The 443002-nt window shown below is 58.1% G+C and carries 318 protein-coding genes, 1 tRNA gene, 1 pseudogene and 3 riboswitches (1 of these 323 running past the window's edge); of the genes and pseudogenes, 144 read left to right on the plus strand and 176 right to left on the minus strand.

Going from position 1 to position 443002, the window contains the following annotated elements:
• Positions 1-3577 carry the 5' portion of a two-component regulator propeller domain-containing protein gene (locus tag BLR44_RS01795; protein ID WP_143017060.1) on the minus strand. Its footprint begins 740 nt before the window's first position, so only the first 3577 of its 4317 coding nucleotides appear in the window; it begins with the start codon at positions 3575-3577; the stop codon falls past the left edge of the window.
• 269 nt (positions 3578-3846) lie between these two features.
• Between BLR44_RS01795 and BLR44_RS01800 the strand changes: the two genes are divergently transcribed.
• The 6 genes from BLR44_RS01800 to BLR44_RS01825 all read left to right on the plus strand — a co-directional run bounded on the left by BLR44_RS01800 (position 3847) and on the right by BLR44_RS01825 (position 16291).
• Complete coding sequence (locus BLR44_RS01800) at positions 3847-5568, plus strand: carbohydrate-binding protein (protein ID WP_143017061.1); 1722 nt, start codon at positions 3847-3849, stop codon at positions 5566-5568.
• A gap of 133 nt (positions 5569-5701) precedes the next feature.
• Positions 5702-8878, plus strand: a complete 3177-nt coding sequence (locus tag BLR44_RS01805; RefSeq protein WP_176955864.1) for a carbohydrate-binding protein — start codon at positions 5702-5704, stop codon at positions 8876-8878.
• 216 nt (positions 8879-9094) lie between these two features.
• The gene (locus BLR44_RS01810; protein WP_089678327.1) at positions 9095-12124 is read left to right on the plus strand and encodes a SusC/RagA family TonB-linked outer membrane protein; all 3030 of its coding nucleotides are present in this window, start codon (positions 9095-9097) and stop codon (positions 12122-12124) included.
• Between the two features lie 16 nt (positions 12125-12140).
• Positions 12141-13619, plus strand: a complete 1479-nt coding sequence (locus tag BLR44_RS01815; RefSeq protein WP_089678329.1) for a RagB/SusD family nutrient uptake outer membrane protein — start codon at positions 12141-12143, stop codon at positions 13617-13619.
• The gene (locus tag BLR44_RS01820) at positions 13619-14506 is read left to right on the plus strand and encodes a DUF5018 domain-containing protein (protein WP_089678331.1); all 888 of its coding nucleotides are present in this window, start codon (positions 13619-13621) and stop codon (positions 14504-14506) included. The genes BLR44_RS01815 and BLR44_RS01820 overlap by 1 nt, the downstream gene beginning before the upstream one ends.
• Positions 14507-14692: 186 nt before the next feature.
• On the plus strand, positions 14693-16291 hold the full coding sequence (locus BLR44_RS01825) for a M81 family metallopeptidase (protein WP_089678333.1): 1599 nt from the start codon (positions 14693-14695) through the stop codon (positions 16289-16291).
• Positions 16292-16332: 41 nt separating this feature from the next.
• On the opposite strand, the gene BLR44_RS01830 is transcribed toward BLR44_RS01825, so the two are convergent.
• The 6 genes from BLR44_RS01830 to BLR44_RS01855 all read right to left on the minus strand — a co-directional run bounded on the left by BLR44_RS01830 (position 16333) and on the right by BLR44_RS01855 (position 25872).
• Entirely contained in the window at positions 16333-16920 is a 588-nt protein-coding gene (locus BLR44_RS01830; protein ID WP_176955865.1) for a chemotaxis protein CheB, read from the minus strand.
• A 138-nt stretch (positions 16921-17058) separates the two neighbouring features.
• Positions 17059-18495: a c-type cytochrome domain-containing protein gene (locus tag BLR44_RS01835; protein WP_176955866.1), complete on the minus strand. Its 1437-nt coding sequence runs from the start codon at positions 18493-18495 to the stop codon at positions 17059-17061.
• A gap of 31 nt (positions 18496-18526) precedes the next feature.
• A complete protein-coding gene (locus BLR44_RS01840) occupies positions 18527-20035 on the minus strand; it encodes a DUF1501 domain-containing protein (protein WP_089678339.1) in 1509 nt (502 codons plus the stop codon).
• Positions 20036-20093: 58 nt separating this feature from the next.
• Positions 20094-22880, minus strand: a complete 2787-nt coding sequence (locus BLR44_RS01845; protein WP_089678341.1) for a DUF1553 domain-containing protein — start codon at positions 22878-22880, stop codon at positions 20094-20096.
• Positions 22881-22892: 12 nt separating this feature from the next.
• Positions 22893-23975 (minus strand): NHL repeat-containing protein, encoded by a 1083-nt coding sequence (locus BLR44_RS01850; RefSeq protein WP_089678344.1) that lies wholly within the window; start codon positions 23973-23975, stop codon positions 22893-22895.
• 325 nt (positions 23976-24300) lie between these two features.
• Positions 24301-25872: a beta-N-acetylhexosaminidase gene (locus BLR44_RS01855; RefSeq protein WP_089678346.1), complete on the minus strand. Its 1572-nt coding sequence runs from the start codon at positions 25870-25872 to the stop codon at positions 24301-24303.
• Positions 25873-26101: 229 nt separating this feature from the next.
• Here BLR44_RS01855 and BLR44_RS01860 point away from each other — a divergent pair, with 229 nt between their 5' ends.
• Positions 26102-29419 carry an exo-rhamnogalacturonan lyase family protein gene (locus tag BLR44_RS01860; protein ID WP_089678348.1) on the plus strand — a complete coding sequence of 1106 codons (3318 nt, stop codon included), beginning with the start codon at positions 26102-26104 and terminating at the stop codon, positions 29417-29419.
• 6 nt (positions 29420-29425) lie between these two features.
• Here BLR44_RS01860 and BLR44_RS01865 read toward each other — a convergent pair whose 3' ends face one another.
• Positions 29426-30532, minus strand: coding sequence for a PKD domain-containing protein (locus BLR44_RS01865; protein WP_089678350.1), 1107 nt, complete (start codon positions 30530-30532; stop codon positions 29426-29428).
• Between the two features lie 212 nt (positions 30533-30744).
• On the opposite strand from BLR44_RS01865, the gene BLR44_RS01870 reads away from it, so the two are divergent.
• The 5 genes from BLR44_RS01870 to BLR44_RS01890 all read left to right on the plus strand — a co-directional run bounded on the left by BLR44_RS01870 (position 30745) and on the right by BLR44_RS01890 (position 38935).
• The gene (locus tag BLR44_RS01870) at positions 30745-31365 is read left to right on the plus strand and encodes an RNA polymerase sigma factor (protein ID WP_089678352.1); all 621 of its coding nucleotides are present in this window, start codon (positions 30745-30747) and stop codon (positions 31363-31365) included.
• Positions 31366-31458: 93 nt separating this feature from the next.
• Positions 31459-32412: a FecR family protein gene (locus BLR44_RS01875; protein ID WP_089678354.1), complete on the plus strand. Its 954-nt coding sequence runs from the start codon at positions 31459-31461 to the stop codon at positions 32410-32412.
• A 105-nt stretch (positions 32413-32517) separates the two neighbouring features.
• Complete coding sequence (locus tag BLR44_RS01880; protein ID WP_245705945.1) at positions 32518-35874, plus strand: SusC/RagA family TonB-linked outer membrane protein; 3357 nt, start codon at positions 32518-32520, stop codon at positions 35872-35874.
• A 33-nt stretch (positions 35875-35907) separates the two neighbouring features.
• A complete protein-coding gene (locus BLR44_RS01885; RefSeq protein ID WP_089679085.1) occupies positions 35908-37485 on the plus strand; it encodes a RagB/SusD family nutrient uptake outer membrane protein in 1578 nt (525 codons plus the stop codon).
• A gap of 100 nt (positions 37486-37585) precedes the next feature.
• Positions 37586-38935, plus strand: coding sequence for a TolB-like translocation protein (locus tag BLR44_RS01890; protein WP_143017062.1), 1350 nt, complete (start codon positions 37586-37588; stop codon positions 38933-38935).
• A gap of 119 nt (positions 38936-39054) precedes the next feature.
• Here BLR44_RS01890 and BLR44_RS01895 read toward each other — a convergent pair whose 3' ends face one another.
• The gene (locus BLR44_RS01895) at positions 39055-40350 is read right to left on the minus strand and encodes a DUF4861 family protein (RefSeq protein ID WP_089678358.1); all 1296 of its coding nucleotides are present in this window, start codon (positions 40348-40350) and stop codon (positions 39055-39057) included.
• A 196-nt stretch (positions 40351-40546) separates the two neighbouring features.
• Entirely contained in the window at positions 40547-40672 is a 126-nt protein-coding gene (locus tag BLR44_RS29260) for a hypothetical protein (protein WP_262482268.1), read from the minus strand.
• A 933-nt stretch (positions 40673-41605) separates the two neighbouring features.
• Here BLR44_RS29260 and BLR44_RS01900 point away from each other — a divergent pair.
• On the plus strand, positions 41606-42196 hold the full coding sequence (locus BLR44_RS01900; protein WP_089678361.1) for a porin family protein: 591 nt from the start codon (positions 41606-41608) through the stop codon (positions 42194-42196).
• An 84-nt stretch (positions 42197-42280) separates the two neighbouring features.
• Here BLR44_RS01900 and trxA read toward each other — a convergent pair whose 3' ends face one another.
• Both trxA and dnaE read right to left on the minus strand, forming a co-directional pair.
• Positions 42281-42607, minus strand: coding sequence for a thioredoxin (trxA, locus tag BLR44_RS01905; RefSeq protein ID WP_089678364.1), 327 nt, complete (start codon positions 42605-42607; stop codon positions 42281-42283).
• A 136-nt stretch (positions 42608-42743) separates the two neighbouring features.
• Entirely contained in the window at positions 42744-46283 is a 3540-nt protein-coding gene (gene dnaE, locus BLR44_RS01910) for a DNA polymerase III subunit alpha (protein WP_089678366.1), read from the minus strand.
• Positions 46284-46740: 457 nt separating this feature from the next.
• Here dnaE and BLR44_RS01915 point away from each other — a divergent pair, with 457 nt between their 5' ends.
• Entirely contained in the window at positions 46741-48246 is a 1506-nt protein-coding gene (locus BLR44_RS01915; RefSeq protein ID WP_143017063.1) for a hypothetical protein, read from the plus strand.
• A 356-nt stretch (positions 48247-48602) separates the two neighbouring features.
• Here the strand turns inward: BLR44_RS01915 and BLR44_RS01920 are convergent, their stop codons facing one another.
• Entirely contained in the window at positions 48603-49553 is a 951-nt protein-coding gene (locus BLR44_RS01920) for a hypothetical protein (protein ID WP_218126993.1), read from the minus strand.
• Positions 49554-49950: 397 nt separating this feature from the next.
• On the opposite strand from BLR44_RS01920, the gene BLR44_RS01925 reads away from it, so the two are divergent.
• The 7 genes from BLR44_RS01925 (at position 49951) to BLR44_RS01960 (ending at position 70379) form a co-directional block, all read left to right on the plus strand.
• Positions 49951-50823: a hydroxymethylglutaryl-CoA lyase gene (locus BLR44_RS01925; protein ID WP_089678372.1), complete on the plus strand. Its 873-nt coding sequence runs from the start codon at positions 49951-49953 to the stop codon at positions 50821-50823.
• An 89-nt stretch (positions 50824-50912) separates the two neighbouring features.
• Positions 50913-51542: a tetratricopeptide repeat protein gene (locus BLR44_RS01930; protein ID WP_089678374.1), complete on the plus strand. Its 630-nt coding sequence runs from the start codon at positions 50913-50915 to the stop codon at positions 51540-51542.
• Between the two features lie 248 nt (positions 51543-51790).
• Positions 51791-52393 (plus strand): SiaB family protein kinase, encoded by a 603-nt coding sequence (locus BLR44_RS01935; RefSeq protein ID WP_089678376.1) that lies wholly within the window; start codon positions 51791-51793, stop codon positions 52391-52393.
• Between the two features lie 1134 nt (positions 52394-53527).
• Positions 53528-66163 (plus strand): T9SS type A sorting domain-containing protein, encoded by a 12636-nt coding sequence (locus tag BLR44_RS01940; RefSeq protein ID WP_089678378.1) that lies wholly within the window; start codon positions 53528-53530, stop codon positions 66161-66163.
• Between the two features lie 544 nt (positions 66164-66707).
• Positions 66708-67988 carry a PAS domain-containing sensor histidine kinase gene (locus BLR44_RS01945; protein ID WP_089678380.1) on the plus strand — a complete coding sequence of 427 codons (1281 nt, stop codon included), beginning with the start codon at positions 66708-66710 and terminating at the stop codon, positions 67986-67988.
• Between the two features lie 63 nt (positions 67989-68051).
• Positions 68052-68729 (plus strand): oxidoreductase, encoded by a 678-nt coding sequence (locus BLR44_RS01950; protein ID WP_089678382.1) that lies wholly within the window; start codon positions 68052-68054, stop codon positions 68727-68729.
• A gap of 624 nt (positions 68730-69353) precedes the next feature.
• On the plus strand, positions 69354-70379 hold the full coding sequence (locus BLR44_RS01960) for a histidine kinase (RefSeq protein WP_089678386.1): 1026 nt from the start codon (positions 69354-69356) through the stop codon (positions 70377-70379).
• 46 nt (positions 70380-70425) lie between these two features.
• Here the strand turns inward: BLR44_RS01960 and BLR44_RS01965 are convergent, their stop codons facing one another.
• Positions 70426-71295 carry a DUF3078 domain-containing protein gene (locus tag BLR44_RS01965; protein ID WP_089678388.1) on the minus strand — a complete coding sequence of 290 codons (870 nt, stop codon included), beginning with the start codon at positions 71293-71295 and terminating at the stop codon, positions 70426-70428.
• Between the two features lie 94 nt (positions 71296-71389).
• The gene (locus tag BLR44_RS01970; RefSeq protein ID WP_089678390.1) at positions 71390-71911 is read right to left on the minus strand and encodes a DUF7935 family protein; all 522 of its coding nucleotides are present in this window, start codon (positions 71909-71911) and stop codon (positions 71390-71392) included.
• Positions 71912-72021: 110 nt separating this feature from the next.
• Here BLR44_RS01970 and BLR44_RS01975 point away from each other — a divergent pair, with 110 nt between their 5' ends.
• Positions 72022-72345, plus strand: coding sequence for a HesB/IscA family protein (locus BLR44_RS01975; protein WP_089679087.1), 324 nt, complete (start codon positions 72022-72024; stop codon positions 72343-72345).
• On the opposite strand, the gene BLR44_RS01980 is transcribed toward BLR44_RS01975, so the two are convergent.
• The 6 genes from BLR44_RS01980 to BLR44_RS02005 form a co-directional block, all read right to left on the minus strand.
• Positions 72322-72969 carry a TlpA family protein disulfide reductase gene (locus BLR44_RS01980; protein ID WP_089678392.1) on the minus strand — a complete coding sequence of 216 codons (648 nt, stop codon included), beginning with the start codon at positions 72967-72969 and terminating at the stop codon, positions 72322-72324. The genes BLR44_RS01975 and BLR44_RS01980 overlap by 24 nt on opposite strands.
• Before the next feature lie 229 nt (positions 72970-73198).
• Complete coding sequence (locus tag BLR44_RS01985; RefSeq protein ID WP_089678394.1) at positions 73199-74068, minus strand: ChaN family lipoprotein; 870 nt, start codon at positions 74066-74068, stop codon at positions 73199-73201.
• Between the two features lie 10 nt (positions 74069-74078).
• Positions 74079-74468, minus strand: coding sequence for a dihydroneopterin aldolase (folB, locus tag BLR44_RS01990; protein ID WP_089678396.1), 390 nt, complete (start codon positions 74466-74468; stop codon positions 74079-74081).
• 9 nt (positions 74469-74477) lie between these two features.
• Complete coding sequence (locus BLR44_RS01995) at positions 74478-75302, minus strand: DivIVA domain-containing protein (RefSeq protein ID WP_089678398.1); 825 nt, start codon at positions 75300-75302, stop codon at positions 74478-74480.
• A gap of 62 nt (positions 75303-75364) precedes the next feature.
• Positions 75365-76279 (minus strand): WD40 repeat domain-containing protein, encoded by a 915-nt coding sequence (locus BLR44_RS02000; RefSeq protein ID WP_089678401.1) that lies wholly within the window; start codon positions 76277-76279, stop codon positions 75365-75367.
• 84 nt (positions 76280-76363) lie between these two features.
• A complete protein-coding gene (locus tag BLR44_RS02005) occupies positions 76364-78574 on the minus strand; it encodes a SpoIIE family protein phosphatase (RefSeq protein WP_176955867.1) in 2211 nt (736 codons plus the stop codon).
• A gap of 283 nt (positions 78575-78857) precedes the next feature.
• Between BLR44_RS02005 and BLR44_RS02010 the strand changes: the two genes are divergently transcribed.
• Positions 78858-81308 carry a zinc-dependent metalloprotease gene (locus BLR44_RS02010; protein ID WP_089678404.1) on the plus strand — a complete coding sequence of 817 codons (2451 nt, stop codon included), beginning with the start codon at positions 78858-78860 and terminating at the stop codon, positions 81306-81308.
• Positions 81309-81412: 104 nt separating this feature from the next.
• On the opposite strand, the gene BLR44_RS02015 is transcribed toward BLR44_RS02010, so the two are convergent.
• The 3 genes from BLR44_RS02015 to BLR44_RS02025 form a co-directional block, all read right to left on the minus strand.
• Positions 81413-81769 (minus strand): hypothetical protein, encoded by a 357-nt coding sequence (locus BLR44_RS02015; RefSeq protein ID WP_143017064.1) that lies wholly within the window; start codon positions 81767-81769, stop codon positions 81413-81415.
• A gap of 461 nt (positions 81770-82230) precedes the next feature.
• Positions 82231-83997, minus strand: a complete 1767-nt coding sequence (locus BLR44_RS02020; RefSeq protein WP_089678409.1) for a discoidin domain-containing protein — start codon at positions 83995-83997, stop codon at positions 82231-82233.
• Positions 83998-84081: 84 nt separating this feature from the next.
• A complete protein-coding gene (locus BLR44_RS02025) occupies positions 84082-84843 on the minus strand; it encodes a MerR family transcriptional regulator (protein ID WP_089678411.1) in 762 nt (253 codons plus the stop codon).
• Positions 84844-85055: 212 nt separating this feature from the next.
• Between BLR44_RS02025 and BLR44_RS02030 the strand changes: the two genes are divergently transcribed.
• Together BLR44_RS02030 and BLR44_RS02035 are read left to right on the plus strand one after the other, a co-directional pair.
• Positions 85056-86669 (plus strand): FAD-dependent oxidoreductase, encoded by a 1614-nt coding sequence (locus tag BLR44_RS02030; RefSeq protein WP_089678413.1) that lies wholly within the window; start codon positions 85056-85058, stop codon positions 86667-86669.
• A gap of 340 nt (positions 86670-87009) precedes the next feature.
• Positions 87010-87561, plus strand: coding sequence for a hypothetical protein (locus BLR44_RS02035; RefSeq protein ID WP_089678415.1), 552 nt, complete (start codon positions 87010-87012; stop codon positions 87559-87561).
• A 4-nt stretch (positions 87562-87565) separates the two neighbouring features.
• Here BLR44_RS02035 and BLR44_RS02040 read toward each other — a convergent pair whose 3' ends face one another.
• Together BLR44_RS02040 and BLR44_RS02045 are read right to left on the minus strand one after the other, a co-directional pair.
• Entirely contained in the window at positions 87566-88141 is a 576-nt protein-coding gene (locus BLR44_RS02040; RefSeq protein WP_089678417.1) for a DinB family protein, read from the minus strand.
• Positions 88142-88197: 56 nt separating this feature from the next.
• Positions 88198-88758 carry a Crp/Fnr family transcriptional regulator gene (locus tag BLR44_RS02045; protein WP_089678419.1) on the minus strand — a complete coding sequence of 187 codons (561 nt, stop codon included), beginning with the start codon at positions 88756-88758 and terminating at the stop codon, positions 88198-88200.
• A gap of 156 nt (positions 88759-88914) precedes the next feature.
• On the opposite strand from BLR44_RS02045, the gene BLR44_RS02050 reads away from it, so the two are divergent.
• Positions 88915-90171 (plus strand): MFS transporter, encoded by a 1257-nt coding sequence (locus BLR44_RS02050; RefSeq protein WP_089679090.1) that lies wholly within the window; start codon positions 88915-88917, stop codon positions 90169-90171.
• Positions 90172-90174: 3 nt separating this feature from the next.
• On the opposite strand, the gene BLR44_RS02055 is transcribed toward BLR44_RS02050, so the two are convergent.
• The 4 genes from BLR44_RS02055 to BLR44_RS02070 form a co-directional block, all read right to left on the minus strand.
• Positions 90175-91947 (minus strand): sensor histidine kinase, encoded by a 1773-nt coding sequence (locus tag BLR44_RS02055; RefSeq protein ID WP_089678421.1) that lies wholly within the window; start codon positions 91945-91947, stop codon positions 90175-90177.
• Between the two features lie 408 nt (positions 91948-92355).
• The gene (locus tag BLR44_RS02060; RefSeq protein ID WP_089678424.1) at positions 92356-93063 is read right to left on the minus strand and encodes a DsbA family oxidoreductase; all 708 of its coding nucleotides are present in this window, start codon (positions 93061-93063) and stop codon (positions 92356-92358) included.
• Positions 93064-93070: 7 nt separating this feature from the next.
• Positions 93071-93655, minus strand: a complete 585-nt coding sequence (locus tag BLR44_RS02065; RefSeq protein ID WP_089678426.1) for an NADPH-dependent FMN reductase — start codon at positions 93653-93655, stop codon at positions 93071-93073.
• Positions 93656-93706: 51 nt separating this feature from the next.
• Positions 93707-94063 carry a DoxX family protein gene (locus BLR44_RS02070; protein WP_089678428.1) on the minus strand — a complete coding sequence of 119 codons (357 nt, stop codon included), beginning with the start codon at positions 94061-94063 and terminating at the stop codon, positions 93707-93709.
• A 105-nt stretch (positions 94064-94168) separates the two neighbouring features.
• Between BLR44_RS02070 and BLR44_RS02075 the strand changes: the two genes are divergently transcribed.
• The gene (locus BLR44_RS02075) at positions 94169-94552 is read left to right on the plus strand and encodes a winged helix-turn-helix transcriptional regulator (protein WP_089678430.1); all 384 of its coding nucleotides are present in this window, start codon (positions 94169-94171) and stop codon (positions 94550-94552) included.
• Between the two features lie 188 nt (positions 94553-94740).
• On the opposite strand, the gene BLR44_RS02080 is transcribed toward BLR44_RS02075, so the two are convergent.
• Positions 94741-95232 carry a nuclear transport factor 2 family protein gene (locus BLR44_RS02080; RefSeq protein WP_089678432.1) on the minus strand — a complete coding sequence of 164 codons (492 nt, stop codon included), beginning with the start codon at positions 95230-95232 and terminating at the stop codon, positions 94741-94743.
• Positions 95233-95402: 170 nt separating this feature from the next.
• On the opposite strand from BLR44_RS02080, the gene BLR44_RS02085 reads away from it, so the two are divergent.
• Together BLR44_RS02085 and BLR44_RS02090 are read left to right on the plus strand one after the other, a co-directional pair.
• Positions 95403-96755, plus strand: a complete 1353-nt coding sequence (locus BLR44_RS02085; RefSeq protein WP_089678434.1) for a pectate lyase family protein — start codon at positions 95403-95405, stop codon at positions 96753-96755.
• A 181-nt stretch (positions 96756-96936) separates the two neighbouring features.
• Positions 96937-99510 carry a PAS domain-containing protein gene (locus BLR44_RS02090; RefSeq protein WP_089678436.1) on the plus strand — a complete coding sequence of 858 codons (2574 nt, stop codon included), beginning with the start codon at positions 96937-96939 and terminating at the stop codon, positions 99508-99510.
• A gap of 36 nt (positions 99511-99546) precedes the next feature.
• Here the strand turns inward: BLR44_RS02090 and BLR44_RS02095 are convergent, their stop codons facing one another.
• The 3 genes from BLR44_RS02095 to BLR44_RS02105 all read right to left on the minus strand — a co-directional run bounded on the left by BLR44_RS02095 (position 99547) and on the right by BLR44_RS02105 (position 101171).
• Positions 99547-100164, minus strand: a complete 618-nt coding sequence (locus tag BLR44_RS02095) for a DUF6940 family protein (protein ID WP_143017065.1) — start codon at positions 100162-100164, stop codon at positions 99547-99549.
• Positions 100165-100232: 68 nt separating this feature from the next.
• Positions 100233-100604, minus strand: coding sequence for an SPW repeat protein (locus tag BLR44_RS02100; RefSeq protein WP_089678440.1), 372 nt, complete (start codon positions 100602-100604; stop codon positions 100233-100235).
• A 6-nt stretch (positions 100605-100610) separates the two neighbouring features.
• Positions 100611-101171 carry a vitamin K epoxide reductase family protein gene (locus BLR44_RS02105; RefSeq protein ID WP_089678442.1) on the minus strand — a complete coding sequence of 187 codons (561 nt, stop codon included), beginning with the start codon at positions 101169-101171 and terminating at the stop codon, positions 100611-100613.
• A gap of 182 nt (positions 101172-101353) precedes the next feature.
• Between BLR44_RS02105 and BLR44_RS02110 the strand changes: the two genes are divergently transcribed.
• Complete coding sequence (locus BLR44_RS02110; RefSeq protein WP_089678444.1) at positions 101354-102457, plus strand: NAD-dependent epimerase/dehydratase family protein; 1104 nt, start codon at positions 101354-101356, stop codon at positions 102455-102457.
• On the opposite strand, the gene BLR44_RS02115 is transcribed toward BLR44_RS02110, so the two are convergent.
• A complete protein-coding gene (locus tag BLR44_RS02115; protein ID WP_089678445.1) occupies positions 102458-104911 on the minus strand; it encodes a BamA/OMP85 family outer membrane protein in 2454 nt (817 codons plus the stop codon).
• A gap of 191 nt (positions 104912-105102) precedes the next feature.
• A complete protein-coding gene (locus BLR44_RS28480; protein WP_143017066.1) occupies positions 105103-105468 on the minus strand; it encodes an acyl carrier protein in 366 nt (121 codons plus the stop codon).
• A 392-nt stretch (positions 105469-105860) separates the two neighbouring features.
• Between BLR44_RS28480 and BLR44_RS02125 the strand changes: the two genes are divergently transcribed.
• Positions 105861-106466, plus strand: a complete 606-nt coding sequence (locus BLR44_RS02125) for a glutathione peroxidase (protein WP_089678449.1) — start codon at positions 105861-105863, stop codon at positions 106464-106466.
• A gap of 51 nt (positions 106467-106517) precedes the next feature.
• Here BLR44_RS02125 and BLR44_RS02130 read toward each other — a convergent pair whose 3' ends face one another.
• The gene (locus BLR44_RS02130; RefSeq protein ID WP_245705946.1) at positions 106518-106841 is read right to left on the minus strand and encodes a DUF6970 domain-containing protein; all 324 of its coding nucleotides are present in this window, start codon (positions 106839-106841) and stop codon (positions 106518-106520) included.
• Positions 106842-107313: 472 nt separating this feature from the next.
• On the opposite strand from BLR44_RS02130, the gene BLR44_RS02135 reads away from it, so the two are divergent.
• From BLR44_RS02135 to BLR44_RS02160, 6 genes are all read left to right on the plus strand, one after another.
• Positions 107314-108243, plus strand: a complete 930-nt coding sequence (locus BLR44_RS02135; protein ID WP_089678451.1) for a 1,4-dihydroxy-2-naphthoate polyprenyltransferase — start codon at positions 107314-107316, stop codon at positions 108241-108243.
• An 80-nt stretch (positions 108244-108323) separates the two neighbouring features.
• Positions 108324-108923 carry a TetR/AcrR family transcriptional regulator gene (locus BLR44_RS02140; RefSeq protein ID WP_089678453.1) on the plus strand — a complete coding sequence of 200 codons (600 nt, stop codon included), beginning with the start codon at positions 108324-108326 and terminating at the stop codon, positions 108921-108923.
• 62 nt (positions 108924-108985) lie between these two features.
• Entirely contained in the window at positions 108986-109468 is a 483-nt protein-coding gene (locus BLR44_RS02145) for an acyl-CoA thioesterase (protein ID WP_089678455.1), read from the plus strand.
• A gap of 799 nt (positions 109469-110267) precedes the next feature.
• Positions 110268-110675, plus strand: coding sequence for a hypothetical protein (locus BLR44_RS02150; protein ID WP_089678457.1), 408 nt, complete (start codon positions 110268-110270; stop codon positions 110673-110675).
• A 203-nt stretch (positions 110676-110878) separates the two neighbouring features.
• On the plus strand, positions 110879-111922 hold the full coding sequence (locus tag BLR44_RS02155) for a methyltransferase (RefSeq protein WP_089678459.1): 1044 nt from the start codon (positions 110879-110881) through the stop codon (positions 111920-111922).
• Positions 111923-112059: 137 nt separating this feature from the next.
• On the plus strand, positions 112060-113175 hold the full coding sequence (locus BLR44_RS02160) for a monodechloroaminopyrrolnitrin synthase PrnB family protein (RefSeq protein ID WP_089678462.1): 1116 nt from the start codon (positions 112060-112062) through the stop codon (positions 113173-113175).
• 92 nt (positions 113176-113267) lie between these two features.
• Here BLR44_RS02160 and BLR44_RS02165 read toward each other — a convergent pair whose 3' ends face one another.
• Positions 113268-114524 carry a hypothetical protein gene (locus BLR44_RS02165; RefSeq protein WP_089678465.1) on the minus strand — a complete coding sequence of 419 codons (1257 nt, stop codon included), beginning with the start codon at positions 114522-114524 and terminating at the stop codon, positions 113268-113270.
• A 5-nt stretch (positions 114525-114529) separates the two neighbouring features.
• On the minus strand, positions 114530-115741 hold the full coding sequence (locus BLR44_RS02170; protein ID WP_089678467.1) for a bifunctional alpha/beta hydrolase/OsmC family protein: 1212 nt from the start codon (positions 115739-115741) through the stop codon (positions 114530-114532).
• 183 nt (positions 115742-115924) lie between these two features.
• Between BLR44_RS02170 and BLR44_RS02175 the strand changes: the two genes are divergently transcribed.
• Positions 115925-117004: a glycosyltransferase family 4 protein gene (locus BLR44_RS02175; RefSeq protein WP_089678469.1), complete on the plus strand. Its 1080-nt coding sequence runs from the start codon at positions 115925-115927 to the stop codon at positions 117002-117004.
• Positions 117005-117059: 55 nt separating this feature from the next.
• Here the strand turns inward: BLR44_RS02175 and BLR44_RS02180 are convergent, their stop codons facing one another.
• The 5 genes from BLR44_RS02180 to thiM all read right to left on the minus strand — a co-directional run bounded on the left by BLR44_RS02180 (position 117060) and on the right by thiM (position 121230).
• Positions 117060-118115, minus strand: a complete 1056-nt coding sequence (locus BLR44_RS02180) for a hypothetical protein (RefSeq protein WP_089678471.1) — start codon at positions 118113-118115, stop codon at positions 117060-117062.
• A 162-nt stretch (positions 118116-118277) separates the two neighbouring features.
• Complete coding sequence (gene tenA, locus BLR44_RS02185) at positions 118278-118931, minus strand: thiaminase II (protein ID WP_089678472.1); 654 nt, start codon at positions 118929-118931, stop codon at positions 118278-118280.
• A 36-nt stretch (positions 118932-118967) separates the two neighbouring features.
• Positions 118968-119780 (minus strand): bifunctional hydroxymethylpyrimidine kinase/phosphomethylpyrimidine kinase, encoded by an 813-nt coding sequence (gene thiD, locus BLR44_RS02190; RefSeq protein WP_089678474.1) that lies wholly within the window; start codon positions 119778-119780, stop codon positions 118968-118970.
• Positions 119780-120412, minus strand: coding sequence for a thiamine phosphate synthase (gene thiE / locus BLR44_RS02195; protein ID WP_089678477.1), 633 nt, complete (start codon positions 120410-120412; stop codon positions 119780-119782). The genes thiD and thiE overlap by 1 nt, the downstream gene beginning before the upstream one ends.
• A complete protein-coding gene (thiM, locus tag BLR44_RS02200; protein ID WP_089678480.1) occupies positions 120412-121230 on the minus strand; it encodes a hydroxyethylthiazole kinase in 819 nt (272 codons plus the stop codon). The genes thiE and thiM overlap by 1 nt, the downstream gene beginning before the upstream one ends.
• Before the next feature lie 66 nt (positions 121231-121296).
• Positions 121297-121388, minus strand: a riboswitch (TPP riboswitch).
• Positions 121389-121559: 171 nt separating this feature from the next.
• On the opposite strand from thiM, the gene BLR44_RS02205 reads away from it, so the two are divergent.
• On the plus strand, positions 121560-122375 hold the full coding sequence (locus BLR44_RS02205) for an SDR family NAD(P)-dependent oxidoreductase (RefSeq protein WP_089678482.1): 816 nt from the start codon (positions 121560-121562) through the stop codon (positions 122373-122375).
• Positions 122376-122452: 77 nt separating this feature from the next.
• On the opposite strand, the gene BLR44_RS02210 is transcribed toward BLR44_RS02205, so the two are convergent.
• The 4 genes from BLR44_RS02210 to BLR44_RS02225 form a co-directional block, all read right to left on the minus strand.
• Positions 122453-124858 (minus strand): ABC transporter permease, encoded by a 2406-nt coding sequence (locus BLR44_RS02210; RefSeq protein WP_089678484.1) that lies wholly within the window; start codon positions 124856-124858, stop codon positions 122453-122455.
• Between the two features lie 268 nt (positions 124859-125126).
• Positions 125127-125519 carry a hypothetical protein gene (locus BLR44_RS02215; protein WP_089678485.1) on the minus strand — a complete coding sequence of 131 codons (393 nt, stop codon included), beginning with the start codon at positions 125517-125519 and terminating at the stop codon, positions 125127-125129.
• Positions 125520-125577: 58 nt separating this feature from the next.
• Positions 125578-126183, minus strand: a complete 606-nt coding sequence (locus BLR44_RS02220; protein WP_089678487.1) for a hypothetical protein — start codon at positions 126181-126183, stop codon at positions 125578-125580.
• Positions 126184-126249: 66 nt separating this feature from the next.
• A complete protein-coding gene (locus BLR44_RS02225; protein WP_089678492.1) occupies positions 126250-126699 on the minus strand; it encodes a DUF1572 family protein in 450 nt (149 codons plus the stop codon).
• A 256-nt stretch (positions 126700-126955) separates the two neighbouring features.
• Here BLR44_RS02225 and BLR44_RS02230 point away from each other — a divergent pair, with 256 nt between their 5' ends.
• Positions 126956-127507: a hypothetical protein gene (locus BLR44_RS02230; RefSeq protein ID WP_143017067.1), complete on the plus strand. Its 552-nt coding sequence runs from the start codon at positions 126956-126958 to the stop codon at positions 127505-127507.
• 167 nt (positions 127508-127674) lie between these two features.
• On the opposite strand, the gene BLR44_RS02235 is transcribed toward BLR44_RS02230, so the two are convergent.
• Positions 127675-128835: a zinc-dependent alcohol dehydrogenase gene (locus BLR44_RS02235; RefSeq protein ID WP_089678496.1), complete on the minus strand. Its 1161-nt coding sequence runs from the start codon at positions 128833-128835 to the stop codon at positions 127675-127677.
• A 270-nt stretch (positions 128836-129105) separates the two neighbouring features.
• Between BLR44_RS02235 and BLR44_RS02245 the strand changes: the two genes are divergently transcribed.
• From BLR44_RS02245 to BLR44_RS02255, 3 genes are read left to right on the plus strand one after another with little or no spacing between them, the layout of a single operon-like run.
• Positions 129106-130359, plus strand: coding sequence for a GWxTD domain-containing protein (locus BLR44_RS02245; protein ID WP_176955868.1), 1254 nt, complete (start codon positions 129106-129108; stop codon positions 130357-130359).
• The gene (rlmB, locus tag BLR44_RS02250; RefSeq protein WP_089678502.1) at positions 130332-131135 is read left to right on the plus strand and encodes a 23S rRNA (guanosine(2251)-2'-O)-methyltransferase RlmB; all 804 of its coding nucleotides are present in this window, start codon (positions 130332-130334) and stop codon (positions 131133-131135) included. Before BLR44_RS02245 ends, rlmB begins: the two co-directional genes overlap by 28 nt.
• 16 nt (positions 131136-131151) lie before the next feature.
• On the plus strand, positions 131152-131562 hold the full coding sequence (locus tag BLR44_RS02255; protein ID WP_218126995.1) for a GNAT family N-acetyltransferase: 411 nt from the start codon (positions 131152-131154) through the stop codon (positions 131560-131562).
• A gap of 3 nt (positions 131563-131565) precedes the next feature.
• Here the strand turns inward: BLR44_RS02255 and BLR44_RS02260 are convergent, their stop codons facing one another.
• Positions 131566-132702 (minus strand): hypothetical protein, encoded by a 1137-nt coding sequence (locus tag BLR44_RS02260; protein WP_089678504.1) that lies wholly within the window; start codon positions 132700-132702, stop codon positions 131566-131568.
• A 118-nt stretch (positions 132703-132820) separates the two neighbouring features.
• Between BLR44_RS02260 and BLR44_RS02265 the strand changes: the two genes are divergently transcribed.
• Positions 132821-133732 carry an ROK family protein gene (locus BLR44_RS02265; protein ID WP_089678506.1) on the plus strand — a complete coding sequence of 304 codons (912 nt, stop codon included), beginning with the start codon at positions 132821-132823 and terminating at the stop codon, positions 133730-133732.
• Positions 133733-133764: 32 nt separating this feature from the next.
• Here BLR44_RS02265 and BLR44_RS02270 read toward each other — a convergent pair whose 3' ends face one another.
• From BLR44_RS02270 to recQ, 3 genes are all read right to left on the minus strand, one after another.
• The gene (locus BLR44_RS02270) at positions 133765-135063 is read right to left on the minus strand and encodes an erythromycin esterase family protein (RefSeq protein ID WP_089678508.1); all 1299 of its coding nucleotides are present in this window, start codon (positions 135061-135063) and stop codon (positions 133765-133767) included.
• Positions 135064-135094: 31 nt separating this feature from the next.
• The gene (locus BLR44_RS02275) at positions 135095-135706 is read right to left on the minus strand and encodes a hypothetical protein (RefSeq protein WP_143017068.1); all 612 of its coding nucleotides are present in this window, start codon (positions 135704-135706) and stop codon (positions 135095-135097) included.
• 72 nt (positions 135707-135778) lie between these two features.
• Positions 135779-137965 (minus strand): DNA helicase RecQ, encoded by a 2187-nt coding sequence (recQ, locus tag BLR44_RS02280; RefSeq protein WP_089678513.1) that lies wholly within the window; start codon positions 137963-137965, stop codon positions 135779-135781.
• A gap of 68 nt (positions 137966-138033) precedes the next feature.
• Between recQ and BLR44_RS02285 the strand changes: the two genes are divergently transcribed.
• Entirely contained in the window at positions 138034-138993 is a 960-nt protein-coding gene (locus BLR44_RS02285; RefSeq protein WP_089678515.1) for a KpsF/GutQ family sugar-phosphate isomerase, read from the plus strand.
• 171 nt (positions 138994-139164) lie between these two features.
• Positions 139165-140244, plus strand: coding sequence for a mannose-1-phosphate guanylyltransferase (locus BLR44_RS02290; protein WP_089678517.1), 1080 nt, complete (start codon positions 139165-139167; stop codon positions 140242-140244).
• Between the two features lie 76 nt (positions 140245-140320).
• Here the strand turns inward: BLR44_RS02290 and BLR44_RS02295 are convergent, their stop codons facing one another.
• Complete coding sequence (locus BLR44_RS02295) at positions 140321-141868, minus strand: MFS transporter (RefSeq protein ID WP_089678520.1); 1548 nt, start codon at positions 141866-141868, stop codon at positions 140321-140323.
• 147 nt (positions 141869-142015) lie between these two features.
• On the opposite strand from BLR44_RS02295, the gene BLR44_RS02300 reads away from it, so the two are divergent.
• Positions 142016-142210: a hypothetical protein gene (locus tag BLR44_RS02300; RefSeq protein ID WP_089678522.1), complete on the plus strand. Its 195-nt coding sequence runs from the start codon at positions 142016-142018 to the stop codon at positions 142208-142210.
• Between the two features lie 7 nt (positions 142211-142217).
• On the opposite strand, the gene BLR44_RS02305 is transcribed toward BLR44_RS02300, so the two are convergent.
• From BLR44_RS02305 to BLR44_RS02315, 3 genes are read right to left on the minus strand one after another with little or no spacing between them, the layout of a single operon-like run.
• Positions 142218-142478, minus strand: coding sequence for an acyl-CoA-binding protein (locus tag BLR44_RS02305; protein ID WP_089678524.1), 261 nt, complete (start codon positions 142476-142478; stop codon positions 142218-142220).
• 29 nt (positions 142479-142507) lie between these two features.
• Positions 142508-142840 (minus strand): phage holin family protein, encoded by a 333-nt coding sequence (locus BLR44_RS02310; RefSeq protein WP_089678526.1) that lies wholly within the window; start codon positions 142838-142840, stop codon positions 142508-142510.
• Positions 142841-142891: 51 nt separating this feature from the next.
• Positions 142892-143593, minus strand: a complete 702-nt coding sequence (locus tag BLR44_RS02315) for a peptidoglycan DD-metalloendopeptidase family protein (RefSeq protein ID WP_089679098.1) — start codon at positions 143591-143593, stop codon at positions 142892-142894.
• Between the two features lie 146 nt (positions 143594-143739).
• On the opposite strand from BLR44_RS02315, the gene BLR44_RS02320 reads away from it, so the two are divergent.
• Both BLR44_RS02320 and BLR44_RS02325 read left to right on the plus strand, forming a co-directional pair.
• Positions 143740-145353, plus strand: a complete 1614-nt coding sequence (locus BLR44_RS02320) for a peptide MFS transporter (protein ID WP_089678528.1) — start codon at positions 143740-143742, stop codon at positions 145351-145353.
• A 60-nt stretch (positions 145354-145413) separates the two neighbouring features.
• Positions 145414-147075 (plus strand): peptide MFS transporter, encoded by a 1662-nt coding sequence (locus tag BLR44_RS02325; RefSeq protein WP_089678530.1) that lies wholly within the window; start codon positions 145414-145416, stop codon positions 147073-147075.
• Between the two features lie 10 nt (positions 147076-147085).
• Here BLR44_RS02325 and BLR44_RS02330 read toward each other — a convergent pair whose 3' ends face one another.
• From BLR44_RS02330 to groES, 3 genes are all read right to left on the minus strand, one after another.
• Entirely contained in the window at positions 147086-147454 is a 369-nt protein-coding gene (locus BLR44_RS02330) for a tellurite resistance TerB family protein (RefSeq protein WP_089678532.1), read from the minus strand.
• A 119-nt stretch (positions 147455-147573) separates the two neighbouring features.
• Positions 147574-149214: a chaperonin GroEL gene (gene groL / locus BLR44_RS02335; RefSeq protein ID WP_089678534.1), complete on the minus strand. Its 1641-nt coding sequence runs from the start codon at positions 149212-149214 to the stop codon at positions 147574-147576.
• A 61-nt stretch (positions 149215-149275) separates the two neighbouring features.
• Positions 149276-149551 carry a co-chaperone GroES gene (gene groES, locus BLR44_RS02340; protein ID WP_089678536.1) on the minus strand — a complete coding sequence of 92 codons (276 nt, stop codon included), beginning with the start codon at positions 149549-149551 and terminating at the stop codon, positions 149276-149278.
• Between the two features lie 385 nt (positions 149552-149936).
• Between groES and BLR44_RS02345 the strand changes: the two genes are divergently transcribed.
• On the plus strand, positions 149937-150656 hold the full coding sequence (locus BLR44_RS02345; protein ID WP_089678538.1) for a hypothetical protein: 720 nt from the start codon (positions 149937-149939) through the stop codon (positions 150654-150656).
• Positions 150657-150715: 59 nt separating this feature from the next.
• Here the strand turns inward: BLR44_RS02345 and secG are convergent, their stop codons facing one another.
• From secG to BLR44_RS02400, 11 genes are all read right to left on the minus strand, one after another.
• Positions 150716-151126, minus strand: coding sequence for a preprotein translocase subunit SecG (gene secG / locus BLR44_RS02350; protein ID WP_089678540.1), 411 nt, complete (start codon positions 151124-151126; stop codon positions 150716-150718).
• Positions 151127-151169: 43 nt separating this feature from the next.
• Positions 151170-151940, minus strand: a complete 771-nt coding sequence (locus tag BLR44_RS02355; protein ID WP_089678543.1) for a hypothetical protein — start codon at positions 151938-151940, stop codon at positions 151170-151172.
• Between the two features lie 142 nt (positions 151941-152082).
• The gene (gene lptE, locus BLR44_RS02360; RefSeq protein ID WP_089678545.1) at positions 152083-152598 is read right to left on the minus strand and encodes an LPS assembly lipoprotein LptE; all 516 of its coding nucleotides are present in this window, start codon (positions 152596-152598) and stop codon (positions 152083-152085) included.
• Entirely contained in the window at positions 152591-153859 is a 1269-nt protein-coding gene (locus BLR44_RS02365; RefSeq protein ID WP_089679101.1) for a sigma-54 interaction domain-containing protein, read from the minus strand. The genes lptE and BLR44_RS02365 overlap by 8 nt, the downstream gene beginning before the upstream one ends.
• Positions 153860-153934: 75 nt before the next feature.
• Positions 153935-154477, minus strand: coding sequence for a hypothetical protein (locus tag BLR44_RS02370; RefSeq protein WP_089678547.1), 543 nt, complete (start codon positions 154475-154477; stop codon positions 153935-153937).
• Between the two features lie 18 nt (positions 154478-154495).
• The gene (gene miaB, locus BLR44_RS02375) at positions 154496-155929 is read right to left on the minus strand and encodes a tRNA (N6-isopentenyl adenosine(37)-C2)-methylthiotransferase MiaB (RefSeq protein ID WP_089678548.1); all 1434 of its coding nucleotides are present in this window, start codon (positions 155927-155929) and stop codon (positions 154496-154498) included.
• Positions 155930-156115: 186 nt separating this feature from the next.
• Positions 156116-156823: a 4-hydroxy-tetrahydrodipicolinate reductase gene (gene dapB / locus BLR44_RS02380; protein ID WP_089678550.1), complete on the minus strand. Its 708-nt coding sequence runs from the start codon at positions 156821-156823 to the stop codon at positions 156116-156118.
• A 2-nt stretch (positions 156824-156825) separates the two neighbouring features.
• Positions 156826-157464 carry a DUF5683 domain-containing protein gene (locus tag BLR44_RS02385; protein ID WP_089678552.1) on the minus strand — a complete coding sequence of 213 codons (639 nt, stop codon included), beginning with the start codon at positions 157462-157464 and terminating at the stop codon, positions 156826-156828.
• 56 nt (positions 157465-157520) lie between these two features.
• Complete coding sequence (locus tag BLR44_RS02390) at positions 157521-158435, minus strand: ParB/RepB/Spo0J family partition protein (RefSeq protein ID WP_089678554.1); 915 nt, start codon at positions 158433-158435, stop codon at positions 157521-157523.
• Positions 158436-158446: 11 nt separating this feature from the next.
• Positions 158447-159229: a ParA family protein gene (locus BLR44_RS02395; protein WP_089678556.1), complete on the minus strand. Its 783-nt coding sequence runs from the start codon at positions 159227-159229 to the stop codon at positions 158447-158449.
• Between the two features lie 10 nt (positions 159230-159239).
• On the minus strand, positions 159240-159920 hold the full coding sequence (locus BLR44_RS02400; protein ID WP_089678559.1) for a metal-dependent hydrolase: 681 nt from the start codon (positions 159918-159920) through the stop codon (positions 159240-159242).
• A gap of 204 nt (positions 159921-160124) precedes the next feature.
• Here BLR44_RS02400 and BLR44_RS02405 point away from each other — a divergent pair, with 204 nt between their 5' ends.
• The 4 genes from BLR44_RS02405 to BLR44_RS02415 all read left to right on the plus strand — a co-directional run bounded on the left by BLR44_RS02405 (position 160125) and on the right by BLR44_RS02415 (position 165002).
• On the plus strand, positions 160125-161615 hold the full coding sequence (locus BLR44_RS02405; protein WP_176955869.1) for a DUF2779 domain-containing protein: 1491 nt from the start codon (positions 160125-160127) through the stop codon (positions 161613-161615).
• 59 nt (positions 161616-161674) lie between these two features.
• Complete coding sequence (locus tag BLR44_RS02410) at positions 161675-163435, plus strand: SLC13 family permease (RefSeq protein ID WP_089678562.1); 1761 nt, start codon at positions 161675-161677, stop codon at positions 163433-163435.
• Positions 163436-163575: 140 nt separating this feature from the next.
• A complete protein-coding gene (locus BLR44_RS28485) occupies positions 163576-164133 on the plus strand; it encodes a Riean_0653 family protein (protein ID WP_143017069.1) in 558 nt (185 codons plus the stop codon).
• A gap of 200 nt (positions 164134-164333) precedes the next feature.
• Positions 164334-165002 carry a hypothetical protein gene (locus BLR44_RS02415; RefSeq protein WP_089678564.1) on the plus strand — a complete coding sequence of 223 codons (669 nt, stop codon included), beginning with the start codon at positions 164334-164336 and terminating at the stop codon, positions 165000-165002.
• A gap of 35 nt (positions 165003-165037) precedes the next feature.
• Here BLR44_RS02415 and topA read toward each other — a convergent pair whose 3' ends face one another.
• On the minus strand, positions 165038-167482 hold the full coding sequence (topA, locus tag BLR44_RS02420; protein WP_089678566.1) for a type I DNA topoisomerase: 2445 nt from the start codon (positions 167480-167482) through the stop codon (positions 165038-165040).
• 207 nt (positions 167483-167689) lie between these two features.
• On the opposite strand from topA, the gene BLR44_RS02425 reads away from it, so the two are divergent.
• Positions 167690-168193, plus strand: a complete 504-nt coding sequence (locus BLR44_RS02425; protein ID WP_089678568.1) for a SixA phosphatase family protein — start codon at positions 167690-167692, stop codon at positions 168191-168193.
• Between the two features lie 68 nt (positions 168194-168261).
• On the opposite strand, the gene BLR44_RS02430 is transcribed toward BLR44_RS02425, so the two are convergent.
• Complete coding sequence (locus BLR44_RS02430) at positions 168262-169647, minus strand: MATE family efflux transporter (protein ID WP_089678570.1); 1386 nt, start codon at positions 169645-169647, stop codon at positions 168262-168264.
• 108 nt (positions 169648-169755) lie between these two features.
• On the opposite strand from BLR44_RS02430, the gene BLR44_RS02435 reads away from it, so the two are divergent.
• Both BLR44_RS02435 and BLR44_RS02440 read left to right on the plus strand, forming a co-directional pair.
• The gene (locus BLR44_RS02435; RefSeq protein WP_176955870.1) at positions 169756-171027 is read left to right on the plus strand and encodes an N-acetylmuramoyl-L-alanine amidase; all 1272 of its coding nucleotides are present in this window, start codon (positions 169756-169758) and stop codon (positions 171025-171027) included.
• Positions 171028-171190: 163 nt separating this feature from the next.
• Positions 171191-174076, plus strand: coding sequence for a T9SS type B sorting domain-containing protein (locus BLR44_RS02440; RefSeq protein ID WP_089678573.1), 2886 nt, complete (start codon positions 171191-171193; stop codon positions 174074-174076).
• Between the two features lie 149 nt (positions 174077-174225).
• On the opposite strand, the gene BLR44_RS02445 is transcribed toward BLR44_RS02440, so the two are convergent.
• Entirely contained in the window at positions 174226-176715 is a 2490-nt protein-coding gene (locus tag BLR44_RS02445; protein WP_089678575.1) for a GIN domain-containing protein, read from the minus strand.
• Complete coding sequence (locus BLR44_RS02450) at positions 176712-177059, minus strand: PadR family transcriptional regulator (protein WP_089678577.1); 348 nt, start codon at positions 177057-177059, stop codon at positions 176712-176714. The genes BLR44_RS02445 and BLR44_RS02450 overlap by 4 nt, the downstream gene beginning before the upstream one ends.
• Positions 177060-177657: 598 nt before the next feature.
• On the opposite strand from BLR44_RS02450, the gene BLR44_RS02460 reads away from it, so the two are divergent.
• The 3 genes from BLR44_RS02460 to BLR44_RS02470 all read left to right on the plus strand — a co-directional run bounded on the left by BLR44_RS02460 (position 177658) and on the right by BLR44_RS02470 (position 184560).
• On the plus strand, positions 177658-178731 hold the full coding sequence (locus tag BLR44_RS02460; RefSeq protein WP_245705947.1) for a putative type IX sorting system protein PorV2: 1074 nt from the start codon (positions 177658-177660) through the stop codon (positions 178729-178731).
• Positions 178732-178744: 13 nt separating this feature from the next.
• Positions 178745-183835, plus strand: coding sequence for a putative type IX secretion system sortase PorU2 (locus BLR44_RS02465; protein WP_089678579.1), 5091 nt, complete (start codon positions 178745-178747; stop codon positions 183833-183835).
• 125 nt (positions 183836-183960) lie between these two features.
• Entirely contained in the window at positions 183961-184560 is a 600-nt protein-coding gene (locus BLR44_RS02470) for a 2OG-Fe(II) oxygenase (RefSeq protein ID WP_089679110.1), read from the plus strand.
• Between the two features lie 215 nt (positions 184561-184775).
• Here the strand turns inward: BLR44_RS02470 and BLR44_RS02475 are convergent, their stop codons facing one another.
• Positions 184776-185276 carry a dihydrofolate reductase gene (locus tag BLR44_RS02475; RefSeq protein WP_176955871.1) on the minus strand — a complete coding sequence of 167 codons (501 nt, stop codon included), beginning with the start codon at positions 185274-185276 and terminating at the stop codon, positions 184776-184778.
• A gap of 119 nt (positions 185277-185395) precedes the next feature.
• Positions 185396-186322, minus strand: a complete 927-nt coding sequence (gene fmt / locus BLR44_RS02480) for a methionyl-tRNA formyltransferase (RefSeq protein ID WP_245705948.1) — start codon at positions 186320-186322, stop codon at positions 185396-185398.
• 134 nt (positions 186323-186456) lie between these two features.
• On the opposite strand from fmt, the gene BLR44_RS02485 reads away from it, so the two are divergent.
• Positions 186457-186978, plus strand: a complete 522-nt coding sequence (locus BLR44_RS02485; protein WP_143017070.1) for an outer membrane beta-barrel protein — start codon at positions 186457-186459, stop codon at positions 186976-186978.
• 18 nt (positions 186979-186996) lie between these two features.
• Here the strand turns inward: BLR44_RS02485 and BLR44_RS02490 are convergent, their stop codons facing one another.
• A complete protein-coding gene (locus BLR44_RS02490) occupies positions 186997-188220 on the minus strand; it encodes an exo-beta-N-acetylmuramidase NamZ family protein (protein WP_089678583.1) in 1224 nt (407 codons plus the stop codon).
• A gap of 206 nt (positions 188221-188426) precedes the next feature.
• On the opposite strand from BLR44_RS02490, the gene BLR44_RS02495 reads away from it, so the two are divergent.
• From BLR44_RS02495 to coaD, 4 genes are all read left to right on the plus strand, one after another.
• Positions 188427-189644 (plus strand): ABC transporter permease, encoded by a 1218-nt coding sequence (locus tag BLR44_RS02495; RefSeq protein ID WP_089678585.1) that lies wholly within the window; start codon positions 188427-188429, stop codon positions 189642-189644.
• A gap of 71 nt (positions 189645-189715) precedes the next feature.
• On the plus strand, positions 189716-190300 hold the full coding sequence (locus BLR44_RS02500) for a PLC family EF-hand domain-containing protein (RefSeq protein ID WP_089678588.1): 585 nt from the start codon (positions 189716-189718) through the stop codon (positions 190298-190300).
• 4 nt (positions 190301-190304) lie between these two features.
• Positions 190305-191198: a DUF3822 family protein gene (locus tag BLR44_RS02505; protein ID WP_089678589.1), complete on the plus strand. Its 894-nt coding sequence runs from the start codon at positions 190305-190307 to the stop codon at positions 191196-191198.
• Position 191199: 1 nt separating this feature from the next.
• Positions 191200-191661: a pantetheine-phosphate adenylyltransferase gene (gene coaD / locus BLR44_RS02510; RefSeq protein WP_089678591.1), complete on the plus strand. Its 462-nt coding sequence runs from the start codon at positions 191200-191202 to the stop codon at positions 191659-191661.
• On the opposite strand, the gene BLR44_RS02515 is transcribed toward coaD, so the two are convergent.
• Positions 191649-192353, minus strand: coding sequence for an NUDIX hydrolase (locus BLR44_RS02515; protein ID WP_089678593.1), 705 nt, complete (start codon positions 192351-192353; stop codon positions 191649-191651). The two genes, coaD and BLR44_RS02515, sit on opposite strands and share 13 nt — an antisense overlap.
• A 93-nt stretch (positions 192354-192446) precedes the next feature.
• Here BLR44_RS02515 and pyrE point away from each other — a divergent pair, with 93 nt between their 5' ends.
• Complete coding sequence (gene pyrE / locus BLR44_RS02520) at positions 192447-193106, plus strand: orotate phosphoribosyltransferase (RefSeq protein WP_089678595.1); 660 nt, start codon at positions 192447-192449, stop codon at positions 193104-193106.
• A complete protein-coding gene (locus tag BLR44_RS02525) occupies positions 193076-193636 on the plus strand; it encodes a metallophosphoesterase family protein (protein WP_245705949.1) in 561 nt (186 codons plus the stop codon). The genes pyrE and BLR44_RS02525 overlap by 31 nt, the downstream gene beginning before the upstream one ends.
• Before the next feature lie 34 nt (positions 193637-193670).
• On the opposite strand, the gene BLR44_RS28820 is transcribed toward BLR44_RS02525, so the two are convergent.
• Positions 193671-193823, minus strand: a complete 153-nt coding sequence (locus tag BLR44_RS28820; protein ID WP_176955872.1) for a hypothetical protein — start codon at positions 193821-193823, stop codon at positions 193671-193673.
• A gap of 160 nt (positions 193824-193983) precedes the next feature.
• Here BLR44_RS28820 and hisS point away from each other — a divergent pair, with 160 nt between their 5' ends.
• The 10 genes and pseudogenes from hisS to metF all read left to right on the plus strand — a co-directional run bounded on the left by hisS (position 193984) and on the right by metF (position 205823).
• Positions 193984-195387, plus strand: coding sequence for a histidine--tRNA ligase (hisS, locus tag BLR44_RS02530; protein ID WP_089679119.1), 1404 nt, complete (start codon positions 193984-193986; stop codon positions 195385-195387).
• A 99-nt stretch (positions 195388-195486) separates the two neighbouring features.
• On the plus strand, positions 195487-195894 hold the full coding sequence (locus BLR44_RS02535; RefSeq protein WP_089678599.1) for a DUF6526 family protein: 408 nt from the start codon (positions 195487-195489) through the stop codon (positions 195892-195894).
• Positions 195895-195896: 2 nt separating this feature from the next.
• Positions 195897-197039, plus strand: a complete 1143-nt coding sequence (locus BLR44_RS02540) for a tetratricopeptide repeat protein (RefSeq protein ID WP_089678601.1) — start codon at positions 195897-195899, stop codon at positions 197037-197039.
• Between the two features lie 15 nt (positions 197040-197054).
• Positions 197055-197654 (plus strand): IMPACT family protein, encoded by a 600-nt coding sequence (locus BLR44_RS02545; protein WP_089678604.1) that lies wholly within the window; start codon positions 197055-197057, stop codon positions 197652-197654.
• Between the two features lie 187 nt (positions 197655-197841).
• Positions 197842-198591: an acetoacetyl-CoA reductase gene (gene phbB / locus BLR44_RS02550; RefSeq protein ID WP_089678606.1), complete on the plus strand. Its 750-nt coding sequence runs from the start codon at positions 197842-197844 to the stop codon at positions 198589-198591.
• Positions 198592-199095: 504 nt separating this feature from the next.
• Positions 199096-199344, plus strand: a complete 249-nt coding sequence (locus tag BLR44_RS02555) for a DUF4190 domain-containing protein (RefSeq protein WP_143017071.1) — start codon at positions 199096-199098, stop codon at positions 199342-199344.
• 212 nt (positions 199345-199556) lie between these two features.
• On the plus strand, positions 199557-200219 hold the full coding sequence (locus BLR44_RS02560; protein WP_089678609.1) for a hypothetical protein: 663 nt from the start codon (positions 199557-199559) through the stop codon (positions 200217-200219).
• 340 nt (positions 200220-200559) lie between these two features.
• A riboswitch (SAM riboswitch) is annotated at positions 200560-200663 on the plus strand.
• A 57-nt stretch (positions 200664-200720) separates the two neighbouring features.
• Entirely contained in the window at positions 200721-201734 is a 1014-nt protein-coding gene (locus BLR44_RS02565; RefSeq protein ID WP_089678611.1) for a homocysteine S-methyltransferase family protein, read from the plus strand.
• Positions 201735-202045: 311 nt separating this feature from the next.
• A pseudogene (gene metH, locus BLR44_RS02570) lies at positions 202046-204808 on the plus strand (methionine synthase); the annotation flags it as partial.
• A gap of 55 nt (positions 204809-204863) precedes the next feature.
• Positions 204864-205823, plus strand: a complete 960-nt coding sequence (metF, locus tag BLR44_RS02575) for a methylenetetrahydrofolate reductase [NAD(P)H] (protein ID WP_089678614.1) — start codon at positions 204864-204866, stop codon at positions 205821-205823.
• A 41-nt stretch (positions 205824-205864) separates the two neighbouring features.
• On the opposite strand, the gene BLR44_RS02580 is transcribed toward metF, so the two are convergent.
• On the minus strand, positions 205865-206878 hold the full coding sequence (locus BLR44_RS02580; RefSeq protein ID WP_176955873.1) for an ABC transporter ATP-binding protein: 1014 nt from the start codon (positions 206876-206878) through the stop codon (positions 205865-205867).
• On the minus strand, positions 206875-207936 hold the full coding sequence (locus BLR44_RS02585; RefSeq protein ID WP_218126996.1) for an iron ABC transporter permease: 1062 nt from the start codon (positions 207934-207936) through the stop codon (positions 206875-206877). The genes BLR44_RS02580 and BLR44_RS02585 overlap by 4 nt, the downstream gene beginning before the upstream one ends.
• A 195-nt stretch (positions 207937-208131) precedes the next feature.
• A riboswitch (cobalamin riboswitch) is annotated at positions 208132-208343 on the plus strand.
• A 106-nt stretch (positions 208344-208449) separates the two neighbouring features.
• On the opposite strand from BLR44_RS02585, the gene BLR44_RS02590 reads away from it, so the two are divergent.
• The 6 genes from BLR44_RS02590 to BLR44_RS02615 all read left to right on the plus strand — a co-directional run bounded on the left by BLR44_RS02590 (position 208450) and on the right by BLR44_RS02615 (position 216194).
• On the plus strand, positions 208450-210357 hold the full coding sequence (locus BLR44_RS02590) for a TonB-dependent receptor (RefSeq protein WP_089678620.1): 1908 nt from the start codon (positions 208450-208452) through the stop codon (positions 210355-210357).
• Between the two features lie 23 nt (positions 210358-210380).
• Positions 210381-211430, plus strand: coding sequence for a DUF5074 domain-containing protein (locus tag BLR44_RS02595; RefSeq protein WP_218126997.1), 1050 nt, complete (start codon positions 210381-210383; stop codon positions 211428-211430).
• A 105-nt stretch (positions 211431-211535) separates the two neighbouring features.
• On the plus strand, positions 211536-214448 hold the full coding sequence (locus BLR44_RS02600) for a PD-(D/E)XK nuclease family protein (protein ID WP_089678625.1): 2913 nt from the start codon (positions 211536-211538) through the stop codon (positions 214446-214448).
• 50 nt (positions 214449-214498) lie between these two features.
• Entirely contained in the window at positions 214499-215062 is a 564-nt protein-coding gene (locus BLR44_RS02605; RefSeq protein ID WP_089679125.1) for a hypothetical protein, read from the plus strand.
• An 11-nt stretch (positions 215063-215073) separates the two neighbouring features.
• The gene (locus BLR44_RS02610; protein WP_089678627.1) at positions 215074-215400 is read left to right on the plus strand and encodes a Rieske (2Fe-2S) protein; all 327 of its coding nucleotides are present in this window, start codon (positions 215074-215076) and stop codon (positions 215398-215400) included.
• 113 nt (positions 215401-215513) lie between these two features.
• A complete protein-coding gene (locus BLR44_RS02615; protein WP_089678629.1) occupies positions 215514-216194 on the plus strand; it encodes a Crp/Fnr family transcriptional regulator in 681 nt (226 codons plus the stop codon).
• A gap of 13 nt (positions 216195-216207) precedes the next feature.
• On the opposite strand, the gene BLR44_RS02620 is transcribed toward BLR44_RS02615, so the two are convergent.
• The 13 genes from BLR44_RS02620 to BLR44_RS02680 form a co-directional block, all read right to left on the minus strand.
• Positions 216208-217632, minus strand: coding sequence for a dihydrolipoyl dehydrogenase family protein (locus tag BLR44_RS02620; RefSeq protein WP_089678632.1), 1425 nt, complete (start codon positions 217630-217632; stop codon positions 216208-216210).
• A gap of 15 nt (positions 217633-217647) precedes the next feature.
• The gene (locus BLR44_RS02625) at positions 217648-218727 is read right to left on the minus strand and encodes an ATP-grasp domain-containing protein (protein WP_089678634.1); all 1080 of its coding nucleotides are present in this window, start codon (positions 218725-218727) and stop codon (positions 217648-217650) included.
• Positions 218724-219215 (minus strand): hypothetical protein, encoded by a 492-nt coding sequence (locus tag BLR44_RS02630; RefSeq protein ID WP_089678636.1) that lies wholly within the window; start codon positions 219213-219215, stop codon positions 218724-218726. The genes BLR44_RS02625 and BLR44_RS02630 overlap by 4 nt, the downstream gene beginning before the upstream one ends.
• A gap of 120 nt (positions 219216-219335) precedes the next feature.
• On the minus strand, positions 219336-219974 hold the full coding sequence (locus BLR44_RS02635) for an alpha/beta hydrolase (RefSeq protein WP_089678638.1): 639 nt from the start codon (positions 219972-219974) through the stop codon (positions 219336-219338).
• Between the two features lie 142 nt (positions 219975-220116).
• Positions 220117-220548 (minus strand): hypothetical protein, encoded by a 432-nt coding sequence (locus tag BLR44_RS02640; RefSeq protein ID WP_143017073.1) that lies wholly within the window; start codon positions 220546-220548, stop codon positions 220117-220119.
• A gap of 5 nt (positions 220549-220553) precedes the next feature.
• The gene (locus tag BLR44_RS02645; RefSeq protein WP_089678641.1) at positions 220554-221456 is read right to left on the minus strand and encodes a hypothetical protein; all 903 of its coding nucleotides are present in this window, start codon (positions 221454-221456) and stop codon (positions 220554-220556) included.
• A gap of 253 nt (positions 221457-221709) precedes the next feature.
• On the minus strand, positions 221710-224889 hold the full coding sequence (locus tag BLR44_RS02650) for an ATP-binding cassette domain-containing protein (protein ID WP_089678643.1): 3180 nt from the start codon (positions 224887-224889) through the stop codon (positions 221710-221712).
• Between the two features lie 135 nt (positions 224890-225024).
• Positions 225025-225387 (minus strand): DUF1987 domain-containing protein, encoded by a 363-nt coding sequence (locus BLR44_RS02655; RefSeq protein WP_089678645.1) that lies wholly within the window; start codon positions 225385-225387, stop codon positions 225025-225027.
• Positions 225388-225456: 69 nt separating this feature from the next.
• Positions 225457-226029 carry a SiaB family protein kinase gene (locus BLR44_RS02660; RefSeq protein WP_317042762.1) on the minus strand — a complete coding sequence of 191 codons (573 nt, stop codon included), beginning with the start codon at positions 226027-226029 and terminating at the stop codon, positions 225457-225459.
• 78 nt (positions 226030-226107) lie between these two features.
• Positions 226108-229539 (minus strand): PAS domain S-box protein, encoded by a 3432-nt coding sequence (locus BLR44_RS02665; protein ID WP_089678649.1) that lies wholly within the window; start codon positions 229537-229539, stop codon positions 226108-226110.
• A gap of 338 nt (positions 229540-229877) precedes the next feature.
• The gene (locus BLR44_RS02670; protein ID WP_089678651.1) at positions 229878-230726 is read right to left on the minus strand and encodes a GAF domain-containing protein; all 849 of its coding nucleotides are present in this window, start codon (positions 230724-230726) and stop codon (positions 229878-229880) included.
• A gap of 9 nt (positions 230727-230735) precedes the next feature.
• Positions 230736-231329 (minus strand): chemotaxis protein CheB, encoded by a 594-nt coding sequence (locus BLR44_RS02675; RefSeq protein ID WP_089678653.1) that lies wholly within the window; start codon positions 231327-231329, stop codon positions 230736-230738.
• 17 nt (positions 231330-231346) lie between these two features.
• Positions 231347-232189, minus strand: a complete 843-nt coding sequence (locus BLR44_RS02680) for a CheR family methyltransferase (RefSeq protein ID WP_317042763.1) — start codon at positions 232187-232189, stop codon at positions 231347-231349.
• 32 nt (positions 232190-232221) lie between these two features.
• On the opposite strand from BLR44_RS02680, the gene BLR44_RS28825 reads away from it, so the two are divergent.
• Positions 232222-232377 carry a hypothetical protein gene (locus BLR44_RS28825; RefSeq protein WP_176955874.1) on the plus strand — a complete coding sequence of 52 codons (156 nt, stop codon included), beginning with the start codon at positions 232222-232224 and terminating at the stop codon, positions 232375-232377.
• Positions 232378-232593: 216 nt separating this feature from the next.
• On the opposite strand, the gene BLR44_RS02685 is transcribed toward BLR44_RS28825, so the two are convergent.
• On the minus strand, positions 232594-232959 hold the full coding sequence (locus BLR44_RS02685; RefSeq protein WP_143017074.1) for a hypothetical protein: 366 nt from the start codon (positions 232957-232959) through the stop codon (positions 232594-232596).
• Positions 232960-233219: 260 nt separating this feature from the next.
• Here BLR44_RS02685 and BLR44_RS02690 point away from each other — a divergent pair, with 260 nt between their 5' ends.
• Positions 233220-233903, plus strand: coding sequence for a LytR/AlgR family response regulator transcription factor (locus BLR44_RS02690; protein WP_089678656.1), 684 nt, complete (start codon positions 233220-233222; stop codon positions 233901-233903).
• 26 nt (positions 233904-233929) lie between these two features.
• Here BLR44_RS02690 and BLR44_RS02695 read toward each other — a convergent pair whose 3' ends face one another.
• The 18 genes from BLR44_RS02695 to BLR44_RS02780 all read right to left on the minus strand — a co-directional run bounded on the left by BLR44_RS02695 (position 233930) and on the right by BLR44_RS02780 (position 252821).
• Positions 233930-234307, minus strand: a complete 378-nt coding sequence (locus BLR44_RS02695) for a response regulator (RefSeq protein ID WP_089678658.1) — start codon at positions 234305-234307, stop codon at positions 233930-233932.
• Positions 234264-237836 (minus strand): chemotaxis protein CheB, encoded by a 3573-nt coding sequence (locus BLR44_RS02700; protein WP_089678661.1) that lies wholly within the window; start codon positions 237834-237836, stop codon positions 234264-234266. The genes BLR44_RS02695 and BLR44_RS02700 overlap by 44 nt, the downstream gene beginning before the upstream one ends.
• 127 nt (positions 237837-237963) lie before the next feature.
• Positions 237964-240360, minus strand: coding sequence for an endonuclease MutS2 (locus BLR44_RS02705; protein WP_089678663.1), 2397 nt, complete (start codon positions 240358-240360; stop codon positions 237964-237966).
• Between the two features lie 177 nt (positions 240361-240537).
• Complete coding sequence (locus BLR44_RS02710; protein WP_089678665.1) at positions 240538-241146, minus strand: DJ-1/PfpI family protein; 609 nt, start codon at positions 241144-241146, stop codon at positions 240538-240540.
• Between the two features lie 60 nt (positions 241147-241206).
• A complete protein-coding gene (locus tag BLR44_RS02715) occupies positions 241207-241608 on the minus strand; it encodes a RidA family protein (RefSeq protein ID WP_089679132.1) in 402 nt (133 codons plus the stop codon).
• Between the two features lie 197 nt (positions 241609-241805).
• Entirely contained in the window at positions 241806-242216 is a 411-nt protein-coding gene (locus tag BLR44_RS02720) for a hypothetical protein (RefSeq protein ID WP_089678667.1), read from the minus strand.
• Between the two features lie 297 nt (positions 242217-242513).
• Entirely contained in the window at positions 242514-243680 is a 1167-nt protein-coding gene (gene uxuA, locus BLR44_RS02725) for a mannonate dehydratase (protein WP_089678669.1), read from the minus strand.
• A 349-nt stretch (positions 243681-244029) separates the two neighbouring features.
• The gene (locus tag BLR44_RS02730) at positions 244030-244836 is read right to left on the minus strand and encodes a polysaccharide deacetylase family protein (protein WP_089678671.1); all 807 of its coding nucleotides are present in this window, start codon (positions 244834-244836) and stop codon (positions 244030-244032) included.
• Positions 244837-245081: 245 nt separating this feature from the next.
• Positions 245082-245828 (minus strand): hypothetical protein, encoded by a 747-nt coding sequence (locus tag BLR44_RS02735; protein ID WP_143017075.1) that lies wholly within the window; start codon positions 245826-245828, stop codon positions 245082-245084.
• A gap of 98 nt (positions 245829-245926) precedes the next feature.
• Complete coding sequence (locus BLR44_RS02740; RefSeq protein WP_089678675.1) at positions 245927-246751, minus strand: SDR family oxidoreductase; 825 nt, start codon at positions 246749-246751, stop codon at positions 245927-245929.
• Positions 246752-247039: 288 nt separating this feature from the next.
• Positions 247040-247831, minus strand: a complete 792-nt coding sequence (locus BLR44_RS02745) for a TerC family protein (RefSeq protein WP_089678677.1) — start codon at positions 247829-247831, stop codon at positions 247040-247042.
• A gap of 52 nt (positions 247832-247883) precedes the next feature.
• On the minus strand, positions 247884-249179 hold the full coding sequence (locus BLR44_RS02750) for an MFS transporter (protein ID WP_089678679.1): 1296 nt from the start codon (positions 249177-249179) through the stop codon (positions 247884-247886).
• A gap of 6 nt (positions 249180-249185) precedes the next feature.
• A complete protein-coding gene (locus BLR44_RS02755; protein ID WP_245705951.1) occupies positions 249186-250745 on the minus strand; it encodes an amino acid permease in 1560 nt (519 codons plus the stop codon).
• Positions 250746-250796: 51 nt separating this feature from the next.
• A complete protein-coding gene (locus tag BLR44_RS02760; RefSeq protein ID WP_089678683.1) occupies positions 250797-251012 on the minus strand; it encodes a hypothetical protein in 216 nt (71 codons plus the stop codon).
• Between the two features lie 24 nt (positions 251013-251036).
• Entirely contained in the window at positions 251037-251258 is a 222-nt protein-coding gene (locus BLR44_RS02765; protein ID WP_089678685.1) for a hypothetical protein, read from the minus strand.
• A gap of 7 nt (positions 251259-251265) precedes the next feature.
• Positions 251266-251907, minus strand: a complete 642-nt coding sequence (locus BLR44_RS02770; protein WP_089678688.1) for a DedA family protein — start codon at positions 251905-251907, stop codon at positions 251266-251268.
• Positions 251908-252076: 169 nt separating this feature from the next.
• Positions 252077-252274 (minus strand): hypothetical protein, encoded by a 198-nt coding sequence (locus BLR44_RS02775; RefSeq protein WP_089678689.1) that lies wholly within the window; start codon positions 252272-252274, stop codon positions 252077-252079.
• 178 nt (positions 252275-252452) lie between these two features.
• Positions 252453-252821, minus strand: a complete 369-nt coding sequence (locus BLR44_RS02780) for a hypothetical protein (protein WP_143017077.1) — start codon at positions 252819-252821, stop codon at positions 252453-252455.
• A 134-nt stretch (positions 252822-252955) separates the two neighbouring features.
• Here BLR44_RS02780 and BLR44_RS02785 point away from each other — a divergent pair, with 134 nt between their 5' ends.
• The 4 genes from BLR44_RS02785 to BLR44_RS02800 all read left to right on the plus strand — a co-directional run bounded on the left by BLR44_RS02785 (position 252956) and on the right by BLR44_RS02800 (position 257883).
• The gene (locus BLR44_RS02785; protein WP_089678692.1) at positions 252956-253903 is read left to right on the plus strand and encodes a calcium/sodium antiporter; all 948 of its coding nucleotides are present in this window, start codon (positions 252956-252958) and stop codon (positions 253901-253903) included.
• 232 nt (positions 253904-254135) lie between these two features.
• Positions 254136-254672, plus strand: coding sequence for a (2Fe-2S)-binding protein (locus BLR44_RS02790; RefSeq protein ID WP_089678694.1), 537 nt, complete (start codon positions 254136-254138; stop codon positions 254670-254672).
• Complete coding sequence (locus tag BLR44_RS02795; RefSeq protein WP_089678696.1) at positions 254669-255658, plus strand: FAD binding domain-containing protein; 990 nt, start codon at positions 254669-254671, stop codon at positions 255656-255658. The genes BLR44_RS02790 and BLR44_RS02795 overlap by 4 nt, the downstream gene beginning before the upstream one ends.
• A complete protein-coding gene (locus BLR44_RS02800; RefSeq protein ID WP_089678698.1) occupies positions 255655-257883 on the plus strand; it encodes a xanthine dehydrogenase family protein molybdopterin-binding subunit in 2229 nt (742 codons plus the stop codon). Before BLR44_RS02795 ends, BLR44_RS02800 begins: the two co-directional genes overlap by 4 nt.
• A 97-nt stretch (positions 257884-257980) precedes the next feature.
• Here BLR44_RS02800 and fabF read toward each other — a convergent pair whose 3' ends face one another.
• Both fabF and BLR44_RS02810 read right to left on the minus strand, forming a co-directional pair.
• Complete coding sequence (fabF, locus tag BLR44_RS02805; RefSeq protein ID WP_089678700.1) at positions 257981-259228, minus strand: beta-ketoacyl-ACP synthase II; 1248 nt, start codon at positions 259226-259228, stop codon at positions 257981-257983.
• A gap of 22 nt (positions 259229-259250) precedes the next feature.
• Positions 259251-259802, minus strand: coding sequence for a TetR/AcrR family transcriptional regulator (locus BLR44_RS02810; protein ID WP_089678701.1), 552 nt, complete (start codon positions 259800-259802; stop codon positions 259251-259253).
• A gap of 271 nt (positions 259803-260073) precedes the next feature.
• Here BLR44_RS02810 and BLR44_RS02815 point away from each other — a divergent pair, with 271 nt between their 5' ends.
• Entirely contained in the window at positions 260074-260697 is a 624-nt protein-coding gene (locus BLR44_RS02815) for an EF-hand domain-containing protein (protein ID WP_143017078.1), read from the plus strand.
• A 73-nt stretch (positions 260698-260770) separates the two neighbouring features.
• Here BLR44_RS02815 and BLR44_RS02820 read toward each other — a convergent pair whose 3' ends face one another.
• Entirely contained in the window at positions 260771-261856 is a 1086-nt protein-coding gene (locus BLR44_RS02820) for a T9SS type A sorting domain-containing protein (RefSeq protein WP_089678706.1), read from the minus strand.
• A 365-nt stretch (positions 261857-262221) separates the two neighbouring features.
• On the opposite strand from BLR44_RS02820, the gene BLR44_RS02825 reads away from it, so the two are divergent.
• From BLR44_RS02825 to BLR44_RS02840, 3 genes are all read left to right on the plus strand, one after another.
• The gene (locus tag BLR44_RS02825) at positions 262222-263652 is read left to right on the plus strand and encodes a glycoside hydrolase family 125 protein (protein ID WP_089678708.1); all 1431 of its coding nucleotides are present in this window, start codon (positions 262222-262224) and stop codon (positions 263650-263652) included.
• A 48-nt stretch (positions 263653-263700) separates the two neighbouring features.
• Complete coding sequence (locus BLR44_RS02830) at positions 263701-265413, plus strand: arylsulfatase (protein ID WP_089678710.1); 1713 nt, start codon at positions 263701-263703, stop codon at positions 265411-265413.
• 965 nt (positions 265414-266378) lie between these two features.
• Positions 266379-268388, plus strand: coding sequence for a glucuronyl esterase domain-containing protein (locus BLR44_RS02840; protein ID WP_089678715.1), 2010 nt, complete (start codon positions 266379-266381; stop codon positions 268386-268388).
• Positions 268389-268459: 71 nt separating this feature from the next.
• On the opposite strand, the gene BLR44_RS02845 is transcribed toward BLR44_RS02840, so the two are convergent.
• From BLR44_RS02845 to BLR44_RS02860, 4 genes are all read right to left on the minus strand, one after another.
• Positions 268460-269335 (minus strand): AraC family transcriptional regulator, encoded by an 876-nt coding sequence (locus BLR44_RS02845; RefSeq protein WP_089678717.1) that lies wholly within the window; start codon positions 269333-269335, stop codon positions 268460-268462.
• A gap of 39 nt (positions 269336-269374) precedes the next feature.
• Entirely contained in the window at positions 269375-272734 is a 3360-nt protein-coding gene (locus tag BLR44_RS02850; RefSeq protein WP_089679135.1) for a tetratricopeptide repeat protein, read from the minus strand.
• 70 nt (positions 272735-272804) lie between these two features.
• Entirely contained in the window at positions 272805-274148 is a 1344-nt protein-coding gene (locus BLR44_RS02855; RefSeq protein WP_089678719.1) for a sugar porter family MFS transporter, read from the minus strand.
• 42 nt (positions 274149-274190) lie between these two features.
• The gene (locus tag BLR44_RS02860) at positions 274191-276626 is read right to left on the minus strand and encodes a beta-galactosidase (protein ID WP_218126998.1); all 2436 of its coding nucleotides are present in this window, start codon (positions 276624-276626) and stop codon (positions 274191-274193) included.
• A gap of 636 nt (positions 276627-277262) precedes the next feature.
• Here BLR44_RS02860 and BLR44_RS02865 point away from each other — a divergent pair.
• From BLR44_RS02865 to BLR44_RS02880, 4 genes are all read left to right on the plus strand, one after another.
• The gene (locus BLR44_RS02865; protein ID WP_089678723.1) at positions 277263-280286 is read left to right on the plus strand and encodes a SusC/RagA family TonB-linked outer membrane protein; all 3024 of its coding nucleotides are present in this window, start codon (positions 277263-277265) and stop codon (positions 280284-280286) included.
• A gap of 18 nt (positions 280287-280304) precedes the next feature.
• A complete protein-coding gene (locus BLR44_RS02870) occupies positions 280305-281897 on the plus strand; it encodes a RagB/SusD family nutrient uptake outer membrane protein (RefSeq protein ID WP_089678725.1) in 1593 nt (530 codons plus the stop codon).
• 74 nt (positions 281898-281971) lie between these two features.
• On the plus strand, positions 281972-285328 hold the full coding sequence (locus tag BLR44_RS02875; RefSeq protein WP_143017080.1) for a VCBS repeat-containing protein: 3357 nt from the start codon (positions 281972-281974) through the stop codon (positions 285326-285328).
• 26 nt (positions 285329-285354) lie between these two features.
• The gene (locus BLR44_RS02880) at positions 285355-288195 is read left to right on the plus strand and encodes a sugar-binding domain-containing protein (protein ID WP_089678728.1); all 2841 of its coding nucleotides are present in this window, start codon (positions 285355-285357) and stop codon (positions 288193-288195) included.
• Positions 288196-288257: 62 nt separating this feature from the next.
• On the opposite strand, the gene BLR44_RS02885 is transcribed toward BLR44_RS02880, so the two are convergent.
• From BLR44_RS02885 to BLR44_RS02920, 8 genes are all read right to left on the minus strand, one after another.
• Positions 288258-289091, minus strand: a complete 834-nt coding sequence (locus tag BLR44_RS02885; protein WP_089679138.1) for a ThuA domain-containing protein — start codon at positions 289089-289091, stop codon at positions 288258-288260.
• 10 nt (positions 289092-289101) lie between these two features.
• On the minus strand, positions 289102-289560 hold the full coding sequence (locus BLR44_RS02890; protein WP_143017081.1) for a hypothetical protein: 459 nt from the start codon (positions 289558-289560) through the stop codon (positions 289102-289104).
• Positions 289561-289658: 98 nt separating this feature from the next.
• The gene (locus tag BLR44_RS02895; RefSeq protein WP_245705952.1) at positions 289659-290078 is read right to left on the minus strand and encodes a hypothetical protein; all 420 of its coding nucleotides are present in this window, start codon (positions 290076-290078) and stop codon (positions 289659-289661) included.
• Positions 290047-290649: a class I SAM-dependent methyltransferase gene (locus BLR44_RS02900; protein WP_245705953.1), complete on the minus strand. Its 603-nt coding sequence runs from the start codon at positions 290647-290649 to the stop codon at positions 290047-290049. Before BLR44_RS02900 ends, BLR44_RS02895 begins: the two co-directional genes overlap by 32 nt.
• Positions 290650-290798: 149 nt before the next feature.
• On the minus strand, positions 290799-291533 hold the full coding sequence (locus BLR44_RS02905) for a DUF2071 domain-containing protein (RefSeq protein WP_089678737.1): 735 nt from the start codon (positions 291531-291533) through the stop codon (positions 290799-290801).
• A gap of 2 nt (positions 291534-291535) precedes the next feature.
• Positions 291536-291922, minus strand: coding sequence for a DoxX-like family protein (locus BLR44_RS02910; RefSeq protein WP_089678739.1), 387 nt, complete (start codon positions 291920-291922; stop codon positions 291536-291538).
• A gap of 35 nt (positions 291923-291957) precedes the next feature.
• Complete coding sequence (locus BLR44_RS02915; protein ID WP_089678741.1) at positions 291958-292440, minus strand: hypothetical protein; 483 nt, start codon at positions 292438-292440, stop codon at positions 291958-291960.
• A 278-nt stretch (positions 292441-292718) separates the two neighbouring features.
• Entirely contained in the window at positions 292719-294935 is a 2217-nt protein-coding gene (locus BLR44_RS02920) for a transferrin receptor-like dimerization domain-containing protein (RefSeq protein WP_089678743.1), read from the minus strand.
• 206 nt (positions 294936-295141) lie between these two features.
• Between BLR44_RS02920 and BLR44_RS02925 the strand changes: the two genes are divergently transcribed.
• The 3 genes from BLR44_RS02925 to BLR44_RS02935 all read left to right on the plus strand — a co-directional run bounded on the left by BLR44_RS02925 (position 295142) and on the right by BLR44_RS02935 (position 296794).
• Entirely contained in the window at positions 295142-296065 is a 924-nt protein-coding gene (locus BLR44_RS02925; protein ID WP_089678745.1) for a pirin family protein, read from the plus strand.
• Between the two features lie 112 nt (positions 296066-296177).
• The gene (locus tag BLR44_RS02930; protein WP_089678747.1) at positions 296178-296579 is read left to right on the plus strand and encodes a hypothetical protein; all 402 of its coding nucleotides are present in this window, start codon (positions 296178-296180) and stop codon (positions 296577-296579) included.
• An 8-nt stretch (positions 296580-296587) separates the two neighbouring features.
• Positions 296588-296794, plus strand: a complete 207-nt coding sequence (locus BLR44_RS02935) for a helix-turn-helix transcriptional regulator (protein ID WP_089678749.1) — start codon at positions 296588-296590, stop codon at positions 296792-296794.
• 11 nt (positions 296795-296805) lie between these two features.
• On the opposite strand, the gene BLR44_RS02940 is transcribed toward BLR44_RS02935, so the two are convergent.
• The 5 genes from BLR44_RS02940 to BLR44_RS02960 form a co-directional block, all read right to left on the minus strand.
• Positions 296806-297306, minus strand: coding sequence for a L,D-transpeptidase family protein (locus BLR44_RS02940; protein ID WP_176955875.1), 501 nt, complete (start codon positions 297304-297306; stop codon positions 296806-296808).
• Between the two features lie 131 nt (positions 297307-297437).
• Positions 297438-297809: a hypothetical protein gene (locus BLR44_RS02945; protein ID WP_089678753.1), complete on the minus strand. Its 372-nt coding sequence runs from the start codon at positions 297807-297809 to the stop codon at positions 297438-297440.
• 80 nt (positions 297810-297889) lie between these two features.
• On the minus strand, positions 297890-298390 hold the full coding sequence (locus BLR44_RS02950; RefSeq protein WP_089678755.1) for a DUF4199 domain-containing protein: 501 nt from the start codon (positions 298388-298390) through the stop codon (positions 297890-297892).
• A 146-nt stretch (positions 298391-298536) separates the two neighbouring features.
• The gene (locus BLR44_RS02955; protein ID WP_089679141.1) at positions 298537-299517 is read right to left on the minus strand and encodes a glycosylasparaginase; all 981 of its coding nucleotides are present in this window, start codon (positions 299515-299517) and stop codon (positions 298537-298539) included.
• A gap of 104 nt (positions 299518-299621) precedes the next feature.
• Positions 299622-300626 (minus strand): endonuclease/exonuclease/phosphatase family protein, encoded by a 1005-nt coding sequence (locus BLR44_RS02960; RefSeq protein WP_089678757.1) that lies wholly within the window; start codon positions 300624-300626, stop codon positions 299622-299624.
• Between the two features lie 94 nt (positions 300627-300720).
• On the opposite strand from BLR44_RS02960, the gene BLR44_RS02965 reads away from it, so the two are divergent.
• From BLR44_RS02965 to BLR44_RS02975, 3 genes are all read left to right on the plus strand, one after another.
• On the plus strand, positions 300721-301473 hold the full coding sequence (locus BLR44_RS02965) for a copper homeostasis protein CutC (RefSeq protein ID WP_089678759.1): 753 nt from the start codon (positions 300721-300723) through the stop codon (positions 301471-301473).
• Positions 301474-301525: 52 nt separating this feature from the next.
• On the plus strand, positions 301526-301753 hold the full coding sequence (locus BLR44_RS02970; protein ID WP_089678761.1) for a hypothetical protein: 228 nt from the start codon (positions 301526-301528) through the stop codon (positions 301751-301753).
• Between the two features lie 127 nt (positions 301754-301880).
• The gene (locus BLR44_RS02975) at positions 301881-302714 is read left to right on the plus strand and encodes a PAS domain-containing protein (RefSeq protein WP_089678763.1); all 834 of its coding nucleotides are present in this window, start codon (positions 301881-301883) and stop codon (positions 302712-302714) included.
• Between the two features lie 82 nt (positions 302715-302796).
• Here the strand turns inward: BLR44_RS02975 and BLR44_RS02980 are convergent, their stop codons facing one another.
• On the minus strand, positions 302797-303441 hold the full coding sequence (locus BLR44_RS02980; RefSeq protein ID WP_089679144.1) for a carbonic anhydrase: 645 nt from the start codon (positions 303439-303441) through the stop codon (positions 302797-302799).
• A gap of 174 nt (positions 303442-303615) precedes the next feature.
• Complete coding sequence (locus BLR44_RS02985; RefSeq protein WP_089678765.1) at positions 303616-305637, minus strand: alpha-L-arabinofuranosidase C-terminal domain-containing protein; 2022 nt, start codon at positions 305635-305637, stop codon at positions 303616-303618.
• 250 nt (positions 305638-305887) lie between these two features.
• Here BLR44_RS02985 and BLR44_RS02990 point away from each other — a divergent pair, with 250 nt between their 5' ends.
• Positions 305888-307183, plus strand: coding sequence for an aminotransferase class V-fold PLP-dependent enzyme (locus tag BLR44_RS02990; RefSeq protein ID WP_089678768.1), 1296 nt, complete (start codon positions 305888-305890; stop codon positions 307181-307183).
• Positions 307184-307784: 601 nt separating this feature from the next.
• On the opposite strand, the gene BLR44_RS02995 is transcribed toward BLR44_RS02990, so the two are convergent.
• Both BLR44_RS02995 and BLR44_RS03000 read right to left on the minus strand, forming a co-directional pair.
• Positions 307785-307866: transfer RNA gene (locus BLR44_RS02995), tRNA-Leu, on the minus strand.
• Positions 307867-308014: 148 nt separating this feature from the next.
• Positions 308015-308719 (minus strand): head GIN domain-containing protein, encoded by a 705-nt coding sequence (locus tag BLR44_RS03000; RefSeq protein WP_089678771.1) that lies wholly within the window; start codon positions 308717-308719, stop codon positions 308015-308017.
• Between the two features lie 230 nt (positions 308720-308949).
• On the opposite strand from BLR44_RS03000, the gene BLR44_RS03005 reads away from it, so the two are divergent.
• On the plus strand, positions 308950-311193 hold the full coding sequence (locus BLR44_RS03005) for a RelA/SpoT family protein (RefSeq protein WP_089678774.1): 2244 nt from the start codon (positions 308950-308952) through the stop codon (positions 311191-311193).
• Here the strand turns inward: BLR44_RS03005 and BLR44_RS03010 are convergent.
• Entirely contained in the window at positions 311185-313641 is a 2457-nt protein-coding gene (locus BLR44_RS03010) for a prolyl oligopeptidase family serine peptidase (RefSeq protein WP_089678777.1), read from the minus strand. The two genes, BLR44_RS03005 and BLR44_RS03010, sit on opposite strands and share 9 nt — an antisense overlap.
• A 151-nt stretch (positions 313642-313792) precedes the next feature.
• Between BLR44_RS03010 and BLR44_RS03015 the strand changes: the two genes are divergently transcribed.
• A complete protein-coding gene (locus tag BLR44_RS03015; RefSeq protein ID WP_089678779.1) occupies positions 313793-314581 on the plus strand; it encodes a porin family protein in 789 nt (262 codons plus the stop codon).
• Positions 314582-314816: 235 nt separating this feature from the next.
• Here BLR44_RS03015 and BLR44_RS03020 read toward each other — a convergent pair whose 3' ends face one another.
• The 3 genes from BLR44_RS03020 to BLR44_RS03030 form a co-directional block, all read right to left on the minus strand.
• Positions 314817-317078 carry a xanthine dehydrogenase family protein molybdopterin-binding subunit gene (locus tag BLR44_RS03020; RefSeq protein WP_089678782.1) on the minus strand — a complete coding sequence of 754 codons (2262 nt, stop codon included), beginning with the start codon at positions 317076-317078 and terminating at the stop codon, positions 314817-314819.
• Positions 317079-317088: 10 nt separating this feature from the next.
• Entirely contained in the window at positions 317089-317544 is a 456-nt protein-coding gene (locus tag BLR44_RS03025; protein WP_089678786.1) for a (2Fe-2S)-binding protein, read from the minus strand.
• Positions 317545-317798: 254 nt separating this feature from the next.
• Positions 317799-320804: a T9SS type A sorting domain-containing protein gene (locus tag BLR44_RS03030; protein WP_176955876.1), complete on the minus strand. Its 3006-nt coding sequence runs from the start codon at positions 320802-320804 to the stop codon at positions 317799-317801.
• 493 nt (positions 320805-321297) lie between these two features.
• Between BLR44_RS03030 and BLR44_RS03035 the strand changes: the two genes are divergently transcribed.
• The 14 genes from BLR44_RS03035 to BLR44_RS03100 all read left to right on the plus strand — a co-directional run bounded on the left by BLR44_RS03035 (position 321298) and on the right by BLR44_RS03100 (position 343447).
• Entirely contained in the window at positions 321298-322656 is a 1359-nt protein-coding gene (locus BLR44_RS03035) for a sigma-54-dependent transcriptional regulator (RefSeq protein ID WP_317042764.1), read from the plus strand.
• A gap of 658 nt (positions 322657-323314) precedes the next feature.
• On the plus strand, positions 323315-323392 hold the full coding sequence (kdpF, locus tag BLR44_RS29345) for a K(+)-transporting ATPase subunit F (RefSeq protein ID WP_089679158.1): 78 nt from the start codon (positions 323315-323317) through the stop codon (positions 323390-323392).
• A gap of 4 nt (positions 323393-323396) precedes the next feature.
• Positions 323397-325091: a potassium-transporting ATPase subunit KdpA gene (gene kdpA, locus BLR44_RS03045; protein ID WP_089678793.1), complete on the plus strand. Its 1695-nt coding sequence runs from the start codon at positions 323397-323399 to the stop codon at positions 325089-325091.
• 10 nt (positions 325092-325101) lie between these two features.
• A complete protein-coding gene (gene kdpB, locus BLR44_RS03050; RefSeq protein ID WP_089678796.1) occupies positions 325102-327138 on the plus strand; it encodes a potassium-transporting ATPase subunit KdpB in 2037 nt (678 codons plus the stop codon).
• A 20-nt stretch (positions 327139-327158) separates the two neighbouring features.
• Positions 327159-327734 (plus strand): potassium-transporting ATPase subunit KdpC, encoded by a 576-nt coding sequence (gene kdpC / locus BLR44_RS03055; RefSeq protein WP_089678800.1) that lies wholly within the window; start codon positions 327159-327161, stop codon positions 327732-327734.
• 34 nt (positions 327735-327768) lie between these two features.
• Entirely contained in the window at positions 327769-328935 is a 1167-nt protein-coding gene (locus tag BLR44_RS03060) for a porin (protein ID WP_089678803.1), read from the plus strand.
• Between the two features lie 39 nt (positions 328936-328974).
• Positions 328975-330093 (plus strand): histidine kinase, encoded by a 1119-nt coding sequence (locus BLR44_RS03065; RefSeq protein ID WP_089678806.1) that lies wholly within the window; start codon positions 328975-328977, stop codon positions 330091-330093.
• 15 nt (positions 330094-330108) lie between these two features.
• On the plus strand, positions 330109-331929 hold the full coding sequence (locus BLR44_RS03070) for a sensor histidine kinase (RefSeq protein WP_089678809.1): 1821 nt from the start codon (positions 330109-330111) through the stop codon (positions 331927-331929).
• A gap of 332 nt (positions 331930-332261) precedes the next feature.
• On the plus strand, positions 332262-332870 hold the full coding sequence (locus tag BLR44_RS03075; RefSeq protein ID WP_089678812.1) for an RNA polymerase sigma factor: 609 nt from the start codon (positions 332262-332264) through the stop codon (positions 332868-332870).
• Positions 332871-332971: 101 nt separating this feature from the next.
• Positions 332972-333976, plus strand: coding sequence for a FecR family protein (locus BLR44_RS03080; protein ID WP_089678815.1), 1005 nt, complete (start codon positions 332972-332974; stop codon positions 333974-333976).
• Positions 333977-334005: 29 nt separating this feature from the next.
• Entirely contained in the window at positions 334006-337431 is a 3426-nt protein-coding gene (locus tag BLR44_RS03085; protein ID WP_089678818.1) for a SusC/RagA family TonB-linked outer membrane protein, read from the plus strand.
• 41 nt (positions 337432-337472) lie between these two features.
• Positions 337473-339086 carry a RagB/SusD family nutrient uptake outer membrane protein gene (locus BLR44_RS03090; RefSeq protein ID WP_089678821.1) on the plus strand — a complete coding sequence of 538 codons (1614 nt, stop codon included), beginning with the start codon at positions 337473-337475 and terminating at the stop codon, positions 339084-339086.
• A 115-nt stretch (positions 339087-339201) separates the two neighbouring features.
• The gene (locus tag BLR44_RS03095; RefSeq protein ID WP_089678824.1) at positions 339202-340857 is read left to right on the plus strand and encodes an alpha-L-fucosidase; all 1656 of its coding nucleotides are present in this window, start codon (positions 339202-339204) and stop codon (positions 340855-340857) included.
• A gap of 451 nt (positions 340858-341308) precedes the next feature.
• Positions 341309-343447 carry a catalase gene (locus tag BLR44_RS03100; protein ID WP_089678827.1) on the plus strand — a complete coding sequence of 713 codons (2139 nt, stop codon included), beginning with the start codon at positions 341309-341311 and terminating at the stop codon, positions 343445-343447.
• Positions 343448-343614: 167 nt separating this feature from the next.
• On the opposite strand, the gene BLR44_RS03105 is transcribed toward BLR44_RS03100, so the two are convergent.
• Complete coding sequence (locus BLR44_RS03105) at positions 343615-344547, minus strand: LysR substrate-binding domain-containing protein (RefSeq protein WP_089678830.1); 933 nt, start codon at positions 344545-344547, stop codon at positions 343615-343617.
• Between the two features lie 107 nt (positions 344548-344654).
• Between BLR44_RS03105 and BLR44_RS03110 the strand changes: the two genes are divergently transcribed.
• The 5 genes from BLR44_RS03110 (at position 344655) to BLR44_RS03130 (ending at position 349843) form a co-directional block, all read left to right on the plus strand.
• The gene (locus BLR44_RS03110) at positions 344655-346169 is read left to right on the plus strand and encodes a catalase (RefSeq protein ID WP_089678833.1); all 1515 of its coding nucleotides are present in this window, start codon (positions 344655-344657) and stop codon (positions 346167-346169) included.
• A 72-nt stretch (positions 346170-346241) separates the two neighbouring features.
• Entirely contained in the window at positions 346242-347510 is a 1269-nt protein-coding gene (locus tag BLR44_RS03115; protein ID WP_089678836.1) for a glutamyl-tRNA reductase, read from the plus strand.
• Between the two features lie 48 nt (positions 347511-347558).
• Positions 347559-348668, plus strand: coding sequence for a ferrochelatase (gene hemH, locus BLR44_RS03120; protein WP_245705954.1), 1110 nt, complete (start codon positions 347559-347561; stop codon positions 348666-348668).
• Positions 348592-349125 (plus strand): ankyrin repeat domain-containing protein, encoded by a 534-nt coding sequence (locus BLR44_RS03125; RefSeq protein ID WP_245705955.1) that lies wholly within the window; start codon positions 348592-348594, stop codon positions 349123-349125. Before hemH ends, BLR44_RS03125 begins: the two co-directional genes overlap by 77 nt.
• Positions 349126-349225: 100 nt before the next feature.
• Positions 349226-349843: a deoxynucleoside kinase gene (locus tag BLR44_RS03130; protein ID WP_089678844.1), complete on the plus strand. Its 618-nt coding sequence runs from the start codon at positions 349226-349228 to the stop codon at positions 349841-349843.
• Here BLR44_RS03130 and BLR44_RS03135 read toward each other — a convergent pair.
• From BLR44_RS03135 to BLR44_RS03160, 6 genes are all read right to left on the minus strand, one after another.
• Positions 349840-350928, minus strand: a complete 1089-nt coding sequence (locus tag BLR44_RS03135) for a DUF6687 family protein (RefSeq protein WP_089678847.1) — start codon at positions 350926-350928, stop codon at positions 349840-349842. The genes BLR44_RS03130 and BLR44_RS03135 overlap by 4 nt on opposite strands.
• Before the next feature lie 143 nt (positions 350929-351071).
• A complete protein-coding gene (locus BLR44_RS03140; RefSeq protein WP_089678850.1) occupies positions 351072-354608 on the minus strand; it encodes a choice-of-anchor tandem repeat GloVer-containing protein in 3537 nt (1178 codons plus the stop codon).
• A gap of 651 nt (positions 354609-355259) precedes the next feature.
• Positions 355260-355718, minus strand: coding sequence for a hypothetical protein (locus BLR44_RS03145; protein WP_089678853.1), 459 nt, complete (start codon positions 355716-355718; stop codon positions 355260-355262).
• Positions 355719-355847: 129 nt separating this feature from the next.
• The gene (locus tag BLR44_RS03150) at positions 355848-356720 is read right to left on the minus strand and encodes an SDR family oxidoreductase (RefSeq protein WP_143017082.1); all 873 of its coding nucleotides are present in this window, start codon (positions 356718-356720) and stop codon (positions 355848-355850) included.
• 53 nt (positions 356721-356773) lie between these two features.
• Positions 356774-357439 (minus strand): CatB-related O-acetyltransferase, encoded by a 666-nt coding sequence (locus BLR44_RS03155; protein WP_089678858.1) that lies wholly within the window; start codon positions 357437-357439, stop codon positions 356774-356776.
• 110 nt (positions 357440-357549) lie between these two features.
• Positions 357550-357924: a PH domain-containing protein gene (locus BLR44_RS03160; protein WP_176955878.1), complete on the minus strand. Its 375-nt coding sequence runs from the start codon at positions 357922-357924 to the stop codon at positions 357550-357552.
• Positions 357925-358159: 235 nt separating this feature from the next.
• Between BLR44_RS03160 and BLR44_RS03165 the strand changes: the two genes are divergently transcribed.
• The gene (locus tag BLR44_RS03165) at positions 358160-359248 is read left to right on the plus strand and encodes a hypothetical protein (RefSeq protein WP_143017083.1); all 1089 of its coding nucleotides are present in this window, start codon (positions 358160-358162) and stop codon (positions 359246-359248) included.
• 60 nt (positions 359249-359308) lie between these two features.
• Here the strand turns inward: BLR44_RS03165 and BLR44_RS03170 are convergent, their stop codons facing one another.
• The 6 genes from BLR44_RS03170 to BLR44_RS03195 form a co-directional block, all read right to left on the minus strand.
• On the minus strand, positions 359309-360388 hold the full coding sequence (locus BLR44_RS03170; protein WP_089678865.1) for a hypothetical protein: 1080 nt from the start codon (positions 360386-360388) through the stop codon (positions 359309-359311).
• Entirely contained in the window at positions 360360-360920 is a 561-nt protein-coding gene (locus BLR44_RS03175; RefSeq protein ID WP_089678869.1) for a hypothetical protein, read from the minus strand. Before BLR44_RS03175 ends, BLR44_RS03170 begins: the two co-directional genes overlap by 29 nt.
• Positions 360921-361279: 359 nt before the next feature.
• The gene (locus BLR44_RS03180) at positions 361280-363703 is read right to left on the minus strand and encodes an ABC transporter permease (protein ID WP_089678872.1); all 2424 of its coding nucleotides are present in this window, start codon (positions 363701-363703) and stop codon (positions 361280-361282) included.
• 439 nt (positions 363704-364142) lie between these two features.
• On the minus strand, positions 364143-366578 hold the full coding sequence (locus BLR44_RS03185) for an ABC transporter permease (RefSeq protein ID WP_089678875.1): 2436 nt from the start codon (positions 366576-366578) through the stop codon (positions 364143-364145).
• 276 nt (positions 366579-366854) lie between these two features.
• Positions 366855-369305: an ABC transporter permease gene (locus tag BLR44_RS03190; protein WP_089678878.1), complete on the minus strand. Its 2451-nt coding sequence runs from the start codon at positions 369303-369305 to the stop codon at positions 366855-366857.
• Positions 369306-369544: 239 nt separating this feature from the next.
• Positions 369545-371902, minus strand: coding sequence for an ABC transporter permease (locus BLR44_RS03195; RefSeq protein WP_089678881.1), 2358 nt, complete (start codon positions 371900-371902; stop codon positions 369545-369547).
• A 304-nt stretch (positions 371903-372206) separates the two neighbouring features.
• On the opposite strand from BLR44_RS03195, the gene BLR44_RS03200 reads away from it, so the two are divergent.
• From BLR44_RS03200 to BLR44_RS03240, 9 genes are all read left to right on the plus strand, one after another.
• The gene (locus BLR44_RS03200) at positions 372207-372800 is read left to right on the plus strand and encodes an RNA polymerase sigma factor (protein WP_176955879.1); all 594 of its coding nucleotides are present in this window, start codon (positions 372207-372209) and stop codon (positions 372798-372800) included.
• A gap of 151 nt (positions 372801-372951) precedes the next feature.
• Positions 372952-373956, plus strand: a complete 1005-nt coding sequence (locus BLR44_RS03205) for a FecR family protein (protein WP_089678887.1) — start codon at positions 372952-372954, stop codon at positions 373954-373956.
• Positions 373957-373999: 43 nt separating this feature from the next.
• Entirely contained in the window at positions 374000-377404 is a 3405-nt protein-coding gene (locus BLR44_RS03210) for a SusC/RagA family TonB-linked outer membrane protein (protein WP_089678890.1), read from the plus strand.
• Positions 377405-377415: 11 nt separating this feature from the next.
• The gene (locus tag BLR44_RS03215) at positions 377416-379080 is read left to right on the plus strand and encodes a RagB/SusD family nutrient uptake outer membrane protein (RefSeq protein ID WP_176955880.1); all 1665 of its coding nucleotides are present in this window, start codon (positions 377416-377418) and stop codon (positions 379078-379080) included.
• A 92-nt stretch (positions 379081-379172) separates the two neighbouring features.
• A complete protein-coding gene (locus BLR44_RS03220; RefSeq protein ID WP_089678896.1) occupies positions 379173-382610 on the plus strand; it encodes a VCBS repeat-containing protein in 3438 nt (1145 codons plus the stop codon).
• Positions 382611-382621: 11 nt separating this feature from the next.
• A complete protein-coding gene (locus BLR44_RS03225) occupies positions 382622-382837 on the plus strand; it encodes a hypothetical protein (protein ID WP_089678899.1) in 216 nt (71 codons plus the stop codon).
• A gap of 46 nt (positions 382838-382883) precedes the next feature.
• On the plus strand, positions 382884-385184 hold the full coding sequence (locus tag BLR44_RS03230) for a family 20 glycosylhydrolase (protein ID WP_089678901.1): 2301 nt from the start codon (positions 382884-382886) through the stop codon (positions 385182-385184).
• Positions 385185-385226: 42 nt separating this feature from the next.
• Entirely contained in the window at positions 385227-386711 is a 1485-nt protein-coding gene (locus tag BLR44_RS03235) for an alpha-L-fucosidase (protein WP_089678905.1), read from the plus strand.
• A gap of 5 nt (positions 386712-386716) precedes the next feature.
• Positions 386717-388603, plus strand: a complete 1887-nt coding sequence (locus BLR44_RS03240) for a glycoside hydrolase family 35 protein (RefSeq protein WP_089678909.1) — start codon at positions 386717-386719, stop codon at positions 388601-388603.
• A 12-nt stretch (positions 388604-388615) separates the two neighbouring features.
• Here the strand turns inward: BLR44_RS03240 and BLR44_RS03245 are convergent, their stop codons facing one another.
• Positions 388616-391006, minus strand: coding sequence for an ABC transporter permease (locus tag BLR44_RS03245; RefSeq protein ID WP_089678912.1), 2391 nt, complete (start codon positions 391004-391006; stop codon positions 388616-388618).
• A 436-nt stretch (positions 391007-391442) separates the two neighbouring features.
• Entirely contained in the window at positions 391443-392501 is a 1059-nt protein-coding gene (locus BLR44_RS03250; RefSeq protein WP_089678914.1) for a ferredoxin--NADP reductase, read from the minus strand.
• Positions 392502-392745: 244 nt separating this feature from the next.
• Between BLR44_RS03250 and BLR44_RS03255 the strand changes: the two genes are divergently transcribed.
• Entirely contained in the window at positions 392746-393387 is a 642-nt protein-coding gene (locus BLR44_RS03255; protein ID WP_218126999.1) for a TIGR02117 family protein, read from the plus strand.
• Between the two features lie 3 nt (positions 393388-393390).
• Here the strand turns inward: BLR44_RS03255 and BLR44_RS03260 are convergent, their stop codons facing one another.
• From BLR44_RS03260 to BLR44_RS03335, 15 genes are all read right to left on the minus strand, one after another.
• Entirely contained in the window at positions 393391-395916 is a 2526-nt protein-coding gene (locus tag BLR44_RS03260) for a T9SS type B sorting domain-containing protein (RefSeq protein ID WP_089678920.1), read from the minus strand.
• A 152-nt stretch (positions 395917-396068) separates the two neighbouring features.
• Positions 396069-399080, minus strand: a complete 3012-nt coding sequence (locus BLR44_RS03265) for an amidohydrolase family protein (RefSeq protein WP_245705956.1) — start codon at positions 399078-399080, stop codon at positions 396069-396071.
• A gap of 40 nt (positions 399081-399120) precedes the next feature.
• A complete protein-coding gene (locus tag BLR44_RS03270) occupies positions 399121-399678 on the minus strand; it encodes a GNAT family N-acetyltransferase (protein WP_089678924.1) in 558 nt (185 codons plus the stop codon).
• Positions 399679-399737: 59 nt separating this feature from the next.
• Positions 399738-401195: a SusD/RagB family nutrient-binding outer membrane lipoprotein gene (locus tag BLR44_RS03275; protein ID WP_089678928.1), complete on the minus strand. Its 1458-nt coding sequence runs from the start codon at positions 401193-401195 to the stop codon at positions 399738-399740.
• 334 nt (positions 401196-401529) lie between these two features.
• A complete protein-coding gene (locus tag BLR44_RS03280) occupies positions 401530-404766 on the minus strand; it encodes a SusC/RagA family TonB-linked outer membrane protein (protein WP_089678931.1) in 3237 nt (1078 codons plus the stop codon).
• Between the two features lie 534 nt (positions 404767-405300).
• The gene (locus tag BLR44_RS03285; RefSeq protein WP_089678934.1) at positions 405301-406758 is read right to left on the minus strand and encodes a SusD/RagB family nutrient-binding outer membrane lipoprotein; all 1458 of its coding nucleotides are present in this window, start codon (positions 406756-406758) and stop codon (positions 405301-405303) included.
• A gap of 122 nt (positions 406759-406880) precedes the next feature.
• Positions 406881-410000, minus strand: coding sequence for a SusC/RagA family TonB-linked outer membrane protein (locus tag BLR44_RS03290; RefSeq protein ID WP_089678936.1), 3120 nt, complete (start codon positions 409998-410000; stop codon positions 406881-406883).
• A gap of 429 nt (positions 410001-410429) precedes the next feature.
• Positions 410430-412097: a M28 family metallopeptidase gene (locus BLR44_RS03300; RefSeq protein ID WP_089678942.1), complete on the minus strand. Its 1668-nt coding sequence runs from the start codon at positions 412095-412097 to the stop codon at positions 410430-410432.
• A 236-nt stretch (positions 412098-412333) separates the two neighbouring features.
• A complete protein-coding gene (locus tag BLR44_RS03305) occupies positions 412334-413701 on the minus strand; it encodes a DUF6600 domain-containing protein (protein WP_143017084.1) in 1368 nt (455 codons plus the stop codon).
• Between the two features lie 245 nt (positions 413702-413946).
• Positions 413947-415026 (minus strand): NHL repeat-containing protein, encoded by a 1080-nt coding sequence (locus BLR44_RS03310; protein ID WP_089678949.1) that lies wholly within the window; start codon positions 415024-415026, stop codon positions 413947-413949.
• 153 nt (positions 415027-415179) lie between these two features.
• Positions 415180-416337, minus strand: a complete 1158-nt coding sequence (locus BLR44_RS03315) for an ABC transporter permease (protein WP_089678952.1) — start codon at positions 416335-416337, stop codon at positions 415180-415182.
• Positions 416274-417881 (minus strand): permease prefix domain 2-containing transporter, encoded by a 1608-nt coding sequence (locus BLR44_RS03320; RefSeq protein WP_089678954.1) that lies wholly within the window; start codon positions 417879-417881, stop codon positions 416274-416276. The genes BLR44_RS03315 and BLR44_RS03320 overlap by 64 nt, the downstream gene beginning before the upstream one ends.
• Positions 417882-418183: 302 nt before the next feature.
• Positions 418184-420592, minus strand: a complete 2409-nt coding sequence (locus BLR44_RS03325) for an ABC transporter permease (protein ID WP_089678957.1) — start codon at positions 420590-420592, stop codon at positions 418184-418186.
• Positions 420593-420990: 398 nt separating this feature from the next.
• Complete coding sequence (locus BLR44_RS03330) at positions 420991-423645, minus strand: ABC transporter permease (protein ID WP_089678960.1); 2655 nt, start codon at positions 423643-423645, stop codon at positions 420991-420993.
• Between the two features lie 285 nt (positions 423646-423930).
• Positions 423931-424269 (minus strand): PadR family transcriptional regulator, encoded by a 339-nt coding sequence (locus BLR44_RS03335; RefSeq protein WP_089679168.1) that lies wholly within the window; start codon positions 424267-424269, stop codon positions 423931-423933.
• A gap of 558 nt (positions 424270-424827) precedes the next feature.
• Here BLR44_RS03335 and BLR44_RS03340 point away from each other — a divergent pair.
• The 5 genes from BLR44_RS03340 to BLR44_RS03360 all read left to right on the plus strand — a co-directional run bounded on the left by BLR44_RS03340 (position 424828) and on the right by BLR44_RS03360 (position 432026).
• Positions 424828-428976, plus strand: coding sequence for a S8 family serine peptidase (locus BLR44_RS03340; RefSeq protein ID WP_089678964.1), 4149 nt, complete (start codon positions 424828-424830; stop codon positions 428974-428976).
• A gap of 221 nt (positions 428977-429197) precedes the next feature.
• A complete protein-coding gene (locus BLR44_RS03345; RefSeq protein WP_089678967.1) occupies positions 429198-429740 on the plus strand; it encodes a LexA family protein in 543 nt (180 codons plus the stop codon).
• Positions 429741-429933: 193 nt separating this feature from the next.
• Entirely contained in the window at positions 429934-430149 is a 216-nt protein-coding gene (locus tag BLR44_RS03350; protein ID WP_089678970.1) for a hypothetical protein, read from the plus strand.
• Between the two features lie 237 nt (positions 430150-430386).
• A complete protein-coding gene (locus BLR44_RS03355) occupies positions 430387-431499 on the plus strand; it encodes an SMP-30/gluconolactonase/LRE family protein (RefSeq protein ID WP_089678973.1) in 1113 nt (370 codons plus the stop codon).
• A 95-nt stretch (positions 431500-431594) separates the two neighbouring features.
• Positions 431595-432026, plus strand: a complete 432-nt coding sequence (locus tag BLR44_RS03360; RefSeq protein ID WP_089678977.1) for an EamA family transporter — start codon at positions 431595-431597, stop codon at positions 432024-432026.
• Between the two features lie 72 nt (positions 432027-432098).
• Here BLR44_RS03360 and BLR44_RS03365 read toward each other — a convergent pair whose 3' ends face one another.
• The 3 genes from BLR44_RS03365 to BLR44_RS03380 form a co-directional block, all read right to left on the minus strand.
• Positions 432099-433388: a serine hydrolase domain-containing protein gene (locus BLR44_RS03365; protein WP_089678981.1), complete on the minus strand. Its 1290-nt coding sequence runs from the start codon at positions 433386-433388 to the stop codon at positions 432099-432101.
• Positions 433389-433695: 307 nt separating this feature from the next.
• A complete protein-coding gene (locus tag BLR44_RS03370) occupies positions 433696-435690 on the minus strand; it encodes a vanadium-dependent haloperoxidase (protein WP_089678983.1) in 1995 nt (664 codons plus the stop codon).
• A gap of 370 nt (positions 435691-436060) precedes the next feature.
• A complete protein-coding gene (locus BLR44_RS03380; RefSeq protein ID WP_176955881.1) occupies positions 436061-436936 on the minus strand; it encodes a helix-turn-helix transcriptional regulator in 876 nt (291 codons plus the stop codon).
• 133 nt (positions 436937-437069) lie between these two features.
• Between BLR44_RS03380 and BLR44_RS03385 the strand changes: the two genes are divergently transcribed.
• On the plus strand, positions 437070-438032 hold the full coding sequence (locus tag BLR44_RS03385; RefSeq protein ID WP_089678992.1) for an aldo/keto reductase: 963 nt from the start codon (positions 437070-437072) through the stop codon (positions 438030-438032).
• Between the two features lie 127 nt (positions 438033-438159).
• Here the strand turns inward: BLR44_RS03385 and BLR44_RS03390 are convergent, their stop codons facing one another.
• On the minus strand, positions 438160-439287 hold the full coding sequence (locus BLR44_RS03390) for a serine hydrolase domain-containing protein (RefSeq protein ID WP_089678995.1): 1128 nt from the start codon (positions 439285-439287) through the stop codon (positions 438160-438162).
• 179 nt (positions 439288-439466) lie between these two features.
• Here BLR44_RS03390 and BLR44_RS03395 point away from each other — a divergent pair, with 179 nt between their 5' ends.
• Both BLR44_RS03395 and BLR44_RS03400 read left to right on the plus strand, forming a co-directional pair.
• Entirely contained in the window at positions 439467-441128 is a 1662-nt protein-coding gene (locus BLR44_RS03395) for a glycerol-3-phosphate dehydrogenase/oxidase (protein ID WP_089678998.1), read from the plus strand.
• Positions 441129-441215: 87 nt separating this feature from the next.
• Entirely contained in the window at positions 441216-442787 is a 1572-nt protein-coding gene (locus BLR44_RS03400) for a solute:sodium symporter family transporter (RefSeq protein WP_089679000.1), read from the plus strand.
• Positions 442788-443002: the final 215 nt, after the last annotated feature.

Consider the following 443002-nt stretch of genomic DNA (forward strand, 5'->3'; position numbering starts at 1 on the left):
GCGCCCGCAGCGCCGGATCGTCGTCCACGATCAGCACCCGTCGGCCTTTCAGCAACTGCAGCTTCTCCGGCACGGCCCACACCGGGGGCGGCGCACTTTCGCTAGCGGTCGTCACCGACCAGTCGAGAGCCCGCGACGGCAACTGTTTCAGGTCGGCGGCGACATGCGGGCGGGAAACGTCCTGCGCCTGCGGCAGCCGTACGCGGAACGTGGTGCCCTGCCCGGGCGTGCTTTCCACGTCGATGGTGCCTCGGTTGAGGTGAAGAAATTCGCGGGTGATGATCAGCCCCAGGCTCGTCCCGGTTTCCCCTTCGGTGCCGGGCGTATGGCTTTTGTGGTCGATCCGGAACAGGTTGCGCCGCTGCGCCTCCGTCATCCCTACGCCCGTATCCTGCACGGTGAGTACCACTTCTTCGCCTTCGAGGCGGGCCTGAACGTCGATCCGTCCGCCCCGGGGCGTGAATTTGATCGCGTTGCTTAGCAGGTTCCGCACAATGGCGTCGAGCATGTAGGCGTCGGCCCAGACGTAACGCTCGGTCGGTACGTCGATCTGCAACGTCAGCTCTTTCTGGGCACACAGCGGGGCGACCAAGGTTTCGTTCCGCCAGAGCAGCTCCCGTACCGACAAGGCGACCGGCGCAAAGGCCATATTCTTCGACTGCGTGCGCGACCAGTCCAGAAGGTTATCGAGCAGTTGGGAAATGGCGCGGGAAGAATGGTGCAGGTGTTCGACAGAAGCGTGCAGTGCGTGCGGCTGTTCGCGGCGGGCCTGTTGGCGTAGCACCGCGAGGTTGCCCAGCAAGGCGTACACCGGGTTTTTCAGGTCGTGTGCCAGGATGGAGAAGAAGCGGTCTTTCGTGCGGTTCAGGTCGGCCAGGGCGTTCACGGTCTTTTCCAGTTCCTGGTTCTGTTCCACGATCTGTTCCTGCTGGTGAAGGATCTTGTTCGTCTTCCGCGTTATCTCCACGTTGTATTCTTCCAGCCGCTCGTTCTGCTGCCGCACCTCTTCGCTGCTTTCCTGCAGGGCGGCGTTGGCGTCCAGCAGTTCGTGGGTTTGCCGGGCGACCTCTTCCCGCAGTTCGCGGTTGTGGGCCTTGATGGAACGGACACGCAGGTAGAAAAGTAACCCGATCAGGCTGAGAAGGGCCAACGCCACCAGCGCCCGGAACCACCACGTTTTCCACCAGGGCGGCAGCACCACGATGTGCAGCGGCGAAGAAGCTTCCTGCCAGTGTTGCCCGTCGTCCGAGTAACGCACCCGAAACCGGTACGTGCCCGGATCGAGGTTGGTGAACGAGGCGCGGTGCTCGTGGTGCAGGTTGACCCACTGGTCGTGCAGCCCTTCCAGTTTGTAGCGGTACTGCATTTTGTGCGGGGCGTAGAGGTTGATGGCCGCAAACGCCAGCGTGAAAAACGACTGCCGGTGTGTCAGGGTCAGCGTGTCGGTGAAGGCCAGTTCCCGCGCGAGCGGCGAACCGTCCGCACCCGGTGCCTGCCGCTGGTCGAACAGGTACAGGTCGCTCAGGTAGAAAGGCGCGTCGAAGCGGGGCGGCTGCACCTGCTGCGGCGCGAACACGTTGAAGCCGTTGGTGCCGCCGAAGTACAGCTCGCCCGTTCGGCTTTTTAGCACCGATTTCAGGAAGAACGAATTGCCCTGCAACCCGTCGGACACGTCGTAGTGGACGCTGGTTCCGGCCTGCGGATCGAAAGCGATCAGGCCCACGTTCGAACTGAGCCAGAGTTGCCCCTGGTGGTCGGTGGCGAGGGCTTTCAGCGTGTGCGGCAGGTGGTAACGTTCGCTGTAGCGTACGAACCGATCGGCCGCCTCGTCGTACCGGTCCAGCCCGCCCGATTCGCTGACGACCCAGAGCTGGCCCAGGCCATCTTCCGCCACCATGTTTACCCCGTTGCTGCTGATCGTCGTGGTGTCCTGCCGGTGGGCGTAGTGCCGCATCTGTGGTCCCTCGATCACAAACAGGCCGCTGTAGGTACTGATCCAGAGCCGTCCCTTCGTGTCTTTGTAGAGGTGGTTGATCCAGGCCGGGGCACGCAAATCGAACGGAAAGCGGTCGTTATTCCGGTGGTGGATGATCTCGTGCGTACGCAGATCCAGCACCGCTAGCCCCTCGCCGTGTGTCCCGATCCACAGCAGCGAATCGTCGGGCAGTACGGCCTTCAGGTTGTTATAGGGCAGCGAATGGGGATCGGCCGGATCGTGCATGAACACCTGCGCCCGCCGCGTAGCGGGATCGAACTGTACTAGGCCACCGCTCCAGGTCGCTACCCAGAGTTGCCCGTTTCGGTCCTGTTTCAGGTCCATCACGGCGTTGCTGCTCAGGCCCTGTTGCGTCGTCACGTGAGAAAACCGCTGGGTTTGCGGCTCGAAGCGCGACAGGCCGCCCCCGTCCGTCCCGACCCAGATCGTACCCCGGTCGTCTTCCAGGAAGCTGGACACCACGGGATGGTTCAGGCCACCGGGGCCTTTGTGCTGTGCATACGAGCGGAAGACATTCTTGCCCGGATTGGTGTAAAACAGGCCCTGCCCGCGTGTGGCGAACCACAGATTCCCGAAACTGTCTTCGCAGAAGGAGGTCACGGTCCGTGCCTGTACCTCCGGTTTTTTGTAAGCGGGATTGGTAAACGGCTGGAAGTTGCCTTGATCGTCCAGGAAGTAGGCATTGGCGTTGCTGACGCCCACCCAGAGTTGCCCGGTGTGGTCTTCGTAGAGGCTGGAAATCATGTCCTGTCCCGTTCCCGCTTCGTCTGAAAAGCGGGGGTACTGGCGCAGCACGTCTCCGTCCTGGTTCAGCAGCGTAATCCCCCGGTCGAACGTCCCGACCCAGACACGCCCCGGCCCGTCGATGTACACGGAACGGATCTTGTTGCTGGAGAGACGCTGTGGGTCGTCTGCCTCGTGGGTAAGGCGCACGAATGTGCCGGTGCGGGGGGCAAAGCGCGTCACGCCGCCGTTGAACGTGCCCAGCCAGAGGCGGTCCTGCGCATCGATCGCCATCCCGAAAATCACGTCGTGGCTTAGTGAATTCGGGTTGTCGGGCTCGTAGTGAAACCAGCGACTCGCGTTCGTCTCCGGCGTGTACTGACACAGCCCCAGCGACGTGCCCACCCAGAGGCGATGCTGCCCGTCTTCCCGGATCACGTTGACCGGAATGTTCTCTTCCGGGCGGCCGAGGGCACATTTTTGAAATTGATCCCGCGTGCGGTCGTACCGGTTCAGGCCGTTGTTGGTGCCGATCCAGAGCCGCCGCTGGCTATCTTCCCAGATGCAGTTGATGATGTTGTGCGACAGGCTCGTGCTGTCGGCCTCGTCGTGCGCGTAGGTCACGAACGTTTGTCCGTCCCACCGGATCAGCCCGTCGTAGCTGGAGGCCCACAAAAAGCCGTAGCTGTCCTGGAACACGTATTCAATGTTGTCGCTGGGCAGCCCTTCGTCGGTCCCGAGGTGGTAGAGGTTGTAGGTCGCGGGCGCGGGGGACGTCGCCTCCGGGTGAGGGGCGGCACACAGGGTGGTTCCCAGAGCATCCACGAGAAGCAAGGCGAAGCAAAGCAGGCGTTTCACGAGGCAGGTGGTTGGTAAAAATGCAGGTACGCTGGGAGGGAAGATACAAAGATCTCCGAAACCCTCGTGCCGTGCTGGGCGGCTTTTGTGGGGGGTTCCGGCAGGTGCGGGACGGTCGTACGATCTTTTCGGATGCCTGTACTATCGTGCCTGCCCCGGGACACCTGTGGCATCCTTCCGGACGCACGTGCAACGCGCTTCCCGCCGCGCCGCCTACCTTTCGGCACCATCACTTTTTATCGTTCTATCACCCCAACCCCAAAGCAACCATGCAACACCCTTTCCGTCTTACCCACCCGAGGACGCGGTTCGGCATCCTTCTTCTAATTATTCTGGTGCCCTTTGCCGACTGCCTGGCGCAGACCTCACACAAGTCGCTCAACTTTCTGTACAGCATCCGCGGCTCACAAACCATCGGCGGTATGCACAACCGGCAACCCAACGCAAATCCGAACAGTTACAGCCAGCAATTGCACAACGTGGTGGGCCAGTGGCCGGGCCTTTACAGTGCGGACTTTCAATTCGAACCCAACGAAATCGCCAACCGCCAGACCATGACCAACCAGGTCATCACGGAGTGGAACAACGGCGCGATGATCAACCTGATGTGGCACGCCTGCAATCCCGCCAAGGGCGAACCCTGCGGTTGGGACGGAAACGGCGTGCTGAGTCAGATGTCCGACTGGGAATGGAACCAGCTGACTACCAACGGTACCGCCATCAATAACGCCTGGAAAAGTCGGATGGACGACGTGGCCTACTACCTGCAACAACTGGAAGACGCGGGCGTCGAAGTATTTTTTCGGCCGCTGCACGAGATGAACCAGGGGATGTTCTGGTGGGGAGGTCGCCCCGGCCCCAACGGCACGGCGAAGCTGTACCAGATTACCCACGATTATTTCACCTACACAAAGGGGCTGTCGAACCTGATTTGGGTCTGGAACTTGCAGGACTTCAGCTCCCTGTCCAGCGACCTGAACAGCTACGATCCGGGCGGCAGCTACTGGGATGTGCTGACGATGGACATGTACTGGAGCGACGGGCAGGGCTACACAACCGCCAAATACAACGCGCTGGTCAACAAAGCGGGGGGCAAACCCATCGGCATCGGCGAGTGCCAGGACCTGCCCGCCGTCAACGTACTGAATGCCCAACCGCTCTGGACGTTCTTCATGGGCTGGTCGGAACTGACGTTTCAACACAACTCGAATCAGAAAATCCAGGACATCTACTGGTCGGGCCGCGTCCTGACGCTCAACGAGATGCCCGGATGGGATAACGTCACGACGCCTCCGTCGGGCGGAACCCAATACATTCAGGCGGAGAATTACGCAAACATGAGCGGGGTGCAGACCGAATCCACCTCCGACGAAAGCGGCGGGCAAAATGTAGGCTGGATCGACGCCGGTGACTGGATGAGCTACAGCAACATCAACGTGCCGGCCAGCGGTACCTATACCATCGCGTACCGGGTGGCGAGCCAGAACGGTGGCGGCAGTCTGCAACTGGAACAGGGCGGCGGGGGCCAGGTCTATGGCACAATCAACATCCCCTCGACCGGAGGCTGGCAAACCTGGACGACGATCTACCAAACGGTGAACCTGAACGCGGGCACGCAGAATTTCGGCATCAAGGCGCTGAACGGTGGCTGGAACTTCAACTGGTGGGCCATCATTCCATCGAACAACCGTGTCGTGGCCCCCGCACCGGCGCAGGGCACGCTTGCGCCCCATCAGCCGTTTCCCAATCCCTTTGTTCGTGACGTGACCATTCCGGTGCAGGTACCCAAAGGGGTATTTCGCCTGGAGATCTACGATCTATCGGGTCGGCAGGTGCGCACGTTCGGCACGAAAGAACTGCCCTCGGCGGCGACACACGTTTCCTGGAACGGTACCGACCGCCAGGGGCAGGAGGTGCCCGACGGAGTGTACTTCTACCGGATGACGGCGGGGCAGGAAACCACGACCGGAAAACTGTTGAAAGGGCACTGACCGAAGGCGATCCCCGCACCGGCGTGCCCGACGCACGTAGGCCCTGCGCCGTCATCCCGGGGTGACGCGCAGGGCTTCTCCCTTCTCAACCAAGTTCCTGATTTAGACCATGCATCAACCTTTCCTTCGTTTCATGAACCGATCCTTCGCCCGCCTGGCCCTGCTGTGGCTCCTGGGAGTGGCGCTGCCGCCGGCGTTGCTGGCGCAGACCCTTCGCACCGACACACCCGTGCAGTACGAAAAGGTAGAATTCGACCTTCCGCTGACGGTCCCCTTCACCAATCCCTACCTCGCCGACGACATCCGGCTCGACCTCGTCTTCACTGCGCCGAGCGGCAACCGGGTCGTGCTGCCCTGTTATTACGAATCGGGGGCGTCGGGCAATTCGCTTTGGAAAGCGCGTTTTGCGCCCCGGGAGGCAGGCACCTACCGTTACCAACTCGAGGTCCGGCAGCAGGAAACACTGACGTCTACTTCGGCGGAAGGCACGATGGAGGTAGCGCCTTCGGCGGAAGACGGGTTCGTGCTGCCCCACGATACCTGGACGTTTCAGTACAGTTCGGGTCGTCCGTTTCGGGGCATCGGCGAAAACGTGGGCTGGGAGGCCCGTTCATGGGAAGATCCGAAGTACACCTACGATTACTTTCTGCCGAAACTGGCGGACCACGGCGCGAATTTTATCCGACTCTGGATGCACGCCTGGAATCTGCCGCTGGAGTGGAAACACGTCATCAGCACCGACCGCTATACCGACTCCGATGCCTACTTCAATCCCGGTGCCATTCGGCGGATGGACGAACTGATCCACCTGTGCGACTCGCTCGGCATCTACCTGATGGTGGCCCTCGACGCACACGGCGGCTTTATCTCGTCGGGCGAATGGCCGCAGAACAATTACAACACCACTAACGGAGGGCCGGTCGACACCCCCGCCGAATTCTTTACCTCAGACGAAGCCAAAGCGAAGTACAAAAACCGGCTGCGCTACCTGGTGGCGCGTTGGGGCTACAGCACGAGCATCGCCGTGTGGGAATTTTTCAACGAGGTCGACAACGCGATGTACGACGGCGAAACGGTGATCATTCCCCACGCCGACGTGACGCAGTGGCACCGGGAGATGAGCGCCTACCTGAAAGACCTCGATCCGTACGGACACCTCGTCTCCACCAGCATTTCGCACCGCGAGATCGAGGGACTCACCGCCGTACCCGATTTTGACTTCAACATGAAACACATCTACCGCGCCACCGGAAGCATTCCCGCGGCTCTGCGGGAGGGGATCGACCGCACGGGCAAGCCCTACGTCATCGGGGAGTTTTCGTACGACTGGGACTGGAACAACATCGGAGAGGCCATCGGGCCGGAGTTGGACTACGACCTCAAACGCGGCCTTTGGTACGGCTTGTTCAACCCGACGCCCATCCTGCCTATGACCTGGTGGTGGGAATTTTTCGACGAACGCGGCACGTACACGTATTTCAAGGGCGTGCGGCAGATTTCCGACCGGATGCTGGCCACTGGTAACGGCACCATTACTTCGACCAATGCCTTCACCACGCTTCAGAATCTGGATTTATACGCCGTGAACAGTGGCGCAAACTACTTTGTGTACACCCTGAACAAAAGTGAGGATTCCAGCAACACCGGGGCAGTGAACGTGACCGGGGTGGCCAACGGCACCTACTTCCTCCAACGCTTCGATCCTGAAACGGGGACGTATGCGTCGCTCGGGCAGGTGCAGGTCACAAACGGCCTGTTTCAAATCGCTAAGGTGGCGCTGGCCGGGCATGAGTCGCGCATCTACCTTCTTACGACCGAAGAAAGCGAAGCCAAAGCACCGTACACTGGCGACGCCAGCCCAATTCCCGGTACGCTGGAAGCAGAAAATTTCGACCGGGGTGGCGAAGGCGTGGCGTACCACGACCTGGAAACGACCAACACTGGCGGGGCGTACCGTCCTGACGAGGGTGTCGATCTGTCCACCGTTTCGAACGGGGGTTACGCGCTCACCAATACGGTTTACGGCGAATGGCTCGACTACACGGTGGACGTTCAGATGGCGGGGCAATACACCGTCATGCTCTCTGTCGCGTCGGCACAGACCGGCGGCACGTTTCACCTGGAACAGGACGGCGTCCGCCTCACAAAGACCCAATCGGTTCCAGCTACCGGAAGCGCCGACACCTGGCAAGAACTTTCGATCGAAGTACCCCTGCGCACGACCGGCGTACAAACCTTACGCTTCCACGTCGATGCCGGGGGCTTTCACCTCGACGCGATGCAATTTACGTTGACCAACCAGGCACCCACGGTGGCGTTGCTTGCTCCGGCAGACGATGCCACGGTAGAGTTACCCGATCCCCTTATGCTCCGGGCCGAAGCGTCGGATGCCGACGGCTCCATCGCGTCTGTGGCCTTCTACCGCAACGAAACGTTGTTGGGTGAAGTAACCGAAGCGCCGTTTGTGTGGTCGTGGACACCGACGGCGGGGCAGTTCACTCTCTCCGCCCAAGCGACCGATAACCAGGGGTTTACCGTTGCATCAGCGCCAGTGCAGGTCACGGTGCTTCCTTCGCAAATCCAGACGCCCTACGGCGGCACACCGCATCCCTTGCCGGGAAAAATCGAGGCGGAAGACTTCGACGAAGGCATTGCGTCCGTGGCCTATTATGACCTTTCGGCGGGCAACCGCTTCGGCCAATACCGTACGGATACGGATGTAGATTTGGAAGTATGTACGGACGAGGGCGGCGGCTTCGATCTGGCCGACATTCAGGCGGGCGAGTGGGTAGAGTACACCGTCGACGTCGCTACTGCGGGTACCTACGCGTTCTCGTTTCGCGTGGCGACTCAGGAAAGCAACCAAGCGTTCGACCTCCTGGTAAATGACCAGCTGGTGGCCGAAGCGATTGCGGTGCCCAACACGGGCGCGTGGCAAAACTGGCAGACCCTCACGGTGCCGGATGTGCCGCTGCCCGCCGGTGAGGCGGTCTTGCGTTTTCAGTTTCGGTCGCAGTACTTCAACCTGAACTATTTCGAGGCGGCCCTCATCACGGCGTTAGAAGACGCACCCGCTTTCCACACCAAGCTTTATCCTAATCCGTCGTCCGGGCAGTTCACCCTAATGTTGACGCCGGATGTCCAGTCCATCACGCTGTTGAACACCCGCGGAGCCATCCTGCAAACGCATCCCCGTCCATCGGGTGCTTCTCTCCAACTGGGACAGCAGATGCATCCGGGCCTCTACTTCGTGATCGTGCAACACCGCCATCATCCCACGGAAGTGCTCCGCGCCGTCAAAGTGGAGTAACAGACGATGACTATGCTCTCATAATTCCTCTACCTACCGCAAGCTGGACGCCCGTACCATTTGGATGGACGGAAGTATGATGTCCAGGACGCATATGCTTCGGTGGGACGTGCGTCTCATTCTTCCGGATTTCTGTGCAATCCTTCGCGAAACCCGCCGCCTACCTTTGGTTCAGGCTCCGCAAAGCCCTTTTCAAAAACCTACAACTCTATTATTATGTACAGACGGATTACCCATCACGTGCTGCGAGGGCTGCTGCTGGTCCTGTGGCTGGTGCCCGCCGCCTGGGCGCAACGCGTCGCGGTCAGCGGTCAGGTCGTCGGCGAAGACGGCGAGCCCATTCCCGGCGTCAGTGTGCTGGTCAAAGGCACCTCGACCGGTACCATTACCGACATCGAAGGGCAGTACGCCCTGAACGTCGCCGACGAAAATACGACGCTGGTGTTTTCGTTCGTCGGCTACCTCACCCGCGAAATTCCCCTCAACGGACAGACCCGCATCGACGTGTCGCTGGAGTCCGACGTCCGCGCCCTGTCGGAGATTGTGGTGGTCGGCTACGGCACCACGAAGAAAAGCGATCTGACCGGCTCGGTCGAGACCATTGCTCCCGACAACCTCATCAAGAAACCGGCCGCCTCGGTCGATCAACTGTTGCAGGGGCAAGCTCCTGGCTTGCAGGTCATTACGCCGTCGGGTGAACCGGGTGCCGGGGCGACGATCCGCATCCGGGGCGTGAGTTCGCTGAGCGGTTCGAACAGTCCGCTGGTCGTGGTCGACGGCTTTCCGTGGGGCGACGCCGGGAACCTCAAACAGATCAACCCCGACGACATTGCTTCCATCGAAGTGTTGAAAGACGCGTCGGCCGCCGCCATTTACGGCTCGCGGGGCGCGAATGGGGTGATCCTGATTACCACCCGCAGCGGACAGGCCGGAAAAGCCCGCATCTCGTTCAATTCACTGGTCAGCGTGTCGACTCTGCCCAGCAAGCTGGACGTCTGGCGCGATCCGGTGCAGGAGGCCATCATCTCGAACGAGGCCCGGCAGAACTCCGGACTGGAACCGCTCTACACGGGACAGAATTACCTGGGGACGTATTACCCGACCATCGCCGAGCTGCGGGGACTCGACCCGAATCGCCCGGCGTGGCCGTACCGCACCGACTGGGCCGAGCTGGTCTACCGCAATCCCATCTCCCAGAACTACACGCTCGCCGCCGACGGGGGCAACGAGAAGACGAAGTATTCGATCTCGGGCAACTATTATAATGAACAAGGACTGGCGATCAAGAACGGCTACGAAAAGCTGACAGGCCGGGTCAACCTCGACCAGGAAGTGCACAAAAATGTGAAGGTCGGCGTCAACCTGATCCTCACCCACACGATGCGCCACGGCGGCGGCTTGTCGGCCGGGCGTTCCAGCATCTTCCCGGTATACGACACCACGGGCGCCTACTTCCGCATCAGCCCGCTCGATTTCGGCAACCCCATCGCCTACGCAAACGAGGTATTGAACGAAAGCAAGACCATCGACGTGCTGGGCACGACCTACCTGAACTGGCAGATCACGCCGTGGTTGCAATTCCGTACGCAGCTGAGCAACAAGTACGGCCACTCGATCAACGACTGGTACGAGCCGCGCGACGCGACCTACAACGGCTATCAGTTCGAAGGCTTCGGGACGATCGACAATTGGTCGGGTAACGAACTGCTGAACGAGAATTACTTCACGATCGACAAACACTTGAGTGACCAGCACTACCTGAATCTGGTGGCCGGGTTTACTACCCAACTGTCGAGTTCGCGCGGCTCGCGGCTCGAAGGGCACGGCTTTGTGAACGACAACCTGCGCAACGAAAACATGAACGCCGCCCAGGAACAGATCGCCTCCAACTGGCTGTCGCGGTCGGTGCTGGAATCGTGGATCGGCCGGGCGTCGTACACGTACCTCGACCGCTACCTCGTCACCTTCACGGCCCGCGCCGACGGTTCGTCTAAGTTCGGGGCGAACAACAAGTGGGCGTTTTTCCCTTCCGCCGCGGTGGCCTGGAAAATCCACGAAGAAGCGTTCGCGAAAAACCTCCCGGCGCTGTCGGAAGCCAAGTTGCGCGTCAGCTACGGCCTCACCGGCAACCAGGGCATCAGTCCTTACCAGACCCTCGACCGGCTGGGCACGGGACGCTACTACCTCGACGGCGCGTTTCAGGTGGGCTACGGCCCCGGCATTTTCGACTGGGACGGCTACAACAAAGTGTGGAGCGGCGTGCCCAACGAAAGCCTGCGCTGGGAAACGACGAAGCAATTTGACATCGGGCTGAACGTCGGTCTGTTCAACCAGCGCGTTACGCTGACCGCCGACTATTATTACAAGCACACGGAAGACCTGCTGCGGCGCTCCAACATCACCCCGTCGTCGGGTTACGACCGCATCTGGGTGAACGATGGGGTAATCGACAACCAGGGCATCGAACTGGGACTGAACGGACAGATCCTGAACGGACCGCTGGAGTGGACCCTGGGCGGCAACTTCACGCTGAACCGCAACAAAGTAGTCAGCATGGGCGAAAACGAGTTCGTCTGGAACGGCAGCAGCATCGAAATGTTGCGCAGCCCGCTCAACGCCTTCCTCATCGGCCAACCCTACAACGCCTTCTACGGCTACCGGACCGACGGCATTATCCAGACGCAGGAAGAAGGCGAAGCGGCGGGCCTGTCCGGCGACATGGCCCAACCCGGCGAGATCAAGTACGTGGACCTGAATGAAGATGGGAAAGTGGACGACAACGACCGGACGGTGATCGGTAACCCGAACCCTGATTTTATCTACACGATCAACACCTCGCTGCGCTACCGCAACTTCGATTTCTCGGCGCAACTCTACGGCGTGCAGGGCAACGACATCTTCGACTTCCAGAAGTTTTCGCCGAGCCGCCAGGTGCAACGCTGGACGCCCGACAATCCGACCGACGCTTTCCCGAGTGTCAGCTCGAACCGCGCCTACTACGGCTCCGACTGGTTCGTGACCGACGGGTCGTTCCTCCGCATCCAGAACCTGACGCTGGGCTACAACGTGCCGCTGGAAAACGTCAAAGCCCTCAGCAACGTACGCGTCTACCTGTCGGCCAGCAACCTCTACACCTTCACGAAGTTCCACACCGGCTACGATCCGGAAGTGCAGGAGAACGGACAGAACTGGGGCAGCTATCCCCGTCCGCGCGTCTTTAGCCTGGGTCTCAACTTCGGTCTTTAACCCCACCCCTTTTGTCATGAACACGAAATCCCTTTGCATAGGACTCCTGCTGAGCGTTGCGACCCTCGGCGGATGTTCCCTCCAGGAAGAGCCCTACGGCTTTGCCTCGACCGATAATTTCTACCAATCGGAACAGGACGCGCAGGCGGCCATCGTTTACGCCTATTCCATCCTCCCCGAAATCGAGTACTACTCGCGGGTGTTTTTCATCGTCACGGAACTGCCCACTGAGAACCTGACGATCAAACCCGACGCCGGGGCGTCCAACTTCGAACTGGACGAGCTGCGCACGCGGGCCGACAACCCCGAGGTGACCACCGCCTGGCGCTACGCCTACATCGGCATCAACCGGGCCAACGCCGTGATTGCCAACGTCCCTGACATCGACAACATGGACGAAGCGCTCCGCAACCAGATCGTCGGCGAAGCCTACTTTCTGCGGGCGTTGCACTACTTCAACCTCGTGCGGCTGTTCGGGGAAGCGCCGATGCGCACCGAACCCGTCACCTCGATCGAGCAGGTGAACGCCCCGAAAAGCTCGTTACAGGAACTCTACGATTTGATCGTTGCCGACCTGCAACAGGCCAGTCAGTTGATGGACCAGGTCCGCCGCGACGGACGAGCGAATCAGGTGGGTGCCTGGGCGCTGCTCTCCAAAGTCTACCTGCACATGGCCTCGTCGAAAAGCTCCGGCTCCCCGGGCTACGACTTTGTTCCGGACGCCGATGCCGCCTACGCCGAAGCGAAAAATTACGCGGGCAAGGTGCTGAACGACCAGTCGCAGTACGGCCTGGACGACCAGTTGCGCGACATCTTCGACATTGACCAGAAGGGCGGACCCGAGCACATTTTCAGCGTAGCGACCGACCGCACCGGCCAGAGCGAGGGCAACTACTCGAAGCTGCCGCTGATGTTCATTCCCTACATCGACGGGGCGGTGATGACCCTCGACGACGGCGTGCAGATCAAATCGGGCTGGAACCACTTCCTGACCGAACCCGGCCTGTACAACTCGTATGCCGACCACGACAAACGGAAAACGGAGCTGATTGTCTCGACGGTGACCGTCAACGGCGAAGAGCGGACGCTGGGCATTAACGATTACAGCCGCCCCTTCACCCGCAAGTTCATCGATCCGTATCAGGTCGGCGACCAGACCAGTGTCAACACGCCGGTGTTGCGCTACTCCGACCTCGTACTCGTGTACGCCGAGGCGAGCGGCCCTACGACCGAAGGGTACGACGCCATCAATCAGGTGCGGGCCCGTGCCGGTCTCGACCCGCTGGCCCCCGGCATGGACGCGGCGACGTTCCGCGCGGCGGTGGTGCAGGAACGTGCCTGGGAACTGGCGTTTGAAGGCAATCGCCTCTTCGACCTGCGCCGCACGCACCAGATGGAATCGGTGCTGGAAGGCCAGTTCGGCAAGCAGATCCAGAACGCGCCGTACTTCTTCGACATCCCTCAAAACGAATCCGACCTAAATCCTGAACTCTGATGACCACCACTTTTCATAAATACACCTTTGGCCTTTTGCTCGTGTGCCTGACGCTGTGCAGCGCCTGCCAGCAAGATCCGTTCGACGGCTTTGTGAGTCGCGAGCGCGCCATCACGCAATTCGTCGTGGGCGAAGCGCAGATCGGGGCGGCCGAAATCACCCGTACGCTCGATTCCGCCCTCGTCACGGTCTACGTAAAACCCGGCACCGACCTGTCGAACGTCACGCCCTTTGTGATGACTTCGTACCAGTCGACCGTCACCCCGGCGTCGGGCGAGGCGGTGAATTTTGCGGCCAATAACCACCGCGTTACGTACCGGGTCACTGCCGAATCGGGCGAAACACGCGACTGGACTGTGGAAGTGAAAGAGTACCAGTTTGATTTGGAAGGGACATGGCAAGTGATCGGCTTTCAGTTTACCTACTTCATCGGTGAAGGCGAAGACTGGGGCTGGAGCGGCACGAAGGACCTGGCCAATAACCTACCCGGTGCCGCTGCCGAAACGGACGACCGCTTGAGTTTTGCGCTGGAAGGCGTGCGCGAAGACGGGATGCTGTACGGCACCTACACCCACGATCCGGGCGCAGACGGCGTGTACGGTACGTTCCTGTTCGACGACGGCACCGACTACGCTTACAAATTCCGCAAACTGCCGGCGGGGCAGGGGACGTTCGTCCGGAACCTCAGCAACAACACCCTTACCTTCCAGCAGAGTGACGGGAGTAATACACAGTCCATGACCCTGGAATGGGCGAGTGCCGAGAAGACCCAACTGCAGCTTCCGTTCGCGCCGGGTCCGTACGACATCGATTGGAACGGCTCCGGTAACAAGATGGAGCTGGGCGCGGCCAAAGTATTCTGGTACGCTTTGAAAAAAGTGGAATAAGATAGAATTGGTAGGTTGTTTGACGGCCGCTTCCTCACGGGAGCGGCTTTTTGGTGGGAACCCTCCGGGGCTCGTGCAACCAACCGCTTACCTGACCGGCAAGGCTTTGCGCGGGAGAATTTGGGTCGGAGGCTAGGGCCGAAACGTGGTAATCTGGTATCTTCATCGCCTTAAGCTCCCTTTGCCATGAAACTGTACCTCCCGCTGTCGCTTTTGTGCTGTCTCCTGTTGGGAACAGGCGCTGTCGTCGACACTAACCAGCCCGCCGCGTCACGTACCGCTGCCTCAATTCAAAAGAAGTTGCCACGCGTTGCCATTGCGGGCCTTGCCATTGAGTCGAGCACGTTTTCGCCGGCACTGACGGAAGAAGAGGCGTTTCATGCCCGTCAAGGAGAGTCCATTCTGGAGTATTACCCTTTTTTAGCCCCCGATTCGCTCGATCGGCAGCGGGCCGAATGGTTCCCGGCGCTGGTGGGCCGTGCCCTGCCGGGCGGCGTGGTCACCCGCGAAGCCTACGAATCGCTGGTAGGGAAGTTGCTGGCGCGGTTGAAGCAGAACGCCCCGTACGATGGGCTCTTCTTCGACATTCACGGCGCGATGAGCGTGGTGGGGCTGGACGACCCGGAAGGCGATCTGATTGCCCGGATACGCGACGTGATCGGCAAAAAAACGGTGATTTCGACGTCGATGGATCTGCACGGCAACGTGTCCTGGCGGCTGGCTTCCCATTCCGACCTGATTACGTGCTACCGCATGGCACCGCACGAAGATGCGCTTCAGTCGAAGCAGCGGGCTGTGGAAAACCTGCTGAATCGCCTGGAATCGGGCAAAGGCAAACCCGCTTACAAAGCCTGGATTCCGGTGCCGATTTTGTTGCCCGGCGAAAAGACCAGTACCCGCATCGAACCCGGCAAGAGCTTGTACGCACAGGTAGCCCCGGCCGCGGCCCAGGCGGGCGTTATCGACGCAGCCATCTGGATCGGCTATGCCTGGGCGGACGAGCCGCGTAACCATGCTGTGGTGATGGTCACCGGCGACGATAAAACCAACGTACGTCGGACTGCCGAACAACTGGCCGCTCGCTTTTGGGACGTGCGGTCACAGTTTGACTTTGTCGCGCCTACCGCTTCGTTGCACGAGAGCCTGGACCGCGCCATTGCCAGCAACCAGCAACCGTTTATGATCAGCGATTCGGGCGACAATCCTACCGCGGGTGGGGCCGGGGACGTGACCTGGACCCTGCGCGAAATCCTGGGGCGTCCTGAGTTTGCATCGGCCGAGGGCCCCTCGGTCATCTACGCCTCCATCCCCGGACCGGAGCTGGTCCGGCAGGCCCTGCAGGTCGGGGTCGGTGGTCAGGTGGACGCTACGGCGGGCGCGGCGGTCGATAACCGCTATGCGCCGCCCGTGCGGCTGCAAGGAACCGTCGAAGCCATCGAACAGGGCGACGAAGATGCCGAGACAGAAGTGGTGGTGAAGGTGGGCAGTGTACACGTGATCGTGACCCAGAAGCGAAAGCCCTACCATTACGAGCGTGATTTTACCCGCCTGGGGCTCGCGCCCCGCAAGACCGACATCGTAGTAGTGAAGATCGGCTACCTGGTGCCGGAGTTGTACGACATGCGCGCCGACTGGCTGCTGGCCCTGACCCCGGGTGGCGTCGATCAGGATCTGGCGCGGCTGCCTTACAAACGCATCCAGCGTCCCATGTTTCCGCTCGATGCCAACATGAAAACCCCCGACCTGACGACCCAGTGGGTTCCCGCTTCAGATAACGCAAAGTAAGTCTTCTTTGAGGGTGGGTCTTGGGAACAGCCAGCCAGAACTCAGGCCTGGCTGTAGGGCAGATGGTTGATCAGCAGATCGGCCAGTTGTTGCGGCGTGCCGATCATGTCCGGATGATCATGGGCGATGACCGATGCGGGCATACCCTCGAATTTCGCCGTTTTAGGATGTTGAGCCATCACAATGCCGCCTTTGTGCTCGATGGCTTTGACCCCCGCCACGCCGTCGGAGCCGGTACCGGAGAGCACAATGCCGATGGTACGGCGACCAAAGGCCTGCGCCAGAGCCGCAAACCCCCGATCCACCATCCGGTTGATTTTTTCGGTATTCTGGCGCGGAATCAGCCGAAACCGCTCTTCCTGAAAACCCAGCTCGTATTGGGGCGGCAGCACGTACAAGTGTTCCGGCTGGGGGATCGCACCGTTGGCGGCCCAGGCCACCTGCAGCGAAGTAACGCGGCCAATCACTTGATCGAAGTGACTCTCGTGCCCGATGGGCAAATGCGGCACCACGACGAACGTAGCGCCAGCCGGAGACGGCAAATAAGAAAGTAATTCACGGAGAGCATCCAGACCACCGGCCGAGAGCCCAATCCCGATGACGGGGTATGATGCAACTTGTACAGACATAAGTGACGAAGGCTCGAGAGCCGCTTTTCTAGGTGCTATACGCAGTAGCGGGCAAAAGGTGCGGGTGTTCGTCGTTTTATGCGAGTCCATGCAGCCTACAGGGGGCGTGCCTGTGGCGAATCGCGCTGGGGAAAATGGCTAACGTGTGGACGAAAGGGCCGTTTCTGAGGGTACCTGACCCAGGTTGAGTTGCAGGTCGGTGTGTTCGCGCACCTGCGCCGCGCCTTCGGGCGTTACGGCTGTGCGCCAGAGAAAGACCCGTCGCAGGGCGGGCATAGCTTGCAACGTCTTCAGGCAGGCATCGGTCACGTTGGTGCCGTAGAGGTTCAGGTACTGCAGGTGAGCCAGCGGCTGGAGTTGCGCAATCGCTTCGTCGGTCACCGAGGTGCGCTCCAGACGCAGGCGCGTCAGGTGCGGGAGTTGAGCCAATACCGTGCCGACGGCAGGCGGCAGCGTGCTGCCACTCAGATCAAGCCAGGTGATGTGCGCTTGTGCCTGCAGCAGGGCGTCGAGCTGCGGGGCGGTGAGTGCCTGCCCCGGCGCTGCCAGGCCAACGTCGAGCCATCCGTTGGTTTGCGTGATCACCTGAACGCGAAACCCCTGCGCACGAAGTTGGGACACCACCTCTTCGGGAGCAGAGGGTACTTCCTGCGCCAGCGGACTATCGTCGATCGGCTGCAAACCGGTCGCGTTGCGCAATATTTCCCGCAGTTCATCAGACACGGAGACCTCGGCCACTTTTGCGGTAAAGGGCATGCCCTCGTTGATCCACCACGCCAGAATTTTACGTTGCGGATCGTCGAGGGGCGACTTCCCTTCGGGCATAAAGTCGTCGTGGGTAGGAGGGAGTTCCACCCGGCGAAACAGGTCACTCGCCTGGGCATCACCGGCTACCAGGACGGCCCCCCCGTCTCCACCCGCCAGCAACCCTTCGGCGCTGGTCATCAGCAGGCCTCCTTTGCGTTTGGTTTCGTTGTGACAGCTGACGCACCGCGCTTCAAAAATGGGTTGCACCAGGTCGGCAAATACTTCCGCCGAATCCAGGTCGGTCACAGGGGGGCGGGCTACTTTTTTCGGCGGCAGCCCCGCCAAACGACGCACCGGGTTGGGGGCATACTGCACTAGGTAGGCCGAGCCGTGGGTCAGGTTGCCCCCCAGGTGCCCGGCGACCGGCAAAAGCACCAGCATACCGACCAACAAGCCGGGATACACAAACGAAGGCACCGCGCGGAGCGTACGCGTTTTAAGGACGTACGCTCCTACGGAAAACAGGGCCACGCCTAGGCCGGACCACCGATGCCAGAACAACGTAGTGGCGTCGTAGCCACCGCCCCACGCAAGCAGATAGCCAAGCCCCACCGCCGCCACGGCACTGACCGCCCCCAGTCCCAGGGTCAGGCGAATGGCCGGTTGCCACGCGGCCCGGTCACGACGCCTGGCCTGCCACTCCAGCAACCCCGCCAGGAGCAGAAAGCCGATGGGCAGGTGCACCACCAGGGGATGAAAGCGCCCGAGAAACAGGGCGAAATCGGGGGGCGAGGCCGCAGACGCTTGCAGAAGTAACGGAAGGAGCATAGGCATAAGTAAGGCTTGAAACGAACGAGCGCTACGCCAGAATGTCGTGGACGACGTGGCCGCCCACGTCGGTTAGCCGGAAGTTTCGTCCCTGGAAGAAATAGGTCAGTCGTTCGTGGTCGAGGCCCAGTTGGTGCAGCAGCGTGGCCTGCAGGTCGTGGATGTGTACCTTGTCTTTCACGCCGTAGTAACCGATCTCGTCGGTCTCGCCGAAGCTGAATCCTTCTTTGATGCCACCTCCCGCCGCCCACATGGTGAACGCTTCGGTGTGATGGTCGCGCCCGGTAAACGGATTTTCCTTGCCTTCTCGGTTTTCGAGCATGGGCGTCCGCCCGAATTCGCCTCCCCACACGACCAGGGTTTCGTCCAACAGACCCCGTTGGTCCAGGTCTTTTACCAGGGCCGCCATAGGCTGGTCGACGCGTTGACACAGGTCGGCCAGTCCATAATTGAGTGAGCCGTCGCGGCTGGTGCCGTGGGTGTCCCATCCCCAATCGAAAAGCTGGACGAAACGCACACCGCGCTCCACCAGTCGCCGGGCCAGCAGGCAATTGTTGGCAAACGAGAGCTGGTCGGGGGTGGCGTCTTTGCGCCGGGTGCCGTACAGGTCGTGGATGTAGTCCGGTTCTTTGCGTGTATCCATCACGTCGGGGACCGAGAGTTGCATCCGGAAGGCCATTTCGTACTGGGCAATGCGGGAAACAATTTCCGGATCGCCGATTTCTTCGTGCTGCTGTTGGTTGAGTTGGTTGATGGCGTCGAGGGTGCGGCGGCGCAGGTTCCGGTCCATGCCGTCCGGATTGGAGACGTAGAGCACCGGATCGCCTTCGGTACGACACTGCACGCCCTGGTACACGGTGGGCAGAAAGCCGCTGCCGTAGGCACTTTTGCCGGCGTCCGGTTCTTTGCCGCCGGACACCAGCACCACAAACCCCGGGAGGTTGTCGTTTTCGGAGCCGAGGCCGTAGGTCACCCAGGAGCCGATGCTGGGGCGACCCAACCGCGGGCTGCCCGTCAGCATGTACAGTTGCGCGGGCGCGTGGTTGAACTCGTCCGTGTGCATGGCTTTCAGGAAGGTGACTTTGTCGGCCAGGTCGGCGAAATGTGGCAGGTGATCGGAAATCCACGCACCCGACTGTCCCCGTTGCCGGAATGCTGCCTGAGGCCCCAGCATTTTGGGCACCCCCCGGATAAAGGCAAACCTTTTTCCGGCGAGCAGTGACTCCGGGCAGGCCTGCCCGTCGAGTTTTTGCAGCGTAGGTTTATAATCGAACAGTTCGAGCTGTGAGGGCGCGCCTGCCATGTGCAGGTAAATAATCTGCTTGGCTTTCGGCACAAAATGAGGAGGCAAGGGCGCCAGCGGACGGGTCGGGGCGCGCGTCAGCTTAGCCGCCGCCACCGGAGCCGACGTGGGCCGGTCGCAACCGCCTAGCAGACTACCGAGGTAAACGGCCCCGAGGCCCGTGGTGCATTTTCGCAGAAAATGTCGGCGTGTCAGGTAATGTAGGTGCTGTTGCCGGGCTTCTTCAAAAAGGTTCATAGGGCCTTGGGTAGGGTTCGACATGCAATCAATAAAGAAACAAGGAGCGAAACGGACATCATTCTTTGGTGACAAAGGCGTCCAGGTTCAGCAGCGCGTTGGCGACCACCGTCAGCGAGGCCTGGTGGAGTAGCGGAGGAACGGGGGCATTGCCGGATTGCGCCACGGTGGCGAACGACGGGGGCGGTGCTGCCGTGGCAGGGAGCCCCAGCATGCGGCGCGCTTCGTCGGGCGTTTGCTGGTACGTAGCCAGCGTCGCGTCGTACAGTTGGCGCAACACGGCCAGTTGGCGCGTGTCGGGTTCCCGCAGCAGCGCCTGCCGGTAGGCCTGGCGCAGGGCCTCGTCGGGTGCGGCACTGTGCCGGGCGGCATGGTGAGCCAGCGCCCGCGCCGCCGTTACGTAGACTGTATCGTTCAGCAGCACCAGGGCCTGCAAAGGGGTGTTGGTGCGGATGCGGCGCGAGACACAAACCTCGCGAACGGGCGCATCGAACGTCACCATCGAAGGGTAGGGTGTGGAGCGACGCCAGTACGTATACAGCCCCCGCCGGAAAGCATCTTCGCCTTCGCTCTGGCGCCATTCCATACCGCTGTACACCACCTGCCATATCCCGTCGGGTTGGGGTGGCATAACGCTCGGTCCGCCGATTTTCTCGCTCAGCAACCCGCTGACTGCCAGGGCCTGATCGCGTAGCATTTCTGCCGACAGGCGTACGCGCGGTCCGCGGGAAAGCAACCGGTTGGCCGGATCGAGCTCCCGTTTCTCCGGCGTAAAGGTCGACGCTTGCCGGTAGGCAGCCGACGTCACCAGGGTACGCAGCAGAGGCTTGATGCGCCAGCCGTATTCCTGCTGAAACTGCACCGCCAGCCAGTCGAGTAGCTGGGGGTGCGATGGCTTGGCCCCTTGCGTCCCGAAATCTTCGACCGTTTCGACCAGGCCGGTGCCGAACAGTTGTTCCCAGAACCGGTTGACGGTCACGCGGGCGGTCAGGGGATTGTCCGCGCTCACCAGCCACTGGGCCAACCCGAGTCGGTTACGCGGCAGCGTCTCCGGGAAGTCGGCTAGGGCATGGGGCACACCAGGCGTCACCGTATCGCCTTTCACGAGCCAGTTGCCCCGTTCGAACTGTTGGGTCGTGCGGAAAAAGTCGTCGGGATTTTCGTACAGAATGGGCGTCCGGTCGCCCTCGTTCAACAAGGCCAGCAGGGTATCTTTCACCGGACCGAATCCCGGTTGGGTGGCGCCGGGCAGAACGTCGCCGAATACAACCCATTCCAGTTGTGCCACGTTGCCGGTCGGGCGGCGCGGGTCGTGAAACACGAAGTATACGTCGTGAATACCCGGGGTCGGCTGCAAGGAAATGAGCGTCGTCTGAAAACGCTCTCCCTTTTCCGAAAACGCGAGGGTACCCAGCAGTGGCCCGTCGGCGGCGTCGCACCGGAGTTCAATGCGTCCGCCGGGCTGGCCTCGGGTATGACGAATCAGTGCCTGAGACGCACCGCGCAGGGGCAGGTGCGGAATGCGCGCAAAGCCTTGATGATCAACGGCCAAGTACTTGTTGTCCGACAGGGCAGCTTTGGTCAGGCTATCGAACGAATGCGGGTGAACTTTAGGCTCGGTGATGCGCAACGTCCGGTCGAGAGTGGCCAGTTGTGTGGCTACGTGCTGCGGGGCTGTGTGCTGCGCTACCCAACGGCGGAGGCTGGCCAGCTTGCTGCTGTCTTCCGGTGCAAACTGCTTCAGGGTGGGCGACTCGTCAGGGACGTCTTCGTCGCGGGTGTTGTTGAAAAACGCCATCAATTGGTAGTACTCTTCGTGCCGAAACGGATCGTACGGATGGCTGTGGCACTGCACACAGCCCATCGTGGTGCCCTGCCACACTTCCCAGGTGGTGTTGACCCGGTCGAGGATGGCCGCCGTGCGAAACTCTTCATCATCGGTCCCGCCTTCGTCGTTGTTGGTCGTGTTCCGGTGAAAGGCCGTGGCGATCAACTGGGTGTCGGTCGGGTGCGGCAACAGATCTCCTGCCAGCTGCTCTCGGGTGAACTCATCAAACGGCTTGTCGGCGTTGAACGCCCCGATCACGTAGTCGCGAAAGCGCCAGATGTTGCGGTGCTGGTCTTTTTCGTAGCCTTTGGTGTCGGCATAACGCGCCAGATCGAGCCAGAGGGACGCCCAGCGTTCGCCAAAGTGGGGAGAGGCCAGCAGGCGATCAACCACCTTTTCGTACGCGTCCGGCGAGGTATCCTGTTGAAACGCCTGTACGTCTTCCCAGCGCGGCGGGAGGCCGGTCAGGTCCAGACTTACGCGGCGCAGCAAGGTGGCCCGGTCGGCTTCGGGATTGGGGCGGAGCCCGGCCGCCTGCAGACGCGACAACACAAACTGGTCCAGCGCGTTACGGGCCCATCCCGACGTATCGGGCGGGGCCTCTGCCGACCGGGGAGGAAGGTAAGCCCAGTGATCTTCCCAGGCGGCACCTTGTTTGATCCACTGCCGCAGCGTCTGAATTTCGGCTTCGCTCAGCGGTGGGGCGTCTAGCGGCATGCGTTCCTCCGGATCGTGCAACGTCAGGCGGCGGATAAATTCACTGCCGTCCGGATCGCCTGGAACAATGGCCGGCTTGCCCGATTCGGTCGGAGCCAGCGCTTCTTCCCGAAACAGCAGGCTGAACCCGCCGCTGCGCTTTACGCCACCGTGGCAGGCAATGCACTGCTGGTTGAGAATGGGCCGGACGTCGGCGTTGAAGTCCAGCGGTGGCTCGCGGTGCAACAGCGCATAACTGCCGATGCCCGCGGCGAGGGCCAGACCGGTACTCCAGAGCCAGGTGGTGGGTTTTAGCGGCATGGGGGCGACAGGTTAGATCCGTTCCAGCATGATGGGGTACGTATGATCGGCGTTCCACTGGCAGACGTACAGATTCTGGTCCCGGTCGACGCATACGTCGTGGCAATGTTTGAAAACGGGTTGGGCCTGCACCATGAGTTGCAGTTCGTCCCCGTCGTAGCGGGGGGGCGTGCCACCGGGGTTGGACACCACGCGGTTCTGCCGGTCGAGAATGGTCACAAACCCGCTGTCGGGCGTTTGGTTCAGGTACCGCAGGCGCGACCAGCAGACGCCGGCGTAAAGCGTGTCGCCGTCGATGACCGGTCTGCACACAAAAGCACCTGGCAGAAAAATCGTCTCCAGGTACTCACCCGCCAGGGTAAAGCGTTTAAAGGCATTGTGCACGCGCGAAGTACAGAGTAGTGTCGGGGCGCCCTGACGTGTGTCGATCGTGACGCCGTGCACGGTGTCGAACTGTGCATCGTCGTTGCCTTTGCCACCAAAGTGCCGGAGGAAATGACCCTGGGCATCGAACTGCAACACAAACTGCGAACCGTATCCGTCGGCCACGTACACGTCGCCGTTCGGCGCGACGGCCGTTTCGGTCGGCTTGTAGGGCATGTCTTGCGTGTAGAGGCCCAGCTCGTGCGGAGTAGGCAGCGTACGAATCGATTTTCCTGCCAGCGTGGTTTTGAGCACTTTCCCCTCTTGCGGATCGCACAGCCACAGTACTTCCCCATCGCCTTCGTCAGCGAGCGTCAGGCCGTGCCCCCCGGGCAGTTGCAACGTCCAGGTGGCGAGGAGCTTGCCGGAGCGGTCATAAATAATGATGTTGTTTTTGGGCTCGTCGGTGATCATCAGCAAACGGCCCTTGCGGTCCTGAACCATTTCATGGCAGTTGATCACCGGCGTGCGTGCGGCGTCGAGCGCGCCCCAGTTCCGGTGTACCCGGTAGCGAAAGTCGCCGTGGCCGATGACGTCCGGGGCCGGGGGACGAGAAGACTTCGGGAGCACGGGCGAGGCAGCCGCGGCCCAACCGGGGGCCAGGCAGGTGCCGGTCGTCAGGGTAGCTCCAAGTTTGAGGAAAGAGCGGCGGGTGGTGGCGGAGGTTTGCATAAAATGGCAGAGGTTGTGGAACGACGAAGGCCTTGCGCCTGCCTGACTACGATCCGCAACAGGACCGGGAACCACGGTGCGTTTTTAGGAATCGGGTGGCGATTCGGCGCACGTCGCTAGGCTACTGCCAGGAGGCACGAGGGCTTCTTTACAAATGTTGGCATCTGCGGGCAAAAAGAGAATAGGCTATTTTATGGCATTGATGGACTATCTTACGGTAGACGTCGCTGCCGATGCGCTCTAAAAAAGACGTCGCGTGCGTTTCTGAAAAACACACGCGACGTTGAAATCAGAGGTTTCGGAGGGGGAGCGGTGGTTAGTGCGCCTACTGTGGCCACTCGACCAACCGGGAGGGATAGTACTGAATGTCCATGGCTTGCCAGCGTGGTGCGTGTTGGGCCAGCCGTGCCTTGTAGTCGTCCCAGTTGCGCAACTTCGCCGGCGTCCAGCCGATTTCCGCGTAGCCCGGCAGGCGGGGAAACACCATGTATTCTACATCTTGCAGATCCTCAATGGTTTCGGTCCACAAAGGGGCTTCTACTCCCAGAATCGACTCCTGCCCGACGCCGGGCATCAGGGTGGCGGGGTCCCAGGCGTACGCGCTGTCGACTTCGATGTAACCGGCCCAGTGTAGCCCCAGCGTGGTGGTAGAATCGTATTGCATGTCGAGGTAAGCTTTGGAGGCGGGCGAAAGAATGACCCGGCCCCCCTGCCGAACGGCATTGGTGGTGTTTTCGACGTTGGCCCACGACTGCACAATGGCACCGGGTACCAGGCTGGCGTGGGCGATTTCATCCCAGCCGATCACCTGTTTGCCGTGCTTTTGCACAATAGCCTGCACTTTGTTGACGAACGGAATGTAGTCCTCCATCTTCGTAACGTGCGACTCGTCGCCGCCGATGTGCAGGTACGGGCCTGGAGTGAGGGCGGCCAGTTCGCGCACCACATCGTCGATGAACTGGTACGTCACGTCTTTGTCGGTGCAGAAGGTACTGAAGCCCACTTCCGTCCCGGTGTAGAGTTCGGGCGCTTTGCCGTTGCAGTTCAGCTCGGGATAAGAGGCCAGCGCCGCATTGGTGTGGCCCGGCATGTCGATTTCAGGCACCAGGGTAATGTAACGCTGCCGTGCGTAATCGACCAGTTCCTGGTACTGTGCCTGGGTGAAGAAACCGCCTTCGCCGCCGCCCACCTCGGTGCTGCCGCCGTGTGCCGTCAGGTTGGGCCACGATTTGATTTCGATGCGCCAGCCCTGATCGTCGGAAAGGTGGAGGTGCAGTACGTTCATTTTGTAAGACGCCAGCCAGTCCAGGTACTGTTTTACGTCGTCCATACCCAGGAAGTGGCGACTGACGTCCAGCATGGAGCCGCGGTAGGCGTAGGTCGGCACGTCACGAATGGTGCCGGTAGCCAGCGAGAGCGGCGTGGTGCCTTCGCGGGTGGGTGGCAACAATTGCCGCAGGGTCTGAACACCATAAAACAAACCGGCCGGTTGGTTGGCCCGCAGGTGGATGCCCTCTTCGGCAATCGTCAGTTCGTACCCCTCTTCGCCCAGCGGGGTAGCATCGGCGCTCAGCGTGAGGTAAAGGTGTCCGGCGTCGGGGGCATCGGCGGTGGGGCGTACTTCCGGGGCTCGGCCCGTCAGGGATTGCAGTTGTTGTGCGAGGTGGTCGGCAATGGCTTTTACGTCAGGATGGCCTTCCTGGTAATAGACCGCGCTGTTTTCGGTCAGCAGAAACGCCCGGTGGGTCGCCTGGACCGACGCGGGTTTGGGGATCAGCGGTGCCTGCGAAAGGTCGGTCGTCACCTGTTCGGAAGTGGTCTGCGTAGCGCAGGAAACCGAAAAGGCCAGCAGAAAGGCGGACCAAAAGGCCCGGGTAATAAGGTGTGTACGGATCATGGAGTGATGGTTAGGAATAAAGTCCTGCCCCGCGGGGAGGCGGACCTCAGGCAAATATAAGAAGAGACCGCACGTATCGGGAAGGGCCTGCCGAAAGCCGTGCCGGGCAAACTAATTTGGGCAGCGTTTAGGGCGCAGGGGGCAGAATGCCTGTCTTTACTCTAAAGGCGACCCCGGCCAACCGCCACGTCTGCGCTTTTTTTCCTACGCAAACAAACCACCTGCACTCATGCACCACCTCACCGTCCGGCACATGCGAGCGTACCTGACTTTGCTGGTATGCCTGGTCTTCTCCGGTTCCCTGTTCGCGCAATCGGCCGCCCCACCCGTCGCCCTTTCCTGGCTGCACGAAACCGCTCCCACACAACCGGTCGGGGTGAGCTGGGGCGTACCGTGGGCCCGCGGCACAGTGAAGAAAAACCAGACGTTTACCCTGTCGAATGCGCAGGGCGAAACGCTGCCCCTGCAAACCTGGCCGCTGGCCTACTGGCCCGACGGGTCGTTGAAGTGGAGTGGGTTTGCTACGGTTGCGACAGGGGACGGATTTCAACTGGCGTTGGGAGCTGCCCCGGCGCAGCCCTCGCCCCTGCAGGTGGAAGAATCGGCCGAGGCGCTGCGCATCAACACCGGCACGCTGCGGTGTGTACTGCCCAAACAAGGCAGCGTCTTTCTCGATTCGCTGGTGGTGGAAGGTCGGGTGGTCGGTACCCGGGGCCAGCTGACGTGTGTACTGCAACAGGGGCCGGACGGCGAGGTGTGGGAAACCCCGGCACGCGAGCGGTACCGCAGCCGGGTGACGAAGGTAACGTTGGAGCAGCGCGGGCCTGTCCGGGCGGTGGTGCGGGTGGAAGGCGTCATGAAGGCGGAACACGGCGCACGGGAGTGGCTGCCCTTCAGCCTGCGACTCTATTTCTACCAGCAATCTGCCTCCGTGCGGCTGGTGCATACCCTGACCTTCGACGGCGACCAGGAGCGGGATTTCATCAAGGGGCTGGGCGTAACGTTCACGGTCCCAATGCGGGAGCAGCTCCACAACCGGCATGTCCGTTTTGCGGGCGAGGGGCCGGGCATCTGGGCAGAACCCGTACGGCCGTTGGTGGGAAGAATCCCGTTTGGGCGGGATCGGCAACTGGTGTTTCCCGATCAGGAAGCCGGCCGGCGCGTAGCCGATCAGGAGGCGTTCGACGAGCGTCTTCAGCCGCTGATTCGTGACTTGCCGTTCTGGAACGACTACAAACTGGTGCAAAACACCGCCGACGGCTTCTTTGTGCAGAAACGCACCAATCCGCAAAGTACCTGGCTCGATGCCGCCGCCGGCACCCGGGCCACCGGGCTGGCATTTGTGGGCGATGTGTCCGGTGGGTTGGCCGTGGGGGTGAAAGACTTCTGGCAGTCGCATCCGGCGGCGCTCGAAATCCGCGATGCCGCCCGCCCGGAAGCCACCCTGCACGCGTGGTTGTGGTCGCCCTACGCGGCCGACGCCATGGACATGCGCCATTACGATACCACCGCGCACGGACTGCTGGCCACTTACGAGGACGTACAGCCTGGGCTCAGTACGCCTTACGGCATTGCCCGCACCAGTGAGTTGACCTTGTTCGCCAGCGCGGCGGTCCCTTCGCACGACGTGCTCAGCCAGCAGGCCCGGCAAAGCAGTCAGCCGCCGCTGTTGGTCACCACGCCTGCGTACGTCCATGCCATCGACGTGTTCGGGGTGTGGAGTCTGCCCGACCGGTCTACACCCGGCAAGCGCTGGCTCGAAGCGCAGCTCGACCAGGCCATTGCGTTTTACCAGACGCAAATCGAGCAACACCGCTGGTACGGCTTCTGGAACTACGGCGACGTGATGCACGCCTACGATTCGGTGCGGCATACGTGGCGGTACGACATCGGTGGTTTTGCGTGGGACAACACCGAACTGGCTTCGGACATGTGGCTGTGGTACAGTTACCTGCGTTCGGGGCGCGCCGACATTTTCAGGATGGCCGAGGCCATGACCCGGCACACCAGCGAGGTCGATGTGTACCACCTGGGCGAGTTGGCCGGATTAGGCTCGCGCCACAACGTGCGCCACTGGGGCGATGGCTCCAAGGAAGTGCGCGAAAGTCAGGCCGCCTCGCGTCGCTTTTACTATTACCTGACCACCGACGAACGGACGGGCGATATGATGCGGGAAGTGGCCGAACAGGCCGACCTGGCCATGACCCGACTGGACCCGCTGCGGCTGATTCTGCCCAAATCCGACTACCCGACCCACGCGCGCATCGGTCCGGACTGGCTGGCGCTGGTGGGCAACTGGATGACCGAATGGGAGCGCACGGGCGACAAGCGCTGGCGCGACAAAATTATGGCGGGCGTGACCAGTTTCGCCAAAATGCCCGCCGGATTTTATTCTGGGAAAGACGGCGCGTTCGGCTACGATCCGGCGACGCAGCAACTTTACCGGCTGGGCGAAGACCTGGGCTATTCGCACCTCAGTGCGCTGATGGGTGGCCCGGAAGTGGCCTTCGAGCTGACGCACCTGTTGCAAAACAAAAAGTGGGACCGCCTCTGGTTGCAGTTCTGCCGGTTGTGGGGCGCACCCGAAGCAAACATTGCCGAAGCATTGGGCAAACCCGCGGCGTTGGGCCGTCCCGAACTCTGGTACGCGCGGTTCCCCGCTTACGTGGCCGCGGTCGAAAATGACCCGGCCTCGGCGGCCCGCGCCTGGGACTGGTTTCTGGGCGACAAGACCCAGGGGCCGTTCGAGGCCCATCGGGTCGACGGCGCAGACGTGCTGAAACCCGTGCGCGAGGTGCCGACGATCTCCACCAACAACACGGCCCAGTGGTGCCTGAACGCCATCGAGTTGCTGGAGCTGGTAGGCGATCAGTTGCCCGAACAGCACCCGTTGTGGCGTGATGCCGACCGGACAAAAGACTTGGACGGATACGAACGCGGCTCGCTTCTGTTTCAGGATCGGTTTGACCAGGGCATGCGCCACTGGAAAGCCGAAGCGCCGAACACAGCCGCGTCGGCGGTAACGGTCGAAGGCGGTAAGCTCCTGATTGACGTGGACGGAGGCGCTACGGTGTGGCTCGACCAAAAGCTTTCGGGCGATCTGTGGATCGAATACAAACGGAAGGTGGTGGTCGACGGCGGCAAGAACGACCGGCTGTCGGACCTGAACCAGTTCTGGATGGCGTCCGATCCACAAAATCCTGACCTGTTTACCCGCCGGGGCGTTTTCAGCGAATACGACTCCCTGCAACTCTACTACGCTGGCGTGGGCGGCAACACCAACACGACGACGCGCTTCCGCAAGTATCCCGGCAACGGCGAGCGGGTGCTGCACGAAGACCTGACCGATCCGGCCCATTTGCTGCAACCCAACCGCGAGTACACCATTACCATCCTGGTCAAAGAGGGGCTTACGACGTTTTGGGTGGATGGTGAGCGGTACTTTGCTTTTCAGGACTCTGCGCCGCTGCGCGAGGGCTATTTTGGTTTCCGGACCGTGCAGTCCCGGCAGGAAATCGACGATTTTCGGGTCTATCGCCTGCCATGAACCGCTTCACTTCACGGCGACGTCCCATACGTTGGCGTGGCGCGAGGTGCCGGCGGGGCCTTCTACCCAGAGCGTGACGACGTAGAGCCCCGGTTGTGTGTAAACGTGTTGCGGATGCTGTTCTGTCGAGGTGGTGCCATCGCCGAAATCCCATCGCCAGGACGTGATCGTCCCCACCGACTCGTCCCGGAACGCCACAAGACGGCGCGCCATGTCCACGACCTGAAACGACCACTGCGCGTCGATCGCTTTCTGAAAGCGTTTTTCGAGGGGCATCAGCCGGAAGGGCAGGAGGTAGGAGGCATTGCCGTACATGGTGTGCTCACGCGAAAGATTCCAGAAGCTGTGCTTCGAATGGTCGACGTCGTCGTAATCCAGCACGGCCCAACTCAGGCCGATCGTGTTGCCCTCTTCCAGTTGCGACTCTACCGCCCGGCCCGGCCCTTCAGCGCCGGCGTAATCGAATGGCGTAATCCAGAACTCCAGCACCAGTTTGCCCGGTTCGCCCGGCCGGAAATCGTACCGATAGGCGGCATTGGCGTAAGGCAGGTCTTTGATCCACGGCTGACTTCCCCAGGCCAGCGCCCATTCCTTCCCCTCCGCCGGGGTGAAGATGTGGTAATTCTGTGCGTGGACGCCGTGAAACGAAAAATAAGCTTCCATCGGGTCCAGGGTTTTGTTCGGGTGAAAACGGTCGATCAGCGGCCCGCCCGACTGGTCACCGTCGACCACCAGCTCGAAGATGTCGTTGTGCAGGTCAGGGTGCGTAAAGTCCCAGTAATTGTCGTACGCTTCGTACAGCACGAAAAGGCGGTTCATGCCCTTTACCCAGCCTACTTTAACGCGCACCTGCAAATTCGTCGTATCGACTTCCGGAAAGGTACCGGTGTCGTCCCGCAGCTGATCCGTCCCGACCACGTACGACTCCGGCACCAGGGCCCAGTCGTCGGTTTGGCCGTCGATCCGCGGGATCTGATCGGCAGGAAACTGGAAAATCTGATACGACCGGCTTTCCTGCGCCTCGCTGGCAAACGACGCAAAGGCGAGGCACCCGAGCACGGCAATCAAGCGGAGCGTGCTCCGACGGCAGAACGGAGTTGGGCAGAAGTTCATACGGAAGAGGGTTGAAGGCATCGTCTGCTTTTTAAGAGACACGTGGCGCACAACTTTACCAAGCTTTTGAGGAACCCCGTCGGTTGGCCTGTCTTCAGGGTAGGCACCTCTCTGCCGAGGCGGGAGAGGTGCGTCCGCGCGCGACGAGCGTCGGTTGCGCGTGTAAGCTTCAATGACGTTCAACGGAACTACTGGATTGCCCCCACCACCCTATGAAATCCAATGCTACCGCGCCTACTCCTGAGCTGCTTTGGGAGCGGTTTCTGCAGGAAGATGCCGCCGCGTTTACCCAACTCTACGAGCGGTTGTACCGCCCGCTCTATTATTACGCCCTGGGCATGCTGCGCCACGAGGACGATGCCCAGCATCTGTTACACGACCTGTTTGTGCACCTGTGGCAGCATCGCGCCACCCTGCGGCCGGTAAATTCGGTCCATGCCTACCTGGCCGTGGCGGTACGAAGGCGGGTGTTTCGATTCGTGAAAACGAAACAGCGGATGCCCCTGGAATCGCTGGAAGGACAGGAGCACCACGCGGGCTTTGTGTTTTCGTCAGAAGATTTTCTGATTGCCGACGAAATCTCCACCGAAAAAAAGGAACGGGTCGTGCAGGCCATCAACCACCTGACCGAGCGGCAGCGCGAAATCATCTACCTGCGCTACTACAGCAACCTGAGCCTCTCCGAAATCGCCGAAGTGCTGAACCTGAACTACCAGACGGTGGCGAACCATTTGCAGCGGGCGTTTACGGCCCTGCGGGGCGACAAGGCCCTGGTGACGCTGGAACTGTTGCACGTGTGGTTGCCGCCGCTGCTGTGGTGGTTTTTCTGCTAGGGCGGAGGCAACGCACAATTTTTTAAAATTTTTTGCGAAAGCTTGGTAAAACTTCAAAAGACCGGTTTCTCTAGTCTGAACGCCTGTTAAGGAATGAACAACGCCTCCCCAGATCCTCGCCCTCGTCGTCGCCTGTTTTGGGACGTGCGACCGCCCCGCGTCGCGGACCGGGACGAGGCGCTGCCACCCGTGGCGTTTCGCGAACAGCTTTCGTTCGATCCCCACCTGTCGGACCAGAAGGTACGGCGGGCCGTCGAACAGTTGCAGACCTCGATCGAACGGATGGAAGTCACCTCGCCGGTGGTGCGGCGTCGGATGCCGCAGTATTACCGCGTAGCGGCGGCCGTGGGAACCTTGCTGGTGGCGGGGGCTGCGCTTTATCTGCTCTACGGGCGGCCGTCGACCCAACGCTGGGCCACGGCCTACGGCGAAACCCGGGAACTCTGGTTACCGGATAGTTCGCACGTCATTCTGAATGCCAACTCGTCGTTGCGCTACGCCACCGACTGGCAGGCGGGCACCACCCGCGAAGTATACCTGGAAGGCGAAGCCTTTTTCGAAGTACGGAAACAGCCGAACCCGGCGGGTGGGGTGAAGTTTGTGGTGCATACCGACGAGGTCGAGGTGGAAGTGCTGGGCACCCGTTTCGACGTTTGGAAGCGACAGCAGAAAACGCAGGTGATGCTGCAGGAGGGGCGCATACGGCTACGGATCGAAAAGCGCCCGGAAGAGATCGTGATGCAACCCGGCGAACTCGTGGAAGTATCGCGCGATGCGCGGCAGGTGGTGCAGCGGATGGTCAATCCGCAGGAGTACGGCTCCTGGAAAGATCGCCAGTTGATTTTTCATGAGCGCCCGCTGGCCGACATCATGGCCAAGATCGAAGAGCTTTACGGAACGCAGGTGGTGGCCGACGCCGACCTCCACCAGATCCGGCTGACCGGCACGTTTCCGACCGACAACCTGGAAGCCTTGCTGGAACTGCTTTCGGCCTCTACCGGGCTGCAGGTAACCAGAGAAAACCAGGCGATTCGGCTTCACCGGTAAGTCCGGGGGCAGCGGCTCTGCCCGCTAGAATAACAGCAAACGAACGCAACGCGGAAACCTAGGCTCCGCGCGTCGCTGACTCACATACAACCTATCTTATTTACTATGAAATACTCCCTACAGCATTTCACGGGAGCGGTATGCCTTTCCTTCTGGATCGGCTTCCAGCCGGGCTTGAACGCACAGTCCATCGCGCTGGCCGAGGTACCGCTCCACCCGCGTACACAAGAGACCCAGGTGCAAACCCAGTCGCTGATCGGGGCACTCAAAAACCTGGAACAGCGCTACGACGTCACCTTCACCTACATGTCGGACCTGTTGCAAGGCAAGCAGGTGGCGGTCGGTGAGTACACCGGCGAAGACCTGGAACAGGCCCTCGGCGAACTTCTCCGCAACACCGACCTGAGTTTTCACAAGGTCAACAAACATTACTATGCGATCACGCCCAAGCCGCTGCCCCGTAAGGAGCAGAGCGAACTGGTGCCGCCACTACCCCGGCTGCACGCGAGATCTTCCCCGCAACTGGCACAGCTTCGGCCGCAGAGCGTGATGCAGGTCATCACCGGGAAAGTGGTCGATGAGACGGGCGAGGGGATTCCCGGCGTCAACATCCTGGAGAAAGGCACGTCGAACGGAACCATTACCGACATTGAAGGGCAATTTTCGCTGAACGTCGGCGACGGGGCCACGCTGGTAATCAGCGCCGTGGGGTATCTGTCGAAAGAAGTACCGGTCGGGAATCAGACTTCGCTGTCGATTCAGCTGGAAGACGACGTCAAAGCCCTCGACGAAGTAGTCGTGGTCGGGTACGGCACCGAGCGTCGCAAAGACCTGACCGGCTCGGTCGCCTCCATCGGGGCGGAAAGCTTCAACACCGGCGTGGTGGTAGCCCCCGAACAACTGATGCAGGGCAAAGTGGCGGGCGTCAACATCGTGCAGAACAGTGGCCAGCCCGGGGCGGCTTCGACGGTGCGCATCCGGGGCGAGAACTCCATTTCGGCGGGGAACGATCCGCTGTACGTCATCGACGGAGTGCCGCTGCAATTCGGTTCCGACAACATGTTTGTCTCCTCCACGCAGGGCTCATCGCCGTTCGCGTCGCAGGCGACCAATCCGCTCAACACCCTGAACCCGGCCGACATCGAATCGATCGACGTGTTGAAAGATGCGTCGGCTACGGCCATTTATGGCTCACGCGGGGCCAACGGCGTCATCGTGATTACGACCAAGAGTAAAAAAGCCAACGAGACGATCACCTACGATGCGTTCGTCGGCATGTCGGCCGTACGGAAAACTCTGCCCGTGTTGTCGGCCAGCGAATACCGCGCCTACGCAGAGAGCAACGGCCTGCAGTATCCTGACGAGGGCGCGAACACCGACTGGCAGGACGAGATCTTCCGCACGGCCATCAGCCAGAACCACAACATTGCGTTCGGTGGCGGGACCACGACCAGCAACTACCGCGCTTCGGTCGGCTATACGTCGCAGGAGGGCGTTATTCTGTCGTCGGGCCTGGAGAAATATACGGGGCGGCTCAACGCCAGCCACAAAGCCTTCGACGGCAAGCTGCGCATCGGCACGAATCTGACGTACGGCCGCATCAACGAAGACAATACGCCCATTTCGTCCAACATCAACAACGAAGGGGGCAACATTCTGAAAGACGCCATCCGCTGGGCACCTACGCTGCCGGTCTACAACGCCGACGGAAGTTACTACCAGCTCGGCGAGTTGCGCATCAACCCGGTTTCCTGGGTAGACGTGGACGACGAACGGTACACGGGCTTTTTTCTGGGGAGTGGCGATGTGGCCTTCGACATCATCGACGGGCTGACTTTTAAACTCAACGGGGGGTACTCGGACGCATCGACCGACCGCTATACCAACCTGCCGGCGACGCATCCGTCGGGCCAGTCGCAGAACGGGCGCGTCACCATCGCCAAAGGCCGGAACTACAGCACGCTGTTCGAAAGTACGCTGACTTACAATAAGGAACTGGGCAGCAACACCAGCCTGACGCTGTTGGGTGGGTATTCGTTTCAGCGGTTTGTGAGCGAAGGGACTTTTTCGGAAGCGAACAACTTTGTTTCCAGCTTCGTGAAGTGGAACCTGATGCAGTCGGGCGAAACCCGCGCCAACACTTCGTTCAAAGAAGCCAACCGCCTGGAATCGGTGTTCGGTCGGTTGAACCTCCGGTTGCTGGACCGGTACCTGTTTACGGCCACCCTGCGGAACGACGGTTCCAGCCGCTTCGGCGAAAACTACCGCCGGGGGTGGTTCCCGTCCGGAGCGTTTGCCTGGCGCATTTCCGACGAGCCGTTCTTTCAGTCGGCTGTCGTCAGCAACCTGAAGCTGCGCACGGGCTACGGCATCACGGGCAACCAGGAAATTCCCAACAACCTTTACCGGCAGCAACTGTCGATCAGCGGCTCGGCGGTGTACGTGCTGGGCGGGCAGGCCATCCCCAGTGTGTTGCCGACCAACTTTGCCAACCCGAACCTGCGCTGGGAATCGACCAGCCAGCTGAACGTCGGGATCGACCTCGGATTCTTGAACGAGCGGTTCTCGGCCACGATCGATTACTACCGCAAGCACACCTCCGACCTGCTGCTGGCCTTCTCGACCATTGCGCCGTCGGTCGTCGAAACGCAGTGGGCAAACGTAGGAGAGGTGCAGAACCAGGGCATCGAAGTGGCGCTGAACGCAACCCTGGTCCAGAGCAAAGATTTTACGTGGAGTGCCAACGTCAATTTCTCGCGCAACCGCAACGAGGTGCTCTCGCTCTCGAACGACGAGTTTACCCGGACGGAAATTCGGAATGCACCGGTTTCCGGGGTGGTTAGTAACGGGGCGCGTACGCAGATCATCAGACCGGGACTGCCGCTGGGCACGTTCTACGGTCGGCAGTTTACGGGCTTCGACGAAAGCGGCATGGAAACCTACCTCGATGCCGACGGCGACGGGCAAGCCGACGAAGTGGTGATCGGCAGCGCTCAGCCCGATTTTATCTACGGCATTTCCAGTTCGGCCCGGTGGAAGAACTTCGACGCTTCGATCACCTTCCGGGGAGTGGTGGGGAACGACATCCTCAACAACACCGCTGCCGAATTCGGCTACACCAACGGGGCGCCCGGCATCAACATCCTGCGTTCGGCGCTCGACAGCCCGGTCAGCCGGGATCAGATTCCGCAGTTCTCGTCCCGGTGGCTGGAAGACGGCAGCTACCTGCGGCTGGATAACCTCAACATCGGCTACACCCTCAACACCACCAGCATTCCCTTCCTCAAGAACGCGCGCTTTTACGTAACGGGGCAGAACCTGTTCGTCATCACCGGTTACACCGGCTACGATCCGGAAGTGCGGGCCAACACCAACCAGGGCGGAGCTGCGCCGATGGGCATCGACTACCTGGCTTACCCGCGTCCCAGAACGTTCCAGTTGGGCGGAAGCTTCTCGTTTTAGGGAATGGTTTTACACATCAAGATTTCAAACACCATGAATACGATAAAGTCACTCATTCGCCACAAACTGGCCGTAGCGTCCGTGGCACTTTTCCTGATTGCGCCGGGGTGTGGGCTGGAGGAAGACGTCTACTCCATCTACACGCCCGAAACCTTTTATTCAGACCAGGCGGCGGTGCTCTCGTCCCTGTCCGGGGTCTACCGGAACTTCGCCGGCATTATGGGCATGGGCGTCGAGTACCGGGTGCTGGAACTTCCGGCCGACCAGGTTGTGGTTCACGGCAAAATTCAGGGCTGGTGGGCCAACAACGACTTCGAGCAGTTGATGGAACACAAGTGGGGGCCTGACCACAACTACCTCAACGGGGCGTGGAATACCTTCTTTGCCACAGTAGGGCAGGCCAACGCGCTGATCGCTTCGCTGGAAGCCTCGGCCCTGGACCCGGACGAAATCGACGGCCCAATTGCCGAACTGCGCGCCCTGCGGGCATACGCCTATTTCTTTCTGATGGATTTGTTCGGCAGCGTGCCGGTGTTCACCGAGCCGCGCGTCGATCCCAACAATTTGCCGCAGCAGAACAGCCGCCGCGAAGTGTTCGAATTTGTATTGAGCGAACTCAAACTGGCGGCCGAGGTGTTGCCGTCCGAAGCGGTGGTGGGAGAAGAGTACTACGGACGCTTGACCCAGGAGGCGGCCTACGCGCTGATCGCCACCACCTACCTGAACGGCGAGGTATACGCAGGCGAAGCATTTTACGAAGAGACCATCGAGTATGCCGACAAAGTGATCAACTCCGGGGCGTACACGCTGCTGCCCGATTTCTTCGAAAACTTCACGTCCAATAACGAGATGAACGCCGAATTCATTTTCGGTGGGGTGTATACCCCGAACATTCCGGGCGGCATTGGGCACGCATTGGTGCAGAAAGTGCTGCCGGGCATTCAGGGGGGGCTGTTCGGTCTGCCCTATACGCCACAGAACGGCTTCGGGACGCGACCTTCTGTGCTGGCTTTGTACGAGGAAGACGACGTCCGCAGGGACGTGATTCTGGAATACGGTCCGTTGACAGACCCCCGGAACGGCGATACGGTGCTGGTGGAACGCGTGGTGCCGGACAACAACTCCAACCTTTACGATCCGAATCGCTCTACCGAAGGGCCGGTAACGTACGACATCATTCCCGCGACAGGCATTCGGAACCAGCCGATGAATGCGGGTCTGAAGTGGATCAAGTGGGGCATCGACCCGAATACCAACGGGGGCAACGCGGGCAACGACCTGGCCTTTATCCGCTACGCCGATGTACTGTTAATGAAAGCCGAAGCCCTGGCCCGGACTGGCAATACGTCGGCGGCGTTGGAACTGGTGAACCAGGTACGAACCCGGAGCAACGCTTCCGAACTTACTTCCCTGACGCTGGAAGATATTTATGAGGAGCGCGGCCGCGAACTGGCGTTCGAGATGACAAGAAGGCGGGACATGATTCGCTTCGGGACGTTCACCGACGCCTGGGAATTCAAAGAAGCGTCTGAGGCGTACAGAACGCTCTATCCGATTCCGTCGCGTGCCATCGACGCCAACCCCAGCCTGAAGCAAAATCCTGGCTATTAATTTACAGGTGCGCTTTCCCTTCGAGGAACGGATTCGTCCTGCCTGGAGGGGGAAGCGCCTGTTTTTATAACTTGTTTTTTCACCTGACCTAGTTTTTCTCATGTTGCTGCATGCCACCACCCGCCCAAAAACCCGCCGTTTCCAGTCCGCCGTCCGAAAGAGCTTTTGTTGCCTGGCAACCGGTCTTTGTGCCGTTTGGCTTAGCTTTCCGGTGGCGGCACAGGTCGTGGAAGGTGTGGACTATTCTGACCGGGCGGGGGTAGACAATACGTTCGACATGGCCGGGACCGACATTTTTGGCCAGCGGTTTCCGTCCGAGAGTCTGACCATTGCCGATCCGGTCACCGGCGTGAAGATTACGGCCCTAACCACCTCGCGGCACAGCAGTTCCAAAATTTACCAGGACCATCCCAACTGGACGGCCAACGGCCGGCACATTGTGTTCAGCTCGAACCGCAACACGGCTGCCGGCGGGAACGTGACGTTTGCCCGGGACCGGGATCAGCCGCGCCACGTGCGGCAGTTTTACGCCATCTCGATGGACGACCACGAAATCGTACAGGTGACGACCGGCAACACCGGGTACCTTCTGCTCGGGCACAAAAAGAACGTGGCCTTTCACCTGCGCGACCATCAGGTGGTCGAACTGAATCTGGACCGTTTGTTGGCCGACAGCAAGAAACGTCAGGTAAAAGCACCGGCGCAGTACGAACGCGTGGTGGCCTCGCTTCCCGATAGCCTCGATCCGGGGGGGATGTGTCTGGACATCACCGACAAACGCATTTTCTTTTCGACGCGGGCAGGAGACGACCGCTCTGCGATCTACAGCGTCGATTTTGACCACAACCGTACCGAGAAACTGGTGGAAGTGCCGTTCCGAACGGGACACTTTCAGGCCAACCCGTACGTGTCGGGCGAGATGATGTATTGCTGGGAAACGGGTGGCGATGCGCCGCAGCGGACGTGGGTGCTGACGGTGGACAAAAACGGCAAGGTGACCAACCGACCGGCTTACAAAGAGAAGGCCAACGAGTGGGTGACCCACGAGGTTTTTGCCGGGCCCGACCACATTCTGTTTAACGTCATGGGGCACCTCGACCGGTTGCGGAAAAATCCGACCGGCGTGATGCTCACCAACATTCGCACCGGGGAAACCAAGCGGCTGGGCCAGGCCGAAGAGCTGGGGGGCTACTGGCACGCGGCCGGCACCAAAGACCTGAAATGGGGCGTGGCCGACACATTTAACGGCAACATCTACCGACTCAACCTCGAAACCGGCGACGCCACGTTACTGACCACCGGCCACCGGCCCGGCACCCAAAGCCCGTTTTCGAGCCAGGCGCACGCGCATCAGTCCATCAGCCCCGATGGCAAATGGGTGCTCTTCAACTCCAGCATGCTGACCGACAGCGACATCATGATGGTGCCATTGCATCCACAGGGCTTGTAGCGCGAGCTGACTTCTTTTCTTTGTTCCGTTGAATCACTCCCCGGGTAATGCATAGGGCCTGGGGAGCTTTTTTATGGCTTTTCCGCTACAGCACGGCCTTAAGAAAGGCAACGGGGTAGTTACCGTAGCTGTACGTCTACCTCGGTGGCCACTTGCTGAGTAAGGTGCTGCACGTACTGACGGAACGTGGCTGGGTCCCGAAATGCCGGGTCGCTCAGTTCCCACGCACCGACGGCGTAATAGCTGACAGGCCGGCTTTCCTGCGCTTTTAGTTTGGCAAAATAGGCCTGCGCCAGTCTGCCCGCCGGGGGCGCCTCCGTATAGCCGAGGTACGCTTGTTTCGGAACAATCAATGCCAGTCCCAGCAACCACTCGCGGTTGTACGTTTCGCGGTCGTGCGTGAGGAGGGCTACCCATTCGCCGACTTCAAGGACCGTCAGCGAGTCGGTGGGGTCCAGGTTGTTCATGCCGACCAGTAGCGTCTCGTCGCCCTGCAATCCGCTGAGCGTAACGGTGTTGCGGTAGGCATACATGCCGGGCCAAATGGTGGGTTGTTCTTCGACCGTGTAGGTGCGCGAGGTGCCGTCGGGGGTCCAGCGTTGGTAGCCGAGGTGCATCATCGAGCGCACCGGGCCTTCCGTCACGACATTGAACGTCGTCTGAGCCACGTTGTTGAGTGTATCGTCGACGGTCACGCCCAAGCGGTAGAGGCTGTCGCCGATCATCATCGCAACGCCACCAATGCCGACCGAATTGCCCACGGACATCACGTCCCGCCCCCAGGCTTCCATCACGTGGTAGTTGTCTTCCACCGCACCGTTGGCGTCGAGTCCCACCGTGCGGGGCGACATGGTGGCCACACGTTTGCCAAACAGATCTTTGGCGTTGCGCCCGTCGAGGTAATGGCGGAAGCCTACTTTGTCGTTTTCCCACGAAGGACCGTCGGTCTGGTAGGGCTGGTAGCCGAACCCGGCGCTTTTCGGCAGTTGATTTGCGTACGAGGTGTCGCTTTGCCGGGGTTGGACCGGCGTATCGGCCGACGTGCGTTTGCCGAACCTGATCTGCGTACGGCGGGGGTAATCCGGAGACTGCGCCACCCACGAAAGGCGTAGCGTTCGGGAGCTATCGGCAGGCAGGTCAATCACAAAGAACAGTTCGTCGCCCGAGCCGTCGCCATCCAGGTCGTCCAATTGGGCGGCAATCGTATCACCCTGCGGCGTCAGGAGCAGCGGAACTACCTTGCCCTCCGGCAGCGGGGCCAGGGCATCGTGTGGCACGGCAACCGGGTGGTCGGTCAGGGCTATCGAAGCGGGGTTGGCCAATGTAAGCTCCTGGCTGGAGGGCTCTTCAGCAGATTGACAGGAAAGGAACACGAACGAGGCCAATAAAGAAGCGAGTGCGCTTGTTCTGAACATGGTGGGGGATCGATAAAAAAACGTATTGCGGAGCGCGAACAAACCGGTGGCATAAGATAGCCAAAGAAGTTAGGACGCCGGGGGCTTTGCGTCACAAATTTGAAAAACTGCCGGAGGAGCCTAAAAGAAAGCGCCCGTCTGAACCTATCCAGACGGGCACGTGATTATGCCTAATCAATATACGGGGTGAAAGAGCTTAGTTACAGCGATTTTCTAGGAGCGTAGCGTTCTCGTAGCCAATCAGTTCGTTTTCCAAGCCATCCACAATGCCTTCCAATTCTTTCGCATAGCGCTTCCAGTACTGCACTTTGTAGTACTGCATGACAATCGTCTTTTGCTTCTCGTCAATGATTTTTTCAAGTAGACTTTTGCCTGAGTTCCTACCACGGTTATGAAGGCGAAGTGTCTGTCTCATAAGAAGTTGAAAATGTAATGTAAAGTGTAATGCCCAATCTGTTCAGTGGTTCAAAGTAACGGTGCTTTGGGCAACCTTCCAAAGTAATACGTGTCGGTACCTTGAGGTAACCTAAGAGGCTTTCGAGGATTTTAAAACGACGAATTACTTTTATTGGTATATCATACATCGTGCCAGCCTGCCGTGCCCGATGCTTCGTCAGGAGGGCGACTGAGGCACCGTTTGGCGCCTTTGGAAGGGCTTTTCGGCCTTCATGCTTCGTAGTAACGCACAACCCCGGATACGCATTGGCAATCAGCTACTTACAAAATTCTTTTGTCAAGTCTTCCTCACGAAGAAAGCACATGCCGGACCTGACAAAAAAGGTCTCGGAATTTTAAAAGCGGGCAAATCTTTACCTGGTCGGACATTTAGAAAAACGATGGGCTTTGGCGCACGGTGCGGTACGACGGAGCCGTCTTCTCCGCCTACAGTCGGCCCTTCGACGTCTATAAAACGTTGCCTTGCCCCGATCCTTGTATGACAACGGGCGGCTGGAAAGAACCGCAAAAAATGCTGGTGTAAAGAACCGTTGCCAAGTTCACCGTTTTGCGCACAGGTGCGTGGCGTGCATTGTGGCAAAGTCTTTGATTAGCTCTCGTTCAGGCACGAGGAGATGAAGATCGCCGCGTGTGCACAGGGGCTGAAATGTATGTAATCCTAAACCAACTATCGGTAAATCAATGGATTATAGGATGATTATTACATATGAACACACGCCTTTCTGAGACAAGCGACAAACTTATTTCTATACTTGCCCGAACGATTTACCTCTAATTAACCACTAAACCCTTTAGCAACATGCGTAAAACAAGTATTCTGTACGTGGCTGTCCTCATGCTTCTGTCGGCAGGGGTATTTGCCCAAGCCTTTGAGCAGGGAACTTCCGTGATCAGCCTGGGCTACGGCATCGGCAACCTGAACAAAACCCTTTTCAGTACCTACGAAAGCGAAGCCGGCTATGATTACACCGGTGTCGGGCCATTCTTCGGGAAATTCGAGTACGGCGTCTCCGATCGCGTAGGCATCGGCCTCAACGTCGCGCACGTCGGTGTTAATGTACGTTACAACGAGGAATACAACGGTGAGACGTACAACTACCGCGTCAACTGGCGCAACACCAGCATCCTGGGGCGTGTCAACATTCACTTTGCCAACACCGAAAAGCTGGATGCTTTTTGGGGAGCGGGCATCGGCTACCGTTTCGGGGCGTGGTCGTACGAGGACAACAATCCGGATGACTCGTCGGAAAATAAGATTGGCGCCCTCAACCCCCTGGGCTTCGAAACGACGATTGGTGTGCGGTATTTCTTCCTTGAAAACATTGGCGTATACGCCGAGGCGGGCATCGCCAAAGCGCCCCTTCAGTTTGGCGTGAACGTACGCTTCTAAGCGGTCGTACAATCGACACTCAATAGAAACGCCCCGTGGCTGGTTAGCCACGGGGCGTTTTATGTAACGGATTTTGTAACGTTTTTATGACGCAAACTGCGCGTCCAGCTTGTCGGCCAGTACGCGTTTGCCTACGGCACCGACTTGCTTGTCCACCAGTTGACCGTCTTTGAAGACCAGCAGCGTAGGAATGCTACGGATGCCGTACTTCATCGACACTTCCGGGTTGCTGTCTACATCCAGTTTCCCGACCACAGCTTTTCCTTCGTACTCACCGGCGAGTTCTTCTACAACAGGCCCGATCATTTTGCAAGGACCGCACCATTCTGCCCAGAAGTCAATCAGGACGGGTTTCTCTGTGTTGATGATTTCATCAAAGTTGGCGTCGGTTACTTCGATTGCTTTTGCCATTATATCAAATTGATTAAGTAATTGTACAAATCAGTATTGCTAATGAAAAGAAAAAACGACTCTGAAAGTTCCTTCTAGAATGTCGTACGTACGACATTTCCGAGAGTTGTGGCTTCGGTCGTTGAAAATCAGAAGGTTAGGTAATCACCTCGCACGTCAGGCCGCCCAGTGTGGTTAGTTGGTCGATCAGTTCGTTGCTGGGCACTACCTTGAAACGGCGCGAAATTAACTCAATTGGTTTAGGATCTCCCGGGTGTTGCAGGCAAATGTTCAACTGACACTGGCCGGGGTGGGTAGTAAAGGCCTCTTCCAGTTGGGCAAACAACTCCGGATTGAGACGCTGCACCGGCACGCGCACGCGTAATCCTTTGGCGCGTTTCTCGCGCTGGCCGTTCAGTAGCTCAATGCTGAGCGGACGGAGCTGCCACTGGTCAGTGCCCCGGCGTTGTTCTACCCGGCAGCGCACAAACAAAAAGCGGTCGATCTCGACGTAGCCGCCAAGCTGCACATAGTTATCTCCAAAAAGGAAAAGTTCGGTGGCGCCGTCGTAGTCTTCCAGGGTGAAGATGGCGAACGGATCACCGTTTTTGGTCATGCGCACCGCTTTTTTGGTGACAATGCCCGCAATGTTGATTTCCTGGTTTCGGTACCGCGACAGATCTTCCAGCCCCAGAAGCGAACATGTACAGAAGCTTTCGATCTCGAGCCGGAACTGGTCGAGCGGATGGCCGGAAATGAAGAACCCGACCACGTCTTTCTCGTTCTTGAGCTTTTCGAGTTGTCCCCACGGTTCGCACTGCGGAATGCGCGGGAGTGGTACTTCCTGTTCGCCGCCTCCGAAACTGGCGAAAAGCGTTTGTTGCGAATTGTTCTTGTTTTCGTGGTACAGGTTGCCGTAGCGGATGGCCTTTTCCAGCAGCGTCTGCTTGTCTTCTTCGGTCGAATAGAAGTACTGAGAGCGCTGCAACCCGAACGCATCGAACGAGCCGGCGTAGGCCAGGCTTTCGAACGTTTTTTTGTTGACGGCCCGCAGGTTGACCCGTCGTGCAAAGTCGAACAGGTCCGTGTAGGGTCCGTTTTTCTCCCGCTCTTCGATGATGCTGTGGACGGCGGCTTCGCCCGCCCCTTTGATCGCCCCGAGTCCGAAACGAATTTGCCCCTGTTGGTTGACCGAGAACGTCACGCTCGATTCGTTCACGTCCGGCCCCAGCACCGGGATGCCCATCCGCTTACACTCTTCCATAAAGAAGGTGATCTTTTCGATGTTCCCGATCCAGTTGGTCAGCACGGCCGCCATGTATTCGGCGGGGTAGTTGGCCTTGAGGTAGCCCGTCTGGAACGCCACGACGGAGTAGGCAGCCGAGTGCGAACGGTTGAAGCCGTAGGCGGCGAACTTCTCCATGATGTCGAACACTTCTTCCGCCTTTTTCTTGGGGATGTCGTGTTTCTCTTTCGCACCTTTGATGAAGATCTCGCGCTGCTTGGCCATCTCGTCCAGCTTCTTTTTTCCCATCGCGCGGCGCAGCAGGTCGGCAGCTCCGAGCGAATAGCCCGCCAGGATCTGTGCCGTCTGCATGATCTGCTCCTGGTAGACCATAATGCCCTGCGTATCTTTCAGAATCTCTTCCAGCAGCGGGTGGGGGTACTCGACCGGCTCGCGGCCGTGCTTTCGTTCCACGAAGTTCGGAATGAACTGCATCGGCCCCGGACGGTAAAGGGCGTTCATGGCCACCAGATCTTCAATGTTGGTGGGTTTCAGGTCTTTGAGGTACATCCGCATGCCTTCGGACTCGAACTGGAACGTCCCGACCGTATCGCCGCGCTGGTAGAGTTCGTAGGTCTTGGCATCGTCGAGCGGAATCTGGTCCGGATCGATCTTGACACCGTGGTTCTGTTCGATCAGGTCGATGGCTTTTTTGATGATGGTCAGGGTCTTCAGCCCCAGAAAGTCCATCTTCAGCATGCCCGCGTCTTCGATCACTTTGCCGTCGAATTGCGTCACCATCAGGTCGGCATCTTTGGCGGTACAGACCGGAATGTAGTCGGTGATGTCGTCCGGCGCGATGATGACTCCCGCTGCGTGGATACCCGTGCCGCGCACCGAACCCTCCAGTTTTTCGGCCATGCGGAGCGCCTCGCCCGACAAGTTGTTCAGCTTGCGGATTTCGACCAGTTCGGGGACCTGCTCAAACGCTTTCTTGAGCGTCATGCCGGGGTTGGCCGGGACCAGGTTGGCAATGCGGTTGGCTTCGGCCAGCGGCAGATCCAGCACCCGTGCTACGTCTTTGATCGACATTTTGGCGGCCATCGAGCCGTAGGTGATGATCTGCGCCACCTGGTTTTTGCCGTACTTGTCCACCACGTAGTCGATCACCCGCTGCCGCCCTTCGTCGTCGAAGTCGACGTCGACGTCAGGCATCGAAATCCGTTCCGGGTTGAGAAAACGTTCGAACAGGAGGGAGTACTTGATCGGGTCGATGTTGGTAATCCCGATGCAATACGCCACGCACGATCCGGCCGCCGAACCCCGTCCCGGTCCTACGGCTACGCCCATGCGCCGCCCTTCGTTGATGAAGTCCTGGACGATGAGGAAGTACCCGGCGAAGCCCATCGTTTTGATGATGTGCAACTCGTGGTTGATGCGCTCTTCCACTTCCGAGGGGATGGACAGGGTCGCGGTATCTTCGTGCGTCAGCGGCAGGCCGTTGTAACGCTTCTTGGCGCCTTCGAATGAAAGGTGCTGGAGGTACGCGTCGGCATCGGGAAACTCCCTTGGAATCGGGAAGTTGGGCAGCAGAATGTCGCGCTTCAGCTTAGGCGGCGTAATCTTGTCGACAATCTCGTTGGTGTTGTCCAGCGCCTCGGGCAGATCCTTAAATAAGGTTCCCATCTCGGCGGTCGACTTAAAGTAGAATTCATCGTTCGGAAACCCGAAGCGGTACTCTTTACCGCCGAAGCCATCGCCCTTCCAGACCGGCTTGGTTTTCAGTTCGCCGGTGTTCACGCACAGCAGTACGTCGTGCGCGTTGAAATCGTCGCGGTCGAGGTAGTGTGCATCGTTCGAGGCGATCACTTTGACATTATACTTCTTGGCGAAGCGCAGCAGCACGGCGTTGACCTTTTCCTGCTGCTCCATCTTGTGGCGTTGCAGTTCCACGTAGTAATCGTCGCCGAATACATCGAGCCACCACCGGAACAGTTCCTCAGCTTTCTCTTCGCTGTCGTTCAGGATGGCCTGGGGCACCTCCGCCCCGATGCAGCAGGTGGTGGCGATCAGCCCCTCGTGATACTTTAATAAGATCTCTTTGTCGATCCGCGGCCATTTGCTGTACATCCCCTCCAGGTAGCCGATGGAGCAGAGCTTGGCGAGGTTGCGGTAACCCGCCTGGTCTTTGGCCAGCAGCAACTGGTGATTGCGGTTGTCCTTGTCTTCCTTACTGAACTGTTTCTTGTGCCGGTCGGCCACTAAGTAGAACTCACAACCGACAATGGGCTTGACGTTGTACTTACTTGCTTCGGCCACAAACTTGAATGCCCCAAACATGTTCCCGTGGTCGGTCAGCGCAACGGCCGGCATGTTATCGGCCTGCGCTTTTTTCATCATGTTCGAGATGTTGGTGGCACCGTCGAGCAGCGAATATTGGGTGTGAACGTGGAGGTGACTGAATTGGGGCATAGCGTACAAAAATTACCTAGCGAAATTAGCTAAAGTGCTAACCATCTGAATAAGAAGTTTTCCACACCCTTGGTGATGCGTGGAAGGTTCTCTTGGAGACACAGAAGCGGCGACCGGAGTTCATTTTGCTCGCTTTTTGCGCTTTTCTTGCTCCGGCGTGCACGGTGCATTGTGAAAATAATTCAATAAAATAATCGGATGGGTCAATGTGTAATGTTTTTACACTTCTTGGCATGTCTAAAATGAGTCGTAAGAAGGTAGGACGGATTAAGAAAGCGTTGCGAGAGCTAAAAGTGATGTAAGGTTTGCTCCCGGTAGTCTGGAGAAAAAGCATAAAAATGAACTTCAGCGGCGGCGGGATATGATTTTCGGAGGTTGAATAATGTTGATATTAGGTTAATTAATGTTACGTACGTTTCTTTGTAGTGTTGAATTAGTTAATTACCACGTACAGCACATGAAAAAGCTATATCTCTTAGCATTATTAGCTCTGCTCTTGGGAGGGGCTGCAGAGCGCGCCGTAGCCCAGCCGGATTATTGTCAGGACCTCGACTTTCAGTTCGGCACGACCCAAACCGAACGGCTGCAGGATGCGATCCGCACCCGCGACGGAGGACTTCTGCTGGTTGGCTACCGCTCCGTTGTCAACATTGGTCGCTTTGACCTGGATTACTGGATTGTGAAACTGGACAAGCACAACAACCTGGAATGGCAGCGGCTGATCGGCAGTATGAACGACGATTATGTACAGACTGTCACCGAAGATACCCTTAATGATGGGGGCTTCGTGGTGGCGGGTTATACCACTGCCCTAAAAGCAAGCGGGAACATTTCGATGCCTTCTACAGACCCTTACCGCAACGGGATTACGGACATCTGGATGGCCAAAATCTCGTTCGATGGAAAAGAATTGCTGTGGGAACGCCGCCTGGGAGGATACTTTAAAGAGTCGGTATCGTCCATTACCCTGACCAAAAACGGCACCTACCTGATGAGCGGACGTACCAACTCGTTGCCGGAGACAGGCGATCTGGGGCGCGACAAGCAATTTGGAGGCTACGACCTTTGGTTGGTAGAGATTAACAAAAATGGGGTGGTAATGCGCGACAAGCGTATCGGAACACCGCACCACGATAAAGTAGAGAAAATCATTTGCACGACCGATGGCGGTTACCTGCTGGCAGGCCACAGCACCATGATGAGCCTGGAAGAATCGAAGCAGGAAGGGAACCTGATTCAGGACGATACCGACTCGGAAGAAAGCCTGCAGGAACGCAACGCGTTCGTCGTCCAACTGGATGGGCAACTGAACGAGCGCTGGCGCTTCGTGAGTGAAAATCCGGCCAACGAAGCCATCTATTCTGTAACGCCCACGCGTGAGGGCGGCTATCTGGTGGCGGGCTACATTCAGAACAGCGTCTTTATGGTGCAACCCCAAAATGCCGTAAGTCAGTTTAGCAAAGACATCTGGCTGGCCAAACTGAACGCGGGGGGCGAACTGATCTGGGAGAAGCGCTTCGGGGGCAACAGCGACGAGATTGCCTACAACGTAGTAAGTTCCGATGACGGCAACTTCCTGATCGGCGGAATTTCCAACTCTCTGTCAATGCAGGGCGCTAAAGACGGAGCCAACCTGGGAAATTACGACTATTGGCTTTTGTCGGTAGACGAGCGTGGTACCAAAAAGTGGGATGCCACCTATGGTGGTACGGGCGAAGATCGACTGATTCGGATCCTGCCGCAAGACAACGGCATTTTGCTGGCGGGCTGGTCCAATTCCGTGGCCGATGGAACCAAAATGACCAAAGGCAACGGCGGAAACCACTTCTGGCTTACCAGCCTGAGCCGCGATGAAGTAGGCACCGTAGAGTGTACTATTTCGCAAAACATACTATCTCAGGACAACACACTAGAGCCGGTAATGACCGAAGAAAATATTGCCCAATCGGCAAGCGGACTTTAATTAAGCACTAATTCAACACTTGCTTATTTCATGTGCAAGCCGCTCTCGGTCTCGGGAGCGGCTTATTTTTTGTCTAGTATACTGCAAACGCCATAGGGTGCTACGCGTTGGCCTCAACCGATTTTATTGCTACTGGCTTTATGCCACACCAACGCTAAGCCATCGCTTTTACAGCCGTCCTTGATCTGTGTATGTCGATAGGGGGTCGGTTGAGAACTGGAAATCGGCGTGATAGGTGCGGACCGATCACCGTCTTACTCTGTGGTCCTGTCTCTACCGCCTTTTGAAGATGAAAAAAGGCAGTTTTCCGCAACCGGAAAACTGCCTAATGATAATAGGTGAAGCACTAGCAAGGATCAGAGGCGCGCGTAGTAATTGCGGACACGGCTCTGTAACTGGCCGTAAATGGGTTTGCAGAACTCGATGAACATCTGTTGGGGCGGGGGAGGTGTTTGAGGACGCAACCGCGTGAGTTTCAACTGGTCTTTGCTCAAGGCCCGCTCGTCGCCTTTGTAGTTAGCCCATTGGCTCACCCACACAAATTCGCCGGGATATTTTTCATGCACCAGCACCTGGCGTGTCCGTCCGTCGAGGATGCGCATGGTGACCAGCCCATTCGATTTAATCTCTTGGCGGTATTCAATAAAGTTCGCCTTAACCGTTCCGTACACATCGGCGTCTTCGCCGTTGTCTAATTTCACCTGTCCTACTACCACAGAATCGCGCGTAAATTCTTTACTGTCGCTGAAGTTGTTGGTTTGGCCTACCATGAAGTCGTCAATGCGAATCTGGATGATTTGATCGGGCCCTTCTTTGATCTGCTCGCGGGGCGAGACAAACTGGACAAATTCGTTTTCGCGGTAATTCATCAGAAACTGATCTACCTGATCCTGAAAGAACTCGATGCTCAGCTGGTAATTGACCGAAGGCACCGGAACTTGTTCGACCAGCACCTTGACGGTGGCCAGGTAACGTGCTTCATCGATTTTCCGTGTTACATCTTTGTAGCCGGGCGCATACGACTGCGCCATCTGGAAGTGGTCATAGGCTTCGATGTAGCCCTGGCGATGCCCCAGTTTCATGGCCGCTTCGCCGGCTGCATACCGCTCCGCCGCTGCGCGATTGCGGTAATCGTTTACTTCCCGGTGATAATCGTTAGGTTGAGGAATAACGGCCAGGGCACCGGGGCTGAGGCGTATAGCCTCGGCCAACTGATTCAGTGCCTGGTAGTTCTCCAGCGCTACGCCGTTCTGAAAGCGGTTGCCGGAAGCATGGGCATTGTCGATTTGCGTAAGGTGGTAGCGCACCGCGGCGGGGTATGCTTTTCGGAGCGTTTCGCGCGATTTCTTATGATTAGGGCTACTTTTTAAGCGATCTGTTGCCTGGAAAACCGCTTGGTCGTAGTTGCCATGGCGGTAGGAGGCCTTCCCCGAAGTACATGCGTAAAGGGCGAGAAAGGCTAAAATGTAGAGGATCTTTTTCATAATATTGACAATCAAACCAATCAATAAAGTTATCGTGGTTTGTCGGCGTTGCAAGGTCCTTTTTTGAGGCAGGCTATCCTTGTAAGATTCCGACATATTCCCCGGTAGGACAAAAAGCGGGCCGGTTCTGTAGAGTATCGTGCGGAGTGATTCTCAGATAGAGCTATGCAAGCGTGCTTAATTTCCGTCGGACTTGTCCATTCTACCTTCTATCCCCATCATGTTTACTTCTGTCAAAATCATAGAGTGCCCACGCGATGCCATGCAAGGGTTCGTTCAGTTTATTCCCACGGAAGTGAAGATTGCGTACCTGAATCAGCTTTTGCGGGTCGGGTTCGATACACTGGACTGCGGTAGTTTTGTATCGCCGAAAGCAGTGCCCCAAATGCGCGATACCGCCGAAGTGCTGTCCGGGTTGGATTTGGCGGGTACTGCCACGCGACTTTTGGCCATCGTTGCAAACCTACGTGGAGCCGAAGAAGCCTTGCTCCACCCGAACGTTTCGTACCTCGGGTTTCCTTTGTCGATTTCGGAAACTTTTCAGCAACGCAATACCAATCGTTCGATTGAGGAGGCGCTTCAGTTGGTGGAAACACTACAAAATTTGTGTGTCAAGCACGGCCGAACCCTGGTGGTCTACCTTTCGATGGGTTTCGGCAACCCTTACGGAGATGTGTATCATCCTGAGCTGATTGGCAATTTTCTTACGCGTTTGGCTGCACTGGACATTCGTATTGTCTCGTTAGCCGATACGACCGGCATGGCAGATGCCGCATTGATTCGACAAGTAGTTGAAGCCGTGATTCCCGCATTTCCGCAGCTCGAAATCGGCGTGCATTTGCACACCACTCCGGCTGCTGTTGAAGAAAAGATTGCCGCTGCTTACGAGGCTGGCTGTCGACGATTCGACGGTGCATTGGGTGGGTACGGAGGATGCCCTATGGCACGTGAAGAACTCACAGGCAATGTACCCACCGAGCGTCTCTTACGTTGGTTGAAGGCGGCTGCGGTCAAGCTGCCTATTCAGGAAGAGGCCCTTTCTGGCGCGTTGCAGATGATTCCAGAAGTGTTTCGAGGGGGAGAAACGCGCTAGCCTTACGATGTAATTTGTAATAATATTTACAAGGTCTTGGATCAAACCCTTATGGTTAACTTTGTAACAATATTAATACTAATTCAGCTATGTCACAGCGATCATATCTCCTCAGTCTGGTTTGCGCATTAGGTTTGGTAGCTTCGGTGCAGGCACAGGATTTTGCCAATGCAGAACGTTACTTCCGAGAGGGCAATGAAAAGCACCAGTTGCAAGACTATGTAGGAGCCATTCGGGCCTTGACAAGCTCCCTGGAAGCCAATCCGACTTCAGCTAACTCATATTTTCTGCGAGGTGCCAGTAAAGAGAAACTGGACGACCATTTCGGGGCCATTCGAGATTTTACGCGTTCTATCGAGCTCAATCCTCAGCAATACGAAGCCTATTACTGGCGTGGTTTGTCGAAAGTGCAGCTACAAGACTACTACGGCGCTATTGCCGACTTTAGCAAAACAATCGAGTTGCGTCCTGCTTTCGAAGATGCTTACTACCAGCGTGGTCAGGCCAAGCGCGAACTGGATTCCTATCAGGATGCTATCGCTGATTTCACAAAGATTATTTCGATCAACGCCAGTAATAAAGATGCCTTCTACTTGCGGGGCGTTCTGAAAATTGCCCTGGGCGAGAAAGAGGACGGATGCCTGGACCTGAGCCGGGCAGGAGAGTTGGGCGATCTGAATGCTTATAACAAGATCAGAGAACTGTGCAACAGTAAATAAAATCCTGTTGCTCCAAAGGCAAGCGTTATACAAGAATCCCTATCAGCCTGCGCGGATAGGGATTTGCTATTGAAAACGGTAAGATGAATCTGCGCTTACTACGCTAGATGATTGCCAGGAAGTGATAAAATAATTGCGTCGGACAATTGTGATTAACAGAGCAACTATATAAATTTATGAAAATTTGCGTTCTGTAAAGGAGGTCAATTATTACTTTTTACTGAAGGGGCTCTTATTTTTTGATGCATATGTTCAACACTTTGCCGCGTACCCAGGTAAGTGCCGGAGCTGTCGAAGCCCCGTACGTCCCCGATTTGCGTCAATTTCACCAGCGTATGCAGGCCGACAACGTCATACTGGCCTATCGGGGTGATCTCAGCAGCAACATTATTTCATGCATCCTTCAGTTGGCCGAAGTGCGGTTTTCAGAGATGAAAGTGGAAACACTTCTTCGGAAACGCCTGCTCAACGTGCTGATTGAATCTTTACAGAATGTTTTTCATCACGCTGATTGTGAGGGGCCATCCCGGAAATACGGTGATTCGGTATTGATCATCAGCCGTATCCTGAAGCGTTACTTCGTATTCACAGGCAATTACATCGTTAAGGAAAAATCGACCCAGTTGAGCGCTCGTCTCGACAAGATTAACCTTATGTCGAAAGAGGAATTGCGCTTGAACTATCGTTCGATTCTGGCGAATAAGGATTTCAGTCGCACGCGCAACCGCAACGGCGCCGGCATCGGTATTCTTGATATTGCCCGGCGATCGGGTAATAAGATACAGTACGAAATTCAACCGATCGATGCTGAATACGATTTCTTCTCTATGGAAGTGTGCATCGACGCCTGACCCCACTTTGAATTAAGCTGCAGAACGGCTCTCTGCCGTGTATAATCTTTCCTTGTTCTGTCTTTTTCTATAGTGCAGTCTGTCGCACACAATGCGTCAGGCATGTAATTTATCGTATGCTTAGGGGTGTATGGTGTTTCTTTAATTGTATTAATTATACCTTGTGATTGCATTTTCGGCAATAGAATCGAAAAAACTATATCTTTATTAAGAATCAGACTCTATGCTGACTTATATGTGGCTTTAAAGGGATGCAGGAGCTTCAAAATCAAGTAGATAAAGGGATGCTACGTAATAAATAAAGTAGGAAAACACGATATAGAAAATTACCAGCATCAACACGGATTGCCTTTATCCTTTTAAATTTTGTTGATAAATTCATATATAGATTTTTTTTCATATTTACCCATCTCACTTTCCCCCCCTTAAGCCAAATCGCTACTCGTAGAGAATCGGCACATAGCATTACTTTTTGCATCAGCTTTTTGGATGCCGCCTTATACCTTACAGATGCGTGCTCGGAATCGGATCACAATTTTGATGCAGATCTTATTTCAGGGAATTGTGTGGATAATAATGCGCATAGGACAGTAAATCTGCCTGAACGGCTTGAGACAAGGCCCTTTAAGGTGTTTCTACTTATTTAGTCTCAAAAGTTCGGTCGTTTTTCTTACGCCGTTATCAAGGGTTTTTCCCTAACCTTTTGTAAAGAACCTGTCTCCTGTTTGAGGAGGCTCCGTTACGGTTTCGGTGAATGATACCCATCGTTTTAGCTTGCCTAGAAAGCAAAATAGAATTCGACTATTCATTCAGGCTACTACAACGATGGGTATCAAATCGATTTGGAGGCGTAATATTTGGCTGCTTTTACTGAGCTTTTTAGCAAGCCCAGTACTGGCAGTTGACTATTACTCTCAAGGTTCAAATGCATTTAGTGCATTAAGTAACTGGAATACAGCCAGAGACGGCTCGGGCACTTCGCCTCTCGCCGCCGATCTTACCAGTGGCGCTCACCGATTTATTATCGTGGATGGGCACACAATCGTTGCCAATCAGAACCTGAGCATGTTAGGGCTAACCGTTGGGGAAGGCCTAGGGACAGCTACATTCACGATAGGTAACAGTACTACTGCGTTGACCATTGCCCTGGGAGGCAATTTGGTGGTAGGTACGGGCAGTGTGGTGGAGGTGGGCGCTTTCGATGCGACTCATACCCTGACGCTGACAGGAAACTTGCAAAACAGTGGTACCGTCGACCTGTATCGTAGTGTGACGCAGGTGGCAAATATCACCGTGCAGGGCACTTCGTCCATCAGCGGAAATACGCCGCAGTTCAACAACATCACGTTTCAGTCCGGGACAGTGACGGCCAACACCAACCTCGATGTCGAAGGCACCGTGGTGATTGAAGCAGGAGCCACCTTTGCGGATGGCGGCTATACGCACACGGTCAAAAACTGGACGGAAAACGGCTCGGGGCAGCGCACTGGTGTGGGCACCATCGTGATGGATGCATCTGTGAGCATCATCAGCGGTACCTCTACTTTTCACAACCTTACGTTCAACGGCGTCGTTGCCGGGCAGTTTGCAGGCACGACGACCGTTACGGGCAACTTTCTGGCTACGAACAATGCGACGGTCTCCAGCGGTGTCTCAACTTATTTTCAAGGCAACTTTACGGTAGACAGCGGCAGTAAATTTCAGGGAACCACCAACGGTATAGCTTATTTCGACGCAGCGGTCGCTCAAACGCTTACGTTCAACGGCACCGTTACTTTCGACCAGGTGCGCTTTCAGAATGGTGGCACCGCTAATCCGAAGACCGTCGTCGGTAACCTGATTGCCAACGACCTTACCTACGTTTACAGCGGAGCTACCGTGACCGGAAACGGGGCGCACCAACTGGAAGAGATGCGTATCGAAGGTGACTGTAACCTGACCGGTACGCTTACGCTCGTCGGCAACCAGCTCTGGGATGGCATCGACAGCGACTTTACGCTGTTAACCGAACTCATCGTGGCGGGAAACGTGAACATCCGGGCCGGAAACACGTTGCGGGTACGCGAGAATGTGACGATAGAAAGCAATTACCTGGTTATTAACGATGGGGCCTTCCTGATTCAGGAAACAGCCGGGCGTACCCTAACGCTTCGGACCGGTACTAGCCTCTATGCGCGTGGTACAGACAACTTTCCGACGGGATTTACCACGTTTACACCGGAGTACGATTCCTGGGTTCGTTATGACGCCAACATGCCTCAAACCGTACGTGGTGGCTTAACGTACGCCAACCTGTATACGCGTTACGACACAAAAACGGTAGACGGCGCTATCGACGTTAACGGCAGAATGTACCTCTACACCGGGGTCACGCTGAACTTGGGAAGCTACGCGCATACGTTCGAAGGAAATATTGAAAATGCGGGAAGTAATAACTCGATTGTCAGCACGGGTACGGTGACGCTCGATGCTACGGACGCCAATCAGTACATCGGCGATCATGGTAGCGGAACGTACACTTTCCAGAACCTGGCTTTCACGTTGGCTAGCCCCACGGCCATGCGTACAAAGACTTTGTACGGGACCAACTATACTGTCAATGGTAATTTCTCAGCTACCAGCGGAGGAGACGCCAGCAGTTACCTGCGGCTTGACCTCAACAGTGTAACGCTGACCAACGACGGTGGAGACCAGTTTGCCTTGGGCGATAAGGTCGAAGTTCTTACGGATGGCACCAGCACGTTTACAAATTCAGTTGGCTCTTTTTCTACTACATCGCTCCATGTCAACAGCACAGTTTGGTTTAACGGTACGAATCAGACCCTGCCGGGCATTACGTTCGGGAACCTGTACCTGTCGGGGAACGGAAATAAAACCGCTGCCGGCAATCTGGATATCAACGGCGATCTGATCCGGCAAGGAGGAAATGCCATCTTCGAAAATGCTACGTACAACGTAAATGTAGCGGGCGATATGAGCTTGGGTGCAGGCTACATGAATGCCACCGGTAGCTCCAGCACGTTTACCTTCGACGGGACCGATCAGGCCATCAGCTCGGGTACTTTCTACAACATCACCTTTTCTACTGGCGGCAACAAGACAGTTTCCGGCACGACGAATGTGCTGGGCAACATGTCCGTAAACGCAGGTTCTGTCTATTTCAACAATAGCAACATCGTGCTGGAAGGGCACCTGTTGACCCTGAGCGGCAACATGTACCAGACAACTGGAACCACTACGCTGACGGGCGGAAACTATCAGTTTATCGGGATGGGCAGCTCCAGTATTCTGGGAGATTTGACCATTGATAAATCGGCTGGACAGGTAGCGGCCGCCACCAACATCACCATTGAGCGTGATTTCATCATGACGGCCAACCGAGCCGTTTTCAGTTTGAATAGCTTCTTTCTGCGGGTCGGACGGCACTTTGTCTACAACTCAGGGTGTACATTCAACGCGAACTCGGGAACGCTTCACCTGAACGGCTCTGTATTGCAGAACATCAACGTCAACACCTCAGGTCTGGTGCTGAACCACCTGCGGTTCTCAGGTACAGGCGAAAAGCGACTTAACAACAATGATGTCGACATCAACGGCAACGTGATCATCGACGGAGCCCTGTTCAATGCACAAAACCGGAACCTGACCGTAGCCGGAAACTGGACCAATACGGGAACATTCCAATCTACTGCGCGCGTCACCTTCGACAGGGCCGGAAACCAAACCATCAGCGCCTCTACCTTCCACGACCTGTACATCGACGGAAGCGGGACGAAAACCCTGACGGGAAGCATTTCGATGGATGGCCGTATGGAAATCGATAACGGGACTCTTGACGTAAGTGCTTCGAATTACAACATCATTGTCGAAGAGCATTGGTACAATACCGGCGCGGGCTCGTTCACGCCGCGTCAGGGAACGGTAACCTTCGTCGGCAACAGCTCTCGTCTGTATACCGGCGGCACCGGGGCGGGCAAGACGTTCAACCGAGTGGTGGTCAACCTGAGCAGCGGCCAGTACATGGACCTGTACGGAGATCTGCTTACCGCTGGCGACCTGCGCGTTTCGCGCGGTAATTTCCGTACTTACGGATACGACATGTACATCGGGGGAAGCCTGATCAACGACGATACTTTCCAGGCCAACAGCGCTGCCCATGACCTCTTTCTGAATGCTACCAGTGGCGCACGCACCTTCAAACCGGGATCTGGTTCGTATCGCGACATCACCATCAATGCATCGGGGGCTTCTTACAAGCTGACCGGCAACCTGGATCTGTACGGTGGTTATAACCTGGTGCTGGATGCCGGGACGTTTGCCTTGGGGGGCTATACCGTTACGATGCCGGGCACCGGAGGAAACGTAACCGTAAACGCCGGTACTTTTAGCATCGATTCAGCTTCAACCTTGCAAGTGGGCAATGGCGGTACGGTTACCAATGCCGGAGGAACATTCCGAATTGTGGGCGTTGATGGCGACTACGCGACCATGAAAGCCTACAGCGGGACCTATACGTTCGTGCAGACCTCCGGGACATTTCATGCGCGCTATTTCAACATTCAAAACACGCGAGGCAACGGGATTAACCTGCAGGGGGGAAGCCTGGATGCCACCAACTGTTTTGCCGATGGGATCTTTACCGGAGGTACCAACAATGCCTACGCTACCTTAACGGGCATCGACCTGGGAAGCGGGGTTTTTGCTGGAGGAACTTCGTTCGGTGCAGGTCCTACCTACAACATCACCCGGCTTTCGGGTACTGGAGTCATCACTTTCCAGAACGCCGACGGGATCAAAGCCGGAGCGGCTTACGAGCAAGATGGCGGTAACCTGATTGCCTGGGAATTTCCGGATGGCTATTTCTGGGATAACGACAATGGCGACAATAACTGGAACAACGCCCTGAACTGGAGCGGCAACACGTTGCCCGATCTTACCTCCAACGTCTATCTGGAACACACGTATGTAACCGGTGCTTATACCGTAAACGTCAACGCCAATGCCGAGGCCAACCGCCTGGTGCTGGATGCCCAGAGTGGAAGTGCCATCGCGCTCACGTTGAATGGCGCAAACATGACGGTCGATCGCAGTGTGCTCATCAATACGAACACGACGGTTACGCAGACACAAGCTACCGATACCATTCGCGTGGGGGGGAGCTGGACCAACGCAGGTACCTTCAACGAAGGCAATGCGGTGGTTGTGTTTGAAGGGCATTCCGGTTCTGGAACCATCGCCACCAAGGGCACGTCCGATCCGTTCTATCACCTCATCATCAACGCTCCGAGTGCTACTTACACCCTGGAAAGCATTCTGGATATTGACGGGAACATGACGCTGACCGCCGGAACGCTCGACGTCGGCGGCGCCAACTACGCCATTTATGCAGCGGGCAACTGGACGGCACAAGGGGGAACGCTGAACGGCCGCGCCGGAACAGTAACGCTCAACAAAGCGGGCACCAGCTCACAAACCGTTACCGGCGGCAGCTTTAACCATCTTTCGTTCACCAACCCGGCCGGAACAGGTACTGCTACCAAAGTGATTGCAAGCGGGCTTTCTGTACTGGGCAACCTGACCATCGATACCAACACAGGCGTGCAGGGAGGAAGTAACCTGATTCGTGTGGGAGGCCACTGGCGTAACAACGTGGGAGCCAGCGGATTTTCTGCCGGTTCCAGTGCTGTGGTATTCGACGGAAGCAACCAAACCATCGGCAACGGAGGGCAGCCTACCACCTTCAACAATGTGTATTTCCAGGGAAGTGGTAATAAGTCGCTTGCGCTGAACATGAACGTAGGGAGTAACTTCCAGATCACGTCGGTTACTGTAACCGTGGAAGACGGAGTAACCGTCAACGGTACCGGCGCCAACAACAACTTGCAAATGGCGAGTGGATTGTTGCGAATCATGGGGCTGAACGGGTTTCCTCAAAACTTCGAGAATCCATTCCTGAGCGGAGGTCGTGTGGAATACCGCGGGAACATCAACCAGAATGTTTACCCTACAGCGTACTACGATCTCTACCTGTTACGCAACAATGCTGGAAACGTACAAACCAAAACGCTATCAGGTCCGATCACGGTCGCTAACAACCTGGTGGTAAACGATGCAGAAACTACCCTGAATGCCAACGGGCAGACCATTACGCTGGGTAGCGGCTTGTACCTGGCTACGGGTGGGCCGCAGGTGACCTGGAGTGGGGGAACGCTCGTTCACAACGGTGGGAGCTGGAACCTCGATTCCGACATCACGTCGTTCCATCACCTGGTGTTGAGTGGCAGCGGTACAAAGCGCCTTTACAATAACCTGACGATCTCGGGCAACGTTTCGGTGCAGAACGACATTACGCTGCGCATGGACGACTACACCATGACGGCCAGCGGCAGCGGGCAGACGTTCTCGATGTTGAGCAGCAGCTATCTGACCGTCAGCATCCCGACGTCTACAGGGGTTGCTTTCCCTACCAACTTTGCCACGTACGCTTTAGACCCGACCAGCCGTGTAACGCTAAATGGTGCTACGAATCAGACCATTTATACCGTACCTAATTACGGAGAGCTGTACCTGAGCAACTCCGGCAACGCAACGCTGGGCGGTAACTTAGACGTGGAAGGAGACATGGTCATGACGACCGACAACACCACGTTGGTGGATGCAGGGTACAACATGAACCTGGCAGGTAGCCTGAACGATTTCCGGAACTATCCGGCTCCGGGAGGCACGGTTACGTTCGATGGTGCCGATCAGGCGATCCGCAGTACCATTAGTCTTTCGGTCGATCCGTTGAACTTTAACCAGTTGATTTTTGCCGGGACCGGCACCAAAACATTTGGAAATGGCGAAGATGTGATCGACATCAGCGGGAACATGACCGTACAGTCTGGGATTACCGTGACTTCATCGTTGCCCATCTTCTTCTCAGGAGCGCAGTGGCAGAACCTGGGGACTTTTACCCACTCCGGCAGCACGGTTACGTTCGACGCCGCCACCGCGCAGGTAATCAATCCTGGGGTGAACCACACGTTCAATGCCATGACGTTCCAGAACGGGAGCAAAACCATCGTGTTGAACGGCTTGGATGTGAATGGCGATTTCACCATTGCATCCGGGGCACACGTCAACATGAGCGCGCTAACCCACCGCGTTGCCTCTGGACTGGTAACCGTAGCCGGAAGCTGGACTACGTCAACCACCAACTTCTTCTTCGACGGTGGTAACCAAACGTTGCCTGCCTTTACGGCTCTGGACGTGACCATCCAGAACGGAGGTACCAAGACCATGAGCGGTGCTTGGTCGGCCGACGACCTGACCATCGCGTCGGGGGCGCGTCTGGACGTGAGCACTAGCAACTACGGCGTTACGCTGACCGGTTACTTCGATAACCAGGGAACCTTCACCAGCCGTAACGGGACTGTGGCATTTGAGAGCGCGAACACGTCGGCGAAAGTCATCAACATTGGGGGCTCGAACTTCTACAACGTGACGTTCAACCAAAGCCAGACCAACAGCCGCACGTATACGCTGCAAACCAATACCAACATTTACGAGAACCTGATTATTGGGAACGGCGCTACGCTGAAGCTGAACGGAAAACAATTGAACCTAGGCGACAACACCGCCGGCGAAACCTATACGATACAAAGCGGCGGAACACTGGACGTAGACGCCGGGGCAAAGCTTCGGTTCGACACGCGTGGCGGCAATGACCTGATGACCGTAGCGGGTACCCTGCGTGTGGTAGGGACCAGTGGCAACTCAGCCGAAGTAGAACGCATTTACGGAAGCAACTACTACGGTATTGTGGTGAACTCAGGTGCCACCATTCATGCCCGTTACTACCATTTCCATCACCTGGACGACAACGGCCTTCGGGTACAAAACGGCGCCACGATCGATCCTACCAATAACTTCTCGGACGGGGCCTGGTCCGACATGCGTACGGGCGGCAGCGGTGCACGTTACTACCTGCAGGTAGAAGCCTCGTCGGCCGGTTTGCCCGACATCTCGAACGTAACCTTCAACTACGGCGCGACGCCGTCCATCGGACGTGACTACAACGTACGCCGGACCAATGCTGCAACGGGGAATATCACCTTTGCCGGAACCATTTCGGGGATTTTGGCCGGGGCTACGTACGAAGATGACGGCAGCACTAAAATTATCTGGCCAAGTGTTTCGACAGTTACCTGGACGGGTAGTCAGAGCACAGACTGGCATAACCCCAACAACTGGTCACCGGCCACGGTGCCTACCTCAACGATCGATGCCTTCATTCCGCTGGGAAGCCCCAACAACCCGCTGATCAGCACGGGCGATGCGGTATGCCGTAACATGACCATCACCAATGGGGTTGTGGAGCTTACTGCCGGGCGTCAGTTAAATGTAGTGGGAGATATGGTGATCGGTACAGGAGCGAGCAGTGCCATTCTGGCTGTGCTCGCCCCTAGCAGCGGAATTACGGTAGGCGGTAACTGGACACGCGCGGCCAATGCCTCGTTTATACACGGCAACGGTACCGTAACGTTCACTGGAGCCATCAACAACTTTACCCTTACGCCTCGCACGTCGGCCTTCTACAACCTGGTCTTCAACGGCAGTGGTACCTTTACTCTGAGCGGCAGCCAGATCAATGTAGAGGGCAACATGACGCTGTTCGGTGGCACGATCGATCAGGCAACCAACAACTACGTAATCAGCCTGTCGGGTAATTATACGAACAGCGGGGGAACCTTTCTTACGGCCACTACTGGTACGATGACCTTTGTCGGAACCAACCAGGTCGTAACCAACGGGACGTTCAACCGGGTAAGCCTGGCGGGCAACGGCGTGAAGACTACTTCTGGTACGCTGACGGTAAGTAACACCTTCGACATTGCGGCTGGCGATACGCTCCAGGCGGGTGGCCCGGTGAATTTGAGCGGCAACGCTACGATTGCCGCCAACGGTGCTATTCTGGATGGCGGTCAGACGATCTCTTTCAACGGGGCAGCCTGGACTAACGCAGGCTACTACGAAGGAACCGGAACGGTCAACTTCGATCGAGCGGGCAACCAGACCATCGCTGGCGGGATGTTCAACAACCTGACGTTGAGCGGAACTGGTCAGGTCAGCCTCCTGTCGAACATGGCAGTAACCGGCAATGTCACGGTCTACAATTCCATCAATACCCTACGTCTGGAAACGTATCTGATTCAGAACACAGACGGATCGGGTACATTCTACCTGGATGCCAACGAAAGCATGTATGTGCTGGGGAACGATAACTTCCCGGCTGGTTTCTCGACGTACGACCTGCACGACAACAGCTGGGTGCGTTACGAGGGAACCATCGCGCAGCAGATTGCGCCCGTGCGCTACGGTGAGCTGGTGCTGAACAATGCCACGACCAAAACGCTGAAAGGAGACATCATCATCGACAGCCGTCTGTATGTCAACGATGCGACGCTTGATGCCAGCACGAACAGCTACAAGATCACGATCTACAACCACTGGGTAAACAACGGCACAGGTACGTTTGTCGCGCGCGCTGGTGAAGTGGTTTTTGCTGGAGGTCTGTCCAGCCAGTATTTCTACACCAATACGTCGGGTAGCAACGATTTCTACCGCCTCACGGTCAATAAGACCGCTGGCACGCAAGTGTATCCGGCCGACAACGATACCATCGTCGTGAAGCAGGATTTGCAGGTGCAGAGTGGTATCATGAACGCCAACAACCGCGTGATCAACGTGCAGGGAGACCTGAACGTCACGTCGGGCGATGTAGCCACGAACGGAACGTACTACTTCAACAAGGCCTCGGGTAGCGCAACGCTGCGGACCAACAACGCGGTCTTCAACACCATGGAGTTTGCCGGGGGGGCTACGTACACCGTACAGGATGCATTGACCCTGAATGGCAGCTACACATTGGGTGCGGGCGTGACTTTTGACGGAAATGGCAAAGCGGTGACCTTGGGCGATAACATCTATGATCAGATCGTGATCAACGGTGATTTCCGGGTTGGTGCCGGGGGAACGCTGTATCTGGGGAACGACGTCACCTTGACGGTAAACAGTGGTGGTACTTTCCGTGCCGTAGGTACAGGGAGCCAACCCGTTACGGTAACGTCCCGTAATACTACGAACTACAACTTCACGGTATTCGGTACGATTCATGCCCAGTACTATACGTTCGAAAAGATGGCCTCGAACGGCATTTACGTAGCCGCTGGTGCTACCATCGATCCGACGAACAACTTCAGCAACGGAACCTTTACAAACGGCCAGAATGGCGGAACCCTACTGCGGGTTCACAACAATCAGATCCTGACAGGCAGCAACCGCATCGAAAACGTGGTGTTCCCGTCCAATCCGGGTGGTGGCGCCTACAACGTCTCGAAAGGTGTAAACAGCGGGCAGATCGAGTTTTACAGTGCGGCAGGGGCTTTTGCGGGTGCCGGCTACGAAAACGACCCGTATGATCTGATCGAATGGACGGGTATTACAACCATTACCTGGACAGGAGCCACGAACAGTGAGTGGGCCTTGGCCAGCAACTGGTCGACCAACACCATTCCTACGTCGGGCGACGACGTCATCATCACCTCGGGGCCGGTCAATCAGCCTGTCATCTCGGGAACACCGGCACTGGCCCGGACCATCGATCTGCAAAGTGGTGCGTTCCTACGGGTCAACAGTGCTTCGAGCGACGCCGACCTGACGGTCGCCAGCGACCTGACATTTGCCGGTAACCTGCAGCTGATGTCGGCTGACGACAGCATCGTGGTGCGAGGAAACTTCACGGAAAGCGGTGGCTCGTTCAACAACGGGGGAGGAATAGTAACGGTTGCGCCTGTAAGCGGATCGGCTACGATCACGACCGGCTCGCCGTTCTACAAACTGACCATCGCCGGAAGCGGCACCGTGTTGGCAGGCAACGCCCTGACCATCTCCAACGACCTGACGATCAAATCGGGTGCGATCTTCGACGTCTCGGCGCAGAATTACCAGCTTTCGATTGCGGGCAACTACACCAACCAAGGTTCGTTTGTATCGCGCAGCGGAACGCTTCTGATGAATGCGACCGGGGGGACTCGTACAATCCGGAGCGGTGGCTCTTCTTTATATCGACTGACAGTTATGTCGTCGGCCACCTACCAGCTGCTCGATGCGGTTACCGTGAGCAATCGCCTGGAGCACAACACCGGAACCTTCCGCCTCAACGGCAATACGCTGTCGGTTTCCGGCCAGTTGAATGTGCATAGCGGAACCTTCGCCGTTGGTGCACTCGGAACGCTTCGGATGGGAAATAATGCCGCGATCAACGTCAATTCTGGCGCAACGTTCAGCATGGTGGGGAACAGCGCTAGCCAACTGGCAACGGTCACCAGCACAGGCACCACTCGGTACGCGTTCAACATCAACTCGGGTGCTACACTGGCGGCGCGCTACTACAGCGTGAACTACATCAACAGCACCGGGTTGCGTGTGTACAGTGGTGCCACCATCGACGGCACAAACAACCTTTCGTACGGTACGTTCTCGAACGGCGCTACGAGTGGGCGTTATCTGTGGCTGGAAAACAACTTTGCTGACTTTGTCGCAACCGAGGTTACCTTTAACGCAGGGGCTTCTTACAACGTGCGCCGGGTATCAGGCACGGGGGTGATTACCTTCTTCGATGCTGCCGGTGTGTTGTCAGGCTATCTTTACGAGCAGGACGATAACTATCCGAACTCCGGACGCATTCGCTGGACTTCTACTGTCGCGACGGTAGTCTGGAATGGCCTGGGTGGCGACAATAACTGGCACAACCCCGCCAACTGGGACATCGGTACGGTACCGACCATTACGCACAACGTGGTGATTCCTTCATCGCACCTGGTGAATGTGTATCAGCAGAATGCGTTTGCGAACAACGTACAGATTGCCAGTGCAACGACACTGACGTTCCAGAGCGGATGGGGCTTGTCGGTAGAAGAGTCGATCGAAAACGCCGGTACCATCACCATCAACGCGGGGTCCAACTCGATCCTGTCGATGGGTGAAACCTGGACAAATACGGGTACTTTCAACTACACCAACGCGGGTACGATCCAACTGACGGCTGCCACAGGCGACTTCCTGATTACCAACGGGGCGAATCCGCTGTACAATATGACCATCAACAGCGCAGCCCCAGGAACGGCTACCTATACGTTGGTGGACTCGTTGGTACTGGCTGGTAACCTGACGGTGACGGATGGAACGCTGGCGACGGACGGTAACAAGATGCATGTGCGGGGCAACTGGACCATTGCCACCAACGGTGAGTTTGCTCACGGCGACGGCGTGGTAGAGTTCGATGGCCCCGGTGCTCAGGCAATTACGTTCAGTGGTTTGGGAAGCTTCTACGACGTAGAATTCGATAGCACAGGTGCCAAAACGCTGGGCTCGAATCTGACGGTATTGCGCGACCTGACCATTCATCCGACAAGTTCCCTCAATGCTTCTTCGTACACCCTGTCGGTGGCCGGAAACTGGGACAACACCGGAGCCTTTACACCTGGCACGAGCACGGTTGTGTTGAATGGCGCTACGCCACAAGCGGTAAGTCGCTTCGGTGGGGAGTCGTTCAACAACCTGCAGATTAACAATACCGCCGGCACAGGACCGCAAATCCTCCTGGGAAGCGCCATCGCGGTCAGCGGGACGATGACGTTCACCGACGGCATAGTGCAGTCTTCGGCTGCCAATATGGTGAGCTTTGGTGCTGCCGCTACAGTTGCTTCGGCCACCGAGGGTAGCTACATCAGCGGCCCGGCACGGAAGGCCGGCAGCAGCGACTTTACGTTCCCGGTTGGAAACGATACACTGTTTGCACCCATTGGCATCTCAGGTCTGACGGGCAGCAGCACGTTCACGGCCGAATACTTCGACGATCCATACGATCCGAATGGCCCACGTGAGACAACCCTGAAGGCGACTAGCCAGACCGAGTACTGGGATCTGACCCGTAACAGTGGATCGGCCGCCGCCTATGTCACCCTTCACTGGCGTGACGGCGCGCACAGCACCATCGAAAGCATGCAGGCGTTGGTAGTTGCACACCACAGCGGTACGCAGTGGGAAGACTTCGGCGGAACTACTTCGGGTTCTGTAGCCCAGGGATCAGTCACGTCTACGTCGCGCCTGACGTCGTTCAGCCCGATCACATTCGGCTCTACCAACTGGTACCTGAACCCGCTGCCGGTAGAACTGGTCGCCTTCGGTGCCGCCTGGGAAAAAGGCACGCACAATGCTGTAGTAAGTTGGAAAACCGTTTCCGAAACGAACAATGCAGGCTTTGAACTGGAGCGCTCGTTGAACGGCGACGATTGGACGGTCATCACCTTCGTGGAAGGACACGGTACGACCAATCTGCCACAACAGTACGGCCATGTAGATGTCGACGTGCAAGGGGCACCGGTGTATTACCGACTGCGCCAGATTGACCTGGACGGAGCCGTCCACCTGTCGGATGTGGTGGTGCTGGAAGCGCCGACTCCCACAGGGCTGTGGCTTGTGCAGACTTACCCGAATCCTTTCCGCGACGCTTTCCAAGTGAAAGTCCAGACGGAAGAGCGCGGTACGCTTAAAATGCAATTGCTGAACCTGTACGGTACGGTGCTTCACGTGTGGGAAGCGCCTGTCAAAGCGGGTCAGAATCAGGTCGAAGTGGATCAGTTGGCACACTTGCCGGCCGGTATTTACTTGCTGACGGTAGAGCAGAACGGTCGCAAGCAGACCCTGCGCATGATCAAGCAATAATACGTTGCGAGTATAGTTTAGTTTTTTGTTGAATAGTCGAAAGCTGCGGCACCGGGTTTACCTGGCGTCGCAGCTTTTTTTATGACGGATCTTGCACGGCGACGACTTGATTTACAGGAGCTTACTGCGGGAAAAAGCCGATTGTACGACCGAACGATTCATGAAATCCCGCCCCATTTCCTACGTCTGGATCACGGGTAGTAAATAGACGCGTGGCGAAAATGTACTTTCTCTGATTTCAAAGCGAAGGGGTTTTATTTGCCAATAAGCGTGGTAAAAATGTAGTCGAACAAGAGTGATGCGCACGCGTGGTCGCCATGCCGGAACGTCTGGCGCAGAATCCCGTCGGATTTTGCCGCAAACCTTTTACACTTACTTACAATCCTTACGCTAGGGGGGAGCACCCTAACTTCAAGAGAATCAGCATTTTTTTTACATTTTCACTTACAATCCAAGGTACAAAGTGTTAATCGGACGCAATCTGACATCTACTTGCACCTGATTGTAGAAAAAAATCACCGTGGGAGTTCTAACCATTGATAGCATGAAGAAAAACTTACCCCTTGCGTCGGAAGGGACAGGTCTGTGCGAATCGACCACCATGATATCGGGTTGGTCCCACAAGTCGTTTACCTTTGAAACCCCCGTTATGACCGGAAAGTGGGAGTACGCGCTGGCAAATCCTCAGATCGCGTTAGAGGAGTTATCCAAAGAAGAATTGATCGCCATCATTTATCAGCAGAAAGAGCAGCAGAAAAATGTAGTCACTACGCCTCACCTGGCCGAAGCGATGTGTCGAGGTCGGCTCGACTCCGGAATCTTCCACGTCAATCAGAAATTCGCGTCTCTTTTCGGTTGCCAGTCGGTCGAAGAGGTTTTGGCCTGGGGGCACCAGACCATGAAAATGCACGCTTCTTCGTTTCGCCGGTTGCGCCGCCTGATCCGGCAGCAGGGAAGTTTGCAGAACTACGAAATCCTGTTGCGGCGGAAAGATAATTCGCAATTCTGGTGTAGCATCAGCACCGCTATGTTGACCGACGAGCACGGCTGTCCCTACTATGAAGCGGTGTTGCACGACATCTCTAACTACAAAGAGGCCGCGCGGAAACTCAAAGAAAATTTTGAGGAGCTGAAAAAAGTGAACGGCGAACTGGACCGGTTTGTCTACAGTGCCTCTCACGATTTGCGGGCGCCTCTGGTTTCGATTTTGGGATTGGTACAGGTCGCCCGCCTGGAAGCCGACGAAGAGCAGCGTCAACACTATTTTAGCCTCATCAACAACAGCGTCGACAAGCTCGATCGTTTCTGCAGAGAGATTGTCTACTACTCGCGTAACGCCCGGTTGGGCATCCGCCGCGAAAAGGTAAACCTGCGTCGTTTGATTCAGGAAGTACTGAGCGAATTCCAATTTACAGACGAATTCGGGCAGGTGCAGGTAGACGTAAGCGTGAGCCAGAAGTCGACTTTCTATACCGATTCGCAGCGGGTGTCTGTCATCCTGCGCAACCTGATCTCCAACGCGCTTCGCTACAACAACGCACACCGATGGAACTCGTTCGTTACCATCAAAGCGGACGTGCAGGGGCGTGAGTTGCATCTGGAAATAAGCGATAACGGCATCGGCATCAGCGAGCAGCATCTGCCGCACATCTTTTCCATGTTTTACCGGGCATGCGAACGGAGCAAAGGCTCGGGCCTGGGGTTGTACATCGTCAAAGAAACTCTCGATAAACTCCGGGGAACCATCCAGGTCGATTCTCGGCTCGGCAAGGGTAGCACGTTTGCCGTATGCATTCCCGAAGCCTCTAAAACTCAGAAAGTATAGCGTGAGGCTACTTCCGCAGGAGCGGGGCGCTAACTCAACCGGTACAGGCCCGTATAAGCGGGTATGGAAAAGAAAAAAGCGTTGATCGTAGGCGCCTCCGGTCTGGTGGGAGGCCACTGTCTGCAAGCTCTGTTGGCCTCTAGTCTTTACGAGTCGGTCGTCAGCCTCGGACGCCGTCGCCTGCCGCTCGACCATCCCAAACTAACGCAGCACCTTATTGATTTCGACCGCGCCGCCCAAACCCCCGAGTTCTTCGCCTGTGACGATGCTTTTTGTTGCTTAGGCACCACCATCAAACAGGCCGGTTCTCAGGAAAACTTCCGGAAAGTAGACCACGGATACGTAACCATTACGGCGCAGTTGGCTCAGCAACAGGGCGCTACCCGATTCTTTGTGGTCAGCGCATTAGGGGCCGACGCCACCTCGCTCATTCCCTATACACGCGTTAAAGGTAACATGGAAGCGCAGCTCCAGCAATTCGGTTTCGAGGAGTTGTACATCTTCCGCCCTTCGTTGCTGGTTGGCGACCGTCAGGAAGAGCGAAAAGCCGAGAAAACGTCAGAGCGTGTGTTGAACGTGCTGGAACCGTTGATGACGGGTTCCCTGCGTAAATACCAGGCGATCCGGGCCCACACCGTAGGGGAAGCGATGGTCCGCGCCGCGGCAGGGACGCGGCCGGGCGTGCATATTTTCTTTACCGATCAGATCAAAGACTTGGTGAACGCTACGCCCGCGACCTAAGCTAAAGGGGTAAGATGTAAGATAACATTCAAAACCCCAAAAATGCTCTGTATTTCCAGCTGCAAAAAACGTTTAGAAAGCCTCCTATAGCAACGTGCCGACCGCAGGCTTTGCTTTTAGACGCGTGCGTGGTGGATGTGAGGCCTGACGTTATTTAAAAAAGCCCCTCTTTTGCCGTAGGGGACGTACGGCATTGCAGATCTTCGGTAAAATCGGATGCGATATTTATGAAATTAACGTCATGCAAGACCATCCCTCAAAAAGAAGAGCAACGCAGTTTCGTACGTACCATCTTTCCGGAGAAATCAGGAGGGTACAGAAACGATGGAAGAGCAACGGCATGTTTGGGATCGACTAAAGACAGAGCGCTCGGACCCCAAAACTACGTTTTGGGAAAACTGGAAAGGATACATTTTTTTGGGGAGCCTGTTGGGCGTCAGGGCGTTAATTAGCTTCGGGAGGGGGAACGACCTGATCGGTGCCATTTGCCTTGCTGTCGCGGTCGGAAGCTTCGTCCTGGCAACTTTCACCACACGATCGACCGAGTAACAAGCGATGGCTTCAGAACGCGACGATCGGCGCTTCCGCTAGCGGTCTCATGCCGATTTGTTCTACCTTCGCTGCATGAGCAAGTCTCCGTTTAACATTCTTTACGTCGACGACGAGCGGCACAATCTCTTCTCGTTCCACGCAACGTTTCGAAAAGAGTATCAGGTCTTTACGGCGCAAACGGGGCAAGAGGCGCTGGAGTTGATGGAGCAAGAGCCGATTGCGTTGGTCATCACCGACCAGCGGATGCCCGGGATGACCGGTGTTCAGTTGTTGGAGAAAGTGCTAGAGAAACACCCCGATACCGTACGGATGGTGCTGACGGGCTACAGCGACGTGGATTCGATCATCGCGGCCATTAACAAGGGGAAGGTCCACAGCTACATCACCAAGCCCTGGAAACTGAACGAATTGGAGGTCACCATTCGTAATGCCCTGCGTGCCTACCAGCTCGAACACGAGAACCGAGCGTTGATCAAAGAGCGAAATCGCCTGTTGGTGCAGGCAGAGCGCCAGCAGAAAGAAAATCTGTTGTCTCAGTTTGAGTCTCTCAAAAACCAGATCAACCCCCACTTTCTGTTCAACTGCCTCAATGCATTGTCGTTGCTGGTGTTGAAAGATCCGCCCACGGCCGAAAAATTTATCTACAAACTGACGGACGTGTACCGTTACGTACTGCAACAGAAGGGACAAACGGCTGTGCCATTGCGGCAGGAGCTGCAGTTTATGGAGTCGTATCTGTTCCTGCAACGCATTCGGTTTGGCAATAACCTACAGTTGGAAATGCACGTTCCGGCCGAAGCGTATGCGTGTTATCTGCCTCCGTTGGCCTTACAGCTGTTGGTCGAAAACGCCATCAAACACAATGTGGTGTCGGGTGAACATCCGCTGCGTGTTACCATGCAGGTAGAAGGGAACGAGTTGGTGATCGCGAATAACCTTCAACCACGAGAACCCGAGGGAGAGTCGACGGGCATCGGATTGAGCAACCTGCGTGCGCGCTATGAGTTTATCACCCCACGTTTGCCACACTTTGGCCCGGAGCACGAGCGCTTTGTTGCGCGGTTGCCCTTGCTGCCGCGCGAAGACCTTGGAACTTAGCCTTCCGCGCCACGGGAGAACCGCAACGCGGAAGGAGACTGAAGATTTACTTCTTGGCTGGAATTGCGTACAACAGACCCAACGCTAGCGTCTGGCTTGCCTGTATGTTCGCGTCCTGGTCGGAATCATAGAGTATAATCCCCGTCAGGCTTACGTCGATGTACTTGGTAATTTTGGCCGATAACGCGACGTCAAGCCTGTGGTCAATGGTTTTGAAGCCAAACGTTTCCAGGTTGGCAAAGAGGAGGTAGCGTGCTTTCAGGTTGAGATTATCCGCCAGATTTTTATCAAGTTCAGCCAGAATTTGTGTGGCGAGCCACTCCATACGCGTCTTTTCCCCAACTTCCACGCCGTAGTTCTGAGGTACATTCCGGTACAGTGACGTGTCGTTGACAATCGTCAGGCGGGGCGCGAAGGGGCTAAACCGGATGTGAAAGTAGTCTACCGGTTTGTAGTCAAATCCCCAAGCGGCCGTAAGAAAGGCCGGGGCCAGAAAATCCGATATCTTTTGTCGGGGCTCGTTGGCCGGATATTTATACCCCGCCGCAAACTGGGAGATGAAGTTCACAGCCGCGAACAAGTCCCATTTTTCTGACAGATTGCGCCCCACTTTGGTGTCGAGGAACAGTAGGTCGGCGGTTTTCCGGACGCCTTGGCCCTGGTTGCGTACCACACCGAATTGCAGATCAACAATGTTGTTCCACGATACTTTGTCTTTTTCGTAATTGGCGGTGGTCTGGAACAGCGAGCCCAGGGCAATTGAATTCACGCCCCCGGCTTTCCAGTTGCTGCTGAAGGCGGCTTGGTTGAAATTGAGTCCGATCTTGAGGGATCGTTTCCAATACGTAGTGTCGGTATCTTGTGCCTGCACTGCACATACCAGGAAAAACAGCGAAAGAACGAACAGTTTTTTCATGAGATTCAGGGGTAGGATGACAGAAATACAGCGGATGCTGTGATGAACAACCAATGAAAAGGGGTAGGTACGAACCGTAGCGAGGAGGGGCAGATCAGAAGATCTGCCGGATCTCATCTTTAACAAAATGCAAGGCGCGGGAGGTCGGGTCTTCCTGGCGGCTGACAATCTTCTCGAAGATGTGCTTGGCCAGTTCGACGGCGGGTGCTTCTTTTTCAATTTCGCTGGCCGCCGTGTTGATCAGCCCGATGACTTCCTCCATAGCGTTTTTAACAAACAGCCAGGCTTCGTCGCTCATGTACACTTGTTGCGACAAATTGTGGTTGTATTCTTCGCGGATATCGGCCACCATGCGCTGTTGCAACTGCAATGCGTTGTAGGCCGGGTTGTTGACGCGTAACACCAGGTTGTGAGGAGAGATCCGTTCCAGAAAGAGGCAGATGCGCTCGTAGGCTTGTAGCCGCACCGGAATGATGGTCTCGGTGTTGCGGGAACGAATTTCAATCAGACGCTTTTCAGTCTCTTTCGAAAGAAATGATTGAACTGTCAGGTACATGCCGTACAGGACTACGGCGGCGGGCAATAAAATCTTGAGAAATTCGACGAATACTTCCATGTGATCGAATCGGGCGGCGTAAAAATAGGAACTTCCTGGAAATTAAAGCGATGCGGTTTTTGTTGTTTCGCCTGGCAGGAGTCTATTTTGCTGTACCAAAGTTGACGATTATGCACGATACGCTCGTTCCGGTGACCATTACGCCGGTGGCTCTGGAGGAAATTCGTAAGATCATTACCTTCAAGAACATCCCTTCCGACTACGCCTTGCGGGTGGGGGTGCGGGGTGGTGGGTGCGGAGGACTTTCGTACGTATTGGGCTTCGATACACCTAAGGCAAGCGACAAGTGTTACGTGCAGGACGATCTACAGATTGTGGTAGAGAAACGCCACGTGATGTATCTGTTAGGGACAGAAATTGACTTTGAGGACGGCAGCAACGCGCGGGGATTTACGTTCCAACGCCCTGGCTCAGAGGTCGAACCAACTGAGTGACCGATCGAGTTGCTGTCGTTCCAGCGGCAGCCGGCAGCCGGTCGGTTCGGTCCATGCTTCTTGCGGGACTTCCAGCGGGCGCTGGTTCAGCAGCGCTACTAGGGCCTGATAGGCATAAGCGGTCTGCGTATCGGTGCTGAACGGCGCTATGTTGAAATTTCCCCGGTAAAACAGCTGCCCTTGCGCATCCAGCAAAAGGGCCTGGGGCGACGCTCGGACGCCACACTGGGCCGCCAACGCGTTGGTCGGATCGTTCACCAAACGTACATTCAGGTCGTAGCGTCGCAAGAAATATTCCTCCGCTTGCGCAGCCTTATCGGGCTCGCTGACCAGCACTACATAAAAATCTACTTCGTCACCATACTTTTCGACGAGGGTTCCCATTTCTTTCATCGTGAATCGCGCGTACTGACAGTCCGGATCGAAGAACTGAACGAATACGGGCCGATGATGACGTTGTTCAATGAAGGGTGCCAGGGTGACGGGCCGCGCTGAAAGGGGAGCGGGTACAGAAAGCGCCAGCGTAGTAGGAGCTTTGTAGAGGCGATACCGTTGGCGCAGCACAAACGCAGTGGTTAGGCAGGCAACGAGCGATAGCAAAAGTGCTAATCGACGAGTATGCATGGTACAAAGTGTCTAAAGTAAAGACAATTATAACACTTTGTAGCCCAATGGAAATAGTGCCTGTTTCTCCCGAAATCACCTACGTAAGATTAAGAGTATCATCTAGTTAGAAATAGAGCGCGGATCAGTGCTCCTCGGACGGGTAAACCATCGTTCGAGTCTTTACCAAAAAAGGCGGGGACGCTCAGGAAAAGCAATGGGAGAGAGGGAAGCGCTCGGCACAACCTCACTAGTGGGTCTTGGTCATATCGTCCGGCACGACCAGCACGAAGTCGGCAACCTGTTGGTTTGCCTGTGCCAACGAATCGAGTTGCGATTGCTCTACCGTACTGATGGTGAGGATCTTCAGCGTAGGAGCTGTTTGACGTAGGTACCACCCGATGCCCTCGTGGCGATCCGAATGGTAAGCACCATTGAAATGCAGAAACGTTTGCCCTGCGTGCCGGTGTTGCGCGATGAAATGCGCCATGGTTGCGTCTTTGATGGCCTGGGCCGCCACCATCTGGTCGGCATTGCTGCCGTGCGCGCCGCCCATCATCTCCCGCATCTGGCGATAGCCGGGCAACTCCGGATCGATCGTCAACGGCAAGGGGGCAATCCACCGGCGTGCTTCGGCAGAAAGGCTATCCAGCACCGGAAGCCCCTGGCGCGCCACCAGCGACGCGTACCGCCGGGGAATGTTCGTGGCGACGAATGGTAGCGTATGTTCTTTCGCGTAGTCGACCAGAGGCCGGTAGTCGGTTGCGTAATTCTTCCAGAGTTTAGCTTCGGTAGCGAGGTGCTGGTCGGTAATCCATCCTGCCAGGTACTCGTCCAGCACAACCTGATCGTCAGCTTCGAACATTTCGGCCCCCAGCACCAGCTGGTTCCCGTGCTGGGCGTGAAGTTCTTGCAGGAGGCGCACCTGAAACCAGTGCGCGATGGCGTTGTTGTGCAATTCTCCGAACAGGACGACGTCGGCTGCGGCGGCTTGCGACACAAGCGTTTCCCAGGCGGCGGGTTCTCCCTGTGCGTTGAACCAGCGATAGGCCATTGGGGGCGTGGAAGCGGTGCTGACCAGCAGGAGGGAAAGACAGACGAGTCGGAAAAGCGTTTTCATACCCTGAAAATTACTGCGAGAGAAACGACTGCCGGAGCGTGATGCGTGCCAACTGGCAGAGCCCGCCGAGGGGAGGATTGTGTTTGGCAATACGCACTTCACCGTGCTGTGCGGTGGGAAACGTTTGTTGCAGGCGGTTCAGAATCCGCCGGGCCACGTGCTCCAGCAGGCGCGAGGGTTGTTCCATGGCTTCAGCCACGATGCGGTAGACCGTTTCGTAGTTGAGCGTACCCGTAAGATCGTCCTCGTCGGCGGCTGCGGTGAAGTCAGTCACCAGTGTAACGTCGACCGTATACCGGTTGCCCAGCTGCTGTTCCGCTTCGTAGAATCCGTGATGCGCATAAAACTCCATGCCTTCCAGCGTAATGGCATGGTAGGTGGGGGCAGGCGACTGATCCATAAGGTTATATTACCCCAGCTGATCGAAAAACGAACCGCCTGATTTGGAGCGGTGGGGGGGCTGGGGCTGTGTTGCGTCGGGTTCCGGCGTTGCAGGTTCCGGCGTGTCATGATCTTCTTCCGTCTCCGCTTCCGGCAGTTCTTCTTCCACCTGTGCATCGGGGGTGGGGCGTTCGGGTTCCGGCGTTTCCTGGGCGGTTACTTCCGGCACCTCGGGCAGCCTGCGGCTAGGTTTAGGTTCTTCCCGGGATTCCTCCACATCGTCGTGAGACGAAAGCGAGAGTGCCGCGGTCCGCGCAAATTCCAGTGAAGCTTTGGCGCTTTTCATCTCCGCCCGCTCTACGCGGCTAATGGCATCTTTCGCCAGATTCTTGAACTCGTTCAGCAAATTATCGCGATACGATTCCAACGTGTTATACTCCCGCTCGAGCGCCTGCACCTCCCGTTGCAAGCGGGTGTAGGTTTGTTTGGCCTCGTCCTCAGCATCTTCCACAATGGTTTTGGCTTTCCAGCGAGCGTCTTTCAACAGCGCATCGACCTTGAGCTGGGCTTCGCGCAGTTGCAGATCCGACTTTTTCTGCGCCTGGTCGATGATGTTATGACTGGTATCCTCAGCCGTTTTCAAGGTCTTAAACAGCGAGTTTTCAATCTCGCGTAACTTGTGTACCTCTTGTTGTAGCGTTTCCGTTTTCAGCCGGAGCTCCCGTTGTTCGTCGAGCATCTTTTCCCAAGCTTGTGAAAGCGACGCCAAATACGCATCTACCTCTTCCTTGCTATACCCACGAAAAACCCGCTCAAATTGCTTTTGACGTATCTCTAAGGGAGTGATGTTCATAACTGTTTGGATGAGAATCTGTTAAAAGACGGAAATTACGCGAATTTACGTAAAACCGCAGGTTAATTGAAAAAATCGAGTTGCCAGACCGACAGGGTCCGATCGTCGCTGGCCGAAACCAGCGGCAGGTCTCCCGGGAGCCACAACAACTTGTTGACGGAGGTGCCGTGGCCCGCGTGTCGTGCCCGGTCGATGACTTTCAGCAGCCGGAGCGTTTCCGCATCCCACACCTTGATGGACTTGTCCATACTGGCCGACGCGAAGTAGCGTCCGTCTGCGCTGAACGTCAGGTGGTTGATGGCGTACATGTGCGCGACTACCTGCTGGTCGAAGGCGTACTGCCGGTCGACACGCCACCGCTTGAGGTGTGCATCGCGGCTGCCCGAGAGCAGCGAACGGCCGTCGGGGGTATACTGCACCGTAAATACGGAATTCTGATGCGCGTCCAGCGTATGCAGCACCTCCAGTGAGTCGGGCGCTAGAATGCGAATGGTATGGTCGCTATAACCCACGGCCAGTTCGGAGCGGGTCGGGTGCAGGGCAATGGCGCGGGCGCTTTTTTCGTTGACTTGCAGGGCTTTTTTCACGGTCAGGGTGCGCAGGTCGAGGCGCAGCAGGTAACCGTCGCCGGTGGCGGCAAATACGGCATCGCCGGCCGTCTGGAGGTCGAACAGGGCGGCGCCGGTGATTTTTACCGACTTTACTTCCTGCCGCTCTTTCACACGAATGGCGTGAATGCCCTCAAAATTTTGCCCGATCAGCAACAGGTCAAGGTCCGGGCGGTAGTGAAGGGCATAAACGGACGTAGGCAACTGGGCGATCAACTGACCCTGGTCCGGTTTTTCCAGATCCCACAAGACGACGAGGCCGTCGCCGCCGGCAGAGAAGAACGAAGTAGGAGTAGGACCGGGCGCCACGGTGTAGACGCAGTCGCGGTGGCCGGTGAACGTAGCCTGTCGGGTAACCTGAATTTTCATGACTGGCAAAGATAGGGTGCGGAGCCGTAGGCCGAAGCCGCATTTACGGTTGCAGGGAGGAATCTTCCGAGTCGCGTCCCGGCATCACCGCATCCGGACCACCAGGAAGGTGATGTCGTCGTGCGGCGTGGCATTGCCGCCCCAGCTTTCGTTGGTAGCCAGCAGGTGCTCTTTGATGGCCTCCGGAGTTTGATCGGCTACCGTCAGGATGACCTGTTTCAGTCGCGCCAACCCAAAAATCTGGCCATCTGCATTGAAGCGCTCCAGGAGTCCGTCCGTCAACGCAATCAGCAAATCGCCACTTTCGAGCGTGTGCTGCTCTTCGATGAAGTTCTGGTCGTCCTGTACGCCCAAAAATAACCCGGGACGAATCAGCGTCGAAATCTCCTGCGTCCGGGCATGGTACCAGAGGAGGGGCGGCATGGCGGCGGTGGTCAGGGAAAGCGTATAATCTGTGATGCGCAACAGTTGCAGCCCCATGTACATCCCGCGCAGGTTCAGGTTACGAATGGCCCGGTGGATCTGCTGCATCACCTGAGGGGTGTCGTGCTGCGAGGCCAGGGTTTGGAAGTAACTCTTGACCATTACGCCCAACAGGCTGGAACGCATGCCGTGTCCCGTCACGTCTCCCAGTACCAAAGTCAGATCGCGGTCGGTGTGTTGCGCATAATCAAAATAATCGCCTCCTACTTCCAGTGCGGGTTGCTGATAAAAAACCAGATCCAGGTGGGTCGTTTGCGGTACCCGCCGTGGAATGATGGCCCGTTGCAGTTGGCGCGCTTCTTCCAGCTGCTGGGTTTTGCGCAGGTCTTCCTTCTCGATGTGCGCTAAGGCGATGTTAAGCACCTCGTTTTTGTCACGAAGCTCGTTTTCCGACTGTTTCAGCGCCGTGATGTCGGTCGCCACACTCAGGATCTGCTGTTCACCGGAAGGAAGGTGCAGTGCCTTTTTGATCGTGAGGTAATGACGTATTTCGCCATGTGCGTCGGTAACGGTCTCTTCGCGCGATACGGTCCGCTGTTGTTGGAGCGCCTGCTGGTCGAACTCCAAGTACAAGGTGATCTGATTGGGATCGTATTCAGCCAGCCAGTCCGTGTTGTTTTCCAGCTCATGGATGCTGCGGCCCAACCGGTCGGCTACGGCCTGGTTGGCCAGCAGCAGCACGCCTTCGGTCGAACGCACAAAGATGGGACTCGGCACCGCGTCGATGATTTGCCGCAGGTACTGTCGTTGCGTCTCCACTGCCTCGCTCACCTTGACGCGGTCGGTGATGTTGTGCGCGACGTCCAGCAGATAAGCCACCTCCTCGTGTTCGTCGAACACCGGCACCAGGTGGTGGGTGAAGTGTTGGTCCTGCTGCTTGAGGTCAAAAGAAACGGCTTCTCCGGCAAACGCGCGCGCCAATTGTTCGCGCAGGGTATCGTGTCCCTCGTTGAAGAGGTCGAAAACCGTATGGTTCAGAAACGCGTGTTGTTTCAAGCCGCCCTGGCTCAATTCCTGTCCGTCGATGAAGGTAACGCGGTAGTCGGGCTCGATCAGGCTGATGGACCCATTGGGGTAGTGCCGCGCCACCGTCCGGTACAGTTGCTCGCTCTCGCGCAGCCGCCGCTCCAGTTTCTTTTGCTGGTCGACACTGCGCATGCTGGACACCATGCTCGTCACGGTGCCCTTGTAAAACCGCAACCGCGTGCTGGTTTCTACCCAGACGTATTCGCCCGATTGGTGCAAGAGCCGGTAGACTTCCCGGTACATGGGTTCCTGCGCGGCCAGACTCTTGGCGGCAGTTTCCTGCACGCGAATCAGGTCTTCGGGGTGCATAAAATCGTACACCGTTTTGCCGAGCAGTTCTTTGGGTTGATAGCCCAACAGAGTAGTCACCGAGTCGGACACGTACGAGTAAGCTCCGTCGGCAGTCAATTCACAAATCAGGTTATCCGAGCTCAGGATCAGCGTGCGAATGTGATCCAGCTTGAGCAAGTGCTCCCGGCTAAGCGTAATGGTTGTGGCCTGTTCCTGCCTTTTCCAGGTCACCTGAATGTGTTGCAACTGCCCCGTGGGCGTATACAACGCACTCCACTCTACCTGGTATTCCTGCGGCGGCGTCCCTTGCCACATGGGCAGCGTCAGAGACGGTGCACCCCTTTGCAACTCCGTGCACACCCGGTCAAACAGGGCCGCGTCGCACAGCACCTCCATGCCCCCCTGGGCATTTAGCGTGGCAACCTGCATGGCAAACGCCTCTCCAAACGCGTGGTTTACGAACTGAATTTGTCCGTCTAGTGAGACGAGGGCCATGGGAGACTCTGTAGCAGTACGGGTCAGTGCATAATTAAGTGGTGCCGTGAAAAATCCCATGTTGGTAGCATTGCAGCGCGCGATGAGGTCCGCCTGCGGTACGTGCGTGAGCGTCAGTGAAAGGTAAAGTTACTCAGCCCTTGTAAGGTTCTGCAATCTAAATAAGCATATTTTTTGGAAAAACGACCGCAAAACGGAAAGGGTTTTACCGATTCCCGCTTACATTAGTAGTCCTGCCACCGCTGTAGCCTCACTAGTTTCCGTGTACTTTTCATCATCTTCTATGCACATTAGAGTACTTCTTGTGGCGACACTCCTGAGTGCCGTCTTCTCCTCGGGCTATGCCCAAAAGAAAAAACAGGCGCCTGCCGCCAATCCGCCCGCGTTCTCTACCGAGGGGATGCAGAAAGCCGAAGGGTTTCTCACGTTCTACTGGGACGAAAAGAAAGGGAAAGTCTGGCTGGAGATCGGCCGGTTCGACACGCCGCTTCTGTACTACACTTCGCTGGCCTCAGGCATGGGCTCGAACGACCTGGGCCTAGACCGGGGGCGGTTGGGGGGCGAACACGTCGTCGAGTTCCGGCGCGTGGGGCCCAAGGTGCTGATGGTAGAACCCAACCAGAATTACCGCGCCCTGAGCGAAAACGCCGCCGAACGGCTGGCGGTGCAGGAAGCGTTTGCCGAGTCGGTGCTGTGGGGATTCGACGTCACTTCAGAACAGGGAGGGACCGTAATGGTAGACGCTACGCCGTTCCTGATGCGCGATGCGTTGCACATTCCGGACGACATCGGCGAAATGAAACAGGGGAAATACCAGTTCGACGCTACGCGGTCGGCCCTGTACCTGCCCCGCTCCAAAGCCTTTCCGAAAAATACGGAGTTCGAAGTGACCGTGACCTTCACCGGGTCGCAGGCCGGCGCGTACGTGCGTTCGGTGGTGCCCTCGTCCGAGGCATTTACCGTACGCGAGCACCATTCGTTTGTCGAACTGCCCGACGACGGCTACCAGCCCCGCCCGTTCGACCCGCGTGCGGGTGTCAACTCCATCAGCTTTTACGACTACGCCACGCCCATCGACCAGCCCCTGGAAAAGCGTTACATCACGCGCCATCGCCTCGAAAAGAAAGATCCGTCGGCGGCGGTGAGTGAGCCCGTCGAGCCCATTGTGTACTACCTCGATCCCGGCACGCCCGAACCCATCCGGTCGGCCCTGATGGAAGGAACCGCCTGGTGGAATCAGGCGTTCGAAGCGGCCGGGTTCCGCAATGCGTTTCGGGTGGAACTGTTGCCGGCAGATGCCGACCCGATGGACGTGCGCTACAACGTGATCCAGTGGGTGCACCGCTCCACGCGCGGGTGGTCGTATGGTATGTCGATCGTCGATCCGCGTACGGGCGAAATCATCAAAGGGAAAGTCACGCTGGGTTCGCTGCGGGTGCGGCAGGATTTCCTGATTGCGCAGGGACTCGTGGCCGATTACCAGGCGGGCAAACCCGTGTCGGCAGAAATGCTCCAACTCTCGCTGGCGCGCCTGCGCCAGCTGGCCGCTCACGAGGTAGGACACACCCTGGGTTTGCCCCATAACTTCATCGCCAGTACCGAGAGCCGCGCTTCGGTCATGGACTATCCCCATCCGGTCGTGAAGATCAACAACAACGGTACCCTCGACTTGTCCGACGCCTACGCTACGGGCATCGGTGACTGGGACAAGGCGGCCATTCGCTACGCCTATGCGCAGTTTCCGGAAGGGACCGACGAGGCCGATGCCCTGGCACAGCTCATCCAGGATAACCAGAAAAACGGGCTCCACTTCCTGACGGACCAGGACGCCCGTCCGCTGGGCAGTGCGCACCCGGCCGTGCACTTGTGGGACAATGGAGCGAGCGCGGTCGAGGAACTGCAACACGTGTTGCGCGTACGCGAAATTGCCCTGAAACAGTTTGGAGCGCAGAAAATCCCGGTCGGTACGCCGCTGGCAACCCTCGAAGAGGTACTCGTGCCCCTGTATCTGTTTCATCGCTACCAGGCCGAAGCCGCGGCCAAAGTGGTGGGCGGGATGCGCTACACGTACGCCCTGCGGGGCGACGGGCAGGAACCCCTGGCGTTTGTGGCGGGCGATGTCCAGCGTAAGGCGCTGGCCGAATTACTCAAAACCTTGAGCCCAAGCGTACTCGCGCTGCCGCCCTCGGTTCAGAAGCTGATTCCGCCGCGACCGTTCGGGTATCGGGCCAATTACCGCGAAGTGTTCGAAGGCAGTACCGGACTGACGTTCGACCAACTGGCTCCGGCCGCTGCGGCCGCCGACCTGACGTTGTCGTTGCTGTTGCATCCCGAGCGGGCTGCCCGGCTGGAAGCGCACCACGCGGTCGAGGCCTCGCTACCCGACTTCACGGAGGTAGTCACGGCACTTCTGGACGCCACGTGGCGCAGCGGAAAAGCAACAGGTTATGCGGGGGCGGTGCAGGAAGTCGTCAATCAACAGGTGCTCGATCGGTTGCTGAAGCTGGCCACCAACGCCACCGCCACCGCAGGCGTACGGGCCATCGCGGGCTACGAACTCTCACGCCTGAAAACCGACCTGAAAAACGGACACATCCGTGCCGGAAATGCATTGAGCTACTACGCCCTTGCGCAAATCGAGCAGTTTGAGCGCTACCCACAGGCGTTGGAACTCCCTTCTCCCGCGCGTATTCCGGATGGCTCTCCGATCGGATCAGACGCCTGCGGCAATTAAAGCCTGTACAAGCACGGATCAAAACAAAACGGCTCGGCACCTACCAGTACCGAGCCGTTTTGTTTTAGGCCAACGAAGCGAGGAAAAGCCCCTCACCCGCGGTATTACGATTTAGAAGCATCGAAATTATCCATGACTTTTTGCGCACGAAGCGGATCAAGGTGCCCTTCTACCATGGCTTCGGTTGCGAGTTTATAGCGCAAAAATGCGCGCGAGTCTTCTTCGAACTCCGCAATTTTATAATAAGGGTTGACCAAGTCATCGATTTGTAAGGCTGCGACCGGCGTTACGCTGATTTGCCATTTCCCGGTCAGATGACAATCGGGGCAAGGCTCTGGTGCATCGGCAGGCGTTTCGTTCAAAAAGGAAAGGCTGGAAGGTGTAAGGCCTTCGCCTTCGCAGGTCGGACATTTACACGAGATCGTCACGTTTTGATCCATGACATTTACATTATTTTCCATGTCTTTTCATACGGAGCTACCCCGAGAAGGATGTGCAATCGGGTGGTTTTTTGGGGATCTCTCTTCTAACGGCAGCGTCCGGTTTGGTTAATTGGTGGATTGGTTTTGGTGAATTAAGAACGGAAAAAGGGGATAGAATCTCAAGGCGATGTAACAGAAATGCCAAAGTTTTCAGTTTTTCAGCATCGCGTCATCTTCTCAACGCTACTGCCCTGATTTTCTGTACGGTGCCAGCGACGGATGTACTATCTCCTGCCAATGCCCCCGCATTATCATCACGTAAGCCGTCAGCATCTGTTCGGCGGCCTGACCAGCGCCTGGGCCACTTCCGGATGTTGATCGCACAGATGCAGGCGCAAGGGATGAGAAAAGGGACTACGCCCGAAGGGCTTAAGGCGTTTGAGGAAGAAGCGATGGAAGAAAGGCATATGTTACGCGACACCGCAAAAACCGGGCAGAAGTCACGGTACATGTACCACCTCGCTGAGGGACGAAACGCCGTTTTCGTCGAACGCCTCGATGGCGAAATAATACGCCTGCCCGATGTTCAGGGCGCGGATCTCTTTTTGCGTGGGCTGGTCGGCAAAAATCTGGTACGCCTGATAGAGCTTGTCGGAGGCGATGCCCCACCGGATGTTGTACCCGACCACACCCGGCACTGCCTTCCAACTGACGAATACATTGCGGGCATCCTGGTCGCGGATCGCCATAAAGCGGGTGGGGATTTTCGGCGGTTTCCGGCGGTCTGGGGTTCTGTAGCCGAACACCCGGAAATCGCTGATGGCGAGGTGAGGCGACCCGACATAGACGTGTTCGTACCGCAGGTAGCGGGTGCGGACCGGTTGCTCCAACTCGACGTAGGCATTAGGCCGGTCGCGTCGGTCGTGGGTGAGGTCGGCGAGCGGCTGCCAGGTGCGTCCGTCGCGCGAGTGGGAGAGGCGGAACTGTGTGTAGACCACGTTAGAGTCGTTGCTGTACAGATTCGAACGGTAGTCGGTGTAGTTGACTTGCACCGCCCGCACTTCCATTTCCCGTTGCAGGTCGAGTTGCAGCCATTCGCCTTCCCGGTTGTGTTGCGCCACCCAGAACGTACGCGGATTTTCGTCGGTGACGCGGCTGGCCTGCATGGTGTCGAGCGTCGAGGAGGCGGTGCAGGGCTTGCGGTACGAAAGCAGCATCCATCCCGTGAACAACTCGTCCGACGTGGTCCATTTCTTCGTGGGCAGGTAGTGCGGAAAATCGCCAAAGCGCGTGTTGACGTACAATTCGTCGTCGGCATCAAAGCCCGCCGGAAACATCGCGATGCGCCGTTCAAAGTTCCAGTTGACGGCGATCCAGGGCGTGCCCGTGTTCCAGTAGTTGCCGTAGTGATCCTGGAACGTATTGCCGTGGCCTACGCCGGTCATAAACCCACCCGGTTTGTACGAGATCGGATTGTAAGGCGCGTAGCGGAACGGTCCCAGCGGCGCGTCACCGACGTAGGTAGCGTTGGCGTAGACGTTGTATTCGGTGCCGGGGCCGCTGTACTGCAAATAGTATTTGCCGCGGTATTTCGTCATCCAGGCCCCTTCCTTGAACGGCCGGATCGTGTCGCGGTGGTCGTAGCCGAAGCGTTCCCAGCCGTGCTCGTCGGGATGCAGTTCGAGTAGCGGCACCGGATCGCCGGTATAGGCCAGGTTTTTGCGCTTGTCCAGCCGAATGCCGAACAGCGGCAGGTCGTTCGACGAACCCCAGTAGAGGTACCATTCGTCCCGGTCTTCGTCGTAGAAAAAAGCCGGGTCCCACGCCCCGATCATGTAGGGAACCACGCGGGGCAGGGCGGGCAACCACCGGTTATAAAACTCCATCCGCCCTGTTTCGGGAGCCGTCGAAAACAAAATGGGCCGCTGCGCATCGGTCGATTGCAACAGGTAGAGGGTGTCGCGTACCGAAATCGCCGCCGGCGCCACCACCCCCTCGAACGGCCAGCGACTCGGCGTGATGAACGTCCAGTGGCCCAGGTCTTTCGATTGCCAGTAGCCGCCCGCTAGCGTCAGGAACAGGTAATACGTCCCGCTGTGGTTCACGATGACCGGATCGGCCCCCGAGCGGTACGAGATGCTGTCGTTCAACTGCTCGAAGTTGTACCGATAGGCAATGTCCATCGGGTTGCAGTAGGTAGTGGGGTGAGGCGATTGTGCCAGTGCCAACCCGGCCCAGAGGCAACCGACTCCAAGAAAGGCTTTCATAGGTGTGGTGGATAAGTCGGGCCAAGCTAGCGTTTTTTACCGTAGCGACGGAATTAATTCCGTCGCTACAATTGTCAATCAGGCTTACGACTTTTTGTCCAGCACCGTGTCGCTGAAGTGGTCCATAGCCCGTTTCAGGAAAACGGCCAGACCGGGCTGGTGTTGGTCGTAGAACGCCCGGAAGCGCTCGTCGTCGACGTACAGGTTCGCCAGCCCGCGGTACCGTTCTGCCGTAACGGGGTAGTGATGTTCCAGCCAGCGGTAGTGGCGATGCACCAGCGCTTGCACTTCCGGTGCGTCCGGTGCCTGATCCAGGTGGGCGGCCAATTCCTGGCCTATCGCTTCGGCTTCCTGCTGCAGGGCGGCGTAGTCCTGTTTGTTCATGGCTTTCAGGCGATTTTTCGAGGTTTCCACTTCTTTTTCGCCCCAGCGTTCTTTGGCCTCTTGGTCGTACGCGGTGGCTTGTTCCTTGGAGAAACCGGCGTACAGTTCGTCGTCCGTCATCATGTCGTGTTGGGTTAATTGTGCAATGGTTTTGTCAAGGGTCCGGAGAAGTTGCTGGAGGCGATCCCGCCGTTTCACCAGTTCGTGGCGATGGTACCGCAGCGCGTCGACTTGGTCAAACGCCGGATCGTCCAGAATTCGTTTGATGGCGTGCAGCGGAACATCCAGCTCCCGGAAAAAGAGAATCTGTTGCAGGCGCAGCAACTCGGGCCGGCCGTAATAACGGTAGCGCGACTCGGCACGCTCGGCGGGGTGCAACAACCCGATCTGGTCGTAATGATGCAGCGTGCGGACGCTGACCCCGGCCAGTTGCGCCAGGCGTTTGACAGAGTATTTTTCCATGCGTTTTCTCAGAACCAGGGACAAAGAAAAGGGCTGACGTTGCGTAAGAGTCAAGCGAAAAGGGAAAAAAGTTTGAAAAAAGTGGGAACGATGCTCGAAAACGACGGAAGGCGGCGGCGCAAATCCGTATAAGAGTCGTCTGCCCTTAACCTTCAGGGTTTCACTGCGTTGCATAAAAGAGCGGACCTATTTGTTTACCAAACTTTTTACTTATGGAAAAGGAATATCAGGAAGCTGCGGTGGCCCGCGTGGAGGACCTCGCGAACGGCGATATGAAACAGGTGAAAGTCGGCGACACGGATGTGCTGCTGGTGCGCCTGCCAGATCATTTTTATGCGTTGGGTGCGAAGTGTACACACTACGGCGCGCCCTTGGTCAAAGGGGTGTTGCACGAAAGCCGGGTAATTTGCCCGTGGCACCATTCCTGTTTCGACGTACGGAGCGGTCGCCATCTGGAGCCACCGGGCTGCGACGGACTGCCCACGTTTGCGGTGCGCACCGAGGGTGACGACGTGGTGGTGCGCGTCCCGAAGCCTGCCCCCCAGGAGGTGGTCGCCGAGATGGCGCAACAGAAGAGCGATCAGCCCGTACACGTGGTGCTGGGCGGTGGAGCGGCCGGAGCGTACGCCGCCGAAGCCATTCGGGAAGGTGGTTTCACCGGCCGGGTCGTGCTTGTTTCGAAGGAAGAACAACTGCCCTACGACCGGCCCAAAGCCAGCAAGCAGTACCTGCAGGGCGCAGCCGACGACAACGCTATGCCCCTGCGCTCGCCGGAGTTTTACCGGCAGCACGATATTGAGTTGATGCTTGGTAAAGAAGTAACGGAGGTCGACGTCGTGCAAAAGGAAATCAAGTTTACCAACGGTGAATCCCTCCGCTACGATGGCATCGTGATGTGTACAGGAGGGAAAGTGCAAACGCTGCCGGTGCCGGGAAGCGACCTGAAAAACGTCTTCACGCTGCGCTCGTGGCAAGACAGCAAAGCCATTCGCGAAGCGGCCCAACAGGCGAAGCGGGCGGTCGTGATCGGCGCGTCGTTCATTGGCCTGGAAGGCGCGGCCGGTCTGCAGAAACACGGCTGTGCGGTAACGGTCGTCGCGCCCGAAGAAGTCCCGTTCGGGAAGGTCTGGGGCGATGCGGTCGGGAAGTGGATTCAGGGCCTGCACGAGCAAAAAGGCGTCACCTTCCAACTTGGTGCGAAGGTCAAAGCACTGAAAGGCACCAGCCAGGTCGAAGGCGTCGTCCTCGAAAGTGGCGAAACCCTACCGGCCGATCTGGTGCTGGTGGGCATCGGCGTCAAACCCAATACGGATTTCATCAAGGGGGTGGACAAAGCCGACGACGGTGGCCTCATCGCCAGCAATTACCTGAAGGTGACCAACGGGTGTTACGCCGCCGGCGACATTGTCCAGTTCCCGTTCCGCGACAGCCACGCGCGCATCGAACACTGGCGTGTGGCCTGCCAACAGGGCCGTGTGGCCGGGCACAACCTGGCCGGGAAGAAAGAAGCGTATACGGCGGTGCCGTTTTTCTGGACGGCGCAACAGGGCACCAACATCCGGTACGTGGGCCACGTGAAAGACTACGACGTCACGTTCCACGACGGCAACGTCGGCGACGAAAGTTTCCTGGTCTACTATGTGAAAGACGGTGCACTGAAGGCCGTACTGGGCGTGAACCGCGACCCCGATGTGGACGCCATCGAAGAGTTAATGCGCCTGAACAAAGTTCCCAGCGCCACCGAACTGCAAGGCCCGATCGATTGGATCGACCGCCTGCATCGCCTCTCGCAGGAGGACAATCAGCGGCACTTCGCCCATCACTAACCTGTGGTATCAAAAAAAGCAAAAAAGCGGTTTCCTCCGGGAGATCGCTTTTTTATGTGCGTAAAAAGTTTAGCGTTGAAAGCTTCAAGTTCAAAGTTCGGCTTTTTGCTCTTTTAATACTGTCATAGATATTTTATGACTTATTCATCGGTTGCTCGTCCGTAACGATGGGGCGATCGGCACAGACGGCCGGCCGCTGCTGCCGCCCGCCACCGCTGTTAAAATCGTCGCTACAGAGGAGCGCAAGGCATCTGCCAATACGTCATTTTAGTTTTACAATGGTATACTTTAAGCTTTCAACGCTAAACTCATAACTCTAAACTCTTCACCTATTCTTCCCATGTCCACCTTCTGGCAGGCGCGCGAAAAATACCGGCCCGATCCCATCAAAGTTTTGTTCATCACCGAAGCGCCGCCCGACCCGCAACACGAACGGTATTTTTACTTCGAGCACGTCCGTCGAGGGGACAGCCTGTTTCTGGAGCTGATCAAAGTCCTGTTTCCGGAAGAAGTAGAAGCGTTTGAGACGGTGAAGCAGCTCCGGGCCGAAAAGCCGTATTTTCTGGAACGCTTGCAGGACGAAGGCTACTTTCTGATGAGCCCGGTCGACCGACCTCTGCCGGGTTTTACGGCGGCCGCACGGACCAAAGTTTACCAGGAGCACCTGCCGGACCTGATCCGCACTCTACTCCAAATCGCCCGCCCTACGACGCCCATCGTGATCATTTCGGCGGTGGTGTTTCGGGCCATTGCGCCGACGTTGCGGGCCAGCGGCTTTCGGGTCATCCACGACGACCTCATCGAGTTTCCCAACTCCGGACAACAGGCCAACTTCCGGCGTAAGCTCAAAGCCCTCTTGCAACAAAAAGACCTGCTGCCCGCGCCACTGTGAGTACTTAGCCCACCGTGTGCAGGGCTGCCGGAGCGCTCACCTGCGGTTTAGCGCGCAGCGCCTGGTGTAAATGGCGCTCCTGGTGCGTGACCACAAACTCAAAAGCCTCGCCGGTGCGCAGCCGCAACAGCCGGAAGAACTCCAGCGGCACCCGACGCGCGTTCAGCGGGGCATCCTCGGCGAGATCGAGAAGGTGCAACAACGCTTCCTGCTGCTGGAGGAACGTCGTGAGTACATCGCGCGACAGCGGCTCCTGCGGAGGCACCATGTGCTTGAAGGTCTTCTGTTTTTTCGGGTTCTCCGGCGCGACCGACCGAATCGACCAGTTCCCCAGCCAGCTCTTCTTCACTTCTTCGAGGATCGGGCGGTCGGCTGGGCCGTGCAACGCCTGTGCAAGTACCGGCACGTAGTAGCGACTGTAGCGATTCAGATGGTCGAGGCATTGCAGGATGCTCCAGGCGCCCGGCGCGGGCGGACAATTCAGCATTTCGAGAGGAAGGGTGGAAAATTCGCGGCGGACAAGGTCCGTTTGTGTGCGGACCTGTAGGCGGAGGGCGCGGAGGAAATCGGTAGACGGCATGGGTTTCTTTTTTGACAAAGGTAGGGGGGACAACAGGTGCCGATCCTTGATTGAAATCAAGATTGCGCCTGGATGCGGCTCAGGGTTTCGGGCGTCATGCGCAGGTAGGAGGCGATGTACTTGCGCGGCACGAGCTGAAACAGGTGCGGACTGCGGGCCTGCAACCGGGCGAGGCGTTGGGCCGGATCGTGCAACATCAGATCGATTTCCCGTTCGATGCGTCCCAGCAGCGCCCGCTCGATTTGCGTGTGCCAGAACGCGGCCAGGGCCGTATGTTCTTGCATAAAAGCGTAGAAATCGTGGCGGGTAATGCCGCGCAGTTCACTTTTGCGCAGTGCCTGGATGTTGTATTCCGATGGGCGACCTTCAATGAACGACGGAAACGAACAGATGAGCGAAGGCGCGTAGGCAAAGCCCACGCAGATGTCTTCGGTTTCGGTGGGGTAAGAGAGCCACAGCGCCCCGGACTGTACGAAGTAGAGGTGATGCTCCACTTGCCCACGCCGGGAAAGGAAATCGCCCCGCGCGACAGTAACCTCCTTCTGCCAGAAACGCAGCAGCGCCGCGATGGCGTCGGGGGTCAGTTGGGTGTGCTGTTGCAGCAGCGTGGCGAGCATCGGGAAACGGGACGGTCGGCAACGAAGATAGCCATTCTGCGGGGTGCGGCAAGGGCGGGCTGGGTGCCGTTCGTAAAGTCGTCTGAAAAAGCATAAAATGTCTCGCACTGAGGTGTTTACTTCCGGTCGTGACGAGTACTTTCGCCGTCGATGACGATGCCTTCGAATGCCCACGATCCCTGGGCGGCCCTGCGATACGGGAACTTCCGACTTTTTATCTCGGTGCGGCTGTTGACCACGTTGCTGACGCAGGCGCAAGCGGTAGTGGTTTCTTATCAGCTCTACGAGATCACGAACGATCCCCTCGCACTGGGACTGATCGGCTTGGTGGAAGCCGTACCGGCGCTGACCGTGGCGCTATACGCCGGACACGTCGCCGACCGCTACCACCGGAAGCGGATCGTGCTGTTGAGTTTCGCCATGATTTTCCTGACGACGCTGATTCTCTATCTCTATTCGCTGGAGTTTGCGCAGTGGCACGCCCGCCTGGGTACAGCCCCGATCTACCTGGCCATTTTCTTCACCGGGCTGGCACGGGGCTTCATCAGTCCGGCCAACTTTGCCCTGATGAGCCAGCTGATTCCCCGGGCCATTTACCTGAACGCCACCACCTGGAACAGTAGCGTCTGGCAACTGGGCACCATCATCGGGCCGGCGTTGGGTGGGGTGCTGATCGGCGCGATGGGCGCGACGAACAGTTACCTGGTCGTGATCGGCATTCTGGCCGTAGCGGCGATCCTGTTTTCGTTTCTGCAAAACGTGCCGCCGCCCGCCTACACCTCGACCGAAACGCTGGTGACGCGCATCCGCAGCGGCTTGCAGTTCGTGTTCGGCAACAAAGTGCTACTCAGCCTGATTACCCTCGATTTGTTCGCCGTGTTGTTCGGTGGAGCCGAGGCGTTGTTCCCGGTCTTCGCGCGCGACATCATCGCCAACAACAATCCGGAAGAGACGTTCGGACTGCTGCGGTCGGCTCCGGCGGTGGGTTCGGCCCTCATGGCGCTGGTCCTCACCTTCGCGCCGCCGATGAAACATGCCGGGCGCAACATGCTGCTGGCGGTGGCGGGTTTCGGACTGTCGATGATCTTCTTCGCGTTGAGTCAGCACCTGTGGCTGGCGCTCTTTTTCCTGTTTCTGAGTGGTGTGTTCGACAACATCAGCGTGGTCGTGCGCTCCACGATGCTGCAACTCCTCACGCCGGACGACATGCGCGGGCGGGTTTCGTCGGTCAACTCCATGTTCCTTAGTTCATCCAACGAAATCGGGGCGTTCGAGTCGGGTGTGACGGCCCGCTGGCTCGGAACGGTCACCTCCGTCGTGTTCGGTGGCATCATGACGATGGTCGTGGTCGGCTTCACCAACTGGCGCGTGCCGCGCCTGAAACGCATGGACATGCAGGAATACAGCCGGTAGCGGCTAGCTGACGACCGACTCCGGCACCGCATTGGGAATGGTGAAATAAAAGTGACTGCCCTGGCCCGGGGCACTTTCGACCCAGATCATGCCTCCGTTTTTCTCCACAAACTCGCGGCAGAGGGGGAGTCCTAACCCCGTCCCTTTTTCGTTGTGCGTGCCCTTAGTCGAGATGTTATGGGTCCCGAAAAGCCGAGGCTGCACCTCCGCCGGAATGCCGATGCCCGTGTCGCGCACGCAGAGGGTCGTGTGGGTGTCGCCTACCTCAGCCGTGAGGGTCACCTGGCCGCCGGAGTGGCAGAACTTGATGGCGTTGGACAGCAGGTTACGCAGCACCAGATCCATCATGTTTTTGTCGGCGCGCAGCCGCGGATTGCCCGCCAACCGGTTGTGGAGCGTAATCTGTTTGTCGTGGGCCTTCTTTTCTAACAGCGGCAGAATCGGCCGGGCCAGGCTGTGCAGCTCGAACGTAACGGGTTGGAACAGATCACCTTTGAGCTGGTTTTTCGACCAGGAGAGCAAGTTCTCCAGCATCTCCATCGTATACCCCACGTTTTGCGATAAGGAGGCCATCATCAGTTTCAGCTCTACGTCGGTCACATCGTCGCTTTCCGCCAGGTTGATCAGGCTCATCAGGCTGGCCATCGGGCTGCGCAGGTCGTGCGAAATGATCGAGAACAGACGGTCTTTCAGTTGGTTGAGTGCTGCCAGTTCGTGGGCTTGTTCCTGTAATTTTTCCAGGGCTACGGTCTGTTCCGTCACGTCCCGGAACAACAGCAACTGCCCGCCGTAGACGTCGCCCTTTTCGCGCAGGGGCGTGGCAATCACCTCCAGGTAGCGTGCCGTCGGGCCGTGCGTCAGCGTCAGTGGAAGGGTGGTGTCGACCCGAGTCGTCTGCAAGCGATGCAGGGCGGCCTCGCCCGGAAAAAGGTCGGGCAGCGTCTGGCCGATCAACGGGCTGGTACGCGGGGCAACCCACGCCTTCAACTGCGGATTGGCGTCTACAATGCGTCCCTTCCGGTCGAGCACCAACACGCCCTCGCGCATCACTTCGATCATTTTGCCCCGCGCTACGGGCACGATGTCGAACAACTGAAAGCGCAAAAATCCGATGCTGACCAGCACCACCGTACAAAAGAATGCGTAGGGCGTCGGGTCAATGCCGTGCGGCAGGCGAATGCCCAGAAAATAGAGCACGTTGACGCCCCACGGAATAAAGTTGCTGGCGAAAATGAGCAGACTCTGTTTGCGGTACAGCGGATCGGCCTTGCGGAAGTGGGCAAGCAGCAGCACGTTGCCGCCCACCAGCAGCGCGTAGAAGTAGGCGAAGTGGACGTAGTACCACGGCCCTCGTTCAAAACTGATGCGGGCAACCGGTTCTACCAGATGAACAACCGGGTGCTGGTAGTACAAGTCGTGCCAGGGACTCGTCCAGACCAGCAGGAGCGTGACCACCGGCTCCACCAACAACAGCCCGACGGTGAGCGGGGTGAGCCATTTTTCCTTTCCGACAAAATTTATTACAAACAGGGCGATGCAGAAGGGCAGTGGGGCAATGCCCAGGTAGAGCAGTTTCATGAAAAGCTGCACCGTCGGGACGGTGGTGCTGGCCACCTGGCACCCGTAGAAAAACGTCCACACGACAATGGCAAACAGCAGCGCGCTAAACCAGCGGATGGCCCGCGTCGGTTGCCGCACTAAGACGAAGGCGAACCCCGCAATGACCAGACTGGCAAAAAAAAGGGTAAGCGCGAAAACGTTGAGCGAAAAGTGCATGGAGAAGCAAGGACGGTATCAGCCTACGACCGGTAAAGCGAAATGCCCTGAAAATCAGTGGTGTTTTCGCCCCATACCTGCACGTAAGATAGAAGAGCTTCGTGCGATGAATTCGTAATTTTAAAACGAAATACTACATGACGCAACTTTCATACGATTGAAAGAAAAGCTTCTGTCCTCCTTCCAGAACAACGGGCAATCGCCGTGGCCTACTTCCCTGGCAGCTCAATTCTGTTAACTACTAACTCCGGAAGACGTACCGTTTTTACTTTGATGTGCGCTCAGTAAACGGGATGCGTCTGGTCACGATCCAGCACCGCGGCTCTTCTCCCACCCATGAAAAAAGCCGCTCGGACAGAGCGGCTTTAGGAGTAGCGTTTAAGCAAAATGCTGCGAAGAAGAGGGGGCCTACCCGCAATCGCCGTCGACGGTGCAGCTGTCCCCGTCGGGATTGTCCAGCGTGACCTGCGGCAGAGCGTCCTGCCATTCCGCGAACGACTTTTCCAGCACTTGCAGGAACCACGCCGACTCCTGCGCGCCGGACACGGCATACTTCCGGTCGAACACGAAGAAGGGCACGCCCCGCACTCCGATCTGGCGCGATTCGTAAATGTCGCGTTCCACGGCATCGGCGTACTGATCGCCGGCCAGCATCGTGCGGATCTCGTCCGCGTCCAGCCCGATTTCCTGCCCCAGTTCCAGCAGCGTAGTGGGATCGGCCGTATTTTTTCCCTCGGTGAAATAGGCGCGGAACAGGCGCTCTTCCAGCGCATCGCCCAGCCCGTGGCGCTTGGCCAGTTGCAACAGACGGTGCGCATCAAACGAGTTTGCCACCACCGCCCGGTCGAAGTGATAAGTCAGGCCGACCTGGCGGGCCATGTCCGTCACCCGGTCGTTCATTTCCCGGGCCTGTTCCAGCGACCAGCCTTTGACCTCGGCCAGGTACTGGTGGATGTTTTTACCCGGATCGGTGGGCATGTCGGGGTTGAGCTGAAAACTCTTCCAGGTCACTTCCACCTTCTCGGCGTGCGGAAACTGCGCCAGCGCCGCTTCAAATTTTCGCTTGCCGATGTAACAGAACGGACACATCACGTCCGACCAGATTTCAACTTCCATAGTTTGTTCAGTTCACTTCTTCAAATCTATTTTCTTTGATCATCGCCAGCCCCTTTGCCCAGCGCGTTAGCTCGCGGAGCATGGTTTCGGTGGCTTTGTGCGATACTTCGTTCGGGACAAATTCGCCCTGTTCGTTTACAAACTGCGTGAACATCGGAAAGTTCACCGACTCCATCAGCGGCACGATGCGCAGCGTCGCCAGGTCGTTTTTCAGCGTGTTGGCCGCGCGCGTCCCTGCCGAGACACCGCCGTAACTGACGATCCCCGCCGGTTTGTAGTTCCATTCGTGAACGAGGTATTCCAGCGCGTTTTTCAGCGGTGCGGGGTAGCTGTAGTCGTACTCGGCCGTTACAAAAACAAAGGCATCGGCCTCGTCGATGGTGGCGCTCCACTGCTTGGTGTGCTCGTGTTCGTATTGCCGCATGATGGGGTGCACCGGCTCGTTCATGAGCGGCAGGTTGATCGCGCCCAGGTCGAGCACTTCTACCTCGAAGCCGCCGTACTGACGGGCCTGTTCGGCGATCCATTCGGCGACGAGCGGTCCTTTGCGGCCGGGCCGCACGGTCGAGGTGATAATTTTCAGGTTTAACATCTGAGTTGAGTAAAGAACGATGAATGTGAAATCGGTGGGAAAAAATGCAGGTCAAAAAGCAAAGCGCCCGTAGGCGACAAAAAGGCAAAGGGCAAGGAGTACGAGGTTCATCACGATCTTCTCCTGTTTGCGCAGATGGTAGGCAATGGCCAGCACCATGATTACGGCCAGACCGACGGCGGCCAGCGGCGTCAGGAGGGGGGCAATGCCCGTCAGCCAGGGCACCACAAGGCCGATTCCGCCCAACAGTTCCGCAATGCCGACGAACTTCACCATGCCGGCGGAGTAGTCGTGCACCCACGACATCTGGGCGGGCATCTTCTCTTTCGGCTGAAACGTTTTTATCGCGCCTGCGATCAGGAAGAGGGCGGCCAGCCAACCCTGCGCTGCCCAGAGTGCACTGTTCATGGGTGAAAAGGAGTTACATGGAGATGACGCAAATGTAAAGGAGGTGGTTTACTTTTGTAACCAGTAGTTGAAAATATAGCGGTATACTTTAAGAAACCTACTGACATGGAAACGACAACCGCCCCCCGTGCCCGTACTCACAACCCCGCCGCCTGTGCCCAACGGATGCTGGCCGTCCGCGATGCGTTGGACATCTTGAGCGGCAAATGGAAAATCTCCATCATCAGTTCGCTGACCTTCGGGAAGAAGCGCTTCAAGGAACTGCAACGCGACGTAGAAGGCATCACCGGCAAAATGCTCTCCAAAGAACTGAAAGAGCTGGAAGTCAACGAATTGGTGGTCCGTCGCGTGCTGCCTACCCAACCCGTCTCCGTCGAATACGAACTCACCGACTACGGCTTCTCCCTCGAAAAAGTGATTCAGGAACTGGCCACCTGGGGCCACCAGCACCGCCAGCGCATCATGGGCAACGGGGATACAGAAGCATAAAGATCAACGATCCGCGAGGTCAGCCGTCCCATTCTGAAACTCTAGTTTTTATATCCTATCCAGCAGTAAAAGTATATTTATGGCCGTCATGGCAAGCGCTAGCCAAGCCATGACGTTAGTACCTCGCTCCTTATTCGAACTGCCCTCTTACTCTAAAGTAAACACCTGATTTGCGTTTCATCATCCGATCAGGCCAGCGGTTTTGCCTCGTCTTTGCGGCGACTCATGAACTCGTGGAGGTTGTGCATCGCCTTCTCCTGCACCTTCCGCTGAAAGAAACCGGTGCCGCCCATCAGCAATCCCGTCAGTCCGAACGCCTGCCGCGCCCAGCGCGGAAAATCGAACCGGTCGCGCTGCTGCACGATCTTCCCCTTCTCAAACGTAAATTCCGACCGCACCACGTTCACTACCTTCCGGCCCGTCGCGGAGAAGGTATAGGTCGCGGTCCATTCGGCGTGGCCGGTGATATCCTCCGCCTGCACATTCCGGTACTCCAGGTGGAAGTCGCGTGCGTTCCGGCACAGCATTTCCCACATGGCCCGGACCTGCCCGGCGTTCAGGTGCGGAAACGCTTCGTCGTGAAACGTGGCTTGGTCGGCGTAGCACGCCTGCATCGTTTTGGAATCCTTTTGCTGAAAGGCCGTGTAGAACGTGTGGAGGAGTTGGGCGTTCGGATGCATAAGAGGAGAGAAGTAGTTTCGTAGGAACGAATATAGTCGGTTCTGATCAGCTTCCCGGAGCGCTGCGCTAGTTTTTCGGAACCTGTGGAGTATCTACGCAATCCGAAGCGTACCCCTCTAGCAAACGGCTTCACTGAACAGAGGCCGTGCCCACTTGACACCACCTCGATATGTTACACCGCACGCTTTTTTCGGCAGGTGCCCTGGCGCTTCTGCTGCTTTTTTCTCCCGCGCTTTATGCCCAACCCAAAGCCTTTCCCACCGCCGAAGGCTACGGGGCCGCCGCCAAAGGCGGGCGGGGCGGCAAGCTCCTGGAAGTCACCAACCTGCACGACCACGGACCGGGCAGCTTGCGCAGTGCCATCGAAGATCCCGCGCCGCGCACCATCATCTTCGACGTCTCCGGGACGATTGAACTGGAGTCGCCGCTCGACATCACGCAGCCGTTTCTGACGGTGGCCGGACAGACCGCCCCCGGCGACGGCATCTGCCTCAAAAACTTTCCGTTGCACGTCGCCAACACGCACGACGTGGTGATCCGCGCCATTCGGGTGCGGCCCGGCATTGCTTCCGGCCTGACCGGCAGCGAACTCGACGGCATCGAAATTCGGGAGAGCCAGCGCGTGATCATCGACCATTGCACCGTAAGCTGGACATCCGACGAATCGATGAATACGTGGCACGGCAGCGAAGACATTACCCTCCAGTGGTGCATGATTGCCGAGCCGCTCCACCATTCGGTTCACGAGAAAGGGGCGCACGGCTACGGCGCGTCACTGGGCGGCAAACGCGCCACCTACCACCACAACCTGTTTGCCCACGCCACGGCCCGCAACCCCAGCGTCGCCGGCAACGCCGACTTTATGACCGAACTGATGGATTTCCGCAACAACGTGGTCTTCAACTGGCAGCACCGCTCGTGCGACGGCAAGCCGGGGAGCATCAACTTCGTCAACAATTACTACAAACCCGGTCCCGCCACGCAGGCCGACGTGCGTCACCGCCTGGTGCGCGTCGAAAACGCCGATGTGTACGGTTTCACGCCCGTCTGGTACATCGCGGGCAATGCACTGGACGGTAACTCCACTATTTCGAAAGACAATTGGAACGGCGGCATCGACCTGGGCGACGGCGTATCGAAAGCGAAAAATACCCGCGATACACCGTTTGCCACGCAACCGCTACCCACCGAATCGGCCGAGGAGGCCTACAAAAGTGTGCTGGCTCACGTGGGCGTATGCGCACCGGGACGCGATGCCCACGAACGGCGCATCATCGCGGAAGTCACGTCGGGGAAGCCGCAGCACGGCAACGGCATCATCGACCGGGTAGAGCAAGGCGGCGGCTGGCCGACCTTGACGAGCACGACGCCCCCGGCGGACCGCGACCACGACGGCATGCCCGATGCCTGGGAACGGAAACACAAACTAAATCCAAACGATCCGGCCGACGGCAACCAGGACGCGAACGGCGACGGCTACACCAACCTGGAAGAGTACCTCAACAGTTTTTTCACGCGCTAGCCTCACAAGGCGCTGGGCCGCTGGGTGGTAGGGACTGGGGTAAGACGCGCGGCGAGCGAGCGATTCGGGCGGGGAGTTGCGTTGTCAGGAAATTGTGCTTACTTGTGTTTACTTTTGACGATTACCGGCACGACGGTGCCCGCCAGCTGCGCTCCCTGGACGGTATCCTAACGCAACCTGCATGAACCCCGTTTCTTTACCCCCATCACTCGATCAACTCCCCGCTTACGCTACGTACCTGCTGGACCATCGGCTACAAGAAGCCACCGCAGAAAACCTCCGCCTGTTGCGCGCGCATCAGGTGCCGCTCTTGTCGCTGTTTGCGCATCTGCCGGAAGCGGAACTGTTCGAGCTGGTGCAAAAAGGGCTTCGCGAGTTTCTGATGCAGATTCAGGAGCGGCGTCTGTGGGAAGGGGCGCTGGGCAATCTGGCGCGCTGGCAGCGCAACGAATTGGAGGAAGTGGGGCAGGAGCAGATCCAGGTAAAAGACATGGTGCTGATCAACAGCCTCCGGCGGCAGGTGCTGTTTCTGTTCATCCCCGACTATACACCCGACAGCCGACACGCCATGGCGCTGGTGCGCGAGTTGGAGTCGTTTTATGCCCAGCTCGACCAACATGCCCTTGCCGTTTATGTCGACATTCAGCAGACGGAGTTGCGCCGCGAGCGCGATCAGTTTGCTTCGTTGATCGAAAACAGTGTCGACGGCATTCTGGCGTACGACCGCGAACTGCGCATTACGGCGTGGAACCGCGTGATGGAAGAGCGCAACAACATCCGGCGGCACGACATCCTGGGAAAGAAGATCTTTGACGTGTTTCCGAGCTACGAGGAGACGCCCGAGGGTCGTGCGTTTATGCGGGTGCTAGCGGGCGAAAAGGTGGTGATCTCGCAGGCGGCCTATCACACCCGGGCGGGCTTTTACGAAGCCTTTATGGTACCGCTTTATCACGAAGACGGCCGCGTACGGGGAGGGTTGAGCATCATCCACGACATCACCGAAGCGCGGCACCTGCGGCATGCCCTGGAAGAGGCCAACCGGGAGTTACGCCAGAGCAACGAAGAGTTGCTACGCACCGAAGCGCAGTTGCGGGAGATGAACCAGGAGCTGGAGCGGCACGTCGAGCGCCGAACCAGCGACCTGCAAGCCAGCGAAGAGGAGTTGCGTCAGACGATGGATAACCTGCTGGACATCCACCACAAGCTTCAGGAGAGCGAGCACTTTCTCAACAGCGTCATCGACCAGAGTCCGGTCTCGACCTGGATTGCCGACGCCACGGGCACACAAATTCGTGTCAACGAGGCGTACCTGAAGCTTTTCAGGTTGGACGATCCTTTGCATGGGGTGGGCAAATACAACCTCCTGAAAGACGAGACCCTGATCGGTCAGCCGTTTTACAAAGACATTCAGGCCGTGTTTACGGAAGGGAAGGTCGCCACCTTCGCCCTCGACTACAACCTGAGCGAGGGACAGCACCTTCAGGTGCCCGGGCAAACGTCTACGCTGTCGTTGGTGACGACGATTTTTCCCATCAGAGATACCGACGGGAACGTGACGCACGCGGTCGTGAAGCACGAAGACGTAACGCATCAGAAAAAGGCCGAACAAGCCCTGAAAGCCAGCGAGGAGCAGTTGCGACTGATCACCGACGCGCTGCCTGTGCTGATCACGTACGTAGATCGCGACGGACGCTACCGTTTCAACAACCGCGCGTACGAAACCTGGTTCGGCGTTTCGCGTCAGGAGATCCAGGGGAAACACGTGCGGGACGTGATCGGCGAGGCGGCCTATGCCAAAACCCAACCGGCCATGGCCCGGGTGCTGGGCGGAGAAGCGTTTTCGTTCGAAGCCGAGCTGGAATACCGTGCGGCCGGCACGCGCTTTGTGGCCATCGATTTTGTGCCCCATTGGCGCGACCAGGCCGTGCAAGGCTATTATGCGCTGATTACCGACATCACCTCCCAGAAAAAAACCGAAAAAGCCCTGGAAACGGCGCTGGCCGAAACCCGCCGCAACATGGAGGCCCTCAAGCGGGTCAACGCCGAACTCGACAGCTTTGTATACGCCGCTTCGCACGACCTGCGCTCGCCCATCACCAACCTGGAAGGGCTGTTGAGCGCCTTGCAACGCCGCCTGGGCGAACGCCTGCAACCCACCGAGCGCGAGTTGCTGAACATGATGGCCCACTCGCTCGGCAAGCTGTTGCGCACCATCGACGACCTGACGGAAATTGTGCGGGTGGAGCGGGAGAGCGACGAAACGCCCGAGCCGCTCCTCCTGGCCGAGGTGCTCGACGAAGTGAAAGAGGACCTGAGCCCGATGCTGACGGAGCTGAACGGGCATCTGGACGTCGATTTTCAGGTGACGCATCTCCACTACGGGCGGAAGGTACTGCGCAGCGTCTTTTACAACTTGCTGAGCAATGCCCTTAAGTACCGCTCGCCCGAGCGCCCTCCGGTCATTCGGGTGCAAACGTTCAGGCAGGGAAACGACGTTCACATGCTTTTCCGGGACAATGGGCTGGGCATTCGTCAGGATCAGGTCGATAAAATCTTCATGCTTTTCAAGCGGCTGCATACCCACGTAGAAGGGACCGGCGTCGGGTTGTACATGATCAAACGCCTGCTGGAGAACCGCGGCGACCGCATCGAAGTAGAAAGTACCCTGGGCGAAGGCACCACATTCCGGTTAATCTTCCAGCCCCATCCCAACGGTGTGCCCTCGCTTTCCGGACAGGGAGGCGGCCTCGAGTAGCCCGGCCATGCCGGTTGGATGTCAGCACTCGATCGGCTAGAAGACAAGCCGCACTTTCTCCAGAAAATCCGGCCGCTTGTAGACCTGCGTTTTGTAGTACTTGGGCCGGCTGTCGAGGCGGACGTGCAGCCAGATGACGCCCATGCCCGCCGTGTTGAGCCACAGCGTGTGCGAGGCATTGACGGCAGCGTTTACCCGATGTCCGATTCGTTGGAAAAGCGCGTGTTGCTGCGCTTTCGGAGCGTGCCGGACGAAACTCGCCAGAAATTTGTAATGATCGGCATCGGTGCGGGGAGTCGGGGCAATCAGCCGCGCGTTCTTCCCCAGGTTCTCGAAATCAACCACCAGCGCAGAGGTGTCGAAGAACTCGGCAAACGCCTCGGCGTCGGCCGGACGCGTGGCGAGCGACGCACTGCGCAGCAGCACAAACTCGTAGGGCTTGCCGAGGTAGCGCGTCAGCAACCCGGGATGTTCCCAATAGAAAGCTTCGAACGGGGCGTCGGCCAGTAGCTCCAGGTAATAGGCCCGGAACGCTTCTGACGTTTCCCAGTGGTTCAGTACCTCCGCAAAAGTCAGGGGCCGCAGGTCTGCCTGAATCCGGTAACGTCGGGCGTTTTCGTTTTGGCCGATGAGTTGGGTGTGCCACATGGACATAGATAGAAGAGGAGAAAAGTCGCGAAGATCAAACCAAGTGGCTTGCGGTCAAAGCCGCGCCCTGTCGGTCAGGGGCGGGCTTCCTGTTCGTGTGCCGGATGCTTCTGCCAGAGCGACCGCCAGCCCCCACCGAACCGCTGGTGTACCGTGCCTTTGATCAGCGACAGTGCCACGACCAGCGCCCCCACCACCGTATCGTTGAGGATAGCAAGGGTCGACTCGTATCCCAGCACCCAGGGTGCCCACAGCAGCCAGCCCCCCAGCAGTACGTTGGCCCAGCGCAGGTTGCGCGTGGCTTCCCAGGTGGCTGTAAAAGCAAAGGTGGCGATGACCGGCCCGACGATGTGGTTGTTGTCGGCAGCGGCTGACCCGTAGCCGAACAGATCAGGGACGACCATTAGCCAGATGCCCAGAATTGCGTTGATTGCTTGTGCCCACATGGTTGATTAGTTGATTGAAACCACCTCTTTCGTGCCCCAGAACGCTTTCCAGAACGAAGCGCCGGACCGTTTTACCCGCTGCATGTACTGCAAACTCGCCAGCATCTCGTCCAGGGCCGGCCCGATCATCAGCACCGAAATGAACGCCGACGTCAGGCAAAGTGTACACCAGGCGTCGAACAAGACCGGTTGGAGTACCACCAGCATGATGCTGACCACCCCCAGCGGCCCGACCAGCATGCCGAAGATGATGACGATCCACGGCATGGTTTTCCACCGCTTCACGCCGCCAATCACGCCCGCCACGGCGTCCAGCAGGTAACTCAGGGCACCGAGTACGCCGTCAGGAATGGGCAGAAAATCAGAGACCGAAGAGTTGAGAATCTTCCGGCTGTCGTTGCCGAAAAAAGGCTCCCACACCGTGGGAAACACCTCCAGTTGGTAAAGCCCCAGGTAGCCGGCCACGCCCACACCCACCAGCGCCAACCCGACAATCGGCAGGCGCTGTGGCCACGAAGCGGGGTTATAGTCCCAACCCGGGGGAATGGCATCGTCGTGTTGTGTCAAGGTTCTGCAAGGTTTAAAAAGTGGAAGTTGCTTATTCCAACGGGCGGAGTGGGGGTTGGGTTAACTCGTGGGGAAGTGTCTCGTAAACAAAGGGAGGGCACCCTGCCCTCGCCCTGAAGTCCATAGGCCATTTTTTGGAGCCGACTTTTTGAGACTTTTCCTTAAACCTAAATTTTATTCGTATGCCTACTCATGTCTCCACAGAAGCTACGCGAAACGGACCCGGCGCCCGCGACGACGCCAAAGACGTCATTCTGGTATCGGGAAGTAGCGGCCTGATCGGTTCGGCCCTGATTGAGCGCCTGGCGAAGCGGTTTCGGATGATCGGGCTGGATCGCGCCGGCAATCCCTTTCCGCCCAAAGAAGCCGAATGCGTCTGCATCGACTTGACGTCGGAAGAGAGCATCCGGCGAGCGATGGAACGCGTGCGCTACGGGTACGGGGATCGAATCGCCTCGGTGGTGCACCTGGCTGCATACTACGATTTTGCCGGTGGGCCCAGTCCGCTGTACGAGGACGTGACGGTCAAAGGCACCGAGAAATTTTTGCGGGTGTTGCAGGACTTCGACGTCGAACAGTTTATTTTTTCCAGTACCAACCTGGTCTACGCCCCGACCGAGCCGGGGACTCCCCTCAGCGAAGAGGCCCCGCTCGGCCCGACGTGGGCGTATCCGCAATCCAAAGTAAAGACCGAAAAAATCATCCATGCCCAGCGCGGCGACATTCCGACCGTTGTGCTGCGCATCGCGGGCATTTACAGCGACGAAGGCGACTCCATCCCCCTGACGCACCAGATGCAGCGGATCTACGAAAAGACGCTGACCAGCCATTTTTATTCGGGCGATGTTTCGCACGGCAATGCCTTTTTGCATCTGGACGACCTGATCGACGCCCTGGTGCGGGCCATCGACCGGCGGCACGAACTGCCGGAAGAAGTGACCCTCAACATCAGCGAAGCGGAAACGATGAGCTACAGCGAAATCCAGAATGCCATCGGGGAAGCGCTGTACGGGACAGCGTGGCGGACCATCGAACTGCCCGCGCTGCTGGCGAAAGCCGGTGCGTGGGCGCAAGATCTGGTGAGCGATCCGTTCATTAAACCCTGGATGATCGACCGGGCGGACGACCACTACGAGATGGACATTCGTCGGGCGAAAGCAGTGCTGGGCTGGGAACCGAAGCATGCCCTGCGTACCACTCTCCCAACCATAGTCGCCGACCTGAAGGCCGATCCTGAGGCCTGGTACGAGAAAAATCACCTGCACGAGGCGGCCTCTTCCGAGTAATCAGCGGATGGGCAATCCCAGCAGGAATTGCACAACGGGTTGGCGTGTGCGCTGTCCGTTGGGCAGTGGATCGAATCCCCAGCCTACGTCAATGCCCAGCCAGCCAAACGTCGTGGTGTGGACACGCAGCCCTAGCCCGGCGGCGCGGTAGAGCGAAAAAGGCTGGTACGGTTGCGAGGGGAGCCACGTGTTGCCCGCCTCGGCGAAGCCCAGAAGGTAGGCCGTCGCGGCGGAGCGTTGCAGGAGTAGATGGCGCAGTTCGAGCGAGAACTTCTGGTAGAGCGTGCCGCCAAGCAGGTGGCCTGCCTCGTCGGTAGGCGTCAGGGTAAGGTCGTCGTAGCCCCGCAACGCAACCAGGTCGCTGCCCAGCAGCGTATTGGGGCCGGCCAGTCCGCGCCCTCCCAGGTAAAACCGTTCGAACGGACCCAGCGTGGCGTGGCGTGTATAGGTGCCCAAGTAACCGACGTGCGCCCGCGTTTCCAATACCCACGCTTTGCCCAGCGGCCAGTAGGCCCGCGCGTCGGCCATCCATTTGTGGTACTCGATCCAGTGCAGCGGGTCGCGTTGCCCCAACAGCGAATAGGGCGGCGTCAGGGTCAGGGCGAGCGCCAGTTGCGAGCCCTTATGCGGGTAGATCGGGTCGTCGATGTGGTTCCGCACCAGCGCAGTCCGCAGGGAAACGCTGTGGGCCGCACCGGTCGAAAAGCCCAGGTCGTATTCAAAATTGCGGAGCCCGTACCGGTTGTAGGTTGCCGCAAGGTTCAGCGAGGTGTACGCATCGAGCCGTGGCAGCGGGCGACTCCAGCTCGTTGCGATGCTGGTCAGCGTCAGTCGTCCGTCTGTGTTGGTGTCCGGTGCCGAAATCACCAGCGGATTGGTCCCGTTCAGGACCGAATGGCTCAGTGTGAGTTGCAGTGCATTGGCGCGCCGCCCGCCCAGCCAGGGTTCCACAAACGAAAGCGAGTAGTTCTGATACGGGCGTCCGTTGGTTTGCAGCCGCAGCAGCAACTGCTGCCCATCGCCCGCCGGAACGGGATGCCACTGGCGCGGCCGAAACAGGTTGTGTAACGAGAAATTGTAAAGGTTCAGGCCCAGCGATCCGACCGGCCCCACCCCCGCGACCCAGGTCCCCGCCAGTTCGTACCGATCCTTCGGCGATTCCGCCACCCGCAGCTCGACGCCCATGGTATCCTGCGTTGCGTTGGGCAACAGCCGCACGCCCAGTTGGGTCGGGTCCAGAAAGCTCAGTTGCGACAGGGCCAGCTGCGCGCGTACCAAGGCCTGCCGGCTGAACAGCGTGCCCGGCAGCGGTGGCAACTCACGCCGGATCACGTGGTCGTGGGTCCGTTCGTTCCCGACGATCTGAACGGTACCAAAATGCGCTTGTTTTCCTTCGTGCAGCGCTACGCGCACAGTGGCGGTACGGTCGGAGGTAGGCACGACCCACCACGAAGCTTCTGCCGCAGGATAGCCCCGATCCAGGTAAAGCGCTGCCAGTGGTGCATCGGGTGTTTGCAGCTGCAACGCCGCTTCCAGACGGGGCAGGTCCAGCACGTCGCCCGGTCGGAGCGGCATCGCCTGCGTCAGTATAGAGTCGTTGTATAACGCGTTGCCCGACCACACCAGACTATCCAAGCGGTACGGCGCGCCTTCCTGCACGGCGATCTGCCACGTGGTCGTTCCCCGTTCGCCGACCAGCAATGTGTCGGTCAGGTGCGCATCGAGGTAGCCCCGGCTCTGGTAAAATTCCTGCAGGTGACGCAAGGCAGTTTGTCGCTCGTCCGGGGTGTAGCGTTGCCGGTGAAACGGACGAAAGCGAAGCGGCCGGAGGTGCTGGCGCAAGGTGGCGGGCAGGAAAGCGGCACTCCCGGTAAACCTGACTTCTTGCAACTTCAGGCGCGGCCCCGGCGTTACCTTCACCTGCAGGCGCACCGTCCGCGACACGACCGAATCGGGCCGGAGGGCGGTTTCGACCTGGGCCTGGTGGTATCCTTTCTCCCGAAGTTGCTGCAACACGTATCGGCGGACGCGTCCGCGCACGGCATCGGTCAGCAACTGGCCTTTGTGCAGCGCCAGCGCTTTTTCCAACGTGCGGGCCTGCCGGAGAGAAATGCCCTGCCAGTCGAGTCCGCCGAAGCGCGGGTATTCGTCTATGCGGAACACCACCTGCACCCGGTCGTCGTGCGAAGGAATTACTTGCACTTCCAGATCGCTCCACACGCCCTGTTGCCAGAGGCGGTGCAACGCTTCCTGCAGTTGCGGGCCGGGCAGTTGCAGTGTATCGCCCGCCGCCAGTCCGCTTAGCTGTTCCAGCGCCGCCGGTTGTGTCTGTTGCGTGCCGATCACGTGAACCTCTTCCACTACGAACCGTCCCGCCAGCGAATCGGCGGATTGCGCCAGCCCCGAAGTGGTGAGAAAGCAAAGAACCAGAAAGGCAAAACCAAAAATGTGCATGTAGCCGTGCGTGAGGATCTACCTGTAGGTCGCAAGACAGCGACGCAGTGCGGCTTTCGGATGGAAAAACTCGGGTCAACGGTCGAATCGGAGGGAGGAGCGGTCGATGAGGAAAGAGATTATCCCGTCCGTCCGTTTTTTAAATCAAGGTTGCTCATGCAAAAGTGGTACGTGTCACCGAACGAACGTCGCTAATCGATACCCAGATCATAAGTAAAGCGGGAAGAGGGTTTGATCTCTTCAATATCCACGCCTGTTCGTTCGTATGTGATGCCTACAATGACCCGCTCTACTTCGTAACGACTGGCGGGATGAGGAAGGGAAATCAACTTTTCGTAGTTCAGCGCCCCTATAAAATGGATCAGGTCTGCAAGCGTATGCTGGAGTAAGGCTTTGCTTCCCTGTGGGTGATGGAAAGGGCTCCGATTTTTGAGTGACGCATCGCTGAGATCGGCTTTGGGTAAAGGAGGAAATTTCCATCCCATCCGGCGGGCCATTTCTTTCCACTGCGCTTTACAATGTTCGTGGGGCAACAGGGAATGAAGCGATGCTTCCAAGAAAAAGCCTTCGTTGGGAACAGAGAAGTTAGTGGAAAAGTAAGCGCGTAGAAGATCTGCTGTGAAATACAGGTTGATTTGGGCTGAAGTGTGACGTAACGCATAACGACCTCTGTCGCCTTCTCTACCGTCGTGAGGGTTGCGGCTTCTTGATCGGGAATGGCGATCTGAAAGGCTTTTTTCCAGCTAAATACGAGTTCAACGCTATCGAGGCCCATCGCTTTACAAGTTTAAAATAGGAAGGTACCGCATCATGGTGGGAATTGCGCCAAATCCATGAAACTCCTTACATTTGTTTGCCGTGCCTGGCCACTGATAACAAAATCCAGGTCCGCGAGTTACCTTTCTGAACTTCCCAAATCCTCCTGTCCACGTTAATCCGTACGTACCTTATGAAATACCTGATGCTGAGTGCGCTGCTAGGTCTGTTGATGTCCTGTGCGCAAACCAAAACGCGTCCCGAAGGCGTAGAAACACCTGCCACGACCGTCTCCGAATCAAACACTGAAGCCATGCCGGGAAAAAAATCTTTCTACGACTTTACGATGACCTCGCTCGAAGGCAAGGAAATCAACTTTTCGCAGTACAAAGGCAAAAAAGTGCTGGTGGTCAACACCGCGTCCAAATGTGGCTTCACGCCGCAGTATGCCGAGTTGGAAAAGCTGAACAAGATGTACGGCAACAAGGTGGTGATCCTGGGCTTTCCGGCCAACAACTTTGGTGGACAAGAGCCCGGCAGCAACGAAGAGATCGCCGAATTCTGCGAGAAAAACTACGGGGTCGATTTCCAGATGTTCGAGAAGTCGTCGGTGAAAGGCGACGACAAAAATCCGCTTTACCAGTGGTTGACCGACAAGGCACAAAACGGTTGGAACGACCAGGAGCCAACTTGGAATTTCTGCAAATACCTGATCGACGAACAGGGCAACCTCATCAAGTTCTTCCCGTCGAAGGTGGAGCCGATGAGCGAAGAGCTGCTCGACGCGGTGCAGAGCTAACCGAACAACAGCCAGAGCGTACAGAGGCTTCGGACCATTCCGGAGCCTTTTTTATGGGCGAGGATCTTCCCAGATCAACGCTTCATCCGTACGCGTTTCGAAGAAATCGGCACATTGGCCGTCGCCTTTGCCGGTAAAGCCGCCGTCGGGCGCGCAAAGAGGAGTACAGTTTTCGTCGAGCAACACGCTGGGAATGTCGCAGCAGCGTTGCGGAATGAAATACACCGTCTGGCCCCGGTACGTATAACGGTATACCTTGGCCGGCGGATTCCACACGTCTTCCCGAAGGATTTCCTGGATTTTCGCCTGCACGCAGGCGGGCGTTCCGCGCTCCAGTTTCTCGGCCGCGCAGCCGCCGAAAAGGAGTAGGAACACGACAGCGTATACACAGCAACACTTCATAGCAGGTACATTTTGTGAACAAAGACGCAAACGGATGCCAAAAGGCAGCGAGCGGGCTAAAAATAAAAACCGCCCCGGCAGATTAGCCAGAGCGGTCGGTTTTACAGGATCGGCGGGTAAAGAAAAGGAAGCTGTTCAGGCGACACCCGTTCTTTAGTACCGCGCGGGTTGAAAAGGCTGGTAGAAAGAGAAACTGGTTGAAAGACAACGCAAAGATGAACGAGGCGGGCCGGTGCCGCTTGTAAAAAGCCGACGACTTGAAGAATGGGCGGATGAGTGGAGCAGTGATTGAGTGAGGGCAGGGACTGCCCAGCGGGTGAATGGCATCTGCGGTTGGGTGCGCTCCGTGCTTGTGTTGCGCAAAAGCCATCAACTCACCGCCCCACAATCCACGGACCCAACAACCCGCTAACGCACCAATCCCAATTTCAGGGTAGTTTTGTGCATGGAACCTTCTGTTTCTCCTTCGCCGTCGTGGCGGGCCTGGCTGGAGGCGGCCCGGCCGCGTACCCTGCCGCTGGCGCTGGCGTCTATTTTGCTGGGGAGTTTCCTGGCGGCCGCCCGGGCGCAATTCAACGGTCTGATTTTCGGGCTGGCGGTACTGACGACCGTCTTTTTGCAGATTCTGTCTAACCTGGCGAACGACTGGGGGGATTCGATCCACGGGGCCGACAGTCTTCACCGCGAAGGCCCTCAGCGGGCGGTGCAGACGGGGCATATCTCGTCGCGGGCGATGCGCAACGCGGTGATTCTCTTCTCCGTCCTTTCGTTTGCCTCGGGCATTACGCTGCTGCTGTTCGGCATCGACCTGGGCGATATCCGTGTGTTCTGGGGCTTTCTGGCGCTGGGCCTCGTGGCGATTGCCGCTGCCATTGCCTACACGTCGGGGCCACGGCCCTATGGCTATGCCGGGCTGGGCGATATCTCCGTGCTGATTTTCTTTGGCTGGGTCGGCGTGCTGGGTACCTACTACCTGCATGCACAGCACATCGAATGGGCCGACCTGCTGCCTGCCTCGGCGTGCGGGCTGTTTGCCGCTGCGGTGCTGAACGTCAACAACATTCGCGACATTCATTCCGACCGGTTGGCGGGTAAGTTTTCCATTCCGGTACGGCTGGGGCCCCGGCGCGCGCGCGTGTATCATTGGGCACTGTTGGGTGGGGGAATGGTCTGCGCCGTGGTGTACGTCCTGCAGCAACCGGGCGGCCCGTGGCAGTGGCTGTTTCTGCTCTCGTTTCCGCTCCTTGTCCGCAATGGCGTGGCGGTCTGGCAACGGCAACGCGCCGCCGAACTGGACCCCCTCCTGAAACAAATGGCCCTCTCTACGTTGCTGTTCGTCGTGACCTTCGGGCTGGGACAACTGTTGGCCGCCTGACACAAAAAATTTTCTCAGTGGTATTGCCTGATTTGCATGAATAGACCGATCGGTCTATTTTGCGGTAAGTCGCAATCGCCATGTCTACCAAATCGGAACGGACCCGCCAGTTCATCATTGAAAAAGCTGCTCCTTTGTTCAACACGAAGGGCTATTACGGCACGTCGATGGGCGACATTCTGGCGGCGACCGGCCTGGCCAAGGGGGGCGTCTACGGTAATTTCGCCAGCAAAGAAGACATTGCGCTGGAAGCGTTCGAGTTTGCGTTTCAGACCGTGATCGAGGCCTTGAACGTCCGTATTCGCGCGGAACACCACGCCCTCGACAAGTTGAAGGCCATCCTCGATTATTACAGTGCCTATCACGACACGCCTTCGGTGCAGGGCGGTTGCCCATTGCTAAATACCGGTTGTGATAGCGACGACAGCGATTTGCCCCGCCTGCGGGCACGGGTCAAACAAGCCACACAACAGATGCTTCGCGCGTTGGTACACATCATCGAGAAAGGGAAAGAGTACGGGCAGGTTCGGTCGGAAGTCGATGCCGAGGTGATGGCCGACCTGGTGTTCAGTCAGATCGAAGGTGGGCTGGTGCTGGCCAAACTGACGGGCGACGGCGTGCGCCTCCAACGGGTGCTATCGTACACTTACCAGATGTTGCTGCGCGAATTGCCGCACTAAATTTTTTTGCCTATTTACAGACCGATCGGTCTTTTATATGACACCTTAACCGCTTTATAACCATGATCCTCGAACCCAAAACACCAGTATCCATCCGCTTTCAGGACTGCGATCCCTTCGGGCACTTGAACAACGCCCGCTATCTCGACTACTTCATCAACGTACGCGAAGATCACCTCAAGCAGCACTACCAGATCAGCCTGCTGGAGTTTATGCAGCAGGGCGTGGGGTGGGTAATTCACCAGCACGAACTGCTTTACCTGAAACCGGCGAACGTGTACGAAAATGTGCAGGTGCGCTCGTCGCTGATCGACTTCAACGACCACTCACTCTGGGTCGAAGGCTCCATGTGGGACGAAGAAGAAAAGCACCTGAAGGCGTTGCTCTGGACCCGCTACATTCACGTCAACCTCAAAACTGGCCAGAAAGAACACCACCTGCCCGAAATGCTGGAGCGATTTGCGAAGATGCGCAACGAAACCATCGGTCGTGACGCGGGCATTAAGGGACGTCTGGCGCAACTGGTGCCCCGCATTCCGGCCTGATCAGGATGATGAATAGGGGAGCGGTTCAAGAAACTTGGGCTGTGTGTCGTTAGCGCAAGCCAAATGGGAATAAACGTTGACCCTAAGGCTGGGCGAATGTAATACGTCGTGCTTTTCGGGAGATCGTGTAAGATGGCGACAAACACCGTCGACAGCGTTAGCTTAGAGCATAGCATAAGCCGTTAGCGTACTGACGCCCATCTTGCTACAGGGGGCGCCTCACCGGGACTGGTTCTACCCTCTTTAGCACAAACTCACCTAAAATCTCTCCGGTAATTTGCCGTTGAGCTACTGCCCGCGCGCTGTTTATCAACGAAGAAGCAAGCTATACTCTGAAATAATTTGAGTCAACCTCTAGCGTAAAAGTCGCATAATAAATTAAGAAAATTTTTATAGCTGGTAACGCGAACAATACCATTGTTTTTTAGGCAGACTAAACGGGCTGAAGGGTAGCCCTACGGGTGCATAGTTCTGGCGGGGATTAGGGAGTGCGCGCGAGCTTAACGAGGTGAATAACAGCAACTAATGAACCCATCTCGAAAGTTGGAAGCTCTAAGGAAGCCTCGATTTCGACGATTTCTGATGAAGTTTTGTTGACACTGCAAGAACATTACATCTGAATCCACAGTTTTTGCGGGCATATAGTGCTTAGAATGCTATTGTGGCCATTGAGGGGAGTTAGTAAGCCTGATAAATAGCCGGAAATATTTCATGGCTTGAATATCAGGCCTTTCGCACTTTTCAAGGTACCGACGTTTTGTACCTTCGTTTCGCAATTCTCCAAAAAAACTAAAATTTTATGATTGCCGTTAACAAAGCCATTTATGCCGATCCATTTGCTGAGATCACTTACGATGATGCAAACAAAGTCTTGGTTGCCAAATGGATGGGGTTTCTAAAGATTGATAGCACTCAAAAGGGCTGCATCTCAATGGTTGACTTTGTCAAGAGAAACAAAGTTACGAAGCATTTGAGTGACCAAAGCACCCTTAAGGTTCTCTCCAAAGACGTACAAACTTATTTGGTAACAGAAGCTTTCCCGGCTTTAGACAGAGCAGGTTTAAGAAAACTGGCGGTACTGGTGTCAGAAGACATCTTTGCAAAAGCCTCTGTAGAGAATGTGAACACCAACGCGACCAAAATGGGAAACATCTCTATCAGAACATTTGGCACACGTAAAGAATGTATTGCTTGGCTGAACGAGTAGCGGGTTGCATAGTGGGGGTAGCATCGTAAGTGAGCTTTGCCTGTATCGCTTGAGCGTAGCCTAGTTAGCTGGTTAACAGGTTCTTTCAAGCGCTTCGATGCTGCTACCCCTGTGGCCATCCCACGATGGCTACCCTCTCGCACCGACCTCTCCAGTTTTACCATTTTACATTCGTGCTACTTCAGAAATAACTATTCTCTATCATGTCGGCTACTCCCTCTGCCCAACTAAATCCTTTTCCAATTATCCAGGTAGGCTTGAGTTTCTGGTCTTCCAAGACTTTGCTGGCTGCCACTAAGCTAGGCTTGTTTACGCACCTGAGTGAAAAGCCTCTTACAGCGGAGCAGATCAAACAGAAGCTTGGTCTGAATCAAAAGGGGCTTTACGTACGTGACTTTTTAGATGCGCTTTACTCCATGGGATTCTTAGAAAGAACCGGGAGCGGCGAAAGCGTTTTGTACCAAAATACACCGGATACGGCAGCGTTTCTGGATAAAAATCAGCCTGCCTATCTGGGTGGATTTTTGGAAATGGCGAACGACCGTGAGTACAAGTTCTGGGGCGATCTGGAAGAAGGATTAAAAACGGGCAATCCTCAGAACGAAATTAAGTATACCGGTAAAGAGTCTTTTGAGGCGATTTACGATAATCCGATCTCACTGGCACAATTTACAGAGGCCATGTCTGGTATACAGAAGCTGAGTTTTATGGCATTTGCCAACAGCTTTGACTTTTCAGGCTATAAAACCCTGGTAGACGCCGGTGGTTCTGCGGGGCTTCTTTCAGCGTTGGTAGCTCAACAGCATCCGCACATGCACTGCACTACTTTTGACCTGCCTCAATTAGAGCCCTTTGCAAAAGCAACCGCTGAAACCTATGGCGTAGCCGACAGGGTAACGGTATTGAACGGAGATTTTTTCAATGAACCCTTTCCAACCGCCGATGTGGTCACGATGGGCAACATTTTACACAGCTTTGATCTGGAAAAGAAGAAAATGTTGCTTCAAAAAGCCTATGAGGCACTTCCTGCCAACGGTTGCCTGGTCATCATAGAAATGATCTTGGATAACGAACGCAGAGAAAATACCTTCGGGCTGCTGATGTCACTCAACATGCTGATCGAGTCTGATGGTGGGTTTAACTATACTCAAAATGAGTTTCGGCAGTGGGTTTCGGAAGCCGGCTTTACCTCAGTAAAGTTTATTCCTTTAGGCGGACCTGTGAGCGCTGCGGTAGCTTACAAATAACGACTCGTCTCTTGAGTAGACGCCTCGTGCTAATACATGCTTTGGTATTCGTGAGTTACATTAATTAGGCTGTTGTCTAATTAATGTTAAATACCCTTGTCAAATTCTGAACGCCAATCCCTGAATTTTATTTTTTTATGAGAATCTCTACACGTGGTCTTCACGAAATTCCTTCGCTGGAAAAACAAAAAAGTGAAGATCTCTATATTGGTAGCTTAGATCCGTTGCAGTCAGACGATCGCCTTACACGTGTGCCAGCTTTCAACAAAGAAAGGGACGTCATGGCACTGGTGATGACCCTGCAGGACATGCTACCCGCTGTACAGGAAGTGACCACGTTTGATTATCCTCAAGCGTGTGCGGCCATGCGAGACATCGGCATTTTGCTGGGCTCGATAAAACGTCATGGTGTAGAACCTGTGCATGTTGTCCCGTCACTCGAAGACAGGCTGAACCTATTGGGTGAGGTGACCAACCTTCCGCCTCGCGATACCTTGATCCATTACGTGCGCTGGAATCCTGAAGGATCACGGCTACGGACGTACACAGGTACGGAAGATGAGCACCAGCTCATAAAAAGTGTTCAGGTAGCTTTTCATCCTTTGTATGAAGCTATTTTGTCGTTACACGACCTCTATCATGTATCATTGGACTCTTCGGAGTTCAGCACTCTGTGCGATCAAGTGATTTCTCAGTTTGAGGGCATGGTACATGGCGTAGTTAACGCGAAGCGGAACGTAAGCCCGCAGTATTTTGCAGAAGAATTACGATTTTATTTTGATCCCATTCAACTGAACGGTCGCGAATACCTCGGGCCCGGCGCAGTAGAAATGCCGGTTTTTCTATTCGATCACATTCTTTGGAGTTGTGATGTGGAGGATGAAACGTATACGGCCTTCAAAAAGGCTTACGTGCCTTACAATCAGGCAATGGTACGAGATCTGTACGCGGCCTACGAACAGCGCCCAAGCCTGGTTAGCAAAGCAGTGCAGGAGTTGAGCAACGGGGATGATTTCTGTGAGACCCGTTTGGAGAGTGCAAAGTCTTTGGTGAGGCTGTTCAACCTGTTGAAAAGTTTTCGCGCACCTCATAAAAAGCTTGCCGATAAAGCCTACGAGCATGCAGCCAAAGACAATTACCGTGAGAAAGGAAGTGGCGGATACGAACCAGGCGTGCTGCACTACATTCTTCAGCTTAACCTGAATGCTTTGCAAAATCTCAAAGCGCGTATTCAGGTCTACGAAAGAAAATAAAGACGGGCAGTACCTACATCAAGAGCATACCAACCAAAAAGGGGAACGTAATCGTATCCCCTTTTTCTTTGATAAGGAATGGGTTGTGTTAGTTACTGTTTGTAAAACGGAATCTGTGCCAGGGTGTAGGGACGTTGCCGCGCAAGGGAAATGGTCAGCAGATGCGGTCCCGACGCCAGTTGCCGTACGTCGAGCCACGTCAGTACCCCCTTCTGGTCGGTAATGGGGTGCGTCTGGAAAAACCAGCGTACGGACGTGTGCAGCGAATCGTCGATCGTGATGCGGTAGTAGTCGCGCAGGCAGGCCAGCGTCAGGGAATCCGCTTGCGGGGCGGAAGCGTCGTCCGGAAGGTGACAGTACGTTTGCAGCGAATCTTCGTACGTCGCGTGTTGCACGACAAACAGACGGATGGGCTCGTTGCGGATGATGTCGGACTGAATGTGCGCCCGTTGGGAGAACTCTTGCGCCAGGTCGGCATAGTACCCGGCGTAGGCCGTCGTCCCGCTCCGGTCGTAGTAATAGTCGAGCCCGCTCATCCACGTGCGTGAATACACCGAAAAAAATTGTAAAACGATCATGGCGATGGACAGACAGGCGTACACCCCAATGGCCGTGACGATTTTCCAGCGGCGAATGTTGGTGATCAGGACGTAGTAAATGTCGCGGTAGAACGAGGCGAGGGTAAACCAGTTGAAAAATCGGTAGATCGGATAATAGACCGGCGCGAGCCAGCGGAGCCTTTTGATTGCCCCGAGGCTCAGAAAGTCGAACAGGTACACCAAGCCCATCACCGACAGCGTATATGCGTACAGCCGCACGAACCACGGAAGCTGGAAATTCCCCGTGAAATAAATGTAGAGGCCGATCAGCAAGGTGCCCAGCGTCAGAAAGAACAGCAGCAGGCCGAGCATGCACATAAAGAAGAGAAAGGCAATCGCAAAAATGACGCTACAGTATTTTTCGAGGACCAGAATGCGATCAGAAGGGGACACGAGTCCTTCGACCGTGCGTTGAAAGCGAGCCTGGTACCGCAGCCGTTCGGGACGGATACCCTTCGGAAACGTGTAACTCAGGCCCACCAGCCCGATCCAGATCCCACGCAGCAGCAGGTGCAACACAAAGCCCGTGATCAGCCAGTAGACCGCCGAATTGATCAGGAACATGGCCGTGTCGATGTCGCCGATCTCGAAGAATTCCCGCTTGAACCAGAGCCGTCCGCGTTCTGTGGCGGCAGGTACCTGAAATAAAGAAAACAGAATCAGGCTGGACAAGAGGATTTCGGCCTGCCAGCTTTCGTTCTGCAATTTTTCCAGCCACTCGGGCCGGGACGGCGGGGACGTGTTGGGCATAAGCACTACGTTTTCAGCAAAGTATTGACTTCGACGCCTTCGAGGAGGGTTTTGTGTACGGGGCAGCGGTTGGCGATCTCCAGCAGGCGGTTGCGTTGCGCGTCGGTCAGCTCACCTTTCAGTTCCAGTTGCCGGTCGATGCGGTCGACCTTGCAGGGCGCATCTTCCACCTTGTTGCAGTCTTCGGCGTGAGCTTTGTCGTGTTGCAAGTGCACTACCACGGCTTGCAGCGGCCAGCCTTTGCGGTCGGCGTACATGCGCAGCGTCATGCCCGTGCAGGCCCCCAGCGCGGCGGTCAGCAAATGGTAGGGCGTGGGGCCGAAGTCGTGTCCGCCGATGTCCTGTGGCTCGTCCGCTATAAAATGGTGACGTCCGGCTTTGACAAAACTGGTAAAGCTTCCCGGCTCGGTGCGCACGGCCACCTCTTTGTCCGAATCGACCTGCGCCGGGGGCGGTACCGGTACGTAGCGCGTCGACCAGGTGGCAATGAGGTCACCGGCATAACAGGCATCGGCTTCGTTGGACAACAGGTGGTCGGCTCCGTCGAGCGATACGTAGCTTTTTGGGTGGCGGGCGTACTGGTAGAGTTTGGCGGCGTTTTCGACCGATACGATCCGGTCCTGTGGCGAGTGCAGAATCAGCAATGCGCGTTGGAGTTGATGCACCACCTGCTCACTCTTGTTGGCCTCCAGGTCGTCCAGAAATTCCTTGCTGATCACGAACGATTCCCCACCAATGGCCACTTCGGCCTTGCCTTCGGCTTCGATCTGGGCCCGCTCGCTTTTGACCAGCCGACTGACGTGGACCGGCTCGGCGGGCGTTCCGATGGTGACGACGGCTTTTACGCTGTCCAGCTCCCGGGCGGCAAACAGCACGGCCGCTCCGCCCAGCGAGTGCCCGATCAGGAGCGACGGCGGCTGGTGATTTTTGGCCAGCCAGCGGGCAGCACAGACCAGATCGTCCACGTTCGACGAGAAATTGGTATCAGCAAACTCCCCTTCGCTTTCGCCCAGTCCCGTAAAATCGAACCGCAACACGGCGATTCCTTTGCCCGTCAGCGACCGGCTGATGTGGCGGACCGAATGGTAATTCTTGTTGCAGGTAAAACAGTGCGCAAACAGCGCGTAGGCGTACGGATGCTTGTCGACAGGCAACTCCAGCCGGGCCGATAACTGGTGTCCGTCAGGATTCGGAAATTTGATGCGGAGGGTTCTCATAAGGGAAAGTAGGGGCGATGCTGTTGACTATCAGCGCGCGAGTGATTAGGTTACAGCCCTGCGGGCAACACACTTGATACGGTAAAATAAGCAAGCAGCGGGAAGGAAGCGCGATTTTACGGAGGAAATGTCGCACGCCGACCGTGCGGAAGTTGCCTGTCTTTCAAATCAACCTAACCACTTATGAAAATCGGAATTCTGGCCCCCATTGCCTGGCGTACTCCCCCCGAACACTACGGCGGCTGGGAGTTGGTCGCCCACCACCTGACCGAAGGGCTGGTCGCGCGTGGCCACGACGTCACGCTGTTTGCCACCTCGGACAGCCTTACCAAAGCCCGTCTGGAATCGGTCTGCCCGCATCCACTTAATCAGCCGGGCCACGCCCTCGACAGTCGGGTGTACGAAACGCTGCACATCGCCCATGCGTTCGAGCGGGCCAAAAAGCTGAAACTCGACGTGTTGCATAACCACGCGGGCTGCTTCGGGACGCCGTTCGCGCACCTGATTTCCGTACCCACCGTCACCACCCTCCACGGCTCGGCCGCAGAGGCGGGCAGCCGCACCCTCTACGAGCACTACCGCGACCTGAACTACGTCTCCATCTCCGATTCAGAACGAAAACTGGCTCCTGACCTCAGTTACGTAGCCACGGTCTACAACGGGGTCAAGGTTGCCTCTTTTGAGTTTCAGGAGTCTCCTGGCGACTACCTGATCGTGATCGGGCGCATGTCGCCGGACAAGGGCATTCACCTGGCGATCCAGGTCGCCCAACAGGCCGGTCTGCCGCTGGTGCTGGCGGGCATCGTCCCGTCGGAAAACGAGTCGTATTTCCGCACGCAGATCGAGCCGCATCTGAACGACCAGATTCGCTTCATCGGGCCGGTGAACCACCGTGAAAAAAGTCGCTGGCTGGCCGGGGCCAAAGCTTCGCTGCACCTCGTCACCTACGAAGAAGCTTTCGGCCTGACGATGGCCGAGTCGATGGCCTGCGGCACGCCCGTCGTCGCCATCCGTCGCGGCAGCGTCCCTGAGCTCATCGAACACCGGCGTACGGGCTTCATCGTCAACCCTGCCTCCGACGACGAAATGGTGGCTGATGCCGTAGCATTTCTGTCGCACGTCGCCGACCTGGACCGTCGTTACATCCGCGAACACACCGAAAAACGCTTCGGTGTTGAGCGCATGGTAAAGGGCTACGAAGCGGTCTACAAACAGCTCCTCGCGCCCCGGCAAACGTTCCCGCTCCGCGCCGAACCCACCTGAGTGAGCGTGTTTCGGGCAATTGGCTAAGTGGGAAGCACACCAGCGGTTACGCTCCTTACAAACGGAAGAATAGGCCCGTCTGGAGGTCGTGCGAAAACATCTTTTCGGGGAAAAGGGGCATCTTAGCAGAAGACGTAAAGTCGATGTCGTAGTTGACGGACCAATATACCCTGCTGCTGAGTTGCGCCTGAAGGCCGCCCATCACTGCAACCGTCTGGTAAAAAGGCGAATAGAAGTTCACACCGGCCGCAGCTTTGGGTCGAATGCGCGATTTCGGGTAGATGTACTCCAGCTGGAAGGGAATTTTATAGTAGGACAGCGTACTGCTTTCGCGTTGCAGACGGGCGTGCAAAAGCCCGGTGCGGAAGTATAGTTTCTCGTTAGAGCGTGGCATCCAAACGTGTAACAATACACCCAGTTCCAGGTAGTTTTTGTCCTGGATGCGCACGACGGGTCGCTGGTAATGCACCAGCCCGACCACCACTTCCGGATTGGCTTTGAGGAACGGCACCCGCTTTTCATAAACCAAGCACTGTTCGCCGTTGCAGACCGTGGCATGATAGCGCTTGGCCAGCTTGATCAGACTGGCATGGTCGGGCTTCTGGATGGCCTCAACGTTGGCTTGCAGCGAAGGTGCGTCCTGTGTGTAAAGCTTCAGAAGGTTGATGTGCCAGGACGAGTGGGTATAGTAATTTTTTCCATCGCGTTGTATGATCGCCTCTTGGTAGCGCATTTCGGTTAGTACCGTATCCTTGCCCAAGAAGTAACGGTCATGGTCAGACTGGTCGCGCATGTAGTACACGCTCAGTTCGCCGTTCACTAAGTACTCCAGAAACTTGTTTTTCCCTTCGACCACTTTGGTGATGTAGTATTTACCGTCTGTGAACCGATAGGCCCGAATGTCGTCCGGTGCATACACTTTTTCGGCCGCGCCTTCGGAAGTCCGAAACCGACAGACCGTGCTCATGAGGGCATCGCCCCGGTAATCGATCTCTCCGGAAAGGGTGTCCCCGGTATAACTGAGCACGTACCCAGGCCTGAAGTCGACTTGTGCCTGCAAGGCAGTGGTGGCAAAAAATGTCCCAATGGCGACCAGCGTTTTCCAGCGCATTGCTATACGTTGTTTGGTTAACAGGTTAAAAAGCGCAATTGCTCGTGAAGATAGGAGGTAGGCCTGGCACGAAAGGTACGATCCCGATGCTTTGCAAGCCGGTGTATTAAATTGTAGAGGAAGCGCTGGTCGCGCTAAACCGACAGCGTGGTAGACCTTCTGCTACACCGGCCACTGTTCCAGGCGGTAGGCGCTGTCCCAGAAGAGCCACTCCAGCCGGGACGAGTAGAGAAACGCCTCCTGCATCTGGTGTCGGGTTTCGGGAGAGGCCACCTGCGCTACGGCATCCGTGAGCTGAATTGCCTCGTCGACGATCGCGCTGAATTCCTCCCCGGCGTAGGTATCGATCCACGCCTGGTACGGATTGTCGGGCTGGTGCTGTTGCCAGATGAAGTTGCCTACCTCACGGTAAATCCAGAAACAGGGCAGCAGCGCGGCGACGCCCACCGCAAACGACTGTTGCCAGCACGTGGCCGTCAGGTAATTGGTGTAGGCAAAACAGGCCGGCGATTTAACGACCCCTTCCTCCGAAATGCCGAAGGTCTGGAAGTAACTTCCGTGCAGCGCCTTTTCGACCACAATGGCCCCTTCGGCGAAACGCAAATAGCGATGCACCCACGCGGTCGGTTCGGCTTTGGCGGCCATCACGGCCAGCGCACGGGCAAAGTCGGCGAGGTAGAGCGCATCCTGTTGGATGTAGTGCTGGAATTTTTCCTGCGGCAGCGTGCCCTGGGTCAGTTCCGCGATGAACGGGTGGGCGGTGATGCTGTGGTAAAGCGGCGTGATGGCGTGCCAGAGTTGCGGCGTGAACGACATGCGTACGAAACGAAAAAAAGATGAAGGTTGAGAACATTACGACCACCAGGCGTGAAAATGATGCACCGGACCGTGGCCGTGTCCGAGTGCATACTGGCTCCCCGCCTGAAGCGCTTGCGTGAGGTAACTCCGCGCCTGGGGTACCGCCGCTTCGAGCGAAACGCCCCGTGCCAGAAAGGCCGCAATGGCCGACGAGAGCGTGCATCCGGTGCCGTGGGTGTTGGGCGTGTCGATGCGTGCGGACTGCATGCGCAGCGGCATTGCTTCGCCGGAGACAAACAGGAGATCGGTTACGGTATCGCTTTCCAGGTGGCCGCCTTTGACCAGCGCCGCCCGGCTGCCCTGCGTCAACAGGGCCGGGCCGGCCTGTTCCATCTCGGCGAGGGTTTTGACCGGCAGGCCCGTCAGCACTTCGGCTTCGGGTAGGTTGGGGGTGACCAGATCAACCAGCGGCAACAGATGGTGCTTGAGCGCGAGAATGGCCTCTTCGCGCAGCAGGTGATCGCCACTTTTGGCCACCATGACCGGATCGAGCACCACATTCCTGACCGTGTAGCGTTTCAGCGTATCGGCTACGGCTTCGATGATTTCCGCAGAAAATAGCATGCCGATTTTGACCGCATCGGTACCGATGTCATCGAAAACGGCTTCCAGTTGTTGCACCACCATCTCGGTCGGAACGGCATGGATGCCCGTCACACCGACCGTATTCTGGGCGGTCAGTGCGGTGAGGCACGACATGCCGTAGCAAGCCAGGGCCGAGAATGTCTTCAGATCGGCCTGAATGCCTGCGCCGCCGCCGCTGTCGGACCCGGCGATGGTCAGGACGCGGGGGTAGGTTGATTTCATCAAGAGGACTGTACGTGTTGCGTGAGGTGAAGTAAACGCCGGGCCGCAGTAGCCGGATCGGTGGCGGAGCAGATCGCCGACACCACGGCGACGCCCGCAATACCCGTCTGCATCAGGGCGTCCAGGTTGTGTTCGTGGATGCCCCCGATGGCGAAAATCGGATGCTGTGAGTGTTGCCGCATGTGCCGCAGGCCTTCCAGCCCCATCGGCGGCGTGATGTCGCGTTTGGTATCGGTATGGAAAATGGGCCCCGCCCCAAAATAATCGACGTCCCAGGCTTCGGCTTCTTCCCATTCGGCCAGGTTGGTGACCGACAGTCCCACGATTTTATCCGGGCCGACCAGGCGACGCGCCAGCGCATACGGCATGTCGGACTGCCCTACGTGCACGCCGTCGGCGTCGATGGCCAGCGCCACGTCGATCCGGTCGTTGATGATCAGCTTCGCACCGTAGGCCTGGGTGAGTTGCTGAATCTGCTGCGCCTTGCGGACAAAATTGCGCGTGGTCTCTTCTTTTTCGCGCAACTGAATCCACCGTACCCCCGCCTGCAGGGCCGCTTCGACCACAAACTCCAGCGTGTGACCCGCCTGATCGCACAGCGACGCGTCGGTCACCAGATAAATGGCACTCATCAGTCGACCGTTTTCAGCATGCGGATGCGGCTGTGCGCTTCGATCTGCTCCAGCGTCAGTTGGTAGAGAGCATCGTAAAAATGGAGCTGGAGCGTACCCGGACCGGACGATTTTGCGGCGGCGAGTTCGCCGGCGATGCCCATCACCGTCATGGCGTGCGTAGCGGCGGGGAGCGCATCAGGATTAACGGCCAGAAACGCGCCGATCAGGGCCGAAGCCGTGCAGCCCATCCCCGTCACCTTGCCCATCAGCGGATGACCACCTTCCACTTCCAGCACCTGCGTGCCGTCGGTGATGTAATCTTTCGCGCCGCTCACCACGACAACACAGCCGATCTCGCGGGCCAGTTGGGTGGCAGCCTCGACGGCGGTATCCGAGCTGTACGTACTGTCAACCCCCTTCGATTGGACGTGGTGTTCTACCAGCGCTTTAATTTCGGAAGCATTGCCCCGGATCACGGAGGGCGTGCTTTGGCTCAGAAGTTTCTGCACCGTGTGGAGCCGATAGGGGGTAGCGCCCACGCCGACCGGATCGAGCACCACGGGCTTTTCGGCATAGGCGGCCTGTTGCATGGCGACTTCCATGCCGGTGACCCAGGGGGCGCTGAGGGTACCGATGTTGACGACCAGCGCCGAGGCGATGTTCACGAAGTTGGCGACCTCTTCCTGCGCATGTACCATCGCGGGCGAGGCGCCTAGCGCCAGCAGTGCGTTGGCCGTGTTGTTCATCACCACGTAGTTGGTAATGTTCTGAATAAGAGGGTTTTGGGTGCGGATGGCTTCCAGGTCGGTCCAGACGGAAGTGGCGGTAATTTCCATGCGTATAGGGTTTGTGTATAGAGAGAAACCTAAACTTCAGGAAGTACGCTCGTGCGGAACCGCAGTGCAGAGAACGACACTTTTTCCTACGCCGGTATTGCCGGATCAGGTACGAAGGGTATAATCTCAGCCCGACGCGGGCACCCCTAAAGTTGGGCCGTAAAGTACAGGTTCCGCCGCAAAATCGAAAACCAGCCGCGTGAAATCCCGCTTCAAGGCGTGCCGTGGGGTCCGGCCGGAGGCTGGGGCGTTTGGATTTTTTCGGCAAATCCCTAACCCTTTCGTCGCTATCCAGTTATAATGGATAATTAGTTTTAAAACCTATTTTTATGGAGTTAAATATTGAAGGAAAAGTAGCCGTGATTACCGGAGGAGATTCGGGAATCGGCCTTGAAACTGCAAAATTTCTGGTGAAAGAAGGAGTCAAGATCGTTCTTTCCGATATCGATAAAGAAGAGCTGGAGAAAGCGGCCGACGAGGTGCGCGCGCTGGCCAAAGACAAAAATGACGTCATCACCATCGTGGCCGATCTGGCCGAAAACGAGCAGGTGGTGAAGATGGCCGAAACCGTCAAACAGAAGTTCGGTGGAGCCAGCATGCTGATCAACTGCGCCGGGGCGCGCGGCGCGGCGGGCGACTTTCTGGAGCTGACCGACGACGACTGGATGAAGACCATCGAGATCGACCTGCTGGCGGCCGTGCGACTGTGCCGGGCGTTTATCCCGCAGATGCTCGAAAACAAATGGGGGCGGGTGATTCTGATCGCTTCGGAAAACGCCCTCCAGCCCTACGAAGAAGAAAGCCCCTACAACGCCTGTAAAGCGGCCATCATCAACCTGTCGAAGTGCCTTTCGCGCGCTTATAGTGCCGAAGATATTCTGATCAACACGGTGTCGCCGGCCTACGTCGAAACGCCGATGACCGACGCCATGATGGAAGAACTGGCCAAAGAGCGGGGTACTTCGGAAGAAGAGGCCGTGAAATGGTTCGTCAAAAACAAGCGACCGTACATCGCCATGCAGCGCCGCGGTAAGCCCAAAGAGGTGGCCTCGGTCATTGCCTTCCTTTGCTCGGAGCATGCCACGTACGTGAACGGCAGCAACGTCCGTGTCGACGGCGGCGCTGTGGAAACGGCATTCGGTTGATCGGAGAGAGGAATTATAAACCAAAAGAGGGCGGTGTGTACAGCACCGCCCTCTTTTGGTTATACGCTATCGGTCGCTTATTCATCGCGTAAGGCTTCTACGGGGTTGGCGGTCGCGACCAGCAGTGAACGTAAGCTGACTACCAGTGACGTAAGCAGGCTGATGCTCAGACCAATGACCAACAAGATGCTTACCTTGATATCGACGCGGTAGGCAAAATCCAGCAGCCACTGCTGTGCCAGCAGGTAGGCGACCGGTGCGGCGAGGAGGGTAGCCACCGCCACTCCCACGATAAATTCCCGGTTCAGCAGCAGCAACACCTGCCCGATCGAGGCACCCAGTACTTTGCGCACGCCGATCTCTTTGGTGCGGGTTTGCGCCAGGTAGGCTACCAGCCCTAGCAGGCCCAGCAGCGCCAGTGCCATGGCGATGCCGCTGATAACGAGCGTCAGTCGAGAGATGTCTCGTTCCTGCGCGTACAGTTGATCCAGGCGCTCCGTCAGAAACTCGTAGCTGAACGGGGCCTCTTTGACCAGTGCTTGGTATTCGCGTTCCAGTAGGGAGAGCACTTGCGAAGTCTGCGTGGCATCGAACCGGACCACCATCTGCTCCACCCACCGGGGCTCCTGGGCTACTTCATAGAACAGGGGCCCCACCTTCTGGCGCAGCGAAAAAAAGTGAATGTCGGGGAGAACACCGGCCACGGTTTTAGGAATGCCCTCGCCCAAGGCCCCGTTTTCCCACGAAGGTTCCAGCACAATCGTTTTGCCGACCGCGCTGTGCGCGTCCCAGCCGAACTGACGGGCGGCGGTCTCGTTGATGTAAAACAGTTGCTCCGGCGCACCAGGATGCAACGCTGCCGACAGGGCGGCACTGTCCATGCCCAATACCTGCCAGTAGGCGACGTCCATATACAGGGTATGCGCATCGTCCATCACCACCTGAAATCCTTCCGGCACGTAATCGATATGATTGAACGTGGCACTGCCGGGCAACAGACCGCTGCCTACCTGGTGGATGTCCGGTTCCTGCACCAGCCGCTGTTTCAGACGTTGGTAGACGTCGACATCCTCTAGCGGAATCTGCACGATCCCTTCCCGCACAAACCCCAGGTTCTTTCGTTGCACGTAACGCAACTGATCGTTGATGATATAAGTGACGCCCAGCAGACTAATGATGAGCGTAAACTGGCTGATGACCAGTACCCGACGCAGCCGGGCGTTGCGTTTGGGGTGTTGTTTGGGTCGGAAAAGGCCGACGATGTGCTGTCCGGCCAGCAGCAGCGCAGGGTAAAGACCCGCCAGTCCGGCAATGAGCACTACCAACGCCAGCGGAGCCAGTACGAAGCGCCAGTCGCGGACGTAGAGGTTGATCAGTTCCAGATTCATCAGACGGTTAAAGGCAGGGAGGAGGGCGTCGATCACTCCGAGGGCGAGCAGCCAGCTTAACAGCGCGAAAAACAACGCTTCACACAAAAATTGCACGCGGAGTTCCCAGGGGCGTGCGCCCAGCACTTTGCGCAGGCCCACTTCTTTGTGGCGGCCGTGGTAAACGGCTACCGACAGGTTGACGTAGCTGATGAGGGTAATGAGCAGAATCACCGCGCCCATCCACGCAAACAGGTAAAAATAGCGCACGTCGCCGGGGGGCTTGAGTTCGTATAGAACATTGGAACGCAGGTGGATGTCGGCCAGGCGTTGTACCTGTTCGCCTTTGACGAGCGGATCGTCGACGCGCGCCGGATTCTGGCGATGCAACGCGGCGGTGATTTCCGTAGCCAGGCGCGCGGGCGTGACCTCGGGTCGGCTGCGCACGTAGGTGTAGGCCCCCCAGGCAGGAATCCGGGCGGGATTTAACGCCATCTCGAACCCAACGTGCGAAACGTCTGGCACATCTGCGATAATGCCCGTGATGCGGTAGTCGATGCTGTCCAGGCGAATGGTGTGCCCTAAGGCCGCCTCTGCATACGTCTCGCCGAAGTGACGCCGGGCGGCCGTTTCTGTCAGGATCGCACTGTTGGGTTGGGCAAACGCAGAGGTCGGGTCGCCTTCCAGAAACGTCCAGGTGAAAAGATCGAGGAAGGCAGGTCCCGTATTCGTAAAGAGAATGTGCTTCTGGGCAAACGTCTTCTCCCGGGTGGTAATAAAGTTTTCCTGATCGCCTGTGACGGCGAACTGAGCGACTTTCTCAATGTCCGGCAGGGCACGCAGGTAGTCGAGTTTTTCCTGCTGTTGGGCTGCGTCGGCGTCTGCATAACCGGGAAATCCCAGCACGGGGTACCACTGGGAACGGTAATGACTGATGATGCGGTAGGTGCGTTCGTGGTGCTGATGGAAGCGATCGTACGAATACTCGTGGTGAGCGTAGAGGAAAGCCAGCAGGCAGGTGACCAGCCCCGCCGTCAGGCCAACTACGTTGATCAGGGTGTAGGCGCGGTGCTTAAGGCACTGCCGAAGGATAATCTGCCAGTAGTTGTAGAACATGCGGGTCGTATAGGGTGGGACGTAAGTCGTACTATCAACTATCGTGCGTATTGTGTAACTATTTGATAATCAGTGATTTTATTTGGAAGTGTGTTGGCGGAACGTTCGTGCATGGACACTCGCGTCCGGTTTCGGACGGCAGCGTTGCAAGGAAGAATGAGTGGGAATCTGCAGATTTGTCCTGGTCTTGCTCTTTAAAGGCACTTCTAAAAAGCAAAGGGGACACTGTCATCGCAGCGTCCCCTTTGCTTTTGTGCTTGCTTTTCGCTTAGTGCGTGTGTTCTTCGCCGTCGTGGCACTTCTCCTGCACTTCGTGAAAACGCTCGTGGAGGTCGTCCAAATCGGCGAAAATCTCTTCGTCCGAAGCCTCGGTTCGCACCGTCTTGCGCAATTTTTTGGCCGTAGTCACCAGCGCATCCAGCGATTCGGACACCGCTTCGTTATATCCCTGGGGCAGGGGGGCACGTTGCCAGGCGACCGCCGCCTTGACCAGCTCGTCGACGCGGGTCTTGATGGGCTGCATGTTCCCCTCTTCGGCGGGGTGGAAGGTCTGGGCCATCACTTTGTGGAACGCTTGCATCTCTTTCCATTCGGGTTGGTCCTGGGCAAACGTAGCGGCCTGGAAAAGCAGGCAGAATGCTACGGCGAGTAGATATTTCATACGATGAAGTTGGTCTTGTCAGGTTGAAGTCACCGCAAAGATAACGCCAGCAAGTCGGTTATTCTTGCGCGGGCGGGGTGATCATGATGTGGGCGCGGTGCGTACCCGGGTCCATAATCCACGGACCACCCGGCACCGTCGGTCGCTCGGGCAAGCCGGTCGACGCGGCCGTGGCGAACGGAATGTAGACGACGTAGCGGTAATTGGCGCCCGTTACCTGGTTGGTGGCAGGGTCGTATTGGGCATCGGCTCCGGCCAGAATGTGCAGTGTGGCGGGGTGCGTGGGCATCTTGAGCGTACCCGCTTTGGCTTCTGCTTCCCGGATGTCGAACAGTTCCCTGCCGTTTTTCCCTTCCTCGCGCAGGGCCCGACCGCGTGCCATAAACGGCTCCAGATCTTTGTGATAGCACACTACTTCGAAACCGGGTTGGTTCGGGTCATCGGCCCGGCAGATCTGGCTGTTGGTGCCCTCGCGCAGCGTGACCACCTTGCCCTGGGCATCGTAGCCCAATACGGTGGCTTCCGCACGTTCCGGCTCGGGTGCCGCCAGGAGTGCAGCGCTGATCTGCTGTTCTTTGTTGGGAATCGATTGCGCCTGTGTGCAGGCGGCCGGCAGACTGGCGGCGACAACGGCAAAAGCGAAGATCAGAGAGGAGTAGCGCATGGCGATAGGAGGTTGGTGGTTCAAAGTAATGATTTACACGCAAAACCCCATGGGCGGGGCGAAGGCTTACGCCGCCACAAAATACCGACGGTGGTAGTTGATTTGCCCGAGGTGGTAATGAAAGTGCGCCAGCAGGCGAGCCATCATAAAACCGATGCTCTGGTCCTGCCCGGCGTTGTGCTCTTCCGGGTAAGCGTACGGCAATTGTTCTTCCTCCAGGTCCAGGCACACTTCTTCCATCATGTCGAGGGTCGACTGGATGCGTTGCAACAGCAGCTCGCGGGAAACGTCCTGTTCGGTAAACTCGCGTTCGCGTTCGCGCTGGTAGCCCGTTTTGCCCAGGCCCTGTCCCACAAAGTGGTTGAGGTTACCCAGCAGGTGGAGCGTCAGATTCCCGGCCGAGTTGGTGGTGCCGGGGAGTTTGCGCCAGATGAAGTTCTCGTCAGGATACGCGCCGATCTCTTCCCGGAGTTGATCCAGGCCACGGCGAAAAAATTCGTGCAATGCCGCAATCATAGAAGGTTTGTTTTGGGGCCTGAATATAGGATTTATGCAGAAAGGTAGTATACCGATTGGGCCGAAATCTTCTTGGTGGTTCTGCGGTAGAGGACCCGGTCGAGCCAGTAGCCGGGGCCGGACGTTTCGGCAGACTCCCTAAAAACCCGGAAAATTTCGCTGGGATGTCGGTTTTTTACAAAAGATGTCTGACCGAACTTTTTACATTTGAACCATCAAATCATTCTCCAAGCACAATTACCTTTTTTTCAAGTTTATGAAGAAACTTCTTATCTGTTTGGTGGTTATGATGGGCCTGTTTGCAGCAGTACCGCATAACGCACAAGCACAGTCGTACGCGAAGGGCGATAACATCCTGATGGCGGGTGTTTCGATTGGCCGGTACGGATACGGCTATTCGTGGTACTACAGCAACGCCGCGTTGTTCCTGCCGCTGAACGCGGCCCTCGAGTTAGGCGTGCACGAGTTTATCAGCGTTGGTCCTTACCTGGCCTATGCGCGCTGGTACGGCTGGAACTACGTTTCCGTAGGGGCGCGCGGTTCGGCCCACCTGTTTCCCATTCTGAACGAATACCTGGATACGGATCTGGACGATACAGATATAGATGTCTACGTCAGTGTGTTGCTGGGGCTCGATTTTCGGCCCTACTATTACACCAACGACAGCAATTTTCGGGGGCGTGCCGGCATTGGCGGTGGCTCGGTAGTGGGGGCCCGCTACCAATTCAACCCCAACGTCGGTGTCTACGCCGAAGTCGGTCGCGGTGCCCTGGGGTACCTGACCGGTGGCGTCGCCCTAAAGTTCTGAGTATAGAGCGAGTGATCCTAAGCCCCCCATGGGACTGCAAAAAATCCATGGGTTGCTTGGAGCCGACTGCTTCGGAAAGAAGTAGTCGGTTTTTGCACTGCTGTTCCCTTCCTAGCAAAAAAGCCGGCTTCTGCACTAGAAACCGGCTTTTTTGTGTTTGCATCTATTCAGGGTTTGAGGACCACTTTCAGGCAGTTGTCTTCTTTGTTGTTGAAAATCTCGTAGCCGTGCACGGCCTGGTCGAGCGGCAGGGTATGGGTAATGATGTCGTCCAGTTTCACTTTTTCCTGTTTGACCAAGTCCAGGAGGTGGTCGATGTACGTCTGCACCGGCGCTTGCCCGCCCCGGAAAATGATCTCCTTGTCGAACATCTGGCCGAGTGGAAAATTGTCATAGTTGGTCATGTATACGCCCACACACGTCACGGTGCCACCCCGGCGTACGGTCGAAAATGCATTTTCCAGCACCTTGATCGTGCCGACCTGCGTGCGGACCACCGATAAGGCCTTTTCCAGGACGTTCCGGTCGGCTTCCATCCCGACGGCGTCGATACACACGTCAGCCCCGCGCCCGCTGGTCATGTCCCGCACGGCTTTGGGAATGTCGACTTTGGCGGCGTTCAGCACTTCCGATCCCGCCGATTTCTGCGCCTTTTCGAGCCGATACGGCTGAATGTCGACGCCGATCACCCGCGCGGCGCCCTGCAACCAGGCTGCTTTCTGGGCCATGATGCCCACGGGGCCGCAGCCAAAAACCACCACGGTTTCGCCGCCCTTCAGGTTGGCCCAGTCGACGCCTGCCCAGCCGGTAGGGAAGATGTCGGTGAGGAACAGGACCTGTTCGTCCGTCAGGTTGTCGGGCACTTTGCGTGGCCCGAAGTCGGCGTACGGAACTCGGACGTATTCGGCCTGGCCGCCGTCGTACCCACCGAAAATGGAGGTGTAGCCGAACAGCGCGCCCCCTTTGCCTTTGGTCAGGCCCCCGTCGGGGCCGTAAAATTCAGGGTTGGAATTTTCGCACTGCGTGGGCAGGTGGGCCTGCTGACAGAAGTAACAGTGGCCGCAGGCAATGGGAAACGGCACCACCACGCGGTCGCCTTTTTTCAGGTTATTGACACCCGCACCCACTTCTTCGACAATGCCCATGAACTCGTGACCCACCACAAAGCTCTGGGTATCGGGAATTTTACCGTTGTAAATGTGCAGGTCAGAACCGCAAATGGCCGTGGACGTTACCCGAATGATGGCATCGCGGGCCTCTTTCAGTTCCGGGTCCGGCACGGTATCGACACGAACGTCTTTGGGTTTATGGTAAACCAGGGCTTTCATACGCAGGGTTGGGGAATGATGTGATGAATAGTTGTGACATAACCAGACCAGAAGTCTGATGAAGAAAAGTATCCTTACAAACGCGCCGGGCCGCTTTGGGTTGCAAAAACCTGGTCCGCAGGAAGTTAGCAACTCGCGCAGCGGAATGCCGGCGGAGAGCCCCCCGGGCATGCCGGCTTTTTCTATCTTTGAGAAGGGCGAAGCTTTTCGCCAAAAACCGCGAAATTTCTTCGCGCCTTTGTACGTTACTAAGTATACGTGATGCGCTATATGAATATAAAACGATACTCGCGTTGGATCTGGGGAGCGCTGTTGGTGGGCGCGGTGGCCTGTAGTCCTTACGAACGCCTCAGCAAAACCGACCTTTCGTACCGCTACGGCGCCGAGACGCCCCTCCAGGTAGACAGCAAGGTGCTGGACGAAGGGGGGCAAATGCGCGTGTTCCTCGACATCAAGGCTAGCAAACTGGGCGACGACGCCACATTGGCGACGCTGAACGAGCGCTATGGCTTTTCGTACCGCATTACGCCCAGCTACCGGAGCAAAGAGACCATTGTCTCCGTTCCTTCGCTCGAATTTTCAGGTTTTCATGGTCGGAATAGCGACGGTACGTTCCACGTTTCGTTTCCGCTGGCCAAAATCGGAACGCCTTCGGCACTGATGGTGCTGACCGCAACCGAGAAGGCAAGCGGCAAAGCGGTGATGTTCGACATTCCGATTTCGTTCGCCGACGAAGACCTGAAAACGAAGTACGCCCTGTTCCCGATTCGGCATAATTACCCGGCCGGTCCGTACGTGACGACGCGCGACACGGTGGTGATCCGCTCGTTGCGAAACGATGCCCAGCCGCTGATGGTCCGCTACTTCAGTGATGCGTTCCGTCCGGCTTTGCCGCCGATGGCCATCACCAACTCCATCAAAAACCGCCCGGAAGAGACGCAGACTTACCAGCTACGCCCCGGCGAGGTGATGAAATTTGTGGCCGACGGGTTGTACTTCGCTCAGGAAGACACCAACTCGCGCGAGGGTTTTTCGTTCGTCGTGAACCCCAACCGTTTCCCGCGCGTCACCCGCGCTACGGAACTGATCGAGCCGCTTATTTACATCACTACTCGGAAAGAGCGCGAAAAACTGCTGTCGTCCGAAAATCCGAAGTTGGCCCTCGATGCCTTCTGGCTAAAACTTAGCAATAATAATCGCGAGTACGCTCGCCGCATGATCCGCGAATATTATACCCGCGTGCAGGAGGCCAACGCACTGTTTACCACGTTCAAACAAGGGTGGATGACTGACCAGGGCATGACCTACATCATCTTCGGGCCGCCCCAAAAAATGCTGCGCTACAACGACCGCGAGGAGTGGTATTACGAAAAAAGCGCCAGTATGCCCGAAGTCTATTTTACGTTCCTGAAAAGACCCACTATTTTTACCGACGAGAATTATGAATTGGTCCGGTATAACGAATTTGACCGGGTCTGGTATGCAAGCGTCGAACAGTGGAGAAAAGGAATCGTCCGAAGATAAGACCCACCGCACCGGAAGCCTCGCCCGTAGGGCGTGACGTGGTGTTTGGCCTGCGGGCCGTAGTGGAAGTGCTCCGTTCCGATCAGGAAGTGGAGCGTATTCTGGTCCAGAAGGACCTGAAAAACGAAGTGGCCCTGCCCGAAGTATTGGTGCTGGCCCGCGAGCGGCACGTGCCTGTGCAACGGGTGCCGATCGAAAAACTCAACCGCGTTACCCGGAAGAATCACCAGGGCGTTATCGCCCTGATTTCGTCCATCGCCTACGCGTCGCTCGAAAACGTAATCGATGCGGCCTACGAGGCGGGGCACGACCCCCTCATGCTGATTCTGGATCGCGTGACCGACGTGCGCAACTTCGGCGCCATCGCCCGTTCGGCCGAATGCGCCGGAGTCGATGCGTTGGTGTTGCCCGAACGGGGTGGAGCGCGGATCGGCAGCGATGCGCTGAAAACCTCAGCGGGGGCGCTCAGTCACCTGCCCGTCTGTCGGGTGCCACGCCTGGCACAAACCATCCGAGAGTTGCAGGCGCGGGGGGTGCGTGTGGTGGCCTGTACCGAGAAGGCCGACAAGCTGCTGTATGAAGTGGACCTGAGCGGACCGTTAGCGCTGTTGCTCGGTTCCGAGGAGGACGGCATTCAACCGGAGCTGCTGGAGAAAAGTGACGAACAGGTACGTTTGCCGATTCAGGGCAAAGTCAGTTCGTTGAACGTCTCGGTGGCGGCCGGAATTGCGACGTACGAGGCAGTGCGTCAGCGCCTGAACACCGTCGTCCCGTAAAATTCCCCCTAACTAGGTGACTTCCTTTTATGTGTCGACCGACCGTAGCCGGCTGGATGTCGGCATGATCCACGCGTACCTATCGCAGCGCTCCTACTGGGCACAAAACCGGACGCGGGCGCAGGTAGAAACTTCCATGGCACATTCGTTATGTTTCGGGGCGTATCAGGACGAGCGGCAGGTCGGCTTTGCCCGTGTGGTGACGGATTATGCAGTCTTTGCCTGGCTGGCCGACGTGTTTGTGTTGGAGGACGTTCGGGGACAGGGCGTGGGCAAACTGCTGGTGCGCTCCATCGTGGAGCACCCTGAATTGCAGCTAGTCAAACGCTGGATGCTAGCCACCAAAGACGCACACGACCTGTACCGACAGCACGGATTTCAGGAAGTGCATGATCCTGCGCTCCTGATGGAGCGGATGCGTTCTTAACTGCTACTTCTTGCGCTTCTTTTCCGCCTCGTAGGTGTGTTCGGCCAGTTCCATCAACTCGCGTTCGAGCGCTTCGCGTTCGCGGCGGTTGTCGCGTAGTTTTTTGCGGAGGGTTTTGGCGCGGTTGTGGGGTTGGGCGGTCAGCAGACGCCGGAAGAAATCGGCCACGATGAAGCCCTGCCGTGCTTTGGTCACCACCCCGCGCAATTTCCAGGTGCGGGCCAGGTACTTGACGCGGGCCACTTGCGCCAGGCGGAACGTACGGATGAACGACACCAGCGGCAGAAAAATGATCAGCAGATCGATCCAGTTGCGTTTGCAGTAGTCAACTTTCTCGTCCGAAGCCGAAAACATCACCAGAAACTCGAATGTAAAGGCGATCCAGATGCTGGCCTGCACCATTTCGAGCAGGAAATTCCAGTCGACCGCTGGGAAACGCTGTTGAGCATCTTCCATAAACTTCCACTCGACAATCAAGACCGGAATAATCAACATCGCAATCACGATCATCGGAATGCCGAACGCCTTGCGCAGCCGGTCCAGAAGGGGTTCGTTGGCTTCACACCATCCCCAGAACGGGAGCCAGATGCGCCGGATGTCCATGATGTGGCGGCTGCCGATGCGGAGCGGCGGAAACACCAGGGCCAGACCTCGCTTGAGTAGCTCGTGGCGATGCAGCCGCAGGCGTTCCTGCCGCGCGAGATAAAGGGTAATGGCAAAATCGGCCCAGAACAAGAGCAAGCCCACACCCCAGAGGGAACCCAGCGTGCGAGTAAAAGTGGACAGGTAGCGGAACTGGTCACCGCCGGTCAGGCCCATGATGAGAACCCCTGCCACGATGAGCAAGGCGGTTGCGGTCCCGAACACATACGGCGCGATGGTGTGCTCGTAGCGTCCCAACCGCGTTTGCATCCACGCCGTGCCGAGGTGGGTGCGCAATACGCCGTCGGGCTGGTCGGTAAACCAGTGGGCAACCCAGGGCGCTTTGCGGCTCATCTGCTGCAATTGCTCCGCCCCGGCCACCAACTGCCGAAACCGCTGCCAGAACAACGGATGCTCAATCCGTCGCGCCCGGTCGAGCAATTCATCGCGTTCGGAGCGCGTTGTGGCTTCCCACGTATCCTGCGCCTTTCGATCCATCCTTGAAAGTAAGAAGAATTTGGGTGTTGTGCCGTCGGCGGTATGACGAGCGGGGCAACTGGGCAAATTTTCGCAATTTTAGGGCATCTGAACAGAACAACTCATTAACCACGAGACGATGGAGACAATCTGGGGCGTAGACCTGGGCGGTACTAAACTTGAAGGCGTAGTGCTGGCGAACGACGAAGCGAATACGGTGCTCAAGCGCCTGCGCATTCCGACGGAAGCCGACAAAGGATACGACCATATCTTACGGCAGATTCGTTTGCTCATCACCCAATTGACCCGCGAAACGGGACAAGCCCCCTCGGCCATTGGTTTTGGCACACCGGGCGTACTCGACCCGCAAACACAGACGATGAAAAACTGCAATACGGTGAGTCTGAACGGACAGCCGTTGCAGGACGACCTGACGCGGGTGTTGGGGGTACCGGTAGTCCTGGCCAACGATGCCAACTGTTTTGCGTTGGCCGAAACGAAGCTGGGCAGCGTGGCAGAGGCGAAACCGGGTGCGGAGGTGGTGTTCGGCGTAATCATGGGCACGGGCGTCGGGGGCGGCGTGGTGGTCAACGGACGTTTGCTGAACGGACATCACGGCATTGCGGGCGAGTGGGGCCACAATTTTCTGGACGTTTCGGGCGGGCCGTGTTACTGCGGTCGCGTGGGATGTGTGGAAACGATTCTTTCCGGCAAGGGGCTGGAGCGTTACTACACCCAACTGAGCGGTAAAGCTCTGGACCTGAAAGAGATCCACGAGCGGCATCGCAAGCACATTGATCCTTATGCGACTGCCACGATGCAACGCCTTGCGCACTTTTTCGGGCAGGCCATTTCGGTCGTGATTAACATTCTGGACCCGGACGTGATTGTGCTGGGCGGTGGCGTGGGCAACGTCGACTTGCTCTACACCGATGGCGTCGCGATGGCCGAAGCCAAGGTGTTCAACAACCGGCTGGATACGCTCTTCCTGAAACCCAAATTAGGCGACAGCGCAGGCGTTTTCGGAGCAGCAATGCTGGTGGCGGGGTAGCGGGGAGAGACATGTGGCAGTGAAAGGGATAATCAAAGTGGTTCGGAGGCTCGTACTTCATCAAAGTAGATCAACCAGTCGAAGGTTTGGCCGATGGGCAAAAAGTAATAATGATCGACCGGATCTCCCGTATAGGTAACGCCGACGGATAATATGGAATTAGTCCCCGCCAAGAACTCGGGCCAGCCGCTATTGGGAGGTGTGTTTTTGAGAGGCAAGGCAAAGTTTTTAGACTGTGCGTTGTGGAGGAGGTGGTTGATGGAACTCTCAATAGGGGCTTTCTGTATCATTTGCGTGCGCACATTGCCGTCCGAAGAAGCGGCCATGAATGCACCGGTAGAAAACGTAAATCCTACACGTTGGTAAGCGTCGTGCAAGTCGGCTTTCAAATAGGCACCAGTGGTTCGTTGGAAGAAATTGCCGATGTGGTAATTGTGAGCCCAAATGGAAATCTTGCTGGCGTCTCCCATCATTTGCTGTAGCCAGCGCACATTATCAGCCATGTAACGATCCCGCTCCAAATTCCTATCCGAGGCCCCTGCCACGTGGATCGCCTGCTCAAGGGTCGTAACCAATTGCTTCATGATCTGCCACTCCTGCACGGAGCTGGCCTGTATTAAGGGCGCCTTATGCTCATCCAGGTAGGTCTGAATGCTTGCCAAACTATCCAGGTACTTGGGTTCATGGGTAAGGCTTTCGGCCCTCATCGTGGTTTGAATAGACGTAAGAATGCTCTTGGTGCGTTGGTAAAGTGCAGGTGCATTCTTCTCAAAATAGGCCAGAAGAAGGGGCGGTTGCTGGTCTATTTGTTGGCAGTCAAACCCATAAAAATGGATTTGGTCTTCTTCGGTTTTGCCTGCATTGTATTGGCGCATCCATTCTAGCAGAGCGCGTACTTCGGTCGTTTTCCAAATCCAGAAGTGCATTTTGGTACGCATCAGTTGGGTCAGGTCGCCCGCTCCCGTGGTGACATACGTATCAAAGTACAGCGATTCGGCGAAGTCACACTCAAACCCAAAAGCTCGGTGTCCGAAGTTTTCGACCAAATATCGAAAAAGGCGGTGCTTGATTTCGAAAAACTCCTTACTGCCGTGAGTGGCTTCGCCTAATCCTACAATCGAGGCTCTCCCCAGTTCGTTCAGCGTCGAAAGCGCGTCGTCGGAGAGCGTAAGGGGGTGATTGGAGAAAGGGAGGGCCAGGCCAGTGTTCAATTCGGCGACAAGCGCTTGCTGCTTGGTAGTAAGTGCAGGTTCCTGTGCTTCTTCCTGATGACAGCCCGCGGCTATGATTACGAGCAAAATAGACCAATGGAGAGGGATGAAACGAACCATAAGCGAAGCAGAAAAACCTGAGGAGGAAAACTTACCGCTTGTAAGTGAGGGTCACATCGTCGAAGGAGGCGCGTCCGGTGGTGGCGTTCAGATAGAGCACTAAGACTGCGATCACGTTGGTTTCTTCCGGCACTTCATCGAGTACCACATTGAATTCTTTCCAGTCGAAATTGCCTTGAATGGGAGCCTGATCGCGGGTCGATACGAACTTGATTATGCCCTGCGGACCATCGCATCGAATTGCCAGGTTAAGCCCTTCGCCCACCAGATTCTCGGCTTTTACTTTGGCACGTAGGGTCAACTGTTTGCCTTTGGGAATAGGAGTGAGAATAGACTGCGCGTAAAACGAGTAGTGAACGGTATCGAAGACGCTATTCTCAAAACCCAGGTAATAGTCGTTCGATTCCGGTTCTTTCGGTAGCCAGAAAAATTCATGCGGGCTTTCATTCACCCAATAGAACCAGGAATCTGGAAAATTTTTACCCGGTTTTAAATCGAGGGAGGGATCGGTGATCAACTGGCCAATTTCATCTTCATTCTGGCAACTGGCTATGCCTAAGCATAGGAAGCTGCATAGCACGAAACAACCGAGTGGTTGAAGCGACCGGGAAACGTACCGGGTCGTTACGAAGAGGTGGTTCATAAAAAAAGGTAGGTTGAAGAGGCAAATAACCCCGTCAACCTACCTTTTTTTATGGATTTATCCTAACTCTTCTTAGTTAGCCACTTCCGACATGAACTTGATACGCATCAGGCGCAGTTCTTCTTCGGTGTACTCATCAGGACCCAGGGTGCGGAGGGCCGCGTCGATGTTGTCCGTGTCGGCGTTCATGAAGTAATCGTAGATCTCTTCCTGCCGCTCTTCATCCAGAATCTGGTCGATGAAGTAATCAAGGTTGAGGCGCGTACCGGAGTAACAGATGTGCTCGATTTCCGAAATCAGCTCGTCCATTTCCAGGTCTTTGGCTTCGGCAATCTCTTCCAGGTCGACTTTCCGGTCAATCTGCTGGATGATGTAGATTTTGACCTTCGATTTATTGACCGTCGATTTCACCACCACGTCGTCGGCGGTGGCGATGTCGTTTTCTTCTACGTATTTCTTGATCAGGTCCAGGAACGGACGTCCGTATTTCGTGGCTTTGCCCATGCCGACGCCGTTGATGCGCGTCAGGTCGTCGCGGGTCGTTGGATAGACGGTCGCCATCTCTTCCAACGAAGGGTCCTGGAAAATAACATAGGGTGGGAGCTCCTTTTCTTTCGCCAGCTTTTTGCGCAGCTTCTTCAGAAGCTCAAAGAGGGTCTCGTCGTACGACTTCGCCGGCGCGGCAGGTTCTTTCTCTTCTTCTTCGTCTTCCACGGCTACATTAGTATAATCATGGTCCTTATATAGGGTAACGGGGTAAGGCAATTCCATGAACTGGCGGCCTTTGTCAGTGATTTTCAGCACGCCATAGTTATCAATGTCCTTTTCCAGGAAGCCGGCGAGAAGAATCTGGCGCAACAGCGACGACCAGAATCCGCACTCCTGCGAGGCACCTTTGCCAAACATGCTCAGCTCGTTGTGGCTGTAACTCTGCACGTAATCGTTGTTGACGCCGCGCAGCACATCCACCAGGTGTTCGATGCCGAAGCGTTGTTCTGTAGCCACTACCGCCTGAAGCGCCAGCTTCACTTCGTCGAGTAGTTTGATCTCCTGACGAGGCTTGGTGCAATTATCACAAAATCCGCACTCTTCTTCCAAATGTTCGCCAAAATAATGTAGCAACTGACGTTTCCGGCAGATGGCCGACTCGGCATAGGCCGTCATTTCCTGCAGCAGGTGCTTGGCGTTGTCGCGCTCGGTAACCGATTTGTCTTTGTTGAACTTCTCCAGCTTGGAGATGTCGTTGTGGCTGTAGAACATCACGCAGTTGCCCTCCAGGCCATCGCGACCACTGCGGCCGGTTTCCTGGTAATAGCCTTCGAGCGATTTGGGCGCGTCGTAATGAACCACGAAGCGGACGTCAGGTTTGTCGATGCCCATGCCGAACGCGATGGTGGCCACCACAACGTCGACGTCTTCACTCAGAAAGGCATCCTGGTTGGCCATCCGGATCGACGCATCGAGACCGGCGTGGTAGGGCAGCGCCTTCACGTCGTTGACCCGCAACAGTTCGGCGATCTCTTCTACCTTCTTGCGGCTCAGGCAGTAGATGATGCCCGACTTGCCTTTGTTATTTTTGACGAACCGGATCAGCTGCTTTTTCGCGTCCTTTTTGGGCCGCACGTCGTAATACAGATTTTTCCGGTTGAACGACGACTTGAACAGTGTCGCGGCCTCCATCTGCAGGTTTTTCTGAATGTCGAGCTGTACTTTCGGCGTGGCCGTAGCGGTCAGCGCGATGACGGGCAGGTTGCCGATCTGGTCGATGATGCTCTTGATGCGGCGGTATTCCGGGCGGAAGTCGTGCCCCCATTCCGAAATACAGTGGGCTTCGTCGATGGCTACGAACGAAATGTTCGCTCTTTGCAGCAGGTCTACGTTCTCTTCTTTGGTGAGCGACTCGGGCGCTACGTAGAGCAGCTTGATGTCGCCGCTCAGCGTTTCTTTCTTCACGCGGTTGATCTCCGCTTTGGTCAGCGTGGAATTCAAAAACTGCGCGTTGACTCCCAGGGCGTTGAGTTGGTCGACCTGGTTTTTCATCAGGGCAATGAGCGGCGAAATGACAATCGCGGTGCCGGGCAGCATCACGGCCGGAAGCTGATAGCACAGCGATTTACCGGCGCCGGTCGGCATGATGACAAACGTGTCGTTACCGGCCAGTACATTGCCCACGATGGCTTCCTGATCGCCTCGAAAGGTGTTGTATCCGAAAACTTCCTTTAGCTTGGTTTTGAGATCGGTTACGGGTTCTGCAATCATATAAAGAGGGAGATCTGTAGAAGGGCATTCTTTCTATCTTTGCCCTGAAACAGACAGATACATAAAGGTTGACAAACATTAAACAGACGGCAATACGCGTCCTTCAAACTGAGGCGCAGGCGTTGCTGCAGTTGACCGACCGTGTGGGGCCGGCGTTTGAAACGTGCGTTCATACCATTCTTCATACGCCCGGTAGGGTTGTTGTGTCGGGCATTGGTAAAAGTGCCATCATTGCTCAGAAGATTGTGGCTACGTTGAACTCCACCGGAACACCCGCATTGTTCATGCATGCGGCCGATGCGATCCATGGCGATTTAGGAATGATCCAACGTGATGATGTAGTCATTTGCATCTCCAAAAGTGGGAGCACTCCCGAAATTAAAGTATTGGTTCCACTTTTGAAAAGAACCGGCGCAAAATTAATCGCTTTGGTAGGGAATCTGAACTCCTGGCTGGCCGATCAGGCGGACTGCATTCTGGACGCCACCGTGGCCCAGGAAGCCTGCCCGCACGACCTGGCACCGACCACCAGCACCACCGCGGCGCTGGCGCTGGGCGATGCGTTGGCCATTTGTCTGCTGGAAGCCCGCAGCTTCGGACGCGAGGATTTTGCACGACTGCACCCCGGCGGCACGCTGGGGAAACGCCTGTACCTAACGGTCGACGACCTCAGCCGCCTCAACGAACTGCCGCAGGTATCGTTACAGGCCGATCTGCATACGGTGATTCTGGAGATGACGTCCAAGCGCCTGGGAGCCACGGCCGTGGTCGACGACGACGGCGCGCTGGCCGGGATCATTACCGACGGCGACCTGCGGCGCATGTTACGGGCCGGGCGCGATCTGGCCCAGGTCCGGGCGACCGACATTATGACGCCCCGCCCCAAAACCATCGAAACCGGTACCTACGCCGTTACGGCGCTGGAAATGATGCAACTACACCAGATTACCCAACTGATTGTTCTGGAGGGGACGCGTCCGGTAGGTTTCGTTCATATGCACGACCTGTTGCGCGAAGGGTTAGTTTAAGTACATTTGTAGAGATGGATCGTGCCGCCACTACCCTCTGCCGGCAGAATTCTTTCCACGCTCCGGACGGTGGAAAGCCACCCCTGTACAGCGCACGGACCGAACCATCGCCGTTAGTTTAACTCAGCAAACACAAATCAATCCTGATTTTTTGCTTTCAATGCTTCACCTATGAATCAGAACCATTACGCCGTCATCATGGCGGGGGGCATTGGCAGTCGCTTCTGGCCGTTTAGCCGTACCAACCATCCCAAACAGTTTCATGACGTGCTCGGCAAGGGGCGCAGCATGTTGCAGGATACGGTGGCCCGTTTCGAAAGCGTTTGCCCGCCCGAAAACATTTACATCGTTACCAACCGCGACTATTACCAGCTGGTCAAAAATCAACTTCCGTTTCTGGAAGACGACCAGATTCTGCTGGAGCCTGTCGGGCGCAACACCGCCCCCTGTGTGGCGTACGCCTGTTACAAAATTGCCAGCCGCAACCCCGAAGGAAACGTGGTGGTAGCGCCGGCCGACCACGTCATCACCCGTCCTGACGAATTTGTCCGCACCATCGAAACCGGTCTGGCCGCCACGGCCGAGCAAGACATTCTGCTGACGCTGGGCATCAAGCCGAGCCGCCCCGACACCGGCTATGGCTACATTCAATACCTGAATGGGGAGGCTGGCAGCGAAATCAAAAAGGTGAAAACCTTTACGGAAAAGCCGGAACTGGAGATGGCGAAAGAGTTTTTGGCGAGCGGCGATTTCGTCTGGAACGCCGGGATTTTCCTTTTTAATGTCAAAGCCATCCTGAAGAGTTTTGAACAACACTTGCCCGACGTAGCCGAAATTTTCGAAGAGGGCAACGAGGATTACTACCAGGAAGACGAGCAGCACTTTGTGACCAAAGCGTATTCGCAGTGCAAAAACATCTCACTCGACTACGGCATCATGGAAAAGGCCGAAAACGTTTACACGCTGTTGTCTGATTTCGGGTGGTCGGACCTGGGCACCTGGAAGTCCCTGTACGAACTGTCGGACAAAAACGGTGACCGCAACGTGGTCGACGGCAACGTAATGTTGTACGATACGGAAGGCTGCATCGTCAAGTCGTCGAAAGACCGGTTGTTGGTTGTGCAGGGCTTGAAAGACTACATCGTAGCCGAATACGACGGCGTCGTGATGATCTGCCACAAGGACGAAGAGCAGCGCGTCAAACAGTTTGTTGCCGACGCGAAAGAAAAACAGGACCGGAAATTCATTTGAGCCGAGTTCTATATATAAAGAAAAGGGGCCATGTCAATGGCCCCCTTTTTTGTTGCAGCGCCGCCCCTGCCTTGCCCTAACGGTGCAGTGCCGTTTCGGTCGCCCCGATTGCCGAGGGCACTCCCGGCGCGTCGTCGACATCCCGCACGCGGAGTGTCAGGAAACCGGCCACTACCATCGAGACACCACCGACCACCAGTGCGTAGACCGCCTCGCCCCCGAACAGACCCCGCACCATGAAGCCCAGAATGGCCGCGGCGGTGATTTGCGGAATGACGATGAAAAAGTTGAAGATGCCCATATAGACGCCCATCTTGTGGGCCGGGAGCGACCCGGTCAGCATGGCGTAGGGCATGCTCAGGATGCTGGCCCAGGCAATGCCGATCAATACCATCGATACCAGCAGCAGATCTGGATTGGCAATCACGTAAATGGACGCCAGCCCGATGCCACCGAGTACCAGCGCAATCAGGTGCGTCATGCGTCGGCTGGTCCGCGCGGCGAGAACCGGCAGCAGAAACGCCGCCAGCGCCGCTACTCCGTTGTAGACCGCGAACAAAACGCCCACCCAATCGGCGCCCTGATTGTACAAGGCCGAAGTCGTATCCGTGGTGCCGTAAATGTGGGCCGTCACCGCCGAAGTCGTGTAAATCCACATGGCAAACAGGGCCAGCCACGAGAAAAACTGCACCACCGCAAGTTGGCCCATGGTAGGGGGCATGCGGTACAGGTCGGTGATGATGGAAACCAATCCGTTGTGTGAGTGCCGTTGTACGCTCCAGCCCGCGATCAGTTGCAGGAGGCCGTAGGTCGCTACGCCTCCCGAAAGCACGTAGAGTTGGCGGTCCAGCTCGGCGATGAAGAACAACAGCGAGGCCACGAGGCCCACCGCAAGCCAGAGTAGGCCGTGTTGCAGGTACCGGGACGCCGGAAGCGTAGTCTCGGTCGGAGTGGCATGGGCTAACGGAGACGCCTCTTCGAAACGGCGAAGCTCTTCGGGCGAATACTCGTGGCTTTTGAAGACGGTCCAGAGCACCGCCAGTAGAAACGTGGCGCCGCCTAGGTAAAACGACCACCGCACAGAGGCCGGAATCAGCCCTTCGGCCGCCGTATTGTCTACACCGAACCAGTTGCTCATCATGTACGGGAGGGCCGAGGCCACCACCGCCCCCAGACCGATGAAAAAACTCTGCATAGCAAACCCCGTGGTGCGTTGGGCCGACGGCAGCATATCCCCCACGAAGGCCCGGAACGGCTCCATCGAAACGTTGATCGACGCATCCATCATCCACAGCATGCCCGCCGCCACCCAGAGCGAAGGCGAATTGGGCATCAGGAACAAGGCCAGCGATGCAAGGATGGCACCCGCCAGGAAGTACGGCCGTCGCCGCCCGAGGCGTCCCCAGGTGTGGTCGCTCATGTGGCCGATGATGGGCTGAATCAGCAGACCCGTAACCGGCGCCGCAATCCAAAGAATGGGAATTTCGTCGACTTCGGCACCGAGCGTTTCGAAAATGCGGCTGACGTTGGCGTTTTGCAGGGCAAAACCGAACTGGATGCCCAAAAAGCCAAAACTCATGTTCCAGATTTGCCAGAAGCTCAGGCGGGGTTTGTGCGCGGACATGGGGACGTGGGGGTAGGTTGTTGAAAAGCTAACTAGAAAAATAACGGAAAGTTCCGGTTTTCCCAGGGTGCCGCTTCTCCGCGTACGAAATTTCATCTTCTGGAGCACGACTGCAACTTCCCACCGGGGATCTGCGTTGAGAATGGCGTGAAAAACAAAGCCGATACCTCTGCGCTCGAAGCGACCCTGCGTCGCGAATTAGATCAGTTTGACCGCCTGCACGATGATTTGCGCCTGTCGATTGAAGGGCAGGATTACGTGCGTGCCGACAAAGTCTGCCGACAAATTAGCCAGTTACTACACATGATCCAGGCCGACGTCCACTCGGCCCGGCACGTCTAGTTTTCCCTTACGCTTCCTGTTCCAGCCGATCGACGAGGGCGATGTAGCGTTGCATGGCTTCTTCGGACGAGAGCCCCTGCACTTCTTTCCAGGCATCGTACTTGGCAATGGCTTTGAAGTCGAAACCGCCGGGACGTTCGCCCGTCACATCGCCTTCGGTGGCTTGCTTGTAAAGTCCATACAGAGCAAGAAGATCGTCGTTCGACGGGCGGCTCGGCAAGTGGTTGACGCGCTCGGACGCGGCGTTGAATTGTTCAGATAGTTCCATAATGATGTTGAGTTATGTTTACTTAATGCTTAAAAGATCCAGTTGAGGACAGAACTGATGATCGACAGCACGACGCTGAAGGCCACCGCCCAGCCAAAATTTTTGATTTCCATACCCGTCAGCAGCTTGTCGACAAGCATCACGATCAGGGCGTTGATCACCAGCAAAAATAGCCCAAGCGTCAGGATGGTGATCGGGATGGTAAGGACAACCAGGATAGGTTTGACAACGGCGTTGGCAAGGAGGAGCAACAGGGCGGCGAGAATAGCCGTGCCGAAATTGTTCACCTTAACTCCGGGCAGGAGGTAGGCCGTAGCAAATACCGCTACCGCATAGATCAGGGTAGAGACAATAAATTCCATAGAAAATCGAGTTTACCTAGGCTACGGAAATCTGTCCGGCGGGTTCGGTTCTCAGGCCGGGTCGGGCGGAATGAAGTTAAACACGTAATTGGGATCGGGGCAATTCTGCCGGTAGTGCTCCCGTTCCGATCCGGCCGCTACGCCCGGATAGTCGCCCCACCAGTCGCCCATGTCGTCGATGATCTGAAAATGCAGGTGTGGGGGCCAGTCGCCGTTTTCAGGATAAGGTCCCAGTTCACCAACGCGTTCGCCTTGGGCAACTGGTTGCCCTACGTGCAAGCCCTCCAGCGAAGCCAGCGACAGGTGCCCATAGAGGGTATGAAACGTGCCGTGATCATACGCATGTTCCAGGATAATCGTGGGGCCGTAGTTGCCAAATCCTTGGTTATCGGCAAAGCTGTGGACCCGCCCTGCCAGCGGCGCGAAAATGGGCGTATAAGCCGGTGCCCAGATGTCCATGCCCAGGTGCAACCGCCGTGGTTCGGTCCCGGTCCCGTCGTAGTGCGCACTGCGCTGGTAAAGTACGCGGTCTTCGAGGTATCCGCCAATTCCGATCCGGCTTCCTTCTTCGCGCAGCCGTTTGTCGACGTATCGGGCAAACGCGGGCGTATCGCGCAGGTCCACGGCCGTCAGGTCCGCGTTTTGCGCGGTGAAATCGAACACAAATACCTTGGGGTGGTGGAGATCATAGGAAACCAGAGGACCGAACGTACCTTGACGCGCTTGCAACCAGTCGGATAGGGGCGTTGACATGCGGGCAAATGTACGGTCCGGTGCCTGCCCCGAAAATAGGGGCGAGGCGTGTAGGCAGGGGTTTTTGCGGGGTGGCATGGTTTTTCCATTGCGGGTCTGGTCGGCACCGTGTACTTTTAGAGTTATTACCATCTAAAATTTCGCCTATGGCCTCCTCTCAGCAGCCTCTTTCCTCGTCTTCCTCCGTCTCGCCGGGCACCTTTTTCGGACAACCCAAAGGACTTTTTTTCCTCTTTTTCACTGAGATGTGGGAGCGGTTTAGTTATTACGGCATGCGCGCCATTCTGGTGCTGTTTCTGGTGTCCAGCACTACCGGCGAAAATCCCGGTTTCGGCTGGACCGAGTTGGATGCATACGCGTTGTACGGTTGGTACACCATGTTCGTCTACGTGGCCTCTATTCCCGGAGGAATCATCGCAGATAAATTCTTAGGCCAGAAGAAGACCGTCATACTTGGCGGTCTTTTGTTGTGTTTGGGACATGGCATTCTGGCGGTGCAGGCGCCTTGGGCTTTTTACACGGGTCTTGTACTGATCGTTTTGGGGGTCGGCGGCCTGAAGCCCAACATCTCCACGATGGTCGGTGGGCTGTATGGCCGGAAAGACGGTCGTCGCGACATGGGCTTTTATATCTTTTATATGGGGATTAACCTCGGGGCTTTGCTGGCCGGGGTCATTGTCGGAACGGTCGGTGAGCGAATCGGCTGGCATTACGGCTTCGGGCTGGCGGGCATCGGCATGGTGCTGGGGCAACTGGTGTTCATGTCCGGGCAGAAACACCTGAAAGAGGTCGGCAACGCACCGGACAAATCGGCCGTTTCGAACGAGCCTAATTTCTTCCTGGAAATTTTCCGGCAGCGCAACGCCCTACTCTGGACGGCGATCGTGGCGTTGGCGGGCGTGGCTACCTGGGTCTTCGGCGGCTCCTGGGCGTACGGATTGCTGATCATCGGGCTGAGTCTGGCGGTAGGTGTGTTTTTCGTATTTTTCAACGAGTCCAATCCGGTAGAGCGCGACCAGCTCTTGGTCATCGTGCTTTCGTTCGTGATGATCATCGTTTTCTGGGGGGCGTTCGAACAGGCCGGGGGATTGATGAACGTTTACGCACAGGAAAAAACGGATCGGATGCTGGGATCGTTCGAGGTGCCAGCCACCTGGTTCCAGTCGGCCAACTCCATGTACATCTTGATTTTTGCCACCATCGTAGGCAGCTTCTGGGCCTGGTGGGGGCGGAAGGGCAGAGAAACGAGTTCGCTCTTTAAAATGGCGGTAGGCATCATCATCACGGCCGTGGGCTTTCTGTTCATGGTAGGGGCCGTACGGCAATACGAAGCCCAGGGAGCCTCGGCCATGTACTGGCTGATGCTGGCCTATATGTTCCACACGTTAGGCGAGCTTTGCCTGTCGCCGGTGGCGCTGAGTTTCGTTACCAAGCTGTCGCCGCAGCGCTACGTAGCGTTTATGATGGGGGCGTATTTTGCCGCTACCGGACTGGGCAACAAGGTGGCAGGCTCGCTGGGAGAACTGTCGACAGAAGCCGGAGAATACGCCATCTTTCTGGGGATCTTCATCTTCTGCGTCATTTTCGGCCTTCTGATGATTGCCGTACTGAAGCCGCTGAAACGCCTCGCACACGGCGCGGAAGACTTGCAACCGTCGGTGGTAGGCGACAATGAAGGCTACGAAGTGGAAGAAACGCTACACCTCGAAGGCGACGGCGAGACCATCAGCTACGACGAACTGAAACGTAGCAAAAAATAAATCATCCCTTCAGCCCTGCTTCATCTTCCCGAGGCAGGGCTTTTTTAGGCCCTTTGCTGTATGGACTTTACCCTGACCCTCCTCATCTTCGGCTGGATTTTCGTCGCTGCCTGGGTTCCCATCGTCATTGCCACCAACCGGAAAACCCACCCGATGGCGCTGTTTGTCTTGTTCGGGGCGGAGATGTGGGAGCGGTTCAGTTTCTACGGCATGCGTGCCCTGCTGACGCTTTACATGTCGAAGGTGCTGTTTCAGGCCATGGAAGGGGCCGAAAGCCGGGCATTGGGCGTGTACGGTTCCTACACGGCAATGGTCTACCTTTTTCCGGTGTTGGGCGGACTGGTGGCTGACCGCATCTTCGGCTTCCGGAAAGCGATCCTCTGGGGCGGCATCCTGATGATGCTGGGGCATTTTACGTTGGCGTTGGAGGGTACTTTGTTTGAGGGGAGCTTGTTTTTGTTCTTCTTTTCGCTGGCGCTCATCATCGTTGGTAACGGGTATTTCAAACCCAACATCTCCAGCTTTCTGGGCGATTTCTACGAAAAGGACGATCCGCGCAAAGACGGTGCGTTTACCATTTTTTACATGGGGGTGAACATCGGCTCGTTCCTCGCCACCCTCACGTGTGGGTATGTGGGCGAGCGCATCAACTGGCACTACGGCTTTGGGCTGGCAGGCATCGGGATGGCGTGCGGGCTGCTGCTTTTCTGGATCTGCAGCCGCACCCAGGTGCTAGGCGACAAAGGACTGGTACCGCCTTCGGTAAAGGAGCGCGGACCGGTGGTGGCGGGCTTGCGTGCGCCTGCGCTGGTCTATATCGGATCGCTTATGGCGCTGCCCATCGTCGCCCTGATGCTGAACATCAGCAACATTGTGTCGGGTCTCTTGGTGGTGACCACCATCGGCATCATTGGCTATCTGGTGTACGAAGCGGTGCAATTGCGTCGGAAAGCACGCGTCATGATCGCGTCGGGCGGACGACCGGGTGCGTACCTGCCGGAAGGCGAGGGGACGGACGAGGACACTGCATCACCAAAAGCGGAAGGCGACCGTTTGCTGGTGGTGACGGTTTTGTTTTTCTTCCACGCCATCTTCTGGGCGCTTTTTGAGCAGGCGGGCGGCTCGCTAACCCTCTTCACGGACAAGAACGTGCAGCGCATGCTGGGCGGGACCGAAGTACCGGCCTCAATTTTTCAGAGTCTGAACCCGCTGTTTATCATGCTGTTGGCTCCGGTTTTCTCCTGGATTTGGCTTCGGCTTCGCAAACGGAATGCAGAACCCTCCACACCGATGAAATTCGTGTTGGGGCTGGCACAATTGGGGCTGGGCTTCGTGATCATTGTGTCCGGTGCTAAATTGTTTGCGACCAACGCGCAGGTACCGATGATCTTCGTGGTGCTGATGTATCTGTTCCACACCATGGGTGAGCTGAGCCTGTCGCCGGTAGGACTCTCGATGATCACCAAACTTTCACCCGCCAAAATCGTGGGGTTTGTGATGGGAGCATGGTTTCTCTCCATTTCGCTGGGCAACAAGATTGCGGGCGTCATCGGGCAACTGACCGCCGCCGAAAATCTGCCGGACGAGGCCTCTGCCTACGATACGCTCGCGCTTTATTCGCAGACGTATCTGGTGTGGGGTGTGCTGGTGGTATTAGGGGCGGCACTGGTCCTGTTGGTGCTGGTGCCTCGCCTCCGCAAATGGATGCACGGCATCCATTAACTATCGTGAGTTAGGTCAGCAGCGCGCGGATCACCCGGAACACTTCCTGTTCGGTGCTTTTTACTACGCCGTCGGCCTCGATAATTTCCTCCATGTCGCGCAGAAACGCCTGTTTCTCACTGTCTTCTTGCAAATACTGCGTGCAACAGTGTTCTACGTGCGCGTACACTTCATCCCAAGTGTGGCTGAGCTGCTGGTAGAGTACCGCCTCGAAAAGTTCGTTGGTCAGGTGCGGTTTCATGGTCGGGAACGAACGCAATTTTTCGAGAATCACGTTGGTTTCTGAGTCGACCAGACGCAAATCGGCCCGTGCCACACAGATGTATACGTACGTCAGGTAATGGAGGGGACCCCAGCCCGGGGTGAGTTCTACAGACATGAGGAATTAAGCAAAAATGTAGCGCATAGAGAGAGATAGAGCAAAAAAAGGAAGAAAAGGTGAAACAAAAAAACCCGGTACAAACATACCGGGTTTTCTATGTTAGAGACGATGAGGAATTACATCATTCCACCCATTCCGCCCATGCCTCCCATGCCCGCGGCAGGTGCAGCAGCTTCTTTCTCGTCCGGATCGTCGGCAACTACACATTCGGTAGTCAGCAGAAGCGACGCAATCGAAGCGGCGTTCTCCAGGGCCAGACGCGTTACTTTGGTCGGGTCGATGATACCAGCGGCATACATCTCTTCGAAACGGTCGTCACGCGCGTTGTAACCGAAATCGGCTTTGCCTTCGCGGACGCGCTGTACCACTACAGAACCTTCGGCACCTGCGTTGGCAACGATCGTACGCAACGGAGCTTCGAGCGCTGTGCGAACGATGTTCACACCGATTTTCTCATCTTCGTTGTAAGTAGATACGCTATCCAGCGACTCCAGCGCACGGATCAGCGCCACACCACCACCGGGGATGATGCCTTCTTCTACGGCAGCACGGGTAGCGTGCAGGGCGTCATCTACACGGTCTTTTTTCTCTTTCATCTCTACTTCGGTAGCGGCACCGATGTAAAGGATGGCAACACCGCCTGACAATTTGGCCAGACGCTCCTGCAGTTTCTCACGATCGTAGTCAGACGTTGTGTTCTCGATCTGCTGTTTGATCTGGTTCACACGGCCTTGGATATCTTCCGTAGAGCCCGATCCGTTTACGATCGTCGTGTTGTCTTTGTCGATGATTACTTTTTCGGCCTGACCGAGGTAATCAAGCGTAGCCTGCTCCAGTTTGTAGCCGCGCTCTTCAGAGATCACCGTACCACCCGTCAGGATCGCGATGTCTTCCAGCATAGCTTTGCGGCGGTCACCGAAGCCGGGCGCTTTCACGGCCGCCACTTTCAGGGCACCGCGGATTTTGTTGACGACCAGCGTAGCCAGGGCTTCGCCTTCTACGTCTTCAGAGATGATGACCAGCGGCTTGCCGGTTTGGGCTACCTGCTCCAGGACGGGCAGCAGTTCTTTCATCGACGACACTTTTTTGTCGTAGATCAGGATGAACGGTGATTCCAGTTCAGCCTCCATTTTCTCCGTGTTGGTCACGAAGTAAGGAGACAGGTAACCGCGGTCAAACTGCATCCCTTCTACCGTTTTTACTTCGGTTTCTGTGCCACGCGCTTCTTCTACGGTGATGACGCCCTCTTTGCCCACTTTGTCCATGGCGTTGGCAATCATGCTACCGATTTCCTGGTCGCTGTTGGCAGAGATCGATGCAACCTGCGTGATTTCGTTGGAGTTCGAAATGCTGCGCGACTGCTTGCGAAGGTTTTCTACGATCACCGCAACGGCCTTGTCGATGCCCCGCTTCAGGTCCATCGGGTTGGCACCTGCGGTTACGTTTTTGATACCCGCCTGGAAGATGGCCTGGGCCAGCACCGTAGCGGTGGTGGTTCCGTCACCAGCCGAGTCAGCGGTTTTAGAAGCTACTTCTTTCACCAACTGAGCACCCATGTTTTCGATCGGGTCTTTCAGTTCGATTTCTTTCGCTACCGTCACACCGTCTTTGGTGATGGAAGGAGCCCCGAATTTTTTGTCGAGGATGACGTTCCGTCCTTTCGGACCCAGGGTGACCTTCACGGCATCGGCCAGTGTATCTACTCCTCTTTTGAGTTTCTCACGGGCGCTCGAATTGAAATATATTTTCTTAGACATAACTAAAAATTAGTTTGATTTAAGGTTGAGACTAATGTAATGCAGGATGATGTCCTTCAGACTAGAGGATGGCAAATACGTCCGATTCACGCATGATCAGGTAGTCGCTACCATCGACGGTGATCTCCGTACCGGCGTATTTCCCGTACAATACGGTATCGCCTACTTTAACGGTAAGCGGCTCATCTTTTTTACCGTTTCCGACGGCCACTACTTCGCCACGTTGCGGCTTTTCTTTGGCAGTGTCAGGGATGATGATTCCGGAAGCGGTCTTCTCTTCAGCGGCGGCAGGTTTCACAAGAACCCGGTCGGCCAGAGGCTTAATGTTTACTGACATAACAATCGTGAATTAAGGAGATGTACAAATTAGTTTAATGATTCTTCCTCGTGAGGCAGTGATGGAGCACTGTCTCGGTGTGCCTTTAAGCATTTGTTGTGCCATTGCGCTTGCAAACTTACAGATTCGAGCATTTCGGCCATTTTTTCCGCTAATTCTACCAAAACCGAAGTACAGAGGCTGACAAAGTTTCCGTTGCGCGGAAAATAAACGCGAAATCCTGTCGTGTTTATAATAACATCACGTACGGAATGGGTTTGTTCTGAGTATCTTACGTCTGTCCGATGTAAATTTTGTCACTGGCCCGAATAAGCTTTACTTCCTACTGTTGCTGAACCGATGTTTGTTGTATATTATCTGCCAGTCTATCACGAAACCTGACACTATGAAGAAACTAACTCCGAACTGGCTGACAGAAGGGTTGATCGATTTCGAATACAAGAAGTATCTCCTGCTCTCGTATTTTCAGCAAGTAGAAGCTTGTTTCAGCCAAACGCACCTTTATCCCACTTTTTCGGAACTGGTCTTTCACTACCAGAACCTGATCTCTGTCAAGGAAAACAAACAACTTTTGCGGGAGAATTTTCCGAAAGAAATTTCGCGTGATGAGTTCCGGCGGCTGAAGCTGATTTACGAAGAGATGGTCGAAGACGACGGCGTCATGAAGGAGCTGCAGGAGATCATTTCGTTCTCGTTACCGGAGTTTGAGCGGTATCTGGAAGAAGGCAAAGCCATTTATCAGTATGTCGCCGAAAACCTGCACATCAGCCCGGTAGGTCTGGTGCCGCTCGACACCACCGCCGGCTTCCTGTTTCTGTTGCAACCCACGGGTCGCGACACCGAGGTGTACGAGTACCGCATCACCATTTTTGAAAACGCCGAAGAGAATTACCGGGGCATCCGGGTCAGCCACCTGGAGTCGGTCCAAAAGCCTCGGTTGTATACGTACGAGATGCTGAAGATCGATTTGGTGCGCCGTTACAAAGCCATCGCCAATCCTGCGGCCTACCTGATCGAATCGCGGGTGATGTGCCCGATGCAAGAAACGCTTCTGCCGGTCGCCAAGCGTTCGTTTGTGCGCTACATGGCCAAACAGGCCGCATAAAAAAAGAGGTCTGCAAAGACCTCTTTTGTGTATCGGGGAAACGCGTTGTCGCGTCGGATTTAGAATGGATTGGTCGTGTCGCCTTCGTCAGACGATTCGGCCGGGGCTACGTCGCTGCCTTCCGCACCGCCACCGAATGCCGTGCTGTCACCCACTTCTGGTAGGGCAGGGGCTTGCAGGTCACCGGCGCGCTCAATGTTGACGCTGCTGGGAATATCGGCTTGTGGCGTGCTGTTGTTCACGATGAAGCCGCTACTGATGCACAGCACCATAATGGCGATGGCAAAGCCCCATGTGACTTTCTCCAACAGGTCGTTGGTGCGTTTCACGCCCATCAGTTGGCTGGAGCCCGCGCCACCAAACGCCGACGAAAGACCTCCTCCTTTGGGATTTTGGGCCAGTACGACCAACGTCAACAACACTGCCAACACGATAACCAGGCCAATCAGAATACTCAGTAGAATCGACATAAGAACGAGACGCTAATAAGTGTTTAAGATAATTGAGTGTGATTCAGAGCTTTTCCAAACTATCAATTCGGGCCGCAAAGTACGCTTTTTTCTCCGGGTGTTTCAACATTAGCTTGTGGTAAATTTCGATGGCTTTGTTGATTTTACCTTGTTTGGTCAGAATAATCGCGAGATTTTCAGAAACTAGATTTTCATTACGTCGCGAACTTTCCGATGCCAGGTCGTCCTTGCTCGCATTTTCGTCAGCCTGATTGGGTGTCAGGCGCGGATTGACGAGGATAAAACGATCGATAACGTCGAGCTGATCCACGCGCAAGGGTTTCCGTTTCGGCTCTTCTTCGCGGGCGACGCCTTCTTCACGCAGCGGGCGCGCTTCCAGTTCGGTCAGAATCGTGTCGGGGGTTACCGAAGGTGTTTCCGAAATCTCTTCCAGCAGATCAGGTATTGGAGACGCTTGAGGTCGTTGCGGCGATTCTGCCTGCGCAATTTCGGCTTCCAGGGCCTCGGGGCCCAGCTCGGCGCCGGCCCGCTGGGCCAGGGCCCGCACCACTTCGTCGGGTGTGGTGGCGAACGTGGCCGGACGGGCGTGGTAGAGTGTGCGCTTCAGCAGCGCGCGGTCGGTCGTATACACCGCCGCTTTTTTCAACTTCTGATGCGCCAGCATGCTTCCTTTGTCGTGGGCGGCTTTGGCAATCAGCACGTGAGCCGCCTGACAATACGGAAAGTTGGTCGCCAGCTCTTCCAGCAACTCAAGGTCGTGTTCGTCGATCCGTTCAGGATCTTCCAGTAAATCGATGAACTTCTGTTTGTTCAAGAGATAAAGTAGTGAAAGCAAGTGTGTCGTGATACGTGTCCGGGTCAGTAAACGCCAGTTAGCGGCGGGGCGGTGTCTACCTGAACTATAACGTACTCAATTTATAACAAACTATCATGATAACCGCCTCGGAAATAAATCGTTACCAGTTGGCCACCGACTTGTTGAAGATGTCCAGGATGATCCGATCCGTAATGGTTTCGATCAGTTCCTGTTCTACGGAAGCCAGATCCTGGCTCTGCGGAAAATCTTCGTAAGCGGAAAAGGTCGACTGAAAATCTTTGGTATCGTCCAGGGTGTTGACGTAGTTGGCCTCAATGCGGATCGTCAGTCGGTTCAGGGCGGCGCTTTCGGTGGCTCCGGCCTGCGGGGCAATCGGGGTCAGGTCGTACCCCACGATGGCGCCGTCCAATTGCAAATCGCCAGGCTGATCGGAAACCAGACTCAGGCTGGTGTTCCGCTGGTAGAACTCCCGGAGGTTCTCCGAAAACCGGATGGCCAGGTTGGTCGGACCCGTGCCTACGTCGTCCACAAACGTCTGAATCGAAATGGTTTTGGCGTTGCCGATGTCTGCGCCCGTAAATGAGTAACTGACTCCGCAAGAGGCAAGCATCCAGCTCGCCCAGACCAACGCGCCCCAGACCACCTTTCTAGACATTCTCAATCTCGTATTGTTTGATTTTCCGGTACAAAGTTCGTTCCGAAATTCCGAGGTCGTTGGCGGCGTATTTCCGCTTGTTGTTGTTCTTCCGCAGGGCTTTGATGATCATCTCCTTTTCTTTGTCTTCCAGCGAAAGCGACTCTTCTTCCGGCTCGTGCGTAATGTCTTCTACGCGTTCGTAAGGCTCGTTGCGGTACTTGTCCAGGTAGTACGTGGTCGGTTCGCTCGGAATGACCTCTTCCTGCACGTCGTTGTCCGTCAGGTTGTGGAAAAGGTTCGGATGATCTTTGATCATGTCGCGCGCACTGCGGTTGCCGTTCAGCACTTGATAGACTACTTCTTTCAGCTCAGTGATGTCTTTTCGCATGTCGAATAGCACTTTGTAGAGCAGATCGCGCTCCGAAAAGTTGGCATCCTGCGAGGCACCGGCCTCTTTGGCGGGAGCGGGGAGCTGTGCGGGCAAGTACGACTGATCGGGCAGGTACTGCCGCAGGGTTTCGGCATCTACTTCGCGCTCCATCAGCAGCACCGACATCTGTTCTACCAGGTTCCGCAACTGACGGATGTTGCCCGGAAAGCGGTAGCGGAGGAGCTCGCGTTTGGCGTCTTCGTTAAGGCGCAGGGGGCGCACCCGGTAGCGTTCGGCAAAGTCGCCGGCAAACTTCCGAAACAGCAGATCGACGTCCTCGCCGCGCTCGCGCAACGGCGGCACAAAAATCGGTACGGTGTTGAGGCGGTAGTAGAGATCTTCGCGGAAGCGCCCCTTTTGTACCGAGTCGAACAGGTTCACGTTGGTGGCTGCCACTACGCGCACGTCGGTCTTCTGTACTTTGGACGACCCTACCCGGATAAATTCGCCGTTTTCCAGCACGCGCAGCAGCCGCGCCTGCGTGCCCAGCGGCATCTCACCGATTTCGTCGAGGAAGATGGTCCCGCCGTTGGTGACTTCAAAATAGCCTTTGCGGGCTTCGGTGGCGCCGGTAAACGAGCCTTTTTCGTGTCCGAACAGTTCGGAATCGATGGTGCCCTCGGGAATAGCCCCGCAGTTGATGGCGATAAACTGGCCGTGTTTGCGGTGGCTGAGTTGATGAATAATTTTAGAGAAAGATTCTTTCCCGCTGCCGCTTTCGCCCGTAATCAGGACGGTCATGTCGGTGGGTGCCACCTGCATAGCCACCTGAATGGCATAGTTCAGTTGCGGCGAGTTGCCGATAATGCCGAAGCGGAGCTTGACACTCTGAACTTCATCCTGCGTAATCAAAATGGTAAGGGTTTCTTGGTCAAACGTCAATCAAAAACAGGTCATCGGTGAGGATGACCTGCGGGCGAGAGGCTATTCCTCTTCCAGATAACTTTCTACTTCTTCCATCTTTTTATCGGAGTAGGCACCCTGCGTGGCGTACACCACCTTGCCATCCGCATCGAGCACGAAGAAGTAAGGCTCGTCTTTTTTACCCAGGTTCAGCGCGTCTTTGTATTCTTTGATCGAACCCGTATAAAACAGCACATGAGGCTGCAGGGCGGGGTCCAGTTCCTTTTTCAATCGCTTTTCGATTTTACCGGAAGCGGCTTCTTTAATGCCGCTGATCATGGGAATGAAGTAGATGTTCACGTTGTAACTACTCACTTCCCACATCGACCGGTTTTTGTCCAGAAACGTGGAGTACACCGGCTGAAACCAGGTTTCCAGGTCATCCTGCGACTTTTTCGAATAGGCCAGCCCCAGTAGCGTATACTTGCCCTGGGTATCCTTGGGGACCGTCATCGATTTGCCCGTCAGGGTAGTGCCCGACACTTCGGGGAAGGGTTGGCCGGTTTGCGCCTGCGTCAGCAAGGCAGCCAGACACAGCAGCGTGGTCAGAAAGAGTTTGTTCATAGCGGATTGTGGTTGCGTTTACGCTTCAACTACCTCACCGAAGAGCGTCGCCGTGGTGCAGTCGGTAATGCGCACCTGCACGTACTGGCCTTTCTGGTAGTGTTTCCGATCAAAAACGACCATGGCGTTCTGATCATTGCGTCCGCAGAGCTGTTCTTCCGACCGGCGCGAGGGACCTTCGATCAGAACTTTCTCGATGCGTCCGACGTGGCGGCGGTTGCGGGCCAGCGAATGTTGGTTCTGCAACGCGATGATTTCCTGCAAACGACGTTTTTTCACCTCCACCGGAATGTCGTCGGCAAATTTGCGTGCGGCCAGGGTGCCGGGACGCTCCGAGTAATAGAACATGTACGAAAAATCGTACTGTACCAGTTCCATCAGCGACAGCGTGTCCTGGTGTTCCTCTTCGGTTTCGGTGCAGAAGCCGGCGATCATGTCGGACGAAATGCCACAGTCTTCGCCCAGAATGCGGCGGATGGCCTGGGCGCGTTCCAGATACCACTCCCGGTCGTAGGTCCGGTTCATCAGCTTCAGCACCCGGCTGTTGCCACTCTGGACGGGCAGGTGGATGTAATTGCAGATGTTTTCGTACTGCCGCATGGTGTACAGCACCTCGTCGGTGATGTCCTTCGGGTGCGAGGTCGAGAAGCGGACGCGCAACTCGGGATGAACCTGCGCCACACGCGCCAGCAACTGCGCGAAGTTGACGTTCTCTTGTTCTCCCTCGGTTTGCCACTTGTACGAATCCACGTTTTGGCCCAACAGGGTCACTTCGCGGTATCCCTGTGCAAACAAGGTTTCGGCTTCTTTCACGATCGAGTGCGGATCACGGCTGCGTTCCCGGCCGCGCGTAAACGGCACCACGCAAAACGAGCACATGTTGTCGCAGCCGCGCATGATGGAGATGAAAGCCGTCACGCCGTTAGAATTCAGCCGTACCGGACTGATGTCGGCGTACGTTTCTTCGCGCGAAAGAAACACGTTGACGCCGCGCTGGCCTTCGTCAGCTTCGCCAATGAGGCGGGGCAGGTCGCGGTACGCATCCGGCCCGACCACCAGGTCGACAATCTTCTCTTCTTCCAGCAACTGGGCTTTCAGGCGCTCGGCCATGCAGCCCAGCACTCCAATCACCATGCCGGGGCGTTCGCGTTTGGCGGCATTGAAATGCTTCAGGCGGTTGCGGACTTTCTGTTCCGCGTTGTCGCGAATCGAGCACGTATTGAGCAGAACGACGTCGGCATGTTCGAAGGCAGACGTGGTACCAAACCCGTGTTCACCCAGAATCGACGCCACAATTTCGCTGTCCGAAAAGTTCATCTGACACCCGTACGACTCGATGTACAGTCGTCGGCTGCCGGTCGCTTCTTCTTTCGTCACCCGGGGCAGGTCACAGGCCTCGGCCTCTGCCTTCTTCTCGTCCAGAATATCTAAATCGGCAATAACTTGTTTCATAGCAAAAGCAGAACGTTGCATTCTCGTTCAGGCATCTACAAAGGTATAGAAAAGATGACAGTTTGGCAGAAAATGGCGTGGCTTGCAAAGAGCAGAGGCGCAAATTGCAACTAAAAAAAGGTACACAGATTCTTTACCTTATCGGTCAGGTAAAGAATCTGCCACCTGCCAATGGGCGATTTTAATTCATCCCAACAAGTCGTCCATGCCAAACGCGCCCTGCTTGCCCAGGAGCCATTCGGCGGCGACCACGGCTCCGGTCGCGAAACCTTCCCGACTATGGGCGGTGTGCTTGATCTCGATGTCGTCGATAGCGGAGCGGTAGGCAACGGTGTGGGTGCCGGGAACCGGATCGATGCGTTTGGAAAGGATCGGAATCAGGGCCGGATCGTTCGTCGGACCTTCGACCCAGCCGGTTTTGCGGTCCAGTTCGGCCATCAGGCCTTCCGCCAGGGTGATGCCGGTACCGCTGGGCGCGTCTTTCTTCTGGGTATGGTGAATTTCCTCCATCTCCACCTGGTACTCAGGGTAGGCGTTCATCAGACGAGCCAGCGAACGGTTCAGCCGGAAAAACAAGTTCACCCCAATGCTGTAGTTTGAGGCGTAGAAAAAGGCGCCTTGCTGTTCCTGGCAGAGTTGCTCGATTTCGGGACGGTGCTGAAGCCAGCCGGTTGTGCCCGATACAACAGGAATGCCGTTCCGCAGACAGTAGCGGATATTGTCGACGGCGGCGTCGGGTTGGGTAAATTCAATGGCGACGTCGCCCGCTCCTTTCGGAAGCTGGTCACGTTCGGCGGCGGTGTCGATGCGGGCGGCGATGGTATGGCCACGGCGCAGCGCAATCTGCTCGATGGCTTTGCCCATCTTGCCGTAGCCCAGTAAAATCAGGTTCATGGTTATTTGATCACTAACACGAGAGAAAGCCCGGCCGCCGGGGTGGCACTGAAGCCTACCGGTTCCAGCGAAGGGCGAAAAACGCCTGAAAGGTCGTCATTTACGTTGAATTCTGACAGTTGGGCGTCGACGTACGCATCCACAATCTGCAGAAAATAGAAACCGGTTGCGAGAATGATGTTCAGGTCGCGGTAGCGTCGGTAGCCCTCGGCCGCCCGGTTGATCTGGTCGTCGCTGTACTGATTGACAAACCGGTCGATGGTGTTGGGGTTGCCGTCGCGGCGCAGGATGTTCGCCTCGCGGAAGGTCTGGTACTTCTGGTTGAAATCCGTAATCAGATACCCGAAAATGCCCGCCCCGATGTAGACCAGCGGTACTTTCCAGTACTTCCGGTTATAGACTTGCCCCAGGCCCGGAAACGCTGCCGCCATCAGCGCCGCCCGTCGGGGAATCAACATCGATTTGGTTGTGATCGTTTCGATGCCGCTGGTGTCGGGTAGCACCAGCTCGTCGGGAAGCCCTGTCGAGTCAGGAGGGGGGATGTTCTGCGCTACCACCGGCGTGAGCCGAAGCGCTAAAAAGAGAAAGCCCCCTATTGCAAAATAGCGGGCTAAAGAAGGAAAGTCGAAGCGTTGTTTCATGAACGACAAAAGAGCAAAAACAGCGCCAACTCGTGCGTAGCGCGGGGTTGGAACAGTTATAAACTAAGCAGTTCCAAAATTCGGTTCAGATCGTCGTCCGACATAAACGGAATTTTGATCTCGCCTTTGCTTCGTTCGTTGGTGCGGATCTGCACGCGCGTGCCGAAATGGCTCGTCAGCTTGTTTTGCAGATCTTGCAGCACTGGGCTCAGCGGAGCGCTCTCTTTGTCTTTTTTCTCTTTGGTATCCGGGCTGCCGGTCGCCAGTTCGCGCACCAGCTCTTCCACCTTACGAACCGACAACTCTTCGTTGAGGATGCGGCGGTAGATGGCCAGTTGCGTTTCGATGTTGTCGATGTTGATGATGGCACGGGCGTGGCCCATACTCAGCAGGTTGTCGCGGATCGACGCCTGAATTTCGGCCGGAAGCTTCAGCAACCGGAGGTAGTTATTGACCGTCGAGCGCTTCTTGCCGACCCGTTCGCCTAGTTCCTCCTGTTTCAGGTCACATTCCGAGATCAGCCGCTGGTAGCTGTGCGCAATTTCGAGCGCGTTCAGGTTTTCCCGTTGAATGTTCTCGATCAGCGCCATCTCCAGCATCTGCGTGTCGTTGGCCGTGCGGATGTAGGCCGGCATCGTAGTGAGGCCCGCCTGACGCGAGGCCTGCAGGCGGCGTTCGCCGGAAATCAGCTGAAACTGGTTGCGGCTCAGTTGGCGGACCGTCACGGGCTGAATCAGCCCCTGTTGCCGGATCGATTCGGCCAGTTCTTCCAGGGCTTCCCGGTCAAAATGCGTACGTGGCTGATAGGGGTTGGTCTCAATCTGCTCGATCGGAATTTCCCGCATCACGTTTACGACTCCGATTTCACTTTCCGGCGTATTATTCTGTACTTCAACGGAATCTTCCAGCAGGGCACCTAACCCTCTTCCCAAGGCACTTCTTTTCTTCACGGCTTTTTTATCGGTATTCATCAACAGTACGCTTATATTTTGGTAATATCAATCCCATTCTTCTCCAGAATCTCTCGAGCCAGGTTGATATAACTAATGGACCCCTTGCTTTCGGCATCGTGCGCAATGGCCGGTACGCCGAAGCTGGGCGATTCACTCAGGCGGATGTTACGGGGGATGATCGTGTCGAACACCAGCGACTGGAAGTGCATCCGGACTTCTTCCACCACTTGGTTGGAAAGGCGCAGCCGCATGTCGTACATGGTCAGCAGAATGCCCTCGATTTCCAGGTCACGGTTCAGGCGCGATTGGATGATTTTGATGGTGTTGAGCAGCTTGCCCAATCCCTCCAAGGCAAAGTACTCGCACTGCACCGGGATGATCACCGACGAAGCGGCCGTCAGGGCGTTGATCGTAATCAGGCCCAGCGAAGGCGAACAGTCGATGATGATGAAGTCGTACTCGTGACGTATCCCCGACAGCGCTTCTTTCATTTTTTCCTCCCGGTTCTGGAGGTTGATCATCTCCACCTCGGCCCCCACCAGGTCGATGTGCGAAGGCAGCAGATCCAGGTATTGGATGTCTGACTTCAGGATCATGTCCCGTGCCTCCAGGCCATCGACCATACACTCGTAGATGCTATTTTCGATGTTTTTAGGATTAAAACCTAATCCGGAGGTGGTATTGGCCTGCGGGTCCGCATCGACCAGCAAGGTCCGAAACTCCAGTGCCGCCAGCGATGCCGCCAGGTTGATTGCCGTGGTCGTCTTCCCTACGCCCCCCTTCTGGTTTGCAACCGAAATGATTTTACCCATCTGTGTCGTGCTATAGCGTAATTGTTTCACCAACGGCCGGCAGCAGCAGCTCAATGCCTTCCTCGCGGGCACGGGCCTGTACGGCAGCTTTGTCTATTTTAATGTAGGGGAAGGTGTCGTAGTGCATCCCAATCACTTTCGTAACGCCAACGTAGCGTGCGGCAACCAGCGCCGCTTCAGCGTCCATTGTAAAGTTATCACCAATCGGAAGAAAAGCAAATTGAGGCTTAAAGCGCTCTCCGATCAACTTCATGTCCCCGAAAAGATCGGTATCGCCTGCGTAGTAAAAAGTGTTACCACCAGCCTCAACGACAAAACCCGAGGCCGTTCCGGCGTAGCTTCCGTCCGGGAAACTGCTGGAGTGAACGGCCGGAGTCAGCCGCACGGAACCGAAGTCGAAGTCCCACTTGCCGCCGGTGTTCATCGGGTGCGTTTTTTCAACGCCTTTGTTGCCGAACCAGGCGGTTAGTTCGAATTGCCCTACCAGCGTAGCCCCGGATTGTTTCAGGATCTGCTCGGCATCGGCCATGTGGTCCTGGTGTCCGTGAGAAAGCAGGACATAATCGGGCTTTATGCTGTTGACGTCTACCTCTTTGGCCAGCTCGTTGGGCGTGATGAACGGATCAAACAAGAGCTGATGTTTCCCGGTTTTCACCAAAAAACACGAATGACCATAATAGGTTACTTCCATAAAAATCGGGTGATCTTGGAGATTGTAAGCGTGTAAGATCTGACAAAGATAACCCAATTCTTTTAGAAAAAGGCAACGAAACGCCGAGCAAAAAAGCCGGGCTCAGGAGGTTTTTTTACCGGAACGAGAAATAAGAAGGGCGCGAAATTTCAGTACATTTAGCGCAGGATGGAGGCAGAAATTCGGCTTAGCAAATCTACTTTTATGCGGGGGGTACAGTGTGCTAAGTCGCTGTTCCTCTACAAGAACCATATCCAGTGGCGCGACCGCCCCACGGCCGAACAGCAGAGTCGCTTCGCACGGGGGCAGGAGGTCGGCACGCTGGCACGCCAGTTGTTTCCGGGCGGGAAAGATGCCGCCGCGCTGGGCGGACGGAAGCTGGCTCGCGTGGTGGAAAAGACACGGGAGCTGCTGGCCGCCGGCGAATCGGTCATCTACGAAGCCGCCTTTGCGCACGAAGGTGTGGGGGTACAGCTCGATATTCTGGTGCGGCGCGACGACAAGTACTACGCCTACGAAGTGAAAAGTTCGGTGCGCGTCTCCGAAACCTACGAGCTGGATGCTTCGGTCCAATACTACGTCATTACGGGCAGCGGCCTGCCCCTGGCCGACATTTCGATCGTGTACCTGAACGAGGCGTACGTGCGGGAGGAGGGACCGCTCGACTTGCAACAGCTGTTTCGGCAACGTTCCGTACGCGACGTGGCGGGGTTTCATGCTCCCGCCATTCGCCGGAAGATCGATCTGTTGAAAGGCGTGCTGGATCGCGCGACCGCGCCGGAAATAGACATCGGCCCGCACTGCCACCGGCCTTATCCGTGCGATTTCCAGGGCAGCTGCTGGCGTACTGTACCCAAACATTCGGTCTTCGAAATGGCCGACCTGCCCGTGGCCCGTCAGTTTGCCCTGTACCGGCAGGGTATGGTGCGGATGAAAGACGTGCCGGAGGCGGCCCTCGACCGTCCCGAGCAGCGGGTGCAGGCCAAAGCCCACCGCACGCGCCGCCCGCAAACCGATCACAAAGCGCTCTACCATTTCCTGGAGCCGCTGGCTTATCCGCTCTATTTTCTGCATTGGAATGCCTTCCGCACGGCCCTTCCCGGTCCGGTCGGTACCTCACCGTACCAGCTTCTTCCCTTTGCGTTCGGGTTGCAGTACCGCCGTTCGTCCGACGAGGCCCCCCGCCACCTGGAGCAACTGGCCGAGCCCGAAGGTTTTCCGCCCGACGATGCGACATGGCGGCCCGATCCGCGCCCCTTTTTTGTGAAACACCTGCTGCGCTATACCGAGCGCCCCGGACACATCGTCGTCTGGGAAAAAGAATCGCTGCAACCCCTGCTGCGCGACCTGGCACGCGTGTATCCGGCACAGGCCGAGGCCCTGCACGAGCGGGCCGGGCGGCTGGTTTCGCTGGCGGAACCGTTCCGCCGCAAGTGGCTCTACAAGACCACGATGCAGGGCAAGAGCGACTGGGAAACCATTCGGCAGACGATGCTGGACGACCCCTCCCGGTCGCCGTTCGAGAACGACTGGACCATGGAACAGTTTTACCTGATGTGGCGGCCCGGCGAAGACCTCTTCAGTCGGGAGGAGGGACAGCAGCAGTTTGGGCAGCACCTGCGCGATCACTCAGAAGCGCTTATGCGGTTATGGGAAGAACTCGAACAATTATTTCGGCCGGTTCTGAAGTCCTGATCTTCTCCAACTCCTGAAAATACACGTACTTCGCGGCGAATTGCTTTACGCTCCCTTTCATGCAAATTGCCCTGGTGCTCGGCCTGTTGATCCTGGCCATCGTGTTGTTCGCCACCGAAAAGATTTCGGTCGACCTCGTCACGCTCTTCCTGTTAATCATTCTGGTGGCTTCGGGCATCATTTCCGTTTCGGAAGCCTACGCCGGTTTCAGTAGCGACTTCATCGTGATTCTGGCGGCCATCTTCGTGGTGAGCGGTGCGATGCAAGACACCGGCATCCTCGATCGCCTGGGCGTCCGCATGGTGCGGCTGGCCGGAAAGCGGCCCCGGCGGGTGATTGCCTACATCATGCTCATTACGGGCGCTTTTTCGGCGTTTATGAACAACACCACGGTAACGGCCCTATTTGTCGGCCCCGCCATGGGGTGGGCGCGTCGTCTGAAAATGCCGCCCAGCAAGCTGCTGATGCCGCTGGCCTTTGCTTCCATCCTGGGTGGAACCTGCACGTTGATCGGCACTTCCACGAACGTGGCGGTCAGCGGGTACCTGCAAAAAACCGGCATGGAGCCCATCGGGATGTTCGAGCTGCTGCCCGTCGGGGCCGCCATTTTTGTCATTGGGCTGGTGTACATGGTGCTGACCAACCGGGTGCTGATGCCCCACCGGGAAGAAGAAACCCTCACCGAAGCGTATGAGATGCGCGACTACCTCGCCGAAATCGTGGTCGGCACGGACTCGGCCCTGATCGGCCAGCGCATTTTTGCCTCGACCGATCTGGAGGAGCTGCATCTGCGCGTGTTGGCCGTGTACCGGGAAGATACCTACACGCAACCTGACCCGAAAACGATCATTCAGGCAAACGACCGCCTGTTGGTGGAGGGAAAGGCGCACGACTTGGCGCGGGCCCGTGAGCGGAAGAACTTCCGGATCAAGGCCGACATGCTGACCGACGAGGATTTACAGCGCGATAAGCTGCGCTTGGCCGAGGTGCTGGTGACGCCCCGCTCGTTCCTGGCACGCAAAACCCTGCGGGAAGTCGACTTCCGGCGACGGTACGGACTGGTGGTGATCGCCATCCACCGTTTCAACTCCTCTCTGCGCGAAAAACTGGGCGATGTGCGGCTGAAAATCGGGGACCTTCTGCTGGTGCAGGGGCGGGAGCAGGTGGTGCAAGAATTGCGCAACAGCCGCGATCTGGCCGTCCTGGGCATGGTGCGCAACCAGCCACAGCATGCTGTGCGCGGCTATCTCTCGCTGGGCGCTTTTGTGGTGGCTGTCCTTGTGGGAACCATCGGGTGGATACCGCTTTCCATCTGCTTTCTGGCGGCGGCCGTGTTTGTGGTCGGCATTCGTACCATCAGTTCCGACCGCGCGTACCGCCTGATCGACTGGCGCTTGCTGATCCTGATCGGGGGCATGAGCGCCTTCGGCACGGCCATGGAGAACTCGGGAACGTCGGAGTTTCTGGCCAACGGCATTCTGGATCTGTTCCGGGCCTGGGGGCCGACGGTGATTATGGCGGGGTTTGTGGTGCTGACCGTATTTCTGACCCAGCCCATGTCGAACGCCGCCGCTGCGCTCGTCATTTTGCCTGTCGCGTTGCGCATCGCGGCCGATCTGGAGGTAAACCCCCGTTCGTTCGGCATTGCCATTATGCTGGCCGCGTCGGTGTCGCTGATCACCCCCTTCGAGCCTTCGTGCATTCTGGTCTACGGCCCCGGTCGCTACCGTTTTCGCGATTTTCTGGTGGTGGGCACACCGCTGACGCTGCTGTTGATCGTGCTGATCGTTGTAATGGTGCCGATTTTCTGGCCCTTCTGACGGTCGACGCGTGGTACCTGCCCTTGGGCGGTGCACGCGTCAAGGGAGCGGGCGCAGGGTTACGACCATTTTTTTAGGTAAATACCTGCGACCGAACATTCGGTTTTTTCGTTCAATCGTTAGCTCCTTCTTTCTTCGCGATGATGAACCGTTCTCCTGCCCCGGCCTCTTTCTTGTTCACTTGTCTGATGCTATTGAGTAGCTGTGAATTGTTCTGGAAACACGATTCTGACGACGATCCCCTGAGCAAACTGCCACCGCCTACGCAAGTGGGTAACTGGAGTTTTGGTTGCCTCGTTGATGGGCAGGCGGGTTATACTGTCGGTCAACCCCGAGGGCAAAATGCTACCGGATGCTGGGCCGAGCCCTCGGACGGTGGAACGCTAACGATTCAAGCTTTTTTTGCTACCGGTGTAGGAGGAAATATGGTTTTCTGGCTATTTGACAGCTTGGGTACTGGTCTTACTTACCCTTTGCATAACCAGCCAGCTCAAAATCAGGTTCTCTTTTACAGTACTACTGGATTAAATGAGAATTACTTTCAATCCACTGATCCGGTCAGCGGTTACGTGACCTTGTCGCGCTACGATCCAGCCGCCAAGGTGGTAAGTGGCACGTTTGCTTTTACCCTCGTTAATGCCGAAAGCGATACGGTACGCGTGACCGAAGGCCGCTTCGATGCGCCGCTTCTGTGGTAGTCGGAGTAATAATCTCTATTCCTTTTGCGCGGTTGCTTTTCTCGACGACGATTGGGCATCTCTGAGGCATCCAGGGTGTTAGCAACCGTCGATTTTTAAAAGCCTCAGGGCGTTTGGGGCCAGAGAGGCGAGCGTTCTCCCCGCGGTTGGCACTGCATTTGCGCAAAATAAAATTTGTTTCACCTCGCTTGCCAACTGCCATGCGCCTCTCTACTTTTCTCACCGTTTTTGCGGTGTCCGCCCTCTGGGGATGTCGTTCTCAACAGATCGACCTCCGGCCAACGCCTCTGACCACCCGGCCTGCGTTGCCGCATCTCACCATTTCACTCGACGAGCCGGAACTTCAGGCCGCGTACGGTACCTTTCCGGGCGTGCTGGTTTCCGAAATGCCCGATACCCTGGCTTCGCTAGGAAGCGTGGCTCTCAAGGCGGTGCCGAACGATCCACGTTTGCAGGATGCCCGGGTGCTGCTGCGTCGCCAGTTGCTCCAGGTTTCGGCAGCGACGGGCGAGGAGCGGGGCTTTGTGGAGGGGCACGTGGCCGGATACCAGCATTACTGGCGAGGCGGAACGGTGCCCTTGTTCGGGGCCTCTCTGCTGAGCTTTGGTACCTTGAACCTGATCGGGTTGCCCTCGCATCTGTACCGAACCATGGTAGACGTGGAGGTAGAGGTATTTGACCGGCAACATCGGCGGATCGGGTACTACCAGGCGGTGGGCGAGGATGCGTACGCCACGGGCCTGTTTTTCCGCGGCTGGGGCGACCATCGCCGTTATTCCAATGCGGAAGCGCTGCGCGATGCGCTCGTCAACATCAGCGAACAGATGGCGCGCGATGCCGACCGACTGCGGACGGCGTTGAGCGAGTAACAAAAAAGCCGCTCAGAGAAGCGGCTTTCAATCGATTATTTCTTGGTTTTGCTCTTGGCTGTGGCCGTGCCTTTAGCTTTGGGTTTTGCCTTGGCTTTGGTAGAGGCTTTCTTGGTCGCCGCTTTCTTCGGCTTTTCCTTGGTATCGGCCGAGGCTTTGGCAGCACCCCTGCCGCCTTTTTTCGGCGCGGCTTCGGCCAGGGCCAGGCACTCTTCCAGGGTCAGCGAGGCAGGTTCTTTGTCTTTCGGAATTTTGACGTTCTGTTTGCCCACTTTGATGTACGGCCCGAACCGTCCTTTCAGCACCTGCACGTCCGGGTTTTCTTCAAACGTCTTGATGAACTTCTCCGCGTCGGCAATACGCTTCTGTTCGATCAGTTCGATGGCCCGCTCCCCGGAAATTTCGAGGGGATCTTCGCCTTTCGGGATGGAGATGAACTTGTTGTCGTGCCGGATGTATGGCCCGAACCGACCGATGGCCGCCGTCACGGTCTTGCCTTCGAACGTACCCACTTCGCGGGGCAGTTTGAACAGTTCCAGCGCTTCTTCCAGTGTGATGGTCTCCAGGCGCTGGTCTTTGCGCAGGCTGGCAAATTGGGGTTTCTCTTCTTCCTCGTCGTCCGAAGAGCCGATCTGCGCCAGCGGCCCGTAGCGCCCCAGCCGTACGATTACCAGTTTGCCGGTTTTCGGATCGAGGCCCAGCTCCCGCACGGTGCCGACGGTGGCCCGCTCGATGTCGTCGGTGCTCTCCACTTTCGGATGAAACTCCTTGTAGAACGAGTCGATCATGTTGTTCCAGATCAACCGGCCGTTCGCAATTTCGTCGAATTCCTTTTCGATGGTCGCCGTAAACGAGAAATCGATGACGCTCGGGAAGTATTGCACGAGGAAATCGTTGACCACCATCGCCAGATCGGTCGGGAAAAGTTTGTTCTTTTCCGTACCGTAAGTTTCGGTCAGCTGCTTGGTTTTGATCGCTTCTTTCTGCAATTCCAGCTCCCGGTAGGTGCGTTCCTTGCCGTCGCGCGATTCTTTCACCACGTAGTTGCGGCGCTGCACGGTCGAGATGGTGGGGGCGTACGTCGACGGACGCCCGATGCCCATTTCTTCCAGTTTCTTCACCAGGCTGGCTTCCGTGTAGCGGGCCGGGGGGCGCGAGAAACGCTCCGTGGCGCGCATCCCGTGCAGGTCGAGCGTTTGGCCGATGGTGAGCGGCGGCAGCATGCCCGACTGCTCTTCGTCCTCGTCGTCGTCGGAGCTTTCGATGTACACTTTCAGAAAGCCATCGAATTTAATCACCTCGCCCTGCGCGACCAGATCGGCCGGCGCTTCGCCCTGTTGCGGGGCAATGGCGATGTTGACCACCGTCCGCTCCAGTTGGGCATCGGCCATTTGCGAGGCGATGGCCCGTTTCCAGATCAATTCGTACAACCGTTCCAGTCCCCGGTCGTCGCCGGTGCTCGAAACCGAAAAGTCGGTAGGGCGGATGGCTTCGTGCGCTTCCTGTGCCGAGGCCGACTTGGTTTTGTAGCGGCGCGTCTGTACGTACTCGGGACCGTAGGCACTCTGGATTTCGCGGGCGGCGGCGTTGATGGCCTCTTCCGAGAGGTTCACCGAGTCGGTCCGCATGTAGGTGATTTTCCCCGATTCGTACAGTTTCTGCGCCAGTGTCATGGTCTGCGATACCGAAAAGCCCAGCTTGCGGCTGGCTTCCTGTTGCAGCGTAGAGGTCGTAAACGGCGGTGCAGGCGATTTTTTGCCCGGCTTTTTCTCCAGCGTCCGGATCGAAAACGTCGCGCCCAGGCACTGTTGCAGGTAATGCATGGCGTCGCCTTCCTGCGCAAACCGCTTGGGCAATTCGGCGTTCAGCACCTTGCCCTCGGGCAGGTCGAAGCGTGCCGAGATTTTGAACGAAGACTGCGGCTGGAATTTGTCGATTTCGCGCTCGCGCTCAACCACGATGCGCACGGCTACCGACTGCACACGCCCGGCCGAGAGCCCGGCTTTTACTTTTTTCCACAGCACTGGCGATAGCTCGAAGCCCACAAGTCGGTCGAGTACCCGGCGGGCCTGCTGTGCGTTCACCAGGTCGATGTCGATGCCGCGTGGCGACTGAATGGCCTTCTGGATGGCCTGTTTGGTAATTTCGTGGAAGACGATCCGGCGGGTATTGTCGTCGTTCAGGCCCAGCGCTTCTTTGAGGTGCCACGAGATGGCTTCGCCTTCGCGGTCATCATCCGTCGCGAGCCAGATCGTTTCGGCCTCTTTCGCCAGCTTTTTCAGTTGCGAAATGACCTCGCGTTTATCGGCAGAAATTTCGTAGGTAGGCTGGTATCCGTTCTTGAGATCGATCGCCATATCGTCCTTGGGCAGGTCGCGCACGTGGCCGAAACTCGACTTCACGGTAAAGTCCTTACCCAGGTACCCTTCGATGGTTTTCGCTTTCGCTGGCGATTCGACAATGACCAGATTTTTTGACATAGATCACGGTTGTTTAGTAAGAGAGGCGGGGTCAAAGATGACTAATTTTTAGAAATCGATGTATTTACTAGCGTACCCGCCGGGATTATTAAAGTAATTTCGAACGGGAATTGTTCACCGTTGGCACGGGGATTTGCGCGAAAATGCCGCGCATCCGTCTCCATAAAGCGTCCTTTTTAGTTTATTCAATTTTTTTCGAAAATTCCTATGCCTTCTACCAAAAAGCTATACCTGCTGCGCCATGCCAAATCGGATTGGTCTCAACCGGGACAGCGCGATTTTGACCGGGAACTCAACGAACGGGGCTACCGCGACGCCCCGCTGATGGGGCAGGTGCTGCACCGGAAAAAGGTCGTGCCGCAGGTGATTTACGCCAGCCCTGCGCGGCGCACCACGCTGACGGCCGAGCTGGTCGCACCGGCGTTGCCGTACCCTGCCGAGGCGGTTCACTACGTGAAACTTCTCTATGAATGCAGTTTGCAGACGATGCTGACGTTCATCTCCCGCCTCGACGATCAGTACGATGAGGTGATGATCATCGGGCACAACCCGACCATGACGTACACGGCCGAGCACCTGAGTGGCGAAAGCTTGGGCAACGTTCCGACGTGCGGCGTGGTGAGCCTGGCCTTCGAGGTCGATACCTGGGAAGCCGTAGCGGGCCGGAGCGCCACGCTGGAATGGTTCGAGTACCCGAAGAAGTACCTGTGAGGGGGCCGTATGGGCGGCGTCTCGCGCCGATGTAGTTTCTACGTGTTGTTAACAAACTTGCCGGAACGTCACGGGGCAGGAATCGCCGATTCCTGCGGACGGGGGGCCGGGCGGCCCGGCGTGGCGAAGATCGTGCGGCTGATGCGGTAGAAGCGCAGCGTCAGCAGAATGGCCGCCACCGTCAGGCCGGTCAGCAGGCCATACCAGATGCCCGAAACGCCCAGGTCTAGCCCCATGCCCAGTACATAGCCCACCGGCAGACCGATGACCCAATAGGCCAGAAGCGTGATCAGGGTCGGCACGCGCACGTCCGACATGCCGCGCAGCGCACCGAGCGCCACCACCTGTACTCCGTCCGACAACTGGAAAAAGGCCGCGATGATGAGCAGTTGCACCGCAATGTCTACCACCTGACGGTCCGGCGTGTAGAGCGACGTCAGCACGTCGCGGCCGAGGATGAACACTGCTGCCATGGAGGCCATGAACAGGATCACCATCACAAACGCACTCAACCCCACGCCCCGCAGTTCGGGACCGTTGCGCAGGCCCCACTGGTTGCCGACCCGGATGGTGGCGGCCGTTGAGATGCCGCTGGCCATCATATACGTGACAGCGGCCAGACTGATGGCAATCTGGTGCGCGGCCAGTTCGTACGTGCCCAGCCAGCCGACCATCAGCGCCGCTACGCTGAACGCACTGATTTCGAATACCATTTGCAGGCTGATCGGAATGCCGAGTCGCAGGATTTCCCGAAAGACGGGTCCCGAAAACCGGCTCCAGTGCTGGTGTTGGCGGTAGGGCGCAAACCGGCGGCTGTAGAAAATGTACACGGCCATGCCCAGCGCCATCAGGATGCGCGAGAATAACGTCGAAAGGCCCGCACCGTAGAGGCCAAGGGCGGGCAGGCCCCAGTGGCCGTTGATCAGCAGCCAGTTGCCCAGGATGTTCACCAGGTTGGCCGAGACGGAGATGTACATGGCCTGCCGCGTAAATGAGAGGCCTTCGGCAAATTGCCGCAGTGCCTGAAACGCCATGAGCGGAATCAGCGAGAACAGCAGCACCCGCAGGTAGGGGATGGTCAGCGCCACCACCGCTTCGGGTTGGCGGAGGAAATGCAGGCCGGGTACGGCAAACCAGAGCAGGCCGCACAGCACCAGCCCGGCGCCCGTCAGCAGCACGTTGCCGTGCCGGAGCAAGCGTCCGTTTTCGGCTACATCTTTACGTCCGTCGGCCGCGGCCACGAGGGGCGTCAACCCGAACGAAAGCCCGATGCCCATCACCAGCACAATGCTGAACAAACTGTTGCCCAGCGAAACGGCCGCCAGCGGTGCAGCCCCCAACTGACCCACCATGGCGCTGTCGGCAACTCCGACCAGGATGTGCCCTAACTGGCTCAGCACCACCGGATAGGCGAGCAGAAACGTTTTTTTGCTATGTTGAAGGAGTGTCTGCATAAAAAAGCACCGCAAAGGTGCGCAATTGTTTCCGTGTGGCCTACCTTGGTGGAAACATACGGTTGCGTGTTTCGCCCGTATACTCTTTTCAGAACTAAACCTTTTGCCATGCGCACTTTTTTAGGGGGGCTTTTCTGGCTCAGTACCCTGCCTCTTTTTGCTCAGCTGCCGGAGCCGCCACGGCTCGTGGAAACGCGTGGTACGTATTTTCAGAAGTACGAAGTGGAAGTAGGAGGGCGGCAGCCCATCACCCTGACGCTGGAGCGGCCTTCGACCGGATTGGCCCTGGAAGTGAACCCGGGACAGTACCTGACGGGCGCATATGTAGTGGCCGGTGCCGATACCTTTCGGTTGCAGGAAGACGTACACCAGGCCGACCTGACTCCCACACCCGACGCGGCGCGCTTCGTGCGCACGAGCTTCTCGCTACCGGTCGTTTTTCCGCAGGCGATCGCCACCGTTACGCTATTTCCCGGCCCCCTGAACGGAGCAGTGTTGTTGCACACGTACCAGGCGGGCACGGCCGGAATCTACTCCGCCAACCGACTTCAGGCCGCGCCTGCGTCTACTGACGATTGCCAACCGGCCGTAATTCCGCAGTCGGAATGGCGTGCCGGCTTACCACCGCCCAAACAGGGCCCTCAGTCCAATACGGTCGACCACCTGATCGTCCACCACTCGGCGACGTACAATTCACTGGACAATTACGAAAACGTGGTGCGCAACATCTACCTCTACCATACGCAGTCGAACGGCTGGAACGACATCGGGTACAACTTTCTGGTGGCGGCCGACGGTACCATTTTCGCGGGCCGCGACGGGCAGGGGCAGTACGAGGGCGATGATGTGATGGGCGCGCATTTCTGCGGCAAAAACAGCGGCACGATGGGCGTCTGCATGATCGGCACGTTTACCGACGTGGCACCCACCGCCGCGGCACAGCAGTCGCTGGTCGATTTGCTCGCCTGGAAAGCAGAAAAAGAAGGCATCGATCCGCTCGGCAGCAGCCCGCACCATGGCGTCGTGCTGAACAACATCGCCGGCCACCGCGACGGTTGCTCGACCGAGTGTCCGGGCGATCAACTCTACGCTCTGTTGCCGAACCTCCGCACGCGCGTCGACGAAACGTCCTGCCAGGCGGGGGCGCCTCTGGCGTTGTATCCCAACCCGGCCGTGGCCGAAGTCAACGTCGAGGCAGAAGAAAATATCTGGCTGGTGGTGTTGTACGATGCCACAGGACGGATGGCCCATGTGCAGTACTTCCCCGGCACCAAACGCAAAGTCCAGGTACAAGGGCCCGCCCTCCGCGACGGCCTCTATTTTGTGCGCGCCTTTACCGACGCTGGCGAACAGGGCGGCAAACTGGTGCTGATGCGTTGACGATGAGTCGTGTAGGCACACAAGGGCTCGTCAGAATGTTGCGGCCCTCTGCCTAATCTTACATAAAAGCTGCGGCCCGGAAGAGGATATCTACGCATGAGATCCTATCTTCACTCGACGAAGCCTCGCCTGCGAACAGACGAAGGCTGTCGTGCGAAGAATCATGAAAAAACTACTTTTTTTGTTCTGGTGGCTGCCGCTGGTAACCTCCGCAACGCACATTGTGGGGGGCGAAATCCTGATGAAACACCTGGAGGGAGACCGGTACGAGCTGTCCCTCAATCTGTATTTCGATGAGAATAAAGGGAGCTTAGGCGCCATTGACCCGTACAACGAAGTCGGGGTTTTTCGGCTGCGCGACCATCAGTTTGTGCGGTCGATCAATTTGCAGCAAATCAACTGGGTGCCCGTTCTGTATACCAACGAAGCCTGCCGCAACGACGAACTGTCGACACGCCATTACCTCTACCGGACGGAAATTGAACTCGATCCGGCCGTTTACAACGATCCGATGGGATATTATTTCTCCTGGGAGCGTTGTTGCCGAAACGAAGGCATCGTAAACATCTACACCCCCGAGGCCGTCGGACAGGCGTTTTACCTGGAATTTTCGGTGGTAGACGACGCGCAGCGACCGCTGTACAACACCTCTCCGCAACTTTTTCCGCCGGTCAGCGATTACGCATGCCTGGGCAGCGAGTTTTACTTCGATTTTTCGGGGCGCGATCCCGACGGCGATTCGCTGGTGTATTCGCTGGCGGTGCCGAAAAAAGGCAGTACCGAAACCGGTGCCCCCCGCCACAGCGCGCCGATCAGCGGACCTTATGCCGAAGTGGACTGGAAGCCCGGTTTCAGCCGGGAGGTGCAAATTATGGGAACCCCGCCACTCAGCGTCGATTCGCTTACGGGACTGTTGCGGGTCACGGCCAGTCGGCTGGGGTTGCACGTCTTTGCGGTGAAGTGCGAAGAATTTCGAGCGGGCCGGAAAATCGGGGAGGTGCACCGCGAGTTTCAGATGCTGGTGCTCGATTGCCTCCCGAACCAACCGCCGGCCGGTACGGTGATCGATCCGGAAACGGGCGTAGCCTATCAGACCGGCGACACCATTCACCTCACCGACGTGCAGCGCTGTGTGCAGGTGATCGCCGCCGATCCTGATACCAACACCCGCCTGTCCGTGCGGGCCGTCGGGGTCAACTTTCAGGTGCCGCGGCAGGTAGCCAGAAGCGAATCACGCGAGGTCAACACGCCGCAACATCCGTTGGATTCGACCGAGCTTTCGTTGTGCTTCGATGCCTGTTTGCCCGATTTGGGAGAGGAACCCATGATCGTGGATGTGATCGTGCAGGACGATGGCTGTAGCGTTCCGAAGACCGATACAGTACGGATCATTCTGACGGCCGAGCCGCTGCCCAATGCCCCACCGCAGCTGGGCGCGTTAACCGCACGGGCCGGAGACACCATTCCGGTGGCCTTCGATCAGCCGTTCAGACTGGCGGTGTTTGCAACCGATCCGGAGGGGCGAGTCGACAACATCGATGTTACGTTTGCTAACGAGCAGCACGGGCAATTCTACTTTAATCAGCGCCTCGCGTCCGACACGGTCTTCGGCGATTTCTATTGGTACGCCAACTGCAATCTGTTTCAAGGCGAAGCCGGAGGAATCTTCCCGTTGCGGTTCGTGGTCAAAGAGAACGATTGTTTCCGGCCCCAGGCCGATACGCTCCAGTTTTGGGTGCAGGTGGGATACGATTCGGTGGGGCCACCCGCGCTGGTGCTGCCCGATACCGTTTTTGTGCACGAGGGCGACTCGGTCGACATCCCGTTTGCCGCCCTCGCGGCCGATTCTGTGCCTCTCGATTTGTTTGTAGAAGGCATTGGGCTGAACATACGACAGGAGGGAATGCAGATCGCCAGCGACTCGGGCTATCTGTACTACGATTACTGGGGCGAGCGGTATACGTTTTACGGCACCTACGGTCAGGCGAGCGGCACCCTGAGCTGGCAACCTGAGTGCGAGGCGGTTCAGCCCGGGGTGTATAAGATCGCCTTTTCTGCCGCCGCCCATTATTGCGTCGGTCTCCAAAGCGGGGGCGATACCCTGAACATCGTCGTGCTGCCGCGCACCAATGCCGCGCCGCGCTTGCAGCTCGTCACCGACACGCTGCACGTATGGCCCGGAGGGCAATGGCAGGTAGCCGTCCGAGGGGTCGATCCCGATCGCAACAACCCGACGTTGAGCATGGAAGGACAGGGGTTTCAACCGGCGGCGCAAAACATGGTGTTGACGACGAGCTACAGCGATTCCGTTGCTTCGGGTCGGTTGACGTTTCAGCCCAGTTGTGCCATGGCGGGGACGACCTACCATCTGACGTTCCGGGTGGAAGATCATCCGTGCGGTCCCTCGGCCCAGGACAGTGCCGACCTTTGGATACACGTACGCGACGACGACTCTACCGCACGGCTTACGTCCTCGCTGTCTGCCGCCCCCTACCTGGAAGTGTTGGCGGGCAAGGACACGACGTTCACTCTTTTCGGGGATGATCTGGACTCTACCTACCTGATGCTGGAAGCCAAAGGCCTGGGTTTTTCGCTCGAAGAGATGGGCATGCAGTTCGAGGCACAGGCAGGACAGTTTCACCTTAGTGCACCGTTCCGTTGGCAAGCCGATTGCAGCCAACTGCCCGCCTCGCCGCTGCAGGTGCTGTTTTTGTTGACGGAACAAACCTGCCCGGAACCACGCTACGATTCCCTGATCGTAACACTGGCCGTGATCGATTCGGCCGATCGCGATTTTGAGACCTACAACGTGTTCAGTCCCAACGGCGACGGACGCAACGAGGTCTTTCATCTGCCCGACCTGCCTCCCGACAATTGCTACAACGCGTTTGTGGGCATCCGCATCTACAACCGTTGGGGCAAAGAGGTGTTTACTTCCGAGCGGCGCGATTTTGTCTGGACCGGCGAAGGCGCCCCCGCGGGCACCTATTTTTACGTGGTGGAGTACCTGCGCAACCAACGGAAAGGGTGGGTGCAGGTGATACGATAAGGCCGGACCCCTGCCCAAAAGAAGAAAAATTCCGTCCTACGGCCGCGGTGCGCGGATGGCGTAAGACGGAATGTGGTTAAAGGAAAAGAGAGGTGTGGTGTGCGTCAGTGCATTCGGTTTCCGGTCTTCCGTAAGTCGGCTTCCCGGTTTTAATCTTCCCGTTTGATGCTGCTGATGTTGCCCGAGTCGAGATCCAGATCTTCCGGGGTGCCGCGGTAGCGGATCTGGCTGGCCCCGCTGGCGTCGGCTTTCAGGCGGCGGGTAGCGTACACGCGGGCGTCCGAAGCGCCCGATACGTCGAGATCGGCGGTACTTACTTCGTAGCGATGGGCCCGGAGCTGGGCCGCCCCGCTAAGGTCGGCGTTGAGTTCATCGCCCGTCCCGATCAGTTCCAGTTCCGAGGCGCCGGACAGATCGAGGGTCAGACGCTTGAGGTTGGCCTCTACTCGTGCGTGAGGGGCGCCTTCCATGTCGAGGGAGAGAACATCACCTGTAAAACCAGATACATCGGCCTGGCATGCTCCGTGGAGATAGAGACGTTCGAGTCGGGGCGTGGTAATGTCCACGCGGATTTCGTCGTAATCGCGACGCCAACGAGTCCAGCGATCAGAATTATCAAGAGAAATTTCCAGTTCATTGCCTTGTTGGTTTATATGAATGTTGTCAGATATGTCTTGGTTGGGAGCGTTGACGGCCACCTGATACCGGTCGCCCTGGGTAATGTAGACGCGGAACATGTCGCCTACGGAAATGTTGTGGAAGTCCTGGTAAGTGTCGTAGACCTGACCGGTTACCTGATCAGATGCAGGCGATGACGCAGAGGTTGCATCGTCCGCCCGATTTTTTTCGCAATTCAGGCAAGTCAGGCCGTCCTGGGTAAATACCCACCGCCCGGTGGCCAGTTGAGAGGTGTTGTAGCCGGCCGGCGTGAGTGTGCTACGCAAGATGGGCTCCAGCGAAGGGTCCATGCGGAACTCCTGCCCGTAGGGCACATATAGTTCCATCAAGAGTTCCTGCCGCCGGAAAAGCGCATCCGATTGAAACTCGAAATTCTGGTCAAAGATCAGGGTCGAATCCCGCCGCACCACCTGATGGTCGATCATCGAGGCGTTTTCGACGGCCGACTTGCGGTTCAGCCCGCGGGCCGAGAACCGTTTCACCAGCCGGAGGTCGTGGCCTTCGTAGCCCGAAATTTTCAGTTCGGTCTTTTGCCAGGAGGCTTCGCCCGACTCGCGTGCGTCGAGCACAATGGTCCGCGCGGGAATGTGGTAGGTTTCGACCTGTTCGAACTCGCCACGGGTACGGTATTGATTCAGGTACGTCGGAACGGCAATGGACAGCGCCACCAGGCTCACAATCCAGATGCCGAACAGCGTGAAGCCGAGAATGGGCTTCATCAGTGAGCGTTTGGCCAGCAGACTCAGGCCACTTAGTCCTAACGCTACGCCCGGCACAAATAGTGCAAGCACTGCCGGGAAAGAAACCCATGTCGGAAAATCGCGCCGCAGCAGGTCGAGGGGCAGTTCTTCGTTGATGAACACGCCATCCATCGAGAAGATGGTCAGCAAGCCGCTGGTCAGTCCCAGCGAACTGATGATGAGCACAAAGCCGATGAAGATCAGCAGCACGGCCGTCAGCACCCGAATGGCATCTCCCAGGAACTGCAAAATGCCCGAGGTGGAAATGCTGTTGAAGATGGTGGCGATCAGCCGGAACGGAAACAGCAGAATTTTCATCAGTACCGTTTCCTTGCCGTCGGGGCCCGGCTGAAAGCTTTCGCGGATGCGTGCTTCGATGTTGTCGAGCGTGACGGGCTCGCCCTGCATGCGCATGCGCTCGGTCAGGGTCCGCGCTTCGGGCATGATGGCCCACAGCACGAGATACACCAGAATACCGGCGCCGCCTAGGAAAATCCCCAGCACAAAGAGGATGCGCACAATCACCATGTCGACCCCGAAGAAGTGGGAGATGCCGCTCGCGACCCCGCCAAGTGCGCGGTTTTCAGGATCGCGATAAAGCTTTTTTATTTTTTCATCTTCGTACATGTCGCGGCGGCCGGGCACCACCACCCACAGCACAATGTAGGAGATGACCGTGATGCTGGTCAGCGAACCGGGCAGGAACATCCAGTCCAGGAACGGCGGCAACAGGAACAGCAGGCGCATCCAGATGGTGTCCATGTGGAAATAATGCGCCAACCCGGACGCGACGCCACCCAACACTTTGCGGTTCAGGTCGCGGTAAAATTTCCGTTGCGTGCGGGTCTGCTGCCGCGTGCCGGTCTGGGTGCGAGTCGCCTGCTCGTAGGCCGTCGCCGTGCCGTGCGCTTCGCCGCCGTGGCCGTACATCGGGCCTTCTTCCAGCAGCTCGCTTTCCATCTCCTGAAAATCCTGCACATTGCCCATCTTCTTGATCAGTTGATCGACGTCGTGGAGGGAAATGACCTGATTGGTAGGCGTCAGCCGCGCCGAGAACAACTCGGCCATCCGGCTTTCGATGTCGGAAATAATTTCCTTGCTGTCCGGATAGGTGGCAAAATAGCGGTGAATGGAAGCGAGGTAGTCGTTCAGCCTGTCGTACCCATCTTCCTCGATATGGAAAAGGATGCCGCTTATATGTATGCTAACCGTCTTTTTCATGATTGGCGATGGTTGTGCGTATGGTTGATGATCTGTTCGGTCGAGGCGACCAGCGCCTGCCAGTTTTCATCGAGGGCGGCCAGAAACTCGATGCCCTGGGGCGTGAGCGAGTAATATTTCCGGGGCGGCCCCGAAACCGATTCGATCCATTTGTACTCGAGTAGTCCGGCGTTTTTCAGCCGGGTTAGTAGGGGATAGAGCGTGCCCTCCACCACCATAATGCGGGCGGAGGTTAACTCTTCCAGCATGTCCGAGGCGTAAACTTCGCCCCGTGAGATGATGTGCAGGATGCAGTACTCGAGAATACCCTTCCGCATCTGCACAACCGTATTTTCCAATTTCATATCAACATGGCTGGTTTGATGTCATAGCTGGTGTTGCATGGTACAAAGGTATAAGAGGGTACTTTGTAATGCAAGGTACTACCCCATAAGCAGCTACCTTTTATGAAAAAAAGTTGATGAATGGAATCAGGCGGGGAAGAATGGTAGCCGTACGGCTCCTGGTGATGGCGGATGGGCCAGGCGGTGTATTCTTGGCGCAAAACTTACACCCATGCCACAACCGCCCTTTGGCAGGCCTCTTCTCCTGTATGTCCTTCAAAATGAAGGCTTTGTCGGTCAATGGCTCTTTCTTACGCGTCGCAATAGTGCACGAGGTAGGGCACAGCATCGGTATTCCTGGCGCAGAACCTGCCCCCCTCGGTACCGGCGGGTAGAAGGCACGGCATTTTGCCCGAAAGTCAGGCGCACTTCCATACTTTCCTTGGTAACGTAGGCGTTGTCTACCGGAACAGCGCTCGCGTAAGGGAAGTCAGGATGTCTAATGTTTTAGGAAATGATGCCGTAAATCCTTCACCGTCAGGTGGTCCGATTCTCGCCGTTTCGGCAGTTTTGGGGTCGGGTTCTGTTCAGATCAAGTACTTTGCACGTTCTGTTGCGCATGATGAAAAAACTACTCCCTGTCTGGTTGATCGTGATGGCGACTGCGGCTCCTGCCTGGGGCCAGGCCGTCCGTAAATACAGCAATGCTTTTCTGGAAATCGGGGTCGGCGCGCGTGGCCTGGCGATGGGAGGAACGCAGGCGGCGCTGGTCAACGACGTAACGGCGGGCTATTGGAATCCGGCCGGGCTGTCGCGCCTCGAATACAAGTACGAAGGTGCACTGATGCACGCCCGCTATTTTGCCGGGATTGTCAACTATGATTACGGCAGCTTCGCCACGCGCATCGACTCGCAGAGCGTGCTGGGCGTTTCTTTCATCCGGTTCGGCGTTGACGACATTCCTGATACCCGGCTTCTGTTCCTGAACGGCTCTACTACCCCCAACTACGACCTGATCAAATACTTTTCGGCGTCGGACAATGCGTTTCTGCTGAGCTACGCCCGGAAAGACCTTCTCCTGAAGGGGCTGCGCCTGGGCGCGAGTTTTAAAGTGATTTACCGCAACGTCGGCAACTTCGCCAACGCATGGGGCTTCGGCCTCGATGCCGGGGCGCAATACGAACGCAAAGGATGGATGCTGGGCCTGATGGTGCAGGACATTACCAGCACGTTCAACGCGTGGTCGTACAATACCGGCGAGGTGGCCGGCATTCAGGCCGCCGATTCGGCCAACGTCATCCCCGAAAACTCAATCGAAATTACGCTGCCCAAAATGCGGCTGAGCCTGGCGAAACGTTTCCAGATCAAAGAAAAATTCGGCGTACTGCCGGCGGTAGAGCTGGTCACTACGTTCGACGGGCAGCGGAACGTGCTGCTGGGTTCTTCGGTGGTATCGGTCGACCCGACGATCGGCATCGAGTTCGATTACGCGCAAATCGTGTACCTGCGGGGCGGCGTCAACAACGTGCAGCAGATCCGCGAGTTCGACGGCTCCGACAGTTGGTCGATGCAACCCAACTTCGGTATTGGCATCCGCATCCGGAATTTCTTCATCGATTACGCCCTGACCGACGTGGGGGACGTATCCGAGACGATCTACTCGAACGTGTTCTCCCTACGCGCAGGATTTTAGAGAATTAGCAAGCATGAAACAGGTGTACGCACGGAAGCTACTGAAGGGTTGGTTGGCGTTGTGGCTGGGGTGGGTCTGTACGGCCCAGGCGCAGTTGCCCGACACGCGCAGCTGGATCACCTACAATCAGCCCTACCTCAAAATTCTGGTGGCGCAAAACGGCATCTACCGCATTACGCGCGACGAGCTGGTGCAGGCGGGCATGCCCTCGGCTACCAATCCGCAGAACTGGCAGTTGTTTCGCCGGGGTCAGGAGCAGGCCCTCTACGTACCGAATGGCGGGGAGTTCCTCGAATTTTACGGGCAGATCAACGACGGCCAACTGGACACGTACCTCTACGACGCACCTGAAGATCAGCTCCAGGCCTATTTCAGTCTTTTTTCCGACACGGCGGTGTACTACCTGAAGTGGCAGGGCAGCATCGGGCAGCGGATGCCTTCGCTGAACCTGACACCGGCGGTGCCTGCCGAAGCCTACCATCTGGCCGAACTGGTGCCGGTGTACCGGGGCGGCGAGTACGCGGATGGCGTGGGCGCGGAGTACACAGGCGGCGCAAACTTCTACTCGTCTACGTACGATGCCGGCGAGGGGTGGGTGAGTCCCCGGATTCAGGCAAGCAGCGCCACGTCGTTGACCGATCGTACCATCGGTAACATTACCAACATTTACACGAGTGCTTCCGAGCCGATCCAACTGGAATTGAACATCGTCGGGCGCAATTTTTCTAATCCTCAGCGGGTCGTGATTGCCGCCGGCCCCACCACCAGCACCTTGCAGCCGCTGGAAACGGCCGAATTTCCCCAGAACGAACCTTACAAGAATACTTACACACTGCCACTTTCGTCCGTCGGGACCGACGGAAGCGTTACGCTGCGCCTGACGCCACAAGGGGGCAGCAACGTTTCGTACGCCTACGCGCGTGTCACGTTTCCGCAGCAGTTGCGCTGGAGCGGCGGGCGCATGCAGGTGCTGAACCTGAAGCCCAATGCCGGGGGGCTGTCGCGGGTAGAACTGGCCGGAGCCTCCGCCACCTTACAGGTATACGACATCACCGATCCCAACCGGGTGCGCCGCCTGACCAGTACGTTCAACGAAATTTCGCAGGTGCTGTCGTTTGGAGTAAACAACACCGAGGCCGGACGCCGGATTCTGATCAACGACGCCAGCCAGCAGACCCCGGTGCCTACCCTCCGGCCCGTTACGTTCCGGAACCTGGACCTGAGCAGCGACTACCTGATGGTATCGCATCCGCAGTTGCGGCTGGCGACCGGCGACGTGGCCGATCCGGTCGAGGCCCTGGCGGCCCACCGGCGCACGGCCGAAGGCGGTGGCTACAAAGCACTGGTTATGAACATCGAAGAGGTGTTCGATCAATTCAGCTACGGCGAAGAGACGCCGCTCGCCATCCGAAACATGGCGCGGGTGTTTTATCAGCCCGAAATAGAGAAATACCTCTTCTTGGTCGGAAAGGGATTGACCAACAACTATAAAAACACCGGGGCGTATCGCACCAGCCACTTCATTCCCACGTATGGCGTGCCTGCTTCCGATGTCTTGTTCACGGCGGGCCTGGGCGACATGGACCCGCATGTGCCCGCTATGGCCGTCGGTCGTCTGGCGGCGCGCACTGCGCAGCAGGTGTACAATTACTACCAGAAAATCGTGCAGCACGATCAGGCGGGCTATACGGCACTCTGGCGGAAGCGGGCCATTCACCTGAGCGGCGGATCGACCAAAAGCGAACTGGCTACGTTCCGCAACTTTATCGAGAACTATGCCGACATCATCGAACAGCCGTATTTCGGGGCCGACGTGGTATTGAAGTCGAAACGGACGGACAACACCATCGATACGGTCAACATCGTGCCGGAGGTCAACGAAGGGGTGTCGGTCATTACGGCTTTCGGGCATTCGTCCACCTCGGGAACCGACGTCGATTTCGGCTACGTATCCAGTCCCGTTCAGGGCTTTGCCAACGAAGGGAAATACCCGCTGATCGTGATGAACGGCTGCAGTTCGGGCAATATTTTCTCGACCAACAACCAGACCATCAGCGAAGACTGGATTCTGACGCCGAAAAAGGGCGGCATTGCCTTCATGGCGCACGGCTACCTGGGGCTGCCCAGCCAATTGAACCGCCACACGCTGCTGCTGTACGAAACCTTGTTTGCCGACAGTGCTTTCTGGGGCGCACCCGTAGGGCGGGCGCATCAGGAGACGATCCACCGGTTTGTGGAAAACGACAACAACTTGTCGATCTTCGATCTGGGGATGATTCAGCAGTACGCCCTGCACGGCGACCCGGCCGTACGCACGTTTGCCCCCGGCGCTCCGGATTACGCCATCACCGATGCATCGCTGTCGTTGCGCGCGTTCGACGAGCCGCTGATTACGGCCGCCAGCGACTCGTTTCAACTGTGCGTGGTCGTCAAAAACTTCGGGAAAGTTCAGGTCGATTCGTTTGCCGTGTCGGTGCGCCGCGAAGTCGCCAACCAGCAGCTGGAACTGCCCTGGCAACAGTTTCCGGCCACTTGGCGGCAGGATACGCTCTGCATTACGATCTACAACGACGGGGAAGGCACGCAGTACACCGGAACCAACCGCTTCGAAGTGAAGATCGATGCGGGCGACTCCATTGCCGAACTGAACGAACTGAACAATACCGCCGTGCTGGAGCGGTTCGTTCCGGCGGGGAGTGTCACGGCACTGTTCCCGCGCGAATTCGGAGTTTCCGGCGGCGATACCTTGCAATTGGTGGCACTTTCGGCAGCGGTGCTGAGCCAGGAACGGGGCTTTTTGTTCGAACTCGACACCACCCAGCAGTTCAACAGCGCGTTGCTGAAACGGAGCGAGATGGTGCGTGGGGTGCGTACCGCAACCTGGTCGACGCCGGTGCCTTCGGTCGCCGACAGCACCGTTTTCTACTGGCGCGTGCGCTATGCCGAAATCGTCGATCCGCAGGATTCGCTCTGGAACACCAGCTCCTTTACCTGGATTCCCGACGGGCCGGACGGATGGGCACAGCGGCACTATTATCAATGGCAGCGCGATGCCCGCTCGCAAATCGACCTGAACGCAACCACGCGCAACTGGGAGTTTCAGCAGGTAAGCAGCCAGGTGGAGGTGCGCGCCATCGGCGGCAGTGGCGCTTCCCGCAAAGCCAACACGCAGCTGTTCATCAACGGCGCGCCTCAGCTCTTTCTGAACCCGAGTGTGGGGAGCGATCCGACCGGCTGTACCTATAATAATACGCTGCTGGCCGTGGCGTTCGACGGGAGTTCGCTGTTGCCCTATCAAGTGGCGTTTGAGCCGTACTACGACTACAACGACGCGGGCTGTGGCATCAACCCCCGGTTTATTTACGGATTTACGCAGATCAACGGCTTCTACACCAGCATTCAGAAGGAACTGATCAATTACCTGGATACCATTCCCGAAGGCGATTACGTCCTGTTGTTCAACAACGGGGGCCTGAAGTACAATGGGACCGGGGCCGCATTTACCCCCGCCGTGCAGGCCAAGTTGCGGGAAATCGGGGTCGATCCGGTCAAGTTTGCTGCCTTGCAAAACGGCGATCCGTGGATTTGCCTGGGTCGCAAAGGCGCAGCTCCTGGCGAAGCGCTGGAAGTATACGCCAACCCCGATTCGACCCTTGAGGGGCAACCCATCCCGACCGGAGAGCAGCAGATTTCTCTGGTGCATCAGCTGATGGGCCAATACGAAGAAGGAACCATCACCTCGCGGCGCATCGGGCCGGCGCTTTCGTGGGCCACGTTGCAACATCAGGTGGTGCGGGCCGACACGTCCGACCGGTACCAGTTGAGCTTGTACGGCACCACGCTGGCGGGTACGTCGGCGGTGTTGGAAAACGACGTTACCACGGCAAACTTCTCGCTGACGTCGGTCGATGCCCAGCAGTACCCTTACCTGTACTTGCAGATGAAAGTCCGGGATCAGGCGCGCCAGACGCCGCCGCAGCTTAAGCATTGGCAGGTTTTCTACACGGCTGCCCCGGAAGGAATCTTGCTGGCCGGGTTGCGCGGCGAAACCGTTACGTCCATTCCCGACAAACAACAGGGCGAGCGTTTCTCGGTCCCTTTTACGTTCGAAAACATCTCTTCGCAGGACTTTGCCGACTCGCTTTCGGTCGAGATACGCCTGACGGAACTGCGTAACAATGAGATCGAAACGATCCGCCAGAAAGTGCGTCCCGTTGCCGCCGGCGACACAGTGCTGTTGTACGTGCCGATCAACACCCTGGACCGGCTCGGCGAAAATCGCCTGGAAGTGCAGGTAAACCTGTACGATCAGCAGCCCGAACAGTATTACGAAAACAACGCGATCGAGCTTACGTTCGACGTGATCGGCGACGAAACCAATCCCATTCTGGACGTGGCCTTCGACGGGCGGCGCATCATGGACGGCGATATCGTTTCGCCCACGCCGGTAATTTCGGTGAGTCTGAAAGACGAAAACCTGAACCAGATCCGGCAAAATCCCGAAGGCATTACGCTGTTTTTGCGCACGCCCGAAAACCAGAGCCAGGGCGACGTCGGTTTTGTGCCCATCGACCTGAACGATCCGGGACTGACCTGGCAACCCGCCGACGAGAAGAACAACTTCCGGCTGTCGTACCGCCCGGAGGAGAAGTTCGGCGACGGGACGTATACGTTGCGGGTACAGGCCTCGGACCTGAGCGGCAACCCGTCGGGCCGGAACGGCTACGAGATCAACTTCGAAGTGATCAATGCCTCGACCATCACGCACTTCTATCCCTACCCGAATCCGTTCACGACGCAGACGCGTTTCGTCTTTACCCTGACGGGCAGCGAAATTCCCGACGACCTGAAGATCCAGATCATGACGGTATCGGGAAAAGTCGTGCGCGAGATTTTCAAGGAAGAGCTGGGCAATCTTCACATTGGCCACAACCTGACCGACTTTGCCTGGGATGGCACCGACACCTACGGCGACCGGCTGGCCAACGGCTTGTACCTCTACCGCGTCATTCTGAAACACAGCGGCGAGACGTTCCAGCACAACGAAATGGACAGCGGACGGGGCTTTAAACAAGACTACGGCAAGCTTTACATCCTGCGGTAAGCACGCTGCCAAACGGGGTCGCTCCGGCCGGTTGTGGTCCCTGAAAAAAATAGTTGCTGACCCGCCCCGGAAAGTAGGTTGTATCTTGGTCCGATCTGCTACATTTGCGCACTTTTTTCAACCGTATGCAACACGTAGCAGTAGGATTCTTGGACGAGATCGCCGAGCGCGGATGGTCCGTTATTCCCGATTTTATCCCGGCCGAGGTGGTCACCGAGATGCGGGAAGAGTTACGCAACCTCTGGCAGGAAGGCGAGTTTCGCCGGGCCGGGGTCGGGCGTGGTGCCTCGTTGCAGGTGCGTCCCGAAATCCGTACTGATTACGTCCACTGGCTGGAGCCTAACGCGCTTACGCCGTTGCAACAGGCGTATTGGGACCAGATCGATACGCTGCGCCAAACCCTGAACCAGGAGTTTTTTCTGAGCCTGCGTTCGTTCGAAGCGCACTTTGCCGTCTATCCGGCGGGTTCGTTCTACAAAAAACACCTCGATCAGTTTTCGCAGACGCGCCACCGCATCATCTCCTGCATCCTGTACCTCAACCCGAACTGGACGCCAGCCGACGGCGGGCAATTGCGCATCTACGAGGCAGATGGCCTCGGCCATACGGACGTGACGCCCTACGGAGGAACGCTCGTGTGTTTCCGCAGCGCTGATGTTTTCCACGAAGTGTTGCCCGCGCACCGCGAGCGTTTCAGCCTGACCGGCTGGCTTCGAACCGAGTAATGGGGGAGGTCGTGATGGCGTGAGCACGACAGAAGGAGAGCATTCCACATTGAAAATCGCGCAACTTGCTGCTCAGCAACGCTAGATCCACTTGCCATCTGGAATCAGAGCTTGATCGCAGTCCGGCCCGACGTAACACTTTTACTTTGACGACGACTCTATCAAAGGAGCACGTCTACCGAGATCCAGGCGCAAGCCGCGCTGGTGTGCCTCACTTACTTCTTCCGTTCGTAGAGCGCGAACGTAAACGGATGAGCGTGGCAGTCGTCGGCGGGATGGTCTTCGTGCCAGACGCGGGTCCAGCGGTCGGGCTGCCAGTCTGGAAAATACGTGTCGCCTTCGATGTCTGCATGGATGTGGGTCAGGTACAGTTTGTCGACCAGGTCCAGCGACTGCACGTAGATTTCGCCACCCCCCAGGACAAATACTTCCTCTTCCGGCGCAAAATGACGGGCGAGCGCCAGCGCCTCCTTCAGCGAGTGAACCACTACCGCGCCCGGGGCCTGGTAGTACGGATTGCGGGTGATGACCACGTTGGGCCGCCGCGGCAGCGCCTTTCCCCCGAACGATTCGAATACCTTCCGCCCCATCAGACAGTAATGTCCCAACGTAGTGCGTTTGAAGAAGCGGAGGTCGTCGGGCAGGTGCCAGGGCAGATCGTTGTCCTTGCCGATGACGCCGTTGTCGGCTACTGCCGCGATGATGGAAAGAATCATGAGGGAGAAAAGATTACAAATTTCAGATGGGCAAATAGCAAATGAGCCGGAGTTCAGGGTTCGACGTGGCCGCACACCATGCTTTTTTCGCTTTCGGGTTTTCGGTTCTTCGGCGTTCGTTACAACTCATTTCCCCGGAAAAACTCTTCGATGGCCATGCGGCGTTTGCCTTCGGGTTGCAGTTCTTCAACAGCAACCCGGCCGTCGGCTGTACCCACATACAGGTGCGTTTTCGCATCGGTGAGGAGCGCACCCGCCGCCAGCGGCTCGGGTTGCGGACCAGCATCGGCAACGCGGTGAATCTTGTACGTACGTCCGTTGAGTTCCGTCCAGGCAGAAGGGTAGGGCGACAGACCTCGCACAAAGTCTACGATTTTCTGTGACGGTTGCTGCCAGTCGATCTGGCAGGTTTCCCGGAAAATTTTGGGTGCGCGCTTTTCTTCCTGAGGCGGCCGCTGCGGAATGCGCGGCGCTTCCCCGGCTGCGATGGCGTCGACGGTTCTTAGTACCAGCTCCGCTCCTTTGTGCATCAGCCGCTCGTAGAGCGAGCCCGCGGTGTCGTCCGGTCGGATCGGCTCCGTTTCCTGAAAAATCAGGTCGCCCGTATCGATTTCGTGTTGCAGGAAAAAGGTGGTGACGCCCGTTTCGGTTTCGCCGTTGATCACCGCCCAGTTGATCGGCGCCGCGCCGCGGTAGTCGGGCAGGAGGGAAGCATGCAGGTTGAACGTTCCTTTCGGGGGCATGGCCCAGACTGCCTCCGGCAACATCCGAAACGCGACCACGATTTGCAGGTCGGCCTGGTACGCGCGCAACTCCTCCAGAAAGTCGGGATTTTTAAGTTTTTCGGGTTGCAGCACCGGAATGCCCTGCGATACGGCGTAGGCTTTCACCGGCGACGCCGTCAGTTTCCGGCCCCGCCCGGCGGGCTTGTCGGGTGCCGTGATGACGGCCACCACGCGATGTCCGTGTTCTACCAGCGTTTGCAGGCTGGGCACGGCAAATTCGGGCGTTCCCATAAAAATCAGGCGCAAGGGAGAAGAAGGCATAGCGCAACGTATCGGTCAATAATCGCTCAAAACTAGAGAATTTGTGACTACTAACTCCGGGATTGCTTGCCTATCAGCCGCATCTGGTGAATTTTACGGCATTGTTAACGCATACCCTCTTTTCAACACACACCATGAACCTGAAATCGTACGTACTGCTGGCGTTGGTTGCTTTCGCCAGTCTGCCTGCGCTGGCACAAACCGAACAAGGCAGCGTGCTGCTGGGCGGAAACGCCAGTTTGCAGTTTAACGACCCTTTTTCCATCACTGTCGCACCCAACATCGGGGTCTTTGTAAGGGACAATTTCGCCATAGGGAGTGCCCTCAGCGTATCGTATCAGGAGAGTAGCACGAGCCGGTATACCAGCTTGGGGGTCATCCCTTTTGCGCGGCTTTACTTCGGCCACCTGCCGGTGCGTCCGTTCGTTATGGGAAATGTAGGATACAGCCACGAGCGGAGCCGGTCGAAAACCGGACCCGGACGCCAGACCTCGACGTACAACCGGGGCATTGCCAACATCGGGGCGGGGCTGGCCTATTTCCTGTCGGATCAGGTCGCGTTGGAAACCACGTTGCTCTACGGCTCTTACGCGATTCGGGAAGGAAGCCGAAACGCCCGCTTACGGCTCAACATGGGTTTCCAGATCTACTTCTAGTCCTATAGGCCCACGGCTTTACTCTGCGTAGAGCAGATAGTTCTTCCGCATGGCCTTGTACTGGCTCAAGGCCGGTTCCCAACTGGCGCGGATTTCGGCCTCGGTTTTTCCGGCCTTGACCTGTTCTTGAAACGTCGGCGTGCCCGACAGGGTGTTGATGTAGTTATTCTTGTTAAAAAACGTCGCCTTGTCGGGCGAATTGCGGTAAAACGAAAGCAACGGCTCCAGCGACAGGCCGGTGATGTTGACCTCGCGGTAGTCGACGCCGTAGCATTTTTTTCCTTCCTGGGGCGGATGCGGCGAGCTTTCGGGCATGGGTACCGGCGTGAAGGTGAATGCGCCATAGGCCGGATCGGGTGCGCCCGCTACCTGAAAGGGGAAGGGCGTGCCCCGTCCGATGCTGACGACCGTGCCTTCGAACAGACACAGCGACGGATAGAGGCGGATGGCGTGGTAATTGGGCAAGTTGGGCGATGGCTTCACGGGCGGCTCGTAAGGCGTCTGGTGGGTATAATTTGCAACCGGAATCACCTGCAGGGGACACTCCAGTCCTTCGCCGAGCCACCCTTCTCCGTTGATCATCTGGGCCAGTTCGCCCACCGTCAGGCCGTGCAGAATCGGAATTGGGTGCATGGCGACAAATCCCTTGAGTTTTTCTTCCCGAATGGGACCGTCGACAAACTCACCGTTCGGATTGGGTCGGTCCAGCACGATGAAGAGCTTTCCCTGCCGGGCGCATTCGGCCATCATGTAATGCATCGTACTGATGTACGTGTAGAAACGCGTGCCGACGTCCTGCAAATCGAACAACACCACGTCCAGGTCCTGAAGCCACTCCGGCTTCGGTTTGCGGTTGGCGCCGTAGAGCGATGCAATGGGCAGCCCCGTAGTCGGGTCGATACCGCTGTCGATGTGTTCGCCGTCGCCCACATTTCCCCGAAACCCGTGCTCGGGCGTGAAAATACGTTTCAGGTTCACGTCTTTTTCACGGAGAAGATCGACCAGATGCGCCCCCTCGACCAGCGACGTGTGGTTGGCGACGATGCCCACCGCACGGCCTTTCAGTTGGGGGAGATATACCTCAAACTGCGCAGCGCCCACCTGTAGCGGCCGCACGGTATCGACGCGTGGTACTGCCGCCGAATCGGCATCGGTCACCGCCGGGCGGCTGGCCGAAGTACAACCTACCGACAAATACAGGCATAGGGCAAAAAGCCACCAGGGTGCAGAAGCGATGCGCATGGGAGAAGGGGTTACGGTTCCTGCAAACCTAACGAACGGTTGGGGCTTTTGCGTTACCGGCTACGGGAGGGGCGTAAGGCAGCTTCGCCCTGCTTCTGAAAACGGTGTGACTTTTGTGAAATCTGCGAATTACAGAAAAGGAAGGCCTCGGGTTTGGCAATCCCCGAAATCCGGAACACTTTTGAGGGTAGACCTTTCGTGTAATTTTGAATCTCGCTCGTTTCATCTCGCAACGCATTCAGGACAGTGATCCGCAGTCGTTCACCAATACGGTGCGCAAAATCGCCATCGGAAGCGTGGCCGTCGGGTTGGCGGTGCTGATCATTTCGTTTGCCATTCTGGGCGGGTTCCGGAATACCATTCAGGACAAGGTTTTCAGCCTGAATGGGCACTTGCAGATCACGAAGTTTACCCTGAATAAAGAGTACGAAGAGTCGCCAGTCTCGACCACGTTGCAGATTTATCAGGAAGCCCAGGCGATTCCGGGCGTTACCCACATCCAGAGCTACAGCCTTAAACCGGCCCTGATCAAAACCGACGAGGAGGTGCAGGGCGTGGTGCTGAAAGGCGTGGGGCGCGATTTCAACGAGGCCGCGTTTCGTCCCAATCTGGTAGAAGGGCGGCTGGTGAGCAGTGCGACGGATACCATTTCGGCCGAGGTGGTGGTCAGTCGGAAAATTGCCGATCTGCTGCACATCCGCCTCGAAGATCAACTGTGGTTTTATTTCCTGCAGAACCCACCCCGCTACCGTAAGTTGCAGGTCGTGGGCATTTACGAGACGGGGCTGGAGGAATTTGACCAGACGCACGTTTTGGCCGACTTAAAGCTGTTGCAGGACCTGAACCACTGGCCCGATACGCTGGTGGGGGGCTTCGAACTCTTCGTGAGCGATTTTTCGCAACTGCCCGAAATTTCCGACCGCGTGTTCGACGCAATGGACTACGATCTGCAACTGACGCGCATCACCGACCGCTACCCGCAACTGTTCGACTGGCTGTCGCTCTTGCGCAACAACGTCGATATCTTCCTGTGGCTGATCCTGCTGGTGGCTTGTTTCAACATGATTTCGACGCTGATCATCATGATTATGGAGCGAACCAACATGATTGGGGTGTTTAAAGCCTTGGGCGCGACCAACTGGCAGGTACGGTCCTTCTTCCTGTTCAACGGCATCCGGCTGATTCTGGCGGGGCTGCTGCTGGGCAATGCGATGGGACTGGGGCTGTGCGCCGTTCAGTATTACTTTCGTATCATTCCGCTCGATGCCGAAAACTATTTCATGAGCTTTGTGCCGATTGCCTGGAACTGGACTATTTTCCTGTTACTCAACCTTTTGTTGTTTACTCTTACATCCCTGGTCCTGATCATTCCCACGGTAATCATCTCGCGAATCGACCCGGTAAAAGCCATTCGGTTCGATTGATCTCCATCTTTTTGGAGAATCAGATTTAAAAAATTTTTATTATTGCAGAAAACCTAACATACCCTTCTTTTATGCAAACTGTTAAAATCATTTCTTATGCGCTCCTGGTCGTAGCTATAGGCATGGGGTATTATCTGTTCACCCGAATCAAAGGCCCTATTGACGAACTCAACCATATCCAGCGTGTAGAAGGTCAGATCATTGCTAAACTGAAAGTGATCCGGGAGGCCGAAAAAGCCTATTTTAACAAGTATGCGAAGTATGCAGGAAGCTGCGACCAACTGATGAACTTCATCCAGAACGAGCAGATTTACCGCGTAGCGCGCAAAGAGACGATCATCGAACGCGAAGCGTACCTGGGCGACAGCATCGTGGTAGAACTGGATACGTTAGGGTCCATCGCGGTACGCGACTCGTTGTTTACGCCTGAAACGCTTCCTCCGGGGGTTACCCTCAACAACCTTTGCCGTGTGCCCGGCTCTTCCGAGCAGTTCAAATTCTACGCCGGCGAAGTACAGCGTACGGGTGGCTACATTTTGCAGGTTGTAGAAGTGGCCGATCCTTCTCCCATCAATCCGGAACGGGTTCGCGGACCGAAAGAGCCTCTGAAATTCGGCTCGCAATCTGAAGTGACGACCTCAGGAAACTGGGAGTAAAGCCTTGACTGTCATTGCAAAGACCATTCGATATCGGCTTGTTCAGCGGGTAAAAGAGGAGAGTTTCGACGTCAATGCACTGGCGGATTATGGGCTCCACCTCCAGGTGAGCTACGACCGGTTCAGGTTCTGCATCGCGTCAGCGGCGCAGAACCGCACGTTGTGGCTGGAGGATTATGCGCTGGAAGAAGTGCATTCCAGCGAAGGCCTTCTGGAGCAACTCGAAGCCTTGTTCGACAACCATGCGGTGCTGAAAGCGGGCTTCTGGGGACAGGTGAAGCTGTCCCTGCCGTCCCAGGGTTTTTCGCTGGTGCCGACGTCGCTGTACGACGACGCCCGCCAGGAACAGTACCTCAGGCTCTTGTTTCCCCTGGATCGCGACGCGTACGAAATCCGTGCGTATCATCACATCGGGCTGGACATCATCAACACCTTTTCGGCAGAAAAGCAACTGGTTCGGTGGTTTGAAGCCATGTATCCTCAGCAGCAGCTACAGGTGATGCATTCCGTAAGTCCGCTGATCGAAGGGGTGTTGCGGCAGGAAGGCAAAACCGAGGGGAAGCAGCTTTTTGTCAACGTCGAGAAACAGCGCTTCGATGTAGTGGCCATGCAGGGCAAGCACCTGGAGCTTTGCAACCAGTTCAGCTACACCAACGAAGTCGACTTCGTGTACTTCATCATGTTCGTGATCGATGAGATGAAGTTCAACCCGGAGACCGACCGCCTGGTGCTCTGGGGCGAAATTCTACCCGATTCGGCCATTTATAACAAAGTGTATCGGTACGTGCGCCACGTTACATTCGGCAAACGCCCGTCTGCGCTCAAGTTTGGCTACGTGTTCGACGAAGTGTTCGACCACCGCTATTTCGATCTTTTTTCCATGCATTTCTGTGGCTGATATGCCTACCTCTCCCCGCATTGCCATCTTTCCCGGTTCGTTCGATCCTTTCACACGCGGACACGAGGACGTGGTGCGCCGGGGCATCGGCCTTTTCGACAAGGTGATCATCGGCATCGGCGTGAACAGCACCAAGCAGCGCTATTTTCCGCTCGACGAAATGGCCGAGAAGGTCCGCAAAACCTTCGCGGACGAGTCGTGTGTGGAGGTGATGACCTACCAGGGATTGACGGCAAAGTTTGCGCAGGAACAAAACGCGCATTTCCTGTTGCGGGGGCTGCGCAACACCACCGATTTTGAGTACGAAAATGCCATTGCCCAGGCCAACCGGCACGTATTCCCCTCCCTCGAAACCGTTTTTCTGATTACTTCTCCATCACTGGCCACCATCAGTTCCAGCATCGTGCGTGACCTGCACCGCCATGGGCAGAAGGTCGACGACTTTGTGCCCTACGCGCTCTGATCGGTGCTGAACGGCATCAGTTCCTGCGGGTAGTGGTAGAAGTAGCGCATAAACACCTCGCGAATGGTCAGGTAGCTGTTCTCTAACACCTGATTTACTTCGTTGGGCTTCATCCACCGGACGTCGTGAATGTTCTCTTCGAGTTGCGGGCGCATGTGCAGATCGTTCAGGCAATCCATGGCGTACCAGCGCGTCTGCTTCAACACGTCCTTGCCGTTGTTTTCGTAGGTGTGCCAGGTGGTACAGATCTTGTGCCGCAACTGAACCGACACGTTGCATTCTTCCGAGACCTCGCGTACCGCCGCCGGGCCAAATTTTTCGCCTTCGTCCAGCTTGCCCTTAGGCAGATCCCACCGCCCCAGGCGGTAAATCATCAGGTAACGGTCGTTGCGCGTCACCAGTCCGCCGCCCGCCTTTACGATGCGGAACATGCTCTTGATCTGACGGTTGAGAGGTTTGCGTTGCGCCGCGGCCAACACCACCTGATCGAGGCCGTCGAGCGGCTCGCTTTTCATGAGCTTGAACAACGTAGCCAGCTGGTCGGTGCTGGGGCACGAGATCAACAGCTTCCCTTGCAAATGACTGGCTTTTAGAGGTTTGGAGCCTTCCAGGATCGTATCAAACCGGTGGAGGTCGGGCAGGTCTTTTACTTTTTGGATATAGACAAGTTTGTTTCGGACAAACAGTTTCATCAGCTTCGTTACCTTGAATTATTCTGAATTATCACGATCGGTTCCTCAATTTTGCCGATCATTGTACATTAGCTAGCTACAACTTGATTTAGTATGATTCGTTCCCGGTCCATTGCTTCGGCTGTTGCTACCCAATTGCTGCAAATTAACGCCATTCGCCTGAATCCTGAGCATCCCTTTCGCTGGAGTTCAGGGTGGAATTCGCCCATTTACTGCGACAACCGCCTGACGCTGTCGTATCCGTCCATCCGCAGTTACATCATGCAGGAAATCATCGCCGTCATTCGCGCTTGTTTTCCTAACGTAGAGGCCATCGCGGGCGTTGCGACGGCGGGCATTCCGCAGGCGACATTGGTGGCTAATAGCCTGGAGTTGCCTCTTTTGTACGTACGTTCCTCGCCGAAGGGACACGGCATGCAGAACCGCATCGAAGGGCGGGTTGTGCCGGGGCAGAAAGTGGTGGTGATCGAGGATCTGATCTCTACCGGAAAAAGCTCGATTCAGGCGGCCGAGGCCCTGAAAGAAGAGGGCATCGACGTGCTGGGACTGGTGGCCATTTTTACCTACGGATTTCCGCAGGCGGACGAAAACTTTGCCCCGCTCGATTATCCTTGCTACTGCCTCAGCGATTACGACACCATGCTGGACGTCGCGGTGGCCGAAAATTACATTGCGCAGGATAGCCTCCAATCCCTGAGCGACTGGCGGCACAATCCGGAGGGGTGGAAACCCCAACGGCAGCAGGCTTCCTGAGCGTGAAGATCGGGATCATCTCGGATACGCACGGTTTTCTGGACGAACAGGTCTTTCATTACTTTGAGCCGTGCGAGGAGATCTGGCACGCCGGCGACTGGGGTTCGCTCGCCGTATACGAACAACTGGCGGCATTCCGACCGTTGCGGGGCGTATACGGCAACATCGACGGGCAGGACATCCGGCAGCACTGCCCCGAATCTCAACAGTTTACAATCGAAGGAATGCGCGTCTGGATGATCCACATCGGAGGGTATCCCGGACGTTACGCGCCCCCCGTGCGGCGGCGGTTAGAAGCCACGCCCGCGCCTGACCTGTTTGTGTGCGGCCACTCGCACATCCTGAAAGTGATGTCTGACCGAAAGCATCGTAACATGCTGACCATCAACCCAGGGGCGGCCGGTCGGCACGGATTTCATAAAGTAAGAACGCTGGTGCGGATGGAGGTACACGATGGGAAGGTGCGCCAAATGCAGGCGATTGAACTGGGGCCGCGTACCGAGCCCCGGGCGTGGGAAGAAAACGCGTAAAGAAAAACCCCGCTTTCGGCGGGGTTATCTATGTCTACTCAGCTTTTTTAGCGAACGAGGCTTTGATGGCTTCCACATCGATGTGTTTGATGGTGGGCCGAGCATTCAGCTGCTTCAAAAGTTTCGCCTTGTTTTTAGGCTTCAGGCGGTTGCGGAGGGTTTTTCTTTTAAGTTTAGTTACGGCCATGACTGTCGATTTTCAAAAATACGAGGCGCAAATTTAATCGGTTTTTCTCAAAAACGGAACCATTCTGTGCGATTGCCCCGAAGAAAATCCCTTTTCTCGGTAGTTGCGGCGGCAGACCTCCTTTTTTCTCTTTAACTTCGTTGCTCCAATTTTTACAGGCATGAGCAAGGCAAAACCGGCTATTCCGCGCGGCACACGCGATTTCGGACCGGCCGAGATGATCAGACGCAACTACATTTTCGATACCATTCGCCGCACATTCCGCACGTTTGGCTATCTGCCGCTGGAAACCCCCAGTATGGAAAATTTATCGGTGCTGATGGGCAAATACGGCGAAGAAGGCGACCGGTTGATTTTCAAGATCCTGAATTCCGGCGACTATTTCTCGCACCGCGGCACGCCCGTCGTTTCGCCCGAAGACGTTACCAAAGGCGAGAGTCACTTCACCAGCCTGGTGTCCGAAAAGGCGTTGCGCTACGACCTGACCGTGCCGTTTGCGCGCTACGTGGTAATGCACCGTCACGAACTGACCTTTCCGTTCCGTCGCTACCAGATTCAGCCGGTCTGGCGCGCCGATAGTCCACAGAAAGGCCGTTACCGGGAATTTTACCAATGCGATGCCGACGTGGTCGGTACCGATTCGCTTCTGTGCGAAGCCGAAATCGTCCAGATGATCCGTGAGGTGATGGAGCGCCTGGGACTGACCGAATACGCCATCAAGTTCAACAACCGGAAAGTGCTGACGGGCATCACCGAAGTGATTGGCTGTCCGGGACAGGAGGCAGCCCTGTGCGTGGCCATCGACAAACTCGACAAAATCGGGCGGGAGGGCGTGGTGCGCGAACTGGAAAGCCGCGGTTTCGACGCGAGTGCCATTGCGCAACTAGAGCCGGTATTTCAACTGCAAGGTTCCCTGACCGAACGCATCGAGCAACTGAGCACGCTACTGGCCAACTCGCTGGTGGGGCAACAGGGATTGGACGAGATTCGCGAAATGCTCCGTTACCTGGAATTATCGGGCGAAGTGCCCGCCACGCTGGAGTTCGACGCGACGCTGGCGCGGGGACTGTCGTACTACACCGGGATGATTTTCGAAGTGAAAGTCACCAACGTGCAGATTGGCAGCATCAGTGGCGGAGGGCGTTACGACAACCTGACCGGTGTGTTCGGGCTGGAGGGCGTTTCGGGCGTAGGCTTTTCGTTCGGTGTAGACCGGATCTACGATGTACTGGAAACGCTGGGCCTGTTTCCGGACCAGACCCACGACACCACGCAGGTACTGATCGTGAATTTTGGTGCCGAGAGCGAGCCACACGCGCTGCCGCTGCTGGCGCAGTTGCGCGAGGCCAACGTTGCCGCCGAGTTGTATCCCGATGCGGCCAAGATCAAAAAGCAAATGACTTACGCCAACGCCAAAAACATTCCGTACGTGGTGCTGATCGGATCGGACGAAATCGCCCGGCGGGAGTATACGCTGAAAAACATGCAAACCGGCGAACAACAATCACTGAGCGCCGCGGCACTGGTACAGACGTTGGCCGCTGCCGATTCGGTGACGGCCTGACCGGCCCGGTAAAGAAAAACCCCACAGCATTGCCCATAAATCGCGCTATTCTTTCTAAAAATTGTTAACTTCCTGCTCGTTACTTTTTCGTTCCGTCTGATGTCCGACTCCCTCTCCCGCCGTTCCCATTGGGTCTTCCAGTTTCTTGTCATGCCGCTCAATTTTGCGCTGTTTGGCGTGACGGGCTACTTGCTGGCCGTGTACCAGGGTCCGCTGCAAGTATTTCTGCTGGTTTTAACGGCGCTATTGCTGGCTACCATTCTGTGGGTGCGCCTGCAAGGCATGGAACAGCACGAGCGACTGGTGCGGCTGGAGTTGCGCGAACGGTATCAGCGGCTGGCCGGTAACGATCCTGCGCAGGCTTTGGGCCAGCTCAGTATCCAGCAGATGGAAATCTTGCTACGCAGTCCTGACACAGAACTGCTGGTACGGGTCGAAGAGGTGTGTATGCAGGACGGAGCGTCTCTGACCCGGCGCGAAACCACCGTGCAAAAGCTGAAATCCTGACGATGACACGCTGGGCCTGGGCACTTGTGCTGCTGCTGCTGATCACCGTATCGCATGCGCACAGCCGGCCCACCGCAGGACCCTACTTGTTGCAGGACTCGGCGGCGATGGCGGAGGTAAAGCGCGGCATCGACCTGATGTACAACTACCAGTTTGCGGAAGCGACCACGGTGTTCGAAACCCTGCGCCCGCGCTACGGCAAGCATCCGCTCTATCCGTTCGTACATGCTCTGTTGTTGTACTGGAAAGAGCTCCCCATTTTACACAGTTCGGCCGCGACGGCTTCGTTACGCGCCCTGTTGGAAGAGTCCATCACCCTGGCCGAAGGGTTGCGCAAAGACCCTGATGGGGCTGTAGAGGGCAGCTTCTTTGCGCTGTTTTCCCATGCGCTACTGGCCAAGACCTACGCCGACGAAGAAGAGACGATGAAGGCCGTCAACGAGGCGCGCAAGGCTTATCCTTACCTGAAAGAAGGGTTTGAGTACCAGCGGCAGTACGCCGAATTTTACATCTCGACCGGCCTGTACAACTATTACCGCGAACGCTACCCGCAACTCTACCCGGTTTACAAGCCGTTTGTGTATTTCTTCGCCGATGGTAATATGGCGCTGGGATTGCAACAGTTGGAGAAGGCCACACGCGAAGGGGTGTTTACGCGAATGGAAGCGTTTCGCTTTTTAATTCACATTTACATAAGCTACGAGGAAAATACGGCCAAAGGGCATCGGCTGGCGGCAGAAGCCCACCGGCTTTACCCGCAGAATACCTACTTTCGGATGATCATGACCGAGACCCTGCTGCTGACCCATCAGTACACAGCAGCCCGGCCCCGCATCGATGCTCTGTTGCGCGAAGACAATACCTACTACCGCATTGCGGCCCATTTGTTTGACGGATGGTGGCAGGAAAAGGCCGCTCACGCGCTGGAGGCGGCGCAAAAGGCGTATCGCCAGGCCATTGCGCTTCAGACAACGTACCGGTACGCACCGGACGATATGCTGGGTTGGGCACACGCCGGGCTGGCGCGCATCGCCATTGTTCAGGAAAACCCCGACGAGGCGCGCGCGCAGTACAAGCAGGCGTTGAAAAGCACGAGCGATCTTTCCGTGCACCGTGAGGCCGAGGCCTACCTGCGTAAACACTGAGCCCGGCAACCGACTATGCTACAGGAATTTCAGACCATTGCGGAGCCCTCGGAGGGACTGTACAAAGAGAAAGGAAGTAAATTTCTGGCTTTTGCCTATCCCGCTTCGTCCGAAGAGGACGTCAGCACCTGTCTGGAGGCCTTGCGCAGTCGCTATCACGATGCGCGGCATCATTGCTACGCTTACCAATTTAATGACGAGCACCAGCGGTACCGCGCTAACGACGACGGCGAACCGAACCATTCGGCGGGCGATCCGATTCTGGGCCAGATCCGCTCCCGGAACCTGTACAACGTGTTGGTGGTGGTGGTGCGCTACTTCGGGGGAACTAAGTTGGGCGTAAGTGGACTGATCGTGGCCTACAAAACGGCCGCTGCCGAGGCACTCGACCGGGCGCGGGTGGTAACGGAAGTATTGCGACAACAGCTCACGGTGGCGTTTGGCTACGAACAAACCGGCGATGTGCACCGCATCATCCACGAGTACGACGGAGCCATTCGCGAGCAGCAGTTCGACACGGCCTGCCGCCTGCGCATTAGCTTTCGGCGTGATCAGGTGACTGAAATTCAGGAGAAACTGGACCAATTGGTAGGCGTAAAGGTGCTCGACGCCTAAACCCAAACGATTTCGGCCCGTAGTATAAGACTTTCCAAATCAAGAAAATAGAGTACGGTCACGCTAAAAAGCTCATAAAAAAAAGCTTCCTGAGCCGAAGAATATTTCGAAAGGAGCACAAATTTTGTGAGTTTAGTGGCTTGTTTGGGACCATCGCTGCGGATTCCCACCATAACCCAACGAATGCATGGATCGCGAAAATAGGAGAGTCGCCCTGATTACAGGAGCAACGGGTGGCTTAGGCACAGCCATGTGCAAACGTCTGATCACAGACGGATACCGAGTCGCCGGAACGTATCGCGATAAGTCGAAGCTTTCTGCCTGGCAACTGGAAATGGAGAAAGAAGGTTACTTTCTCGACGTATTCGAAGTGGACGTCGCCGATTTCGATTCGGTAGGAAACACCATCGCCAACGTAGAAGAGAAGATCGGGCCGATCGATGTGCTGATCAACAACGCCGGAATTGCCCGCGACGGCGTGCTGCGGCGCATGACCAAAGAGGCCTGGGATGACGTGATTAACACCAACCTGACCAGTGTGTTCAACACGTGCCGGCACGTAATCAACGGCATGATCGAGCGGGGATTTGGCCGGATCATCAACATCTCGTCGGTCAATGCACAGCGCGGGCAGGTAGGGCAAACCAACTATTCGGCCGCCAAAGCCGGCATGCACGGTTTCACCAAATCGCTGGCGATGGAAGTCGCTACCAAAGGCATTACGGTGAACACCATCTCGCCGGGCTACATCTATACCGAAATTGTCAAGGCCATCCCCGACGAAATCATCCGGACGAAAATTCTGCCCGGCATCCCGATGGGGCGGCTGGGAGGCACCGACGAAGTAGCCTATCTGGTGTCGTTTCTCGCGTCCGACGAAGCGCGGTTCATCACGGGAGCCAACTACGCCATCAACGGCGGTCAGCACGTGTATTAGGGGAGGAGGCTCCTTGCTTAAGCAGCTGGGAATCAGAAAATAGGCCCACAGCGTACGAATTTCAGGCTTCGTCTTCCATACGTTAGGTTCTTTCGGAAAATAGTGCAACTTAGCTCGTCTAATTGCGAGCTCATGCTACTCCGTCTACTCACCTTCCTCATGTTGGGAGGGTTGGTGCTTGCCTGCCACACGCCTCGCTACTACACCTTCCCTTCGCAAGCTCCGCCCGCAGCCCGCCCGTCTGTGCGCGTGAGCACCCCCGCTCCTCGAACAGAACCCGCAATGGTCGCGCCCGCATCCGACGCACTGGCGACCGCGGAAGTTTCTGTGCCTGCACATCCGTACGAAGCTGACGCCCGGCCTACCTTTCAGTCGTTTAAGGCAGTACCGCCGCTTGTGCCCCCAGTTTTGCAGCCTCCGCCCAGGCTGTCCAATTTAAGCCTACCCATACCGGAAGAGCCGGACCCGCCGCGTGTCATGGATGGCTATGCCGTTGCAGCCTTTTTGGCCGGCCTTTTCGTGCCGCTGACGTGGGCGTTGTTGTCCGTCGTTCCTTTTATCGGGCTGTTGTCGCTGGGATCGGTTGTGATGGCGATTGTCTTCGGCATCATCGGCATGCGGCGTACGCGCCGGGAAGGCCGTCGTGGCTATGGGCTGGCGCTGGCCGGACTGATCATGGGCCTGGTGTGGACCCTTGTCGGCATTCTCGGCATCGTGCTGATCATTCTGCTGATTCTGGCCTGGCAAGGGTAAGCTTCTCGGTATTCGTTGCAGACTCGTCAGGCTTGTACTTGTAGGAGAAGGCAAAAACGTAAGTAAGAGAGCAAGAGAATTAGCTCCTGCTCAAATCTCATCATAAAAATTGAAAAACAAGAAATTACGCACCTGAGCGGTATAGGCGCTTGGAAAACAGAAACGTTAGATTATCTCTTAGCATGATTTTTTATAAAGAAAATTAACTAATCATGCTCAACAAAGCTGTTGTAATGGTCCTGGTATGGGTAGTAATGGCTACCACAATTCAGGCGCAAACTCGGGAAATCTATACAAACCCCGATTTCTCAAGCCTGGCTGCAGAACACCAAATGCTGGCTATTATTCCCTTCAAAGCCACAGTAAACCTCCGACCGAAACAAATGGAGAAATTGGGTGCAGAAGGCCACAAGAAGCTGGAAAGCGAACAAGGTTTAGCCGTGCAAAGCGCTCTTCAGACCTACTTCCTAAAGCGGAAAGAAAAGAAGGCCATTGCCGTAAACTTTCAGGATATTACCAAAACAAACGCACTCTTGGCTAAGAATGGGGTCACCGAAGAAAATATACATTCTTTTACAGCCGAAGAATTGGCCGAAATGCTTGGGGTTGATGGAATTGTCGGAGGACTTTTACAGACAGATAAACCCATTTTTGACGGTGCCTCTATTGCTATGGGCATGCTAGTAGGTTACTACGGTGCTACAAATACAGGTAAATGCACGATCCACATCAACGATGGCACCACAGGGGAGCTATTGTGGAAGTATGAGAAAACCTTGGCTAGAAGCTTGGGCAGCGATCTCAACACCATTATCAACACGTTGATGCGGAAAGCGGGCCGTAAATTTCCCTACGATCAGCTAAACGATGACTAAGCTCCGCTTAACCTTTAGGCCATCTACGCACCAAAGATCCGCCGTAAGGCGGATCTTTTGTTTTAGCGCTACACGGGTGTTTCAGCGCCCGCGGCCCCTACCGATCCGCCTCACCCGGCAACGAGGGCCACAAGGAGTGGTGCGGAGTGGTAATCGCTATCGGTTCTGGCCTAACCTTACCGGAGAGGAACCAACTTTGAAGAGCCTTTGTGACATGATTTACAGAACGGGTGAAATGCCGAGCAAGTGCATGAAAATTCCTTAACAGCGCTTACTTAGGAGGGCTGGTGCCGAGCCTGTTATAAGTTGTTTGTTTCCTGCCATCCGTGTACCTTGCAGCGCTTATCCAGAAAGACTGAGGGAATGGGCCCTGCGACGTCTTGGCAACCGGATTTATCGATCAAGGTGCCACTTCCCACCCCGGTCAAAGGGGAAAGATAAAGCGCGACTTTTCACCCGCTCTTTCTCGGATAACGTTACGTGGCTTCATCTATCCGAGACATGACTCAGATTCAAGACATTTTAAAAAAGCGTATCCTGGTGCTCGACGGCGCCATGGGCACGATGATTCAGCGCTACAAACTGGAAGAAGAGGACTTTCGCAACGAGGCGTTGAAAGATCATCCGCATCCGCTGAAAGGCAACAACGATTTGCTGGCCCTGACGCGCCCCGACGTGTTGCGGGCCATCCACGCGGCTTACTTCGAAGCGGGCGCCGACATTGCGGAAACCAACACGTTCAGCGGCACGACCATCGCGCAGGCCGATTACGGACTGCAGCATATTATCTATGAACTTAATTACCAGTCGGCGCGGTTAGCCCGCGAAGTGGCCGATGAGTTTACGGCCCGGAATCCGGACAAGCCCCGCTTTGTGGCCGGTTCCATCGGTCCGACTAACCGCACCGCGTCCATCTCGCCCGACGTCAACGATCCGGGGTACCGCGCCGTTACCTTTGACGAGCTGAAAGAAGCTTACCGGGAACAAGTCAACGCCTTGCTCGACGGTGGGGTCGATCTGCTGCTGGTCGAAACCGTTTTTGATACGCTCAACGCGAAAGCCGCCCTGTTTGCCATCGAAGAGGAGTTCGATGCGCGCGGGCAGGAGTGGCCGATCATGGTGTCGGGTACGATTACCGATGCCAGCGGCCGTACGCTGTCGGGTCAGACCACCGAGGCGTTTCTGATTTCGATGGCCCACGCGCCGCTGCTCTCCATCGGGCTGAACTGTGCGTTGGGGGCGAAAGACCTGCTTCCGTACCTGCAGGTGCTGCACCGCAAGGCCGATTTTCTGGTGAGCGCGCATCCCAACGCCGGCTTGCCGAACGAGTTCGGGCAATACGACCAGACGCCGGACGACATGGCCGGGCAGATCCGCGAATTCCTGAAACTGGGGCTGATTAACATCATTGGAGGGTGCTGCGGCACGACGCCCGACCACATCCGGGCCATTGCTGAAGCTGCCGCGGAATTTGAACCCCGGAAAGTGCCCTCGGCCGAAGTCGCTGCGGAGTGAGTACGCCCCATCAGCCTTCAGAGTCGGAACTGACGGTTCCTTACCACACGACACAGGGTATACCGCCAGTTGTTTCGACGGTGGTGGTCGCTCTCTTGCTGTCAGGAGCCCTCTGGCTGGCATGGTCCATCCGAAGATTTAAAAAAACAGTATCCCGACAAGCAGGCTAGGCAAACTAAAGCACTGGCCGACCTGCTGAGAAACATTAAACAATAAGTCGGGCAAACAACGTCCCCCATGACTTGGTTGCCCCTGAGTACCAGAACACTTTCATGAAGAAATACGAACTTCATCCTGATACTTTCAAATTACCCCCGCTGAAACTGAGCGGCTTAGAGCCGGTGATCATTACGCCGGAATCCAACTTTGTGAACATCGGTGAGCGGACCAACGTGACCGGCTCGCGCGCCTTTCTCCGCCTCATCAAAGAAGATAAGTACGAAGACGCGCTGGCCGTGGCGCTCGACCAGGTAGAAGGCGGAGCGCAGATCATCGACATCAACATGGACGAAGGGATGATCGATGGCAAAGAGGCGATGGTACGCTTCCTGAACCTGATCGCCTCCGAGCCCGACATCGCTCGCGTGCCCATCATGATCGACTCCTCGAAGTGGGAAATCATCGAGGCGGGGCTGAAAGTCGTGCAGGGCAAGTGTGTGGTCAACTCGATCAGCCTGAAAGAAGGGGAGGATGCGTTTCTGCGCCACGCGCGCGTCATCAAACGCTACGGCGCGGCGGTGATCGTCATGGCCTTCGATGAACTCGGTCAGGCCGACTCGTACGAGCGGCGGGTCGAAATCTGCGAACGATCGTACCGCCTGTTGGTCGATAAAGTGAAATTTCCGCCGCAGGACATCATCTTCGACCCCAACGTGTTCCCCGTCGCGACGGGCATGGAAGAACACCGGCGCAACGCCCTCGACTTCTTTCTGGCCGCGAAGTGGATTCGCGAGCACCTGCCCGGTGCTCACGTGAGCGGTGGGATTTCCAACGTCTCGTTCTCGTTCCGGGGTAACCAGCGCGTCCGCGAAGCCATGCACGCGGCGTTCCTCTACCACGGCATTCAGCACGGCCTGGACATGGGCATTGTGAACCCAACGATGTTGGAAGTGTACGATGAAATTCCGCCCGATCTGCTGGAGCGGGTCGAAGATGTGCTGCTCGACCGCCGTCCCGACGCTACCGAACGGCTCCTCGATTTTGCCGAAACGGTAAAGGGCGACGGCAAAGCCAAAGAGCGTGACGACGCCTGGCGGCAGGGAACGGTGCAGGAGCGCCTGACGCATGCGCTGGTGAAGGGCATCGTGGAATTTATCGAAGAAGATACCGAAGAGGCGCGGCAGCAGGTCGACCGGCCGCTGCAGGTAATCGAAGGGCCGCTGATGGACGGCATGAACGTGGTCGGCGACCTGTTCGGCGAAGGGAAAATGTTTCTGCCTCAGGTGGTGAAAAGCGCCCGCGTGATGAAAAAGGCGGTCGCTTACCTGTTGCCCTACATCGAAGCCGAAAAGAGCCAGGACGACAACAGTTCGGCCGGAAAAATATTGCTCGCCACCGTGAAGGGCGACGTGCACGACATCGGGAAAAACATTGTTGGGGTGGTGCTGAGTTGCAACAACTTCGAGATCGTAGACATGGGCGTGATGGTGCCCGCCGAGAAAATTCTGGCGAAAGCCAAAGAAGTGAACGCCGACCTGATCGGCCTCAGCGGGTTGATTACGCCGTCGCTCGACGAAATGGTATTCGTGGCCAAAGAGATGGAGCGTCAGGGCTTTACCGTGCCGCTGCTCATCGGGGGCGCCACCACCTCGCGTGTGCATACGGCCGTGAAGATCGATCCGCAGTATTCGGGTCCTGTGGCACACGTGCTCGACGCCAGCCGCTCGGTGCCCGTGGCGAGTCAGTTGATCGGAAAGGAAACCCGTGCAAAGGCAAAAGCAAACTTCAAGGCGGAGTACGAAAAGATGCGGGAGGACTACGCCAACCGCAAGAAGGACAAGAACTATCTGCCTTACGCAGAGGCGTTGAAAAACAAGATCGAGATCGACTGGGACGCGACCGAAATCCACGCGCCGCAGTTCCTCGGTACCAAGTTTTTCGACGACTACTCCCTGGAAGAACTGACGCACTACATCGACTGGACGCCGTTTTTCCAGACCTGGCAACTGAAAGGCAAGTTTCCGAAGATCTTCGACGACAAGGTGGTGGGGACGGTGGCGCGCAAACTCTACGACGACGCGCAGGCAATGCTGAAAATGATCGTGGAAGAAAAGTGGCTGAAGGCCCGGGCGGTCATCGGATTCTATCCCTGCAATGCCGTGGGCGACGACGTGGTGCTCTACGATTTCGAGGCGATCGAACTGTCGGAAGCGCCCGGCCACGAAGGCAAGCCAGCCGCCCGGCTGAAAAACTACCAACTGAAAGAAGCGCCTCATCTGGCGACCAAATATTCGCAACTGACGGCGTTTCACATGCTGCGCCAACAGGGCAAAAAGGCGGCGGGCATCCCGAACCTGTCGCTGGCCGATTTCATTGCGCCGGTCGAGTCGGGCAAAACCGACTACATCGGTGGCTTTGCGGTAACGGCCGGAATCGGCATCGAAACGAAGCTGGCGGAATTTGAGCGCGACCACGACGACTACAACAGCATTCTGCTCAAGGCCCTGGCCGACCGCCTCGCCGAAGCGTTTGCCGAGCGCATGCACGAGCGGGTGCGCCGCGAATTCTGGGGCTACGCGCAGCAAGAACAGCTCTCGAACGAAGACCTGATCTCCGAAAAGTACGCGGGCATCCGTCCGGCTCCCGGCTATCCGGCCTGCCCGGATCATACCGAAAAGCCCGTCTTGTTCGATCTGCTCGACCCGGACGGTCGTACGGAAATTACGCTGACCGAGAGCTATGCGATGTATCCGGCTTCGTCGGTGAGTGGCTGGTACTTTGCCCATCCGCAGGCGCGCTACTTTGGGCTGGGCAAGATTGAAAAGGACCAGGTGGATGCCTACGCACGCCGGAAAGAAATGCCGCTGGAGGAGATGGAACGCTGGCTGGCTCCGAACCTGAATTATGACGTTTAAACATTTCCAGAACCGTTAACTTTGCCAGCTTTTAGTGAGCTGATTTTCATTCGACGTGACCAAAGTAACTGAACATATTGCGCACGCCAACGGCAAGCCGCTGTTCTCTTTCGAAATTCTGCCGCCCCTGAAAGGGCAAAGCATTCAGAACCTGTTTTCCGACATCGAGCCCTTGATGGAGTTCAAGCCGAAGTTCATCGACGTGACCTATCACCGGGAGGAATATGTTTACAAGAAGCGGGAAAACGGGTTGCTGGAAAAGAGCGTGACGCGCAAACGCCCCGGCACGGTCGGCATTTGTGCGGCCCTGCAACATCGCTTTGGTGTGGATGCCGTGCCGCACCTGATCTGCGGAGGCTTTACGAAAGAAGAAACTGAAAACGCCCTGATCGATCTCCATTTCCTGGGCATCGACAACGTGCTGGTGTTGCGGGGCGACCCCATCAAGACCGAAGGCAGTTTCTGTCCGGAGCCGGGAGGGCACGCGTACGCGACCGACCTGTTGCAGCACGTGGCCAACATGAACAAGGGCATCTACCTCGACGAAGACCTGGAACATCCGGCCCCGACCAATTTCTGCATCGGCGTGGCGGGTTATCCGGAGAAACACTTCGAAGCACCGAGCCTGAAAGCCGATTTTAAGTACCTGAAAATGAAGGCCGATCTGGGCGCGGAATACATCGTGACGCAGATGTTCTTCGATAACCAGAAGTACTTTGAGTTCGTGAAGAAATGCCGCGAAGTGGGCATCACCATTCCGATCATCCCGGGCCTGAAACCCATCACGACGATGCGTCAACTGACAGTGCTGCCCAGCATTTTCCACATCGACCTGCCCGACGACCTAGTGGAGGAAGTGGAGAAGTGCAAAGACAACAAAGCGGTGAAGCAAGTCGGCATTGAGTGGGGCATTCAGCAATCGAAAGAACTGATCGAATTCGGTGTGCCGTGCCTGCACTATTACTCGATGAGTAAATCCGACGCCGTCCGGCAAATTGCCGCCGAGGTATTCTGACAACTCACGACATACGGAAAATATTATAGAAGGAACACGCGCTACGTGTTCCTTTTTTCGTGCCGGTCCGGTTGCAGATGGCTGAGCAGCTTCTGCAGTTCTGCGAACTCTTCCGTGGTGCCATCCGGGTTTCTCAAGGTCCAGTGCAGCCAGGAGTCGCATTGCACTTCCGGAATGCCCCTCGCCTCGTTGTTGATCTGGAAACCGATGCGTTCCAGTGCTTTGCGGGTCCAGTAGACGGTGGTGGCTTCGCCGGTGATGCGGATGCGCTGGCCCGTCGTTTCGCGCACGTTGAAGGTACCGCGCTGGCGGTCGAATTCGATGTGATGCGCGTCTGCCACAAACGCCCGCTCGAAGGTGCCGTTCAGAATCAGAGCCTCCGGCGCGTCGACGTGAAGAGAGCCGTCGGGCAGGAGAAGCGCGAGACGGTCGCAGGTTTGCAGCGCGAGGTCCAATTCGTGGCAGGAGAGGAACATCGCCTTATGCGTCTCGTGGGCCAGACGGCGGAGCAAACGCATGATTTCCACCCGGTTGATCAGGTCGAGGTGCGCGGTGGGTTCGTCAAGCAAGACCAGCGGCGTATCCTGCGCCACGGCGCGGGCGATCATCACCTTCTGCCGTTCGCCGTCGCTCAACTGATCGACCGGAAGTTTGGCCCAGCGCTCGGTGCCCGTCAGTTCCAGGGCCTGTTGCACATGGCGGTGGTCTTCGGCCGAAAGCCGGCCCAGCCAGCCGGTGTAAGGATACCGCCCCAGGGCGACCAGCTCCCGCACCGAGAGTGGTCCGGTGGGCGGTGGGTTGGTCAGCACCACGCTGAGGTGCGTCGCCAGTTCCTGCGCCGACAGTTCGTCCAGAGGCTGATCGCCCAGGTAGATTGTGCCCCCCACTGCATCCTGCAAGCCCGCGAGTGTGCGCAGAAGCGTCGATTTTCCGGAGCCGTTCCTTCCCAGCAACCCGACCAGTTCGCCGGCCTGCAGCGAAACGTCGAACGGTCCGGCCACCGTCTGGGAGCCGTAGCCGATGCGGAGTTGCTGGCCGTGGAGGATGGGTTTCACGCGAAATGGGATTTGAGGTGACGCCGCCGGAGGATGACCCAGATCACGACGGGCGAGCCGAACAAGGCGGTGATGGCGTTGATCGGCAGGGCCGTGGCGCTTCCCGGCCATTGGGCAATCACGTCACAGAGCAGCATCAGCGCCGCCCCGATCAGGGCCGTGGCCGGCAGCAGCACGCGGTGGTCGGCCGTGTGGAACAGCGCCCGTGCGAGGTGCGGCACTGCAATGCCGATAAAACCAATGGGGCCACAAAAGGCGGTGACGCTGCCGGCCAGCAGACTCGTCGCCGCGATGATCAGCAACCGAATGCGCCGGACGGTGAGCCCCAGCGTGCGGGCGTATTCTTCGCCGAGTAGGAGGGCGTTCAGGGGTTTGACGGTGCCGAGGGTCAGCAGCAGACCGAGCCCCACGACGAGCGCGAGCGTCCACAACTGCGCCTGCGTCACACCACCCAGGCTTCCGAACGTCCACAGCAGGTAATCCTGAATTTCAGCGGGTGCGCTGAAGTATTGCCAGAGCGACACCAGCGCCAGCGTCAGGTTGCCGACCATCAGGCCCACGATCAGCACCACGACGTAGTCACGGACCCGTAGGGAGATCAGCAGCACCAGGCCCAGCACGGCGGCTGCGCCCAACGTGGCAGCCATAACGAGCAGCCAACTGCCCGAGAGGCCGAACTGGCGGATGCCCATCAGCGTCGCGGCCGAGCCCGACGCCAGCATCACCGCCGCCACGCCCAGGCTGGCACCCGCCGTGACGCCCAGCACCGAAGGACCCGCCAGCGGATTCCGAAACAAGGTCTGCATCTGCAATCCGCCGACTGATAGTGCCATGCCGACCAGGACGGCCGTCATCGCTTTGGGTAGCCGAATTTTCTGGACAATGTTGATCCAAGCCGGCTCGGTCGAGGTGCCGCCAAAAACAATCGTCACCACTTCGCGCATCGGAATGGTGACCGACCCCACCGCCACATCGAGGGCAAAGAACACAAGCACGGCACCGGCCAGCGCCAGCAGCAGCGGACCAGACGAACGAGAAGTAGAGGGTAACGTTTTCAAAATCGGGCAAAAGTAGCGCGCCGGGCGCAGAGGGCCTAGCGCAGAGTGGAAGAGTATGAGGGTAGGAAGGCCTAAGGGCTGATCTCTGACTCCGAAATAAAGCCTACCGCGCGTAGCGCTCCCGCCTTCGTCCTCACACGGTGAGCCTTAAATTTTAAACCTCGAAGTCTTCTGTGTGTAGTTTGCCAATTTCTCTACCTTTGCCGCGATGTTGGTGATGACGCTTCCGGCCGGAGGCGTCGTCTGAAAAGGGAATTCCGTGCGTCGTTGACGACAAGTCGGAAGCTGTCCCCGCAACTGTAAGCTCTTCCAGAGCGCGCGACCAAACATCGGCCACTGTCCCGAGGGGATGGGAAGGCGTCGCGCGTGAGCAAGCCAGGAGACCTGCCCGCATCCATGTGATTTTCTGAGCTTTCGGGTGAAAGGCTGTGGAATAGACGAGCGGCCGCGTGCGAACGGGGCCTGTGGTTCATTTCTACATGTGGTTACCAGAAGCTCATAGTTGCCAAAACTATGAGACACCTTTTGTATGCCTTCTTGGGAATAACGACCGTGTGCTACGCGGCGTGGGGACAGGACGTGTCCGAAGGCGCGGACACCGCCGCGAACGGGCGCGTCCTGCCGGAGGTGACGGTAGAAGCCCCGCGCCTGGAAGCGTTCTCGGCGGGGCATAAAGTGGTCGCACTGACGGAAGGCGTACGCGAAGCAACGGCCGCGCAATCGATGGCCGATCTGCTGGCACAGCAATCGTCGGTGTTTGTGAAGAACTACGGCCCTGGCCAACTCGCCTCCCTGTCGGTGCGGGGCACGGGCGCAAGCCATACGGCGGTGCTGTGGAACGGCTTTCCGCTCAACAGTCCGATGCTCGGTCAACTCGATCTGTCGCTGGTACCGGTGGCTTTGACCGACGAAGTCGATTTGCAGTACGGTGGGGGCGGGGCCTTGTTTGGGAGTGGTGCGTTGGGCGGGTCCCTGCATTTGCGGAACCAACCGCATTTTGGGCGGGGCGTTTCGGTGGGTACGCGCACTACGCTGGGAAGCTTTGGGTACCAACACCATACGGCCGAGGCGACGGTGAGTCACCAACGGTGGAGCACTTCCCTGAAACTGCTGCACCAACGCGCCGAGAACAACTTCCCGATTCCGGGTACGGAACGCCGGCAGCCACACGCGCGCCTGCGCCAAACCCACCTATTGCTGGACAATTACCTGCGTATCCAAACGAATCAACTCCTCAGTCTGCGCCTTTGGAGTGGCCAGAGCGACCGGGATCTTCCGCCGGTGCGGGGGCAGGAGCGGAGCGTGGCCGAACAGGACGACGGGTTTCTGCGCCTTAGTGCCGAGTGGCAGCAGCAAGGTGAGCGGATGCAGTGGCAGGTCCGCAGCGCGTGGTTCCACGAACGACTCGATTACCAGGATTCGGTGGCCGGAACCGACAGCCGGAGCCGGAGCCAGTCCGCCACGACCGAAGCCGAAGGGACGATGCGCATCGGCGAGCGGGGCGAGTGGAACCTCGGTGTGAATCACAACTATACCCGCGCCACGACAGCCAGCTACGGTCCTGAAGCACCTCAGCGTCACCGCACGGCGGGGTTTACCTCCTTCCGCTACAAAACCGACCCATGGGATGTAGTGGCCTCGCTGCGCGAAGAACGTTACGGCGCCGGACAATGGACGCCGCTGGTTCCCTCGCTCGGGGCCACATGGCATCACTTCGAGTCCTGGATGCTGCGCGGCAACGTCACGCGTGTCTACCGCATTCCGACCTTTAACGATCTGTTCTGGCAACCCGGCGGCAACCCGGACCTGCGTCCGGAAAACGGCTGGAGTGGCGAGTTGGGAACCCACCTGACGAAAGCATGGCTCGGGTGGCAAGGGGAACTGGACCTGACCGGTTTTTCGCACCACATCGAAGACTGGATTTTATGGCTGCCGCAGCGGGGCGGGTACTGGACGCCAGTCAACGTGCGACGGGTCTGGAGCCGCGGGCTGGAGGCAGAAGGTGCTCTGCAACGCGCGTGGGGCGACTGGCAGGCAAAACTGTCGGGCAGTTACCATTACACCCGCTCCACCAACCGGAACGCTACGTCCGAGAGCGACTATTCACAAGGCAAACAACTCATCTACGTGCCGCTGCATCAGGCATCGGGCCAGTTTCGGGTGGACTACCGCGCCTGGAAGCTGGGTGGGCTGTACCAGTTCACCGGCTACCGCTACATCACCTCTGACAACAGCGCCTTTCTGCCTGGTTACGGCACCAGCCACGTATGGGCGAGCTGGGCATGGCGCTACCATTCCCTGCGGGGGCACGTGTCGGGCCGGATCGACAACCTCTGGAACCAGGCCTACGAAGTGGTCGAGGCGCGTCCGATGCCGGGCCGCAGCGCACAACTGGGCCTGACTATTTATTTCACGCACTAACCTGTTTTACTATTTCTCATTTTATGTTTTTGCAACACACGACTCTCCGTACCTGGATGCTGGGTTTCACCCTTTTGTTTGGCCTGTGGGCCTGCGACCCTAATTCGTCCGACCCCGATCCGGTGCCCACCCTGACGCAAGGCGTTTTCATCACGAACGAAGGCGGTTTCATGAAAAATAACGCGTCACTCAGCTACTACGACCTGACCACCGAACAGGTCAGCCAGGATGTGTATCAGGCGGCCAACGGTAGCAACCTGGGCGACATTTTACAATCGATGACGCTTTTCAACGACCGGGCCTATCTGGTCGTCAACAACTCCGGTAAGGTGGAAGTCGCGGCGGCCGAGTCGCTGGATTCCCTCGGGACGATCACCGGCCTGACGTCGCCGCGCTACCTGGCGGCGGTGTCGGATACCAAAGCCTACTGCACCGACTTGTTCGCCGGATGGGTATGGGTGCTGAACCTGGCGACCCTGCAGAAGGTGGATTCCATTGCGGCGCCCGGCCAGAGCGAAGGGCTGATCGTACTCGACGACGAAGCGTTTGTGACGCGTCCCGGTGCCGAGTACGTCTACGTGATCAACACCACGACCGACGCGGTGGTCGATTCGGTGAACGTAGGCGAAGGCGCGAACAGTGTGCAGCGCGATGCGAACGGAAAACTTTGGGTGGCGTGTGGGTTCTATTACGACAACTATACGAAAAAAGACGGCCGGTTGGTCCGCTTCGATCCCGCCACGCGACAGGTCGAGCAACGGTTCGACGTTCCCGACGGCTATCTGAGTAGTTTGCAACGCAACGGCGCAGGCGATACACTCTACTACATGAACGGCGGCGACGTCTTTCGGACGCCGATAGTAGCGACGGCATTGACTACCGAGCCCCTCATCGCGGCGGGGAATCGTACGATTTACGGCCTCGGGGTGGACCCGACGCGCGGCGAAATCTACGTTTCCGACGCTGCCGACTACGTTCAGCGCGGCACCGTCTACCGCTACGATGCCCAGGGCAATCAATTAGACTCGTTCCAGGCGGGCATTATTCCCGGCAGCTTTGTGTTTCGGGAGTAGCGCGAATTACAGATTACAAATTGCAGATGGCAAATGCCGGTTTTGGCGTCCTGACATATTGTATTACAATCTGTAATCTGCCATCTGTAATTTGCAATTTTGTGTATGCGTTCATTTCTGCAAACCCTGGCCCACGACCTCTACCGTAATTATCAAGAAAAAGTAGGGGAGTTGTGGATCGTATTCCCGAACCGGCGGGCCGGGCTGTTTTTCAAAAAACACCTTTCAAGCCTGACGCAGTCGCCGCTGTGGGCACCCGAGGTCTACAGCATCGAGGACTTGGTATACGAACTGGCAGACCGGTTGCTGCCCGACCGGCTCACACTCGTTTTCGAACTCTACCAGATCTACAAAGAGTACAGCCCCCTGAATGAATCGTTCGATCGGTTTTATTTCTGGGGCGAAATCCTGCTGGAAGATTTCAGTGAGCTGGACAAGTGGGGCGTCGATGCGGCGAAACTGTTCATGAACCTGAAGGACCAGAAGGGCGTGGAGGCGGCGTTTGCGGGGATGGACGAGGACGATGCGGCCGTGATCCGGTCGTTCTGGAGCAGCTTTTCGGCCGACCGCCTTTCGGTGCAGAAGGAGCGTTTCATGCAACTGTGGGAGGCTCTGCCCGATATCTACAAGGCGTTCAATGAGCGGCTGGCGTCGCGCGGGCAAGCCTACGAAGGTGCACTGTTTCGGCTGGCGGCCGAAAAGGTGGCGCAACCCGAGTACCAACCCGGCGCACGCAAGGTCATTTTCGCGGGCTTCAACGCCTTGAATCGCTGCGAAAGTCGCATCATCTCCACGTTGGTCGAACGACAGCAGGCCGAAGTGTTTTGGGATGCCGATGCTTATTACGTCGATCACCGGATGCACGAAGCCGGGTATTTTTTGCGGCAGCACCGCCACCACCCGGTGTTGCAACAGACCTTCCCGAAAAAGTTGCTGCAGCGGTTTGCCGATAAAGCCAGCAAGGTCATTCACATGGTAGGCGTGCCGCTGGAAGTGGGGCAGGCCAAAGCGCTGGGCCATTTTATGGCACAACACTACGCCGACGCGTCGGGCAAACCGCTGGACGAAAGCGAAACCGTGGTGGTGGTGCCCGATGAAACGTTGCTGTTTCCGGTGCTGCATTCGCTGCCCGAAGCCGTGCAGAAACTGAACGTGACGATGGGCTATCCGCTGCGCAATACGCCGCTGTTCAGCCTGGTGGCCCACCTGATCGACTTGCAGGAGACGGCGATGGTACAGGGCGAAATAAGTCTGTTCCACCACCAGCACGTGTTGCACCTGCTGCGCCATCCCTACATCTTCTACCACAATCCCGAACTGGCCGCTGACAACGTGGCCGACATCGAGAAGCACAACCGCATTTACCTGTCGCTGCAACACCTGAAAAACGCCGATCCGCTGTACGATGCGCTATTCCGCAAGATGCAAACCGCCGAAGATGCGTTCGTCTACCTGCTGGAAATCCTGGTGCACGTCGTGGCCGGGCTGAAACGGACGGGTCATCACGAGCTGGAAGAAGAATACTTTTTTCAGTTCGTCACCCAACTGAAACGCCTCCGCGAGGTGCTGACGGCGCGGTCGGTGCGGGTCCATCTGGAAACGTTCTGGAAGCTGTTTAAGCAGTTGCTGGAAGGACTTCGGATGCCGTTTGCGGGCGAGCCGCTGGAAGGATTGCAGGTGATGGGGGCGCTCGAAACCCGGAACCTGGACTTCAAAAACGTGTTTGTGCTTTCCATGAACGAAGGCACCATGCCGCCCAAGCAGGTCACCAACTCGTTCATTCCCTACAACCTGCGCCGGGCGTTCGGTCTGACGACCCCCGATCAGCGCGACAGCATGTACGCGTATTACTTCTACCGGCTGCTGCACGAGGCCGAAAACGTCTACCTGTTCTACAATACCGAAACCACCTCGTCGCTCAGTGGCGAGATGAGCCGCTGGCTGTACCAACTCAAGCTGGAGTCGGGGTTCGAGGTGCGCGAGTACGTGCTGACCAGCGAGTTACGCCCCCTGCCGCCACGCCCGTTGCAGATCCGCAAGACTGACGCCGTGCAGCAGATGCTCCGCCGGTTTCTCGTCGAAGACGGCCGCCCGGAAAAGCGACTGACACCTTCGGCCATCAACACGTACCTAGAGTGCCCCATGCAGTTTTACTTCCGGTTTGTGACCGAACTGCGCGAAACCGACGAGGTGGAAACCGAGTTGTCGGCCGCGACGTTCGGAAGTCTGCTGCACAGCACGATGGAACACCTGTACCAGAGTCTGGTGGTAGAAAAAGGGCGTACGCGGGTAGAGGTCGCCGATTTTGTGTGGATGCAGAACCGACTGGAAGAGAAAATCACCGAAGCGTTCCGCGAATACCTGCACGTGGAAGAAGGCAAGCAGGTGCAGTTCGAAGGGCGGAACATCATTGCCAAGGAGATCATCAAAAAGTACGCGAAGCGTGTGCTGGAGGTAGACGAGGCGTACGCACCCTTCGACATTCTGGGACTGGAAGCGAACGTCCGCGATGGGTTCCGGCACGACCTGCCGATTTGCATCAACGGCAAGGAAGCGAAAGTCGGACTGAAGGGGGTGATCGACCGGATTGACCGGAAAGACGGACAGGTACGTGTGCTCGACTACAAAACGGGTCGCGACGATCCGCGCTTTGCTACTGTGGAAGAGTTGTTCGACGGCACGTACCCGAAGCGCAACAAAGCCGCGCTGCAAACGCTTTTTTACGGCATGCTCTACCACGAAAGTCGCGAACGCCACGGCGGCGACGAGCCGGTGGCCGTGGGGCTGTACAACGCCCGCGAGATGTTCGAAGACCAGTTCAACTGGACCCTCCAGCAGAAAATCGATGACCGCAAAACGGTGCCGGTTCACGACATCGGGCCGCTGTTGCCGAGGTACCGCGAGGAACTGCGCCGGACGTTGGAAGAACTGTTCGATCCGGCGCAGCCGTTCGTGCAGACCACCGACCTGAACCGCTGCCAGTTTTGCCGGTTTGCGGCCGTCTGCCACCGCGACTAAGCAAGTTGCAGGGGAATCCTGTAGCTTTGCCCCCTTACTACAACAATGCCATGCAACCACTGAACAAAGGGTTTGACCCGGTCGAAATCGAAAGTCTGAAACAGGAAATCCGCCGCAACGAAGGTCATCTCTACGTGCTGAACGAAGACGAACCGCAGGGAGAAGAGTTTGCGCATTTCTTCTTTATCGGGCAACAAAAGGGCAAAGACGTGATTTACGATGCGGTGCTCTATACCCTCCGGCTGGAACACAGCAGTCAGGTATACGAAATGGCTGAACAGCGGGCCATAGAGCAGTTTCCGCAGTACAAACCCTGGGAATTTGAACTCAACGCGCAGGGCGAACTGATGGTGCCCGAACAACTAGACGAAGAAGTGGAGATGTTCAAAGCGGAAATTATGATGGAGCTGGAAGAGGAAGAAGCCGTGAAAGTGCGCGAGCATGTGGAGCTGGACACCACTTTCGAGTACGGCATCGGGCTGGAAGCGTGTCTGAACGTGGAGGAAATTACGCCGTCGCTGATCGATAAATTTATCCGGGACTTTAACCAGGGGTCGCTCAAGCTGGACGATACGCTCTATTCGTTTCAGTCGGAAGACGAAGACGAACTCTAACCGCATCGCTTATGAAATGGTACCGCATCTTTGCGTCGCACGAAGAGGCGGAAACGATTCTACCCATCAACACGCTGCGTCGGCTCAACGCGGCCGGGCGGAAGGTGTGTCTGGCGCATACGGCCGACGGTTTTTATGCCGTGGATGATGCGTGCCCTCACCAACGCGCCTCGTTGAGCGAAGGGCACCTCAACGGGTACAACGAAGTGATCTGTCCATTGCACGGCTACCGTTACGATCTGAAATCCGGACAGGAATGCCGCCAGAAATCGGACGACGCGGTGACCCATCGGCTGGAATGGCGCGACGACGGGCTGTACCTCGGATTGCCTTCCTGAGCCCTGGCGGGACGGGACCTGGCCGGGGCGTAGGCGTGTGACCGCACCAGTTTAAAATAGTGTAGATTTAAGGTAAGGATCGCCCTGGCACCTTTCGCACGGACCCGTATGCTATGCCTGACAACAATGAAATCTGGTATTTTGAAGATGTAAACCTCTACCAGGTACTTTGCCCGCATCGGGTAAAGCGCCTGCGCGAGCAACACACGTACACTCATTTCCAGAAAAATCAGTTTATCTATTTTCCGGACGAACCCTCGCGCTACATCTTTCTGATCTTTCAGGGGCGGGTAAAAATCGGCAGCTATTCGGAAGACGGGCGCGAGTTGGTGAAAGCCATTCTGGGCAAAGGCGAGGTGTTTGGCGAACTGGCCCTGACCGGCGAGGCTTACCGCTCCGATTACGCCATGGCGCTCGACGACGACACCGTCGTCTGCCAGCTCACCATCGAGGAAATGCACGAACTGATGAAAGAAAATCAGCCGCTGAGTTTCGCCATCTTCAAGCTGATCGGCTTTCGGATTCGGAAGCTGGAGCGAAAAATCGAGGGGTTGGTTTTTAAAGACGCACGTACCCGGATTATCGACTTTTTGCAGGAAATGGCCAGCGAGCGGGGACAGAAAATCGGCTACGAAACGCTGATCAAGACGCAGTTTACGCATAAAGACATCGCCAACCTGACCGGTACTTCCCGCCAGACGGTCACGACGGTGTTGAACGAACTCAAGGAGAAGAACGTGTTGACCTTCGACCGGCGTAGGATTCTCATCCGTGACCTGGCGTTGCTGGCGTAGCGCGCATGTGCGACTAATACAACCCCTTCATCACTTTTTGAATAAGGGGCGTGATGCCCTTCAGAAATCGCTGAGTCAGCGCCTGTTGCGTCGCGTTTGAGTGACTCGGATACGGATAGACTTTATTGAAAAGCGTGTTGGTGCCGAGCCCCGCTTCTTTGGCAGTGATCAGTTCCTGAATCATTTCGCCCGCTACCGGCGCCACGATGCTACCGCCCAGCAGAGTAGTGTTGTCGAACAGATAACGGCTCTTCGAGGTAAACAGCACCAGCTTTCCCCACGGGTAATCTTCGATGACCGCCCGGTCGAATTCCGCAAAGTCGTACACAAGTTTTTCGTAGGCCACCCCGCGCTTTTGCAACTCCGCTTCGGGAAGCCCAAACGTGGCCACCTGAGGATCGGTGTACGTAACCCACGAAAAGTTATCGTAGCTTATTTTCTTCTTTAGGGGCGAGAAAAAGTTGTTCAGCAGGAGTTTGCCGTGCAGTTCGGCGGCATGGGTGAATTGCAGCTGCCCCGCGGCGTCGCCACTGACAAAAACGCGCGGATTGGTGGTTTGCAAGTAGGCATTCAGGCGAATCTTGCCGTGCTCGGTCGCGATGCCTCCCCGCGCTAACTGAAGCGGCTCCAGATTTAATTCACGTCCGATGGCCACCAGGACCGCTTCGCAGGAAATTGCTTCGGTTTCTCCCGTTGGCCCTTTGACAACGGCCGTGTGCGGATCGGGAAAGGCAACCACTTGGCTTTGATGGCAGCATCGAATGCCTTCCGCTTCCAGGCGTTGTTGCATGACTTCGGCGGTTTCGGGTGGATCTTTTTCTAGCAAGCGTTTTCCTTGGTTGACCACCGTTACCGTTGCTCCCAGTCGCCGGAAAGCCTGACTCATTTCCACGGCCACAGCGCCACCCCCCACCACCAGCAAACGTTGCGGTAGTTCCTGTAAGGAAAATAAAGTCTCGTTGGTGTAGACCTTTACGTGTTCAATGCCAGGGACTTGTAAAGGTTTGGCGCGCGAGCCGGTAGCCAGCACAAAGCGTTTGGCCGAGTAGGCCGTGCCGTTGACTTCCATCGCGTTGCGCGACACAAACGAAGCTTCGCCCAATACTACCGCAATGCCTTGCGCCCGAAGCCAGTCGACGTTTTCGTGTTGCCGGATGGTGTGGCGTGTGCGGTCCAGGTAGGCCGCGACTTTCTGGTAATCCAGCGTGCCGTTTACGTGCAAGCCGAATTGCGAGGCCGTTTTTGCGGCGTGTACGGCATGGGCGATGTGAAGCAGCGACTTGCTGGGGACGCACCCCGTATTCAGGCAATCGCCTCCGATGCGAGACGCTTCCCGTTCGATGAGTAGAACTCGGAAACCAAACTTTTGCATGGAGATGGCCAGGTAAAGGCCGGCGGCTCCTCCGCCCACGACAATCAGATCGTATGCAGTTGTCATGGTACAAAACGTCTGTCAGGAAGTCGCATAAGCGGGCGTAATCGGTGCAGCCTGCGGTGCCGATGGCGGAGTTAGCGCCAAGTGCTGACGGATCTGTCGCAGCAGTGCCAAAGCTGACGTATAGGGCACTCCCCGACGGTGGTTAAGCACGCTGATGCGGTAGAGCATGCGCCAGTGGCGAAACAGGTGCCGATAGGCCTGCAGGAGCGGCATGTCCGGGTCGTATATGTGGGCGGGTTCAGAGTTAGCCCCGTTAAGCTCCAGAACGGTGAGGCCCTGGCCGGTATAAAGCGCATCCAGCGACGCGGCTTTGACGTCGTAACGGCCTATGTAAAAGCCCGGAACGTGTTGACTGAGTTGATCGAATACCTGCGTGAGTGCTGTGTTAATCAGGGCATTACCGTCTAGAAATATGGCTCCCCGGCAGTGATTGCCGATCTGCCCCAACGGTACCGGTTCTTCTTGGGTGGGTACCCAGTCGAGTCGGGCCTGATGCACGTCTCGCCACAGTTCAAGTTGCAACTTTGCACGCGGATGCGTTGCTAATAACGTCGCCAGCGATGAGTGCCCGTCGCCGCGAAGAAGGGGAACCTGCTTTTGCACTACCGACGTCACGCTGCCATGCGTGTGCCCTGGCAGGCGATGGTACATTACCCCAAACTCCAGCGGTGCGTCCACAAATTCCTGAATCAACCACGTAGGGCAGACGGAGTGCCAGCGTTCCAGGTGATGAATCAGGTCAGCCGCCGTTTGTACAATGGCCACACCCAAACCCCGTTCACCCATGTCGGGCTTGAGGACCAACGGGAAGGCAAAGGCCTGTCGTTCGATGTGCGTCAGCATGGATTCAACGGAGAGGGGCTGCACTTCAACCACGAGCGTACGGGGACGGTGAGTTTCAGGAAGCTGACGTAGGGTATTCCATTTGGAGTAGTTGACAAACCCTCCCCATTCCATAGTCGGATTGGCCGCGGTGAAAAACGCGAGCGAACGTGCTTTCATGCTTAGCCAGAGCCAGTAGGGGTAAACGGGGATATAAAATACCCAAAAGGGCCAGAATTCCCAGCGCGTCAGGCGATGCCAGAGCGATCTCATGAGGCCAGGGGCTTGTGTGCCCGGTAGTGTAAGGTAGCGGGGGCTATGCCGAATCCTTCGGGTAACGTGAGGTAAGGCAACGCTTGGATTACCCCGATTTTTACGAGTGCGAGGTGGTGAATGGCGTGTTCCAGGCAATACAGAAGCTCGCGATCTAACGAGGTCATCACACGGAGCGGATGCTCAGGGGGACCGGTTAGAAGCGACAGGTGTCGTTCGCCTTCCAAATCGGTCAGCGATGCTTGCAATTGGTGAAGTTGCGACAGCGCAAAGGCACGATCTGTTTCCAGGCGCGGATCGCGCGGGCGATGATCGTAACACACCTGGCCGTCTGTCAGACTCTGAAGAAGACACTGGTAAAATTCCAGCACGTGGCGAATGTGTTGCCCTATGGTCGCCCCCGAAAGTATCGGAAGCGGACAGTGGAAATCTTCCGAACGGACGGTAGAAAGTAAAAAGGTGAGTTGCTTAAAAAGCTGTTGCTGCATTGGCAAAGGTAAGGTTGTGCGTTGAAGATAGAGAATTTCGACCGGCCTGCAAAAGTGGCCATAGCGCCAAACTTAAAAAGCACTGTGCTGGTAAAGTGTCAGTCTGATGACATTACGTAGCTAAACAAGGGTGCAAAGCGTGTCAGCATCGATGGTATGGCCACCCGAAAACCAGATGTGGCGGTAAGGCAACCCGCGTCTTTCCAAAAGCGCATGTTGCTCTTGAAGCACCTCCGGCGTAATGTACGCATCGGTTCGGCCGGTCACCAAAACAAGCTCTTTGCCCTCTAGCGCCTCGGGGGCGGGCATCATGTCAATGTCGGGAGGAAACTGGCCTGCCCATAAAATAAGCCGGTCGACGTGAACTTGGCCGGTGGCTACCCACCGACACGCGGTTGCCGCTCCCTGCGAGAATCCCAGCAGGGTGATGCGTGTCGAAACGGAAAGTCCTTCGAGAAGGTGCTTGTACAGAGACGTGAGGTACTGGGTATAATCCTGGATGTCGTGCAGGCGGTCTTCCCGGGTCATCCAGGTTGCACCTACGCGACCCGAAACGCCTTCCAGGTAAAATCGTGATAAGGCTTCAGGCGCTACGATAAAGCGCGTTCCATCGTCAAGGGCTTGAAAATGCCGGATAAAGTAGGGGGCGAGTTGTCCGTACCCGTGGCATACAAACCAAACCTCCTGGGTTTGATCGGACAAGGAACCTAACGTGGTATAGCGTGCGGTTTTGGTGACCGCCAAATGGTGAGTCTGCATGAATCTTGTTATGTCCGGGCAAAGTAGAGAGGCTTCCGGACATACTCAACTCAAACAGGGTAAGGAGAGGGCACAAAAAAAAGCGAACCAGCCCATTACAGGCCAGTCCGCCCTCCCATACCTATGCTTATTTTTACTAAATCTATCGTTTAAAGCCTACAACACTCCCGCCGCATTTGGGGCCATCGCCTTCGAACGAGAAGGCCAGGTAATAGATGCCCGTGGCGCTGATGCGGATGCCAATGGCTGGCAAGAACCGCCCGCTTTTCGCGTCGTGGCTGCTGATCAGCTGCTTGCGATTGGAGTCGTATAAGGTAACGACCATGCCGTCTGTGTCTCCATTTTCGCTGCAGAGTGTGATCAGATAGTTGGTGTCTTTGCTGAACACATACGAGTGCTCTACTTTACCACCCGATTCACCGTTTACGCTGTAACTTTTCAGGAATGTGTAGCCGCTAGCTAACTTCCCGTTACAGTTGTCTAAGAACTTGTTTACGTCACACTGCGCCTGTGCTTGGTCCGCCATTAAAAAGGCACACATAGAGAGGCAAACAGCGAAGATGTATTTTTTCATGAGGATTAGCTTTCGATAATTTTGTTTCTGATCTGCTCTGTCGTTTTAGCGATCCGCTCCAACTGCTCACTGGTGATGTACACCGTGCTGGTGCTTTTATCAACCATCATCATGATTCCGTCTACTTCTTCCATCACGGATTCTTCGTACGTGTGGACGATCTCAACCTCGTCGAAAATGCCTTTCAATTGTTTCATGTCCGCAGCCAGGGGGCCGATGCTCGGGTCTTGGCTGTAGGAATCGAGTACCAGCATAATGCGCTCCAGTACAATTTTCTGCTCGCCGATCCGCTCTTTCAAAGCTTCCTGGTCAGGGTGATCTTGCACTACCTGGTTCATCAGGTGCTGAGCCTCCAGCCAACCGCCGGCCAAGATCAACACACTTAAATTCGTGCGATTCTGGTCCTGAAGATGCGTGTTAATCTGCTGGAAATTTTGAGTAGTAATCAACAACAGCGAATCCAGGTTCGTGGTGTTGGTGGCCAGGCGACGAATCAATTCAAAATCGAAGAACTGACCAATCTGAAGTCCTTCCGCCATATCGCGTACGGCATTCATATAGTAGATACCGTCCTGGCTGCGAGAGTAAAGGTTCGTGTATCCTAGGTCCGCACCGTAGATCCCTAAATTGAGAGCTTTCCGAGCATTGGTGTTGTAATTACTCTTATTATCAACAGAATTGAGGTAACCCTTTTCGTATTGTGCACCCGATTCCTTAATCAGCATGGAAGTTTCCAGAGGAGAAGGGATGGATTGCAGCAAGTCACGCAACACCTCGTTTGACAGCTTCGGCGTTTCTACGGCCGCTTGATCGAGGCTCTCAGCCACGTCTGGCGTACTCTGTGTCTCGGGATCACAGGCCGAGAGGAGCGCCAGGGCAGTTAAGAGACTTACGGCTGTTTTTTTCATGGATTTCGTTTGAGTTGATGTAAAGATATATGGCTAAAAAAAGGGGCGCAAATTTGAGTGTGGGTGCCTCGGGTGCAGGCTTGTAAGACCGCTTTAGTTTTCAGATACTTTAAGATCGCTTTCTTTCGGTTTGTGCTTTTTCTTTATCGGATTGTAAGGCTACTGACCTCATTTTGTGGTGATTAACTCGGTTTTTGTTGTACAAACAGCAATAGCCTGAGGGCGTAAGAAATAGTGCCGTCGTACGCGAGTTTTATGCTTTCTTTAAGTTGATTTTTTGTGTCAGTTGCGACCACGCCGACTGAATTTTTGAGAGCGGTAAACCCGGCAGCTTAATTTTGGGGACAGGAAGACTGCCCAGCCGGTCGATCAGTTTCTTGAAGCTCTCGTGATACAGTGTGAGGTACAGCGCAGCAGTCATCAGCCAGATTACCAAGGCATTAAACCAGAACGTATCGATCGAAAGCCCAAACAGATGCTTACGAGGGGCATAGAAGTGCGCTCGGTAATCGAGCAGCCCATCGGGCGTCGGTTCGTGGTAAATCGGATCGGTTTGACGTAGTAGCTGATCGTTCCACTCAACCACCCGGTTTTTAACCGTTGCATTGCGCACCAGCTCATTCAGGCTTTCGTTGTAATAGCGATTTTTAAGCTCAGCCAACGAGTAGGGGCGATTCGGATTATTTTCATAGGTCATCAGAACGCCGTCCTTCATCTCATTGGCTTTCGTGAACCGAAGCTTGTGGAACTCGCCAGCGGCAGCCAGGCTTGTACGCAGTTGCTCGGCGGTGGCTTCGTTGAAGTTTTCAGGACTAAGTTGTTTTGGGAGATCGAGTGCGCTGAAATGCTCTTGCAGGGCCGGATGCGTCAATTCATTTTGCAGAATCCTGAGGTTTTTCTCGGCTTCTTCGCGTTGTGCAGCATCGCCGTGTAAGCCCTCTTCAACTTGCTTTAGGCGCGTTTCCAGCTCTGGGATCAAGTAGGTAGTCAGGTAATTCGAGAGGCTTTCTTCTTTCTCGATTCCGGCAATCATGCGTTGATACCGGTTGGCATTAAACTGATGCACCGTTAATGCCTCAAACCCCCAGCGAGAAGCCATCATGTCCGCGATCAGAGGTGTTTTGCCTTTCGTCGAAACCCACTGGTTGAGCTTATCAAAGTTAAAGATAGCACCACTCAAAATGAGTTGTGGGATAAGCAGGAGCGGAATAAGAATGTAAATGGTTACGGCCGAGTTGAAAGAGGCTGAAATGTTCAGCCCCAGCATGTTAGCAAAACACGACACCGTAAAGAGGATGAACCAGTAGGAGAGGTGCATGCCCTGAATCCCCAGGATCCAGTTGCCAATCATCACGAAAGTCAGCGTCTGAATGGCCGATAACAGAAACAGAATCGTGACTTTCGACATCAGATAGCTCGACCGACTCAGATTCAGGAACGATTCTCGCCGTTGGATTTTCCGGTCGCGTATGATCTCTTCGGCCGATACCGTTAACCCCATGAACAAGGCCACGACGACCGACATCAGAATGAACGCCGGAATGTTATCGTTAAACCGAAAGACGTACGTTCCGTCGGTACTATTCTGAAAGCGAATGATAAACGCCAGCAGAAAAGCCAGGAGCGGGGCTTCCAGTAGGTTGATCGCGAGGTACTGTGTGTTGGTTACCTTGCTGAGCAGATCCCGGGTCGTGAACACCACGAACTGCTTGAAACGCTTGGGAATGCTCAGGGCCTGAGGCAACGCATCACGCACATCGTCGCGGCGCTCGGTCGTAAACTTTTCTGCGTACAGATTGCTCCACTGGGTGGGCGTCATCTTGCGCTCGTTTGTAAACTGTCCGTATTCGTCTACAACGTGTGCTTCAATGATGTTGAATATCTGCTCTGGATTGACGTTCCCACAGGTATGGCACTGGCCTCGGTCAGCATCGATCTGATGCGTCGCCCGCTTGAAGTAGCTGACTGCTTCGACCGGATGGCCATAGAAAATCGGATAGCCTCCCGTATCCATGATGAAGATCTTGTCGAACATCTTGTAGATGTCGGACGAAGGCTGGTGAATCACCACAAAGATGAGCTTGCCTTTGAGCGAAAGCTCTTTCAGGAGGTCGATCACATTCTCAGAATCGCGTGACGACAGCCCCGATGTCGGCTCATCGACAAAAAGCACCGCCGGTTCGCGAATCAATTCCAGGGCAATGTTGAGGCGCTTTCGCTGGCCTCCACTGATCTTTTTGTTCAGGACATTCCCCACCACCAGGTGTTTGATATGCCCGAGTCCCAGGCTGGCGAGCGTCTGGTCAACGCGTTTGGTAAGCTCTTCTTCCGAAAGATCTTTGAAGCAAAGCTTAGCGTTATAATACAGGTTCTGGAAGACCGTCAGCTCTTCGATCAGGAGATCGTCCTGAGCCACGTAACCGATCATGCCCTGTATCTTGTCTTTTTCCTTGTGCAGGTCGATGCCGTTGATCAGCACATGACCTTTAGAAGGGGTCTCCAGCCCCGCCAGTACATTCAGTAGCGTAGTTTTGCCAGCACCACTGGCTCCCATGATGGCAATGAGTTTGCCGGGGCCTTCCGAGATGTTGACGTCGTGTAGCCCCACGTGCCCGTTCGGGAAGCGGAACTCCAGCGCATCTACATTGAACGACAGGTTCGAGAAGGTTGCATCGCTTACAAAGTGCCCCACTACGTCGCCGTAGTAAAGCGGCTCGCCCTTGGCAGCTTTGAGCGTACTGCCATGCGGAAACAGGTACACCTGATTGGGGATTACCGTGAAACCGTTCAGTGTTAGTTCACTGTGGCCCAGGTACCGCAGGAAGTACATGTCGACGCTGGCTACCTTCAGGACCATAATCTCACCTTCCAGCCCTGTGGAGTGCATGTGGTGCACATGGGCTGCCGCGAGGTGATCATGAGCGTCGACGACCAAAAGGTCGGCATGATCGGCATACTGGCCGGTTTGGCAGAGCACAAAGTCCTCGATCAGCTTGTACTCCTGCTGTGAGATGTTGAAGACCTCCGAGACCGTATCGATGATCTGCTTGCGCTGGGGAGTGAAGTTTTGGTCTTCGTTTACTAGCTCCAGCAATTTGATCAGCGCAATGACCTTTTGCTTTTGCGCCAGAGTCTTGTTGATCTTCTTACAGAGCGCCAGCGTCCTGACCGAATCGCGGACGGAAGTCAGCTTACGCTCTTTCTTAACCTTAACGACCGTGCCTCCACCGGCATCTTCTTCCTCTTCGGCGTCCGATTGCCCGTAGCCAACGTATTTGTCATAGAGGCGTACGTATTCCTCTACTTTATCCTTGTTGAGCTGTTGCTGGAAAAAGCGGATGACATAAGCTCGTTCCTTTTCGGTGACCCCACCATCCTGTTTAGTGATGATCCCAAAGAGTTGGGTTAGGGCCTGTAGTATTTCCTCACTCATGGGGGGTGGGGCTATGCGTAGAGAGCCGGGGCTCCAGTACGTAGACCATACATCGCCCCGCCCATACGCTGATGGTGCTTGGGTTAAAAATTGTTATAGTAGAGGGTGAAGCGCGCTATGCAGGCGCTTCGTCTCTTAAAACGTCTTGAATTCGAAGGGTACTTCTACCAGTTCAGAGAACTCTTCACCGGCTTCCTGCATGTCCTCGTCGTCTTCATCGTAATACCACACCACACTGGCGTTGTCGATGTCTTCCAGCTTCGAAAGGATATCGAGAATCAGCTTAGACGAAGCAGTGTTGAAATACTCCAGCTTGAAGACAAACTCCGTGGCTGAATTGGGCGCATCGGCGTATTGGTCCAGCCATTCCAGAACAGGGCCATAGAACTCTGCCGAATCTTCGGGTAGCGAGCGCCCTGAAATCTCATAAATACCGTTTTTACCGTCCAGGATAATTTTCGGTGTATCTTCCGTGCCTTCCAGGCTAATGATTTCCATTGTCATAGGAATGCGTTGATTTTGATCGTAAAGGATTAGAAAAAATTAGTGATTGATACCTAAGTGTTATTAACCCCGGGAAATGCGGGTTTGCAGCATAAAGAAATCGGTGTGGCTGTCGATCGGCTCAAAGCCAAATTCCAGCTTGTTACCAGACTTCCGTGCCATGTCTACAAAACCCAGGCCGGCGCCGCCTTTGTCGGAAAGCTCACCGTTTTTGATGATCTCCTTGTAAAGGGCTTTGAGGCCGTCTTTGTCCAGGCTATTGATTTCATCCAGCTTGCTACGCAGAAAGTCAACCTTATCTTTTTGAATCGGGTTGCCGGTCGAAATGATGTAATCCCCTTCCTCTTTGCCGATCATGAAGATCGCCGAGTTGCGTAGGGTGGTCTCCGGAAATTCGTCGCTGTGTTTGGCAATGTTCTGCAGACATTCCACCATCACGTTGAAAACCTTCCGCTTGATGTTCGATTCTTCACCAAGCGAATCCAGATTCCGCTCAGCCATCGACAACACCGACTTCGTGATTTCCTGGGTGAATTCTCCCTCGTAAGCAAGAATCAGACTTTTGGCAACCATTGTCCGATGCAGGTCAAAGATATACCGCATGGATAGGGGTTGGCTTAAGGTTTGTGTTTCCATTTGAACAGTTGATTTAAATTTGACCCACACGAGCGTGCCGTACGGGGATTGAATGATGCAATTGTTTGTGAATTTATTTTAGAAGCGTAAGCCAATCATTAGTACGTCATCTGTCTGTTTGTCTTCACCACGCCAAGCCTCAAATTCCTGGTCGTAGATCTCGTGCAGCTCTTGCATGGACAGTTCGTTGTACGTTTGCAAAATCTCGCGAATGCGTCGTGGCGAGAACTTCTTCTGATTAGGCCCGCCAAACTGGTCAGGGAAGCCATCGGAGAAGAACACCACCGTGTCGCCGGCCTTGTATTCGATGACGTGATTCGTAAAGTTGGTGCGGTTCTTATACTGCCCTCCACCAATCGGGAATTTGTCGCCTTTCAACTCAGTCAGCTCTCCCTCGCGCAGGTGATAGAGCGGTCGGTGTGCACCAGCGTATTCAATGGTACCCTGTTTTGCATTTACACGACACAGGGCTACGTCCATGCCATCGCGCGTATCGCCTTCGGCTCCTGTTTGTTTCAGGGTTCTGGTTACTCCTTCGTCGAGTCGGTCCAGAATCTCGGCCGGCGAGAACGTGCCGCTGGTTGCGATGTCGTTCAACAGGAAGTAGCCGATCAAGGAAATCAACGCCCCCGGAACGCCGTGCCCTGTACAGTCGACCGCGGCCAGATAAATGTCGTCGCCCTGCTGAAGGAACCACGGGAAGTCACCGCTCACCACGTCACGCGGCTTGTAGAGGATGAACGACTCGGTAAATACTTCGTGAATCGTATCGTTGTCGGGCAGAATGGCATTCTGGATGCGCTTGGCGTAGTTGATCGACTCGGTAATCTTTTTGTTTTTGTTCTGGATTTCGAGTTCGATCAGTTTTCGGTCTGTGATGTCGTGCGACACCAACAGAATCGATTCCATTTTCTGCTCTTCGTTGTATTCCGGGATGGCATTGACCTGCATCACCCGCTCGCCCATGCTGGACTGGAAGTCGATTTCGTCAGCAACATTTTGTTGTGCTTCGATCACCTGGCTGATGATGCGGCGCCACGACTCTTTCAGGGTTCCTTCGATTTCGACGCCGTCGAGGGACTTCTGTAGGAAGTAGTCCGGCTTGTGTCCCGTATACGTCTCGATAATGGGGTTGATGTAGAAGAACGTACCCTCTTCGTTGACACGGGTGATCAGGTCAGGCGAGTTCTCCGAAAGGGCTTGCATTTGCCCCCGCATCCGTGCTTCGCGTTCGGCCAGACGACGCTCGGTAATGTCGCGTGAGTTAATCACCAGTCCTTGAATCGCCGGATCATCCAACAAGTTGTTGCCGGTTGCTTCCAGCCATACGAACTCGCCGTTCTTGCGCTTGTATTGGATCTGAACCGTTACCGACTCATGTGGTTTTTCAAGCAGGTCGGTGTACATCTTCGACAAGACCTGCTGGTTTTCTTCGTGTACGAATTGATCGTCTTTCAGACCGATTACTTCCTCGGCGCGGTACCCCAGAATGCGCTCGATCGAAGGCGATACGTAGCGGATGGTGCCGTCTTCTTCGTAGATGGTGATCACCTCCGAGGCGTTTTCCAACAGCGTCTGCATACGCTTCTGCGTGCGGTTAACCTCCTCGATCTGATGTTCGAGCTTAGTATTGGTCCGCTTCAGCTCTTCCTGCGTAGCCTCCATTTCTTCCGCGTTCTGCTGAAGAATTTCCTGCTGTTGCTGCAGCTCTTCACTCATCTTCTGAGCGTCGAGTAAAAGCTGACGTGTGCGTTCGTTCACCTGAATGTTGAACAACGTACGCGCAATAATCTGGCTGACCTCCTGGACAAATTTGACCTGGCGTGGCGTGAACCGCTCCAGTCCGGCAAATTCTAGGGCTCCGTTTACTTCTTCGTTCGTAACAAGTGGTACGATCAACAGGCACTCAGGGCGTTTTTCGCCGATGAGTCCCGAAGTAACCGTGACGTAATCGTTCGGAATTTCCGTGCGTAGTACTGTGTCGCATTCGATACACGACTGGCCGACCAACCCTTCGCCCATCTTGAACTGCGCCTGGAGGTATTTCTTTTTGTTGTAGGCGTAACTCGCCTTCATGCGGATGTAAGTCCGTTCGTCGTTCGGGTCTTGCTCCAAGACATAGAAAGCACCTTGAATGGCTCCGATTTTCTTGGTGACGAACGCAATGATTTCGTCGCTCAGCGCGTCGATGCTGGTATGGCGCCGCAGAATTTCGCCTACTTCGGCTTCTCCACGGATAATCCAGTTACGTTCGTCATCGCGCTTTTCTGCTTCCTGCAAGCTGGTGCTCATCCCAATTAGCGCTAACCCCAGCGTATCTTCACCGCTCATCGGCTCAAAGTCGGCGTCAAAATCACCCTGACCAATCTGGTGGGCGAAGTCGGCCGTGCGGCGCAGGCCTTTCACCATTTCGCTGACCTGTTCGGCCATCTCACCGATTTCGTCATTGGAATCTTTACGTACTTCGTTGGGTAGCACTCCGCGTCCAAGCAGTTGAAGCGTCTGTTTCAACTGATGCAGTGGGGCGGTGATGGAGCGAGACAGCATGCTGGTAACGATGGTCGCCATCAGCACGGCGATGGCCACGGCGATCAGAAACGCCATTTGCAAACCGTGCATAGGAGCCAGAATCTCGCTGGTATCCATTTTTACCACCAATCCCCATTGGGTTGAAGGGAGGTAGTGCCAGGCGGCCAGCACCGACCGGTTACGGTAATCTTTCTCTACTACACTGCCTTTCTCACCCAGCATAGCGCGTTGCATGGCACTGGAGGCCTGTGCATCGTTCGCAAAGCTTCTGCGTAAGGCTGCCTGAGGATCGTGCCGCAGCGGATTCTGTACCACAATCTGGTTCTGAAACACTTTGCCCAGCATCACTTCACCGGTATTGCCGAGTCCCAGGGTATCCTGCAACTGGGTGTAGATCGGTGTCATGTCGATGCGGCAGGCAATGATGCCAATCGTTTCGTCATCTGTATTGTGCAGTGGCGAGGCTACAATGACGCAGAACTGGTCTCCCAGCTGGAAGATGTTGCTGAAATAGGTTTCCTTCGAAGCTTGCTCCAGGGTCTGACCATCCGGATCTAGAAATGCACTGCCTTGTTCGTTCGTGCCTTCAGAGTCGTAGACGTAATGCCCTTCGGGCGAAATCAGATAGACCGCGTCGAAGCCATAGCGCTTGCGCAACGGACGAATGATCGAGTCAAACTTTGAGGTCAGATCGGGAAGGGCTTCTTCAAGTGTATCCGCCGGCTGAAGGGCCTGTGCGAAGTAGTGCTGAATCAGCGGAATCTCCTGAATAAATTCCAGGTTAGAAGACGTGCCGGTGAGCATAGCGTTAAGGCGCTGCGCCTTAACATCGGCGATAACTTCCAGATTGCGTTGCGCTGCCTGAAGTGTGGTCTGACGGGTGAAGCGAAACGCGAAGAAACTAACCGCCAGGACCGCCGCGACGATCAGCACGACGACCAGAAGCGTAACTTTAGTTCCTATGGAGACTTTTTTGAACATATGGGTTTGAAACCTTAAACAGCCAGTGAATCAGATAGTAACCGACGAGTAGCTGTTGATTTTACAAAACAAATAGTATTTAATAGTTATCGCTATTTCTGCTGTGAACCGCCCAACGTAGCGTTGTATAAAACTGCTTGGGTTGCGGACTGGCACAGAGATAGTTTTTGTGTTTCTTCAATAGACTTACATTCGTTCATCTATCCCAACTTCCTCTGTTTCCTGTAATCGACGGGAATTCCCTGCGCTTTCCATCCATTTCTCTCCGATTCCCACTGATTTACTACGCTTTGTGATATGAACTGAATTTGTTTCTTTCCGCTTTGGTATCTGAAGTGTTATGAAGCAAGTTCGGCTTGCTGAATCAGGGCGGTTGCCTGCAGATCGGCAATCAGAGGCCCTAGTTGTTTGCCTAGCTCGACAAGTTGCCGTTCTTCAGCCCGCTTCAGCGCACGGAACAGCGACAGCTCCACTACACCCAATGTTTTTCCTTCGGCGATCAAAGGCAGGATGACCAGCGCATTCGGTTTGGTGGTGCCTAAGCCGGAAAGTACAGTGACATAACCTTCGGGCAGTGTTTTTACATAGAGCGCTTCCTGGGTGCGGGCAACTTGGCCCACTAGTCCTTCGCCCCATTCGAAAACCGGAGGACGGCTCTCGGCATGGAACCAGGCATAGCCTGCCACCAAGTGGAGTCGGGACGGCGCACTATCGTGATCGGCCACGTAAAACACGCCCTGAACTGCCTCCCAATGTTTGCAGAGGCCTTGCAGCAGTTGCTCCGGGCGTTGCAGAGGATTGGCTTGCGCAGAAACTTCCTGCAGGTGTTGAATCAGACGCTGCGTGCTGTCGAGCAAGTGCATGGTCTCATCCTCTTGTACCTGGGCCGTTTGGGCCTCGGCTGTAGCCTCTTGTGTGCTGCCTTCCTGGCGTTTCTCTATGTAAACAATTTGATTTTGTTGGGTAGTCCGCCCCGCCAGCACTAGCATCAGGATATTGGCTAGCGCAAAGATGAGCGTAGCACCAACGTAAGCGTACAGCCGAAGAATGAACTCATCCGGATGTTGGGCTGCCGTGCTGAGCTCGCTGGGTAGTTCCAGCAAGAAGTTGCTGAGCAGCACCAGACTAACGACGAACGCTAGTACAGAAGCAACACGGACATAATAAAAGAGTGATCGGTTATTCATAAGCTCGTATCAGGCAAATACACGGTTTAGGTCTTTTAAGAACTGGATGATATGATCCGTCTTCATTACTTTGTCGATTTCGGTGAGTTGCATCGCCGCCACGGGCATGGTGTTGATCATGCATTCGTCCGGGTCTTGCACCACTGTAAAGCCCCCTCGCTCTTTGATGCGCTTCATGCCGTAGGCGCCATCGCGGTTGGCACCCGAAAGCAGGATGCCGATCAGCCGTTGTTTGTAGACGTAAGCGGCCGTATCCAACGTCAGATCGATAGAGGGCCGAGAGTTGTTGACCATTTCGTCGGTCGATAGGGCAAAGTGGTTGCCTAGTTCCAACAGCAGGTGATAATTAGCCGGAGCTAGGTACACCCTTCCTTTTTTTATCGATTCCTTGTCCTCTGGCTCGTGCACCGGTAGCTTACTTTTAATGGAGAGCGCTTCCATAAACCCGTTCCGCACATGCTTGAGCCGATGCAAACTCAGGATGATGGGCAGCGGGAAATCGAGAGGAAGTCCTTCTAAGATTCGCGTAATCACCTGAAAGCTACCCGCAGACCCTCCGATCACCACCGCCTTGTATCCATTATGAATGTAATCTTTCGACATGAGCACCAGGGGGCAGGCTAGTCTTTTACTTTTTTGTAGATTTTTTCTTCGTTGTTGGCCACGATAAACTTGTTGGCGATCTCACACCAGACAAGCGATTCTTTGGAACCGATGATCAGGTAGCCGTATTTAAATAAGCTTTCGTGCAAAAGGTGCAACACCTGGTTTTGTAGCTGCTGGTTGAAGTAGATCATCACGTTCCGGCACAGAACCAGATCGAACTTGGAGAACAGCGTGCCTTGGGTGAGATCGTGCTCCCGGTACGAAATGTTGGCCACCAGCGACTTGTCCATCTGCGCCACCCCTCCATTGACCGTATAGTAGTCTTTCAGCGACCCTTTGCCCTGGAAGCGGATGTAGTTCTTTTCGTTCAGCTCCATGTTCTTGATCGTGTACTTCCCTTCACGGGCGCGGGCCAGAATTGCCTTGTCCATGTCGGTCGCCACGATCTTGGCCTTGTCCAAAATGCCCATCTCCTGAAGCAGAATGGCCATAGAGTAAACCTCCTCACCCGACGAACAGCCCGCGTGCCAGATGCTTACCTTATCGTGGTTCAGCAGAATGTTCGGGATCACTTTGTCGCGTAACACGCGCCAGAACGACGGATCGCGGAACATCTCCGTGACATTGACCGTCACTTCCGAAATAAAGTCGTGGACAGTGTCCGGGTTCTGTTCAAGTTTTCGGATCAGGGCATCAACAGAGTTGATCCGCTCCAATTCAAGTATGCGTGTGATCCTTCGTTTGAAGGAAGACATGGCATAATTCGAAAAATCGTAGCCAAATCGTTCTTGAACAAAAGCAGTTAACCTGCGCAGTTCGGTGAGTTCTATTTCTTGTATTGTGCTCGTATTGACCATGTATCCTTCTATCGGAATGAAGCCCGAATAATATGTTTGGGATGTTGATGTATGTCGCTGATATCCTGTCGAAAATAGAAAAAAAAGCTGCCGATGCAGCCGCTGCCGCTCCGGTGGGGAAGTGGGCGGATGAAATGAATCGCGCTAATTTGTATGCCTTTGGGCGTTCCTATGTACGTGCAGCCTGATCCCTTGCATTGCTCTAAAACGGCCTAGTGGCGCTCAACCTAGAGAAATGCTAAAAAAGTGGCCCTGGCGTCGTGCATACAGCTTGATTAAAGTCAGTGTAATGATTCAGACTAGATTATAGGGGGCTTCTGCAAGAGGTACCTGCTGATAAACAAGCCGTAAGCGGGCAGAAATGCCACCCGATGTGTATAAAAAGTCTTTCCTGGGAGGGCAACTCAGGTCGTAGGCTCGCTGCTGAGCTGCGCAATTTTGCGGGCGATGTCGTCTTGTAGCTGCACGAAGCACTGGTGCAGATTGGACGAAAGCTGATCTTTTACGTGCATGGATGCGGTGGTGGTCCTTCCTAATTCGTCGATCGACTGGCGCAGCGCAGAGAGTTGCAGCATATCGAGCTGCGGGTTAAGCCGGTGAATGTTGCGCCGCAGTCCCTGGGCATCGCCTTGCAGATACGACTGCCGAATGCTCTGAAAATAGTCGGAAAGCTCTTCTTGGAGCAGGTGCAGCACCCGGCGGTACCGCTCCGGGTTACGTCCAAAGATTTGCTCGTAATAACTAAAATCGGCGTGTGATCCTATACTCATGGAAATGAAAACCTGCTGGAGCGGCCGCGTGCGCTCAAAAGAGGCCCGCTTGGCACGCAAGCATCGGTGCTGGCTACGCGACAAATTACGAATTTACCGCAAACGAAGCACTCCCGTGCAGAGATATAGCTGGCTAACGCCAGCAGCACCAGCACAGAAAATCTGCGAGAAAAAGCTTACCTTTAGGTATGCCGAAGCGTAACGAGACGGCTACCTCTGTTGGCGTTTAGATTGCTCTTCTGACAAATACTCTGTACTTGATGAATGTATTAATCGTGGACGATAGCCCGGTCGCTTGTGAGATCATCCGGGAATTTGTTGCTGATGCTGAGCCTTCTGCCCAGGTAATTGTTGCTCACAACGGCGTGAGCGCCTATAAAATCTTGAGCGAACAAGCGATCTCGCTCATGTTTCTGGACATTGAGATGCCCGAAATGGACGGGATGGAGCTGCTCGATGCCATCGAACATCCCATTCCCACCATTTTAGTGACCCATCGCGAGGAGTTTGCCCTGGAATCGTATCAGTACGAAGTGGTAGACTATCTGGTGAAACCCGTGAAATACAGTCGTTTTCTTAAGGCGTATCAAAAGGCGAAGCGTAACTTTTTGCCCAAGCTTGAGAAAAGAGAGAATAGCGATATTTTCGTCAAAGAGGGATACAATTTAGTCCGCCTCAATCTGGAAGAAGTCCTCTACGTAGAGGCCATGTCCGACTACATTGCCTTCCACACCAGCCAGGGCAAAAAACACCTGGTGATGATGACCATGCGCGATGCGACGCAGAAGCTACCGGAGCATTTTTTGCGTGTCCATCGTTCCTACATCGTCAATTGCCGGAAAATCGACGTGATCGAAGACAACGGCATCACCATCAACAAGCAGCACATTCCCGTCAGCAATACCTATAAAGATACGCTGATGCAATACCTCAAAGTATTCTGAGGTCATCTGGAAGAAGACTTTATAGTTTAATACGAAAGGCTCTCGCGGCACGCTAAGGCCAGTTCGTTTTCTTTCACCGGCTTGAGAAGCAGGGTGGCGTTAGGAACCGCCTTGATTTTTTCGGTGGTCTTTGCATCGGAATTCCCGGTCAGGAAGATGATCGGCTTATCGGAGATGCGGCGGATCGCCTGCGCGGTTTCGATACCGTCCCAAAGGCCTTTCAGCTGAATGTCCATCAAAATGATGTCCGGTTGCAGGCGGGCCACTGCGTCGGGTGCTTCTTCGCCCGATTGCAGGGTGGCGACCAGATCCATCCCGATTTCCCCCAACATGGTTTCCGTCAGCATTCCCAGGATGAGGTCATCTTCCAGAAGCAGTATCTTTTTGCGCTGCAGTAGGTTCATGAGAAGCTGGGTAATGAAATGTAATCGAGACTAACGTGCCTTTCTGTTGTTCAACGGAAAGCGAACCGTTGAGTTGAGCAACCAGGGTATTGATCAGCCGGAAACCGAGGCGTCCGGGATGCTGGGCGGCGTCAAAACCCGTCCCGTCATCGTGTACGTGCAGGGAGATGGTACCGTTGTCGCCCAGGGCTTCGACCCGAATGTGCCCTTGTGTGCGCCCCTGAAAGGCGTGTTTGTAGGCGTTGCTTAAGAGTTCGTTCAGCAGCAGGCCACACGTCAGGGCCGTGTCCATGTCGAACCGAAGGTGCCCCATCCGGATGGTTTCTTCTACTTTGGTAGGCGGAGTGAGGTGCGAACGTTTCACCTGTTGCGTCAATTCTTCTACGTAATCCTGCAACGCGATGCTCGAAAAGCTTTCGTTTCGGTAAAGCTTCTCGTGCAGCAACGCCATCGACTGCACGCGGTTGCGGCTGGCTTCGAACATGCGCCGGACACTCTCGTCTTGGGTCGTGCGGCTTTGCAGAAAGAGCAGGCCCGAGATGACCGCCAGGTTGTTTTTTACCCGATGGTGAATCTCCGCCAGCAACGCCTCCTTTTCTTTGAGCGACTGTTCGATGACTTTTTCGTGCGTACGAAGCAACGTTACATCCCGGCTGATGGCCAACACCGTTTCGACGGCTCCGTGCGTATCGAATTCAGGCACCAGCTTGGTATAGTAGTGCGCCTGCTCGGCCGTCGCTGTCGGAACGGTAGAGTAAAAATCGTGAGGCTTCCCCGTCGTAAACACGTTTTCAACTTCCTCTGCCAGGCGAATGCGCTCTTGTTCGTCGGGAGAGGGCGTTTCGCGGATGTGTTTGTAAAGCACCTCGTTTTCGGTCATGGCAGCCACGTGCTTGAACGACTCGTTGATAAAAATGCGCCGCAGTTGCCGGTCGAACCGGCTGATGACGTCGGGCGTATTGTTCACCAGCGAGCGCCAGTGGCGTTCCGACGCATAGAGCCGGGCGTTCATTTCCTTCAGATGCGTGATGTCGACAAACGTAATTACGACGCCTTCTACCTGATGGTCCAGCGTCCGGTAAGGAAGAATGGTGCGCGAAAACCAGCGCTGGTCCGACGTGATGATGTCGTGTTGTTGGGGCTTGTGCGTACGTAAGACTTCTCGGGCATCTTCCAGTAGGGCAGGGTCTTCGAATTTCAGCGCAATGTCCGCCAGCGGACGGCCCACATCGGTCGGAATCAGGCTCAGCAGCTGCGACGTAGCGGGCGTAAACCGACGGATGGTCAGGTCCTGACTCAGGAAAATGGTCGCGATCCGGGTCGCATTCAGCAGGTTCGCCAAGTCGTTGTTGGTCTTTTCCAGTTCGTCCAGCTTGGTTTCCAGCTGATGGTTGATGGTGCCCAATTCTTCGTTGAGCGATTGCAGCTCTTCTTTCGAAGTTTCCAGTTCTTCGTTCGAAGATTGCAGCTCCTCGTTCATGGACATGACCTCTTCGTTCGAAGCTTTCAGCTCTTCGTTGGCGGTCTCCAGCTCTTCAATGGTCGATTGCAGGTCCTCGCGCGTGAGTTTCAGTTCCAGCTCCAGTTGCTGCAGCAGATTCGAATCGGTTTCGTCCGCTTCCGTTGTGACGAGGGAGAGTTCTTCGGTTGGTGGCAGAAAAGAAATCAGGTACCAGACTTCGCCTTGCTGATGAGTGGGAGTGATGCGCAGTCGAATGTGCTGGCGTTCGTCTGCCTCTTCCGTGGCAAGCACCGCCGCCGTGACGGGCTGTTGGGTGTTGATCGCCCGGTAGATGCTACTGCGCAGCTTTTGCTGGAAATGGGGGTGAACCAGTTGCAGAATGTGGCGCGTCGGCTCGCCCGCCGGAACCTGAACGAAGCGGCTGATATTGCCGTGAAAATAGACGGCCTCGAACTGCCGGTTGATCAGCACGGAGGCAGGGGCAAACTCGCGTACGAGGGCCTGTTGTGTAATGTCCCGAAAGCTGTGCAGGGGATGCGGCGTTGCTTCCCGGCTGTCGTCGTGTGCTGCAAAGCGGCGACCCATGATCGGGAACGCGACTTCCTGCCGACTGATGCCTTTTTTGCGGAAGATGCGCCACTTTTTCGAAACCGGCTCAAAAAGGTCCGTGTTCTTGCCGATGGTCTCGGAGTTGCCCAGAAAAAGAAAGCCTTCCGGGTTGAGCGAAAAATGAAACAAGGAGATGACCTTGTTTTGTACCAGCGGATCGAGGTAAATAAGCAGGTTCCGGCAACTGATCAGCTCCAGGCGCGAAAACGGCGGATGCGTCACCAGGTTTTGCATGGCGAACAGCACGCACTCCCGGATGCGTTTCGAGACTTGGTAATGTTCGCCCTGTTGTACGAAATATTTGCGCAGGAGCGGGGCCGGTATTGCCTGCACGGCGCGTGCCGAGTAGAGGCCGGCCCGGGCTGTTTCCAGCGCATTTTCGTCAATGTCGGTGGCAAAGAGCTGCACTTTGCACTTGTCGAGCTTGTCCTGGTCCAGTTGTTCGTTCAGCAGAATGGCGAGCGAATAAGCCTCTTCGCCGGTAGAACAGCCCGGAACCCATACCCGAATGGTACGGTCTTCGGCGGCTGCGCGGGCCAGGTACGGCACTACCTCGCGTTGCAGGGTATCGAACGCTTCCGACTCCCGAAAAAAGCTGGTTACGCCAATCATCAGATCATCCACCAGACGGTCGAGTTCAGTGGGCTCGCGTTGCGCCAGTTCCAGGTATTCTTGCAGCGTACTGAGGCCGTGCAAACTCATGCGCCGGTCGAGCCGCCGCAACAACGTACTCTTTTTGTACGAGCGAAAGTCGTGACTATGGCGCAGGCGGATTTCTTCCAGAATGCCGTTGAGCGCGGGGGTAGCTTCCGGTTCCAGCGCACCCGCGGCCGCCGCCGGTCGTCGACGTAAGAACGTAAGCAGCGCCTCGGGCATGTCGGTGACTTTCAAGACCAGATCGGCCGCGCCGGCGTCCATCACACTCTGGGGCATCCCCGGATGGAGGGCGGTGGTGGGGTCTTGCACCAGCACCAGACCCCCGGCTTCCTGAATCGCTTTGGCCCCTTGCGTCCCGTCGGTGCCCGTTCCCGAAAGGACCAGCGCAACGGCACGGTTCTGTTTGGTGCGGGCGAGCGACTGAAAGAAAAAATCGATGGGATACCGGTGGTAGCGCTGCGCCGGTGGGTCGGTCAGCCGCAGGCGGTTGCGCTCGATGTACAGGTTGTGGTTAGGAGGAATGACGTAGACCTCGTTGGGGCGGATGCGCATGCCGTCCTGTACCTGGCTGACCGACATAGATGTGGCCTGTGCCAGCAACTTGGCCATCAGGCTTTCGTGCGTAGGGTCCAGGTGTTGCACCACCACAAACGCGAAGCCGGTCGTGGCGGGCATGGCCGCGAGTAACTGCCGCAACGTTTCCAAACCACCGGCCGACGCCCCAAGTCCAACAACGACAAACGTCTCATTTGAGGGAGGGAGCGGACTGGCTGAAGGAGGTGTTTCAGAAGAAGCAGGCATAAGCAAGTCTGAAAATAGCTGAGAATCCAAATCGCAAAACCGCCGGCCGCCTACAAGCGCTGCCGGAGTAGTGTGATAAACGAACGTGGGCAGAAGGGGGTTAGCCCAAAAAGCGCCTCGTGTGCCCCTAGTGCAGGGTCACCAGCGTTACGCCCGAGCCGCCCCGGTCTGCGTGTTCGTCCTGCATGGACGCTACTTGTGGGTACGTACGCAGGTGGTTGCGGATCAGCTCCCGCAAAATGCCGTCGCCTTTGCCGTGCACGATGCGCAGTTCGGTAGCGCCCACCAGCAGGGCATCGTCCAATCGCTCCACCACTTCGTTCAGTGCTTCTTCGCTGCGTTTGCCGCGCACGTCCAGGTTAAACGAAAAGTTCTGCATCTTTTCGTTCATGTCGATGCCCCGTGAGCGGGGTTTTTCCGGTTCGGGGATCTGGTCGCGGAAGGCCCGGCGACTGATCTTCTGAAGGCGGTTCAGCTTCACGTTCGATTTCAGGGAACCGATGAGCACCTCCGCTTCCTTGTTACGGATCGAAACCACTTCGGCCACCGCACCGCTGTCTTTGATGCGCACGTAGCTCCCCACTTCGATAGGCCCTTTTTCCGGTTGTACCGTTTCGGCCGGGGCCGGGGTCACTTCTTCGGGTTTCATCTCCTCGCGAAACTCGTCCAGTTCCTGCCGTACCTGTCGGGTTGCTTCTTTCTCCGCCTGATTTTCGCGGATGGACCGGATGGTACGTTCGATCCGCTGGTTCGCTTCCTCCACCAGGCGACGCGCTTCGGCCTTGGCCTGGTTCATCGTCGTTTTCCGCTGGCGGTCCAGCATATCGCGCAGGTCGGAGTAATCTTTCAGCGATTTGCTCGCCTGCCGTTCGCGCGTCAGCAAGTCGGTGTTGCGTTTCTGGTATACCTCTTTCTCGATTTCCAGCTCGCGCAGCATCTTGTCGTAATTGATGCGGTCGGACCCCACTTTAGTTTCGGCATTCTCCAGCACCCGTTTCGGCAGTCCGATTTTGGCGGCCACTTCCAGGGCGAACGAGCTACCCGGCTTGCCGATCGAAAGCTGGTAGAGCGGCTCCAGGTTTTCGACGTCGAAGCGCATGGCCCCGTTGACTACGCCCGGATGGCGCTCGGCAAACCCCTTCAGGTTGGCGTAGTGCGTGGTGATGACACCCAGGCTGCGCATGTTGGTGAACTCTTCGAGCATGGCTTCGGCGATGGCTCCGCCGAGTTGCGGTTCGGTACCGGCCCCAAACTCATCGACCAGAATCAGCGACTTTTTATCAGCGAAGTTCAGGAAGTTCCGCATGTTCTGCAGGTGCGAACTGTACGTACTCAGGTCGTTTTCCAGCGACTGCTCGTCGCCGATGTCGATGAACAGGCTCTGGAAAATGCCCACCTTCGACGACTCTTTCATCGGGACCAGCAAGCCGCACTGCAGCATGTACTGCACCAACCCGACTGTTTTCAGGCACACCGATTTTCCCCCGGCGTTGGGCCCTGAAATGATCAGGAGGCGCTGCTGAGGGTCGAGGTGGAGTGACAGCGGCACCACCGTACGGCCCTGTTCGCGGAACGAGAGGAACAGCAACGGGTGCCGGGCCTCTTGCCAGTCGATCAGGCAGGAGGATTCCAGCGGCGGTCGGATCGCCTCCAGGCGAAGGGCCAGCCGGGCCTTGGCGCGGATAAAGTCGATCAGCCCCAGGTACGTCACCGCCTCGCGCAGCGACGGTACAAACGGTCGCACGAAATCGGTCAACTGTTTCAGAATGAAGTAGATCTCGCGTCGCTCTTCCAGCTCCAGTTCACGGATGCGGTTGTTGGCTTCGAACACCTCGGCCGGCTCGATGAAAACGGTCTGCCCCGTGGCTGACTCGTCGTGAATAAAGCCCTTCAGCCGCCGTTTGTGTTCGGCCAGTACCGGAATGACCAGCCGCCCGTTGCGGATGGTCAGCTCCATGTCGGCCGGCGTGTAGCCCTGTTCTTTAGCGCCTTTCATCACGCGGTCGAGTCGCTTGCGCAGGTTGGACCGCTCGGAAATCAGGTTCCGGCGGATGCTCTGCAACTCGCTCGACGCCGTATCGCGCACCTGTCCCCGGTCGTCGATTGCGAAGTCGATGCGTTCAGGCAACTGCTTGTCGATCTGGACATCAGCGCCCAGTTCGGTCAGGGTTGGGTAAACACCGGCCTCGGCTTGCTTAAAGAAACGCTTGCAGTCGACTACGGTCCGAACCGACGACTTCAGGTGGAAGAACTGCTCTTCGTCGAGCACCGAGTTTTCAATTTCTGCGTGGCGTAACAGGGGCGAAACGTCCACAAAATGCCCCACCGGAAACTCTTCGCCTCGTTCCAGAATCTGCCGAAATTCGTCGGTCTGGTTCAGCAGTTTCTCCAGGGTGGGAAGATGATCGGTAAACCGCATGCGGTCCACATACGCCAGCCCGAGTGGCCCGGCACACGCTTCGCGCAACATGGTGCGGATCTGATCAAAACCGATCTTCTGTTCAAAATTCTTAGGGTATATCATGCAGTCGGCAGGTTGCTCCGATAGTTTTGGTCAATAGTGGAGCAAAGGTACGATACCCATCGCTCTTCCGGCATCGGCAGCAACGCGAGAAAGTGTTTATCCGGAAAACCGAAAGCATAATCGGGGAGGCCGGGGCAAAAGTTCCCGAACCAGGGCCGGCGGCACGCCCCCGCGACCCTATCGCGTTTCCGGTTCCTGAAAGCGGTTGACCATGCCGCCACTTTTGTAGAGTTCTTTGACGGCTGCGCGGGTGGCGTCGTCCAGAATGCCCGTTAGGCGGTAAATCTCGTCGGCAAACTCCACCATGCCCGCCCCGTTGGCGGTGATCAGGTGCGCCGTGCCCACCGCGGGGGCGACGCGGTAGAAGGCTTCGCCCTGGTAGTCGAGGCAGTGTTGTTTCAGGTACGCTGGTCCGCCGTTGCTGGTGTGGGGGGTGTCGTTGAGCAGCCCCGCGTTGCCCATCAGAATGGTAGCGCCGCAAATGGCCGCGATGGGAATCCGGCGGGCGGCAGCCTCCTGCACGAACGGAATCAGGTCCTGACCTTCGCCCTGTTCCCACAACTGGCTGCCCGGAAACAGCAGCAGATCGACGGCAGACAGGTCCAGTTCGGCCAGAGCCAGATCGGGCTTTACTTCCAGCCCACCCATCGAGATGACCGACGCGCCGTTGCGCGAAAACGACACGATGCGAAAATTACCGTGATTGCGCAGGCCGTTCAGGGCATGAGCGGGTTCCCAATCGGCATATTCGTCCAGAAGGTAAAGGGCACAGGTGCGTGGTAACATAGTCGGTGGATGTGGAGTGAAGTAACTAATCTACGTAAAAAGGCAGCACGAACGAAGGCGCTAGCGCGGCACAACGGCCACGGCATCCATTTCCATCAACACATCGGGATGCGCCAGCCCCGCCACAAATAGGACGGTGACCGTCGGCGGTTCGGGGCGCTGTCCCCATTCGGATTGAAATGCCTCGAAGGCGTGGTAGAGGGGCTGTCCCTGCACGATGTACACGTTGCATTTCACCAAGTGGTCGAGCGTGGCCCCGGCGGCCGTCAGGGCCGTCTGCACGTTCCGCAGGATCAGGCGCGCCTGGGTCTTCAAATCGCCTTTGCCCCGTGTGGGGTGGTCGGGCATTCCGGCGTTTTGCCCGCCGACAAAAATCGTTCTGGCGGGGCTTTCAACTACCATGACGTTCGTAAACGCGGGGGGGCGGTACAGCGCTTCGGGGGTGAGGGAGTGGCGATCCATAGCAAAACGTTGGGGAAAGGGAGATGTGAGCGACGCGGCATCGGCAGGACCTACACCGCCCATCGCAGAAGTTGCAGCCAAGCTACCACCCGGGCGTGACAGCCCTATGTCAGGAGGCCATCAGCCTTTTCCGAAAAAAAGAAAAAGCCGGCCCTTCGCACCTGAAAAGCCAGCTTTTATACCAAGGACGAGGGGCGTTAGGCTACTTCGTTCATCCAGGCCTCGGCCTCCTCCAGGCTTTTGAAAATCTGCAACGTATAGTGGTCGTTCTTTTTGATCAGGTCCTGCAAGGCAAACTGACTGAACACGTCGGGTGGGTAGATGTAGGCTACGTAGCGCAACCCCGCCTCAATGGCCTGTGGCATCCAGTGCTGGGCAATCCAGGCATTGGAGCCGGTCCAGGTGCCTTTGATGCCGCGCATGTCCGAAATGATCTTGCGGGACTTCTTCAGTTTGAGTAGTTCAAGCGATTTGTTGAGGCTGAGCTTGATTTTCTCGTCACTGGGGTAGCCGTGGCGACTGGTGACGATGCACTGGTGCGCCTCGTCGTACTGAATGGTAACGAAATCGTCGGCGTAAAACCGTGTGAGCGTAGAAACTGCGGACATACATGCACGAGTAGAAAGTGAAACATGCGATTAACAGAATGAAGTTACGACCCATCGGCCTACGATCGACCGTCGTTCGTGCTCAAGGGATGGCGGGGTTGTAAGGTTCGAAACGTGGAAAGGTTTGACCTCCTGCTGCTTGCCGACGAACGGCGGAGAATCTTGCGGCTAAGCTCGCTTAACGGAAGCCGAGCCGTGGCTAAAAAAGCAAGGGGATGGGGGAGCTGAGAAAAAGGCAAAAAAAAGCCGTAGAAAGCGCGGGTCCTTCTACGGCGTGTAAGGTTCAAGTGGCTTTCTTTACCAGCCTTCGGAGCGGCAGATGCCCAGTTCCAGGCCGCGCAGTTCGGACAGGCCGCGCATCCGCCCGATGCACGAGTAGCCGGGGTTAGTCACTTTGTTCAGGTCGTCCATCATCTGGTGGCCGTGGTCGGGCCGGAACGGAATGGCGGTTTCCACCTCTTGCTGGATCTTCAGGATTTCGTACATCACGGCGTACATGTCGACGTTGCCGCCCAGGTGATCGTCTTCGTAGAAGTTGCCGTGCTCGTCGCGCCGGACGTTCCGCAGGTGGACGAAGTGCATCCGCGAGCCGATGCTGCGGGCAATGGCGGGCAGGTCGTTGTGCGCGCCCGCGCCCAGCGAACCGGTGCAAAAACAGATGCCGTTGCTGGCGTTGGGCACCGATTGCAGAATAAAGTCGAAATCTTCGGCGCGGCTCACGATGCGCGGCAGCCCCAGAATGTCGAACGGCGGATCGTCCGGGTGAATGGCCAGCTTGATGCCCACTTCGTCGGCCACGGGCGAAATCTCCTGCAGGAAGTATTTCAGGTTCTCGCGCAGCGCAGCGCGGTCAATGTCCTTGTACCACGACAGTTTCTCGCGCATCTGTTCCACCGTCTGGCGCTTCTCGCCGGGAATCCCCGCCATCACTACGCCGACCAGCGCGTCGAGTTGTTCCTGGTTGTACTGCTGGTGTCGCTTCTCGGCTTCCTGCCGCACCGCCTCGGGATACGACGCGGCCGCGCCCTCGCGTTGCAGGATGTAGATGTCGAACACCGCCAGGTCGAACCAGTTGAAGTACAGCGCCTTGGAACCGTCGGCCATCGTCAGATCCAGTTGCGTCCGCGTCCAGTCGTTCACCGGCATAAAGTTGTACGTCACGATCGGAATACCGCATTGGGCCAGGTTGCGCAGCGTCTGCTTGTAGAGGTCGATGTAGCGTTGGTAGTCGCCGGTGCGCGTCTTGATCGACTCGTGGACCGTCACGCTTTCCACCACGTCCCAGGTCAGGCCCGCCGCCTCGACTTCGGCTTTCCGTTTCAGAATTTCGTCGACCGGCCACACGTCGCCGTGCGGAATGTGATGAAGCGCCGTCACGACGCCCTGCGCCCCCGCCTGCCGGACGTCTTGCAGACTGACGGGATCGTTCGGGCCATACCAGCGCCAGGTTTGTTTTAATCGCATATCAATGGAGTGATGAGTTTTGAGTTCAAAGTTTAGAGTAGGCTAAGCAATCATAGCGTTGCATTTAGAGGTTGAGCGTTTTGTTTTGATCCAGTTAAGGTGCGTTGGCCTGAAGAAACAGCGAGGTGTGCGCGGGGTTGTGGGTAGAAGCATTGTTTCTTCCGCCAGGCGGCCCTGTTGATTTTTCTTTGTTACTTTCTTTGCATCAAGGCAAAGAAAGTAAAAGCGCATGGCTAGGGGTTAATTACTTTCAAGGGTAGAAAGAATTTTGACTTAAGTTGATAACAAATATCAAACTTTATCTGACTACTAAAAGTCTAAGCTAAATTCGAAGCATGACTTTGTAACTTTAATGAGACGCACCCTGCTGCGCTTTGATGTATTTCGCTACCTCCACCATCGGCGCAACCCAAAGGTCGTTCTCCCGCTTCTTGAGGTACACCAGGAGCTTCCGATGCTCCTCCCGCGACACATTGAGGGAGTGTTCGCCGCCCACGCCGTGGAAGAGAAACACCACCAGCGAGCCCACCTTTTCCGCCGCTTCGATCTGCGCGATCATCTGCGCGGCCGTCGTCTGGTGCTGCGAAAAAGCGGTGACGTCGGTCAGGTCAATGGCGTTGAGTGACGGATAGCCGGAGGTCACGCCACGGGCAGCCACAAAATCATCCTTCAGGGAATCGTAGAAGCGCGTCTCGCCGATGGTCAGGTCGCCGCAGGGGTAAGCAAACGTCCGTTCTTCCTTCCCGTCGAGCGCCTTGAGCAACGTGTTGGCGATCCTGATTTCGTTGACCGCCCGCGCCACCGAATAGCGGGAGAGGTCCGTTTCCGGCGTCACGAAGCCGCGTCCGGGTAGTGTCCCGTCGCACGGATGGTTCAAGGAATGATTGCCCAGTTCGTGTCCCTCGTTGGCGGCCGCGCGCCAGTCGTCCATCCGGTCGGCGACCACCGGCGAGGCGGCAATGAGGTAAAATGTCCCTTTGAACCGAAACGAATCGAGCGCCGGAATCACCTGATCCAGGTGAATGTTCAGTGCATCGTCGTACGTCAGCACCACTGCACATTTTTTTCCGTTCCAGGGCCGGGACGTGGATTGTGCGTAACCTAAGCTAGAACCTAATAAGGTTATGTATAGGAGTATGATTTTTGGGAGGTTCATAGAGTAAAAGAATTTTTGTGCCTTCAGGCATCGTAGTTAAAAAAGCACGTATAGGAATGTACTTCCATTTGTCGCTTCATCCGATCAACATGAGTCTTCTTTTTGAAGTCAACCCCCCGTTGTCGGCAATCTGAAGAATCGATCAGGTTTTTGAAATGATGAAACAGGCAATTCCTCCATCATCCAATAGGCCTAGTTCGAGTCCATTGTTTCAGATCCAAAGGCATTTGTCACATTAAGATATCTTAATCGCGGTAATACTTGAGAGGTATATCACCATCAAAAACCTCTTCCCATCTTATTACAACTGTATCACCGGGGTTGTAATGATTTTTTATTAAAGAGTCTGTAAGTGGATCTTCTTCTTTCAAAATTATTTTTTCATCAAAGCCGAATAGATTTTTGACAGGTAATTCATACTCTCCTAAAGCGAGGCGTTCGAGATCTCCAACTATTATAAATTCGTTTATGCCTTTGTTTTGTGATTCATAAGTTATCTGTCTAAATGACTTAACGGCGTCAAAATAAGTCGAGTCAAAATCAACCTCAATGGTGTCATAGTCTATTTCTTCCAACTTTAAGTTCTCATAAGTATGAGGTATTGTATCTTTTCTAGACAGTGAAAGAGCCCTTTGATTTGAAAAAATTACTTTTCTTTCCTCTACAAAACTTTTCTTTATTTCATATAACTGGTCCTTTTCATAAGTGTAATAGTCGCTGACGGAATCATTTTTGAAAATAAACTCGTCATACCTTGTAAAATACTCAGGAGAAGAAATATCTCTCACTAGCTTTTTTAAGGATGAGGTATTGTAATAGTACAATACCTCTCCACCTAAGTCGCCTTTTACATAACTTTTTTTTACAAGGCTGTCCTTTGATACTATTAAATCTTCGTTCGTTGGTTTCGGGTTTTCTGGTTTACTTAAAACATCATTCACCTGTACTTGCGATGCCTCTCCATTTTCCTTCGGCTGACAGACGCTCAACATGAAAAGTATCAATATCAATACTGAATTCTTTACTGTCATCTTTAGCTACAAAGTGTAAACAGAGTTTAGCTGCCTTACAACAGTTACTTCATCCACTGCTACACGCCCGAAAAGACGCTGAAGCCGCCGTCGACGCTGACGATTTCGCCGCTGACGAAGGCGGACGCATCGCTGAGGAGCCAGACGAGCGCGCCGATCAGTTCGTCCGGTTTGCCGAACCGTTGGTAGGGCGTGTTGCGGATCACCGCCGCGCCGCGTGTCGTGTAGGAGCCGTCCTGGTTGGTGAGGAGGTCGCGGTTCTGGTGGGTGATGAAAAAGCCGGGTGCAATGGCGTTCATGCGAACTTTGTCGCCGTAGCGTTGCGCCAGTTCCACCGACATCCAGCGTGTGAAATTGTCGACCGAGCCTTTCGCCATCGAGTAGCCCAGCACCCGCGTAATGGCCGACTGCGCCGCCATCGACGAGATGTTGACGATGCTGCCGCCCCGTTCGCTCTCGGCGATCCATTTCCCGAAAATCAGCGTGGGTTGCAGCGTGCCGAACAGGTTGAGTTCAAACGCCTGCCGGAGGGCGGGCAGGTCCATGTCGAACAAGTTCTGGTCGGGTTGGATGACCGCCCCAGCCAAGTTGCCGCCCGCGCCGTTCACCAGTCCGTCGATGCGGCCGTAGGTCTGGAGCGTCAGGTCGCGCGCTGCGATCAGGTCGGCCTCGTTCAGCACGTCGGCTTTGGCAAAAATGGCCTGGCCACCCGCCGCGCGGAGTTCTTCCGCCCGCGCTTCGCCTTCTTCCTGGTTCCTTCCGAGAATCACCACGCTGCCGCCCGCTTCATGGATGCCTCGGATGAAGGCCTCGCCTAATACACCGGTTCCTCCGGTTACGATGATTACTTTTTCCTGGAGACTGAACAGATTGGTGTAGGGCATACAAAAAGGATTAGGTCGAATGAAACAAGCATGTGATTGATGCGGCTAAGTTAGAGAGTATTCCGTGCATTTGGACATACTCACTTCGAGGCGCGGGGGCGGACACGGCAAATCGGGGGAAGCGGTGGCGCTTTTCCGGGGGAATCTCGTCGAAGGCGGGGAGGAGAGAAGGCGTTGCAGTGGAGGGACCGGCCCGAACGGTCGGCCGTTGCCACCGCGCTGGGCTACTAGCGTGAAACGCCCGGCAGGCGGCCTCTCTGCGGGGAGGGATGCAGCGAAGTCGTTGAACTACCGATCCAGCGGAACCTCTTCTTCACGGAAGGTGTGGCGGGAGTCGGGGAGGTGGGGTGTCTCGTGCAGGGCCACGTGGTCGGCCGATTTTTTTCGCAGGCGCATGTTGAGCAGCTCTACGCCCAGCGCAAAGGCCATCGCCACGTAGACGTAACTCTTCTCTACTTCTACGGCGAAGGCTTCCAGCGTCAGCAGAAAGCCGATCATGATCAGGAACGAAAGCGCCAGCATCTTCACGGTGGGGTGGCGGTCGACAAACGCGCTGACTGCGCCCGCGCACCCGATCATGATGCCGATCGACAGGACAATGGCCGCGATCATGATTTCGACGTGCTGCGCCAGTCCGACCGCCGTCAGAATGGAGTCGAATGAAAAGACGAGGTCGATCAGCATGATTTGCACGATGGCCATGCCCAGGCTTCGCACCTTGCGCGTGACGTCATAGCTTTCGTCAGCGCCTTCCAGCTTGCCGTGGATTTCGGAGACGCTCTTGGCGATCAGAAACAGGCCACCCGCCAGCAGAATCAGGTCGCGCCCGCTGAAGCCGTGCCCGAACAGGGTGAATAAGTCGGTCCGCAGCCGCGTAAGCCACGCAATGCTGAGCAGCAGGGCGATGCGGCTGAACATGGCACCGAGCAGACCCAGCGTCCGGGCGCGTTTCTGTTGCGACCGCTGTAGTTTTCCGGCCAGAATCGAGATGAAGATGATGTTGTCGATGCCCAGCACGATCTCCAGCAGCGTCAGGGTCAGCAGGCTAAGCAGGGCGTCTGTGGTGAAGAGGTGGCTCATGGCACAAAGGGGAGAAGGTGAAAAAGAGCGTGTCGCTGCGCCGTGAGGCAGTTCAAGGGTTGAAGGGGAGTGGGCGCGGCTGCGGGGGCACGGTCGGCACACAAAGTTGGATCAGCGCCAGCCCGATCAGGTAAGCCAGCGAGGCCGCCCCGAACAGCCAGAAGTAACTGCCCGTCGTTTCCAGAATCCACCCGGCTGCCGTCGCCACGCCCATGCCCCCGATGGCCCCCGCCATGCCGCCCATCCCCACAACCGAGCCGACCGCCGGGCGCGGGAACAAATCGGTCGTGAGCGTGAACAGGTTCGCCGACCAGGCCTGATGGGCCGCCGTCGCCAAGGAGATCAGGGCCACGGCCGTCCAGAGATCGTCGGTGCGCGCCACCAGCCCGATGGGCAACACCGCCAGGGCACACAGCAGCAGCGTCAGCTTGCGGGCGGCGTTGACCGACCAGCCCCGGTGCAGCAGAAACGACGAAAACCAGCCGCCCGCGATGCTGCCCAGGTCAGAGACCACATAGATCACCACCAGCGGCCAGCCGATCTGGTCGAGCGTGAGGCCGTGGGTTTCGAACAGAAATTTGGGAAGCCAGTAGAGGTAAAACCACCAGACCGGATCGGTCAGGAACTTCGCCAGCGCAAAGGCCCAGGCCCGGCGTTCGCCCGCCAGCTGCCGCCACGAAACGCGCACGGCCGGGTCGGGCGGGTCCTGACGGATGTAAGCCAGCTCGGGGGAGGTCAGGCGCGGGTGATCGGCCGGCGGACGGTAGCTCTGCCACCAGAAGCCCAGCCACAGCAGACCCAGCGCACCTGTCAGCAGAAACGCCCACGGCCAGCCCCACGTCAGGGCGATGTAGGGCACGGTGAGCGGCGCGACGATGGCCCCCACGTTGGCCCCGGCGTTGAAAATCCCCACCGCCAGCGCGCGCTCCCGCTTCGGAAACCACTCGGCCACCGTCTTCAGCGCGGCCGGAAAATTGCCCGCTTCGCCCAGTCCCAACGCAAACCGCGCGAAGCTGAAGCCCAGCGCGTTACGGGCCAGCGCGTGCGCCATCGCCGCCAGGCTCCAGATGCCCACCGCCACCGCGTAGCCCAGGCGCGTGCCCAGCCGGTCCATCAGGGTGCCCATCCCCAGAAAGCCCAGCGCGTAGGCCGCCTGAAAGGCTGTCACGATGCGTCCGTAGTCCAGTTCCGACCAGCCTAGCGCTTCCTGCAACTGCGGGGCCAGCAGCCCGAGCACCTGCCGGTCGAGGTAGTTGATGGTCGTGGCGAAGAACAGCAGTGCACAGATGCGCCAGCGGTAGCGTCCGACCGGAATGCGTACGTCCGTAGAGGTCAGGAGGGGTTGCATCGTCGCTTACGAAACCGTGGTGAGGGGCGGGGGCGGCGCCGTGGACTTTTGCAGAACACTGCGGTGTCGGCCGTAGAAGAAGTACACCACCAACCCGAGCAGCAGCCAGGCGGCCAGCCGGGCCCAGTTTTCCCACGCCAGGCTCAGCATCATGCCCAGGTTGAAAACGATGCCCAGCGTAGCGACCACCGGCAGCGCGCGCACCCGGAACGGCCGGTGGAGGTGAGGTTCCTTCAGGCGCATCCGCCAGACTGCCACGCACACCATCACGAACGCCAGCAACGTGCCGATGTTGACCAGCTTGGCGATCAACTCGATCGGCGTGAGTGCCGCCACGATGGCCGTCAGCAGACCCGTCAGGAGCGTGCCCCGGTAGGGTGTGATGAACCGGGGATGCAGCACGCCGAAAATGCGTTGGGGCATCAACCCGTCTTTTGCCATTGCGTACAGCACCCGCGACTGCGCCAGCAGCGTCACCAGCAGGACGGACGTCAGGCCCGCCACGGCCGCAATCGAAATGATCCAGACCGCCCAGGCCAGTCCCCGCCGGGCAAAGGCGTCGGCGATGGGAGCCGTAATGTCCAGTTCGGTGTAAGGCACCATGCCGGTCAGCACCAGCGACACGCCGATGTAGAGCACCGTGCAGATGCAGAGCGACGCCAGAATGCCGAAGGGGACGTCCTGTCGGGGACGGCGCGCTTCGCCGGCCTGCGTGGAAACGGCATCGAACCCGATGTAGGCAAAAAATACGTAGGCCGCTCCCGCCACAATGCCGCCCCAGCCGAAGGCCTCTTCGCCGTGGTCGTTGGAATGGGGCGTCGGAATGAAGGGCGACCAGTTGGCCGGGTCGACAAACTTGGCACCCGCGATGATCACAAACAGCACCACCGCCAGCTTCACCACCACCATCACCAGGTTGGTGCCGGCCGCCTCGCGGATGCCGCGCACCAGGACCGCCGTAATCACCCCGATGATCAGAAACGCCGGTAGATTGAACGCCAGCCGAAGACCCGCTACCGAAGGCAGGGTCAGGTCCGAATAACGTTGTGCCAGTTGGTCCAGCGTGCCCTGGCCTGTGGCCTGCGTCAGCAGCGCCTGCGCCGTGTGCGGGTCGTGCATGAGCCAGAGGGGCAAGTGGACGTGGAACAGGGCCAGCAGTTTGGCGAGGTACCCCGACCACCCCACCGCCACCGTAGAAGCGCCCATGGCGTATTCCAGCAGCAGGTCCCACCCGATGATCCAGGCAAATAACTCGCCGACCGTGGCGTAGGCGTACGCATAGGCCGAGCCCTCGACGGGCAGCAGCGAAGCCATCTCGGCATAACAGAGCCCGGCGGCTGCACACCCCAGCCCCGCGACGACGAACGACAGGGCCAGGGCAGGCCCGGCGTATTCGCGCGCCGCGAGGCCGGTCATCACGAAGATGCCCGCCCCGATAATATGACCAATGCCGAGCGACGTCAGCGACCATTTGCCCAGGATACGGCGCAGGCCTCCGCGTTGCTGATCGGCTTCAAAGTGGGCCACGGGTTTACGGGCCATCCAGCGTTCAGATGTGTGCATCATCGAGCAAGCAAGTAGACGATCAAAAGGGTTTAAAGTGCCATGAAAGTCAAATCAGGGGCGTTTCTTGCCGAAGCTTTGCTGAGAACAGCCCAGGAAGAAAAGCGACAACGCCAGCGAAAACACGCCTGCGTTCAGCTGCTGCCAGCGATCCATGCCCAGCGACGGGCTGTTGACCACCAGCAGCAGAATGGTCAGCACCAGCAGCACCAGGGCCATCAGCAGATACCGCAGGCGTTGCGTGTGGCGGCGGAAAGAAGTCGGAGTCATCGTATATAGGGCAGACGCCCCCGGTTAGTGTGATTCTTCGTCCGTAGTGGGCGTATGCTGGTACCGGATAAAAAATACCAGGGCCATAAACATGAAGACCACACCGACGATGATGCGCTGCCCGTGGTCCATGCCCAGCAGCGGAATGCTGGCTACAAACAGAAAGAGGGTCAGCATCAGCGATAGCACGATCAGCATCAGGTACAACAGGCGACGCGGATTGCGCCGGGAAGGAACAGAGTTCATACGAAGGTTAGGAAATGGGTTTAACAAAAGAAGGTTTGGCAAGGCGGAGCCAGACCGGAAGGGTGGTGACCACGATCAGGCCGATCACGATCCACTCCAGGTACTGCCCCACGGCGGGAAAGGCCCGCCCCAGAAAATAACCGACCGACACCAGCGAGCCCGTCCAGAGGAGCGCGCCGGCCACGTTGAGCAGGAAAAACTGCCCCAGGGGCAAGCGAACCATGCCCGCCAGCACCGGCACCCCCGTCCGGATCACCGGCAGGAAACGCCCCGCAACCAGCGCCCAGTGGCGACGCTTTTCGTAAAACTGAAGCGTAGCGTCCAGGTGCTTGGGGCGGAACCAGCGGCTCGCTGACCGCTTCCGTAACGACGGCCCCGCCTTATAGCCTACCCAGTAGCCGCAGGCGTAACCGGCAATCGCCGCGGCATTCAGGCAGAGTAGGAGTTCAGGCAGGGTGGTCGTTAGGAACGGAGAACCGCACAGCAGGCCCGCCGTAAACAGCAGCGAATCGCCCGGCAGGAAAAAGCCGGCCAGTAGGCCCGTTTCGGCAAACACAATCAGCATCAGCAGCGTGAGGCCCCCGAATTCGATCAGGGCCGCCGGTGCAAGCACCTCGCGTAACAAAGTCAACAGATCCTGAAACAGCATGGGACAAGGGCGTGAACAGAACCCCCGCAATGGTGCATCGCGGGGGCACTCAGGTGGTGTAGAGGTTAGAAAAAGGGCCGGGGGCGGCAGCGCCGCTTACGCCCCGAACTACGCGGGCAGGCGAAGGCTAATCCTCCGTGCTCACCCACGTAAAAGGGACCTTACGGCCTCATTGCCAGCGGTGGCGCATCATCCAGGCGACCCGCCAGGCGGCAAATCCCAGAATCAGCAAACCAATGGTATCGCGCTCGAGCATCGGCATTCGGAAGAAAGGCTGCGCTGCCAGAACCAGCAGGCCGATCGAAAGGTAAATGGCGATGATCCAGCCGAATAAAAGACGAGCGGGTAAAGTGTTATGAGGCGTCATTTTCGATGACTCCTTGACAGAAGAATGCCACGTTTTCATGGTGCAACGAAAAAAAAAGGGAAACTACGTTGCGCAGCAGAGGCGAACCTCTACTCAGCAGGAAACGGCGATCCAGGCTCCTGACACAGGGGCAATCCCGGGCGCAAACAAGGGAAAAGGATAGACCGCTCCCGTCAGGCTACGGGGCGTTCGTGAAGGTAAGTTCCAGCAGCGGTGTGGCGACGGGGCGCAGCAGCAACGCGCGGCAAAAAGGAATTTCGGCCTGTACGGGACGGAAGGCCAGGCAGTAGAATGAAAAGAGACGGAAGAAGGCTTTGCGAACCTCCACTTCGGGGGCTTGCTCTTGCGAGACCACCGGCACATCGGGCAGCGTGCCGACCACGGCCGCACGCGAGGCAATCTGGACTTGAGCCTCGTCTTGGTACGCGACGTCGGAAGTGGGGGAAGGGGTAGTGGCGAAGGAGAGGCGGTAGGTACACAGCGAGGCCAGGATCAACAACAATCCCATCACTCCCCAAACCCAACCGGTGCGTACAGTAGAACGCATACTCTCCTGATTTTCTGAAGCAATGTACGTAAAAAAATCCGTGTGATTCAAGCGTATGGCGAAATATTTTTTGCGCAAAAAAATGTGGTCGGCCGTGCAAAGAAAGTCGCGTTTTTGTGCAGAACTTTCGGCTCATGTGGACATACGTGCTTTTTGTTTTGGGCTTCGTACTGCTGATCGGCGGAGCCAATGCCCTGGTAGAAGGGGCGTCGGCCGTCGCGCGCCGCCTGATGCTTTCCGAGCTGGTCATCGGCCTCACCATCGTGGCGTTCGGTACCTCGCTGCCCGAGTTGGTGGTAAGCGTCGTGGCGGCTTCGCGTGGCGATACGGGCCTGGCCATCGGTAATGTGCTGGGGAGCAACATTTTCAACACCCTGATCATTCTGGGCATTGCGGCGCTGTTGCAACCGCTGCACCTGTTGCGCAGCACGCGCCTGATCGAGATTCCGTTTAGCCTGCTGGCCGTGGCGGCCGTGGCGGCACTCTCGAACGATAAGTTGCTGGGAGGCGCGGCCCACGATGGCCTGACGCGGGGCGACGGGCTGGTGCTGCTGCTCTTTTTCCTGATTTTCATGGCCTACACTGCCAACCAGTCCGCTCAGGAAGCGCCGGCCGAAACCGAACTGGCGATGCCCAACCTCTGGCTGGCCGGCCTGCGCATCGGGCTGGGGCTGGTCGGGCTGGTGCTGGGCGGGCGCTGGATCGTCGACGGCGCGGTGGAGCTGGCGACCCTCATGGGCATCAGCGAAACCGTAATCGGCCTGACCGTGGTGGCGGCTGGCACGTCGCTGCCCGAACTGGCTACCTCGGCCGTGGCGGCGCGGCGCGGCTACGCCGATCTGGCCGTCGGCAACGTGGTCGGGTCCAACCTCTTCAACATCTTCTTTATCCTGGGCGTGGGCGCTTCGCTCCATCCGCTTCCTTTCCAGTCGGGCAGTAACGTCGACCTGGGCGTGATTTTCCTGTCGGGCCTGCTGCTGTTGGGCATGGGGGCCTGGGGACGCATCAGCCGCGGGGCGGGTCTTGTTCTGCTGCTGCTCTACGGCGGTTACCTGGCTTACCTCCTGCTCCATCTGGTGTAACGCCCTCCGGCACGCTACTTTTTGGAAGTCACCAACTTTTCGTCGGCAAAAGGCGTAAAGCAAGGCATATTGTTTCTTTTTCAGCTTCCGGAACCCGTTACCACAGGTCGGCAGAGACGCTACTGACCCCAGAAGACCCGGTCTTCACGCTCCACCGGAGAGGGACATCCTCCCCGCAAAGAAGCTGGTGAAATGCCAGATCCAATCACCTAACCTTACTTTTTGCTGATCCATGAGTCAAAAATTAGAAGACGAAGCCGTCGAACACCATCACGCTTCGCTCCCCTCCACCCGTACCGTGACCCTCCGGGTGAACGGTACCGAGAAGCAGCTCGAGCTGGCCCCCTGGGCCACGCTGCTCGATGCACTGCGCGAATACCTGGGCCTGACCGGGACTAAAAAAGGCTGCGACCACGGGCAATGCGGTGCCTGCACCGTGCTGGTCGATGGCAAACGCATCAACTCGTGCCTGACGCTGGCCGTGATGCGCGAAGGCGCAGAAATCACCACGATCGAAGGCCTGGCGAAAGGCGATGCGCTGCACCCCGTGCAACAGGCTTTTATCGAGCATGACGCGTTCCAGTGCGGTTATTGCACGCCGGGGCAGATCTGTTCGGTCGTCGGGATGATGAACGAAGGCGAAGCCAAAACGCGCGACGACGTGCGCGACCTGATGAGCGGCAATCTCTGCCGTTGCGGCGCGTATACCAACATTCTGGCGGCCATCGAAGAGGTGATGCCGGAACTGAAGGAAGGAGGGGAGGCATGAGAACCTTCACCTACACCCGAGCCGAAGACGTCGCCACGGCCGTAGAAACCGGCAACGGGCAGACCAAATTCATTGCGGGGGGCACCAACCTGCTCGACCTGATGAAAGAAGACGTAGAACGTCCGACGCACCTGGTCGACCTGAACCAGCTCCCACTTCGCACCATCGACCCGACCGACGCGGGTGGCCTGCGCCTCGGTGCGCTGACGACCAACGCCGATACGGCCTACCATCCGGAGGTGCGGACGCGCTACCCGTTACTGTCCAAAGCGATTCTGGCGGGCGCTTCGGCGCAATTGCGCAACATGGCTACCGACGGCGGCAACCTCTTGCAACGCACGCGCTGCTACTATTTTTACGATACGGCCACGCCCTGCAACAAACGCGAGCCCGGTTCGGGCTGTGCCGCCATCAACGGATTCAACCGCATCCACGCCATTCTGGGCACCAGCGAACACTGCATCGCGACGCATCCGTCCGACATGTGCGTGGCCCTAGCTGCGCTGGGCGCTACGGTCCACGTCACCGGTAAAAAAGGCGACCGCACCATTCCGTTTGCGGAGTTCCACCGCCTGCCCGGCGATACGCCCGAGCGGGACACGAACCTGGAGCCGGGCGAGCTGATCACCGCCATCGAACTGCCGCCCCAGGGCTTTGCCGACCATCACGCGTACCTCAAACTCCGCGATCGTGCGTCTTACGCGTTTGCGTTGGTGTCGGTCGCCGTGGGACTGACGATGGAAGGCGAGGCGATCCGCGAGGCACGACTGGCCCTCGGCGGCGTGGCGCACAAACCCTGGCGCGATGCCGAAGCCGAAGCGTTGCTGAAAGATCAGCCCGCCACCGACGAGCACTTCAAAAAAGTAGCCGAAAAGGTCCTGCAAGGGGCAAAAGGCTTCGGACATAACGATTTTAAAATTGAACTGGCAAAACGGGCTATTGTGCGGGCACTCCGTCAGGCCGCCGGAAAGGAGGAAACCGCATGAGCACATCCACCCACTACCTCGGAAAAGCGACTTCGCGTGTCGACGGACGCGCCAAAGTCACAGGTCAGGCCAAATACGCCGCCGAATTTAACGCCCCGGGGCTGACCTACGGCTTCGTCGTGTCGAGCACCATCGCCAAGGGCAAAATCAAAACCATTGATACCAGCAAAGCCCTGGCCCTGCCGGGCGTTTTGCAAGTGTTTACGCACAAAAACCGGCCACCGCAGCCGTGGTTCGACCGCAGTTTTCAGGACGAAGACTCGCCGCCCGGTTCTCCGTTCCGGCCTCTGTTCGACCATCACGTCCACTTTAGCCAGCAGCCCGTAGCGCTGGTGGTGGCCGAAACGTTCGAGCTGGCCCGCTACGCCGCTACGTTGGTAGAGGTGACGTACGAGACCGAAGACCACGTGACCGACCTGGGCGTGCAACGTGCCAAGGCCTACGTCCCCAAGCAGTACAAGAACGATCCGCCACCCGACGCCCGCGGCGATTTTGAGAAGGCGTTTCAGGAAGCCGACAAGCGCATCGAAGTGGAGTATACGCACACCAGCGAGCACCACAACCCCATGGAAATGCATGCCTCGACGGTGGTCTGGGAAGAAGACGGTACGCTGACGATCTATGACAAAACCCAGGGGGTTGCCAACAGCCAGAGCTACGTCAAGCAGATCTTCGGCCTGTCGAAGAAAGAGGCGCGGGTCATCTCGCCGTTCGTAGGCGGTGGGTTTGGGTCGGGGCTGCGGCCGCAGTACCAGTTGTTTATGGCGACCATGGCTGCCCTGGAACTGAAACGGTCGGTACGCGTGACGCTCACCCGTCAGCAGATGTTTTCGTTCGGCCATCGCCCGGCCACCATTCAGCCCATTGCGCTGGGGGCCGATGCCGGAGGGACGCTGAAAGCCCTGAGCCACAAGGCCATCGGAGAGACGTCGCGTTTCGAAGATTACGCCGAAATTGTGGTCAACTGGTCGGGTATGATTTACCCCTGCGAAAATGCGCAGTTCGGGTACCAACTGGCGCAGGTAGATGCTTATACCCCGCTCGACATGCGCGCGCCCGGCGGCGTCACCGGCATGTTTGCCATCGAGTGTGCGATGGACGAACTGGCGTACGAGCTGAACCTGGACCCGCTGGAATTGCGCCTGAAAAACTATGCGGAGAAGGATCTGAACGAAGACCTGCCGTTTTCGAGCAAAGAACTGCGCGCCTGTTACGAACAGGGCGCCGAGAAATTCCGCTGGGCGCATCGTCAGGCCGCGCCGCGCTCCATGCACGACCGCCAGCACAACTTGGTCGGGTGGGGCATGGCGACCGGCTCGTGGGATTCGGCGCAGCAACCCGCCAGCGCGAAGGCGGTGCTCTCGCTCGACGGCAAACTGACCGTCAGCAGTGCAACGTCCGACATCGGGACCGGGACTTACACGGTGATGTCGCAAATTGCCGCCGACCGCATGGGGCTGCCGCTCGAAAACGTGACGTTCAAGCTGGGCGATTCGTCGCTTCCGCACGCGCCTTTGCAGGGCGGTTCCTGGACGGTTTCGTCCGTGGGATCGGCGGTGCAGTTGGTCTGCGACGGCCTGCGGAAGAAGCTGTTCAAGCAGGCGCAGAAGCTGGAAAATTCGCCGTTTGCCGACGCTTCGTTCGAAGACGTCACCTTTGCCGAGGGCCAGGTGCGGCTGACGCAGGATGCCAGCCAGGCGCTTTCCATTACGGAAATCATGCGGCAAAGCGGCATCAACAGCCTGGAAGAAGAGGTAGACGCCAAGCCCGACTCGAAACAGAAGAAGTATTCGATCTACGCGCATTCGGCGGTGTTTGCCGAAGTGAAAGTCGACGAAGACCTGGGTACGATCAAAGTGACGCGGGTGGTCAGCGCCATTGCCGGCGGGCGCATTCTGAACCCTAAAACCGCCCGGAACCAGATTCTGGGTGCGGTGATGTGGGGCATCGGGATGGCGCTGGAAGAAGAATCGGTGATGGACCACACCTACGGGCGGTTCATGAACCACAACCTTGCCGAGTACCACATTCCGGTCAACGCCGATACGCCGGAAATCGAGGTGATTTTCGTGGAGGAGCACGACGACATCGTCAATCCGCTCGGGGCGAAAGGCCTTGGCGAAATCGGGATTGTCGGGGTGGCAGCGGCCATCGCCAACGCCATTTTCCATGCGACCGGCAAGCGCGTACGCGATCTGCCCATTACGCTGGACAAAGTGTTGTAGCAAAAGTCTCAAAACAGAAAAAGCCGCTCGGTCCTGGATCGAGCGGCTTTTTCTGTTTTGAGGCGTCAGGAAAGCAACAGCGGTCTGACGACGATTTTTACACTTTTTTAAATACCGCAATCGCGTTGTGGCCTCCGAAACCGAACGTGTTGCTCATCGCCACGTTGACGGGCATTTCGCGCGCCTCGCCGGTGAGGATCTGCACGCCCGTCGGAATGGCCGGATCTAGTTGCTGCGTATTGATGGTGGGCGGCACCACCGACTCCTGAATCGCCTTGATGCACAGAATCGCTTCGATGGCCCCGGCCGCGCCCAGCAAATGGCCCGTCATCGATTTGGTGGCGCTGATCAGCAGATGGTCCGGTGCCTCACCGAAGACGTTGGTCACCGCCTTGATCTCGCTCAGGTCACCGACCGGCGTCGAGGTGGCGTGCATGTTGAGGTAATCGACCTGATCGGGCCGCAGGCCAGCCTCTTCCAGCGCCAGGTGCATGGCTTTGGTCGCGCCCAGGCCTTCGGGGTGTGTGGCCGTCATGTGGTACGCATCGGCGGTCATCGAGGCGCCGACCACTTCGGCGTAGATCTTCGCGCCTCGCTTTTTGGCGTGTTCGTACTCTTCCAGAATCAGCGCGCCCGCGCCTTCGCCCATCACAAACCCGTCGCGGTCCGTATCGAACGGGCGCGAGGCCGCCGTCGGATCGTCGTTGCGCGTCGACATCGCCTTCATGGCGGCAAATCCGCCGATCGACGCTTCCGTAATCGGGGCTTCCGAGCCGCCGGTCACAAAGATTTTGCCCTTTCCCCACTTGATGTAGTTGTAGGCGTCCATAATCGACGTATTCGACGTCGCGCAGGCCGAAACTGTGGTATACGTGATGCCCATCAGGCCGTATTTCAGGGAGATCATCCCCGACGCCATGTTGACCAGCAGGCGCGGCACAAAGAAGGGGCTGAACCGTGGGTTAAAATTCTGTTGCGTATAGGCTTTTACTTCGTCTTCGAACGACTGCATGCCGCCTTGTCCGCATCCCCAGATCACGCCGATGTCGAACGGGTCGATCTGGCTCAGTTCAAGGCCCGAATCGGCCAGGGCTTCGGCGGCGGCGTAGAGGGCGTACTGCGTGTAAGGGTCGCTGCGCTTGATCTCGTTACGGTCCAGGTGCTTCTCGGGCGTAAAGTCTTTGAGTTCGCAGGCGATCTGCGTACGGAACAGGGTGGGGTCGAAGCGGGTGATGCGGGCCGCGCCACTGGTGCCCCGGATGGCGCTCTGCCAGAAGGCGTCGACCGTGTTGCCGATGGGGGTAAGCGCCCCCAGGCCCGTGACGACTACGCGAGTGTGGTTCATGAAAAAAAGAAATAAATGAAAATTAAATCGATTGGATCAGTCCTTCTTTAATGGTAGCGAATGGGTCCTCGTCGGTCGCGCTTTTCTGCAACAACAGCGAGGCCAGCAGCGACGCGACCGTCAGGTGCGCCTGCGTTCGGGCGGGGAGCGAAAAGCGAAAGGCACTGGCCTCGTGTCCGCGTTGCAGCAGATCCGTCAGCCAGTCCAGCATGTCCCGGTGCAGCAGGGTAAGTTCGTGTTGCAAAGCGGTCGGCAACGTGTCGTAGACGGGCAACAGCGCCCCCATCAGGCACACCCAGTTCCGGCGTTTGCTCTCCTCGTACGTGTTCATAAAGTGTTCCAACTGCGCACGGAAGGGCAGGGCCGCCCATGCTTCGGTCGCCGCTTGCAGCGCCGTGCGGGCCCGAACCAACACCGCCACGCCCAGCTCGGCTTTGGTCGAGAAGTGGTAATGCACCGCCGCGTTCCGCACCTGCAACGGCGCGGCAATGTCCCGGTAACTAAATCCCTGGTACCCTTTGGTGCGAATCAGGGCTTCGCCCAGCCGCAGGATTTCGGTTCGTGTGTCTCCCACATCGCAAACTTACTGGTTAGTAAGTAAGTATCCAACGCCTCTGACGCGCTTACGAATTGATTATGTTACTCTGGTAGTTAATACTCGTGAGATATTGATCTTGGGAGAGGTATTTGGTTGTAAATGAGGAATTTATTTTAAAATAAGCTTAACTGTTGGTGATGGATTTTCGTAAAAATTAAGTGTGCGCGTGGAGCGGCACGGAACCACTTTTTATCCGGCCGCCTCATTTTTTGCGCACGTTTTGTTCACCTCATTTTTTAGCAACATCATGAAAACACAACACTTTCACATACGCGCGCTGGGTTGTTTCCTGGTCGGTGGAGGACTTCTGCTGGCAACCGGATCGGTAGTGGCGCAGAGCACTTCGCCCGTTACGCCGCCGCAAACGCCCACGATGAGCCAGTCGCAGACGCCTGAGATGAATGCGCCGGATTACAACAGTTGGGACACCAACAGCGACCGCAACATCGACAGCGATGAGTTCTACCAGGGCTTTACGACCAGCGACATGTACCGCACCTGGGATACCAACCAAGACGGCATGATCGACGACGCAGAATACAACAATGCCGCCTACGGCTTCTGGGATGCCGACCGAAACCAGTCGATTAACGAATCGGAGTGGAGCACTGGCACCGGCACACTGTACCAACAGGGCAGCGATTACGGAACCTTCCGCGACTGGGACCTGAATCAGGACGGGATGGTCGACCAGAGCGAGTACCAGACCGGCCTGAATACCTACAGTCCTATGAATGATACCGAGGTAACGGACCGCAACCGTACGTATTCGAACCGTATGTTCCAGATGTGGAACAGCAACCAGAACGAGTACCTGGAGCAGTCGGAATTCGATTCCATGACGCCTTATTTCAGTTCGACGGATAATTAATTCTCATTAGTGTTTAAGGAAAAAGCCCGGCAAAACGCCGGGCTTTTTCTTTTTTAGGAGGAGTTTCATCCGCTTAGCGGGCAATGACCAGCTTTTCCTGCCTGATGGGCACTCCGTTTTTATCGAAAAGGCGCACCACATATACGCCCGTTGCGAGTGCTTGTACGTCGATCGTGGTAGCGTCGGTTTGCAGCACGACCTGCCCCGTCAGGTTGGTAAGCTGCGTGCGCAACGGGACTGGCGTTTCGAGCGTCAGGTTGGTCTGGGCCGGATTGGGGTAAAGGCGAATGCGGGCGCTCAGGTACTCTGGCGTGGCGGTTGGGGTGTCGAACGCAAACGGCTGTGACATGCCGTAACAGGCATTGTCGTCGGCGCTGACGGTGTAAATCCCCGCTTCGGTTGGTACGTACGTCGCGGCGGTGGCCCCCGGAAGGGTGTCGCCTTCCAGGTACCATTGCAGGCGCATCAGTTCATCGGCGTTGGTGATCTCCAGCGTATCGCCACGGCGTGCAATCAGCGGGCGGGGCGGCTGGCGAAACTCTACTTCGATCGGCAGGCTGGAGAGCGAAAAATCGAGGCATTCCTCCGGAGAACCCTGCACGGTGTAGCTGCCCGAGCGGCTCACCACCAGCGTGTCGTCGGTCGCCCCTTCGATGGGTTCGCCGTTCTCGAACCACTGGATGTTGTACTTGTAGGGCAGGTTGATCACCATCGTGAGTGTATCGCGCCGAAACATGCCCGACGTATCGCACAGAATCACATGGCCGTCTTCGGGGTTGATGCCGAAGCTGCCCGACAGCGCCACCGTCAGTCCGGCAAAGGCCCAGCCGTCGACCATCACGCCCGGCGACAGCGCCGTGCAGGTGTCCTGCGTAACGGCGACCTGAAAGGTGAAGCCGGCGTCTTCGTACTGATCTACCACTAGGTATTGCAGCGTGTCGCCTTCCAGCGTATCGATCTGCGGGTTTTCGCCGAAGTTCAGGTAACGGTACCATTGGTACGCGTCGTATTCCTGCGTCCAGATCGTGTCCTGTGCATTGGGGCACAGCATCAGGTTGTTGGGCGTGATGGTCGGCGCAAGGGTACACTGCGCCCGCACCAGCAGCGAAGGCAGCACCATCAGGCCGAGGCTCAGGAGGAAACGTAAGGAGTGCTTCATAGAGGAGTTAGAAAAGGGTATAGGATGTGAAAGAAAAGCAACTGTCGTTCGGGTACAGCAACGCCAACGGGACGTCGGGTGCCGCCGGATACTAAACAACCAAATGCGATGGAGTAGGGAAAGGGCGTCGCGGCCAGCGTACGCCTCTGTCAAAGGCAAATATTCAGCGGGATGCCGGACCAAGGCAATGTTTCTGAGGAAGAATGGCCCAGAATGTATACAAGCGGACCAGGGCACGCCCGGCTCGACGAACCGGCCTCGGCCAGCGACGACACAACCCCGACCGCTGCGTATGGCGTGGGTTTTGTAAGTTGCCGCCCCGCCGGTAAGCCCTCCGAGGGCTTGCCCGCAGAATCAGCTTCCTTATGAACAGAAGAACTTTCCTGAAATCCAACTCCGTGGTACTGGCCGGCAGCGCGGTCCTGCCCGCTGGTCTGTCGTTCCCCCACTTTCGGGGTGACACGTTCACTTCCAACCGCCCCGCCGTCAACGCGCGGAACTTTACCAGCCCGGCCGTAGAGGCCACCCTCAAAGCCGTGAAAAAGGCCATCCGGAACCCGGAACTGAGCTGGCTGTTCGAAAACTGTTTTCCCAACACGCTCGACACCACCGTGCAGTTCGCCGAGGTAAACGGCAAGCCCGATACGTTCGTCATTACGGGCGACATCGAAGCCATGTGGTTGCGCGACAGTACCGCGCAGGTGTGGCCTTACCTGCCGCTGGTTACCGAGGATAAAAAGTTGCAGCGCCTGATCGTCGGTGTGATCAACCGCCAGACGCGTTGCATTCTGATCGACCCGTACGCCAACGCCTTCAACAAAGAGGCGACCGGTAGCGAATGGGAGAGCGACCTGACCGACATGAAGCCGGGCCTGCACGAGCGCAAATGGGAAATCGATTCGCTGTGTTACCCCATTCGCCTGGCGTATCACTACTGGAAAAAGACGGGCGATACTTCCGCCTTCGATCCGACGTGGCGACAGGCCATGCAACGGGTCGTGCAGACGTTCCGGCAGCAGCAACGCAAAGATGGCAACGGGCCCTACAAGTTCCAGCGTAACACGCCCGTCCAGACCGACACCATGCCGGGCCGCGGCTACGGCAACCCGATCAAACCGGTGGGCCTGATTTCGTCGGCGTTTCGCCCTTCGGACGATGCCACCACGTTTCTGTTCCTGGTGCCCTCCAACCACTTCGCCGTGGTGTCGTTGCGGCAGCTCTCCGAGATGGCACGTCAGGTCCTGCAGGATGCGTCGCTGGCGACCGAGTGTGAGGCGCTGGCCCACGAAGTCGAACAAGCCTTGAAGGCCTACGCGGTGGTCGAGCACCTGCAGTACGGCAACGTCTACCCGTTCGAAGTCGACGGTTTCGGCAACCAACTGTTTATGGACGACGCCAACATCCCGAGCCTGCTGGCCTTGCCGTACCTGGGATGCGTCGACGCAAACGACCCGGTCTACCAGAACACGCGCAGGTTTGTCTGGAGTACTGACAATCCGTTTTTCTTCCGGGGGAAAGCTGCCGAAGGCATTGGCGGGCCACACGTGGGCATGGACATGATCTGGCCGATGTCGATTACCATGAAGGCTCTGACCAGTCAGGACCCCACCGAAATCAAGGAGTGTCTGCAAATGCTGCTCGCAACCCACGCCGGGACGGGCTTTATGCACGAAGCATTCCACAAAGACAAACCGGCCGATTTTACGCGCTCGTGGTTTGCCTGGGCCAACACCCTGTTCGGCGAACTGGTCCTGAAGACCTACCACGAACACCGCGACGTCCTGGCAATGCTGTAGCCGACCCCGGGTTGGCTACACGTCCGCTGCGAAACCAAACTACACGGCATGAAACCACGCTTCTTTCTGGCAACGCCGGTCCTGCTGGGGCTTCTGGGCAGTTGCGGCACGGGCACTTCCACTTCTGAAAACCGGGAAACCACCTCAGACCGTCGGCCGAACCTTGTGCTGATCATGGCCGACGACCTGGGCTATTCGGACCTGGGCTGTTACGGCGGCGAAGTGCAGACCCCCAACCTGGATCAACTGGCTGCCAACGGCCTGCGGTTCACGCAGTTTTACAACACGTCGCGCTGCTGTCCCACGCGGGCCTCGCTGCTGACGGGGCTGTACAACCACCAGGCGGGGATTGGCGACATGACGACGGAGACGAACCAGCCAGGCTACCGGGGGCACCTGGTCGAATCGTCCGTGACGCTGGCAGAAGTGCTGCAAGAGGCGGGCTACCACACCGGCATGGTCGGCAAGTGGCACGTCGCCAACACCATCGTGCAGGACGATCCTGAAGCGCAACTCGCGTGGCTGAATCATCAGGAATTCCACCCCGAATTTTCGCCGCTGGAGCAGTATCCGGTGAACCGCGGCTTCGAGAAATACTACGGCAACCTCTGGGGCGTGGTCGATTTCTTCGATCCGTTTAGTTTGGTGAACGGTACGGAGGCCGTACGCGACGTGCCCGACGACTATTACCACACCGACGCGATCAACGACAGCGCGTCCGCTTACATCCGGCAGTTCAGTCAGGACGACCGGCCTTTCTTTTTGTACGTGGCCCACACCGCGCCGCACTGGCCGTTGCAGGCCTTGCCGGAAGACATTGCCCGGTACGAGGATACCTACACGGCGGGCTGGGACGCCATCCGGGAGGCGCGCTACCGGCGCCTGGTGGAGCTGGGGCTGATCGACTCGACACGCTACCCGTTGTCGCCCCGCTGGAAGGAGGAACTGACGTGGGACGCAAATCCCGACCGGGAGTGGGACGCCCGCGCCATGGCGGTGCACGCGGCCATGGTCGACCGGATGGACCAGGGCCTGGGACGAATGATCGCCACCCTGAAAGAGACCGGCGAATGGGACAACACCCTGATCTTGTTTCTGAGCGACAACGGGGCCAGCCCGGAAGACTGCATGCGTTACGGTCCCGGTTTCGACCGGCCGGGGCAAACCCGCGACGGGGAGCCGATTGCCTATCCGGTCGACAAACGCCTGGATGCCCTGCCAGGGCCGCAAACCACGTTTGCCTCCATCGGCGAGCGCTGGGCCAACGTCGCCAATACCCCTTTCCGGTACTGGAAAATGGAATCGTACGAGGGAGGCGTCCACACGCCGATGATCGCCCACTGGCCCGACGGCATCACCGCGCGGAAAGGCAGCATCACGTCGCAGGTGGGACACGTGATGGATTTCATGGCGACGTTTGTCGAGCTGGCACAAACGCAGTACCCCACCACGTACCGGAATCGCAACATCACGCCGATGGCAGGGGTAAGCCTCGTGCCCATCCTGAAGGGCGAAACGCGCGAAGGGCATCCGGTCCTGTTCAACGAACACATGGGGGGACGCTACGTCCGCCGGGGCGCATGGAAGCAGGTGGCGCTGGACGCCACAAGCGACTGGGAACTGTATCGAATAAGCGAAGACGGCGCCGAAACCCGCAATCTGGCCGCGCAACATCCTGACGTCGTGCAGGCATTGGACAGCCTCTGGCAGGAGTGGGCACAAACGCACGACGTACTACCCAAACCCGGCGCACGTCCCTAGAGAGTAGTTGTCGCTGGAACCGATTGCATAAGTCAATTGCCACTGTGCTCGAAAAAAGATGCCGTGCATGAGTGTCGTAACCAGTTTGTTGCCAACAAGTTGTGGATTCTGGACTCTGGCCAAGCCGCTACACTACATTTCCCTGCTTTACGGGCGGCGATGCTCACAAGAGAGTCGCCGGTTGCATTTGTGATTGCCTCCACAGTTTACCGAGGCAACTTTCTATAAATCAGCTTTATCAAAATGCTCTACCAGTGACGTAGGGCATTACTTTTCCGAGAAGATGCTGTGCCGCCTTCTTCTAAATCACGACGGTCTGGTTTGCGATTCTATCAAGTTTGAAAAGGGACGAGCTTGAAAAGTTAATGCAATCGGTTGCGTTGATTGTGTAAATGCTTTACCTTACCCCGCAGAAAGCAACGTACCGCTGGCAACGCCAGTTAAAAATCCACCCAACCACCCGACACCGGGGGCGGGATTTGCCTCAGGCCGAAGCCCGGGCAGCCCGAAGGCCTCCTGCACGTCGACGGGGTTAACTTTTTACACCGTTCCTAAAACTTCCTCGCATGGCACCACCATTACTCGCAGTACCACCCTTGCCCGCGCTGGGGCAACCGCACTTTTGTACGCATAGCACCCATCATCCCACGCTGCCACTTCTGAGGAGGTCGGCGGTTGGTGGAATGCAGCGGTAAATGAGGTGTCACGACTTCTCTTCACGAGCTTTTCACCTCTTTTCCGACGGCCCGGTGGGCGCGCCCGCCGCTGTCTCCTCGGAAGCCCTTTTTGACTGAAGCCGGAGTCGCCGCGTCCTCACGAACCTTACTTGCTGTACTGTTTCGGTGACCTGTTTCAGGAGCACCGAACCGACCCTCTGTATCCACCGGGGCAACAGCGGCTTTCCCGTCGATGGGGAACCGACGTTCGCCCTGTTCACCCTACATTTCACTTCCAACATAAAAACCATGACCACCCTTAAAATGAGCCTCCCGTGGCTTCTGGCGGGCGCCTTCGTAACCGTGCCGGCCTTCGCACAGGAGGTACCCCTCGTCTACGACGTAGAAAACACCAGCGCCGACTGCCCGCCGCCGCCCTTGCCTGCGTTCAGCGAACTTCCCAGCATCGAACCTCTGACCGACCCGTTCGCGTGGTCGGATGGGAGCGGCCGTTCTACGAACTTCGAAGACTGGCGCTGCCGCCGTGCCGAGATCAAAGCCGAGATCGAACAGTACGAAATCGGGCCCAAGCCGGACCGTCCGGATACCCTCACGGCCACTTATGCCGACGATACCCTCCGCGTCAACATCACGGTGAATGGCAACACGCTCACGCTGACCTCAGCCATCGTTCTGCCCGAAGGCGACGGTCCTTTCCCGGCCGTTATCGGCATTGGCGCGGGGTCCGGGAGTCTCCCGTCCGACATCTTCGCCAGTCGCGACATCGTTCAGATTCCTTTCAATTTCGGGCAAGTGATGGCTTGGCAACAGACCCGGGGCAACGAGCCGATCAATGCCCTATATCCCGACCTGACCTATATGGGTGCATACAGTGCGTGGTCGTGGGGCGTCAGTCGGCTGATCGACGGCCTGGAACTGGTCGCCGCCGACCTGCCGCTGGACTTGCAGCACCTGGCCATTACCGGGTGCTCGTTTGCAGGGAAAATGGCCTTGTTTGCCGGAGCGTTCGACGAGCGCATTGCCCTGACCATCGCCCAGGAATCGGGTGGGGGCGGCGCGGCAGCCTGGCGCGTCTCCGAAACTCTGGGTGCGGTAGAAACCCTGGGCAACACCAGCCACGTCTGGTTCATGGAAAGCATGTTCCAGTTTGCCGATTCGGTCCCGAAGCTGCCGCACGATCACCACGAACTGATGGCGATGGTAGCGCCCCGCGCCCTGCTGGTGCTGGGCAATCCTGACTTTGTCTGGCTGGCCGACGAGTCGGGGTACGTCTCGAGTCGGGCGGCCCACGAAGTCTGGAAAACCTTCGGCGTCGGCGACCGGTTTGGTTTTTCCATTGTCGGCGGGCACGGCCACTGTCAGTTGCCGGAAGTGCAGCGGCCTGAGGTAGAGGCATTTGTCGATAAGTTTTTGATGGGCGACATGACGGCCAATACCGACGTAACCGTCCATCCGTACGACTACGTCGACTACGAGCGCTGGTACCAGTGGTGGGGTACGGGCGAACCTACGTTGCCCCCGCCGCCGGTGGTCGCGACCGCAACCTACGAAGTGGAATGCGGCACCGTAGGGGGGAACTGGCTGACCCTTTTCGATACGCTGGCGTCCAACGGAGCGTACGTAACCGTCGATTCTGCCAAGGCAGACAGCACCAGCACAACGGTGGCACCGGCGGGAAGTGAGAACGCCATCGCCATCACATTTTCGGCAGACAGCACGGGCACCTACGCGCTGGCCCTGCGGGTAAATTGCCCTACCGGCAACGACGATTCGTTCTGGATCAAGATGGACGACGGCGAGTTTGTGTCCTATAACGGGTTGAACACCAATGGCTGGGAGTGGAAAAACATCACCAGCTACGAACTGACCGAAGGTGAACATACCCTGACCATTGCCTACCGGGAAGACGGCGCTCTGCTCGATAAAATTAGCTTTTCGGCGCGGCCCTACCTGCCGATGGAAATGGGAGACGAAGCCGCAAACCTGTGTGAAGTGGACATCCCCACGGGCGTATTGGATCTGCTGGAATCGGAAGGTTATGCGCTGGCCCAGAGCTATCCCAATCCGTTCCGCGGCAAGACCACCATCGCGTTTCAACTGGAAACCAGCACTTACGTCTCGCTGAAAGTATACACCCTCTACGGGCAGGAAATCGAAGAACTGGCCGGAAGGGAGTTCCCCGCCGGAACGCACACGGTCGAGTTTGTGCCGCGAGATTTGGCTGCGGGCGTTTACCTGTACGCCATCAAAACGGACACATTTGCGGCCTGCCGGAAAATGGTGTTTCAGTCGGAATAAGCCGACATCGCTTATAACAATGCCCGGATGCGGGATCGGGATCGTTTGCCACAAGCGATCCCTTTTTTTATTTACTGTTTTTTCCGACGGTACTCTTGCGGCGAGAGGCCCATGGTCTTGGCAAAGAGGCGGGAAAAGTAATACGGGTCCTGGATGCCCAGCTTCCCGGCCACCTCGTGGATGCGGAGCGTGGTGAATTGCAGGTACTGGCAAGCCCGCTGCATTTTGAGGTGGTTGAAGTACATGATGGGCGAGTAGCCCGTTTTTTTGCGGAACACGCTGGAGTAGTGCGACGGCGAGAGGTGCACCATGGCGGCCAGTTCCTGCAACGTGAGGGCCTGTTCCAGCCGCTGTTGCATCCACTCGATGGAGCGGTCGACGGCGTCTTTCTCGACGGGGCGCGTGGTAGTAAGTTTTTCTTCCAGGCTGAGGGTGATCAGAAAGTAGGAAAAACTCACCGACGCATAAATCAGGTTGTCGAGGCTGTAGCCCGCTTCCAGGGTCGTGTATATGGAGTCGAACAGGTGGGCGCGTTCCTCCAGAAAATGCACGTCGTGAACCAGACCCTTCTGCTGGCGTTGCAGCAGCGCGGTGAAGTGGCCGGCTTGCGTTCCCTTGAAGTGCGCCCAGTAGATGGACCACGGCTGGTGCTCGTCGGCACCGTACGCGTGCGCCATCTCGGCCGGAATGATCAGGTACTGGTTCGGATGCACGGCGTAGGAACCGGCCGGCGTCTTGAGCCAGCCTTTGCCTTCTACGCAGTAGATCAGGATGTTTTGCGAGATGCCGACGGGGCGTTCGCGGAAGTGGTACTGCGCCCGGGGATAGTAGCCGAGGTCGGTCAGGTGCAGTGTGTGCGCGGGCGGCGTCGACGCGCAGGCGTCTACAATTTTGGTGGGCAACACAATGGCCTTTTGTCCGGCAAAACCTTCCCGTTTCTGAATCATCAAGGGTGATAATACAACATCGGGCAACCCTGTGCAACTTTATCCGTTCCGCCGCTCCGTCTGCGGGACAGAAGCTGCTTCGACATCGACGAGCATTGCCCGGTGCATCCAGGCGCCCTGGTGGGCAGCGTCGAGCGCCATCACGCGTTCCAGGTGTCGGCGGGCGGCGTCGCTGTCCTGCAAGCCCAGGTAGCCGAGTCCCATCAGATAGTGGCAGTGGGCCTGGTTGCGTTGGGTCAGGTCGTCGTCGAAAATCATCAGGTCGGGCAACGATACGGCAAAGAAGTCGATCTTCACCACGTCGTGCAGGTGCGCGTTGCCGTAGTCGATCAGCCGCTGGAACCGCTGCCGGGCGGTCTCTTCCTGCCCCAGCTTGCGCAGGGCTAACCCCTGGTAGAAGATCTGGTCGGGTTGCTGGTCGTTATAGAAAATTGCCTGTGTTGGTTCCGACAGCCCGACGGCCGCCTGCTGCCAACAGGTGCGCGCCTGCGCCCCGTCACCGAGTCCTTCGAGTGCGTTGCCCAGTTCATAGTACAAGTCGTTTTCCTGCGCGCCGAACAATTTGCCTTCGCCCAGGTGGGGCGGATACGTCAGTGCCGCTTGCAATAGGGCCTGTGCCTCGGCGTAGCGGTGCGCGTCCAGCGCCCGGCGCGCCCGGCCCAATTGGTTGTACACGTACTGTCGCGACACTTTGCCTTCGCCGCCTTCCCACGGGTGGAAGCGTCGGCTCGCCAGCAGGTCGGCGCCTTCGTCCCACTTGCCCAGCAGGTTGGCCAGGGTCACGTGTTCTACGTAGAGGTCGTCCCGTTCCTGCACCAGCGCCGGGTGCGCTTGCATGGCCGCGTAGCGCCGCTCGACCGACCAGCCGAGGCGCTTGCGCAGCTGATCCAGTTCGAAGAACACCCGGGCATCGTCCGGTTGCAGGGCGAACGCCCGCTCGTAACTCGCCAGGGCGCGCTCGGGTTGCTGGCGCTTGTTGAAGTACGCCAGTCCCAGGTTGCGGTGCGTGGTGGCAAAGCGGTCGTAGTGCGCCACGGACGCCTCCCAGCAGGCAATGGCCTCGTCGTACTGCCGCTTGTCGTACCACAGGTTCCCCAGGTAGTAGGGGGCTTTGTAGTCGTGCGGAAGCAACGTCATCACGGTTTGCAACACGCCGATGTCCTCCAGCCGGTTGGGGAACACCCGGTCGGGCGAGCAGGCAAAGCCCCGTTCGGCCCAGTGGCGTGCCGCCTCCGGCTGTTCCCGTTGCTGCGCTCCGAACGCAAGGAAATAGAACACCATCGGCTGATCGGTATGTGGGGCCAGCGTGGCCAGCAGGTCCATGCCTTCCGCGTACAGGCCCGCCTGGTAGTAATCGAGGGCGACGGCGAGGTAGGTCGATGGATTTCCGCGCATCAGGTGCGTTAGCTGCGTCTGCGCCTCTTCGGCGGCTGCGCCCGTCTGCAGCAGCGTCTGTTCGTAGCGCGATCCGAATTCAAAGCCGTCTTCCTGCAACGTTTCTTGGAGGTACGCCAGGGCCGCGTCGGTTCGCCCCAGTTTGCGCAGCACCACCGCTTTCAGGTGGCGGGCTTCGTAACCGTGCGCGTTGCGGTGCAGCGACTGTTCCACCAGCGTCAGGGCCTCGTGCCAGCGCTCCCGGCGACTGGCGATGCGGGCTAGCTGGAGGTAGGCAGTATCCTGCCAGGCGGCGTTCCAGCAGGCTTTGTAGAAGGCGTCGAAGGCTTCGTCCCAACGTTCCTGGTACGAGAGGGTCAGCCCCAGCAGGTAAAGCGCCTCACCGTCGTACGGGTTGGGGTTGTGTTTCTGTTGGCGGCGCAGGGCCGTGCGGAGATAGCCCTCGGCCTTCGTGAACTGCCCGCGTCGCAGGTACCACGCGCCCAGCGCCTGGTTGTTGCGTGTATCGCCCGGATCGCGCCGCAGCGCTTCTTCGTAGTAGGCCACCGGCGAGTAGGTGGCGTGGCGGTACTGTTCCAGGTGCAGGCCCGCGAGGTAAAGTTCTTCGTTCGTCGGCACCTGTTCCGGGGCCGGAATGGCCTTCGCCGGATCGGGCAGCGGCTCGCCTTCGGGACGTGGCACCGGCGTGTAGCGGACCAGCTCCCGTTCGTCGACCAGGACGCGGAGGGTAAGCAGCGTCGCGTCGGTTCCGGCAGGTAGCGCGACGGTGTGTGTGTACGCGGCCTCCGGCGTGAGGGCCACAGCGGCGTCCAGGTACGTCTCGTCGGGGCCTTCCAGCACGACCCGCAGGGCAGGTTGCGGCGCCATTACGTAGACGCCCACCGTCGCTTTTCCGTCGGCCACTTCCAGGTTGACGGCGGCCTCGGTGGTGGCGTTTTTCACGTAACCGATGCCCTGGTACGGCATGAAGTACTGCGTAAAGACGCGCTCTTCGTTCGGCATGATCCATCCAAAATCCGGTTGGTTGTCGGTATACATCCCCGTCATCAGTTCGAAATACGGCCCGTCTTCGTCGGTGAGGTGGCGATCCCACGCCTGCCCGAAATCGCCGTGTCCCCAGGTCCATTGTTTCTTGCCCGGCGAAACGTGGTGGTCGGCCACGTAGAGCAGTCCCACCTGTTTCTGGTGGTGGTAACCGCCCATGAAATCGAACTTGGAATCGACCGCCATGTAGGAGGTCGGTACCGGAATGTTTTTGTAGCGGGAGATGTCGGTTCCCGGCGCATAGTCGACCTTATAGTAGGTGCCCGTCGCGATGGGGAAGGAGGAGACGTCGCGTTTGCCGTGGTCGTACACGGCCGTGACGTCGGGCGGAAACACCGACTGGTAGTGCTCGTCGACGTGGACGGCGGGGTTGGCCCACCACAAAAAGGTCTGCGGCAGTGCGGTGCGGTTGTAGAGTTTGCCCGTAATTTCCAGGTACGCCCGGTCCGGATGGAGCGTGAACCCGGCCATGCCTTTTGTGTGGAACATGATCTCGACCTCGCTCACCCAGACCGTCGCACTGCCGTCGGCGTGCGCTTCCAGGCGGTAGTCTACCGGGCTGAACGTACTGGGGCGGTGGTGCTGTGGCCAGTTGAACTCGATGCCCCCCGAAATCCACGGCCCGGCCAGCCCGACCAGCGCGGGCTTGATCACCTGGTTGTAGTACACAAAGTGGTAGTCGTGCAGCTTGTCGTAGGCCATCTGCACCCGCCCGCCGAGTTCGGGCAGGATCATGATCTTCAGGTAACGGTTTTCCAGAAACAGCGCCGTATAGGTCCGGTCTTCTTTTGCGTCGGCCACCTTGTCGATCACCGGATGCGGATACACCACGCCGCTACTGCCCTGGTAAACGCGCTTTTCCAGGAACATGGGATTGCGGTCGGGCGCGCCCACCGGATAGGTCGGAATCACGACGGGTTCTTCCCAGATGTGTACGGCAGACAAGGAATCGTTTTTCATAGAAGATCGGATGAGGTCAGGCATAGAAAAAAAGAAAGAGAAAGTAAAAAAAGCTCGCGGGGTGAGGGCGTCAATGGCCAGCATACACCCCTTCCAGTTCCTCCAGGGTCTTGCCTTTGGTTTCGCGGACGTTCCGACGAACGAAGAAAAAGCCCAGCAGGCAGATGGCCGCGTACAGGTAAAACGGCCCGTAAGTGCCCAGCCATTCGGCCAGGATGGGGAAGGTGAACACGAGCACGAAGTAGGAACCCCACAGCGACACGATGGCCACAGAAGTGGCTATCCCGCGCAGGTGGTTCGGAAAGATTTCGGAGATCAGCACCCAGGTTACGGGCGCGAGCGTAGTGGCGTAGAGCGCAATGGCCGCCAGCACCGACAGAGAGACCAGCCCCGAGGCTGCCTGCAGTTGCAACAGCGATGCCAGCACCACGTAGAGCACCGCCAGCCCCCCGGCCCCCGCCAGCATGAGCGGTCGCCGCCCGACGCGGTCCACCAGGCCCATCGCCAGCAGCGTAAAGCAGAGGTTCACGATGCCGATCGCGACCGTTTCGAACAACTGCCGGTCGAGGCTGGCCCCGACGGCTTCGAAAATGGTGGAGGTGTAGTTGAACACCACGTTGATGCCGCTGAGCTGCTGGAACACGGCCAGCCCGATGCCGACCGCCACCGCCGGACGAACGCTCTTTTCCCACACCGCCGCAAACGATACGTTCGGCGCACTGTGGGCCGTTCGGTGGATGTCGCGCAAGGTATCTTCCACAAACTGGGTGTCGCCGAGTTTCCGCAGGAGGGTGCGGGCCTGCGTTTCGCGACCCACCATCAGTAGCCAGCGCGGGCTTTCGGGCAGCCAGAGTACCCCGAGCAGAAACAGCGACGCCGGGGCGGCTCCCAGGCCGAACATCCACCGCCAGGCGTCGGGTCCGCTGTCGGCAAGCAGGTAATTGACGAGGTTGGTGACCAGAATGCCGATCACAATGGTGAGCTGGTTGATCGCCACGTTACGACCCCGCACAGACGCGGGCGACACTTCGGCGATATAGAGCGGGCTGAGCATCGAGGCCATCCCGACGCCAATGCCCGCCACAAAGCGCGCACTTACGAACAGGCCTAGACTGGTCGAAAAGGCCATGCCCAGCGAGGAAACGGCGAAGATGGCGGCGGCGGTCAGCAATCCCGGACGGCGTCCGTAACGGTCGGCCAGCCCCCCGGCGACCACGCACCCGAGCATGCACCCCAGCGCCAGTGATCCGGTCAGAAATCCTTCCCACCAGGCGTTCAGGCCGAACTCCGGCCGCAGAAACGGTAGCGCCCCGGCAATGACGGCGAAGTCGAAGCCGAACAGGTAGCCGCCCAGTGCCGAGATGAAAGAAATGCCCAGAATGTAGCGGTGGTGTGAAGCGTGAGAGTCGGTCATATAAACAAAGAAGTCGTGTGGTGGAGGGCTGAACGGTTAAGGTTATTGCCAATGGAAAAAGGCGGCATACTCTGGAACAAAGTCTATCTTTTTGATTTCCAGGACACTCGTCGCCTCTGAGAAGTCGGGCAACGCTGCCTCCGACAAATCGGTCAAATAAGCATACTCTTTGCGGATCGGATGAAAAAACAAGGTCATGTCCTGTTGCTGCAAGGGGGCTTTAAACCTCCGCAGTCCCATTTCCCAGGGCGGTCCGTAGTAGAAATGATCGGCGACGAGTTGTCCGTTGACAAAAGCCATTGCGCGGTCGCCAGTGTAGTGGATCTGCAGGAACACGTCATGGAGCCCTTGCCACCCGGAAGGAGCAGAAAGCGTGTATTTGTTCGGCGTTACTTGTTCGACGTGGACGTCCGGCGTAATCTCCCGAAAGCGCAACTGGAAGGCCGAGAGTAGTTTAGACGGAGACCGCATGTTTTCAAGGGTCGCACCCGTGACCTGCACAGGAGTTTTTACCGTGGGATACACCAGCACCTGCGCGAGGGGAGTGCCCAGGCTGAGTAGCTGCCAACCGGTGTCCTGTTCCAACAAAGTGCTTTCCGAAAAAAGGAGATGCTCGTCGTGGCTCTTCCAGGCCTGTAACGCCAGCGCGCGGGGGAGGACCAGGAAGTTTTTTCCTTCCAGTTGAAACCGAAAGATTTCATCGGCCGGTCCCCTAACCGTAACGGAGCCGTTTTGGGTTGTGGCCCGGCAATTTTCGGTCTTTACGGAGGGCGAACCGGCGAATACCAGTTCCGGAGGCAGACCCTCGTGCGAGAAAAAAACATAGTGCGCTTGTCCCTCGGGCCGGAGGATTGTGAGCGGTTGTACCGTAGCCGTACGGAGCAGCGTCCCTTCCAGGTTCAACAAGAAAGGCAAGATCGCACTCGTGCCGCTTGGTAGGGTGAACGTGCCCCGCTCCGGAAGTTGGATAGCCGCATCGGGTAGTTGCAGGCGGAGTTGCAGGCCGGACAGGTCGTGCGTGGCCACATGGTCCTGAAAATTATTCAGAAAAATAAAACCGGCGTGTTGATCGGTGCGCACCGCGTAACGGAGCGTTTCTGTATCGGTCGGGGTAAGAGAGGCATGGTTCGCGGGCAGGTACGTCGTCATGGGCGCGAGCCGGTCGCCGTAACTTTCCAGGAACAGGTGGAGCAGGCGGAGGCTGTGGTAGTGCGGGCGCAGTTGGCCGTATTCCCCGATGGGGGCCTGAAAATCATAACTGATCTTCGGGAGTCCGCCTATTTCTTCGCTGAAATACTTCCCATCCCGGCTGGGTGTCGAACCCCCGTGGTACATGTAGTAACCGATGCCGTTGGACCCGCTGCCCAACGTGCGGACGATGAGGGGCTCCAGCGATTCGGGCAGCACGGTCGGGCGGCGACGGGTCGTGATCTGGATGCCACTGCCTAACTCGGCCGGGATGGACGGGTACAAGGTCGTTTCGTAGCTGACCGGCGAATAGTCGGGTTGCCGACGGATGTCTTTGAACAAGTAAAAAGGGGAGGGGGCGGGAGGAGCCCAGGTAGGGTAGACATAACCCGCCGTCACGGGAAGAGAACCCCGCGGGACAATGGCGGCATTGCCCCAGCCCGTTGCCGTGTAGAGCGGCACATCAAGGCCTTTCGCGTAGGCAATCTTTTTCAGGTTCACCATGTGATCTTGCCCGTACGCCTCGTTTTCGTTGGCGATGTGGCTGACACTGACGCCCGCGTGCGTCACCTGTTCGTCGCGGGCGGCCACGGTGTATTCGGGAGCGGTGCCGGGATAGGACAACTCCCATTGCGCCGCTGAATGCTGAAACTCGTTTTCCAACTGGACGCCGATCACGTGCCCACCGTCCTTGTACAACAAGCCTTGCAGTTGGTGGGCGATCTGTCCGTATAATCGCTCCACATAGGCTACATAACCCGGGTCGTTCGAACGCACCTCAAAGGGACGACCGTAGAGCCAATCGGGTAAGCCACCGTTGCGCATTTCCCCGTGGGCAAAGGGTCCTAGCCGAACGATCGTATACAGGTGATGCTTCGCACAGAGTTGGAGGAAACGCCGCAGATCGAGGTTGCCTTGCCAATCGAACTCCCCTTCGGTGTACTCATGGAGATTCCAGAAGACATACGTGGCAATGACGTTGATGCCACCCGCTTTCATTTTCAGAATTGACTCCTCCCAAAAATCTGCCGGATAGCGGGCGTAATGAAATTCACCGACGATCGGCACGAACGGCACCTGATTCAGTTCCACATACTGGCTGTTCACCAACAGGCTATCCCCCTGCGGAGTATGCCCTCCCAACATCAGATGTCCGCGCTTGAGTGCTTCCGGGGGGGGCGATAAATCAATGTCATGTACCTGCTGCGCCCGGAGAGATGTAAACGCCAGCCCTACCAGACTTGTCCAGAGAAAACGTTGGAAGTGGTGGCCGATCATGGTTGCATGCATGGGTGAAAAGTAGTTGCGTGTGGAGGTGAAATACTTCGTGGTGAAAGGACCTTTCGCACGCTTAGCTTAAATCGGAATGATTGTGATGAAAAGCTGACTGGATCTGAAATACAAAAATTTAAATCCTGACGCAAAAAGGGAATGGCGAATCTTATGGCTATGATGGATTATATTATGGTAGGCGTAGAGGGGTGAACGGCTGCCGGGGGGCGGGGGGCGCGTATCAGCACTGTGCGGGAAGGCGTTGGGGGCTGTTTGAGTCCCTACTTCATCCGGAGAATCAAGCCGTAACGTGCTTTTAACCTGATTCCTATTCATCTATAGAAAGGGGAGCCTCTTCTGTTGTCGGAGCGAAACGCTGGCAGGGCCGACAAAGGTATGGGGCGGTAGGAGTGGCCTGGGCTGGACGTATTTACGCCCGGCGTACGTTCGAGCGAGGGTACGCTCATTTGAGGTATAGTGCTGATAATCAGCAGATAAGGCTTGGTGTGATTGAGATTGGACTATGCAAACAAGAGGTGTGTGGTTGATGCGGCGTAAGATAGTCCATCCTAAAACGACTTTTGTCCATTCCATTTGCGTGGGAATTCCGTGTAATTGCAATCCTCAGTGAAGTTCGAACGAACACCCTACCCTATGAAAAACCACCACAACTACCTTTTCCTTCTGCTCTTCTGGTGCTGCGGGTTGGCTGCGACGACAGGTTACAGCCAAAGCCGCATCTCGGGGACTGTCAAAACGATTGAGGGCGATCCGTTGCCCGGCGTTAACGTCCTGATCAAAGGCACCTCCCAGGGCACCACGACTGACCTGAATGGCACCTACACGCTGAGTGCCCCCTCCAACACAACGCTCATTTTCAGTTTCATCGGCTACCTCAATCAGGAAGTAAGCGTTGGCAACCGCAGCACCGTCGACGTTACGCTGGAAGAAGACATCCAGAACCTGGAACAGGTCGTCGTTGTGGGCTACGGCACGGTAAAAAAGAGTGATCTGACCGGCTCGGTCGCTTCCGTCAAGGCGGCGTCGTTCAAGGACATTCCCGTCACGACCGTCGACCAGGCCTTGCAGGGCCGGGCGGCAGGGGTACAGATTACCCAGGCTTCGGCTGCGCCGGGCGGTGGGTTGTCCGTACGGGTGCGGGGGGCCAACTCCCTCATCAGCGGCAGCGAACCGCTGTACGTCATCGATGGGCTGCCCATCTACCCCGACAACGGCAGTTTCGGCACGGGCGGCAACCGCCAGCCCACCAACGCCCTGGCCTCCATCAACCCGAACGACATCGAGTCGATCGAAGTGTTAAAGGATGCGTCGGCTACCTCGATCTACGGGTCGCGCGGTGCCAACGGCGTGGTGCTGATCACCACCAAACGCGGCAAGGAAGGCAGCACGAACGTGACGTTCGAGAACTCGTATTCGATTCAGACCCTCGCGCGCAACATCGACGTGCTCAGTGCCTCCGACTACGCGCGCTACCTGAATACGCTGGACGTGAGCCAGGGCGGCAGCCCCCGGTATACCGACGCGCAGGTGGCCTCTTTCGGGCAGGGTACCAACTGGATGGATGAAATTCTCCGCCAAGGCAGCATCTGGAACAACCAGCTGACGGTGACGGGCGGCAACACCAACGCGCGCTACGCCGTGATGGGCAACTACCAGAACAACCAGGGGCTGATCGAGAACACCTACTTCAAGCGCTACAGCCTGCGCATGAACCTCGACAACGACCTCCTGAACGGACGCGCCACGCTGAGCAACAGTTGGTCGCTGGCCCGCACGACGGGGAACAACGTGCCGACCGACCGGGGTGGGCCGGGGGGGATCATCATCACCGCCCTGGGGCTGGACCCCACCGTGCCCGTCTATGACGAAAACGGCAACTACAACTACCCGTTGTACGACGGTCGGTTCACGATCAACCCGGTGGCCGAAGCCAAAGAGGGCGTCGACCGCGACGCCACCAACCGCTTTTTCGGTACCTCGGCACTGACCATCAACCTGACGAAAGACCTGAAGTTTCGGACCAGCGTCGGCGCGGACCTGCTCAACGCGACCCGCAACACGTTCTACAACAGCAAAACCCGGCTCGGGCGGCAGTACGGGCGGGAGTTGCAGCGCTTCGACCGGAACCTGGTCAACATCCTGAACGAAAACATCCTGACCTACGGCAAGTCGTTCGGAGAGAGCAACCTGGAAGTGACCGTGGGCTACACCTACCAGAAAGAAAACAACGTTTCGGCGTTCCAGAGCGTCCGCGGGCTGGACTCCGACGATTTCATGTCGCTGAACTTCCAGAACGGCACCAGCCCGCAGATCGGCAGTTCGTCGCGCATCGGCTGGGTGCTGAAGTCGTTCCTGGGCCGCGTCAACTACAACTTCCGCGACCGTTACCTGCTGACCCTGACGGCGCGGCGCGACGGCTCCTCCAAGTTCGGACTGGAAAAATGGGCGACGTTCCCCTCGGCGGCGTTGGGCTGGCGGGTCGTGAACGAGCGCTTCTTCGAGTCCTCGGGGCTCGACAACGTGTTCGACGAACTCAAAGTGCGGCTGAGCTACGGTGTGACGGGGAATTCGCAAATTCCGGCGTACCAGTCGTCGTCGGACCTGAGCCCGCGTTACTACATCTTCAACAACCAGCTGGTGTCGGGCTACGCCGCGACGCGTCTGCCGAACCCCGGCCTGAAGTGGGAACAGACGGGCATGTTTAATGCGGGGTTGGACATGGGCTTTCTGCGCAACCGCCTGAGCGTTTCGGTCGACTACTTCCGGAACCGCACCACCGACCTGCTGCTGTACGTCTCCATTCCGCAGAGCACCGGTTTCGGTACCATCCTGAAAAACACCGGCTCGCTCACCAACAAAGGGCTGGAAGTAGCGGTGGATGGCAAAGTGGTAGCGACCGACAAGTTTAGCTGGGACCTGAGTGCCAACGTATCCATCCTGCGGAACCGCATCGAAGACCTGGGCAGCAGCACGCCTTTCTTCGCCAGCAGCCCCAGCGGTCACCTCGGCATCGACGGAAGCTGGGTAGAAGCCGGGTATCCCATCGGCATCTGGCGCGGCTACCATTACATCGGCGTGGACGAGGGCGGCAACCCTCAGTACGAAGACCTGAACGACGATGGGGCCTACACCGCCGACGATTACAAGATCATCGGGAACCCGAACCCCAACTTCATCTGGGGGCTGAACTCCACGGTACGGTACGGCGGGTTCGACCTGGTGGTGTTCCTCCGGGGAGTGCAGGGCAACGACGTACGGAACCTGCAACAGTCGGAAATCGGCGATGGGGCGCAGAAAATCAACCAGATCGCCAACATCCTGACCGACTCCTGGACGCCCAACAACCCGAATGCCTCCCGACCGGCCGCCGATGCCAAGCGCGACTTTGCTTCGTTCCGCCGCTCGTCGTTCTTCATCGAAGACGGGTCGTTTATCCGCCTGCAGAACATCGCGCTGGGCTACAACCTGCCGGCTTCCAAAGTGTTCCGCACCGTTCGGCTCTACGTCAGCGCCCAGAACCTGTTCGTCATCACCAAGTACACCGGCTTCGATCCGGAAGTCAACAACCAGGGACAGAACAACCTGAACCGCGGCGACGACTACGATGCGTACCCGCGCGCCCGTACGTTCACCGCCGGCTTTAACCTGGGATTCTAACCTCCACCCTCCATGATTATGAAAACCACCTATACTTCTCTTCTCCGCATCTCCCGCTGGCCACTGGTGCTCGCCCTGGGCCTGTCGCTGGGCTGTTCGGACCTGGAAGAGACGCCTGACTTCATCAACCCCAACACGTTCTACAGTTCGGCCACGGAACTGGAGCTAGGCGTAAATGCGATCTACGACGACCTGACCATGGGCAGCGGCGACTGGTTCAACCTGTTTTACAACCGTTACGTGTTTGAGTGCCTCGTCGGCTACCAGGTCGGCTGGGAAAAGCAGCCCCTGCAGTACAACCTCGGGAACGTCACGGCACAGGACGACGTGATCGAAGCCTACTGGGGCCAGTGCTACCGCTCCATCTACCGGGCCAACGCCATCCTGGAAACCGCCGACAAAATCGACGACCCTACCAACGCGGACCGCATTGCGCGCCTGAAGGGTGAGGCCTACTTTCTGCGGGCGTTTTACTACTACGGCCTGTTGAGCTATTTCGACAACGTGCCGCTGACCACCACGGCGTCCAGCGACCTGAGCAGCCTGCCGACGAACAGCGGCGGCACGCGGGCCATCCTCGACCAGATCTACCAGGATTGCCAGGCGGCCGCGGCCGTGTTGCCGACCGAATACACCGGGGCGAACCTGGGCCGCGCTACCCAGTGGGCTGCCAAAACGCTGTTGATGAAAGCGCAACTGTGGGACGGCAAATGGGCCGAAGCGAAGGCCACTGCCGACGACATCGTGACCAACAGCGGCCTGACGCTCTACGAAGATTTCAGCTACAACTTCGACGTGGCGCACGAGAACATGGGCGAGCGCATTTTCGAAGGGCAGGTCTCGGCGGCCGCCAACGCCAACGAGTACAACAACCACTCGGCGCACTTCAACCCCGAAGACCTGCCGACCGACCTGGGTGGGGCGGGCTGGAGCTGGCTGAGCGCCACGCAGGATTTCCGGGCGAGCTATGACGAGAACGACAAGCGCCTCGCCGGGACGTTCCTGGACGAATACCCCACCGGCCGCACCGCCAAAGATGCAGACGGCAATTACCCCATCGTCCACTGGAGCGCCGACGCGCCCTACAACCTCTCGCGGTTCGGGGGCATCGTCGATCCCAATGCCAACCCGAACAATCCGGACGAGCTGGTGTTCGGCAAAGCGTGGTCGGCCAAGCTGACCGAAATTCAGCCGGGTGGGGCGTGGACCTCGACCGAGCGCAACACCATCTACCTGCGTTATGCCGACGTGTTGTTGGGCCACTCGGAAGCCTGCAACGAAAGTGGCACGGGCGATCCTTACCTGGGCATCAACCAGGTGCGCCGCCGGGCCGGACTGCCCGAGTTGAGCGGCTTGTCGCAGGAGAGCCTGCGCGATGCCATCGTGCACGAACGGATGCAGGAGTTTGCCTTCGAGCAGGTGATGTACCCGGAACTGCGCCGCAAGAGCACGTTCGGCGGCTCGCCCGATTACCTGGGAGATTACATCCGGCATTTCGCGACGCTTTACGGCGTGAACCGCCAGCCCAAAGCGAAAGACTACGTGCTGCCCATTCCGCTGAAGGAAATCCTGGGCAACGCGAACGTAAGCCAGAACCCGCAGTGGCAGTAAAAACTTCATGCGTTTGAGAATAGGATCATAGAAAAAGGCCATCTTTCACGGTGGCCTTTTTCCTGACATCTCCCATGACGACCGACGTTCACCTATACCGCCGCAGCTTGTCCAGTTGCCTCCTCTTCTTGCTAGGGAGTGCCTTCAGCTGCCAGTCGCCCCGAACTCCGGAGGCCGCACCGCCCGCACCGGCGACGCGCTTCACGGCGGTGCCCGCGGCGGAGTCGGGCGTCGATTTTGTCAATGCCCTGCAAGAAGACGACACGTTCAACCTCGTGGATTTCTACTACGTCTACAACGGCGGCGGCGTCGCGGTCGGCGACCTCAACAACGACGGACTGCCCGACCTGTTTTTTACGGGCAACCGCGTGCCCAACCGGCTGTACCTCAACCAGGGCGATTTCCGCTTCAAAGACATTACAGCATCGGCGGGCATCCAACCCGGCGGGTGGAGCACCGGCGCCACGATGGTGGACCTGAACGGCGATGGTTTACTCGACCTGTACGTCTGCCGTTCCGGGAACTACCCGGCCGCGCAACGCACCAACCAACTCTACCTCAATCAAGGCGACCTGACCTTTCGGGAAGTGGCCGCGTCGTGGGGTCTGGCCGATACAACGCACACCAACCAAGCGGCTTTTTTCGACTACGACCGGGACGGCGATCTCGACGCCTACCTGATGACGAGCACCAACGCCATCCGCAATCCCAACAAATTGACACCGCTGAAAGAAGACGGCACGGGCCTGTCGGTCGACAAGCTGTTGCGCAACGACGGCGGCACGTTCGTCGATGTCTCGCACGCGGCGGGCATCCGGCACGACGGCTTCGGGCTGGGGCTGGCGGTGTGTGACCTGAACGGCGACGGCTGGGAAGACGTGTGGGTCTCGAACGATTTTCTGGCCAACGACCACCTTTACGTCAATAACCAGGACGGCACTTTTACCGAATCGGCGAAGGCCTACTTCCGGCACCACGCCCACTTTGCGATGGGCAACGATGTGGGCGACGTGAACAACGACGGCCTGCCCGACGCGCTGGTGGTCGACATGCTGCCGTCCGATCCCGTCGATCAGAAAAAAATGGCCGGTCCGGTCAACCCCCACCAGTTCGAGACGATGGTCCGGGCGGGCTACCATCCGCAGTACATGCGCAACATGTTCTACCTGAACCTCGGCCACAACGGGCCGCGACCGGTGTTTGCGGAGATCGGGCAGCAGCTCGGCCTGCACCAGACCGACTGGAGCTGGGCGCCGCTCTGGGTCGACGTGGACCTCGATGGGTGGCAGGATTTGCTGATCACGAACGGCTACCTGCGCGACATCACCGACATGGACTTCATCGTGCACAACAGCCAGGTGGCGTCCTCCGGCGACGTGGAAACCACCAACCGGGTGATGCGCGAAGGCGCAACGCAACAAGCTTCGATTCCCCGGCAAAACCGCCTGTTTCGCAACCAGCGGGGCGAGCGTTTCGAGGACCAGTCGGCGGCGTTGGGCATGGCCCCTTCCTTTTCGAACGGCGCGGCCTACGCCGACCTCGATGGCGACGGCGACCCGGACCTGATTATCAACAACCTCAACGCGCCGGCCACGCTGCTCCGCAACACCACCACGAGCGCAGCCTTCCTGAAAGTTCAGTTGGCAGGGCCGCCACAGAATACAAAAGGACTCGGTAGCGAGGTCACGATCTACACGGACGGGATGCCGCAGACGCGCCACGTGGCGGTTACGCGCGGCTACCAGTCGTCCGTCGACTACACGCTCCTCTTCGGACTGGGCGACCACGCCGGGGTCGATTCCCTGGTGGTGCGGTGGCCTGACGGGCGCTGGGAAGTACAGAAGCATGTACCGGTCAATCAGACCCTTACGGTGCGCTACGAAGACAGCCGGACGGAGCCGTACGCTTCTTCGTCGCCACCCGTACCGCAGTGGCAGGAAGTCGCCGCGGCGCGCGGGCTCACCTACGTGCATCAGGAAGAATTTTACATGGACTACGACGTGGAGCCGCTGTTGCCCCACAAGCTTTCGGAACAGGGACCGTGCCTGGCGGTCGGCGACGTAAACGGCGACGGGCGGGAGGATCTGTTTGTTGGAGGATCGTACCGGCATGCGGGCACGCTGTTTCTGCAGGAGGCCGCCGGAACGTTTCGGTCGCGCGCCCTCGACCCTGCGCCGGACAAGCAGGAAGAAGACGTGGATGCTGCGCTGTTCGATGCGGACGGTGACGGCGACCTGGATTTGTACATCGTCGGTGGGTCGAACGAGTTTCCGGACGGATCGCCGTACTTTCAGGACCGGCTTTACATGAACGACGGGCGGGGGAATTTTCGGCTGGACCGGAACCGCTTGCCCGAAATCCGCCATAGCGGTGGGTGCGTGGCCGTTGCCGACGTGGACCACGACGGCGATCTGGACCTGTTTCGGGGAGGGCGGCTCGTGCCGCTGGCCTTTCCGCAGCCCGGCGTCAGCGCACTCTTGGTGAACCAGGGCGGCACCTTTACGGAACAGACCGACTCCCTGGCCCCCGGCTTGTCGCGCGTCGGCATGGTGACTGACGCCTGTTGGGCCGACGTGGACGGCGACGGGTGGGACGACCTCGTGGTGGTGGGTGAGTACATGCCGCTGACGATCTACCGCAACGACCGGGGCCGTTTGCAACCGATGGACGCGGCCACGCGGCGCGAGACGAACGGCCTGTGGAATTGTGTCGCCGCGGCCGACGTGGACGGCGATGGCGACCTCGACCTGCTGGCCGGAAATCTGGGCCTGAACACCCGCTACCAGTGCAGTCCGCAACAGCCCATGTCGGTCTACGGCGGCGACTTTGACGGGAACGGCCGGTGGGATGCCATTCCGGCCTACTACGAAGACGGGCAGGAGTATCCCACCCCGCCACTGTTCGACCTGGTGCGGCAAATCCCTGTGTTCAAAAAGCGGTACCAGCGCTTTGACAGCTACGCGCAGACCACCCTGCCGGAACTCCTGGCGCCCGTCCGCAATCAGGTGCGTTCCGTGGCCCGTGCCTACGAGCAGCGGAGCGGCTGGTTCGAAAATCAGGGCGACCGCCGGTTTGTTTTCCACCCTTTTCCCGCCGCCGCGCAGCGCGCCCCGGTTAATGACCTGCTGCTGACCACTTCGGAAAGGGACAGTTCGGCCGAACTATGGCTGATCGGTAACGACCACTCCGTCGAGCCGGTGGAGGGGCAGCACGACGGCGGCGTCGGCCTGCTGTTGCGGGGCGACGGCACGGGGCAGTGGGAACCGGTGCCGCCCCGGCAGAGTGGTTTCTGGGTGGAAGGAGTGGGGCGACGCGTGGCACCGGTCGCTACGCCGCAAGGCCCGCTCCTGATCGTCGTCCAGAACCAGGGACCGTTGCGGGCCTTCGCCCGGACGGAGCCGCCCGACCCGTCGTATGCACTCGAACCTTAATCTCCTATCCCTATTCTCGTTTTTGTATGAACGTACGTTTCCCCCTCGTTGCTCTCTTCTTTTGTCTTCTGCTACAGGTCCGGGCGCAATCTGCCGACCCGCGGCGCATCGACCTGGCCGGCACGTGGGCCTTCCGGATCGATTCGCTGGACGAAGGCGTCGCGCAGCAATGGTTCCGCCACACCCTGGACGACCGGATTACGCTGCCCGGCTCGATGACAACCAACGGCAAGGGCAATCCCATTTCGGTCGCGACGCCGTGGATGGCCTCGCTGATGGATTCTGCATGGTTTTTTGCGCCGGAATACGCGCCCTACCGCCAGCCGGGACAGGTCAAGATACCGTTCTGGCTACAGCCCGACACTTACTACCAGGGGGCGGCGTGGTACCAGCGCGCCGTCGACATTCCCCCCGACTGGCAAGGCACGTTTGTGGAGTTGATGTTCGAGCGGAGCCACTGGGAAACCACCCTCTGGGTCGATTCGATTCAGGTCGGAATGCGCAACAGCCTGGGCACGCCGCACCGGTTCGACCTGAGCGGCTACCTGACGCCCGGCCCGCATCGGCTCACCGTCCGCATCGACAACCGCGTGAAAGACTTTGACGTCGGGCCCAACTCCCATAGCATCTCCGATCACACACAAGGCAACTGGAACGGCCTGGTCGGCGAACTGGCGCTGGTCTCGCGTCCGTCGCTGCACCTGGATGCCCTGCACGTCTTTCCGGATGTGGCGCACAACCAGATTGTGGTGCGCACACGCGTGCTGAATCCCGCCCGGCAGAAGGGGTCGGTCACCCTCGAACTGTCTGCCACGGCAGAAGCCGGCGCGTCGGTGCCGCCGTTGCAGCAGGACGTGACGCTGGCCGGAGATACCACCGACGTGGAGCTGGTCTACCCAATGGGCGATGCGCCGCTATTGTGGGACGAGTTTCAGCCGAACCTGTATACCCTGCGGGCGCAACTTCGCCACCGCAACAAATCCCTGGAAGAACGCAGCACGCCCTTTGGGATGCGGGAATTTGCGCGCGAGGGCACCCAGTTCACAATCAACGGAAAGCCGACGTTTCTGCGCGGCACACTGGAGTGCGCCATCTTCCCCGAAACGGGTTATCCGCCGACCGACGAGGCCGCGTGGCGGCGCATCTTCGAGATCTGCCGCTCGTACGGCCTCAATCACTTGCGTTTCCACTCCTGGACGCCCCCGGAAGCAGCCTTTGCGGCAGCCGACCGCCTCGGGTTTTACCTCCAGGTCGAGTGTTCCTCGTGGGCGAACCAGGGCGCGACGATCGGCGACGGCGGGGGGCTAGACCGGTACATCTGGGAAGAAAGTGCGCGGGTGGTGAACGAGTACGGCAATCATCCGTCGTTCTGCCTGATGGCCTATGGCAACGAGCCCTCCGGTCCGCAGCACGTGGCGTACCTGACCGATTTTGTCCAGCGATGGCAGGCGAAAGACCACCGGCGGCTCTACACCACGGGCGCGGGGTGGCCAGTGGTCGCCGAGAGTGATTTCAACAGTACCTCCGACCCGCGGATTCAACACTGGGGCGAGGGCCTCAAGAGCATCATTAACAGCCAGCCGCCCCGTAGCGACTACGATTGGGCGGACGTGATCAAGGACTGGAAACAACCCACGGTGAGTCACGAGATCGGGCAGTGGTGCGTCTACCCCGACTTCAAGGAAATCGCGCGGTACGACGGCCCGCTGAAGGCCAAAAACTTCGAGATTTTTCAGGCCACGCTGGCCGACCACGGCATGGCTGCCCTGGCGGATAGTTTTCTGCTCGCCTCCGGCAAACTCCAGACACTTTGCTACAAGGCCGACATCGAGGCAGCGCTGCGCACGCCCGGCTTCGGGGGCTTTCAGTTGCTGGACCTGCACGATTTTCCGGGACAGGGCACGGCGCTGGTCGGGGTGCTGAATCCGTTCTGGGAGGAAAAGGGGTACGTGACGGCGGCAGAATACAGTGCGTTCTGCAACGCCACAGTGCCGCTGGTCCGGCTGCCGAAGATGATCTACCAAAACTCAGAAACGCTGGAGGTGCCCGTCCAAATTGCCCACTTCGGTGCCGCTCCGCTCACGAACGTGACGCCCACCTGGGAACTCCGCGATGCGTCCGGCCAGGTCCGGTTCCAGGGCAGCCTTCCGACCACCACCGTTCCGCTGGGCAATGCGTTTTCGCTGGGCACGATCCAACAGTCGCTGGCGACGGTCGACCAGCCGGGTGCGTGGACCCTCGCGGTGACAGTCGGCGGCCACCGCAACACGTGGGATCTGTTCGTTTATCCGGCAGAACGGCCGGAAGTCGGCAAAAAAGTGCTGGTGACGCAACAACTCGATGCCGCCGCGCAGAAAAAACTCCGCAAGGGAGGCCGTGTCCTGCTGACCCTGGCACCCGGCGCGCTGCGGCCGGAAGCGGGAGGCGACATCCCGATCGGGTTTTCGTCGATCTTCTGGAACACGGCCTGGACCAACGGGCAGCCGCCCCATTCCCTCGGTCTTCTGTGCGATCCGGCCCATCCGGCCTTTGCTGCCTTTCCGACCGCGTACCACAGCAACTGGCAGTGGTGGGACGCCATGCGTCACGGGCAGGCCATCCGCCTGGATTCGTTACCGGGCGACGTCCGTCCGCTGCTGCGGGTCATCGACGACTGGGTGACGGCCCGTCCGCTGGGGCTGTTGTTCGAGTGCAACGTGGGGAAAGGCAAACTGCTGGTGTCGGGCATCGATCTGTTGACCGATCAGGCCCAGCGCCCTGAGGCGCAACAGTTGCTCTACAGCCTACGGCGTTACATGGAAGGGGAAGGGTTCCGGCCCGCGGCCACGCTGCAACCGGAGGCCATTCAGCACCTTCTGAAGGAGTAATCCTGTTCAGCACGAAGCGAATGTAAAACTACCGAGCGTGTCTGAGCGTAAGGCCAGCAACCTTACTTCCTTTGGCCCAGCCACCGCAGCGCGTCGAGCAGGAAGCGGTCTTGCATTGGGCTGGAAAACGAGGACGAAAGCGTGCGGTTGGTGCCGCCTTCGTAGTCCATGTCGTTGTGTCCCATGTTCACGTAGAGCATCCGGTAGTTGCGGTTGGTCCAGGCCACGGGATAGTACCCATCGTGCCAGATCTCGTGCGGCTTGGGCCCGGTGCCCAGCGGAAAACTCGTTGCGTCGATGGCCAGCAGAATGTCGATGTCGGGGTTGGTGCGGAGGTCGTGCTCCCAGCGGTACCACTCGTTCGGCGCGGAACGAAACGTGTCGGGCAAATGACGGGTAGCGGGGTGATTCCCGTCTTCCACCCGCAACACCGCTGAGGTGGGCCGCCACGTGTTGCTGACAAACTGGCCCGATCCTAAAAACTGATCGTGGTACCAGTCCCAGTTCTGCGGGTAGGTGGAGGGGGTCATGGCAAACGCTGCGAAGTGAAACCCCATCCAGGCCCCGCCGCCTTCCATGTACCTCTGAAACGCGGCCCGCTGCGTTAGGGAATCGGGTCGGGTATCCAGAAACAACACGACCTGATAGTCTTTCAGAAAATCGTCGTTCAGGTTCGCCCAGTTGTCAGTCGAGTCGTAAGCGAAGTGGTGTTTCGCCGCCTGTTGGGCCAACCATCGGTTCGCCTCGTGTACGTAGCTGATGTGCGCCAGGTCCTGTTGCGCCGTGTAGAACCCGATCACCTTAAACTTCGGTGGCCGCGGGGCAATTGAAAGAAAGGAAAAGCTGATCAGGAGAAAAAATAGAGCAAGAAGGCGGTGGCGAGGGGATGCGGGCATGGTGTGCAAATTAAGAAGACGTTAGCTTTTGTCTCAGGTACGTGATGAATCGTTGCAGCAGGCGAAAAGCAATCCGGCCAAAAAGGATTCCAGCGATCAGACCTACGAACGCGCCTAAAAGCAAGGAAGTCGCTACTGTACCTTGATGCAAAATGCGGTAGAGAATTTCTCCACTTGCACAGCCTAGTGCGCAACCAATCACTGCGAAAGTAGTCAGTGTAAATGCCAGGAAACCTTTGGTGGCCGAACGCTGGTGGACGCCTATAAATACCGAGGTTGAAACGACGCCGACTGTGATCAAACCAACTAACGCCAGCAGAGCAAATCCGGCTAGCACGAACACCAGGACTAAACAGGCCACTAATAAGGTCAGCATTAAGACTGCTCCAATAAAAAGGACTGGAGTGAAATCTTTGTCGGCATCGTCTTCGTCAACTGCTGTGACCTGGAGCGAGTCGGGGGCATACACAGACGCTTCCGTAGAATCAAATGCTGCCTGGGATTGGCTAAACCCTAAGCTAGGAGCCAGACACAGCACACCTGTAAGCCAAACAAGGAGGAGGTGTTTTATCTATGTTGTTGAGAGTAGACGATGTAAAAAACGATACTCAAGTAAGACCACAACCCAATGAACACCAGGTGAATGCCTGTTTCCAACGGCTTTCCGCGCCATAACTTGGAAGAATAACCGAAAAATTGGATGAGGAGCCGAGCACTCCAGAAGGTGCCTAATCCCAGGGCGATCCTGCGGCCTAGTGGCGTATGAACCAGTTCGTGGGCTGAAGTCATGCACAGCAGGCCCATCAGCAACACGACGAAAGCGACGAAAAACGTATGCACATACATCATCTGCCGGTTGATCAGTTGCAGGGAATGCAGGTCTTTTTTCCAGTCGAAGTACCGGGGGAAAATGAGGTGAAGTGTAGCCAGTGCCACCAACAAAACGCCGATGATGTTAAGGTGCAGTTCCATCTTTTTCGAGGACATAACAGGTCACGAAAGGGGTAATTTTCTTGCGTTGCCTGATGCGAAATCCTCCAAGGATAAAGGTTTTACGCCAGGTAGGTTCTGGAAAGAAGTGGAAAACCCCAATCGTATAGGAGATGAAGTTAAAAATGTCGCGCAGGTGTTCCACAACTACGACGTGCCCATCAGATTGCAGACTACGGTGTAGTTCCTGAAAGAACTGTATACGTTCCTTAGCGTTCCGGATTTCGTGGGCAGCAAAGAGGACGCACATCAGGTCGGCGTATTGGTCGGGAAGCGGCAGGCGGTCGGTGCGGATGTGCTGTGTGTCAGGATGAGGGGGATAGGCTTTACGCGCCCGTCGGATCGAGACTTCGGTGTGCCGGGCAGGATCGTAAAAGTCAAAAATGATCAGGTCGGTCGTCGGAAATTTTTCCTTTAGCAAGACACTGGATTCGTCAAAACCAGCATGGATGTTCACCAGGCGCTGTGGTGTTTTCGGAACTTCCAGCCACTGAAGTTGGTAGAGCGACGAAAGGTCGTAGACGTAAAAAGAAACCAGCAGCGAGACAAGGGTTGTGCTTACCGCCATACCGCAGAGGAGCCCAAAAAACGGTCGATAGGAGACAGGTAGCCACCTGATGACGACCCCTAATGACAGAATGCCACCTAAGGCTATCAGGTAAAAATGGTAGTTGAAACGCAGAATATTGCGGATGCCTTGAAAGGGTGTTCTTCCAGTTACCATGGCTCACGAACGCCTTTTTTCCAATGGTAAGGAATCTCCTGGACCACAAACGCACTCGCCAGCCGAAACGTGCTCAAGTGCGGCTGGTCCAGAAACGGAATGTAGTAGTCGAGGACGGTGACCGGTTGGGGTTGCCAGTGTTGCCGGACGCCCTCGATGATCAGCATCTCCCTGGTTTGGGGAAGCGACGTGAAGGTAAAGGGAAGCGGACCGGCAAACCGCCGTGCTTCTTTCCAGTCGTGAAAGGGCGACTCGGGCGGCAAGTCCACCGCGTGCTCGTCTTGCCTGACCTGTACCCGGAAGCCGGAAGAAGGTGAAGACAGCGTCGTTTCCGTGCCCTGCTTACTGACTTCGATAGCGACCTTCTGGTAGCGGTAGTGCGTAAAGAGGTTGCCGAGCAGTTGCATCATAGGGTTGTCCGTCTCCGAGCGGAGGATGTGCAAGCCCCGCCGTCGCTTGCCCGTCGCATTGGTGAACCGGACGAATAGACGGTATCCGATCAGGAAGAAGTCGTTTCCCAGCCAGGCCGGAAAGCCTTTCGGGCGCAGGTGTTTCGTCTGCACCATCGCCACGGCCAGAAAGGCCCATTCGTCCTCAAACAGATCCAGCGACAAACCCTCCGGGACGAGCGAAGTCAATTGCGCTTGCGGAAAGGCGAATGTCAGCACGAACGAAGACTCAAAATACGCCTCGACGGCAAAAGGATGGTGGTTGAGAAAGGAAAGCACAATCAGACAATGCGTTTGCGAAGTTGAAACGTATGGTAGTAGATCAGCCCCATAAAACCCAGCGCAAAAATGAGGTTGAACCGATCCCACAGCAGCAGGTCCGGTGCCAAGAAAAATTCCAGCAGGTTCATCGTCCCGATCAATACAATCTGTGTTACCGCACTGACACGCCGTTGAATCCCACTAACTACCCAGAGTGCCATTCCGATCTCCGCGAACCCTATCGCCTGAGTTAGGAGCGGAGCCACCGCTTCGCCCAGAATACGCGCGACAATCTGCTCGTGTCGCGGCACCCAACCTAGCACTTTGCAGAAAAGCCCATTCACCAGCCAGACGGAAGCGATGCAGTAAGTGAGGAGGTGGTAAAACAGAAGGACAAGTTGACGCATGAAGCAAGATCTGAATGAAATGGGTTTCCGCCTGATCAAAGAAAAGAAGAAGCTTTCGTGCGCAAGGTATGCACCAGCGTACGCAACGGCTGATTCATTTCTTCGTCTAGATTCCAGGTGAAGGTGGTGCCTGATGAGGGGATGGATAACTGGCAAAAAAGTCCATCCAGTACAATTCCCTTGTATGGCGCAGTACTCAGAAGGGAGGTATCGATGGATTGTAGAAAAGTAGCCTCCGTTTCCGAGAGCGAAAGCTCCTGTTCGGTAATAGCCAAGCGATTCAAATTATAAATCCCATGCTGAAAGCGCGAACCATCGTAGTGCGCATTCCAATACTTCGCTACAAACTTTACTTCAGATTTATGAGCAAGTAATGTAACAGAAAATGCATGTGATAGGAGTTGTCCTATCTCCAAATACAGAATATGAGTGTGCCAATCAGGCGGACAAGCTAAATCCGTCAATTCAGTTTTGATCTGATTGATAAGATCTTCCGTACGATTCGAGAATCTTTCCATTTACCAATACGCTCTGTCATCCCGAAGGGATCTTCTTGCTCTTCAAGAGGATTTTTCTCAATGTGTAGCAAGATCCAGCAGCGGCTGCCGCTTTCAGGATGACATAGAAAACACTACTTGTCATTTCGACCATAGGGAGAAATCTTGCTCCGACAGGCTCTAGATCTCTCACATTCGTTCGAGATGACAAATTAAACGAGATGAGAGCGGAAAGAGAATGACAAAACAGTGGTCGAGATGACAGAGAAAGGAAGACGGGCAGAAAGTAGAGCGAGCTTCTACTTCCCGGCGGTTAGCATCTTCTCCAAGTACGCATTGTATTCGGTGAAGACTCTGGCGAGGAAGTCGATTTGTTCCTGCGCTTCCTGCCAATCCCCCTGTTCGATGGCCTCACGGACCCCCGGTAGCGTTTTGACGCCGTAGCCGGTGTAGAAGCCGGGGGCGTAAATCTGGTGCCGGAACCAGGGGCGGCGGGGTAGCCCTTCCTCCCGGACCAGTTGCCGCTCGGCGTGGTAGAGCAGGGCGTTGAGTTGCGTCCGTTTTTGTGCCGGGAGGAGGTCGGTTTTCAAGAGGGCTTCCAGTTGCTTCGCGTTTGTCTCCAGGGTGGTCAGCGCGTTTTGCAGCGGTGCGAAGTTGAGGTAGGGGACGGGTTGGGGCGCTTTCGGTTGGTAGAGTGGCTCATTCGGATCAGCGGCCAGTTCGTAGAGGTGTTCTTTCAGGTTGGCCTGTAGGCCGTCGGCTTCCTTCCGCATCTTGTCGGCCGTTTCCATCACCTCCTTCAGGTATTCGGCCATCGTTTTGTAAAAGTGGTCGAATTCGAAGGGCAGCAGGTCGGCGTTGGCGAGGCGCAGCGTGGCCCGGCCCGCCGTTTCGGCCAGCGCGATCCCGTAGGCGAACTCCGGATCTTTGAAGCGGCGGTAGTGGTCGTACGAGTCGTAGATGGAATGGTACTCGCCGCCGCTGCCTTCGCCGCCGTAGCCGAGGTTGAGCGAGGCGATGCCCAGGTGCTGGAGGAAGGGCGTGTAGTCGGAACCGGAACCCAGCGCGCTGATCGTGAAGCCTTTGTACTTCTCACGGCCGCCGCCGTTCACGATGTCGAACGCCTTCCGGCGCTGCAACACCGAGACTTTCTTTTGCGGGTCTTGCACGTCGCCGGCAATCTGGGCGCAGAATGCTTCCAGCGTGTGCGAGCCGCCCATGAACAGGAAACCGCGCGAGTTGCCGTCGGTGTTGATGTAGGCCACGGCCTTCTGTTGCAGTTCGGCGGCGTGGTCTTCCACCCATTCGGTCGAGCCGATCAGGCCGGTTTCTTCCGCGTCCCAGCCGCAGTAGACAATCGTCCGTTTGGGTTTCCAGCCCGTTTTCGCCAGCTCGCTCACGGCGCGGGCCTCTTCCATCAGCGCGACCATGCCCGAGACCGGATCGGCCGCCCCGTTCACCCAGGCGTCGTGGTGGTTGCCGCGTAGCACCCACTGGTCGGGAAATTCGCTGCCCTTCATCGTGGCGATCACGTTGTAAATTTCTTTCTGGTCCCAGTTGAATTCGAGCTTCAGGTGGACCTTGACCGGTCCCGGCCCGATGTGGTAGGTGAAGGGCAGGGCGCCACGCCACTTCTCCGGGGCCACCGGTCCCTGCAGGGCTTCCAACAGCGGCTGGGCATCGTGGTAGGAGATGGGCAGGACGGGAATTTTGGTCAGCGTTTCGGCCTGGCTCCGGTCGAGGCGCTTTGCCTTTTTGGTGGCCGCGTAGCCGGGCGTCAGCGGATCGCCAGGGTAGAGGGGCATGTCCATCACCGAACCGCGCTGCACGCCGTACTCACTCTTGAACGCTCCCTTGGGGTAGACGTCGCCCTGGAAGTAGCCGTCGTCCTGCGGATCGGAGTAGATCAGGCAGCCGATGGCTCCTTTTTCGGCGGCGAGTTTGGGCTTGATGCCGCGCCACGAGCCGTAGTACTTGGCGATCACGATTTTGCCTTTCACGTCGATGCCCGCCTCTTCGAGCTTTTCGTAATCGTCCGGCACGCCGTAATTGACAAACACCAGTTCGGCCGTCACGTCGCCGTCGGTCGAGTAGGCGTTGTAGGTCGGCAGTTGCGCGTCGGTCTGGCCCGAGGTCGCATCTTCCGCCAGAGCCGGTTCCGCCAGCGAAGCGGTGAATTTCGTCGGTTCCACCATTTCCAGCACGCGCACCTTCGGCGAGGGGAACAGCACCTGATACGTCTCAATCTTCGTATCGTAACCCCACGACTTGAACTGTTTCGCCATCCACTCGGCGTTGTCCTTGTCGTAGGCCGACCCCACGTGGTGCGGTTCGGCGGCCATCCGCTGCATCCACTGGCGCAGGTTCTCGGCCTTCAGGGTCTGGTCAAATTGTTTTTCGCGTTGTAGTTCTTCGGCGGCGTGGGCTTTCGTGAACCCCATCAGGGCGGTGGTGTCTTGGGCGGCGAGGGGGGAGGAAAAAAGTAGGCTGAGGAGGAGGGCGGAAGCGTGTTTCATGGGCAAGCGGGGAGGTTAAGGAAACGCTAAATATAAAACAGCCGGTACGAGAGAAGGAAGTGCCTTCGCAACTATTCTAGACGTTAAGCCTACTTTTCTTTGGCACCTCACCCACAGGCTCTTGCGCTCCTCGCTAAATTTCCGATTTCCATGCGTGAGGTTTACCTTAACGTATACTTTTTCTTTTTCGCTAACTCCTCCTCGCTATGCTCGACCTCGTTATTGATGCTCGTTCTGCCTCGCTGGGCAATGGATTCCACGTACGGCGGATTTTGCCCTACCGGCTGCGCCGGATGCTGGGGCCGTTTATTTTCATGGACCACGCCGGTCCGGTCCACATCGCGCCGGAAAATCGCGCCAGCATGGACGTGTTGCCGCATCCGCACATTGGTCTCTCGACCGTGAGTTACCTGTTCGACGGGCAGGTGACGCACCGCGACAGCCTGGGCGTGCAGCAGGTGATTCGGCCCGGTGAGGTGAACTGGATGACGGCCGGGCGGGGCATTGCCCACTCCGAGCGGTTCGAAGATCCGGCGATGCTGGCGGGCGGCCAACTGGAGATGATCCAGACATGGGTGGCGCTCCCCGAAGCGGCAGAAGAACAGGCCCCCACGTTCGAAAACTACCAGCCGGAGCAACTGCCCATTTTCACCGATACGGGCGTCTGGATGCGGCTGATTGCCGGGGCGGCCTTTGGCGAGAACAACCAGGTGAAGACGCATTCGCCCCTGTTTTACGTGCACGTGGTGCTGGAACCGGGCGCGCGTTTCGGCCTACCCACGCACTATCCCGAGCGGGGTGCCTACGTGGCGAAAGGAGAGGTGGAAGTGAACGGCCGGACCTACGGCGTGGGGCAGTTGTTGGTGTTTACCCAAGGCGTCGATCCGGTGATCGTCGCCCGCGAAGCGAGCACGTTGCTGTTGCTGGGGGGCGAGCCGCTGGGCGAACGGTTCATCTGGTGGAACTTCGTTTCGTCCAGCCGCGAGCGGATCGAACAGGCCAAAGCCGACTGGCAGGCGGGGCGCATTCCCTTGCCGCCCAACGACAACCAGACGTTTGTCCCGCTGCCCGAAGACCGCACCAGACCCGCCGGTTCGGGTGGGAATCCGCCGCCCGGAGCGCTGTCGTAAGCAAATCAGGTACATTTTATTGGAAAGTTGATGGGATTTTGTCGTTTTTGCTTTTCTAAATGTAAAAAATACTTTACATTTAGTAGCGTATGTAAGACAAACCGATCACGCCATGAAAAAATCTCAATCTTTCCTTTTTGTCTATCCCTACTGGGCCAAATGGCTGGGAGCCGCGAGTATTCTCTTTGGGCTGATCGTCTTTCTCTACCGGGTACTGCATTATGAAATCGTGGACATCAGAGGCGGGAGCTTTCCCGTCGCTATCGGGCTGACACTGATCTTCTTCTCCCGGGAAAAAACCTTCGATGAGCGGATCGTCTTTCTGAAGTTCAAAGCCTTGGCTATGGCGGTCCCGCTGGCGGTGGCCATCACCATGCTGATCAACTACTCCTATAATTTTGAGGGCTATTCCATCGAGACCGACAGTTGGTTTTCCATTTCGGCCTTCGAATACCTGACCATCGCCTTGCTCGTTGCCCTGGGTTGGTTTCACTACCTGAGGATCAAAGCGTAACAGCACGCATGAAAAATTCCATCAAGGTGGAGCGGGCCAAAAAAGACCTGACGCAGGCCGATTTAGCTCTCAAAGTGGGCGTTTCACGTCAGACCATCAACTCAATCGAGAAGGGGAGATTTGTACCGTCCACGTTGCTGGCACTCAAAATCGCCCGTGTGTTGGACGAACAGGTGGACCATATTTTTACGTTAGAGGTCGACGACTGGGACTGAGCCGCATCGCCTCAGTGCTTGATTTCCAGTAACATGCCTTCCGTGACCACCGCATACAGGTCCTCAAGGTCCGCCGTTGTCATCGACACGCAGCCCTGCGTCCAGTTTTGTTTGTACCGGATGGCGTGGTCGTAGCCTTTCGGCACCCCGTGGATGCCGATCTCGCCGCCGATTTCGGCCTCGGGAGGAATCCGGCCTTCCAACTTGGCGCGGCGATGCTTCCGCCAGGAGTCGTCGGTGGGGTAATCGAGCCAGATGAAATAAGACCACTTTGCGTGAGGATACTTGCTCTTGACCCGGAATGTGCCTTCGGGCGTACAGTGATCACCCTGCCGCAACTTATCGTCTACCGGATTTGCGCCAAACACTACGTCGTAGCCCCGCAGGGCAAGCGAGTCGTGCCAGACGGTAAGGGTATACTGCGATTTGGTCACAACGATCCGTAGCTGTTCCGGCGTCAGGTGCAGCGAGTCGCACAGGCGCGAAAGCGTAGGAGGAACGGTAGCGTGCACGGCCGGTGGGTGTGTCGACGATGGGCGACCCGTTTGTTCCGTGGTAGGGGAGGTGCAGGCGCTCCAACCCCAAAGCAAAACCATTATTAATCCGCCTAACCGGTACGTCTTTCTGAGCGGCCAGGCGAGGCTTAGTCCTGCCACTCGCTGAAAATTACTTCGTCGGCCGTACGCAGCTGCGCGACGTGGCGAAGGGCGTTGGTCGGGTCGAGGGGCGTCCAGTACGAAGGGTACTTGATTTCGACTTCGCGGTTGAGCAGACGCGTTTGCCACTCCTCCAGGGTCAGGCCCGTTTCCAGGCCCCGGTTGATGTAAAAGCACTGTGCCGTGCCTTCCAGCGCCAGCACCACGTCGTGTTCGCCTGCCGTGCGGACGTCGCGCACGCGCCCTTCCACCACCCGACAGTGCGCTTCCGGTACGTGGGGTACTGGCCGCAGGGCCATGCCCAGCGTAAGGACGAGGAGAAACGCAAGCGAGGACAACAGGAGGGTTTTCGTGGACATGGTGGGAGTAGCTAAGGGTAAAAAAGAATTGCTACGCCAAGAAAGGAAATAGTTCGGGGATGTGCAAACCGCGCCCCTCATCAGGAGGGATGGGCTGCCAGCGGCGCGGCGCGTTTGACAAAAAAGGCCACAATGGCCGATGTGAAGGCACCCATCAGCAGCGCTCCGATGACGCTTTGCAGCACGTAGTTGCCCAGGCTGAAATACGCCTCGGCTTCGGCCGGTTCCATCTCTCCGGTGGCAACGGCGTAGGCAATTACGTTGGGGAAGTACTGCGGGGTGATGACGGTCGAGGTGATCCATTGTGTCAGCGGACTGAGCAGCGCAATGAAGAGCGTCAGCACCAGTCCCGAGACCAGCCCCTGTTTGTAGGTCATCACGCCGCCGTAGTCGTTCCGTCGTTTGTCGAGCAGCGCCAGCACGTACAGCGCAATGGCCGGAATCGCGAAGAAGTTGGTGTAGATCGCGTGTTGGGCAATGTAGCGGTCGTGCAACCCGGCGAGCCGTTCCAGGACCATCCACAGAAGGGCCACCCCGGCAAAAAGAAATGCCCATTTGAGTTCCGTACGATACTTTTTCATAAGACAAAGGTGCTAATAGAGACCAGGGCTTCAAAAAGAAAAAGGCGGGGAAGCGCGCAACTCAAAAAGCGGGAAAACGAAAACCCACTTCCTGAGCGTGGAGAAGACGCCCCTGAAGTGGGTGAGGTTGTGCACCGAGGTGCGGATTACAGCTTGCTCTTGGCGTCGATGAGCTGGTTGTCGACTTTCTGGTTTTTGACGGCGTAGTTGAAGCCGGGGTGGATGGCGTAGGCCCCGTATTCGCCTTTCATGTTCATGGCGAGGAAACCGACCTGGATGTCGCGGAAATCGGGATACTTTTTGATGATGCGCTCGACGGCCGCCTGGCAGGCCTGTTGGGGCGAATTGCCCTGCCGCATCAGTTCCACCACCATGTGACTGCCCACGATGCGAATCACCGCCTCGCCGACGCCCGTGGCACACGCCCCGCCCACTTCGTTGTCAACGAACAACCCGGCCCCGATGATGGGCGAGTCGCCCACGCGACCGTGCATTTTCCAGGACATGCCGCTGGTGGTGCACGCTCCCGACATTTTGCCGTTTTTGTCCAGGGCCAGCATCGAGATGGTATCGTGGTTTTCGATGTTGATCACCGGCTTGTACTTGGCGTCTTTCAGCCACTCCTTCCACGCCTTTTCGGCATCGGCGGTCAGCAGGTTTTCTTCCGGGAACCCTTCTTCCAGGGCAAACTGGCGGGCGCCTTCGCCGACCAGCATCACGTGCGGCGTTTTTTCCATGACGCGCCGCGCGATCGAAATCGGGTGTTTGAACCCTTCCAGAAAGGCCACCGAGCCGCAGCGGTCCTGTTCGTCCATGATGCAGGCGTCGAGCGTCACGTGACCGTCGCGGTCGGGCCAGCCGCCGTAGCCCACGGTCGAAACGGTGGGGTCGCCTTCGGGCACGCGCACCCCCGCTTCGACGGCATCGAGCGAGCGGCCGCCTTTGTTCAGAATTTCCCAGGCGGCACTGTTGGCCGGTACGCCGTGGTTCCAGGTGGAGATCACCACCGGCCCACCGGGCGCAGGCGACGAGAAGGCGGAACGAACGGAGGCCAGGGCCGGGCGAACACCCGACAGCGCCAGGGCACTGAGCGCAGAACGGCGAAGAAAACGACGACGTGAGTTCATCATGGAAAGTGAAAACAGGAAAAAGGGTAGAAAATGGGAACGTGGCGGTGGCGCAAAATATGCGATTCTGTTCATTTTCCGAAATCCGGCGGCAGGCGCTCCGCTCAGCGCGGGGATAGTACCAACTCCACGTAGACCGGAAAGTGGTCGGAGCCAATAGGTTCCATGCGTTGGAGAGCCTTCACCCGAAACTCCCGCGTCACGAACACATGATCGAGGGGCCAGCGGAAAAGGGAAGAGGTGGCATCGAACGAGTTGAAGAGCCCCCGGCCGAGGCGCACGTTGTGCAGCACGTCGTCGGCTTCAAACATGCGCGTGGTGTGCGACCAGGAGACGTCGTTGAAATCGCCCGCCACAACGGCGGGTACCTGTTCGCGAACCACCAGGTCACCTACTTTCAGCAGCGCTACCTCTTTGTCGTCCATGTTGTCCGGGTATTCGTCGGGAATGGGCGGCACCGGGTGGACGGCATGCAACCGGAAGGAGCGACCGTCGGGCAGTTGCAGGGTCGTGTGGACCGAGGGAACGTCGTGGTGATTGAGGTGTTTTACCTCGGTTTCCGACAGCGGAAGGCGCGAGTAGAGGATCAGACCGTAGGTGTTGTCCAGCGGGTGCTCCAGCCCGTAGGGGTACGCGTCGTCGAGGGGTTGCAAAGTCTGTTCCCACCAGGCATCTACTTCCAGAAGCAGAACCACGTCCGGTTGCATCCGGCGAATCAGCGCGGGCAATGCCTCGGCGTTGCGGTTTTTCATATAGACATTCGCGATGAGCAGACTGAACACCGACGAAAGGGTGTCCTCCTCGATCGCTGCGTCCGCGACCTGCCGGGTACCCAAGGGTGTGTACGGCACGATAAACGAAGCCTGAATGCCCAGCGCCAGCAGTAGCGCCACTACGAAAAGAAGCGCTCCCCACCGCCAGTGGCGGTTCAGCACGCCGTAGAGCACAAGCAGCCCCGCCAGGGCCAGCAACAGTTGCAGCCGCGGAAAATCCAGGACCTTGAGCCACCAGATCGGAACGTCGTAGAGCAGCGACAGAAGCGTGGCCGCAACGGCGGCGAGTCCCAACAAAATAATCAGAAAGAGAAGGGCGGTCTTTATCTTTGCCATAAAAATGCAGGAGAGTCCGGTGCTGGCGGGCGTTCCGCCACGAGGAGCGCCGCACCGAGTGCCGAGGTCTTGTCCGAAAACTAGTCAGTATCTTATGCCTAACCAACCCCTTTTTGAGCTCTGTGTAAATTCGGCGGCTTCGGCCGTTGCTGCGCAAACCGGCGGTGCCGACCGGGTCGAGCTGTGCGAAAACCTGTTTGACGGGGGAACAACCCCTACCGCCGGCACCATCGCCACGGCGCGCCGCCACCTGACCATCCCGATGATGGTGATGATCCGCCCGCGGGGCGGCGACTTTCTGTACTCCGACCTGGAGTGGGAAGTGATGGAACACGACGTAAAAACTGCCAAAGACCTGGGGGCCGACGGACTCGTGACCGGCATCTTGACGCCCGACGGCCGCGTGGACATGCGGCGGATGGAGCAGTTTATGCGCTGGGCCGATCCGCTGCCCGTCACGTTCCACCGGGCGTTCGACGTGGTGCGCGATCCGCTCGAAGCGCTGGAGAACCTGCTGGACTTGGGCGTAGCCCGCATCCTGACGTCGGGACAGGAATCGACCGCCTGGGAAGGCGCAGACCTGATTCGCGAACTGGTGTTGCACGCCGGCGACCGACTCATCATCCTGCCGGGTGGCGGCATTACCGACCGCAACCTGCAGAAACTGGTCGACCACACGGGCGTGCGGGAGGTCCACTTTGCGGCCCTGCACCAGGAACCGAGCGGCATGCAGTACCGCAACGACCGCGTCTTTATGGGCGGTACGCTTCGTCCGCCCGAATACGAAGTGACCATCACCGACCCGCAGCAGGTGCGCGTCATGCGCGGTGCCGTGTCGGCGCATTGATCGTTCGTAAAAAGTTTTGTAGCTTGGAGAAGTGCCTCAATACAAATGGGTTATGAAGGTACTTCTCCTTTTTTTGTGGGGTTTCCTGAGTGCCACCGCCCGAGGCAGCACGCCGGGAATCGGGCATGGCGATGCCGACGTGCTCTGGCTGGCGCTCCTCTTCTGTGCCTTGCTGGCGTTGGTCTACGGTGCGCTGGTGGCCGGGCGTTGGCTGCGCCGTCATGCGCTTCACTGGTGGCACCGGCTGCATGCCCCGGAGCGGCCCGATACCCCCTCATAACTTCCGCGTACGTTGCTGCGTATCCTACCGAAACCTGACGGCTGCCGTGTGCCTGTAGAAGTCGTTTTTACGGGAGTATTTTTTGCATGAGACCGTAGGGAGGTATCACTTACGCAGAGACATACGGATGGATTATTTTGAACGATTCGTCTACCATACCAAGCAGATGTGTTATGGAGGCGACGGATTGCTGATCTGGAACGACGTAGTCACCAACTATGGCATCTGGATCGCCTACATGGCGTTTGCCTATTACTGCATCGGGTTTCAGCGCATTAAAATTCCGGCCCTTCGGCCGTTGCTGGACACCCGGCTGTTCTGGGCCCTGATGTGGGTGTTTTTCTTTTGCGGGTGGCAGTATTTTCAGGATGCCACCAGCGCGTTCTACGCTTCCGGCCCGTGGTACTACCTCAAAGTAGGCGCCCGCTACGTCCAGTTGGGATTTATGGTGGTGCTCATCCTCTCTTCCAGCCGGTTGCGGGCGTGGGCCAAAACCCTGCGGACGGAGTCGGATGTCCACGAGTTGGAGGAGATGGGCCACTGTGGCCAGTTTCGGTACGATCCCGGTACCCAAACCGTCTGGTGGTCGGACGGCATGTTCCGGATTTTCGGGATAGTGCCTAAACCCGACGGCATCCTGTCGCTCGGGCAGGTCGAAAACTGCATCGATCCCCGCGACCGAAAAACGCACATGGAGCAGGTCGGTCGTGTGGTCGCCGACCGCCAGCCCCGTGAAATTACGAGCCGCATCGCGCTCGATACCGGCGAAGTGCGCTGGATTCGGGCGTCGCACCGCATGGAAGGCCGTACCATGATCGGCGTCGTGGTCGACGTGACCGAAGAGAAGCGAGCCAACGAAAAAAATGCGGAGCTGATTCGGGGGTTGCAACGGAGCCTGATCATCCTGGAACAGGAAAAAAATCCGGGCAAAATGGCCGAACAGTTGCGACAACTGATCTGAAAAAAGACCCTGCCAGAACGCAAAACACCGCCACTTCTCTCCAGGAGCCGTGGCGGTGTTTTCGGAAACAACCGGTGGGTTGTTATACCTGATTGCTGCTGTACTGGTACACGCTGGCCAGGTGCGCCGGCGAATGTTTGGTGATGTCCAGGTCTTTGATCAGCCCGTCTTTCAGGCTGTAGACCCAGCCGTGGATGTAGGGAAACTCGCCGTTCTCCCACTCTTCCTGAATGAACGACACCATGCACAGGTTGTTGACCTGTTCCTGCACGTTCAGCTCCACGAACCGGTTGCCGCGCGCGTGTTCATCTTCGATGGCGTCCAGTTCTTTTTTGTGCATCCGGTAAACGTTCTTGATGTTGACCAGCCAGTTGTCGAGGTAGCCGTACGAGTTGTTGCTCATGGCGGCCAGCACGCCCCCGCAGCCGTAGTGACCGCAGACGATGATGTGTTTGACCTTCAGCACCTTGACGGCGTAGTAGACCACACTCAGCAGGTTGGAGTCGGTGTGATGCACCACGTTGGCAATGTTCCGTTGCACGAAAATGGAACCGGGCATCCGATTCGTGATTTCCGTAGCGGGCACCCGGCTGTCCGAACAGCCGATCCACAGAAACTGCGGCGATTGCCCCTGGGCCAGCCGGTCAAAAAAAGACGGATCTTTCTGTTTGGTATTTTCAACCCAATCTTGGTTGCCCTTAATCAAGTCTTTGATACTTTCTGCCATAGGATCGTTGGTTTGGTTAATAAGGTTAGGGAGATAAGGGACGGAATCCCCCGCCGGCCCGGAGGCGGCGAGGGTCGCGTACATGCTATGCTAAAGTACTGGCTCTGACCCGGATTTGTTTGCCCGGGGGCGCGGAATCTTCCGAAAAGTTGACCGAAAGGGCTTGCGCCCGGCTTACTTCAGGCCCGGTGCCGCGACCCGCACCACGGAGAGTGAATACGGCGCGGCGGTCAGCGCAAGGCGTTTGCCGGAAGTCGAGAGGGGCTGTTCGGTCGGGCGGATGTTGCGCGACGCTGCAAACCCGTTGACGGCCTCCAGGTCGTCGCTCTGCAAGACGGTGAGTGTCCCTTCTTTCGCCAGGCGAGCCACGCCTTTAAACTGAAAGTTAAGCTCCTGCGGCGTGGCGGTACTGTTGACGATCTTGAGCACGAGCTCGCCCGTGGCGGCATCTTTCGCCGCGGTGGCGTAGAGGCCCTGTTGCCCGGTGACGGGTTTGCCGCCCTCGGTCAGGGGCAGCACTGCGGTGCCGCGGTTGGTAGCAAAGAGTTTCTGGACGTAATAATTGGGCGTTCCGTACGATTCCAAGTTGTTGAACCATATCAGGTCGGGCGTCCACTGCCAGCCGTCGACGTGGGCGAAGAGCGGTGCATACGAGCTCAGGTGCACCACCTCGGCGTTGCGTTCCAGGCCGGTCATAAAGGCGGCTTCTGCCAGCGCACACTCCCAGTTGTTTTTGTTGTCGGGGCTGGCGATGGCGACACTCTGCGCCGCGTATTCTCCCGCAAACACCTTCGGGCCGTTGCGGTCGTAACGGTCGTAGCGGTCGGCGTTTTCCAGGAACCACGACGGACTGCGGTAGTAGTGCTCGTCGACGATCTCAGCCCCCATCTGCTTCAGTTGCTCCCAGCCGTAGTCGAACATTTCCCCGTCGGGGAACGGGCCGCTTCCCGACACGAGGATCATTTCCGGATATTGAGACTTGATGGCTTTTTCAAAGACCTGATACCGTGCGATGTATTCCGGACCCCACTGCTCGTTGCCGATGCCGATGTAGTTCAGGTGGAACGGTTCGGGGTGGCCCATGTCCGCCCGCACCTTGCCCCACACCGAACTGGTAGGGCCGTTGGCAAACTCGATCAGGTCGAGCGCGTCCTGCACGTAAGGGTCGAGCTCGTCCATCGGCACCAGCTCGCCGGTGTTGAACTGGCAGGCGATGCCGCAGCTCAGGATGGGCAGCGGCTCGGCGCCCATGTCTTCGGCCAGTTGGAAATATTCAAAGAAGCCCAGCCCGAAACTCTGGAAGTAGTCGGGGGTGGGGCGGTGCTGAAATTCGGTGTTCCACCGGTTGATGAGGACTTCGCGGCCCGTGATGTCGCCCACCGTTTTTTTCCACTGGTACCGGCGGGCCAGCGTGCGGCCTTCCACAATGCAGCCGCCGGGGAAGCGCAGAAAGCCCGGGTCCAGGTCGGCCAGCAGTTGCACCAGATCGGCCCGCATCCCTTTGGGGCGGTTTTTCCAGGTATTTTCCGGAAACAGCGAAACCATGTCGAGATCGACTACGCCCTTGCCTTCGAAGCGCATCGAAAACCGGCCTTTCATCGCCGTGCCGGTGGCCACGATCTGAGCGCTGTATTCTTTCCAGGCAGACCCGGAGGGCGTTAGGGTAGCCTTGCCCAACACCTGGCCGGTGGTGTCGATCAGTTCGACGTGCAGCTTCGTGTTGCCCTCGGGCTGGCGGGCCATCAGGGTCAGGTTGTACTGCATCCTTTCCTGAATGCCCATGCCCCGGAAGCCGGTGTTTGTCAGGCGGTAGCCGGTATCGGCCTTGACCGTTACGCGCAGGAAATGAGCATTGGCGACCTCTTCGCTACGTTTGATCGCCGACGCAAACCCAGACTTCTCGTTCATCGAAAACGGATCGCTGGCCGGTTGCAGCCAGCCCATGAGCGGGGTGTCGAACTCGAACGAGCGGTTCTTGATCATCTCGGCGTAGAGGCCCCCGTCGGCCGCGAAGTTGATGTCTTCGAAGAAAATGCCGTACATGGTCGGCTGGATGGGCGCGATGGGTTTCGCCACGTCCACGACATACGCGTGGTTCTGCGGGCGATCGGAGAGGGGCGTGGCCTGCGCACAGCCCAGAAGAAGTAGAACGCCGAGGACGTAACCCCAGCTACCGTTGGGAGAAGTCAGATTCATTAGGGAGGAAGTTGTTTGAAAGCAACCAAGCTACAAAAAAGCGGAATAATGCGGGCGGCAAGCCACCGGAAGTAAGCAAACTGATCTATAAACTTTTGAGATTATGTAAATAAAAACGGGATAGAGGCTGCAACCGCTGTGCAAATGAGCCTTGCCTGTGCCCGCTATAAAATCTTCTTTGGTTTTCTGGCTCGATTCGGTAGATTCATTTGAATAATCTCTATTTTGTGATTGTGAAAAGAGGTAAATAATGAATTATAAAAAAGATACTATTGGAAATTCGTCGAAGCGCAAGTTTTTAAAACAGGTATTCGGTGGGTCGCTGGCGGCGATGGCGCTTCCGTTACTGCCGCTGGAGGCGTTGGGAAGACCCACCTTGCAACACCTGCGTCAGCAGCTGGCTGCTGCGCCGGACGAAGAAACGTACTGGCGTCTGGTGAAACAGCAGTTCATGATTCCCGAGGCGCTGCTGATGGTCAATGCCGCCAACCTGTGTCCGAGTCCGTACGTGGTGACGGAACAGGTCGTCAACGCGTACCAGAACCTGGAAAAAGACGTGTCGTTTCATTACCGGGCCACTTTTGCGACCCAGCGGGCCGAAGCCTTGCAGCAACTGGCCGACTTTTTAGGAGTGCACGCAGACGAGATCGGCATCACGCGCAACACCACCGAAAGCAACAACATCGTCGTCAACAGCCTGGACCTGAAAAAAGGCGACGAGGTCGTGATCTGGGAACAGAATCACCCGACCAACGGGCTGGCCTGGCAGGAACGCGCGAAACGCCTGGGCTTTACGGTAAAAACCGTGGCCATGCCCGCTCAGCCCACCTCGGCCGCCGAACTGATTGCCCCGTTTGCGGAGGCAATTACCAGAAAAACCCGGCTGATTGCCTTCTCGCACATCTCTAACGCGTCGGGCATTGCCCTCCCGGCCAAGGCCCTCTGCCAGCTGGCGAACGAGCGGGGCGTGCTCTCGATGGTGGACGGCGCTCAGTCGTTGGGGATGGTCGACCTGGATCTGCGGGCCATGGGCTGCGATTTCTACACCGGCAGCACGCACAAGTGGTTGATGGGGCCGCTGGAAAATGGTATCCTGTACGTGAAAAAAGAACACCTGGACCGCCTGTGGCCCCTGATCATCGGGGCGGGCTGGCATCAGAACAGCACAACGGTCGACGAGAAATTCTGCGTGCTGGGGCAGCGGAACGAAACCACGGCGGCGGCACTTTCGGCTACGCTGGCTTTTCATACCACGTTGGGCAAAGCGCAGATCGAAGCCCGCACCAAAGCACTCAACGCGTACCTCAAGCAGCAGCTCCGGGAGCGCATCCCGTCGGTAACGTTCGTCACGCCCCTATCGCCCGACCTCAGTGCGGGGGTGACCATCGTCAACCTGGCCGGCCAAGAGCCCCGCGCGCTGGTAGATCGCCTGTACAAAACCCACGGCATCGCCTGCGCCCCCACCGGCGGGCTCCGCTTCTCGCCCCACATCTACAACACGATGGCCGACCTGGACCGTATCGTCGATGCACTGGCGACCGTGTGAGCGGGCGGCAAATCGGCTCTGGCAAGCATCGGGGATGCAGAGACGGGTTGCCTCTAAAACGCTTCTGTCTGGCTATAACGCGCACAAGACGTACCACTTTTTCTGTGACGACGCCGCGTAAAAAGTGGTACGTCTATAAATAACTAGAGCTGCAACAAAACCGGATCGAGCTACTTTCTAAGTGTCAGCCTGAGCAGCATCGCGTCAGCTGAAAATCTTATAGGTGTGTTATCTTATACGCCTCAATTGACGTTTATAAGGTCCCGCCATGGGGTTGATTGAATTGCAACCAAACCAACCGTAGCGAGCTTGCCTTATGAGCACTTATACATACTTGGGAGATCGTCAGACGCGACCTGAGCTAAAAGGCGCTACTGTAACCGCTGTCATCCGACCGGACGGCAAGTGCATCCGTGGACGCAACGGACTTATGCTTGTGCGGACCGCTACAGGGGAAGAAGTAACCGTGATTGCGCGTTTGCTCCGAAAGCGGTGAGAACGCAGGCCGTTTGTTGTAACGACCGAATGGCCGCTCATGCGGGATAGGACATGGCGGGTAGCCCACAAAAAAAGCCCTTCACATCGCTGTAAAGGGCTTTCGTGCGGATGGAGGGACTCGAACCCCCATGCCTCGCGGCGCTAGATCCTAAGTCTAGTGCGTCTACCAATTTCGCCACATCCGCAAGGGCCCGCAAAGATAGGGAGGTTTCCAGAAAATACAAATGCGGCGGTCGCGGCGGCAGAAAATTTGTCGGGGCGAAACCGGTCGTGCGGATACGGCGCGGGATGCCGCTTGCGGGCGAAGGCCTCGGTCCCGGACCCGATGCGGGTTTAGTTGGCCTGGCGGATTTCGCCGGAGCCCGACACGCGCATCCGTTCGATGCGGGGCTGACCTTTGTAACGGATGTCGCCCGAACCCGAGACGCTCGCTTCGAGCGATTCGCTGACGTTCAGGTTGATGTCGCTGGAACCGCTGATCGACACGTGGGCGCGCTCGCTTTTCAGCCCGAACGCCTCGATGTCGCCCGAGCCCGACACGCGCAGGTCCTGTTCGCGGGCGCGTCCGGCAATTTCCAGGTCGCCCGAGCCCGACATCGATACCTCCAGGTGGTCGGTCTGGACGTCGGCCAGTTCAATGTCGCCCGAGCCGCTGCCCCGCACTTCGAACGATTCACTGCGGATCGGCGAGCGCCCGAAAATGTCGCCCGAGCCCGACACATGCAGTTCGCGCAGGCTGCGGTAGGTGACGTACACTTTGATGTCGTCGTGGTCGTTCCACCATTTCCAGTTGTTCTTTTCGTCTTTCAGGCGGATGCGCAGCGTGTTGCCGTCGAGTTCCGTCTCAATTTTTTCGACCGCTTCGTTGTCGCCGTCGATCCGCACCTGTGGGGCGTCGCCCTGTTCCAGGTACACGTCGAAGGGACCGCTGATGCGCAGCCCGCTGAAATCGGAAAACGTGCGTACTTTGCCGGTTTGCGCCCAAACCAGGCCGGTTACCATCGCAAAGCAAAGGGAGAAGAAGAGTTTGGTTTTCATGAGAGAAAGCGTTGTAAAGTCTGATCAGCTATTGGGTAAGAGATGCGCAATAACGGGGGTGGGTTGCATCCCGTAGAAGAAATTTTTACCGCGTAGCGAAAAAAATTGGGTAAAATGAAAAAAGCAAACGGAATTGCTCCCGGACCGACCCACCGGGAATTGATTTCGTACCAAGAATTGTTTTCCTTAGTAGAGATGCCAGCCATCCTTAACCTTCCGACTCAATAGCCATGGAACTAGAAGTGCTTGACCTGGAAAGCGAAAAGCAGGAGATCTTACGTCGTTACCGACGGCTGCTGCGCGTGGCCCGACCGATTTTGCGTGACGGAGATGCGAAACTGATCAAGAAAGCCTTCAACACGGCCAACGACGCGCACCGCGACATGCGCCGGAAATCGGGAGAGCCCTACATTTTCCATCCGCTGGCCGTGGCGCAGATCGTGGTGGAAGAGATCGGCCTGGGCACCACCTCGATCGTGTCGGCATTGTTGCACGACGTGGTGGAGGATACCGACCTGGAACTGAGCGACATCGAGCGCAATTTCGGGGCGAAGGTCGCTAAAATCATCGACGGCCTGACCAAGATTTCAGGCGTATTCCAACAGGGCTCGTCCGAACAGGCGGAGAACTTCCGCAAGATGCTCCTGACCCTTTCGGACGACGTGCGCGTGATTCTGATCAAGCTGGCCGACCGGCTGCACAACATGCGGACGCTCGACAGCATGCCGCGCAACAAGCAGCTCAAGATCGCCTCCGAAACGTCGTACATCTACGCGCCGCTGGCCCACCGCCTGGGGCTCTATAACATCAAAACCGAACTGGAAGACCTCTGCCTGAAGTACACCGAGCCGGAGGTTTACCGCGACATTGCCCGGAAGATCCGCCAGACCAAGGCGGCCCGCAACAAATTTATTCGCGACTTCATCGCGCCCATTCAGAACGCCCTGCACGAGCACGGGTTCGACTTCACGATCAAAGGACGCCCCAAGAGCATCCACTCGATCTGGAACAAGATGAAGAAGCAGAACATCCCGTTCGAGAAGGTCTACGACCTGTTCGCGATCCGCATCATCCTCAAAACCGAACCGGAAAACGAAAAGGCCGCCTGTTGGCAGGCGTATTCGCTCGTGACGGACTTCTACAAGCCCAACACCGATCGCCTGCGCGACTGGATTTCGATGGCGAAAAGCAACGGCTACGAGTCGCTGCACACCACCGTCATGAGCAAACCCGGCCAGTGGGTCGAGGTGCAGATCCGTACCGACCGGATGGACGAAATTGCGGAGAAGGGCTACGCCGCCCACTGGAAATACAAGAGCGGCGCGGTCGTGAACGGCAAGCCGGTGTCGGGGTTGGACATGTGGATCAACCAGGTGCGCGAGATGCTGGAGCAGTCCGATTCGTCGGCCATTGAGTTTGTCGACGAGTTTCGTAACAATTTATACAACGAAGAGCTGTTCGTCTTCACGCCGAAGGGCGACCTACGCAACCTGCCGGCTGGTTCGACCGCGCTCGATTTTGCGTTCGAGATCCACAGCGAAATCGGGGCGCACTGCCTCGGGGCGAAAGTCAACCAGAAACTGGTGCCGCTGAGTTACAAGCTGCGCAACGGCGATCAGGTCGAGATTCTGACGTCGGGCAAACAAAAGCCAAACGAAGACTGGCTCAACTTTGTGGTGACGACCAAGGCCAAGACGCGGATCAAAAATCACCTCAAGGAGGAGAGCAAGCAGATTGTGAACGAAGGACGGGCGCTGGTGATCAAGAAGCTGAAGCAGAACAAGATCGAGCTGACCGACGTGCTCACCAACGAGATGCGCGCCTTTTTCGATGCCAAAACGCCGGCCGACTTGTTCCACCGGTTCGGGAAGGGCTCGCTGGCCCCGGCCGACATCCGCCGCTTCCTGGAAGTAAAAGAGAGCAAAAAGTCGCAGAAGGCCCCGGAAGTGCAGGACGCCAAGACCTTCGCCAAGGAGATTCGCAAGGTGCACGAAGAGGACATGCTGCTGATTGGGGAGGACATGGACTCGATCGACTACGTGTTTGCCAAGTGTTGCAACCCCATTCCCGGCGACGACGTGTTCGGGTTTGTTACGGTCACCGAGGGCATCCGCATCCACCGCACCAATTGCCCGAACGCTGCCGAGCTGATGTCGCGCTACGGCTACCGGGTCATCAAAGCCAAGTGGACCTCGCAGCACGAACTGGCGTTTCTGGCGGGCCTGAAAATACGCGGTACCGACCGCGTGGGGCTGGTCAACGACGTAACGCGGATCATCTCCAACGAGCTGAAGGTGAACATGCGTTCGATTACCGTCGGCACCGACGACGGCGTGTTCGAAGGGTCGATCATGCTGTTTGTGCACGACACCAAGCACCTGGAGGAGTTGATCGACAAGCTGAAGCGCGTCAAGGGCATCGAGACCGTGACGCGCTTCGACTCCGAGAGCGAGAAAGAGGTGAAGTCAGCGTAGGTTTTCTTCGAACAGCTTCAGAATGCGTTTGTATTCGTCGGTCCAACTGCTGGGCTCCACAAACCCGTGGCTCTCTACCGGATAGACGGCCAGTTCCCAATTATCTTTTCCTAATTCGATCAGCCGTTGCGTCAGCCGCACAATGTCCTGAAAATGGACGTTGGTGTCGACCATGCCGTGGCACATCAGCAGCGCGCCCTGCAGCCCCTCGGCGAAATAGATGGGCGAACTGCGCACGTAGGCCAGACTGTCGGTTGTCGGTTCGTTCAGGATGTTGGACGTGTAGCCGTGGTTATAGTGCGCCCAGTCGGTGACGGAGCGGAGCGCTGCCCCGGCCGCAAACACGTTCGGCTGGGTGAACATGGCCATCAGCGTGATGAAACCGCCGTACGAGCCGCCGTAAATGCCAATGCGCTTGGCGTCGATGCCGTACCGCTCGGTCAGCATGCGTGCGCCGTCTACCTGATCGGTCAGGTCTTTGTCGCCCATGTACCGGTAAATGCCTGTCCGCCAGTCGCGACCGTAGCCGGCACTGCCCCGGTAGTCGATGTCGAGCACGGTGTAGCCCCGGTCGGCCAGCAGGTTATGAAACATGTACTCGCGGAAGTAGCTGCTCCACCAGCGGTGGGCGTTTTGCAAGTACCCCGCTCCGTGCACGAATACCACCGCGGGGCCGCCCGTTTGGGTGGTATCCTCCGGGCGGTAGAGGCGGGCATGTACCTCGGCCCCGTCGCGGGCGGCAAACGTGATCACTTCGGGCGCGCGCCACGGGTACGACTTGAAGGCCTCACTGCGCGAATCGGTAATCCGGATCGGGGCGGGTGCTTCCGTCGTGTCCGGAATGTTGGGGATCAGAAAAAGATCCCACGGTTCGTTGCTGAACGAGTGGCGCACGACGATCCACTTTTCGTCGGGCGAAAGGGTCGGCTCGTTGGCCCCTTCCAGTTGCGTCAGGCGCTGTGCTTCTCCGCGGGGCGTGCCGTCGGGCGCAACGTCCAGCCGGTACAGCTGCTTTTCGCCCGGATGCTGTGCATTGGTCAGCAGGTAGAACGCGGAGCGGTCGCGCGACAGTTGCGCTTCCTGCACTTCGTACTTTCCCTGGGTGAGGGCCTTAATCTCTCCGGTCCGGACGTCGGCCACGTACAGGTGCGCATAGCCGGTCTTTTCCGACTGAAACCAGAGGTGCGTCGCATCCAGCCAGCCGAGGTTGCCCGGCCCGCCGTATGAGCCGATGCCGGGGCCGCCGATCCAGGCTTCGTCGTGCTGGTGGTCCAGGACCTGAATGGTGCCGTCGGTCAGGTTCAGGAGGCCGATCCAGCGGTCTTTGTTGTCACGCGAGCGCACGACGATGGCGGGCCGCTCTACCGAAAAATCTCCTTCCGGGTACACCGGTCCGTACAGCGCCACGGCTTTCGGTGCGGCCTGGGTTGTGTCGGCGGCGGCCGCTTTTTTACGCCGCTTTGCCGGGCGCGAGGGGGCGGGCGTCGGCGTTGCGTACGCGTTCCGGAACTCGGGCACCGTGCGGATGCCGGGCAGATCGTCGGTCCGGACGGCGTAGGCACTGTCGCGGTCGCGGTCGTACACAAAAAGCTCCTGCGTGGGCTGCGGTCCCCCCACTTTGCTACGTGCCTGGATGTCGGTCGTATAGCCCGAGCGCGTCACGTAATCGGGCACAAGGGTAGTGGGGTCGTTGGCCGGTTTGTAGAGGGTATAGGTGACGTACCGGCCGTCGGCACTGAGTTGCGCGTCGCTCACGGTGCGGTCGTGGGTGTAAACTTCGCCCTTGCGTTTCACGTCGTTCTGCTTCTTCAGCGAGTCGGCCAGGTCTTCCTGGGCTTTGCGCTCGCGCAGCACCTCCATCAGCGCCAGTTGCTGTTCGGCCAGCCACGCATCGCGGGTTTTTTCCGCGGGTTGAGCGGCTTTGCCGGGTTTCTTGCCGGCCGTAAAGTGGATGACCTGTTCGAGCGTTCCGTCACCGAGCGACAGCAGGTAAAGGTCTTTTTCGCGTCTGAATACCACCTTTTTGCCGTCGGCCGTAAACTTCGGGTCGCTCTCCTGATCCCACGTGTTGGTCAGGCGGCGCACTGCACCGGAGGCCAGGTTCCGCAGGTACAGATCGCCCTCCTGGGCATAGACCTTCCGGAGGCGTTTGGCGTCGTACTGCCCGCCGCGCGAGGGGGGAAGCTGGCGGCGTTCGGCCGGGGAAAGCTTGATGGGCGCTTCGGCACCGAGGTCGTACTTGTACAGCGAATCGGACGCAAAAGCGCCCCCCGGATTCCACGAAAAGTAGAAGGTGCGGCTGTTGTCATCCCACACGATGTTTTCCGGTTGCGGACCGATCCACTTCGGGTCGCGCATGATGGTGGCGACGGTCAGCGTGTCCAGCGTCTGGGCAAAGGTGGGGGCGGCCAGTAAAAAGGTAAAAAGAGAGAGGCGAAGTTTGCTCATGTACAGGAAGGTAAGTCTCGTTTACAAACATAAATCTTCGGGCGGAAAGTAGGCCGTTTCCTCACGTCTTCTGCCCCCGGCCGACTGGAGAAGTGGGCCGAAAAGCGGTATTTTTCCTAAAAGCACTTCGCGCATTTAACCTGTTCAGACGATGAAGAAACTACTTTTCCTGGGGGCGCTGCTGCTGTGCACCTGGACTGCTCGCGCCCAGTTTGGCGTTCATGTCGGCGTACTGAGCGGCTATCACCTGAGCCGCGTTCGGGATCCGCAGCTTCACGACTCACCCAATTTTCAGGCCCTGCGTACGTTCAAACCCGCCCCGGTGGGCTTTACGCTGGGCTATCACTCGTCGGACGAAGTAGGACTGCTGGCGCAGGCAATTTTCACCCAACTGGGGCAGGAGTATGCCGTTTACCTCGACGACGAACGCGTCGGAACCCGCTCCATCGACCTGAACTACCTGACGGTGCCGCTGCTGGTGCGCTTTGCTACCTCACCGAAATACCGTTTCGGGGTGCATATGAGTGCCGGGCCGCAACTTTCGTTTCTGCTGAAAGGGCAGGAGTATTTGGATTCCGATCAGGAAGGGGAACGGCTGTACGTGGCGCGCTCCAAGCCCACTACCGACGAGCCGGCGTTTTACAGCGAGATGCACCAGCTCAACCGGTTCGACCTGGGCGGAACTGTGGCTGCCGGCATGTTCTTTTACGTGAGCAAGACGGTCTACCTGACGGCACAGTTCAAGATGAGCGCCAACCTGCGGGACATGCGCTCGGACGACTGGATCGCGGCAGAAGAGTCGGAATACGCGGCCGATCCGGAACATTATGCAGGGGAGATGGGCCGCCGCCGGGTCAGCTGGTCGGGCGTGGAAGTAGGCCTGAACTACGTGTTGCCCTTCTATGCCGAGCGTAATGCGCACCTGCGCCGTCGGCAGTAAGCGGAAAGTTTTCTGGCTGAATCTCAGGCGTGTAAGGTTCCGCACGGATGCGGGACACCGTGCCTGCGCTTCCTTGGAAAAGTCAAAAACGATAGGGGAGGAATGATGGAAAGGAAGGCGGAACCAGGTTCCGTACAACGATAAGAACGTAAGCAAAAAAGGCGCTCCGGCAACGTGTTATTCACAACACCTGTCGGAGCGCCTTTTTTGGTATGCCGCCATTTGTTAGGGTTCGTTATCCCAGCCACTGATCCCCATCGCGGAAGGGCTGGTTGTAGTAGCGGGTGCCTTTGGCTTTGTAGAGCGCGTTGGCCAGCGCGGCAAAAATCGGTGGGAACAGAGGCTCGCCTAGGCCGGTCGGGGCCTCCTCGTTCTGAACAAAGTGGATCTCGATGTTTTTGGGCGCTTCTTTCTGGCGGATGAGGCGATAGCGGTCGAAGTTCTGCTTGGTCGGGACACCGTCTTCGAACGTCATCTCCCCGAACAGGGCATTCCCGATGCCGTCCACAATGCCGCCTTCGCCCATGTTGGTGGCTGCATCCGGGTTGACGACGATGCCGCAATCGACCGCCGCCACCACATTCTGAACGACGGGCTGGTTGTTCTGCATGACCAGTTCGAGCACCTGCGCGACGTAGGTGTTGTGGCAGAAATACGCCGCCACCCCCCGGTGGGCTTCGCCCGTGTAATCTTCCCACTGCGACTTCTCACGCACCAGGGTCAGTACCCCCGCGTAGCGTGCCGGGTCGTAGTCGTTGTCCGTACCGACCGGATTGTTCTTGGCCCGTTCCAGGAGTTCCAGCCGGAAGGCGATCGGATCTTTTCCGGCCAGTTCGGCCACTTCGTCGAGGAACGACTGCTCGGCGCCCCCGATGAAGTTGGAGCGCGGCGCGCGGAAGGCCCCGATCGTGATGTTCGAGTCCAGCTTCCACCCTTCGGCGAGGTAGTTGTCGACCGCACCCGCGGGGAAACGGTTGGCTGCTACCGGGTGCTCCGGAATGCCGCCCCCTTTCACGTGGAAGGCAATCAGGTTGTTGTTCTCGTCCAGCCCTGCCCGGTAGGTCGCCGTGTAAGTGGGCCGGTAGATGCCGTAGGTCATGTCGTCCTCGCGGCTGTAGACCATCTTGACAGGAGCCTGCACGTGCTGGGAAATGACGGCGGCTTCCACCAGGTGATGCCCGTAGGCACGTTGCCCGAACCCGCCACCCATGCGGGCCAGGTTGATCTGGATGTTTTTGCGGGGCATGTTCAGGCAGGCCGAAAGCGCCTGCATGATGAATTCCGGTGCCTGAATGGGGCCATAAAGTACCGCTTGGTTGTCCGTGACGTGGGCAAAACAGTTGACCGGTTCCATGCAGTTGTGGGCCAGATACGGGGCGTTGTAGGTCCGCTCGATCACCTTGGCCGCTTTCCGAAAGGCCGCTTCCGGGTCGCCGTCTTTGCGCAGCACTTCCGAACTTTTTTTGGCCATTTCGGCCATCCGGATTTTGTGCCCCGCGGTGCTTTCGAGGCCTCCGGGAATCACGACCGACTCTTTGCCGCGTCTGCCGTTCACAATGACCTCCTGGTCGTCGGCCGCTTCCCATTCCACTTGCAGGGCCTTTTTGGCCTGCATCACTTCCCAGGTGGAATTGCCCACGATGGCGATCAGTTCCGTGAAGGTGGTCGTGTCGAATCCGTTGCGTTCGTAATCGTCCGGCAGGGTCTGGAAGGTGAACACATCCCGGATGCCGGGCATGGCTTTGGCCTTCGCGGCATCCACCGATTTTACTTTCATTCCGAATGCCGGCGGGTGGGCGATCATGGCGATGAGCATGCCCTCCTGATAATAATCGAGGCCGAACAAGGGCTGCCCGGTCACGATGTTTTTTCCCTCTACGTTTTTGCGCGACGTCCCGATGATCGAAAAATCCTTCACCGCTTTCACTGGCACTTCTTCGGGGACAGGCAGGGTAGCCGCCAGCGAAGCCAGTTCTCCGTAGCCGGCCTTTCGGCCGCTTTTGGCGTGCTGCAGTTCGCCCGCCTTCGTGGTAATCTCACCGGCCGGAACGTTCCAGTGTTGGGCGGCGGCTTGCACCAGCATCATCCGAGCGGTGGCTCCGGCGGTGCGCAGGGGCGTCCAACCCTGTCGGATGCCCTGGCTGCCCCCCGTGAACTGCCGGTCGAACCGCTCGGGGAAGAAGTCGGCCTGTTGCACGACGACGTGCTGCCAGTCGACGTCCAGCTCGTCGGCCAGGATCATCGGCAGGGAGGTTTTTACGTTGGAACCGAATTCCGGGTTGGGTGACATCAGCGTGACCACGCCGTTCGCCCCGATTTTGATGTAGCTGTTCAGCTCGAACCACTCGTCCGGGAGGGCCAGGGCGTCAGTTTCGGTGTCGGAGGGGCTCGGTTGCTGGCAACCGGCCAGCCAGCTAAAGCTCAGCATCAGACCGCCGCCCGCCAGGGCAGAGGCTTTCAGAAAAGATCGTCGGTCCAGGGTGGTTTTTACAGTCATGGCAGGGGAGTTAAAGGGTGGCCGCGGTTTTGATGGCTTTTTTAATGCGGGTGTAGGTGCCGCAACGGCACAGGTTTCCGTTCATGGCCGATTCGATCTCCTCGTCGGTCGGCGACGCGTTCTGTGCCAGCAGGGCGGCGGCGCTCATCATTTGGCCAGCCTGGCAGTAGCCGCACTGCGGCACGTCCAGTTGCAGCCAGGCTTTCTGGACGGGATGGTCGCCGTTTTCCGACAGCCCCTCGATGGTGGTCACCGGTTGCTCCCCGACGGCTGAAACCGGCAGTTGACAGGCGCGCACGGCGGTGCCGTTCAGGTGGATGGTGCACGCACCGCACTGCGCAATGCCGCAGCCGTACTTGGTGCCTACCAGGCGGAGATGGTCGCGCAGCACCCACAGCATAGGGGTGGCGGGGTCGACATCAACCTGTTGTTTTTTACCGTTGATCAGAAGGTGGAATTGAGCCATAGTCGTAATCGGTAGAACGCAAAAGAATTAAGTAGCTCTAAAATAGCGATTTAAGAAGGCAGAAAACCTACAAAAATCAAACAATCACTTACGCATTTCAAACCTGACCGTCCCGGAGGGGCGGTAGGGCCTGCGACGCGATCCGGTGCTTCCCACAAAAGAGCGGTGCGACGGCTGGCGCAGCCATGCGGAAGATAAACAACGCGCGCCACCCCGAGTGCTCGGAATGGCGCGCGTTGCATGAGAAAAGCCAGTTACTGCTTCACGATCCGCTGGTGCAGAAGACCCTCCGCCGTCTGCACCTGGAGCAGGTAGATCCCGGCGGGATGCTGTTGCAGGTTGATTTCCCAGCCTTCTGCCGTGCGTTGGTAAGCAACGTTCCGCAACTGCTGGCCCCGGATGTCCATCAGGCGGATCTCCGTTCCGTCGGTGGGTGCCACCACGTGGAAACGGCCTGTGGTGGGGTTGGGATAGACCTGAACGGCCGCGTTCAGATCGGTCGCCTCTTGCGTCGACCGGTCGCGCCGTTCGCCGCAGTTATGAGCTTGCGGTCCTTCGCCCTCGGGGAGTTCCAGGTCTTGCCCGATCAGGAGTTTGTCGAGCTGGGTGTAGGGTTCGCGAAACTCCAGATCGATGGTGGCCACCCCGGCAGGAAGCGTGTAGTGCACTTCGGGGAAGAACGACCATTGGTACGCTTCGCCGGTCGGCAGGCCGTTCCACAGCGTCCAGGGGCCATCGTTGACGCGCACCCAGAAGGAGTTCCGATTGGTCGAGAGGGCTTTGACGCGCGCCGCGATCTGGTACGCACCGGGGTTGGCAATGTCTACCTGAAAACGAACCCGGTGGCTGGCTTTGCCCTGGGGCGTGTGGCCGTACGTTGTCGAGAAGATGTACCCGCCCTGAGAGGCCTGCGTGCTGTGCAGGTTGGTTTGCCAGGCCGAACCGAACTGAGCGCATTCGGCTTCCAGCGCGAGGGGGGCCATCACCGGCGGAACGGTCGACTCTTCGTAAAGAACCACGCCTCCTGTGGTCGTGACCGGCGCCGCAAACGTGTACAGTTGTTGGAAGCCACTGCCGTCGGGGCGAAGGCGAAATACGCCTTGGCGGGTGGAGCCGTACAGGTAACCGTCTTGGCCCCAGTAGAGGTTGCCGATCCCGTCCTCCAGCGCATGAAGCGACTGATATGCAGCGGTACCGGGGTGGTAACGGAAGACGTTGGTGGCGGTGATGCCGTAGAGGTACCCGTTGCGGCCCGCCAGCAACTTGCCCTGCGGCGATTCGCCAGGCACGTCGGCAAAGTCAAGCATTTTGCGGAACGGTTCGCTGCCGTCGGGACTGAAGCGGACCAGCGCGCCCAGGTCCTGTGTACCTCCCCGAGAAGCCAGCGCGTACAGGTAGCCATCTTGGGCTTGCGTCAGCCCCTGGAAATCAAAACCATTTTCGATGCTTTCGTTATAGGTTTCTTCATCGTAACCAGTTTCTACACGGCCGATGCGCTGCACCTGATTGCCCAGGCTGTCGAACCGGATGGCGTTGGTTTCGGATCCACCGAACGAAGTATATCCACCGTTGTAATAATCATAGCCCGAGTAAGCGGTATAGAAACTGCCGTTTTTGCCTTGCGAAAGGCCCACTTGCCAGCGGAAGCCCGCCTTGTAAAAATCCTGACCGTCATTGGCGGGGTAGAGTTCGCCCAGCTGCTGGTAACCGCTGCCGTCCAGCCGGATGCGAAACAGGTTGCCGGAAGCGCCGATGAGGGCGGGAGTGGAGGCCTGGGCAATCGTACCGTACAGATACGTGCCGCCTGTGTAGAGCAGGTTTCCTTTGGGATGACCGAACGTAAAATCCTGCAGGATCTGGTAGGTAGCGTCCGTCAGGTCGTAACGGAACAGAAGCCCGCCGGGGCTTATTCCGCCGTCCTGTGCGGTCCCGTACAACGACTGCCCTATCAGGAGAAGACTGTTGCCATCGGGTTGTTTGCCCAGCGGAAACCCGAGCCCGTGCACCGGCTTTCGAGCGCCGTCAGGAGCGTAACACACAAGTTGTCCGGGTATACGATACGTCGAAAAATTGGAAGTGTAATAGTCGGTTGCAACGTAAAACTTCCCATCGGGTCCGTAAGTAAGCCCGACAAAAGGACGTTCATGGCGAGTGGTTTGGAGGTAATGATATTTATTGCTGGCGTCAATTTTGAAAATAGTCCCGCGTGCCGCAGGATCATACTCAAGCACTGTTTCCTGAGCGGCGTTGAAGGTATAGCCGTAGGGCCGTCCGTCGTACCCGATCGTCAGGTTACGAATCAGCGTGCCGGGGACTGGTTCTTCCGAAATATCGTAGACGGCCGGGTTCATTAAATAGGCATCGTACCGATGATGTAGTGGATCATTCAGGTACAGAAACCCGCTGCCGCTGGGCGCCAGGCGGTAGACCACTACATCGTAGCCAACTAACGCCAGACCGTACAGGTAGCCGTCGCCTGCCAGGACCACCCCGCCCAGCGGACTGGCATTGGCTGCAAACCGGTGGACAATCCGGTACGTTCCGTCGAAATCCAACCGATAGACGGTGCCGGTCGTGGTGCCGTACAGGCTGTTTCGTACCCGGATCGGAGCGGCCACGGGGCGGCCGCCGTCCTGAGGGTGGAAGTCCCGCAATTTTTTATAGTCGCCGCTCTGGCGCAGGCGAAAGGCCGTGCCCCAGCCGTACTTGCCGCCTTCTGCCGCGACTCCGTACAGAAACCCGTTCGGATCGCGGACCAGCCGTTCCAGCGGCTTCTGCCCTTCGAGGGGGGGAAGCGAACGACGTACCACCAGCTTTCCCTGGGGGCTGATCCGGTAAAAGTACGTGGCGGTAAATCCGTAGAAGTTACCGTCGCGTCCCTGTTGCAGGCCCGTTTGCGGGCGGCCGTCCTGCGGGCGAAATGCGTAGAGCAGCGCAAAGGAACCGTCGTGGTGCGTACGCACAATGCTGCCGTAGCCGTACTGCCCGCCCTGGGACGTCACGGTGTACAGCGTGCCGTCGGACGCCACCAGCGGGCGGTCGGTGGGCTCGTAGCCTACGTCTGGAAACTCCAGTTCAACCCGGAAGTCGGAGCCATCTTTGTTCATCGAGTACAGTTGTCCGGCCTGATACGTGCCGCCATTTTCGGTGGTGCCGTACAGGCGTTGCGCCGAGGCGGGTACCTGCGTGAGCACGTGGCACAGCACGGCCATGATCGAAAGGCGCGCCCATCGACAAGTAGAGAGGAAGTGTAAACGCATGGTGTTGTGGTGGAAGATGATTACCCAAAAAACGAACCGCGCTTCGTGTAGCGAGCGTACGAGAAGCATCGGGAAGGCAATCTATAAAACTCTTCGGATGGAATTTTATTAACAAAATATAGTCTGAAAAAAAGCGCATTATTTTTTCAGAACCGCTTGGCATCAGGCAATTGAGTAGGAACCGGTTGCCATCAACCGAGGACGGGGCACAACCCCGAATCGAACGATGCCCTTCTCGGCGCGAGACCTCTGTCATAGCAAGGCAAAAGAGGATTGCTTCGCCAAACGTCAGGTCTGCGAAGCAGGTCTCTCTTCAAAAAGGCAAGTGCGGTCAACGCGGTGGCGCTTAGTCCCGATCAAGGGCCGGAGGAAGGCGAAAGAAATGTGCAAAATCAGGCTGCAAGGCCGCGGCAAAAAACGTGAATCGGGCCTGGGCAGAACTGGTGTTCAGGCCCTTATCTTTGCGCCCTTGCTTGCTTCCAACCCTGGGCACATGCGCCCGCGCGCCACCATGAAAAATACGCTTCTCATTATCGACGATGAAAAAGACATCCGGCACCTGCTGGCCAAACTGCTCGAATACGAAGGTTACGAGGTGCTGACCACCGATAAAGCGAAGAGCGGGTTGCAGTTGCTCCAAGAACAACCGGTGCAGGTGGTGCTGTGTGATGTGAAATTGCCCGACGCCAATGGCATTGCGCTGGTGAAGGAAATCAAAACCCTTTCGCCGGAGACAGAGGTGATTTGCTTGACGGCATACGGTACCATTCAGGACGGCGTGCAGGCCATGAAAAACGGGGCGTTCGATTACCTGGTGAAAGGCGATGATAACAACAAGATCATCCCGATGGTCAGCAAGGCGGAGGAAAAGGCCCGATTGCAATTCCGCATCAGAGAGCTGGAGCGTCGCGTGGCTCAAACGTACGATTTCGACCAGATCATCGGCCACTCATCGCTGTTGCAGGCGGCCGTGCAACTGGCGCGGAAAGTAGCGCCCTCCGAAGCCACCGTGCTGCTGACCGGCCCCACCGGAACGGGCAAGGAAGTGTTTGCCCACGCCATTCATGCGGCCAGCACCCGCCGGCACCAAGCGTTCGTCGTGGTCAATTGCAGTGCCTTTGGGCGCGACCTACTGGAAAGCGAGCTGTTCGGCTACCGGACGGGGGCGTTTACCGGGGCTACGAAGGACAAGAAAGGCTTGTTTGAAGAGGCGCACCGGGGCACCCTTTTCCTGGACGAAATCGGAGAATTGAACCTCGACCTGCAGGCGAAACTGCTGCGGGTGCTGGAGTCCGGGGCGTTTTTAAAAGTGGGCGATACCAAAGAGACACAGGTCGACGTGCGGGTGATCGCTGCCACCAACCGTCGCCTGGAAGAAGAGAGCCTGCAGGGAAAATTCCGGGAGGATCTGTTTTACCGCCTGTCGGTCTTTCAACTCAAACTGCCTTCCCTCAACGAACGAACGGAAGACATTCCGCTACTGACCGAGCATTTTGCCGCCCAGTTCGGACGGAAAACCGGAAAGAAAATCAACCACATTGACCGCGCCTACCTGGAAGCCCTGAAGAAACACACGTGGCGGGGAAACATCCGAGAACTGCGCAACCTCGTGGAGCGCTCGGTGATTCTGGCCGACGGCGATACCCTGACGAAGGACCTGTTGCCGCTGGATTTCGAGGCGCTCCGACCAGGCGTATCGACCGGCTTGTTCGACCTCCACGAAGTCGAAAGGCGGCACATCCAACAGGTGCTGCAACACGTCCACGGCAACAAAACCAAAGCCGCCGCACTCCTGGGCATCGGCCTGTCGACGCTGTACCGACGCATGGAAGAAGATCAGATCGAAGGCTAGGGAAATCGGACGACAACCCCTGCCGGTTGCCAAAAACGAGCGTGTCTACGCTCTATTTTTACCCCAGACCATTGTGGTCCACAAGCGACGCACGCCTTGGGTCTGAGCGGCGCATATCCCATTTTTTTGCGTAGTTGCTCACAAATAAAGGTGTCTTCGAGGTTATCCCCATCAGAAGGAGATGGCGGCCGGCCGCCCCGGTCGCTAGCGCTCGCCAGGACGTTTTTGAGTACATCATTCCCCATTCGATCTACTTCCATCCGTCGAAGTAAGTACTTCTCCCACCCTTTCATTTTGAGAAACCTTGTCAAAATGAAAGGGTCATTCCGCCTCACCCGTAAACGCTCTTTGCAGCATTTTATTTGTAAGGATCTGGTTTTCAGATGATTGGCAAAAATCCGTGTCGGGATTGAATGCGTCGGCATTGGATTTGGCAGGGGGAAGGAGAAAATGAAAAGAGGTCGGCCCAAGCGAAGCCCCGCCCCATGACACAGCAAGTTTCCGGCGCGCTTTGCTTCAGCCGACCGAGTACCACTTAACCATCCCTGCTGTATGGATATCCTGATGACACTCGCCATGCTTCTGCTGGCCGGAGCTGTTTTCGGACTGCTGTATCGGTCCGTCGACTATTTCCAACACCTGTTAAAAAAATAACGCCATGATCGTCTTATTGCTGGTCGCCCTGGCGGCCTTCGGCTACCTGTTTTACGCCATGGTTCATCCCGAAAAATTTTAAGCCGATGACTACCGAAATCCTAGGCGTGAGTTTCACCTTCTTCCTATCCGTTGTACTGGCCTGGCCGCTGGGTAAGTACCTGACCCGGGTGTTTCGGGGCGAGGCCACCTGGCTGGACTTTCTGGCCCCTGTGGAAAGGGGAATTTTCCAGCTGGCGGGCGTAGACCCCAACCGCCTCATGGACTGGCGGCAAAACCTGAAAGCGCTGCTGGGCCTCAACGCCGGTTTCTTTGTCCTGGCCTTTCTAGCACTGGTGTGGCAGGGCCGACAACCCTTCTGGAATCCGGTAGGCCTTGGCAACTGGGAGCCGACCCTGGCCTTCAACACGGCCGTCAGCTTCGTAACCAATACCAACCTGCAACACTACAGCGGCGAAACCGGGGCTTCGTATTTCACTCAACTGCTCGTCTTCTGCTGGTTGCAGTTTGTCAGCGCCGGCACGGGGATGGCTGCCTGCGCCCTGCTGTTTCAGGGCCTGAAAAACCGGACTGGCCACCACCTGGGCAACTTCTATGCGCTGATGCTTAAAAGCTGCACCCGCGTGCTGCTGCCGCTGGCGATGGGGCTGTCGCTCTTCCTGACGTTCCAGGGCGTGCCGACTCACTTCACGGGGTTGCAGGACGTGACCACGCTGGAAGGGGAGGCGATGCGAGTGGCGAGCGGACCGGCGGCACCGATGATCGCCATCAAGCAGCTGGGCACCAACGGAGGCGGCTTCTTCGGTCCCAACGCCGCCCATCCGTTCGAGAACCCCACGTACCTGACCAACCTGGCCGAAAACGTCGCCATTCTCCTGCTTCCCATGGCCCTGGTCTTTGCCTTCGGGTTCTACCTGGAGCGGCGAACGCTGGCGCTGCGTTTTTTCGGGATCATGACGCTGCTGTTTGTCACCTTCGTGGCGATCTCCGTGACGGTCGAGACGAAGGGCAACCCGGCACTTTCCGCGCTGGGGCTCGCGGCCGGTCAGCCCAATCTGGAAGGGAAGGAAGTTCGGCTCGGGGCGGCGGCGGCGGCCTTCTGGGGCGTGTCGACCACGTCGACCTCCAACGGCTCGGTCAACAGCATGCACGACAGCCATACGCCGCTTTCCGGGGGCATCTTTTTGCTGGACATGTTCATCAACGCCATCTACGGCGGGGTGGGCGTGGGGCTGATCAACTTCATGGTGTTCGTTGTGGTCGCGGTGTTTATCGCCGGGCAGATGATCGGCCGGACCCCCGACCTGCTGGGCAAGAAAATCGAAGCGCCGGAGGTCACAATCGCGGCCCTGGTGGTGATCCTCCACCCGCTGCTGATTCTGGCGGGCACGGCCCTGGCCAGCATGGGCATCGTTCAACATCCGGGCTACGGCTGGCTCCACAATCCTACCTATCACGGCTTTTCCGAAATGCTCTACGAGGCGACCTCGGCTGCGGCCAACAACGGCTCCGGCCTGGAAGGACTGGGTGACAATACCCCCTTCTGGAACCTGCTCACCGGCATTTTAATGCTCCTGGGACGTTACCTGCCCATCATCGGCCCGTTGGCGCTGGTGGGGTCGCTGGCGGCGAAAAAGCCCGTCCCCGTCACGGCCGGTTCGCTGCCTCTGGAGAGTCCGGCGTTCGGGGCGGTGCTGCTGGCCGTGATTCTGATCGTGGCGGCACTGGCTTTTTTCCCGGCGCTCGTCCTGGGACCGCTGGCAGACTACTTCACGTTTTAGCATTACACACATGTCTACTCATCAACATTCGTCTTTGTTCCGTGGCGAGACGGTGACGCAGGCGCTGCGGCAGTCGTTCATCAAACTCAGCCCGGCACGGATGATCAAAAATCCGGTCATGTTCATGGTCGAACTGGGCACCGCCATCATGCTCCTGGTGACCCTGCTGTCCGGGGTGACGACCCACGCCAGCCTGGGTAGCGTCGGGTACAACGCGGTGATCACGTTACTTCTGTTCCTGACCGTCCTGTTCGGGAATTTTGCGGAGGCCATCGCCGAGGCACGGGGCAAGGCTCAGGCCGAGACGTTGCGCAAAACCCGCCGGGACACCCAGGCCAAACGCCTCAACCCGGACGGCTCCCTGACCGAAGTCTCTGCTGCCGAACTGAAAAAAGGCGACGTATTTCTGGCCGAAGCCGGCGACGTGATTCCGGCCGACGGCGAGATCATCGAAGGGCTGGCGTCCATCGACGAGTCGGCCATTACCGGAGAGTCGGCGCCCGTGATCCGGGAGGCGGACACCGACCGGAGCAGCGTGATCGGGGGGACCCTGGTGCTGTCCGATCAGATCAACGTGCAGGTGACGACCCAGCCCGGCGAAAGTTTTCTGGACAAAATGATCGCCCTGGTGGAGGGCGCCAACCGCCAGAAGACGCCCAACGAAATCGCCCTGACCATTCTGCTGGCCAGTTTCACGATGGTTTTTCTGATCGTGACGGTGACGTTGCAACCCTTCGCCGCTTCTGCCAATACCCCGATTACCATTGCGTCCCTGCTGGCGCTGTTCGTGTGCCTGATCCCGACCACCATCGGCGGGCTGCTGTCGGCCATCGGCATCGCTGGGATGGACCGCGCCCTGCGTGCCAACCTCATCGCCAAATCGGGCAAGGCGGTCGAAACGGCCGGGGACATCGACACGCTTCTGCTGGACAAGACCGGCACCATTACCCTCGGCAACCGGAAGGCCACCGGCTTTTACCCCTACAACGGGTTGAGCGAAGAGGCGTTCGTTCGCAGCGCGGTGCTCAGCTCCTTGGCCGATGCGACGCCGGAAGGAAAATCCATCGTGGAACTGGCCCGCACGCGCAACGTCACCGTAGAGCCGGACGGGCTGGAGGGAGCCTCGTTTGTCAAGTTCAGCGCGGAAACCCGCATGAGCGGCGTGGACCTGCCCGACGGTCGGCAGGTGCGGAAAGGAGCCTGGGATGCGATCTGCCGGTGGTCGGACAACCGCGCCGACCTGCCGTTGCTGGAAGCGAAGGTCAAGGAGATTGCAGGGAACGGCGGGACGCCGCTGGCCCTAGCCGTCGACAAGAAAGCGCTGGGCGTGATTCAACTGGAAGACATCGTCAAACCCGGCATTCAGGAACGCTTCGCGCGGCTGCGGAAGATGGGTGTAAAAACGGTGATGGTGACCGGCGACAACCCGCTCACGGCCGCCTACATCGCCCGGCAGGCGGGGGTGGACGACTTCATTGCCGAGGCCCGGCCCGAAGACAAGCTCCACTACATCCGGCAGGAACAGCAGCAGGGCAAACTGGTCGCCATGATGGGAGACGGCACCAACGACGCGCCCGCCCTGGCCCAGGCCGACGTGGGGGTGGCGATGAACAGCGGGACGCAGGCCGCCAAAGAAGCGGCGAACATGGTGGACCTGGACAGCGACCCGACCAAGCTGCTGGAGGTGATCGAGATCGGGAAGCAATTGCTGATCACCCGGGGCAACGTCACCACCTTCTCCATCGCCAACGACGTCGCCAAATACTTTGCCATCGTGCCGGCGCTGTTTGCGGCCTCCATTCCGGGCCTCAACGCCCTGAACCTCATGCGTCTGGCCACGCCGGAGTCGGCCATCCTGTCGGCGGTGATCTTCAACGCAATCATCATTCCCCTGCTGATTCCGCTGGCGCTGCGCGGGGTTTCTTACCGCCCGGTGGGAGCCGCTGCACTACTCACCCGAAATCTCCTGATCTATGGCCTCGGCGGGGTGATCGTGCCGTTCGTCGGCATCAAGGCGATCGACTTGTTGTTGGGCCTGGTACGTTAATCTTTTGAACCCAACGAATTATGAAGACCCTCCGAATTCCCTTGGTGTTGAGTCTGATCACCCTGCTGCTGTTTGGGGTGCTGTATCCCCTGACGATGGTGGGATTGGGGCGGCTGATGCCCCACCGCGCCGCCGGTTTGCCGATTGAACGAGACGGCGTTCTCGTCGGGTTCGAAGCCATCGGGCAGCCCTTTCATCGTGCCCACTACTTCTGGGGGCGACCGTCGGCGGTCGAATACAATGCGGCTGCGACCGGCGGCTCGAACCTGGCACCCACCAACCCCGAGTTCCTGGCACTGGTGCAGGCCCGCATCGACACGCTGGTGAAGTACCATCCGGGACTGATGCCCGCGCAAATTCCTGTCGAACTTGTTACCGCATCCGGGTCTGGGCTCGATCCGCACATCAGCCGGGCAGGGGCCTTGCTGCAAGTCGGCCGGATTGCTGCGGCGCGCGGGATGGCCGTGGGGACCCTCCGCCAGTTGGTAGAGGCGCATACCGAGCCGCCGCTCTGGGGAGCCTTGGGGCCTGCCGGGCGGGTCAACGTAGTACGGCTTAACTTAGCCCTGGATGCGCTGGCTGTCGCCCCGCGGTGAACCGGAGCATCCTGACCTACAACCCTCAAGCACCATGAACCTGAATTCAAGACGGATTGCCTCGCCCCACCACAACGCGGTCTTAGACCATCGCTTTTCTTCCATTGTAAGGTGGAGAACGTGGCTGGGCTGCCTCGTGCTGGCAGTGTTGTGGGGAGGGGGGACTACCCTGCGGGCGCAGGACAGTACCGCCCGCTCGCCGTGGCAATGGAGCGGCTACCTGGAAGCCTATTACCTCTACGATGTGGGACAACCGGACGATCACACCCGCCCCGACTTTGTCTATGCCTTCAACCGCCACAACGAAGTGAACCTGAACATCGGCTACCTGAAAGCGGCTTACCAGACCGACCGGGTCCGGGCGAACCTGGCGCTGATGACCGGCACCTACGCCAACGCCAACTTGGCCGCCGAACCGGGCGTGCTCAAAAATCTTTACGAAGCCTCTGTCGGCGTCCGGCTCTCTCGGCAGCATGCGCTCTGGGTAGACGCCGGCATCTTCCCTTCGCACATCGGGTTCGAAAGCGCGGTGGGCGCAGTGTGCTGGACGCTGACCCGCTCCCTGCTGGCCGACAATTCGCCTTACTTCGAAAGCGGTGCGAAACTCTCCTACACGTCGGCCGACGGCGCCTGGCTGGTCAGTGGGCTGGTGCTCAACGGCTGGCAGCGGATACAGCGCCTGGCGGGCAACCAGACGCCCGCCTTCGGACATCAGGTGACGTTTACGCCTTCGGAGCGCATCACCCTGAACAGCAGTTCTTTTGTCGGCAGCGACACGCCCGACTCGGTCAGGCAGATGCGGTATTTCCACGATTTCTACGGGCAGTTTCAACTCACGCGGCGGTGGGGGCTGATCGTGGGGTTCGACCTGGGAGCACAGCAGCAAGCCAAAGGGAGTCGCCGGTACCACACCTGGTACGCCCCGGTGCTGATCGCCCGCTGGCAGGCCGGGGAAAAGCTGCACGTGGCTGCGCGGGGCGAATATTACGCCGATCCGCACCAGGTGATCGTCCCTACGGATACTCCGCACGGATTCCGGACGTGCGGCTACTCGGCCAACCTCGACTATCGGCTCACCGAACAGGTCCTTTGGCGACTGGAAGGCCGCCGCCTGACCAGCAAAGACCGGATTTTTACCGACCACGGGACGCCTGCGAGGGCAAACTTCGCCCTGTCGACCTCCTTGTCCGCTACGTTCTAGGAAGATCCCAGGGGCTGTCACATAATACGGAAAGGAGAGATGGCACCACCGGAGAACGACTCGTTTTTGAACCTGATTCGCCCACGGCAGCGGGGCCGGTTGAAGGTCTACATCGGCATGATTGCGGGTGTGGGAAAAACCTACCGCATGTTGCAGGAAGCGCACGAACTTCTGGCGGCGGGAGTAGACGTGAAGATCGGGTTGGTGGAGCCCCACGACCGGGCTGAGACCCTCGCCCTGGTCGACGGCCTGCCCCAGATCGCCCGGAAAAAGGTTTTCTACAAAGGCCGGGCCTGGGAAGAGATGGACCTGGAAGCCATTCTGGAGACGCGCCCCGAGGTGGTGCTGGTCGACGAACTGGCCCACACCAACCTGCCGGGAAGCCTCCACGAGAAACGCTGGCAGGACGTACTTGCCCTACTGGCGGCGGGCATCCATGTGATTACGGCCTTCAACGTGCAGCATCTGGAAAGTGTCGTCGATCGGGTAGAGCGCATCGCGGGCATCGAGGTGCGAGAGCGCATCCCGGATAAGCTACTGGCGTATGCCGACGAGGTAGTCAACCTCGATCTCCCGGCCGAAGACCTGATCAAACGGCTGAAAGAAGGAAAAATTTACCGGGGCGACCGGATTCAACGCGCGCTTGAGCACTTCTTTCGGCCGGACCAGATTCTGCAACTGCGCGATCTGGCCCTGCGTCAGGTGGCCGCGCTGGTTGAGCGTAAAATCCAACGTAGCCTGCCGCAGGCCTCCCGCATGCCGCTGGAGCGCTTTCTGGCCTGCATCAGTACCAACGACGAAGGGGCCAGGAAAATCATCCGAAAAACTGCCCGCCTGGCAGCCCACTACCAGGCCTCGTGGTGGGTGCTCTATGTGCAATTGCCCCGGGAGCGGTCGGACCGGATTGCGCTGGCTACCCAACGGAAGTTGCTGCACAACCTGAAGTGGGCGACGGAATTGGGTGCGGAAGTGGTCCGCGCCAAAGGCGAAGACGTGCCCGAGCTGATCTACCAGACGGCCATCGCACATCAGATCACCACCCTCGTGCTGGGCAAGCCGCATTTTAGTGCGTACCGCCAACTGACCGGCCGAAACTACTTCGATCGTCTGCTCAAAAAATTAGTGGACCGGGAGATCGACGTGGTCCTGGTTTTTTAGGAACTAGCATGCGCTATGAAGGTAAAGTATAAACTGTTTCTGGCCCTGTTTTTTCTGTTCGGGGTCATCCTGCTGCTGGGCGGTGTGGCGAGTCATTACCTCCGGTGGCTGGCGCGGGATGCGGCCGCCATCCTGCAAGACAACAACCGCACGCTCACCTACATGCGGCAGATCGAAGAGGCGGTCGACGCCATTCAGTACCGTACGCTGAGCGCCGCGGTGGAGGCGCGCGACGTGGCACCGTACTTCCGGGCCATTGCCACGACGATGGAGGCACAACGCGCCAACCTCACCGAACCGGGCGAAAAAGCGCTCAGCGAAACGCTGGACCAGCACCTGAACCAACTGTCGGCCCTGTACCGCACGCCAGACTCCCTTTCCCTCGAAACGTTTCGCCGGGACGTACTGCCCGTCATCCAGCAGATCAAGGCACGTACGGGCAGCATTTACCTGATCAACGAGCAGACGCTGATCCGCAAAAATGAACAGGCCGCTGCCACGGCCGAAAAAGTGGTCCTGTACATGGGGCTGTTCGTGTCGGCCAGCATCGTAATCGGACTGGTTTTTATGATCGGATTGCCCGTTTACATTTCGCGTCCCCTGGAAACCTTCGACGCCGCCATCCGGCAAGTCGCCGACGGCAATTACCAAATCGCCATTCCGGTCGGGTCGCAGGACGAATACGGCGCGTTGGCCGCCTCGTTCAACACCATGGCCGCCAAGCTGAACGAGTACGAGCACTCGACGCTGGCGAAACTCCTGAAAGAACAAAAGCGCCTGAACGCCCTGATCAACCAACTGGACGAAGTGATTCTGGGCCTGGACGAGAACAAGCGGGTGATCTTTGTCAACGAGCACGGCCTGAAGCTTCTGCACCTCCAGCGGCATCAGCTCATCGGCCGGTACGCCCCCGATTTGGCAACCAACCATCCGTTGCTCAACAGCCTGATTCAGGAACTGATGATCGACTTTTTGCCCTTCGAGGAACGGCGGTTCAAGCCCCTGCGCGTGGTGGAAGACAATCGGGAGAAGCTGTTCGCGAAAAACGTCGTGGATGTGGTGGAAAAACCTACCGGCGAATCCCGAAAGGTGCTGATGGGCCACGTGGTGATCCTGACCGATGTGACGGATTTTGCCGAGAAAGACAAAGCGAAAACCCATTTCATGGCAACACTCTCGCACGAGCTTAAAACGCCGGTGGCGGCCATCCAGATGATTCTGAAGCTCCTGCACAACGAAAAATCGGGGGCGCTTTCCGAAAACCAGCGCGAATTGCTCGATACCCTCGCGCAGAACAACGACCGGATCGGCCGCATGATCAACGAAATTCTGGACCTTTCCCAGATCGAAAGCGGCACCATTGAGGTGCTCCTGACCGAAGTAGCGGTGCCCGAACTAGTCGAGCGGGCGGTGGAGGGCGTCCGACTTTTCGTACAGGAAAAACCGTTGGTGCTGCGCCAAACGCTGTCGCCCCACCTCCCGACGGTCAAGGTCGATGCCCACAAAACCGTCTGGATTCTCAACAACTTTCTCACGAACGCCATCCGGTACGCTCCGGCCGGTTCAGTCCTCGAGGTTCGTGCCGAACAGGAGGGCCAACGGGTGAAAATCGCGGTCGTCGATCAGGGCCGCGGCATCAGCTACGAAAACCAAAAGCGCATCTTCCAGAAGTTTACCCGCCTGGTGAAAACCGACCCCACCGGCACCGGGTTGGGGCTGGCCATCTCCAAAGAATTTATCGAGGCCATGGGCGGGAACATCGGTGTGCAGTCGCGGGAAGGAGAGGGCGCTACCTTCTGGATCACCTGCCCGGTGGCCGGGTTTACGAAGAACTGACTTCCGTGCAGACACAAGTCCTGCGGGAAAGACGCCCCCGCTTGGTTCGGTTATGATGCTTGGTGATAAGGTGCCTTGGACCAGCGTCAGCTCTTTAGAGTGGGTCCTGGGCTCTGGTCAGCCTGTCTGGGCCTCCGAAAAAGACAAACCTTTGAGCGGCCTGTGCGTCGAAAAAAGGCCGCTCTCCTGCGGGAAAAGGGGCGGACGGGGCTCGCAAGGGGATAGGGGCCAATTTGATTTTTGCAGGAGAACTTCTACTTTGGAAAGTGCAAACAACCTTGTTATAACGCACTTCTCTCCTTTCGATTCGGGAGGGAGGGCACGGATGTGCTATGAACCACCACCCGCCTTTTCCTGACGATGCGACCCTCTGGCAGGGCTTTCAGCGTGGCGATGCGCAAGCGTTCGAAACGTTGTTTCGGCGTCACTATGCGCCGCTGATTCGCTACGGATGGAAACTCAGCCACAACCGGATGCTGGCGGAAGAAGCGGTGCAATCCATTTTTTCACACCTTTGGGCTCAGCGTGCGCACCTCAAGTCCATCGAAGCGGTGCGGGCTTACCTCTACACGGCGGTACGCCATGCCGTGCTGAAGGAACAGCTGCGTGCTGGTCGGTTCCATACATTTGCGGGAGAAGACACCTCCCACGGTGCCATCCAGTTTTCGCAGGAGGATGCGCTCATTCACGAGGAAGCGCATCGGCAGAAACGCGATCAGCTCCTGGCCGCGGTCAATGCACTGACGCCCCGCCAGCGAGAAGCGGTTTACCTGAAATTTTACGAGAACCTCAGTCACGAGGAGATTGCGGCGGTGCTGCACATCAACGTGCAGTCGGTGACCAACCTTATTTTTCGGGCCATGCACCTTTTGCGCCAGAGTACGCCCCTCAAGCGCTTGCTGGAAAGCCTGTGTCTAATCGGCTACTGGATCGTCTCGTAAGTTCCCCGAGCCCAGCGGCTACTACATTTTTAATCTTTTTTTGCGGTCGGTGAGTATCCCGGCTCCCTTTCCGGATTACAAGGAAAAATACGCACCAACGCTTGTCACGCGACCACTACCGTCTGGAAGATTTTATCGGCGATCCTTCGTTTCGCGCCTGGGTAAACCGGGAGCCCGGAGCAGAGGAGAACGATTGGAAGGCGTGGCTGGCAGCGCATCCGGAAAAGGAGGCGCTGGTGCAGGCCGCGGCGGAAATGATCGGTGGGGTGACCCTGGCGCAGCCCGTCATCACGCAGGGAGAAGAAGACGCCGCCTGGCAACGGTTGCAGCAGAAGCTGGCACCGCCCCGTCGCCGTGTGATCATGCCCCACCGCCGTCTGTACCAGGTCGCCGCCGCCCTACTTGTATTGCTTGCGGTAGGTGGCGTGGCGTGGTACGGCGTCTTCCGGCCGGCGCCGGTGGTATACGCAACCCACTACGGAGAAGTGCGGGACGTGCGCCTGCCCGACGGCACCCACGTCAGCCTCAACGGCAATTCCGAGTTGACGGTCGACGAACGCGCCTGGGCACAAGGGGTGCGTTCAGTAGCCCTGGAAGGCGAAGCGTTTTTTGAGGTGACCAAACAGCAGCGCGCCGGCGTTCCCGTCAAGTTTGTGGTGCATACGCCGCAGGTAGCCGTCGAGGTGCTGGGCACCGAATTCGATGTGCGGCAGCGAGCCGAACGCACGCGGGTGGTGCTGGAGTCGGGCCAGGTCCGACTGACCTTGAAAAAAGACCTGGAGACTACTACACCGCTGTTGATGGCTCCGGGCGACCTGGTGGAATACAACGGCCGCCAGGCCCCGCAGCAGCGGGTCGTACAGGCCCGCCGCTTTCGTGCCTGGAAAGAGCACATGCTGGTGTTCGAGAATACGCCCCTGGCGGAGGTAGTAGAAATCCTGGAACAGGACTACGGCCTGGACGTGACCGTCTCCAATCCTGAACTGCTGCACAAAACCTTAACGGGGACCGCCCCCACCCAGGAAGTGGACCAACTGCTGACGTCTCTGGCGCGGATCTTTGATATCCAGTGGCGTCGGCAGGGCAACCACGTCTACCTGGAATAGCCCCTTCATCTGTTTTATACCCAATCCCTATGAAGAACCTCCTACGTTCCTTCACGGGAGGCGTTTGCCTGTCGGTGACCCTCCTTACCCCCCTCTACAGTCCGGTGGCGGCACAGTCGCTGGTCTTAGCGCGCGATGCACCCGACCGCCTGGCCCGGCCGCAACCCCTGCAGCAGGAAGCGCAGGAATACTCCCTCCGTCAGGTGCTGCGCCTAATCGAACAGCATTACGACATTCACCTGATCTACCAGGACGAAATCATCCACCAGAAGAGGGCACAGTGGCCGGAGTTGAAAGGGCGCACTGTAGAGCAGGCACTTCGGAACGTGCTGACGCCCCTGCAACTGGAAGCGCTGCCCGTTTCTACTACCTTTTTCACCATTACGCCCGTCGTGGCGCCGGTGTCGCCCGTGCAGCGCTCCCAGATTGGGCAGGTGTTGCCGCGGCCGGCCGCCCTGCAGATCGCGTCGCAAGTCGAACGGCAGGCGGCCCGGGCCGCGCGGCAGGTCACCGGTCAGGTGGTGGATGCGACCGGCGAGGGCATTCCCGGCGTGAACATCCTGGAGAAAGGAACGTCGAACGGTACCATCACCGATGTGGAAGGACGCTTTGCCCTGAACGTGAGCGAAGACGCAACGCTGGTGTTCAGTGCGGTGGGCTACCTGGCGCAGGAAGTGGCCGTCGGCACACAAACCGACCTGCGCCTCACGTTGCAGGACGACATCAAGTCGCTGGAAGAAGTCGTGGTGGTGGGATACGGTACCCAGAAAAAAGTGAACCTGACGGGCGCTGTAGCCAGCGTAGACAGCAAAGAGATCGAGAACCGCCCCATCACTCAGGCGTCGCAGGCGCTCTCCGGGCTGGTCAGTGGGGTGACGGTCGCGCAGGGCTCCGGGCGTCCGGGCAACGACGGCGCGGCCATCAGCATTCGGGGGAACGGCACGTTCTCTTCGGCGGGGAACGATCCGCTCGTGCTGATCGACGGTCTGGCGGCGTCCATCAACGACATCGACCCCAACAACATCAAGAGCATCTCGGTCCTGAAAGATGCCGCCTCGGCCTCGATCTACGGCACGCGGGCGGCCAACGGCGTGATTTTGATCGAAACCAAGCGGGGGCGGCAAGGCAGCCTGCAGGTCAGCTACAACAACTACGTGGGCTGGCAGAAGGTGACCCAACTGCCCGACTTCGTCGACTCCTGGGAATACGCCGAACTACGCAACGAAGCCAACCGGAACGAAGGGCGTGCCCCGGCTTACACCGCCGACGAGATCGCGAAATTCCGGAACGGCTCCGATCCCGACAACTACCCGAACGTGCCGCACCTGCAAAATCTGCTGACGTCCGGGTCCGGCTTCCAGACGAACCACGCGCTGAGCTTCACCGGGGGCGACGAGCAGAATACCTACCTTTTTTCGCTGAGCTACCTGCGCCAGAACGGCGTTGTGGCCGAAAACGATTACGACAAATACAACTTCCTGCTCAACCTCGACAGCCAGATCAAGAAGAACCTGAACCTGAAGGTCAACCTGAATGGCTACAGCATGAACACCGACGAGCCGCGTCACTACGACGGCGAGATGACGCACATGATTGCCTTTGCCGTGCGGCAGGGCCCCATCTTCGCCGGGCGGAAGTCAGACGGCACGTATGGGTATCAGGACAACTACAGCCCCGAAGCCTGGCTGGCCAGCGAATCGTTCGTGAAGCGCAAAGGGAAGTTTTTTCTGGGCGGGGTAGAGTTGGCCTGGAATCCATTCCGCGACGTCACGATCAGCGGCAAAGCGGGCTACAAGTACTACGGCTACACCAACAACAGCTACGCCTCCGACTTCGTGTTCAATCCCAACAAACGAGTGGGGCCCAGCAATTTGTCGGTCAACAGCGGCGACAACGGCCTCCTGACGCTACAAGCCCTGGCCCGTTACAACAAGCAGGTCGGGCAGCACCAGATCAATGGCCTGTTGGGTTTTTCGCAGGAAGCGTACCGCGAAGACTGGACGACCGCCTACCGGGACGATTTCCCCAACAACCAACTCTACGAGATCAACGCGGGTGCGTCGAGCAACATGCAGTCGTCGGGGTCGGCGGCCGAGTGGGGGCTGCGCTCGTTCTTCGGACGCGTGAACTACGCCTACCGGGAGAAGTACCTCTTCGAAGCCAATGCCCGCTACGACGGCACGTCCCGCTTTCCGGCGCAGGGGCGCTGGGGGGTATTCCCTTCGTTTTCGGCCGGTTGGCGCCTCTCCGAAGAGGCGTTCGTGCAGAATGCTCTGCCCTGGATCGACAACCTGAAGCTCCGGGCCTCGTGGGGGATACTGGGCAACCAGAACATCGGCAACTACCCGTACCAGAACGTGCTCCAGCTGGGGCAGAACTACACCTTTGGGGGAAACCTGGCGTCGGGTACCCGCCTGACCACATTAGCCAACAACGACATTACGTGGGAATCGACGCAGGTGACCGACGTCGGGCTGGACGTGAGCGTGTTGCAGGGCAAGCTCAGCCTGGAGGTCGATTACTTCGACAAAACTACGTCGGACATTCTGTACAACATCTCCGTGTCGCGGGTGCTGGGCCTGACGCCTTCGGAAGTCAACGCCGGCGAGGTGAAGAACACGGGCATCGAGCTGGTGCTTAACTATCAGACGGCCCTTGGGCAAGTTCATTTCGGGGTCAGTCCTAATTTCTCCTACATCAAAAACCGGGTAACGCGACTGGCCGGCTCCCTGGAGCAAGACATCAGCAAGGGGCTTTTCGTGGGGCAGCCGCTCAACGCCATTTACGGCTACATCGCCGACGGGCTGTTTGTCAGCGAAGACGAAATCGCCCGTTATCCGACCCAGCCTTACGCCGCACAGCCCGGCCTAGTCCGCTACAAGGACATCAGTGGTCCGAACGGCGTGCCCGACGGGGTGGTGGATGCCACTTACGACCGGACCGTGATCGGCGCGACCTACCCGAAGTACGCCTTCGGCGCGACGCTCACGGCCGACTACAAAGGCTTCGATCTTTCCGTGATTCTGCAAGGCCTCGGCGGCTTCGAAAAGCAGATGGGATCTTACCAGGCGTTTGCCTTCTACAACGGTGGGCAGATTCAGCGCTGGCAGGCCGAGAACCGCTGGACAGAAGCCAACCCGGACCCCAACGCGGACTACATCAAGCTGACCAGCCTGAACATGGGCGCGGGCACCATCCAGACGTCTACGTTCTGGAACCGGGACGCTTCATTCCTGCGCATGAAAAATGTGCAACTGGGCTATTCGTTTTCGCCCGCCGTGCTGGAACGGCTGCGGATCGACCGGCTGCGGGTCTTTTTCAGCGGCCAGAATCTGCTGACCCTCCACAGCTTCTACCAGGGCTGGGACCCGGAAATGAGCCAGTCGACGGGCGACAACTCGCCTTTTTACCCCATCACCGGCGTGTACACTTTCGGCCTTAACGTCCGGTTCTAATGACTCAACCCTTGCTTACGTCTACCGCGAATCTTACCACCATGACAAAACGCTATTTACCTACCTGGGGCGGCCTCTTGCTGCTGATGCTGCTGCACACTGGCTGCCAGGACGATTTTTTCGACAAACAACCGCTGGATGCCGTTTCTGACGGTACCTTCTGGCAGACCGAAGGCGATGCGCGCCTGGCGCTGGTCGGCTGTTACTACACCGGTGCCGGCTGGAGCGGCGAAGACTTCTGGACGGCGCGGTCTCTGCTGTACCTGGACCTGATGGCGGGCAACGGGTCGGAGAAAGAGCTGATTCCGGACCACGTCACCGACGGAACCCTGACGGCCTCTTACTGGGTGACGACCAACTACTGGCAGCGTGCCTACGAGAAAATTACGACCTGCAACAACTTCCTCGACCACATCGGGGAGGTGACGATGGACGAAGGACTGAAGGCCATGATGGTGGCCGAAGTGCGGACCATCCGGGCGTACCAGTACTTCAACCTGGCGCTCTTTTACGGCGACGTTCCGCTGGTGGAGCGTGTCCTGAGCATCGACGAAGCCAACCAGGTGACCCGAACGCCCCAAGCCGAGGTGTGGGCCTTCGTGGGGAACGAGCTCAGCGAAAGTGCCGCGGCGCTGCCTGCCTCGCGTCCCGATAGCGAAAACGGTCGCCTTACGTCGGGGGCCGCCCTGGCGATTCTCGGACGGTTGCAGATGGCCCGGCAGCAGTGGAGCGAGGCCGCCGCGACGTACAAGCAGATCATCGACAGCGGCGTCTACACCATCGACCCGAACTTCAAGGAATTGTTCTGGCAAACCCACGAACTCAGCACCGAGATTATTCTGAGTTCGCAGTACCAGGAAGATGTGTACGGGCACGTCATGCTGCAGTACCTTTACCCCGAAGCCTGGGGTGGGTGGCACCAGTTTTCGCCCTACAACGAACTGGCCGAAGCGTTTCTGTGCACCGACGGGCAACCCATCGAAACCTCGCCGCTCTACAACCCCGACGCGCCGTACGAGAACCGCGACCCGCGCCTGGACTACACGCTGATGATCTCGGACCGGACCACTTTCAAAGGACAGACCTTTGTCTCCCGCCCCGATTCCGACTCGCCCGACCGGTTCAACAAATACAACTGGAGTGGGTACTGCATCAACAAATTCATGGACGGCAGCTTCGACGGCAACCTGATGAACTACGGCGGCAATTTTATCATGATCCGGTACGCCGAGGTGCTGCTGAGTTACCTGGAAGCCACCCTGGAAGCCGGCGTGCCGGTCGACCAGACGCTACTGGACCTGACCATCAACGCCGTGCGGGGACGGACCAGCGTGCAGATGCCTGCCGTGACCACGACCGACCCAGCGGCGCTGCGTGCGCTGGTGCGGCGGGAGCGTCGGGTAGAACTGGCCTTCGAGGGCGTGCGCTACTACGACATCCTGCGCTGGGGCATCGCCGCCCAGGAACTGAACCGGCAGTACACAGGCCTGAAGCTGACCGACGATCCGGCTTCCTACACGGCGTATCCGGTCGACGACGAGGGGTACTTCCTGTACCAGCAGCGCAACTTTAAAGAAGGCATCAACGAACTGTGGCCGATTCCGCAGGCGGAGATAGACATTAACAAAAACCTGACGCAAAATCCCGGCTACTAAACCCAGCAGCACGCATCCTTACCAGTCCGTTGCGCGATGGGTGCGGTCGGGTTCTGTCCGTGGAGCGTGTGGGCAGCGTGGTCGCTGCGCGTTAGCTTGTATTTTACCCGTAATTATGAACCGAAGAAGCATTTTAAAACACCTGGGGGCCACCGTACCGGGCCTGATGGCCAGCCCCTGGCTCATGACCGAAGCGCTGGCCGCGCGGCCCCTGGCCCGACCCGTAGCACCGGGACCTTTTCAACCGACCTGGGCCTCGTTGCAGCAGTACCAGGTGCCGACCTGGTATCAGGACGCCAAGCTGGGCCTGTGGGCGCATTGGGGACCGCAGTGCCAGCCCGAAGCGGGCGACTGGTACGCCCGCGGGATGTACCAGGAAGGCAGCGATCAATACCACTACCATGTGAAGAAGTACGGACACCCTTCCAAGTTCGGCTTCAAAGACGTGATTCATCGCTGGAAGGCCGAGCAATGGGACCCCGAAGCGCTGGTCGCCCTTTACAAGCAGTCGGGGGCTCGGTACTTCTTTGCCATGGCCAACCACCACGACAACCTGGACCTGTACAACAGTCGCCATCAGCCCCACTGGAACGCCACGCAGGTGGGGCCGAAAAAGGACATCATCGGGGGATGGGCCAAGGCCGCCCGGCGGCAGGGCTTGCCATTTGGGGTCAGTGTACACGCGGCCCACGCCTGGAGTTGGTACGAGCCTTCGCAGCGCGCCGACAAAACCGGGCCGTACGCCGGGGTGCCTTACGACGGCAACCTGACCAAAGCCGACGGCAAAGGCCAATGGTGGGAGGGCCTTGACCCGCAGGAACTCTACGCGCAGCGGCATCCGCTCAGCCAGAACAGCGAGGACAACCGCATGATCCACGCGCAGTGGAACTGGGGAAACGGGGTGACGCCCCCCAGCCAGGCCTACCTCGACAAGTTCTACCGCCGCACGCTCGACCTGATCGACCAGTACGAACCGGACCTGATCTATTTCGACGACACGGCCCTGCCGTTCTGGCCCATCAGCGACGTAGGCTTGCGCCTGGCGGCGCACCTGTACAACAAGAGCATGCAGAAAAACGGATCGGTGCAGGCCGTCATCAACGGCAAAATCCTTGACGAGCAGCAGCGCCAGTGCATGGTCTGGGACATCGAACGGGGGCAGAGCAACCAGATCGAGCCGTACTTCTGGCAGACCGACACTTGCCTGGGGAACTGGCACTACGACCGGGCCCTGTACGACCGGGACGGCTACAAATCGGCCAAAACGGTGATTCACACCCTGATCGACGTGGTGAGCAAAAACGGCAACCTGCTGCTGAACATTCCGGTGCGTGGCGACGGCTCCATCGACGAAAAAGCACGGAAGGTAGTGGAGGCATTGGGCGTGTGGATGCAGGCCAATCACGAGGCCATTTACGCGACGCGTCCCTGGAACCTCTTTGGCGAAGGCCCCGCGCTGGAAGACGCCGCTCCGCTTTCGGCGCAGGGCTTTAACGAAGGAAAAGGCAAGCCGTTCACCCACGAAGACATTCGCTTCACCACGAAGGGAGAGGCGCTGTACGCGTTGGTGCTGGGCTGGCCGGACAACGGGAGGGTGCTCATCAAAAGCCTCGCTTCGCAAGGGCCGCAGGGCCGGCAGCCGGTCAACCAGGTCACCTGGGTCGGGACGGGCGAAAAACTGGCGATGCATCGGGACGAACAGGGACTTGCGGTGACGTTGCCCTCGCACGACCACATCACGAAAGACGCCTTCGCCCTGAAAATCGTCTGACTTTCATCGGCCTTCGGGAACGGAGCACTAGCTTCCAATGGGGGGCGTCGGCGCAGGGTTACTTCCTGCGCCGACGCCCCGTCCGTTTATCCCTGCAACGTCTGTGCAACTTGGCGTGCATTGGTGCGAGTGGCCAACCCATTGCTTTTTAAGGGTTTTGGAGATCACTCGAAACTACTCTCCGTCGTTCTGCCGGATTTGTTGTTTTTCGCGCAGCGCGCGCCCGTCGCGGAGTAGCTGACCGAGTGCTCTGGCGTGTTGAGCCGCCTCACCGACTACTTCGCAGACTTTTGCGCCTCGGGTTCGCCCCCGCTCCGGAATTGCTCAACCATTTTTTAACCTCCTCGTTAAGACGGGAGAAGGGGACTAGTGTATGCATTGCCCGCCCGAGGGTGGCGGTGGCTGTATAACGAGACCTTACTCTAATCTTTACCTCTCATTATTATTTTTTATGGAAAACGGAAAAGCTGCGTCTCAGCACAACTCAAACGGCCAAAAGCGTCAGAGTGCCCAATTTGCCGACCAACAGGTGACCCTGGGCGAAGGGGGCGAAACCCACCAGGTCGCCGGCAACGGCACCCCGGTGCTGACCACCCAACAAGGGGTACCGGTGGCTGACGATCAGAACTCACTCAAAGTCGGGTCGCGCGGCCCGACGGCCCTGGAAGATTTCCACTTCCGGGAGAAAATCTTCCACTTCGACCACGAGCGCATTCCGGAGCGGGTCGTTCACGCCCGGGGCTACGGCGCGCACGGGTATTTCGAACTGTACGAGTCGCTGTCCGACATCACATCGGCCGACATTTTTCAGCGGCCCGGTGAAAAAACGCCGGCGTTTGTCCGCTTCTCTACCGTGGCCGGCAACAAAGGCTCGGCCGACCTGGCCCGCGACGTCAGGGGATTTGCCGTAAAACTGTACACCAAAGAAGGCAACTGGGACATTGTCGGCAATAACATTCCGGTGTTTTTCATTCAGGATGCCATCAAGTTTCCGGACCTGATCCACGCCGCCAAACAGGAGCCGGATCGCGGCTTTCCGCAGGCCCAGACGGCCCACGACAATTTTTGGGATTTTGCCTCTCTGATGCCCGAAAGCATGCACATGATCATGTGGATCATGTCCGACCGGACCATTCCCCGCTCGTTCCGGTTCATGGAAGGATTCGGGGTGCATACGTTCCGCCTGGTGAACGCCGAGGGCAAGTCTACGTTTGTTAAATTCCACTGGAAGCCGAAGTTGGGCATGCAGTCGGTGGTCTGGAACGAGGCCCTGAAAATCAACGGTGCCGATCCGGATTTTCACCGCCGCGACTTGTGGGACGCCATCAAAATGGGCGACTATCCCGAGTGGGAACTGGGGCTGCAGTTGTTCGACGAGGACTTCGCCGAGAAGTTCGACTTCGACGTGCTGGATGCCACCAAGCTCATTCCCGAAGAGGTGGTGCCGGTACGCCGCGTAGGCCGCCTCGTGCTCGACCGCTGCGTGGATAACTTCTTCGCCGAAACCGAACAGGTTGCGTTCTGTACGCAAAACATCGTGCCGGGTATCGACTTTACAAACGATCCGTTGTTGCAGGGGCGTAACTTCTCGTACCTGGATACGCAACTCAAACGCCTGGGTGGTCCCAACTTCACGCACATTCCGATCAATGCGCCCAAATGCCCGTTCCTCAACTTCCAGCAGGACGGACACATGGCGATGACCAACCCGAAGGGCCGTGCCAACTACGAGCCCAATTCCTGGGGCGCGCAGGGCGGTCCGCGCGAGTCGCCCAAAGGGTATCATTCGTATCCCGCCGAGGAGTCGGGGCCCAAGCTGCGCATCCGGCCCGAAAGCTTTGCCGACCACTACAGCCAGGCCCGTCAGTTTTACATAAGCCAGACGCCGGTGGAGCAAGACCACATTGCCCGTGCCCTGATTTTCGAGTTGAGCAAGGTAGAAACCCCGGCCATCCGGATGCGAATCGTTTCGCACCTCCTGAACATCGACGAGGAACTGGCACAACAGGTAGGCGACGGCCTGGGCCTCAAGCAACTGCCCAAACCCGCCGAAGCGGCCAAACCTACCCGCAAGGATCTGAAAGAATCGCCCGCACTGAGCATCCTGAAGAACAGCCCGAACAGCTTCAAAGGTCGTAAGATCGGCGTCGTGCTTACCGACGGCTCAGACATGGCGCTGTTGCAGGCCCTGAAAAAAGCTGTTAAAGAGGAAGGCGCGTTGCTCGAAATCATCGCTCCGAAAGTGGGCGGAGTTACCGCCAGCGACGGCACCTGGGTCGAAGCCAAGCAAAAGATCAACGGCGGACCTTCTGTGTTGTACGATGCCGTCGTGCTTCTGCCTTCGAAAGAGGGGGCCAAGCTGTTGTCGATGGAGTCGACGGCCCGCGATTTTGTGGCGGATGCCTTCGCGCACATGAAGTTTATCGGCTACGTGGAAAGCGCCATGCCGCTGCTGGAAAAAGCCTGCATCGCCGACAGTCTGGACGAAGCCTGCATCGCCCTGAAAGACGGTGCCGATACCACAAAATTTGTGGAAGCCTGCCGTCAGGTACGGTTCTGGGAACGGGCCAGTAAAGTGCACGCCGTCTAGGTTCTAAATCCGAACAGATTACCGGATTGCGCTCTCTGCTGAGTAGGTACAGGCTACCGCTCAACAGAGAGCGCATTCTTTATGGTGTAGCGTTTGTCCAAGGCGCAACGGTACCACCTGTGTTCGGCCCGGCGTGGCATCGGCGCGTGTGCGCGGGGCACATCTCCCTAGCGCCATTTGACCGTGATGAAACGGCCGTTTTTTCGGAAGTGGTTCGGAATAGTGGTCAGAATCGCGGACCTGAGTTCCGAAAGAAACGTCTCCTTGGTAAAGCTATGATGAACGGCCAGACTCACCTCGCGCGCTGGCTGAGGCTCTGCAAACCGTCGGACAAACTTGGCGTCAGTCTGTTTGTTGACGGCCAGTTCAGGAATCAGGGTATAGCCCGAGTGACTCTGGATGATGTTTTTCAGGGTCTCGATCGAGCCGGTCTGAAACGTGATCTGTTCCGAGGCGTAGAGCAGGTCGGCCTGGCTGCAAATGTTCAAAACCTGATTGCGGAAGCAGTGCCCTTTTTCCAGCAACCAGAGGCCTTTTTCGTTAAACCCTTCGGATTGTAGCTCCTCCCGCGTTAGAATGGGGCTGTCTTTGTGTGCGTAAATCAGAAAGGGCTCGTAGAAAAGCGGAATTTCCCGAATGTGTTTCTGAAACGTGGGCGTCACCAGCAGGCCTACGTCGATCACGTCCTCTTCAATCGCTCTGAGCAAATCTTCGCTTTGCATCTCCTTGATTTCGAGACGGATGGCAGGATAGTTTTCGCTGAATTCGTGCAGAAAGCGGGGCAACAGGTAAGGCGCCAGGGTAGGAATCACCCCCAGCCGAAACGTGCCTTCCATCAGATTTTTTTCCTGATTCACCATCGCTTTGAGTCCTTCGGCTTCGCGCAGTACCTGGCGGGCCTTCGCAATGAATTTTTCGCCCATGGGGGTGGGCACCAGGGGTTGCGACGAGCGATCGAACAGGCTGAGGCCGATCTCTTCTTCCAGCTTTTTGACCTGCAGGGTGAGGGTGGGCTGCGCGACGAAGCAGCTTTCCGCCGCGGTGACAAAGTGCCGGTGGGTGTCGAGGGCCACCACGTATTGTAACTGTTGGAGCGTCATGCAGCAAAGGTACTGGATATTTATTTTTTAAATACTGGTGAGGTAAATATCAATTTGATAAATGATGGCGTGCGTTTCACCTTTGCGTCCCAACTAACTGTAAACGCATGAGTAAAATCACATTATCGCTTGCTTTTTCCTTTCTCTCCCTATGGGCCTTGGGACAGGGCCTGACCACCAATACCGGGGCCCCGGTCGGCGACAACCAGAACTCGAAGACCGTCGGGGAAAACGGCCCGGTGCTGCTGGAAGACATCCATCTGATCGAGAAACTGGCCGCCTTCGACCGTGAGCGCATTCCGGAGCGGGTCGTGCACGCACGCGGGGCCGGAGCGTTCGGCTACTTTGAAGCCACCGCCGACATGTCGGCCTATACCCAGGCGGCTCCTTTTCAACAGCCGGGCAAGAAAACCGAAGTAGCCGTGCGTTTCTCGACGGTGATTCACGGGCACGGGTCGCCCGAAACGGCGCGCGATCCGCGTGGCTTCGCCGTTAAATTTTACACCGAGCTGGGCAATTACGACATTGTCGGCAACAACCTGCCGGTGTTCTTCATCCGCGATGCCATCAAGTTTCCCGACATGGTGCATTCGCTGAAGCCTTCGCCGGTCACCAACAAACAAGATCCCGGTCGCTTTTTCGATTTCTTTTCCAACGTGCCTGAGGCGACCCACATGCTGACGCGGTTGTATTCCGACCTCGGCATTCCGGCGGGCTACCAGTATATGGACGGCAGCAGTGTGCACGGCTTCAAGTGGGTGAACAGCCAGGGCAAGGTGACGTACGTGAAATACACCTGGAAAACCCGGCAGGGCGTCCGAAACTTCACGGCCGAAGAGGCCGCCGCCCAGCAGGGAAAAGACTGGCAGCACGCGACCGCGGCCCTGCGCAGCGACATTGAGGCAGGCCAGTACCCTCAGTGGGATCTTTACGTACAGATGATTTCGCCCGACGCACTGGACAGCTTCGACTTCTGGCCTCTGGATGCTACCAAACACTGGCCGGAAGATCAGATTCCGCTGGTTAAAGTCGGTACGATGACGCTCAACCGCAATCCGGTCAATTACTTCCAGGAAGTGGAATCGCTGGCGTTCTCGCCGGGTTCGCTCATTCCCGGAGTGGAGCCCTCCGAAGACAAACTGTTGCAGGGGCGTCTGTTCTCGTATTTCGATACCCACCGCCACCGGCTGGGGCCCAACTACCTGCAAATTGAGGTAAACAAGCCCAAAGAAAAGGTAGTCAATTACAACTCAGACAGCTACGCCAGCGCCCGCAACGATGAATTTCCGCATCCGGATGTCAACTACCAGCCCAGTAACTACACACCGGTGCAGGAGACTCCGGCTTACAAATACACGGAGACCAAGCTGAAGGACGTCACCATCACGCAGAAGAAAATTGCGAAAACCAACGATTACAAGCAGGCGGGCGAGTTCTTCAAAGCGCTGTCCAAAGAAGATCAGGAGCACCTGATTCGTAACCTGACCGGCGATTTGGCGATGGTCACGAGCAAAGAGGTGCAGAAGAAAATGATCACGCATTTCTACCGTGCGGATCGGAAGCTGGGCATGGCGCTGGCCCAAAACCTGGGCTTCGGCATGAAAGACTTCATGAGCCACTAACGCCTCTTGCGGGGTACGGGAGGGCGTCGCACGGCGGCCCTCCCGGTTTTTACCAAACAACGCTGACCAACTGTGAAACGAGCCTTACGCTACATCAGTATCTCCCACTTTACCGCTTCCCTCAAGGACCGCGAACGCTACCACCTGACGGCCGACGACCGGCGGCGGCTCAGTGCAGCGCTCTGTGCGCACTTTGGCGACGTAAGCAGCCTGATGCTGCTGGCGACCTGCAACCGCACCGAACTTTATTTCGAGTCGGCCGCAACGCAAAGTGACGACCTGCGCGACTTCTTCATCAGGTGGGTGGATGCCGGGGCCGATGTGGTGTGGGAACGAGGGTTGTTTCAGCACAGTGACCGCACGGCCGATACCGTCCTGCACCTGCTGCAGGTGGGCAATGGGTTGCGTTCGGCCGTGGTGGGCGACGACCAGATTCTGGCCCAGATCAAAGAAGCGTACCAGGACGCCTGTGCTCAGCAACGGCAGGGCTCGCTGCTGGAACGGGCCATCCAGGCGTTGCACCGTTGCTACAAGCGGGTCTCCAACGAAACGGCGTTCCGCCAGGGCTCGCGCTCCACGGCCTACAGGGCCCTGCAACTGATCGAACAGGAGTTTGGTAAAGGCCAGTTACCTCACAAGCAGCTGCTGATCGTCGGCGCGGGCGACATCGCTCGGCAGGTGGTCAAGTACCTGCCCAAGTTTGCTTTCGGGAGTTGTGCCATCAGCAACCGCACCACAGATACGGCCCTGGCCCTGGGGGCGCAGCAGGGACTGACCTGTTGGGCCTGGAAAAACGTGGAGGACCAGGATTTTACGGCGTTCGATGCCATCATTACCGCCGTCAGCCACCGGAAAGAGCTGATCGGGTCCGGTGTGCGGGTCGCCGGAAAAACGGTGGTGGTCGACCTGGCCATGCCCGGCAACGTGGACCGGAAGCTGCGCTTCCACGAACACATACGGCTGCACGACCTCGATGCCGTAACGGAACAGATCGCACAGGCTGATCAGCACCGCAAAGCAGCGGTGGAGCAGGTCGAGGTACTCATCAAAGACGAAGTAGCCGCCTACACGGCCTGGCTGCAAAAGGCCCGTACCCGCGCATTTCTCGCTTCTTACAAACACCACATCCGGGCGGCGGTGGCCGAGGCGCTGACCGCGAGTGTACCGCACAAACTGGACGCCGACGAAGCCGAGCAGCTGCTGGAACAGGTAGCCCGGCGGCTGTTGAAGAAAACTGCTACGGCCATGCAGGCGGCTCCGGCAGACGCCCTTCCGGAACGCACGATGGCGTGGCTTGAGGCCGCCTTCGGAGCCTCGTCCCCGGCGGAGCCGGAACCGTGACCCGTGCAACAGCCTATTTTGTAACCTCTTGATGCTGATACAATGGCTATGAAAAAGACAGGCATTTTGGTGGTGAATCTGGGTACGCCTGATTCGCCCGCAACGCGCGACGTAAAAAAATACCTCACCGAGTTTTTGATGGACCCCCGGGTGATCGACCTGCCTGCGGTGCAAAGAGCGCTGCTGGTGAAAGGCGTGATTGTGCCGTTCCGGGCGCCCAAAGTAGCACGCGAGTACCGGAAACTCTGGATGGACGAAGGCGCGCCGCTGCGGGTGTACGGCCGTCGCCTGGTCAAAACGCTACAAGCCCGTTTCGCCGGGCAGCCCGTGGTGGTGGCCCTGGGCATGCGCTATCAGAATCCCTCCCTGGCGGCGGCGCTCCAGGCACTACGCGCGCAGAACGTCGACCGGATTCTGGTGTTTCCGTTGTTTCCTCAGTACGCGTCAGCTACGACCGGCTCGGTGGCCGAAGAGGTAATGCGCCACATGGCAGACTGGCACGTGATTCCCTCGGTCGAATTTATCAATGCGTACCACGACGATCCACGCTACATCCGGGCTTTTGCCGACAAGGTGGCGCACGATCTGCAGCGCTATCAACCCGACCACGTCCTGTTCAGCTACCACGGCATTCCCGAACGGCACCTGCAGCGCCTGCAAGAGGAAAATGCCGCGCAGTGCGCCTGGCCAGCGTGCGACTGTGGACCCCACTCCGCCCACCGCCGCTACTGCTATCGCTCGGCCTGCTTTCGTACTTCGGAGCTGATCGCCCGGCAGGTCGGGCTGTCCGTCGCCCACTACACCACCGCGTTCCAGAGCCGCCTGGGCAAAGATCCCTGGATTCAACCCTACACCGACCAAACCATTCGCGCGCTCCGCCGGCGAGGGGTCAACCACCTGCTGGTGGTCGCGCCGTCGTTTGTGGCCGATTGTCTCGAAACGGTGCTGGAGATCGGAGAAGAGTACAACGATCTGTTTTTGGAGGAAGGCGGCACAACGTTCCACTATACCGAAAGCCTGAACGACAGCGAAGCCTGGGTCGACGCCATTTACCACATGTTGAATGAGAAATTGGAAAACCATGAAATTCCTGATGCTTTTTTCGGTGCTGCTCACGGTGACACCGGTGTGGGCGCAACCCCCTTACGACGTTTTTGAGGCCAGCCGAAACGGCGATGTGTCCACCCTGCGGCAACTCTACGACCTGCGTGCCGACACGCTCAACAGCAGCGACAGCCACGGCTATACGCCCTTGATTCTGGCGGTGTACAACGATCAGCCCGAAGCCGTCGAGTTTCTGCTGGCGCATCAGGCGCGCCCCGAGGCGCAGGACCGGTCGGGCAATACGGCGCTGATGGGAGCGTGCTTTCGGGGCTACCGGCATCAGGTCGAAACCCTGCTGGCGGCCGACGCCCCGGTCAATCAGCAGAACTTCCACGGGGCTACCGCGCTGACCTTTGCGGCGACGTTCGGTCAGGTCGAGATTGCCCGCCTGCTGCTGGCGGCTGGTGCCGATCCTTCCTTGCCCGACGACCGTGGGAAAACGCCTCTGGAACACGCTCAACTGCAGGGGCTAGCCGAGATGGTCGAACTTCTGACGCCCCCCGACGAGTAGAGAACGGTACGGATCGGCAACGCGAGTAGAGGTTCCGGGAGAAGTTCTAAAAATCGGCGACGGACTGATCCAGCACGGGGAAATTTGCGTAGTAAGCCCTATGCACATTGCCATTGCCGGAAACATCGGAGCGGGAAAAACAACGCTCACGCAACTGCTGGCCGACCACTTCGGGTGGACGCCGCTCGTGGAAGCCACGCAGTACAATCCTTACCTTGAGGATTTTTACGACGACATGCTACGCTGGTCGTTCCCGCTGCAGATCTACTTCCTGAACAGCCGGTTTCGGCAGATGCTCGAAATCCAGCGCAGTGCGGAGTCGGTGATTCAGGACCGCACGATTTACGAAGACGCCCACATTTTTGCCCGGAACCTGCGGCAGGAAGGGCTGATGACCGAACGCGATTACCAGACGTACGAAGGGCTTTACCGCTCGATGCTGGAGTTTGTGACGCCGCCCGATCTGCTGATCTACCTGCGGGCCGGCATGCCGCGCCTGCACGACGGAATACGGCGGCGGGGCCGGGCGTACGAACACAACATCCCCGACGAATACCTGCAGAGCCTGAATCAGTTGTACGAAGCGTGGATTGCGGAGTACACACACAGCCCGTTGCTGGTGCTCGACGTGAACGAACGCGACTTTCTGCACGATGCAGCCGACCATCAGTATGTGCTCCATCAGGTAGAAGCCACGCTCGGCCGGATTGTTTCTTAGGCTTTGGGTAGGGCTCCGCGGTCGGCCTTTTTACCGAAAATCTGCTGGTTTAACGTGCGGATCTCGTGCCAGGTCCAGCGCCAGCGCGCCTGCACTCCGGCGTAGTATTCCCGGAAGTAGGCAACCACCTGCTGCTCCAGTTCGTGCGGCGGAATCGACGACGTGTGGATCGGGCGCTCCGTAGGGTGTCCGTAGCGCTGGGGCTTGGGCAACGACCGGGCATCGAGGCGCAGGATGGGGCCGGTGTCGGTGATCGGTTCCGCATGCCAGGGCAAGGGCCCCCGTTCGAGGGCGTTGAGGCGCTCGACCAACGGTTGTAGGTGCAGGCGGGGAAGGGTGGGGCGGGAGGCCAGATCGATCCACGTCGTGTACTTGTATTCCAGTTCGTACCGCTGGTCAGGATACTGCGCCAGCACCATGTCGAACCCTTCGGTGACGCCAAACAGGGCATAGTAGTGAACGGGGCGGGGCAGGCGCAGCACCACCAGGCCCAACTCCGGATAGCGGACGATGGCATCGGCGTGCTGGCGGACCAGGGCCGCATCCTGCAGAACGGTGTCGTGCTCCGGTCCCCAATGGTCGCGAAACATTTCCGGCTGCCGTAGCACCTCCTCAAACGCCTCGTTAAAAAACGTGAACTTAGGCACCGACGCTACGGCCTCGCGGCCCCCGGCGGCGAAGGGTGGGTAGAACAGCGCCGTCTCGCGTTCGTTGATCCAGCAAACCAGTGGCAACGCCGCCCGGGCGGCCGGGCGGTCCAGGTTCAGTTCCCGGAAGTCGCCGATGCGGGCCATGTCGAGCAGCCGGTCCTGCGCGGCCAGCGCCGCTTCGGGATGGAGCAGACTCCAGACGCCCACAAAGCCGTCGATGTCGAAGTGGTTGGCCGTGACGTAAGGCAGGCGAAGCAGTTCGGGCGTGCGGGTCAGCGCCCGAAGCACACAGCCGCCACTGGTGTCGTCGCGGACCGCCTCGGGCGTCGGGGCACCACGCCAGTGCGAAAAGGTGGGCAAGTTCGGGTACAGACTGTCGACCACGAGAGCGGGCTGGTGCGCCAGCTCCGCGAAAGGAAGAAACGAGCGTTGCATGCGGCAAAACTAGCGGCCGGGGCGGACAGTTCCGGTGCTACTGCTACAGTGAGATACAAGAAAGACGCGCTCCCGGCCAATCCGGGAGCGCGTCACTAAACAATATACTCAAAACAGCCCGCCACCGCGGGCCCAATGATCTTTTAGTACTTCACAACTTTTTGCGTGAGGGTTTGGTCCGGCGTGATCGTTTTGATCAGGTACACCCCACTCGGTTGACCGCTCAGATCAATTTCACAGGCTGCGCCCTGATTCTTTACCGGAACCTGCGGCAGAAGGCGTCCCTCCAGCGTGGTTACCTGAATTTGAGCCTGGCTCAGGTCCATTTCCGCCGCCGAAAGCGTGAAACGTCCGCGCGTAGGGTTGGGATAAACGCCCACCGCCACACGCTGGTCAGGACTCAGGCGGGTGCTGGGGGGAGCGCAAGTGGAAGGGGACGTGCCTTTGCCAAGTGGCACTTCGTTCGTATTGGTAATGAAAATCTGGTCAAGCTGGGTATACGATTCGCGGAATTCCACGTCGAGGGTATGAGATCCTTTGCTTAGGGGGCTGCCGCTGAACGGAAGTTCTACCCACTGGTAGTCGTTGCCGACGGGCAGGTCCCAGCGCTGCCACGCCCCGTCGTTAAGGCGCACCCAGAACGAGTTACGCCCCGAACCAATGGCTCTGACTCGCGCAGAGAGCGTATAGTCGTCGGCTTGGGGGGCATCGAAGCGAAAGCGGACGCGGTCAGCGGCCTGCCCCGTGGCGGCATAGTGGGACGCAGGGCCGTACACATACGCATCGTGGGCGGCCAACGTGCTGCTGCTGGTGACCCAGCTGTCGCCTACCTCTGCGCACTCGGCCTCATAGTAAACCGAAAACGCTACCGGAGCGGGTGTGTTGCAGTTCGTTGCCTCAGGTCCCAGTCCGGCAGGGGCCGCTGCATTGGTAACGACCAGCTTGTCGAACTGGGTGTAGGCCTCACGGAACTCAAGGTCAAGGGTATTCAAACCACTGGCCAGGGTGGTACCACTGAACGGAAGTTCTACCCACTGGTAGTCGTTGCCGACGGGCAGGTCCCAGCGCTGCCACGCCCCGTCGTTAAGGCGCACCCAGAAGGAGTTACGCCCCGAGCCGATGGCTCTGACCCGCGCCGTCAGCGTATAGGCATCCGCCGTAGACGTGTTGACGGTAAAGCGGAGGCGGTCTTGAGGCTGATTCGTAGGACTGAAGTGCGAGGCGTTGCCGTACGCATAGGCACCGTTGGAAGCCATGGTGCTGTTGCTGGTAAGCCAGTGTGCACCGGCCTCCGCACATTCCGCTTCGAACGCCAGCGTCACGTCTGGAGTAGCGTCATCGCCCGTCAGCACCAAGGCGCCCTGGGGCAAAATGCCCTCGGCCAAGGTAAAATCGTGCAGTTTTTGGAAACCGGACCCATCGGTCATCAGGCGGAATAAGGTACCGTAGTCGTAGCTGCCTTCTTCGCGGGCCATACCGTAGAGGTAGCCGTCGCTGCCCAGGCTCAGACTCCCGACCGGTGCGCCGCCGCTGGTGGCGGAGAAATCGTAGAGCTTCTGAAAGCCGGAGCCGTCCGTCTTGATGGAGAAGACCGTGCCCAGGTGGTTGGTGCCACCGCCTCGGGTCATGCCGTACAGCGTGTTGCCGGGTCCTTCGATCAGCCCGCCAACCGGTCCGTCGCCGTCAGTCGTGTTGAAGCTGTGGAGTACCTGCTTGAGGCTGCCATCTTTGGCAACTTTCACAATTGTTCCGTTGCGTTGCTGAAAGGCTTCAGGGTCGTAATTTTCTCCACCCAGGTTCATCAGGGCATACAGAAAACCGTCGCTGCCTTCAAGCAACTCGTGGGGCTCAAACCCCTCGGGTGCTGTTAATTCGCCACTGTCGACGTAGGTCTCACGGTCGTACGAAAAGGTAGCAATTTCTTCCGCGGAGCTTCCCGCCAACGAAGCTTTTACAATGCTCGATGGATAGCCGTAAACCGGATCGAGAAGTCCTCCGTTGGGAATGTAAAATGACCCGTCGGAACCGAAAATGAGACCCGTCCAGGGCACTTGAGTCGATTCGGTAAGGTCGTTGAGTTCGAAAACGTCTTGAATTTCAACAAAATTGCTGCCGTCCAGGTCAACATGATACAAAGAGATGGCATGCCCAAACGAGCTGAGGTCTCGGGCGGGACCGCGTGCCACAATGCCATAAAGCTGGTCATCAACAATGGCTAGCTTGCCGCCGGGGTGAGTGCTGGCACCTGTAAACTCGTGCAGTTTCTCAAACGTCCGCGTGGGGAGGTGAAAACGAAACAAGGTGCCGCCCTGTGCGCGGCCCCCTTCCCGGCAGGCACCGTACAGATACTCACCCACCAGGGTAAGGGTGAGGGCATCGCCATTGGCACCGTTGTGTGCCCCCAGCAGATGCACTTCTTCGGGTGGTGCCACCGACGTGCTGATGCGAAACAAAGCGCCCGGTACTCGAACGGGCCCCGCGTACAGATACGTATCACTCAAGCCATACAGATAACCGTCGTTCCCGCGTGCGAGGCTGCCGACCGGTGCAAACACAGGGTAAGCGTCGTTACTGAGTACCGTAAAGGTGTCGTTGCTCTCAAGACGGAAGAAGGCAATTTCTCCCCCCTGATCATACGCGTCGAGATTTTCGATGAAACCGTACAGAAGGCCATCCGGTCCCGGCGTAAGGGACTTCATAATCGACTGGCCTACATCGGCGGAGTAGTTGTCAATGCTGGATGGGGACGCAAGGGTGGTATACGCAGTGCCGTCTGGAAGCAGTTTATAGATAATGTACTCGTGGTCGAAGGTGGAGGTTTCGTCCAACACGCCGTACAGGTAACCGTTGGCTGCCTGCACCAGGCCTCCGATGGGAAGCTGCTCCAGTTGAGCTTCCAGGGTATGAAGCACTTCGAAAGCCGTGCCGTCGAATTTCAGGCGAAATACACTGCCGTCAGAGGCCGCCGACCCATTGACGCCAGTACCCCGTGCTGCGCCGTAGAGGTATCCGTCCAAGGCGAACAGGCTACCAACCGGGCGTCCTCCCTGGTCGGCAGTCATGTCGTGGAGCTTCTCAAACCCCGAACCGTCCGGCCGCAGGCGAAACAGCGTTCCCAGGCCGTAGGCACCCCCTTCGCTGGCGGAGCCGTAGAAATAACCATCGTCGCCTACAATCAGGCTCCCGTGGGGGGTAAGGCCCTCTTCTGGCGTAAAGGTGCGTTGAACCGAGAAGCTGCCGTCGAACGTGATGCGGTAGAAGGCCGTTTTCGTCATGCCGTACAGTGCACCGTCCCCGCCCTCGGTCAGGCCGGTTGCTGCTTGCCCTTCTGCGGGCGCGAAGGCATGCAAAAGCGTCGGATCACCGGCTGCAGAGGTCCGAACGATGGTGCCCAGGTCGTCGTTCCCGCCCAGCGTGGTGACGCTGTAGAAGAGGTGGTTGCTGGCTTGAACGGGGCGATCTGCGGGGCGGGACCCCAGGTCGGGAAAAGCATATTCTACCCGGAAATCAGAACCATCCGTGTTAGAGGAGAAGAGCGTGCCCGCCCCCTGACCTCCGTCGGTGGTGGTGCCGTAAAGACGGTCTTGCGCGTGCGCTGTGAGCGGAAGAAACGTACTGGCGAAGAGCACGCTCGTTCCGAAGATAGCCTTCGCCATCCAAGAGCTAGGAGAAAGAAACATGGAAAGGAGTTATAGAAGTGAAACATAAAAAGCGCGGTTGGCCTTCGTTCGGTCCGTCAGGCGGTAGAATGAAGGATACTCGTGAAAAAATAGAAACGACTCGCTGGCCCGTAACGGACTGCAATCCCCTCGTGCCATTGCAGCGTTGCAGACCCCTGGTTTACAATATTTTAAAAAATATTGAAAGAGTTCTATTCTTATGGGGTACGGGGCCGTGCGGGTTTCGTTGCGTGCAGAACAGACCTCACTAGTATTAAGGGCAATTGCTTTGGGCAATACGGGTAATGTTATGTCATAAATAACTGATATTTAACTAGTTGTGATGGATTGAAAAAAGAATGAAAAACTCGAACATGGGAGGTAGGCAGACAACAGCGCCCCGCCGGGGAGGCGCGGCTCGGTCTTGCCCATTCAGAGGCGCTTCGAAGAATTCTCCGACAGGCTCCGTGCCAGCGGCGTGGCTGTTTCACGGTAGGGAAACCCAATGCAGCGGAAGGGGCGGGTGGGGAGCGTAACGAACGTTGCGGTTCGTCTCAAAAAGTGACGGCGCATCAATGCCGTTGGTGTTGAGGAAATAGACCTTATAAAACTAAAAAGACCAGCACAAACGGCCAGCCTTTTTAGTCACTTACTCTACTCAAGATTACACGACTAGCTAGGTTTGATACCCCACGTTTCCGTGAACGTATAGTTGATGCCGTTGATGGTATGCACCCGTGTGTCGATGATTTTATCTTTTGTCAACTCCACCAGGGTAAAGCTGCTGCTGCCGACCGTCACGACCGTTTCCGTGCTGTTGAACGACCAGGTGGTTTGGGCGGTTTGCGGAGCGTTCGGATCACACTTGGAAGCCCCCTCGTTGAACTCGTAGACGCCGTTTTTACGGAAAATAGCGATGTCGTCTTTGTCGCATTCGTCCATTTGCGCGTACCAGTTGGTGACCAGAGTGCCGTTGAGGGGCAGGGCCGGGTCGACCGTGACGGCGGTCAAAATCCACTGTTTTTCGCTAATCAATTCCGTACGGTTGGCGGCGGCCGGATCGTCCTTCTTCTCGCAGGAGGCGAACAGGGCTATGCCTAAAAAAGCGCTTAAAGCAAAATTGATTTTCATGCGTGCTAATGCGTTTGTTGCTGGTTTTGTAAAACAAAGGTAGCGGGTGGTGCTCCGCGCTTTGTTGTAAAAAAGCGACGCTTGCAAAAGCACTCAAACGGAACGGGGTTCCGTCCTCAAAACGAGGGTTTAGGCGCGGATGGTTTTGCCCCGGTTCACGCAATGGACCAGGTACTCTTCCAGCGGATGCGTGCCCCGACGTGGGGCAATCAGGTCATGGCGCGATACGGCGACGTAGAAGGCGGCCGTGTCGTGCAGATTCCGGTTGGAAAAACGCAGCACCCACAGCAGCGGGCGTACGGCCCAGAACGGAATGGAACGCGGCGGCTTGGCACCGGCGGCCAGGCTGATTTTCTGAATGATTTCCCGGCGGGTGTATACCGTATCGCCGCCGGCCTCAATCACCTTTTTGGTATCGGAGATGGCGTCGACACAGATGCGGGCCAGGTCGCCCTCCCAGATGGGATTGGTGCGTTGCCGGCCGTTGCCGAGGTACGCCAGCGGACGGTGCTGCGCCATGTCGAGCATTTCGCGGAATGCGGAAAACAGCGCGGGCGGTTTGATGATGGTGTAGGGCAGGCCCGACTTGCTGAGTTCGTCGGCAAAAGCCTGGTGCGCTTTGAAGTACCGAAGGTTGGGGAAGTGTTCGGCACCGAACGCCGATATGTAGATAAACTTCTGAACGGGAGCGGATTCCAGCGCCCGCAGCAAATGCAGGTTGCCCTGGTAATCGATGTCCCAGTAGCCCTTGGTTTCCGGCTGTTGAATCCCGACGGTGCGCCCGAGGGCCGAAATCACGACGTCCATCCCTTCGCCTACCTGCCGGAGTGTTTCCGGGCGCGTTACGTCCGCCACCACCACTTCGTCGGCATAGGGACTGACCAGCGGGGCCTTCTCGGGGGTGCGGATCAGGGCGCGAACGTAGTAGTTACGTTGCTTGAGTTCCTGCGCAATTTTAAGGCCTAAATGACCCGAAGCGCCAGCCAGAAGTACTTTTTTCATGAGGGTGATGGACGTTGGCAAATCTACTCAGAAACCACGGGTTTGCGCCTATGTTACGGCGTGTCTTCGGGCGCGTGCCCGTATTTCTGCAACAACGCCTGGAGCGCGGTTTCGCTGGGCGGATCGGTCAGTTCCTGCACGTGACGGGTGATGCGCTCCGCGGGCCAGTGCCACCACTGCAGTGCCTGCAACAGCGCTATGAGTTCGGGCGCAAAGCGGGGGCGAATCAGGCGGGCCGGGTTACCCCCCACCAGACTGTAGGGAGGTACGTCGCGCGTCACAACCGCCCCGGCCGCCACGATGGACCCGTTGCCGATGGTGACGCCCGGCAGAATCAGGGCCCGGTAGCCGATCCAGACGTCGTGCCCGATGACGGTATCGCCTTTTGTAGGGTAGTTTTTGCCCGCCATGGCGTGTTCCCAGCCGTGGCCGAACACCGCAAACGGATACGCCGAAACGGCCTCCGACAGGTGGTTGGCCCCGTTCATGATAAACTCTACGCCCGAGGCGATCATACAGAATTTTCCGATGCGTAGCGTATCGCCCGTAAACTCAAACCGGTAGCGGACGTGCTTCTCGAAGTTGGCGACCGTCTCGAAATCGTCGTAATACGTATACTCGCCCACCTCGATCTGCGGGCTCTGGATCACGTTTTTCAGAAAACAGAGGCGGTCGTAGCCCGCCAGCGGAAAGGGTTGGTGAGGATCGGGTCCGTGCATGAGGGAGCAGGGGATAGAGATGAACGTTCACAGGGCCGCGCCGACCTACTCGCCCCCGGCGTGCAACGGGCTACCCTGATAACGGCCCGCGCGGGTGCGTCTTCGGTTCGTTACAGCGTGTATTTGCTCAGCAGCAGGTAAACGTCGTTCACGTGCTTGTTTTTGCGGAATTCTTTCTGAATCGGTGCGGCCTCGCCACGAATCCAAATTTTCAATTCCGCATCCAGGTCCATCAGCCCCGTGCTTTCTTTGAAAAAACGGGTGATGCTGTGGTAAGGAATCGACTGGTACGACACCTTCGAGCCGCTCAGGCCCTGCTTGTCGACCAGAATCAAACGCTTGTTGGTGAACACAAACAAGTCGCGCACCAGCCGAAAGGCTTTTTCCAGGTACTCGCCTTCGACCAGAATCGGGGTAAACTGCTGCGCAATTTTCTCCGGCGAAACTTCACTGGCGTGGCCCATCAGGCGATCGAAAATTCCCATGGCGTAACGACGTTAGAAGGGTGAGTCGGGCAAATGCGAATATACAAGGTTAGACCGGAACCGGAGTGCCTGACCGTGCCGCAGCAAAGCCGAGGCGTGCGCCGCCGCGTGCGGAAAATAGTTGTGTGCGACTGCCGCGCACGTGTGCCTTTTTTTTATCTTGTCTGACAACCGACCTTCCCCGACCACGGGTCCTTCTTCCGTGACCCGCTCGTCCATCATGCCGTTAACCACCATGAATCACCACACCACAGGGGCTCCTCCGCCCTTCGCGCAGCGGATGGCCCGGCACCAGATCACCGATCCGCACCACCAGGGCATGGTGGTGTCGATCTTTGAGTACCCGCAGGAGTGGCGTGCGCAAAGCCAGGTCCATTGGAATTTTCAGGACAGCGCGATGCCCGTCTGGGCCTATGCGTCGGCCAACCATCCTGCCAGCGGGGCTTCCTTTGAGTTTTTGCCCGTCGAAGCCTTTTACTGGCTGGAGCCCAATTACGGATTCGAGGCCGCAGGCCAGCGCAAATACGGCCTGACGTGCATGCCACCGATGCCGGCTGCCGATGCCATGACGCGGCTCATCGTCGCCAAATACCGCGGCAACCGGCCCAACCTCCGCATCCTCGGCGTGCAGCCCATGCCGCATCTGCCCCAGGTGTTGAACGACACGGCCCTTCTCCAGGCTCCGAGCGAAAGCGTCGGGGTACGCCTCGACTACGAAGAAAACGGCCATGCATTTGAGGAGGAGTTTTATGGCGTGAAAACGCAGCAGCAGGCCGGGGGCGGCACGAGTGTGCAGATCAACTGGGGCTTTGCGCGCCTGTTCTGCTTCCGGGCCTTGCGCGGGCAACTGGACCCGATCCGGGCAACGTGCTGGCACATGGCGCGCTCCGTGCAGCACAATCCGCAGTGGCAGTCGCTGTTCAACCAGATCGTGCAACAACTCAATACACAGCACGGTGCCAAAATCGACGCGTGGCGGGCCAAGCTACAGAACGAAGTGAATTTCCAGGAACAACTGAAAGGCTATTACCAGGACCAGCGCGACCGGCAGAATGCCGACCTGGCCTGGAAGATGGAACTGGACCAACGTCGTCAGCAACCCGGCGCACCGGGCATGACCGAACAGGAACGCTGGCGCAACGAACTCGGCGGCGAAACTGCCTACCAGGACCCCAACAGCACACAGGGAAACTACATTTACCACCGCAGTACCGACGCGGTCGTGTTTATGAACGAGCGGGGCGACGTTGTCGGGTCCGAAGATCCGAGCTTCGATCCCAATCCCGGCTCCACGCACACCTGGCGGCAACTGCGCAAAGCATAAAATCGTGCAGGAATACCTCACGAAAAAGGGGAGGCTGCGCGGTGCAACCTCCCCTTTTTGTTAACTGAAGTACTTGAGTTTGAGACTGACCAGGCCTTCGAACGTTCGCCGGGCCAGGGCCGATTTCTTCAGGACAAAGTCGAAAATCAACTCCCAGTCGAGGAGGAAAATGATCAGAATGCGATACGTCCCGAAGTCGAGCCCCATCAGCAGCCCGATGCCCGTATGCAGCATGTACGCCAGCACCAGCAGCGCGTTCTGGTACCATTTGCCCAGGATGATGAAAAACAGGGCCAGTTCGGTCGAGACGGCCATGATCGACAGGAGCATCATCAGGAACGGATGATCGGACAAGTACAGCCCGACCTCGTTCCAGAAATTACTGGTCTGGTAGTTACCGTACGTGTGGGCGTGCATCCCGAAGCCGTCCTTCCACTTGTGCTCTTCGGTAATGGTATTCTGCCCGTAGAAAAGCTGCCGGTCTTCGTTGGCGGCGCGGGGTTCTTCCGACAGGTAGTAGCCGAGGGTCTGTCCATCGAGCCATTTAAAACCCGTGTACCGGAATTTGGAAAGTCCAGCCGAAAGGTAAACGACCGCCAGCAGCAGCAGAATCAGGCGCTTTCCCCACAGCGACGCGTGCATGTCGGCAAAGTAGGTGAGCACATCGGTTTTCTGACGCACGTCTTTCTTGAAGAAGTAAAGCAGCAGGCGGTCGACCGAAAAACTCAGTGAGCCGGGTGCAAAGGCCAGAATCAATAGGATCTGACTGATGGGGGCCATTTCGTGATCGAAAAACCCGACGCTGTACAGAATCGCACTTACGTAAATAGAGCCCAATCCACTGAAAATCAGATTGAAACGCGTCAGAAACCCCACCGCCGCCATGAACAGCGACGCGGTTAGAAGCAGGTAGAAAATCTCGAACTGCGCGGCATTTTCGATGGAAGGGAAGGGCAGCAGGTGCGCAATGGGCGGCAGGTCGTACGTGCCGTCGGTCAACTCCAGGTTGAGCATGTTCCGCGAGCGGGCGTAGACCTGACGAACAATCCCGATGCACAGAAAGAAGCGGAGGATGCCTAGCGTATTGACGCGCGTTTCGCTGAAGAAGTAATTAGAGAGTCGTTCCTTCCAGGTATTCATGGGCTTCCAGGTTGGGCGTGTAGGTGTGAGTGAATTTTTTAGCGTTGACGTCGTACGTACCCACCACCCGTTTTTCGACCGGATTGCGGGCTTCGTCCAGTCTCCAGACCTCCAGCCGAATCGACTTCAGGTCGTAGGTCGTGCTGGTGTCAGCGATCGGAAGCGCCTCGGTATAGGCCGTGAAGTAAGACGACAGGCGCTCTTCAAGCTTGGCCGGACTGTCGTTCGGGCGGCTGCCGAACGGCGAGTAGTCGTAGCACGAACCGTATACTTTGGAGAAGAAGTACCGGCCCGAAGGCACCAGGTCACGTTTCCCGAGGTTTAACGGAAGGTCAACTTCGGCGGCGGCGGGCGTCTCGCCGATGTAACGGAACGCATAAAATTCGGTGCCGTCTCCGATGTAGTGCCCGAACATGGGGGCGCAGGTAAAGGGGTAGCTCTCCAGCCCCGTGACCACCACAAACAGATTGGGAAGCAGGAAAAGAACAATCACCAGGATGGCATAGCGCTTTTTTCCTTTTTTGGAAATCATAGGTGTTGCCGGTTAATGGGTTGATGTTGAGTTGGATACAGATGCCTGAAAAGAGGAGTGATCGCTGAAAAGATTAGGTTCTGACGGTCCACTTTACGGGCACAGGGCCTCTAGGAATGTACAATATACAAAATTAGGTTATGCAAGCCAGGCACCGCCACGGTTTCTACGCCGGTGCTTGCGAGTGCGAATCTACCAACCCGTTTCCGATTGCGCATGATAAGGCGCCCGATAACCGCTAACTATTCGCCGAAGTGATGTTACAGCGATAGGCTAGCGGTTATCGGGCGCTTTGAGGATCAATTCTTTCGCGGGGCAAACTTCCCCGCCCTTCGCGCCAAGCGCGCTACTCTATGCGCTTATTCACTCCTGAGTGAATGTACCGGATTGGCTACGGCCGCTTTGATCGACTGAAAACTGACGGTCAGGATGGCGATGAGCACGACCAGGACGCACGGCAGCGCAAACAGCCACCAGCTGATGCCGATCCGGAAGGCGAAGTGTTGCAGCCACTGGTGCATGGCGAAGTAGGCGAGGGGGACGGCCAGTACGAAGGCGACCAGGACGAGTTTGACAAAGTCGCGGTAGAGGAGCTGGAGAATCTGCGGGACGGAAGCCCCCAGCACCTTGCGGACCCCGATTTCTTTCGTGCGTTGCGCGGTGGTGAACGACGCAAGTCCGAACAACCCGAGGCAGGCCACGAAAATGGCTAACCCGGTGAACACGCCGAAGACTTGCCCGAAGCGCTGGTCAGCCCGGTACTGCGCGTCGAAGTGGTCGTCCAGAAAGTAATACTCGAACGGATTGCCGGGGAAAATCTGATCCCATCCCGCATGCAGGTGCGCGATGGTTTCCTGCAGGTTGCTGGTCGCCACTTTCACCGAAAAGGCCCCGTGGACGCCGGGGATGCAGCGGAAGATGAGCGGCTCGTAGGTTTCGCGTAGTGATTCCTGGTGAAAATCGTCCACCACGCCGACGACTGTGTAGGTCGCGCCCCAGAACTCAATCTCTTTATTCAAAGCGTCGTCCGGGTTGTCGAAACCTAGTTGCTGCACGCCCGTCCGGCTGAAAACGACGGTGCCGGGATCGTTGCCGTATTCTTCTCCAAATTTCCGGCCGGCCAGGAGTTTGAGTCCGTAGGCGTCGAGGAAATCGTAGTCGACGGCGATCACCCGGTACTGTTTGCTGTCGCTCGCGTCCTGTCCTTTCAGGCGGATGCCACCCGCATTCCAGCCCACCGCGCCACCGGGCACCGCACTGGACGCCGTGATGCTCCGGATCGCGGGGTAGCGCAGCATTTCCTGTTTAAAGGCCTGCTTGTCGCCTACGTAGATGGAGTCCTGACGGCTGCGGATGATGGGTGCCTGAATCACGAGCGTCTGGTCGATGTTGATGCCCAGGTCCTGATCCCGCATGAAGGAAATCTGCCGGAACACGGCCAGCGTCCCGATCAGCAGAAACAGCGAGGCGGCAAATTGCAGGACGACCAGCCCCTGCCGCAGGCGGTTGCCCCGGTGCGACGTTTTCATGGAGCCCTTCAGCACCGTTGCCGGGTTGAAGGCCGACAGAACAAACGCCGGATACAAACCCGACAGAAACGCCCCGACCAGGTAGAGCGCCAGCAGCGACACCCAGAATAGCGGGGTGCTCAATAACGAAAACGAAAGCTCTTGCCCGGAGATTCGGTTGAAGGCGGGCAGGGCAACCACCACCAGCAGAATCGCCAGCACGACGGCCAGCGCGTTCAACACGGCCGATTCCATCAGAAACTGCTGGATCAGTTGCGAACGCAGCGACCCCACCGACTTGCGGATGCCGACCTCCTTGGCGCGGTTCATGGCGCGAGCGGTGGCGAGGTTGATGTAGTTGACCCAGGCGATGATGATGATGAAAAAGGCGATGCCCAGCAGCAGGTAGGTGGCGGTGCCGTCGCCGTTCGGCTCGGCCTCCATCATGTAGTGTGAATAGAGGTGGATGTCGGGGAGCGGTTGCAGCAGGTACACCGCGTCGGCGTCGTACTGCGCCAGATCCTCGCCGATATTCGCTTCCACGTAATCCGAAAACTTGGCTTCCAGGGCTTTGGGGTCGGTGCCGGGTTGCAGCAGTAGGTAGGTCATGCAGCCGTCCCACATCCAGGCTTCGTCGGGATTGTTGTCGGGGCCGACCTGTTGCACGAAGGTTGCGTACGAACGCAGCATGTCGAACTTCAGGTGTGTGTTGGCGGGCAGATCGGCGTACACGCCCGTTACCTTGGCATCCACTTCTTCGTTCAGCCGCACGGTTTTCCCCAGCGGATCTTCGTCGCCAAAAATGTTCCGTGCCGTTGAGGCCGATAGCACAACCGTGTTGGGTTCGGTCAGTGCCGTCGCCGGATTTCCCTGCACCAGCGGATACGAAAACACCTCGAAAAAGGCGGACGAAGCGAAATAAATCTTCTCCACCTTCAACTTATCCTCCCCGTACCCAACCACGAGGGAGCCGGTCGGCACTACTTTTACGTACTCCTCCACCTCTGGAAAGGCGTCTTTGAACGAGTTGCCCACTGCATACGCGCCGGCGGCCCATTGCGTGCTCAACTCCCCTTTGTCGTAGCGATCCTGCTGCACGCGGTAAAGATTTTCCTTCTTCGTGTGGAAGTCGTCGTAGCTCAGTTCGTAGCGCACGTACTGCAAAATCAGCAGACAACAGGCAATGCCGATGGCCAGCCCGAATAAGTTGATGAGCGAATAAAACCGCTGCTTCAGCAGGCTGCGGACGGCGACGAGGAAATAACTTTTGAGCATGAGGAGAAAGATTACAGGTAAGCGGATGGCAGGTTATACATAAGATGCTGCGGGTGGGCCTTTGGTTGCAGGTAGAGCGGTGAATTGTTGAAATAAATTATGAGAGAAGAGTTGAAAGTTTAAAGCTCAACGACTGTTGGCGTTAGCGATCTAGGAAAGGGCTCCGGATAAAGACAACGGAAGTAGCAAAACGTTACAGCAAAAGCTTTCTTTTTTACTTCGCACCTCAGACTTCGCACTTCACTTTTGGTTATGTCCCAGTCGACCAACGGCCGCTTTTGTTCACTTTCAAGCCTGGGCGACCCCACCTAGGCGGCCCCACCGTCGGACGCCTTCTCTGTTAAGGCCTACGCCCCGCCTTATTCACTCATTCAGTGATTCATTCATTCTCTCATTTCTTTACGCTCCGCGCAATTCACTCATTCTCTCATTCAATGATTCATTCATTTTTTAGCGAGTCCACCGGATTGGCCTGGGCGGCGCGGAGGCTCTGGACGCTCACCGTCAGCCAGGCGATCAGCACCATCAGGACGCCCGTCAGCAGGAACAGCCCCGGACCGAGCGGCATGCGGTAGGCGAAGTCGTCGAGCCAGCGGTCGAGGAGCCAGTAGGCGAGGGGAGCCGCCACCAGAAAGGCCAGCCCCACCAGTTTCAGAAAGTCTTTGGAGAGCATCCCCACCAGATCGGTCACCGTCGCGCCCAGCACCTTGCGGACGCCGATTTCCTTCGTGCGTTGTTGCGTGGCGTAGGCCGCCAACCCGAACAGGCCCAGGCAGGCCACGAAGATCGATAGCCCCGCGAAGGTGGAGAAGATGCGCGCGAGCCGCACTTCCGACCGGTAGAGTTGATCGAAGGCGTCGTCGAGGAATTCGTATTGAAAGGCGTAGCCTGGAAAGAATTCCTGCCAGACCTGTTCGGCTTGCCGGACGGCCGGTTGGATTTGCCCCGGCGCGAGCCGCAGTGCGTAGTATTCGGAGTAAGGATAGAGGCTCAGCACCACCGGACGGATGCGGGTTTGCAACCCGTGTTGATGGTAGTCCTGCAACACGCCGATGACGGTGCCGCGTGGTGCGCCGGAGGGCGACTCGATGGTTTTGCCCAGCGCCGCTTCTGGCGTTTCCCAGCCCATCTCCCGCACGGCCGTTTCGTTGATCAGCAGCGGGTTCTGGATCGTAATCGTATCGACCGGAACGCGGTCACGGCCCACGGCAAAGTCGCGTCCGGCCATCAGGTCCAATCCGTAGGTTTTGACGTAGTCGTGATCGGCCGGGACGAACTCGACCGACATGCCCGCCTCGCGCGGCCGTCCTTCCGGAAAACAGATTTGCCCGCCCCATCCCGCGTAGCCGGGAGGCGCGCCGGTCGCCGACGCGACTTCCACCCCGGGAATCCGTTGCAGCGATGCCATCAGGGCGTCGCGTTGCTGATAACGCAGCGGGCCGGGCGTGGTGCCGGCTTCTAAGATCAGCACCTGTTCGCGGTCGAAGCCCAGCGATTGCCCCTGCATGTAATCGACCTGTTGCAGCACCACCAGCGTGGCGGCGATCAGCACACCCGACAGCGCAAACTGAAACACCACCAGTCCGTGCCGCAACCGCCCGCCGCGTCGGCTGGTCGAGAACGAGCCTTTCAGCGCTTCGGCGGGCTTAAAACCCGACAACACCGCCGCTGGGTACAACCCCGCAAGACCACCCAGGACGACCACGAGGCAGAAGGTAAAGAGGAGAAGGGGCGGAGCCAGTAGATCGCTCGACGTAAAGGCCTGTTCGGTCAGTTGGTTGAAGTAAGGCAGCGCCAGCAGCATGAGTTGAAACGCCAGCACCACCGCCAGGCCGCACAGCACGACCGACTCGGTCAGGAACTGCGCGATCAGCGCACGGCGGCTCGAACCGACCACCTTTCGCAGGCTTACCTCCTTGGCACGCTCCACCGACCGGGCGGTCGCGAGGTTCATGTAGTTGATGGCCGCCACGGTCAGCACGAACAGGGCCACCGCTCCCAAAAGGTAGAGGTAGCGCCGGTCGCCGCTTGGCCCGAGGCCGTTGCCCCAAGGCGAAAAGTAGATCTCCTGCACCGGCTGCAGACCCAGGTTCATTTCGTACCCAATGGCGCGGATGTCGTCGCCCACCTTGCGCATGGGTAGGGCCTGTATCTTGGCTTCAAATGCGGCTACGTCCACCTGAGGTCGCAGCAGCACGTAGGTCCAGATGTTCAGGTCGAACCAACCCGACGCAAACTCCTCCTCGCAGTAGCCCGGGCTGAGGCTGCACAGGGTACCGAACGACACCAGTCCAGAGAAGGCAAGGTGCGACGGACCGGAAGTAGGGTCCAGCACGCCCGTCACCGTCAGGGCCGTGGAATCATTCACCGTCAGCACTTGGCCCAGCGCCTCCCGTTCCGGAAAGTATTTCGCGGCCAGTGCGGGTGTCAGCACAATCGAGTTCGGCGCTTGCAACGCCGTGGCCGGATCACCCTTTGCCAGCGGGTAAGTGAAGGTCTGAAAAAAGGTAGGTTCCGCAAATAGCAGCTCCTCCGCCGCATGCACGCCTTCGTGCAGGAAAAACGGGTGCCATGGCCGCAGATACGTCACCGCTTCCACGTCCGGGTAGTCGGCGGCCAGCGCCCGCCCCTGCGGCCAGCCGGTCGTCGAGTTGGTGCTATAGCTTTCTTCGCCGGTCTGCCGCACCTGCGTCACCACCCGAAACAGCCGGTCGCCCTTTTCCTGGAAGCGGTCGTAGGCCCACTCGTGGCGCAGCAGTACGCCCAGCAGCAGACAACACGCCATGCCGAGCGCCAGGCCCAGCAGATTGATGAGCGAAAAGACTTTCCGTTTCTTCAGGTTGCGAAGGGTGACTTTCAGATGGTTTCGGAACATGGTTAAAAGGCTTTCAGGTCAAACGTTTCAGGTGGCAGGTCGGTGTTAGTTCGTTTCTAGATCTCACGATTTTGTCATCTCGAACAACGTGAGAGATCTATTTTCAGAAGTTAGAAGATTTCTCACATACGTTCGAGATGACAGATAGGCGATCGAGATGACAGTAATGTGTGGATGCACCAGCGGCAATGCTCTCCGTCCTCTCCGCCAAGCGCATCGCCCTCTGCGCCTCGTCGCTATTCATTTATTCAATCATTCTATGATTCACGTATTCTGTCATTCACTCTTCAGCGAGTTCACCGGATTGGCCCGCGCCACCCGCCACGTCTGCGAGGCGACTGTCAGCAGTCCGAGCAGAAGCATGATGCAGATGCCGAGAAATAAGATTCCCGCACCGATGTCGACGCGGTTAGCGAGGTTTTGCAGCCACAGTTGGTTGGCGAAGTAGGCGAGGGGCGTGGCGATCAGCACGGCGATGCCGAGCAGTTGCAGGAAGCCGCGCGACAGCAGCAGCACGACTTGCGTGACGTTGGCCCCCAGTACCTTGCGGATGCCGACTTCCTTGACGCGCGTTTCGGCGGTGAAGGTGACGATGCCCAGCAGACCGAGGCAGGCGATTACGACGGCGAGGAACGAGAAGAATCCGACGATGGCGGTCACGTCCTGCAACAGGCCGTAGTTGATTTTCAACTGTTCGTCGTAGAAGTGGTACTTCATCGGGTGCACGGGATCGACCTCTTGCCACTGCGCCTGCAGGCTGGCAATGGCGCTTTGCAGGGCATCTCCCTGCAGCCGCACCTGTGCGTAGCGGAACAACGCGGGGCGGTACTGCACGATCAGCGGCCGGATCGGTTCGATCAGCGTGCCGTATTGGAAATCCTTCAACACCCCGATTACCTGCAAGGTCCGCTCTTCCGCCCCTTCGGGCATGTCGCGCACGACAAGCTCGGCCCCGAGGGCCTGTTCGGGACTCGCGAAGCCGTAGTGCTGCACCGCCTGTTCGTTCAGGAGCGCGTAATGGGCCGCCGTTTCGGGTTGCGCGTCGTCGTAAAGGCGACCGGCCACCAACGGAATCTCCAGGTTGTGGAAGAACCGGGCATCGGCGGCAAAATCGTTCAGGTTCTCGAATTCCGTCTTGCCCGGCCCGCGCACGTCGAGCCCCGACGTAAACCCGGTGCTGGGCACGTAGTAACTGCCCGACACCTCCGCCACCTGCGGCGACTTCAGCAGTGCGGTCCGTACGCGCTCGTAGTCGTTGCCCTGCAGCGAAATGTTCACGACGTTGTTCTGATTGAAGCCGTAGGCGAAGTGGAGGAAGTGCTGCACCTGCTGGCGGAGCAGGAGCGTGCTGATGATGAAGACCAGCGAGAGGCTGAACTGCACCACGGTCAGCACCTTGCGCAGGGTGAGTTTGCCGGGACGTTGCGCACTGAACCGCCGCAGCACCTGGATGGGCTGGAAGCGCGTCAGGTAAAGCGCCGGGAAAATCCCGGCCAGGATGCCCACACCCACGGCAAACAAAATAAACCATCCGTATACGTCCCATTCGGCCGTCAGGTCGAGTTTCAGGTATTGGTTGAACCAGAGTTGCGTGAAGGCAGGCTTGAGCGCATTCAGCAGCGCCACCGCCAGTACCAGGGCCAGCAGCGCGGTCAGCACGGCTTCGCCCATAAACTGCACGAACAGATGGCTCCGCAACGCACCGGTCACTTTTCGTACGCCTACCTCTTTGGCTCGCGTCAGCGCCCGCGCGACGGTCAGGTTCGTGTAGTTCAGCGCGGCGGCGCTCATCACCAGAAAGGCCAAGAACGCCAGAAAATAGTACGCCTCAATGGGCAGCGCGATGCTGATGGGGTTGTTGTACAGATGGCCGGGCGTGATCTCGGCCAGCGGCCGGAACGAAAACTGAAATTCGTTCAGATCCGACAGCGGTTGGAGGTACCGCTTCGCCACCCCGTCGAGGGCCGCCTGCAACTGGTCAGGCGTCTGGTCTTCGCGCAGCAGCACGTAGGTATACGTCTGAAAGAAATTGCGCCAGTCGTTCAGCAGGGAGGGGCGGATGCCTTCCCGCTCCAGCGACGCCAGTGTGGACGCCGACACGAGCGACTCCATCGGCAGGTGCGAGGGACGAGGCGTCTTTTTCAGGATGCCCGTCACCGTAAACGCACCCAGCGGCACGCTTTCGCCTTCCGTATCTTCCACCGCCAGCGGATGCAGGTGCCGGTCTTCGAAGGCGAAGGTTTTGCCCATCGGGTCCTGTCCCGGAAAGAGCAACGCCGCCGCTTCTGCACTTAGCACAATCGAACGTGGTTCGCGCAGCGCCGTCAGCGGATTGCCCCGTTCCAGTTCAAAACTAAATACCTCGAAGACAGACGAGTCGGCGTAGAGGCCACGCAACGTCGTCGGTTCGCCCACCAGCGCATCGCCCCCGAAACCCGTCATCAGGTGCGTCACCCGTTCGGACACGGCGTAGTCCTGCGTCAAGGCTTCGGCCAGCGGTCCGGGCGTCGTGTTGGAGCGGGCGTTTTGCGGGGAGGGCTTCGCCAGCACCTGATAAATCCGGTCGCCCTTTTCGTGAAAAGAGTCGTATTTCCGCTGGTTGTTGACGATCTGGATCAACAGCAGGCAGACCGACATGCTGACGGCCAGCCCAAACAGATTAATGAACGAGAAGGTGCGGTGTTTGCGCAGGTTGCGCAGCGCCACGCGCAGGTAGTTGCGGAACATGGTCTTGAACTAGGATGTAGCGGATAAGGTGATGGACTATGATGGAAAGAATCAGGAATTCGTTGAAAATAAGGCTGAATGCAAGCAGGAAGTAGCCAAACCCAGCTCATCGCCAAGCATCAACTCAGCTACCTCACCGTTCAAGCCTATGCATTCACTGCCCACTGAATACGGCCCCCCGCACTCTCTGCGCCTCGCGCTATTCACTTATTCTATGATTCAGTGATTCACTCATTTCACTACTCGCTTCTCAGCGAATTCACCGGATTGGACGTGGCGGCGCGGACGCTCTGGTAGCCCACCGTCAGCCAGGCGATCAGAAGCGCGAGGATACCGGTCAGGACAAACACCAGCGGCGAAAGGGGCATGTGGTACTCGTACTGATCGAGGAACTGTTGCGTCAGCCACCAACCTAGCGGCGTGGCGACGACGAAGGCAATCAGCACGATTTTCGTGAAGCTGTTCGACAGCAGCACCAGCAGATGCGGCACCGAAGCGCCCAGTACCTTGCGGACCCCGATTTCCTTGCGGCGGCGCTCGGCGGTGTAGGAGGCCAGCCCGAACAACCCGAGGCACGAGATGAAGATGGCGATGAAGGCGAAGTAAGAGGCCAGTTTGCTGACCAGCGTATCGGAGCGGTACATGCGCTCAAATTCCTGATCCAGAAAGTTGTATTCGAACAGGTAGTCGGCATCGTAACGGTTGTGCAGCGCCTCCAGGCTGGCCAGGGCGGCTGGCGTCTCGCCCGGTTGCGTGCGGACCATCACCATCCACGTGTTTTCCGGGCGCAGCGTCAGTACCAGCGGCTCAATGGCCGCGTGCAGGTTGTTGCTGTGGAAGTTCTTCACCACGCCGATGATCTGCCCCTTCCGGTCCCAGAACGTGATGGGTTGCCCGACCGGGTCGTCGAAACCGAGGAGCCGCGCCGCCTCTTCGTTGATCAGGATGTTGGACGTATCGGTCGAGAACGCCTGCGAAAAGTCGCGCCCCGCTTTCAGTTGAATGCCGGCCGTGGGCAGAAAATCGTAGCTGATCTGCACCACCTGAAACAAAATCTTCGTCTCGGGATCTTTCCCTTCCCACTCCAGCCCCTGCGTGGAACTGCCGACCGAAAGCGGATTCTGGTTGGAAAGCGCCACTTGCTGAATGCCGGGCATCTGCCGCAGGTCGGCCTTGTAAGCGTCGAAGTGTTCCTGCACCCCCGGCGTAACCGGGAAGTAAATGAGATTCTCGCGGTTGATGCCCAGGTCCTTTTTCTTGATGTACTGGATCTGCTGGTAGACCACCACCGTCGCGGCGATCAGCACCATCGACAGGACGAACTGAAACACCACCAGCCCCTGCCGCAGAAACGCCGCCCCGGACCCGACCCGGAAGGTGCCTTTCAACACGCTGACCGGGTTGAACGAGGAGAGGTAGAACGCCGGATAGAGCCCGGCCAGCAGTCCGGTAAAGAGGACAATCCCGGCCAGAATCAGTAGAAAAACGAAGTTGTCGTACGGTACCGCCAGCGCTTTGTCGGTGAGTTCGTTGAACGAAGGCAGCATAATTTCCACTACCAGGAGGGCCAGCAGCGTGGAGAGAAACGCAAGCAGAATCGACTCGCCCAGAAACTGCCCGACAAGCAGGCCGCGCTCGGCCCCGATGGCTTTGCGGACGCCCACTTCCTTGGCCCGGCGGGTGGAGCGGGCCGTGGCCAGGTTCATAAAATTGATGCAGGCGATGAGCAGAATGAAAAGGGCCACCACCACGAAGAGCTGCACAAAAACGATGCGCCCGCCGGTCTGCTGGCCTTCTTTAAACTCGCCGTGCAGGTAGGATTCCGGAAACGACTGCGCAAACAGCGTGACCACCGAGCCTTCGTTCCGTTGCTTGACGAAGTCGGCGATCTTCTCGTTGACGGCCTCGGGCGAAGCGCCGTCGGCCAGTTGAATGAACGTGCGGATGCCGTTGTTGCCCCATTCTTCCAACCAGGTGTTTTCTTTCATGTACACTTCGAACGACAGCAGAAAGTCGAACTGGAACGAAGACGTTTTGGGCACGTCGGCAAAAACGCCCTGCACCGTGTAGACCTCTTTGTTGTCCAGCTGAAGCGTTTTGCCCAGAGCTGCCTGCGCGCTCCCGAAGTACTTTGCGGCGAGGGCTTCCGACAGGGCAATGGACGAAACGTCGTTCAGCACCGACTTCGGATTGCCCACCACGAACGGAAACGTAAACATCTCCAGAAAGTCCGGGTCGGCATACATGCCTTCTTCTTTAAACCGCTGATCTCCCACGCGAAACAGTTTGGTGTCGCCGCCCCACGTGGTGCGTGTGGCGTGCGTCACTTCGGGAAGCTCGTCTTTCAGCGCCTGCGCCAGCAGGCCCGGCGTCGCGGCGAAGGTGAACAACTGCCCGGAGTACGTCTGGTTCTCCATGATCCGGTAGAGCTGATCGCTGTTCGTGTGGAACCGGTCGAACCGCAGTTCGTCGCGAACCCACAGCAGGATGAGCAGGCTGGTGGCCAGGCCCAGGGTCAGACCGGCGAGGTTCAGAAACGTGTATCCTTTCTGTTTCCAGAAGTTGCGAAGGGCGGTAACGAGGTAGTTGCGCAGCATAGAGAACGCGGTTTAGGGGACGAGTGCGCTAGGGCCATGCCAAGAAGTCTGCCAATCTGCGTGGAGGGGGCGCAGACGGGCCAAACCCTGTTCGGTCGGTCGGCCAGTGTCCAGATTCGAACGCCGGGTGTGCGCAGACGGACAGCAGGTGTGCGCAAACCTTTGGAATGCCCGGCGAGCGCACATTTTATGCAGTTGGGTAAAATTTTGATAATATTGAAGATCTTTCACGGTTGAAAGTCGCGGCAACGCTACCCGATTCTAAAAGACCTTTTTGTTTGTGGCTGGGCAAACTGCTAGAGACGTGTCGAATCATTCCCCTTTGCTGTCTGATGCACACCTGTGGGCTCGGTTTCAGGCGGGCGACCGGGAAGCCTTTGCGGCCATTTACCAGCGTTACGGCAAACTTCTGACGCAGTACGGCATGCGGCTGGTGCACGACAAGGAGCGCGTGCGCGATGCCGTCCAGGACCTGTTCGTCTACCTGTGGGAAAAGCGGATGCGCCTGGGCGCGGTTCGCTCGCTGCCGTCCTACCTGCTCATCAGCCTGCGGCGGCAACTGTTGCAGGCGCGTACGTCGCGCTACGGGGCACTCGGCCTGGAACGGACCGACGAGTCCGCTACCGAAATGTCGGTCGAGCGGCAACTGATTCAGGAACAGGAGCGGGGCCTTGCCCTGCAGCGGCTGACCAAAGCCATGGAGGCGCTGCCCGACCGGCAGCGCGAGGCCATTTTTTTACGCTATTACTGCGAACTGGATTTTCCTGATGTGGCCGAAGTGATGGCCATCAACACCCGCTCGGTCTACAAACTGATGTACAAGGCCATCGAGCACATGCGCAAAAACTTTCCTACGCTCACCTTTTCCCTGATTCTGTTGTGTCTGTTGCTGGGCTAGCGTACGCAGCCGGACGCGTGCAACCGTATCCCGACCGCCTTTCGTGCCCTAGATCAGCCCTTTTTTAGCGCCTCGAAAAAAAAGTTGCATAAGGTAGGGGCACAAACGCGCCCCTTGCTCTCTACCCGTACAAAACGCTCCTCCTAACTGAATGGACTATTTGCAGTTCTCGGTACACGACTTCGTGACCGATCCTTTCTTTATCCGGTGGGTACAACACCCCGACGAAGAGACCCAGGCCTTTTGGACCGCCTGGCTGCGCCGTAACCCGGAGAAAAAATCTTTGCTCGACGAGGCCCGGCAACTGGTGCTGGCCTTCGGCGAAGAGGAAAACGCCTTTTCGGAGGCCGACCTGACCGATCTCTGGCAGACCATCGAAACCCGTACGCAGCCCGCCCGCCCTGTTGTGTCGCTGTGGCGCCGCCGGTGGCAACCGCTGGCGGCGGCCGTAACGCTGTTGCTGGCGGCAGCCGTGGCGCTGTATTACTACCGGGTCGAGTACCGCTGGGTCGAGTACCAGACGGCCTTCGGCGAGCAGAAGGAAATCCAACTGCCCGACGGTTCAACGGTCATTCTCAACGCCAACTCGCGCTTGCGGATGCCGAAAGCGTGGCCCACCGACGCCCCACGGCAGGTGTGGCTGGCCGGCGAAGGCTACTTCGACGTGGTGCATACAACACATCATCAACTGTTCCAGGTCCTGACCGACGAGGTGACCGTCGCGGTGCGGGGCACCCGGTTCAACGTCTGGCAGCGCGAACGCCAGGCGCGGGTGGTGCTGAACTCCGGGCGGGTAGAACTGACGTCGGAACAGAACCAGGCCCCCCTCGTGATGCACCCCGGCGAGCTGGTCGAAGTGGTGCGGGGCGAATACTCGCACGCGACGCCGGTCGACACCCTGCCGCACATCGCCTGGAAGAACCAACAGCTGGTTTTCCAGGAGTCGCCGGTGCAGGACGTCATCGCCGTGCTGGAAGACAACTACGGCTTCGAGGTGTCGGTGCAGGACTCGACGCTGCTGGAAAAACGCATCACCACCCGGGCCATTCGCAACGACGTGGAGCTGCTGCTCCGCCTGCTGGAAGAATCGCTGGACGTGGAAGTGCAGCGCGACGGAAAGCACCTGCATTTTGTCTCGGCTTCTTCTTCAAAATAACCTTACCTCATCAGTACTTAATCATCTAAATTTCTAGTCTTTTATGCAGCAATCAATACCCATCTATCGCCCATTCCGGTGGCTCCTGTGGGGGATGGCGCTGGCGTTACCCGCCACGGGCAGTATGGCGCAGCAGGTAGCGCAAACGCTGGCCTACCAACAGCCGGAAGTGGCGCAGCCGGAAAAGCAACTGACGTTGAAGCAGGCGCTTTCGACGCTCCAGGACCGCCACCAGGTCTACTTTACCTACACCGACGACGTGGTGCAGGGGCAATTGGTCAACTCGCGCAACTGGCTGCAACAGCCTTCGGCCGAAGCCGCCCTTGAACTTCTGCTGGAAGAATTTCACCTGAAATTCAAGAAGATCGACAACCAGAACTACGTCATCAAAATGGCACCGCGTTCGCGCAGCGCCAGGTCGTCCGACGTGCGGAAGCTGGCGCTGACGTCCGTTCCGGCGCGTCCGTCGGTGGCGTTCTCGGCCCTGACGCAGGTACAGGCCACCATCAGCGGGGTCATCACCGACGCCAGCGGCGAAGGGATTCCGGGCGTCAACATCATCGAAAAAGGCACCAGCAACGGAACCATCACCGACGTAACGGGGCGCTATTCCCTGAACGTGGGCGACAACGCCACGCTACAGATTTCGGCCGTAGGCTACCTGTCGCAGGAAGTGGAAGTAGGCGGCCGTAGCGTGATCGACCTGACGCTGGAAGATGACGTGAAAGCACTGGAAGAAGTGGTGGTGATCGGTTACGGAACGCAGGAAAAGAAAGAAGTGGCGGGCTCCATCGCACAGATTTCCAACAAGGAGATCAAAGAGAGCACGGCCATTTCGGTTTCCAATGCCCTGTCGGGGCGGGTGCCGGGCCTGATCGTGAACCAGACGAACGCCGAACCCGGTCGCGACGACGCGCGCATCCTGATCCGCGGCCAGGGAACGACCGGCAACACGGCACCGCTGATCGTCATCGACGGCGTGGCGAACCGCGACGGCATTTCGCGCATCGATCCGAACGACATCGAAACCATTACGGTCCTGAAAGATGCGTCGGCGGCGATCTACGGTGCGCAGGCGGCCAACGGGGTCATCCTGATTACCACCAAGCGTGGTGCAACGGGCAAACCGGTGATCAACTACGCCTTTACGCAGGGCTTTGTGAGCCCCACCCGCAAAATTGAACTGGCCGATGCCGCGCTGTACGCACGCAGCGTCAATACCTGGAGCCAGCAGCAGGGCCAGGCCCCGATCTACACCGATGCGCAGATTGCGGCATTCGAAAACGGCTCGGCCCCCAGCACCGACTGGATCGACGAAGTGTACAAATCGCATTCGGTACAAAACCGCCACAGCCTGACCGTCAACGGTGGCTCCGAAGCGGTGAAGTACTTCCTCTCGGCCGGAACTGCCTACCAGAACGGGCTGATTCAGAGCGACGAAACCACCGGCTACCGCCAGTACAACGTGCGTTCCAACATCGACGCGCAAATCTCGGAGCGCTTCAAGGTGGGATTGGATCTGGCCGGCCGGCGCGAAAACCGGACCTGGCTGCAGTACGACGACGCGACCATCTATGCGTCGACCATCCGTGCGGCCCCCGACCTGCCCGCGACCCTCAACGGCCTGCCGGCCATCGGACGCGAGCGGCAAAATCCCCTGGCCATTGCGCAGGGCCCCGGGTACGACAACCTGAAGCGGAACGTATTTAACGGCACCATGACGGCCAGCTACCAGATTCCGGGCGTGAAAGGCCTGTCGCTGGGCGGTTTTGCGGCCATCGACTTCATCGAAAGCAACTACAAAAAGTGGTTCCAGCAGTACACCTATTACCAGGATAACGACGGCGACGGGCAACCGGAACCGTACAAGGCCGGGCCTTCGCTGGGCGACACGTACCTGCGCGTAGCCGATGCCAACAGCCAGCGCGTGACGCTCAACACCCGCCTCGCGTACGAACGGACGTTCGGGCTGCACGACATCTCTGCCTTTGTGGCCTACGAACAGAGCGAACTGCGCATCGACAGCTTCTACGTACAGCGCAAAGGCTACGAGTCGGACCAGATCGACCAGCTTTTTGCCGGTAGCGCCAACAGCGACAACCAGCAGAACGACGGACGGGCCTTCGAACAAGCCCGTCAGAACTACTTCGGGCGTATTTCTTATACGTTCATGGACCGGTACATCGCGCAGTTCATCCTGCGCTACGACGGCTCGTCCAACTTCATGCAGGGCAAGCAGTTTGGGACGTTCCCCGGCGTAACGTTGGGTTGGCGTATTTCGGAAGAGGCGTTCCTGAAAGGCAACCCCGTGGTAAGCAACCTGAAGCTGCGCGGCTCGTGGGGCATTCTGGGGAACGACCGCATTGCGCCGTTCCAGTACCTGAACGTGTTCAGCTTTGCGGCACCGAACCAGGGGTATGTGTTTGGCGGCAGCGGGGCGAACGTACTGGTGCCGGGCGTGGTGCCCAACCTCAACATCACCTGGGAAACCAAGCGTAGCATCAACGTCGGGGTCGACGCCGGCTTCCTGAAAGACAAGCTGACCCTGTCGCTCGACGTCTTCGCCGACAAGCGCGACAACATTCTGGCACCGCGCAACGTGACCATCCCGGACTACACGGGCATCGACCTGCCCGACGAAAACATCGGGAGCGTGCAGAACCGTGGTTTCGAGGCGCAGGCGCTTTATCGGCATACCACCAACGCGTTCAACTTCAACATCGGGGGGAACCTCACCTTCGCGCGCAACAAAGTCTTGTTCATCGACGACCAGGGCGTGTATCCGGAAGACTACCAGTCGCAGGAAGGATACCCGATCGGCTATACCCTCGGGTATGAGTTCATCGGCATCTACCGGAACCAGAACGACCTGGACACGTATCCCGGCCTGAACGGCACCGCTGTGTTAGGCGACCCGATTTACCGTGACGTGAACGGCGACGGCGAAATTACCAATGCCGACCGCATTCGCCTGAACAACACGGCCATTCCTGAGTTGCAATACGGCATCTCGCTGGGTGCCGATGCCAAAGGATTCGACTTCAATGCGCTGTTCCAGGGGCAGGCGCGGGTGCAGTCGCAGTTGCGCTACACGTTCAACAACGGCAACAACGGCCTGGCCTACTTCCTCGAAAACGCCTGGAGCGAAAGCAACCCCGACGCGCCGCTGCCGGCCTACAACCGGGGCAACACGGTGCTGAGCACGCTGTGGCTGCGTAACGTGGCTTTCCTGCGCCTGAAAAACGTCGAGCTGGGCTACACGCTGCCGAACACGCTGGTGTCGAAAGCGGGTATCCAGAACCTGCGCGTCTTTGTGAACGGCTACAACCTCCTGACGTTCGACCAACTGAAGAAGGACGGGCTGACCGATCCTGAATCGGTGAACATTGAAGCATGGCAGTTCCCGCACACCAAAACGGTGAGCCTGGGCGTGAACGTAACCCTTTAATTTTCTCTGTGATGAAACTCAAGCACATACTATACTTTTCGGTGGCAGGCCTCTCCACACTTCTGTGGTCCTGCTCCGACGATATTCTCGACAAAAAGCCGCTCGACGGCTACAGCGAAGTGGACGTGTTTGCCGACGAGGCTCTGCTGACCAACTTCGTCAACGGCACTTACCTGGGCCTGCGCCACCCGTTTCGCGACGAAAATACGCTGACCGATGGCCTGACCGACAACGCCTACAACCAGCACGGCAGCGCCGTGGGCACCGTCTGGAATTACACGCGGGCGGAAGTAAACCAGGACAACGGCGAGGCCGTCACCAACGAGCTCTGGTCGCACGCCTACGGGTTTATCCGGCGCTCGAACCTGTTTTTCGAAAAGGCGGCTGCGTCGTCCATCGATCCGGAAGCGCTTACGCAACTGTCGGGCGAAATGCAGTTTCTGCGCGCCTACCAGTACTTCGACCTGATGCGCTGGTACGGCGGGGTGCCCCTCATTACCTCGACCTTCGGACTGGACGACGAGTCGTATGCCGTAAACCGGAACACGGCCGACGAGGTAGCGGCGTTTGTGGTGAGCGAATGCGACGAAGCCATCGCCAAGCTGCCTTCCATGTCCGACCCGGGCTACGTGACCGGCCGGGCGTCGGTAGAAGCGGCCATGGCCCTGAAAGCCCGGACGCTGCTGTACGCCGCCAGCCCGCTCTTCAACGCCTCGGGCGACCAGGCCAAATGGACGGCCGCCCGCGATGCCAACAAGGCAGTGATGGAGCTGAGCAGCGTGTCGCTGGTAGAAGATGCCGAAAACTACGGGGAGATGTTTCAGGGATACAATTCGCAGGAGGTGATCTTCGCGCGGTACTTCACCGAGGTGGTGAACCAGGGATGGGGCGCCAACCTCTGGCTTTTCCCGAACAGCAACGGCGGCTGGGCCAACACCACGCCTACCCAGGATCTGGTCGACCACTACGAGCTGACCAACGGCAAACTGCCCGAAGATCCGTCGTCGGGCTATAACCCGCAGGACCCGTACGTGAATCGCGATCCGCGTTTCTACGAATCGGTGCTTTACAACGGCGCGCCGTTCAAAGGAGAGGAGTACGAATACTTTGTGGATGCGGACGATCCGACCAACCCGGAACTGTCGGGCAAAGACTCGCCTTACTCGTCGATCTCTCCCCACAATGCCTCCCGGACGGGCTACAACTTCCGCAAGTGGACGCTAGAAAGCGAAGGCGAATATTCCGGGAACACCGGCCCCTGGATCGTTTTCCGTCTGGGTGAATTTTACCTGAACTACGCCGAAGCGCAACTGGCGCTGGGCGAAGAGGAAGAAGCCCGTACGGCCATCAACGCCGTGCGTACGCGGGTCGGCATGCCCCCCGTCACCGAGTCGGGCGAGGCGCTGGTGGAGCGTTACCGCAACGAGCGGCGCATCGAACTGGTGCTGGAAGACCACCGCTTCTTCGACTTCCGGCGCTGGATGATCGGGCCGGAAGTGCTGAATAAGCCTGCGCTCGGTGTGCAGGTTATCAAAGATGGTACTACCTTGACCTACGATTTTGGAAAAGTAGCCACCGATCAACGCAAATGGAACGACCGATTGTACCTGTTGCCGATCCCTTCGGGAGAGATTCAGCGGAGTGGGTCCAGCCTCAGCCAGAATCCCGGCTACTAAACACTTTGCCGTGTTTGATTGTGATAGCGTAGTAGACTACAGACGAACGGAGGCTACGGCCTCTGTTCGTCTCTTTGTTTAAATTCAGGAGTATGATGAGGCTTCGTTCGATTCGAGTTTGTGGGTTTCGGCACCTGTTGCCGTGGATAGGCAGCATGGGCCTTTTGTTGCAGCACTGCACTTCGCCGTCGCAGTTTCAGGAGACCGACCCGGAGCAGACGGGCGTGCGGTTTCGCAACGAGATTACCGAGACCGAACACAACAACATCATGACCTACGAGTACACCTACAACGGAGGGGGCGTGGCCGTGGGCGATGTGAACGGCGATGGCCTCGCCGACCTGTACTTTTCGGGCAATTCGGTGCCCAACCAACTGTACCTGAACCAGGGCAACTGGCAGTTCCGTGACGTGACGACCGCCGCGCAGGTGGCCGGCCGCCGCGACTGGGCAACCGGCGTGACGATGGCCGACGTCAACGGCGACGGGCGGCTCGATCTTTACGTGTGCTACTCGGGCAATACGCCGGGCGAAGGCGTGAACCGCCCCGTGATCCGTGACCGGCCCCAGCGCGCCAACCAGCTTTTCATCAACCAGGGCGTAAACGCCGACGGCGTGCCCACCTTTGTCGAACAGGCCAAAGCGTACGGCCTCGACGCACCGGGAACGTTCTCTACCCAGGCATATTTTTTTGACTACGACCGTGACGGCGATCTGGACCTCTTTCTCCTGAACCACGCCAACATGTTCTACTCCACGTTCTTCAACGTGAAAAAACTACGGTCGCTGCGGCACCCGTATTTCGGCAACAAACTCTACCGCAACGACCAACAGCATTTTGTGGAAGTGAGCGACGCCGCCGGCATCCACGGCAGCGGCCTCAATTTCGGGCTCAGTGCGGGCATCAGCGACCTGAACGGCGACGGCTGGCCCGATCTCTACGTCACCAACGACTACGACGAGCAGGATTTCTGCTACCTCAACAACCAGGACGGCACCTTCCGGGAAGTGTCGCACACGTTGTTCGGCCACCTGTCCAAGTACGGCATGGGGTCCGACATCGCCGACATCAACAACGACGGCCGCCCCGATGTATTCGTCAACGACATGCTGCCCGAAGACAACCACCGGCAAAAATTGCTGAAGGGTCCCGACGAATACGACAAGCACACCCTGGCGGTGGACAGCGGCTACCACCATCAGTACATGCGCAACACGCTGCAACTCAACCAGGGGCTGGCCCCCGACAGCCTGCCGCGCTTCAGCGAACTGGGGCAACTGGCCGGCGTGGCGAGCACCGACTGGAGCTGGGCTCCCCTGTTTGCCGACTTCGATAACGACGGGCGCAAGGACCTGTTCATCACCAACGGGTACCTCCACGATTACACCAACATGGACTTCCTGAAGTATACGGTGCAGGACGTCGTGGCCGAAGCCAATCGCGAGAACCATCCGGTCGACGTACTGGGCCTGATCCAGCGAATGCCTTCTACCAAACTGAGCAACTATGCGTTTCGGAACGAAGCGGGCCTGCGCTTTTCGAACCAGACCAAAGCCTGGGGCCTGGACCAGGCCTTTATTTCGAATGCCGCTGCCTACGCCGACCTCGACAACGACGGCGACCTCGATTTGGTGGTCAGTCATCTGAACGATCAGGTTTCTCTCTACCGGAACAACCAGGAGCAGCTCCAGAAAAATCATTACCTGAAAGTGAAGCTGGAAGGGCTGGCGCCCAACACCGGCGGCATTGGTGCAACGGTCCGCGTGACCACGCCCGACCAGGAAATTTACCAGGAAGCCTACTTTACGCGGGGATACCAGTCGTCGGTGGAGCCGCTCCTGACCATCGGGGTGGGGGATGCGACTACCGTGCCGGAAGTGCAGGTGGTGTGGCCCGACCAGCGGGTTTCGGTGCTGACGCAGGTAACGGCCGATCAGACCCTGGTGGTGCGGCAGGCCGACGCCCGCCCCGGCACCGCGCCGGTTCCGGTGCCGCCCGCGCCGCTGTTGGAAGACATCACCGCTACGTCGGGACTGGACTTCGTGCATCAGGAAAATGAGTACGTCGATTTTAAATCCGACCAACTGCTGCTCTATCAACTGTCGCGGCTGGGTGGAAAAATGGCCGTCGGCGATGTGGATGGCGACGGTAACGACGACGTCTTTTTCGGGGGCGCGGCCGGGCAATCGGGGCAACTCTACTGGGGGCAGGACGACGGCACGTTCCGACGACAGGCCGACCAGCCCTGGGCCGACGATGCCGCGCACGAAGATGCCGGAGCCACATTCTTCGATGCCAACGGCGACGGGGCGCTGGACCTGTACGTGGTGAGTGGCGGCAGCGAATTTCCGATCGAAGACCGCCGCTACCAGGACCGCCTCTACCTGAACCAGGGGCGGGGGCAGTTTGTGAAGGCCGAGGGCGCGCTGCCTGCCGAAACCGTGAGCGGCAGTTGTGTGACGGCGGCCGACTTCGACCACGATGGCGACCTGGATCTGTTTGTGGGCGGTCGCCTGCAACCCGACTATTATCCGTACACCCCCAAAAGCTTCCTGTTGCGGAACGACTCCGACGGCCGCACCGTGCGCTTTACCGACGTGGCCGCCACGATGAGTGAATCCCTGGCCGGAGCCGGCATGGTGACCGACGCCGTCTGGGCCGACCTCGACGCCGACCAGTGGCCCGAACTGGTGGTGGTGGGCGAGTGGATGCCCGTGATGGTCTTCCGGAACGAAAATGGACGTTTGCAACGGGCCGACGAAGCCGTACTGCACGAAAGCCAGGGCTGGTGGAGTGCCGTGGCGGTGAGCGACGTGGACGGCGATGGCGACCCCGATCTGCTGCTGGGCAACGCCGGAACCAACCTCCCTTTCCAAGCTTCGCCCGAGGAGCCCCTCACGTGCCATACCCTGGACCTGAACCAGGACGGCAACCTGGACCCGATCGTTTGTACCTACGTGCAGGGAAAAGCGTATCCTCTGCCCAGCCGAGACGAATTGTTGCAGCAGGTGAATCCGCTCCGCAAGAAATTTATCCGCTATTCCGACTACGCCGACGCTACCCTGGAGGACGTGATGGGCAAGAACCAGATGGCAGAAGCCCACGTGCTGACCGCCACCATGCTAACCTCTTCGTGGCTCGAAAACCAGGGCGGACGCTGGCACCTGCGGCCCCTGCCGGCCGGGGCGCAGACGTCGATGATCCACGGCTTTGTGCAGGAGGATTTCGACCACGACGGCCGTCCGGAAGTGCTGGCCGCCGGCAACTTTTATCCCTACCGGGTGCAGATTGGCCGGTCCGATGCCAGCACAGGAACCTTGCTCCGCTACCAGGAAGGGGCGCTGCAGGCCGATGCCCAGGTGCGGCTGTGGCTCACCGGCGACATCCGGGATGTGGCCCTGGTCCGCTCGAAACGGGGCGGCACGCGGGTGCTGGTGTCACGCAACAACGCCGCCCCCGGTCTCTACCGGATGCGCCCGACCGGAGAAACAGATCCGCACAAGGCGCACCCCGACCGCAATGCCCTTTAACACGAACACGTATGAATAGACTGTACTACTTTCTGAAAGAGTGGACGCTGGAGCGCCGCAAAACCGAACTTTTCGACAAAATGCAAAAGGAAAAGGGGCGTCTGATGGGCGTCGAGCTGATCAGCGAAACCGGGCTGGTGCTGGGGCAGTCGGATATCGACATACAGCGGGCGGCCTTGTTCCGGCTGGTGCTGGCCGCCCCGACGCGCTCCGAACCACAGGCTTAACCGTATTCTTTTTCCGTTAACTACCGATTCTCTTTTTTTCGTATCCATGAGATTTCTTGTCTTTCGCATCGGCACGATGCTGTGCCTGTTGCTGTGGTGTGGTGCCGGGGTCCGTGCGCAGTCGCCTGCGTCGCCCCCCTTACCCCTCATTCCGTATCCTGCCTCCGTGCAAACCGGGAGGGGAACGTTTATCCTTTCGGCCGAGACCCGTCTGGTGATTCCTAAAAAAGGCCTCTTTGCCCGCGAGGCCGATCAGTTGCAACAACTCATGGCGCGCGCGTTGGGCCAGCCCCTGCGCACGGCCAAAAAAGGCAACACCCAGGTGCTGGTGCTGCAACAAGCCACCGACCTGACCAAACCCGAGGCGTATCGCCTCCAGATCACGCCCGAGCGGGTGGTGCTGTCGGCGCAGGATCCGGCCGGCATGTTTCGGGCGATACAGACCCTGCGTCAGTTGTTGCCCGTCGAGGCCGAACAGGGGGGACTGGCACAGATGAGCCTGCCCGCCGTGACCCTCGAAGACGCGCCCCGGTTTTCGTGGCGTGGGTTGCACCTCGACGTCTCCCGCCACTTTTTCGGAGTCGAGTACGTCTACAAGCTGCTGGACCTGATGGCGCTCTATAAATTTAACAAATTGCACTTGCACCTGACCGACGACCAGGGATGGCGCATCGAGATCAAACAGTATCCGAAACTGACCGAAGAAGGGGCCTGGCGGACGTTCAACAACCAGGATTCGGTGGTGATGGAGCGCGCAAAAGAAAATCCCGATTTTGAGATCGATCCTCAGCACATCGTGAAGCGCGACGGGAAGGTGATGTACGGTGGCTTTTACACGCAGGACCAGATGCGGCAGATCATCGACTACGCCGCCGCGCGTCACATCGAAATCATCCCCGAAATCGACATGCCCGGCCACATGATGGCGGCCATTCAGGCGTATCCGTTTCTGACCTGCACGGAGTCGGCCGGGTGGGGCAAAACCTTCTCGGTGCCGATCTGCCCCTGCGACGAGCGCGTGCTGACCTTTGCCGAAAACGTCTACCGCGAAATCATCGACCTGTTTCCGTCGTCGTACATCCACCTGGGGGCCGACGAAGTGGAGAAGACCACCTGGGCGCAGTCGGCGGCCTGTCAGGCGCTGATGCAGCGCGAACAACTGGAAAGTGTCGAGGAACTGCAAAGCTACTTTGTGCACCACATGCAGCGCTTCTTTCATGCCAACGGCAAAAAGCTGATCGGCTGGGACGAAGTGCTGGAGGGCGGGATCGACTCGTCGGCCACCATCATGTACTGGCGAAGCTGGGTGAAAGATGCACCGCTCAAGGCGGCACAGAACGGCAATCCGATCATCATGACGCCCGTCGGCACGCTCTACTTCGACTATGCGCCCGACCAGAACTCGCTCGACAAGGTCTACCACATGCCCGTGGTCCCGGCAGACTTCACGGCCCAGCAGGCTACTCAGGTGCTCGGGGCGCAGGCCAACCTCTGGACCGAGTACGTGCCCTCGGAAGCGCGTGCCGATTTTATGTACATGCCGCGCATGACCGCCCTGGCCGAAAACGTCTGGACCAACCGCGATCTCTTTACTTCGTACGAACAGCGCCTGGTGGCCCATTACCCCCGGCTGGCCCGCCTGGGCGTGCACTACCGCGTGCCGGACCTGACCGGCTTTACGGAGAGCAACGTTTTTACCGAGGCGGCAACGCTGACGGTACACAAGCCGCTGGACAACCTGACCCTCCATTACACCACTGACGGAAGCCGTCCTGACCGCAACTCACCCACGCTGACCGGTCCGTTGCGCATCACCCGGTCGGATACGATTAAAGTGGCCGCCACCACGCCCGAGGGACTGATTGGCGAGACGTACACCATCCGCTACCGGAAAGAAACCTTTGCCGAGCCGGTGGCGGTTGCTGCGCCGCAGCCGGGCTTGCAGGTGTCCTACTTTCCGGCCTACTTCCGCAACACAAAAGGGTTTGCCGATTCGACGGCGACGCAGGTCACCACTGCCCCTCAACTGGAGGTGCCGGCCCTGGTCACAGCACCGAGCTTCGGTCTGAAGTTCCGGGGCTACCTGGAGGTACCGGCCACCGGCATCTACAGTTTTTTCTTTACCTGCGACGACGGTGGCGTGTTGCGCATTGCCGACCGCGTGGTGGTCGACAACGACGGCCAGCACGGCCCGGTCGAAAAGAGCGGCCAGGTGGCGTTGAAAAAAGGCCGACATCCGTTTGCGGTCGATTTTCTGGAGGCCGGCGGGGGCTACACCCTCAAGCTGGAAGTGCAGCCGGAAGGTCAGGCCCCTCAGCCCGTACCGGCTTCCTGGTTTTCTCATTGATTTGTATATCCTTACTTCATTAGCATCACTTTGCGTTCTCTTATGATACTTCGATCCTCCGCCCCCGCGTGGGCACTTGCTTGTACGCTGCTTGCGGCGGCCTGTTCGTCGCCTCAGTCCACTGAACAAACGGGCCCCGTGGCCCCGCCGGCTCCGCTGTTGCCGGTGCCGTCCGAAGCCCAGCAGAACTGGCACGAGATGGAACTGAATGCGTTCATTCACTTCACGACCAACACCTTCACCGACAAAGAGTGGGGCTATGGCGACGAAGATCCGTCGATTTTCAACCCGACCGACATCGACGTGACGCAGTGGATCACGACACTGAAAGACGCGGGCTTCAAAGGCGTGATCCTGACGTGTAAACACCACGACGGGTTTGCCCTCTGGCCGAGTCAGTACACCGAGCACGACATCGCCAGCTCGCCCTTCCAGGGAGGCAACGGCGATCTGGTGAAAGCTGTATCGGAGGCGTGCCGTGCGCAGGGGCTTAAATTCGGGGTGTACCTCTCGCCCTGGGACCGGAACCGCGCCGACTACGGCCAACCGTCGTACGTGGAATACTACCGCAACCAGTTGCGCGAAATTTTTAACAACTACGGACCGGTTTTCGAAATGTGGTTCGACGGTGCCAACGGCGGCGACGGCTATTACGGCGGCGCGCGCGAGAAACGCAACATCGATCGCCAGACGTACTACGACTGGCCTACCACCATTCAATTGGTGCGCGACCTGCAACCCGAGCCGCAGGTGCTGTTCTTCAGCGATGCCGGTCCCGACATCCGGTGGGTCGGCAACGAACGGGGCGTCGCCGGCGAAACCAACTGGAACACCATTTCGAACGATACGCTCTACGCCGGTAAAGCGGGCGTGGAAGATCTGCTGGCAACCGGCTCGCCCGACGGGACGAAGTGGATTCCGGCCGAAGTGGACGTGTCGATCCGTCCGGGATGGTTCTACCACGCTTCGGAAGACGGGAAAGTCAAAACACCGCAGCAGCTGTTCGACATCTACCTGAGTTCCGTCGGGCGGGGTTCCAACCTGCTGTTGAACGTACCTCCCGACCGCCGGGGGCGCATCCACGAAAACGACGTGGCGGCACTGAAAGGGTGGCGGAAACTGCTGGACTCTACATTTGCCACCAACCTGGCCGAAGGCGCCGAGATTACGGCCGACGCCTACCGGGGGCAGGCCGACGCGTATGCGGCAGGGCAGGTGCTGGACGACGATCCGGAAACGTACTGGGCCACCGACGACAGCGTCACGACCGGTGCCCTGACCATTACGTTGCCCAACGCTGCGCCGCTCCACTACCTGGAGTTGCAGGAATACATTCCGCTCGGCCAGCGCGTGGCGTCGTTTGCCGTAGAAGCGTGGCAAGAGGGCGCATGGCAGCCCGTGGCGGAAGCTAGCACCATCGGCTACAAGCGGATTCTACCGCTGGGCGGCATCACGACCGACAAGTTGCGCGTCACGATCCGCGAAGCACAAGCCTGTCCGACCGTTTCTCACTTGGCGATTTACTAACAACAATGCGATTTTTTCAGTATGCCCTAACGCTGGCGCTGGTCGGTGGGCTGGGATTCGGCTCGACGACGCTCCACGCACAGAAACGCGCGAAACATACCTTTCAGATCGAAAAGGGCGCGTTTCTCTATGACCAGAAGCCCATTCAGATTCATTCGGGCGAGATGCACTACGCCCGCATTCCCAAGCCGTACTGGCACCATCGCCTCCGCATGTTGAAGGCCATGGGGCTGAATACCGTGGCGACCTATGTGTTCTGGAATTACCACAACACCGCCCCCGGCGTGTGGGATTTCACAACCGGCAACCGCGATCTGGCCGGCTTCATCAAAGCCGCGCAAGACGAAGGCTTGTTCGTGATCCTGCGGCCCGGGCCGTACGCCTGCGCGGAGTGGGAGTTCGGCGGCTATCCGTGGTGGTTGCAGAAAAACGAGGAGATCGTGATGCGGGCCAACAGCCCGGCCTTCCTCGACTCGTGCCGGGTGTACATTCAGCACCTGGCCGACGAAGTAAAGTCGTTGCAGGTAAGCGAGGGCGGTCCCATCATCATGGTGCAGGTCGAAAACGAGTTTGGGTCGTACGTCGCCCAACGCAAGGACGTTCCGATGGCCGAACATCGGGCCTATTACCGGGCCATCAAAACGATGCTGGACGAAGCTGGATTTCGGGGACCGTTTTTCACGTCTGACGGATCTTGGCTGTTCGAAGGCGGTGCGATGGAAGGCGTGCTGCCCACGGCCAACGGCGAGGGCAACGTGGCGAACCTGAAAAAAGCGGTCGATGCCTACCACGGCGGCGAAGGGCCCTACATGGTGGCGGAATTTTATCCCGGCTGGCTCGACCACTGGGGCGAACCTTTTGTGCAGGTGGGCGCGGAGCAGATTGCGCAGCAAACGGAAACGTACCTGAAAAACGGCGTGAGCTTCAACCTCTACATGGCCCACGGCGGCACCAATTTCGGGTTTACGTCCGGCGCCAACTACAACGACGAGCACGACATTCAGCCCGACATCACCAGCTACGACTACGACGCGCCGGTCAGCGAAGCGGGTTGGGTTACGCCGAAGTACGAGGCCATTCGCCAACAGATGCTGCAGCATGCCGGATACAAAATTCCCGACGTGCCGGCCCGCCTGCCGGTAATGACCGTACCCGACATTGCCCTGACGCAACGCACACCGTTTTTCGACCTGAAAGCGTCTGTAACGCCGGTCACCAGCGAGAACCCGCTTTCGTTCGAGGCGCTGAACCAGGGGATGGGCTACGTACTGTACCGTCGCCGGTTCACGCAACCCATTCAGGGAACGTTGCACGTGGACGGACTGCGCGATTTCGCGACGGTGTACGTCAACGGAAAGAAAGTCGGCGTGCTGAACCGCGTGCAGAACCAGTATACACTCGACGTAGCTATTCCTTTCAACGGTACGCTCGAACTGCTGGTGGAAAACCTGGGCCGCATCAACTACGGCGCGCAGATTACCGAAAACCGCAAGGGTATCATCGCCCCGGTGCGTATCAACGACTACGAGATTACGGGCGGCTGGGAGATGTACGGATTCCCCTTCGCGTCCGTGCCGACGCTGGCCAAGCCCACGCAGGAGCCGAAATCGGGCGCCCCCGTGCTGTACACCGGCACGTTCGAGGCTTCTGAAACCAGCGATACGTTTCTCGACATGCGGGGCTGGGGCAAGGGCATTGTATTTGTGAACGGCCACCACCTAGGGCGTTACTGGGGCATCGGTCCGCAGCAGACGTTGTACTTGCCCGGGTGCTGGCTGAAGAAAGGCCGCAACGAAGTGGTCATCTTCGAGCAACTCAACGAGACCCCGCAGTCCGTGTTAAAAACTACCGCCCAGCCGATTCTGACCGACTTACGTCTGACGACTGAATAACGTAACGGCAGCTCACTCGCTCCGCAGGCTCTCGACCGGATTGGCATGGGCCGCGCGGAGCGAGTGGTAGCTGACGGTCAGCGCGGCAATGAGCAGCGCGGCGCCGCCCACCAGCAGAAAGGGCACGGCACTCAGGCGGGTGCGGTACGCGAAGTCGGCGAGCCACTGTTGCGCCAGCCAGTAGGCCAGCGGAGCAGCCACCAGGCTGGCGATGCCCACAAGTTTCAGAAAATCTTTCCCCAGCATCACGACCAGTTCGGGCACCGAAGCGCCCAGCACCTTCCGTACCCCGATCTCTTTCGTGCGTTGCGCCGCCAGGAACGACGCCAGCCCGAACATGCCCAGGGCAGCTACAAACAGGGTCAGCAGCGTGGCGTAGAGCAACGTCTGTCCGAAGCGCTCCTGTTCGCCGTAGAGGGCCGCGAAATCATCATCCAGAAACGAGTACCGCATGGGATGGGCGGGCTCGATCTGCCGCCAGAACCCCTCAACCGAGGCAAGGGTGGTCCGCAGATCCTGCGCCGCTACTTTCATGACGACCTGATACTGCCAGGGTTTGGCGCTGAACACCAGCGGCTGAATTTTGCGGTCCAGCCCCCGGTAATGGAAATCTTTCACCACGCCGATGATGGTCCCAAATTGGTCGTCGCCGACGAACTTGAGGCCGTGGCCTACCGGGTTGGCCAGTTGGTGCTCCTGCACGAACGCTTCGTTGACCACAAAGGCGTTGCCGGTGTCGGACGGATGGTCGGCCGAGAAGTAGCGTCCTTCCTGGACATACAGCCCCAGCGTCGAGGCAAATTCTGTATCGGTGAAGTAGATGTTGGCGTTGATGTGTCCTTCCCGACCGGCAATGTCCATGGTGTAGTCGGCATGGGGCTGGCCGGGCACCGTGCTGGTTGTCGTGACCTGTTCGACGTGCGGAATGCGGAGCAGCTCCGAGCGCAGGGACTGGATACGTTGCAGCCCCTCTTCCGAATTGAGCGGCACCACCAGCAGCTGACTAGCCTGAAAACCGAGTTCCTGATCCTGCATGAACCGCACCTGCCGGTAGATGAACGTCATCACCACGGCCAGCACAATGGCCAGCGTGAACTGGGCGACCACCAGCCCTTTGCGCAAGGTGCCGCTGGCCGAGCGACGCGCCTGTTTGCCACCCTTCAGGACGTCGGCCGGGCGGTAGGCCGCCAGGAAAAAGGCCGGGTAGAGTCCTGCCCCCACACCGACCACCAACACCAGCGCCAGCATCCAGGGGAGCAGGTGCACCAGCGCCGCCCAGCCGAGCGTAAACGCGCGGTCCGTCACCTGATTGAACAGCGGCAGGGCGGCCTCGGCCAACAGCCACGCCAGCGGCAGGGCCACGAGCGTTTGCCCCACCGCCTCGACCAGGAATTGGGTAAGGAGTTGCTCTTTTGTTGCGCCGGTCACCTTGCGTACGCCCACTTCGCGGGCGCGCCGCGCGGCCTGTGCCGTGGCCAGGTTCATGTAGTTGATGCCCGCGATCAGCAGCACCACGCCCGCCACCAGCCCGAAGATGTAAAGGTTGCGGGCGTCGCCTGTCGAAGGTTCGGGTTCGCGTAACTGGGCAGAATGCAGGTGGATGTCCGCGACGGGTTGGAGCCGCCACGTGGGGAAATCGTCTTCGCCGTATTGCATGCTGATCGACTGGTACTCTTTGGCAATGAAGCCGTTGCAGAGTTCAGTGATCTTCTGCTCGGCGGCCTTCGGGTCGGCACCGGGTTGCAGCGCGACGTACGTAGCGGCGTTGTTCCCCGTCCAGTGCTGCCAGTTGTCGCCGTAAAATTCAGGGTCGGTCAGGTAAGCTTCGTGCGTCAGGTGCGTAGGGCCTTCCGCAGGCGCCAGCACGCCCGTTACGGTGTAGTCGTGTTCGCCGTTGAACCGGAGAAGCTGCCCCACCGGGTTGGGCGCATCGCCGAAAAACCGGTGAGCCAGGTCGGCCGAGATCACGGCGGCGTAGGGCTGGTGCAGGGCCGTCTGCGGATTTCCCGCCTGCAAGGTGAGCGGCATCACGTCGAGCCAGTTGGTATCGACCATCGCCACGCCCTCCACGTACAGCGACTTCTCTTCGTGCGCCAGTAGCACCTCCCCATAGCCCATCACCCACGCTGCCTTCTGCACATCGGGCAGCCGTTCAGGCAACGTCGGGGCGACCAGAAACGGGGTAAACACCGTGCCACCTGCCTTGTCGCCCCACTGACGATAGACGCGGAAGATACGTTCCTGGTGCGGCAGATGCCGATCGTAGGCTTGTTCCTGACCAATGTAGAGAAGAATCAGCACGGCCACGGCCAAGCCGATGGAGAGCCCGACGACGTTCAGCAGAAAGTAGCCTTTTTGCTTGGCGAAATTTCGGAGGGCTAGGGTGAAGTAGTTCTGGAGCATGCGTAACAGGGAAGTTTACCGACAAGGTGCCAAGAAATCTGCCAAATCGAAAACCGGGCCTCTTCACGCAAAAGGGGGGATGGAGCGGTCGTATGGTGTCCGATTGTGGACAGGTCGCTGTGCGGGAACGGACAGGAGGAAATCAGTGAAATACTGAATGAAGGAATGAGCGAAGAGCGCGGAGGGCGTGGCGCGAGGCACACGAGGTAGGTAGGGGGTGACGTCCGACGGCTCGAAGGCGGATAGAAAAGGCCGTCGGTCGGCGGGCTGGGGCGCAAGAGAAAGGGTAGCGCTGTTCTCTGGTAAAGGCGCTTCCCGCAGTCGAGTCGAAAGTCGTCTTTTCGGCGCGACGTATAAACTCTTAACGCTCAATGCTGAACGCTATCACTCCTTAAGTCTTACGCTTTCAACGCCGAACGTTCAACCTCCAAGCCCCTCACTCCGGGAATGCCACGGCTACGTCGGGGGTGGCAGGATAGCCGACGCAGGTGAGCACCCAGCCTTCTTTCAGGTCTTTTTCGGTCAGCACTTCGTTGACCGACATTTCCACGCGGCCCGACGTGCAGACGGCGGCGCAGGTGCTGCAGATGCCCCCCAGGCAACTGTACGGCAGCGTAAGGCCCTGATCGAGGGCCGCCCGCAAAATCGGCTTGCCGTAGGGTACTTCTACCCGGTCGGTTTTTCCCCGGTAGGTAACGGCCACGGTTTTGTCGGACTTGTCCTGGATCAGCGTTTTTTCAATGCCTTTTTTCTCGGTCACCACCACGAAATTCTCCCGGTGGATGTGGTCTTCGCGAAAGCCCATCACCCGGATGATCATGTGACACATGCGCATGAACGTGAACGGTCCGCAGAGGAAGAACTGGGCGTTTTCTTTGGCAAAATGCACGTTGGTGCGCAGCAGTTTCTTCAGGAGAAACACGTTGAGGTGGCCGTGGTGCCCGTGGGTTTTGTCGGCGGGATCACTGAAAATAAACACGATTTTCAGCCGGTCGGGGTGCTGGCGCGCCAGCGCTTGCAGCGACTCGTAAAAGATGGTCGATTGCTCATTATGGTTGCTGTAAATCAGCGTAATGCGGCTCTGCGGCTCTTTCGCTAGGGCGGTCCGCAGCAGGCTGTAGAGGGGGGTGATGCCACTGCCGGCGGCGATCATCACCAAATCGCGTGGCTGGGACCCGGCGGGGAGGGTAAACCGGCCGGTTGGGGGGAGGGCCTGCAGCACATCGCCGACTTGCACATCTTCGAACAAAAGGTGCGAAACCACCCCGAAGGGTACTTTTTTAAACGTGATGGCCAGGTGGGCGTCGAGCCCCGGCGCGGTACTCAGCGAATACGAACGGCGGATTTTTTCGCCCTTGACTTCAAACACAAACGTCAGGAACTGACCGGCTTTGTACGGGAGGGTTGTGGGCGATTCGGGCAGGAGCCGGAGGGTGCGGGCATCGGGAGTTTCGTCGAGGATTTCAGTTACTTTCAGTCTTACCAAAGACTCCATAAGCAAAGGCGCGTTTAGGAAGTGTGGCTTTTCGCCAGCCACGGGTTATCGTTCAGAGCCTCCGTCTCGGACAAGAGGTCACACCCTATAGACGTAAGGAAGGCCCGGGTGTTTGCCAAAGTGACGATTTTTGGCCTAAAAAAGCCAAACGGCTTACGCCCTGCCACCGCTGCCCGCCGGCCCGACCGACTGTCCACGTACAACGGCTGCGTATCTTCAGCACCTGCCCATGAAAAGCATCACGATGACCTTACTACGAACGGCTGGTCGCCTGCTGCTGGCCCTGGTGGCGCTGTGCGTTATCTACAGCGTGGTGGCGCTGGTCCTGACGTTCTGGACGGTCGAACGGCCACGCGCATGCCCGCCCACGCGGACCCTCTACCTCACCACCAACGGCGTGCACCTCGACCTCGTCGTGCCGGTCGACCACGCCAGTGCCGCACTGAAAACAGGACTACGTCTGCAAGGCGACGACCGGTTTCTGGCGTTCGGGTGGGGAGACCGGGAATTTTACCTGCACACGCCTACCTGGAACGACCTGACCTTGCAGACCGCCGTACAGGCGTTGTTCTGGAAAAGCGCCACGCTGATGCACGTCACGCGCTACCGCCAGCCGCAGACGCACTGGATCGCCGTGCCGTTGTGCGAAGAACAACTGGAAGAGCTGATGGCCTACATCGACCAATCGTTCGCCACCGACGCCGCCGGAAAGGTGTTGCTGCCCGGCGAGGGCTACGGTCCGCGCGATGACTTCTACAAAGCGCGCGGCAGTTATTCTTGTCTGAATACCTGCAACACCTGGGGCAATACGGGCTTGCAGAAGATCGGCCTCAAAACGCCCCTCTGGACCCCTTTCGACTTCGGGGTGCTCCGCAACTTCGAGTGAGGGTTACCGCACGATCTGCACCCAACCACGGAACGTCTGTCGATAATTCGAACGTAGGGCGTAGTTACAGGGCAGCACATCGCAAGCAGGAATGTAGAATTCGGAAAGCACATCCAAGAAATAATAGTACGTACCAGCCGCTAAGGGATTTCCTTGATTAGTTAAACCCTGCCAGTCGTTACGGTAAGGCGTCTGTGCGTAGACTTGCTTGCCCCAGCGATTGTAAACGACCAGCCGGGCTTGCGGGTAAAACTCTAGATTTTTGACCGTAAACGTTTCGTTAGGCCCTTTGTGGTTGGGCGAAAACACGTTTGGGATTAGTAAGGGATGAGGGAAGTTCAGGTATACCGGGTTGGACCAGGCTGCCACGGGCCCCAGGTTGTCGGTACCTACTGCCCGGATCATGTACTGATGAAAAAAGCCGTCCTGCCCCCGTGGTGCCGTGTACGTTAACGGGGTGGCCAGAGAGCCCGCTACTGCATCGATCTTACGCCATCCTGCACTCTGTTCCACGCGTTGCCAGATTTCGTAATGATCGACCGGCCAGCCTTCGTAGGCAGTCCAGGTGAGCGTAATCAGTTGGTTCGTGGTGTCATTAGTGCCCGTCAGAAAAACCGGGCGGTGAAAAAGACTAAAGACTGTGTCACCGCAGGTGTTGAAGCCACGGATGCGATACCGGGGTAGATCTTCTTGCAGTGAGGGAGTATCAATAAAAAGGTCCCCTTGCCCGTAGGGAGTTACGCGCACAGCACCGGCTCTGGAGGTTTCCAGGGCGGGGGATTGTAACAAATCAGGACGGTTGGTAGACCAGACCACGTGTACCACATCGGTCTGTATGGTATCGAACGAGGCATAACGTAACGAAAGTGTCGTGGGGTCGTCGACAACTCGTACTCGTACTGTATCAGACAGGCCCGCACAGACGGTGTCGATTGTGGTACTCTGTTCTTGTACCCACAGGAGATGTTCCCCTGTACCCTGCCAGTCAACGGTGATGTGAGACGAGCCTTGTCCAGAGACAACCGTGCCGCCCACAGCCTCCCAGGTATACACCGAACCGGTTGTTGGGAGCACATGGTAGGCTTGCCCGTCGACTCGGTTCGCACAGAGAAGCGTCGGACCTTGAGGTACGGGAGGCTCCAGTCTTACCTTGATTTTGACTGGCAGTACTCCCTCTGCAAAACAACCGTACCTGCTTACACCGGCCACGAGTACCGAAGCTGCCGGGTGGGTTGGGCCCCAGTTGACGGTAATGGTGTCGGTGCCCTGCCCGGATACGATGGTGCCGCCTTCCACGGTCCAGGTATACAAATCGGCGTTTCCTTCTTGAACCCAGTACCGGACGCCCTCTATCCGGGGACATACGGTCTGGCTGCCGGCCAAGGACCATTGGGGGCGCGCCAGCAGGTACGACGGAAAGAGTGGTAGCCCAAAGAAACTGTTTGGCATTGGAAACATGTAGGTTTGGGCATCGGGAGCGCACGCCCGGCCTTTTTGTTCCGGAAGGCTAATAACTCCCAGGCTGTACTGCTGCAAGTCCAGCGGAAGCCAGCGGAAGTAAATACGCCCGTCGGCCCCCAGCTGAAGCTGAATCGGGTTACTCAGCGGTTCCGGTGCCTCCCACACCAAGGTTTGCGAGGCGCGAATGGCAGCCTCTGAACCCGCCCGAATATCAAATTGGAAAATCTGACGATCGATGCTCAGGTAAAGCAAGTTTCCGGAAGGAGAAAATTCTGCGGCGGGACTGGTAGGAATGTTTCTTATGTCGGAATAGAACAGCTGTCTGGGACGCATCACTTTCCCGGTCGCCAGATCGAAGTCAGCAAGGAAAAAGCTGCCCGGAGCATTGGCGAAGACGAGCCGGTCTGCGGTTGGTGACAAGCGCCTGAAACTCCAGTACGTCAAACCCAACGCTGCCATGGTCTCGTTGGAACTTACCGGAAGCGTATCGACTCCTGCCTCCGTCACGGCATACGATTCCAAGCGGGTACTGCCCATCACCCATACGGTATCTTCCGCGCAGCCCGCCGTGGCGGTGATGTAGGAAGTTCCGTATCCGCGTAGCCTAGCCGGGCGTTGCACTACGTCGCCCTTGCCCTCGTTGGCACGCATATCAACTAACGTATAATCGAGGGCCGTTTCAAGATTCACACCTGTAGTAATACTGACGAAGACATAATACAAACCAGGGTGCTGCGGTCGGGGCACAATCATGACCGCGCTGACAGAATTTAGATGAAGATCTGCTCCATTGGGCATGATGGTTCCCCCCCGGTCGTAGACGTGGTATCCATCTGAGTAAAAGAGGAGATTTCCTTCCGCGTCGGAAACGGATGCAAACGAGTTTCTGAAATGGAGCGCCACCGCCCCCGGAAAGGGTGTAAGTTGGGGCGGATCGGTCTGAAAGTCCAGCTGATCCTGGTTTGTCAGTAACCAGTGTGCCGTTTCTAGCTGAGCCAAGGCAGGCGCGCAAAAAAATCCTAGGAGGGCTAGTAGCCCCCCCAGCCCGAGTGGGTGGAAGCGTTTCATAGCAAGCGAGTTCTTCTACAGGACGCAAAGAATCGTAGAAGTGCGGGGGCTCGGAAAACTTTTTTCTGGCTTCCGGAAAAAGAAAGAGCCCCGACATTCGTCGGGGCCTTTTCCTCCTAATCACTCATTAACCTAAAGGGGGAGGCGCTGGCTCAGGGTTTGGTGAGCAGCGCGTCGATGTCGTAGCGGATGCCGTTTTTAAAAACGGTCTCCACGTTCCAGGTGTCTTCAATGCGTTGGAGCGGATCGCCGCTGACAATGACCAGATCGGCCAGTTTGCCGGGTTCCAGGCTGCCCAGGTCCTTGCCGACCCCGATGGCCTCGGCCGACCAGAGGGTAGCGGAGCGCAATGCCTCGAAGGGCGTAAACTTCCCGTCCTCTACGAAGTTGTGGATCTCTACGTGCAGGCTGGTGCCGTACGGAATGAAGGGCGAGTCGGTGCCGGGGGTGATGCGTGCGCCGTTGTCGAGCAGCGTGCGGATGGTCGGGCCGACGGCTTTGTAGTTTTCCAGGTAGCCGGGGCGTATTTTCGAAATCATCGCGGCCGACTGTTGCATGCCCGCCACGTATGCGGCCGGATAAAGGGCCAGAAACTGGCGGTTGGTCTGGATCGTGGTGTCGCGCGTGTATTCGGTGTAGAACCCGCCGGTCAGAGCCACGGTCGGTGTGATGTTGATGCCCGACTGCGCAATGATCTGGATCACGTCCTGATACGAATGATTCAGCTCTGTGAGCTTGGGCGAGTAGCCCCGGCGGCTCGTGGCTCCGATGTGTTCCACCATGTCGACACCGTAGTGGGTAGAGGGGTAGATCTCGTGCGAAGAGACAGGAATGCCGTGCTCGTGCGCAAAGTGGGTGATGCGTTCCTGCATCAGGTCGGAGATGCGCACGTACGTCTTGATCATGTCGTAGTCGAGGCGGGCGGCGCGCTCCAGTTCCAGTTCGACCTGCCCGCCGGTCGAGATGCTGTTCGCCAGGCCGTAGTACACCCGTTCGCCGTCGGTGAGGTTGCCGGTGAAGAACTCCCGCGGGCCGGGTTGCGCCCCGCTGCTCCAGGCCTCTTTCCGTTGCAGGGCGTCGTAGGGATCGGCACCGGGTTCGCGCACGGACGTGATGCCGTAAGACAGCCACGTGCGGCCCAGGATTTCGCCCACGCCGGTGTACTGGTGGGAGTGCATTTCGAACAGACCGGGCATCACCACCTTGTCCGACGCGTCGACCAGCGTGCCGTTGCGTCCGTCCTGGTGGGGGAGGATGTCGCGGATGCGATTGCCTTCCAGCACCACGTCGACGTTTTCCCGGTAGTGCTCGTTTTTGCCGTCGAACAGCCGACCCGCGTGGATCACGACGGTGCCGCTCGGCTTCTCAGGCGACCAGGACAAGTTCATCGGGATTTCCTCAACGGTGCCGGTCAGGAGGTCTACTCGTTTGAGTTGATCGATGGCTAAGAAGACGATCGTTTGGGAGTCACCGGTCCAGGTCGGTACGTCGGAAAGCTCGTTCGTCAGGCGGCGTGGCGGCCCGACCGGGTTGCCCTGCGGATCGACCTGCACGGTCCAGAGCAAGCCGTCTTGAATGTAGGCCATCTTCCGGCCGTCGGGCGACCAGACGGGGCCGTTTTTGCCGCGCGTGCCGAGGGTGCGGTTGGTCAGGGGCGACATCCAGCGGTCGGGCTTCCCCTCGGGGGAGACGAGCAGTACCTTGCTGACGCCTTCGCGGTAACGGCCCGAATAATGTTCCAGCGCCGAGAGGGCGATGGTTTTGCCGTCGGCCGACCAGGTAGGCTTGCTGGGAACAAACAGCTCTTCGTGCAGTTTCTTCGGCTCGCCCCCGGTCGCGGCCACCACGTGCAGCGCGCCTTTGCCCCACACGTTGCGGGCGTCGTTCTCGTAAAAGGCGATCTGCGTACCGTCGGGCGACCACGAAGGGAACATCGCGTATCCCGGCAGGTCGGCCACGCACTTGTCGGTGCCGGTGCTCAGGTCGCGCACCCACAAATCCATGTTGCCGCTGCGATCCGACACGTACGTCAGGAATTTTCCGTCGGGCGACCAGGCCGGATCGAGTTCGACGTACACGTCGTCGGTCAGTTTCTCGGGTGTGGGGTTGCCCAGCGTCAGTTGCCAGAGGTTGCCCAGCGCCGTGAAGACCACCTTGGTGCCGTCGGGCGAGACGACCGGTCCCATAATGCCCTTGGCGGGGCGGGGTGTGGTGTCGTCGAAATCGTATTTCTTCCGTTCGTAGGCCGTCCGATCCAGCGTCACGTCCGCCTGAAACGGGATGGCTTTCGGCTTGCGTTTAGTGTCGATCCGCTTGCGCTTGAGTTGCCCGTCGGCGGTGTAAATAAGTTCGTTTCCGGTCAGCCACGCGGCCTTGAAGGGGAACACGTCTTCGCCCGTCGTGCTCAGTACCGTCTCGGTTTTGGTGGCCGGATCGTAGCGAATCAACTGGGTGGTCGAGCCAGTCGAGGCGTTGTAGGTCAGCGTTGTTCCGTCAGGACTCCACGAGGCCCCGGAGAGTTCGCCGGCTTTCGGAATCAGCAGCGTGGCTTCCTGGCCGGGCACCACGGTGTAAATGCCGGGTTGTTCACGTTCGGCGGCAAAGATGATCTGTTTTCCGTCCGGCGACCACGAAGGAAAGTATTCGTCGGCCGGATCGTGCGTTACCTGCGTCAACGCGCCCGAAGCGACGTCGAGCGTCCAGATGTTGTAGTTGCCTTTGCTGTTGTCCGAAACGCGATCCGACGAAAAAACGAGTTGCGTGCCGTCGGGCGACCAGTGTGGCTCGCGTTCGTCGTAAATGCCGTAGGTAAGTTGTTTCAGCCCCGAGCCATCTTTTTTCACCGCCCAGAGGTGAAAGTTGCCGTCGCGATACGACTGAAAAGCGACCCAGGTGCCGTCGGGCGACCAGGTAGGTTGCCGTGCGTCGTTGTAGGGGTCGGTCAGCGGTACGGCTTTGCCACCGGCAACGGGAACGCTCCAGATGGTGCCCTGCACGTCGAGTGCCAGCGTGCTTTTGTCGGGCGAAAGGGCCATGGCCATGTTGGTACCTTCGGTCAGCGTGACGGTGACGGAATCGGGTCGGGGCTGGGCCAGGGTAGCGAACGAGGCCATCCAAAGGAAGAAAAAGTAGTAGGGTGGGCGCGAAAAGTGAAATGGGTTCATGGACAGGAGGAGTGAGTTCAAAAGGGTTGATGCTTAGGGTTTATTGTGACGAATGAGATAGTGTGTCGTGCGAGGAGGCAGACGGCGGTTTGGAAGCCGGCGTCTGCAAAAAGCGCTGCATGAAAATCAGGTCGAGCCAGCGGTCGAACTTGTAACCGATCTCCCGGAACCGACCGATCTCTTCAAAACCGAACTTGCGGTGGAGGGCATAGCTCCCGGCATTGCTGCCGTCGATGCCCGCAATCATGGTGTGGAAACCCTGCGCCGTTGCCAGGGCAATCAACCGACCGAGCAGCAGTTTGCCGACGCCCTGCCCGCGAAAGGAATCCGCGACGTAGAGGGAGTGCTCCACGCTGAAGCGGTACGCGTCCCACGGCCGGAAGATGCCGTACGTGCCGAAACCAATGGCCCGGCGTTCGTGATCGGCCACCACCACCGGCATTCCGTCGGCCTGTTTCTTCAACCACCAGGCGTGTTGGGTTTCCAACGACCGGGGGTGGTAGTCGTAGACGGCCGACGTATGCAGGATGGCATCGTTGATGATCTCCACGATGTTCGGCAGATCTTCCGCTGCCGCGGCACGCAGGCTAACCTCCATAGGCGAACAAGACGGGTGAAATCCTCCGCCAGACCGGGCCGACGGAGGATCGGGTTTCGTTATTGATTCAGAGGGGTTGGGACAAACAGATCCGGCACCGGGCTGGGCGCGCTGGTGTTGGAGTTGATCTCACTCTGGCTGTAGATCATCCGTTGCGGAATGACGGAGCCGGTAACCGGCGTCAGCTTGATGCCCACGGTCTCCTTCTGCGTACGCCGGAGGTCGTAAAAGCCCAGCTTCTGACCGATGAAGCTCACGTAACGTTCCTCCAGAATCTCGTCCAGCAACGCATCGGCAGCACTGAGTCCGTCGGGATTCGCCATGCCTCCAGCCGCGAAGTCGGCCTCCGCGTAGGCGTCGTACCGGAGGGGGTAATGCTGCTGGTACGACGCGTCGAGGTAGCCCCCCGCGTTCAGGTAGGCGCGGTACTCGTTGAGTGCGGCCAGTCCGGTGGCGAAATCCATACTCCGCGCGCCCGCTTCGGCCTGGGTGAGCAGGTTTTCCTGATACGTCACCAACGGAAAGGCGGCGCTCTGCGCGATGAAGCCCCGCATGGAGTCGGTCGCGGCAATGGGGCGGTAGTTCGGCACCAGCCCATCGGTCACGCTCAGGGCGCCCAGGTTCATGAAGTTGTAGTTAAACCGTGCCGACTCGTCGGTCTTGGCATCGCCGCGGTAGTTGGCGTGGTCGGGATTGAGCAGCGTCGTCACGTAAGCCCCTTCCGAGTTCATGTCGCCCGCGCGCGACCGCGCCACAAATGTGTAGTACATGTTTTCGTTGGCCCCGACCGTGTTGCCGTGCGGTGCCATCATGGAGTTGGCCGGCACACTGACGCCCTGCAACGACTCCTGATACGCCAGGTCGAAGGCGCGGGTGTGGAGATAAAAGCGGGCTTTCAGCGTATGCGCCACTTCGGCCCACTTGGCGGCGTCGCCCCCGAAATGGATGTCGGCCACGCCGGGCGAAGTTCCGATGCCCGACGTCAACTCTTCGAGGGCTTCGGACAACAGTGCCTGCACATCGGCATAGACCTGGGCCTGCGGGTCGAACGTGGGGTTGGGAAAGTCCCTGATCTGGGCCGCCTCGCGGTAGGGCACGTCGCCCCAACAGGCCGCCGCTGTTCCGATGGCGTGTGCCTGTAACACCTTGGCGATGCCGATCACCAGGCGGTTGTTGACCTGTTCCGACTTGGCGATGATCTGGTTGGTCTGCTCCAGCACCCCGTAATAGACGTTCTGCCAGATCTGGTCGAACGTGGCGCCGTTGGCGTTGTATGTATACAGGTCCTTGTACTGACGATCGACGCCGGTGAAGTAGCCGGACCACAGCCCCGACAGGCGGGCCGTGTGCCCTTCGTGGATGGTGATGTTGGCCAGTTCGGCGCCGGTGAGCATCAGTTCGGCCGAGGCGTCGGTGGGATTATTGGGGTCTTTGTTCAGACCTTCAACCAGCGATTCGCAGGCCGGAAGGCTAAGTGCCAGAAGTGCCAGGAGGCTATAGGTAATGACTTTTTTCATGGAAAAGCGTTTGAAGTTGGGTGATCGGTTTTAAGGTTGCAGGTTCGGAATGCGGGAAGTAGAAAGTTTAAGAGGTAAAGCGTACAGTGCTGAGGAGACGATGCGTTCCGAGAGGTTTTTAGAACGTGGAGTGCTAAAGAGTTGAGGGTTTACACCGAACTGGACGGCGAGAAGCTCCTTTAGAGGAATGTGCTCCCATTTCTCTTTTTTTCCTGCCAGCCGACCGACGGCCTTTTTTGTTTGCCGTCGTACGTCATACCCTCCGCGCTTTTCACTCTGCGCTATTCGCTCATGTTCTCATTCAAGAATTCCTTCATTTTCCCGCGCCCCGCGCTTAATAGGTAATCGTCAGGGTGAGCAGGTACGAGCGCGTGCCGGGCGTATTGAAGTAGTCCATGCCCCGCCCGTTCGAAACGCCCGTCAGGTTGGTTTCGGGATCGACCCCGACCACCTGGGTCCAGAGCAGCAGGTTGCGTCCGGTCGCCGTGATGTCGAGCGCGTGGAGTTTGGTTTTTTTCTGGAAACCTTCGGACGCGAGGTGGTAGCTGAGGGCCACCTGCCGCAGCCGCGTCCAGCTGGCGTCTTCGATAAACTGCTCTTTCAGCGAGCCGAAGCCGCTGCCCAGCGTGGTGTAGAACGACTCGTCGAGCAGTACCGGACCGGCGCCGTAGTCGGCGATGTTACCGCGCACCGTCGTACCGGCGTCGAACGTTGCCCCCGCGTAATTGACCAGCGGCTCGCTCAGGGTAATCTCCTTGCCCACGTCAGCGTGTGTGCCGAAGTTGTACATGATGCTGCGCGTACCGCTGTAGATGTCGCCACCCTGCGAGGTCTCGAACAGCACGTTGAGCGAAAACTGCTTGTAGTCGATCGTACCGCCGAAGCCGCCGCGCCAGTCGGGGTTGGGGTTGCCGATCACGCCGCTGGTCGGTGCCACCGTCGGGAATCCGTTGGCATCCAGCACCAGCGAGCCGTCGTCGTTGCGGGCGTAGCGCCCGCCCCAGTGAACGCCCACCGGCTGCCCTTCGACGGCGCGACTGTCCATAAAGTCGAGAATGCCGTCGAGGAAGATCGACTCCGTGCCGGCCAGGTCGAGCACCTGGTTACGGTTGCGGTTGAAGTTGCCGTTCAGCGTCACCCGGACGTGGTTGGTCTGGAGCAGGCTGTAAGAGAGGTCCAGTTCTACCCCTTTGTTTTCCAGCGTTGCGGCATTGGTATACTTGGAGGCAAACCCGGTCGAGGCGGCCAGCGTTACCGGCACGAGCAGATCTTCTACCTTGTTCTGGTAGTAGGTGAACGCCACCGCCAGTTTGTCGTTCAGGAAGCGCAAATCAGCCCCCAGTTCGTATTCCGTTTTGCGTTCCGGTTTCAACTGGTCGTCCCCCTGTTCCTTGCTCTGGATAAAAGCGCCGTTGCCGAACTGGGAGCCGACCAGCACATCGCCCCAGGGACTGTTGGAGAACTCGGCCGTCACGAAGTCAGTCGTGGTACGGTAGGGCAGGGGTTGCACGCCCACCACGCCGTACGAAGCCCGCAGCTTGCCGAAGGAGAGCACCGGCGAGCTGCGCAGAAACGCAAGGTCCGTGAACTGCCAGGCGACGTCGGCCGAGGGATAAAAAAACGTTTTGCTCGCATTTTCGCCGAACGTAGAGGCCGATTCGGCCGCGCCCGACAGGTTCAGGAAGACCGAGCTGTAGAGGCCGAGGTTGAGCGTGGAGTAGAGCCGCGTGGTGCGGATGTGGCTGTAAACGTTTTGCGGATTTTTGTTGGTCGCCGTGGCATTCGAGAAATTCTGCGGTCCGTCGGCAATCAGGAAGTTGTTGATGGTGGCCCCCAGGTTGCGGTACTGCCGGTCGTTGATGTTGAAGCCGCCTACCAGCGTAGACGACACCACGTTGCCGAAGCTTTTGACCACCCGCCCGATCAGGTCGAAGTTTTTCTCGGTCTCTTTCGTGATGACGTTCTCAAACTGTCCGTTGGCCGCTCCGATCACGTCACCCACCGGAAAATCGTTGATGCGTTCGTCGGTATAGAAATCGACGCCGCCCCGGGCCGTCAGGTCGAACCACTGAACCGGCTTGATGTTCAGTTCCGAACTGACGATGAAGCGGTCGACCGCCGAGCTGTTTTCCTGTTCGTACATGGCCCAGAGCGGGTTGTTGTAGATCGGGTTGGCGTTGTTGCCCAGGTAGCGCCGGTACGACCGCTGCCGGTTCAGGAGGGGCGAGGCGTTGGGCGTGGCGTAGTAACTGCCAATGTAGTCGGTCACGTCGAAGTCGGGCGGGTTGCGCAAGAGGCCCACAATTACCCCGGCGGTGTTGTTCCCGCGCTGCACCCGGTCGGACGTACTGCGGACGTAGTTGGCCTGTGTCGAGAGTTTGACGATCTTGTTGAACTTCCGTTCGGAGTTGAAGCGGATTGTGGTCCGGCGGTAGTCGCTGTTGCCGCGGATCACGCCGTTTTGCTTCAGGTCACCCAGGCTAAAGAAAAAGCTGGATTTTTCGCCGCCGCCGCTCATGCTGAGCGAATTTTCCCAGAAACGGCCGGTCTGAAACACCTTGTCGTAGTTGGAGTCGGTGTACAGATCCTGTGTGTTCTTTTCCAGAATCGGGTAGTAGCGCGTGCCGGTGGCGTACCCTTCGAAGAATTCGCCGTCGGTCTTGACCACATCCTCACCCCCCGTGCGGTCCGCGATCTTGTCGCCCCACGACGTAGACGCGGTCGGACTGTACGCACCGCCGCTGCCCTGCCCAAAAGCGCTCTGCCGGGGGTGGAACCGGTTGACCTGATCGAACGAATAGGTCGACGAGTATGTGATGTTGAGTTTGTCGTTCTGTTGTCCTTTTTTCGTGGTGATGACGATCACGCCGTTGGCCGCCCGCGAGCCCCACAGCGCCGCCGCCGAGGCACCTTTCAGAATCTGCATCGAAGCAATGTCGTTCGGGTTGATGTCGTTGAGGCGGGACTGTTGCACCACGCCTCCCGACGTCGAGCCTTCGGACGTATTGCTGATCGGGATGCCGTCGAGAATGATCAGCGGTTGCGAATTTCCGGTGATGGTGCTTTGCCCCCGGATCTGGATGTAGGAACCCGCGCCCGGATCGCCCGCCGAACGGGTCACCTGCACCCCGGCCGCGCGTCCGGCCATGCTGTTGATCAGCCCCGCTTCGCCCGACTTGGCCAGCGCCTCGCCGTTGATTTTCGAGCTGGTGGACCCCAGGTGGTCGGCGTCCTCCTCGAAGCCTAGAGCGTTGACCACCACTTCGTTGAGTTGCCGGGTATCGGTTTGCATCGCCACGTCGAGGGTCGACTGATTGCCCACCGGCAGTTCCTGACTGAGAAACCCGATGAACGAAAAAATGAGTCTGTCGTCCGGGCCCGGCACCGTCAGGGTGTAGTGCCCGTCGAGGTCGGTAATGGTGCCGATGGGGGTGCCTTTCACCAGCACGTTCACCCCGGGCAGGGCGGAGCCGTCGTCGGCAAGGGTCACCGTACCGGTCACGGTGCGTTCCTGGGCCATCAGTGCGCCAACTGTCAGGAGCCAGAACAGAAGGGGTAATGTGTGTTTCATGCGAAAAATCTAGGGTTAGGTAAATGCAATACAAGCCTGGTCGACTTGCCGAAGCAGGCCGAAACATGGAGGTTCGGAAGGCATGCGCTGAAGCACAGCACACCCCGCAGTAGGTGCTATGGTGTGGTGGAGCCGAGGGTACTCAGGCGCGGAGCACGTTACGGCCGAAAAAGGGAGACTCGTTGGCTAAAAGAAGAGGAAAAAGAGTCTCTGTATGGTGAAGTGAGTGATGGGCGGAATTATAATTGCTGAATGTATGGTAAAACAAAATTCGATGCAAGTACTGGTGGCAGAAGGGTGATTTTTTTTCATCTGCCGATCCGCCGTGTTGGTCGGTAGACCTCCACCAGCATCCAAAAGCTGTCGACCAAGAGCCCCTGACGGGGGAATAAGGACATGTACTAAAAAATAAGAAAAAACAGCGCGTGCCCACACCCGACAGTGGCTGAACCAACTGGCCAGGAACAAAAAAGTGCCGGAAGGCCATTCTTCTTCCGGCACCTGTCGTTGAAGACTCAACGGAAAACCCACCGACTAATTAGCCCACCAGAGTTTGAACAGTTTGTTGTTTTCGGCCTCCTGGTGATCGAGCGCTTCGTGGAAATGCGCGTTGTTCAGCGCCTCTTCGGACGAGGGGTAAGGCAGGCGCGTTGGGATCACGTCGTTGTTGACGTTCAGTTCCGGGGGTGTCAGGTCCGGAATGCCCGTGCGGCGCTGTTCCGTCCAGGCTTCCATGCCTTGTCCGTACAACGCGATCCACTTCTGTTCCAGAATCTGCGCGTAGCCCGCTTCGCCGCCCTGGTACGCCACGCTGCTCAGGTACGCGTCGCTGGGCGTCAGGCCGTACTGCGCAAACGACGCCCGAATCCCGTTTTCGTAGTTTGTGGCGGCATCGCCTGCGGCGGCCACGCCCCGGTGGGCGGCTTCGGCCAGCGCAAACCACAGTTCGGCGTACGACATGATGACGGCCGGGGCCGTCGCCGCCGTGAAGTACGACCCCACCTTCGACGTTTTGGTCAGGCCCAGGGCGTTGGCATCGCTGCCCGACAGGCCATTCGGCACGCCGGTGTAGTCGCCGCCGTCGGCGGGCAGGTTGGCGTAGATCGCCAGCCGCGGATCGTCCAGGCTTTTGAGTTGGTCCACCAGCGTTTTGCTCACCCGGTGGTCGTCGCGCGTCAGGCGGTTCTGGTTCACGGGGTTGTTGTTCGGCGCGGCGTTGAGGTAATTAAGGGCGGCGTGCTCGGCCACCGACTCAAACACGGGATACTGCGTGGGGTTGGTCAGGATGCGCGTCATCTCCGCCACGACGTCAATCACCGGATCGGGCGCGCCCAGTTGCCGGTTCAGCAGGCGGAGGCTCAGCGAGTTGGCAAACTTCTTCCATTTCAGCATGTCGCCTCCGTAAAGAATATCGCCGCCGACGGTGGGGCCGCCCACCACAATCATGTCGCTGGCCGTTTTCAGTTCCTGCACCATCCCGGCGTAGACGTCTTTCTGGGCGTCGTATGTAGGACTCAGCGTGCCTTCCAGGCCCTCCAGTGCGGCGGTGTAGGGAATGTCGCCGTAAATGTCGGTCAGCAGCGAAAAGACCCACGAGCGCATGATCATCGCCACGGCCTGGTAGTTGGGGTTGCCGTTTTCGGCCCCCAGGTCGTACACTTCCTGCAGGTTGGGTAGTGACTCGATGTAAAGGTCGCGCCAGGTGTTGTCGATGATGTCGTTGCTCAGGTTGTACTGATCGGACGACGTGTACTGGATGCGGGCCCAGTGCTGCGCAAACAGGTTGCCCACGTCGGCCAGGCTGTAGGTGCCGGTGCCCCAGTACAGGTCCACGGCGCTTTTGATGCCGTAGGGCAGAAACAGGTCGGCCGACGCCTCGACCGGGTCGTTCGGGTTCGCGTTGATCTCGTCGAAGTTGTGCGTGCAGCCGCTCGCCAGCCAGAGAGAACCCACCAGGCCCAGCGAAGAGATGCGTATCAAGTGTCGTTTCATAAAATTCGGTTTTCAAGTTTAAGCCAATGGCTTAAGGGTTAACGCTTAACGCTTAACGAAATACCAAGAAGTCAGGCATCGATCTACTTTGAGCGTTAAGCTTCTAAGCTTTTTGCGTCTGATTACAGTGAAAAATTCAGGTTGAAGCCCACGCTGCGGGTCGAGAGGATCTGGCCGCTTTCGATGCCCTGCACGTTGCTGTCGCTGCTGTAGTAGCTGCTTTCCGGGTCGATGTGCGGCACGTTGCTGTGCAGCAGCAGCAGGTTGCGGCCTACGGCCGAGAGCGTCACGTTCCGGAACGGCAGTTTGCCGAACACACGATCGGGAATCTGGTACCCCAGCCGCACCTCGCGCAGCTTCACGAAACTGCCGTCGAAGATGTTTGCTTCGTTGTTGTAGAGGCCGTAGAGGGTCTGGTAGTAGCGCTGCCCGTCGACACGCACATCGTTCGGGACGTACTGCGGATTCTCGTCGGTGCCGGTATTCATCGTGCCTTCGCCCACAATGCCGGTTTCGCGTCCTTCGACCGTTTCGGCCAGCACGCCCGTGTAGCGCCCGATGTTGACCGTTTGCGAGAACAGGTCGCCGCCGTGGCGCACGTCGATCAGCGTGTAAAGCGTCAGCCCTTTATAAGTGAACGTGTTGGCAAAGCCCCCCAGCCAGTCAGGCGTGAAGTTGCCGAGGATGGCCCGCTCGGAAGCGAGTTGCGGAATGCCGTCGACGTGGACGATGTTGCCGTCCGGGTCGCGCAGGTAAGGCGTGCCGAAGAACGTGCCGTACGGCTGCCCGACGCGCGCTTCGATGCTCATGCCCCGGATGCTACCCAGCTGGTAGGTGGTCAGGCCGTCGGCCAGCGACACTACCTGGTTGCGGTTGCGCGCGAAGTTGACCCCGATGTCCCACTGGAACGAGTTTTCGAGCTTGACGGGCGTCAGGTTCAGTTGCACTTCCACGCCTTTGTTTTGGATCTCGCCGGCGTTCAGAATCTTGTCGTTGAAGCCCGAGGCCTGCGAGACGTTCACGTTCAGGATCTGGTTGCGTGAAATCTGGTTGTAATAGGTTACATCCAGCCCGATCCGGTTGTTGAAGAAGCGGATGTCGGCACCCACTTCGGTCCCCGTCGTGATTTCCGGCTTCAGGTCGGCGTTGTTGATCGTGTTGCTGACCGATACCGACGAATTGGTGTTCCACGGATCTTCGTACGAGAGGATCTGCTGGAGGCGGTACGGATCGGTGTCGTTCCCTACTTGTGCGATGCTGGCCCGCACCTTGGCAAACGACAACACGCGCGTCGACATCGGGATCAGGTCGGTGACCACCGCGCTCAGCGACGCCGACGGATAGAAGTAAGAGCGGTTAGCCGCCGGCAGTGTGCTCGACCAGTCGTTGCGGCCGGTCAGTTCCAGGAAGATGGCGTTGCGGTAGGCCAGCTGGGCCGAGCCGTAGAGGCTGTTGACCACCTTCTTTGTGTACGAGTTGGCCACCTCGGGGCGCAGCAGCGAGTTGCCGATGTTGTAAACACCCGGGATGGCCAGTTGGGCGGCGTACATGTAGTCGCGACGGTACTCGTTCATGCGGTTGTTGCCGCCCAGGTTGGCCGACACTTCGAAGTCGCCACCCAGTTTCGGCGTGATCGAGAACAGAAAGTCAGAGTTGGTTTCCTGCGCCACATACACGTCCTCGCTGTAGCTGCTGAAACGGCTCTTGTTCATCCGGGCAATGCGGTTCTGCCGCCGGTCGCCGAAGAAGTCGGTACCGGTCCGGACAAACAGGTTCAGCCAGTCGGTAAACTCATACGTCACCATCACGTTCCCGAACAGCCGGTCTTTCTGGTTGGCGCGGGTGCTTTCGGTCAGCGCGTAATAGGGGTTGTTCCAGTAGTTGTAGTTCCAGTTGTACTGCACCTGATCGTCGGAGCGGGGGCTGTACTCTTTCAGCTCGTGGATGTCGACCTGCCGCCCGAACCAGATGAAGTAGAGGCCGAAGTTCTGGCGGTTGTCGCTGCCGTCTTTCACGTAGTTGACCGAAGCCTTCGCGCTCAGTTTGGGCGTAAGCTGCACGCCGCCGCTCAGCGCGATGGTGTTGCGTTTGTAGTCCGTGTTGGGCAGGATGCCCTGCTGCGCCAGGTTGGTAAACGACAACCGGAAGTTGGCCTTGTCGTTGCCGCCCGTCAGGGCTACGTTGTTCGTAAACGTGGTGCCCGTCCGGTAGAAGTCCTTCACGTTGTCGGGGTGCGCCACCCAGGGCGTCGGGATGCGTTCGCCGGTCGTGGGGTCGATGGGCGAGTTGAACTGCGGAATCAGCCGGCCGTCGAGCGGCGGCCCCCAGCTTTCGTCGACGCCGTCGTTGACGCCGCCGCCTTTGCCGTCTACAAACGCAAATTGCAGGTTGCCGCCCTGCCCGTACTGGTTCTGGAAATTGGGGAGGCGAAAGGGTTCCTCGAACGTGGCCGTCGAGTTGACCGAAACGCCGATGCCCTGCGTGCCCTTGCCGCTTTTGGTCGTGATCAGGATGACACCGTTGGCCGCGCGCGACCCGTACAGGGCGGCAGCGCTGGGGCCTTTCAGCACGCTGACCGAGGCGATGTCGTCCGGGTTGAGCGACGACGCGCCGTTGCCGTAATCGACCGAGGTCGAGGAACCGTAGTTTTCGTTGTTGATCGGGATGCCGTCCACCACAAACAGCGGCTGGTTGTTGCTACCGACCGACGACGCCCCGCGTATGACGATGCGCGACGAAGAACCCGGTGCCCCGTTGGAGGAGGTGATCTGCACGCCCGCGAATTTTCCGGAGAGAGAGTTGACCACGTTGGTCTCGCGCGCCTGCGTCAGCGATTTTCCCTGGATTTCCTGCACAGCGTAGCCCAGCGCTTTTTTCTCCCGCTCGATGCCCAGTGCCGTCACCACAATCTCGTCGAGCTGGCGCGTGTCCGTCTGCATCGTTACGTCGAGGGTCGACTGACTGCCCACCGGAACTTCCTGGCTGATGAACCCGATGAACGAAAAGATGAGGGTCGCCTCGTCGGAGGGAACCGGAAGCTGGTAGTGGCCGTCGATGTCGGTGATGGTGCCCGCCGTCGAGCCTTTTACCAGCACGTTGACCCCCGGCACGGGAAGGTTGTCGTCGGCCGAGAGGACCGTTCCGGAGACCGTCCTGCCACCGGTCGGGGTGGTTTGCGCCCGGGCAACGGTGGGCGGAAGCGCAAGCAGGAAAAGGAGCAGAAAGAATAGTGTGTGTTTCATGAAAAAATGAAAAGTTGAGAAAAAAGCGTATGGAAAAAGGGGGGACGTCCGGCGCACGAAACCGGCGCCGTTGGTTCACCAAGACATACAAAGGGCGTGCGGTACAAGCCCGCGAAGTGTGGTGGAAGAAGCGTCTGCGCCGGAAAAATGGCGGTGGCGCGCGGCTTCGGAATGTGGTGGAAACAAGCGGCGTTTCGCTACCCCTGACCGTGGGTGGGTGAATTCAAAAAGCGGGATTTTTGCGAAACAAAGAGCGGCTAATGTAGCGATAAAGCCAAATAAAACGCAAGCATTTTTTAGAAATACCTGTGTGGAATGGCCTTGTTCATGCGTCGTGGACAAGACGCACGGAGGTCGTCCCTGCCCCGGTCGCCGACGGAGCCTGCCGAGGGAAGGTCAAAAAAGCCGGTAATGCGGTGGGTTCGGTGCTTACTCCGGCCGCCGCTGCCCGAACTTTCCACCGAAAAAGTCGCCGGCGTTCCAGGTCGGGCGGGGCGTTTCCTGTGCCATGAGGTAACCGGTCAGAAAATCGAGACGAGCGTGCTTGGCCCCGGCCTCGAAGTCGAAGGCCTGCGTCATGTCGTCTTTCGGGGTATGGTAGACCTGCCCGCGCCAGTCGAGGTTCACCTGCTTGCCGTCGATCGCCGGATCGTCGGTCTGGCTCCCCGCCTTCACGAACAGGGCCGGAATTCCCTGCCGGATAAAGCTGAAGTGATCGCTGCGGATGAAGAGCACCTGTTCGGGCATGGGGTCGGGGCTGATGCCCAACTGTAAAAAATCGGCGGCCTGTCCTACCGCCGTGGCGATGCTGGAGTGATCGGCACCGTAGGGGACGATGTCGAGCAGCGGCAGAAAGAGAAACGGCATGTCCATCGCGATGGTCGCCACCAGGTTCTCTTGCGGCACCGTCGGGTTGCTGGCAAAATAGTCGGAACCGAGCAGTCCCCACTCTTCGGCCGTCACGGCCAGAAACAGGATGGAGCGACGCGGCGGCGTGGGCAGGGCCGCAAATCCCCGGGCCACCTCCAGCAGAATGGCCGAGCCGGAGGCGTTGTCGTGTGCGCCGTTGTAGATCGAGTCGCCGTCGACGGCCACGCCTACCCCAAAATGGTCGAAGTGAGCGACATAGACCACGTATTCGTCTTTCAGGTCCGGGTCGCTTCCCGGCAGGAGGCCTACCACGTTGTTGCTCGGAATCAGCGTATGACGGCTCTGCGTGCGAATGGTGCAGGTCACGGGCAAGGCAAAGCGAGGCGGCACCTCCGCCGAAAGTACCTTGTCGAGCGATTTGGACTTGGGCAGATCCGCGAACAGGGCTGCCGCCCCGGCCGAACTCACCGACACCACCGCCTTCAGTTCCGGATGGGTGCGGTTGGGCTGCCCCTCCGCATCGAGCCAGCGAAACGCCCCTTGTTTGGTTCGCCGCACCATCGAATCCCACGAGCGCGGACTGTCGCGGCTGCTGAGGTTGATCACGCCCACGGCGCCGTGCGCCACCGCGTTTTCCAGCTTGGTGGAGGAGTAGTAAGCACGCTGGTCGGAGGGAAACGATGCGGGGGCACCGCTCAGCATCGCTACGATTTTCCCGCTTACGTCCAGCTTGGCGTAGTCGTCGTGGCGTAGTTCCGGAGCGGTCACCCCAAATCCCACAAATACGACCGGGGCCGTCACTTCGCTGGCGGTGGCGGCCAGGTCGGGGCTGACCAGATACTCCTCATCGTACGTGAAGACCACCGGCTCTCCTTTCTTCGGTATGACTTGCATGGCGCAGCCCGCTTCCACCACCTCCGCCTTGCGCAGGGGAACCGCCTGGAGGTAGGTGCCCTCTTCCCCGGCGGGCGTGAGTCCCAGGGCTTTGAACTGAGATTCCATGTACCGGGACGCCAGCGCAAAGCCTTCCGTGCCGGGTTGCCGTCCGCGCAGCAGATCGTCCGCCAGGAACGTCATGTGCGCCTCGATGCCGTGGGGACGAATGGCCTCCAGCGCCTGCGTGACTGCGGGCGTTTGCAGTGAAACCGATGGAGGGATCGTTGCCTGTGCGAGTACGTTCCCCGCCAGGCCGAGACAGAGAAGAGTAGAGGTGAAAAAACGATGCATAGGAGAGGAGTAGAATAAGCTAAGGCAAGTATACGGTATGTGCAGAATTTTATTCTTAAAAAATAGTTTGAATTGGAATAAAGTATATGAAAAATAAGTAGATGTAAAGTTTTATGCGCTGTAAGGCGGGCCTGACCAAGCAATACCGATAATGCATAAAAAAGCCGCGTTCCAGAACAGGACGCGGCTTTTGATCTATAGCGATGGGTGTTTGTCAGAAACAACCCGGATTAGTTTTACTGGGAGTCCCGGCTCCGGGAAGGAGACGAACTCCGCTGGATGGACCGGCTCGGCGTTGAAGACCGGCTGGGGGCGCTCCGCTCGATGGATCGACTCGGGGTCGACGATCGGCTGGGGGCGCTGCGCTCGATTGACCGGCTTGGCGTCGACGACCGACTTGGTGCGCTGCGTTCAAACGAACGACTCGGGGTCGAAGAGCGGCTCGGCGCCGACTGGCGCTCCACCGAACGTTGTGGCGCAGGTGCACTCCGTTCCATCGAACGGCTCGGCGCAGATTGCCGCTCGACCGACCGTTGGGGTGCGCTGTGCTCGACCGAACGGCTGGGGCTCGGCGAGTACTGACGCTGCGGCGTTGGGGTGCTACGCTCAGTGCTGCGTTGCTGCTGCGGCTGAACGCGCTCCACGCTGCGCGACGAACGGCTCGGGGCGGGTGAGGCCTGACGCTCCGGCGAAGGCGAACGTTCGTACGTCGACCGCTCGACGCTCCGGCTCGGGGCGGGTTGCATCTGACCACGCGACGGGGTGCCCGAGGTGTTGGCATCGTTTCCGCGGCTGCCACGTGCGCCGGTGGTGGTCGGCGTTACTGCACGGCTGGGTTTCGCGTTGCCCCGCGCGGCCACGTCCGGGCGGTAAATGTTCACCGAATTGTTCCGGACTACGGTCCGTCCCGGTGCACCGTCACGGCTCACGTCGTATACCCGAACCCGCTGTCCGGTCGAGCGTTGGATGTCGCCTGCCCGGGGGCCGGCTGCGTACCGCCGTCCACCATCGTTGTAATAGTTATTGATGATGGTCGTGTTGTTGTAGATGTTGGTTACCCGCCGACGCGGCACGCAATAACGGTACGGATTGCGGTGCGTGATGTAGCGGTAGGGCAGGAAGTTCCAGTATCCTACGTTGATGTTGATGTGCACACCAGGCGCCATGCCCGGACCCAGCGGTGCCCATCCGTAGTAGCCGCCGCCGTTCCGCCACGAAACCCAGGCCGGTCCCCAGACATCGCCGGGCATCCAGAGCCATCCGTAGAAGTTATCGTAGTACCAGCGGCCGTAGTGGAAGGGTGCCCAACCCCACGAGTAGTTCGAAACCCAGGTGTTGCCGTAGCTGGTCATCACCCAGTACCCGTTGGTGGCGTAGGGGGCAAACCCCGCATCGACATAAGGTGACCAGACGTAGCCGTAGACCGGATCGTTGATCCAGCGGCCGTAGGGCGAAAGCTGATCGTAAAACATTTGGTAAGAAACGTTTCCTACCGGCTGAGCCGTCGTGACCGTCCGGGTAGTCGTCACCGTTCTGGCAGACGTGCAACCGGTGGAAAGAACGGCCAGCAATGCGACAGCTCCGAGGGTGCGTATAATATTCATAACTGTAGCGGTTTAACGAAGAAAGACAGTGCCTGATCGCGCAACGACCTGTTGAGGATATTTACGTATCAAACGATCTGCCGATGTATAAGGAAATACCGTGCCAAAAATGACGCCTTCGTGCCGTACCGGAGTGCTGTCATCAAAAAGCCTCGACCTCCCTGTGGGTGATCGAGGCGTGTACTGAAGGGGAGGATCGGTGGACAGGATTCAGCAGGTAGTATAATCCAGACCACTATGCCTGATTAGCGCAGACTAAGCTTGCGGAGGCGGTTGTTGTAGGTGTCGGTCACGTACAAAACGTCGTTCCCGGCCGCGGCAATGCCTTCGGGCTGATTGAACTGTGCTTCGTCGCCCGTGCCGTCGGTAGTGCCCGGGGTGCCGTTTCCAGCCAGGGTGCTGACCGTACCGTCGGGCGTCACGCGGCGGATGCGGTGGTTGGCGAAGTCGGTGACGTAGAGCATTCCTTCCGGCGAAATGGCGATGCCGGACGGACCGTTGAACAAGGCTTCCGCACCGGTCCCATCCGCAAACCCCGCATCGCCACTGCCGGCCAGCGTCGAGACTTCCCCGTCGGGTGTGATTTTCCGGAGGCTGTGATTTCCCCCATCGGCCACGTACAGCGTTCCGTCCTGCGCCAGGCACAGGCTGACGGGCTGGTTGAAAGTCGCGGCCTGCCCCGTACCGTCGGCGAAACCCGTCTGCCCGTTCCCGGCCAGCGTGCTGACCAGGCCATCGGACGTAATTTTCCGGATGCAATGGTTGTAGGTGTCCGCGATGTAGAGCGTGCCATCGTTGGCTACGGCCACGTCGAAGATGAGGTTGAATTTGGCGTCGGCTACCGGCCCATCTACCCACTCGCCCTGACTCCCGTCCCCGGCAATGGTCCGCACTTCACCGGCCGGGCTGATCCGGCGCACGCGGTTGTTCAACAAATCGGCAACGTAAAGGGTCCCGTCGGCGGTGACGTCCAGGCCCATCAGGTTGTTGAAGCGGGCCGCCGCGGCCGGGCCATCGGCGAAACGCTCGGCTGCATCCCATTGTCCGGCCAGTGTACTGACGCGGCCGTCAGCGGCGATTTTGCGCACGGAATGGTTCCAGGCATCGGCCATGTAGAGTGTGCCGTCGTGTCCCACGGCGACGTCCATCGGGTGGTTGAACTGCGCGTCTGTGCCGGTACCGTCCCGATAGCCTTCTTCGCCGCCCGCCACCGTCGTGACCAGGACCGAGGCAGCGTCAGGTGTGCGAAGCGTCATGTTTTCGTCCGGCTGGCAGGCGGTTGCGCACCAGAGCAGGGCCAGCGAGGGTGCAAGTAGGTGTTTCATAGCGTAGTTGTTTGAAGACTAGTGATAAAAAGAAGGAGGAATCGACCTCTAGCACCCTTAATGCTGGCGTCGCGAAAAGATACAGCCAACGGCCATAAAAAAGCCGGGCGGTAGATCCGGCCCGGCTGTTGTTTCAGTACTGACGCCCGTGCCTCACTCGTCCCGCAGCGACTGCACCGGGTTGGCCAGAGCAGCTTTGATGGCGTGGAAACTGACGGTTACCAGAGCAATGCCCAGTGCCAGCGCCCCGGTCAGGGCGAAGAGCCACCAGTGGATTTCGGTGCGGTACGTAAAATCCTGCAACCAGCGGTCGGCGGCGTACCAGGTGAGGGGAACGGACAGCACCAACGCCAGGGCCACCAGTTTCAGAAAATCTTTCGAGAGCAACAGCACCACGTTTTGCACGGTAGCGCCAAAAACCTTGCGGATGCCCACCTCTTTTGTGCGGGCTTCGGCAGCGTAGGCGGCCAGACCAAACAGGCCCAGGCAGGCAATGAAAATGGCCAGCGCCGACGCGGCGGTAAACACCTGCCCGAACTGCTGCTCGCTGCGGTACTGTTGGTCGAACTGCTCGTCGAGGAAAAAGTAGTCGAACGGTTCGGCAGGGAATATGTCGCCGAACTGCTGGGCGATCTGCGCCAGTTTCGCCGGCAGGTTGTGGGTCGTCATGCGCAAAGTGAAATACCCGGAACTGGGGTTGGGCAGGAAGATGATCGGGTCGATGGGTTGCCGCAGGGAAGCATGGTGGTAATCTTTGATGACGCCCTGAATTTCATAATCCCCATCGCCCCACAGGATGCGTTGCCCCACGGCTGTCGCTGCCGGTTCGAATCCGAGTGCCTGGGCCGCTTTTTCGTTCAGAATCAGGTGGTTGCCCTGCCAGCCGCGTTGTACCATCTCAGGCGTGAAGGGCTGGCCCGCCGCGAGCGTAATGCCGTACGTGTCGAAATAATTACCGTCGACGATCGCCATGGCGTAGCTTTTCTTTTCGTCGCCGGGTGCCGGATGCAGGGACGTAAACCCGGCGGCAAAGAAATTGTAGCCACCGCTGGGCACGCTGTGGGAGGCACTGTATTGTTCAACAAAGGGAAGCCGATCCAGCGCTTCCTTGAAGACTTGCACGCGCTCGCCCTGATCGTCGCTGGTGATCGATGGCCCCTGCACCACCAGCAGCTGTTCCAGGTTCATGCCCAGATCCTGCGTCTGCATGTAGTCCAATTGTCGGTAGAGCACAGCCGTACCGATGATCAGGCAGCAGGAAACCACGAACTGAAACACGACCAGCCCTTTGCGCAGCAGCAGACTGCCCACCGTACCTTTGAGCGTACCGCGCAGGACCCGCACCGGCTGAAACGAACTGGCACCCCGGCCACGTAGCCGCCCGCCATCAGGGTACTACTGCCGATCATCAGGAGCGTGCCCGCCCAGAACCAGCCCTGGTTGAGGACCCGAAGCGAAAGTGGCTGTCCCGTGAAGGCGTTGAATGCGCCCTGGCCCGCTTGTACCGCCCCGAACGCCAGCACGGCCGCCCCGCTGGTCAGCAGAAGGGTTTCCAGCAGATATTGCCCGACAAGCTGCCCTCGCTGCGCTCCGATGGCCTTGCGAATGCCCACTTCCCGCGCCCGCCGCAGCGCCTGAGCGGTCGACAGGTTGATGTAATTGACCCAGGCGATGAGCAGGATCAGCAGCGCCACGCCGAGCAGAAATACCACCAGCGCCAGGTTGCCGAACGTCGGCAGGGCGTAGTCGAACGAAGGCGCCAGGTGAATCTGGGTAAACGGTTGTAGTACCATACGGATTTCGTCTTGCGGGCGAATCCGTTCCCGGAACGAGACAAATTCCTTTTCCAGCGTGGCGGGATTGGCCTCCGGCTGCAACAGAAGGTACGTGTGGAGGAAGCCATTGTCCCAGTTGTTGGGTTCGGCCCAGTCGTTCCCGTTCCGATTGGCCGGGTTATACAGCGTCTGGAGCGAAAAGAGCATGTCCAGCTGCAGGTCCGACGTGGCGGGCATGTCTTCAAACACGCCGGTCACCGTATAGTCGGTATTGCCGAACTGGTTATGGACGGTCAGGATCTGACCGATCGGGTTGGTTTCGCCAAAATACTTGGTGGCTTCTGAGGCCGATAGCGCCAGCGCATTCGGGGCGGCGAGTGAGGCCTGTCCTGCCACAAGTGGAAAAGAGAATACTTCCAGGAAGTTGCCGTCGACATACGCCGCACGTTCCTCGCGAAACGATTTAAGGGCGGCCTCCGTGCGGGCGGGTGGGGCGTCGGACCGGGGCGCGGTGTAAGTCACGACCCCGCCGGAAATCCCCTCTGCGACGCGTACGCTGGATGCGATGCCGGAGAGATTTTCCTGCAAGCCAGGCCCTACACCGGGAGGAATGTGGAAGTCGGGCTCATTGGTAGGCGACGCCAACAGGACGCGGTACAGCCGGTCGCGGTTCGCGTGAAACCGGTTAGCGCTCCATTCGAAGGCGACGTATTCCAGAATCAGGAGGAACGCGGCCAACCCCAGGGCCAGCCCCAGCACATTGAGCAGCGTGAAGCCTTTGCGGCGTTGCAGGTGCCGGAAGGCCACCAAAAGGTAGTTGCGGATCATATCGAACATCAAGGGTAAAGAGGTGGAAGACTGGTTAGGGATCGGGCGGCGGCGTTTGAGCGCAGAGGGTCGCAGGAATTTGAGGACGTGCCACCAGTAGCGCTGCCGCGCCTTGCGCCGTCCGTAGCGCACTTCCCAGGTGCCATACAGCTCGTGCAGATCGCCCAGCACCTCTTCCCGCAGGTCCGGGGCACAAAAGCGTTCCAGCAGACGATCCGCCCCGCGGGGCGGCAAAAAATCAGGCTGTTTCATAGGAATCCATTTTGTGCGCCCTCTATGCTGCGCATGTATGCACTTATTTTATGTATGCAGTGATACTCATATTCTTCTGTCCTCCGCCCCAAACACCCCGCTTCTTTATGCAATGATTCTGTAATTCAATCATTCTGTCATTGCTCCCTCCTCAGCCGACCGACGGCCGCTTGCGTTCGCATTCAAGCCTTGGCGGCCCCTCCTGGGCGGCCCCGCCGTCGGACGTCATTAGTATGTCTTTCTCCTCACGCTCCGCGCCAAACGCCCCGCTCCCTGCACATTCACTGATTCATTCATTACCCCTATTCGCTCCGCAGCGTCCGCACGGGGTTGGCCAGCGAAGCTTTGATGGCCTGATAGCTGACGGTCAGTCCGGCGATCAGAAAGGCCAGGAAACCCGCCAGCGCGAAGACCCACCAACTGAGGTCGGTGCGGTAGGCAAAATCCTCGAGCCAGCGTTGCATTACGTACCACGCCAGCGGGGCGGAGACCACAAACGCAATCAAGACGAGTTTCAGGAAGTCCTTCGACAACAGGAGGGTAATGGCGCTGATCGAAGCACCCAGCACTTTGCGGATGCCGATTTCGCGCGTCCGCTGTTCGGCGGTGAAGGTGGCCAGACCGAACAACCCGAGGCAGGCGATAAACACGGCCAGCCCGGCCAGAATCCCGATCACCTGACTCACCTGCCGGTCCGACTGATACAGATGGGAAAAATGTTCGTCCAGGAACGAGTAGGAGAAGGGAAGGTCCGGCACCAGACTGGCCCAGGTGGCTTCCGCGTGTTGAATCGCGTCCTGTGCCTGTGCGGCATCCACGCGCATCGAGAGTTCGCTGAAACCGTATTCCGTGCGGTAGTGGATCGTGAGGGTCTCGATTTTGTGGTGCAGCGAGTTGAAGTTGAAATCCTTCGCCACCCCGATGATCGTCCCCAGCGTATCTTCCCACCCGAAGCCGTACTGGCGACCAATCAGGGATTCGACGGGCGCTTCCGGCAGATCCTGCAACAGTTCCTTCGCCATCGATTCGTTCACGATGTAGGCATGTCCCTTGTCGGACGGAATGGCTTCGGAGAAATTCCGCCCCGCCACGAGTTCGATCTGGTACAGCGACAGGTAATCGGGATCGACCACCACCTGCGAAGTGACAATCTCCCGGGTCTCTTTTTCGCCGACAAACTTTACGCCCGTCTGGTGGAGGTTGTTGCCGAGGCGCTGGTTGGAGGCCGTGACCTCCGTGATGGCCGGGTGGCGCAGCAGTTCCTGTTTCAGCACGTCGTACTTCTGGTTGGCGACACGGCTGAGGGGCAGGATCACCACCTGTTCGCGGTTGAAGCCGATGTTGCGTTCCTGCATGAAGCGTAACTGCCGGGCGGCCAGCCCCGTCCCGATGATCAGAAAAATGGCCGTGGCAAACTGGCCGACGACCAGCACGTTGCGTAGTGTTACTTTTTTGCCCGGCGTAAACGACGTGCCCTTCAGCACTTTGACCGGATGGAAGCCGGAGAGGAACGCGGCCGGATAGAGGCCCGCTAACACACCGACCAGAAGCGCCGCGCCGAGTAGCACCAGCAGCAGGGCCGGACGGCTGAAGAGCGGTAGGCTGAGCGAACGTTCGCTGAGTTGGTTGACAAAGGGCAGCGTCAGCTTCACCACCAGCACGGCCAGCACCAGCGCGGCCAGGGCCAGCAGAATGGATTCGCTGAGAAATTGCCGGGCAATCTGCGTGCGGTACGCCCCGATGGCCTTGCGGATGCCCACTTCCTTGGCGCGCGTGGCCGAACGGGCCGTCGACAGGTTCATGAAATTGATGCAGGCGATCACCAGGACGAACAACGCCAGGATGGAAAATACATAGGTGTAACTCCGGTCGAATTTCTGGGCGTTGTGGTAGTCGTGCGTAATGTCGGTCGAGCCGCCGTGCACGTCGCGGAGGGGTTGTAGGAACAGCGTGTAGCCTTTGGCCCGCTCTTCGCCCATGTGTTGCACCAGAAAGGCGTCGAACTTGGCTTCCAGATCGGCTACGTCGGTATTTTCGGTCAGTTCCAGGTACGTGTTCACCCAGTTGCCGCCCCAGTTTTCCATCCAGTCGGGTTGAGCGATGGTGGTGACCGAGAAAAGCCCGTCGAATTGCAGGTGCGAATGGGCCGGAACGTTCTTGAGTACGCCCGTCACGGTGAAGGTCGTGGTGTCGTTGCCGTAGCGGACCACCGTTTGCCCGAGCGGATCGGCCCCACCGAACAGTTTCTGCGCACTTTCCTCCGTCAGCACCACGCTGGACGGGCGTTGCAGGGCCGTCGCCCGATCGCCGGAAATAAGTTCGAAGTCGAAAAGCTGCAGGAAGGTGGTGTCGACCCAGAACGTTTGCGGGAGGTAAATCCGCTGGTCTTCATACTGAAGCGGAACTTCTCCGTTGGAAAAAATGCGGGCGTAGTGCTGGATTTCCGGGAACTCGGCCTGGAGCGTCGGGCCCATCGGGAACATCGACAGGGCCACGTTCTGCGGCGCAACCATCCCTTCCCATTGCTGCACCTCGCAGAGGCGGTAGAGGTTCTTCTCATGAAACCGGTCGAAGCTCAGTTCGTGGGTCACAAACAAGGTCATCAGCAGACACGCGGCCATGCCGATGGCCAATCCGACGACGTTGATGCCGGTGAAAAAGCGGTGTTTCACCAGGTTCCGCAGGGCGACGAGAAAGTAGTTCTTAAGCATGGTATTCGAGTGTTCAGTGGGCAGTAGGTAATGTGTGAAATAGCAATTGAGAGAATGAGTGAATGCGGGTGCAATACGAAGTGGACGGTTGGCAGTTTGCAGTTGATCTGTTTTGAAATAAGTCCGTGAAACGTAATCCAAGGTACTTCGGATGAAGACCACCGAATGAGCCAAACGTTACAGCCCCATCCCTCTTTTCTTTTCACTCTCCGCGCCAAACGCCCCGCTACCCGTGCATACCATTCAATAATTCTGTGATTTAATTATCCTATCATTTATCAGCCCTCAGCCAACCGACGGCCGCTTTTTTCCGCCTTCGAGCAGCCGTCGGACGTCATCCCGCGCTACTCACGCATTCTCTCATTCAGTAATTCACTCATTTCTTTGCGCCCTGCGCTTTACTCGCTTTTCAACGTGTTTACTGGATTTTGCCGCGCCGCCCGCAGGGTTTGGGAGCCGATGGTCAAGAGGCCCAGCACCAGCAGCACGAGCGATCCCAGGAACACCGTGCCCGGCCCAAACTCCACGCGGTTCGGAAAGCTTTGTAGCCAGAGGTTGTTCAGGAAATAGCTGAGCGGTGCGCCGATCAGGACCGAAAGGGCCAGAATGGCGAGAAAGCCTTTGGAGAGCAGCAGCGCCAGCCGGAAACTTTCCGCGCCCAGCACCTTGCGGATGCCGATCTCTTTGGTGCGGCGTTCGGTCGTGTAGAGGGCCATGCCCAGCAACCCCAGGCAGGCAATCGTGATCGCCAGGAACGCGAGGAACCCCACGATCCGAACCACATCGAGCACGGCCTGATGCGTGTCGGCCAGTTGCTGATCGTAGAATTCGTACTGGAACGGGTGCAGCGGATCGACCTTTTTCCAGGCCGTTTCCAGTTCCGCCAGCGTACCCGTCAGGTCCGGCGAGGCAAGTTTCACTTGGGCGTATCGGAACCGGTCAGGCTGGTTGCACAGAAACATCGGCCGCGTCTCTTTGGCGCGTTGACTGATGGGCAGATCCACCCGAAAGTCGGCCACCACGCCGATCACTTCCAAGTCCTGGTCGCTCCACTCGTTGTCGAGCGTCAGGCCCAGCATCTCTTCGGGACGCGCGAAGCCGAAGGCCCGGACGGCCGCTTCGTTCACCACGATGAACCGCTCCGAAGAAGGTCCGGTGGGAGGGAGGTTTCGACCGGCGATCAGGGCAATGCCCAGGTTCTCCGTAAAGTGCTCGTCGGTCGGCAGCGAAATCAGGTACGTGTAGTCGTCGTCGCTGTCCGCCTTGCGCAGCGAAGCGCCGTTGTTGGTGCCGGTCGCGGGGATGTATTCGGAGGCAGACAATTGTGCGATGCCCGGCACGGCTCCGAGTTGCGCCGCGACCCGCGGGTACTCGTTCCCCTGCAACGGAACGTTGACGATCTGTTCCGACGCGAAGCCGTAGTCGAACGCCATGTAGTAACGGAACTGGTTGTAGATCAGTAGTGAGGCGACGATGAAGAGCAGCGAAACCACAAACTGCGAAACGCTCACCACCTTGCGCAACCCGAGCTTGCCGGGGCGGTCGCCTTCGTGTTGCTTCAGGACTTTGATGGGACGGTAGGCGGAGAGTCGCAGCGCCGGATAGACCCCGGCAAAGACCCCGATCAGAAGGGCAAACCCGACGAACAAGACGTAGACCGGGACGTTTTCCCGCAGGTCGAAATTCAGGAACTGGTTCACCCACAGGTTCATGAAGGCGGATTTGAGAAACACGAGCAGAAGTACCGCCAGCACCAAGGCCAGCAATGCCGTCAGGATCGATTCACTCAAAAACTGGTAGACGAGGTCCAGCCGCCGCGCGCCCGTTACCTTCCGGACACCGATTTCCTTCGTCCGCGTTAGCGCCCGGGCTACCGACAGGTTGGTGTAGTTGAGGCACGCCAGCAGCATGATCACCCCCGCCAGCCCACCTAGGACGTAGTACGCGACCAGCGGCAGGCTTACGGGAGAATTTCCGAGGGCAGGCCCCGGCGTAATGGCCAGCAGCGGCTGAACGGCCAACTGAAATCCTTCCCGGTCTTTTAGGTCGGCGTACTGTCGTGCGGCCAGCGCGTGCAGCGCGGTTTCCATTTCGTCCTGCCGCCGGTCCGGGTACAGTAGCGCGTACGTAGCACACTGGAAGTAATTCGCCCAGTCCTGGGTCAGATCGGTGCGGTAGTCCCGTGCATAGAGCGTCGGTAGTGTAGCCGCCGACAACAGCACGTCGAATTTCAGGTGGGATTTGTAGGCCCCATCGTCGATGATGCCCGTGATCGTGAACGGCCCCCAGGCGAAACCGGCGTGCCCGAGGCTATCGCCCAGGAAGTCTACGGACTTGCCCAGCGGGTCTTCGTGCGGAAACAGTTGCTCCGCCAGCGTGCGGGTGATGACCAGCGCGTTCGGTTCCGTCAGGGCTGATTGCGGGCTGCCTTCCGCGAGCGGAAAGCTAAACACCTCGAAAAAGGCGGTATCGGCAAAATAACCCTTCAGTTGCACCAGCCGCTGGTTATAGATCAGATCGCCTTCGACACCGGGCGTCAGCAGCGTGGCCGTCTCCACCATCGGGAAGGTATGAGCCAGCGCGTCCGCCACCGGGGCCGGGGTCGTCGCGTAAGGGGCCCGCGTATCGGGCGGGTCTGAAATGATGCGGTAAATCCGGTCGCTTTGGGTATGGAACCGGTCGTAGCTTTTCTGGTCGGCCAGCATGAGGATGATCAGCAGGCAAACCGACGTGGCCGTGGCCAATCCGAACACGTTGATGAACGAAAAGGCTTTGTATTTCAGTAGATTACGAAGGCCGACTTTGAGGTAGTTTTTGAACATAACGGCTGAGTTGGAGAAGCGGGAAGTGTGATTTTTTCGGAAAGCAAAGCGGACGGAAAACCGGAGGGTCTGTTGCCAGTAGCGCCAGCGGGCCTTGCGCCATCCGTAGCGCCTTTCCCACGTGCCGTAGAGTTCGTGCAGATCGCCCAACACCTCTTCCGCGTCCGGTGCACCAAAACGTTCCAGCAAACGATCCGCCCCATGCGGCGGCAAAGCATCCCGCTGTTTCATCGTGTTATCAAGTTCATGCGCTCATACCAAACGCCCTCGCTTCTTTATTCAATGATTCTGTAATTCAATCATTCTATTAGTTCTTCTGACGCTCTGCGCTCAGCGCTATGCCCTATGCACATTCCATTTCTCAGCCCTCAGCCGACCGACGGCCGCTTTTGTCTACCTTCGAGCCGTCGGACGTTATCCCACGCTCTGCCCCATGCCCTTTGCGCTATGCCCTCTGCGCCAAGCGCCCTGCACTACTCACTCATTCTCTCATTCAGTAATTCACTCATTTCTCCGCTATCCCATCTTCCATCGGAGGGCCTGCGGCGGGATTTGCGCCCAGAGTTGCTGACGTTGGTGGCGAATCTCGTGGAGCACTTTGCTGCCCGCCGGCGTCACCGTGAAGAAGCGTTTGCGTCGCCCGCCCCGTTCGGCAGTAGCGCCCCCCAGGTGGCTGGTGACCATCCCCTTGTCCGACAAGCGGTTGAGGGCGGCGTGCACGGCGCTGATGCTGGCAGCCCGACCGGTTTGCTGCTCAATCTCTTCCGAGATCGCTACGCCGTAGGCCTCGTCGTACAGGACCGCGACCGTCAGGAGAACCAGCTCTTCGAACTCGCCTAAATAGCTTCCGCGCATGGGGTTGGTTTTTTCCATGTTTGTAGAACAAATGGCTTGCCAACCGTACGAAACCGCCTCTGGTGTGCACAGGAGAGGAATAGTGCAACGAAAACCGTTCTAAACCGGACACCGGCTGTGCGAAATAGGACAGGGACAGGACGGAATCACAGACTGATGGAAGTAGCGCATCATAGAATGGCGTGGGACGCCGGGAAATGCGTGAATGGTGCAGAGGGCGTATGCGGAGCGTCAGAAGTAATAGAATGCACGAATCATTGAAGGAGGGGATAGGGGGCTGTGCGTGGTTCTACGCGGAAGAAACCGTAGTTCCTCGCTTGAAGGTATGCTTGATTTTCAAGTACTTGCGTACGAATTGATAGTTTCGGATACCCGTTTGTATCCCCCGTATCCGAAATCTCTGTAGGCGCTTCTGCAATCACCGGCCGTGCTCGGCCCGCGCGTCGCCTTTCTGCCTTCCTCCGCTCCCGGAGCCTACGCTTCATGCTTGCGTCGATGCCTCGTCGACGTGCTCTCTCCCTGACACCCTGACCTTTTCTTCTCTTAACCTTCCTTCTTATGCAATCAGAAAACCAATGGATTCAACTGGCGGGCTACCGTTTCGATCCCCTCACCGGTGCGCCCGATCTGCCTGACGATTTACGGGCCAAAGCGTCGCCCGACGCGGAGGTGCATTACCTAGTGCAGTTCCACACCTCGCCGGACCGCGAAGCACGGCAACGGCTGCAACGCCGCTATCGACTGTCGCTGATGTACTACATTCCCATTTTTGCGTATCTGGAACGCCTCACGCCCGCCACGCTGGACGCCCTGCGGAAAGACCCGCTGTTCCGGGCGGCGGTGCGCTACGAACCGGCCTATAAACTATCGCCGACCCTCGGGCAGACCAAGTTTCGTACCGAGCGGCGGCAGGCGCAGGAAGGGTTGTGGCTGTGGGTGGTGCTGTTTCCCGACGAAGCTCCCGACGAAGTGGCCCGGCAGGTAGAAGAGGCCGGGGGGAAAGTAGGTGCGGTGCTGGACGACCGTAAGCTGCAGGGAATGGTGCGTTTGCGCGTGCAGGTACCGGACGCCTCGGTATTACCTGCAATCGCACAACTGGAAGCGGTACAATGGATCGAAGAGATCGGAGAGATCATCGAAGACAACGTCAATGCAGCCACCACCATTCAATCGGGTACGGCGGGTACGGGCACCATCTGGAACCAAAGCCTGACCGGCCAGGGACAGGTGATCGGGATGATTGATTCGGGGCCGCCCGACATCAACCACTGCTTCTTCATGGATACGACCAATAATACGCCCAACCTGGCCCACCGGAAGGTGTTGGCGATTCGCAATGCCAATGGCGATGCGGCCGGAGGGCATGCCACGTTTGTGGCGGGTTGCGCGGCGGGCGACGACGTAAACAATCCAGGAACGCATGCGCGCCGGGGTGGAGCCTGGGCGGCGCGACTGGTGGCTGGTAACAACGCAGACCTTGACGTGTTTGGTGGGTCGGCTACGCTCTTGTCAGAACTCAACGCGGCCGCTGGCATGACGGCATTCATCCACACCAACAGCTGGCACGAAAACAGCGTCAACAGCTCGAATCAGGCCAATTATACACAGCGTAGTGTCGACGTCGATACTTTCACCTGGAACAACGAAGACCACCTGGTGCTGGGCTCGGCCGGCAACACGGGCGAAGAGCAAGGCGCACCCGGCACGGCCAAGAATGCGATCTGTGTTTCGGCGGCGCAGGCCGACCCGAACGAAAACAACCTGGGCGACGGCAATCCGGGACCGACCGCCGACGGGCGCCGGAAACCCGATCTGGTCACCGTCGGCTGTAGCATTCAATCGGCGACGGTAGCGACGGGCTGCACCGTCGGCCCGCGCTCTGCCTGTGCTACCAGCTACGCCACACCCCATGCGGCGGCCGCGGCGGCACTGGTGCGGCAGTACTACACGGAAGGATGGTACCCGACGGGCACCCAGCAGGCGCATCAAAGTTTCATTCCCTCCGGTGCATTGCTCAAAGCCACCCTGCTCAATTCCACCCGCAACATGACGGGCACCGGCGTCGGCAACATTCCCGACCCAAACCAGGGGTGGGGCCTTGTGCGCCTGGACGATACGCTGTATTTCGATGGAGGTCCGCTGAACCTGCGCGTGTGGGACGTGCGCAACGCCGACGGACTGCTGACCGGAGAGACGCGCACGCACCACATCGACGTGGCCTCCAACGCGCAGCGCCTCAAAGTAACGCTGGTCTGGACCGAGCCGCCCTCGGCCGCCAGCACCACCACCCCGCTGGTCAATACGCTGAACCTGCAGGTGATTTCGCCCGGTGGGACGCAGACGTTCCTGGGCAATCAGTTTGCGGGCGGCGTTTCGACGACGGGAGGGACGGCCAACACGACCGACAACGTCGAGATGGTGCTGATCAACACCCCGGCGACCGGCGACTGGACCATCAACGTGATCGGCACGGCCGTGAATGTGGGGAATCCGGGGCAGGGCTACGCGCTGGTCGTCACGGCCGACATGCCCGAAGCGCCCGCAACCACGGGTGTGCAGGACACGCTAGTGGTCCGGGTGAAATTTGCCGACGTGGCCTTCGTGCCGCCACTGCCGGGGCTACAGAATACGATGCTGGAAGTCGCCGACTACGTCGACGAGGTGAGTTACGGCCAGGCGACGGTCAATCCACTCTACCGCGGGCCGATTCAACTGGATCATCCGAAAAGCTACTATTACCATCCGGAACGCAACCTGTTGATCGAACTGACCGAGGAGGTAGTGGCCAAGCTGGTGACGGCCGAGCCCAACATCTTCGACAACGGCACGCCCAACGACATCGATCGCATGGTGATCGTGACCAACGACAGCAGCTTCAGCGGAGACTGGGCCACCACCGGACCGTGGCCCTATGAGTTGCCCGGCGGCCTGACCAAGCCCATTTCGGTTTCGGTGCAGTCGTACAACAACCCATCGGCCCGCTTTACGCACGGCATGTTGCATCATTTCGGACTGGTCGATCTCTACGCGCATCCCGGGGTGGTGTTCCCGCGTCCGTACGTCGACGAGTGGGACAACATGGCCGACCTGTTCACCAACGTGCATCCGCTGGTCTGGTCGAAAGAGCGCGCAGGATGGGTGACGAGCCACGGCTCCACCATCACCTACATTCCACGTCCGGCGGCGGGCAGCAGCTACACCGGCACCAACCCGATCCCGCTGTTTTTGCAGGAATCGACCGCCACAAACCGCAAGGCCATCGCCCTCGGGCTGACCGAAGGGGCCGCCACCCTGGCGCAGGAAAATGCCTTTTACTTTGTGGAGGCCCGGAGCCATACGCTGGGCGGTTTCGACGACAACCTGCCCGCGAGCGGGGTGCTGATTTATTACGTGAACGAGTTGATTCCGCAGGGGCAGGGGCCGGTGATCGTCCGCGATCAGGACCTGACCACGACCAGCCTGGCCGACGCGTACCTGACCGTGGGCGATACGCACACCATTCCGGGCACCGGCATTACGCTGACCGTACTGGCCGGAACGGGCGGGGCGGCTTATAATATCCAGGTCGCTTACACGCCGCCGGTCACCGACTACAACGTGCGCATCACCCGGGGCGACACTATCAACGGGCAGTTCTATTCTTACTTCAGTCCCGACATCTGGATCGATTCCCCGAAAAATGGCTTCAACCTTTCGGCCGGGCCGCCGCCGCACGAAGACCGCGACAATCCCGTGATCGGTGAACTGAACCGCATCTACGCGCGCATCACCAACGACGGACCCGCTACTGCCTTCGACTTCGACGTTCGGTTCCGCATTTCGGAGCCGTACCATACCGTCGGCGGGGTGGCCGATTTCGATACCTTCGTCGGCATTGCGCACATCGACAGCCTGCCGCCCGGTTCCACCAACGTCTACGTAGATTGGACGCCGGAGCCCGGCAATCCACACGCCTGCGTGCTGGTCGACATCATCAACCTGGTGGGAACCGACACAAACCCCAACGACCACGAGGCGCAGGAAAATCTCCAGAAAGTGACGAGCGTCACGTCCAGCCCGTTCCATCCGGTGACGTACCGCTACGACCTGACCAACCCGTACGACGAGCCCACGCTCTTCTACTTCCGGGCGCAGGGCGCACCACGCGACTGGAAAGTGGAACTCAATCCCCGCAAGATTCTCCTGAACCCGGGCGAGCATATCCTGGGGCAGGCCACCGTGACGCCACCGCCCGATGGGAAGTACTGTACTTCCGAACTGATTCAGATCACCAGTTGGGCTCCGCGCGGCGATACGCTGATTCCGGTGGGGGGCGGTGTCGTACAGGTCGATCTGCGTCGCCCGACGGCCATCACGCTGGAAACCGACACCGGCCGGTGCGACGGCAAAGACCTGGAACGACTGTTGGAAGAGGCGAAAAAGTCGGGGAAACCGATCAACCCGGAGGAGCTCCGCAAGTTGTGCCGTCGCATTAGCGTGAAAGGCTGCACCATCCCGCCGCTGCCCAACCAGGAGATCATCGTGAAGTTTACCGACCCGGCCGGGAACGTGGTGTACCACACCGTGAAAACCGACGAGAACGGTTGTTACGAAGACTTCCTCGTGACGGCCGAAGACGGCATCTGGCAGGTGGAAGTTGAGTATGAAGGGGGCAAGTGCGAAGGCCCGGCGACCGGAGGCCCCCGCTTTGTGTGCATGTGCCGATGATGCGTGCCTGATCTAATCCTGGGTTGTGAAGACGAACCGCTGCGTGGCGAAAGCCGCGTGGCGGTTTTCTTTTTATCGGGCGGATCACGACGTTCTGCCGGCCAATTGCCCGCTCCGGCGAGCTACTTTGTGCACCCATCGAAACTTCCTGCTAAAAAACTGAAACCTTCGCTTTGAGTTCTGCGTGTTAATTTTGAATATTGTAACAAAAATCAAGAGCGATGCTAAAAGCCCATTACAGCCACGGCGGGCGACGTCCGGGGGCGGGTCGGCCGACGGGCACCGGGAAGTACAAGGAAGCGACCAAGCCGGTCCGCGTACCGCTGAGCCTGATTCCGTCGGTGCAACGGCTCATTTCCGAAGCCAAGCAGACCCTGCCGCTCTACGCGTGTGGTGTAGCGGCCGGGTCGCCTACGCCCGCCGACGATCATTTGGAGAAGTACCTCGACCTGAACGAGTACCTGGCACGCCGCCCGGACGACACCTTTCTGGTGCGGGCGCACGGCGACTCGATGGTGGGGGCGGGCATTCACGACGGCGACATTCTGGTGGTGGACCGCAGCGCCGAGCCGGAAGACGGGCGGATCATCATCGCGGTACTGAACGGCGAGCTGACCGTCAAGCGCCTGCGCCAGTGGCAGGAAACGGAGGGCAACCGCGTGGAACTCTGGCCCGAAAACGCCTTGTATCATCCGATTTCGGTCGGGGAGGGGACTCATTTCTTCATTTGGGGGGTCGTGACCAACGTCATTCACTCGCTGTAGGAAACATACGCCAGACACCTTACGCAATCCGTTTGCGGGCAAGGATGAATCGTTGCCCCGGGCCGCTGCATTCTCTTTTCTTTCTATTCTATTTCCCACTTTGATTCAACCAGCCAGAAGAGCTACTTTTATGGACGTTCAACTCTACGAGAAGTTAAGCCGTAAACTAGGGCGAGACACAACCCAACAGCTCATGGACTACATCGAAAGTCAGTCGAAAGACTGGGTCACGAAACACTTTCTGGCAGCCGAACTCGAAAAGATGCGCGGCGAGATCCACGAAGTGCGTCGCGAAAACGCCGAGGTCAAAAGCGAAATGATCAAGTGGATGTTCGTGTTCTGGCTGGGGTCCGCCCTGTCCACCATCGGCGGCATCGCCGGTCTCCTCAAACTGGCCGGCGTGTTGTAACTACTTTTGTACCGCTTTAGATACGTGACAGCGAGCTTCTCCCTATAGAGGCTCGCCTTTTTATAGCTAGTGCCGAATTAGCAACGTTCGACTGCTTCCTGCGAAAAATTCCCGGTCCGCACCGAACCCTCGGTGCCGGAAACCAGTACCTACCTTCAGAGGGTTCGCCCCACTTTTTTGACGTGTCCATCTCATTTTTTCATCGGGTGCCGCCGTGGCACCGTTACCTACTTTTTTATGAAAAGCCCACGTTTTACGCATTTGCTGGTCGTGATGGCCCTCCTGTGGCCGCTGCACGGTTGTCAATGGATTGAAGACTTGTATCCGCCCAAGCCACAGCCGACGCCCGGGGCGGAACTGATCGAAGTAGCCCGCTCCGCGACGCAATGGACGGGCGTGGCTGTGTCGACCGACGAGCGCATTTTCGTCAATTATCCCAACTGGTCGCCCGACCATACGATTTCTGTGGCTGAGGTCCTCGACACGACCACCGTCGTGGCGTATCCGAACGAGGCATGGAATACCTGGGACGCCTCGCTCGATCCGGCCACGCATTTTGTGTGTGTGCAGGCCGTCTGGACCGATGCCTCGGGCTACCTGTGGGTGCTCGATCCGGCCAATCCGCAGCGCAACGGCAAATACCTGGGGGTAGTACCCGGCGGAGCCAAACTGGTGCAGATCGACCTGGCGACCGGCGAGGTGGTGCAGACGTACGGCTTTGCCGCCCCGGCCATCACGCCGAACAGCTACCTGAACGACGTGCGGTTCGACCACGACCGACAGGTGGCTTACATCACTGACTCGAACGAAGGGGCGATTGTGGTATTGGACCTGGCGACCGGCGAAGCGCGCCGCCTGCTGGCGAATCATTATTCTACCAAGTCGGAGAATCTGGTGTTCGAAATCGACGGTACCGTCTGGCGGAATCCCGATGGCTCGTTGCCTTCGGTACAATCGGACGGCATTGCGCTCGATGCGGCCAAGGAATACCTCTATTACCAGGCGCTGACGGGAAAAACGGTCTACCGGATCGGGACGGCATGGTTGCGCGACCCTGCACTTTCGGAGGCCGAGCTGGCCGCAAAGGTGGAAAACGTGGACGTGCTGGCCGCTGCCGATGGCATCATTTTCGGGCCGGAGGGCGCGCTGTACCTGACCGACGTGCCCAACAAGGCGGTGCAGCGTTACACGATCGGGGGGCACCCTGTAACGTGGGTGCAGTCCGACGAGCTGGAGTGGCCCGATACGTTTTCGGTAGGGCCAGACGGCTACCTCTACGTGACCACTTCGCAGATTCACATTCCGAACCCGACGGAACCGTATCGTCTGTTCAAGATCAAACTACCGTAGTGGCGCTAACGAACTGTGTTTTGTAAGAAGCCTTCCGGCGATAGGGTCCTGCCGCCGGAAGGTTTCTGTTGTTTCACCCTTTGTAGACTTCTTCCATGTGGATTCTTTTCGCCTTGCTGGCCGCCTTTTCGGCCGCCGTGGTGGTCACCCTTTCCAAAGTCGGTATCAAAAACATCGATTCGAGTGTAGGCTTTGCCATCCAGTCGATCCTCATCGTCATTGTTGCCTGGAGCGTGGTTTTCTTCCAGGGCAATGCTTCACACCTGGCCCGGATCGACAAACGCTCGTGGATTTTTCTGGTGCTGGCCGGCATCATCACCTGCCTTTCGTCGCTGTTCAGTTTCCGGGCCCTGAAACTCGGCGATGCGGCGCGCGTGGCTTCGCTCGACAAGGTTTCGCTCGTCTTTGCGGTCATCATGGCCGTCGTGTTCCTGAAAGAAAAAGCCAACTGGCAGGTGCTGCTCGGCGTGGGGCTGATGGGCCTGGGCGCGGTGATCATCGCCCTGGCCCGCGAGTCGGCCGGATAGCCGGAGGACCGCGGCAAACCGGCGGCGCCTCAGTTCATCAGGGTGGAAATCAAGGCGATGCGGCTCTGTGCGCTAGGGGGTTGCCGTCGGCGTGTAGGGGCCGTACACCGCGTCGCGAAACTGCTTGTGCAACTGGCCGTAGAAAGGCATGATCTGCACGAACAGCACGGCCGTGAGCTCGTTGGCCGGGTCGACCCAGAACAGGGTACTGGCCGCGCCGTCCCAGAAAAATTCGCCGACCACGCCGTTGTTTTCTTCCGCCGTTTGGGGAGGGCTGACTCGCACTGCAAAGTCGATCCCGAAGCCAACGCGCCCTTTGCTGGGCAGCCAGGAACGCTCCGTGACGCTGTCCGGCAGTTGGTTGGTGGCCATCAGTTCGACCGTTTCGGGTTTCAGGATGCGCGTACCGTCCAGTTCGCCTTCGTTCACCAGCATGCGCGCAAAACGCATGTAATCGTCCACAGTAGACGTAAATCCGAAGCCACCGGGCGTCAGGGGCCAGTGGCGCGTGTTGAGCGCATGCGCCAGGGAGTCGGGCACGCGCGTCAGGCCGGTGCTGTCGTTGCGCAGGTAGAGGGCCGCAAACCGATCACGGTCTGCCTCCGGAATAAAGTAGCGCGTCTCGTCCATGCCGAGCGGCCCGAAAATATGCTCCTGCACGTACTGATCGAACGGCTGGCCCGAGAGGCGCTCCACCAACAGGGCCTGCACATCGACCGACGGCCCGTAGGCCCATTGTGCGCCGGGCTGGAACCAGAGCGGCGCCTGGGCAAACTTTTCGGCCATCTGCGTCAATGTATTTTCCCGGTTCATCGGATCGACCTTTTTCAACAGAGCACCGACGTAGGCCGTATCGGGGCCGCTGGTGAGGCCGGACGTATGGCGCGTCAGGTCGCGGACCAGCATGGGGCGGTGCGGCGCTTCCAGCACGGGTTGGCCGGCGGCATCGTTCCCGGCGTAGACCTGCAGGTTCGCAAACTCCGGGATGTAGTTCGCCACCGGGTCATCGAGCTGAAACTTTCCTTGTTCGTAGAGTTGCATCAGCGCCACGCCGGTGATGGGCTTGGTCATGGAAAAAATCTGCACGAGGGTATTGCGCGCCATGGGGACGTTTTCTTCCCGATCGGCCATGCCGAAGGCGTTGAAATAGACCTCTTCGCCTTTTTCGAAGACCAGGGCGGAAACCCCGGCCACCTGACCGGACGTTACCTGCGCCTGCAAGGTGGAATCGAGGCGGGCTTTTGCCAGGGTGTCGACCACGAGCGAGGCGTTGACCGTGGTGGTATCCTGGTGCGTTTCGGAAGTAGCGCATGCCGCCAGCAGCAGGGAGGCCGCCAGTGCCATGCGAGAAAATTGCTTCATGGGAGAGAAAGTAGGGTTTCGGGGCAAAAGATAGGAAAATCCGCTGAACGAACGATTGTGGCGTGCCCTTCTTTCGTACCATGAACCCTACCCAAAAGCCCTGCGGGGACAAGGCGCGTTCCAGAAACGAACGGCCCCGCACCAACGCAAGGGCTTTTTTATAATGTCTGAATGTCCCCCGCGCCGCTCGGATTACGTTGTTGCAATCAACGCCAACGTCGCGGCAACGGATGATTTTATTCGTGATCAGTCAGCTGGTAAGAACGGCAGAGCGCACCCAGGGAAGCCAGCATTTCTGTCGTACGATTCAGATCCGCACGGCCCCGCCGTCGAACAGCGGCACCGTCATGGTGAAGTTTTCCGGATAGCAGAGTTTCTGTTCTTCCAGCAGACCCAGGGCAATCTGTTCGCCCAGCCGGATGGATTCGATGTAGTCCGAATAGTAGTGCACCCCGCCCCAATTGCGACCGATGGCGATGTTGGCCGCCAGTTTGTTGAGTTCGCCTTCTACCGTCAGCGGTTTGTCCAGCTCGATGGCGATCAGCCGGCTGCCGTCGTTGGACGGCTCGTAAGCGACGGGCTGCGCATCGTCGAACCAAGCCGGAGGCGTCCAGCCATGATCGAAGTACGCTTTCAGGATGGTGATGCAGGCCCCCGCCACGGTGGCGTGCCCCGCGCCGTACGACGGATGCATCGGCGAGCCTTCCGGAAAGGCCATGGGCAACAGATAACTGTCGGCCGCGCTGTCCACTTCGTCTGAAAAATACGTCGCGTTGTTGGCAGCATTGTGGGCTTTGACCACGTCGGGGAAGGCGGTCCCGTTCCAGTGCAGGGCCGACAGGCCTTCGGCGATGGGCCGAAACGGAGCCAGTTTGCCGGTTTTCAGCGCATTGATCTTGTGCCAGCGGTCGAAATGCCCGCCCATGGCTTCCGGACGCAGGCGCCGGTGTACATTGAACTTCTGGTAGCGGACGGCCTTCAGCGCCCGGGTCGCTACTTCGGTCACGAGCGTCAGGATGTGTGGCCCGCCGAAGTGGGCAAACCCCTGTTGCTTGTCAAACACATCGGCCTCCAGAAACGGAATGCCCCGGTCGAAGGGCGCGCCGCTGGACAGCAGGAAGATGCAGGCATTCAGGTAGGCTTCGTAAAGAGCGTCGTAGTGCACATAGGTAGCCAGGTCGCGCGGGGTGGTGATGAAGCGGTGGCCATCGGGCGGGCAGGGGTTCTTCTTGGTGGGTCTGGTCGGCGCCTCGTAACTCTCCAGGCCGCGCAGGTCGGCTCCGTTCTGTACGTCGATAAAGGGTGCCCAGATCGTGAGGTAATCCTTGCAGGGCGTGGCAATGCGTACCTTCTGCTCAATACTGATTGCGCCGTAGCGAATGTAGCCCTGGTCGGCCTGACGCGCGGCGGGTGCCGGCATTTTACTTTCGAGCGAGGTGTTGCCCAGCAGCAGGAATTGCGAGAGATAAGGCCCCACCTGTTCGCCGGGCGTCTGGCCCCGAAACCCGTTGGAGCCATCTGCCTGTAGCGTACGCCGCCGCGCGGCTTCCGCGAGTGTCGGGGGCTTGGCCAAAGCACCGCCGTTGAACCACGCCAGCGAGTTGAGGAACGCCGTGGCGTGGTCGAAGCTGTCTGGATCGGCGCAGGGGGGAGGGCTGGTTTTGTCCGCGGGGCGGGCGCTGCACCCGGCCGGCAGCCTGAAGTGCCGGAAGGGCAGGTCGCGCAGCAACGCCATGGCGTAGAGTTCGGCAATTTCGCCCAGCAGTTCGTCGCTGTCCAGCCGCGGCGCGGGGGGCATGGTTACGGCTTGGGCGTCGGGCCCTTGCAGGTCGAACACGTTACCGGCCCCGGCGCTTTCCCAGGCGCGCACATATGCGCCTTTTTCAGCAGGATTCTTCGGATTGGGCGGGTACTCTTTCGCCATGTTCGAACACCAGGCACTGGCACGTGTCGCGGCGGTAGAATCGACCTTGATGCGTTCGTCGCTGGGGCAATTGGGCGTCACGAATTTCACCCCCGGACCGAGCGGCGTGTGCTGGAAGTCGACCGGATCGCCCGACTGAATGCCCGCCACGAACAGTTTGTAGTCTACAGGATTCAGCAGCAGTCCGGTGGTGAGGTCGTGCGGCAGCCCCTTGGTGAAGCTGGCCAGACACGTGATGGGGCAGTCGGGTCGGTCGCTGTAGTCGCGGTACTCGTACTCTTCTTTGTTGTTCAGGTGGTGGGGGTGAGGCCGGTGTGACGCCAGCTTGGCGGCTTCGTTGCGGACGGTCTCGGCAGTAGTAGGACGGGCGGTTTGCATAAAGAAAAGGTGCGGATGAGATGGAAGAAAGTAAGATCAGGCAGCGGCTGGCCAGGGTGCAGCGCGCTGGAAACGAACGTAGCGGGAAAAGCAAGCAAGCCGGGGCAACGGCCGGTGGCGAACGCAAGGCCATGGGGCGAGACGCTTCCGCAGGAAGAATACAACGCTGGTCAGCGGAGGAAGAAAAGCGTGACGTCTAAACGCGCAGGTGCTCCTGGCGGAAGCAGCTCAGAGCGGCATGACAGCGGCCGAAACGCCGACGTGCGCGGGCCTGGACTCGCACCAGAAACGCCCAATTCGTAAAGCAAGGTCGCCGGTTCTCCGCACAAGCTCAATACCTATTTTTCAGTATTTTCTAGCGCCCGGCGCTTCATTCGGCCGTTGCGGGTTGGGACACGCGTTGGAACCGGTGCCTGAAGTCGGACGGGTTTTGCCCGTGGCTCTTCTTGAAAAACTTGTTGAGGTGACTTTCGTCGAAAAAGCCGAATTCGGCCGCGATCTGTTTGAGGCTGTCGTGGCTATAGCGGAGTCGCTGCTCAATCAGCTTGAGGCGGTAGTGGCCCACGTAATCGCGCAGGGTAGTGCCGACCTGATTCTTGAACAGAATGCCGAAATAATGCGGCGAGTAGTGAAAGTGATCGGCCAGACTTTTGAGGGTCAGTTGCGACGGCTCGTAAATGTGGCGCTCGATGTAGTCCAGCATTTCGGACGTTTCGCTGGGGGCCGATTCGGCCGGAGGGGTGCCCGGCGGCACGTGGTTCCGCTTGATCAGCGTAATCAGAAGCGAAAAAAGCTGGAAGATCATCCGTTGGTGATGCAACGCCTGCCGTTGGTACTCGGCCGAGATCATCTCCATCAGGTTTTCGGCCAGCTGGGTATCGTGCTCCGACCGCAGGAGGCTGCACTTTTTCATCTGCGTCTGCGTCGTCCACAACAGATGGTCCACGTCGCGGTTCCAGTGGACCGGCAGTTGTAAATCGGCACTATCCTGCAAATAGAGTCGCGTAAACTTGAAGTAGATGAAGCGGGTCCGTTCTTCGATCCGGAACTCGTGCTCGTCTTCCGGGCCTAACAGAAACAAATCGCCCCGCTGGTACGGATTGCCAAGACCATTGATGTGGTGCGTACCCCGCCCCCGCGCGATGTAAATAAGTTCGAAATGGTTGTGGTTGTGCAGCGGATGCGTCCACCGGTCCAGTTCAAAGTCTTCTACTTTCAGGCTTTCGAATTGTTTGTAGCGCTTCATGCGGGATGTTTTTACAGCAAAACCATTGAAATATACAAGAACTCCCCCAGCTCGCTTTCGTTTTTTTACCCGACCAAGTACGATTTCTGAACCGCCGTGCTGTGCAGCAGTAGCGGTATCGATAACGACAACCATGGAAAAACGACGCTTAGGAAATACCGATTTGCATACGGCTCCGCTGGTCTTCGGCGGCAACGTGTTGGGGTGGACCCTCGACGAACAAGAATCCTTTGCCATCCTGGACAGCTTTGTGGACGCCGGTTTTAACGCCGTCGATACGGCCGACGTCTACTCGCGCTGGGCGGCAGGCAATCAGGGTGGCGAATCGGAGACAATTCTCGGCAAATGGATGAAGCAGCGCGGCAACCGCGACCAGATCCTGCTCATCACCAAAGTGGGTTCTGACATGGGGCAGGGCCACAAGGACATCTCCGAACGTTACATCCTGCAGGCCGTCGACAAGTCGTTGCAACGCCTGCAAACCGACCACATCGACCTGTATTTTACCCATTGGGACGACGACAAAACTCCGGTCGAAGAGACGCTGGGAGCTTACCAGAAGCTGATCGACGCCGGGAAAGTCCGGTGGATCGGTGCATCGAACCTGTCGCCCGAACGACTTCAGGCATCGCTGGATGCCAGCGAACATCAGAACCTGCCCCGCTACGAAGTGTTTCAGCCGGAATACAACCTCTACGACCGGCAGGGATTTGAGGAAGGCGTGGGACCTCTCTGCGAAAAATACGGGTTGGGCGTCATCACATACTTCTCATTAGCCAGTGGTTTTTTGAGTGGTAAGTACCGTCGGAGCGACGACCTCGACAAAAGTGTGCGCGGAGGCGGCATCAAAAAATATTTAAATGAGCGGGGAGACCGCATTTTGAGTGCGCTGGACGCGTTGGCCGAAAAGCAGGGCGCTACACCCGCCGCGGTCACGCTGGCGTGGCTGATGGCCAAACCTGCCGTGACGGCTCCGATTGCCAGCGCCACAAAAGCCAAGCACATCCAGGCCTTTCAGGAAGCGGCTCAACTCAAACTGAGCGCCGAAGACAGGGAGCAACTGCAAGAAGCGTCGGCGTACTCGCAAACCGCCTGATACTACTTTTTCAACTTTACGAACCCACTTTTTCAACTGAAAGCGTTCTGCGTCCACGACGTAGGACGCTTTTGTTTTTGAGAGGCTTTGTCCCAGCGTTTGGTTCGCTTCGACGAAGTGCGTCAGCTTACGAATACAGCCGGAACAGGTGCTGGAAAACGTAGTGGCTGATGTCCCGCCGGAGCTGCTCCGGATCGGTGCCGTCGCCGTCCGTGTTGGTGATCCCGAGGCAGGCCGTGCCCGACGTGGGATGAACGTAAAAGAAGGAGTAAAATGCTTTCTGGGTGCCCGTATGGCCAATCACCTCCATACCGTCGAAGGCCTCCACGAAGAACGATAACGCCACTGACGAGCGTACGCCCTCCACCTCCTCAATCGGGTGCTGCACCTGCCAAAGCTCTTCCAGCGACGCCCGCTTCAAGATTTCGTATTCGGTTGGTTGCCCGGTCAGGAAATTCAGGTACTTCACCATGTCGTCGAGGGGGGCGTTCAGGCCTCCGTTCGACGCCGTAATGCCGGTATCGAAATCGATGCCGTTGGCGTGGGGCTGTCCGTCGCGTACGGTATAGTTGTTGGCGCGGTACCGCAAAAGGTGGTAGGGCGTGGTGTCGTAGTAGGAGTGGTACATGCCGAGCGGTTTGAGTACGTTTTTGTCCATGTAGACCTCAAACGGGTCGCCGCTCAACTGCGCAATGATCTGTCCTAAAAAAATGATGGCCGGGTTCGAGTAACTGAAGCGGGTGCCCGGCGCAACCAAAATTTCGGTGTACGGAAACATCGCCACCAACTGGCTCCACTCCGTCGGCTCAAACGGATGCCAGGGCTGGTCGCCGCCCCACGGCCACGTCGGATCGCGGAATCCCGCCGAATGGCTCAGGGCCATCTTGAGCGTCAGGTCGTCCATCGAACCGAACGGGTTGTGGACCCGCCGCAGTTCGGGCAGGTACTTCGTCAGCGGGTCGTCCAGCGAAAGCCGGCCCCGGTCGCGGAGCTGCATGAGGGCAATTGCCGTGAAGGTCTTCGTAATCGAGGCCCAGTGGAAGATCGTTTGCGCATCGACCGCGCGGGGTGGTGCCAGGTCGGCCATTCCCACGTAACTGTGGCCGATCACCTTCCCCTTTTCCAGGAACAGCAGCGCGCCCCCCACCACCTGTTGGTCGCGGAGCGTCTGGCGAAAATAGTGGTCGGTGGCTTTCCAGGCCTGGGAAAACGAACGAGGTTGGGCAAACGTCATGGCAGAAGCAGAAGGAATCACGAGACAGTAAACGTAAGGAAACCACGGAGTGACTTCCTGGCAGGCAAGGTAGCCGATTTTGGGGCGTCGGGCGATGGCCTACGCAGAACTACCGAAAACCGAACCGGGAGGCGTTTGGTGGGTTTGATCTTAAAACAGGAATTTGTAATCTGCACGCTCCCAAACCTACCCTACCATTCATGAATTCACTATCTGCCTTCCACCGTCACGAAGTAAAGCAACGCATGTCGTCCGAAACGTTCGATCTCCTGGTGATCGGGGGAGGCATTACCGGGGCGGGCATTGCGCTCGATGCCGCGTCGCGGGGCCTGAAAGTGGCGCTGGTCGAGAAGTACGACTTTGCCTCGGGCACAAGCAGCCGCTCGACCAAACTGATTCACGGGGGGCTGCGCTACCTGAAGCAACTGGAAATTGCGCTGGTGCGCGAAGTGGGACGCGAGCGGGCCATTGTCCATCGTCTGGCACCGCATCTGGTCACGGCCGAAAAAATGCTGCTGCCCCTGACGAAAGACGGGACCTACGGCAAGTTGGCGACGTCGGTGGGGTTGTTTGTGTACGACGTGCTGGCCGGTGTCGAGAAGCCCGACCAGCGGGTGATGCTTTCGAAAGAGGAAGCGCTGGAAAAGGAGCCTCTCCTGGACCCGACCGACCTGGAAGGGGGCGGCTACTACGCCGAATACCGGACCGACGACGCCCGTCTCACGGTCGAAATCATCAAAACGGCGGCCCGCTACGGGGTGCTGAGCCTGAACTACATGGAAGTGGTCGACTTCGAATACGACGCGGGCGAGGTGAAGGGCGCACAGTGCCGCGACGGACTCTCGGGCGATGCGCTGACGATCCGTGCGCACTACGTGGTGAGTGCGGCGGGCCCCTGGGTCGATCAGTTGCGCGACAAAAACCATTCGCTGAGCGGGAAGCGGCTGCACCTGACCAAAGGCGTGCACCTGGTGGTACCGCACGAGCGGTTCCCGGTGAAACAGGCGGTGTATTTCGACGTGTTCGACGGGCGCATGATCTTTGCCATTCCGCGCGGTAAAATTACCTACATCGGCACGACCGATACCGACTACACCGGCGACATCAACCACGTGGTCACGAAGCGATCGGACGCCCATTATTTGTTGCGGGCGGTCAACCAGGCCTTTCCGACCGTGAACCTGACCCTCGACGACGTCGAGTCCAGTTGGGCGGGACTGCGGCCGCTGATTCACGAGGATGGCAAATCGGCGTCGGAACTTTCGCGGAAAGACGAGATTTTCGAATCGGAAACCGGCCTCATTTCCATCGCCGGCGGGAAACTGACGGGATACCGGAAAATGGCCGAACGGGTGGTCGACCGCATCTTCCGGAAGGAAGAAGGCCAACGGCCGTTCCGGGAGTGCCTGACCGATCAGATCGTACTGGCGGGCGGCGAGTTTGCCGACGAAGCGGCGGTCGGGGCGTACGTGCGGCAGGTAGAACAGCAGATTACGCCGCTGGGGCTCACCTCTTACGACGCGTACTACCTCGTACACAACTATGGCCGCGATACCGACGAAATTCTGGATCTGCTCAAAAAATCGCCCGATCAGCCGGAAATCAACCTGGGGCTGGCCGAACTGGCCTTCTGTTTCGAGCACGAAATGGTACACCGCCCCCTCGACTTCTTCGAACGCCGGACGGGCCGCCTCTATTTCAACATCACCAGCGTGCCGCTTCTGCTCGACCCGGTTCTGAAAGAGTTCCGGCAGCGGTTCGGCTGGGACGATGTGACGTACATTGCGCAGCGCGAGGCGGTCAAAACGGCCCTCTACGAAGCCAGCCAGATTTTTAAAGAAGAGTCGGCCGATCACTATTAAGTGAGTATAAGCCGCGCACATTCGGGTCTTTAGTGCCTGAATCGACTGCCGCCGGGTAGTGTTCCACCATCTCTATCCTTCTTGTATATGCTGCTTGCTTTTGCCTCTTTTGTAGGCTTTACGGCCCTGGTGGCCTTTTTTTCCTGGTACAAGTTGCGCAAAGACGCGCTCGACTCCAGCGAGGGGTACTTTCTGGGCGGCCGCAGCCTGACCGGCGTCATCATTGCCGGCTCGATGCTGCTGACCAACATTTCGACCGAGCACCTGATCGGCCTCAACGGCTCTTCCTACAAAAACGGGATGATCGTCATCGCCTGGGAGGTGACCTCGGCGCTGGCGCTGGTGGCCGCGGCGCTCTACTTTGTCCCCAAGTACCTGAAGCTGGGCGTCACTACCATTCCACAGTACCTGGAGCACCGGTTCGACCGCCTGACGCGTACGCTGATCGCCCTTTTTCTGATGGTGTCGTTCGTGGTAACGCTGCTGCCCATCGTGCTTTACACCGGCGCCATCAACCTCGAAAGCCTCTTCAACGTGGCCGAAGTGTTCGGCGTCAGCCATACGGAGGGCCTCTGGATCACGGTGATTGTGGTAGGCCTGATCGGCAGCGTCTACGCCATTTTCGGGGGCCTGAAAGCGGTGGCGTACTCCGACACACTCAACGGCTACGGCCTGCTGCTGGGCGGCCTTCTGATTCCGCTGCTGGCCCTCTGGAACATCGGCGACGGCAACCCCCTGCGCGGGTTAGAGCAGGTGTATGCCCGCGCGCCCGAGAAGTTCAACGTAATCGGTGCGAAAGATTCGGTGCTGCCGTTCGAAACGCTGTTTACGGGACTGATCATCAACCAACTGTATTTCTGGTGCATGAACCAGACCATCGTGCAGCGGGCGCTGGGCGCCAAAAACCTGATCGAAGCGCAAAAAGGTCTGCTCTATACGGGCCTGCTCAAAATTCTGGTGCCGATCATCATCATCCTGCCCGGCATCATCAGCTTCTACTACTTCGGTGACGCCTTCTACGACCAACAGGACCGCGTCTATCCGGAGCTGGTCAAGCGGGTGCTGCCCACTTGGCTCTACGGCTTTTTTGCGGCGGTGATCATGGGTGCGGTGCTCAGTACCTTCAACAGTGTGCTGAACAGCGCGGCTACCATTTTTAGCTGCGATTTGTACAAACAGCACCTGAACCAAGGCGCGACCGAGCACCAGCAGGTCGTGGCGGGCAAGCTGGCGTCTGCCCTGATGGCCGTGTTCGCCATTGCGATGGCCCCCTTGGTGGCCGATGCGCCGGAGGGCCTGTACCAACTGTTGCAGCAGCTGAACGGCATCTTCTTCATTCCGATTGCGTCCATCATGCTGGCCGGCTTTTTCCTGCCCTACGTCTCGGCGCTGGCCGCCCGGGCGACGCTGTTTGTAGGGCTGGCGTTTTACGTGCTGACGTTCTTTGTGTTCCAGGTCGACCTCCACTTCATCCACCTCTGGGGCATCGAATTTGTGCTGAACATGGTGGTGATGCTGTCGGTATCCTACTTCTTCCCCGCTCGCCAGCGCCGCCCCGAAGCACCGTGGCCCGTCGGCAGTGCCTGGAAGTACGCTCCGCACATGGGCCTAGCCCTGACGGCCATCACCATTCTGATCTACATCTGGCTGGGGCAGTAAGAGTTAAGAGTTAAGAGTTAAGAGTTAAGAGTTAAGAGTTAAGAGTTAAGAGTTAAGAGTTAAGAGTTAAGAGTTAAGAGTTAAGAGTTAAGGCTACCCTTAAAAGACATTGGGAACGAAATGACCTTCCCCCGTTTCAGTGGATAATTGGAAAAGCACTATCTTATTCACTAAAGGGAGAAATATATGTCACATCGAAAAAACTATACTAGAGA

Source organism: Catalinimonas alkaloidigena, from assembly GCF_900100765.1.
In the GTDB taxonomy this organism is placed as follows: domain Bacteria; phylum Bacteroidota; class Bacteroidia; order Cytophagales; family Flexibacteraceae; genus Mooreia; species Mooreia alkaloidigena.

What these genes read in the sequence shown, in the direction of transcription:
- BLR44_RS02935 (WP_089678749.1), top strand. Translation starts at nt 296,588, where the DNA reads ATGAAAAATTCCATCAAGGTGGAGCGGGCCAAAAAAGACCTGACGCAG.
- hisS (WP_089679119.1), top strand. Translation starts at nt 193,984, where the DNA reads ATGAGCAAGGCAAAACCGGCTATTCCGCGCGGCACACGCGATTTCGGA.
- BLR44_RS03150 (WP_143017082.1), bottom strand. Translation starts at nt 356,720, where the DNA reads ATGAAAAAAGTACTTCTGGCTGGCGCTTCGGGTCATTTAGGCCTTAAA.
- BLR44_RS02475 (WP_176955871.1), bottom strand. Translation starts at nt 185,276, where the DNA reads ATGATTCTTTCCATCATCGCGGCAGTAGCCGACAACGGCGTCATCGGC.
- BLR44_RS02215 (WP_089678485.1), bottom strand. Translation starts at nt 125,519, where the DNA reads ATGAAATATCTACTCGCCGTAGCATTCTGCCTGCTTTTCCAGGCCGCT.
- BLR44_RS03210 (WP_089678890.1), top strand. Translation starts at nt 374,000, where the DNA reads ATGCAGCAATCAATACCCATCTATCGCCCATTCCGGTGGCTCCTGTGG.
- BLR44_RS03320 (WP_089678954.1), bottom strand. Translation starts at nt 417,881, where the DNA reads ATGAAACAGCCTGATTTTTTGCCGCCCCGCGGGGCGGATCGTCTGCTG.
- BLR44_RS03280 (WP_089678931.1), bottom strand. Translation starts at nt 404,766, where the DNA reads ATGAAACACACATTACCCCTTCTGTTCTGGCTCCTGACAGTTGGCGCA.
- BLR44_RS01820 (WP_089678331.1), top strand. Translation starts at nt 13,619, where the DNA reads ATGACCACCACTTTTCATAAATACACCTTTGGCCTTTTGCTCGTGTGC.
- BLR44_RS02290 (WP_089678517.1), top strand. Translation starts at nt 139,165, where the DNA reads ATGAATCAGAACCATTACGCCGTCATCATGGCGGGGGGCATTGGCAGT.
- BLR44_RS02425 (WP_089678568.1), top strand. Translation starts at nt 167,690, where the DNA reads ATGCCTTCTACCAAAAAGCTATACCTGCTGCGCCATGCCAAATCGGAT.
- BLR44_RS01930 (WP_089678374.1), top strand. Translation starts at nt 50,913, where the DNA reads ATGTCACAGCGATCATATCTCCTCAGTCTGGTTTGCGCATTAGGTTTG.
- secG (WP_089678540.1), bottom strand. Translation starts at nt 151,126, where the DNA reads ATGTCGATTCTACTGAGTATTCTGATTGGCCTGGTTATCGTGTTGGCA.
- BLR44_RS02075 (WP_089678430.1), top strand. Translation starts at nt 94,169, where the DNA reads ATGGAAACGACAACCGCCCCCCGTGCCCGTACTCACAACCCCGCCGCC.
- BLR44_RS02265 (WP_089678506.1), top strand. Translation starts at nt 132,821, where the DNA reads ATGGAGACAATCTGGGGCGTAGACCTGGGCGGTACTAAACTTGAAGGC.
- BLR44_RS03170 (WP_089678865.1), bottom strand. Translation starts at nt 360,388, where the DNA reads ATGAATACCTGGAAGGAACGACTCTCTAATTACTTCTTCAGCGAAACG.
- BLR44_RS03385 (WP_089678992.1), top strand. Translation starts at nt 437,070, where the DNA reads ATGGAAAAACGACGCTTAGGAAATACCGATTTGCATACGGCTCCGCTG.
- BLR44_RS02950 (WP_089678755.1), bottom strand. Translation starts at nt 298,390, where the DNA reads ATGAAAAAGTATCGTACGGAACTCAAATGGGCATTTCTTTTTGCCGGG.
- BLR44_RS03250 (WP_089678914.1), bottom strand. Translation starts at nt 392,501, where the DNA reads ATGGAGTCTTTGGTAAGACTGAAAGTAACTGAAATCCTCGACGAAACT.
- BLR44_RS02795 (WP_089678696.1), top strand. Translation starts at nt 254,669, where the DNA reads ATGAGAACCTTCACCTACACCCGAGCCGAAGACGTCGCCACGGCCGTA.
- BLR44_RS02155 (WP_089678459.1), top strand. Translation starts at nt 110,879, where the DNA reads ATGTCGGCTACTCCCTCTGCCCAACTAAATCCTTTTCCAATTATCCAG.
- BLR44_RS02790 (WP_089678694.1), top strand. Translation starts at nt 254,136, where the DNA reads ATGAGTCAAAAATTAGAAGACGAAGCCGTCGAACACCATCACGCTTCG.
- BLR44_RS03305 (WP_143017084.1), bottom strand. Translation starts at nt 413,701, where the DNA reads ATGAATATTATACGCACCCTCGGAGCTGTCGCATTGCTGGCCGTTCTT.
- BLR44_RS02955 (WP_089679141.1), bottom strand. Translation starts at nt 299,517, where the DNA reads ATGAACTCACGTCGTCGTTTTCTTCGCCGTTCTGCGCTCAGTGCCCTG.
- BLR44_RS03195 (WP_089678881.1), bottom strand. Translation starts at nt 371,902, where the DNA reads ATGCTGCGCAACTACCTCGTTACCGCCCTTCGCAACTTCTGGAAACAG.
- BLR44_RS02750 (WP_089678679.1), bottom strand. Translation starts at nt 249,179, where the DNA reads ATGCAACCCCTCCTGACCTCTACGGACGTACGCATTCCGGTCGGACGC.
- BLR44_RS02485 (WP_143017070.1), top strand. Translation starts at nt 186,457, where the DNA reads ATGAACCTGAAATCGTACGTACTGCTGGCGTTGGTTGCTTTCGCCAGT.
- BLR44_RS02710 (WP_089678665.1), bottom strand. Translation starts at nt 241,146, where the DNA reads ATGTTACCACGCACCTGTGCCCTTTACCTTCTGGACGAATATGCCGAT.
- thiD (WP_089678474.1), bottom strand. Translation starts at nt 119,780, where the DNA reads ATGAAATCAACCTACCCCCGCGTCCTGACCATCGCCGGGTCCGACAGC.
- BLR44_RS02535 (WP_089678599.1), top strand. Translation starts at nt 195,487, where the DNA reads ATGTCCGACTCCCTCTCCCGCCGTTCCCATTGGGTCTTCCAGTTTCTT.
- BLR44_RS02640 (WP_143017073.1), bottom strand. Translation starts at nt 220,548, where the DNA reads ATGAAAAAATACATCTTCGCTGTTTGCCTCTCTATGTGTGCCTTTTTA.
- BLR44_RS02900 (WP_245705953.1), bottom strand. Translation starts at nt 290,649, where the DNA reads ATGGCGGTAAGCACAACCCTTGTCTCGCTGCTGGTTTCTTTTTACGTC.
- BLR44_RS02705 (WP_089678663.1), bottom strand. Translation starts at nt 240,360, where the DNA reads ATGATATACCCTAAGAATTTTGAACAGAAGATCGGTTTTGATCAGATC.
- BLR44_RS01880 (WP_245705945.1), top strand. Translation starts at nt 32,518, where the DNA reads ATGAAATACTCCCTACAGCATTTCACGGGAGCGGTATGCCTTTCCTTC.
- BLR44_RS02690 (WP_089678656.1), top strand. Translation starts at nt 233,220, where the DNA reads ATGAATGTATTAATCGTGGACGATAGCCCGGTCGCTTGTGAGATCATC.
- groL (WP_089678534.1), bottom strand. Translation starts at nt 149,214, where the DNA reads ATGTCTAAGAAAATATATTTCAATTCGAGCGCCCGTGAGAAACTCAAA.
- BLR44_RS02390 (WP_089678554.1), bottom strand. Translation starts at nt 158,435, where the DNA reads ATGAATACCGATAAAAAAGCCGTGAAGAAAAGAAGTGCCTTGGGAAGA.
- trxA (WP_089678364.1), bottom strand. Translation starts at nt 42,607, where the DNA reads ATGGCAAAAGCAATCGAAGTAACCGACGCCAACTTTGATGAAATCATC.
- BLR44_RS02500 (WP_089678588.1), top strand. Translation starts at nt 189,716, where the DNA reads ATGCAAACTGTTAAAATCATTTCTTATGCGCTCCTGGTCGTAGCTATA.
- dnaE (WP_089678366.1), bottom strand. Translation starts at nt 46,283, where the DNA reads ATGCCCCAATTCAGTCACCTCCACGTTCACACCCAATATTCGCTGCTC.
- BLR44_RS02915 (WP_089678741.1), bottom strand. Translation starts at nt 292,440, where the DNA reads ATGGAAAGATTCTCGAATCGTACGGAAGATCTTATCAATCAGATCAAA.
- BLR44_RS02165 (WP_089678465.1), bottom strand. Translation starts at nt 114,524, where the DNA reads ATGCCCAACACGTCCCCGCCGTCCCGGCCCGAGTGGCTGGAAAAATTG.
- BLR44_RS01855 (WP_089678346.1), bottom strand. Translation starts at nt 25,872, where the DNA reads ATGATCCGTACACACCTTATTACCCGGGCCTTTTGGTCCGCCTTTCTG.
- BLR44_RS02310 (WP_089678526.1), bottom strand. Translation starts at nt 142,840, where the DNA reads ATGGAATTTATTGTCTCTACCCTGATCTATGCGGTAGCGGTATTTGCT.
- BLR44_RS02785 (WP_089678692.1), top strand. Translation starts at nt 252,956, where the DNA reads ATGTGGACATACGTGCTTTTTGTTTTGGGCTTCGTACTGCTGATCGGC.
- BLR44_RS03010 (WP_089678777.1), bottom strand. Translation starts at nt 313,641, where the DNA reads ATGAGCAAACTTCGCCTCTCTCTTTTTACCTTTTTACTGGCCGCCCCC.
- BLR44_RS03105 (WP_089678830.1), bottom strand. Translation starts at nt 344,547, where the DNA reads ATGACGCTCCAACAGTTACAATACGTGGTGGCCCTCGACACCCACCGG.
- BLR44_RS02680 (WP_317042763.1), bottom strand. Translation starts at nt 232,189, where the DNA reads ATGGTCAATACGAGCACAATACAAGAAATAGAACTCACCGAACTGCGC.
- dapB (WP_089678550.1), bottom strand. Translation starts at nt 156,823, where the DNA reads ATGAACCTGATTTTACTGGGCTACGGCAAGATGGGCAAAGCCATCGAG.
- BLR44_RS02065 (WP_089678426.1), bottom strand. Translation starts at nt 93,655, where the DNA reads ATGTTAAACCTGAAAATTATCACCTCGACCGTGCGGCCCGGCCGCAAA.
- BLR44_RS02020 (WP_089678409.1), bottom strand. Translation starts at nt 83,997, where the DNA reads ATGAAAGCCTTTCTTGGAGTCGGTTGCCTCTGGGCCGGGTTGGCACTG.
- BLR44_RS03090 (WP_089678821.1), top strand. Translation starts at nt 337,473, where the DNA reads ATGACAAAACGCTATTTACCTACCTGGGGCGGCCTCTTGCTGCTGATG.
- BLR44_RS02040 (WP_089678417.1), bottom strand. Translation starts at nt 88,141, where the DNA reads ATGCCGTCTACCGATTTCCTCCGCGCCCTCCGCCTACAGGTCCGCACA.
- BLR44_RS02595 (WP_218126997.1), top strand. Translation starts at nt 210,381, where the DNA reads ATGTTTTTGCAACACACGACTCTCCGTACCTGGATGCTGGGTTTCACC.
- BLR44_RS03380 (WP_176955881.1), bottom strand. Translation starts at nt 436,936, where the DNA reads ATGAAGCGCTACAAACAATTCGAAAGCCTGAAAGTAGAAGACTTTGAA.
- BLR44_RS02630 (WP_089678636.1), bottom strand. Translation starts at nt 219,215, where the DNA reads ATGCAGCAACAGCTTTTTAAGCAACTCACCTTTTTACTTTCTACCGTC.
- BLR44_RS02820 (WP_089678706.1), bottom strand. Translation starts at nt 261,856, where the DNA reads ATGAAGCACTCCTTACGTTTCCTCCTGAGCCTCGGCCTGATGGTGCTG.
- BLR44_RS01965 (WP_089678388.1), bottom strand. Translation starts at nt 71,295, where the DNA reads ATGAAAAAACTGTTCGTTCTTTCGCTGTTTTTCCTGGTATGTGCAGTG.
- BLR44_RS03155 (WP_089678858.1), bottom strand. Translation starts at nt 357,439, where the DNA reads ATGCACGGACCCGATCCTCACCAACCCTTTCCGCTGGCGGGCTACGAC.
- fmt (WP_245705948.1), bottom strand. Translation starts at nt 186,322, where the DNA reads ATGCCTTCTTCTCCCTTGCGCCTGATTTTTATGGGAACGCCCGAATTT.
- BLR44_RS02605 (WP_089679125.1), top strand. Translation starts at nt 214,499, where the DNA reads ATGCAACCACTGAACAAAGGGTTTGACCCGGTCGAAATCGAAAGTCTG.
- BLR44_RS03190 (WP_089678878.1), bottom strand. Translation starts at nt 369,305, where the DNA reads ATGTTCCGCAACTACCTGCGCGTGGCGCTGCGCAACCTGCGCAAACAC.
- BLR44_RS02035 (WP_089678415.1), top strand. Translation starts at nt 87,010, where the DNA reads ATGTCCACCTTCTGGCAGGCGCGCGAAAAATACCGGCCCGATCCCATC.
- BLR44_RS02220 (WP_089678487.1), bottom strand. Translation starts at nt 126,183, where the DNA reads ATGCGCTACTCCTCTCTGATCTTCGCTTTTGCCGTTGTCGCCGCCAGT.
- BLR44_RS03125 (WP_245705955.1), top strand. Translation starts at nt 348,592, where the DNA reads ATGAAATTCCTGATGCTTTTTTCGGTGCTGCTCACGGTGACACCGGTG.
- BLR44_RS03355 (WP_089678973.1), top strand. Translation starts at nt 430,387, where the DNA reads ATGAAAAGCCCACGTTTTACGCATTTGCTGGTCGTGATGGCCCTCCTG.
- BLR44_RS02945 (WP_089678753.1), bottom strand. Translation starts at nt 297,809, where the DNA reads ATGTCCACGAAAACCCTCCTGTTGTCCTCGCTTGCGTTTCTCCTCGTC.
- BLR44_RS03330 (WP_089678960.1), bottom strand. Translation starts at nt 423,645, where the DNA reads ATGAAACAGCGGGATGCTTTGCCGCCGCATGGGGCGGATCGTTTGCTG.
- BLR44_RS02650 (WP_089678643.1), bottom strand. Translation starts at nt 224,889, where the DNA reads ATGAGTGAGGAAATACTACAGGCCCTAACCCAACTCTTTGGGATCATC.
- BLR44_RS02960 (WP_089678757.1), bottom strand. Translation starts at nt 300,626, where the DNA reads ATGGCAAAGATAAAGACCGCCCTTCTCTTTCTGATTATTTTGTTGGGA.
- BLR44_RS02695 (WP_089678658.1), bottom strand. Translation starts at nt 234,307, where the DNA reads ATGAACCTACTGCAGCGCAAAAAGATACTGCTTCTGGAAGATGACCTC.
- BLR44_RS02775 (WP_089678689.1), bottom strand. Translation starts at nt 252,274, where the DNA reads ATGACGCCTCATAACACTTTACCCGCTCGTCTTTTATTCGGCTGGATC.
- BLR44_RS02830 (WP_089678710.1), top strand. Translation starts at nt 263,701, where the DNA reads ATGAAACCACGCTTCTTTCTGGCAACGCCGGTCCTGCTGGGGCTTCTG.
- BLR44_RS03020 (WP_089678782.1), bottom strand. Translation starts at nt 317,078, where the DNA reads ATGACTGTAAAAACCACCCTGGACCGACGATCTTTTCTGAAAGCCTCT.
- BLR44_RS01925 (WP_089678372.1), top strand. Translation starts at nt 49,951, where the DNA reads ATGTTTACTTCTGTCAAAATCATAGAGTGCCCACGCGATGCCATGCAA.
- BLR44_RS02295 (WP_089678520.1), bottom strand. Translation starts at nt 141,868, where the DNA reads ATGTCCGCGCACAAACCCCGCCTGAGCTTCTGGCAAATCTGGAACATG.
- BLR44_RS02840 (WP_089678715.1), top strand. Translation starts at nt 266,379, where the DNA reads ATGACCACCCTTAAAATGAGCCTCCCGTGGCTTCTGGCGGGCGCCTTC.
- miaB (WP_089678548.1), bottom strand. Translation starts at nt 155,929, where the DNA reads ATGAAACAAGTTATTGCCGATTTAGATATTCTGGACGAGAAGAAGGCA.
- BLR44_RS02735 (WP_143017075.1), bottom strand. Translation starts at nt 245,828, where the DNA reads ATGTTGAGCGTCTGTCAGCCGAAGGAAAATGGAGAGGCATCGCAAGTA.
- BLR44_RS01845 (WP_089678341.1), bottom strand. Translation starts at nt 22,880, where the DNA reads ATGCCGCTAAAACCCACCACCTGGCTCTGGAGTACCGGTCTGGCCCTC.
- lptE (WP_089678545.1), bottom strand. Translation starts at nt 152,598, where the DNA reads ATGTCTAGAAAGGTGGTCTGGGGCGCGTTGGTCTGGGCGAGCTGGATG.
- BLR44_RS02660 (WP_317042762.1), bottom strand. Translation starts at nt 226,029, where the DNA reads ATGGAAACACAAACCTTAAGCCAACCCCTATCCATGCGGTATATCTTT.
- BLR44_RS03235 (WP_089678905.1), top strand. Translation starts at nt 385,227, where the DNA reads ATGATACTTCGATCCTCCGCCCCCGCGTGGGCACTTGCTTGTACGCTG.
- BLR44_RS02270 (WP_089678508.1), bottom strand. Translation starts at nt 135,063, where the DNA reads ATGGTTCGTTTCATCCCTCTCCATTGGTCTATTTTGCTCGTAATCATA.
- BLR44_RS02090 (WP_089678436.1), top strand. Translation starts at nt 96,937, where the DNA reads ATGAACCCCGTTTCTTTACCCCCATCACTCGATCAACTCCCCGCTTAC.
- kdpB (WP_089678796.1), top strand. Translation starts at nt 325,102, where the DNA reads ATGTCTACTCATCAACATTCGTCTTTGTTCCGTGGCGAGACGGTGACG.
- BLR44_RS02855 (WP_089678719.1), bottom strand. Translation starts at nt 274,148, where the DNA reads ATGACCGACTCTCACGCTTCACACCACCGCTACATTCTGGGCATTTCT.
- BLR44_RS02010 (WP_089678404.1), top strand. Translation starts at nt 78,858, where the DNA reads ATGCACATTAGAGTACTTCTTGTGGCGACACTCCTGAGTGCCGTCTTC.
- BLR44_RS02600 (WP_089678625.1), top strand. Translation starts at nt 211,536, where the DNA reads ATGCGTTCATTTCTGCAAACCCTGGCCCACGACCTCTACCGTAATTAT.
- BLR44_RS02445 (WP_089678575.1), bottom strand. Translation starts at nt 176,715, where the DNA reads ATGAAAAAGACGGTTAGCATACATATAAGCGGCATCCTTTTCCATATC.
- BLR44_RS01970 (WP_089678390.1), bottom strand. Translation starts at nt 71,911, where the DNA reads ATGGAAGTATTCGTCGAATTTCTCAAGATTTTATTGCCCGCCGCCGTA.
- BLR44_RS03275 (WP_089678928.1), bottom strand. Translation starts at nt 401,195, where the DNA reads ATGAAAAAAGTCATTACCTATAGCCTCCTGGCACTTCTGGCACTTAGC.
- tenA (WP_089678472.1), bottom strand. Translation starts at nt 118,931, where the DNA reads ATGTCGTTCACGCCGCAACTCTGGCACGCCATCACGCCGCTTTACCAC.
- BLR44_RS01985 (WP_089678394.1), bottom strand. Translation starts at nt 74,068, where the DNA reads ATGAAAACGCTTTTCCGACTCGTCTGTCTTTCCCTCCTGCTGGTCAGC.
- BLR44_RS03225 (WP_089678899.1), top strand. Translation starts at nt 382,622, where the DNA reads ATGAATAGACTGTACTACTTTCTGAAAGAGTGGACGCTGGAGCGCCGC.
- BLR44_RS01950 (WP_089678382.1), top strand. Translation starts at nt 68,052, where the DNA reads ATGGAAAAGAAAAAAGCGTTGATCGTAGGCGCCTCCGGTCTGGTGGGA.
- BLR44_RS03245 (WP_089678912.1), bottom strand. Translation starts at nt 391,006, where the DNA reads ATGCTCCAGAACTACTTCACCCTAGCCCTCCGAAATTTCGCCAAGCAA.
- BLR44_RS02150 (WP_089678457.1), top strand. Translation starts at nt 110,268, where the DNA reads ATGATTGCCGTTAACAAAGCCATTTATGCCGATCCATTTGCTGAGATC.
- BLR44_RS02895 (WP_245705952.1), bottom strand. Translation starts at nt 290,078, where the DNA reads ATGTCCTCGAAAAAGATGGAACTGCACCTTAACATCATCGGCGTTTTG.
- BLR44_RS02925 (WP_089678745.1), top strand. Translation starts at nt 295,142, where the DNA reads ATGCTCGACCTCGTTATTGATGCTCGTTCTGCCTCGCTGGGCAATGGA.
- BLR44_RS01810 (WP_089678327.1), top strand. Translation starts at nt 9,095, where the DNA reads ATGTACAGACGGATTACCCATCACGTGCTGCGAGGGCTGCTGCTGGTC.
- thiM (WP_089678480.1), bottom strand. Translation starts at nt 121,230, where the DNA reads ATGGAAATTACCGCCACTTCCGTCTGGACCGACCTGGAAGCCATCCGC.
- BLR44_RS03000 (WP_089678771.1), bottom strand. Translation starts at nt 308,719, where the DNA reads ATGAAAACCAAACTCTTCTTCTCCCTTTGCTTTGCGATGGTAACCGGC.
- BLR44_RS03395 (WP_089678998.1), top strand. Translation starts at nt 439,467, where the DNA reads ATGAATTCACTATCTGCCTTCCACCGTCACGAAGTAAAGCAACGCATG.
- BLR44_RS01835 (WP_176955866.1), bottom strand. Translation starts at nt 18,495, where the DNA reads ATGCTCCTTCCGTTACTTCTGCAAGCGTCTGCGGCCTCGCCCCCCGAT.
- BLR44_RS03110 (WP_089678833.1), top strand. Translation starts at nt 344,655, where the DNA reads ATGAGTAAAATCACATTATCGCTTGCTTTTTCCTTTCTCTCCCTATGG.
- BLR44_RS02880 (WP_089678728.1), top strand. Translation starts at nt 285,355, where the DNA reads ATGAACGTACGTTTCCCCCTCGTTGCTCTCTTCTTTTGTCTTCTGCTA.
- BLR44_RS01945 (WP_089678380.1), top strand. Translation starts at nt 66,708, where the DNA reads ATGAAGAAAAACTTACCCCTTGCGTCGGAAGGGACAGGTCTGTGCGAA.
- BLR44_RS02845 (WP_089678717.1), bottom strand. Translation starts at nt 269,335, where the DNA reads ATGATTCAGAAACGGGAAGGTTTTGCCGGACAAAAGGCCATTGTGTTG.
- BLR44_RS02460 (WP_245705947.1), top strand. Translation starts at nt 177,658, where the DNA reads ATGATGAAAAAACTACTCCCTGTCTGGTTGATCGTGATGGCGACTGCG.
- BLR44_RS03005 (WP_089678774.1), top strand. Translation starts at nt 308,950, where the DNA reads ATGGAACTAGAAGTGCTTGACCTGGAAAGCGAAAAGCAGGAGATCTTA.
- BLR44_RS02910 (WP_089678739.1), bottom strand. Translation starts at nt 291,922, where the DNA reads ATGCGTCAACTTGTCCTTCTGTTTTACCACCTCCTCACTTACTGCATC.
- BLR44_RS02760 (WP_089678683.1), bottom strand. Translation starts at nt 251,012, where the DNA reads ATGACTCCGACTTCTTTCCGCCGCCACACGCAACGCCTGCGGTATCTG.
- BLR44_RS03145 (WP_089678853.1), bottom strand. Translation starts at nt 355,718, where the DNA reads ATGAAAATCAATTTTGCTTTAAGCGCTTTTTTAGGCATAGCCCTGTTC.
- BLR44_RS02870 (WP_089678725.1), top strand. Translation starts at nt 280,305, where the DNA reads ATGAAAACCACCTATACTTCTCTTCTCCGCATCTCCCGCTGGCCACTG.
- BLR44_RS02100 (WP_089678440.1), bottom strand. Translation starts at nt 100,604, where the DNA reads ATGTGGGCACAAGCAATCAACGCAATTCTGGGCATCTGGCTAATGGTC.
- BLR44_RS02655 (WP_089678645.1), bottom strand. Translation starts at nt 225,387, where the DNA reads ATGGAAATCATTAGCCTGGAAGGCACGGAAGATACACCGAAAATTATC.
- BLR44_RS02145 (WP_089678455.1), top strand. Translation starts at nt 108,986, where the DNA reads ATGATCCTCGAACCCAAAACACCAGTATCCATCCGCTTTCAGGACTGC.
- BLR44_RS02990 (WP_089678768.1), top strand. Translation starts at nt 305,888, where the DNA reads ATGAATTATAAAAAAGATACTATTGGAAATTCGTCGAAGCGCAAGTTT.
- BLR44_RS02330 (WP_089678532.1), bottom strand. Translation starts at nt 147,454, where the DNA reads ATGTCTGTAGAACTCACCCCGGGCTGGGGTCCCCTCCATTACCTGACG.
- BLR44_RS02565 (WP_089678611.1), top strand. Translation starts at nt 200,721, where the DNA reads ATGACTCAGATTCAAGACATTTTAAAAAAGCGTATCCTGGTGCTCGAC.
- BLR44_RS03025 (WP_089678786.1), bottom strand. Translation starts at nt 317,544, where the DNA reads ATGGCTCAATTCCACCTTCTGATCAACGGTAAAAAACAACAGGTTGAT.
- BLR44_RS02205 (WP_089678482.1), top strand. Translation starts at nt 121,560, where the DNA reads ATGGAGTTAAATATTGAAGGAAAAGTAGCCGTGATTACCGGAGGAGAT.
- BLR44_RS03075 (WP_089678812.1), top strand. Translation starts at nt 332,262, where the DNA reads ATGAACCACCACCCGCCTTTTCCTGACGATGCGACCCTCTGGCAGGGC.
- BLR44_RS03060 (WP_089678803.1), top strand. Translation starts at nt 327,769, where the DNA reads ATGAACCTGAATTCAAGACGGATTGCCTCGCCCCACCACAACGCGGTC.
- BLR44_RS28820 (WP_176955872.1), bottom strand. Translation starts at nt 193,823, where the DNA reads ATGGCCGTAACTAAACTTAAAAGAAAAACCCTCCGCAACCGCCTGAAG.
- phbB (WP_089678606.1), top strand. Translation starts at nt 197,842, where the DNA reads ATGGATCGCGAAAATAGGAGAGTCGCCCTGATTACAGGAGCAACGGGT.
- thiE (WP_089678477.1), bottom strand. Translation starts at nt 120,412, where the DNA reads ATGAGTGCCATTTATCTGGTGACCGACGCGTCGCTGTGCGATCAGGCG.
- BLR44_RS03065 (WP_089678806.1), top strand. Translation starts at nt 328,975, where the DNA reads ATGGCACCACCGGAGAACGACTCGTTTTTGAACCTGATTCGCCCACGG.
- BLR44_RS01900 (WP_089678361.1), top strand. Translation starts at nt 41,606, where the DNA reads ATGCGTAAAACAAGTATTCTGTACGTGGCTGTCCTCATGCTTCTGTCG.
- BLR44_RS03370 (WP_089678983.1), bottom strand. Translation starts at nt 435,690, where the DNA reads ATGCAAACCGCCCGTCCTACTACTGCCGAGACCGTCCGCAACGAAGCC.
- BLR44_RS03340 (WP_089678964.1), top strand. Translation starts at nt 424,828, where the DNA reads ATGCAATCAGAAAACCAATGGATTCAACTGGCGGGCTACCGTTTCGAT.
- BLR44_RS02225 (WP_089678492.1), bottom strand. Translation starts at nt 126,699, where the DNA reads ATGATTGCGGCATTGCACGAATTTTTTCGCCGTGGCCTGGATCAACTC.
- BLR44_RS02875 (WP_143017080.1), top strand. Translation starts at nt 281,972, where the DNA reads ATGACGACCGACGTTCACCTATACCGCCGCAGCTTGTCCAGTTGCCTC.
- BLR44_RS03360 (WP_089678977.1), top strand. Translation starts at nt 431,595, where the DNA reads ATGTGGATTCTTTTCGCCTTGCTGGCCGCCTTTTCGGCCGCCGTGGTG.
- BLR44_RS02700 (WP_089678661.1), bottom strand. Translation starts at nt 237,836, where the DNA reads ATGCCTGCTTCTTCTGAAACACCTCCTTCAGCCAGTCCGCTCCCTCCC.
- BLR44_RS02490 (WP_089678583.1), bottom strand. Translation starts at nt 188,220, where the DNA reads ATGCGCATCGCTTCTGCACCCTGGTGGCTTTTTGCCCTATGCCTGTAT.
- BLR44_RS01840 (WP_089678339.1), bottom strand. Translation starts at nt 20,035, where the DNA reads ATGAACCTTTTTGAAGAAGCCCGGCAACAGCACCTACATTACCTGACA.
- BLR44_RS02175 (WP_089678469.1), top strand. Translation starts at nt 115,925, where the DNA reads ATGAAAATCGGAATTCTGGCCCCCATTGCCTGGCGTACTCCCCCCGAA.
- BLR44_RS02140 (WP_089678453.1), top strand. Translation starts at nt 108,324, where the DNA reads ATGTCTACCAAATCGGAACGGACCCGCCAGTTCATCATTGAAAAAGCT.
- fabF (WP_089678700.1), bottom strand. Translation starts at nt 259,228, where the DNA reads ATGAACCACACTCGCGTAGTCGTCACGGGCCTGGGGGCGCTTACCCCC.
- BLR44_RS02715 (WP_089679132.1), bottom strand. Translation starts at nt 241,608, where the DNA reads ATGGATCGCCACTCCCTCACCCCCGAAGCGCTGTACCGCCCCCCCGCG.
- BLR44_RS03215 (WP_176955880.1), top strand. Translation starts at nt 377,416, where the DNA reads ATGAAACTCAAGCACATACTATACTTTTCGGTGGCAGGCCTCTCCACA.
- BLR44_RS02670 (WP_089678651.1), bottom strand. Translation starts at nt 230,726, where the DNA reads ATGAATAACCGATCACTCTTTTATTATGTCCGTGTTGCTTCTGTACTA.
- BLR44_RS28825 (WP_176955874.1), top strand. Translation starts at nt 232,222, where the DNA reads ATGTTTGGGATGTTGATGTATGTCGCTGATATCCTGTCGAAAATAGAA.
- BLR44_RS03030 (WP_176955876.1), bottom strand. Translation starts at nt 320,804, where the DNA reads ATGCGTTTACACTTCCTCTCTACTTGTCGATGGGCGCGCCTTTCGATC.
- BLR44_RS28485 (WP_143017069.1), top strand. Translation starts at nt 163,576, where the DNA reads ATGATGAACCGTTCTCCTGCCCCGGCCTCTTTCTTGTTCACTTGTCTG.
- BLR44_RS03365 (WP_089678981.1), bottom strand. Translation starts at nt 433,388, where the DNA reads ATGAAGCAATTTTCTCGCATGGCACTGGCGGCCTCCCTGCTGCTGGCG.
- BLR44_RS01815 (WP_089678329.1), top strand. Translation starts at nt 12,141, where the DNA reads ATGAACACGAAATCCCTTTGCATAGGACTCCTGCTGAGCGTTGCGACC.
- BLR44_RS01895 (WP_089678358.1), bottom strand. Translation starts at nt 40,350, where the DNA reads ATGTTCAGAACAAGCGCACTCGCTTCTTTATTGGCCTCGTTCGTGTTC.
- BLR44_RS01975 (WP_089679087.1), top strand. Translation starts at nt 72,022, where the DNA reads ATGCACGATACGCTCGTTCCGGTGACCATTACGCCGGTGGCTCTGGAG.
- BLR44_RS01805 (WP_176955864.1), top strand. Translation starts at nt 5,702, where the DNA reads ATGAACCGATCCTTCGCCCGCCTGGCCCTGCTGTGGCTCCTGGGAGTG.
- BLR44_RS03165 (WP_143017083.1), top strand. Translation starts at nt 358,160, where the DNA reads ATGAATCACCACACCACAGGGGCTCCTCCGCCCTTCGCGCAGCGGATG.
- pyrE (WP_089678595.1), top strand. Translation starts at nt 192,447, where the DNA reads ATGATTCGTTCCCGGTCCATTGCTTCGGCTGTTGCTACCCAATTGCTG.
- BLR44_RS02080 (WP_089678432.1), bottom strand. Translation starts at nt 95,232, where the DNA reads ATGCATCCGAACGCCCAACTCCTCCACACGTTCTACACGGCCTTTCAG.
- BLR44_RS02860 (WP_218126998.1), bottom strand. Translation starts at nt 276,626, where the DNA reads ATGCATGCAACCATGATCGGCCACCACTTCCAACGTTTTCTCTGGACA.
- BLR44_RS02450 (WP_089678577.1), bottom strand. Translation starts at nt 177,059, where the DNA reads ATGAAATTGGAAAATACGGTTGTGCAGATGCGGAAGGGTATTCTCGAG.
- BLR44_RS03035 (WP_317042764.1), top strand. Translation starts at nt 321,298, where the DNA reads ATGCGCCCGCGCGCCACCATGAAAAATACGCTTCTCATTATCGACGAT.
- BLR44_RS02415 (WP_089678564.1), top strand. Translation starts at nt 164,334, where the DNA reads ATGCGCCTCTCTACTTTTCTCACCGTTTTTGCGGTGTCCGCCCTCTGG.
- BLR44_RS02755 (WP_245705951.1), bottom strand. Translation starts at nt 250,745, where the DNA reads ATGATGCACACATCTGAACGCTGGATGGCCCGTAAACCCGTGGCCCAC.
- BLR44_RS02070 (WP_089678428.1), bottom strand. Translation starts at nt 94,063, where the DNA reads ATGAACAGTGCACTCTGGGCAGCGCAGGGTTGGCTGGCCGCCCTCTTC.
- BLR44_RS02315 (WP_089679098.1), bottom strand. Translation starts at nt 143,593, where the DNA reads ATGTCAACGCCCCTATCCGACTGGTTGCAAGCGCGTCAAGGTACGTTC.
- BLR44_RS03135 (WP_089678847.1), bottom strand. Translation starts at nt 350,928, where the DNA reads ATGCAACGCTCGTTTCTTCCTTTCGCGGAGCTGGCGCACCAGCCCGCT.
- BLR44_RS01995 (WP_089678398.1), bottom strand. Translation starts at nt 75,302, where the DNA reads ATGAACATCACTCCCTTAGAGATACGTCAAAAGCAATTTGAGCGGGTT.
- BLR44_RS02385 (WP_089678552.1), bottom strand. Translation starts at nt 157,464, where the DNA reads ATGAAACAACGCTTCGACTTTCCTTCTTTAGCCCGCTATTTTGCAATA.
- BLR44_RS03240 (WP_089678909.1), top strand. Translation starts at nt 386,717, where the DNA reads ATGCGATTTTTTCAGTATGCCCTAACGCTGGCGCTGGTCGGTGGGCTG.
- BLR44_RS02210 (WP_089678484.1), bottom strand. Translation starts at nt 124,858, where the DNA reads ATGTTCTACAACTACTGGCAGATTATCCTTCGGCAGTGCCTTAAGCAC.
- BLR44_RS02320 (WP_089678528.1), top strand. Translation starts at nt 143,740, where the DNA reads ATGGCCTCCTCTCAGCAGCCTCTTTCCTCGTCTTCCTCCGTCTCGCCG.
- BLR44_RS03160 (WP_176955878.1), bottom strand. Translation starts at nt 357,924, where the DNA reads ATGGGAATTTTCGATCGCCTGATGGGCCACGCCAGTGAAGTTTCGCCG.
- folB (WP_089678396.1), bottom strand. Translation starts at nt 74,468, where the DNA reads ATGGATCAGTCGCCTGCCCCCACCTACCATGCCATTACGCTGGAAGGC.
- BLR44_RS02675 (WP_089678653.1), bottom strand. Translation starts at nt 231,329, where the DNA reads ATGTCGAAAGATTACATTCATAATGGATACAAGGCGGTGGTGATCGGA.
- BLR44_RS02470 (WP_089679110.1), top strand. Translation starts at nt 183,961, where the DNA reads ATGCAACACGTAGCAGTAGGATTCTTGGACGAGATCGCCGAGCGCGGA.
- BLR44_RS02115 (WP_089678445.1), bottom strand. Translation starts at nt 104,911, where the DNA reads ATGCACATTTTTGGTTTTGCCTTTCTGGTTCTTTGCTTTCTCACCACT.
- BLR44_RS02685 (WP_143017074.1), bottom strand. Translation starts at nt 232,959, where the DNA reads ATGAGTATAGGATCACACGCCGATTTTAGTTATTACGAGCAAATCTTT.
- BLR44_RS02000 (WP_089678401.1), bottom strand. Translation starts at nt 76,279, where the DNA reads ATGAAAATTCAGGTTACCCGACAGGCTACGTTCACCGGCCACCGCGAC.
- BLR44_RS02410 (WP_089678562.1), top strand. Translation starts at nt 161,675, where the DNA reads ATGCAAATTGCCCTGGTGCTCGGCCTGTTGATCCTGGCCATCGTGTTG.
- BLR44_RS03220 (WP_089678896.1), top strand. Translation starts at nt 379,173, where the DNA reads ATGATGAGGCTTCGTTCGATTCGAGTTTGTGGGTTTCGGCACCTGTTG.
- BLR44_RS03130 (WP_089678844.1), top strand. Translation starts at nt 349,226, where the DNA reads ATGCACATTGCCATTGCCGGAAACATCGGAGCGGGAAAAACAACGCTC.
- BLR44_RS03310 (WP_089678949.1), bottom strand. Translation starts at nt 415,026, where the DNA reads ATGAAACACCTACTTGCACCCTCGCTGGCCCTGCTCTGGTGCGCAACC.
- BLR44_RS02045 (WP_089678419.1), bottom strand. Translation starts at nt 88,758, where the DNA reads ATGCTCGCCACGCTGCTGCAACAGCACACCCAACTGACCCCCGACGCC.
- BLR44_RS03070 (WP_089678809.1), top strand. Translation starts at nt 330,109, where the DNA reads ATGAAGGTAAAGTATAAACTGTTTCTGGCCCTGTTTTTTCTGTTCGGG.
- BLR44_RS02610 (WP_089678627.1), top strand. Translation starts at nt 215,074, where the DNA reads ATGAAATGGTACCGCATCTTTGCGTCGCACGAAGAGGCGGAAACGATT.
- kdpA (WP_089678793.1), top strand. Translation starts at nt 323,397, where the DNA reads ATGACTACCGAAATCCTAGGCGTGAGTTTCACCTTCTTCCTATCCGTT.
- BLR44_RS02730 (WP_089678671.1), bottom strand. Translation starts at nt 244,836, where the DNA reads ATGAACCTCCCAAAAATCATACTCCTATACATAACCTTATTAGGTTCT.
- BLR44_RS01870 (WP_089678352.1), top strand. Translation starts at nt 30,745, where the DNA reads ATGAAATCCAATGCTACCGCGCCTACTCCTGAGCTGCTTTGGGAGCGG.
- BLR44_RS02325 (WP_089678530.1), top strand. Translation starts at nt 145,414, where the DNA reads ATGGACTTTACCCTGACCCTCCTCATCTTCGGCTGGATTTTCGTCGCT.
- BLR44_RS02800 (WP_089678698.1), top strand. Translation starts at nt 255,655, where the DNA reads ATGAGCACATCCACCCACTACCTCGGAAAAGCGACTTCGCGTGTCGAC.
- BLR44_RS01860 (WP_089678348.1), top strand. Translation starts at nt 26,102, where the DNA reads ATGCACCACCTCACCGTCCGGCACATGCGAGCGTACCTGACTTTGCTG.
- BLR44_RS02260 (WP_089678504.1), bottom strand. Translation starts at nt 132,702, where the DNA reads ATGGATCGAAAGGCGCAGGATACGTGGGAAGCCACAACGCGCTCCGAA.
- groES (WP_089678536.1), bottom strand. Translation starts at nt 149,551, where the DNA reads ATGTCAGTAAACATTAAGCCTCTGGCCGACCGGGTTCTTGTGAAACCT.
- BLR44_RS02865 (WP_089678723.1), top strand. Translation starts at nt 277,263, where the DNA reads ATGAAAAACCACCACAACTACCTTTTCCTTCTGCTCTTCTGGTGCTGC.
- BLR44_RS01935 (WP_089678376.1), top strand. Translation starts at nt 51,791, where the DNA reads ATGTTCAACACTTTGCCGCGTACCCAGGTAAGTGCCGGAGCTGTCGAA.
- BLR44_RS02025 (WP_089678411.1), bottom strand. Translation starts at nt 84,843, where the DNA reads ATGGAAAAATACTCTGTCAAACGCCTGGCGCAACTGGCCGGGGTCAGC.
- BLR44_RS02435 (WP_176955870.1), top strand. Translation starts at nt 169,756, where the DNA reads ATGCGCACTTTTTTAGGGGGGCTTTTCTGGCTCAGTACCCTGCCTCTT.
- BLR44_RS02970 (WP_089678761.1), top strand. Translation starts at nt 301,526, where the DNA reads ATGAAGGTACTTCTCCTTTTTTTGTGGGGTTTCCTGAGTGCCACCGCC.
- BLR44_RS03230 (WP_089678901.1), top strand. Translation starts at nt 382,884, where the DNA reads ATGAGATTTCTTGTCTTTCGCATCGGCACGATGCTGTGCCTGTTGCTG.
- BLR44_RS02160 (WP_089678462.1), top strand. Translation starts at nt 112,060, where the DNA reads ATGAGAATCTCTACACGTGGTCTTCACGAAATTCCTTCGCTGGAAAAA.
- BLR44_RS02815 (WP_143017078.1), top strand. Translation starts at nt 260,074, where the DNA reads ATGAAAACACAACACTTTCACATACGCGCGCTGGGTTGTTTCCTGGTC.
- BLR44_RS01865 (WP_089678350.1), bottom strand. Translation starts at nt 30,532, where the DNA reads ATGAACTTCTGCCCAACTCCGTTCTGCCGTCGGAGCACGCTCCGCTTG.
- BLR44_RS02465 (WP_089678579.1), top strand. Translation starts at nt 178,745, where the DNA reads ATGAAACAGGTGTACGCACGGAAGCTACTGAAGGGTTGGTTGGCGTTG.
- BLR44_RS02370 (WP_089678547.1), bottom strand. Translation starts at nt 154,477, where the DNA reads ATGAACAAACTCTTTCTGACCACGCTGCTGTGTCTGGCTGCCTTGCTG.
- BLR44_RS01960 (WP_089678386.1), top strand. Translation starts at nt 69,354, where the DNA reads ATGAGCAAGTCTCCGTTTAACATTCTTTACGTCGACGACGAGCGGCAC.
- BLR44_RS02055 (WP_089678421.1), bottom strand. Translation starts at nt 91,947, where the DNA reads ATGCACTTTTCGCTCAACGTTTTCGCGCTTACCCTTTTTTTTGCCAGT.
- BLR44_RS02590 (WP_089678620.1), top strand. Translation starts at nt 208,450, where the DNA reads ATGAGACACCTTTTGTATGCCTTCTTGGGAATAACGACCGTGTGCTAC.
- BLR44_RS02135 (WP_089678451.1), top strand. Translation starts at nt 107,314, where the DNA reads ATGGAACCTTCTGTTTCTCCTTCGCCGTCGTGGCGGGCCTGGCTGGAG.
- BLR44_RS03205 (WP_089678887.1), top strand. Translation starts at nt 372,952, where the DNA reads ATGGACTATTTGCAGTTCTCGGTACACGACTTCGTGACCGATCCTTTC.
- BLR44_RS02030 (WP_089678413.1), top strand. Translation starts at nt 85,056, where the DNA reads ATGGAAAAGGAATATCAGGAAGCTGCGGTGGCCCGCGTGGAGGACCTC.
- BLR44_RS02405 (WP_176955869.1), top strand. Translation starts at nt 160,125, where the DNA reads ATGCGGGGGGTACAGTGTGCTAAGTCGCTGTTCCTCTACAAGAACCAT.
- BLR44_RS02745 (WP_089678677.1), bottom strand. Translation starts at nt 247,831, where the DNA reads ATGAGCCACCTCTTCACCACAGACGCCCTGCTTAGCCTGCTGACCCTG.
- BLR44_RS02560 (WP_089678609.1), top strand. Translation starts at nt 199,557, where the DNA reads ATGCTCAACAAAGCTGTTGTAATGGTCCTGGTATGGGTAGTAATGGCT.
- BLR44_RS02430 (WP_089678570.1), bottom strand. Translation starts at nt 169,647, where the DNA reads ATGCAGACACTCCTTCAACATAGCAAAAAAACGTTTCTGCTCGCCTAT.
- BLR44_RS02645 (WP_089678641.1), bottom strand. Translation starts at nt 221,456, where the DNA reads ATGAAAAAAACAGCCGTAAGTCTCTTAACTGCCCTGGCGCTCCTCTCG.
- BLR44_RS03140 (WP_089678850.1), bottom strand. Translation starts at nt 354,608, where the DNA reads ATGTTTCTTTCTCCTAGCTCTTGGATGGCGAAGGCTATCTTCGGAACG.
- BLR44_RS03325 (WP_089678957.1), bottom strand. Translation starts at nt 420,592, where the DNA reads ATGCTTAAGAACTACTTTCTCGTCGCCCTGCGGAACCTGGTGAAACAC.
- BLR44_RS03185 (WP_089678875.1), bottom strand. Translation starts at nt 366,578, where the DNA reads ATGTTCCGAAACCATCTGAAAGTCACCCTTCGCAACCTGAAGAAACGG.
- BLR44_RS02125 (WP_089678449.1), top strand. Translation starts at nt 105,861, where the DNA reads ATGAAATACCTGATGCTGAGTGCGCTGCTAGGTCTGTTGATGTCCTGT.
- BLR44_RS02770 (WP_089678688.1), bottom strand. Translation starts at nt 251,907, where the DNA reads ATGCTGTTTCAGGATCTGTTGACTTTGTTACGCGAGGTGCTTGCACCG.
- BLR44_RS03270 (WP_089678924.1), bottom strand. Translation starts at nt 399,678, where the DNA reads ATGGAGGTTAGCCTGCGTGCCGCGGCAGCGGAAGATCTGCCGAACATC.
- BLR44_RS02005 (WP_176955867.1), bottom strand. Translation starts at nt 78,574, where the DNA reads ATGGCCCTCGTCTCACTAGACGGACAAATTCAGTTCGTAAACCACGCG.
- BLR44_RS02740 (WP_089678675.1), bottom strand. Translation starts at nt 246,751, where the DNA reads ATGCCCTACACCAATCTGTTCAGTCTCCAGGAAAAAGTAATCATCGTA.
- BLR44_RS02395 (WP_089678556.1), bottom strand. Translation starts at nt 159,229, where the DNA reads ATGGGTAAAATCATTTCGGTTGCAAACCAGAAGGGGGGCGTAGGGAAG.
- BLR44_RS01875 (WP_089678354.1), top strand. Translation starts at nt 31,459, where the DNA reads ATGAACAACGCCTCCCCAGATCCTCGCCCTCGTCGTCGCCTGTTTTGG.
- BLR44_RS03015 (WP_089678779.1), top strand. Translation starts at nt 313,793, where the DNA reads ATGAAGAAACTACTTTTCCTGGGGGCGCTGCTGCTGTGCACCTGGACT.
- BLR44_RS02230 (WP_143017067.1), top strand. Translation starts at nt 126,956, where the DNA reads ATGAAGAAACTTCTTATCTGTTTGGTGGTTATGATGGGCCTGTTTGCA.
- BLR44_RS02930 (WP_089678747.1), top strand. Translation starts at nt 296,178, where the DNA reads ATGAAAAAATCTCAATCTTTCCTTTTTGTCTATCCCTACTGGGCCAAA.
- BLR44_RS03260 (WP_089678920.1), bottom strand. Translation starts at nt 395,916, where the DNA reads ATGAAACGCTTCCACCCACTCGGGCTGGGGGGGCTACTAGCCCTCCTA.
- BLR44_RS02305 (WP_089678524.1), bottom strand. Translation starts at nt 142,478, where the DNA reads ATGGAACTATCTGAACAATTCAACGCCGCGTCCGAGCGCGTCAACCAC.
- BLR44_RS02975 (WP_089678763.1), top strand. Translation starts at nt 301,881, where the DNA reads ATGGATTATTTTGAACGATTCGTCTACCATACCAAGCAGATGTGTTAT.
- BLR44_RS02850 (WP_089679135.1), bottom strand. Translation starts at nt 272,734, where the DNA reads ATGAAAAACGATTCCTTGTCTGCCGTACACATCTGGGAAGAACCCGTC.
- BLR44_RS03345 (WP_089678967.1), top strand. Translation starts at nt 429,198, where the DNA reads ATGCTAAAAGCCCATTACAGCCACGGCGGGCGACGTCCGGGGGCGGGT.
- BLR44_RS03400 (WP_089679000.1), top strand. Translation starts at nt 441,216, where the DNA reads ATGCTGCTTGCTTTTGCCTCTTTTGTAGGCTTTACGGCCCTGGTGGCC.
- BLR44_RS02400 (WP_089678559.1), bottom strand. Translation starts at nt 159,920, where the DNA reads ATGGAAGTAACCTATTATGGTCATTCGTGTTTTTTGGTGAAAACCGGG.
- BLR44_RS02780 (WP_143017077.1), bottom strand. Translation starts at nt 252,821, where the DNA reads ATGCGTTCTACTGTACGCACCGGTTGGGTTTGGGGAGTGATGGGATTG.
- BLR44_RS02180 (WP_089678471.1), bottom strand. Translation starts at nt 118,115, where the DNA reads ATGCGCTGGAAAACGCTGGTCGCCATTGGGACATTTTTTGCCACCACT.
- BLR44_RS03095 (WP_089678824.1), top strand. Translation starts at nt 339,202, where the DNA reads ATGAACCGAAGAAGCATTTTAAAACACCTGGGGGCCACCGTACCGGGC.
- BLR44_RS01890 (WP_143017062.1), top strand. Translation starts at nt 37,586, where the DNA reads ATGTTGCTGCATGCCACCACCCGCCCAAAAACCCGCCGTTTCCAGTCC.
- BLR44_RS02825 (WP_089678708.1), top strand. Translation starts at nt 262,222, where the DNA reads ATGAACAGAAGAACTTTCCTGAAATCCAACTCCGTGGTACTGGCCGGC.
- BLR44_RS01980 (WP_089678392.1), bottom strand. Translation starts at nt 72,969, where the DNA reads ATGCATACTCGTCGATTAGCACTTTTGCTATCGCTCGTTGCCTGCCTA.
- BLR44_RS02540 (WP_089678601.1), top strand. Translation starts at nt 195,897, where the DNA reads ATGACACGCTGGGCCTGGGCACTTGTGCTGCTGCTGCTGATCACCGTA.
- BLR44_RS02885 (WP_089679138.1), bottom strand. Translation starts at nt 289,091, where the DNA reads ATGCCCGCATCCCCTCGCCACCGCCTTCTTGCTCTATTTTTTCTCCTG.
- BLR44_RS02920 (WP_089678743.1), bottom strand. Translation starts at nt 294,935, where the DNA reads ATGAAACACGCTTCCGCCCTCCTCCTCAGCCTACTTTTTTCCTCCCCC.
- BLR44_RS02110 (WP_089678444.1), top strand. Translation starts at nt 101,354, where the DNA reads ATGCCTACTCATGTCTCCACAGAAGCTACGCGAAACGGACCCGGCGCC.
- BLR44_RS29260 (WP_262482268.1), bottom strand. Translation starts at nt 40,672, where the DNA reads ATGCAGTACTACAAAGTGCAGTACTGGAAGCGCTATGCGAAAGAATTG.
- BLR44_RS02050 (WP_089679090.1), top strand. Translation starts at nt 88,915, where the DNA reads ATGCCTTCGAATGCCCACGATCCCTGGGCGGCCCTGCGATACGGGAAC.
- BLR44_RS02625 (WP_089678634.1), bottom strand. Translation starts at nt 218,727, where the DNA reads ATGAGATCGCTCTGGCATCGCCTGACGCGCTGGGAATTCTGGCCCTTT.
- BLR44_RS02440 (WP_089678573.1), top strand. Translation starts at nt 171,191, where the DNA reads ATGAAAAAACTACTTTTTTTGTTCTGGTGGCTGCCGCTGGTAACCTCC.
- BLR44_RS03300 (WP_089678942.1), bottom strand. Translation starts at nt 412,097, where the DNA reads ATGCATCGTTTTTTCACCTCTACTCTTCTCTGTCTCGGCCTGGCGGGG.
- BLR44_RS02235 (WP_089678496.1), bottom strand. Translation starts at nt 128,835, where the DNA reads ATGAAAGCCCTGGTTTACCATAAACCCAAAGACGTTCGTGTCGATACC.
- topA (WP_089678566.1), bottom strand. Translation starts at nt 167,482, where the DNA reads ATGTCAAAAAATCTGGTCATTGTCGAATCGCCAGCGAAAGCGAAAACC.
- BLR44_RS03180 (WP_089678872.1), bottom strand. Translation starts at nt 363,703, where the DNA reads ATGCTCAAAAGTTATTTCCTCGTCGCCGTCCGCAGCCTGCTGAAGCAG.
- BLR44_RS03100 (WP_089678827.1), top strand. Translation starts at nt 341,309, where the DNA reads ATGGAAAACGGAAAAGCTGCGTCTCAGCACAACTCAAACGGCCAAAAG.
- BLR44_RS01885 (WP_089679085.1), top strand. Translation starts at nt 35,908, where the DNA reads ATGAATACGATAAAGTCACTCATTCGCCACAAACTGGCCGTAGCGTCC.
- BLR44_RS01850 (WP_089678344.1), bottom strand. Translation starts at nt 23,975, where the DNA reads ATGCAAACCTCCGCCACCACCCGCCGCTCTTTCCTCAAACTTGGAGCT.
- BLR44_RS02985 (WP_089678765.1), bottom strand. Translation starts at nt 305,637, where the DNA reads ATGAATCTGACTTCTCCCAACGGTAGCTGGGGTTACGTCCTCGGCGTT.
- BLR44_RS03285 (WP_089678934.1), bottom strand. Translation starts at nt 406,758, where the DNA reads ATGAAACGACACTTGATACGCATCTCTTCGCTGGGCCTGGTGGGTTCT.
- BLR44_RS02060 (WP_089678424.1), bottom strand. Translation starts at nt 93,063, where the DNA reads ATGGAAGTTGAAATCTGGTCGGACGTGATGTGTCCGTTCTGTTACATC.
- coaD (WP_089678591.1), top strand. Translation starts at nt 191,200, where the DNA reads ATGCCTACCTCTCCCCGCATTGCCATCTTTCCCGGTTCGTTCGATCCT.
- BLR44_RS02615 (WP_089678629.1), top strand. Translation starts at nt 215,514, where the DNA reads ATGCCTGACAACAATGAAATCTGGTATTTTGAAGATGTAAACCTCTAC.
- BLR44_RS02515 (WP_089678593.1), bottom strand. Translation starts at nt 192,353, where the DNA reads ATGAAACTGTTTGTCCGAAACAAACTTGTCTATATCCAAAAAGTAAAA.
- BLR44_RS03350 (WP_089678970.1), top strand. Translation starts at nt 429,934, where the DNA reads ATGGACTACATCGAAAGTCAGTCGAAAGACTGGGTCACGAAACACTTT.
- kdpC (WP_089678800.1), top strand. Translation starts at nt 327,159, where the DNA reads ATGAAGACCCTCCGAATTCCCTTGGTGTTGAGTCTGATCACCCTGCTG.
- BLR44_RS02170 (WP_089678467.1), bottom strand. Translation starts at nt 115,741, where the DNA reads ATGAGAACCCTCCGCATCAAATTTCCGAATCCTGACGGACACCAGTTA.
- hemH (WP_245705954.1), top strand. Translation starts at nt 347,559, where the DNA reads ATGAAAAAGACAGGCATTTTGGTGGTGAATCTGGGTACGCCTGATTCG.
- BLR44_RS03290 (WP_089678936.1), bottom strand. Translation starts at nt 410,000, where the DNA reads ATGAAACACACACTATTCTTTCTGCTCCTTTTCCTGCTTGCGCTTCCG.
- BLR44_RS02085 (WP_089678434.1), top strand. Translation starts at nt 95,403, where the DNA reads ATGTTACACCGCACGCTTTTTTCGGCAGGTGCCCTGGCGCTTCTGCTG.
- BLR44_RS01915 (WP_143017063.1), top strand. Translation starts at nt 46,741, where the DNA reads ATGAAAAAGCTATATCTCTTAGCATTATTAGCTCTGCTCTTGGGAGGG.
- BLR44_RS02345 (WP_089678538.1), top strand. Translation starts at nt 149,937, where the DNA reads ATGAAGAAACTAACTCCGAACTGGCTGACAGAAGGGTTGATCGATTTC.
- BLR44_RS03335 (WP_089679168.1), bottom strand. Translation starts at nt 424,269, where the DNA reads ATGCGCGGAAGCTATTTAGGCGAGTTCGAAGAGCTGGTTCTCCTGACG.
- BLR44_RS01800 (WP_143017061.1), top strand. Translation starts at nt 3,847, where the DNA reads ATGCAACACCCTTTCCGTCTTACCCACCCGAGGACGCGGTTCGGCATC.
- BLR44_RS02965 (WP_089678759.1), top strand. Translation starts at nt 300,721, where the DNA reads ATGCCTAACCAACCCCTTTTTGAGCTCTGTGTAAATTCGGCGGCTTCG.
- kdpF (WP_089679158.1), top strand. Translation starts at nt 323,315, where the DNA reads ATGATCGTCTTATTGCTGGTCGCCCTGGCGGCCTTCGGCTACCTGTTT.
- BLR44_RS02620 (WP_089678632.1), bottom strand. Translation starts at nt 217,632, where the DNA reads ATGACAACTGCATACGATCTGATTGTCGTGGGCGGAGGAGCCGCCGGC.
- BLR44_RS02545 (WP_089678604.1), top strand. Translation starts at nt 197,055, where the DNA reads ATGCTACAGGAATTTCAGACCATTGCGGAGCCCTCGGAGGGACTGTAC.
- BLR44_RS02720 (WP_089678667.1), bottom strand. Translation starts at nt 242,216, where the DNA reads ATGTCCGCAGTTTCTACGCTCACACGGTTTTACGCCGACGATTTCGTT.
- BLR44_RS02665 (WP_089678649.1), bottom strand. Translation starts at nt 229,539, where the DNA reads ATGTTCAAAAAAGTCTCCATAGGAACTAAAGTTACGCTTCTGGTCGTC.
- BLR44_RS02275 (WP_143017068.1), bottom strand. Translation starts at nt 135,706, where the DNA reads ATGAACCACCTCTTCGTAACGACCCGGTACGTTTCCCGGTCGCTTCAA.
- BLR44_RS01825 (WP_089678333.1), top strand. Translation starts at nt 14,693, where the DNA reads ATGAAACTGTACCTCCCGCTGTCGCTTTTGTGCTGTCTCCTGTTGGGA.
- BLR44_RS03265 (WP_245705956.1), bottom strand. Translation starts at nt 399,080, where the DNA reads ATGAACCCATTTCACTTTTCGCGCCCACCCTACTACTTTTTCTTCCTT.
- BLR44_RS03175 (WP_089678869.1), bottom strand. Translation starts at nt 360,920, where the DNA reads ATGATTTCCAAAAAAGGAAAAAAGCGCTATGCCATCCTGGTGATTGTT.
- BLR44_RS02765 (WP_089678685.1), bottom strand. Translation starts at nt 251,258, where the DNA reads ATGAACTCTGTTCCTTCCCGGCGCAATCCGCGTCGCCTGTTGTACCTG.
- BLR44_RS03255 (WP_218126999.1), top strand. Translation starts at nt 392,746, where the DNA reads ATGACCTTACTACGAACGGCTGGTCGCCTGCTGCTGGCCCTGGTGGCG.
- BLR44_RS01830 (WP_176955865.1), bottom strand. Translation starts at nt 16,920, where the DNA reads ATGTCTGTACAAGTTGCATCATACCCCGTCATCGGGATTGGGCTCTCG.
- uxuA (WP_089678669.1), bottom strand. Translation starts at nt 243,680, where the DNA reads ATGCGATTAAAACAAACCTGGCGCTGGTATGGCCCGAACGATCCCGTC.
- BLR44_RS03085 (WP_089678818.1), top strand. Translation starts at nt 334,006, where the DNA reads ATGAAGAACCTCCTACGTTCCTTCACGGGAGGCGTTTGCCTGTCGGTG.
- BLR44_RS02245 (WP_176955868.1), top strand. Translation starts at nt 129,106, where the DNA reads ATGAATATAAAACGATACTCGCGTTGGATCTGGGGAGCGCTGTTGGTG.
- BLR44_RS02635 (WP_089678638.1), bottom strand. Translation starts at nt 219,974, where the DNA reads ATGCAGACTCACCATTTGGCGGTCACCAAAACCGCACGCTATACCACG.
- BLR44_RS02095 (WP_143017065.1), bottom strand. Translation starts at nt 100,164, where the DNA reads ATGTCCATGTGGCACACCCAACTCATCGGCCAAAACGAAAACGCCCGA.
- recQ (WP_089678513.1), bottom strand. Translation starts at nt 137,965, where the DNA reads ATGATTGCAGAACCCGTAACCGATCTCAAAACCAAGCTAAAGGAAGTT.
- BLR44_RS02980 (WP_089679144.1), bottom strand. Translation starts at nt 303,441, where the DNA reads ATGGCAGAAAGTATCAAAGACTTGATTAAGGGCAACCAAGATTGGGTT.
- BLR44_RS02015 (WP_143017064.1), bottom strand. Translation starts at nt 81,769, where the DNA reads ATGGAAAATAATGTAAATGTCATGGATCAAAACGTGACGATCTCGTGT.